This is a genomic window from Ralstonia sp. 110700041-2, assembly GCF_056280165.1.
This window is the reverse complement of the sequence record NZ_JBSFAI010000002.1, coordinates 1-455,702: the sequence shown is the minus strand read 5'-3', so window position 1 is coordinate 455,702 and position 455,702 is coordinate 1. Positions and strand designations below refer to the sequence as shown.

418 protein-coding genes, 7 tRNA genes, 1 other RNA gene, 11 pseudogenes and 1 riboswitch (1 of these 438 running past the window's edge) are annotated in these 455,702 nt (G+C 63.8%); of the genes and pseudogenes, 257 read left to right on the top strand and 180 right to left on the bottom strand.

Annotation, left to right across the window (positions count from 1 at the left end):
• A protein-coding gene (ileS, locus tag ACUXH0_RS04670) for an isoleucine--tRNA ligase (RefSeq protein ID WP_182593692.1) crosses the window boundary here: on the bottom strand, positions 1–1,471 show its 5' portion. The gene continues 1,409 nt to the left of window position 1, outside the view; only the first 1,471 of its 2,880 coding nucleotides appear in the window; it begins with the start codon at positions 1,469–1,471; its stop codon lies beyond the left edge, outside the window.
• Positions 1,472–1,580: 109 nt separating this feature from the next.
• Positions 1,581–2,579: a bifunctional riboflavin kinase/FAD synthetase gene (locus ACUXH0_RS04665; RefSeq protein ID WP_012436254.1), complete on the bottom strand. Its 999-nt coding sequence runs from the start codon at positions 2,577–2,579 to the stop codon at positions 1,581–1,583.
• A 220-nt stretch (positions 2,580–2,799) separates the two neighbouring features.
• On the opposite strand from ACUXH0_RS04665, the gene ACUXH0_RS04660 reads away from it, so the two are divergent.
• A complete protein-coding gene (locus ACUXH0_RS04660; protein WP_012762697.1) occupies positions 2,800–4,632 on the top strand; it encodes an ATP-binding response regulator in 1,833 nt (610 codons plus the stop codon).
• Positions 4,633–4,698: 66 nt separating this feature from the next.
• On the opposite strand, the gene ACUXH0_RS04655 is transcribed toward ACUXH0_RS04660, so the two are convergent.
• On the bottom strand, positions 4,699–5,364 hold the full coding sequence (locus ACUXH0_RS04655; RefSeq protein ID WP_004631976.1) for a response regulator transcription factor: 666 nt from the start codon (positions 5,362–5,364) through the stop codon (positions 4,699–4,701).
• Between the two features lie 402 nt (positions 5,365–5,766).
• On the opposite strand from ACUXH0_RS04655, the gene purN reads away from it, so the two are divergent.
• The 7 genes from purN to nadC all read left to right on the top strand — a co-directional run bounded on the left by purN (position 5,767) and on the right by nadC (position 13,558).
• Positions 5,767–6,417, top strand: a complete 651-nt coding sequence (gene purN, locus ACUXH0_RS04650; protein WP_012436252.1) for a phosphoribosylglycinamide formyltransferase — start codon at positions 5,767–5,769, stop codon at positions 6,415–6,417.
• Positions 6,414–7,811, top strand: coding sequence for an RsmB/NOP family class I SAM-dependent RNA methyltransferase (locus tag ACUXH0_RS04645; RefSeq protein ID WP_012436251.1), 1,398 nt, complete (start codon positions 6,414–6,416; stop codon positions 7,809–7,811). Before purN ends, ACUXH0_RS04645 begins: the two co-directional genes overlap by 4 nt.
• Positions 7,808–8,392: a phospholipase D family nuclease gene (locus tag ACUXH0_RS04640; protein WP_004631983.1), complete on the top strand. Its 585-nt coding sequence runs from the start codon at positions 7,808–7,810 to the stop codon at positions 8,390–8,392. The genes ACUXH0_RS04645 and ACUXH0_RS04640 overlap by 4 nt, the downstream gene beginning before the upstream one ends.
• A complete protein-coding gene (locus tag ACUXH0_RS04635) occupies positions 8,389–9,762 on the top strand; it encodes a mechanosensitive ion channel family protein (protein WP_012436250.1) in 1,374 nt (457 codons plus the stop codon). The genes ACUXH0_RS04640 and ACUXH0_RS04635 overlap by 4 nt, the downstream gene beginning before the upstream one ends.
• A 373-nt stretch (positions 9,763–10,135) precedes the next feature.
• Positions 10,136–11,326 carry a DesA family fatty acid desaturase gene (locus ACUXH0_RS04630; RefSeq protein WP_004631987.1) on the top strand — a complete coding sequence of 397 codons (1,191 nt, stop codon included), beginning with the start codon at positions 10,136–10,138 and terminating at the stop codon, positions 11,324–11,326.
• A gap of 187 nt (positions 11,327–11,513) precedes the next feature.
• Positions 11,514–12,662, top strand: a complete 1,149-nt coding sequence (gene nadA, locus ACUXH0_RS04625; RefSeq protein WP_012436249.1) for a quinolinate synthase NadA — start codon at positions 11,514–11,516, stop codon at positions 12,660–12,662.
• Positions 12,659–13,558, top strand: a complete 900-nt coding sequence (gene nadC, locus ACUXH0_RS04620) for a carboxylating nicotinate-nucleotide diphosphorylase (protein ID WP_004631991.1) — start codon at positions 12,659–12,661, stop codon at positions 13,556–13,558. Before nadA ends, nadC begins: the two co-directional genes overlap by 4 nt.
• Positions 13,559–13,567: 9 nt before the next feature.
• Here the strand turns inward: nadC and nadB are convergent, their stop codons facing one another.
• From nadB to radC, 4 genes are all read right to left on the bottom strand, one after another.
• On the bottom strand, positions 13,568–15,169 hold the full coding sequence (gene nadB / locus ACUXH0_RS04615) for an L-aspartate oxidase (protein WP_004631994.1): 1,602 nt from the start codon (positions 15,167–15,169) through the stop codon (positions 13,568–13,570).
• Positions 15,170–15,347: 178 nt separating this feature from the next.
• Positions 15,348–15,518 carry a 50S ribosomal protein L33 gene (gene rpmG / locus ACUXH0_RS04610; protein WP_003262397.1) on the bottom strand — a complete coding sequence of 57 codons (171 nt, stop codon included), beginning with the start codon at positions 15,516–15,518 and terminating at the stop codon, positions 15,348–15,350.
• Positions 15,519–15,531: 13 nt separating this feature from the next.
• The gene (gene rpmB / locus ACUXH0_RS04605; protein WP_004631999.1) at positions 15,532–15,765 is read right to left on the bottom strand and encodes a 50S ribosomal protein L28; all 234 of its coding nucleotides are present in this window, start codon (positions 15,763–15,765) and stop codon (positions 15,532–15,534) included.
• Positions 15,766–15,945: 180 nt separating this feature from the next.
• Positions 15,946–16,620, bottom strand: a complete 675-nt coding sequence (radC, locus tag ACUXH0_RS04600; RefSeq protein ID WP_182593694.1) for a RadC family protein — start codon at positions 16,618–16,620, stop codon at positions 15,946–15,948.
• Between the two features lie 119 nt (positions 16,621–16,739).
• Here radC and ACUXH0_RS04595 point away from each other — a divergent pair, with 119 nt between their 5' ends.
• The 7 genes from ACUXH0_RS04595 (at position 16,740) to ACUXH0_RS04565 (ending at position 23,682) form a co-directional block, all read left to right on the top strand.
• Complete coding sequence (locus tag ACUXH0_RS04595) at positions 16,740–17,228, top strand: FKBP-type peptidyl-prolyl cis-trans isomerase (protein WP_004632003.1); 489 nt, start codon at positions 16,740–16,742, stop codon at positions 17,226–17,228.
• Between the two features lies 1 nt (position 17,229).
• Positions 17,230–18,213, top strand: a complete 984-nt coding sequence (gene ispH / locus ACUXH0_RS04590) for a 4-hydroxy-3-methylbut-2-enyl diphosphate reductase (protein WP_004632005.1) — start codon at positions 17,230–17,232, stop codon at positions 18,211–18,213.
• 453 nt (positions 18,214–18,666) lie between these two features.
• Entirely contained in the window at positions 18,667–19,872 is a 1,206-nt protein-coding gene (locus tag ACUXH0_RS04585; protein ID WP_004632007.1) for a branched-chain amino acid ABC transporter substrate-binding protein, read from the top strand.
• 210 nt (positions 19,873–20,082) lie between these two features.
• Positions 20,083–21,018, top strand: a complete 936-nt coding sequence (locus ACUXH0_RS04580) for a branched-chain amino acid ABC transporter permease (RefSeq protein WP_012436246.1) — start codon at positions 20,083–20,085, stop codon at positions 21,016–21,018.
• A 13-nt stretch (positions 21,019–21,031) separates the two neighbouring features.
• Entirely contained in the window at positions 21,032–22,159 is a 1,128-nt protein-coding gene (locus tag ACUXH0_RS04575; protein WP_004632011.1) for an ABC transporter permease subunit, read from the top strand.
• A gap of 13 nt (positions 22,160–22,172) precedes the next feature.
• A complete protein-coding gene (locus ACUXH0_RS04570; protein ID WP_009241299.1) occupies positions 22,173–22,949 on the top strand; it encodes an ABC transporter ATP-binding protein in 777 nt (258 codons plus the stop codon).
• 16 nt (positions 22,950–22,965) lie between these two features.
• Entirely contained in the window at positions 22,966–23,682 is a 717-nt protein-coding gene (locus ACUXH0_RS04565; protein WP_009241298.1) for an ABC transporter ATP-binding protein, read from the top strand.
• A 66-nt stretch (positions 23,683–23,748) separates the two neighbouring features.
• On the opposite strand, the gene ACUXH0_RS04560 is transcribed toward ACUXH0_RS04565, so the two are convergent.
• From ACUXH0_RS04560 to ACUXH0_RS04550, 3 genes are all read right to left on the bottom strand, one after another.
• Positions 23,749–24,225 (bottom strand): GNAT family N-acetyltransferase, encoded by a 477-nt coding sequence (locus ACUXH0_RS04560; protein ID WP_182593695.1) that lies wholly within the window; start codon positions 24,223–24,225, stop codon positions 23,749–23,751.
• A gap of 81 nt (positions 24,226–24,306) precedes the next feature.
• Positions 24,307–25,494 (bottom strand): acetylornithine transaminase, encoded by a 1,188-nt coding sequence (locus tag ACUXH0_RS04555; RefSeq protein ID WP_182593697.1) that lies wholly within the window; start codon positions 25,492–25,494, stop codon positions 24,307–24,309.
• A gap of 271 nt (positions 25,495–25,765) precedes the next feature.
• The gene (locus ACUXH0_RS04550; protein ID WP_004632022.1) at positions 25,766–26,815 is read right to left on the bottom strand and encodes a CDP-6-deoxy-delta-3,4-glucoseen reductase; all 1,050 of its coding nucleotides are present in this window, start codon (positions 26,813–26,815) and stop codon (positions 25,766–25,768) included.
• Between the two features lie 82 nt (positions 26,816–26,897).
• Between ACUXH0_RS04550 and ACUXH0_RS04545 the strand changes: the two genes are divergently transcribed.
• On the top strand, positions 26,898–27,899 hold the full coding sequence (locus ACUXH0_RS04545) for an NAD-dependent epimerase/dehydratase family protein (protein ID WP_182593805.1): 1,002 nt from the start codon (positions 26,898–26,900) through the stop codon (positions 27,897–27,899).
• 1 nt (position 27,900) lies between these two features.
• The gene (locus ACUXH0_RS04540; RefSeq protein ID WP_182593699.1) at positions 27,901–29,568 is read left to right on the top strand and encodes a GGDEF domain-containing protein; all 1,668 of its coding nucleotides are present in this window, start codon (positions 27,901–27,903) and stop codon (positions 29,566–29,568) included.
• A gap of 2 nt (positions 29,569–29,570) precedes the next feature.
• Here ACUXH0_RS04540 and ACUXH0_RS04535 read toward each other — a convergent pair whose 3' ends face one another.
• Entirely contained in the window at positions 29,571–31,388 is a 1,818-nt protein-coding gene (locus ACUXH0_RS04535; RefSeq protein ID WP_182593701.1) for a chloride channel protein, read from the bottom strand.
• Between the two features lie 4 nt (positions 31,389–31,392).
• A complete protein-coding gene (locus tag ACUXH0_RS04530; protein ID WP_004632030.1) occupies positions 31,393–31,830 on the bottom strand; it encodes a MarR family winged helix-turn-helix transcriptional regulator in 438 nt (145 codons plus the stop codon).
• Between the two features lie 243 nt (positions 31,831–32,073).
• On the opposite strand from ACUXH0_RS04530, the gene ACUXH0_RS04525 reads away from it, so the two are divergent.
• The 3 genes and pseudogenes from ACUXH0_RS04525 (at position 32,074) to dkgB (ending at position 35,049) form a co-directional block, all read left to right on the top strand.
• Complete coding sequence (locus ACUXH0_RS04525; RefSeq protein ID WP_024972278.1) at positions 32,074–33,018, top strand: TIGR03571 family LLM class oxidoreductase; 945 nt, start codon at positions 32,074–32,076, stop codon at positions 33,016–33,018.
• Positions 33,015–34,217 (top strand): MFS transporter, encoded by a 1,203-nt coding sequence (locus ACUXH0_RS04520; protein ID WP_024972279.1) that lies wholly within the window; start codon positions 33,015–33,017, stop codon positions 34,215–34,217. The genes ACUXH0_RS04525 and ACUXH0_RS04520 overlap by 4 nt, the downstream gene beginning before the upstream one ends.
• A gap of 24 nt (positions 34,218–34,241) precedes the next feature.
• Positions 34,242–35,049 (top strand): annotated as a pseudogene (dkgB, locus tag ACUXH0_RS04515) (2,5-didehydrogluconate reductase DkgB).
• Positions 35,050–35,143: 94 nt separating this feature from the next.
• Here dkgB and ilvD (ACUXH0_RS04510) read toward each other — a convergent pair.
• The 5 genes from ilvD (ACUXH0_RS04510) to ACUXH0_RS04490 form a co-directional block, all read right to left on the bottom strand.
• Positions 35,144–37,003: a dihydroxy-acid dehydratase gene (gene ilvD / locus ACUXH0_RS04510; protein WP_182593702.1), complete on the bottom strand. Its 1,860-nt coding sequence runs from the start codon at positions 37,001–37,003 to the stop codon at positions 35,144–35,146.
• A gap of 203 nt (positions 37,004–37,206) precedes the next feature.
• A tRNA-Leu gene (locus ACUXH0_RS04505) sits at positions 37,207–37,291 on the bottom strand.
• Between the two features lie 65 nt (positions 37,292–37,356).
• A complete protein-coding gene (locus ACUXH0_RS04500) occupies positions 37,357–38,241 on the bottom strand; it encodes an NAD(P)-dependent oxidoreductase (protein WP_009241289.1) in 885 nt (294 codons plus the stop codon).
• Between the two features lie 41 nt (positions 38,242–38,282).
• Complete coding sequence (locus ACUXH0_RS04495) at positions 38,283–39,452, bottom strand: ABC transporter substrate-binding protein (protein ID WP_024972282.1); 1,170 nt, start codon at positions 39,450–39,452, stop codon at positions 38,283–38,285.
• 40 nt (positions 39,453–39,492) lie between these two features.
• Positions 39,493–40,434 (bottom strand): CysB family HTH-type transcriptional regulator, encoded by a 942-nt coding sequence (locus ACUXH0_RS04490; RefSeq protein ID WP_004632041.1) that lies wholly within the window; start codon positions 40,432–40,434, stop codon positions 39,493–39,495.
• Between the two features lie 153 nt (positions 40,435–40,587).
• Between ACUXH0_RS04490 and ACUXH0_RS04485 the strand changes: the two genes are divergently transcribed.
• From ACUXH0_RS04485 to ACUXH0_RS04450, 8 genes are all read left to right on the top strand, one after another.
• Positions 40,588–41,361, top strand: a complete 774-nt coding sequence (locus ACUXH0_RS04485) for a sulfite exporter TauE/SafE family protein (RefSeq protein ID WP_004632043.1) — start codon at positions 40,588–40,590, stop codon at positions 41,359–41,361.
• 125 nt (positions 41,362–41,486) lie between these two features.
• Positions 41,487–43,148, top strand: a complete 1,662-nt coding sequence (locus ACUXH0_RS04480; RefSeq protein ID WP_009241287.1) for a nitrite/sulfite reductase — start codon at positions 41,487–41,489, stop codon at positions 43,146–43,148.
• Positions 43,149–43,166: 18 nt separating this feature from the next.
• Positions 43,167–43,715 carry a DUF934 domain-containing protein gene (locus tag ACUXH0_RS04475; protein WP_182593704.1) on the top strand — a complete coding sequence of 183 codons (549 nt, stop codon included), beginning with the start codon at positions 43,167–43,169 and terminating at the stop codon, positions 43,713–43,715.
• Entirely contained in the window at positions 43,712–44,515 is an 804-nt protein-coding gene (locus tag ACUXH0_RS04470) for a phosphoadenylyl-sulfate reductase (protein ID WP_004632050.1), read from the top strand. Before ACUXH0_RS04475 ends, ACUXH0_RS04470 begins: the two co-directional genes overlap by 4 nt.
• Before the next feature lie 10 nt (positions 44,516–44,525).
• On the top strand, positions 44,526–45,476 hold the full coding sequence (cysD, locus tag ACUXH0_RS04465; protein ID WP_009241285.1) for a sulfate adenylyltransferase subunit CysD: 951 nt from the start codon (positions 44,526–44,528) through the stop codon (positions 45,474–45,476).
• A gap of 2 nt (positions 45,477–45,478) precedes the next feature.
• On the top strand, positions 45,479–46,810 hold the full coding sequence (locus ACUXH0_RS04460) for a sulfate adenylyltransferase subunit 1 (RefSeq protein ID WP_009241284.1): 1,332 nt from the start codon (positions 45,479–45,481) through the stop codon (positions 46,808–46,810).
• A 56-nt stretch (positions 46,811–46,866) separates the two neighbouring features.
• Positions 46,867–47,676: a uroporphyrinogen-III C-methyltransferase gene (gene cobA / locus ACUXH0_RS04455; RefSeq protein WP_004632057.1), complete on the top strand. Its 810-nt coding sequence runs from the start codon at positions 46,867–46,869 to the stop codon at positions 47,674–47,676.
• Positions 47,677–47,810: 134 nt separating this feature from the next.
• Entirely contained in the window at positions 47,811–48,212 is a 402-nt protein-coding gene (locus ACUXH0_RS04450) for a 5-carboxymethyl-2-hydroxymuconate Delta-isomerase (protein ID WP_004632059.1), read from the top strand.
• A 10-nt stretch (positions 48,213–48,222) separates the two neighbouring features.
• Here the strand turns inward: ACUXH0_RS04450 and ACUXH0_RS04445 are convergent, their stop codons facing one another.
• Genes ACUXH0_RS04445 through lptF form a run of 3 tightly spaced genes read right to left on the bottom strand, consistent with a single transcriptional unit; the run spans position 48,223 to position 50,905 of the window.
• A complete protein-coding gene (locus ACUXH0_RS04445) occupies positions 48,223–48,594 on the bottom strand; it encodes a sirohydrochlorin chelatase (protein ID WP_004632061.1) in 372 nt (123 codons plus the stop codon).
• On the bottom strand, positions 48,594–49,787 hold the full coding sequence (lptG, locus tag ACUXH0_RS04440; RefSeq protein WP_009241283.1) for an LPS export ABC transporter permease LptG: 1,194 nt from the start codon (positions 49,785–49,787) through the stop codon (positions 48,594–48,596). The genes ACUXH0_RS04445 and lptG overlap by 1 nt, the downstream gene beginning before the upstream one ends.
• Complete coding sequence (gene lptF / locus ACUXH0_RS04435) at positions 49,787–50,905, bottom strand: LPS export ABC transporter permease LptF (protein ID WP_004632066.1); 1,119 nt, start codon at positions 50,903–50,905, stop codon at positions 49,787–49,789. The genes lptG and lptF overlap by 1 nt, the downstream gene beginning before the upstream one ends.
• A 138-nt stretch (positions 50,906–51,043) precedes the next feature.
• Between lptF and ACUXH0_RS04430 the strand changes: the two genes are divergently transcribed.
• From ACUXH0_RS04430 to ACUXH0_RS04420, 3 genes are read left to right on the top strand one after another with little or no spacing between them, the layout of a single operon-like run.
• Entirely contained in the window at positions 51,044–52,552 is a 1,509-nt protein-coding gene (locus tag ACUXH0_RS04430; RefSeq protein WP_182593705.1) for a leucyl aminopeptidase, read from the top strand.
• Between the two features lie 22 nt (positions 52,553–52,574).
• Positions 52,575–53,003 carry a DNA polymerase III subunit chi gene (locus ACUXH0_RS04425; protein ID WP_024972287.1) on the top strand — a complete coding sequence of 143 codons (429 nt, stop codon included), beginning with the start codon at positions 52,575–52,577 and terminating at the stop codon, positions 53,001–53,003.
• On the top strand, positions 53,000–53,425 hold the full coding sequence (locus tag ACUXH0_RS04420) for a DUF2486 family protein (RefSeq protein WP_182593706.1): 426 nt from the start codon (positions 53,000–53,002) through the stop codon (positions 53,423–53,425). The genes ACUXH0_RS04425 and ACUXH0_RS04420 overlap by 4 nt, the downstream gene beginning before the upstream one ends.
• 55 nt (positions 53,426–53,480) lie before the next feature.
• On the opposite strand, the gene ilvD (ACUXH0_RS04415) is transcribed toward ACUXH0_RS04420, so the two are convergent.
• The gene (gene ilvD, locus ACUXH0_RS04415; RefSeq protein WP_009241279.1) at positions 53,481–55,154 is read right to left on the bottom strand and encodes a dihydroxy-acid dehydratase; all 1,674 of its coding nucleotides are present in this window, start codon (positions 55,152–55,154) and stop codon (positions 53,481–53,483) included.
• 128 nt (positions 55,155–55,282) lie between these two features.
• Here ilvD (ACUXH0_RS04415) and ACUXH0_RS04410 point away from each other — a divergent pair, with 128 nt between their 5' ends.
• Positions 55,283–56,227 (top strand): LysR family transcriptional regulator, encoded by a 945-nt coding sequence (locus tag ACUXH0_RS04410; protein ID WP_182593708.1) that lies wholly within the window; start codon positions 55,283–55,285, stop codon positions 56,225–56,227.
• A gap of 14 nt (positions 56,228–56,241) precedes the next feature.
• Positions 56,242–57,144: a prolipoprotein diacylglyceryl transferase gene (gene lgt / locus ACUXH0_RS04405; protein ID WP_182593710.1), complete on the top strand. Its 903-nt coding sequence runs from the start codon at positions 56,242–56,244 to the stop codon at positions 57,142–57,144.
• Between the two features lie 66 nt (positions 57,145–57,210).
• On the opposite strand, the gene ACUXH0_RS04400 is transcribed toward lgt, so the two are convergent.
• The 5 genes from ACUXH0_RS04400 to ACUXH0_RS04380 form a co-directional block, all read right to left on the bottom strand.
• Entirely contained in the window at positions 57,211–57,912 is a 702-nt protein-coding gene (locus tag ACUXH0_RS04400) for an SIMPL domain-containing protein (protein ID WP_009241274.1), read from the bottom strand.
• Positions 57,913–58,005: 93 nt separating this feature from the next.
• A complete protein-coding gene (locus ACUXH0_RS04395; RefSeq protein WP_182593711.1) occupies positions 58,006–58,476 on the bottom strand; it encodes an EVE domain-containing protein in 471 nt (156 codons plus the stop codon).
• A gap of 151 nt (positions 58,477–58,627) precedes the next feature.
• A non-coding RNA gene (gene ssrS / locus ACUXH0_RS04390) (6S RNA) lies at positions 58,628–58,847 on the bottom strand.
• Between the two features lie 215 nt (positions 58,848–59,062).
• Entirely contained in the window at positions 59,063–59,380 is a 318-nt protein-coding gene (locus tag ACUXH0_RS04385; RefSeq protein WP_004632081.1) for a cell division protein ZapA, read from the bottom strand.
• Between the two features lie 2 nt (positions 59,381–59,382).
• Entirely contained in the window at positions 59,383–59,697 is a 315-nt protein-coding gene (locus tag ACUXH0_RS04380) for a hypothetical protein (RefSeq protein ID WP_004632083.1), read from the bottom strand.
• Positions 59,698–59,864: 167 nt separating this feature from the next.
• Positions 59,865–60,112, top strand: a riboswitch (cobalamin riboswitch).
• Positions 60,113–60,252: 140 nt separating this feature from the next.
• Between ACUXH0_RS04380 and ACUXH0_RS04375 the strand changes: the two genes are divergently transcribed.
• Genes ACUXH0_RS04375 through cobC form a run of 7 tightly spaced genes read left to right on the top strand, consistent with a single transcriptional unit; the run spans position 60,253 to position 66,989 of the window.
• The gene (locus tag ACUXH0_RS04375) at positions 60,253–62,136 is read left to right on the top strand and encodes a TonB-dependent receptor domain-containing protein (protein ID WP_182593713.1); all 1,884 of its coding nucleotides are present in this window, start codon (positions 60,253–60,255) and stop codon (positions 62,134–62,136) included.
• On the top strand, positions 62,133–63,143 hold the full coding sequence (locus tag ACUXH0_RS04370; RefSeq protein WP_004632087.1) for a FecCD family ABC transporter permease: 1,011 nt from the start codon (positions 62,133–62,135) through the stop codon (positions 63,141–63,143). Before ACUXH0_RS04375 ends, ACUXH0_RS04370 begins: the two co-directional genes overlap by 4 nt.
• The gene (locus ACUXH0_RS04365) at positions 63,140–63,985 is read left to right on the top strand and encodes an ABC transporter ATP-binding protein (RefSeq protein WP_182593715.1); all 846 of its coding nucleotides are present in this window, start codon (positions 63,140–63,142) and stop codon (positions 63,983–63,985) included. The genes ACUXH0_RS04370 and ACUXH0_RS04365 overlap by 4 nt, the downstream gene beginning before the upstream one ends.
• Positions 63,975–64,595: a cob(I)yrinic acid a,c-diamide adenosyltransferase gene (cobO, locus tag ACUXH0_RS04360; RefSeq protein WP_182593716.1), complete on the top strand. Its 621-nt coding sequence runs from the start codon at positions 63,975–63,977 to the stop codon at positions 64,593–64,595. Before ACUXH0_RS04365 ends, cobO begins: the two co-directional genes overlap by 11 nt.
• Positions 64,595–65,659 (top strand): nicotinate-nucleotide--dimethylbenzimidazole phosphoribosyltransferase, encoded by a 1,065-nt coding sequence (cobT, locus tag ACUXH0_RS04355; RefSeq protein WP_182593718.1) that lies wholly within the window; start codon positions 64,595–64,597, stop codon positions 65,657–65,659. Before cobO ends, cobT begins: the two co-directional genes overlap by 1 nt.
• Positions 65,656–66,426 carry an adenosylcobinamide-GDP ribazoletransferase gene (locus tag ACUXH0_RS04350; RefSeq protein WP_182593719.1) on the top strand — a complete coding sequence of 257 codons (771 nt, stop codon included), beginning with the start codon at positions 65,656–65,658 and terminating at the stop codon, positions 66,424–66,426. The genes cobT and ACUXH0_RS04350 overlap by 4 nt, the downstream gene beginning before the upstream one ends.
• Entirely contained in the window at positions 66,411–66,989 is a 579-nt protein-coding gene (gene cobC, locus ACUXH0_RS04345) for an alpha-ribazole phosphatase (RefSeq protein ID WP_182593720.1), read from the top strand. The genes ACUXH0_RS04350 and cobC overlap by 16 nt, the downstream gene beginning before the upstream one ends.
• Positions 66,990–67,001: 12 nt before the next feature.
• Here the strand turns inward: cobC and ACUXH0_RS04340 are convergent, their stop codons facing one another.
• Genes ACUXH0_RS04340 through cobU form a run of 4 tightly spaced genes read right to left on the bottom strand, consistent with a single transcriptional unit; the run spans position 67,002 to position 70,525 of the window.
• Positions 67,002–67,958, bottom strand: a complete 957-nt coding sequence (locus ACUXH0_RS04340; RefSeq protein WP_009241268.1) for a cobalamin-binding protein — start codon at positions 67,956–67,958, stop codon at positions 67,002–67,004.
• Positions 67,959–67,968: 10 nt separating this feature from the next.
• A complete protein-coding gene (cobD, locus tag ACUXH0_RS04335; RefSeq protein ID WP_009241267.1) occupies positions 67,969–68,976 on the bottom strand; it encodes a threonine-phosphate decarboxylase CobD in 1,008 nt (335 codons plus the stop codon).
• A complete protein-coding gene (gene cbiB, locus ACUXH0_RS04330) occupies positions 68,973–69,953 on the bottom strand; it encodes an adenosylcobinamide-phosphate synthase CbiB (protein ID WP_009241266.1) in 981 nt (326 codons plus the stop codon). Before cbiB ends, cobD begins: the two co-directional genes overlap by 4 nt.
• Positions 69,950–70,525 carry a bifunctional adenosylcobinamide kinase/adenosylcobinamide-phosphate guanylyltransferase gene (gene cobU, locus ACUXH0_RS04325; RefSeq protein WP_009241265.1) on the bottom strand — a complete coding sequence of 192 codons (576 nt, stop codon included), beginning with the start codon at positions 70,523–70,525 and terminating at the stop codon, positions 69,950–69,952. The genes cbiB and cobU overlap by 4 nt, the downstream gene beginning before the upstream one ends.
• A gap of 61 nt (positions 70,526–70,586) precedes the next feature.
• Between cobU and ACUXH0_RS04320 the strand changes: the two genes are divergently transcribed.
• Both ACUXH0_RS04320 and ACUXH0_RS04315 read left to right on the top strand, forming a co-directional pair.
• Positions 70,587–72,083: a cobyric acid synthase gene (locus tag ACUXH0_RS04320; RefSeq protein WP_009241264.1), complete on the top strand. Its 1,497-nt coding sequence runs from the start codon at positions 70,587–70,589 to the stop codon at positions 72,081–72,083.
• A gap of 74 nt (positions 72,084–72,157) precedes the next feature.
• Positions 72,158–72,823 carry a ParA family protein gene (locus ACUXH0_RS04315; RefSeq protein WP_004632110.1) on the top strand — a complete coding sequence of 222 codons (666 nt, stop codon included), beginning with the start codon at positions 72,158–72,160 and terminating at the stop codon, positions 72,821–72,823.
• A 48-nt stretch (positions 72,824–72,871) separates the two neighbouring features.
• Here ACUXH0_RS04315 and panC read toward each other — a convergent pair whose 3' ends face one another.
• The 3 genes from panC to ACUXH0_RS04300 are packed head-to-tail and all read right to left on the bottom strand — an operon-like array spanning position 72,872 to position 74,871.
• Positions 72,872–73,723, bottom strand: a complete 852-nt coding sequence (gene panC, locus ACUXH0_RS04310) for a pantoate--beta-alanine ligase (protein ID WP_004632112.1) — start codon at positions 73,721–73,723, stop codon at positions 72,872–72,874.
• A 38-nt stretch (positions 73,724–73,761) separates the two neighbouring features.
• On the bottom strand, positions 73,762–74,643 hold the full coding sequence (locus ACUXH0_RS04305) for a segregation and condensation protein A (RefSeq protein ID WP_004632115.1): 882 nt from the start codon (positions 74,641–74,643) through the stop codon (positions 73,762–73,764).
• 39 nt (positions 74,644–74,682) lie between these two features.
• Complete coding sequence (locus tag ACUXH0_RS04300; protein WP_009241263.1) at positions 74,683–74,871, bottom strand: DUF3460 family protein; 189 nt, start codon at positions 74,869–74,871, stop codon at positions 74,683–74,685.
• Positions 74,872–75,108: 237 nt separating this feature from the next.
• On the opposite strand from ACUXH0_RS04300, the gene ACUXH0_RS04295 reads away from it, so the two are divergent.
• The 3 genes from ACUXH0_RS04295 (at position 75,109) to ACUXH0_RS04285 (ending at position 81,451) form a co-directional block, all read left to right on the top strand.
• Positions 75,109–76,896, top strand: coding sequence for an autotransporter assembly complex protein TamA (locus ACUXH0_RS04295; protein WP_009277430.1), 1,788 nt, complete (start codon positions 75,109–75,111; stop codon positions 76,894–76,896).
• Between the two features lie 8 nt (positions 76,897–76,904).
• Positions 76,905–80,813, top strand: a complete 3,909-nt coding sequence (locus tag ACUXH0_RS04290) for a translocation/assembly module TamB domain-containing protein (protein WP_009277431.1) — start codon at positions 76,905–76,907, stop codon at positions 80,811–80,813.
• Between the two features lie 95 nt (positions 80,814–80,908).
• Positions 80,909–81,451, top strand: coding sequence for a hypothetical protein (locus ACUXH0_RS04285; protein ID WP_004632125.1), 543 nt, complete (start codon positions 80,909–80,911; stop codon positions 81,449–81,451).
• Between the two features lie 108 nt (positions 81,452–81,559).
• On the opposite strand, the gene metG is transcribed toward ACUXH0_RS04285, so the two are convergent.
• A complete protein-coding gene (gene metG / locus ACUXH0_RS04280; RefSeq protein WP_024542203.1) occupies positions 81,560–83,632 on the bottom strand; it encodes a methionine--tRNA ligase in 2,073 nt (690 codons plus the stop codon).
• A 303-nt stretch (positions 83,633–83,935) separates the two neighbouring features.
• Positions 83,936–84,565, bottom strand: coding sequence for a YiaD family glycine zipper/OmpA-like lipoprotein (locus tag ACUXH0_RS04275; RefSeq protein WP_009241259.1), 630 nt, complete (start codon positions 84,563–84,565; stop codon positions 83,936–83,938).
• Between the two features lie 205 nt (positions 84,566–84,770).
• Here ACUXH0_RS04275 and apbC point away from each other — a divergent pair, with 205 nt between their 5' ends.
• From apbC to ACUXH0_RS04200, 15 genes are all read left to right on the top strand, one after another.
• A complete protein-coding gene (apbC, locus tag ACUXH0_RS04270) occupies positions 84,771–85,859 on the top strand; it encodes an iron-sulfur cluster carrier protein ApbC (RefSeq protein WP_024542202.1) in 1,089 nt (362 codons plus the stop codon).
• Between the two features lie 10 nt (positions 85,860–85,869).
• Positions 85,870–86,409, top strand: coding sequence for a DUF3305 domain-containing protein (locus tag ACUXH0_RS04265; protein WP_004632131.1), 540 nt, complete (start codon positions 85,870–85,872; stop codon positions 86,407–86,409).
• 11 nt (positions 86,410–86,420) lie between these two features.
• Positions 86,421–86,981, top strand: a complete 561-nt coding sequence (locus ACUXH0_RS04260) for a DUF3306 domain-containing protein (protein ID WP_009241257.1) — start codon at positions 86,421–86,423, stop codon at positions 86,979–86,981.
• Positions 86,982–87,061: 80 nt separating this feature from the next.
• Positions 87,062–89,221, top strand: coding sequence for a 4Fe-4S binding protein (locus tag ACUXH0_RS04255; protein ID WP_012436198.1), 2,160 nt, complete (start codon positions 87,062–87,064; stop codon positions 89,219–89,221).
• Positions 89,222–89,266: 45 nt separating this feature from the next.
• Positions 89,267–89,938, top strand: a complete 672-nt coding sequence (locus tag ACUXH0_RS04250; protein ID WP_009241255.1) for a TorD/DmsD family molecular chaperone — start codon at positions 89,267–89,269, stop codon at positions 89,936–89,938.
• 235 nt (positions 89,939–90,173) lie between these two features.
• Complete coding sequence (locus ACUXH0_RS04245) at positions 90,174–90,425, top strand: twin-arginine translocation signal domain-containing protein (protein ID WP_182593722.1); 252 nt, start codon at positions 90,174–90,176, stop codon at positions 90,423–90,425.
• 67 nt (positions 90,426–90,492) lie between these two features.
• Positions 90,493–93,498, top strand: a complete 3,006-nt coding sequence (locus ACUXH0_RS04240; RefSeq protein WP_009241253.1) for a molybdopterin-dependent oxidoreductase — start codon at positions 90,493–90,495, stop codon at positions 93,496–93,498.
• A gap of 16 nt (positions 93,499–93,514) precedes the next feature.
• A complete protein-coding gene (fdh3B, locus tag ACUXH0_RS04235) occupies positions 93,515–94,183 on the top strand; it encodes a formate dehydrogenase FDH3 subunit beta (RefSeq protein WP_009241252.1) in 669 nt (222 codons plus the stop codon).
• A complete protein-coding gene (locus ACUXH0_RS04230; RefSeq protein WP_009241251.1) occupies positions 94,180–94,425 on the top strand; it encodes a hypothetical protein in 246 nt (81 codons plus the stop codon). Before fdh3B ends, ACUXH0_RS04230 begins: the two co-directional genes overlap by 4 nt.
• 23 nt (positions 94,426–94,448) lie before the next feature.
• On the top strand, positions 94,449–95,612 hold the full coding sequence (locus ACUXH0_RS04225) for a formate dehydrogenase subunit gamma (protein WP_009241250.1): 1,164 nt from the start codon (positions 94,449–94,451) through the stop codon (positions 95,610–95,612).
• 35 nt (positions 95,613–95,647) lie between these two features.
• Complete coding sequence (locus ACUXH0_RS04220; protein WP_004632149.1) at positions 95,648–95,971, top strand: hypothetical protein; 324 nt, start codon at positions 95,648–95,650, stop codon at positions 95,969–95,971.
• Between the two features lie 82 nt (positions 95,972–96,053).
• A complete protein-coding gene (locus ACUXH0_RS04215; RefSeq protein ID WP_004632150.1) occupies positions 96,054–96,605 on the top strand; it encodes a superoxide dismutase family protein in 552 nt (183 codons plus the stop codon).
• Positions 96,606–96,695: 90 nt separating this feature from the next.
• On the top strand, positions 96,696–97,571 hold the full coding sequence (locus ACUXH0_RS04210; RefSeq protein WP_004632153.1) for a formate dehydrogenase accessory sulfurtransferase FdhD: 876 nt from the start codon (positions 96,696–96,698) through the stop codon (positions 97,569–97,571).
• A 196-nt stretch (positions 97,572–97,767) separates the two neighbouring features.
• The gene (dcd, locus tag ACUXH0_RS04205) at positions 97,768–98,334 is read left to right on the top strand and encodes a dCTP deaminase (protein ID WP_009241249.1); all 567 of its coding nucleotides are present in this window, start codon (positions 97,768–97,770) and stop codon (positions 98,332–98,334) included.
• Positions 98,335–98,407: 73 nt separating this feature from the next.
• The gene (locus ACUXH0_RS04200; RefSeq protein WP_004632157.1) at positions 98,408–100,687 is read left to right on the top strand and encodes an arginine/lysine/ornithine decarboxylase; all 2,280 of its coding nucleotides are present in this window, start codon (positions 98,408–98,410) and stop codon (positions 100,685–100,687) included.
• Positions 100,688–100,759: 72 nt separating this feature from the next.
• Here ACUXH0_RS04200 and argH read toward each other — a convergent pair whose 3' ends face one another.
• The 3 genes from argH to ACUXH0_RS04185 form a co-directional block, all read right to left on the bottom strand.
• Positions 100,760–102,175: an argininosuccinate lyase gene (gene argH, locus ACUXH0_RS04195; protein WP_004636396.1), complete on the bottom strand. Its 1,416-nt coding sequence runs from the start codon at positions 102,173–102,175 to the stop codon at positions 100,760–100,762.
• A gap of 103 nt (positions 102,176–102,278) precedes the next feature.
• Entirely contained in the window at positions 102,279–102,998 is a 720-nt protein-coding gene (locus ACUXH0_RS04190) for an anti-sigma factor (protein WP_004636395.1), read from the bottom strand.
• Entirely contained in the window at positions 102,998–103,645 is a 648-nt protein-coding gene (locus tag ACUXH0_RS04185) for an RNA polymerase sigma factor (RefSeq protein WP_009241248.1), read from the bottom strand. The genes ACUXH0_RS04190 and ACUXH0_RS04185 overlap by 1 nt, the downstream gene beginning before the upstream one ends.
• 208 nt (positions 103,646–103,853) lie before the next feature.
• Here ACUXH0_RS04185 and ACUXH0_RS04180 point away from each other — a divergent pair, with 208 nt between their 5' ends.
• Complete coding sequence (locus ACUXH0_RS04180; RefSeq protein WP_004636389.1) at positions 103,854–104,459, top strand: ferritin-like domain-containing protein; 606 nt, start codon at positions 103,854–103,856, stop codon at positions 104,457–104,459.
• 110 nt (positions 104,460–104,569) lie between these two features.
• Positions 104,570–105,049 carry an MFS transporter gene (locus ACUXH0_RS04175; RefSeq protein ID WP_310735949.1) on the top strand — a complete coding sequence of 160 codons (480 nt, stop codon included), beginning with the start codon at positions 104,570–104,572 and terminating at the stop codon, positions 105,047–105,049.
• Here ACUXH0_RS04175 and ppc read toward each other — a convergent pair whose 3' ends face one another.
• Positions 105,050–108,055 carry a phosphoenolpyruvate carboxylase gene (gene ppc, locus ACUXH0_RS04170; protein ID WP_004636385.1) on the bottom strand — a complete coding sequence of 1,002 codons (3,006 nt, stop codon included), beginning with the start codon at positions 108,053–108,055 and terminating at the stop codon, positions 105,050–105,052.
• 109 nt (positions 108,056–108,164) lie between these two features.
• Here ppc and hemC point away from each other — a divergent pair, with 109 nt between their 5' ends.
• The 3 genes from hemC to ACUXH0_RS04155 are packed head-to-tail and all read left to right on the top strand — an operon-like array spanning position 108,165 to position 112,513.
• The gene (gene hemC / locus ACUXH0_RS04165; RefSeq protein WP_009241246.1) at positions 108,165–109,181 is read left to right on the top strand and encodes a hydroxymethylbilane synthase; all 1,017 of its coding nucleotides are present in this window, start codon (positions 108,165–108,167) and stop codon (positions 109,179–109,181) included.
• 15 nt (positions 109,182–109,196) lie between these two features.
• The gene (gene hemDX / locus ACUXH0_RS04160) at positions 109,197–111,317 is read left to right on the top strand and encodes a fused uroporphyrinogen-III synthase HemD/membrane protein HemX (RefSeq protein WP_024972316.1); all 2,121 of its coding nucleotides are present in this window, start codon (positions 109,197–109,199) and stop codon (positions 111,315–111,317) included.
• A gap of 2 nt (positions 111,318–111,319) precedes the next feature.
• Positions 111,320–112,513 (top strand): heme biosynthesis protein HemY, encoded by a 1,194-nt coding sequence (locus ACUXH0_RS04155; protein ID WP_009241244.1) that lies wholly within the window; start codon positions 111,320–111,322, stop codon positions 112,511–112,513.
• Between the two features lie 47 nt (positions 112,514–112,560).
• On the opposite strand, the gene ACUXH0_RS04150 is transcribed toward ACUXH0_RS04155, so the two are convergent.
• The 3 genes from ACUXH0_RS04150 to ACUXH0_RS04140 form a co-directional block, all read right to left on the bottom strand.
• Positions 112,561–113,895: an MFS transporter gene (locus tag ACUXH0_RS04150; protein ID WP_009241243.1), complete on the bottom strand. Its 1,335-nt coding sequence runs from the start codon at positions 113,893–113,895 to the stop codon at positions 112,561–112,563.
• A 122-nt stretch (positions 113,896–114,017) separates the two neighbouring features.
• Positions 114,018–114,776, bottom strand: coding sequence for an SDR family oxidoreductase (locus ACUXH0_RS04145; protein WP_004636373.1), 759 nt, complete (start codon positions 114,774–114,776; stop codon positions 114,018–114,020).
• A 40-nt stretch (positions 114,777–114,816) separates the two neighbouring features.
• The gene (locus ACUXH0_RS04140; protein ID WP_009241242.1) at positions 114,817–116,253 is read right to left on the bottom strand and encodes an aldehyde dehydrogenase family protein; all 1,437 of its coding nucleotides are present in this window, start codon (positions 116,251–116,253) and stop codon (positions 114,817–114,819) included.
• 169 nt (positions 116,254–116,422) lie between these two features.
• Between ACUXH0_RS04140 and ppa the strand changes: the two genes are divergently transcribed.
• Positions 116,423–116,950 carry an inorganic diphosphatase gene (gene ppa / locus ACUXH0_RS04135; protein WP_009241241.1) on the top strand — a complete coding sequence of 176 codons (528 nt, stop codon included), beginning with the start codon at positions 116,423–116,425 and terminating at the stop codon, positions 116,948–116,950.
• A 301-nt stretch (positions 116,951–117,251) separates the two neighbouring features.
• Entirely contained in the window at positions 117,252–117,458 is a 207-nt protein-coding gene (locus ACUXH0_RS04130; protein WP_009277435.1) for a hypothetical protein, read from the top strand.
• 65 nt (positions 117,459–117,523) lie between these two features.
• On the opposite strand, the gene ACUXH0_RS04125 is transcribed toward ACUXH0_RS04130, so the two are convergent.
• Positions 117,524–118,756, bottom strand: coding sequence for a GNAT family N-acetyltransferase (locus tag ACUXH0_RS04125; RefSeq protein ID WP_009241240.1), 1,233 nt, complete (start codon positions 118,754–118,756; stop codon positions 117,524–117,526).
• A gap of 55 nt (positions 118,757–118,811) precedes the next feature.
• Between ACUXH0_RS04125 and ACUXH0_RS04120 the strand changes: the two genes are divergently transcribed.
• Genes ACUXH0_RS04120 through ACUXH0_RS04110 form a run of 3 tightly spaced genes read left to right on the top strand, consistent with a single transcriptional unit; the run spans position 118,812 to position 121,438 of the window.
• Complete coding sequence (locus ACUXH0_RS04120) at positions 118,812–120,449, top strand: NAD+ synthase (RefSeq protein ID WP_009241239.1); 1,638 nt, start codon at positions 118,812–118,814, stop codon at positions 120,447–120,449.
• A gap of 9 nt (positions 120,450–120,458) precedes the next feature.
• Complete coding sequence (locus ACUXH0_RS04115) at positions 120,459–121,085, top strand: class I SAM-dependent methyltransferase (protein ID WP_004631294.1); 627 nt, start codon at positions 120,459–120,461, stop codon at positions 121,083–121,085.
• Between the two features lie 14 nt (positions 121,086–121,099).
• The gene (locus ACUXH0_RS04110; RefSeq protein WP_004631293.1) at positions 121,100–121,438 is read left to right on the top strand and encodes a P-II family nitrogen regulator; all 339 of its coding nucleotides are present in this window, start codon (positions 121,100–121,102) and stop codon (positions 121,436–121,438) included.
• Between the two features lie 44 nt (positions 121,439–121,482).
• Here the strand turns inward: ACUXH0_RS04110 and ACUXH0_RS04105 are convergent, their stop codons facing one another.
• The 3 genes from ACUXH0_RS04105 to trxB form a co-directional block, all read right to left on the bottom strand.
• Positions 121,483–122,106: a trimeric intracellular cation channel family protein gene (locus tag ACUXH0_RS04105; RefSeq protein WP_004631292.1), complete on the bottom strand. Its 624-nt coding sequence runs from the start codon at positions 122,104–122,106 to the stop codon at positions 121,483–121,485.
• 45 nt (positions 122,107–122,151) lie between these two features.
• Positions 122,152–122,817 carry a Smr/MutS family protein gene (locus ACUXH0_RS04100; RefSeq protein ID WP_004631291.1) on the bottom strand — a complete coding sequence of 222 codons (666 nt, stop codon included), beginning with the start codon at positions 122,815–122,817 and terminating at the stop codon, positions 122,152–122,154.
• Between the two features lie 129 nt (positions 122,818–122,946).
• A complete protein-coding gene (gene trxB, locus ACUXH0_RS04095; RefSeq protein ID WP_004631290.1) occupies positions 122,947–123,903 on the bottom strand; it encodes a thioredoxin-disulfide reductase in 957 nt (318 codons plus the stop codon).
• Positions 123,904–124,112: 209 nt separating this feature from the next.
• On the opposite strand from trxB, the gene ACUXH0_RS04090 reads away from it, so the two are divergent.
• From ACUXH0_RS04090 to ACUXH0_RS04080, 3 genes are all read left to right on the top strand, one after another.
• On the top strand, positions 124,113–126,458 hold the full coding sequence (locus ACUXH0_RS04090) for a DNA translocase FtsK (RefSeq protein WP_182593724.1): 2,346 nt from the start codon (positions 124,113–124,115) through the stop codon (positions 126,456–126,458).
• Between the two features lie 109 nt (positions 126,459–126,567).
• A complete protein-coding gene (lolA, locus tag ACUXH0_RS04085) occupies positions 126,568–127,215 on the top strand; it encodes an outer membrane lipoprotein chaperone LolA (protein ID WP_004631288.1) in 648 nt (215 codons plus the stop codon).
• A 35-nt stretch (positions 127,216–127,250) separates the two neighbouring features.
• Complete coding sequence (locus ACUXH0_RS04080) at positions 127,251–127,676, top strand: hypothetical protein (protein WP_004631287.1); 426 nt, start codon at positions 127,251–127,253, stop codon at positions 127,674–127,676.
• Positions 127,677–127,693: 17 nt separating this feature from the next.
• On the opposite strand, the gene ACUXH0_RS04075 is transcribed toward ACUXH0_RS04080, so the two are convergent.
• Positions 127,694–128,602, bottom strand: coding sequence for a LysR family transcriptional regulator (locus ACUXH0_RS04075; protein WP_009241237.1), 909 nt, complete (start codon positions 128,600–128,602; stop codon positions 127,694–127,696).
• A gap of 26 nt (positions 128,603–128,628) precedes the next feature.
• Between ACUXH0_RS04075 and ACUXH0_RS04070 the strand changes: the two genes are divergently transcribed.
• The 5 genes from ACUXH0_RS04070 to ACUXH0_RS04050 all read left to right on the top strand — a co-directional run bounded on the left by ACUXH0_RS04070 (position 128,629) and on the right by ACUXH0_RS04050 (position 132,387).
• Complete coding sequence (locus tag ACUXH0_RS04070) at positions 128,629–129,936, top strand: replication-associated recombination protein A (RefSeq protein ID WP_182593807.1); 1,308 nt, start codon at positions 128,629–128,631, stop codon at positions 129,934–129,936.
• An 80-nt stretch (positions 129,937–130,016) separates the two neighbouring features.
• Positions 130,017–131,333: a serine--tRNA ligase gene (serS, locus tag ACUXH0_RS04065; RefSeq protein WP_009241235.1), complete on the top strand. Its 1,317-nt coding sequence runs from the start codon at positions 130,017–130,019 to the stop codon at positions 131,331–131,333.
• An 82-nt stretch (positions 131,334–131,415) separates the two neighbouring features.
• Positions 131,416–131,505 (top strand) — tRNA-Ser (locus ACUXH0_RS04060).
• A gap of 52 nt (positions 131,506–131,557) precedes the next feature.
• Complete coding sequence (locus ACUXH0_RS04055; RefSeq protein ID WP_182593725.1) at positions 131,558–132,148, top strand: recombinase family protein; 591 nt, start codon at positions 131,558–131,560, stop codon at positions 132,146–132,148.
• Between the two features lie 14 nt (positions 132,149–132,162).
• Positions 132,163–132,387 (top strand): hypothetical protein, encoded by a 225-nt coding sequence (locus ACUXH0_RS04050; protein WP_182593726.1) that lies wholly within the window; start codon positions 132,163–132,165, stop codon positions 132,385–132,387.
• On the opposite strand, the gene ACUXH0_RS04045 is transcribed toward ACUXH0_RS04050, so the two are convergent.
• Entirely contained in the window at positions 132,384–132,941 is a 558-nt protein-coding gene (locus tag ACUXH0_RS04045; RefSeq protein ID WP_473241711.1) for a rolling circle replication-associated protein, read from the bottom strand. The genes ACUXH0_RS04050 and ACUXH0_RS04045 overlap by 4 nt on opposite strands.
• Before the next feature lie 151 nt (positions 132,942–133,092).
• On the opposite strand from ACUXH0_RS04045, the pseudogene ACUXH0_RS04040 reads away from it, so the two are divergent.
• The 8 genes and pseudogenes from ACUXH0_RS04040 to gloB all read left to right on the top strand — a co-directional run.
• A pseudogene (locus ACUXH0_RS04040) lies at positions 133,093–133,335 on the top strand (methyl-accepting chemotaxis protein); the annotation flags it as partial.
• Positions 133,336–133,562: 227 nt separating this feature from the next.
• Complete coding sequence (locus tag ACUXH0_RS04035) at positions 133,563–133,958, top strand: c-type cytochrome (RefSeq protein WP_004631264.1); 396 nt, start codon at positions 133,563–133,565, stop codon at positions 133,956–133,958.
• 97 nt (positions 133,959–134,055) lie between these two features.
• Entirely contained in the window at positions 134,056–134,664 is a 609-nt protein-coding gene (locus ACUXH0_RS04030; protein ID WP_009241234.1) for a twin-arginine translocation signal domain-containing protein, read from the top strand.
• Positions 134,665–134,784: 120 nt separating this feature from the next.
• Positions 134,785–136,353, top strand: coding sequence for a GMC family oxidoreductase (locus ACUXH0_RS04025; protein ID WP_009241233.1), 1,569 nt, complete (start codon positions 134,785–134,787; stop codon positions 136,351–136,353).
• 38 nt (positions 136,354–136,391) lie between these two features.
• The gene (locus ACUXH0_RS04020; protein WP_004631258.1) at positions 136,392–136,739 is read left to right on the top strand and encodes a ribbon-helix-helix domain-containing protein; all 348 of its coding nucleotides are present in this window, start codon (positions 136,392–136,394) and stop codon (positions 136,737–136,739) included.
• A 3-nt stretch (positions 136,740–136,742) separates the two neighbouring features.
• Entirely contained in the window at positions 136,743–137,138 is a 396-nt protein-coding gene (locus tag ACUXH0_RS04015) for a VOC family protein (RefSeq protein WP_004631256.1), read from the top strand.
• A 59-nt stretch (positions 137,139–137,197) separates the two neighbouring features.
• The gene (locus tag ACUXH0_RS04010) at positions 137,198–137,611 is read left to right on the top strand and encodes a glutamate--cysteine ligase (protein WP_182593728.1); all 414 of its coding nucleotides are present in this window, start codon (positions 137,198–137,200) and stop codon (positions 137,609–137,611) included.
• 13 nt (positions 137,612–137,624) lie between these two features.
• The gene (gloB, locus tag ACUXH0_RS04005; RefSeq protein ID WP_009241231.1) at positions 137,625–138,398 is read left to right on the top strand and encodes a hydroxyacylglutathione hydrolase; all 774 of its coding nucleotides are present in this window, start codon (positions 137,625–137,627) and stop codon (positions 138,396–138,398) included.
• 336 nt (positions 138,399–138,734) lie between these two features.
• On the opposite strand, the gene ACUXH0_RS04000 is transcribed toward gloB, so the two are convergent.
• From ACUXH0_RS04000 to ACUXH0_RS03980, 5 genes are all read right to left on the bottom strand, one after another.
• On the bottom strand, positions 138,735–138,947 hold the full coding sequence (locus tag ACUXH0_RS04000) for a DUF3489 domain-containing protein (RefSeq protein ID WP_009241230.1): 213 nt from the start codon (positions 138,945–138,947) through the stop codon (positions 138,735–138,737).
• A 384-nt stretch (positions 138,948–139,331) separates the two neighbouring features.
• Positions 139,332–139,889, bottom strand: coding sequence for a TlpA disulfide reductase family protein (locus ACUXH0_RS03995; RefSeq protein WP_009241229.1), 558 nt, complete (start codon positions 139,887–139,889; stop codon positions 139,332–139,334).
• Complete coding sequence (locus ACUXH0_RS03990) at positions 139,879–140,940, bottom strand: transporter family protein (protein ID WP_012436184.1); 1,062 nt, start codon at positions 140,938–140,940, stop codon at positions 139,879–139,881. The genes ACUXH0_RS03995 and ACUXH0_RS03990 overlap by 11 nt, the downstream gene beginning before the upstream one ends.
• Before the next feature lie 129 nt (positions 140,941–141,069).
• Positions 141,070–141,456 (bottom strand): DUF2946 domain-containing protein, encoded by a 387-nt coding sequence (locus ACUXH0_RS03985; RefSeq protein WP_004631244.1) that lies wholly within the window; start codon positions 141,454–141,456, stop codon positions 141,070–141,072.
• Between the two features lie 508 nt (positions 141,457–141,964).
• The gene (locus tag ACUXH0_RS03980; RefSeq protein WP_012436183.1) at positions 141,965–142,534 is read right to left on the bottom strand and encodes a hypothetical protein; all 570 of its coding nucleotides are present in this window, start codon (positions 142,532–142,534) and stop codon (positions 141,965–141,967) included.
• Here ACUXH0_RS03980 and ACUXH0_RS03975 point away from each other — a divergent pair.
• The 3 genes from ACUXH0_RS03975 to ACUXH0_RS03965 all read left to right on the top strand — a co-directional run bounded on the left by ACUXH0_RS03975 (position 142,533) and on the right by ACUXH0_RS03965 (position 144,715).
• Entirely contained in the window at positions 142,533–142,652 is a 120-nt protein-coding gene (locus ACUXH0_RS03975; RefSeq protein ID WP_352173658.1) for a hypothetical protein, read from the top strand. The two genes, ACUXH0_RS03980 and ACUXH0_RS03975, sit on opposite strands and share 2 nt — an antisense overlap.
• Before the next feature lie 171 nt (positions 142,653–142,823).
• Entirely contained in the window at positions 142,824–144,089 is a 1,266-nt protein-coding gene (locus ACUXH0_RS03970) for a M20 family metallopeptidase (protein WP_009241226.1), read from the top strand.
• Positions 144,086–144,715 (top strand): trimeric intracellular cation channel family protein, encoded by a 630-nt coding sequence (locus ACUXH0_RS03965; RefSeq protein WP_012436182.1) that lies wholly within the window; start codon positions 144,086–144,088, stop codon positions 144,713–144,715. Before ACUXH0_RS03970 ends, ACUXH0_RS03965 begins: the two co-directional genes overlap by 4 nt.
• A gap of 238 nt (positions 144,716–144,953) precedes the next feature.
• On the opposite strand, the pseudogene ACUXH0_RS03960 reads toward ACUXH0_RS03965, so the two are convergent.
• Both ACUXH0_RS03960 and ACUXH0_RS03955 read right to left on the bottom strand, forming a co-directional pair.
• A pseudogene (locus ACUXH0_RS03960) lies at positions 144,954–145,439 on the bottom strand (integrase core domain-containing protein); the annotation flags it as partial.
• 16 nt (positions 145,440–145,455) lie between these two features.
• A pseudogene (locus ACUXH0_RS03955) lies at positions 145,456–145,689 on the bottom strand (integrase); the annotation flags it as partial.
• Positions 145,690–145,950: 261 nt separating this feature from the next.
• Here ACUXH0_RS03955 and ACUXH0_RS03950 point away from each other — a divergent pair.
• The 6 genes and pseudogenes from ACUXH0_RS03950 (at position 145,951) to ACUXH0_RS03925 (ending at position 154,801) form a co-directional block, all read left to right on the top strand.
• Positions 145,951–149,706: a nitrate reductase subunit alpha gene (locus ACUXH0_RS03950; RefSeq protein WP_182593730.1), complete on the top strand. Its 3,756-nt coding sequence runs from the start codon at positions 145,951–145,953 to the stop codon at positions 149,704–149,706.
• Positions 149,703–151,229 (top strand): annotated as a pseudogene (narH, locus tag ACUXH0_RS03945) (nitrate reductase subunit beta). Before ACUXH0_RS03950 ends, narH begins: the two are co-directional and overlap by 4 nt.
• Before the next feature lies 1 nt (position 151,230).
• On the top strand, positions 151,231–151,959 hold the full coding sequence (gene narJ, locus ACUXH0_RS03940; protein WP_009241221.1) for a nitrate reductase molybdenum cofactor assembly chaperone: 729 nt from the start codon (positions 151,231–151,233) through the stop codon (positions 151,957–151,959).
• Positions 151,960–151,992: 33 nt separating this feature from the next.
• Complete coding sequence (gene narI, locus ACUXH0_RS03935) at positions 151,993–152,676, top strand: respiratory nitrate reductase subunit gamma (RefSeq protein WP_009241220.1); 684 nt, start codon at positions 151,993–151,995, stop codon at positions 152,674–152,676.
• Positions 152,677–152,697: 21 nt separating this feature from the next.
• Positions 152,698–153,483, top strand: coding sequence for a peptidylprolyl isomerase (locus ACUXH0_RS03930; protein ID WP_009241219.1), 786 nt, complete (start codon positions 152,698–152,700; stop codon positions 153,481–153,483).
• A gap of 31 nt (positions 153,484–153,514) precedes the next feature.
• Positions 153,515–154,801: an MFS transporter gene (locus tag ACUXH0_RS03925; RefSeq protein ID WP_182593731.1), complete on the top strand. Its 1,287-nt coding sequence runs from the start codon at positions 153,515–153,517 to the stop codon at positions 154,799–154,801.
• A 54-nt stretch (positions 154,802–154,855) separates the two neighbouring features.
• Here ACUXH0_RS03925 and ACUXH0_RS03920 read toward each other — a convergent pair whose 3' ends face one another.
• The 6 genes and pseudogenes from ACUXH0_RS03920 to ACUXH0_RS03895 all read right to left on the bottom strand — a co-directional run bounded on the left by ACUXH0_RS03920 (position 154,856) and on the right by ACUXH0_RS03895 (position 158,396).
• Positions 154,856–155,191, bottom strand: coding sequence for a cupin domain-containing protein (locus ACUXH0_RS03920; protein WP_009241217.1), 336 nt, complete (start codon positions 155,189–155,191; stop codon positions 154,856–154,858).
• Positions 155,192–155,221: 30 nt separating this feature from the next.
• Entirely contained in the window at positions 155,222–155,929 is a 708-nt protein-coding gene (locus ACUXH0_RS03915; RefSeq protein WP_182593733.1) for a succinate dehydrogenase iron-sulfur subunit, read from the bottom strand.
• 173 nt (positions 155,930–156,102) lie between these two features.
• Positions 156,103–156,328: pseudogene (locus ACUXH0_RS03910) on the bottom strand (DUF2334 domain-containing protein); the annotation flags it as partial.
• A 156-nt stretch (positions 156,329–156,484) separates the two neighbouring features.
• A complete protein-coding gene (locus ACUXH0_RS03905; protein WP_182593735.1) occupies positions 156,485–157,309 on the bottom strand; it encodes a helix-turn-helix domain-containing protein in 825 nt (274 codons plus the stop codon).
• A 162-nt stretch (positions 157,310–157,471) separates the two neighbouring features.
• A complete protein-coding gene (locus tag ACUXH0_RS03900; protein WP_004631230.1) occupies positions 157,472–157,741 on the bottom strand; it encodes a DUF2249 domain-containing protein in 270 nt (89 codons plus the stop codon).
• 49 nt (positions 157,742–157,790) lie between these two features.
• A complete protein-coding gene (locus tag ACUXH0_RS03895; RefSeq protein ID WP_249262914.1) occupies positions 157,791–158,396 on the bottom strand; it encodes a hemerythrin domain-containing protein in 606 nt (201 codons plus the stop codon).
• A gap of 753 nt (positions 158,397–159,149) precedes the next feature.
• Between ACUXH0_RS03895 and exaC the strand changes: the two genes are divergently transcribed.
• The 6 genes from exaC to ACUXH0_RS03865 all read left to right on the top strand — a co-directional run bounded on the left by exaC (position 159,150) and on the right by ACUXH0_RS03865 (position 167,574).
• A complete protein-coding gene (gene exaC, locus ACUXH0_RS03890) occupies positions 159,150–160,670 on the top strand; it encodes an acetaldehyde dehydrogenase ExaC (protein ID WP_004631207.1) in 1,521 nt (506 codons plus the stop codon).
• A 253-nt stretch (positions 160,671–160,923) separates the two neighbouring features.
• The gene (locus ACUXH0_RS03885; protein WP_182593736.1) at positions 160,924–163,545 is read left to right on the top strand and encodes a TonB-dependent receptor domain-containing protein; all 2,622 of its coding nucleotides are present in this window, start codon (positions 160,924–160,926) and stop codon (positions 163,543–163,545) included.
• Positions 163,546–163,565: 20 nt separating this feature from the next.
• On the top strand, positions 163,566–164,639 hold the full coding sequence (locus ACUXH0_RS03880) for a beta-propeller fold lactonase family protein (protein ID WP_182593738.1): 1,074 nt from the start codon (positions 163,566–163,568) through the stop codon (positions 164,637–164,639).
• Positions 164,626–165,201 (top strand): cytochrome b, encoded by a 576-nt coding sequence (locus ACUXH0_RS03875; RefSeq protein ID WP_182593740.1) that lies wholly within the window; start codon positions 164,626–164,628, stop codon positions 165,199–165,201. Before ACUXH0_RS03880 ends, ACUXH0_RS03875 begins: the two co-directional genes overlap by 14 nt.
• A gap of 215 nt (positions 165,202–165,416) precedes the next feature.
• Positions 165,417–167,171, top strand: coding sequence for a PQQ-dependent methanol/ethanol family dehydrogenase (locus ACUXH0_RS03870; protein WP_009241205.1), 1,755 nt, complete (start codon positions 165,417–165,419; stop codon positions 167,169–167,171).
• 70 nt (positions 167,172–167,241) lie between these two features.
• A complete protein-coding gene (locus ACUXH0_RS03865) occupies positions 167,242–167,574 on the top strand; it encodes a c-type cytochrome (protein WP_009241204.1) in 333 nt (110 codons plus the stop codon).
• Between the two features lie 75 nt (positions 167,575–167,649).
• On the opposite strand, the gene pqqE is transcribed toward ACUXH0_RS03865, so the two are convergent.
• The 5 genes from pqqE to pqqA all read right to left on the bottom strand — a co-directional run bounded on the left by pqqE (position 167,650) and on the right by pqqA (position 170,919).
• Positions 167,650–168,852 carry a pyrroloquinoline quinone biosynthesis protein PqqE gene (gene pqqE, locus ACUXH0_RS03860; RefSeq protein ID WP_182593742.1) on the bottom strand — a complete coding sequence of 401 codons (1,203 nt, stop codon included), beginning with the start codon at positions 168,850–168,852 and terminating at the stop codon, positions 167,650–167,652.
• Complete coding sequence (gene pqqD, locus ACUXH0_RS03855; protein WP_182593744.1) at positions 168,824–169,096, bottom strand: pyrroloquinoline quinone biosynthesis peptide chaperone PqqD; 273 nt, start codon at positions 169,094–169,096, stop codon at positions 168,824–168,826. The genes pqqE and pqqD overlap by 29 nt, the downstream gene beginning before the upstream one ends.
• Complete coding sequence (gene pqqC, locus ACUXH0_RS03850) at positions 169,077–169,787, bottom strand: pyrroloquinoline-quinone synthase PqqC (RefSeq protein ID WP_004631191.1); 711 nt, start codon at positions 169,785–169,787, stop codon at positions 169,077–169,079. Before pqqC ends, pqqD begins: the two co-directional genes overlap by 20 nt.
• A complete protein-coding gene (gene pqqB, locus ACUXH0_RS03845; protein ID WP_004631190.1) occupies positions 169,784–170,701 on the bottom strand; it encodes a pyrroloquinoline quinone biosynthesis protein PqqB in 918 nt (305 codons plus the stop codon). Before pqqB ends, pqqC begins: the two co-directional genes overlap by 4 nt.
• A gap of 143 nt (positions 170,702–170,844) precedes the next feature.
• Positions 170,845–170,919, bottom strand: coding sequence for a pyrroloquinoline quinone precursor peptide PqqA (gene pqqA / locus ACUXH0_RS03840; protein ID WP_009277446.1), 75 nt, complete (start codon positions 170,917–170,919; stop codon positions 170,845–170,847).
• A 103-nt stretch (positions 170,920–171,022) separates the two neighbouring features.
• Here pqqA and ACUXH0_RS03835 point away from each other — a divergent pair, with 103 nt between their 5' ends.
• Positions 171,023–171,967, top strand: a complete 945-nt coding sequence (locus ACUXH0_RS03835) for an alpha/beta fold hydrolase (protein ID WP_182593745.1) — start codon at positions 171,023–171,025, stop codon at positions 171,965–171,967.
• Here ACUXH0_RS03835 and ACUXH0_RS03830 read toward each other — a convergent pair.
• Entirely contained in the window at positions 171,953–173,971 is a 2,019-nt protein-coding gene (locus tag ACUXH0_RS03830; protein ID WP_182593746.1) for a sigma-54-dependent Fis family transcriptional regulator, read from the bottom strand. The genes ACUXH0_RS03835 and ACUXH0_RS03830 overlap by 15 nt on opposite strands.
• Before the next feature lie 267 nt (positions 173,972–174,238).
• Here ACUXH0_RS03830 and pedF point away from each other — a divergent pair, with 267 nt between their 5' ends.
• Together pedF and ACUXH0_RS03820 are read left to right on the top strand one after the other, a co-directional pair.
• Positions 174,239–174,724, top strand: coding sequence for a cytochrome c-550 PedF (gene pedF / locus ACUXH0_RS03825; protein ID WP_004631184.1), 486 nt, complete (start codon positions 174,239–174,241; stop codon positions 174,722–174,724).
• A 95-nt stretch (positions 174,725–174,819) separates the two neighbouring features.
• A complete protein-coding gene (locus tag ACUXH0_RS03820) occupies positions 174,820–175,701 on the top strand; it encodes a substrate-binding periplasmic protein (protein WP_182593748.1) in 882 nt (293 codons plus the stop codon).
• 89 nt (positions 175,702–175,790) lie between these two features.
• On the opposite strand, the gene ACUXH0_RS03815 is transcribed toward ACUXH0_RS03820, so the two are convergent.
• Together ACUXH0_RS03815 and ACUXH0_RS03810 are read right to left on the bottom strand one after the other, a co-directional pair.
• Entirely contained in the window at positions 175,791–176,231 is a 441-nt protein-coding gene (locus ACUXH0_RS03815) for a hypothetical protein (protein ID WP_238563796.1), read from the bottom strand.
• Between the two features lie 327 nt (positions 176,232–176,558).
• Positions 176,559–177,380, bottom strand: a complete 822-nt coding sequence (locus tag ACUXH0_RS03810; protein WP_182593750.1) for a MipA/OmpV family protein — start codon at positions 177,378–177,380, stop codon at positions 176,559–176,561.
• 222 nt (positions 177,381–177,602) lie between these two features.
• Here ACUXH0_RS03810 and ACUXH0_RS03805 point away from each other — a divergent pair, with 222 nt between their 5' ends.
• A complete protein-coding gene (locus ACUXH0_RS03805; protein WP_004631177.1) occupies positions 177,603–179,330 on the top strand; it encodes an alkaline phosphatase family protein in 1,728 nt (575 codons plus the stop codon).
• Between the two features lie 62 nt (positions 179,331–179,392).
• On the opposite strand, the gene ACUXH0_RS03800 is transcribed toward ACUXH0_RS03805, so the two are convergent.
• Positions 179,393–179,665 (bottom strand): hypothetical protein, encoded by a 273-nt coding sequence (locus ACUXH0_RS03800; protein WP_004631175.1) that lies wholly within the window; start codon positions 179,663–179,665, stop codon positions 179,393–179,395.
• A 411-nt stretch (positions 179,666–180,076) separates the two neighbouring features.
• On the opposite strand from ACUXH0_RS03800, the gene ACUXH0_RS03795 reads away from it, so the two are divergent.
• The 3 genes from ACUXH0_RS03795 (at position 180,077) to ACUXH0_RS03785 (ending at position 181,370) form a co-directional block, all read left to right on the top strand.
• Positions 180,077–180,301, top strand: a complete 225-nt coding sequence (locus tag ACUXH0_RS03795) for a hypothetical protein (protein WP_009241195.1) — start codon at positions 180,077–180,079, stop codon at positions 180,299–180,301.
• 138 nt (positions 180,302–180,439) lie between these two features.
• Positions 180,440–180,997, top strand: coding sequence for a MerR family transcriptional regulator (locus ACUXH0_RS03790; protein ID WP_182593751.1), 558 nt, complete (start codon positions 180,440–180,442; stop codon positions 180,995–180,997).
• Entirely contained in the window at positions 180,900–181,370 is a 471-nt protein-coding gene (locus ACUXH0_RS03785; RefSeq protein ID WP_009241194.1) for a carboxymuconolactone decarboxylase family protein, read from the top strand. Before ACUXH0_RS03790 ends, ACUXH0_RS03785 begins: the two co-directional genes overlap by 98 nt.
• Here ACUXH0_RS03785 and paeA read toward each other — a convergent pair.
• Positions 181,310–182,626 (bottom strand): polyamine export protein PaeA, encoded by a 1,317-nt coding sequence (paeA, locus tag ACUXH0_RS03780; RefSeq protein WP_004631169.1) that lies wholly within the window; start codon positions 182,624–182,626, stop codon positions 181,310–181,312. The two genes, ACUXH0_RS03785 and paeA, sit on opposite strands and share 61 nt — an antisense overlap.
• A gap of 484 nt (positions 182,627–183,110) precedes the next feature.
• Between paeA and ACUXH0_RS03775 the strand changes: the two genes are divergently transcribed.
• The 9 genes and pseudogenes from ACUXH0_RS03775 (at position 183,111) to ACUXH0_RS03735 (ending at position 198,892) form a co-directional block, all read left to right on the top strand.
• The gene (locus tag ACUXH0_RS03775) at positions 183,111–185,948 is read left to right on the top strand and encodes a bifunctional glycoside hydrolase/polysaccharide deacetylase family protein (RefSeq protein WP_259393668.1); all 2,838 of its coding nucleotides are present in this window, start codon (positions 183,111–183,113) and stop codon (positions 185,946–185,948) included.
• Positions 185,935–189,966, top strand: a complete 4,032-nt coding sequence (locus ACUXH0_RS03770) for a tetratricopeptide repeat protein (protein ID WP_182593754.1) — start codon at positions 185,935–185,937, stop codon at positions 189,964–189,966. The genes ACUXH0_RS03775 and ACUXH0_RS03770 overlap by 14 nt, the downstream gene beginning before the upstream one ends.
• 82 nt (positions 189,967–190,048) lie before the next feature.
• The gene (locus tag ACUXH0_RS03765; protein ID WP_004631160.1) at positions 190,049–190,609 is read left to right on the top strand and encodes a hypothetical protein; all 561 of its coding nucleotides are present in this window, start codon (positions 190,049–190,051) and stop codon (positions 190,607–190,609) included.
• Positions 190,609–192,084 carry a PelD GGDEF domain-containing protein gene (locus ACUXH0_RS03760; protein ID WP_182593756.1) on the top strand — a complete coding sequence of 492 codons (1,476 nt, stop codon included), beginning with the start codon at positions 190,609–190,611 and terminating at the stop codon, positions 192,082–192,084. The genes ACUXH0_RS03765 and ACUXH0_RS03760 overlap by 1 nt, the downstream gene beginning before the upstream one ends.
• Positions 192,085–192,109: 25 nt before the next feature.
• Positions 192,110–193,096: pseudogene (locus ACUXH0_RS03755) on the top strand (tetratricopeptide repeat protein).
• Entirely contained in the window at positions 193,093–194,706 is a 1,614-nt protein-coding gene (pelF, locus tag ACUXH0_RS03750; RefSeq protein ID WP_009241186.1) for a GT4 family glycosyltransferase PelF, read from the top strand. Before ACUXH0_RS03755 ends, pelF begins: the two are co-directional and overlap by 4 nt.
• Positions 194,706–196,076 carry an exopolysaccharide Pel transporter PelG gene (pelG, locus tag ACUXH0_RS03745; RefSeq protein WP_009241185.1) on the top strand — a complete coding sequence of 457 codons (1,371 nt, stop codon included), beginning with the start codon at positions 194,706–194,708 and terminating at the stop codon, positions 196,074–196,076. Before pelF ends, pelG begins: the two co-directional genes overlap by 1 nt.
• Before the next feature lie 511 nt (positions 196,077–196,587).
• The gene (locus tag ACUXH0_RS03740; protein ID WP_004631153.1) at positions 196,588–197,856 is read left to right on the top strand and encodes a D-amino acid dehydrogenase; all 1,269 of its coding nucleotides are present in this window, start codon (positions 196,588–196,590) and stop codon (positions 197,854–197,856) included.
• Between the two features lie 112 nt (positions 197,857–197,968).
• The gene (locus ACUXH0_RS03735) at positions 197,969–198,892 is read left to right on the top strand and encodes a glutamate/aspartate ABC transporter substrate-binding protein (protein ID WP_004631150.1); all 924 of its coding nucleotides are present in this window, start codon (positions 197,969–197,971) and stop codon (positions 198,890–198,892) included.
• A gap of 72 nt (positions 198,893–198,964) precedes the next feature.
• Here the strand turns inward: ACUXH0_RS03735 and ACUXH0_RS03730 are convergent, their stop codons facing one another.
• From ACUXH0_RS03730 to ACUXH0_RS03705, 6 genes are all read right to left on the bottom strand, one after another.
• Positions 198,965–199,714, bottom strand: a complete 750-nt coding sequence (locus tag ACUXH0_RS03730) for an amino acid ABC transporter ATP-binding protein (protein WP_004631149.1) — start codon at positions 199,712–199,714, stop codon at positions 198,965–198,967.
• Positions 199,711–200,403: an amino acid ABC transporter permease gene (locus ACUXH0_RS03725; protein WP_004631147.1), complete on the bottom strand. Its 693-nt coding sequence runs from the start codon at positions 200,401–200,403 to the stop codon at positions 199,711–199,713. Before ACUXH0_RS03725 ends, ACUXH0_RS03730 begins: the two co-directional genes overlap by 4 nt.
• Positions 200,404–200,405: 2 nt before the next feature.
• Complete coding sequence (locus tag ACUXH0_RS03720; protein WP_004631145.1) at positions 200,406–201,101, bottom strand: amino acid ABC transporter permease; 696 nt, start codon at positions 201,099–201,101, stop codon at positions 200,406–200,408.
• 48 nt (positions 201,102–201,149) lie between these two features.
• Complete coding sequence (locus ACUXH0_RS03715; RefSeq protein WP_004631144.1) at positions 201,150–201,995, bottom strand: ABC transporter substrate-binding protein; 846 nt, start codon at positions 201,993–201,995, stop codon at positions 201,150–201,152.
• A gap of 356 nt (positions 201,996–202,351) precedes the next feature.
• Complete coding sequence (locus tag ACUXH0_RS03710) at positions 202,352–202,930, bottom strand: hypothetical protein (protein ID WP_182593757.1); 579 nt, start codon at positions 202,928–202,930, stop codon at positions 202,352–202,354.
• 89 nt (positions 202,931–203,019) lie between these two features.
• Positions 203,020–203,811: an IclR family transcriptional regulator gene (locus ACUXH0_RS03705; RefSeq protein ID WP_009241184.1), complete on the bottom strand. Its 792-nt coding sequence runs from the start codon at positions 203,809–203,811 to the stop codon at positions 203,020–203,022.
• Positions 203,812–204,144: 333 nt separating this feature from the next.
• Between ACUXH0_RS03705 and ACUXH0_RS03700 the strand changes: the two genes are divergently transcribed.
• The 10 genes from ACUXH0_RS03700 (at position 204,145) to ACUXH0_RS03655 (ending at position 212,758) form a co-directional block, all read left to right on the top strand.
• On the top strand, positions 204,145–204,834 hold the full coding sequence (locus ACUXH0_RS03700; RefSeq protein WP_009277455.1) for a 3-oxoacid CoA-transferase subunit A: 690 nt from the start codon (positions 204,145–204,147) through the stop codon (positions 204,832–204,834).
• Complete coding sequence (locus ACUXH0_RS03695) at positions 204,831–205,493, top strand: CoA transferase subunit B (RefSeq protein WP_004631136.1); 663 nt, start codon at positions 204,831–204,833, stop codon at positions 205,491–205,493. The genes ACUXH0_RS03700 and ACUXH0_RS03695 overlap by 4 nt, the downstream gene beginning before the upstream one ends.
• 22 nt (positions 205,494–205,515) lie before the next feature.
• Positions 205,516–206,718 carry a 3-oxoadipyl-CoA thiolase gene (gene pcaF, locus ACUXH0_RS03690; protein ID WP_004631135.1) on the top strand — a complete coding sequence of 401 codons (1,203 nt, stop codon included), beginning with the start codon at positions 205,516–205,518 and terminating at the stop codon, positions 206,716–206,718.
• 7 nt (positions 206,719–206,725) lie between these two features.
• Positions 206,726–208,087: a 3-carboxy-cis,cis-muconate cycloisomerase gene (locus ACUXH0_RS03685; RefSeq protein WP_009241183.1), complete on the top strand. Its 1,362-nt coding sequence runs from the start codon at positions 206,726–206,728 to the stop codon at positions 208,085–208,087.
• A gap of 22 nt (positions 208,088–208,109) precedes the next feature.
• Positions 208,110–208,922 (top strand): 3-oxoadipate enol-lactonase, encoded by an 813-nt coding sequence (pcaD, locus tag ACUXH0_RS03680; RefSeq protein WP_004631131.1) that lies wholly within the window; start codon positions 208,110–208,112, stop codon positions 208,920–208,922.
• Positions 208,915–209,313 (top strand): 4-carboxymuconolactone decarboxylase, encoded by a 399-nt coding sequence (gene pcaC / locus ACUXH0_RS03675; protein ID WP_004631130.1) that lies wholly within the window; start codon positions 208,915–208,917, stop codon positions 209,311–209,313. The genes pcaD and pcaC overlap by 8 nt, the downstream gene beginning before the upstream one ends.
• Before the next feature lie 80 nt (positions 209,314–209,393).
• Positions 209,394–210,263, top strand: a complete 870-nt coding sequence (locus ACUXH0_RS03670; RefSeq protein ID WP_182593759.1) for a branched-chain amino acid ABC transporter permease — start codon at positions 209,394–209,396, stop codon at positions 210,261–210,263.
• Entirely contained in the window at positions 210,260–211,294 is a 1,035-nt protein-coding gene (locus tag ACUXH0_RS03665; RefSeq protein WP_009241182.1) for a branched-chain amino acid ABC transporter permease, read from the top strand. The genes ACUXH0_RS03670 and ACUXH0_RS03665 overlap by 4 nt, the downstream gene beginning before the upstream one ends.
• Positions 211,291–212,064 (top strand): ABC transporter ATP-binding protein, encoded by a 774-nt coding sequence (locus ACUXH0_RS03660; protein ID WP_009241181.1) that lies wholly within the window; start codon positions 211,291–211,293, stop codon positions 212,062–212,064. Before ACUXH0_RS03665 ends, ACUXH0_RS03660 begins: the two co-directional genes overlap by 4 nt.
• A complete protein-coding gene (locus ACUXH0_RS03655; protein WP_004631121.1) occupies positions 212,057–212,758 on the top strand; it encodes an ABC transporter ATP-binding protein in 702 nt (233 codons plus the stop codon). The genes ACUXH0_RS03660 and ACUXH0_RS03655 overlap by 8 nt, the downstream gene beginning before the upstream one ends.
• A 3-nt stretch (positions 212,759–212,761) precedes the next feature.
• On the opposite strand, the gene ACUXH0_RS03650 is transcribed toward ACUXH0_RS03655, so the two are convergent.
• Positions 212,762–213,928, bottom strand: a complete 1,167-nt coding sequence (locus ACUXH0_RS03650) for an ABC transporter substrate-binding protein (RefSeq protein WP_182593760.1) — start codon at positions 213,926–213,928, stop codon at positions 212,762–212,764.
• A gap of 137 nt (positions 213,929–214,065) precedes the next feature.
• Complete coding sequence (locus ACUXH0_RS03645) at positions 214,066–215,043, bottom strand: LysR family transcriptional regulator (RefSeq protein ID WP_009241180.1); 978 nt, start codon at positions 215,041–215,043, stop codon at positions 214,066–214,068.
• A gap of 119 nt (positions 215,044–215,162) precedes the next feature.
• Here ACUXH0_RS03645 and pobA point away from each other — a divergent pair, with 119 nt between their 5' ends.
• Positions 215,163–216,389, top strand: coding sequence for a 4-hydroxybenzoate 3-monooxygenase (gene pobA / locus ACUXH0_RS03640; RefSeq protein WP_009241179.1), 1,227 nt, complete (start codon positions 215,163–215,165; stop codon positions 216,387–216,389).
• Here pobA and ACUXH0_RS03635 read toward each other — a convergent pair.
• Positions 216,367–217,476: a glycoside hydrolase family 191 protein gene (locus tag ACUXH0_RS03635; protein WP_009241178.1), complete on the bottom strand. Its 1,110-nt coding sequence runs from the start codon at positions 217,474–217,476 to the stop codon at positions 216,367–216,369. The genes pobA and ACUXH0_RS03635 overlap by 23 nt on opposite strands.
• Before the next feature lie 305 nt (positions 217,477–217,781).
• Between ACUXH0_RS03635 and ACUXH0_RS03630 the strand changes: the two genes are divergently transcribed.
• The 3 genes from ACUXH0_RS03630 to ACUXH0_RS03620 all read left to right on the top strand — a co-directional run bounded on the left by ACUXH0_RS03630 (position 217,782) and on the right by ACUXH0_RS03620 (position 220,108).
• Positions 217,782–218,075: a hypothetical protein gene (locus ACUXH0_RS03630; RefSeq protein WP_004631110.1), complete on the top strand. Its 294-nt coding sequence runs from the start codon at positions 217,782–217,784 to the stop codon at positions 218,073–218,075.
• Between the two features lie 347 nt (positions 218,076–218,422).
• Positions 218,423–218,641 carry a translation initiation factor IF-1 gene (infA, locus tag ACUXH0_RS03625; RefSeq protein ID WP_004631109.1) on the top strand — a complete coding sequence of 73 codons (219 nt, stop codon included), beginning with the start codon at positions 218,423–218,425 and terminating at the stop codon, positions 218,639–218,641.
• A 471-nt stretch (positions 218,642–219,112) separates the two neighbouring features.
• Positions 219,113–220,108, top strand: coding sequence for a hypothetical protein (locus ACUXH0_RS03620; protein ID WP_009277459.1), 996 nt, complete (start codon positions 219,113–219,115; stop codon positions 220,106–220,108).
• Positions 220,109–220,239: 131 nt separating this feature from the next.
• On the opposite strand, the gene galU is transcribed toward ACUXH0_RS03620, so the two are convergent.
• Positions 220,240–221,112 carry a UTP--glucose-1-phosphate uridylyltransferase GalU gene (gene galU, locus ACUXH0_RS03615; protein ID WP_009241177.1) on the bottom strand — a complete coding sequence of 291 codons (873 nt, stop codon included), beginning with the start codon at positions 221,110–221,112 and terminating at the stop codon, positions 220,240–220,242.
• A gap of 33 nt (positions 221,113–221,145) precedes the next feature.
• On the bottom strand, positions 221,146–224,022 hold the full coding sequence (locus tag ACUXH0_RS03610; protein ID WP_009241176.1) for a valine--tRNA ligase: 2,877 nt from the start codon (positions 224,020–224,022) through the stop codon (positions 221,146–221,148).
• A 150-nt stretch (positions 224,023–224,172) separates the two neighbouring features.
• On the opposite strand from ACUXH0_RS03610, the gene ACUXH0_RS03605 reads away from it, so the two are divergent.
• Entirely contained in the window at positions 224,173–226,533 is a 2,361-nt protein-coding gene (locus ACUXH0_RS03605; protein ID WP_009241175.1) for a UvrD-helicase domain-containing protein, read from the top strand.
• A gap of 24 nt (positions 226,534–226,557) precedes the next feature.
• On the opposite strand, the gene ACUXH0_RS03600 is transcribed toward ACUXH0_RS03605, so the two are convergent.
• From ACUXH0_RS03600 to ACUXH0_RS03585, 4 genes are all read right to left on the bottom strand, one after another.
• Complete coding sequence (locus tag ACUXH0_RS03600; RefSeq protein WP_004631101.1) at positions 226,558–227,355, bottom strand: BPSS1780 family membrane protein; 798 nt, start codon at positions 227,353–227,355, stop codon at positions 226,558–226,560.
• On the bottom strand, positions 227,346–228,350 hold the full coding sequence (locus ACUXH0_RS03595) for a homoserine kinase (RefSeq protein WP_182593762.1): 1,005 nt from the start codon (positions 228,348–228,350) through the stop codon (positions 227,346–227,348). Before ACUXH0_RS03595 ends, ACUXH0_RS03600 begins: the two co-directional genes overlap by 10 nt.
• A gap of 84 nt (positions 228,351–228,434) precedes the next feature.
• Positions 228,435–228,863: a hypothetical protein gene (locus tag ACUXH0_RS03590; RefSeq protein ID WP_009241173.1), complete on the bottom strand. Its 429-nt coding sequence runs from the start codon at positions 228,861–228,863 to the stop codon at positions 228,435–228,437.
• A 94-nt stretch (positions 228,864–228,957) separates the two neighbouring features.
• Complete coding sequence (locus ACUXH0_RS03585) at positions 228,958–229,911, bottom strand: LOG family protein (RefSeq protein ID WP_009241172.1); 954 nt, start codon at positions 229,909–229,911, stop codon at positions 228,958–228,960.
• 4 nt (positions 229,912–229,915) lie between these two features.
• On the opposite strand from ACUXH0_RS03585, the gene polA reads away from it, so the two are divergent.
• The 4 genes from polA to ACUXH0_RS03565 all read left to right on the top strand — a co-directional run bounded on the left by polA (position 229,916) and on the right by ACUXH0_RS03565 (position 236,214).
• Positions 229,916–232,729 carry a DNA polymerase I gene (gene polA / locus ACUXH0_RS03580; RefSeq protein WP_182593763.1) on the top strand — a complete coding sequence of 938 codons (2,814 nt, stop codon included), beginning with the start codon at positions 229,916–229,918 and terminating at the stop codon, positions 232,727–232,729.
• 207 nt (positions 232,730–232,936) lie between these two features.
• Complete coding sequence (locus ACUXH0_RS03575; RefSeq protein WP_009241170.1) at positions 232,937–234,271, top strand: NAD(P)/FAD-dependent oxidoreductase; 1,335 nt, start codon at positions 232,937–232,939, stop codon at positions 234,269–234,271.
• 108 nt (positions 234,272–234,379) lie between these two features.
• The gene (locus ACUXH0_RS03570) at positions 234,380–235,258 is read left to right on the top strand and encodes a dienelactone hydrolase family protein (RefSeq protein ID WP_009241169.1); all 879 of its coding nucleotides are present in this window, start codon (positions 234,380–234,382) and stop codon (positions 235,256–235,258) included.
• A 149-nt stretch (positions 235,259–235,407) separates the two neighbouring features.
• The gene (locus tag ACUXH0_RS03565; protein WP_009241168.1) at positions 235,408–236,214 is read left to right on the top strand and encodes a ZIP family metal transporter; all 807 of its coding nucleotides are present in this window, start codon (positions 235,408–235,410) and stop codon (positions 236,212–236,214) included.
• A gap of 69 nt (positions 236,215–236,283) precedes the next feature.
• On the opposite strand, the gene ACUXH0_RS03560 is transcribed toward ACUXH0_RS03565, so the two are convergent.
• The 3 genes from ACUXH0_RS03560 to ACUXH0_RS03550 form a co-directional block, all read right to left on the bottom strand.
• Positions 236,284–237,171 carry a sulfurtransferase gene (locus ACUXH0_RS03560; RefSeq protein ID WP_009241167.1) on the bottom strand — a complete coding sequence of 296 codons (888 nt, stop codon included), beginning with the start codon at positions 237,169–237,171 and terminating at the stop codon, positions 236,284–236,286.
• Positions 237,172–237,192: 21 nt separating this feature from the next.
• Positions 237,193–238,182: a DMT family transporter gene (locus tag ACUXH0_RS03555; protein WP_004631081.1), complete on the bottom strand. Its 990-nt coding sequence runs from the start codon at positions 238,180–238,182 to the stop codon at positions 237,193–237,195.
• 98 nt (positions 238,183–238,280) lie between these two features.
• On the bottom strand, positions 238,281–239,378 hold the full coding sequence (locus ACUXH0_RS03550; RefSeq protein ID WP_004631080.1) for an aromatic ring-hydroxylating oxygenase subunit alpha: 1,098 nt from the start codon (positions 239,376–239,378) through the stop codon (positions 238,281–238,283).
• Between the two features lie 414 nt (positions 239,379–239,792).
• On the opposite strand from ACUXH0_RS03550, the gene ACUXH0_RS03545 reads away from it, so the two are divergent.
• The 4 genes from ACUXH0_RS03545 to folE2 all read left to right on the top strand — a co-directional run bounded on the left by ACUXH0_RS03545 (position 239,793) and on the right by folE2 (position 244,008).
• Positions 239,793–240,077, top strand: coding sequence for an exodeoxyribonuclease VII small subunit (locus ACUXH0_RS03545; RefSeq protein ID WP_009241166.1), 285 nt, complete (start codon positions 239,793–239,795; stop codon positions 240,075–240,077).
• Entirely contained in the window at positions 240,074–240,985 is a 912-nt protein-coding gene (locus tag ACUXH0_RS03540; protein ID WP_009241165.1) for a polyprenyl synthetase family protein, read from the top strand. The genes ACUXH0_RS03545 and ACUXH0_RS03540 overlap by 4 nt, the downstream gene beginning before the upstream one ends.
• A 56-nt stretch (positions 240,986–241,041) precedes the next feature.
• Positions 241,042–242,952, top strand: a complete 1,911-nt coding sequence (dxs, locus tag ACUXH0_RS03535) for a 1-deoxy-D-xylulose-5-phosphate synthase (protein WP_024972412.1) — start codon at positions 241,042–241,044, stop codon at positions 242,950–242,952.
• A gap of 249 nt (positions 242,953–243,201) precedes the next feature.
• Positions 243,202–244,008 carry a GTP cyclohydrolase FolE2 gene (gene folE2, locus ACUXH0_RS03530; RefSeq protein WP_004631071.1) on the top strand — a complete coding sequence of 269 codons (807 nt, stop codon included), beginning with the start codon at positions 243,202–243,204 and terminating at the stop codon, positions 244,006–244,008.
• A gap of 46 nt (positions 244,009–244,054) precedes the next feature.
• Here the strand turns inward: folE2 and tsaD are convergent, their stop codons facing one another.
• The gene (gene tsaD / locus ACUXH0_RS03525; protein WP_009241163.1) at positions 244,055–245,098 is read right to left on the bottom strand and encodes a tRNA (adenosine(37)-N6)-threonylcarbamoyltransferase complex transferase subunit TsaD; all 1,044 of its coding nucleotides are present in this window, start codon (positions 245,096–245,098) and stop codon (positions 244,055–244,057) included.
• Between the two features lie 95 nt (positions 245,099–245,193).
• Between tsaD and ACUXH0_RS03520 the strand changes: the two genes are divergently transcribed.
• The 4 genes from ACUXH0_RS03520 to dnaG all read left to right on the top strand — a co-directional run bounded on the left by ACUXH0_RS03520 (position 245,194) and on the right by dnaG (position 251,627).
• Complete coding sequence (locus ACUXH0_RS03520) at positions 245,194–246,417, top strand: BaiN/RdsA family NAD(P)/FAD-dependent oxidoreductase (RefSeq protein ID WP_009241162.1); 1,224 nt, start codon at positions 245,194–245,196, stop codon at positions 246,415–246,417.
• Positions 246,418–247,456: 1,039 nt separating this feature from the next.
• Positions 247,457–249,154 (top strand): group II intron reverse transcriptase/maturase, encoded by a 1,698-nt coding sequence (gene ltrA / locus ACUXH0_RS03515; protein ID WP_182593764.1) that lies wholly within the window; start codon positions 247,457–247,459, stop codon positions 249,152–249,154.
• Positions 249,155–249,325: 171 nt separating this feature from the next.
• Positions 249,326–249,775, top strand: a complete 450-nt coding sequence (locus tag ACUXH0_RS03510; protein WP_024542213.1) for a GatB/YqeY domain-containing protein — start codon at positions 249,326–249,328, stop codon at positions 249,773–249,775.
• A 40-nt stretch (positions 249,776–249,815) separates the two neighbouring features.
• Positions 249,816–251,627, top strand: coding sequence for a DNA primase (dnaG, locus tag ACUXH0_RS03505; protein ID WP_009241160.1), 1,812 nt, complete (start codon positions 249,816–249,818; stop codon positions 251,625–251,627).
• 108 nt (positions 251,628–251,735) lie between these two features.
• On the opposite strand, the gene ACUXH0_RS03500 is transcribed toward dnaG, so the two are convergent.
• Positions 251,736–252,116, bottom strand: a complete 381-nt coding sequence (locus ACUXH0_RS03500; protein ID WP_232295855.1) for a hypothetical protein — start codon at positions 252,114–252,116, stop codon at positions 251,736–251,738.
• Here ACUXH0_RS03500 and rpoD point away from each other — a divergent pair.
• The 8 genes and pseudogenes from rpoD to ACUXH0_RS03460 all read left to right on the top strand — a co-directional run bounded on the left by rpoD (position 252,109) and on the right by ACUXH0_RS03460 (position 261,038).
• A complete protein-coding gene (rpoD, locus tag ACUXH0_RS03495; protein ID WP_232295854.1) occupies positions 252,109–254,430 on the top strand; it encodes an RNA polymerase sigma factor RpoD in 2,322 nt (773 codons plus the stop codon). The genes ACUXH0_RS03500 and rpoD overlap by 8 nt on opposite strands.
• Before the next feature lie 108 nt (positions 254,431–254,538).
• Positions 254,539–254,626: transfer RNA gene (locus ACUXH0_RS03490), tRNA-Ile, on the top strand.
• Positions 254,627–255,069: 443 nt separating this feature from the next.
• Positions 255,070–255,198 carry a hypothetical protein gene (locus ACUXH0_RS03485; RefSeq protein WP_259393662.1) on the top strand — a complete coding sequence of 43 codons (129 nt, stop codon included), beginning with the start codon at positions 255,070–255,072 and terminating at the stop codon, positions 255,196–255,198.
• 173 nt (positions 255,199–255,371) lie between these two features.
• Positions 255,372–256,967, top strand: a complete 1,596-nt coding sequence (locus tag ACUXH0_RS03480) for a DUF2957 domain-containing protein (RefSeq protein WP_009241158.1) — start codon at positions 255,372–255,374, stop codon at positions 256,965–256,967.
• Positions 256,968–257,053: 86 nt separating this feature from the next.
• Positions 257,054–258,313, top strand: coding sequence for a DUF2957 domain-containing protein (locus ACUXH0_RS03475; RefSeq protein WP_012436176.1), 1,260 nt, complete (start codon positions 257,054–257,056; stop codon positions 258,311–258,313).
• A 74-nt stretch (positions 258,314–258,387) separates the two neighbouring features.
• On the top strand, positions 258,388–259,212 hold the full coding sequence (locus tag ACUXH0_RS03470; RefSeq protein ID WP_009241156.1) for an OmpW/AlkL family protein: 825 nt from the start codon (positions 258,388–258,390) through the stop codon (positions 259,210–259,212).
• Positions 259,213–259,324: 112 nt separating this feature from the next.
• Positions 259,325–259,813, top strand: a pseudogene (locus tag ACUXH0_RS03465) (hypothetical protein); the annotation flags it as partial.
• Positions 259,814–260,027: 214 nt separating this feature from the next.
• Positions 260,028–261,038: an MBL fold metallo-hydrolase gene (locus ACUXH0_RS03460; protein ID WP_009241154.1), complete on the top strand. Its 1,011-nt coding sequence runs from the start codon at positions 260,028–260,030 to the stop codon at positions 261,036–261,038.
• Between the two features lie 16 nt (positions 261,039–261,054).
• Here ACUXH0_RS03460 and ACUXH0_RS03455 read toward each other — a convergent pair whose 3' ends face one another.
• The 3 genes from ACUXH0_RS03455 to ACUXH0_RS03445 are packed head-to-tail and all read right to left on the bottom strand — an operon-like array spanning position 261,055 to position 267,387.
• Positions 261,055–262,332: a branched-chain amino acid ABC transporter substrate-binding protein gene (locus tag ACUXH0_RS03455; RefSeq protein ID WP_009241153.1), complete on the bottom strand. Its 1,278-nt coding sequence runs from the start codon at positions 262,330–262,332 to the stop codon at positions 261,055–261,057.
• A 25-nt stretch (positions 262,333–262,357) separates the two neighbouring features.
• Complete coding sequence (locus ACUXH0_RS03450) at positions 262,358–265,669, bottom strand: carboxyl transferase domain-containing protein (RefSeq protein WP_009241152.1); 3,312 nt, start codon at positions 265,667–265,669, stop codon at positions 262,358–262,360.
• A gap of 14 nt (positions 265,670–265,683) precedes the next feature.
• Positions 265,684–267,387 carry an AMP-binding protein gene (locus ACUXH0_RS03445; protein ID WP_009241151.1) on the bottom strand — a complete coding sequence of 568 codons (1,704 nt, stop codon included), beginning with the start codon at positions 267,385–267,387 and terminating at the stop codon, positions 265,684–265,686.
• A gap of 201 nt (positions 267,388–267,588) precedes the next feature.
• Between ACUXH0_RS03445 and ACUXH0_RS03440 the strand changes: the two genes are divergently transcribed.
• Positions 267,589–268,299, top strand: a complete 711-nt coding sequence (locus ACUXH0_RS03440; protein ID WP_004631041.1) for a TetR/AcrR family transcriptional regulator — start codon at positions 267,589–267,591, stop codon at positions 268,297–268,299.
• On the opposite strand, the gene ACUXH0_RS03435 is transcribed toward ACUXH0_RS03440, so the two are convergent.
• Positions 268,283–269,098, bottom strand: coding sequence for an oxygen-binding di-iron domain-containing protein (locus tag ACUXH0_RS03435; RefSeq protein ID WP_009277467.1), 816 nt, complete (start codon positions 269,096–269,098; stop codon positions 268,283–268,285). The genes ACUXH0_RS03440 and ACUXH0_RS03435 overlap by 17 nt on opposite strands.
• A gap of 254 nt (positions 269,099–269,352) precedes the next feature.
• Between ACUXH0_RS03435 and ACUXH0_RS03430 the strand changes: the two genes are divergently transcribed.
• Positions 269,353–270,834 carry a DEAD/DEAH box helicase gene (locus ACUXH0_RS03430; protein ID WP_009241150.1) on the top strand — a complete coding sequence of 494 codons (1,482 nt, stop codon included), beginning with the start codon at positions 269,353–269,355 and terminating at the stop codon, positions 270,832–270,834.
• 39 nt (positions 270,835–270,873) lie between these two features.
• Here ACUXH0_RS03430 and gluQRS read toward each other — a convergent pair whose 3' ends face one another.
• Both gluQRS and ACUXH0_RS03420 read right to left on the bottom strand, forming a co-directional pair.
• Entirely contained in the window at positions 270,874–271,818 is a 945-nt protein-coding gene (gluQRS, locus tag ACUXH0_RS03425) for a tRNA glutamyl-Q(34) synthetase GluQRS (RefSeq protein WP_009241149.1), read from the bottom strand.
• Between the two features lie 62 nt (positions 271,819–271,880).
• The gene (locus tag ACUXH0_RS03420) at positions 271,881–272,783 is read right to left on the bottom strand and encodes a LysR family transcriptional regulator (RefSeq protein WP_009241148.1); all 903 of its coding nucleotides are present in this window, start codon (positions 272,781–272,783) and stop codon (positions 271,881–271,883) included.
• Between the two features lie 106 nt (positions 272,784–272,889).
• On the opposite strand from ACUXH0_RS03420, the gene ACUXH0_RS03415 reads away from it, so the two are divergent.
• On the top strand, positions 272,890–273,588 hold the full coding sequence (locus ACUXH0_RS03415) for a pirin family protein (protein ID WP_004631036.1): 699 nt from the start codon (positions 272,890–272,892) through the stop codon (positions 273,586–273,588).
• Positions 273,589–273,666: 78 nt separating this feature from the next.
• Entirely contained in the window at positions 273,667–274,239 is a 573-nt protein-coding gene (locus ACUXH0_RS03410; RefSeq protein ID WP_004631035.1) for a flavodoxin family protein, read from the top strand.
• A gap of 186 nt (positions 274,240–274,425) precedes the next feature.
• Here ACUXH0_RS03410 and ACUXH0_RS03405 read toward each other — a convergent pair whose 3' ends face one another.
• Positions 274,426–275,274, bottom strand: a complete 849-nt coding sequence (locus ACUXH0_RS03405) for a sulfurtransferase (RefSeq protein WP_024542212.1) — start codon at positions 275,272–275,274, stop codon at positions 274,426–274,428.
• 150 nt (positions 275,275–275,424) lie between these two features.
• On the opposite strand from ACUXH0_RS03405, the gene dnaE reads away from it, so the two are divergent.
• The 5 genes from dnaE (at position 275,425) to ACUXH0_RS03380 (ending at position 282,986) form a co-directional block, all read left to right on the top strand.
• Complete coding sequence (gene dnaE / locus ACUXH0_RS03400) at positions 275,425–278,943, top strand: DNA polymerase III subunit alpha (protein WP_182593766.1); 3,519 nt, start codon at positions 275,425–275,427, stop codon at positions 278,941–278,943.
• Positions 278,944–279,026: 83 nt separating this feature from the next.
• On the top strand, positions 279,027–280,094 hold the full coding sequence (locus ACUXH0_RS03395) for a glycosyltransferase family 4 protein (RefSeq protein WP_009241145.1): 1,068 nt from the start codon (positions 279,027–279,029) through the stop codon (positions 280,092–280,094).
• Between the two features lie 8 nt (positions 280,095–280,102).
• The gene (locus ACUXH0_RS03390) at positions 280,103–281,371 is read left to right on the top strand and encodes an O-antigen ligase family protein (RefSeq protein WP_234305990.1); all 1,269 of its coding nucleotides are present in this window, start codon (positions 280,103–280,105) and stop codon (positions 281,369–281,371) included.
• A gap of 12 nt (positions 281,372–281,383) precedes the next feature.
• A complete protein-coding gene (locus ACUXH0_RS03385) occupies positions 281,384–282,157 on the top strand; it encodes a glycosyltransferase family 2 protein (RefSeq protein WP_009241143.1) in 774 nt (257 codons plus the stop codon).
• A complete protein-coding gene (locus ACUXH0_RS03380) occupies positions 282,144–282,986 on the top strand; it encodes a glycosyltransferase family 2 protein (protein WP_009241142.1) in 843 nt (280 codons plus the stop codon). Before ACUXH0_RS03385 ends, ACUXH0_RS03380 begins: the two co-directional genes overlap by 14 nt.
• 15 nt (positions 282,987–283,001) lie before the next feature.
• On the opposite strand, the gene ACUXH0_RS03375 is transcribed toward ACUXH0_RS03380, so the two are convergent.
• Positions 283,002–283,784, bottom strand: a complete 783-nt coding sequence (locus ACUXH0_RS03375; protein ID WP_009241141.1) for a glycosyltransferase family 25 protein — start codon at positions 283,782–283,784, stop codon at positions 283,002–283,004.
• A gap of 232 nt (positions 283,785–284,016) precedes the next feature.
• On the opposite strand from ACUXH0_RS03375, the gene msbA reads away from it, so the two are divergent.
• The gene (msbA, locus tag ACUXH0_RS03370) at positions 284,017–285,741 is read left to right on the top strand and encodes a lipid A export permease/ATP-binding protein MsbA (protein WP_009241140.1); all 1,725 of its coding nucleotides are present in this window, start codon (positions 284,017–284,019) and stop codon (positions 285,739–285,741) included.
• Between the two features lie 51 nt (positions 285,742–285,792).
• The gene (locus ACUXH0_RS03365; RefSeq protein WP_009241139.1) at positions 285,793–286,392 is read left to right on the top strand and encodes a peroxidase-related enzyme; all 600 of its coding nucleotides are present in this window, start codon (positions 285,793–285,795) and stop codon (positions 286,390–286,392) included.
• A gap of 26 nt (positions 286,393–286,418) precedes the next feature.
• Here ACUXH0_RS03365 and rng read toward each other — a convergent pair whose 3' ends face one another.
• The 8 genes from rng to ACUXH0_RS03325 form a co-directional block, all read right to left on the bottom strand.
• On the bottom strand, positions 286,419–287,888 hold the full coding sequence (gene rng, locus ACUXH0_RS03360) for a ribonuclease G (protein WP_009241138.1): 1,470 nt from the start codon (positions 287,886–287,888) through the stop codon (positions 286,419–286,421).
• A 140-nt stretch (positions 287,889–288,028) separates the two neighbouring features.
• Complete coding sequence (locus ACUXH0_RS03355) at positions 288,029–288,652, bottom strand: Maf family protein (RefSeq protein WP_004631024.1); 624 nt, start codon at positions 288,650–288,652, stop codon at positions 288,029–288,031.
• Positions 288,649–289,119 carry a 23S rRNA (pseudouridine(1915)-N(3))-methyltransferase RlmH gene (gene rlmH, locus ACUXH0_RS03350; RefSeq protein WP_004631023.1) on the bottom strand — a complete coding sequence of 157 codons (471 nt, stop codon included), beginning with the start codon at positions 289,117–289,119 and terminating at the stop codon, positions 288,649–288,651. The genes ACUXH0_RS03355 and rlmH overlap by 4 nt, the downstream gene beginning before the upstream one ends.
• A gap of 21 nt (positions 289,120–289,140) precedes the next feature.
• On the bottom strand, positions 289,141–289,758 hold the full coding sequence (rsfS, locus tag ACUXH0_RS03345; protein ID WP_004631022.1) for a ribosome silencing factor: 618 nt from the start codon (positions 289,756–289,758) through the stop codon (positions 289,141–289,143).
• 71 nt (positions 289,759–289,829) lie between these two features.
• A complete protein-coding gene (locus tag ACUXH0_RS03340; protein ID WP_009241137.1) occupies positions 289,830–290,540 on the bottom strand; it encodes a nicotinate-nucleotide adenylyltransferase in 711 nt (236 codons plus the stop codon).
• Positions 290,537–291,445, bottom strand: coding sequence for an oxygen-dependent coproporphyrinogen oxidase (gene hemF / locus ACUXH0_RS03335; RefSeq protein WP_182593768.1), 909 nt, complete (start codon positions 291,443–291,445; stop codon positions 290,537–290,539). The genes ACUXH0_RS03340 and hemF overlap by 4 nt, the downstream gene beginning before the upstream one ends.
• Before the next feature lie 156 nt (positions 291,446–291,601).
• Positions 291,602–292,870, bottom strand: a complete 1,269-nt coding sequence (purD, locus tag ACUXH0_RS03330) for a phosphoribosylamine--glycine ligase (RefSeq protein ID WP_009241135.1) — start codon at positions 292,868–292,870, stop codon at positions 291,602–291,604.
• A 95-nt stretch (positions 292,871–292,965) separates the two neighbouring features.
• On the bottom strand, positions 292,966–293,691 hold the full coding sequence (locus ACUXH0_RS03325; protein ID WP_004631018.1) for a YebC/PmpR family DNA-binding transcriptional regulator: 726 nt from the start codon (positions 293,689–293,691) through the stop codon (positions 292,966–292,968).
• 173 nt (positions 293,692–293,864) lie between these two features.
• Between ACUXH0_RS03325 and ACUXH0_RS03320 the strand changes: the two genes are divergently transcribed.
• The gene (locus ACUXH0_RS03320) at positions 293,865–295,427 is read left to right on the top strand and encodes a helicase HerA-like C-terminal domain-containing protein (protein WP_182593769.1); all 1,563 of its coding nucleotides are present in this window, start codon (positions 293,865–293,867) and stop codon (positions 295,425–295,427) included.
• A gap of 69 nt (positions 295,428–295,496) precedes the next feature.
• Here ACUXH0_RS03320 and upp read toward each other — a convergent pair whose 3' ends face one another.
• Positions 295,497–296,147 carry a uracil phosphoribosyltransferase gene (gene upp, locus ACUXH0_RS03315; protein ID WP_009241133.1) on the bottom strand — a complete coding sequence of 217 codons (651 nt, stop codon included), beginning with the start codon at positions 296,145–296,147 and terminating at the stop codon, positions 295,497–295,499.
• A 65-nt stretch (positions 296,148–296,212) separates the two neighbouring features.
• Positions 296,213–297,691, bottom strand: a complete 1,479-nt coding sequence (locus tag ACUXH0_RS03310) for an NCS1 family nucleobase:cation symporter-1 (RefSeq protein WP_009241132.1) — start codon at positions 297,689–297,691, stop codon at positions 296,213–296,215.
• Positions 297,692–297,875: 184 nt separating this feature from the next.
• Between ACUXH0_RS03310 and ACUXH0_RS03305 the strand changes: the two genes are divergently transcribed.
• Genes ACUXH0_RS03305 through ACUXH0_RS03290 form a run of 4 tightly spaced genes read left to right on the top strand, consistent with a single transcriptional unit; the run spans position 297,876 to position 301,055 of the window.
• On the top strand, positions 297,876–298,793 hold the full coding sequence (locus tag ACUXH0_RS03305; protein WP_009241131.1) for a DMT family transporter: 918 nt from the start codon (positions 297,876–297,878) through the stop codon (positions 298,791–298,793).
• Between the two features lie 42 nt (positions 298,794–298,835).
• Complete coding sequence (locus ACUXH0_RS03300) at positions 298,836–299,627, top strand: SDR family oxidoreductase (RefSeq protein WP_004631009.1); 792 nt, start codon at positions 298,836–298,838, stop codon at positions 299,625–299,627.
• 10 nt (positions 299,628–299,637) lie between these two features.
• A complete protein-coding gene (locus ACUXH0_RS03295; protein WP_004631008.1) occupies positions 299,638–300,078 on the top strand; it encodes a methylglyoxal synthase in 441 nt (146 codons plus the stop codon).
• Positions 300,075–301,055 carry a quinone oxidoreductase family protein gene (locus tag ACUXH0_RS03290; protein WP_009241130.1) on the top strand — a complete coding sequence of 327 codons (981 nt, stop codon included), beginning with the start codon at positions 300,075–300,077 and terminating at the stop codon, positions 301,053–301,055. The genes ACUXH0_RS03295 and ACUXH0_RS03290 overlap by 4 nt, the downstream gene beginning before the upstream one ends.
• Positions 301,056–301,064: 9 nt before the next feature.
• On the opposite strand, the gene ACUXH0_RS03285 is transcribed toward ACUXH0_RS03290, so the two are convergent.
• The 5 genes from ACUXH0_RS03285 to ACUXH0_RS03265 all read right to left on the bottom strand — a co-directional run bounded on the left by ACUXH0_RS03285 (position 301,065) and on the right by ACUXH0_RS03265 (position 306,312).
• Positions 301,065–301,361, bottom strand: a complete 297-nt coding sequence (locus tag ACUXH0_RS03285; RefSeq protein ID WP_009241129.1) for a YkvA family protein — start codon at positions 301,359–301,361, stop codon at positions 301,065–301,067.
• 163 nt (positions 301,362–301,524) lie between these two features.
• Positions 301,525–302,682 (bottom strand): BMP family ABC transporter substrate-binding protein, encoded by a 1,158-nt coding sequence (locus ACUXH0_RS03280; protein WP_009241128.1) that lies wholly within the window; start codon positions 302,680–302,682, stop codon positions 301,525–301,527.
• Positions 302,683–302,761: 79 nt separating this feature from the next.
• The gene (locus ACUXH0_RS03275; RefSeq protein ID WP_004631004.1) at positions 302,762–303,682 is read right to left on the bottom strand and encodes an ABC transporter permease; all 921 of its coding nucleotides are present in this window, start codon (positions 303,680–303,682) and stop codon (positions 302,762–302,764) included.
• Between the two features lie 13 nt (positions 303,683–303,695).
• Entirely contained in the window at positions 303,696–304,805 is a 1,110-nt protein-coding gene (locus ACUXH0_RS03270) for an ABC transporter permease (protein WP_009241127.1), read from the bottom strand.
• The gene (locus ACUXH0_RS03265) at positions 304,798–306,312 is read right to left on the bottom strand and encodes an ABC transporter ATP-binding protein (protein ID WP_009241126.1); all 1,515 of its coding nucleotides are present in this window, start codon (positions 306,310–306,312) and stop codon (positions 304,798–304,800) included. Before ACUXH0_RS03265 ends, ACUXH0_RS03270 begins: the two co-directional genes overlap by 8 nt.
• Before the next feature lie 487 nt (positions 306,313–306,799).
• Here ACUXH0_RS03265 and ACUXH0_RS03260 point away from each other — a divergent pair, with 487 nt between their 5' ends.
• The 8 genes from ACUXH0_RS03260 (at position 306,800) to pcp (ending at position 314,392) form a co-directional block, all read left to right on the top strand.
• Positions 306,800–308,014, top strand: coding sequence for a multidrug effflux MFS transporter (locus ACUXH0_RS03260; RefSeq protein WP_024542211.1), 1,215 nt, complete (start codon positions 306,800–306,802; stop codon positions 308,012–308,014).
• Positions 308,015–308,289: 275 nt separating this feature from the next.
• On the top strand, positions 308,290–308,937 hold the full coding sequence (pxpB, locus tag ACUXH0_RS03255) for a 5-oxoprolinase subunit PxpB (protein WP_009277474.1): 648 nt from the start codon (positions 308,290–308,292) through the stop codon (positions 308,935–308,937).
• Positions 308,934–309,983, top strand: a complete 1,050-nt coding sequence (locus ACUXH0_RS03250; protein WP_004630996.1) for a 5-oxoprolinase subunit C family protein — start codon at positions 308,934–308,936, stop codon at positions 309,981–309,983. Before pxpB ends, ACUXH0_RS03250 begins: the two co-directional genes overlap by 4 nt.
• A 19-nt stretch (positions 309,984–310,002) precedes the next feature.
• Positions 310,003–310,746: a 5-oxoprolinase subunit PxpA gene (gene pxpA / locus ACUXH0_RS03245; RefSeq protein ID WP_004630994.1), complete on the top strand. Its 744-nt coding sequence runs from the start codon at positions 310,003–310,005 to the stop codon at positions 310,744–310,746.
• A gap of 55 nt (positions 310,747–310,801) precedes the next feature.
• Entirely contained in the window at positions 310,802–311,539 is a 738-nt protein-coding gene (locus tag ACUXH0_RS03240) for a DUF969 domain-containing protein (protein WP_004630992.1), read from the top strand.
• Positions 311,540–311,542: 3 nt separating this feature from the next.
• Complete coding sequence (locus tag ACUXH0_RS03235; RefSeq protein ID WP_004630990.1) at positions 311,543–312,499, top strand: DUF979 domain-containing protein; 957 nt, start codon at positions 311,543–311,545, stop codon at positions 312,497–312,499.
• A 141-nt stretch (positions 312,500–312,640) separates the two neighbouring features.
• Complete coding sequence (locus tag ACUXH0_RS03230) at positions 312,641–313,666, top strand: TRAP transporter substrate-binding protein (RefSeq protein WP_024542209.1); 1,026 nt, start codon at positions 312,641–312,643, stop codon at positions 313,664–313,666.
• A gap of 78 nt (positions 313,667–313,744) precedes the next feature.
• Entirely contained in the window at positions 313,745–314,392 is a 648-nt protein-coding gene (gene pcp, locus ACUXH0_RS03225) for a pyroglutamyl-peptidase I (protein ID WP_004630986.1), read from the top strand.
• A 25-nt stretch (positions 314,393–314,417) separates the two neighbouring features.
• Here the strand turns inward: pcp and ACUXH0_RS03220 are convergent, their stop codons facing one another.
• From ACUXH0_RS03220 to ACUXH0_RS03200, 5 genes and pseudogenes are all read right to left on the bottom strand, one after another.
• Positions 314,418–315,143 carry a ribonuclease E gene (locus ACUXH0_RS03220; RefSeq protein ID WP_232295853.1) on the bottom strand — a complete coding sequence of 242 codons (726 nt, stop codon included), beginning with the start codon at positions 315,141–315,143 and terminating at the stop codon, positions 314,418–314,420.
• Between the two features lie 195 nt (positions 315,144–315,338).
• Positions 315,339–315,971: a DUF2968 domain-containing protein gene (locus ACUXH0_RS03215; RefSeq protein WP_009241122.1), complete on the bottom strand. Its 633-nt coding sequence runs from the start codon at positions 315,969–315,971 to the stop codon at positions 315,339–315,341.
• 35 nt (positions 315,972–316,006) lie between these two features.
• Positions 316,007–316,414, bottom strand: a complete 408-nt coding sequence (locus tag ACUXH0_RS03210; protein WP_009241121.1) for a hypothetical protein — start codon at positions 316,412–316,414, stop codon at positions 316,007–316,009.
• Positions 316,415–316,728: 314 nt separating this feature from the next.
• The gene (locus ACUXH0_RS03205) at positions 316,729–317,010 is read right to left on the bottom strand and encodes a LuxR C-terminal-related transcriptional regulator (RefSeq protein WP_310735950.1); all 282 of its coding nucleotides are present in this window, start codon (positions 317,008–317,010) and stop codon (positions 316,729–316,731) included.
• Positions 317,011–317,262, bottom strand: a pseudogene (locus tag ACUXH0_RS03200) (PAS domain-containing protein); the annotation flags it as partial.
• On the opposite strand from ACUXH0_RS03200, the gene ACUXH0_RS03195 reads away from it, so the two are divergent.
• Positions 317,239–317,784 carry a hypothetical protein gene (locus tag ACUXH0_RS03195; RefSeq protein WP_182593771.1) on the top strand — a complete coding sequence of 182 codons (546 nt, stop codon included), beginning with the start codon at positions 317,239–317,241 and terminating at the stop codon, positions 317,782–317,784. The pseudogene ACUXH0_RS03200 and the gene ACUXH0_RS03195 overlap by 24 nt on opposite strands.
• Here ACUXH0_RS03195 and ACUXH0_RS03190 read toward each other — a convergent pair.
• Positions 317,774–318,151, bottom strand: coding sequence for a J domain-containing protein (locus tag ACUXH0_RS03190; protein ID WP_182593773.1), 378 nt, complete (start codon positions 318,149–318,151; stop codon positions 317,774–317,776). The two genes, ACUXH0_RS03195 and ACUXH0_RS03190, sit on opposite strands and share 11 nt — an antisense overlap.
• 78 nt (positions 318,152–318,229) lie before the next feature.
• Here ACUXH0_RS03190 and ACUXH0_RS03185 point away from each other — a divergent pair, with 78 nt between their 5' ends.
• The 5 genes from ACUXH0_RS03185 to ACUXH0_RS03165 are packed head-to-tail and all read left to right on the top strand — an operon-like array spanning position 318,230 to position 321,896.
• Positions 318,230–320,332 carry a hypothetical protein gene (locus ACUXH0_RS03185; protein ID WP_182593774.1) on the top strand — a complete coding sequence of 701 codons (2,103 nt, stop codon included), beginning with the start codon at positions 318,230–318,232 and terminating at the stop codon, positions 320,330–320,332.
• 22 nt (positions 320,333–320,354) lie between these two features.
• Positions 320,355–320,558 (top strand): hypothetical protein, encoded by a 204-nt coding sequence (locus ACUXH0_RS03180; RefSeq protein ID WP_182593776.1) that lies wholly within the window; start codon positions 320,355–320,357, stop codon positions 320,556–320,558.
• Between the two features lie 8 nt (positions 320,559–320,566).
• Positions 320,567–321,049 carry a glycoside hydrolase family 108 protein gene (locus ACUXH0_RS03175; protein WP_182593778.1) on the top strand — a complete coding sequence of 161 codons (483 nt, stop codon included), beginning with the start codon at positions 320,567–320,569 and terminating at the stop codon, positions 321,047–321,049.
• Complete coding sequence (locus ACUXH0_RS03170; protein ID WP_182593780.1) at positions 321,049–321,639, top strand: 3TM-type holin; 591 nt, start codon at positions 321,049–321,051, stop codon at positions 321,637–321,639. Before ACUXH0_RS03175 ends, ACUXH0_RS03170 begins: the two co-directional genes overlap by 1 nt.
• Positions 321,636–321,896 (top strand): hypothetical protein, encoded by a 261-nt coding sequence (locus ACUXH0_RS03165; protein ID WP_182593782.1) that lies wholly within the window; start codon positions 321,636–321,638, stop codon positions 321,894–321,896. The genes ACUXH0_RS03170 and ACUXH0_RS03165 overlap by 4 nt, the downstream gene beginning before the upstream one ends.
• Here ACUXH0_RS03165 and ACUXH0_RS03160 read toward each other — a convergent pair whose 3' ends face one another.
• The 7 genes from ACUXH0_RS03160 to ACUXH0_RS03130 all read right to left on the bottom strand — a co-directional run bounded on the left by ACUXH0_RS03160 (position 321,897) and on the right by ACUXH0_RS03130 (position 328,214).
• Complete coding sequence (locus ACUXH0_RS03160; protein WP_182593783.1) at positions 321,897–323,150, bottom strand: tyrosine-type recombinase/integrase; 1,254 nt, start codon at positions 323,148–323,150, stop codon at positions 321,897–321,899.
• A 148-nt stretch (positions 323,151–323,298) separates the two neighbouring features.
• Positions 323,299–323,388, bottom strand: a tRNA-Ser gene (locus ACUXH0_RS03155).
• Positions 323,389–323,462: 74 nt separating this feature from the next.
• Positions 323,463–324,731 (bottom strand): radical SAM family heme chaperone HemW, encoded by a 1,269-nt coding sequence (gene hemW, locus ACUXH0_RS03150; RefSeq protein ID WP_009241119.1) that lies wholly within the window; start codon positions 324,729–324,731, stop codon positions 323,463–323,465.
• Between the two features lie 7 nt (positions 324,732–324,738).
• A complete protein-coding gene (gene rdgB / locus ACUXH0_RS03145) occupies positions 324,739–325,344 on the bottom strand; it encodes an RdgB/HAM1 family non-canonical purine NTP pyrophosphatase (RefSeq protein ID WP_009241118.1) in 606 nt (201 codons plus the stop codon).
• An 11-nt stretch (positions 325,345–325,355) separates the two neighbouring features.
• Positions 325,356–326,072 (bottom strand): ribonuclease PH, encoded by a 717-nt coding sequence (rph, locus tag ACUXH0_RS03140; protein ID WP_004630940.1) that lies wholly within the window; start codon positions 326,070–326,072, stop codon positions 325,356–325,358.
• Positions 326,073–326,168: 96 nt separating this feature from the next.
• Positions 326,169–327,083, bottom strand: coding sequence for a PP2C family protein-serine/threonine phosphatase (locus ACUXH0_RS03135; protein ID WP_004630938.1), 915 nt, complete (start codon positions 327,081–327,083; stop codon positions 326,169–326,171).
• A gap of 105 nt (positions 327,084–327,188) precedes the next feature.
• Positions 327,189–328,214 (bottom strand): serine/threonine-protein kinase, encoded by a 1,026-nt coding sequence (locus ACUXH0_RS03130; RefSeq protein WP_004630936.1) that lies wholly within the window; start codon positions 328,212–328,214, stop codon positions 327,189–327,191.
• A 151-nt stretch (positions 328,215–328,365) separates the two neighbouring features.
• On the opposite strand from ACUXH0_RS03130, the gene ACUXH0_RS03125 reads away from it, so the two are divergent.
• The 3 genes from ACUXH0_RS03125 (at position 328,366) to rpoZ (ending at position 330,329) form a co-directional block, all read left to right on the top strand.
• Positions 328,366–329,301 carry a YicC/YloC family endoribonuclease gene (locus ACUXH0_RS03125; protein ID WP_182593785.1) on the top strand — a complete coding sequence of 312 codons (936 nt, stop codon included), beginning with the start codon at positions 328,366–328,368 and terminating at the stop codon, positions 329,299–329,301.
• Between the two features lie 22 nt (positions 329,302–329,323).
• A complete protein-coding gene (gmk, locus tag ACUXH0_RS03120) occupies positions 329,324–329,989 on the top strand; it encodes a guanylate kinase (RefSeq protein ID WP_004630931.1) in 666 nt (221 codons plus the stop codon).
• A 136-nt stretch (positions 329,990–330,125) separates the two neighbouring features.
• Positions 330,126–330,329: a DNA-directed RNA polymerase subunit omega gene (gene rpoZ / locus ACUXH0_RS03115; protein ID WP_004630929.1), complete on the top strand. Its 204-nt coding sequence runs from the start codon at positions 330,126–330,128 to the stop codon at positions 330,327–330,329.
• Between the two features lie 21 nt (positions 330,330–330,350).
• Here the strand turns inward: rpoZ and ACUXH0_RS03110 are convergent, their stop codons facing one another.
• Positions 330,351–330,596: a hypothetical protein gene (locus tag ACUXH0_RS03110; RefSeq protein ID WP_182593809.1), complete on the bottom strand. Its 246-nt coding sequence runs from the start codon at positions 330,594–330,596 to the stop codon at positions 330,351–330,353.
• Between ACUXH0_RS03110 and ACUXH0_RS03105 the strand changes: the two genes are divergently transcribed.
• Positions 330,595–333,015 (top strand): RelA/SpoT family protein, encoded by a 2,421-nt coding sequence (locus ACUXH0_RS03105; RefSeq protein ID WP_009241117.1) that lies wholly within the window; start codon positions 330,595–330,597, stop codon positions 333,013–333,015. The two genes, ACUXH0_RS03110 and ACUXH0_RS03105, sit on opposite strands and share 2 nt — an antisense overlap.
• A gap of 156 nt (positions 333,016–333,171) precedes the next feature.
• On the opposite strand, the gene ACUXH0_RS03100 is transcribed toward ACUXH0_RS03105, so the two are convergent.
• A tRNA-Arg gene (locus tag ACUXH0_RS03100) sits at positions 333,172–333,248 on the bottom strand.
• A 118-nt stretch (positions 333,249–333,366) separates the two neighbouring features.
• Here ACUXH0_RS03100 and greB point away from each other — a divergent pair.
• On the top strand, positions 333,367–333,930 hold the full coding sequence (gene greB, locus ACUXH0_RS03095) for a transcription elongation factor GreB (protein ID WP_004630922.1): 564 nt from the start codon (positions 333,367–333,369) through the stop codon (positions 333,928–333,930).
• Between the two features lie 9 nt (positions 333,931–333,939).
• On the opposite strand, the gene ACUXH0_RS03090 is transcribed toward greB, so the two are convergent.
• A complete protein-coding gene (locus ACUXH0_RS03090; protein WP_182593786.1) occupies positions 333,940–334,773 on the bottom strand; it encodes a DMT family transporter in 834 nt (277 codons plus the stop codon).
• 148 nt (positions 334,774–334,921) lie between these two features.
• Between ACUXH0_RS03090 and gcvA the strand changes: the two genes are divergently transcribed.
• The 3 genes from gcvA (at position 334,922) to ACUXH0_RS03075 (ending at position 336,779) form a co-directional block, all read left to right on the top strand.
• On the top strand, positions 334,922–335,857 hold the full coding sequence (gene gcvA / locus ACUXH0_RS03085; protein WP_009241115.1) for a transcriptional regulator GcvA: 936 nt from the start codon (positions 334,922–334,924) through the stop codon (positions 335,855–335,857).
• A 74-nt stretch (positions 335,858–335,931) separates the two neighbouring features.
• The gene (locus ACUXH0_RS03080; RefSeq protein ID WP_182593787.1) at positions 335,932–336,369 is read left to right on the top strand and encodes a YXWGXW repeat-containing protein; all 438 of its coding nucleotides are present in this window, start codon (positions 335,932–335,934) and stop codon (positions 336,367–336,369) included.
• Positions 336,370–336,473: 104 nt separating this feature from the next.
• A complete protein-coding gene (locus tag ACUXH0_RS03075) occupies positions 336,474–336,779 on the top strand; it encodes a hypothetical protein (RefSeq protein WP_004630916.1) in 306 nt (101 codons plus the stop codon).
• A 7-nt stretch (positions 336,780–336,786) separates the two neighbouring features.
• On the opposite strand, the gene ACUXH0_RS03070 is transcribed toward ACUXH0_RS03075, so the two are convergent.
• Positions 336,787–337,821, bottom strand: a complete 1,035-nt coding sequence (locus tag ACUXH0_RS03070) for an extracellular catalytic domain type 1 short-chain-length polyhydroxyalkanoate depolymerase (RefSeq protein WP_009277481.1) — start codon at positions 337,819–337,821, stop codon at positions 336,787–336,789.
• 302 nt (positions 337,822–338,123) lie between these two features.
• Here ACUXH0_RS03070 and lysM point away from each other — a divergent pair, with 302 nt between their 5' ends.
• Complete coding sequence (gene lysM, locus ACUXH0_RS03065) at positions 338,124–338,609, top strand: peptidoglycan-binding protein LysM (protein ID WP_009241111.1); 486 nt, start codon at positions 338,124–338,126, stop codon at positions 338,607–338,609.
• Between the two features lie 69 nt (positions 338,610–338,678).
• On the opposite strand, the gene ACUXH0_RS03060 is transcribed toward lysM, so the two are convergent.
• From ACUXH0_RS03060 to pepN, 3 genes are all read right to left on the bottom strand, one after another.
• Positions 338,679–338,754 (bottom strand) — tRNA-Thr (locus ACUXH0_RS03060).
• A 76-nt stretch (positions 338,755–338,830) separates the two neighbouring features.
• Positions 338,831–339,847: a class 1 fructose-bisphosphatase gene (locus ACUXH0_RS03055; RefSeq protein ID WP_182593788.1), complete on the bottom strand. Its 1,017-nt coding sequence runs from the start codon at positions 339,845–339,847 to the stop codon at positions 338,831–338,833.
• A 46-nt stretch (positions 339,848–339,893) separates the two neighbouring features.
• Positions 339,894–342,596 (bottom strand): aminopeptidase N, encoded by a 2,703-nt coding sequence (gene pepN / locus ACUXH0_RS03050; protein WP_182593789.1) that lies wholly within the window; start codon positions 342,594–342,596, stop codon positions 339,894–339,896.
• Positions 342,597–342,748: 152 nt separating this feature from the next.
• Here pepN and ACUXH0_RS03045 point away from each other — a divergent pair.
• A pseudogene (locus ACUXH0_RS03045) lies at positions 342,749–343,417 on the top strand (DUF4136 domain-containing protein).
• Between the two features lie 295 nt (positions 343,418–343,712).
• A complete protein-coding gene (locus ACUXH0_RS03040) occupies positions 343,713–346,034 on the top strand; it encodes an NADP-dependent malic enzyme (protein WP_182593790.1) in 2,322 nt (773 codons plus the stop codon).
• Positions 346,035–346,132: 98 nt separating this feature from the next.
• Here the strand turns inward: ACUXH0_RS03040 and ACUXH0_RS03035 are convergent, their stop codons facing one another.
• The 6 genes from ACUXH0_RS03035 to ACUXH0_RS03010 all read right to left on the bottom strand — a co-directional run bounded on the left by ACUXH0_RS03035 (position 346,133) and on the right by ACUXH0_RS03010 (position 352,757).
• Positions 346,133–347,203, bottom strand: a complete 1,071-nt coding sequence (locus ACUXH0_RS03035) for a porin (protein WP_116576550.1) — start codon at positions 347,201–347,203, stop codon at positions 346,133–346,135.
• 152 nt (positions 347,204–347,355) lie between these two features.
• Positions 347,356–347,880 (bottom strand): 2-oxo-4-hydroxy-4-carboxy-5-ureidoimidazoline decarboxylase, encoded by a 525-nt coding sequence (gene uraD / locus ACUXH0_RS03030; RefSeq protein WP_182593791.1) that lies wholly within the window; start codon positions 347,878–347,880, stop codon positions 347,356–347,358.
• A complete protein-coding gene (puuE, locus tag ACUXH0_RS03025) occupies positions 347,877–348,839 on the bottom strand; it encodes an allantoinase PuuE (protein ID WP_037028502.1) in 963 nt (320 codons plus the stop codon). Before puuE ends, uraD begins: the two co-directional genes overlap by 4 nt.
• 111 nt (positions 348,840–348,950) lie before the next feature.
• The gene (locus ACUXH0_RS03020; RefSeq protein WP_182593792.1) at positions 348,951–350,369 is read right to left on the bottom strand and encodes an 8-oxoguanine deaminase; all 1,419 of its coding nucleotides are present in this window, start codon (positions 350,367–350,369) and stop codon (positions 348,951–348,953) included.
• Between the two features lie 4 nt (positions 350,370–350,373).
• Complete coding sequence (locus ACUXH0_RS03015; protein ID WP_182593793.1) at positions 350,374–351,783, bottom strand: nucleobase:cation symporter-2 family protein; 1,410 nt, start codon at positions 351,781–351,783, stop codon at positions 350,374–350,376.
• A 215-nt stretch (positions 351,784–351,998) separates the two neighbouring features.
• Positions 351,999–352,757, bottom strand: a complete 759-nt coding sequence (locus ACUXH0_RS03010; RefSeq protein ID WP_182593794.1) for a GntR family transcriptional regulator — start codon at positions 352,755–352,757, stop codon at positions 351,999–352,001.
• A 377-nt stretch (positions 352,758–353,134) separates the two neighbouring features.
• On the opposite strand from ACUXH0_RS03010, the gene uraH reads away from it, so the two are divergent.
• Together uraH and ACUXH0_RS03000 are read left to right on the top strand one after the other, a co-directional pair.
• On the top strand, positions 353,135–353,488 hold the full coding sequence (gene uraH, locus ACUXH0_RS03005) for a hydroxyisourate hydrolase (RefSeq protein ID WP_027681000.1): 354 nt from the start codon (positions 353,135–353,137) through the stop codon (positions 353,486–353,488).
• Positions 353,489–353,505: 17 nt separating this feature from the next.
• On the top strand, positions 353,506–354,762 hold the full coding sequence (locus ACUXH0_RS03000) for a urate hydroxylase PuuD (protein WP_012436091.1): 1,257 nt from the start codon (positions 353,506–353,508) through the stop codon (positions 354,760–354,762).
• Between the two features lie 217 nt (positions 354,763–354,979).
• On the opposite strand, the gene ACUXH0_RS02995 is transcribed toward ACUXH0_RS03000, so the two are convergent.
• The 6 genes from ACUXH0_RS02995 to xdhA all read right to left on the bottom strand — a co-directional run bounded on the left by ACUXH0_RS02995 (position 354,980) and on the right by xdhA (position 363,117).
• A complete protein-coding gene (locus tag ACUXH0_RS02995) occupies positions 354,980–355,552 on the bottom strand; it encodes a TMEM165/GDT1 family protein (RefSeq protein ID WP_004630885.1) in 573 nt (190 codons plus the stop codon).
• A gap of 237 nt (positions 355,553–355,789) precedes the next feature.
• Positions 355,790–357,124, bottom strand: coding sequence for a guanine deaminase (gene guaD / locus ACUXH0_RS02990; protein WP_024972467.1), 1,335 nt, complete (start codon positions 357,122–357,124; stop codon positions 355,790–355,792).
• A gap of 16 nt (positions 357,125–357,140) precedes the next feature.
• Positions 357,141–358,178 (bottom strand): adenosine deaminase, encoded by a 1,038-nt coding sequence (locus tag ACUXH0_RS02985; RefSeq protein WP_182593795.1) that lies wholly within the window; start codon positions 358,176–358,178, stop codon positions 357,141–357,143.
• A 2-nt stretch (positions 358,179–358,180) separates the two neighbouring features.
• Positions 358,181–359,215, bottom strand: coding sequence for a xanthine dehydrogenase accessory protein XdhC (gene xdhC, locus ACUXH0_RS02980; RefSeq protein ID WP_012436084.1), 1,035 nt, complete (start codon positions 359,213–359,215; stop codon positions 358,181–358,183).
• A 16-nt stretch (positions 359,216–359,231) separates the two neighbouring features.
• Positions 359,232–361,598 (bottom strand): xanthine dehydrogenase molybdopterin binding subunit, encoded by a 2,367-nt coding sequence (xdhB, locus tag ACUXH0_RS02975; protein WP_182593796.1) that lies wholly within the window; start codon positions 361,596–361,598, stop codon positions 359,232–359,234.
• Between the two features lie 4 nt (positions 361,599–361,602).
• Positions 361,603–363,117 (bottom strand): xanthine dehydrogenase small subunit, encoded by a 1,515-nt coding sequence (gene xdhA / locus ACUXH0_RS02970; protein WP_182593797.1) that lies wholly within the window; start codon positions 363,115–363,117, stop codon positions 361,603–361,605.
• 213 nt (positions 363,118–363,330) lie between these two features.
• On the opposite strand from xdhA, the gene ACUXH0_RS02965 reads away from it, so the two are divergent.
• Positions 363,331–364,278 (top strand): LysR substrate-binding domain-containing protein, encoded by a 948-nt coding sequence (locus tag ACUXH0_RS02965; RefSeq protein WP_004630872.1) that lies wholly within the window; start codon positions 363,331–363,333, stop codon positions 364,276–364,278.
• 44 nt (positions 364,279–364,322) lie between these two features.
• Here ACUXH0_RS02965 and ACUXH0_RS02960 read toward each other — a convergent pair whose 3' ends face one another.
• Complete coding sequence (locus ACUXH0_RS02960; protein WP_037044162.1) at positions 364,323–365,171, bottom strand: ABC transporter substrate-binding protein; 849 nt, start codon at positions 365,169–365,171, stop codon at positions 364,323–364,325.
• A gap of 158 nt (positions 365,172–365,329) precedes the next feature.
• Between ACUXH0_RS02960 and ACUXH0_RS02955 the strand changes: the two genes are divergently transcribed.
• From ACUXH0_RS02955 to ACUXH0_RS02940, 4 genes are read left to right on the top strand one after another with little or no spacing between them, the layout of a single operon-like run.
• Entirely contained in the window at positions 365,330–366,430 is a 1,101-nt protein-coding gene (locus tag ACUXH0_RS02955; RefSeq protein ID WP_182593798.1) for a substrate-binding domain-containing protein, read from the top strand.
• Positions 366,431–366,486: 56 nt separating this feature from the next.
• Positions 366,487–369,021: an ABC transporter permease gene (locus ACUXH0_RS02950; RefSeq protein WP_182593799.1), complete on the top strand. Its 2,535-nt coding sequence runs from the start codon at positions 366,487–366,489 to the stop codon at positions 369,019–369,021.
• A gap of 36 nt (positions 369,022–369,057) precedes the next feature.
• Positions 369,058–369,462 (top strand): group II truncated hemoglobin, encoded by a 405-nt coding sequence (locus tag ACUXH0_RS02945; protein ID WP_012436078.1) that lies wholly within the window; start codon positions 369,058–369,060, stop codon positions 369,460–369,462.
• Between the two features lie 49 nt (positions 369,463–369,511).
• Positions 369,512–370,090: a DUF924 family protein gene (locus ACUXH0_RS02940; RefSeq protein ID WP_004630862.1), complete on the top strand. Its 579-nt coding sequence runs from the start codon at positions 369,512–369,514 to the stop codon at positions 370,088–370,090.
• A 20-nt stretch (positions 370,091–370,110) separates the two neighbouring features.
• On the opposite strand, the gene ACUXH0_RS02935 is transcribed toward ACUXH0_RS02940, so the two are convergent.
• The 11 genes from ACUXH0_RS02935 to ACUXH0_RS02885 form a co-directional block, all read right to left on the bottom strand.
• Complete coding sequence (locus ACUXH0_RS02935; RefSeq protein WP_182593800.1) at positions 370,111–370,707, bottom strand: LysE family translocator; 597 nt, start codon at positions 370,705–370,707, stop codon at positions 370,111–370,113.
• Positions 370,708–370,713: 6 nt separating this feature from the next.
• Entirely contained in the window at positions 370,714–371,298 is a 585-nt protein-coding gene (locus tag ACUXH0_RS02930; RefSeq protein ID WP_182593801.1) for an LOG family protein, read from the bottom strand.
• Complete coding sequence (locus ACUXH0_RS02925; RefSeq protein ID WP_004630855.1) at positions 371,295–372,005, bottom strand: TetR/AcrR family transcriptional regulator; 711 nt, start codon at positions 372,003–372,005, stop codon at positions 371,295–371,297. Before ACUXH0_RS02925 ends, ACUXH0_RS02930 begins: the two co-directional genes overlap by 4 nt.
• A 137-nt stretch (positions 372,006–372,142) precedes the next feature.
• Entirely contained in the window at positions 372,143–372,607 is a 465-nt protein-coding gene (locus ACUXH0_RS02920; protein WP_004630853.1) for a diacylglycerol kinase, read from the bottom strand.
• A 12-nt stretch (positions 372,608–372,619) separates the two neighbouring features.
• The gene (locus tag ACUXH0_RS02915; protein ID WP_182593808.1) at positions 372,620–373,663 is read right to left on the bottom strand and encodes a glycosyltransferase family 4 protein; all 1,044 of its coding nucleotides are present in this window, start codon (positions 373,661–373,663) and stop codon (positions 372,620–372,622) included.
• 86 nt (positions 373,664–373,749) lie between these two features.
• Entirely contained in the window at positions 373,750–374,700 is a 951-nt protein-coding gene (locus ACUXH0_RS02910; RefSeq protein WP_182593802.1) for a UDP-2,3-diacylglucosamine diphosphatase, read from the bottom strand.
• Positions 374,701–374,943: 243 nt separating this feature from the next.
• Positions 374,944–375,960: an alpha/beta fold hydrolase gene (locus tag ACUXH0_RS02905; RefSeq protein ID WP_012436074.1), complete on the bottom strand. Its 1,017-nt coding sequence runs from the start codon at positions 375,958–375,960 to the stop codon at positions 374,944–374,946.
• Between the two features lie 30 nt (positions 375,961–375,990).
• Positions 375,991–376,515 (bottom strand): RDD family protein, encoded by a 525-nt coding sequence (locus tag ACUXH0_RS02900; RefSeq protein ID WP_004630846.1) that lies wholly within the window; start codon positions 376,513–376,515, stop codon positions 375,991–375,993.
• A gap of 96 nt (positions 376,516–376,611) precedes the next feature.
• The gene (locus tag ACUXH0_RS02895) at positions 376,612–377,466 is read right to left on the bottom strand and encodes a DUF3106 domain-containing protein (protein ID WP_012436073.1); all 855 of its coding nucleotides are present in this window, start codon (positions 377,464–377,466) and stop codon (positions 376,612–376,614) included.
• Between the two features lie 11 nt (positions 377,467–377,477).
• Positions 377,478–377,918 (bottom strand): DUF3619 family protein, encoded by a 441-nt coding sequence (locus tag ACUXH0_RS02890; protein WP_012436072.1) that lies wholly within the window; start codon positions 377,916–377,918, stop codon positions 377,478–377,480.
• Positions 377,915–378,481, bottom strand: coding sequence for an RNA polymerase sigma factor (locus tag ACUXH0_RS02885; RefSeq protein ID WP_004630839.1), 567 nt, complete (start codon positions 378,479–378,481; stop codon positions 377,915–377,917). The genes ACUXH0_RS02890 and ACUXH0_RS02885 overlap by 4 nt, the downstream gene beginning before the upstream one ends.
• Before the next feature lie 359 nt (positions 378,482–378,840).
• On the opposite strand from ACUXH0_RS02885, the gene ACUXH0_RS02880 reads away from it, so the two are divergent.
• The 6 genes from ACUXH0_RS02880 to ACUXH0_RS02855 all read left to right on the top strand — a co-directional run bounded on the left by ACUXH0_RS02880 (position 378,841) and on the right by ACUXH0_RS02855 (position 385,719).
• Complete coding sequence (locus ACUXH0_RS02880) at positions 378,841–380,598, top strand: acetolactate synthase 3 catalytic subunit (protein WP_004630837.1); 1,758 nt, start codon at positions 378,841–378,843, stop codon at positions 380,596–380,598.
• Positions 380,598–381,089 (top strand): acetolactate synthase small subunit, encoded by a 492-nt coding sequence (ilvN, locus tag ACUXH0_RS02875; RefSeq protein ID WP_004630835.1) that lies wholly within the window; start codon positions 380,598–380,600, stop codon positions 381,087–381,089. Before ACUXH0_RS02880 ends, ilvN begins: the two co-directional genes overlap by 1 nt.
• A 75-nt stretch (positions 381,090–381,164) precedes the next feature.
• On the top strand, positions 381,165–382,181 hold the full coding sequence (gene ilvC, locus ACUXH0_RS02870) for a ketol-acid reductoisomerase (protein ID WP_004630832.1): 1,017 nt from the start codon (positions 381,165–381,167) through the stop codon (positions 382,179–382,181).
• 146 nt (positions 382,182–382,327) lie between these two features.
• Positions 382,328–382,975: a phosphatidylserine decarboxylase gene (locus ACUXH0_RS02865; protein ID WP_004630830.1), complete on the top strand. Its 648-nt coding sequence runs from the start codon at positions 382,328–382,330 to the stop codon at positions 382,973–382,975.
• A gap of 13 nt (positions 382,976–382,988) precedes the next feature.
• Positions 382,989–383,861 (top strand): CDP-diacylglycerol--serine O-phosphatidyltransferase, encoded by an 873-nt coding sequence (gene pssA, locus ACUXH0_RS02860; protein WP_004630829.1) that lies wholly within the window; start codon positions 382,989–382,991, stop codon positions 383,859–383,861.
• A 316-nt stretch (positions 383,862–384,177) separates the two neighbouring features.
• Positions 384,178–385,719, top strand: a complete 1,542-nt coding sequence (locus tag ACUXH0_RS02855; RefSeq protein WP_004630827.1) for a 2-isopropylmalate synthase — start codon at positions 384,178–384,180, stop codon at positions 385,717–385,719.
• Positions 385,720–385,963: 244 nt separating this feature from the next.
• Here ACUXH0_RS02855 and ACUXH0_RS02850 read toward each other — a convergent pair whose 3' ends face one another.
• Positions 385,964–386,416, bottom strand: coding sequence for a membrane protein (locus ACUXH0_RS02850; protein WP_012436071.1), 453 nt, complete (start codon positions 386,414–386,416; stop codon positions 385,964–385,966).
• 183 nt (positions 386,417–386,599) lie between these two features.
• On the opposite strand from ACUXH0_RS02850, the gene ACUXH0_RS02845 reads away from it, so the two are divergent.
• From ACUXH0_RS02845 to ACUXH0_RS02635, 43 genes are all read left to right on the top strand, one after another.
• Positions 386,600–387,859 carry a branched-chain amino acid ABC transporter substrate-binding protein gene (locus ACUXH0_RS02845; RefSeq protein WP_012436070.1) on the top strand — a complete coding sequence of 420 codons (1,260 nt, stop codon included), beginning with the start codon at positions 386,600–386,602 and terminating at the stop codon, positions 387,857–387,859.
• 158 nt (positions 387,860–388,017) lie between these two features.
• Positions 388,018–388,287: a 30S ribosomal protein S15 gene (gene rpsO, locus ACUXH0_RS02840; protein WP_012436069.1), complete on the top strand. Its 270-nt coding sequence runs from the start codon at positions 388,018–388,020 to the stop codon at positions 388,285–388,287.
• A gap of 318 nt (positions 388,288–388,605) precedes the next feature.
• Entirely contained in the window at positions 388,606–390,780 is a 2,175-nt protein-coding gene (pnp, locus tag ACUXH0_RS02835) for a polyribonucleotide nucleotidyltransferase (RefSeq protein ID WP_012436068.1), read from the top strand.
• 100 nt (positions 390,781–390,880) lie between these two features.
• Complete coding sequence (locus ACUXH0_RS02830; protein ID WP_004630818.1) at positions 390,881–391,834, top strand: HAD family hydrolase; 954 nt, start codon at positions 390,881–390,883, stop codon at positions 391,832–391,834.
• Positions 391,835–391,872: 38 nt separating this feature from the next.
• Positions 391,873–392,877 carry an NAD(P)H-quinone oxidoreductase gene (locus ACUXH0_RS02825; protein WP_012436067.1) on the top strand — a complete coding sequence of 335 codons (1,005 nt, stop codon included), beginning with the start codon at positions 391,873–391,875 and terminating at the stop codon, positions 392,875–392,877.
• Between the two features lie 79 nt (positions 392,878–392,956).
• Positions 392,957–393,703, top strand: a complete 747-nt coding sequence (gene tpiA / locus ACUXH0_RS02820; protein WP_012436066.1) for a triose-phosphate isomerase — start codon at positions 392,957–392,959, stop codon at positions 393,701–393,703.
• 62 nt (positions 393,704–393,765) lie between these two features.
• On the top strand, positions 393,766–394,128 hold the full coding sequence (secG, locus tag ACUXH0_RS02815; protein WP_004630811.1) for a preprotein translocase subunit SecG: 363 nt from the start codon (positions 393,766–393,768) through the stop codon (positions 394,126–394,128).
• A gap of 179 nt (positions 394,129–394,307) precedes the next feature.
• A tRNA-Leu gene (locus tag ACUXH0_RS02810) sits at positions 394,308–394,392 on the top strand.
• A gap of 163 nt (positions 394,393–394,555) precedes the next feature.
• Positions 394,556–394,915 carry an NADH-quinone oxidoreductase subunit A gene (locus tag ACUXH0_RS02805; RefSeq protein WP_004630810.1) on the top strand — a complete coding sequence of 120 codons (360 nt, stop codon included), beginning with the start codon at positions 394,556–394,558 and terminating at the stop codon, positions 394,913–394,915.
• Positions 394,916–394,921: 6 nt separating this feature from the next.
• Positions 394,922–395,404, top strand: coding sequence for a NuoB/complex I 20 kDa subunit family protein (locus ACUXH0_RS02800; protein WP_004630808.1), 483 nt, complete (start codon positions 394,922–394,924; stop codon positions 395,402–395,404).
• A 1-nt stretch (position 395,405) separates the two neighbouring features.
• Positions 395,406–396,008: an NADH-quinone oxidoreductase subunit C gene (locus tag ACUXH0_RS02795; protein WP_004630806.1), complete on the top strand. Its 603-nt coding sequence runs from the start codon at positions 395,406–395,408 to the stop codon at positions 396,006–396,008.
• A 13-nt stretch (positions 396,009–396,021) separates the two neighbouring features.
• Positions 396,022–397,275: an NADH-quinone oxidoreductase subunit D gene (locus tag ACUXH0_RS02790; protein WP_004630803.1), complete on the top strand. Its 1,254-nt coding sequence runs from the start codon at positions 396,022–396,024 to the stop codon at positions 397,273–397,275.
• Between the two features lie 115 nt (positions 397,276–397,390).
• The gene (gene nuoE, locus ACUXH0_RS02785; protein ID WP_012436065.1) at positions 397,391–397,894 is read left to right on the top strand and encodes an NADH-quinone oxidoreductase subunit NuoE; all 504 of its coding nucleotides are present in this window, start codon (positions 397,391–397,393) and stop codon (positions 397,892–397,894) included.
• Positions 397,895–399,190 (top strand): NADH-quinone oxidoreductase subunit NuoF, encoded by a 1,296-nt coding sequence (gene nuoF / locus ACUXH0_RS02780; RefSeq protein ID WP_004630799.1) that lies wholly within the window; start codon positions 397,895–397,897, stop codon positions 399,188–399,190. It begins immediately after the preceding gene.
• 12 nt (positions 399,191–399,202) lie between these two features.
• Positions 399,203–401,554: an NADH-quinone oxidoreductase subunit NuoG gene (nuoG, locus tag ACUXH0_RS02775; RefSeq protein WP_012436064.1), complete on the top strand. Its 2,352-nt coding sequence runs from the start codon at positions 399,203–399,205 to the stop codon at positions 401,552–401,554.
• 8 nt (positions 401,555–401,562) lie between these two features.
• Positions 401,563–402,627: an NADH-quinone oxidoreductase subunit NuoH gene (gene nuoH, locus ACUXH0_RS02770; RefSeq protein ID WP_012436063.1), complete on the top strand. Its 1,065-nt coding sequence runs from the start codon at positions 401,563–401,565 to the stop codon at positions 402,625–402,627.
• Positions 402,628–402,647: 20 nt separating this feature from the next.
• The gene (nuoI, locus tag ACUXH0_RS02765) at positions 402,648–403,139 is read left to right on the top strand and encodes an NADH-quinone oxidoreductase subunit NuoI (RefSeq protein ID WP_003261939.1); all 492 of its coding nucleotides are present in this window, start codon (positions 402,648–402,650) and stop codon (positions 403,137–403,139) included.
• 146 nt (positions 403,140–403,285) lie between these two features.
• Positions 403,286–403,918 (top strand): NADH-quinone oxidoreductase subunit J, encoded by a 633-nt coding sequence (locus tag ACUXH0_RS02760; RefSeq protein ID WP_004630790.1) that lies wholly within the window; start codon positions 403,286–403,288, stop codon positions 403,916–403,918.
• Positions 403,919–403,935: 17 nt separating this feature from the next.
• On the top strand, positions 403,936–404,247 hold the full coding sequence (gene nuoK, locus ACUXH0_RS02755; RefSeq protein WP_004630788.1) for an NADH-quinone oxidoreductase subunit NuoK: 312 nt from the start codon (positions 403,936–403,938) through the stop codon (positions 404,245–404,247).
• Positions 404,248–404,276: 29 nt separating this feature from the next.
• Positions 404,277–406,337, top strand: coding sequence for an NADH-quinone oxidoreductase subunit L (gene nuoL, locus ACUXH0_RS02750; protein ID WP_012436062.1), 2,061 nt, complete (start codon positions 404,277–404,279; stop codon positions 406,335–406,337).
• Between the two features lie 12 nt (positions 406,338–406,349).
• Positions 406,350–407,816, top strand: a complete 1,467-nt coding sequence (locus tag ACUXH0_RS02745) for an NADH-quinone oxidoreductase subunit M (RefSeq protein ID WP_004630785.1) — start codon at positions 406,350–406,352, stop codon at positions 407,814–407,816.
• 16 nt (positions 407,817–407,832) lie between these two features.
• Entirely contained in the window at positions 407,833–409,308 is a 1,476-nt protein-coding gene (gene nuoN / locus ACUXH0_RS02740; protein WP_004630783.1) for an NADH-quinone oxidoreductase subunit NuoN, read from the top strand.
• 13 nt (positions 409,309–409,321) lie between these two features.
• Positions 409,322–409,636 carry a DUF2818 family protein gene (locus ACUXH0_RS02735; RefSeq protein ID WP_012436061.1) on the top strand — a complete coding sequence of 105 codons (315 nt, stop codon included), beginning with the start codon at positions 409,322–409,324 and terminating at the stop codon, positions 409,634–409,636.
• A gap of 44 nt (positions 409,637–409,680) precedes the next feature.
• A complete protein-coding gene (locus tag ACUXH0_RS02730) occupies positions 409,681–410,292 on the top strand; it encodes an NUDIX domain-containing protein (protein WP_004630779.1) in 612 nt (203 codons plus the stop codon).
• Positions 410,293–410,429: 137 nt separating this feature from the next.
• The gene (locus ACUXH0_RS02725; protein WP_004630778.1) at positions 410,430–410,891 is read left to right on the top strand and encodes a DUF1178 family protein; all 462 of its coding nucleotides are present in this window, start codon (positions 410,430–410,432) and stop codon (positions 410,889–410,891) included.
• An 84-nt stretch (positions 410,892–410,975) separates the two neighbouring features.
• The gene (locus ACUXH0_RS02720; RefSeq protein ID WP_004630775.1) at positions 410,976–412,172 is read left to right on the top strand and encodes an acyl-CoA dehydrogenase family protein; all 1,197 of its coding nucleotides are present in this window, start codon (positions 410,976–410,978) and stop codon (positions 412,170–412,172) included.
• Between the two features lie 35 nt (positions 412,173–412,207).
• Positions 412,208–413,338 carry an acyl-CoA dehydrogenase family protein gene (locus tag ACUXH0_RS02715; RefSeq protein WP_012436060.1) on the top strand — a complete coding sequence of 377 codons (1,131 nt, stop codon included), beginning with the start codon at positions 412,208–412,210 and terminating at the stop codon, positions 413,336–413,338.
• 56 nt (positions 413,339–413,394) lie between these two features.
• Entirely contained in the window at positions 413,395–413,880 is a 486-nt protein-coding gene (locus tag ACUXH0_RS02710) for a MaoC family dehydratase (RefSeq protein ID WP_012436059.1), read from the top strand.
• A gap of 37 nt (positions 413,881–413,917) precedes the next feature.
• Complete coding sequence (locus ACUXH0_RS02705; RefSeq protein WP_004630769.1) at positions 413,918–414,397, top strand: MaoC family dehydratase; 480 nt, start codon at positions 413,918–413,920, stop codon at positions 414,395–414,397.
• 263 nt (positions 414,398–414,660) lie between these two features.
• Positions 414,661–415,917, top strand: coding sequence for an urea ABC transporter substrate-binding protein (gene urtA / locus ACUXH0_RS02700; RefSeq protein WP_004630766.1), 1,257 nt, complete (start codon positions 414,661–414,663; stop codon positions 415,915–415,917).
• A gap of 100 nt (positions 415,918–416,017) precedes the next feature.
• On the top strand, positions 416,018–417,649 hold the full coding sequence (gene urtB / locus ACUXH0_RS02695) for an urea ABC transporter permease subunit UrtB (RefSeq protein WP_012436058.1): 1,632 nt from the start codon (positions 416,018–416,020) through the stop codon (positions 417,647–417,649).
• A gap of 1 nt (position 417,650) precedes the next feature.
• Positions 417,651–418,817 carry an urea ABC transporter permease subunit UrtC gene (gene urtC, locus ACUXH0_RS02690; RefSeq protein WP_012436057.1) on the top strand — a complete coding sequence of 389 codons (1,167 nt, stop codon included), beginning with the start codon at positions 417,651–417,653 and terminating at the stop codon, positions 418,815–418,817.
• Positions 418,814–419,665, top strand: a complete 852-nt coding sequence (urtD, locus tag ACUXH0_RS02685; protein ID WP_012436056.1) for an urea ABC transporter ATP-binding protein UrtD — start codon at positions 418,814–418,816, stop codon at positions 419,663–419,665. The genes urtC and urtD overlap by 4 nt, the downstream gene beginning before the upstream one ends.
• Before the next feature lies 1 nt (position 419,666).
• Positions 419,667–420,359, top strand: a complete 693-nt coding sequence (urtE, locus tag ACUXH0_RS02680) for an urea ABC transporter ATP-binding subunit UrtE (RefSeq protein WP_012436055.1) — start codon at positions 419,667–419,669, stop codon at positions 420,357–420,359.
• 102 nt (positions 420,360–420,461) lie between these two features.
• Positions 420,462–421,349: an urease accessory protein UreD gene (locus ACUXH0_RS02675; RefSeq protein WP_004630760.1), complete on the top strand. Its 888-nt coding sequence runs from the start codon at positions 420,462–420,464 to the stop codon at positions 421,347–421,349.
• 79 nt (positions 421,350–421,428) lie between these two features.
• Complete coding sequence (locus ACUXH0_RS02670; protein ID WP_004630759.1) at positions 421,429–421,731, top strand: urease subunit gamma; 303 nt, start codon at positions 421,429–421,431, stop codon at positions 421,729–421,731.
• 42 nt (positions 421,732–421,773) lie between these two features.
• Complete coding sequence (locus ACUXH0_RS02665) at positions 421,774–422,391, top strand: HupE/UreJ family protein (RefSeq protein ID WP_012436054.1); 618 nt, start codon at positions 421,774–421,776, stop codon at positions 422,389–422,391.
• A gap of 13 nt (positions 422,392–422,404) precedes the next feature.
• Positions 422,405–422,710, top strand: a complete 306-nt coding sequence (locus ACUXH0_RS02660; protein WP_004630755.1) for an urease subunit beta — start codon at positions 422,405–422,407, stop codon at positions 422,708–422,710.
• 13 nt (positions 422,711–422,723) lie between these two features.
• The gene (gene ureC / locus ACUXH0_RS02655) at positions 422,724–424,442 is read left to right on the top strand and encodes an urease subunit alpha (protein WP_004630752.1); all 1,719 of its coding nucleotides are present in this window, start codon (positions 422,724–422,726) and stop codon (positions 424,440–424,442) included.
• Between the two features lie 186 nt (positions 424,443–424,628).
• Complete coding sequence (gene ureE / locus ACUXH0_RS02650; protein WP_012436052.1) at positions 424,629–425,255, top strand: urease accessory protein UreE; 627 nt, start codon at positions 424,629–424,631, stop codon at positions 425,253–425,255.
• Positions 425,248–425,937, top strand: coding sequence for an urease accessory protein UreF (locus ACUXH0_RS02645; protein ID WP_012436051.1), 690 nt, complete (start codon positions 425,248–425,250; stop codon positions 425,935–425,937). Before ureE ends, ACUXH0_RS02645 begins: the two co-directional genes overlap by 8 nt.
• 11 nt (positions 425,938–425,948) lie before the next feature.
• Complete coding sequence (ureG, locus tag ACUXH0_RS02640; protein WP_004630747.1) at positions 425,949–426,569, top strand: urease accessory protein UreG; 621 nt, start codon at positions 425,949–425,951, stop codon at positions 426,567–426,569.
• A 76-nt stretch (positions 426,570–426,645) separates the two neighbouring features.
• A complete protein-coding gene (locus tag ACUXH0_RS02635) occupies positions 426,646–426,948 on the top strand; it encodes a hypothetical protein (RefSeq protein WP_004630745.1) in 303 nt (100 codons plus the stop codon).
• Positions 426,949–426,956: 8 nt separating this feature from the next.
• On the opposite strand, the gene ACUXH0_RS02630 is transcribed toward ACUXH0_RS02635, so the two are convergent.
• From ACUXH0_RS02630 to ACUXH0_RS02615, 4 genes are all read right to left on the bottom strand, one after another.
• A complete protein-coding gene (locus tag ACUXH0_RS02630) occupies positions 426,957–427,616 on the bottom strand; it encodes a methyltransferase family protein (protein WP_004630744.1) in 660 nt (219 codons plus the stop codon).
• Positions 427,617–427,732: 116 nt separating this feature from the next.
• Complete coding sequence (locus tag ACUXH0_RS02625; RefSeq protein WP_004636512.1) at positions 427,733–428,425, bottom strand: glutathione binding-like protein; 693 nt, start codon at positions 428,423–428,425, stop codon at positions 427,733–427,735.
• A gap of 169 nt (positions 428,426–428,594) precedes the next feature.
• A complete protein-coding gene (locus ACUXH0_RS02620; RefSeq protein ID WP_004636510.1) occupies positions 428,595–429,854 on the bottom strand; it encodes an acyl-CoA dehydrogenase family protein in 1,260 nt (419 codons plus the stop codon).
• 76 nt (positions 429,855–429,930) lie between these two features.
• Entirely contained in the window at positions 429,931–430,368 is a 438-nt protein-coding gene (locus ACUXH0_RS02615; RefSeq protein ID WP_012436049.1) for a PaaI family thioesterase, read from the bottom strand.
• A gap of 93 nt (positions 430,369–430,461) precedes the next feature.
• On the opposite strand from ACUXH0_RS02615, the gene ACUXH0_RS02610 reads away from it, so the two are divergent.
• Complete coding sequence (locus ACUXH0_RS02610) at positions 430,462–431,406, top strand: LysR family transcriptional regulator (protein ID WP_012436048.1); 945 nt, start codon at positions 430,462–430,464, stop codon at positions 431,404–431,406.
• A 184-nt stretch (positions 431,407–431,590) separates the two neighbouring features.
• On the opposite strand, the gene ACUXH0_RS02605 is transcribed toward ACUXH0_RS02610, so the two are convergent.
• On the bottom strand, positions 431,591–432,586 hold the full coding sequence (locus ACUXH0_RS02605) for a LysR family transcriptional regulator (RefSeq protein WP_012436047.1): 996 nt from the start codon (positions 432,584–432,586) through the stop codon (positions 431,591–431,593).
• A 124-nt stretch (positions 432,587–432,710) separates the two neighbouring features.
• Between ACUXH0_RS02605 and ACUXH0_RS02600 the strand changes: the two genes are divergently transcribed.
• Together ACUXH0_RS02600 and ACUXH0_RS02595 are read left to right on the top strand one after the other, a co-directional pair.
• Complete coding sequence (locus ACUXH0_RS02600; protein ID WP_004636503.1) at positions 432,711–433,424, top strand: SDR family oxidoreductase; 714 nt, start codon at positions 432,711–432,713, stop codon at positions 433,422–433,424.
• On the top strand, positions 433,421–433,825 hold the full coding sequence (locus ACUXH0_RS02595) for a VOC family protein (RefSeq protein WP_012436046.1): 405 nt from the start codon (positions 433,421–433,423) through the stop codon (positions 433,823–433,825). Before ACUXH0_RS02600 ends, ACUXH0_RS02595 begins: the two co-directional genes overlap by 4 nt.
• Before the next feature lie 10 nt (positions 433,826–433,835).
• Here the strand turns inward: ACUXH0_RS02595 and ACUXH0_RS02590 are convergent, their stop codons facing one another.
• The 4 genes from ACUXH0_RS02590 to ACUXH0_RS02575 are packed head-to-tail and all read right to left on the bottom strand — an operon-like array spanning position 433,836 to position 438,094.
• On the bottom strand, positions 433,836–434,924 hold the full coding sequence (locus ACUXH0_RS02590) for a phosphotransferase (RefSeq protein WP_012436045.1): 1,089 nt from the start codon (positions 434,922–434,924) through the stop codon (positions 433,836–433,838).
• Positions 434,925–434,962: 38 nt separating this feature from the next.
• Positions 434,963–435,697 carry a histidine phosphatase family protein gene (locus ACUXH0_RS02585; protein WP_012436044.1) on the bottom strand — a complete coding sequence of 245 codons (735 nt, stop codon included), beginning with the start codon at positions 435,695–435,697 and terminating at the stop codon, positions 434,963–434,965.
• 12 nt (positions 435,698–435,709) lie between these two features.
• Positions 435,710–436,489, bottom strand: coding sequence for an oxepin-CoA hydrolase, alternative type (locus tag ACUXH0_RS02580; protein WP_012436043.1), 780 nt, complete (start codon positions 436,487–436,489; stop codon positions 435,710–435,712).
• A gap of 33 nt (positions 436,490–436,522) precedes the next feature.
• The gene (locus ACUXH0_RS02575) at positions 436,523–438,094 is read right to left on the bottom strand and encodes a 3-hydroxyacyl-CoA dehydrogenase (RefSeq protein WP_137910936.1); all 1,572 of its coding nucleotides are present in this window, start codon (positions 438,092–438,094) and stop codon (positions 436,523–436,525) included.
• Between the two features lie 46 nt (positions 438,095–438,140).
• Here ACUXH0_RS02575 and ACUXH0_RS02570 point away from each other — a divergent pair, with 46 nt between their 5' ends.
• Positions 438,141–438,794, top strand: coding sequence for a glutathione S-transferase (locus tag ACUXH0_RS02570; RefSeq protein ID WP_012436041.1), 654 nt, complete (start codon positions 438,141–438,143; stop codon positions 438,792–438,794).
• A 20-nt stretch (positions 438,795–438,814) separates the two neighbouring features.
• Here ACUXH0_RS02570 and ACUXH0_RS02565 read toward each other — a convergent pair whose 3' ends face one another.
• Both ACUXH0_RS02565 and ACUXH0_RS02560 read right to left on the bottom strand, forming a co-directional pair.
• On the bottom strand, positions 438,815–439,987 hold the full coding sequence (locus tag ACUXH0_RS02565) for a pyridoxal phosphate-dependent aminotransferase (protein WP_004636488.1): 1,173 nt from the start codon (positions 439,985–439,987) through the stop codon (positions 438,815–438,817).
• A 12-nt stretch (positions 439,988–439,999) separates the two neighbouring features.
• Complete coding sequence (locus tag ACUXH0_RS02560; RefSeq protein WP_012436040.1) at positions 440,000–440,524, bottom strand: putative toxin-antitoxin system toxin component, PIN family; 525 nt, start codon at positions 440,522–440,524, stop codon at positions 440,000–440,002.
• A gap of 37 nt (positions 440,525–440,561) precedes the next feature.
• Between ACUXH0_RS02560 and yaaA the strand changes: the two genes are divergently transcribed.
• Together yaaA and ACUXH0_RS02550 are read left to right on the top strand one after the other, a co-directional pair.
• Positions 440,562–441,335: a peroxide stress protein YaaA gene (gene yaaA / locus ACUXH0_RS02555; RefSeq protein WP_012436039.1), complete on the top strand. Its 774-nt coding sequence runs from the start codon at positions 440,562–440,564 to the stop codon at positions 441,333–441,335.
• Positions 441,336–441,349: 14 nt separating this feature from the next.
• On the top strand, positions 441,350–442,495 hold the full coding sequence (locus ACUXH0_RS02550; protein ID WP_012436038.1) for a M14 family metallopeptidase: 1,146 nt from the start codon (positions 441,350–441,352) through the stop codon (positions 442,493–442,495).
• 40 nt (positions 442,496–442,535) lie between these two features.
• Here the strand turns inward: ACUXH0_RS02550 and ACUXH0_RS02545 are convergent, their stop codons facing one another.
• From ACUXH0_RS02545 to ACUXH0_RS02500, 10 genes are all read right to left on the bottom strand, one after another.
• On the bottom strand, positions 442,536–443,372 hold the full coding sequence (locus ACUXH0_RS02545) for a BspC domain-containing protein (protein WP_012436037.1): 837 nt from the start codon (positions 443,370–443,372) through the stop codon (positions 442,536–442,538).
• A 156-nt stretch (positions 443,373–443,528) separates the two neighbouring features.
• On the bottom strand, positions 443,529–445,127 hold the full coding sequence (locus tag ACUXH0_RS02540; RefSeq protein WP_012436036.1) for an ABC transporter substrate-binding protein: 1,599 nt from the start codon (positions 445,125–445,127) through the stop codon (positions 443,529–443,531).
• A gap of 162 nt (positions 445,128–445,289) precedes the next feature.
• Positions 445,290–446,501, bottom strand: a complete 1,212-nt coding sequence (locus ACUXH0_RS02535; protein ID WP_004636476.1) for a DUF2863 family protein — start codon at positions 446,499–446,501, stop codon at positions 445,290–445,292.
• A 97-nt stretch (positions 446,502–446,598) separates the two neighbouring features.
• Positions 446,599–446,880, bottom strand: coding sequence for a hypothetical protein (locus ACUXH0_RS02530; protein WP_012436035.1), 282 nt, complete (start codon positions 446,878–446,880; stop codon positions 446,599–446,601).
• A 217-nt stretch (positions 446,881–447,097) separates the two neighbouring features.
• Positions 447,098–449,803: an aconitate hydratase AcnA gene (acnA, locus tag ACUXH0_RS02525; protein ID WP_012436034.1), complete on the bottom strand. Its 2,706-nt coding sequence runs from the start codon at positions 449,801–449,803 to the stop codon at positions 447,098–447,100.
• A 76-nt stretch (positions 449,804–449,879) separates the two neighbouring features.
• Entirely contained in the window at positions 449,880–450,278 is a 399-nt protein-coding gene (locus ACUXH0_RS02520) for a 2-methylcitrate dehydratase (RefSeq protein WP_182593803.1), read from the bottom strand.
• A 35-nt stretch (positions 450,279–450,313) separates the two neighbouring features.
• The gene (locus ACUXH0_RS02515) at positions 450,314–450,880 is read right to left on the bottom strand and encodes a hypothetical protein (protein WP_182593804.1); all 567 of its coding nucleotides are present in this window, start codon (positions 450,878–450,880) and stop codon (positions 450,314–450,316) included.
• 256 nt (positions 450,881–451,136) lie between these two features.
• Complete coding sequence (gene prpB, locus ACUXH0_RS02510; protein ID WP_012436031.1) at positions 451,137–452,033, bottom strand: methylisocitrate lyase; 897 nt, start codon at positions 452,031–452,033, stop codon at positions 451,137–451,139.
• Positions 452,034–452,056: 23 nt separating this feature from the next.
• The gene (locus ACUXH0_RS02505; RefSeq protein WP_012436030.1) at positions 452,057–453,037 is read right to left on the bottom strand and encodes an HpcH/HpaI aldolase/citrate lyase family protein; all 981 of its coding nucleotides are present in this window, start codon (positions 453,035–453,037) and stop codon (positions 452,057–452,059) included.
• A 116-nt stretch (positions 453,038–453,153) separates the two neighbouring features.
• A complete protein-coding gene (locus tag ACUXH0_RS02500) occupies positions 453,154–454,140 on the bottom strand; it encodes a malate dehydrogenase (protein ID WP_012436029.1) in 987 nt (328 codons plus the stop codon).
• Positions 454,141–454,525: 385 nt separating this feature from the next.
• Between ACUXH0_RS02500 and ACUXH0_RS02495 the strand changes: the two genes are divergently transcribed.
• Entirely contained in the window at positions 454,526–455,302 is a 777-nt protein-coding gene (locus tag ACUXH0_RS02495; protein ID WP_004636459.1) for a GntR family transcriptional regulator, read from the top strand.
• A gap of 272 nt (positions 455,303–455,574) precedes the next feature.
• Positions 455,575–455,702, top strand: a pseudogene (locus ACUXH0_RS02490) (succinate dehydrogenase, cytochrome b556 subunit); the annotation flags it as partial.

Below are 455,702 nucleotides of genomic sequence, written 5' to 3'. Positions count from 1 at the left end.
ATTGGCGCTGGCGCGACAGCGTCCAGTCCGGGCGGTTGGCGATCATGTTGTGCAGGCGCTGTTTGCCCCACGACGGGTAGAACGCCGTGGCATCGATGCCTGCCAGCGCCGTTTCGCGCAGCGTGGCGTTGCCGTCGTTGGGCTGCACGTCCATCCCTGCAAACCACTGCGACGTGGCGCGATAGATGATCGGCGTCTTGTGGCGCCAGCAGTGCATGTAGCTGTGCGCGTACTTGTGCGCGTCGAACAGGTTGCCGGATTCGCGCAGCACTTCGACGATCTTCGGATTGGCGTCCCAGATCATCTGCCCGCCGAACAGCGGCAGCGTCGATGCGTACACGCCGTTACCCATCACCGGGTTGATGATTTCCGAGTCGGGCATGTTGTGTGCCTTGCACGACTGGAAGTCTTCCACGCCGTAGGCGGGCGCGGAGTGGACGATGCCGGTACCGGTGTCGATGGTCACGTAGTCGCCCAGGTAGACGGGCGAGGTGCGATCGTAGCCCGCGTCCATCTTGGCGAGCGGATGATGGAAACGCACGCCATTGAGCGCTGCGCCTTCGCACGTGGCCAGCACGGTGCCTTCCAGCTTCCAGCTTTGCAGGCAGGCTTCGACGCGCTCCTTGGCAACGATCAGCAGCCCGCGCGACGTGTCGACCAGCGCGTATTCGATTTCCGGGTGCAGGTTCAGCGCCTGGTTGGAGGGGATCGTCCACGGCGTGGTCGTCCAGATCACGATCCAGCCCGGCTTGGCCTTGAGCACATCGGCGCCGACGTGGAAGGCGCTCGCCAGTGCGTCGATATCGGCAAATGGGAAGCCGACGTCGATCGACAGGTCGGTGCGATCCGCGTATTCGACTTCCGCCTCAGCCAGTGCCGAGCCGCAGTCGAAGCACCAGTTGACCGGCTTCAGGCCGCGGAAGACGTAGCCTTTCTCCAGGATCTTGCCCAGCGCACGCACTTCATCCGCTTCGTTGCGGAAGTTCATGGTCAGATAGGGATCGGCCCAGTCACCCAGCACGCCCAGTCGCTCGAAATCGGCCTTCTGGCGCGCGATCTGCCCCGTGGCGTAGGCGCGCGCCTTCTCCTGCACTTCCTTGACGGGCAGACCCTTGCCGAACTGCTTTTCGATCTGGATCTCGATCGGCATGCCGTGGCAGTCCCAGCCCGGCACATAGACGGCGTCCAGCCCGGTCAGGCCGCGCGCCTTGATCACCATGTCCTTGAGGATCTTGTTGACCGCGTGGCCGATGTGCAGATCGCCGTTGGCATACGGCGGGCCGTCGTGAAGGATGAACTTCTTCGCGCCTTTACGAGCAGCACGGATCTTCTTGTAGAGCTGCTTGTCCTGCCATTGCTTGACCCACAGCGGTTCGCGCTTGGGCAGGTCGCCGCGCATGGGGAAGGGCGTGTCCAGCAGGTTGACCGGGTATTTGCTCTTCTCCGGCGTAGGCTTCTTGGAATCGGACATGGTGTGATGTGGGGCAGATTCGGGCAATTCGGGTGGGTGCAGGCGCGGCTGACAGTGCAGGACGCGCGTGCGCAGCGTGTGGCTTCTGGGCGGCGAACGTGTCGGCCGCCTACTGAATTCGGTCGGTGGCGGAGGTGGCGAAGTCGCGCCGAAGCGTTGGAGACTCGCCGGCCGGCGGAACAGGCAGGCCGAAGAACTGCCGCGCATGAACACAGTCCTGCGCGATGGCGTCCTTGAGCGCATCGAGCGAATCGTAGCGAGCCTCGTCGCGCAGCTTCTTCATGAATTCCACGCGGACAAGCTTGCCGTAGACATTGGCCTGGTAATCGAAGATATGCACTTCCAGCAGCACGCGGCCGGAGTCGTCCACCGTCGGGCGTACGCCAATGCTGGCGACGGCCGGCAGCGGTTTTTCGGCCAGCCCGTGCACCTGCACGACAAAGATGCCGGCCACCGCCGGCCTGCGGTGCGAGATGCGCAGATTCAGCGTCGGGAAGCCGAGCGAGCGGCCGAGCTTTTGCCCGTGCACCACGTGCCCGCTGATGGCATAACCGTGACCGAGCAGGCGGCGGGCATGTTCCAGGTCACCGGCGGCCAGCGCCTCGCGCACGGCGGAACTGGAGATGCGCACGCCGGACTCCGACACCGAGCCCATCTGCTCGACTTCGAAGCCGAACTGGGCACCAGCGGCCTGGAGATAAGCGAAATCGCCGGCGCGCTTGGCGCCGAAGCGGAAATCATCGCCCACCAGCAGCCAGCGCGTGTGCAGGCCATCCACCAAAACATTGCGCACGAACTCGTCGGGCGTCTGCCCGGCGAAATGCGCGTTGAAATGCTCCACGACCACGCGGTCGACGCCCTGGCGGCGCAGGCTTTCCAGCTTGTCGCGCAGCAGGGCGATGCGGGTGGGCGCGCGGTCCGGCATGAAGAATTCGCGCGGATGCGGCTCGAACGTCATCACCGTGAGCGGCAATCCGCGTGCATCGGCCGCCGCGCGTGCGCGGGCCAGCAGAGACTGGTGCCCGCGGTGCACGCCGTCGAAGTTGCCGATGGTCAACGCGCAGGGCGCGCGACTTTCGGCGTTGGGCAGGCCGCGAAAGACTTTCACGAGAAGCGTCGGTGGTCGAGGAAGGGAGAAGTGCGTTCTTGTGCCGGATTGACGTGGCAGCCGCCAAAATCCAGCAAAACGCACATTATATAAGGGATTGCCCCATCCCCGGCGCGCACGCGGATTGGTGTCGGGGTGTTGCACAATCGTCCGAACGGTGCGCCCGCGCGGTTCATGCTTGCGGCACAATCCGGTATCCAGTTTCTTCCCTACATCCCCCTTGAACGCCTCGCTGCGCCTTTTTTTCGCCAAGTTCGGGCTTGCCAGCCGCGCGCCGCTTGAACTGGATGCCCGAGCCAAGCTGCTCGCCGCCGTGCATCGCGGGGCGCCCATGGGGATCGCCGCCTCGGTCGTCCTGCCTGCCTTGACGGTCGCCGCGTTCTGGGATGCCTCCAACCGGCCGGGGCTATTGGGCTGGTGCCTGATCATGCTGTGCCTGACGGCGTCGGGCCTGCGCTTCTATTTCGGCTATCGCTACGACCTGACCCGCATGACGCTGGCCGCGCACACCCGCAAGTGGTGGACGGGCATGCACGTCATGTCGGCGGTGGGCGGGGTGGCGTGGGGCTGCTCGGCGGGGCTGTATCTGATGTCGCCGTCGCTGGAGTTCAGCAGCCTGCTGATGATCGTGATCATCGGTGTGGCGGCGGCGGCGGTGTTGTCGCAAGCGCCGGTGCCGTCGAGCCTCCTGATCCTCGGAACGGGCATCCTGGCGCCGCACTTTTTGCTGGCCGAGCAGGCGTTTCCGGGGCACGGGCTGTATTTGCGCGGCGTGCTGCTGTTCTTTGCGGCGCTGCTGACCCGGCATGCCGTGAACATCCACAACACGCTGGTGCGCGAAATCCAGCTGGAGAACGAGAGCCGCCAGCTCGCGCGCCGCTATCAGGATGAAAAGCAGCGCGCATTGTCGGCATCGGAAGAAAAATCGCGCTTCCTGGCCGCGGCCAGCCACGATTTGCGTCAGCCGGTGCATGCAATTGTGCTGCTGGTGGAGGCGTTGCGGGCGCGCAATCAGTCGGAATCCTTGGCGCCATTGGTGGAACAACTCGCCTCGGGCGCCGCGACCATCGACCTGCTGTTCCGCTCGCTGCTGGACCTGTCCAAGCTGGAGAGCCGCAAGACCTCGCCGACACTGGAGCCGGTGGATCTGGGCGAGGTGATCACCGAGGTGGTCCAGCAATTCATGCCGGATGCCCGCGCCAAGGGCCTGACGCTCGCGGCGCGCATTCCGCCGCTGCCGGTGTACGGGATGGCCGAGCCGGTGCTGCTGCGCCGGGCGCTGTTCAACCTGCTGCAGAACGCGCTGCGCTACACCGAGCGCGGTGGCGTGATGGTGGCGCTGCGCGTGCGCCAGAAGCATTTGCGGATCGAGGTGTGGGATACCGGTATCGGCATCGCGCCTGAGCATCAGAAAGACATTTTCTCGACCTACTACCAGGTCGAAAACCCAGAACGCGATCCGAGCCAGGGCTTGGGTTTGGGCCTGTCGATCTACAAGGAATGCGTGCGTCTGCTGCGCGGCACGTTCGGCGTGCGCTCGGTGCCGGGGCGCGGCTCGATGTTTTGGATGGCGCTGCGGCCGGTGCCCGCCGAGATCAAGGCGCCGCTGGCCACGCAGCCGCGCGCCGAGCAAAAGCGCGCCGTGCTCGATCAGCCGCGATTCTCCGGCGTGGTACTGGTCGTGGACGACGACCCGCAGATCCGCAAGGCCTGGCACGCGCTGCTCGAAGCGTGGGGCGTGGAAGTCCACAGTGCCGCCGATGGCCGCTCAGCCGAGCAACTGCTGGCGCGCGGCATCCGTCCGCAGATCATCTTCTGCGACTTGCGCCTGCCCGGGGAGGAAGACGGCCTGCAACTTCTCGAACGCTGGCAGGTTAGTCATCCGGATGCCCACGCCGTGCTGCTGACCGGCGATCGCAATTCCGCCGCCCTGGCGCGTGCCGAAGAAGCCGGCTATCTGCTACTGGCCAAGCCCATGGACCCGAACATGCTGCGCGTGCTGCTCAAGCGCTGGCTGCGCGGCCGCTCAGCCGAGCCGCAGGTGGCCTACTGATACGGATGGGAATGTAAAACGGCGCCGTCGATGGCGGCGCCGGATTGAAGAGGCCAGACGCTCAGTTCAGGCCGCGCCCGTCAGGCGAAAACGCTCCATGCGCGAAATGATCTGGATGCGCGTGCGCACGCCCAGCCGCTGCAAAATCGCCGAGACATGCTCTTTGACGGTGTTTTCCGTCAGGCCCAGCTGACGTGCGATCGACTTGTTCGGCAGACCTTCGAGCAGCAGCGCGAGCACCGAGCCCTGACGCGGCGTCAGTCCCAGTTCGGCCGGCGTGATGGGGATGCCGTGCGAAGCGCCGCCCTTGCCATTGATGCCGCCCATATCGTCTTCCGACGGGAAGGACGCATCGCCGCCAAAGATGCCGGCCACTGCCTTGGAGAACGCATGGGCATCGGCATGCTTGCCGATGAAGCCGATGGCGCCCAGCGCTTGGGCCTTGGCGACGATTTCCGGCGTGTTTTCCGCCGACATGAAGGCAAAGCGCGCTTCCGGCAGTTTGCCGCGCAGTTCACGCATGGCATCGAAGCCGGTGCAATCGGACAGCCATACATCGAGCAGCACGACGTCAGGCCGGACGCCTTCTTCAACCAGCGCAAGCGCCTGGCGCCGGCCAATGGCCGCGTGCACCTGAACTTCAGGCAAGGCGTGTGCAAGAAACGTGGTCGTGCCAGACAAGGCGAGAGGGTGGTCGTCGACCACCAGCAGGCTACGCAGCGAGCTCGTCATTCTTATTCCCCGGTGAGGGCAGAGCCCTCTTGTTGTTGTACGCGTGTCGACCCGGCGCGGGCGATGGCCGACTGGCCGGGTTTATCACCCTGAGCCGATCGACCGTCACGGTATCGCCCGCACGATGTTGCAGCGCAGGATGAACGGACGTTTGATTTGCGTCGAATCATCGCGGGCTGCACACCCGACCCCTCGGGAGCGCGGACATTTATGGTGCTGAGATTATCAGAGCGCGCCAATGCACGCCAACGGTTGCCCCTTCCTTTTGCGGGTGCGACAAGGTTTTTGCCGGCACCCGTCGGCAAAATGCCACGGTGACTGCAAAAGCGCCCGCGGCATGGCCTTGCAGCCGTCACACCCGATTTTCTCGGGGAACGGCGGCGCACTTGATAAAATGCCGCGATGAAAAACATCGTCATTCTCATTTCCGGACGCGGCTCCAATATGGAAGCCATTGTCCGCGCCTGTCAGGCCGAAGGTTGGTCGGGACGCATTGCCGCCGTCATTTCTAATCGGCCCGATGCGGCAGGACTTAAATTTGCCGCTTCGCACGGCATTGCCACCGCGGTGGTCGACCACAAGGCTTTCCCCGATCGCGACAGCTTCGATGCCGCCCTGGCGCAGGTGATCGACGGCTTTTCGCCGGATCTGGTGGTGCTGGCCGGTTTCATGCGCATCCTCACGCCCGGCTTTGTAAAGCGCTACGCCGGCCGCATGCTGAACATTCATCCGTCGCTGCTGCCGTGCTTCCCCGGGTTGCACACGCACGAGGCCGCGCTGGCCATGGGCGTGAAGGTGCATGGCGCGACTGTACATTTCGTCACCGCCGACCTGGATCACGGCCCGATCGTGCTGCAGGCCATCATCGACGTGCGTCAAGGCGACACGCCTGACTCGCTGGCCGGGCGGCTGCTGGCACAGGAGCACACGATTTACCCGCGTGCCGTGCGCTGGTTCGTGGAAGGGCGGTTGTCGGTCGAACACGGTGTGGTGCGCGTCTCGCCGGATGAATCGCAGCTTGTCATTGGCGTCAACGCCCGGGAGGCAGCATGAGCCAGAATCGTCAGCGTTCGGGCGGCAATGGAAGCGGCGGCGGGTCGGGCAACAAGCGCGCGGGTTCGGGTGGTGGCGGCTGGTATCGGGCCCCGCAGGGCAAGCCTGCACCCCGCAGCGCGCCGCGCCCCCGCACGGGCGTGCATGGCAGCCACCTGGAACACCTGGACAAGGTGCTTGCGCGCCTGCTGCACTTTGCGGCTCCCGCCGACATGGTGGTCAGCCAGTATTTCCGTGAGCACCACGAACTTGGCCACCGCGAGCGCGGCATCATCGCCGAAGCGGCGTTTGCCGTGCTGCGCCGCAAGGTGGAATTCGGCCAGTTTGCCGAGAGCGGCACGGGCCCGGCGCGTCGTCGCCTGGTGCTGCTGGGCTTGCTGCAGACCGCCGGGCGTGAGGCCATTGCCCCGTTCCTGAACCCCGTAGAAGCCGAATGGCTGGATCGCTGGGAAAACCGTGACCGCGCCGCGCTGGCGGCCCGCGTGCGCGCCAACCTGCCCGACTGGCTCTTCGATGCGCTAGTTGCCCAGCACGGTGCGGAGTTCACCGAAGCACTGGCGCAAGCATGGCTCACGCCGGCGCCGCTGGACTTGCGCGTGAACACGCTCAAGGGCGAACGCGACGCCGTACTCGCCACGCTTGCCGAAGCCGGTATTGAAGGCAGTGCAGCGCCGCTCTCGCCGGTGGGCATTCGCCTGGCCGGCAAGCCGGCGTTGAACAAGCTCGATATCTTCACCAACGGCACGGTCGAGGTGCAGGACGAGGGCAGCCAACTGCTGTGCCAATTGCTGGCACCCAAGCGCGGCGAGATGGTGGTCGATTTCTGCGCCGGCGCCGGTGGCAAGACCCTGGCGATCGGCGCGGCGATGCGCTCGACCGGGCGCCTGTATGCCTTCGACGTATCGGAAAAGCGCTTGTCGAACCTGGGCCCGCGCCTGGCGCGCAGCGGTTTGTCCAACGTGCATCCCGGTCGCATCGACAGCGAGCACGATGCCAAGGTCAAGCGCCTGGCGGGCAAGATCGATCGTGTGTTGGTCGACGCGCCGTGCAGCGGCTTGGGCACGCTGCGCCGCAATCCGGACCTGAAGTGGCGCCAGTCCGCACAGGCCGTGGAAGAAATGTCGGCCAAGCAGTTGTCGATCCTGACATCGGCGGCGCGGCTGCTGAAGCCGGGCGGTCGCCTCGTCTACGCGACCTGCAGCGTGCTGGCGCGCGAGAACCAGCAGGTGGTTGAGCAGTTCCTGGCCGCGCATGAAGATTTCGTGCTCGTGCCCGCCGGTGAGGTGCTGGCCGCGCAGAAGATCGCGCTGGAAATGGGGCCTTACCTGGAGCTGTATCCACACACACATCAGACCGACGGCTTCTTCGCGGCCGTGCTGGAGCGCCGCGCATGATGGTGCGCCGCTTGGGGTGGCTGCTGGCCGCATGGCTGGCGTTTGCTGCAGGTGGTGTCGCACTGGCCCGCAGCGCGCCGCCGGTGCAGCCGGCCAAGGGCACGGTGCAGGCAGCGTTTACGCCGGATGACGACATCGAAGGGTTGTTGGCCGATGCCATTGACCAGGCGCGCGAGCAGGTGCTGGTGCAGGCGTATCTGCTGTCGAACAAGGCGATTACGCGTGCGCTGCTGGCGGCGCATCAGCGTGGCGTTGATGTGCGCGTGCTGGCCGATCGCGAGCAGATGACGCGCTCCGGCGGCAGCCGCGTGCCCGAGGTCGCCAATGCGGGCATCCCAGTCTGGCTGGAGGTGCGCTATAAAAATGCGCACAACAAGGTCATCGTGATCGACCCGCGCGGCGCGCATCCGGTGCTGGTCACCGGCAGCTTCAATTTCACGCAGACCGCGCAGCGCGGCAATGCCGAGAACGTACTGATCGTGCGCGGCGACGCCGATCTCGCCCAGCGCTATGCCGCCAACTGGCAGAAGCATGCGGGTGACGCGTTGCCCTATCGAGCCCAACAACCGGCCGCCCAATGAACGGATTGCCGCTGAACCTGAACCACATCGCGCTGGGCCACATGATCGACGACATTGTCTTCGATCTGGGTGGCCCTCGCTTTATCTGGCAGCTGGGTGTGCTGCTGCTGGTGCTCGCGGCCGCCTGGCTGATAGCGCGGCCGATTTCGCGGCGCTTGCACACGGCCCATGTGAACGACACGTTCGCCCTGCGTTTTGCCTGGTCGAGCCTGGAGCGGGCGATGTTCCCGCTGATCGGCTGGCTGCTGGTGGTGGGCGCGCGCTACGCCCTGATCGGCACCATGCCGATCAGCGTGTTCCGGCTGGCTGCGGTGCCGCTGTTTGGCCTGGCGATCCTCTATCTCGGCTTCTACGTGCTGCGTCGCGTGCTGTCGGCCAACGGCGAACTGCACGGCATGCTGGTCGTCGCCGAGCGCGTGCTGACCACGCTCATGTGGATGGGCATGGTGCTCTACGTGCTGGGTGTGCTGGGCGATGTGGTGGACTATCTTGACGGCATTCGCTTTGCGCTGGGCGGCAAGCAGAAGGTGAGCCTTGCCGCCATGCTGATGGGCGTGGTCTGGATTCTCGTCACCGTGCTCGTGGCGATGTGGTTCGGCTCGTGGCTGGATAGCCGCATCACGCGTGCTTCCGCGATTGATGCCAACCTGAAGGTGGTGCTATCGCGCGTGACCAAGGCGGTGCTGCTGCTGGTGTCGTTGCTGCTGAGCCTGTCGCTGGTTGGCATCGACCTGACGGTGCTGTCGGTGTTTGGCGGCGCGCTGGGCGTTGGCCTGGGCTTCGGCTTGCAGAAGATCGCCAGCAATTACGTCTCGGGCTTCATCATCCTGCTCGAGCGCTCACTCAAGCTGGGCGATCAGATTACCGTCAGCACGTACACCGGCATCGTCACGCAGATCCGCACCCGCTATACCGTGGTGCGCAATGGCGACGGCGATACGCTGGTTCCGAACGAACTGATGGTCGCGCAGGCCGTGCAAAACCATAACGAGCGCGGCACCGTGCGCGTGGCGGTGCGCGTGCAGGCATCGTATGCCGCCGACCCCGAAGCCGTGCTGGCGCTACTGGTGCAATGCGCCGAGGGCATCCCGCGTGTTCTGCCCGAGCCGGCGCCCGCCGCTTTCATGGCTCTGTTCGCCGACAGCGGTATCGAGTACGAACTTGGCGTGTGGATCGCCGATCCGCACAATGGCAAGCTGGGCGTGCAGTCCGACCTGAACCGCGCCATCTATCGTCGCTTCAAGGAGGCTGGCATCGAGATTCCGTACCCACAACGCGAAGTGCGTGTCCTGGGCTCGCTGGCCTTGCAGGGCGCTTCAGGCACTTCGGGTGATGTGGCGGCCTCTTCCAGCGCACCCCTGCCGACTTAGCACACCTGCGGGCGGAACGGTGCCCACTTGCCTGAGGTCAAACCAGCGGTTTTCCCCCATGGAATCGAGGGGGTATTCGGTTAAAATGTTGGATGATCCCACGTAGGAATTGACGGCCCCGTCGCAAAGGCATCGCACTTGCGACAAGACGCCGCGAATACCTTGTATTGCGCTGGGGCGGAGGTCATATAAACGGCGGTCGGAAAGCTCGCCGATGTGACGCGCAAGCCGGGTGTCAACACCCGAATCCCCGCCAACACGACCCCATTGTCGTAACGCTGCGACAGTGGATGGCCTTAAGAGGCAGCAACGTCCGGATCGATTGATGGACCAAAGGCTGCTTTGATCACCCGAGTTGACCACGGAGAACACTTTGATCGACTCCTTTCTGACTTTCCTTGCCAACGGCACCCTGGATTGGGCCTGGTGGCAGATCCTGATTTTCACGCTGGTGATGACGCACATCACGATCGCCAGCGTCACGATTTTTCTGCACCGCTGCCAGGCGCACCGTGCGCTGGACGTGCATCCCATCGCCGGACACTTCTTCCGTTTCTGGCTGTGGCTAACCACGGGCATGGTCACCAAGGAATGGACCGCCATTCACCGTAAGCACCACGCCAAGTGCGAAACCGAAGAGGATCCGCACAGCCCGCAGACCCGAGGCATCCGCAAGGTGCTGATGGAAGGCGCGGAGCTGTATCGCGCTGAGGCCAAGAACAAGGAAACGATCCAGAAGTTCGGCCACGGTACGCCAGACGATTGGGTCGAGAAGAACGTGTATTCGAAGTTCACGTGGCAGGGCGTCGGTTTGATGCTGATCCTGGACGTGCTGATGTTCGGCGCGCTGGGCCTCACGGTGTGGGCGGTGCAGATGCTGTGGATTCCGATCCACGCTGCCGGCATCATCAATGGTTTGGGCCACTTCTGGGGCTACCGCAACTTCGACTGCGAAGACGCTTCGACCAACGTGTCGCCGTGGGGCATCATCATCGGCGGCGAAGAACTGCACAACAACCACCACACGTACGCTACGTCGGCCAAGTTTTCGGTCAAGTGGTACGAGTTCGATATCGGCTGGGGCTACATCCGCGCGCTGGAAATCGTCGGTTTGGCGAAAGTCAAGAAAGTGGCGCCCAAGGCCCGTTTTGGCGACGTGAAGCCGGTCGACCAGAACACGCTGGAAGCCATCATCGCCAACCGCTACGACGTGATGGCCCGCTACGCGAAGACCGTCAAGGCGGCCTACCGCCAGGAGCTGGCCAAGCTGAAGGACTCGCGCGCTGTCGAGTACCGCGCACTCAAGCCGGCCCGCAAGTGGTTCCACCGCGACGAGACGAAACTGGGCGCGCCGCAGCGCGAGCAGCTCTCCCAAATCGTGTCGGACCATTCGGCGCTGCACACCTTCGTTGAGATGCGCCGTGAGCTTGGCGCCCTGTGGGGCCGATCGAACGCCACGCGTGAGCAACTGCTGTATCAGCTGCAAGAGTGGTGCAAGCGTGCTGAGGAAAGCGGTATCCACGCGCTGCAGGAATTTGCTGTGCGCCTGCGCCGTTACGCCTGAGTTTCTTGTTTCATAGGTGAAGCCCCGCTCCGCAGCGGGGCTTTTCTTTTGGGTAAACTGCCACAACTTACATTTTTAGCAAGCCGCGACAATGTATCGCGGTGCCAGTCCTCCTCACACGCCGTCCGTTTCATTGCCGCGCCAGCTTCTTGGCGCTTTCACAGCGCGAATGGACGCGGAGACCACCATGGAAACCCACATCAAGACGGTTGAATTCGAGCGCCCGGATATGCTTTCCGAGGCGCAATCCGGCGCCAGTTGCGTGGCTCACGCCTGGGCCAAGGTGCCGCCGGTGCTGTCGCGTGAGGAACGCGACGAACTGAAGGCCCGCATCAAGCGCCTGCTCAAGGAACGCGAGGCCGTGCTGGTCGCGCACTACTACGTTGACGCCGACCTTCAGGATCTGGCCGAGGAGACCGGTGGCTGCGTGTCCGATTCGCTGGAGATGGCGCGCTTTGGCCGCGACCATTCGGCTAAGACATTGATCGTGGCGGGCGTGCGCTTCATGGGCGAGACCGCCAAGATTCTGAGTCCTGAAAAGACCGTGCTGATGCCTGATCTGGATGCGACCTGCTCGTTGGATCTGGGTTGCCCGCCGGATGAGTTCGCCGCCTTCTGCGACGCGCATCCGGATCGCACCGTGGTCGTCTATGCCAATACCAGCGCCGCCGTGAAGGCGCGCGCGGACTGGATGGTGACGTCTTCCATCGGCCTGAAGATCGTGCAGCACCTGCACGCGCAGGGAAAGAAGATCCTGTGGGCACCCGATCGCCATCTCGGCAGCTACATTCAGAAGCAGACCGGCGCCGACATGCTGATGTGGCAGGGCTCGTGCTTGGTGCACGACGAATTCAAGGGCGTGGAGCTTGACCTGCTGCGTGCCGAGCACCCGAACGCGAAGATTCTCGTGCATCCGGAATCGCCGGAATCGGTCGTGGCCCAGGCCGATGTCGTGGGTTCGACTTCGCAGCTGATTGCCGCAGCGCAGTCATTGTCGGCGCAGGAATTTATTGTCGCGACCGACAACGGCATCCTGCACAAGATGCGCATGGCCGCCCCGGGCAAGCGCTTCATCGAGGCGCCGACCGCCGGCAACGCTGCCACCTGCAAGAGCTGCGCGCATTGCCCCTGGATGGCGATGAACGCGCTGACCAATCTGGCCGAGGTGCTGGAAACCGGTCGCAACGAGATCCACGTCGATCCGGCCATCGGGCGGCAAGCCGTGGTCTGCATCGATCGCATGCTGGACTTTGCCGCGCGCGAGAAAGCCACGGTTCGCCCGCAAGGCGACCTGGCCGCGAACGCACAACTCTTTCAAGGAATCGGCCCGGCATGACGGCAACACAGATGAACACGACGCGTCTCGCCCCTGCGGCTGAGGCAATTTTCGATGGCTTTGGCCCGGCACTGCGCGAGGCGTTGTCCGCGAATGTGGCCGCAGCCATTGCCGAGGACGTTGGCACGGGCGACCGCACTGGCTTGCTGATCCCCGCCGATCGCCTTGCGCGCGCGCGCGTGATCGTGCGTGAGCACGCCGTGCTCTGCGGCACACCCTGGTTCGATGCGTGCATGCGCGCCGTTGACCCGACGCTGCGGGTCACGTGGCGTCAGCACGAAGGCGATCGCATGGCGCCCGATTCCGTGGTGTGCGAGATCGAGGGCCCGGCGCGTTCGCTGTTGACGGCTGAGCGCCCGTCGCTGAACTTCCTGCAGTTGCTGTCCGGTGTGGCGACGGCGACTTCGCGTTACGCCGCAGCCGTCGAAGGCACGCGCGCCCGCGTGCTCGACACACGTAAGACGCTGCCGGGCCTGCGCCTGGCGCAGAAGTACGCCGTGCGGATCGGTGGCGGCGAGAATCAGCGCTTAGCCTTGTACGACGGCATCCTGATCAAGGAAAACCACATCGCTGCGGCAGGTGGCGTGACAGCGGCCCTGCGTGCGGCGCAGGCGCTGAACGCAGGCGTGACGATTCAGGTTGAGGTGGAAACGCTCGCGCAGCTGGATGAAGCACTGGCGGCGGGTGCCACGTCCGTGCTGCTCGACAACTTCGAACCGCCCGCGATGCGCGAGGCTGTGCGCGTAACGGCGGGCAGGGCGCTGCTCGAGGTGTCCGGCGGCGTAAACATCGAGACGATCCGCACCTTTGCCGAGACCGGCGTGGACCGAATCTCCGTCGGCGCGCTCACGAAGGACGTGCGCGCAACCGACTTCTCTTTGCGGATCGTCGACTAAGGCTAAGCCTCAGCGTTTCCGGGCGATCTGCCGATGGGTCGGCTGCATGACCGTCGGCAGTGCCTTGGGTAGCGTTTCGGGGTAGTCGCGCGAGAAATGCAGGCCGCGGCTCTCATGCCGTGACAGCGCACTGTCGACGATCAGCGAGGCGGCCTCGACGAGGTTGCGCAGCTCGAGCAGATCGTGGCTCACGCGGAAGTTGGCGTAGTACTCCGTAATCTCTTCGCGCAACAGCGCAATGCGGTGCTGCGCCCGCTCCAGCCGCTTGTTCGTGCGCACGATGCCGACGTAGTTCCACATCATGCGACGCAGTTCGTCCCAGTTGTGCGAGACGACGACTTCCTCATCGGGATCGGTCACGCGGCTCTCATCCCACGCGGGAATCTGCACCGAGGTCGGGTTCGAGGGCGGCTGCGCCAGGATGTCTTCCGCCGCGCCACGCCCGATCACCATGCATTCCAGCAGCGAATTGCTCGCCAGCCGGTTGGCGCCGTGCAGGCCGGTGTAAGCAGTCTCGCCAACGGCGTACAGGCCGGCGATATCCGTGCGCCCGAGGTGGTCTGTGACCACACCGCCGCACGTGTAGTGCGCCGCCGGCACGACCGGAATCGGTTGGCGCGTGATGTCGATGCCCAGCTCCAGGCAGCGCGCCATGATGGTCGGGAAATGTTCCTTGAGGAACGCCGGGCTCTGATGGCTGATGTCCAGATAGACGCAGTCCAGCCCACGCTTCTTCATCTCGAAGTCGATCGCGCGGGCGACGATATCGCGCGGAGCCAGTTCGGCGCGCTCGTCGTGCGCGGGCATGAAACGCGTGCCGTCGGGCAGGATCAGCTTGCCGCCTTCACCGCGCACGGCCTCGGTAATCAGAAACGATTTCGCGAACGGGTGGTACAGGCACGTGGGGTGGAACTGGATGAACTCCATGTTCGCCACGCGGCAGCCCGCTCGCCACGCCATGGCAATACCGTCGCCGCTGGCCGTGTCCGGATTCGTCGTGTAGAGATAGACCTTACCCGCACCGCCCGTGGCCATCACGGTTTGGCTCGCGGTAATCGTCTTGACATGGCCCGATGCAATGTCGAGCGCGTAGAGGCCATGGCAACGCATGCCCGGCCGACCCAGCTTCGCATCGGTAATCAGGTCGATCGCGAAGTGGTCTTCCAGCAGCGTGATGTTCGGGTGGTTGCGTACCTTCTCAACCAGCGTCGTGACGACGGCATGGCCGGTGGCATCGGCTGCGTGGATGATGCGTCGATGGCGATGGCCGCCTTCGCGTGTCAGGTGGAAGCCGAGTTCGGCCTGCTCATCGCGCGTGAAAGGCACGCCGTGGCCGATCAGCCATTCAATGGCCGAGCGCCCGTTCTCGACGATGTAGCGGGTAGCCGCTTCATCGCACAGTCCTGCGCCAGCGATGAGCGTGTCGTCGACGTGTTCGTCATGGCTGTCGCCCGAATCGAGCACGGCGGCAATGCCGCCCTGCGCCCAATCGCTGGCGCCTTCCGGCAGGCTGCGTTTGCTGATGACGACCACGCGGCGGTGATCGGCTAGGTGCAGGGCGACGGTCAGGCCCGCCAAGCCGCTGCCAACAACGGCAACATCGAAATTCATGGAAGACACGGAACGCGGTTCAGACGCAACTGGTGAATAACACAGTCGCGTGTCAATCGGAAAGAGGAGCAGTGTACACCGCAGCATGCGCCAAACCGCAGGCAACAAAAAACCCGCTTGAAAGCGGGTTTTTGCTGTCGGTCATGCCGACGGAAACAAGATACGCAATCCGCGCGGATTACTTGATCTTGGTTTCCTTGTAAGCGACGTGCTTGCGGGCGACGGGATCGAACTTCATGATCTCCATCTTTTCCGGCTTGGTGCGCTTGTTCTTGGTGGTCGTGTAGAAATGACCCGTACCTGCGGTCGATTCCAGCTTGATCTTGTCGCGTCCGCCTTTGCTGGCCATGTTTAACTCCTAATTAGACTTCGCCGCGTGCGCGCAGGTCCACGAGCACTTCGTCGATGCCTTTTTTATCGATCAGGCGCAGACCAGCGTTCGAGACGCGCAGGCTGACCCAGCGGTTTTCGGATTCGACCCAAAAGCGGCGATTCTGCAGGTTCGGCAGAAAACGGCGCTTGGTCTTGTTGTTTGCGTGGGAAACGTTATTGCCGACCATCGGCGCTTTCCCGGTCACTTGACAGACGCGTGCCATGGAGCACTCCTAACTAAATTCGTTGGCTACAGTTTGCGACCGGGCGCTGGGACCAAAACCAAGCGCAGCGCCACTGTAGAGGTGGGACTTCAGCGAAACGCGGATTATACACACAAAACCGCTGACAAATCAACGAGATCGATGGATTGCCGTTGGGCCCCGTGCGATGCGGCATCGGCACTACATTTTGCCGTGTTCGAGAAAGCCGTAGACGTGGTTGCGGCCGACGATCATGTGATCCAGGACGATCACGTCGAGCATTGCCAGCGCGCGGCACAGTTCGCGGGTCAGGATGACGTCGGATTCGCTGGGTTCAGTGTTGCCGGTGGGGTGGTTGTGGGCCAGGATCACGGCGGCTGCATTGTGATGTAGCGCGCGCTTTGCGATCTCGCGCGGGTAGACGCGGGCTTCGGTCAGCGTGCCGCGGAAGAGTTCTTCCCAAGCGATCAGCCGGTGCCGTACATCTAGAAAGAAACAGGCGAACATTTCATGCGGGCGGTGGCCGAGTGTCAGGCGCAAGAAATCCTTCACGCTTTGTGCGGATTCAAAGGTCTGACCCTGCGTGAAGTCTTCTTTCAGTGCACGCCGGGCAACTTCCAGCAGCGCGTGCAGTTGTGCGTATTTGGCGGGGCCCATGCCGTTGATCGACGAGAACTCCTGTTGAGAGGCATGACACAGCCGCGCGAGGGACCCGAAGTGCGCGAGCAGTTCGCGGGCGAGGTCGACGGCGCTTTTGCCTGGCACGCCCACGCGCAGGAAGATGGCTAGCAGCTCCGCATCGGAGAGCGCAGCGGGGCCGTGGGCGAGCAGTTTTTCACGCGGCCGCTCGTGGGCGGGCCAGTCGACGATTGCCATAGGGTTGGGATGCGCGGAGGAAAGGCCCTGCCAGCGGGAGTGCGGCGCGCGTCGCGCCTGCGGCAGCGCGGAGGGCTGACGTACAATAACGGGTTACTTTTTGGTCAAGCAGGTTGAGCGTGCAAAATTTGGTGAACGAGGCGTCCGCGGCGACGCCAAGCGGCACAGGTAAGGTGGTTGGCCCGGATTCCTTTCTGACGCTGCACTACCGCATCGCGCTGGAAAACGACACCGACATCGTTACCACCTTCGACGACAAACCGGCCACGCTGCTGCTCGGCCAGGGCCAGATGGCGCCCACGCTGGAGCAGGCGCTGCTTGGTATGCGCGAGGGCGAGCGCACGACGTTCCGGCTGGCACCGGAGCATGCGTTCGGCCCACGCAATCCGGAACTGCTGCAGCGCGTGTCGCTGGCCACGCTGCGGGAGAACTCCTCGTTCGAAGAGGATTACCAGCCGGGCGACCTGGTTGAGTTCAATGCGCCGAGCGGCGGCAAATATGCCGGTGTGCTCAAGGAAGTGGGCGAGACCTCGGCATTGTTTGACTTCAACCACCCGCTGGCCGGCCAGACGATCGTGTTTGAAGTCCAGCTGATCGGCATCCTCTGATATGAGCAACGCTGTGAACGCCCCGCTCGATCCCATTGATCCTGTCACCCAGGCCGACGCCGAGGTCTTGCTGGCGCAGCCGCGCGGCTTCTGCGCCGGCGTGGATCGTGCCATCGAGATCGTCGAGCGCGCGCTGGAGTTGTTTGGCGCGCCGATTTACGTTCGTCACGAGATCGTGCACAACGCTTATGTGGTTGGCGATCTGCGCAACAAGGGCGCGGTGTTCGTGCAGGAACTCGACGATGTGCCAGTGGGTGGCACGGTCATCTTCAGTGCGCACGGCGTGTCACGGGCGGTGCGTGAGGCGGCGGAAGCGCGCGGCCTGCGCGTGTTCGATGCGACCTGCCCGCTGGTGACCAAGGTGCACGTGGAAGTCTCGAAGATGCGTGCGCAGGGTTTCGAGATCATCATGATCGGGCACAAGGGCCATCCCGAGGTGGAAGGCACCATGGGGCAGGCCAACGACGGCATGCTGCTGGTTGAGTCCGTCGATGACGTTGCGCATCTCGAGGTGAAAGACCCGACGCGTCTGGCCTACGTGACGCAGACCACGCTGTCGGTGGATGAGACCCAGGAGATCGTGGCGGCCATCAAAGCGCGCTTTCCGGCCGTGCACGAGCCCAAGAAGCAGGACATCTGCTACGCGACGCAGAATCGCCAGGACGCCGTGAAGTTCATGGCGCCGCAGGTGGAAGTGGTGATCGTGGTCGGCAGCCCGAACAGCTCGAACTCGAACCGCCTGCGTGAACTGGCCGAAAAGCTGGGCGTACCTGCCTATATGGTGGATACACCTGAACAGGTGCGCCCCGAATGGGTGGCTGGCAAGCGCCGCGTGGGCCTGACCGCGGGGGCGTCGGCACCCGAAGAGCTGGCGCAATCGATTGTCGATCGGCTCAAGGCGCTGGGTGCACGCACCGTGCGCCCGCTCGACGGTATTCAGGAAAACATGTCTTTCCCCCTTCCGAGGGGGCTTCAAATCAATTGAATCCCTTTATGTAAATGCCCACTTAAAAGCGCACAAAAACGGTGCGCCCTAATGCGGTGCATAAAGCGCTTTTGAGGAATCGACGGCCACTTCTCCGGGAGTGGCCGTATTGTTTTGTGCGTCGCAAAAACCTCGTCAATACCGGCGAAGCCTTGATTTGCCGTGGCAATTGCCCGCCAAGCCGCATGAATAGGGGGTTTCCCCTACTCTGGCACGCTTCTTGATTAGCCTATGCGCCGTTCGCGAATGCCTGCGCGAAATGACGCCTGTTTGGGCATTGGGGAAAGCCCGTAAAGCGGCGTAGTTACAGTAAAAATCGTTGTTGCGACGCGTATTGCATCCGCAATAAAAGGGGATACAATTCGCGCGTTTCAAATTGAAACAATCGGCGCGGGGGGAGCGGCCGGGAGGCAGGACGCTCTTCTTGCTCTTGCGAGATCTAGGAGATCACTCATGCAAATTAAGTTTGCCAAAGTTCTGCCGCTTGCGGCTGCCGTGGCACTCGTAGCAGCTTGCGGTAAGAACGAGGAAAAGCCCGCAAACCAAGCTGCTGCACCTGCAGCAACGTCGGCTCCGGCGGCGGCTGCCGGCGGCGAGACCGTCGTCAAGATTGGTCACGCGGCTCCGCTCACGGGCGGTATCGCTCACCTTGGCAAAGACAACGAAAACGGTGCTCGTCTGGCCGTTGAAGAAGCCAACAAGGAAGGCCTGACCATCGACGGCAAGAAGATCAAGCTGGAACTGGTCGGTGAAGACGATGCAGGCGACCCGAAGACGGGCACCGCCGTGGCGCAGAAGCTGGTTGACGAGCACGTTGTTGCCGTCGTCGGCCACCTGAACTCGGGCGTTTCGATCCCGGCCTCGAAGATCTACAGCGATGCAGGCATCGTGCAGATCTCGCCGTCGTCGACGAACCCCGACTACACCAAGCAAGGCTTCAAGACGACCTACCGCGTGGTGGCCACCGACGCGCAGCAAGGCCCGGCACTGGCGAACTACGCCGCCAAGACCCTGGGCGCCAAGACCGTGGCAATTGTTGACGATGCCACCGCCTACGGTAAGGGCCTGGCTGACGAGTTCGAGAAAACCGCGAAGGCCGACGGCGTGAACGTCGTGGCGCGCGAGGCGACCAACGACAAGGCCACCGACTTCAAGGCCATTCTGACCAAGATCAAGGGCAAGAAGCCGGACGTGATCATGTACGGCGGCATGGACGCCACCGGCGGTCCGTTCGCCAAGCAAGCCAAGGAACTGGGCATCACGGCCAAGATCGTTGGCGGCGACGGCGTGTGTACCGACAAGGTGGCCGAACTGGCTGGCGACGCGATCGACAACATCGTCTGCTCGGAAGCAGGCCTGGCGCTGTCGAAGATGGAAAAGGGCGCGGACTTCGAGAAGAAGTACCAAGCGCGCTTCAACACGCCGGTGCAGATCTACGCACCGTTCACGTATGACGCCGTCAACGTGATCATCGACGCGATGAAGCGTGCCAACTCGACCGACGCTGCCAAGATCCTGGCTGCCATGCCGGCAACCAACTACAACGGCGTGATCGGCAACATCGCGTTCGACGACAAGGGTGACCTGAAGCAAGGTTCCATCACCCTGTACAACTACAAGGACAAGAAGAAGAGTGTTCTTGACGTTGTGAAGATGTAATCGAAGGGTTATCCGCCCTAAAAACGGCACCGCGACTACCCCTGCGGTGCCGTTTTTTATAGCCTCGCCAATGAAACAAGGCCCTCACCATGGGCGTGTCGGCAGGCCGCTTACCAGCAACCTCACCTTACCCATCCGATTGATCGCATACCTTGCGGGCACGTCATCCCGTCGCCTACAACAAAGCAAGGCATAGCAGGAGCTGTTCTCATGGATATCTTTATCCAGCAGATCGTGAACGGTCTGGTGCTCGGCAGCATTTACGCGCTGATCGCACTTGGCTACACCATGGTCTACGGTATTCTCGGCATCATCAACTTCGCCCACGGCGATGTTCTGATGGTCGGTGCAATGTCTGCCCTGACCGCCATCAACTTCCTCCAGAAGTACTTCCCCAATCTGCCTGACTGGCTCACGCTGGTGTTCGCGTTGCTGTTTGCCATGCCGGTCTGCGCCATCGTGGCTTACACCATCGAACGTGTCGCTTACCGGCCGCTGCGCAACGCGCCGCGCCTGGCGCCGCTGATCACCGCCATCGGCGTGTCGATCGTGCTGCAGACACTCGCGATGATGATCTGGTCGCGCAACCCGCTCACCTTCCCGCAACTGCTGCCTTCGAGCCCGATTGATATCGGCTCCACGGGTGCAACCATTACGGGCAAGGAAATCGTCATCATCCTGGTGTCGATCCTGGTCATGGTCGGGCTGATCCTGCTGGTCAACCGCACCAAGCTCGGCCGCGCGATGCGCGCGACCGCCGAGAACCAGCGTGTGGCAGGCCTGATGGGCGTCAACCCGAACTTCGTGATCTCTGCCACCTTCATGATTGGTGCTGCCATGGCTGCGGTTGCAGGCGTGATGATGGCGACCAACTACGGCAATGCTCACTTCTACATGGGCTTCATCCCCGGCCTGAAGGCGTTTACCGCCGCGGTGCTGGGCGGCATCGGCAACCTGGCAGGCGCCATGGTTGGCGGCATGCTGCTGGGCCTGATCGAAGCTCTGGGTGCCGGTTATATCGGTGATCTGACAGGCGGTGTGTTCGGTTCGAACTACCAGGATGTGTTCGCATTCATCGTGCTGATTGGCGTGCTGCTGTTCCGCCCGTCCGGCATCATGGGCGAACGCGTTGCGGACCGCGCATAAGAAGGGGAGCGCCATGACAGAAAATTTCAAAGCGCCGATGAAGACGCGCGCCGCGTTGTACGGCTTCCTGATCCTTGCGATCTTCGCGCCGTTCATCGTGGGCGCCGCAGGTGGCAACTACTGGGTGCGCGTGCTGGACTTCGCACTGCTGTACATCATGCTGGCCCTGGGCTTGAACATCGTGGTGGGCTTTGCCGGCCTGCTCGACCTGGGCTACATCGCGTTCTATGCGGTGGGTGCCTATATGATGGCGTTGCTGGGTTCGCCGCACCTGTCCAATCAGTTCGAGTGGATCCACAACCTGTTCCCCAACGGGCTGCACCTGATCGTATGGTGGGTGATTCCGCTCGGTGCCGGGCTGGCGGCGCTGTTCGGCATTCTGCTGGGCACGCCGGTGCTGAAGCTGCGCGGTGACTACCTCGCCATCGTGACGCTGGGCTTTGGTGAAATCATCCGGATCTTCATGAACAACCTCGACCGTCCGGTGAACATCACCAACGGCCCGAAGGGCATCAACCTGATCGAGCCGGTCAAGATCTTCGGGTTCGACTTCTCGAAGCGCCATGATTTCTTCGGCATCCGCTTCGACTCGGTCTACATGTACTACTACCTGTTCGTGATCCTGGCCGCGATCATCATCATCGTGTGCCTGCGGTTGCAGAACTCGCGTATCGGTCGTGCATGGGTGGCGCTGCGTGAAGATGAAATCGCCGCCAAGGCGATGGGCATCAACACGCGCAACATCAAGCTGCTGGCCTTTGCGATGGGTGCGTCGTTTGGTGGCGTGTCGGGTGCGATGTTCGCGTCGTTCCAGGGCTTCGTGTCGCCGGAATCGTTCGTGCTGTGGGAGTCGATCTACATCCTGGCGATCGTGGTGCTGGGCGGCATGGGCCATATCCCGGGCGTGATCCTGGGCGGCATTCTGCTGGTCGGTTTCCAGGAACTGCTGCGTGCGCTGGCCGAGCCGGTGCAGAACAAGCTGTTCGGCCATGTGATCGTGGAAGCGGAAGTGCTTCGTCAGCTGCTGTTCGGCCTGGCGATGGTGGTGGTGATGCTGTATCGCCCGTCGGGCCTGTGGCCCTCGCCGCGCAAGGAAGACCGTCCGCAAAAGCAGCGGGCTGGTGGACTGTCCCGTATCTGATGGAGGCACGCACATGAGCAATAACAACGTCCTCCTCTCGATCCGAGGAGTCCAGAAGCGTTTCGGCGGCCTGCAAGCGCTGTCCGACGTGAGCCTGGAAATTCGCGAAGGCGAAATCTACGGTCTGATCGGCCCGAACGGCGCCGGCAAGACCACGTTCTTCAACGTCATCACCGGCCTGTATACGCCTGACGCGGGCGAGTTCGTGCTGGGCGGCACGCCCTACCAGCCGACCGCCGTGCACGAAGTGGCGAAGGCCGGCATTGCGCGCACGTTCCAGAACATCCGCCTGTTCGGCGACATGACCGCGGCGGAAAACGTCATGGTGGGCCGCCACGTGCGCACCAAGGCGGGGCTGATCGGCGCGGTGTTCCGCACCAAGGCGGCACGCGAGGAAGAGCAGTCCATCGAAGACTGGGCGCATGATCTGCTGGACTACGTCGGCATCGGCAAGTACGCCAACTACACGGCGCGCAACCTGTCGTACGGCCACCAGCGTCGTCTGGAAATCGCCCGTGCCCTGGCCACGCAGCCCAAGCTGCTGGCTCTGGACGAGCCGGCCGCCGGCATGAACGCCACGGAAAAGGTGGAACTCCGTGGCCTGCTCGACAAGATCCGTTCCGACGGCAAGACCATCCTGCTGATCGAGCACGATGTGAAGCTGGTGATGGGCTTGTGCAACCGCCTGACCGTGCTGGATTACGGCAAGGTGATCGCACAAGGCTTGCCACATGAAGTGCAGAGCAACCCGGCCGTGATCGAGGCCTACCTCGGCGCGTCAGCGCACTGACGCAGAGGAACGGAATATGAAACCAGTAATGTTGAAGATCGACAGCCTGAAGGTCGCTTACGGCGGCATCCAGGCGGTCAAGGGCGTGGATCTGGAGATTCGCGAAGGTGAGCTGGTCACGCTGATCGGTGCCAACGGCGCCGGCAAGACGACCACCATGAAGGCCATCACCGGCCTGCAGGGCTGGGCCGGCGGTGACGTGCAGTATCTGGGCAAGTCCATCAAGGGCGTGCCGAGCTACAACCTGCTCAAGCAGGGCTTGGCGATGGTGCCGGAAGGCCGCGGCGTGTTCGCGCGCATGACCATCGTCGAGAACCTGCAGATGGGTGCCTTCACGCGCAACGACGAGGCCAACATCAAGGCCGACATCGACCGCATGTTCGGCATCTTCCCGCGCCTGAAGGAACGTGCAAACCAGCTGGCCGGCACGATGTCGGGCGGCGAGCAGCAGATGCTGGCCATGGCGCGTGCGCTGATGAGCCAACCGAAGCTGCTGCTGCTGGACGAGCCGTCGATGGGTCTCTCGCCGATCATGGTGGAGAAGATCTTCGAGGTTGTGCGCGACATCTCGGCGCAAGGCGTGACCGTGCTGCTCGTCGAGCAGAACGCGCGCCTGGCTCTGCAGGCGGCGCACCGCGGCTACGTGATGGACTCCGGTCTCATCACCATGAGCGGCGATGCCAAGCAGATGCTGGACGATCCGAAAGTGCGTGCTGCCTACCTGGGCGAATAAGCACCTTCAAGCACCATGGAAAAGCCCCGCAATTGCGGGGCTTTTTCTTTGCGCGTGCCCCACGTTTCAGGCGCATGCCACCGTGTAGATGTTCGGCCGATGCAATTGCATGAAACCGACGCCCCCAGGCACATCGGTAAAGCCATGCTTGCGATAGAGCCAGTCGGCGCCCGTGGTGACCAACACGGTCCTGCGCAGTGTCTGCAAGTCCGGGTGCTCACGCAGGAACTCCATCAGCGCGTGCGATACGCCTTTTCCACGCCAAGCCGGCACCACGAACACATCGCACAAGTACGCGAACGTCGCGCGGTCGGTGATGACCCGCGCAAAGCCCACGAGGTCGCCATGCGAACCATCGTCGTCCAACCGATAGGCGGCGAAGCACAGTGAGTTTGCGACCGACCGATCGAACACATCGCGCGGCAGGCCGAGAGCCCAGAACGTTTCCTGCGACAGGAAGTTGAAGATGTCGTCCAGCGGGAGCCACGCGGAATCATCGGACAAAACGATCCCCGTGGCCGGCACTTCTCGCGTCACGGCCATGGCAAACCTCAGGGTGGGAACAGGGGTATAGGGCGATGCAGGGCGACGCATTGCGCGCCGCCCCAGGGTATGCAGTACGCCTTAGGCGTGCGCCTTCAGCAGCGTGCGCAGCATGCCGATCATCGTGTCGATTTCTTCGGTCGTCACGTTCAGCGCGGGCATGAATCGGAGGATGTTCGGACGCGGGGCGTTCAGCAGCAAGCCCGTCGGGTTCATCCCGCGTGCAGCTTCGACCAGTTGGCCGCCGATGTCCTTGCCGAGCAGCAGCGCGCGCAGCAGGCCGTTACCGCGCTCGCCGGCCAGACCGAACTCTTCGCTCAGCTTGAGCAGTTGCGTGCGCAGATAGGCGCCGCGTTCTTCCACGCCAGCCAGGAAGCCCGGGGCCAGGAGTTGCTCGATCACCGAGCAGCCGACGGCCGTCATGAGCGGGTTGCCGTTGTAGGTCCCGCCCTGGTCGCCGGCTTCAAAGCTGGCGACTTCATCCGTGCACAGCAGGGCCGACAGCGGTACACCACCGCCGATGCCCTTGCCCAGCGTCATGATATCCGGCTCGATGTTCGAGAGCTGATAGGCGAAGAGGGTCCCGCAGCGGCCGCAACCGGCCTGCACTTCATCAACGATCAACAGGATCTTGTGCTTCTTGGTCAGCGCACGCAGCTGCTGCATGAATTCCGGCGTGGCCGGCAGCACGCCGCCTTCGCCTTGGACCGGCTCAAGCATCACGCCGACAGTCTCGTCGGTGATGAGCGCTTCCACCGAGGCAATGTCGTTCAGGATGGCTTTCGGGAAGCCCGGCACCTGCGGCGCGAAGATGGTGTCCCAGCCGGCCTTGCCCGACGCGCTCATGGTGGCGAGCGTGCGGCCGTGGAAGCTGTGGTCGAACGTGATGATCTGGAAGGCGCCGTTCTTATGCTTCTTGCCCCACTTGCGGGCGAGCTTGATGGCGCCTTCGTTGGCTTCGGCGCCGCTGTTGGCGAAGAACACCTTGTCGAAACAGCTGTGCGCCGTCAGCAGGCCGGCCAGCTTGGCCATCGGCTCGTTGTAGAACGCCGGGCTCGGGTTGATCAGCTTCCGGGCCTGCGCGTTCAGCGCTTCGATCATGCCGTCGTTGGAGTGGCCGAGGCAGTTGACAGCCCAGCCTTGCACGAAGTCCAGGTAGCGCTTGCCGTTGTGGTCCGTCAGCCACGAGCCCTTGCCTTCGGTGAAGACGATCTCGGGCCGGTTGGTGATGTACATCAGGGACTGGACGGGGTAGTCAGCAAACGCCATGGCAAAGCTCCAGAAAAAGGCGGCAGGAAGATGAAAAAGCGGAAAAACGCGAGTTGGAAAAAGACAAAGGCCACGGGGGTCGCCCCGTGGCCTTGTGATCGTCGAATCCTGTGAACCCGATATGCAATCAGCAGACAGCCGCGTGGCTTCCCGGAGGGAGCAACGTACGGCGGCGTCGGAGGTGCAGGGCTTGGTTCATAAGGCGCAAGAATAAGACGGATGCCAAGTCAAGTCAAAACGAAATTTTGGCCTTCTTTGGATTTGTGCAACGTCAGCCGGCCGGGTGGAGGTCCGCCTCTGAGGTGAAGGAATCGGCGAAGAACGCATCCGGGTGCATCCCGCACTGGGCGGCGAAATCCGCGCGGGCCGAATTGATCACTACCGGCGCGCCGCAGGCGTAGACCTCGTGGCCAGACAGATCGGGGTGGTCTGCCATCACGGCTTGGTGGACGAAGCCGGTGCGGCCCGTCCAGGCGTCTTCGGGCAGGGCGTTGGAGACGACCGGCACGTAGGTGAAGTTCGGCAGCGTGCGCGCCCATTCTTCGGCCTTGGCGTGCATGTACAGGTCTTGCGGGCGGCGCCCGCCCCAGTACAGCGTCATGGGGCGCGTGCTGCCGATGAACTGGGCATGCTCGATGATCGCCTTGATGGGCGCGAAGCCAGTGCCCGAGGCCAGCAGGATGATCGGCTTGTCGGACTCTTCACGTAGGAAGAAGCTGCCCAGCGGGCCTTCGAAGCGCAGGATGTCGCGCTCCTTCATGGCCGGAGCGCCTTCCTTGGCGCCGAACACGTAATCGGTAAATACGCCGCCCGGCATGTGGCGGATGTGCAGCTCGATCGGGCCGTCGTCGTGCGGCGGGTTGGCGATCGAGTAGCTGCGGCGCTTGCCGTCGCGCAGGAGGAATTCCACGTACTGCCCGGCCAGAAATTGCATACGCTCGGTGGCAGGCAGTTGCAGCTTGACGATGGTGACGTCCGGCGCGGCCTTTTCCAGTGACGCGACGCGGCACGGAATCTTCTTGATGGGGACATCGCCGGCGCCATGCACCTCACGCACTTCAATGGTGACGTCAGTGGCGGGTGTGGCGCAGCAGAACAGCGCCCGGCCTTCGGTGGCCTCCTGGGCGGAGAGCGCGTTGGGGGAGTGCGTTCCCTGGACGATGGAACCTTCGCGCACGTTGCCCTTGCACGAGCCGCACGCGCCGTTCTTGCAGCCGTACGGCAGGCCGATACCCTGGCGCAGCGCTGCTGCAAGGATGGTCTCGCCGTCTTCGGCCTGGAACTGGCGGCCGCTGGGCAACACGTTGATCTGGTAAGCCATACTACAATCCGAGAATATGTTGAAAAGAGTGTCTGGTCGCCCGTCTGGGCATGCAATGGTGGTCAATCCGGCAGCACGTCCGATGGTGAATCAGTTAGTCGTTCGGCCATCCAAATCCGCACTACGCTTGGGCCTTCCCCGCGTGCTGATCGTCGGCTGCGGCGACGTCGGGCAACGCTGCCTGGCGATGCTCCGCACGCGTTTTCGCGTCTTTGCCGTCACCTCGCGCCTTGAAGGTCGAGCTTCGCTGCGCGAAGCCGGCGCCGTGCCGATTGTCGCCAATCTGGACGATGCCGCATCGCTGCGCCGCCTGCGAGGGTTAAGCCCCCGCGTGCTGCATCTGGCACCGCCGCCCACTGTCGGCAACGATGATCCACGTACGGCCGCGCTGCTGCATACGCTGGCGCAGCCGTCCCCGAATTCCGCCGCCACAAAACGTCGCATTTTACCCGAGCGGGCGCGCAGGACGGGTGGCCTCACTGGCCGCTTGAAAACTCACCTCCAAGCGCGCGCGTTCGTGTACGCCAGCACCAGCGGCGTCTACGGCGATGCGGCTGGCGCCTGGGTCGACGAATCCCGCCCGGTGAAGCCAACCACGGCGCGTGCCCAACGCCGGGTCGCGGCCGAGCGGCGCGTGCGCTGGTTTGGCGCGGGCGGCGGCTGGCGCACGTCGATCTTGCGCATCCCCGGCATTTATGCGGCGGATCGGCTACCCATCGCGCGGCTCGAACGCGGTACGCCCGCCTTGCGCGCGGAGGACGATGTCTACACCAACCACATTCACGCCGACGACCTGGCGCGCGCGGTCATTGCCGCCCTGTTCCGAGGGAAACCGCAGCGCGTGGTGCATGCCAGCGACGCGTCCGAGCTCCGTATGGGGGACTACTTTGACGCGGTGGCCGACGCGCGCGGCTTGCAGCGGCCACCGCGCATTTCGCGAGCCGAGGCCGTCCAGAAGATCGAGCCTGCGCTGCTGTCCTTCATGAGCGAATCGCGCCGGCTGCGCAACACGCGGCTTGCGCGCGAGTTGCGCGTGGCGCTGCGCTACCCGACGGTGGCGGATTTCCTGAGCAGCGAGGTCTGACGTGAAGGCGCCTGAGCCCGCCCCTGCAACGTCGTCGCACGGCGCCTGGCTGCCCGTTGCGCCGCTGGCGCTTTGGCTGTCGGTGGCGGTGGTGGGCGTAGGCGCCTCATGGTTTGCCGCCTGTTTCGTGGCGGATTCGATGGGTGCGCGCGACATGCAGCAGATGGTCGATGCGCGGCGCCAGTTGGCTGCGCAGGTAGCGGAGGGAATGTCGAGCCAGATCACCGCCGACGTGGCCCTGCTGCGCGCGCTGCCGCAGACGCTCGCGCAGATCGACGCCATCCCGCGCGCGGTGGCGCGCGTCGACACCCGGCGCTGGAACCTGATGGACCAGGGCTCATGTGCCGAAGAGGCGATGTCGCACCCGGAAGTGGTCGACATCGATGCTTTCCTCAACGCCACCGCAGGCAATCTCGGGCTGGACTACGTGTGGGTCGTGAACCAACACAATTACGTGGTGCTGGCCAATAACGCCGGTCATGCCGATTCGTTCGTCGGCGTGCAGTTGAGCATGCAGCCGTACATGAAGGAGGCGATGCTGGGTGGCCTGGGCGAGCAGTTCACGATCGGCCCGGTGACGGGCGTGCCGGGCCTGTTCTTCGCCGCGCCGGTATATGACGCCGGAGGTTACCTGGTCGCAACAATGGGCACCAAGGTGAGCCTCGCGAGGCTGCAGCACTGGGTATCGCACCCGACATCGTTGGTGACCGATCCGAACGGCTTGATCATTCTGTCGACCGATGCATCGCTGGTCGGCAAGGTCCTGCCGGATGCTCGCCTGCAGCACATGGGCGCCAGCGACCGGTACAACGCCTACCAACGCGTCGACTTCGAGCCCTGGCCCTATCAGCCTACCGCGAAGGCGCATCGCGATGTGCCCGCCTGGGTGCCGGCCGAGGTGCGCGATACGCTGGCCTGGCGGGAGGGCAGTGCGATGCCATCGCTGACCGTGTCGCGCAATGCCAGTGCGGACCTCACGGTCGTCGTGGCCGAGCCGCTGCCGGCGTGGGGCCAGCAGATCGCCAACCATGCGCGCAACCGCATGATCGGCTTTGTGTTGTTCGTGAGTGTGTTGGTGACGTTCGCGCTGGTGGCGTGGTCTTTGGTGCGCGAGCGGCAGCACCACCGCGTGACGCGCCATCTGAACCAGCGGCTGCAGCGCACCAACAGCGCGCTCGCCAACGAGGCGCATTTCGATCATCTGACCGGTGTGCTGACGCGCCGCCGCTTCCTGGCGCTGTTCGATACGGTGCTCGCGCGTGCGCACAATCGTGCCGAACCACTTGTGCTCGTGCTGGCCGATCTGGATCACTTCAAGCGCATCAATGACACATGGGGCCACGCTGTGGGGGACATGGCGCTGCAGCGCTTTGCGTCGCTTGCCACAGGCGCGCTGCGCAGCAGTGATCTGGTGGGGCGCTTGGGCGGCGAGGAATTCGCCATGGTGATGGGCCGCACCACGCTGGAAACCGCCACCGAGGTGGCGGAGCGCCTGCGTACGGCGGTGGCCGAGACGGACGGAAGCTTCCCGACCGGGCTGTCGATGACCGTCAGCATGGGCATGACGGTCTGCCGGCCGGGCGATACCGCATCGGAGATGCTCAAGCGCGCCGATCTGGCGCTGTATCGCGCCAAGGAAAGCGGGCGTAACCGGCACGTGGCCGGCTGACATTACCGCGCGACGCGGCCTGCGCGCCGACGGCGCAGTTCAAGATGCGTGCGCGTGCCTGACAGCGGCACACGGCGGAAGCGCTCGCGGCGCTGTTCTTCATCAAAGAACGCGAGCGACGGCTTGACCAAATCGCTGCGCGAGACAATGCCCACCAGCGCGCGTGATTGTGAATCGGCCACCACCGGCAGCCGCTCCAGCCCATGCACTGCCAGGCGCGTGGCGACGATGCGGCAGGTCTCACCGGGCAGCGCCATCACGGGGGCATTCGCACCAAACAACTCGGCCACGGTGACGGCACCGCGCTTCTGGCCCGCCAGCAGCGCATCGCGGTCGAGCATGCCGATCAACGTGCCATTCGGCCCACCTTGCACCACGGGAAACGCTCGGTGCGCCTGCGTGGCGCCGAAGCGGTCGGCGAGTGTATCGGCCAGCGTGGCCTGCGCGTCGATGGTCTGCACCGAACGCGTCATCACCTCATCCACGGCGTGGCGCTCGAGCGGGTCGACAGCGTATTCGCGATAGATGTGGAAGCCGCGGCGCGCGATCTTCTCGGTCATGATCGAGCGCGGCATCGTCAGCACGACAAAGCCGTAGGACACTGCCACCGCCAGCAGAATCGGCAGCAGCGCGTTCACATCGTGTGTGAGGCCGAAGGCGAAGACGATGGCCGTGAGCGGGGCGCCCAGCACACCGGCCAGCATGGCCGCCATGCACACGAGCGGCCACAGGCCCGGGTCGCCGCCGGGCAGCACTGGGCCGATCAACACTCCCAAGCCGGCGCCCATCATCAGCAACGGGGCAAGCACCCCACCCGACGTGCCCGAGCCCAGCGCGATCACCCAGATGATGGCCTTGACCACCAGCAGCGCCAGCGCCACCCGGATGGCGAGATGGTTGTGCAGCAAATCGCCGATGACGTCGTAGCCGACACCCAGCGCACGCGGCTCGAAATAGCCGCCGATGCCGACCACCAGGCCACCGAGGGCCGGCCACCACATCCAGTGGATCGGCAGGCGGCCGAACAGGTCTTCGGTCTTGTACAGCGCCATCGACAGCGAGCGCGCCAGCGCGCCGCACAGCAATCCGGCGACCACGCACGAGCCCAGCGCAGGCAGCGTCGCGGGTGCGGTGTCCAGCGGGAAGAGGGGGCCGGGCTCCAGCACCAGTACACGCAGGAAGCCCGCCACCGCGCATGCCACCGCCACCGGCAGCATGCTGCGCGGGCGCCATTCGAACAGCAGCAACTCCACCGCGAGCAGCAGCGCGGCCACGGGCGTGCCGAACACGGCCGTCATGCCGGCCGTGGCGCCAGCCACCAGCAGCGTCTTGCGCTCGGCGGACGTCAGCTTGAAGAACTGCGCGAACAGCGAGCCGAGCGCGCCGCCCGTCATGATGATCGGGCCTTCCGCGCCAAACGGGCCGCCGCTGCCGATCACGATGCCTGACGACAGAGGCTTGAGCACCGCCACCTTCGGCGACATCTTGCTTTTGCCGAACAGGATGGCCTCGATGGCCTCGGGAATGCCGTGGCCGCGGATCTTCTCCGAGCCGAAGCGCGCCATCAGACCGACGATCAGCCCGCCGATAAGCGGTACCGCAATCACCCAGGCGCCGAGCGTGTTGGTGGCCGGCGAGCGGTCCGCCAGCGACAGCGTCTGGAAAAAGAACAGGTTGGTGAAGAAGCGGATTAGGTTGAGCAGCACCACGGCTGCCAGCGTGGCAAACGCCGCGATGACGACCGCCAGCGCAGTGGTGCGGAACAGCGTGGTGTCGGTCGCAAAGTCGCGCCGATGCGGTTGGTGTTCAAGGGCTTGCATGACGTTACTGCTCGGAGGCGGGTTCGGCGGGTTGATCGAGGTGCGGAAGCTTGAAAGCGCGGCGGAATGCCGACAGCTCGCTCTGGTGCAGCCCGGCCAGCAGTGCGACGAGGTTGTCGCCCTTCCTGGAGAGATGGACTTCGACCTGGCGTGCGTCGGTGTCGCTCTGGCGCCTTTCGACCAGACCCGCTTCTTCGCAGCGCGTGATGAGTGCCGCTGTGCCGTGCGGCGCGGCCTGCAGGCGCTCGGCCAGTTCGCCGACGGTGGCCCATTCGCGCCCGGCATAGCCTTTCACGTGCAGCAGCAACTGATACTGCAGGGGCGTGATGCCCTTGGCGTGGATCAGATCTTCGGAGGCGCGCAGGAAGCGACGCAGGTGGTAGCGGAAATCGGAGAGGTTCTCGAAATCCTGCTTGGACAAAGGGCGTGCGGGGGTGGACATGGCGGAATTAAAAGGTTCGTGGCGGAATATATCACGACATGACATATTTTGGAGAGCGAGCCCTGTTGCAGCGTTGCCAACCCGGCATGCGTTCTGAGTGACACCGATTGTTGATTGGCAATCAAGACTGTTTCGTCGACGGACGGGTTTTTCTGCAAAGGTAGAGCACGCACACTGCGGTCCATGCTCATTGCGCCGGTCGCGGACGCTCCGCCTTCAGCGCCCCTTGAACCGGCTACAACCATGTCCAACGCACTCGACAAACTGACATACGGCGGCTTCAGCATCGGCATTGAGTTGCCGCTCGACAATGATTGGTCTGCTGCCGGCGATGCGAAGCGCCTGCGTGACGGACGCCGCCACGGAGTGCCCGATATCGAACACCACGCAACCCTCGCCAAGCTCGCGGATTCGCTCGACTTTCGTGCCCTGTGGGTGCGCGATGTGCCGGTGTACGACCCCGCATTCGGCGATGCTGCGCAGGTGTTCGAAGTGTTCTCGTACCTGGGCTACCTGGCGGGCATCACGCGCAATATCCTGCTCGGCACGGCCGCCGTTGTGCTGCCGCTACGCGAGTCGCTGCTGACGCTCAAATCGGCCGCAACCATTCAGGAACTGAGCGGCGGTCGTCTGCTGCTCGGCGTGGCAAGCGGAGACCGACCCGTCGAATATCCGCTGTTCGGCCGCGATTTCGAATCGCGCGGTGCGAGCTTTCGTGACCAGACCGCGCGATTGCGTGACGGCGCACGAGGTAGCTTGCCCGCCGGCGTGGAGATTCTGCCGGCCATGCGCACGCCGCTTCCGCTGCTGGTGGCCGGCCTCGCGCAACAGACGCCGGCCTGGATCGGCACACACATGGACGGTTGCCTCGCCTATCCGGGCACGCCCGCCGACCACGCGCAACGCGCCGCCGCATGGCGTGCCGTTGCGGGTGACAAGCCCTACGTGAGCTTCATCCACCTCGACCTGGCGGATGATCCGCACGAACCGCTGCAACGCCATCGCTTTGGCGCACGCGCTGGGCGCATCGCACTCTCCGAGGAGTTGGCTGCAATGCGCGAGGCGGGTGTGCAGCATATCGGGCTGCATTTCCGCCGGAATCGTCGCCCGCTTGCTGAAACGTTTGCGGAAATCGCGGCAGAGGTTCTGCCCGCTTTCCATTCTTCCGCTTTGGAGTACACCGCATGAACCCCACCCACACTTCCGCCGAGCCCACACGCGGCAGCGCAACGCTGCCGCTGCTCGCGCTTGCCGCCGGCGCCTTTGGCATCGGCACCACCGAGTTTTCTCCGATGGGCCTGCTGCCCGTGATTGCCGACGGCGTGCATGTATCGATTCCGCAGGCAGGCATGCTGATCAGCGCGTACGCCATCGGCGTGATGGTGGGCGCCCCGATCATGACGTTGCTGCTGGCACGCTGGCCGCGACGCAAGGCGCTGATCGCGCTGATGAGCATCTTCACCATCGGCAATTTGCTTTCGGCCCTCGCGCCGGATTACACGACGTTGCTGCTCGCCCGGCTCGTCACCAGTCTCAACCACGGCGCATTCTTCGGGCTTGGCTCGGTGGTGGCCGCCAGCCTTGTGCCGCGCGAGAAGCAGGCCAGCGCCGTGGCCACGATGTTCATGGGCCTGACGATCGCCAACGTTGGCGGCGTGCCGGCCGCGACCTGGCTTGGCCAGGTGATCGGCTGGCGCATGTCGTTTGCCGCCACGGCAAGCCTTGGCCTGATCGCCATTGCGGGCTTGTTCACTGCGTTGCCGAAGGGCGATGCCGGCAAGATGCCCAACCTGCGCGCCGAACTCGCGGTCCTGACGCGTCCCGTCGTGCTGGGCGCGCTCGCCACCACGGTGCTCGGCGCGGGCGCGATGTTCACGCTCTACACGTATGTTGCTCCAACGCTTGCGCAACTGACCGGTGCCTCGCCGGCGTTTGTGACGGCCATGCTGGTGCTGATCGGCATCGGTTTTTCGATTGGCAACATCGCCGGCGGTCGCCTAGCCGATCGCTCGCTCGACGGCAGCCTGATCGGCTTTCTGTTGCTGCTGATCGTGACGATGCTCGCGTTCCCTGTGCTCGCCAAGACGCACATCGGTGCGGCCGCCGCGTTGCTGGTGTGGGGCATCGCCACCTTCGCGGTCGTGCCGCCGCTGCAGATGCGCGTGATGCGTGCCGCGGCTGAAGCGCCGGGCCTTGCATCGTCGGTCAACGTGGGCGCGTTCAACCTCGGCAACGCGCTGGGCGCGGCAGCGGGCGGTGCGGCCATCTCCGCAGGTCTGGGCTATGTGGCGGTGCCCATTGTCGGCGCGGTGATCGCCGCGGCTGGCCTCGCGCTGGTCGGGCTGCATGTCGTGCAGCGCCGGACGCGTCTGGCCATGAACCCCTGATTCGACTTCCGGTTGGAGCACAAGATGAACAGGATTCCCGCTTTCGGCCTCGGCACGTTCCGCCTGAAAGGCCAGGTTGTCATCGACTCGGTCCGCAATGGCCTCGAACTTGGCTACCGCGTCATCGACACCGCGCAAATCTACGGCAATGAAGCGGAGGTAGGCGAGGCCATTGCTGGCTCCGGCGTGCGCCGCGAAGACCTGTTCCTGACGACCAAGATCTGGGTCGACAACTACGCCCGGAGCAAGCTGGTGACGAGTCTCGAAGACAGCCTCGCCAAGCTGCGCACCGACTACGTCGACCTCACGCTGATCCACTGGCCGGCGCCCAACAACGGCGCGTCACTCGAAGAATGCATGACCGCGCTGGCCGAAGCCAAGGCCCCGGGGTTTGACGCGCGAGATCGGCGTCTCGAACTTCAACATCGCGCTGACGCAACAGGCGATGGCGGCGGTCGGCAAAGACGCCATCGCCACGAACCAGATCGAGCTGAGCCCGTATCTGCAGAACCGCAAGCTCGTCGATTTCCTGCAGCGCGAGGGCATTCACGTCACGTCGTACATGACGCTCGCCTACGGCAAGGTGCTGGGCGATCCGGTGATCGGCGCGATTGCACAGCGGCACGAGGCGACACCGGCGCAGGTCGTGCTGGCCTGGGCCATGCAGCTGGGCTATTCGGTAATCCCGTCGTCGACCAAGCGCGAGAATCTTGCGAGCAACCTGCGTGCACAAACGCTGCAATTGATGGCCGACGACATGGCGCAGATTGCCGCGCTTGAGCGCAACGGCCAAGAGGTTTCACCAGAGGGGCTTGCGCCGCAGTGGGATTGAACATCCCGCGACCGACGCAATAGAAAAAAGGCCAAGCAACGATCAATTGCTTGGCCTTTTTTTGCGGCAGCCAGGCGCCTGGCCCGCCGCCGGATCAGTCGTCCAGTTGCGACAGGTCGCGCACCGCGCCCTTGTCGGCCGACATGACCAGCTTGGCGTACGCCTTGAGCGCCGCCGATACCTTGCGCGGACGCGGCTGCTCGGGCTTCCAGCCCTTGGCGTTCTGCTCTTCGCGGCGACGCGCGAGTTCTTCATCCGACACCAGCACGTTGATCGTGCGGTTGGGGATGTCGATGCGGATCTTGTCGCCGTTACGCACCAGGCCAATCGCGCCGCCTGCTGCTGCTTCCGGCGAGCAGTGACCGATCGACAGGCCAGACGTACCGCCCGAGAAGCGGCCGTCCGTCAGCAGCGCACAGGCTTTGCCCAGGCCCTTGGATTTGATGTAGCTCGTCGGGTACAGCATTTCCTGCATGCCGGGGCCGCCCTTCGGGCCTTCGTAGCGCACGACCACCACGTCGCCAGCCTTGACCTTGTCAGCGAGGATGTTCTCGACGGCTTCGTCCTGCGATTCCGTCACGTGTGCCGTGCCTTCGAACACGAGGATGCTGTCGTCCACGCCAGCGGTCTTCACCACGCAGCCGTCCAGCGCGATGTTGCCCCTCAGCACGGCCAGGCCACCTTCCTTCGAGAACGCATGCTCGTTCGAGCGGATGCAGCCCTCTGCGCGATCCAGATCGAGGCTCGGCCAGCGCGTGTTTTGGCTGAACGCAACCTGCGTCGGGATACCAGCCGGGCCGGCACGGTAGAACGTCTGCACGGCTTCGTCCGACGTGCGGACGATGTCCCACTGGTCCAGCGCATCCTTCATCGTGGGCGCGTGCACGGTTGGTGTATCGGTGTGCAGCTTGCCGGCACGGTCCAGTTCACCCAGGATGGCCATGATGCCGCCTGCGCGGTGCACGTCTTCGATGTGGTACTTGTTCGTGTTCGGCGCGACCTTGCAGAGCTGCGGCACGACGCGCGAAAGGCGGTCGATGTCCGCCATCGTGAAGTCGATCTCCGCTTCCTGCGCGATGGCCAGCAGGTGCAGGATCGTGTTGGTCGAGCCGCCCATCGCGATGTCGAGCGTCATCGCATTTTCGAACGCCTTGAAACCGACCGAGCGCGGCAGCACGCGCTCGTCTTCCTGCTCGTAGTATTGGCGGGCGAGTTCAACGATGCGGCGGCCGGCGCGCTTGAAGAGCTGCTCGCGGTCTGCGTGCGTGGCGACCACGGTGCCGTTGCCCGGCAGCGACAGGCCGAGCGCTTCGGTCAGGCAGTTCATCGAGTTGGCCGTGAACATGCCCGAGCACGAACCGCAGGTCGGGCACGCCGAGCGCTCGACTTCCGCCACTTCCTCGTCGGAATACTTGCTGTCGGCCGCGATCACCATCGCGTCGATCAGATCCAGCTTCTTGATCTCGATGGCTTTGGTGACGGGGTTGGCCAGGCGCGTCTTGCCCGCTTCCATCGGGCCGCCCGAGACGAAGATCACCGGAATGTTCAGGCGCATGGCGGCCATCAGCATGCCCGGGGTGATCTTGTCGCAGTTGGAGATGCAGACCATGGCATCGGCGCAGTGCGCGTTGACCATGTATTCCACCGAGTCGGCAATGATGTCGCGGCTGGGCAGCGAATACAGCATGCCGTCGTGGCCCATGGCGATGCCGTCATCCACGGCAATCGTGTTGAATTCCTTGGCCACACCACCCGCGGCTTCGATCTCGCGCGCGACGAGCTGCCCCAGGTCTTTCAGGTGCACGTGGCCAGGAACGAACTGGGTGAACGAGTTGACCACCGCGATGATCGGCTTCTGGAAATCTTCGTCTTTCATGCCGGTGGCGCGCCAGAGCGAGCGTGCCCCCGCCATGTTGCGGCCGGCGGTGGAGGTTTTGGAACGGTATGCGGGCATTGTGCGTACTGAAGAAGTTTCGAAATGGGGGAGCGGGCCACGCGGATACTGGCCCTCATGCCCGTGCGATCAACCTCTTGAGCCGCGCCCGGGGCAAAACAGTCATTATCCCACGCCGCGCGGGGCGTGTTGCCGGCTGCCGTTGCGTTGCCGAGCGTCCAATGAAAAAGCCGCTTCTGCGTGAACAGAAGCGGCTTGAATTCTGGTGCCCGAGGCCGGAATCGAACCGGCACGCCTTGCGGCGGGGGATTTTGAGTCCCCTGCGTCTACCAATTTCACCACTCGGGCAGGTGCTGATGAGCCAGCAATTATGCCAGAAGTCCGGCCAAGCGAACAAGGCGGCCGGAAGACGCTCAATCTGTGTGGTGGTTGTTCTGCTGCTCGAGCACGCGCAGCAGCGACGCCGTATCGTCATACCCCCAGCCATTGGCGACCAGCGTATTGAGCTGCGAGGCCACCAGCTCCATCGCCGGCATCTGCAGGCCGAGTTCCTGGGCGATCTCGCGCACCAGGCCGAAATCCTTGTCGTGCAGGCGCGCTTCGATGCCGGCGGCAAAGTTGCGCTCGGCCATCTTGGGCCCTTCCAGGTCGAGCATGCGGCTGCCCGCGAAGCCCGGGCCGATGGCCGCCAGCACGCGCGACGGGTCGGTGCCCTGGGCGCGCGCAAACAGCATGGCTTCGGCAATGCCCTGGATATTGATGACCTGCACGATCTGGTTGCACGCCTTGGCGACCTGGCCGGCACCGTAGTCGCCGACGTGCGTGATCGTAGTGCCCAGCAGCTGCAGCAGCGGGCGCACGCGCGCCAGCACCTCGGCCTTGCCGCCGACCATGATCGACAGCGTGGCCTTCTGCGCGCCTGCGGTGCCGCCTGAGACCGGCGCATCCAGGAACTCCAGACCCGCCGCTTCCAAATCGGCCGCGATCCGGCGCGTGGCCACGGCGGAGATCGTGCTGTGATCGATGCACACCGCACCACGCGGCGCGCCATGGATGACACCGTCCGGCCCGAGCAGCACGCCTTCCACATCGGCTGTGGACGTGACGTTGGTGAAGATGACCTCCGCGTCGCGCGCCGCTTCGGCAGGGGCGTTGCACGGCTCGGCGCCGAGGGCGCGGGCGTTGTCGACAGCTTCCGGACGGCGCACATAGGCGCGCACCGGGTGCCCGGCGGCAATCAGGTGTTGGACCATCGGCGTGCCCATGTTGCCGAGGCCGATGAAGGCAATGCGTGTCATGGCGAATCTCTGCGTATTACGTCTTGCGTATCGATATTGATTTAGCGCGGGCCGGCGTAAGCGAAGCGGCCGTTCTTGATGATGCCCATCACGCGCGAGCGTTGATCGAAGCCCTGATGATCCTGGGTATTCAGATTCAGCACGCCGTTGGGCACAGTCAGATCGCGCGTGGTTTCCAGCGCATCGCGCAGGGCGGCGCGGAAGGCAGGTGTACCAGGCTTGGCGCCGGTCTTGAGCGCACGGGCCGTGGCATTGTCGAGCAACTGCCAAGCGCCCCATGCGTCGCCCGCGAACTGCGTGACGGTGTTGGGGCCATACTTGGCTTCATAGCGATCAGCAAATTCCACAGCCACCTTGCGCACCGGATGGCCGGCCGGGAGTTCGCGCGCGACCACCACGGGGCCGGTCGGGAAGAGCGTGCTTTCCACATCCTTGCCGCCCACCTTCAGGAACTCCGTACTGGCGATGCCATGCGTCTGGTAGATGCGGCCCTTGTAGCCGCGCTCGACCAGCGTGCGCTGGGGCAGGGCGGCCGGGGTGCCGGCCCCGGCAATCAGGATGGCGTCGGGCTTGGCGGCCATCAGCTTGAGAATCTGGCCGGTCACGCTGGTATCCGTGCGCGCAAAGCGCTCGTTGGCCACCACGCGCAACTTGCGCACGTCGGCCAGCTTCGAGAATTCACGCCACCAGCTCTCGCCATACGCATCGGTAAAGCCGATGAAGCCGACGGTGTGCACGCCGTTGTCTGCCATGTGCTGGGTGACGAGCGTGGCCATCTGCGAATCGTTCTGCGGCATCTTGAAGGCCCAGCGGCGCTTGGCGTCCTGCGGCTCGACGATGGAGGCAGATGCTGCCAGCGTGATCATTGGCGTTTGCCCTTCGGCCACTGCATCGAGCGAAGCCAGCGCCGTCGGCACGATCGTCGGCCCGACGATCACGTCTACCTTGTCTTCGGCGATCAGTTTGCGCACGTCCCGCACCGCCATCGACGGGTCGGAGGCGTCGTCCAGCACGATGACCTGCGCGCGCTGGCCGCCGATGGTCGCTGGCCACATCTGCACGGTGTTCTTGCTGGGAATGCCGATGGCCGCGGCTGGGCCGGTGGTCGACAGCACCACGCCCACGCGGATGTCGGCTCGGGCAGGCAGGGCGAGTGCGGCAGCGCTGGCAAAGAGGGCCATGCCGCACAGCAGGCGACGTCGGGTCGTCATGAAATCTCCGGGAAGTTCAGGCATTGCGAATGCGGGCGAATCACAGCTCGTATGCTTCGTGATCGCCCGACATGAGTTGTTCGACCAGCTTGCGCGTGAGCGTTGGCGCAAACAGTTCGATGAAGGTGTAGACGAAGCCGCGCAGGTACGCGCCTTGTTTGACGCCCAGGTGCGTGACGTTGGTGCCGAACAGGTGGCCGGCCGGAATGGCGCGCAGGTTGCGGTCGCGCTCGGCATCAAACGCGACGCCGGCCACGATACCCACCCCCAGGCCCACTTCCACGTAGGTCTTGATGACGTCGGCGTCGATGGCTTCGAGCACGATGTCGGGCTTGATCTGGCGCAGCTCGAACGCGTGGTCGATCTTGGGCCGGCCGGCAAAGTGGTGGTCGTACGTGATGATCGGGTAACCCTTCAGGTCGTCCAGCGTCAGGTGCTGGCGCGACAGAAGCGGGTGGTCAGGCGGCGTCACCACCACATGCTGCCACTGGTAGCCCGGGATCGAGATCAGATCCTTCACGTGCGACATGCCTTCGGTGGCGATGGCAAGGTCGGCCTGGTCGTGCAGCACCATCTCCGCAATCTGCGCGGGCGTGCCCTGCTGAATGGAAAGGCGCACCTTGGGGTACCTGCGCGTGAATTCGGCAATCGCCTTGGGCAACGCATAGCGCGCCTGCGTGTGCGTGGTGGCGATGGTGAAGTTGCCCTGGTCCTGCGCGGCGTAGTCCTTGCCCACGCGCTTGAGGGTTTCCACCTCTTCCAGCACGCGCTCGACTGAAGCCAGGATGCGCCGGCCCGGTTCCGTGAGGCCCCGGATGCGCTTGCCGTGACGGGTGAAGATATCGACACCCAGTTCCTCTTCCAGCTCGATGATGGCTTTGGAGACACCTGGCTGTGATGTATAGAGCGCTTTTGCGGCCTCTGTCAGGTTGAATTTCTGCCGCACGGCTTCGCGCACGAAGCGGAATTGGTGGAGGTTCATGGCTGCGCGGTCAATAAGAAGAACGGGTGCGAACTGAACGCTACTTATAACCGACGCCATATAAACAAACAATTTTTTATTGGTTTGGGATATGAGGCCAGTTCATTACGATGCTCGAACTTCGTGATAACACGCCCTCACTGTCCCTGCGCCATGACGCTTGCCTATACAATTTCCGGTCTGCTGGTCGGCCTGTTGGTCGGCCTGACGGGCGTTGGCGGCGGCTCGCTGATGACGCCGCTGCTGACGTTGATGTTCGGCTTTTCGCCGGCGACCGCTGTGGGCACCGACCTGGCCTTCGCCTCGCTGACCAAGGGTGTCGGCACGATCGCACACCGCAGCCACGGTCATATCCGCTGGGACATCGTTAAGCTGCTCTGCCTGGGCAGCCTGCCCGCCGCGCTGGTGACGGTGCTGGTACTCAAGCGCATGGGCAATCTCGATGCCGAGTGGATGCACCTTATCCGCGTGACGATTGGCGTGTCCGTCATCCTGACGGTGATTTCGCTGCTGTTCCGCCAGCGCGTGCTGGGCTGGCTGGCCCGCAACCCGCGCTATCGCTTGCAAGGCATCACGCTGGCCGTGGCCACGGTGATCGTCGGCGTGGTGCTGGGCGTGCTGGTGACGGTGTCGTCCATCGGCGCGGGTGCTGTGGGCGCGACGCTCATCCTCATCCTGTATCCCGAATTGAAGAGCGCCGAAGTGGCCGGCACCGACATCGCCTATGCCGTGCCGCTGACCGCCGTGGCGGGCCTGGGCCACATGTACCTGGGCACGATCGACTGGAACCTGCTGGTGTCGCTGCTGGTGGGCTCCATCCCGGGTATCTGGCTGGGCGCGCGCCTGTCCAAGAATCTGCCGGAACGTCTGGTGCGCGGCGCGCTTGCCGCCACGCTGACGATCACGGCCATCAAGCTGGTGTCGTGATGCATGACTTCATGCCGGCCCTGCTTGACTGTGGCTGCTGTCGTTGAATCGGCGGCAGCGCCATAACGAAACGCATTCCCCCAATTGAATCGCACGCCGGCCCAGCCGGATTGGACCGAACAGTCATGTACCAATACGACGCTTACGATCACCGCCTCGTCGCCGACCGCGTCGCGCAGTTCCGCGACCAGGTGCGCCGCCGCATTTCGGGCGAACTGACGGAAGAAGAGTTTCTGCCGCTGCGCCTGCAGAATGGTCTGTACTACCAGCGCCACGCCTACATGCTGCGCGTGGCGATTCCGTATGGCCACCTGCGCGCCAAGCAACTGCGCATGCTCAGCCACATCGCCGCCGAGCACGACCGCGGCTACGGCCACTTCAGCACGCGCCAGAACATCCAGTACAACTGGATCGAGCTGGAGCAGGTGCCCGACATCCTGGCCAAGCTGGCCTCGGTGGAAATGCACGCCATCCAGACCTCGGGCAACTGCATCCGCAACATCACGACCGACCAGTTTGCCGGCGTGGCACCGGACGAGGTGATCGACGCGCGCCCGCTGGCGGAAATCCTGCGCCAATGGTCGACGTTCATCCCCGAGTTCGCGTTCCTGCCGCGCAAGTTCAAGATTGCCGTGTCGGCCTCGCGAGACGACCGCGCCGTGACGCAACTGCATGACATCGGCGTCTACGCCTATGAGAAGGACGGGCAGACGCTGCTGCGCATCCTGGCCGGCGGCGGCATGGGCCGCACGCCGATCCTGGGCGCAATCATCAAGGAAGACCTGCCGTGGCAGCACATGCTGTCGTACATCGAGGCCGCCGTGCGCGTGTACAACCGCTACGGCCGCCGCGACAACAAGTACAAGGCGCGTATCAAGATTCTCGTGAAGGCCATCGGCGCTGAGGAATTTGCGCGCCAGGTGGAAGAAGAGTGGCAGCACATCAAGGACGGCCCGTCGACCATCACGCAGGCCGAGTTCGACCGCGTGGCGCAGTTCTTCGCGCCGCCCGCGTATGAAAAGCTGGCCGACACCGACGCTGCCTATGAAAAGGCGCTACTGGAGAACAAGGCGTTCGCCCGCTGGGTGAGCCGCAACGTGCATCCGCACCGTGTGCCGGGCTATGCCGCTGTCACGCTCTCGCTCAAGCCGGGCGCGGCGCTGCCCCCGGGCGACGCCACGGCCGAGCAGATGGCGCTGGTGGCGGATTGGTCCGAGCGGTTCGGTTTTGGCGAGGTGCGTGTCGCGCACGAGCAAAACCTGATCCTGCCGGACGTGAAGAAGCACGACTTGCTGGAGCTGTGGCAGCTGGCAAAGGAGCACGGCATGGCCACCGCCAACATCGGCCTGCTGACCGACATCATTGCGTGCCCGGGCGGTGACTTCTGCTCGCTGGCCAACGCCAAGTCGATCCCCATCGCGCAGGCGATTCAGGCGCGCTTCGACGATCTCGATTACGTGCACGACCTGGGCGAGCTGTCGCTCAACATCTCGGGTTGCATCAACTCGTGCGGTCACCACCACGTCGGCAACATCGGCATCCTGGGTGTCGATAAGCACGAAGAAGAGTGGTACCAGGTGTCGCTGGGCGGCGCACAGGGCAACGACTCGGCGATCGGCAAGATCATCGGCCCGTCGTTCAAGGCCGAAGAAATGCCCGACGTGATCGAGCGCATCATCGATACCTTCGTCGCCAACCGCACGGAAGACGAACGCTTCATCGACACCTATCACCGCATCGGCATGGCCCCGTTCAAGGAACGCGTCTACGCCCGTGCAGAAGCCTGAAAGCCGAGGGAAACGAACATGAGCAAGATCATCAAGCTGCAAAACGGTGCCCCGCAAATCGTGGCTGACGAATGGACCGTGCTGCGCACCCCGGAAGGTGGTGAGCTGACGCAAGCCGATGTGGACGCCGCCGCGCACGCCATCGTGCCGCTGCCCTATTGGGAAGCCCACCGCGACGCACTGCTCGCCCGCGCCCGCGCCGGCACACTGGCCGTCTGGCTCGCTCCGGACGACGAGCCGTTCGCGCTGGAGGCAGACCTGCCCAGCTTGTCGCTGGTGGCGGTGGATTTCCCGGTCTTCCGTGATGGCCGTGGCTACAGCACCGCGTTCCTGCTGCGCCAGCGCCTGGGCTTCACGCGTGAGTTGCGTGCCATCGGCGACGTGCTGCGCGATCAACTGGACTTCATGCGCCGTTGCGGTTTCGACGCTTACGCCGTGCGCGCAGACAAGAACATCGACGATGCACTGAACGGCTTCGGCGAGATCAGCGTGCGCTACCAAGGCGCCGTCGACGAGCTGCGTCCGTTGTTCCGCCGCGAGCGTGCTACCGAGGCGAGCGCAGTATGAGCGAGTTCCAAGAGGCTGCCCTGTCCGAGGTGCCGGTGTCCGCTATCGGGCGCCCGGTGCTGTGGACGCGTCCGGTCTACACCGGCACGGCTGAAGCCCTCGCTGCGAAGGAAGCCGCGCTGTTCGAGCGCCTGGCCGAGATTGCCGCCAGGCACGGCGTGGCAAAGTTCGCCACCAGCCTGGCAGCCGAAGACATGGTCGTGACCGATGCGATCCTGCGCAGCCCCCAGGCCGTGCGGGCGCACCTGCCGATCTTCACGCTGCAGACCGGCCGTCTGCACGCCGAAACGCTGGCGATGCTCGAGCGCATCCGCGAGCACTACGGTTATGTGATCGAGCAATACGCACCGGATGCCCGCGCAGTGGAAGCCTACGTCCGTGACCACGGCCTGAACGCCTTCTACGACAGCATCGAACTGCGCAAGGCCTGCTGCAACATCCGCAAGGTGGTGCCGCTGAATCGCGCGCTCAAAGATGCCGACGCATGGCTGACGGGCCAGCGACGCGAGCAGGCCGTCACCCGTGCCGACCTGCCGTTTGCTGAAGACGACGACGCCCGCGGCATCGCCAAGTACAACCCGCTGTTCGACTGGTCCGAGCCTGAAGTCTGGGCCTACCTCGAGCAGCACAACGTGCCCACCAACGCGCTGCACGACAAGGGCTATCCCAGCATTGGCTGCGAGCCTTGCACGCGTGCGGTGCGCGCTGGTGAGGATGTGCGCGCCGGCCGCTGGTGGTGGGAATCGCGCGACAGCAAGGAATGCGGTCTGCATGCGACGAATCTGTCGCAAAAGAGCTAAGGAAAGGAACATGGGAGTCATGAGCGAAATCCCCGGCACGGCATTGACGCCTGTGCAGAACGAGCACCTCGACTGGCTGGAAGCCGAGTCGATCTACATCATCCGCGAGGTGGTGGCCGAGTGCCGCAACCCGGCGCTGCTGTTCTCGGGCGGCAAGGATTCGATCGTCATGCTGCATCTGGCGCTCAAGGCCTTCCGCCTGGGCGAGCGCAAGATCGAGCTGCCGTTCCCGCTGGTGCACATCGACACGGGTCACAACTACCCCGAGGTGATCACCTTCCGCGACGAGCAGGTCGCCAAGCTGGGTGCTCGCCTGGTGGTGGGCCATGTGGAGGATTCCATCAAGCGCGGCACCGTGCGCCTGCGTAAAGAGACCGATTCGCGCAACGCCGCACAGGCCGTCACGCTGCTGGAGACGATCGAATCGCACGGCTTCGACGCCCTGATGGGCGGTGCCCGCCGCGACGAAGAAAAGGCCCGTGCGAAGGAGCGCATCTTCTCGTTCCGCGACGAGTTCGGCCAGTGGGATCCGAAGGCCCAGCGCCCGGAACTCTGGAGCTTGTACAACGCACGCATGGCGCAGGGCGAGCAGATGCGCGTGTTCCCGATCTCCAACTGGACGGAACTCGACGTGTGGCAGTACATCGCCCGCGAGAACCTCGCCCTGCCGCCGATCTACTACGCGCACGAGCGTGAAGTGGTGCGCAAGAACGGCCTGCTGGTGCCCGTCACGTCGATCACGCCCAAGGCCGACGGCGACGTGAGCGAAGTCCTGTCGGTGCGCTTCCGCACCGTGGGCGACATCAGCTGCACATGCCCGGTGGCGAGCACCGCCGCCACGCCGGCCGAGATCATCGCCGAGACGGCCGTGACCGAAATCACCGAACGCGGCGCCACGCGCATGGACGACCAGACGAGCGAAGCCTCGATGGAAAAGCGCAAGAAGGAAGGGTATTTCTGATCATGACGACGAATTCGACGCACCCAGCGACGCATCCTGCATCGCACCAAGGCCTGCTGCGCTTCATCACCGCCGGTTCCGTTGACGACGGCAAGAGCACGCTGATTGGCCGCTTGCTGTACGACAGCAAGGCCGTGCTGACCGACCAGTTGCAAGCGCTGGCCAACGCCAAGAACAAACGCACTGCCGGCGAGCAGATCGACTTCTCGCTGCTGACCGACGGCCTGGAAGCCGAGCGCGAGCAGGGCATCACGATTGACGTGGCGTACCGCTATTTCTCGACCGCGCGCCGCAAGTTCATCATTGCGGATACGCCGGGCCACGAGCAGTACACGCGCAACATGGTGACCGGCGCCTCGACCGCGCACGCCGCCATCATCCTGATCGATGCCACGCGTGTGACGACCGTTGACGGCAAGACGGAGTTGCTGGCTCAGACCAAGCGCCATTCTGCCATCGTGAAACTGCTGGAACTGCAGCACGTGATCGTGGCCATCAACAAGATGGACCTGGTCGACTACAGCGAAGCGCGCTTCAACGAAATCCGTACCGCCTACGATGCACTGGCCGCACAACTCGGCTTGCGCGACGTGCGCTACGTGCCGGTGTCTGCGCTGCGCGGCGACAATATCGTTCATGCGTCCGAAGCCATGCCGTGGTACCAGGGCGAGCCGCTGCTGGCGCTGCTGGAAGACTTGAAGGTGGAAGAGACCGCCCCGGCGGGCGACGATGCGCTGCGCTTCCCGGTGCAGCTGGTGGCGCGCCAGGACGGCTCGCAGGCCGATGATTTCCGCGGCTACATGGGCCGTGTGGAAGCCGGCACCGTGCGCGTCGGCCAAGCCGTGCGCGTGCTGCCCGCCAACCGCGAAACCACGGTGGCCGAAGTGCTGACGCCCAATGGCGCAGCTGATTCCGCCGGCCCCGGCGAGACCATTACCGTGCGCCTGGCCGACGACGTGGACATCTCCCGCGGCGACACGATCGTCGCTGCCCCGACCACGGCAGCCAATGCCGCCAAGAAGCTGCATGCCGACCTGTGCTGGTTCGACGAGCATGAGCTGAATCCGGCCCGCAAGTACGTGCTCAAGCACACGACCGCCACCGTGTTCGCACGCGTGTCGGATGTGGAGCGCGTGCTGGACGTGCATACGCTATCGCACGAAACCGGCCGCAAGCAGATCGCGCTCAACGATATCGGCACGGTCAACATCAGCCTGCAGAAGCCGATCGTCTGCGACGCATATGGCGACAACCCGGCCACCGGCGCATTCATCCTGGTGGACGAAGCCACGCACCATACGGTGGCGGCTGGCATGATCCGTGCATTTTCCTAATGTGGATGGCGCGTGCTAAGTTGCGCGCCGCAGGAAAAAGCAAAGGAATCCAGGCAATGGAAGCGAAGACCCCCAAAACACTTGGCCACGTGAGCCTGATTGGTGCGGGCCCCGGCGCCGCGGACCTCATCACGGTGCGCGGTGCACGATTGTTGGGCGAAGCCGAGGTCGTGCTGCATGACGCACTGGTCTCGCCGGAGGTCTTCCAGTACTGCCCGCAGGCCGTGTTGATTGCCGTCGGCAAGCGCTGCGGCAAGCGTTCGACCGCGCAGCGCTTCATCAATCGCCAACTCGTCGATCTGGCCACCAAATATCAGCGCGTTGTGCGCCTGAAGGGGGGCGATCCGATGCTGTTCGGCCGTGCCGACGAGGAACTGCAGGCGCTCGAGCAGGCCGGCATCGACTACGAAGTCGTCCCGGGCATTACGGCGGCGCTGGCAGCCGCGTCCGCCATTCGTCAACCCTTGACCAAGCGCGGCGTTGCCCGCAGCGTCGCGTTTGTTACGCAAGCCAAGGCGACCGACCCGGACACGCCGCAACCCGAAGGCGCCGTGCCGGAACCCGTAGCGCAGGCCGATTCGCTCGTCTACTACATGGGCCGTGATCAGGCCGCCTCCATCGCAGCAGACCTGATCGCACGTGGCCGCGCGCCGTCCACCCCCGCTTGGGTGGTCGAGGCTGCCACCACGCCCGAGCAGCGCTCGGCGTGCTTCACGCTGCAGCAGATGGCCAATGGCGCCGCCGCGGAGTGGATCAACGCCGAGCATCCGAGCCTGCTGATGATCGGCGACGCGTTGGCCGTGCGGGCATCGGCGGCCGCATCCGAACCCGCGCTCGACGCGCATCCCCATAGCTTGGCCGCCTGAGCTGCGCTCGGCGCGCCAGCGCTTTCTCTCACTCCCCCTTCTTCACGCAGTCAAAACCCGCCCGGGTACAGCGACAACGCTGCCGGGCATGAGATGCTTTGACCTATTTCATTCTCCGGGGGGAGATCAGTGCCATGCCGCACGTCATCATCGAATACACCGCCAATGTCGAGGCCGATGCGCGCATTCCTGAGCTGATGCGCGTGCTTAACGATGTGCTGATCGGCTATGCGGATGTGTTTCCCATTGGTGGCATCCGCACGCGCGCGCTGCGCCTCGACCAATACCGCATGGCCGATGGCGCGGAAGACGATGCCTTCATCCACGTGACGTTCCGCATCAAGGCGGGGCGGCGCAAAGCCGTGACGGGGCCGATCTGTGCAGCGATGTTCGCCGCCATGCGTGCGCATCTGGCCGACGTGTTTGCGCGCCGTTATCTCGGGTTGACACTGGAGCTGGTGGAGTTCGGCGCGCATGGCTTTCACGTCGAGAACAACGTGCATGCGCGCTTCGCGCGCGCGGCAGAACCGCAGTAGGGCGTCTGGTTTAGCCCAGTTGCCGGACGCAGTAACCCGCGATGGCGTCGAGTACAGCGTCGTCTTCGCCAACGGCGTCGGCGCAGCGGATGGAGAGGGCGGGATGCGCCTGCGTGCATTGCGCGACCAGCGCAGGCAGATCGCGCCGCAGGTGGCCGCCCTGGCCGAAGAACACGGGCACGATGGTGATGCTCTGCGTGCCGTTTGCGGCCAGGTCAGCGATGGTGCCCGGCAGATCGGGCGCCATCAGTTCGAGAAAGGCGAGGCGCGTGTCAACGTCGGGCTGCTGCGCAGCCAAACGCTCGCGCAGGCGGTCGAACGGTTCACGCCAGCGCGCGTCGCGCGCGCCGTGCGCAAACAGGACAAGTGCACGGCCAGCCATCAGTGGCGCTCCACCCAGCGCAGGCTGACCAGCGCCAGTGCCAGATACAGCGCGCCCGGCACGATGGCCGTGAAGATGGCCGGCCACGTGTTCAGCAGGCCGACGTGCGAGAAGAGGTTGTTCACCAGCTGGAACGACAACCCGAGCATGATGCCGCCGAACACCTTCAGGCCGACCGCACCTGCACGTGCGTGCAGATACGCAAAAGGTAGGGCCAGCGCCATCATCACCAGCACGGTGAACGGATAGACCACCTTCTTCCACAGCGCGATCTCGTAGCGCTGCGTGTCCTGCTTGTTGTCGCGCAGGTGGCGGATGTACTGGAAGAGGTCCAGCGTGGCCATGCGGTCGGGCGTGACCATCAGCACCGACAGGATCTGCGGCGTGAGTTCGGAGCGCATCTCCTGGTGCGGCAGCTTGGTCTGCTCGCCGCGGAAGTCGGGCGCCAGCGCGTCCGGCGCGCCGGGCACGGCCTGCACCGTGTCTTGCGGGGCAACCGTGCCGGGCTTGCGCGGGAATTCAACGAAGCGTGTCTCCGTCACGTCGTTCAGTTGCCAGTTCTGGTGGCCCTGGTAGCGCGCCTGATCCGCCACGCGAATCGAACTCAGGCGGTAATCCGAATCGAACTCATAGATGCGCAGGCCCTTGATGGACTGGTCCGGCTGCAGCGCGCCCACGTTGACGAAGCGGGTGACTTCGCCGCCCGTGCCGTCCGGCTTTGCGGGGCCGCGGTCCTTCACCCACACGCCCGAACGGAAGCCGGCCGACACCGTCGCGCCCAGCGCTTCCAGTCGCACTTTCTGTGCGTACTCTTCCGCTTTCGGCCCGATGAATTCACCAAAGAGGTACGTGACGAGCGCCAGCGGCAGCGCAATCTTGAACAATGACAGTAGCGCACGCCGCGTATCGAGCCCGGCCACGCGAAAGATCGTGAACTCCGACTGGCTGGCCATCTGCGAGAACACGTAGATGGCGCTGATGAGCGCGGCCACCGGAATCACTTCGTACACACGTGTCGGCGCCTGCAGCATCACGTGGAAGAACGCGACCAGCGTGGTGTAGCGTCCGACCACCGAGCCCAGCTCGCCCAGCATGTCGAAGAAGATGAACAGCGCCAGCACCGCAAACAGGATGAAGACGAACACGCCGTAGATCTGACGCGCGAAGTACTTCTCATAGACCGGCATCTTCATCACGCACCCGCCTTCTTGGGTGCGAAGCCCAGCAGGGCAGAAATGCCCTTCAGGCCGGCCGCGCTGTAGTGGCGGAAGCGGAACAGCAGCACCGCACAGATGAAGGCGGCCAGGTGGATCGGCCACCAAGCCATGAACACGTTCATCTTGCCCTGCGAAACCCACGCTTGCGACAGGTTCAACAGGTTCGAATACGTCAGGTAGATCAGCACCGCGAAGATCATCGGTGTGTAGCGGCCCAGGCGCGGATTGACATAGGCCAGCGGAATGGCGATCAGCACAAAGTTTAGCGCCAGCAGAGGCAGGCCGATCCGCCATACCAGTTCGCCCAGGTTTTCGGGCGTCGGGTCGGCGAGCAAATCCTTTGTGGAGCGGCTCTTGGTCGGCAGGTTGGCGTCTGCCTGCGGTGGCTTGTTGGCGACCTTCACGCCGTATTTGTCGAATTCGACGATGCGGTAGTCGAGCTTGCCGGGGGTGCCTTCATAGCGGCGGCCCTTGTCGAGCACGACAAAGCGGTCGCCATTGGGCATGGTCTTGAATTCGCCGGTCTTGGCCACCGCCACGCCGATCTTGTCCTGCTCGGCATTGGCGACGAACAGGTTGCGGGCGTGCTTCATGCCGCTATCGACGCCCTCGATGAAGAGCACATAGTTGCCGTGCGCGGGCTCGATGAAGCGGCCGGCGGAGATCATCGACAGCACATCGCGTTGCTCGAATCGGTCTCGAAACAGCGCGCTCTGCTGGTTGGCCCACGGCCAGCCGAACAGCGCCAGCAGCGCCACCAGCACGATGAACGGCAGCGAGAAGCGCAGAACCGGTCGGATGAAATCCGTCAGGCTGATGCCCGAGGTGAACCACACCACCATCTCGGAATCCTTGTACCAGCGCGTCAGCACCAGCAACACCGAGATGAACAGCGTGGCGCACAGCAGAATCGCCAGGTAGCCCAGCGTTGCCAGGCCGATAAGGAGCAGGACGTCATTCGGGTTGGCCTCGCCGTTGGCGGCCATGCCGAGAATGCGGATCACCAGGGTGGTCAGCATGAACGTCAGCAGCACGAGGAAGACGGCGCCGGCGGTAAAGGACAGCTCGCGTCGCAGGGCTTGTTCGAAAATCATGCGGATGCGGGAAGGGGGAGGGCGAGGTCTGGGCCAAGGTTGGGACGATGCGTGCCCCATCCAGGTTCCATCGGAGCCCCCGCGCAAAATGGCGGATAATGTGGGCTTTCGTTGACTCGCCTCATAGAGAGAAGCGCGATGGAATTTAGCACAAAAGCCCTGGACTGGGCCAAAGCGGGCGCCCTGGCTGCCAAGAGCGATTGCCTCGTGATCGGTCTGTTCGAGTCGCAGACCTTGGCTGGCGCCGCAAAGGCGCTGGACGTGGCCACCAAGGGCCTGGTCGCCCGCCTCGTCAAGCTGGGCGACTTCGAAGGCAAGCGCGGCACGTCGCTGCTGCTGCACGAAGTGGCCGGCGTGGGCGCTGCCCGCGTGCTGCTGGTCGGCCTGGGCAAGGAAGCCGACTTTACCGACCGCGCTTACGCTGAAGCCGTGCGCACCGCACTGCGCGCGCTGGCCAGCACCAAGGCCGCCAGCGTGACATGGACGCTCACCGAGCACACCGCGCGCGACAAGGACACCGCCTGGGCCGTGTTGACCGCCGTCACGCTTATCCGCGAAGCCAGCTACCGCTTTATCGAGCGCCATCCGGAACTCAAGAGCAAGCGCGACAAGAACGGTACCGGTTTGCGCAAGCTCGTGCTGGCCGTGCCGGCTGCCGACGCCAAGACAGCCAGCGTGGCTGCCGCCCGCGGCACCGCCATCGCCAACGGCATGGACCTCACGCGTGATCTGGGCAACCTGCCGTCCAACATCTGCACGCCGACGTACCTGGCCAACACCGCACGCCAGATCGCCAAGGATTTCAAGCTCAAGGTTGAAGTGCTTGGCCGCAAGCAGATCGAAGCCCTGAAGATGGGCGCCTTCCTGGCCGTGACCAAGGGCAGCGTCGAGCCGCCGGCGTTCATCGTGCTGCGCTACGAGGGAGGTCCGGCCAAGCAGGCCCCGGTGGTGCTGGTCGGCAAGGGCATCACGTTTGATACGGGTGGCATCTCGCTCAAGCCGGGCGAGGGCATGGACGAGATGAAGTACGACATGTGCGGCGCCGCTTCGGTGCTGGGCACGTTGCGTGCCGTGGCCGAAATGGGCCTCAAGCAGAACGTCATTGCCGTGGTGCCGACCTGCGAGAACATGCCCAGCGGCATCGCCACCAAGCCGGGCGATGTGGTGACCAGCATGTCGGGCCAGACCATCGAGATCCTGAATACCGACGCCGAAGGCCGCCTGATCCTGTGCGATGCGCTCACCTACGGGGAGCGCTTCAAGCCGGCCGTGGTGATCGACGTGGCAACGCTCACGGGCGCCTGCATCATCGCGCTCGGCCACATCAATACCGGCATGTATGCCCGCAGCGACGCGCTGGCCGATGCACTGGTGGCGGCGGGCAAGCAGTCGCTCGACACCGCGTGGCGCATGCCGCTGGACGAGGAATACCAGGAACAGCTCAAATCCAACTTTGCGGACATGGGCAACATCGGCGGTCGCCCGGCCGGCAGCGTGACGGCCGCCTGCTTCCTGGCGCGCTTTACCGAAAAGTACGACTGGGCCCACTTGGATATCGCCGGTACGGCCTGGAAGAGCGGTGCAGCCAAGGGCGCCACGGGCCGCCCGGTGCCGTTGCTGACGCGCTTCCTGATGGACCGCGGTTGATCAGCCGGAGGCACTGCACCGTATGACCCGCGTCGATTTCCACAGCAACGTGCCCGGCAAGCTGGCGTATGCCTGCCGGCTCGTGCGCAAGGCCTACGGCGCGGGCCAGAAAGTGATCGTGGTCGGAGATCCGGCTGCGCTGGAGGCGTTCGACACGCAGTTGTGGACATTCAGCCAGCTCGACTTCCTGCCGCACTGCGGCCTGCGGCATCCGCTCGCCGCGCAGACGCCCATCCTGCTGGCTGATGCAACCGAGCCCCTGGACGACGCGCCGCATCACGACATCCTGGTCAACCTCTCGCCTGAGCCGCCTGCGCTGTTCGCGCGCTTCAGCCGGTTGATCGAAATCGTGGGTGATGACGATGCCGACCGCGCCGCCGCGCGCGATCGCTTCCGTTTCTACCGCGATCGCGGTTACCCGATCCAACACCACGACGTGGGGCGCGCATGACCGACGGACGCTATCCCGGGTCCCCGGCGGACAACAACATCCCGGTTCTGACGGAGATCGTCGAACTGGAGGACGCTGCGCCCGCTGTAGCGCCTGCCGCGCCGCCGCGCACGCCTGCTGGAGCGTCCAACGCGGATGTCCCGCCCGCCTTGCGCGAGCAGGGCCTTGCGCCCACGTCGGCCATGCCGCCCGCCGGCACGGATGCTGCCCGCGTGATGGGCGACGTGATGTGGCGTTTTCAATCCGAATGGCCGGCGTTGATCGAAGCGCAGTGCCGTGCCGCCATGGAGTCGCGCCTGTCGCTGCTGAGTGAACAACTGGCGGCGGAGTTGACCCGCACGCTGGAGGCCCGCCTGATGGATTGGCTGGGCGCCGCGCTGGACGACGCATTCGCCGCGCAGCAGAAGCCGCAGCAGCGCTGATCGCACAAAGAAAAACCCGCCGTCTGGCGGGTTTTTTGTTGGTTTCGCCAACCACTCAGTCCGTTACCGCGCCCTTGCTGGCCGTTGCTGCCAGTTTTGCAAACTTTGCCAGCACGCCACGCGTATAGCGCGGCGCAGGTTGCTTCCACGCGGCGCGGCGGCGGGCAAGCTCGTCGTCCGGCACGTTCAATTGCAGCAGCCGCTGGTGCGCGTCGATGGTGATCGAATCCCCTTCGTGCACCAATCCAATCGTGCCTCCCACGTAGGCTTCCGGTGCGACGTGGCCGACCACCATGCCCCACGTACCTCCCGAGAAGCGTCCGTCGGTAATGAAGCCGACTGACTCGCCCAGGCCCTTGCCGATGATGGCCGAGGTCGGGGCCAGCATCTCCGGCATGCCGGGGCCGCCCTTCGGCCCCAGATAGCGCAGCACCAGAATATCGCCGGCCTTGATCTGGTCGCCCAGGATCGCGCTCATCGCACTTTGCTCGTCCTCGAACACGCGGGCCGGGCCGGTGATGACGGGATTCTTCAGCCCGGTGATCTTCGCCACGGCGCCTTCTTCGGCCAGATTGCCCTTCAGGATGGCGAGGTGGCCTTCCTTGTAGAGCGCCTTGTCAATCGGCAGGATCACGTTCTGATCAGCGCGCGGCTGGTCGGGCACGTGGGCGAGTTCTTCCGCCAGCGTCTTGCCGGTGATGGTGATGCAATCGCCATGCAGCAGGCCGGCGTTGAGCAGCAGCTTCATCACCTGCGGGATGCCGCCGGCCTCGTGCAGGTCGGTGGCCACGTACTGGCCCGACGGCTTGAGGTTACAGATGACGGGCACGCGCTGGCGCACCCGCTCGAAGTCGTCGATCGTCCATTCCACTTCCGCAGCGTGAGCGATGGCCAGGTAGTGCAGCACGGCGTTGGTCGAGCCACCGGTTGCCATGATGACGGCGACAGCGTTCTCGATGGACTTGCGCGTGATGATGTCGCGCGGCTTCAGGTCGCGGCGCACGGCATCAACCAACACGCGAGCGGATTCGGCGGCGCTGTCGACCTTCTCCTGATCGGGATTGGCCATCGTCGATGAATACAGCAACGACATGCCTAGCGCTTCAAACGACGAACTCATCGTGTTGGCCGTGTACATGCCGCCGCACGAACCGCTCGACGGGCAGGCGTTTTTTTCGATGCCCTCGAAGTCTTCCTCGCTCATGCGGCCGGCGGTGAATTCGCCCACGGCCTCGAACGACGAGACGATGGTCAGGTCCTTGCCCTTCCAGTGCCCCGGCTTGATGGTGCCGCCGTACACGTAGATGCCCGGCACATTCGTGCGCGCCAGGGCGATCATGCCGCCCGGCATGTTCTTGTCGCAGCCGCCGATGACGACGACACCATCCATCCATTGGCCGTTGACGCAGGTCTCGATGCAGTCGGCAATCACTTCGCGCGAGATCAGCGAGAACTTCATGCCTTCCGTGCCCATCGACATGCCATCGGAAATGGTGGGCGTGCCGAAGATCTGCGGATTCGCGCGGGCGTCCTTTATTGCAGCCACGGCGGCATCGGCCAGCTTCTGCAGCCCCGAATTGCACGGTGTGATGGTCGAATGGCCGTTGGCCACGCCGATCATCGGATTGTTGAAGTCGTCTTTTGTGTAGCCCAGCGCGTAGTACATCGAGCGGTTGGGCGAGCGCGCCACGCCCTGAGTGATGTGCTGGGAACGCTTGTTGTCTGGCATGGGGGTCTCCGTGGGGTCGGCTCTATCGTTGTAGTCAACGGCTTGGCGCCCAGCATGCGCTTGGAGAAACGACGCGTCAAATATATTATTCAGCGATTATTGAGTCGAATAATGTATCAATCGCTGATATGGATTTGCGCCAGCTTCGCTATTTCGTGACCGTTGCCGAGGAATTACATTTCGGGCGCGCCGCCGAGCGGCTTTCGATGACGCAGCCGCCGCTGTCGCAGCAGATTCGCGCGCTCGAAGACGAATTGGGCGTCACGCTGTTCCATCGCACGCAGCGCTCCGTGGCGCTGACGGCTGTCGGTGCGCGCTGGCTGGTTGAGGTGCGGCGTGTGCTGGCGGAGGCGAATGCACTGCCCGGGCTCGCGCAGCGGCTGGCGCGCGGCGAGGTCGGCTCGCTGTCGCTGTCCTTCGTCAGCACCGCCGATTACGGCATCCTGCCCGCCTTGCTGCGGCACTTTCGCGACGCGCGGCCCGATGTGCAGCTTCTGCTGCGCGAGGCCACCAGCGATGTGCAAATCGAAGCGCTCCTGGCCGGCGATGTGGATGCCGGCGTCGTGATTGCGCATCACGCCGGCTCCGTGCCGGGCGAGCTGGAATACCGCCCGCTGGTGCGCGAGCGTCTCGTGCTGGCGGTGCCCGCGTCGCGCGCGGCGCAATGGGGCGTGGCGCCGGGCCAGGCGATTGCGCTGGCAGATGCAGCGGCCGAACCGCTCATCATCTTCCCGCGCCGGTCCGCGCCCGCGCTGTATGACATCATTACCGGCTATCATGCCGCGCACGGCGGCCGTCCCGAACACCCCGGCGCTGCCACGCGCATCGGCCAGGAAGCCATCCAGATGCAGACCATCGTCAGCCTTGTTTCCGCCGAGATGGGCGTTGCGCTGGTGCCGGCATCGCTATGCAACCTCCAGCGTACCGGCGTGGTCTATCTCGAACTCGCCGCGCCAAGTCCGATCATCGAGACCGGTCTGGTGTGGCGGCGCGATGCGGCTTCCCCGGTGCTGCCGTGGTTCGTGGCCAGTGCCGAAGCGGTCGCCAGGCTGCAAGAAGACAACCAAACCTGAAACCCACAGGATTCATGCTCATCCATCCGCAATTCGATCCCGTCGCCCTGCATCTTGGGCCGCTCGCCATCCGCTGGTACGGCCTGATGTATCTGGCGGCGTTCATCATGTTCCTGTGGTTCGGCCGCCTGCGCACGCGCCAGCCGCACACCGCCGCCGAAGGCTGGGCCGGCCGCGACCTTGACGACATGCTGTTCTACGGCGTGCTCGGCGTGATTCTCGGTGGGCGCCTCGGCTACGTACTGTTCTACAAGCCGGACTGGTATTTTGCCCACCCGCTCGACATCTTCAAGGTCTGGGAAGGCGGTATGGCGTTCCACGGCGGCTTCCTCGGTGTGGTCGTGGCGATGATGCTGTATGCGCGCATGCGCGGCCGCTCGTGGATGCAGGTGACCGATTTCATCGCGCCGATGGTGCCGTGCGGCCTCGCAGCGGGGCGCCTTGGCAACTTCATCAACGGCGAGCTGTGGGGCCGTGTGTCGTCGCCCAATCTGCCGTGGGCGATGATGTTCCCGCAGGCACAGGGCGAAGACCGTGAATGGTTGCTTTCGCATGCGCAAGAGGCCGTCACCAGCGGCCTGCAGGCCGTTTTTGACCAGTACCACATGCTGCCGCGCCACCCCTCGCAGATCTACCAGTTCCTCGGCGAGGGCGTGCTGTTCTTCATCCTGCTGTGGCTGTATGCGCGCAAGCCGCGGCCGATGGGCGCGGTGTCCGGCGCATTCCTGCTTGGCTACGGCGTGTTCCGCTTCGCCGCGGAATTCGCGCGTGAGCCGGACAACTTTCTCGGCCTGCTCGCGGCGAACCTGTCGATGGGCCAGTGGCTGTCGCTGCCAATGATCCTGATCGGCATCGCCATGCTGGTCTGGTCCTATCGTCGTGCAGGCAACGGTGAAAAAAACCAGGCGCACGCCTGACGCAGCAACCGCGCAAAGAAAAAGCCACCGAACTTCGGTGGCTTTTTTCATGGAGCGGATCGCTGCTTATTTCAGCATCTGCACGGCGCCGGAAACCGTCACCGTGACCTGCGCCTTGCCGCCCTCGATGGGCACCGGCGCCGAATCGAACGATGCCGGAGCGGCTGCCATGCGCATCATCGGACGCGGGCCTGGGTTGTTGCTGCCCTCGCTCACGTGCACGTCGCGGATCGTGTAGCTCGTGTAGCCAAACAGCTTGGTGGTCGTCAGTGCCTTGTCGCGGAACGAATTCACAGCCTGATCGATGAGCTTGGCTTCCGCCGCTGTACGCGCCTCGCGCGAGAGCGTGAAGTTCACGTTCTGCACCTGCATCTGATTGGCCAGCTGGCCCGCCAGCTTGGACGCCGCTGCAAAGTCCTTCGACGTGATGCGTACTTCGGCACGGCCGCGCCACACGCTGATCTTGCCGTTGCGATCGGTGTTCGGATAGATATTGAAGCCGCCCGTTTCTGCCTGCACGCCGGAGGTGCGCTTTGCCTGGTTGATCACGTCGTCGGCCTTGCGCGACAGTGCGGTGGAGATCGCGCCCGGGTCTGCCCCTTCCTGCTCGGCGCTCAGCGTCAGTGTGACGGTGTCGGTGGGGACTTCCGTCACGGCCTGCGCATCCAGCGACAGCACGCCAGAATGATTCGCTTCAGGAGCGGCTTGCGCGAAAGCGGTCGTCATCATTGCGGTCCCCAAAATGGTTGCGGCCAGGACAGATTTCATTGTGTTCTCCCAAAAAGCAATGTGATGCGTCTGACTGGCTGTTACGCGCATCGTTCATCACGTTTGTAACAATTCCCTGCCGGCGCCAGCCATTCACTCAGGATCGCGCATCAATTTGGTCGTGATGTAACGCCATTGCGCGGGCGTGATGGGCGTGATGGACAGGCGGTTGCCGCGTTGCAGCACCGTCATGTCGGCGAGCTGTTCTTGTGCGCGCAAGGTCGGCAGATCGACCAGCGCGCATTTGCGCACGAACTTCACGTCGACGAGCATCCAGCGCGGCGCTTCCGGCTTCGATGCAGGGTCGTGGTAGTGGCTCTTGACGTCGAACTGCGTGGGATCTGGGTAGCTGGTCGAGCAGACTTCCGCCAGCCCCGCGATGCCCGGCTGCGGACAGGACGAGTGGTAGAACAGCACGCCGTCGCCGATGCGCATGCGGTCGCGCATGAAGTTGCGTGCCTGATAGTTGCGAACGCCAGTCCAGGGCAAGGTGCCCTCGGCGTGCAGCGTGTCGATGCTGGCCTCGTCGGGCTCGGACTTCATCAACCAGTATTGGGTGGCCATCGTTGGGATGCGCGGGCGACGTGCGGAAGTGACGGTGTGCGCAGCATAGCAACACGGCCGCGGCGTTGCCATTGGCGGTGCGGCAACGGGGGCGTATCGCAGATAGGCAAAGAAAAAGGCGGTAGCGCATATGTGCACTACCGCCTTTTGTTGGGTCCCCACCTTGGCCGCTAGACCCGCATCCTGAACCCAAGTGAGGTTCAGAGTGGCAGCGGAAGCCGCATTTCGGGTACATCACCGGCGCAGGGAGCCCACGACTTGCGTCGCACGCTATGCACTGGAAGACGCGCTCGCCCACACGGCATATCCCGCACCAAGCAATGCTTATCGGTTCAAGGAATTAATGGCCATGGCGAACCAGGCAGGGAAACTGTCAGACGCATCATCACGCTGTGTTTCGAGCGCATGGCGATGCGTCTGAGAGATTCATCGCAGGCAACCGTTTTTCTCTACCCTGCAGCCGCTAAAGCCTTATACCATAAGGGTTTGCAGGAGATTTCGGAAGCCATTGCGTGACACTATACACCCGTTCGCATCCGAACCCAAGCCCGGATGCGATCCGGTTACAAACCCGTTTTGACCTTCGCTAAATCACTTCGCCGTACTGGCGCAGCGCCTCGTCGGTGCGGGCGTTCAAGTCGGCCAGTCTGGCGCGAATCGTGTCGATCGGCAGGGCGGAATCTGATGCGGCCTGGCGTTGCATCGACAGCAAATCCGATGCGATGCTGATGGCGGCCATCACGGCGACGCGCTCGATGCCCTTGGTGTTCGAGCCGTTCTTGATGCGCGTCATCTGGTTGTCGACCATGGCGGCGGCTTCACGCAGGGCGGCTTCGTTATCGACCGAGACTGCAAATTTGTAGGGCTGCCCGGCGATGTTCACTTCAATTTGCTTGCTGCTCATGCTTAGGTCTCCGAATGCGGGGCGGCCGCTGTTTCATCGGCCCCTGCGGCCTGGCCGAGGAGATCAAGCTGGCGCGCGTCGGTGGCCGTGGGCAGCTTGTCGAGAATCGATTGGATGCGCAGTTGCGCTTCTTCGATCTTGGCATTGAGCACGCTGCGATCGGCGACCATCGCGTCGCGCTCGGTCTTGGACGCCTCGGCTTCCGCCTGAAGCCGCTCGACTTCGGCGCGCAGGCGCTGGTTCTCGGCGGCGAGCGCATCGGCGTGACGCAGCACGCGCGCGATCTTGCCGGCAAGTTGTTCGAGTTCGTTCAGCATTGGGTGTCAATCAGAATCGAGTGGGGGGATTTTAGCCGATCATGCGCTTCGCGCCTGTCCTCCATACGGATGCGCAATATGCGGGGGAATGAGGCGACGCGGCGGGCACAACGGGCGGTGGGTGTGTTTTTACCGCGACTGCGACGGGTTTGGAATGCCTTTTCCGTTAAACTTCGCCCCGTCCTGGTGCCCGCAGCACCATCTGCAGTTAAACGGGAAGCAGGGAGCGCGCGCCCCAAGCGATGCGCCAACCTGCGCTGCCCCCGCAACGGTAAGCGAACGTCGCGTGTACCCGCCATCTCGCGAAGAAGATGGGTGCCGCGCGGTCTGTCCATACGCCACTGTTCCTTTCGGAATGGGAAGGCGGACAGGCCGCTTCGCCAGCCCGGATACCGGCCAGGACGGTGGATCTCAGAGCCGATGTGCAACCCTGGAGGGAACCGCATCGAGATCCTGCTGCCAGCGACCCGCGGGGGAACGGGTCCGGCTGACGCTTCTTGTCTTTTCAACATGAGCTTGACTACAAAGCGGCCACTCCGGATGCCCCGGACGGCCATGCGCGCGCTTGCCAGCGCACGATTGGGGGTTGTTGCGGGGGCCATGGCAGGTGCGGTTGCGCCGGCCTGGGCACAAAGCAATACACAAGTAGCCAGCACGCCCGTCGGCGAGCTGAATCCGACAGTGGTGACCGCCTCGCGCAGCGAGCAGCCCCTGTCCGATGCACTGCCGCATACGACGGTCATCAGCCGCGCCGATATCGAGCGCTCGCAGGCGCCGGACGCCGTGACGCTGCTGCGTCGCGAGGCCGGCATCGAAATCGCGCAGAGCGGCGGCCCAGGCACCAACGCCAGCCTTTTCATGCGCGGCGCCGGTTCCAATCAGACTCTGGTTCTGATTGACGGTGTGCGTGTGGCGTCCGGCACCTCGGGCGGCGCGCAGATCGCGCAATTGATGGCCGATCAGATCGATCACATCGAGGTTGTGCGCGGCAACGTGTCTGCGCTGTACGGCTCCGATGCGATTGGCGGCGTGGTGCAGATTTTCACGCGCAACGGCCGTGGCCATGGCCCGCTGGCCAATGCAGAGATCGAGTACGGCGCCCGCAATACCAAGCGCGCGCAGGCTGGCATCAGCGGCTCGCTGGGCGAGAACGGCGATACATCGTTCGCGGTGTCGGTGTCGGAATTCAAGACCAACGGCTTCTCGACCATCAACCCGCAGCAGGCGCCCAAGGCCAACCCGAACGACAACCCGTACACGAACAAGAGCGTGTCGGCGCAGTTGTCGCATCGCTTCTCGGCAGACTGGCAAGCGGGCCTGACGTACTTCCAGACCTGGGGCGATGTCAGTTACGACAACGCCTTCGGCAAGCCGACCGATGACAACGTCGCACACAACGTAGTGCGCTCGATGTCGGCCTACGTGGACGGCAAGGTAACGCAGGATTGGAAGACGCGCCTGACGCTGTCGCAGGGCGATGACCGCAGCTTGAATTACACGAACGGCGTGTTGCAGGTGCCGGCGCGCTTCAACACACGCAATCAGACGGCGAGCTGGCAGAACGACTGGGCCTTCATGCCCAATCAGCTGCTCAAGGTGGGCCTGGAGCATCTGCAGACCAGTATCGACAGCGATGCCTACAACGTGCCCACGCGCAACGTTGATTCCGGCTACATCGGTTACGAAGGCAAGTTTGGCCCGCACCAGTTGCAGCTGAACCTGCGCCGCGACCGCTACTCGGACTTCGGTGGCGCCAACAGCTACTACGCCGGCTACGGCTTCGCATTCAACCCGCAATGGAAGGCGGTTGCGAGTGTGAGCAATGCCTTCCGCGCACCCAGCTTCAACGAGTTGTACTACCCGTTCTTCGGCAACCCGAACGTGCAGCCCGAGAACGCGCGCTCGGTGGAAGGCGGCGTGGAATACAGCGGCGCGATCGGCCTGGTGCGCGTGACGGTGTTCGAGACGGACTACAGCAACCTGATCACGGCGGTATGCGATGCAGATTTCAATTGCTCGGCAGCCAACGTCAACCGCGCACGCGTGAACGGGCTGGAGACGTCGTATCGGGGTTCGATCTATGGCGTGGATCTGCGTGCGAGCTTTACCATGCAGAACCCGCAGGACCTGTCGGCCAACCAATTGCTCTCGCGCCGCGCACGGCACTTCGGCAGCGTCTCGGCGTACAAGACGTTCGGGCCGTTCTCGGCGGGCGTGGAGTGGAATGCAGCGGGTGACCGCCAGGATTCGACCAAGACGCTCGGTGGCTATGGCCTGCTGAACCTGGTCGGCCGCTACCAGATCACGCCTGACTGGGCAGTGTCGGCACGTGTTGAAAACGTGACGAACAAAAACTACCAGTTGATCTATCCGTACAACACGGCGTCGCGTGGGGTGTTCTTCACGCTGTCGTGGCAACAGCACGAACCGAAGCGATGACAACACCTGCACTGCCCGCACGCGGTTTTGCCTGGCGACTGTGGTCGCTGCTGGCACTCGCGTGCGTGGTGGTGCTGGCGGCGTCGTTGATGCTCGGCAGTGTGAAGCTGTCGCTCGCTGAAGTCTGGCGGGCGCTGATCGGCGGTGGCGATAGCCTGGCTGCGGGCATCGTCATCGAATTGCGCCTGCCGCGCGCGGGCGCTGCATTTGCTGCTGGCGGGCTGTTGGCCTTTGCCGGGGCGCTCATGCAGATGCTGCTGCGCAATCCGCTGGCCGATCCGTATGTCCTGGGCGTGTCCGGTGGCGGGGCAGTGGCGGCGCTCACGGCGATGTTGTTTTCGCTGCCGTGGTGGTTGGTGCAGACGAGTGCCGGCGCGGGAGCATTGCTGTCGATGGCGCTGGTGGCGGCGTTGGCGCGTCAGCACCTGTGGCGCGGTGAGCCCGGCGAGGCCAATGCGCGCCTACTGCTCGGTGGCGTGGTGATGGCCTCCGGCTGGGTCGGCCTGATCACGCTCATCTTGACGGTGGCGCCCGAGAACAAGCTGCGCGGCATGATTTTCTGGATGGTCGGCGACCTGGGTGGCGCCGATCGTTATGCGGGCGCGTTGATGGCGCTCGTGGCGGCGGTGGCCGTGGTGTTGCCGCATGCGCGCGACCTGAACGTGCTGCTGACCGGCGAAACCCGCGCCCGTGCGCTTGGGGTGCCCGTGGCGCGCGTGCGTGCGTTGATCTACGTGGTGGCGTCGCTGTGCACGGCGGTAGCGGTGACCATTGCGGGCTCGGTCGCTTTTGTCGGCCTGCTGGTGCCGCATATGGTGCGCCTGGCGTGGACCCGCGACGTGCGCATCCACTTGCCCGCTACGGCGATGGCCGGCGGCGGGCTGCTGATGCTGGCCGACCTGATCGCCCGGACGCTGATCGCCCCAACGCAACTGCCGGTGGGTGTGATCACCACCATGCTTGGCGTGCCGACGTTTCTCTACCTGCTGATGCGGAGCACGCGATGAGCTGGTTGCGTCGTGCACGTCGGGCCCCTGCACCGGATGCATTCGCGCACTTGGATGCAGCGCCCGAACTCGCGCTGCGCGACCTGCGCGTGACCATCGACGGGCGCGTGTTGATTGAGCGGTTGTCGTTGACGGCCAACGCGGGCCAACTCTGGTGCGTGGTCGGCCCGAACGGCGCGGGCAAGTCGACATGGCTTTCCGTGCTGGCTGGCCTGCGTTCGGCGGACGGCGGCAGCGTCACGCTCGACGGTGTAGCACTTGCCGATTGGCCGGCACTGGCGATGGCGCGTCGTCGCGCGTTTCTGCCGCAGACCTTGCATGACTCGTTCCCCATCACCGTGTACCAAGCGGTGATGACCGGCCGCCACCCGCACCTGGCGCGCTGGGAGTGGGAGGGCGACGCCGATGCCCGCGCCGTTGACGCAGCGGTGTCTGCGCTGCAGTTGCAGCCGCTGGCACAACGCGATGTGCGCACGCTTTCCGGCGGTGAACGTCAGCGCGTGGCGATGGCTGCCGTGGTGGCGCAGGAGGCGCGCGTGCTGCTGCTTGATGAGCCCGTCGCGCACCTCGATTTGCATCAGCAGGTTGCCGTGCTTCGCCTGCTGCGCGAAGGTTGCCGCAAACATGGCTGGCTGGTCGTGCTGACCGTGCATGACTTGAACCTCGCACGCCGTTACGCCACGCACGCGCTGCTGATGGACGGCGAAGGGCAAACCACTGCCGGCATCGCCGTCGATGTGCTGACCCCCGAACACTGCGCACGCGTGCTGCGCACGCCCATTGCCGAGGTGGCCGACGGCCGCCGCACGGCCCTGATTCCTGATGACCCCGATGACGACTGAAGACAACAACGATGGCCTGAACCAGCGCCACCGCTCCCGCATGCAGCGCAAGAAGGCCGTGGTGGACGCCAAGATTGCCGCCGCCACGGACGTGCGCGGCGTACTGCTCGTTAACACCGGTAACGGCAAGGGCAAATCCAGCTCCGGCTTTGGCATGGTGATCCGCGCCATGGGTCACGACATGCAGGTCGGCGTGGTGCAGTTCATCAAGGGCGCAATCCCGACGGGCGAAGAGCGCTTCCTGCGACGCTTTCCCGAGCAATGCAGCTTCCACGTGATGGGCGAAGGCTACACATGGGAGACGCAGGACCGCACGCGCGACATCGAGAAGGCGCAAGCTGCATGGGCCTGCGCACGCGAGCTGCTGAGCGATCCCACCGTCGGCCTGGTGCTGCTGGATGAGCTGAACATCGCCCTCAAGTACCACTACCTTGACGTGCAGACGGTGCTGGCCGATTTGCGCGCGCGGCCGCCCGCGCAGCATGTGGTGATTACCGGGCGCGGTGCGCCACCCGAGCTGATCGAGGCGGCGGATACCGTGACCGACATGACGCTCGTCAAGCACGCCTTTTCCCGAGGCATCCAGGCCCAGCCCGGAGTCGAATTGTGATGAACCAAACCATGCACATTCCGCCATTTGACGATGCGTTGCGCGTGCGCCTGCAGGCGGCCGTGGACAGCAAGACCAAGCCGCTCGGCGCACTGGGCCGGCTTGAATCGCTGGCCGTGCAGATCGGCCTGATCCAGAACACCGACACACCGCAGCTGACGCGCCCCGCGATGGTGGTGTTTGCCGCAGACCACGGCATCGCGCACGCAGGCGTGAGCGCGTACCCTCAAGCGGTGACCGCGCAGATGGTGCTCAATTTCATCGCGGGCGGTGCAGCCGTCAACGTGTTCTGCCGCCAGCATGGGTTTGCGCTGGAGGTGGTAAACGCCGGTGTCGCCGCACCGTTGTGGGCGGCAGATGCGCCGGGCCTGGTCGATGCACCTGTCGGCCCCGGCACACGCAACTTTGCCGACGAGAGTGTTGAGCAAGCCGCCATGACCACTGAGGAGCGCGACCGCTCCATGGCGCTCGGCGCGCAACGCGTGGCACACCATGCTGCGCTTGGCACCAACGTGATCGCGCTGGGCGAAATGGGCATCGCCAATACGGCGTCTGCCGCGTGCCTGATGGCGCGCTTATGCAATTTGCCGGTCGCGCAATGCGTTGGCCGCGGCACCGGGCTCGATGATGACGGCCTGGCCCACAAGCGCGCCGTGCTGGAATCTGCGATGGCCAGGCACGCTGACGCAAGCGAGCCGCTGGACGTGCTTGCGTGCTTCGGCGGCTTCGAGGTCGCGGCGATGGTGGGGGCGGTGCTTGAGGGGGCGCAGCGGCGCATGGTCATCCTCGTCGACGGGTTTATCGCGACGGCCGCCGTGCTGGTGGCCGCGCACGTGGCGCCCGATGTGCTGCGCTTCTGCGTGTTCGGGCATGTGTCGGACGAGCGCGGGCATCGCGCCTTGCTGGAGCTGCTCGATGCGCGGCCGCTGCTGTCGCTGTCGTTGCGGCTGGGCGAGGGCAGCGGTGCGGTGTTGGCGTATCCGGTGGTCGTGTCGGCGGTGGCGTTCCTGCGCGAAATGGCGACCTTCGCCAGCGCAGGCGTGAGCGAGCGCGCATCGCCATGAACGCGTTGCGCGAACATTGGCAGGCGCTGTGGACGGCCGTCGGGTATTTCACCCGCATCCCCGTGCCGGCGTCGGTTGGGTTCTCGCAAGCGGGCTTGAATCGCGCGGCGCGCTACTTTCCGCTGATCGGCTGGTTGGTGGGCGCCGTGGCAGCGGCGGTGTATTGGCTTGTGTTGCGCACGGTGCCCGCGCAAGGTGTGGCGGTGGCCGTGTCGATGGGGGCTACGCTGTTGCTGACCGGCGCGTTTCACGAGGACGGGCTGGCCGATTGCGCCGACGGCTTTGGCGGCGGCTACACGCCTGAAGACCGGCTGCGCATCATGCACGATTCGCGCATCGGCGCGTTCGGGGCGATTGCCGTGTGCATGGCGTTGCTGCTGAAGTGGCAATTGCTGAGCGCGATGGCGCCGCACAGCATAGGCATCCTCGTTGCAATGGTGGCTGCGCATGCTGCCAGCCGGGCCGCAGCTGTCAGCCACCTGCTCACGCATGACTACGTGCGGGCGGAAGGCAAGGCCAAGCCAGTTGCGCAACGCATGCGATGGAGTGACGCGTTGTGGGCTGGCGTATTCGGTGTCGTGCCGTTGCTGTGGTTCGGGCCGATGTGCGCGGCGCTCATCGTTGTCGGCCTGATCCTTGCGCGCTGGCTGCTGGGTCGCTATTTCGTGCGCCGCATCGGCGGCATCACAGGCGATTGCCTGGGCATGGCGCAGCAGATTTTCGAGCTGCTGATCCTGTGGGGGGTGCTGGCATGGATGTCATCCTGATCCGCCACGCGCGGCCCGCCATGTCGGCGGGCCTCTGCTATGGCCGCACCGATCTGGAGTTGGTTTCGCCCATGGACCCGGAGCCGTCGGCCATCGTCGAGAAACTCGCCGCCCACACTCCGCATCGTCTGCTGGCAAGCCCGTTGCGGCGCAGCCGCCTGACGGCCGAAGCCATGGCGCAAGCGGCGCAGCTGCCCGCCATTGAAATCGATGCGCAATTGATGGAACTCGATTTCGGCGCTTGGGAAGGCTGCCAGTGGGATGAGATCCCGCGCGCGGAAATCGACCATTGGGCGCGCGATCTCGTGCACGGCAATCCGCATGGCGGAGAATCGGCGGCGGATCTGCTGGCGCGCGTGACGACCTGGGCTGAAGCAACCACCGCGATGCCCACGTCTTGCGTATGGGCGGTGACGCATGCCGGCTGTATGCGTGCACTGGCGGCGCATTGGCTGCAGCGGCCATTAATCGAGACCCTGCAATGGCCGTTGCAATGGGGGGCAGCCTGCGGTTTTCGGGTGCTGCCCGGCACGTTGCCTGTGTTGCTGTTCTGGAACCGTTGAGCGGCGCGCGGTTTAACGACCCGGCCCGTTGGTGGCCTGTGAACCGAGGCGCCGTATGCGGGCTTGTTCCAGGTCTTCGCACAACAGGGTCGCGGCTTCCACAAGGCGTGGGCCAAAGCGGTTGATCAGGTCACCGTTGATGCTGAAAAGGTTGCCGCGCTGCACAGCGAGCAATTGCGGCCAGCGCTTCCATGCGTCGAGCGTATCGATCGGACGGCTGCCTTGCGTGGCGCCCATGCTGGCGGTCAATAGCACTTCCGGGTTGGCTGCGATCACCGCCTCGGGCGAGACTGTCGGCACCAGCAACGGCTCTCCCGCAAACACATTGCGGCCGCCGCACAACGCGAGCATGTCAGAGAAGATGTGCTGGCCATTGAGCGTCATCAGCGGCTGTTCCCACACCTGATAGAACACCGAAACCGCCGGCCGGCTCGCGTAGCGCTGGCGCAGCGTATCGGCGCGTTGGCGGAATTGCTGGGCCGCATCGTGCGCGCTCGCGCGGGTGTCGAGCAGCGTGCCGAGCGCCTCGATCGAGCGCGGAATATCGCTCATGCGATGCGGCTCGGAGAAGAACAGCGGTATGCCGAGCGCGCGCAGGCGGTCGATCTGCTTCTGCGCGTTGCCGTGGCGCCAGACCACCACCAGATCGGGTTTGAGGGCGGCGATGCGCTCCAGATCGAGCGAGCGGTTGTCGCCTACGTGAGGAATGTCGCGCGCGGGCGGCGGGTAGTCGCTGTAAGCCACAGTGCCAACAATGCGTGCTCCGCCGCCCGCCGCGAACAGCAACTCGGTCGCATGCGGCGCGAGGCTGACGATGCGTTGTGCGGGGCGCTGCAGCGTAACGATGGCACCGCTATCGTCTGTGACGGAAATGGCCGCACATGCCGGTACGGCAGCGATCGTGAGCGCAATGGCGGACAGGCCGCACACATACAGGCGACGGGTGAGGCGAGAGAGACGAGTGGGCATCGGGGGGAGGTCAAGCGGAGTGCGACAGCGATGCTAGCGCATCGGCAAGGCGTTGCCATCCGGGCTCATCCGGGGGCAGGCCGAAGCGCAAGCCGCTGATGGGCGCATCGAACAGGCGGGTCCAGATGCCGAGGCGCGCCAGGCTTGCATGCAGCGCTTGCGCGCGTGGGGCGGATGCCCAGGCAAACAGCGGGGTGGCGGCATTCGGCAGCCCGTGGCGATCAAGCAACGCCGAGAGCCGTGCGCCGGCAGGCTGGAGTTGCGCGCGCGTTGAAACTTGCCAAGCGGTATCGGCCAGCGTCGCACGTACCACAGCACGGGCGGGGCCGTTGACGGTCCAGTGCCCCAGCGCCTCGCGTAGCGCAGACACCAGCTCAGGCGCGGCCAGCGCGAAGCCGATGCGGGCGCCCGCCAGCCCGTAGAATTTGCCGATCGAGCGCAGCACGACAAGCCCCGGCACGCCAGCCAGGGGCGCCAATGTGGGGCCATCGTTGAACGCCTCGATAAAGGCCTCGTCCACGATCAACGTACCGCCGCGCGCATGCAGGCGCCTGTGCCAATTGCGCAGGGTTTCGGCGGGCAGAAGGCGTGCCGTGGGGTTGTTCGGATTGACGACGACCAGGTGCTGCACGTCGTTTGGCACGTCACCGAGGAAGGCGGCTTCGGGCAGTGGTACGACGTCGTGGCCGGCGCGCGCAAAGGCCGGCGCATATTCGCTGTAGCCGATCTGCGCGATGCCGGCTCGCCCTCGCGGCAGCAGGGATGGCAGCGTGCGGATCGCCGCCTGCGACCCTGCAATCGGCAGCACGCCGCGCGCATCGATCACGCCGTAGTGCGCGGCGGCCTGCGCTTCGAGGCCATCGTCTTCGGGCAGGCGCAACCACGCATCGGGTGGGATCGACGGGATGGGGTAGCCGTGCGGATTGATGCCCGTGGACAGATCCAGCCAGCCGCCTTCAGGCTCTCCGTACTGTGCGCGTGCTGCGGCGAGATTGCCGCCGTGGACGATGCCGCTCATGACAAGCCCCACGCCGATGTTGCGATCAGGCCAAGTACGCCGAGCCACAGCCACAACGTGCGCGATACGAGCGTCAACGCACGCGTGATATCGACAGCGGTTGCCGGCTTGCCGGTGCCGAGCGGCGGGCGCGCTTCTTCCACGCCTTCGTAGCGTGCTGCGCCGCCAAGCCGGACGCGCAGGCTGCCCGCGCCGGCGGCCATGACCGGGCCCGCGTTCGGGCTCGACCATTGCGGGGCTTGCGTGCGCCAGCAGCGCAGCGCATCGGCGGTGTGGCCAAGCAGCGCGTAGTTCATCGCCGTGAGTCGCGCGGGAATCCAGTTGAGAACGTCGTCGATGCGTGCGGCTGCCCATCCAAAGCCGGTAAAGCGCGCATTGCGGTAGCCCCACATTGCATCGAGCGTGTTGGCCAGCCGGTACAGCATCACGCCGGGCGCGCCGGCCACAACAAGCCAGAACAGCGGCGCGAAGACGGCATCGCTGCCGTTCTCCAGCGCCGATTCCACGGCGGCACGCGCAATGGGCTCGTCGCCGGCTTGTGTGAGATCACGCGAGACGATGCGCGAGGCGAGGGCGCGTGCGCGGGGCAAATCCGCATCGCGCAACGCAAGCGCGATCGGCGCAATGTGTTCATACAGGCTGCGCGCGCCAATGGCGAAATAGAGGGCGATCGCATCAAGCGCCACCACCAGCCGTGGCGACACATCGCCCGCCATCACGACGAGCCATGCCGCCAGCAGCACGAACGGCAACACGGCGACTGCCCAAGCGACGAGACCGACGATGCGCGACCTGGCCAACGCAGCCGGTGCGCGGTTCATGCAGCGCTCAATCGCTGCGGCGATGCGCCCGAAGCCGACCAAAGGATGCCAGCGCGACACCTCGCCGAATACCTGATCGAGCAGCACGCCCGCGAGTGCTGCCAGCGTCACGAGGGGCCACCCGAGATCGAACACGCCGCCCGACGGCAAGCTCACGTTGCGGTGCCGAGTGCCGGCCCTTTCACCACCATCGGAATGCCGGCCACCAGCAGATGCACGTTGTCGGCCAGAGCGGCGAGGCGTTGGTTCAGCCGGCCCAGTTCGTCCACGTAGAAGCGCGTGACGGCACCCATCGGCACCACGCCCAGGCCGATTTCGTTGCTCACGAGGATGACCTCGCCGGGCAGCAGCGGCAGGGCGGTCAGCAGCGCGTCGATCTCGGCCGTCCAGGCTTCGGGCGGCGTGACGAGGCCTGTCTCGGGATATTCATGATGTTCGGAGAAGAGCAGATTGTTGAGCCACAGCGTCATGCAATCGACCAGCACACAGCCACCGTGCTGCGCGTGCGTGTAGAGCGCTTCGGCCAGGTGCATGGGCTCTTCGACCAGCGCCCAATTGGCCGGACGCCGCGCGCGGTGCAGGGCCACGCGCAACTGCATCTCCTCATCGTCCTCGCCAGCGGTGGCAACGTACGTGACCGGCCCGACGCATTGCAGCGCGAGCTGTTCGGCGTGGTGGCTCTTGCCCGAGCGGGCACCACCGAGGACAAGTGTGAGACGGCGTGACATTCCCGCATTTTAGCGAGGGCGCGGCAGCCAGGCATAACAAGGTGGGTGCGATAATCCGCGCATGTCGAAAGCTCCATTTTCTGTGCCGCCGGACTCGCTTCGGGGCACGCTGATGATCCAGGGCGCCACGTCCGATGCCGGCAAGAGCACGCTGGTCGCCGGCCTGTGCCGTGTCGCGCATCGCGCCGGTGTGCGCGTGGCGCCGTTCAAGCCGCAGAACATGGCGCTCAACAGCGCCGTCACCGCAGACGGCGGCGAGATCGGCCGCGCGCAGGCGTTGCAGGCGCAGGCGGCGGGCGTCGTGCCCACGGTCGACATGAACCCCGTCCTGCTCAAGCCCAACAGCGACACCGGCGCACAGATCATCATCCACGGTCAGCCGCGCTGCGACCTCGACGCCCGTGCGTACCACGACTACAAGCCCACCGCCATGGCCGCTGTGCTCGAATCGCACACGCGGCTGCGTGGGCAGTACGACCTCGTGCTGGTAGAGGGCGCCGGCAGCCCGGCGGAGATCAACCTGCGCGACCGCGACATCGCCAACATGGGCTTTGCCGAAGCCGTCGATTGTCCCGTCGTGCTCGTCGCCGACATTGATCGCGGCGGCGTGTTCGCGCACCTTGTTGGCACGCTCGCCTGCTTGTCTGACAGCGAACGCGCGCGCGTGACGGGCTTCATCATCAACCGGTTCCGCGGCGACATTTCATTGCTGACGCCGGGGCTCGACTGGCTGACCGCGCAGACGGGCAAGCCGGTGTTTGGCGTGCTGCCATATCTGCCCGGCCTCCATCTCGACGCAGAAGACGCGGTGCAGACGGCGCAGCGTGCAGCCTCGCCCGATGCGCTGCGCGTCGTTATTCCGGTGTTGCCGCGTGTGTCCAACCACACCGATTTCGATGCGCTGCGCGCGCATCCGCAGGTGGACGTTCGACTGGTCGGCCCTGGCCAGCCGATTCCGCCCGCCGACCTCATCATCCTGCCCGGCAGCAAGAGCGTGCAGGCGGATCTCGCCTGGCTGCGCGCCAATGGCTGGGAAGCGGCCATCGCGCGACATCTGCGCTATGGCGGCAAGCTGATCGGCATCTGCGGCGGCATGCAAATGTTGGGGCGGTGGTTGCATGATCCGCTAGGGCTTGAGGGCGCGCCCGGTAGCGTCAAGGGACTCGGCTATCTCGATTTCGAGACCACGCTGGAGACCAGCAAGAAGTTGCGTCAGGTGCGCGGCAGCCTGGCGGAAGGCGGTGCGGCCGTCGCCGGCTACGAAATCCACATGGGCGTGACTGCGGGGCCAGCCTTGGCATGCCCCGCCGTGTTGCTCGATGATGGCCACGCAGATGGCGCGATCTCGGCCGATGGGCAGATCTTCGCCACGTATCTGCATGGTCTGTTCGATGCGCCACAGGCGTGCTGCGCGCTGCTAGCCTGGGCCGGCGTGGGTGATGCGCAGGCGCAGGACTACGCCGCATTGCGTGAGGCTTCGCTCGAGCGTCTGGCCGACACCTGCGAAGCGCATCTCGACCTTGCCGCGTTGCTGCGAACGCCGCCACGTGCAGGCTGAGCCATAATTACCGATGGACAGATCTGTCGAGTGATCAAATCGACACATGATTCAACGAGCGCAAGGAGGCGGGCATGCCGGTGGCCGTTGTAGCGAATCCGAAGGGCGGGGTGGGCAAGAGCACGCTGGCCACCAATCTGGCCGGCTACTTTGCCGCGCGGGATCACGCCGTGATGCTGGGCGACACCGACCGCCAGCAGTCCTCACGCGAATGGCTCGCCTTGCGCCCGGAGACCGCCAAGCCCATCCGCACATGGGAAATCAACGCCGACCACATCGCCAAGCCGCCCAAGGGGACGACGCACGTGGTGCTCGATACGCCGGCGGGCCTCCACGGCTGGCGGCTGGGGGATCTCGTCAAGATGTCGGGCTACGTGATCGTGCCGCTGCAGCCTTCCATGTTCGACATCCTTGCCACGCAGACCTTCCTGCGCAAACTGGCCGATGAAAAGCCCGTGCGCCATGGCGAGGTCAAACTGGGCGTGGTCGGCATGCGCGTGGATATGCGCACGCGCGCCGCTGAACAGCTTCAACGTTTCGTACAGGGGCTGGAAGTGCCCATCCTTGGCTATCTGCGCGATACCCAGAATTACGTGCAACTGGCCGCGCATGGCCTGACGCTGTGGGACGTGGCGCCCTCGCGTGTGGCAAAGGATGTGGAGCAGTGGAGCGGCATTCTCAATTGGCTCGGGGAATCGCCCCCGCAGGCCAGGGTTGCCGACACGTCGGCGGCGGCATGAAAAAAGCCCGGCACTGCCGGGCTTTTTCGTGGAACGAGGCTGCGTCGCTCAGATTTCGAGGTTATCGATCAGGCGCGTCTTGCCGAGCTTCGCGGCGGTCAGCACGACCAGCGGCTCGCCGGCGGCGATGTTCTCGGGTGTCGGCTTCTGCAGGTCGGAGCGGCGGCGCACGGCCACGTAGTCGGGCTGCCAGCCGCGGCCACGCAGATAGTCCATCGCCTTGGTGGTTACCTCTTCGTGCGACGCCTGGCCTTGCAGCACAGTTTCGAGCACGTCCTGACGCACCTGATGCAGCGTGCGGTAGAGCTCGGGCGCTTCGGCGCGCTCTTCGTTGGTCAGGTAGACGTTGCGCGACGATAGCGCCAGGCCATCATCCGCGCGCACCGTTTCGGCCGGGACGATATCGACCGGCAGCGCAAACTGATGCGCCATGCGGCGCACGATCATCAACTGCTGGTAGTCCTTCTTGCCGAACACGGCCACGCGTGGTTGCACGCAGCAGAACAGCTTCATCACCACCGTGCAGACGCCCTTGAAGAAGCCAGGGCGGAATTCGCCTTCGAGCGTGTCGCCCAGATCATGCGGCGGTTCGACACGGTATTCCTGCGGCTCGGGGTACATGTCGCGCTCGGTGGGCGCGAACAGCACGTACACGCCTTCCTTTTGCAGTTTTTCGATGTCGTCCTGCAGGGTGCGCGGGTATTTGTCGAAATCTTCGTTCGGGCCGAACTGCAGGCGGTTCACGAAAATGGACGCCACCACCGGGTCGCCATGCTGGCGCGCCAGGCGCATCAGGCTCAGGTGGCCCTCATGCAGGTTGCCCATGGTCGGCACGAAGGCGACGCGGTTCTGGCCGCGCAGTTGGTCGCGCAGTTCCTGGATCGACGAGATGACTTTCATAGTTGTTGTGTGATTCGGCCCGGGTCAGGCCGGACGAATTACGTCGGAGAATAGGCGAGGCGCACGTAAATGGGCGCGTACGGTTCGGCCTGCGTGATTTCGAGCAGCGATTCGCGCGAAAGCTCAAGCATGGCGACAAAGTTGACGACCACGATGGGTGCGCCCTTGCCGGACTGGATCGCTTCTTCGAACAGCTCGGTGAACTCCATGAACCGCGCGTGCTGCAGGCGACGCAGGATCTGGCTCATGTGCTCGCGCACCGACAGCTCTTCGCGCGAGATCTTGTGGTGCTGCGTGAGCTTGGCGCGGCGCAGCACGTCGGCCCAGGCGACACGCAGGTCGTCGGAATTGACGTCGGGGTAGCGCGGCGCGAGGCTCTGCTCGATATAGACCTGGGCGCGCAGGAAGTCGCGGCCCAGTTGCGGCACGGTGTCGAGCTTCTGCGCGGCGAGCTTCATCTGCTCGTACTCGAGCAGGCGGCGCACCAGTTCGGCGCGCGGGTCTTCGGGCTCGTCGCCTGAGTCGGTCTTCTTGACCGGCAGCAGCATGCGCGACTTGATCTCGATGAGCATGGCCGCCATCAGCAGGTATTCGGCGGCCAGCTCCAGGTTGGTCGCGCGAATCTGCTCGATGTATGCCAGATATTGCCGGGTGACCTGCGCCAGCGGAATGTCCAGCACATTGAAGTTCTGGCGACGGATCAGGTACAGCAGCAAGTCCAGCGGCCCTTCAAACGCTTCGAGAAAGACTTCGAGCGCGTCGGGCGGGATGTAGAGATCCTGCGGGAGCTTGAACAGCGGCTCGCCGTAGAGCCGCGCAAAGGCGAGGCCGTCGACCTGCGCGGGCGTGGAGTCCTGATCGGGCGCCACGCTGGGCAGCTCGACGGGCAGTGGCAGCTTGTCCTGCGCGGAAGTGGTCATGCGGCGGTGAGCCTGGCGGGCCGAGGGCCGGTCGGCCGATCAGTCCAGCGAGTAGACGTACGGCTTTTGCGCCACGCGGGCGGACTTGGCACGTGCGCGCTCTTCCAGGTCGATCGGGTCCTTGTCCCACAGCAGGGACCGGCCTTGGCGCTGCTGCGCTTCCAGGTCGGGCTTCTGGGTCTTGAGTTCTTCCAGGAACTGGGTGATCTCGGACTTGTACAGGGCCATGGCAGTAAGTGATGGTGGGTGATCTTGCCCGCACGGAAAGGTCCCGGGCGGAAAACCGGCGCATTTTACCGTATTGGCCGTCCTAACGGCCTTGGGCACGGCACGTGCGAAACCCTTCCGGCCGATCCGGAAGGCCGCATTCGTTGCATTTGCCTGGGCACCCGCCGGGCCCGGTATGGTCAAATACGCCTTTCCTTTGATTCAGCCGGCCCGTGGGGCGGCACCACGCTTGCCACGATGACCGGCTCCAATCGACCATCGCGACCGTCACGACCACCACGCTTTCGTTTCCTGGGTTTGCCCGCCGCCGCGCTGGCGGCAGGCTTTGTGCTGTCCCTCGCCTGTGCCGCGGCGCACGCTGAATACGACGTCAAGATCGATGCGCCGAAGTCCATTCGCGACTTGCTGGAGCGCCATCTGGACCTGTCGCGCTACAAAGACCGCAAGGACATCACTGACGACCAGCTCCAGTACATGGTCGAGACCATTGGCGACCAAGTCACCAAGCTGACGGCCACCGAAGGCTATTTCGTGCCGAAGGCGACCGCGAAGCTGGACGGCCCGCCGGACCACCGCGTGGTCAATGTGAAGGTCGAGCCCGGCCCGCGTACCACCATCGACACCGTGGCGCTCGACTTTACCGGGGCCATCACGCAAGACGCCAAGCGCATCGACGAATTGAAAAAGTCGTGGAGCCTGCAGCACGGCATGGCCTTCCGCCAGTCGGGCTGGGACAAGGCCAAGGACGACGGTCTGGCGGCGCTGCAGAGCAAACGTTATTACGCGGCCAGGCAGACATCGTCGCAGGCGCGTGTCGATCCGGACGAAAACAAGGCAGACCTGTCGGTGGGCTATGACAGCGGTCCGGCTTACACGCTGGGGCCACTGGAGGTGCAGGGCTTGTCGCGTTATCCGCTCAGCATCATCAACCACGTGAACCCGCTGCGCGTGGGTGAGGATTACTCTGCTGATCGTCTGCAATCGCTGCAGGCCGCCATCCAGGGGCAGCCATATTTTTCCAATGCGATCGTCGACCTGGGTGACGATCCGAAGAACCCGGTCAACGCGCCGGTGCGGGTGCGCGTGCGGGAGTACCCGCCCAATCGCATCACCGGCGGTGTGGGTTACGGCACGGACACGGGCGCCTCGCTGGAAGGGCGCTATCAATATCTGAACCTGTTCAGCAAGGCGTGGGTGCTCGACACGCAGGCCCGCATCGAACAGCGCCGTCAGTACCTGTTTGCCGGCGTGACCGTGCCGCCCGACGACAAGCAATACGTCAATAGCTTCTACACCAGCATGGACCGCACCGATACCTCGGGCACCGACACGCGCAGCTATCGTTCCGGCTTCAAGCAGACGCGTGTGCGCGGCATCTATGAGACGTCGTTCACCGTTGATTTCTACTACGACGACCTGCGGCCCGACGGCGCCGAGCGTCAGTTGAGCAAGGCGCTCGTCCCGGGTTTCGCGTGGACGCGCCGTGACGTGGACGACCCGCTGTTCCCGCGCCGCGGCAACATCATCACCACGCAGATCGGCGCGGCAGTGAAAGGCGTGTTGACGGACCAATCGTTCGTGCGGTCGTACAGCCGCATCCGCCAGTTCGTGCCGGTGGGGCAGCGCGATATCTTCGTCGCGCGCGGTGAGTTGGGTGCGGTCATCACCGCTGGTTCCGGCGACGGCGTGCCGGCCACGCTGCGCTTCCGCACGGGCGGCACACAGTCGGTGCGCGGCTACGACTTCCAGAGCATCGGTAACGACGTCAACGGCAGCACGCTGCCGACCAAGTTCCTCGTCACTGGCGGGTTGGAATATCAACGCTGGTTTCTGCCGCAATGGGGTGCCGCCGTGTTCTGGGATACCGGCACGGCCACCGACAACTGGTCGGAGCGCCGCTGGTTCAACGGTGTGGGTGTCGGCGTGCGCTGGAAGAGTCCGGTCGGGCCGATCCAACTCGATATGGCCTATGGCATCCAGCAGAAGCAGTTCCGGCCGAGCGTGTCGCTGGGCATCGCGTTCTGAATATGACGATGACCGATCCGCAAACGCCTGAATCCAATCCACCCGAAGCACAACACCCCAAGCGTCCCACGCGTGGCTGGGGCTGCCGCACGCTGCGCTGGCTCGGCGGCTTGGTCGCCTTTTTGCTGGTGATCGTGCTCGCGCTGGCCGGCTGGCTGGTGTGGGCCATCCATTCGCAATCGGGCACGGCGCAGTTGTGGGCGCTCGCCACGCGCTTTGGCAACGCCTATGTGTCGGGCAAGCTGGAGGGCGGCACGGTGCGCGATGGCGTGTCGCTGCGCGATCTGCACGTGCGCGCGGGCAGCACGGAAGTGCGCATTGACCATGTGGAAGGCCGCTGGGCCATCACGCGCGGCCCATGGCATGCGCACTTCGCGTATCTCCGTGCCGGCAATGTCGATGTGATCCTGCATCCGACACCGCCCATACCGCCGAGTGGTCCGCCGAATTCGCTGGTGTTGCCGCTGGCGCTGGATGTGGACCGGCTTGCAGTCGATCGCCTCGCCATCCGGCAGGGCACGTCGACCACCGAGCTGAAATCGATTGCCGGCAGCCTGCATACCGACGGCACGCATCACAACGTGCTCCTCGACGGTATGGAGACGCCCGCCGGCAAGCTCGCGGCCACGCTGCGCATGACCGGTACGCGGCCGTATCCGCTCACCGGAGCCGCGACGCTGGCCACTCAATTCGAGGTCAACGGGCAGAAGCAGGATGCGTCAGTGTCGGCGCAACTGTCGGGCTCGCTGGAAACGCTGCATATCGACGCGACCGGCACCGGCGCGAAGCTGACCGCGCAGGCGCTGATTGACGCCACGCCGTTCGGCGCGTTGCCTCTGTCGCGCGCAGTTGTGTCGGCGGAACACGTGAATCCGCGTGCGTTTGCGCCGGGCGCGCCGGAAGCATCGTTGTCGATCCACGCGGACCTGCGCCCCGACGAGAAGGCCAAGACGCTGACGGTGGCTGGCCCCATCGAGATCGACAACGCGCAGCCCGGCACGCTCGACAAGCAGAAGCTGCCGCTGCAATCGCTGCGTGCACAGGTGCGGCTGAACGAAAACGATCAGCAACTCACCGGGCTGGATGTGCGCCTGCTGGGCGGCGCGGTGCTCACGGGCGGGGCAGATGTACAGAAGGGGCATGGCGCGCTGCGCGTGGATGTGCGCCAGCTTGATCTGCAAGCGCTGCACGCATCGCTGGAGAGGACGAAGCTCGCTGGCCCCATCACCGTGGATTTTGCGGGCGGCACGCAGCGTGTGGCGCTGGATCTGGCGGGTGGCGACATGCGCGCGCAAGCGAAAGCCGTGCTGGATGCGGCGCAGGTTGCGGTGGAGAGCGCCCAGGTGTCGCTGGGGCGCTCGCGGCTGACGCTGGCGGGCACGCTCAAGCACGACGATGCGCAGTCTTTCGCCTTCAAGGGCAACCTGGCGGAGTTCGATCCGTCGCGGCTGGCAAAGGTGGCCAAGGGCCGCATCAATGCCGAGTTCGATGCGCGCGGCACGCTGGGTGAGCCGATTGACGCCGCCGTCAAATTTGCCGTGCGCGATAGCAATTACGCCGGCTTGCCGATGACCGGCGACGGCAATGTCCACCTGCGCGGTGAACGCCTGCTGCCCAGCGACGCCAGGCTCGACGTGGCGGGCAACAAAGCCAGCCTGCGGGGCAGCTTTGGCGGGGCGGCCGACCGCATGCACGTCGACATCGATGCACCGCAACTCGCACGCCTGCAGCTTGGGGTGAGTGGGGCGCTCATCCTGTCTGGCGATGTCTCCGGCACGATCAAGCGCCCGCAAGTGGATGCCACGTTCCGCGCCAATCAGCTTGCCTATCAAGGAAACAAGATCGACACCGCCAACGGCCGGGCGCAGATCCGCGACGGCATCGATGGGCCCTTGCTGTTCGAGCTGACCGCGCAGCGTGTGACGGGCCCGAGCCTGTCGTTGCGAGAAATACATGCCACGCTGGAGGGCACGCGCCGCGCCCACCGCTTCCGCGCCGACGCAGACGGCAACGTGCGCAACCAGCCGTTCAAGTTCGCCCTGGCAGGCGACGGCGCGCTGACGCCCGGCAAGGACGGCGATGGGTGGGATGGCACGATCTCTACGCTGTCGGCGCAGGGTGCGCCCAACCTGCAACTCACGGCACCGGTGCGGCTGTCGGTGGCGCCGGGCCGCCTGATGATGGGCCGCGCTGACCTGACGCTGGACCAGACCCCCATTCACATCGAACGTATTGAATCCACTCAGGGACACGTGCGCAGCGCAGGCCGTGTCGACGGCTTGCAGATCGCGCGGGTACTGGAGCTTGTGCGCACCTGGACGGGCCAGGCTCCGCCGGTACGCACGGATCTCGTCATCGACGGGCAATGGGATCTGGATCTCGGCAGCACGGCCACCGGCGCGGCGCGCATCGCCCGCCGCAGCGGCGATCTGTCGATCAACGCTGGCCGCGGTTTCACCCCATTGGGCTTGACCGAAGCGACCGTGGAAGCGCACGGCGAAGGCATGCGCCTCGGGCTGCGCGGCAATGTGCAGTCAACGCGCGTGGGCAACCTTTACCTTGATGCGGGTGTCGGGCTCGTGCGTGATCCTGGGCCGGGCACCTTGGCGCTCATGGCGCCCACGTCGCCGCTCTCCGGCGGCTTGACGATCAGCCTGCCGCACCTCAAGAGTATCGGCGACCTGCTGGGGCCGGACGTTGCGACGGACGGGCAGCTCGCGGCCAGCCTGACGTTTGCCGGTACAGTGGGCGCGCCCAAGGTGAGCGGTTTCCTGACCGGCCAGGACGTCGACGTGGCGCTGTACGACCAGGGCATCCGCCTGACCAAGGGCGTGGTGCGCGTGGCGCTCGACCAGAACGTGGTCGACCTGCAAGAGGTGGTGTTCCACGGCGGCGACGGCACCCTGCGTGCGCAGGGCCGCGTGCAACTCGGCGAGGCAAACCCGAACCTGGCCGGCACCATCGTTGCCGACAAGCTGCAGCTCTTTGCCGATCCGGACCGCACGCTGGTGCTGTCGGGCCAGGCGCGTATTGCCAACGATAACGACCGCGTGGCCATCACCGGCAAGTTCAAGGTCGACCGGGGCTTGTTTGATCTGCCGAAGGACGGCGCGCCCTCGCTGGGCGACGACGTGGTCATCGTCCGCCGCGCCGACGCCGCCCGCAACCAGGCCGAACGCGGTGTCAAGCGCGAAGAAAAGCCGGCTGGCCGCTTCAGCCCGGTGGTCGATGTCGATGTCGATTTTGGCGACAACTTCCGCTTCAAGGGTGCCGGTGCAGACCTGTCGCTTGGCGGCCAGATGCACGTGCACAGCGAGCCGCTCGTACCCCTGCGCGGCACTGGCACGATCTACGTGCGCCAGGGCAGCACGTATGAAGCGTTCGGCCGCAAGCTGGCCATCGAGCAGGGCGTGCTGAATTTCGTCGGGCCTATCAACAATCCGTCGTTCAACATCACCGCCATGCGGCGTAACCAGGAAGTCGAAGCCGGCGTGCAGGTGACCGGCACGGTGCGCCAGCCACGCGTCAAGCTCGTCTCCGAGCCCAACGTGCCCGATGAAGACAAGCTTTCGTGGCTGATGTTCGGCTACAGCGCATCGAACGCCGGTCTGGGCCAGCAGCAGGCGATGTCCGGCGCGGCCCTCGGCCTGCTGGGCAACGTAGCAGGCAAGAACGTGGCGCGGCGCTTCGGGCTCGACGAGTTCTCGATCGGGCCGTCCGCCGCAGGCCTGACCGATCCGCAGGTGGTGAGCCTGGGCAAGGTCATCTCGGAGCGCATCACCGTCGGCTATGAGCAAAGCCTGTCGACGGCCGATTCCATCGTCAAACTGACGTGGCAGTTTTCGCGGCGGTGGTCGGTGGTGGCACGCGGCGGTACGATCAATGGCGCGTCGGTCCTGTTCAACAAACGTTGGTAAACGGTTGGCCCGGCTGCCAGAATGGCGGCGGGTCCATGTTTCGCACGAGGAGTTCCATGCCGCATCTTCGTCAACTCGCACAAGTGGGAGTCACCATGGGCGTTCTGGCTTCATTGCTGGCGCTGTTCGGCTGCGATCAACAAAAGGTCGACCAGGCCGTGGATCGCGTGGGTGATGCCGCCAAGCGGGCGTGGCAATCGGCCAAGCCGGACAACCTGCTGTTCAAAGGCATCGTGGTCGGGCAATCCACCGAGGACGATGTCAGGGCCACGGCAGGCCAGCCCGAGACGATCTGGGAGAACGAAGGCGGCACGCGGCAACTGGAGTATCCGCGCGGACCAGAAGGGACTTCAACCTGGATGGTGGCGATCGGGCCTGACGGGCACGTGCAGAAGATCGAGCAGGTGTTGACGGCCGAGAATTTCGGGCGCGTGCGGGTGGGGCAGGCCAAGGACGACGTTCGCCGGATGCTGGGCAAGCCGGGGAAGGTGGAGCTGTTTAAGCTGAAGCAGGAAGAGGTTTGGGGGTATCGGTGGATGGAAAGCGCTACCGAGCGGGCCTTCTTCAATGTGCACTTTGGGCCGGATGGGCGGGTTACGACGACTTCGCGCAGTGATGATCGGTTGAATGGGGGTTAAGGGTTTTCGGTGTTTGGCCCCGGGGTTTTTTGTGGTGTATCTCTTGTTTCATCCCCTGCCGGGACCGAACGGGGAGTGGACCACCAAGGCCCATCCCCAAAACAACCATTACCGCACCCGCATCCCCGGCACCGCCCCAGAATGCGGCTCAAGAATATAAAGCCCAGGCTGAGCCTTCTCATCGGCAGCCGAAGCCGCCAACACCATCCCTTCCGACATCCCGAACTTCATCTTGCGCGGTGCCAGGTTGGCAACCATCACGGTCAGCTTGCCCACCAGATCTTCCGGCGCATATGCCGACTGGATACCCGAAAACACATTCCGCGTCTGTCCTTCGCCCACATCCAGCGTCAGCTGCAGCAGCTTGTTCGATCCTTCCACGCGCTGGCAGGCGACGATCTTGGCGACACGCAAGTCGATCTTGGCGAAGTCGTCGATGGTGATGGTGTCGGCCATCGGCTCAATGGCGGCAGCACCGTTGGCGGCGGCAGCAGCCGGGGCTTCTGCGGTGGCCTGCAGCGACTGACGATTTGCCTCCACCAGCGCATCCACCTGCTTCTTGTCCACGCGCGTCATCAGGTGGGAGTACGGCTGGATCGGCTTATCCGACGAGAGCTGCGAATCGATCGAACGCCACGTCAGCGGCTCAACGTTGAGGAACGCTTCGATGCGCTCGACCGTGGTGGGCAGAATCGGCTTGAGGTACACGGCCAGCAGGCGGAACGCTTCCAGCGCGACCGAGCATGCGGCGTGCAGCTTTTCGCGGTTGGCTTCATCCTTGGCCAGATCCCACGGTTTCTCGGTGTCGACGAAGGCGTTGACGGCATCGGCCAGTTCCATGACGGCACGCAGTGCCTTGCTGTACTCGCGCTTCTCGTACAGATCGGCGATTTGCGGGGCGGCTTCGCGCAGTTGCACCATCAGCGGATGGCCCAGCGCGGCGTCGCTCACGCGGCCTTCGAAGCGCTTGACCAGGAAGCCCGCCGAGCGGCTGGCGATGTTGACGAACTTGCCCACCAGATCACTGTTCACACGGGCGATGAAATCGTCCAGGTTCAGGTCCAGATCTTCCATCGTCGCGTTCAGCTTGGCCGCGAAGTAGTAGCGCAGCCATTCTGGGTTCAGGCCGGTGTCGATGTAGCTTTGCGCAGTGATGAACGTGCCGCGCGACTTGCTCATCTTCGCGCCGTCCACCGTCAGGAAGCCGTGGGCGAACACGTTGGTTGGCGTGCGGTGGCCGGAGAACTTCAGCATCGCCGGCCAGAACAGCGTGTGGAAATAGAGGATGTCCTTGCCGATGAAGTGGTACTGCTCGGTGGTCGAGTGTTCGTTGATCCACGCGTCGAAATCCAGGCCGCGCTTGGCGCACAGGTTCTTGAAGCTGGCGTAGTAGCCGACCGGCGCATCCAGCCACACGTAGAAGTATTTGCCCGGGGCGCCCGGAATTTCGAAACCGAAGTACGGCGCATCACGCGAGATGTCCCAGTCCGAGAGCTTGGCCTCGCCTTCCTCGCCGAGCCATTCACGCATCTTGTTGGTGGCTTCGGGCTGGGCCAGGTCGGCCACCCAGTCGCGCAGGAAGTTCTCGCAGCGCGGGTCGGACAGCTTGAAGAAGTAGTGTTCCGACGACTTGCGCACCGGGGTCGCGCCCGACACCACGGAGTATGGGTTCTTCAGGTCGGTCGGCTGGTAGGTTGCGCCGCAGACTTCGCACGAATCGCCGTACTGGTCTTTCGCGCCGCACTTCGGGCATTCGCCTTTGATGAAGCGGTCTGGCAGGAACATCTCCTTGACCGGGTCGTAGAATTGCTCGACCTCGCGCACGTCGATCAGGCCGGCTTCCTTGAGCTTGAGGTAGACGTTTTGGCACAGCTCCTTGTTTTCGTCGGAGTCGGTGCTGTAGTAGTTGTCGAACGAGACCAGGAAGTTGTCGAAGTCGCGCTTATGTTCCGTCCAGACGCGTTCGATCAGCTGGCGCGGGGTCAGGCCTTCCTTCTCGGCGCGCAGCATGACGGGCGTGCCGTGCGTGTCGTCGGCACCCACGTAGTAGGTCTCATGACCGCGCATGCGCTGGAAGCGTACCCAGATATCGGTCTGGATGTACTCGACCAGGTGGCCGATATGGATCGGCCCGTTGGCATAAGGCAGGGCGGAAGTGACGAGGATGCGACGTTCGGACATGGGCAGGCCAGAAAGGTGCGGGCGGGCCGCGAACAGGGCGCGGCGCGCGGATAAACGCATATTTTAGCGCGCCCGGCGGTATCAGGCCGTTCCCGGACGAATCTGCGGAACGTGGGTGTGATCGTGGAGTTCGGCCTATGCGTCACGATGCCGCGCATCGTGTGACCCAAAAAAAGCGCCGGTCAGAGCCGGCGCAGCTTTCCACAACGGAAAAGGAGGAGAAATCAGGTACCGCCCGGGAGGTCAGCCACGCATCGCGAGCCAGCAACGTGTGGCAAGCGGCACCTGTTTTCTATGACAGGGTTACCCTTGAATTGGTTTCAAATAAATTTCGACGCGGCGATTTTGGGCGCGGCCGGCCTCGGTGGCGTTGTCGGCAACGGGCTGATTCTGGCCGCGGCCTTCAGCGGAAAGGCGGTTGCGGGCCACGCCGCGGTCCGTCAGGTAGCTCGCCACGCTCTGCGCGCGCTTTTGCGACAGCGTCAAGTTGTAGTTCGGGTTGCCGGTGCTATCCGTGTGGCCGACCACATTGGCGGCCAGCTCCGGATGCTGCGTGAGCGTTTGTGCCACGCTATCCAAGGGGCCGCGGAACGACGGCTTGATCACCGCGCTGTCGGTGTCGAACGAGACCTGGCTCGGAATGTTCAGCTTGAGCGAGCCGTCGGGCTGCTCCGAAATCTGCGTGCCCGTGCCGGCCGTATCGCCAGCCAGCTTGGACTTGATGGCGCCCCAGTTGTAGCCGACAGCTGCACCGGTGGCCGCGCCCAGCGCACCGCCAATGGCGGCGCCCTTGCCGTTGCCGACCAGCGCGCCAATGCCAGCGCCCACGGCCGCGCCAACGCCGGTGCCCATGGCGGTCTGGTTCTGCTGCTCGGTGGCGCAGCCGGCGGCCAGCAGGGCGATCAGCGAGACGGAAATAAGCTTGGCTTTCATGGTTTCTCCTACGGGTAACGGGATCGGTTCTTGTGGGTTTGCCGATATCCGGCGCATCGGAGGGATATTGAGGGGGAATCGGACGAACGGTGCGCCGGCAAAATACAATAGCAAAACAGTAGATAGAGTGGCCAGGGCGCCGCAAAGTTCATGCCGCGTCACCGTTGGCCCGTCCCCCATTCGCATTAGATTTGTGGAGCAAATGTTGAGCGTAACCATCGAACAGATCACCGAAGCCCTGCGCGGCGTGGTGGATCCCAATACCGAGCACGACCTCGTGTCGTCCAAATCGGCGCGCAACATCCGGGTCGATGGCGGCGAGGTGTCGCTCGACGTGGAACTCGGCTACCCCGCCAAGAGCCAGTTCGAGCCGATCCGCAAGCTCGTGATCGGGGCGCTGCGTCAGGTGCAAGGTGTCGAAAATGTGAGCGTGCAGGTGTCGATGAAGATCGTGGCGCACGCGGTGCAACGCGGCGTGCACCTGATGCCGAACGTGAAGAACATCATTGCCGTGGCGTCGGGCAAGGGCGGAGTGGGTAAGTCGACTACCGCGGTGAACCTGGCGCTGGCGCTGGCTGCGGAAGGCGCCAACGTCGGCATTCTCGACGCCGATATCTACGGCCCTAGCCAGCCGATGATGCTGGGCATCCAGGGCCAGCCGGAGTCGGCCGACGGCAAGACGATGGAGCCGATGGAGGGGCACGGCCTGCAAGCCAACTCCATCGGCTTCCTGATCGAACAGGACAACCCGATGGTCTGGCGCGGCCCGATGGTGACCTCGGCGCTCGAACAACTGCTCAAGCAGACCAACTGGCGCGACCTGGATTACCTCATCGTCGACATGCCGCCGGGCACGGGCGATATCCAGCTCACGCTGTCGCAGAAGGTGCCTGTGACGGGCGCGGTGATCGTCACCACGCCGCAGGACATCGCGCTGCTCGACGCCAAGAAGGGCCTGAAGATGTTCGAGAAGGTGGGGATTCCCATCATCGGCGTGGTCGAGAACATGGCGGTGTACTGCTGCCCGAACTGCGGCCATACCGAACACATCTTCGGCGCCGGCGGCGGCGAGAAGATGTGCGAACAGTACGGCGTGCCGTTCCTGGGCAGCCTGCCGCTGAACCTGTCCATTCGCGAGCAGGCCGATTCGGGCCGCCCCACCGTGGTGGCCGACCCCGATGGCGCGATTGCCGGCGTGTACAAGCAGATCGCGCGCCGCGTCGCCATTGCCGTGGCCGAGAAGGCGAAGGACATGACGAGCAAGTTCCCGTCAATCGTCGTGCAGAACACCTGAGCGCCAAGCCATGGATGCCAGCGAACCGTTGTCCAACGATCGTCAGACGGAGCGCCCCTCCGTAAAGGTGGCAGTGGTGCTGTGTCGCCGCCCGACGGCCAACCGCTGGCAGCCGTTCCAGTGGCGGCTTGAGGCTGTCGTGCCCGACCTGGGCGAATACGGCACCGCACCGCGCTGCCTCGATCGCGCTGAGGATGAGAAGGGCGAAGAGCGCTGGCTCACGCCCGGCTTCTCCGTCACGCTGTTTCGCGACGAGGCCGAGGGCTACTACCTGAACGTGACCTCCGCCGCGCCCTGCTGGTTCGTGCTGTGGCGCCTGGGCGAGTCGGGCACGACCGACGAGGGCCGGGCGATTCCGCATACGGTTTCGCTGAGCTACAACGAGGCTGGTCGCTGGCTCGACGGCGGCGAGACGGTCGAAAACGTGCCGTTGGATGCCGCTGCGCTGGAGTGGCTGCAGGCGTACGTGGCCGAAAACTACCGGCCCGAGCCGAAGAAGCGGCGCCGCCCGGAGTCGTTCCTGCCGCCGGAAGACCGCGCGAAGTTCTGAGCGAGACTGCTGTGAGCGACGAAACCTTCCTCTCGCGCTGGTCGCGCCGCAAGGCCGCCGAACGGCGGGGCGAGCCCGAACCGGAAGCGGCATCGCCCGCCGAGCCGGCCCCCGTCGTCGTGCCTGAAGCGTCGACGGTCGAGCCTACGCCCGAAGCGGCACCCCCGCTCACGCTGGAAGACGCCTCCAAGTTGACGCCATCCGATGATTTCTCGCCCTTCGTCGCGCACGGGGTGGACGAAGCCGTCAAGCGTGCCGCGCTCAAGAAGCTCTTCGCCGATCCACACTTCAATGTGATGGACGGGCTCGATACCTACATCGACGACTATTCTCAGCCCGACCCGATCCCGCCCGAGATGTTGCGCGAGCTGCGGCACACGGCGGAACTGCGGTTGTTCGAGCCGCTGGACGAGGATGTGGCTGCGCCGCCAGGAATCGAACCGGTATCGGCCGCTGCACCTCTCGTGACGGGCGAGACGCCGCCTGAACCTGCCGATGCCGAGTCGCCCCGCGTTGATGACCCCGCCCAGGCAACCCCGCATGGCGGCGTTAAGCCGCCGTCCGTAGAATAAAAAGAAGGCCGCGCGGCAAAGACCGTGCTGCCATGTCTCCACAGCCTGCGCCATGCACGTGGGCGCTCACGCACAAATCCATGCCGACACTGCTCTGCAGTTGCAATCACACCATGCCGATCGATGCCGATGCGGTGGGCGACGCCCTGCGCGCGTCTGACGCCGCTATCGACGCCCCCAGCAAGACGCACCACCTGCTGTGCCGCCGCGAGATCAGCGCGTTCACACAGGCGCTGGATGGTACGGAAGACGTCGTTGTTGCCTGCACGCAGGAAAAGGCGCTGTTTGCAGAAGTGGCCGCGCAGCATGAGGGTGTGACCGCACCGATCCATTTCGTCAACGTGCGCGAAACGGGCGGGTGGTCGGCAGGCGCTAAACGCGATGCGCGCGGTTTCCGTGCCAAGACAGCGGCGCTGCTGGCCGTCGCTGGCTTGCCGGCGCCGGAGCCAGTGCCGGTGGTCGACTACCGCTCCGACGGCAACGTGCTGATCATCGGTCCTGCCGAGCGTGCCATGCCGTGGGCGGAACGGCTGGCCGACCAACTGAGCGTGGCGGTGCTCGTCACCGGGCGCGATCGCGCAAGTGGTCCGTTTGTCCCGCCGATGGAGCGCCGCTGGCCGGTCCACGCGGGCGAGCTGGCGCAGGTGAACGGCTGGCTTGGTGCGTTCGAGGTGCAATGGCGCAACCGCAACCCGATTGACCTGGACCGCTGCACGCGCTGCAACGCCTGCATCGATGTCTGCCCGGAAGGCGCCATCGACGCGCTGTACCAGATCGATCTGGATGCATGCCGCGACCATCGCGCGTGCGTCAAGGCGTGCGGCGATGCATTGGCCATCGATTTCAGCCGCGTGGACGCACCGCAGGCGCTATCGGGCCAATTCGACCTGATCTTCGATCTGAACGATGCGCCGGCGTTTGCCCAGCACCAGCCGCCGCAGGGCTACTTCCATGCGGGCGCAGACGCGGGCCGCCAACTGACGGCATCGCTGGCGTTGCTGCAAATGGTGGGGGAGTTTGAGAAGCCCAAGTTCTTCCAGTACAAGGAATCGATCTGCGCGCACGGGCGTAACGGCCAAGTGGGCTGCAACGCTTGCGTGGACGTGTGTTCGGCGTCGGCGATTGCGTCGCAGTGGAAGGACGGCCGCGGCAGCGTGCACGTCACGCCCAATCTCTGTGTGGGCTGCGGTGCGTGTACGACCGCGTGTCCCACCGGCGCCATCACCTATGCCTATCCGAGCGCGCCGTACCAGGGGCGCAAGCTGAAGACGCTGCTCGGCACGTATGCATCGGCGGGTGGGCGTGATGCCGTGGTTCTGCTGCATAACGGTGGGCGGGGCCGCACGCTGATCGAGCAACTGGGCCGTGCCGCGCGTATCGGCAAGGCCCAGGGCGTGCCGGTGAATGTGCTGCCCGTCGAGGTCTTCCATGCGGCATCGACGGGATTGGACCTGTGGCTCTCCGCATTGGCTTACGGCGCCGCGCGCATCGCCATCCTGCTGACGGAAGACGACGCGCCGCAGTACCGCGCGATGCTCGCCGAGCAGGTTGCCGTGGCGCAGGCGGTTCTGCAGGGGCTGGGTGAACCGGCAGACGGGGCGGGTGTGGTGCTGATCGACGTGGCGGATGCGGCGGCGCTTGATGCACGCTTGAGCCACGCCGACGTGTCGGGCCCGGTGCGCGGCTTTCGCCGTGATATGCCGGCGGCCACCTTTGCGGTGGCCGCTGCCAAGCGCGAGGCACTCGATTTCGCGCTCGACCATCTTGCACGCCACGCCAAGGCCACCGAGGCCATCATCCCGCTGCCAGCCGGTGCGCCGTTTGGCGCCATCACCGTGAACCGCGAACGCTGCACGCTGTGCATGGCGTGCGTGGGCGCGTGCCCGTCGCAGGCGCTGCGCGATCAGGCCGAGCGGCCCGTGCTGGCCATGATCGAGCGCAACTGCGTCCAATGCGGCCTGTGCGAGACCACGTGCCCTGAAAGCGCCATCGCCCTCGTGCCGCGTTTGAACCTGTCGGCAGAAGCCCGCCAATCGGCCACGCTCAACGAGGCGCAGCCGTTCCACTGCATCCGCTGCAACAAGCCGTTCGGCACCGCGCAGATGGTCGCGACGATGCTGGCCAAGCTGGGCGCGCATCCGGCGTTCTCCGGCGCCGCCGCCGAGCGCCTCAAGATGTGCAGCGATTGCCGCGTGATCGACATGATGCAGCACGGCGAACGCCCGGGCGCCCCGCACTGAAGACTGCGCATTGAAGACCGCACACTGAAGCCGATTCCCGATCCCATGACCGACGCCCAGCCCCTGCAATTCCAGCCCGCCGCCACGCCCGCCGACAGCGCAGAGGATCTCGCCCGTGCCGACCTGTACGGCCTGCTGGCCACGCTGTTCTTCCACGCGGCAGACGCCGATTTGCTGCAGCGCATCGCGGCCGCGCCGCTGGACCCGATAGGCGACGGCGATATCGCCGCAGCCGATGCGCAAGCCGCCGCCAGTAGTGCTCTCACCCAGGCCTGGCGAAAGCTTGTCGCCCGCGCGGGCCAGACCACCGCCGAGCAGGCCGACGACGAATACACCGAACTGTTTATCGGCGTCGGCAAGCCCGAAGTGTTCTTGTACGGCTCGTACTACCAGGCCGGTTTCATGAACGAGAAGCCGCTCGTGGTGTTGCGCGACGATCTGCGCCGCCACGGCCTGGAGCGCGCCGAGGGCATCACGGAAACCGAAGATCACCTCGCGACCCTGTGCGAGGTCATGCGTTACCTCATCGCCGGGGACGACGTTGCCGTGGCCCGCATCGGAGAGCAGCGCGCATTTTTCCAGCGTCATCTGGCCCCGTGGGTCGATACGGCTTGCGATGCTGTATTGCAGCATCCGCGCGCCGCGCTCTATGCCGATGTGGCGGGATTGGCAAAAGCGTTTTTTGACGTGGAGCGGCTCGCCCTTGAATTGGCATGACAGCCGTCGTCTCGGTTGCCTAAAAAATAAGCGGACGCCGAAGAGCCACGCCGGGCCAGCGTCACGGCGCTCCGGTTCAAATCCGACTCATTGAAAAAATTCATCGGTAAATCGTCAGGAAAATCCCTCGGTGAGGGGTTTTGGGCATGGTTTTCCCATGCCGTTACTCCTAAAATGTGTTGGAAAATTCCTATTACATTCGGTCATCGGTTTGAAAGAGCCGGGGAGCATCGAAATGCCAGGTTTGAACACCGCCCCTCACGTGCGCCCAGAAGCGGATTCCGCTGATGTTGCACCCACTCGCCGCCGCTTCCTGATGGGGGCGGCGGTCGCCGCCGCGGCTGCAGGCACTGCCGCGACAGCCGGCCATCTCGTGCAAGCGCCCACTGCTCCGTCCACACCCGCAACCGACGCCGCGGATGACGGCGCCACCGGTTACCGGCTGAGCGAACACATCCGCAAGTACTACAAGACGACGTGGATCTGATGCGGCTGCACGCGCGCCGCTGTTGCTCCATCGTCATTGCACGCACCCCACATCTTCAGGTGACCTCATGCTTCTGACCCGCAAACCGGCGGTACAGGACACCAAAGCCGCACCGGCTCGACGTTCAAACGGACAGGGCGCCGCATCGCTTGCTGGCAGTCTGGCGCGCAGTCTGGCCGGTGCACTGCCGACCATGGACCGCCGCACCTTCCTCAAGCGCTCTGGCATCGGCGTGGGCGCAGGCCTGGCCGCAACGCAGCTTTCGCTGGTGAAGAAATCGGTGGTGGGTGAAGCCCAGGCGGCCGAGGGAAAGGGAGACATCGTCGTGCGTCGCACGGTGTGCTCACACTGCTCGGTTGGCTGCTCGGTGGATGCCGTCGTGCAGAACGGCGTGTGGGTGCGCCAGGAACCGGTATTCGACTCGCCGATCAACCTGGGTGCGCACTGCGCCAAAGGCGCTGCCCTGCGCGAGCACGGTCACGGCGAATACCGCCTCAAGACGCCAATGAAGCTCGTCGACGGCCGCTACCAGCGCATCAGCTGGGACCAGGCGCTCAATGAGATCGTCGCCAAGATGAACACCATCCGCCAGGAGACCGGACCGGATTCGTTCTTCTTCGTGGGTTCGTCCAAGCACAGCAACGAGCAGTCGTACCTGATGCGCAAGTGGGTGTCGTTCTTCGGCACCAACAACTGCGACCACCAGGCGCGCATCTGCCATAGCACCACCGTGGCCGGCGTGGCCAACACCTGGGGCTACGGCGCGATGACCAACTCGTACAACGACATGCAGAACGCCAAGTGCGCGTTGTACATCGGCTCGAACGCGGCCGAGGCGCACCCCGTGTCGATGCTGCATCTGCTGCATGCCAAGGAAACGGGCTGCAAGGTCATCGTGGTGGACCCGCGCTACACGCGCACGGCGGCCAAGTCGGATGAGTACGTGCGCATACGGTCGGGCACCGACATCGCGTTCCTGTTTGGCGTGCTGTATCACATCTTCAAGAACGGCTGGGAAGACAAGCAGTACATCCATGACCGCGTCTACGGCATGGACAAGGTGCGCGATGAAGTGCTTGCCAAGTGGACGCCGGACAAGGTCGAGGAAGTGTGCGGCGTGCCTGAGGCACAGGTGCACAAGGTGGCCGAGATGATGGCAATGAATCGCCCCAGCACGCTGGTGTGGTGCATGGGCCAGACGCAGCACAGCATCGGCAATGCCATCGTGCGCGCGTCGTGCATTGTGCAGCTGGCGCTGGGTAACATCGGCAAGTCGGGCGGCGGCGCCAATATCTTCCGCGGCCACGACAACGTGCAGGGTGCGACCGACGTCGGCCCCAACCCCGATTCGTTGCCTGGGTACTACGGCCTGGCTGCCGGCGCGTGGAAGCACTTTGCTGGCGTGTGGGGCGTGGATTACGACTGGATCAAGGGCCGTTTCGCCTCGCAGGCCATGATGGAGAAGTCGGGCACCACCGTCTCGCGCTGGGCCGATGCGGTGCTGGAAAAGAACGAGCTGATCGACCAGGACCACAACGTTCGTGCCGTTTTCTACTGGGGGCACGCTCCGAACTCGCAAACGCGCGGGATGGACATGAAGCGCGCGCTCGACAAGCTTGACCTGCTGGTGGTGGTGGACCCATACCCGTCGGCCACGGCGGCCATGGCCAACATGCCCGCCGCCGATGGTACGCCGCCCAATCCGAACCGCGCTGTCTATCTGCTGCCCGCCGCCACGCAGTTCGAAACGTCGGGCTCGTGCACCGCATCGAATCGATCGCTGCAATGGCGCGAGAAGGTCATCGAGCCGCTGTTCGAATCGCAGCCCGACCACGTGATCATGCAGGCGTTTGCCGATCGCCTGGGCTTCGGCAAGGAGCTGTCGAAGAACTACAAGATCACGGAATACAAGCGCGCCGGCATGACATGGCGCGAGCCGGAGATCGAATCGATCCTGCGCGAGATCAACCGCGGCAACTGGACGATCGGCTACACCGGCCAATCGCCGGAACGCCTGAAGGCCCACATGCGCAACATGCATCTGTTTGATGTGCGCACGCTGCGCTGCAAGGGCGGCAAGGATGCCGAAACCGGCTACGACCTGACCGGCGATTACTTCGGCCTGCCTTGGCCCTGCTACGGGACGCCGGAACTCAAACACCCCGGCTCGCCCAACCTGTACGACACCAGCAAGCATGTGATGGAGGGCGGCGGTAACTTCCGCGCCAATTTTGGCGTGGAGCGCGATGGCGTCAACCTGCTGGCCGAAGATGGCTCGTTCTCGCTGGGCTCGGAGTTGACCACCGGCTACCCAGAGTTCGACCACGTGTTCCTCAAAAAACTTGGCTGGTGGGACGACCTGACCGACGCCGAGAAGAAGGCCGCCGAAGGCAAGAACTGGAAGACCGACGTGTCCGGCGGCATCCAGCGCGTGGCGATGAAGCACGGCTGCCACCCGTTCGGCAACGCCAAGGCGCGCGCGATCGTGTGGAACTTCCCCGATGGCATTCCGCAGCACCGCGAGCCGCTGTATTCCACGCGGCCCGACATGGTCGCCAAGTACCCCACGCACGACGACAAGAAGGTCTTCTGGCGCCTGCCGACGCTGTACAAGACGGTGCAGCAGCGCAATATCGAGAACAAGGTCTACGAGAAATTCCCAATCATCCTGACCTCCGGCCGGCTGGTGGAGTACGAGGGCGGCGGCGAAGAGACGCGCTCCAACCCTTGGCTTGCCGAGCTGCAGCAAGAGAACTTTGTCGAGATCAACCCCAAGGCTGCATCTGACCGGGGCATTCGCCACAACGATTTCGTCTGGGTCAAGACGCCCACCGGCGCCCAGATCAAGGTGCGTGCGCTGGTGACGGAGCGTGTGGGTATAGACCACGCCTTCATCCCGTTCCACTTCTCGGGCTGGTGGCAGGGCAAGGATCTGCTCGATTACTACCCGGAGGGCGCCCACCCGATCGTGCGCGGCGAGGCCGTCAACACGGCCACGACCTACGGCTACGACTCGGTGACGATGATGCAGGAAACGAAAACGACGGTCTGCCAGATCGAGCGGTTCGCATAAGGACGGGGAGATCAACATGGCACGTATGAAATTCATCTGTGACAGCGAGCGCTGCATCGAATGCAACGCCTGCGCCACGGCCTGCAAGAACGAACACGAGGTGCCCTGGGGCGTGAACCGTCGCCGCGTGGTGACGATCAACGACGGCATGATCGGCGCGGAGAAATCCATCTCGGTGGCGTGCATGCATTGCTCCGATGCGCCGTGCATGGCGGTCTGCCCGGTCGACTGCTTCTACCGCACCGAAGACGGCGTGGTGCTGCACGACAAGGACGTCTGCATCGGCTGCGGCTACTGCTCGTATGCGTGCCCGTTCGGCGCGCCGCAGTTCCCGAGCCAGGGCACGTTTGGCGTGCGCGGCAAGATGGACAAGTGCACGTTCTGCGCGGGCGGCCCCGAGAAGAACGGCAGCGAGGAAGAATTCGAAAAGTACGGCCGCAACCGCCTGGCCGAAGGGAAGCTTCCGCTGTGCGCGGAAATGTGCTCGACGAAGGCGCTGCTCGGCGGCGACGGCGATGTGATTTCCGACATCCTGCGTAACCGGGTCATGAAGCGCGGGAAGGGCGCGGAGTTGTTCGGGTGGGGCACGGCCTATGGCGGCGCGCAGGGCAAGGGCGGTCAGGCGGCACCGGCAACTCCGGCCGCACCGGCCAAGCCGGCTTCGGCGTCGGGAGCGCAATCATGAGCGCCCCCGCACGATCGACCAGCCTGGTGATCGCCCTTGGTGCTGTGCTGTTGCTCGGTGCCTGCGGTGAACGCCCGCAAACGGCATTCGCCTCGCACCGCAAGGACGACGCGCCTGCCTACAAGGGCGCGGAGGGCGATCCGTTCATGGCCAAGAACTGGACACCCGGCGACCGCACGAGCTGGGAGAACCAGATCCGCGCGCGCGGCCAATACCAGAACGAGTACAACAAGACGCCATGACGCGCGCAAGCGGAGGTTCGTCCATGGGCACTTCCTGGAAACATCTTGTGATGGCCGTGCTGCTCGGCGGCGCGGCGGCGTGGGCGAGCGCGCAGCAGCCGGCCAGTGCGCCGGCAGCCAACCATGCCCCGGTCAATCCGGCCGTACAAACGGCCCAGCCGTTCTCCAACATCGTCTCGGAGAACGTGTTTGATCTGCAGAAGCGCGATCTCGCCAAAGAGGCGCAGGACCAGGCCGCACGGCGCGCGACGCAACCGGGCAACAACGCGCCCGTCTGGCGCGAGGTGAACTCCGATCAGGCGCACTACGCCAGCATTCCCGGGCTGGAAGCCGGCGTGCTGATCCAGCGCACCGGGCAGAAATGGCGGCTGTTCCGCAATGGCGTGATCACCGTGTGGGGCGGTTGGCTCATGGTGCTGGTGCCGTCGGCCATCCTGGCCTTCTTCCTTTGGCGCGGCATGATCCCGCTAAAAGAAGCGCCTACGGGCCGCAAGATCGAGCGCTTCACGCCCACCGAGCGCTACGTGCACTGGACGATGGCGATCTCCTTCGTCACGCTCGGCGTGTCGGGCATCGTCATGCTGTGGGGCAAGCATTTCCTGTTGCCGATCCTCGGTCATCAGTTGTTCGGCTGGCTGACGTATTTGCTGAAAAACCTGCACAACCTGGTGGGCCCGCTCTTCACGGTCAGCATCATCGTGGCCTTCGTGATTTGGGTGCGGGACAACCTGCCGCGCCAGGGCGACGTGAAATGGCTGCTGAGCCTGGGGGGCATGTTTGCCGGAGAGCACGGCGCCGAAGTGCCGTCGCACCGCTTCAATGCGGGCGAGAAACTCTGGTTCTGGGGCGGGCTCGTCGTGTTTGGGCTGATCCTGTCGGCTTCGGGCTGGACGCTCGATCGCATCGTCCCGGGCGTGGATTACTACCGCAGCACGATGCAACTGGCCGAGGTCATTCACGCGATCGCGGCGGTGGGCATGATGAGCATGTCGCTGGGCCACATCTACATGGGCACGATCGGCATGGAAGGCGCTTACCGCGCCATGCGTGACGGTTATGTCGACGAGGCCTGGGCGAAGGAGCACCACGAACTTTGGTACGACGACGTCAAGGCCGGCAAGATTCCCGCGCAGCGGTCCCAGCCGCCCGCGCCGCCGGCGCCGAGCGAGCAGCCCGCCAAGTCATGACGCCATCGCCTGCCACTCATTCGAGGATCCTCACCATGCATGCTTCCACGCTGACTCGCGCCGCAGGTATGGCACTTGCTGCCGCCATGCTGGTCCTGACAAGCGGACTGGCCGGCGCCAAGCTGCCGGCACCGACGGAAGAACAGAAGGCACAGGCGGATCTGGCGAAGGCCAAGGCAGCCTGGGGTGACAAGGTGGCCGCGTTCCAGACGTGCAAGGCCCAGGACAAGGCGGCGGCGTCGTACCAGGCCGGCGGCAAGGCTGCGCATACGCAACCGGGCGCGCCGTGCGTGGATCCGGGGCCGTTTGTCGCGCCTGTGCCCGCAGCATCGGCACCGGCACCGGCGGCCAAAGGGTGAACCGTTGGTTCCAATGTTGCGTGTTCATCATCCGGCAGTACAATCGTCCGCTCCCCGAGTGAACCCTGACTGGAGGTGACACATGAAGCAACTCGCGATTGCACTCGCCGCGATCGGCCTGATGGCCGGCTGCGCATCGAACTCAGCGTCGACGGCCAAGGCGGCTAATGCCGGTGACGGCGCCATGACGGCCTCGGCCGTGCTGGCACCCAAGAGCGGCAGCACCGTGCAAGGCAGCGTGAAGCTCGCGCAGCAAGGCGACAATCGGGTTGCCATCGCCGTGGATATTTCCGGCCTGCCGGCCAACGGCATGTTCGGTTTCCACGTGCATGAGAAGGGCGATTGCTCGTCGGCGGATGGCAATAGCGCCGGCGGTCACTTCAACCCGACCGGCCAGCAACACGGTGATCCGCGTCAAGGTGCGCACCACGCCGGCGACATTCCGATGCTGCAATCCGATGCCAACGGCAAGGCTGTCGGCTCGATCGTTCTTTCCGGCGTGACGCTGTCGCCTGGGCCCACCAGCCTGGTCGGCCACGCGCTGATCGTCCACGCAGGCAAGGACGACTACACGACCCAGCCCACCGGCAATTCCGGCGGGCGCATCGCCTGCGGCGTGATCGTGGCGAACTGATCGCCCGCACGCGGTACCTGCTCTCGGGCAGGTACCAACCGCAGCATGCGCACGCTCGCCGTGCGCATTTTTATTTGAACGAAGACATCGATGCCGCTGCGCCCCGAACTGACCAACGCTTCTGTTCCACTGCTCGACGAGGTTGAAGTGCTCGACGAGCTGGGCCGCGCACGCCATGTCTACATCCCTGGTGAACGCCCGCTCACGGTCTATCTCGACAAGCGCGAACTCGTCACGCTGATGACGCTGGGCGGCGCGCCCGAAGCGCTCGTACTCGGCTATCTGCGTAACCAGCGCCTGGTCAGCAGCATCGAAGACATCGCCTCCATCCAGGTCGATTGGGAAACCGAATCGGCTGCCGTGTCCACGCGCGCCGGCATCGCCGACCTGGACGAGAAGACCGCCCGCCGCACCGTGACCACCGGCTGCGGGCAAGGCACCGTGTTTGGCTCGCTGATGGACGAGATCGACGCCATCCATCTGCCGCCCGACGCGCGCATGACGCAGACCACGCTGTACCGCGTGGTGGACGCCATCCGCCTGCAGCAGTCGATCTACAAGCAGGCGGGCTCCGTGCATGGCTGCGCGCTGTTCGATGCGCACGGCCAGCTGCTGCACTTCATTGAAGACGTGGGCCGCCACAATGCCGTGGATGCCATCGCCGGCCGCATGTGGCTTGAGGGCATGGAGGGCGGCGACAAGATCTTCTACACCACCGGCCGCCTGACCTCCGAGATGGTCATCAAGGGCGCGCAGATGGGCATTCCGTTCCTGTTGTCGCGCTCAGGTGTCACGCAGATGGGCCACCAGATGGCGCAGCGGGTCAACCTGACGCTGTTTGCGCGGTGCACGGGGCGGCACTTTCTGCTCTACACGGGGCGGGACCGTTTTGTGGCCGAGCCGGGAGTGGCCGGCATGGTCGGGCCGCGCGGGGAACTGCTTCAGGCGGCGGAATCCGGCCGCTGATCCGCTCGCGTTTGCCCGGATAAGGCCAGCGCAAGCCATCGGCCGCCACGGGGTTTTCCGTCACAGGTTTGGGAGTACAATCCGCGTTCCAAACCGGCCCCAGGCGCGGGCCCGGCCGCTGGCGTGACCAAATGGGGACAGTTTTCGCACCGCGAAGGCTGCCCCCATTTGTTCATCCAAGGTATCTGGACGCTCCATGAGCATCAAATCCGACAAGTGGATCCGCCGCATGGCAGAGCAGCACGGCATGATCGAGCCGTTCGAGCCCGATCAGGTGCGCGAATCCGATGGGCGCCGCATCGTTTCCTACGGCACGTCGAGCTACGGCTACGACATCCGCTGCGCCGACGAATTCAAGATCTTCACCAACATCAACAGCACCATCGTCGATCCGAAGAACTTCGACGAGAAGTCGTTTGTCGACTTCAAGGGCGATGTGTGCATCATCCCGCCGAACTCGTTCGCGCTGGCCCGCACGATGGAGTATTTCCGCATCCCGCGCACGGTGCTGACCGTGTGTCTGGGCAAGAGCACGTACGCGCGCTGCGGGATCATCGTCAACGTCACGCCGTTCGAGCCTGAATGGGAAGGGTACGTGACGCTCGAGTTCTCCAACACCACGCCGCTGCCCGCCAAGATCTACGCTGGGGAAGGCTGCGCGCAGGTGCTGTTCTTCGAGAGCGACGAGGAATGCGAAACCTCGTACAAGGATCGTGGTGGCAAGTACCAGGGCCAGCACGGTGTGACGCTGCCCAAGACCTAGTTTTTGTAGTCCGTTTCCGCGCGTTCAGGCGTATCCGGAGCGGTGCCTTTAGCTGCATCCATAAGGAACCACGATGAAATTCCGCTTTCCCGTCATCATCATTGACGAGGACTTCCGCTCCGAGAACATCTCCGGGTCGGGCATTCGCGCGCTGGCCCAGGCCATCGAGCAGGAAGGGATGGAGGTGACCGGCCTCACCAGCTATGGTGACTTGACCTCGTTCGCGCAACAGTCCAGCCGCGCGTCCACCTTCATCGTCTCGATCGACGACGACGAGTTCATCAATCCGGACAACGACAAGCCGGAACCGGAAGCCGTCGAAAACCTGCGCGCCTTCGTGGCAGAAGTGCGTCGCCGCAACGCCGACATCCCCATCTTCCTGTACGGCGAAACGCGCACCTCGCGCCATCTGCCGAACGACGTGCTGCGCGAGCTGCACGGCTTCATCCACATGTTCGAGGACACGCCCGAGTTCGTGGCCCGACACATCATTCGTGAAGCGCGCAATTACCTGGATTCGCTGCCGCCGCCGTTCTTCAAGGCGCTGATCGACTACGCGCAGGACAGCTCGTATTCGTGGCATTGCCCGGGGCACTCGGGCGGCGTGGCGTTCCTGAAGAGCCCGGTGGGGCAGGTGTTCCATCAGTTCTTTGGCGAGAACATGCTGCGCGCCGACGTCTGCAACGCCGTGGAAGAACTGGGCCAACTGCTGGATCACACGGGTCCCGTGGCCGCGTCTGAGCGCAACGCTGCGCGCATCTTCGGTTCGGACCACATGTTCTTCGTGACCAACGGCACGTCGACGTCGAACAAGATGGTGTGGCACGCCAACGTGGCGCCCGGTGACATCGTGGTGGTGGACCGCAACTGCCACAAGTCGAATCTGCACGCGATCATGATGACGGGCGCGATCCCCGTGTTCCTGATGCCGACGCGCAACCACTTCGGCATCATCGGCCCGATCCCGAAGAGCGAGTTCGAGCCGGAAACGATCGCCAGGAAGATCGCCGACCATCCGTTTGCCAGCAAGGCCAAGAACAAGAAGCCGCGCATCCTGACCATCACGCAGGGTACGTACGACGGCGTGCTGTACAACGCCGAGATGATCAAGAACATGCTGTCGACCGAAATCGACACACTGCACTTTGACGAAGCGTGGCTGCCGCACGCGTCGTTCCACCCGTTCTACGAGAACATGCACGCGATCGGCCACGGCCGTCCGCGCAGCAAGGATGCGCTGGTCTATGCCACGCAGAGCACGCACAAGCTGCTGGCTGGCTTGTCACAGGCCTCGCAGATCCTCGTGCAGGATTCCGAGACGCGCAAGCTCGATACGTATCGCTTCAACGAGGCGTATCTGATGCACACGTCGACGAGCCCGCAGTACTCGATCATTGCGTCGTGCGACGTCGCGGCCGCGATGATGGAAGCGCCGGGCGGCACCGCGCTGGTGGAAGAGAGCATTGCCGAAGCGCTGGACTTCCGCCGCGCCATGCGCAAGGTTGAGCACGAATACCTGGGCACAAATGGTGGCAACGGCCGCGGCGACGACTGGTGGTTCAAGGTCTGGGGCCCGAACGATCTGTCGGACGAAGGCATCGAAGAGCGCGAAGCGTGGATGCTCAAGGCCAACGAGCGCTGGCACGGCTTCGGCAACCTGGCCGAAGACTTCAACCTGCTCGATCCGATCAAGGCCACCATCATCACCCCGGGCCTGGATGTGGACGGCAAGTTCAGCGATTCCGGCATCCCGGCCGCCATCGTCACGCGCTACCTGGCCGAGCACGGCATCATCGTCGAGAAGACGGGTCTGTACTCGTTCTTCATCATGTTCACGATCGGCATCACCAAGGGCCGCTGGAACTCGCTGGTGACGGAGTTGCAGCAGTTCAAGGACGATTACGACAACAACCAGCCGCTGTGGCGCGTGTTGCCGGAATTCGTGCGCCAGTATCCGCAGTACGAGCGCATCGGCCTGCGCGAACTGTGCGACAGCATCCACAGCGTCTATCAGGCCAACGACGTGGCCCGCGTGACGACCGAGATGTACCTGTCGGACATGGAGCCGGCGATGATCCCGTCGGACGCTTGGGCCAAGATGGCGCACCGCGAGACCGAGCGTGTAGCGATCGACGATCTGGAAGGCCGCATCACCGGCATCCTGCTGACACCGTATCCGCCGGGCATTCCGCTGCTGATCCCGGGCGAGCGCTTCAATAAAACGATCGTGCAGTACCTGCAGTTCGCTCGCGAGTTCAACAAGCTGTTCCCGGGCTTCGAGACGGATATTCACGGGCTGGTCGAGGAAGAGGTCGACGGCAGGATGGAGTACTTCGTCGATTGCGTGCGCTGAGTTTCAGTCGCACAAACAAAAACGCCGCGCTGAGTTGATCAGCGCGGCGTTTTTGTTTGAAGCGGCTGCGAATTACTCAGCCAGCGCAGCCCGTGCAAACGCAATGGCTTGCTTCACCTGCTCCGGCGCCGTTCCGCCGATGTGGTTGCGCGAAGCGACCGAGCCTTCCAGCGTCAGCACAGTGTGCACATCATCGCCGATCAGGTTGGCCTTGTCGCCCAGGCCGCAGATGTCACGCAGTTGCGCGACGGACAGATCCGCCAGGTCGCAGCGCAGGTCGTCGCACGCACGCACGGCGTGGGCCACGGCTTCATGTGCATCGCGGAAGGGCAGGCCGCGCTTGACCAGGTAGTCGGCCAGATCGGTGGCGGTGGCGTAGCCCTGCAGCGCAGCGGCGCGCATGGCGTCGGCCTTGACGGTGATGCCCGGCACCATGTCGGCAAAGATGCGCAGCGTGTCGACCACCGTATCCACCGTATCGAACAGTGGTTCCTTGTCTTCCTGATTGTCTTTGTTATATGCCAGCGGCTGGCCCTTCATCAGCGTGAGCAGGCCAATCAGGTGGCCGTTGACGCGGCCCGTTTTGCCACGTGCCAGTTCGGGCACATCGGGGTTCTTCTTCTGCGGCATGATCGAGCTGCCCGTGCAGAAGCGGTCGGCAATGTCGATAAAACCCACACGCGGGCTCATCCACAGCACCAGCTCTTCAGAGAAGCGCGAGACGTGCGTCATGATGAGCGCGGCGGCAGCGCAGAATTCGATGGCGAAGTCGCGGTCGGACACGGCATCCAGCGAGTTGCGGCATACGCCTTCGAAGCCGAGTTGCTGTGCGACAAATTCACGGTCGATCGGGTAGCTCGTGCCTGCCAGTGCAGCGGCACCCAGCGGCAGGCGGTTGACGCGGCGGCGGGCGTCGAGCATGCGCTCGGTGTCGCGCGTGAACATCTCGACGTAGGCCAGCAGGTGGTGGCCGAACACCACCGGCTGCGCGACCTGCAGGTGTGTGAAGCCCGGGACGATGGTGTTGGTGTGCTGCTCGGCCAAGTCCAGCAGCGCGCCGCGCAGGGCCTTGAGCAGACCGACGATGTTGTCGATCTCGCTGCGCAGCCACAGGCGGATGTCGGTGGCGACCTGGTCGTTGCGCGAGCGGCCCGTGTGCAGGCGCTTGCCGGCGTCGCCCGCCATGGCGGTCAGGCGCGCTTCGATGTTCAGGTGCACGTCTTCCAGGTCCAGCTTCCACTCGAACGTGCCGGCTTCGATCTCCTGGCGGATCTGCGCCATGCCCTGTTCGATGGCGGCGCGATCGGCTTCGGCAATGATGCCCTGCTTGGCCAGCATGGCGGCGTGCGCGAGCGAGCCCTGGATGTCGAACAGCGCGAGGCGCTTATCGAAGAACACCGATGCGGTATAGCGCTTGACGAGATCGGACACCGGCTCGTTAAAGCGGGCGGACCACGCTTCGGCCTTCTTGGCGAGTTGGGAGGTCATGGGCGGACAGCTGGAGGAGCGCGGCCGGCGAAGCGCCAGCCGCAAATTCAGGAAACCGCGATTATATCGCCCGACAGGCCTTCCGGCCCCCGCGCCGGGGTGCCTACAGCGTGCTGTCGATCAGCGCGCCCTTGAAGACCACCGGCCCGGTCGGCCCCTGCGGATTGGGCGAGCCGCCACGCGGTTCCACGCTGATGGCGAGCGCCGGCACCTGCCGCAACGGCTGCGCTACCGTCAGCCGCACGGCGCGCTGGTGCCCGATCACCCCAAGTGACTGCGGATGCCCGCCGGGGGGCAGCGCCCAGAGCTGCAAGGCCTGTTCGGTATTGAGCGGCGTTGCATCCAGCCGCTTGAGCGATAGCGTTCCGGTGCGCGCATCCCAGGTGACGAGGACGGCCGCCTGGGCCTGCGCGTCCTGCAGCACGGCCACGGCGTTGGCGACAGGTGCATCACGCAATTGCTGCGCCAGCCGCAGGTTCAGCCCGATCGCGACCGCCGCGACAACCGCCGCGACTGCGGTGGCGCCGCGCCAGAAGCCGGTGCCTTGCCAAATCCGTTGCCAGAGCGCCTTCCGCGCCGGCGTCGGCTCGCGCCAGCCGAGTTGCACTTCCACGCGGCAGAGGATTTCCGGCAGCGGCGCCGTGGCAGGCTGGAGCGCGGGCAAGTCGGCCAGATAGCGTTGCCAGCGTTCAACCGTGGCGCGCACGGCGTCGTCGTGGCGAAGGATCTGCTCGAACCGGCGGCGTGCGCCGGCGCGCAAGGTGCCGACCGCATATTCGGCGGCCAGCTTGTCGACGAGATCGGGGTGGCGGCGCGGGTCCATCACGGTGCTCCGAGGCATTCGCGCAGGCGGTCCAGCCCGCGTCGCATCCAGGATTTGACGGTACCCAGCGGCAGCGAGAGCGTTTGCGCCAGCTCGCTGTGCGACAGGTCACGCAGATAGGCGAGCGACACGACTTGGCGTTGCTTCGGGTCGAGGCGCTTGAGGCATTCGGCCAGCGCGCGGGCCTGCTGACCGGCGAGCGCGATATCCGCAGGGCCAGGGGCGTGGTCGGCCAGGACATCGGCGTAGGCCTCGTCCAGGGGCACGGATTCCTGCACGCGCTCGGCATGCTGCCGGCGCAGGCAGTCGAGTGCACGGTTGCGCACGATGGTGGTCATCCACGTCATGGGGGCGGCCAGATGCGGGCGGTAATCGCCGGCATGGCGCCAGATGTTGACGAAACTTTCTTGCAAAACGTCCTCGGCCCAGTCCTTCCTGACCAAGATACGCAGCGCGAGCCCAAACAGTTTCGGTGCGCAGCGCGTGTACAGCGTGCGCAGGGCGTCGCGGTCGCCCAGGCTGATGCGTTGCAGCAATGCGGCCAACTCTTCAGCGTCGGCGCTCGGGGGGCGCGCTGCTGCGGACGTCGCTGGCGGGTCTGCAGGTTGCGCGGCGGGGTCTTCGGCGGTGCGCTGATAGGTGAGCACGTGGGCAGTTTTCTGTGGACGGTTTTGCCCAAAGTGTAGGTAGAAACCGTGGTCGTGGGTGAATTCACGTGAAAGGCGCTGAGGTTTTATTGCATCCAGTTGGGTACGCCCTTCGTACAAACGATCAGGCGCTGGATAAACGCCTGCGATCCGCACCTCGGCAGTATATGGGTCGCGCTTCTTCCCAACACATGCAAGGAGACGGACGATGGATACGACCAAAGAGATGGATCTGTTCGAAGGGGAGAACCCGCGCATCGATGCGCGCCGCCGCGTGCTGCTGCGCGCTCCGGGGCTGATGGCGCTGGGCTCGCTGGCGGCGGTGTCGCTGGGGCAGTCGATGCCGGCGTGGGCGCAGACGCAATCGGGCAGCGTGAAAGACGACGTCAACATCCTGAACGTGGCGCTCGGGCTCGAGTATCAGGCCATCGCCGCCTATCAGGTGGGCGCGGAAAGCGGCCTGTTGCAAAAGCCCGTACTGGCAACGGCGGTGAAGTTCCAGGGCCACCACAAGGCACATGCATCGGTGCTGGCGGGCACGGTCTCCAAGCTGGGCGGCACGCCCGTCATGGAAAAGAAGGTGGCGGAATACAACTTCCCGGTCAGCCAGTTGAAGACGCAGGCCGACGTGCTGCGTTTTGCCGCCGGGCTGGAGAAGGGCGCTGCCTCGGCCTACTTGGGGGTGATGCCGAGTTTCTACACGCGCGACCTGGCCAAGGCCGCCGCCAGCATCCTGGGCGACGAGACGATGCATTGGGCGGTGCTGCTCTCGGTGCTGGGTGAAGACCCGGTGCCGGTGGCGTTCATCAGCTAAGAGGTTTGTTGGGCCGCCACACCGGCTGCTCGTTACGGTGTGGCGGTTTTTTTTGGCGCGTCGAACGCTTCGACGATGCAATTGAGCAGGGCACGCACGCGCGCGGTCTTGTGCAGACCGGCCTCGTCATGCTGGCGACGGCGGTGAGCCTGTCGGCGGGCAACATCTTCGCGGGCAAGCTGATGGCGCGTTTTTCTACGCCGGCGATGATGCTCGGCGGCCTTTTGATCGGCGCAGCGGGTTTGCTGGCAACGTCGGCTGCGCTGACGGGGCACGTGCACCTGTGGGTGGTGAGCGCGACGATGGTGGCTTACGGCGGCGGTACCGCGCTGGCGATTGCGCCCATGACGTCGACCATCTTGTCCGCGGCACCGGGCGAGTTGGCCGGCACGGCGTCGGGCTTGCTCAACGCCGCGCGGCAGACCGGCAGTTTGCTGGGCGTGGCGGCGGCGGGCGCGGTCGTCACGGTGGTGCCAGGGCTGGCGCACGCCGCGCCGATGGTGTTTGGCCTGATGACGCTGTCATACGCCGGCGCGATGGCGATGGCGTGGATCAGCCGTCGCCCGGCCGCCACCGCGCTGGCTGCCTGATCAGCCGCTATTGCGAAGGCCCGCGGCAATCCCGTTGATCGACAGATGGATGCCGCGCCGCACGCGTGCATCGTCGCTGCCGGCCTTGCCCGAGCGGAAGCGCTTGAGCAGTTCGACCTGCAAGTGATTCAGCGGGTCGAGATACGGGAAGCGGTTCTTGATGGAGCGTGCCAGCAGCGGGTTGTCGGCCAGGCGCTCCGACTGTCCTGTGATGGCTGCCAGCATCTGCTCGGTCAACGCGAACTCCGCCGAGATGCGCGAGAACACCGCGTTACGCAGCTTGCGGTCGTCGCAGAGCTGCGCGTAGCGCGAGGCCACGTTCAGATCGGCCTTGGACAGGACCATGTCCATGTTCGACAGCAGGTTCGCAAAGAACGGCCACTGCTTGTGCATGCGCTTGAGCGTGGTCAGGCGCGCGGCGCGGGCCTTTGCGTTGCCGGCGTCGTCCAGCCAGCGCTGCACCGCGCTGCCAAAACCGAACCAGCCCGGCAGCAGCAGACGGCACTGGCCCCATGAGAAGCCCCACGGAATCGCACGCAGGTCTTCGATGCGGCGGTGCTTCTTGTCCATCAGCTTGCGCGAGGCCGGGCGCGAGCCGAGGTTCAGGTCGGCAATCTCGGTGATGGGCGTGGTGGCGAAGAAGTAGTCCTTGAAGCCCGGGGTTTCGTAGACGAGGTTGCGGTACGCGGCAAAGGCGTTGTCCGACAGCGCCTGCATCGCGGCTTCGAACTCCTCCAGGCCTTTCGGGCGGTTGCGCGTGGGCAGCAGCGTCGCTTCCAGCGTGGCCGCGACGATGGTTTCCAGGTTGCGCCGGCCGATCTCGGGGTTGGCGAACTTGCTGGAGATGATTTCGCCCTGCTCGGTCAAGCGGATCTGCCCGTTCACCGTGCCCGGCGGCTGCGACAGGATGGCCTGGTAGGTCGGGCCGCCGCCTCGGCCCACCGTGCCGCCGCGGCCATGGAACAGGCGCAGGCGCACGCCCTTGCGCTCGAACAGCTCCACCAGCGCCAGCTCGGCCTTGTACAGCTCCCAGTTGGAGGTGAGGAAGCCGCCGTCCTTGTTGGAATCCGAATAGCCGAGCATGACTTCCTGCTCGTTGCCCTGCGCGGCCAGTACGGCATCGAAGCCGGGCAGGGCAAGCAGATCGCCCATGATCTGCGAGGCGTTGCGCAAGTCTTCGATGGTCTCGAACAGCGGGATCACCATCACGTCCAGCCCCACGCCAGCGCCATTGGCATTCGCGCGGAACATGCCGGCTTCCTTCTGCAGCAGCATCACTTCGAGCAGGTCCGACAGCGTCTCGGTGTGCGAGATGATGTAGTTGCGCACGATGCGGTTGCCGTAGCGGGCACGCACCTCGCGCGCGGCGCGGAAGATGTCGATCTCTTGCGTAGTCTGCTCGCTGTACGCATGGAACGGCAGCGTCAGCAGACGCGGCTGTTGCAGCTCGCGCAGCAGCAGCGTGCGCTTGTCGGCTTCGGACAGTGCGGCGTACGCGCCTTCCACGCCCGCCACCTTCAGCAGCTCGGCGACGGTCGCTTCATGCACGTCAGACACCTGCCGCAAGTCGATCGACGACAAGTGGAAGCCGAACACATCGATCGCACGCGCCAGCGAGGCCAGACGCGCATCAGCCAGTGCCTCGCCGTGATGTGCCGCCAGCGAATCGGTGACGATCTGGATGTCGGCGCGCAGCTCTTCCGCGCTCGTGTAAGCCGGGGCCGGGCCGACGGCGTGGCGGCCGGCGTCTTCACCGGTCAGCTCGCGGCACGTCGCAGCCAGGCGCGCATACACGCCGATCAGCGCGCGGCGGTACGGCTCATCCGAGCGATGCTCCGATCGATCGGGCGACTGCTCCGCCAGCGCCAGCAATTCAGCACTCACATCCACCTGCGATGTCGACATCGACAGTTCGGCGCCCAGCGCGTGGATCTCTTCCAGATACCACGCAAGGATCACACTGGCCTGCTTGCGGGCGGCGTAGCGCAGGGTTTCTGCCGTGACGAAGGGGTTGCCGTCGCGGTCGCCGCCGATCCACGAGCCCATCTGGAAGAACGGCGCCAACGGGGTGGGTTCGCCACGTGCGCCACGGCGCGGGAATACGGCAGCGACGTCCTCTTCCAGTTCGCGGTACAGCGCGGGAATCTCGCGCAGGAACGTCGTCTGGTAGTACGACAGCGCGTTTTCGATCTCGTCGGCCACCATCAGACGCGTGGTGCGCAGCATGCGTGTCTGCCACAGTTTGGTCACGTGCGCGCGCAGCAGCGTCGTGTTGCGTTCACGCTCGCGGGTGGTCAGCGGCGTGTCGCGTTCGGCCAGCAGGCGGGCGATTTCACGCTGTGCATCGAGAATGCTCTTGCGCTGCACCTCGGTCGGGTGGGCCGTGAGCACGGGCACGATCAACGCGGCATCGAAGAAGCGGCGCAGCGTCTCACCCGAGACACCCTCGTCGGCCACCGACAGCAGCGCGCGCATCATGCTGCCCGGCTGCGGTGGCGAGCCCGCCAGCGCATGCACGCGGCGGCGGCGGTTGTGGTGCTGGTCTTCGGCAATGTTGGCCAGGTGAGAGAAGTAGCTGAACGCGCGCACCACGGAGTTGGTTTGCTCACGCGACAAGGCTTTCAGCAGGCGGTCGAGTTCCTGCTCGGCCTGGCGGTCGCCGTCGCGGCGGAAACGCACGGCGGTCTGGCGGATCGTCTCGACGGTTTCGAAGGCGGCGCCACCTTCCTGTTCACGCAGCACGTCGCCCAGCAGGCGGCCCAGAAAGCGGATGTCTTCCTTCAGCGGCTGATCCTTGGCCGCGGCGCTGCCCGACGAGCGCCGGGAAGTGGGGCCGAGTGATGCGCCATTGGCTTCGTCCGCGCCATTGGCCTTGGCCACCGGTTTGGCGGCGGGCTTGGCAGCCTTGATGGCCTTCGTGGCCTTGCTGGTCTTGGCGGGGGCGGCGGAAGCCTTGCGGGCGGTGGTCGCGCGCGAGGAAGCGCGGCGCGCGGCGGGCTGCGTCATGGTGTCTCCTAGGTTGGGTGCTCGAAGGTGCCTGAACGGCCCTCGTTTCTGTATCACTTCAACGTGATAGCCGGACTGTCGCGAAAATGCTGCGTGCTACCATTGCCGCATGTCTTCCAACGCCCGCCCGACTTCCCGTCAATCCCAGCTTGCAACGACTCCTGCAGCCCAGGCGCCGACCAAGCTGGTCATTGCCTCGCGCGAGAGCCGGCTAGCCCTCTGGCAAGCCGAACACGTGCGTGCTGCATTGCAAAAATACTATCCCGCGTGCGACGTGTCCATCCTTGGAATGACCACGCGCGGCGACCAGATTCTCGACCGCTCCCTCGCGAAGGTGGGGGGCAAGGGTTTGTTCGTGAAGGAACTGGAAGTCGCGCTGGCCGAGGGGCGCGCAGATCTCGCCGTACATTCGCTCAAGGATGTGCCGATGGAATTGCCGGAAGGCTTTGCGCTGTCGGCCATCCTCGAACGCGAAGACCCGCGCGACGCCTTTATTTCCAACGACTACGCTGATCTGGCCTCGCTGCCTGCCGGCGCCGTGGTGGGCACGTCGAGCCTGCGCCGCGAGGCCTCGTTGAGGGCTCGGTTTCCGCATCTGGTGATCCAGCCGCTGCGGGGCAACCTCGATACGCGCCTCGGCAAGCTCGATCGCGGCGACTACGCTGCCATCATCCTGGCCGCTGCGGGGCTCAAGCGGCTGGGGTTGGTCGATCGCATTCGCTCGACCATCGCGCCGGAAGAATCGCTACCGGCAGCCGGGCAAGGTGCGCTCGGCATCGAAATTCGCGCCGATCGCGCAGACGTGCGAGCCTGCCTCGCGCCCCTGCACGATGAGCCCACTGCACTGGCCGTGACGGCTGAACGCGCTGTTTCGCGCATTCTCGGCGGTTCGTGCCAGGTGCCACTCGCCTCGTTCGCGCAGTGGTCGGACGGCGGCACGCTGCGCCTGCGCGCCTTTGTTGCTTCGCAGGACGGCACCCGCAAACTCGCCGCGGATGGCGAAGCCACGCCATCTACGCTGGCCGAAGCCGACGCACTGGGCGTGCGCGTCGCCCAGCAGATGCTGGCCGGCGGCGCACGCGACATCCTTGCCATGCTGGGCGCCGACGCCCCACCCGCTACCTGAATCCCACGGCTCGCCATGGACGACCACTTGCCACCGCGCTTGTCACCATCGTCGCCCGCTTCCAGCACGCCGCCTGTTCAATCGGCAACCCCGCCCGTGGTGGTGGTCACGCGTCCGCGCGCACAGGCGCCCATGCTGGTGGCGGCGCTTGAGCGCCACGGCCTGCGCACGCACCAGTTTCCGCTGCTCGACATTGCGCCGACGCCCAATCTCGACGACTTGCGTGCCGCGCTGGGCGATCCGTCGCGCTATGCGCTGGTCGTGTTCGTCAGCCCCAACGCCGTGCAGCAGGCATTTTCCGCCATGCCGGAAGGCTTTCGCTGGCCGCAGGAAGTACCGGTGGCAGTAGTGGGGCCCGCGAGCGCACAGGCGCTTGCCACGCACGGGGTCGCGCCGCCCGCGCACCGTGTGATCAAGCCCGACACGCATGCCGACGACGCCCGCCAGGATTCCGAGGCGCTCTACGCGCGGCTGGATGTGCCCTCGCTGAGCGGCCGTGAAGTGCTGATCGTGCGCGGCAACGGTGGCCGTGAGTGGCTGGCCGATCAGCTGCGCGAAGCCGGTGCATCGGTCCGTACGGCGGAAGCCTATCGCCGCAGCGTACCGGTGCCCGATGCCGCTGCGTGGCTTGCGTTGCGTGCCGTGCTTTCGTCCCGCCACGCCTGGACGCTCACCAGCTCCGAGGCCGTCCGCAATCTTGATGAGCTGGCCCGCGCCAATCTGTCGCCCGCTGATCTCGATACGCTGCACGGCGCGCCATGCTTTGCTTCGCACGCCCGCATCGTCGAACAGGCCGAATCGCTGGGTTTCCGCGATGTGACGCTGACGGGCGCCGGCGACGACCGGCTCCTCGCCAGCGTGCTCGCCTGGGCCGGGCCGATATGGGCTCCCGAGCATGCCCCAGCAACGGTGCCGGATGATTCAAACCCGTCTACTTCTTCTTCCACTGTGACGCAGACTCCCGTTCCCTCGTCCGCTCCCGCTCCCGCTCCCGCTTCAACGCCAGCGCCCGCAGCCGTCAAGCCGAGTCCTGCGCCTGCTGCTCCGCCGGCTGCGTTTGCGCCCACCATGACGGTCAACCATGCGCCGCGCCGTGGCGGTTGGATCATCTGGGTGGCGCTGGTCGCGGTCGTGGCGGCAGTGGCCGCGCTACAGGTGCGCAACGAACGCCTTGCACGCGAGATCCGTCAGCGCGCCCAAACGAACGAGGCGCTGGCGCAGGAGATGCGCGTGCTCTCGCGGGCCGATCAGGATTCGGTTTCCCAGCTGCAGCAGAAGTTTGGCGCGCTGGATGCCCGCACCGCTGAAACGCGCGATCGCCAGGCCGCGCTGGAGCAGGCCAATCAAGACCTCCTGCGCAACCGCGATGACTGGCAGCGCGCCGAGATCCAGCGTTCGCTGGAAGTGACCGCTGAACAACTGCAACTGACCGGCAACGTCGCGGGTGCATTGGCTGCGCTGCAAACGATCGACGCGCGCCTGGCCACGCTCGACAAGCCGCAGTTCAACGCCGTGCGTCGGGCGGTATCGCGCGACATGGCCAAGCTCAAGGCGATGCCGTCGTTTGATCTGGCCGGTGCTGCGCTGCGATTGGATGACGCCATCAACGCGGTCGATACGCTGCCGCTCGTCTCGTCGGCCCAGCCGCTGGAGGCGGAACAGGCTGCGCAGGCGCCGCATACTGTGGCGAAACCCTCGAAGAATGCCAAGGCGCACGCTGCGTCGGCGCCCGTTGCCTCGACGCCGCCAAACGCCGGATGGTCGGCAGGCGTGCGCGCTTGGTGGGGCCGCCTGTGGAACGACGTGCGCGGCGAACTCGGCCAGATCGTACAGGTGCGCCGCGTCGATCAGACCGAGGCACTGCTGCTGTCTTCCGACCAAGCGTGGTTCCTGCGCGAAAACCTCAAGCTGCGCCTGATGAATGCGCGCCTGGCGTTGCTCTCGCGCAATGAAGCCGTGTTCCGCGCCGATCTGGGGCGCGCTGATACGCTGCTCGCGCGCTACTTTGATACGCAGTCTTCGCGCGTGACCACAGTGCAGAATCAACTGTCGCAGGCGCGCGCGACGGTTGGCACGCTGCAGGTTCCAACGCTAGCTGACAGCCTTGCCGCCGTGCGCGGTTCGGGCAAGGAGTGAGCATGCGCTGGGTATTCTGGGTCGCGCTCCTGTTTGCCGCCGCCGTGGGGCTGGCGCTGTTTACCGAACTCAATCTGAGCAACGTCGTGCTGTTCTACCCGCCGTACCGGGTGGAGATGTCGCTCAACTTCGTGCTGGCTGCGCTGCTGGCGACGTTCGTGGTGCTGCATCTCGTGATGCGCCTTTTCCACCATGTGGCGGGTATGCCGGCGCGTGCAGCGGCGTATCGCGAGCGCAACCGCATCCTGAAGGCATCGGCGGCGCTGCGTGAAGCAATGGAAAGCCTGTTTGCCGGCCGCTTCGGCCATGCGGAGCGCCAGGCGCGAGAAGCCCAGGCGTGGGAGCCTCAGCGCGAGACGGCCGCGCTGATCGGTGCCCGTGCCGCGCACCGCATGCAGGAGACCGAGCGCCGCGACGCGTGGATGGCCGAAGTGTCCTCGCCCGATCGTGAGCAGGCGAAGCTTGTGTCGATGGCCGAACTGCTGGTTGACGCTCGCGATGCGGAAGGCGCGCTCGAGAAGATCGCGCAACTGCAATCGCAGGGGGCGCGGCAGATTCAGGCGCAACGCATTGCCTTGCGTGCTCACCAGCATCTGAAGAACTGGAGCGAGGTGCTGCGCCTGACGCGTGCACTGGAAAAGCGCAACGCCATCCATTCCGTGCTGGCCGCACGACTCAAGCAGATGGCCTGTGAAACGCTGCTGGCCGAGCGCCGCCACGATGCCGATGCCCTGAACGGCTTCTGGCGCGAGTTGACCACGGAAGAACGCCGTTCGCCGCGCATCGCTTCGCAGGCGGCGCTGTACTTCGCGCAACTCGGTCGCACCGATGATGCCAAGCGCATCGTCGAAGAGGGCCTGAAGACCCATTGGGATGGCCGCCTGATCCGCCGCTATGCCGATTGCGCAGTGCCGGGCAAGGCGCTGCCGCTGATCCAGCAAGCAGAGAAATGGCTCGCCCAGCATCCGGTGGATGCCGAACTGTTCTACACGCTTGGCATGCTGTGCTTCAAGGAGCAGCTCTGGGGCAAGGCGCAGTCGAACCTGGAGTCGGCACTGAAATATGCCGATGCCGATCACTCCGGCAGCCTGCGCGCCCATGCGCATCTGGCGCTTGCACAGATGTTCGAGCAGACGGAGCGCATGGAAGACGCCCAGCGCCACTATCGGCAAAGCGCATTGCTTGCCGTGAAATGAGAAAAGACCGGGATCATCCCGGCCTTTTTTCTTGCTGGTGACGGCGCCTATTTGTTCACCATCCGTGCTGGTACGGAAAGCGTGAGGATCGCACCCAGCACCATCGACGTGGCCAGCATGTACATGCCCGAATCGGTGCTCTGCGTGGCGTCTTTCAGCCAGCCGACGGCGTAGGGGCTCAGGAAGCCCGCGAGGTTGCCCAGCGAATTGATGAGCGCAATGCCGGCGGCGGCACCGGTGCCGGCCAGGAACGCAGTCGGCAGGCTCCAGAACAGCGGTAACGTGGTCAGGATGCCCATGGTGCCGAGCGTGAGTGCGGCCATGGCCAGCATGGTGTCGGTGTGCCAGACGGCTGACAGTACGAGCCCGACCGCGCCCACCACTGCGGGAATCGCGATGTGCCAGCGGCGCTCGCGCAGGCGATCGGCGCTGCGTGCCACCAGGACCATCGCGACGACTGCTGCGCCGTACGGAATCGCCGTCAGCAGGCCGACCGAGAACGGATCGGCCACGCCGGTCTGCTTGATCAGCGTCGGCAGCCAGAAGCTCACGCCATACAGGCCCATCACGAAGGTGAAGTAGATCAGGCTCATCAGCCATACGCGCGGGCTGGCCATGACGGTGCGGATGGGCGGGTCTTCCTTCTCGGCGTCTTCCGCGGCGATGTTGCGCGCGAGCAGCGCCTTCTCTTCGTCAGTCAGCCACTTCGCGTGGCTGATGCGGTCGTCCAGATACGCCAGCACGACGATGCCGACGATGATCGACGGAATGCCTTCGATCAGGAACATCCACTGCCAGCCGGCCAGGCCGTAGACGCCGGCAAACGCCTTCATCGCCCAGCCCGAGATGGGGCCGCCGATCACGCCCGACAGCGCAATTGCCGTCATGAAGAAGGTGGTGGTGCGCCCGCGCCGCTGCGCCGGATACCAATACGTGAGGTACAGGATGATCCCCGGGAAGAAGCCGGCTTCTGCCAGCCCCAGCAGGAAGCGCATCACGTAGAACATGGCCGGCGTGGTCACGAACATCATGGCCGCCGAGATGATGCCCCACGAGATCATGATCCGCGCGATCCAGATGCGTGCGCCCACGCGGTGCAGGATCACGTTGCTCGGCACTTCAAAGAGGAAGTAACCGATGAAGAAGATGCCGGCGCCGAGCCCGTAGATGGTCTCGCTGAACTTGAGGTCGTTGAGCATCTGCAGCTTGGCAAAGCCCACGTTGACGCGATCGAGATACGCGACCACGTAGCACAGCAGCAGGAACGGAACCAGGCGCCACGTCACTTTGCGGTAGGTGGCTTCTTCAAATGCACTTGCGGACTGGGGTGGCAGCGTGCCTGCGCCGCCGACCGGTGAGGTGGGTGGGGTGGTGGTGGCCATCGGGTCTCCAGAGTTATTGTGAGTTCAGGCCGAGTGCTCCTCGTTACCTACCTCGGCCTGGAAAACCGCCACAGCATTCTGCGCTTCTCGGACGGGCGCGCCAAGACGCCCGCCGGCAGGGTTTATACGCAGCGCCCGCCGTCCACCTCCAGGCACGCGCCGGTAATGAACTCGGCTTCGTCCGACGCCAAGTACAGGCATGCGTTGGCCACATCCTGCGGCGTGGAGAGCCGCCCCATCGGGATCGTCGCCAGGAAGCGCGCGCGGTTCTCGGGGGTGTCGGGTACGCCCATGAACTGCTCAATGAGGCCCGTAGCACCCATTACCGGGTTCACGCAGTTCACGCGGATCTTGTCGGGGCCCAGCTCGGCCGCCATCGCCTTGCTGGCTGTGATGACGGCGCCCTTGCTGGCGTTGTACCAGACGAGCCCGGGCCGCGGCCGGATGCCAGCGGTGGACGCCACATTGACGAACACGCCGCCGCCGCGCTCCCGGAAGTGCGGGACGATGTGATGTGCCGTCCAGTAAATGCTCTTCACGTTGACAGCCATCACGCGGTCGAACTCGTCTTCGGTGATCTGCAGCAACGGCTTGTTCTTATGCGTGGTGCCGGCATTGTTCACGACGATGTGCAGATCGCCATAGCGCGCCAGCGTGGCGCCCAGCAGCTTGGCGACGGAATCGCCATTGGAGACGTCAGCCTGCACGAAATGCGCATCGCCGCCGGCCACGCGAATGGCGCTGGCTACACGCTCACCGGCCTCCGCATTCAAGTCGTTGACGACGACGCGTGCGCCTTCGCGGGCAAAGGTGTTGGCGATACCCTCGCCAAAGCCTGAACCCGCGCCCGTGACGATGGCAATCTTGCCGGCAAGCCGCATGGTGTCTCCTCGTGTTGTGGGTGGAATGTTGCGTTGTGCCTTAGCCGTGGCGGATGGCGATGGTCTTGAGCGTGGTAAAGCCGTAGAGCGCTTCGAAGCCCTTTTCGCGCCCGTGCCCCGAGTGGCCCGTTCCGCCGAAGGGCAGTTCAACGCCGCCGCCCGCGCCGTAATTGTTGATGAAGACCTGGCCGGCCCTGAGCTTGCGCGCAAGGCGCATCTGGCGGCCACCGTCGTTTGTCCATACGCCGGCCACCAGGCCGTACGGTGTGCCGTTGGCCAGGGCCAGCGCTTCGGCTTCGGTGTCGAACGGCATGGCGGCCAGCAGCGGACCGAACACTTCCTGCTGGGCGAGGCGGTGCGTGTGGGGTACATCCCGCAGCAGCATTGGCGCCTGGTAATAGCCGGTCTCGGGCGCCTCAGGCACCACCTGGCCCTGCGCCATCACCGGAATGTTGGCGTGCTGCGCATCCGAGACGAAATCCCACACGCGCTGCTGCTGCTTGGGGTTGATGAGCGGGCCGCAATCCAGATCCAGCGACGACGGGCCGACCCTGATCGATTCGAACACCATGGCGAGCCGGTCCAGCATTGCCTCGTAGATGCTGCGCTCGATCAGTACGCGGCTGCCTGCAGAGCAGGTCTGGCCGGCGTTCTGGATGATGCCGTTCACCACGGCCGGAATGGCCGCTTCCAGATCGGCATCGGCAAACACGATCTGCGGAGATTTGCCGCCCAGTTCCAGCGTGACGGGCACGTGGTTTTCGGCGGCCGCTCGCACAATGGCCTTGCCCGTTTCCGGCGACCCCGTGAACGACACATGGTTGATCCCGGGGTGCGCCGCCAGAGCCGCGCCGGCTTCGTGGCCATAGCCGGTCACGATGTTGAGTGCGCCATCGGGCAGGCCGGCCTCGGCGGCCAGCTCCGCCACGCGCAGGACCGACAGGCACGCGTCTTCCGCCGGCTTGACCACGCACGCGTTGCCGGCCGCCAATGCGGCGCCCACGCTGCGCCCGAAGATCTGCATCGGGTAATTCCACGGGATGATGTGCGCGGTCACGCCATGCGGCTCGCGCACGGTCAGCACGGTGGTATCGGCCGGGTAGGGGATGGTCTGCCCGTGGAGCTTGTCGGCGGCGCCGGCGTAGAACTCGAAGTAGCGGGCGACGGCGCGGGCATCGGCGCGCGCCTGGCGCATGGGCTTGCCGGTGTCGCGGGCTTCCAGGCGGGCGAGTTCTTCCTCGTGATCGGCCAGGCGCAGGGCTACGCGCATCAGCACACGGCCGCGCTCGGCCGGCGCCAGTTGACCCCACACGCCTTCGAACGCCCGCCGCGCGGCATGCACTGCCACGTTGATGTCGGTGGCGTTGCCGCGCGCAATCTCGGCAAAGGATTGGCCGTCGGACGGATCGAACACCTTGATGCGCAGCCCCGAATCGGGCGACATCAGACGGTTGGCGATGAAGTGCTGGGCATGCATGGGGGGTTCCTGCAAAAGATCGGCAACGCCCGATTTTCGCACGGGTGCGGCCGGGGTAGGGCAAGCGTCCGAGTGTGAGGGGCTATAATGCCCGCCGACAGTTTTTCACGCTTCTTTCCAACCATTTGCGTCGCGTTTTTACGCACTTCGCGCATTCCGGAGCATTTCCATGAGCTTCAACAACGTCTCGCCGGGCAAGGACATCCCCAACGATTTCAACGTCATCATCGAGATCCCGGCGCAGAGCGACCCGGTCAAGTACGAAGCCGACAAGGAAACCGGCCTGCTGTTCGTAGACCGCTTCGTTGGCACCGGCATGCGCTACCCGGCCAACTACGGCTTCATCCCGCAGACGCTCTCGGGCGACGGTGACCCGGTCGACGTGCTGGTCGTCACGCCGTTCCCGCTCATCCACGGTTGCGTGGTGCGCTGCCGTGCCCTGGGCATGCTGAAGATGACGGATGAATCCGGTGTGGACGCCAAGCTGGTTGCCGTGCCTGTCAACAAGCTGAGCCCGGCGACGGCCCACGTGACCGACCTGTCGGACATCGGCCAGAACCTGCTGGACCAGATCAAGCACTTCTTCGAGCACTACAAGGCGCTGGAAGCCGGCAAGTGGGTCAAGGTCGAAGGCTGGGGCGGTATTGAAGAAGCCCACAAGGAAATCGCCGACGGCGTTGCCAACTATAAGAAGTAAGCTGTTTCAGGATTTTGCCGTACGGCATGTCTGACAAATCCCGGCCTCCGGATGGAGTGCCGGGATTTTTTCTTTGCAAAGCCGTCATCGATGTAACGCACGGAGATTCGTCGACTCGCATCGGGGCGCCATCTGCGGCCGGGTGGGCCCGTTGTATGCGTTCCATGATATTTTTCACGCATAGCGCATACTTACCGCCCGGTAGTTCTGCTACACAGAGATTTAAGAAACGCTCATTTGCCCACCGGAAACGACCCCTCTAGACTCCCGGGCAAGTTTGACTCCAACCCCCGGTACTGCGATGTTGAACAAGACCGTTGTCGTTCCCGTGCTCTCCGCCGTGGCCATGGCCGCATTCACCGCGTGGGCGCTGCTGGTTGGGCCACCGGACGCAGCCCACGCTGGCGAGCGTGCCGTCGCATCGCCCTCCATGGCTGTTCCCTCCATGGCGGTTGATTCGAACGCCGCACACTGCGTGATCGCCCAGCAGAAACCTGCCGAGCACTAAGCTGCACCTTCGCGTCCGCCGTTCGTGCGGACGCTGTCTTTCCCGCCTCCGCTGTTTTCCCGCTGCTAATCCGATCCCGGCCGCTGCCTGAACGGGGAGCGGTCCGTCAGTTCGTCCAGATACGCTTCCATGCCGGCCGTTTCGCGGTCGAGGAACCTGCCCACGGCATCGGCAAATGCGGGGTGCGCCAGCCAGTGTGCCGACAGCGTCGCCACGGGCTCGAAGCCGCGCGCCATCTTGTGTTCGCCTTGCGCTCCGCCTTCGAACGTGCGGATGCCGTGCGCGATGCAGTACGTCAACGGCTGGTAATACGCCGTCTCAAAGTGCAGGCAGGGGTGATGCTCGATCGCGCCCCAGTAGCGGCCGTACATGACGGACGCCTCGGGGCGCATGTCGATCACCAGCAGCGCGCTGGCGATGTCATTGCCATCACGCGAGGCAATCACCAGCAGGAGGTTTTCCGGCATCGTCTGCCCGATCTGGCGGAAGAACTCCAGGTTTAGATACGGTGACGAGTGATGCTCGCGGTAGGTGGTGCGATAGCAGCGGTGGAAGAAGCGCCAGTCCGCGTCCGTCGCGGCTGCGCCGGGCACGTGGCGGAACGTGATACCGGCGTCGTGCACGCGGCGGCGCTCGGCGCGGATATTTTTGCGCTTCTTCTGTTCCAGCGCGCCCAGAAAATCGTCGAAGCTTGCAAAGCCCGGATTGCACCAGTGGAACTGCACCCCTTGCCGCAGCAGCATGCCTGCGGCGTGCAGTTGCTCGGCTTCGTCGGCAGTGGGAAACAGCACATGCAGCGATGACAACGCGCTCTGGCGCGCAACTGCCAGCAACGTTTCGACCAGCGCTGCGCGCGCAGCCGCATCCCGCGCCAGCAGCCGCGCGCCCTGCACCGGCGTAAAAGGGATGGCCGACAGCCATTTCGGGTAGTACTCGAGCCCGTGCTGCGCGTACGCATTGGCCCAGGCCCAGTCGAAGACGTACTCGCCATAGGAGTGACCTTTCACATACAGCGGCACAGCGGCGGCGAGCACTTCACCGTCGGGGCCGTCTTGCCACAGTGTCAGGTATTGCGGCGACCAGCCGGTGTCGGGCGACGCGCTGCCGCTCGCATGCAGGGCGTGCAGGAAATCGAAGCGCAGAAAAGGCGTTGCCTCGGGCTGCAGGGCGAGCAGGGCATCCCAGGCATCGCGGCCGATGTCACGCAGATCGGTCACAAGTCGCGTGCGATAATCGGTCAATTCGTGTCGCGAACCAGCGCGCGCTTGAGGCTCGGGAGCAAGGGGGCGAGAGGTCATGCCGCCGATTCTAATTCGAGCTTCGGATGCCGCGCTTGCAATCCACATTGCCCCCATGACCGTCTCTGTCGCTCTCGCCCAGATCAACTGCACCGTCGGCGATTTCGCCGGCAATGCTGCCCGCATTGTCGCCGCCGCGCGCGAAGCGCACCAGGCTGGTGCGCGCATCCTGCTCACGCCGGAACTGTCGCTCACGGGCTATCCGCCCGAAGACCTGCTGCTGCGCCCGGCGTTCATCGACGCCAGCGCACGCGCGCTCGATGCGCTCATCGCCGAGCTGGCGGCATTCCCGGGCTTGCACGTGCTGATCGGGCACCCACAACTCTCGCTGGAAGCCCCAGCGCCCGGCGTGCTGCCCAAGCCCACCAATAGCGCCACAGTGGCCCTTGACGGCCGTGTGGTCGGCCGGTACGACAAGCTTGAACTGCCCAACAACGAGGTCTTTGACGAGAAGCGCTACTTTCAGCCCGGCACCGAGCCCTTTGTGTTCGAAGTGGACGGCACGCGCTTCGGCGTCATCATCTGCGAAGACGCCTGGTACGCCACGGCCACGGCCTATGCCAAGGCCGCCGGCGCGCAGGTTGTGTTGATCCCCAACGCCTCGCCGTACCACCTCGACAAGGAAGACCTGCGCGAGCGGATCATCGGTGCCCGTGTGAAGGAATCGGGATTGCCGCATGTGTATGCAAACCTCGTCGGCGGGCAGGATGAACTCGTGTTCGACGGGGGCTCGTTCGTGCTCGATGCCGAAGGCAACGTCGTCTTGCGGATGGGGCAGTTTGTCGAGGGCGTGGGCTACGTGCAGTTCGACGGCGGACGCGCGCTGCCGGGCACGATCGTCCCGGAGCCTCCGCTGGAAGCCCAGGTATACGAAGCGCTCAAGCTGGGCGTGCGCGACTACCTCGGCAAGAATGGCTTCCCGGGCGCAATCATCGGCTTGTCGGGTGGCGTCGATTCAGCGTTGGTGCTGGCGATTGCCGTCGACGCGCTGGGCGCGGATCGCGTGCGCGCGGTCATGATGCCCTCGCGTTACACGGCAGATATCTCGTGGGTGGATGCGCGCGACATGGCGGCCCGGCTGGGCGTGCAGTACGACGAAATCGCCATCAGCCCGATGTTCGACGCATTCAAGGGTGCCTTGGCGGAGGAGTTCCGCGGGCTGCCCGAAGATGCGACGGAAGAGAACATCCAGGCGCGCATTCGCGGCACGCTGCTGATGGCACTGTCCAACAAGAGCGGCCGGATCGTGCTGACGACCGGCAACAAGAGTGAAATAGCGGTCGGCTACTGCACGCTGTACGGCGACATGGCCGGCGGTTTTGCCGTGATCAAGGATATCTTCAAGACGCTGGTCTACCGACTGTGCCGCTACCGCAATTCGTTGTCGGAGGTGATTCCGGAGCGCATCTTGACCCGCGCACCATCGGCCGAGCTGCGCGAGAACCAGACCGACCAGGACAGCCTGCCCGAATACGATGCGCTCGACGCCATCGTGCAGCGCTACATGGAGCAGAACCAGCCGGTGGCCGACATCATCGCGGCCGGGTTTGCCGAGGCCGACGTGCAGAAGATCGTGCGCCTCATCAAGATCAATGAATACAAGCGGCGTCAGGCGCCGGTGGGCATCCGCGTGACGCCGCGGGCGTTCGGGCGCGACTGGCGGTATCCGATTACGTCGCGCTTCAAAGAGTAAGCCCCCGGCATGCTCGATTACTACGCCAAGCGCGCCCCTGAATATGAGCGCATCTATACGAAGCCCGAGCGGCAGGGCGATTTGGCGCGGTTGAAGGCGCGCGTGCATGATCTGACGCGCGGCGCGCGGGTGCTGGATCTCGCGTGCGGCACCGGTTTCTGGGCCGAGCCGATGACCGATGCGCGCAGCATCGTCTGCGCGGATTACAACGACACCGTGCTGCGCGTTGCGCGTGGCAAAGGCATCGCCGGGGCGTCGTTTGTGCGCGCGGACAACGATGCGCTGCCGTTCGCGCCCGGCACGTTTGACGTGATGACGGCGGGCTGCTGGTGGTCGCATGTGCCGCTGCAGCATTTGCGCCAGCACGTCGAACGGCTGCATCGCGCGCTGGGGCCCGGCGTGCGTGTGCTGTGGTTCGACAACCTGTATGTGTTTGGCTCCAGCACGCCCATTGCCTACAGCGACCAACATGGCAACACGTGGCAGCGCCGCCCCTTGCGCGATGGCAGCGAACATGATGTGCTGAAGAACTTTCCCGACGATCCGACGCTGCTGCAAACGGTGGCCGGCATCGCCCAGGATGTGCGCATTAACCGGCTCCAGTATTATTGGACGCTTGAATACTTCACCAACTAGTGAGCGAGACACCCATGAAACAGATCACCGCCATCATCAAGCCCTTCAAACTGGACGAAGTGCGCGAGTCGCTCGCCGACGTGGGGGTGACCGGCCTGACCGTCACTGAGGTCAAGGGTTTCGGCCGCCAGAAGGGGCACACCGAGCTGTATCGCGGTGCGGAATACGTGGTCGACTTCTTGCCGAAGATCAAGATCGAGGTGGTGGTGGCCGAAAGCCAGGTCGAAAACGTGATCGACACGATCGTCAAGGCAGCAAAGACCGGCAAGATCGGCGACGGCAAGATCTTCGTGATGCCGGTGGAGCAGGTGATCCGCATCCGCACCGGTGAGAAGGACGAAGCAGCGGTCTGAAGCCGCTGCCCGTGGCCGGCGCGCTCGCGCCGGTCAGCGCCTGATCAACGCGGCAGGGTGATGTTCCAGCGCAGCGTCACCAGCCGGCCGATCACGATCGCCAGCGTGGCGATCACCACGGACACGCTTGGCAGCAGGTCCGTCTGCGTCAGCCCGACGTAGAGGAAGCACCCGAGAAACGCGCACGTTGCGTACGGGTGATTGTCCCGCAGCAGCATGGGGACTTCATTGCAGACCACATCGCGCAGCAGGCCGCCAAAGGCCGCCGTGATCACGCCCATCATCACCGACACAAAGATCGGCACGCCCGCATCAAGCGCCAGTTGCGTGCCGAGCACACCAAAGAGCCCCATGCCGATGGCGTCGGCCACGATCAGCACGCGATCGGACACCAGCTGGCTCACCAGCCGGATCACCCAGTTGGCGAACAGGCTCATCACGAACAGCGCGAGCAGGTATTGCTCGTGCTCGATCCAGTAGAAGGGCCGCCGATCCAGCAGTAGATCGCGCAGCGTGCCGCCGCCAAACGCGGTCAGGAACGCGACGATGAACGCGCCCACGGCATCGAGCCGGCGCCGTTTGGCTTCGGCCAGTCCCGAGATGGCAAACGAGAAGACCGCGAGGATCTCCACCCAGTGCATCACCAACTGCAGGCGGGTCACGTGCATGTGCGTGTTGTTCTTGTTGTGAGCAGGTGTAAGGAGGGCTGCGCGTCAGGAGCCGTACGGCTGGCGCAGCAGCACCAGCACCGCGCCCGCGCCGCCCGCCGTGTTGCGCGGCTCGACGAAGGCGATCACCTCTTCCTTCTGCACCAGCCACGAGCGTACCTTGCCCTTGAGCACCGGCGTTTTGTCGGGCGAGCCGAGTCCCTTGCCGTGGATCACGCGCACACAGCGGATGCCACGCTGCACGGCACGGCGCAGGAAGGCGGCCAGCGCCTCGCGGGCTTCTTCGCGGCGCATGCCGTGCAGGTCGATCTGGTCTTGCGTGGCCCACTCGCCGCGGCGCAGCTTTTTGAGCACGTCGTCGCCAATGCCGGGGCGCCGGTAGGACAGCGTGTCGTCGGTCTCGAGTAAGTTGTCCACGTCGAATTCATCCGACAGGGAATCGCGCAGCACGGTCTGCTCTTCGGCGCGCGAGTGCACGGGTTCGGGCGCGGGCGGATTGCGCGGATGTTCGACGCGCTTGTTCTGGCGCAGCGCGCTGACCTCGCCGATGCTGGCACGGAACACGTTGGCTTCTTCGGCCGCCTTGCGTGCGGCGGCTTCGGCGCGCTGGCGTTCGGCTTCGCGTGCTTGCGTCTCATGCTTGAGCTGGTCACGCAGGCCGGCCAGATCGGTCAGGCTGAGCTTGTTGGCGGGGGAAGGGGCGCGTTTCATGGTGAAGGCAGGCGAGCACACCGGGGTGGGGCGTGTGTCGATTATACGAAGGTGCCGCACATGGCAACGCGGCCGATGGTCACCCATCGGCCGCGTTGTTTGCGCCCGGGAAACCCGGGGCGGTGCAGCTTATTCCAGGCTTTCCAGGTAGCGCTGGGCGTCCAGTGCTGCCATGCATCCCGTGCCGGCGCTGGTGATGGCCTGGCGGTAGATGTGGTCCTGCACGTCGCCGGCGGCGAAAACGCCCGGGATGTTGGTGGCCGTGGCCATGCCGTCCAGGCCGCTCTTCGTGCGGATATAGCCCGTGTCGTTCATGTCGAGCTGGCCGCGGAAGATGTCGGTGTTCGGCTTGTGGCCGATGGCGATGAACACGCCCGCCAGCTTGATCTCTTCGGTCTTGCCTTCGTTCTCGTGCGTGCCTTTCAGGCGGGCGCCCGTCACGCCGGATTCATCGCCCAGGATTTCATCGAGCACCATGTTGGTCTTGATCTCGATCTTGCCTTTCTTCTCCTGCTCATGCAGTCGGTCGATCAGGATCGGTTCGGCGCGGAACTTGTCGCGGCGGTGGATGAGCGTGACCTTGCTGGCGATGTTGGCCAGGTAAAGCGCTTCTTCCACGGCGGTGTTGCCGCCGCCCACCACGGCCACTTCCTGGCCCTTGTAGAAGAAGCCGTCGCACGTGGCGCATGCAGACACGCCGCGGCCCGCAAAGGCTTCTTCCGACGGCAGGCCCAGGTATTGGGCCGAAGCGCCGGTGGAGACGATCAGCGCGTCGCAGGTGTATTCGCCAGAATCGCCCACCAGGCGGATCGGCTTTTCCTTCAGATGCGCGGTGTGGATGTGGTCGAACAGCACTTCGGTCTTGAAACGCTCAGCGTGCTCCAGGAAGCGCTGCATCAACTCGGGGCCCTGCAGGTGTTCCTTGTCAGCGGGCCAGTTTTCCACGTCGGTGGTGGTCATGAGCTGGCCGCCCTGCGCCAGGCCGGTGACCAGCACCGGGTTCAGGTTGGCCCGGGCAGCGTAAATCGCGGCCGTGTAGCCGGCGGGGCCGGAGCCAAGGATCAGCACTTTTGCGTGTTTTGCCATGATGCGTTCTGAGTGTGCGCGGCACGAGGGGTGGAGCGCCGCCGTGCAGGCTAGGTGAGGGTGATGGGCGCCATTATAAAGTGGCACCCCCTCGTCCGCCCGGTTGTAAATTCCAATGGCGGTGATAGGGCCGCGTTACAATCGTTGGCATCGTATTTGTGCTGTCCCAAGCCGCGCGGCCTCGTCCAAGCGGCGCACCCGTCTCCCGCATGGCTCGAGCTTCCACCACTCCGACAACCCGCACCGATCCGTCCGCACTGCCGTCCCGCATTGGGCGGCTGCTGGGGGAGGTCCGCTGGTTCCTGTTGCTGGCGGTGACCATCGCCTTCCTGATCATTCTCCTGTCATACAACCGCGCCGATCCCGGTTTCACCCACGCCAGCCAGGTCGACGAAATCCGCAACCTGGGCGGCCGCGTGGGCGCGTGGCTGGCCGATCTGCTGCTGTTTGTCTTTGGCGCGTCCGCCTACTGGTGGGCGGTGCTGCTCGTGCGCAAGGTCTGGCGCGGCTGGCGCGAGCTGATGTCGGACGAACGCCTGCCGCGCACCTCCATGCCGCGCGTTGATGCCAGTGTCACGTGGATCGGCTTTGCGCTCATCCTGGCTTCCAGCATGGGTTTGGAAGCCATCCGCATGTACTCGCTGCACATGAAGCTGCCGCGTGCGCCGGGCGGCGTGCTGGGCGATGTGATCGGCGGGGCGATGCAGCATTCGCTGGGCTTTACCGGCGGCACGCTGGCGCTGCTGTTTACGTTCCTGGTCGGGCTGTCGCTGTTCTTCCATTTCTCGTGGCTGAACCTGGCCGAGCAGATCGGCGCCGGCGTCGAGATGCTGTTCGTCGGCTTCAAGACGCGCCGCGAGAGCAAACAGGACCGCGCCATCGGCGAGGCGGCCAAGGTCGAGCGCGAGGAAGTGGTCGAAACCCGCCGCGTGCGCATTGAAGAATCGCCGCCGGTGCAGATCGTGCGCCCGACCGCCGTGGTCAAGAGCGAGCGCGTGGAGCGCGAGAAGCAGCAGCCGCTGTTTGTCGACATTCACGATTCCGACCTGCCCCCGCTCGCGCTGCTCGATCCGATTCCGCCGGTTGTGGAAACCGTGAGCGCCGAGACGCTGGAATTCACCTCGCGCCTGATCGAGAAGAAGCTCAAGGATTTCGGCGTGGAAGTGCAGGTGGTGGCGGCCTATCCGGGCCCGGTCATCACGCGCTACGAAATCGAGCCCGCCACGGGCGTCAAGGGCAGCCAGATCGTCAACCTGGCGAAGGACCTGGCGCGTTCGCTGTCGTTGGTGTCGATCCGCGTGGTGGAGACAATTCCAGGCAAGAACTGCATGGGCCTGGAGCTGCCGAACCCGAAGCGCCAAGCGGTGCGCCTGTCGGAGATTCTCGGCTCGCAGGTCTACAACGAGAGCGCATCGCAGCTCACGCTGGCGCTGGGCAAGGATATTGCCGGCAAGCCGGTCGTGGCCGACCTGGCCAAGATGCCGCACTGCATGGTGGCTGGTACCACGGGCTCAGGTAAGTCGGTCGGGATCAACGCGATGATCCTGTCGCTGCTGTACAAGGCGAAGGCCGACGCGGTGCGCCTGATTCTGATCGACCCGAAGATGCTGGAACTGAGCATCTACGAAGGCATTCCCCATCTGCTGTGCCCAGTCGTGACGGACATGCGCCAAGCCGGCCACGCGCTCAACTGGGCTGTGGGCGAGATGGAGCGCCGCTACAAGCTCATGAGCAAGATGGGCGTGCGAAACCTGGCCGGCTTCAACAAGAAGATCGAAGAAGCCGCTGCGCGCGAAGAAAAGATTCCCAACCCGTTCAGCCTGACGCCTGACGCGCCGGAGCCGCTCGACAAGCTGCCGATGATTGTCATCGTGATCGACGAACTGGCCGACCTGATGATGGTGGTCGGCAAGAAGGTCGAAGAGCTGATCGCGCGGATTGCGCAGAAGGCGCGTGCCGCCGGTATCCACCTCGTGCTGGCAACGCAGCGTCCGTCGGTGGACGTGATTACGGGCCTGATCAAGGCCAACGTGCCGACGCGGATCGCGTTCCAGGTCAGCAGCAAGATCGACTCGCGCACCATCCTTGACCAGCAGGGCGCCGAAGCGCTGCTGGGCATGGGCGACATGCTGTATCTCGCGCCGGGCACCGGCTTGCCAGTGCGCGTGCACGGCGCGTTCGTGTCGGACGAGGAAGTCCACCGCATCGTCGATAACCTGAAGGCGCAAGGCGAGCCGAACTACATCGAAGGCATTCTCGAAGGCGGTGTGGCCGATGGCGAGGGCGGTGGCGATGGCTTTGGTGGCGGTGCTGGCCTTGTGGGTGCGGGCGGCGGCGAGGCCGATCCACTGTACGACCAGGCTGTCGATGTGGTGCTCAAGAATCGCCGCGCGTCGATCTCGCTGGTGCAGCGTCACCTGCGCATCGGCTACAACCGCGCCGCACGCCTGCTCGAAGACATGGAAAAGGCGGGGCTCGTGTCCGCCATGTCGGGCAACGGCAACCGTGAAATCCTGGCGCCCAACCGCAACGGCAACGTCGTCGAAGAGGAATGACGCTGCCCGCGCGCTGCGCGCATTTGCCGTTACATCGCGTTACCGCACGGGCGGAATGTTCCGTCGCTGCCGGCCACTAACAACAAGATCAACTGAAACCGGGATTCCTATGTTTGTGTTGAACGCGCGTCACCTGATGGCCGCCGGGCTGGTCTCTCTGGCGGCATGGTCTGCCGGCGCCTATGCAGGTGCGGTCGAACAGCTCAACGCCTTTGTGAGCAACGTCAGCACTGCGCGCGGCGAGTTCGTGCAACGGCAGGTGAAGGGCGGCACCAACGGCAGCCCGCTGCGCGTGGCCGGGACGTCCAACGGCGATTTTGTCTTCTCGCGCCCGGGCCGCTTCGTCTGGCGCTATGTGAAGCCGTACGAACAGCAGCTCTCGGCCGACGGCCAGATGCTGTACATCTTCGACAAGGACCTGAACCAGATCACGGAGCGCAAGCTTGATGCGTCGCTGGGCTCCAGCCCCGCTGCCATCCTGTTTGGCAGCAATGATCTGGCCAAAAACTTCACGCTTAAGGAAGGCGGCACCAAGGACGGCATCGACTGGGTCGAACTCACCCCCAAGGCAAAGGACACCCAGTTCCAGCGCATCGCCATCGGTTTTCGCAGCGGCGAGCTGCAGGGGATGGAGCTGCGCGACGCCTTCGGGAACACCACCTTGCTGACGTTCTCGAACATCCAGAAGAATCCGCAACTGCCGGCCAACGTGTTCCGCTTTACGCCGCCCAAAGGGGCCGACGTCATCAAGCAATGACGCGTGCAGGCCGGTTTTCGACCAGGAGACCGACCATGCCTTTGCCGTTCACCACGTCGCTGCACCGAGCAGCCGCTGTTGCCGTCGCTGCGTCAGCGGCGGCCGTCTTTGCGGGATGTGCCTCCACCGGTGCGTCCCGTTTTGACGTCGATTCCTTCCTCACCGCGCCAGACACGGTGCTGGCCGAGGCCTTGGTCAACAAGGATTTCCTGCACGCGACCGAGCTGCCCAGCGCCGAGTGCAGCGCATTGGTGAAGGGCCACGCCGGGCAGGTCGTGCCGATCCAGGCGCCGGCCGATCCGCGCCTGCCCGAGGCTTCGGCGCGTCAGCCGTTCGTGATTCAGCCGCCGGCCAGCGAGAACGTGTGGCTGCTGCTGCGTGCGTCCAACGGCGCGCAATCGTGTCACGGGCCGCTGCCCGCCAAGGCGTTCATGGGGCTGGTACAGCGGGCATCGAACTGACGGATTGCCCCGCCTTTTCAGGCGTGGGCCGCTTTCATGTCAGCGATGAAGGCGGCCAGCAGATCATTGCGCCGGGCGTCGCGGCGCACCGCCATGTCGAACGGCACCTCGTAGCGCATGGCTGCCGGTGCCAACGGCGTCAACAGGCCCTGGGCCACATAGGGCGCCGCAAAGTGCTCCGGCAGGTAACCCAGGTGCCGGCCCGAAAGCACCAGCATTGCCACCGCTTCCATGTTGTCTGCCACCGCAGTCACCGGCCGCTCGGCCGGCGACCCCGCCGCTTCGGGCAGCGGATAGCTGCGCCACGCCCATGCGTGCGCCAGCGCCTGCGCGGGCGTCACGTCCCCAGCCTTGCGGAACAGCGGATGGCCGCGTCCCGCATACGCAAGCTGCGTCTCGTGGAAGATCGTCGTGTAGTCCAGCGCCGGCACACGGTGCCAGAAATAGCCGATCGCCATGTGGATCTTGTTGTCGAGCAGCAGTCCTTCCAGCTCCCCGGGCGGGCGCACCGAGACCATGAAATGCACGGATTCATCGCGCTCCCGAAAGCGCTCGATGGCCTGACTGATGCGCGCATTCGCGTTGATGGGCGCATGACCGATCAATCCGAGATTCAACGTGCCGACCAGAGTACGCCCCACCTTGCGGGCCTCTGCGCTGAAGACATCGAGCGCGCCCAGCAGCTTGCGTGCGGAATCGACGAAGCGTTCGCCGCGCGCGGTGAGCCGGAAGCCGCTGCGGCCGCGTTCGCATAGGCGGTAGCCCAGGCGGGTTTCGAGCGTGGACAGCTGCGTGCTGATGGTGGATTGGCCGGAGCAGCCCGGTCGCAGAGGAGCCGGCGTTGGACGCACGCGCTGCCTGACGTTGCCGTGGGAACCGGCCGGCGGGCGGATTCTGCGACAATCCCCGCATGAACGCTTCCGCATCTCTCTTCCCGGACGCGCCCGCCCACATGCCGCTGGCCGAGCGCCTCCGCCCCCATTCCGCCGACGATGTGATCGGCCAGCAGCATCTGCTGGGGCCGGGCAAGCCGCTGCGCGTGGCCTTCGCCTCCGGCGAGCCGCATTCGATGATCCTCTGGGGCCCGCCCGGGGTGGGCAAGACCACGCTGGCGCGGCTGATGGCCAACGCGTTTGACGCGGAATTCATCGCGCTGTCCGCCGTGCTGTCTGGCGTCAAGGACATCCGCGAGGCCGTGGAGCGTGCGGAGCAGTTTCGTGCCCACGGCCGCCGCACCCTTGTGTTCGTCGACGAGGTCCATCGCTTCAACAAAAGCCAGCAGGATGCCTTCCTGCCGCACGTGGAAAGCGGGCTGTTCACCTTCATCGGCGCGACGACGGAAAATCCCTCGTTCGAGGTGAACGGCGCATTGCTCTCGCGTGCTGCGGTGTACGTGCTCAAGAGCCTGTCGGACGACGAGCTGAAGCAGCTTGCCGAACGTGCACGTCAGGAGCTGGGCGGGCTGGAGTGGACGCCCGCCGCACTCGACGCCATCGTCGCGTCGGCCGACGGCGATGGCCGCAAGCTGCTCAACAACATTGAAATTGTGGCCCGCGCCGCGCGCGCGCAAGCGGATGGCGATGCGGTGCCCGCCGTTGACGAGGCGCTGCTGGCCTCTGCGCTGTCAGAAAATCTGCGCCGCTTCGACAAGGGCGGCGACGCCTTCTACGACCAGATCAGCGCGCTGCACAAGTCCGTACGCGGCTCCGACCCGGACGGCGCGCTGTACTGGTTCTGCCGCATGCTCGATGGCGGCGCGGACCCGCGCTATCTTGCGCGCCGCATCGTACGCATGGCGTGGGAAGACATCGGCCTGGCGGACCCGCGCGCCGGGCGCATCACGCTCGACGCCGCGGAAACGTACGAACGCCTGGGCTCGCCGGAAGGGGAGCTTGCGCTGGCCCAGGCGGTGATCTACCTGGCCATCGCGCCCAAGTCGAACGCCGGCTACAACGCCTACAACGCGGCGCGGGCCTTCGTCAGCCAGGACAAGTCGCGCAACGTGCCCGTGCACCTGCGTAATGCGCCGACCAAGCTGATGAAAGAACTCGGCTACGGCCATGCCTACCGTTACGCGCATGACGAGCCCGAGGCCTACGCCGCTGGCGAAACCTACTTTCCCGACGATCTGCCCGCGCAGAACTGGTACGTGCCGACGCCGCGCGGCCTGGAAGGCAAGATTGGCGAGAAGCTGCGGCACCTGCGCGAGCTGGATGCGCGGTGGCATGCCGAGCAGGACAAATCCTCCCGCAACAAATAATCCCTACGGGCCGGTACGATAAAATCGGTCTTTTCGGTCATTCAGATCGCTCGCAATCTTCGCTTTCCTTTTTCTCCACCATGCTTGATATCCAACTGCTGCGCAAAGACATCGACGCCGTCGCCGCGCGCCTCAAAGATCGCGGCTACGTGCTCGACGTGGCCGGCTTTGCCGCGCTCGAAGCGGAACGCAAGGCCATCCAGACCCGCACCGAAGAGCTGCAGGCCCGCCGCAACAGCCTGTCCAAGCAAATCGGTGTGCTCAAGGGCAAGGGCGAGGACGCATCGGGCGTGATGGCCGAGGTGTCGGGCATCGGTGACGAGCTGAAAGCGTCTGCCGCGCAACTCGACGTGGTGCAGGCGAAGTTGCAGGACCTGATGCTGTCGATCCCGAACCTGCCGCACGAAAGCGTGCCGGCCGGCCGCGACGAGACGCAGAACGTGGAAGTGCGCCGCGAAGGCACGCCGCGCACGTTCGACTTCCCCGTGAAGGACCACGTAGACCTGGGCGCCGCGCTGGGGCTGGATTTTGACGCGGGCGCCAAACTGTCGGGCGCACGATTCACCGTCCTGAAAGGGCAGGTGGCGCGTCTGCATCGCGCACTCGCGCAGTTCATGCTCGACACGCACACGCTGGAGCACGGCTACACCGAGGCGTACGTGCCGTACATCGTCAACGCTGCTTCGATGCGTGGCACGGGCCAGTTGCCGAAGTTCGAGGAAGACCTGTTCCGCGTGCCGCGCAAGATGGGGCACAGCGCAGAAGAGGGAGACGGCGAGCGCGTCGAGAACTTCTACCTGATCCCGACCGCCGAAGTGCCGCTCACGAACCTCGTGCGCGACGAGATCGTGGCCGCCGATACGCTGCCGATGATGTTCGCGGCCCATTCACCGTGCTTCCGTTCCGAAGCCGGTTCGTACGGCAAGGACACGCGCGGCATGATCCGCCAGCACCAGTTCGACAAGGTTGAGATGGTGCAGATCGTGCAGCCTGAAACCTCGGCCGCCGCGCTGGAGGCCATGACGAACTGCGCCGAGAACATCCTGCGCAAGCTGGAACTGCCGTTCCGCACCGTCGTGCTGTGCACCGGCGACATGGGTTTCGGCAGCACCAAGACGTACGACATCGAGGTGTGGATTCCGGCGCAGAACACGTATCGCGAGATCAGCTCGTGCTCCAACATGGGCGACTTCCAGGCGCGCCGGATGCAGGCGCGCTTCCGCAACGCGCAGGGCAAGCCTGAGCTGGTGCACACGCTCAACGGCTCGGGTCTCGCCGTGGGCCGTACGCTGGTGGCCCTGCTGGAGAACTACCAGAACGCCGATGGCTCGGTCACGGTGCCGACGGCACTGCGCCCGTATCTGGGTGGCCAGGAAGTGCTGAAGCCCGCAGTTTGATCGAGTGGCGCCGGGGCCCTCTTGATCTGGCCGGAAAAATTCTGTTATAGTCGCGGTTTCGCGATTCAGCGACCCAGTTACCGGAGAGGTGGCAGAGTGGTCGAATGTACCTGACTCGAAATCAGGCGTACCGGCGACGGTACCGTGGGTTCGAATCCCACCCTCTCCGCCATTACTGCTTAGCCAAGCTAAACTCCCAAGAAACAACAGTTTCGAGGGGGTCTATGTTGTACGGCTACGCCCGAGTCTCGACGCAAGAACAAGAGACTCACGCACAAACCGACGCACTGTTTCGAGCAGGCGTCGGTTTTATTTTTTCCGAAAAGAAAAGCGGCGGCACCACGGTAGGCAGACCAGAACTAGAAAAGCTGCTGCGCGTGCTAAAACCCGGCGACCAAGTCATCGTCTACAAACTCGACCGCATCGCAAGATCGTTGAAAGACCTACTGCGCATCATCGAAAGAATCGAAGAAAAGGGCGCTCAATTCCGGTCACTAACCGAATCGTTAGACACCACCACACCAGCGGGCCGCATGCTCTTCCACATGGTCGGCGCGTTTGCAGAGTTCGAACGTGAATTGATCCGCGAACGCACTAGAGCAGGCATGGCCGCCGCAGCAAAAAGAGGCGTAAAGCTAGGCAGACACTATGCAATGAGCACGAAAGACGAAGCTGAAGCCCTACGACTATGGCAGCAGGGCAACATGACACGCTCAGCAATCGCGCGCATGTTCGGCGTCCACCTAAGCAGCGTAAAACGTGCAATTAAGCGCCACCAAGAACGTCAGCAGCCAAGTCTACTAGACGCAGCCTGAGAGGGAGGGCAGAGATGGGAATCCAAGATCGCGATTGGTACATCGCAGAACTGCGTAAGCGCCTCAGCTACCAAGAGCGCGCCAAATATCGCAAAGCGGCGAACGGGAATGACAACAGAGACGCCCCCATACGCATAACGCAACCCACAACAAAACGCGGCGCTCACTGGGTTGTCATGCTGCTGTTTTGGACAACGATATTCACCATCGTGCTAACCATCGCCCGCCAGTTGCGCTAAATCGTCAGCGACACAGGCCTGCTCGCGCTTGCGAAATACGACGATCCGTCAAGTGCGACGAAACATCGAATATCCGCAATATCGAACTCAGCGCAAAGAGTGGTGAGAACGTCTTTGATGGCGTCAGCACAGTGACCACGGCTGTTCTCAATCGCGTAGACAACAGCCTCAGGCACATTGATGCCCCGGCTTGTGTAGTACTTCTTCTTATTGAATCGCGTGTCCGCAATCTCTTTGCCGATGTACTTCGCGATATAGCTCGCGAGCGCATCCAGCTTCCACTGCTTACCGAAATGCGCGCCCTGCGGGTTGCGGATGTGACAGTAGCCCTTACCGCGACCACCCACGACCTTCAACCATGCGCGACGAGCAAGGTTGAGCGCAGCGCGACCAGAGACAGCCACGTGCATATGCCATGCGCCGCGTTTTTGCAGCTCAGGAACAGCGATGTAATGGAACTCACCGTGCCGGGCCATGATGCGCCGAAACGCATCCCAGAACTTCAAGAAGCGCTCCAAATCGGTAATGCACTCACGTGTGGTCAGAGTGACCATATGAGTAACGCGCGCTGTCTTGCAGCGCAGACGCACGTTCTGTTTCGCGCGCTTGGCCGCTGACTTCACGCTCGCAGCACGCGCATCTTTGTCTTCTTCCGTCTCAGCCTTCGCGCCGCGCGCGCGGCGGGGCAGGTCACGCAGATCGCCTATCCTGGCCCTCAATGCGGCGGTGGAAGCGGCGCGTGCCGGCGATCAGGGGCGCGGCTTTGCAGTGGTGGCAGGCGAAGTGCGCTCGCTGGCGCAAAGGAGCGCGGGCGCGGCCAAAGAAATCAAGGCGCTGATTGAAGACTCGGTGACCAAAGTATCGGACGGCTCGGCGCTGGTTGAGCGGGCTGGGCAGGAGATGGATGAAATCATGCAGGCTGTGAAGCGGGTGCGGATCTTGCAGGGCGGATGCGTTGCCCGAGGTGGAACGGTCATCGCGTGCGTTGAGACACAACAGCAGCGCAAGTTCGAACTTTAGTTCAGGCCCAGCCAGCCCATACTGCGCGCACGTTTGCGTCATTCCGACTCAATTGCTTCACAAGGGTTTCCCCTGTGAATAACGGGATGTGACCCGTGCTCTCATGCTTGCTCCTATAGTCCCATCAACTCCTTCATCAGAGAGGAGCCAGATCCATGATGGAGACGACACCCTTGAATATCCCGCCCAAGTCAAGTGAGGACGCGCACATGCAGACCCTGCGCGTCCTGTTCCGCAGCGCATTGATTGGCGCTGCTCTATTGGCGGCGAGCGCGTCGCATGCTGCACTGGATGTTGGCCGGGCCAAGGCGCTGCTCTCGCAGAATGCATGCCTTGGTTGCCACGCGGTCGAATCACGCGTGGTCGGGCCCGCCTACAAAGACGTGGCGGCCAAATACAAAGGCGGGAATCCCGTTGTCCTCGGTGCGCGCATCAAGTCAGGCGGGGCAGGAAAATGGGGTGAGATTGCCATGCCGCCTCAGGCCCAGTTGTCCGATGCGGATGCCAGGATTCTGGCTGCGTGGATTTTGGCCGACTGCCCCGATCAATGAGTTTAGCGAGCTGTCTTGCTGTTCGTGGTGACATTGTGAAAACGCGCGTCAGTCCGCCGCATGGCGACAAGCGCTGAACATTCTGGAGGTTACGCCTGTGAAAGTCATTCCCATTTCACATGATCAAGAACCGGGCGCGGCAGCTTCGAAGAAGGAACTGACGCTGACACGTAGAAGCATGCTCAAAGGTACCGGCGTGCTCGTGGGCACGTTGGCCATCGGCAGCCCGCTGGCGTTGCTGGCCCCGTCTACGGTGTGGGCTGTCGAGCTCAAGGCGCTGAGCAAGGCCGAGGGCGACACGCTGCTGCAGATGGGGCGTGTGCTGTTTCCCCACGCCAAGCTGCCCGACGCCGCTTATGCACTGCTCGTGAAAGACCTGGATGCAAAAGCCGCTCAGGACGCCCAGGCGGCCACGCAGTTGCACGAAGGTATTGCCGCGCTCGATAAGCTGGCTGGCGGCAGTTTCATCAAGGCCAGCGCAAAGAGGCGCCTGGCAGCGGTCAAGGCCATGGAAGGCAAGCCCTTCTTCAACACGGTTCGAGGCCAGTGTGTGACCTCGCTCTACGACAACGAAATGGCGTTTGCCACGTTCGGCTACCCGGGATCGGCGTGGGAAAAGGGGGGCTATATCACTCGCGGCTTCCAGGATCTGAAGTGGTTGCCAGCGCCCCCGGTGGAAGCGAGTCCGCCGCCGTTTCTGGGCTGATACGCGTCGCAACAACCCTCCGCTTCAGGCCCGTTAAGCGCTCGACGCAGAGCCGAGCCCGTTGACCGGAGCGAGACAAAAATGCCGGCGGCATGCTGGTGCGCAATACAGGAGACATGTATGGCAACGTTTGATTTCAGCGATGACTCGGTCGTCGTGATCATCGGTTCTGGTGCCGGCGGCGGCACGCTGGCCAACGAGCTGTGCCAGAAAGGCATCAAGGTCGTCGTGCTGGAAGCGGGCGGCAAGCAGTCGAATGCCAGCTTCATCAATGATGAATGGAAGGCCTTCAGCCAACTGGCTTGGCTCGACAAGCGCACGACCTCCGGAAGCTGGCGCATTGCCAAGGATTTTGCGGAACTCCCTGCCTGGATCTGCAAGACGGTTGGAGGTACAAGCACGCACTGGGCCGGCGCTTCTCTGCGCTTCCAGGAGCATGAATTTCAAGCCCGGACGCTCTACGGCGACCTCAAGGGAGCGAATCTGCTGGATTGGCCTCTCACGCTCAAGGAGCTGGAGCCGTATTACGCCAAGGCCGAAGACAAGATGGGCGTCACGCGCACCAATGGCATCCCGGGCCTGCCGGGCAACAACAACTTCAAGGTGATGTACAACGGCGCCACCCGGCTCGGCTATAAGGAAGTGCACACCGGCAACATGGCCATCAACAGCAAGCCGCGCAAGGGTCGCGCACGCTGCATGCAGCTCGGCTTCTGCTTCGAGGGCTGCAAGAGCGGCGCCAAATGGTCGACGCTGTACACCGAGTTGCCCGAGGCAGACGCTACCGGCAATTTCGAGTTGCGCACGCAGGCGCATGTCACCCGCATCGAACACGATGACAAGGGGCGCGTGAATGCCGTCATCTATATGGACAAGGACGGCAAGGAACAGCGGCAAAAGGCGCGCATCGTCTGCGTGGCGGGGAACTCCATCGAAACACCGCGTCTGCTGCTGCTATCCGCTTCGAACATGTTCAAGGACGGTCTGGCCAATTCGTCGGGTCAGGTCGGCCGCAATTACATGCGCCATATGACCGGGTCGGTTTATGCGGCATTCAAGGAGCCTGTGCACATGTACCGCGGCACGACCATGGCCGGCATTGTGCGTGACGAGGCTCGCCACGATACCCGTCGTGGGTTCGTCGGCGGTTACGAACTCGAAACGCTGTCGCTGGGTATTCCGTTCATGGCAGCCTTTCTGAATCCGGGAGGATGGGGTTCCGACTTCGCGTGGTGGATGGATCACTATACGAATTTGGCGGGTATGTGGCTCGTCGGTGAAGACATGCCGCGTGAGACGAACCGCGTTACGCTCAATACGAACGTCAAGGATCAATGGGGCAACTACGTGCCGAATGTGCACTTCGATGATCACGAAAACGACATCGCCATGCGCAAACACGCCTACACCCAGGCCGAGCGCATCTACGGTGCAGTCGGTGCGATCAAGACGTTCCGCACGCCGCCGTATCCGTCGACCCATAATCTGGGTACCGCCCGCATGAGCGCCCGCCCGCAGGATGGCGTCTGCAATAAATGGGGGCAGACACATGACATCGCGAATCTGTTCATCAGCGACGGCAGCCAGTTCACCACGGGCGGCTCGGAAAACCCGACATTGACCATCGTTACGCTCGCTATCCGGCAGGCTGACTACATTGCCAAGCAGATGTCGCAACGTTCGATCTGAGTGCCGCAGCGTCGGTTGACCCTCTGCAGGAGACTGCGATGTGTGAATTCTTCGTCACCGCTGATCCCATTCTTTATGAGTCGCGTACGCGCTCCGTGCGCATTCATGGGGTACACACCAGCATCCGGCTGGAAAACTTTGTCTGGGATACCTTGGCGATCCTCGCCGCGGATGAAAACATGACCACCAACGCGCTGATCGTCCAGTTTCACGACGAGATCCTGCATCACAGGGGCGACGTTCAGAATTTCACGTCCTTCCTGCGGGTGACCTGTCTGCGCTACCTTCGTCGCAAATGCGACCAGCTCGAAGCTGCACGGCAGGCTGAGGGGGTGATGCAGGCACAGATGGCACCGCAGAAGAGAACACTACAGACTACCCACTGAAACATGGCCAAGCTCATCCATACGATGATCCGCGTGCGCGACCTGGACGCGTCGCTGAAGTTTTACCGCGAGGTACTGGACCTCACGCCCTCGCATACGCTCGATTTTCCGGACTTCGGGCTCGTCTACCTGCGCAATGCAGAGAACGATGTTGAACTGGAACTGACTTTGAACAAGGGCCGCCAGGAGCCCTACACCCACGGCGACGGCTATGGCCATGTGGCCGTGGTTGTCGACGATGTGGCCACCAAGCATGCCGAATTGCTCAGGGCGGGCTACGAGCCGCTGGCGGTCAAGGAATTCAAGGCAAACGATGCGTTGCTAGCCCGCTTCTTCTTCATCCAGGATCCGGACGGCTACAAGATCGAGGTGCTTGAGCGCCTCGGTCACTATCGCTGAGCGTGCCATCGCGCGGGCATGGCTCAGCGTGCCTGATCTGATCTCGGAAGCAACGCGCCATGATTCCTCATCTCTTCACCGCGCTCTCGGGCCCGCTTTCGGCTGTTACCGAGGATAGTCAGCCGCTTAGCCGCGTCATCATCCAGGAAGGGGTGCCGACGAGGGAGCGATTGCACGGCGCCGTGGCCGAACCTGTTGTCTACATGATCGGGCAGCACGTCGTGGGCGGTTTTTATCGGGCCAACGCCGGCAAGGGCGTGGACGAGCATCTGAATGCCCCGGGGGCGGTGTTTTCGCCCATGCTGCCGGTCGACCGATCCTCGCAATCGCGCTCGCTCTCGTTGTGCACTACGGATGAAGAGCCCAACCGCTTCTATCTATACGGAGTCGTCGGTCAACTGGCCGCGCTGGCGGCGAGCGATGAACTCAACGCCGCGCAAGCCGAGGCGCCGTCGGCGCTGGAATTTGTCTGAAGGCTGGCTCCCCATGTTGACACTTCGACCGTTGCCGGCGTTCGCTGACAACTACATTTGGGTATTGCATGATGAGCGACACGCTTGGGTCGTGGATCCTGGGGAGTCTGCACAAGTGCTCGACTATCTGCAGAAGCACGGTCTGGTTCTGCAGGGGATACTTCTGACGCACCATCACTCCGACCATGTCGGCGGAGTGCAGGCGCTGCGCCAGCAAACCGGCGCTGCTGTCTACGGTCCGGCGGGCGAGCCGATTCCCGAGCCTGCGCGCCGGCTGAGGCAGGGCGATCGGGTGGATGTCTTGGAGCAGCAGTTTGAGGTGATCGATGTGCCGGGACATACCGCCGGCCACATCGCTTATTTCAGTGCTGCCTGCCCCGATGGACCGCTCTTGTTTTGCGGGGACACGCTGTTTTCGGGAGGCTGCGGAAGGTTGTTCGAGGGCACACCGGAGCAGATGCTGGCATCTCTCGATACGCTCGCGGCCTTGCCCGCGCAGACGCAAGTGTGTCCCGCGCATGAATACACGCTAGCCAACCTGCGGTTCGCGCAGACGGTCGAACCATCTAACGAAGCTCTGGCCCGCCACGTGCCCTATTGCGAGATGTTGCGCGCGCAAGGATTGCCGACGCTACCGAGCCGCCTTGGGCTCGAGCGTCAGATCAACCCGTTCCTTCGCTCGCGCGAACCCAGCGTGCGGCAGTCGCTCAGTCGGTTGCCGTCAGCCAGTCTTGGCGATGTGCACGTCTTTGCCGCGCTTCGCGAATGGAAAAACAACTTTCAATGATCGCGCGCTGAGCGTGGCGCATCGGGTCGTTACGTGTCACAGGGTTCTGCTCGCCCCCTGCGCAGGCGGTTCTGTGGCGATATGACGGCGGCGAGGAACGCGTTCAGCCGGCTACAGGGTTGGGGAGTCACGTAGCGGTGACCTCGGATCGCTTGTCGGTGCGTCGCCAAGCGCCCGCAGCTTTCGGTATACCCGCCGTGGGAGGCAACGGTGCTCCGCAGACATTGCTTGGCGTGGTGCACAAGTCCTCACTGCTGAACGCGTATTTCAGACTGAATCGGCCGGACGGCTGAGCGGCGTGCTGGGCTGTCTCAAGCCCCAGTTGGAAGAGCGCATTCAACGCGTCGAGTGATGACTGAACGCATCATTCCCCTCAACCGTTTCGCAGATCACCAGCAGTTGCAGGCGCTTGCGCAACACACCGCTGATCACGCCGCGCACGGAGTGGGCCTGCCATCCGGTGGCGCTCATCAGATCAGCCAGGCTGGCGCCGGAGGCTTGTTTGAGCAGGGCAATCGGTTGGGCCTGCTTGGTGGCGAAAGCCTCCACGGCTTCACTTGAAGCCGCAGCGGGAGGGGGCTTGGTGGCCCGGCGGCGACTGGCGGAGGCGGGGGCCTTGGCCTGAGTTGCCTTGAGGCCTTTACGGCTCTTCTCCGGACCGGTTGCAGACTTGGTCGTGGAGGCACGGCCGGGTGCCTTTCGGGGTCGGGGATTTGTTCATCATGAGCTCCTGGTGTGGGCCGCCACGCTAGCCGCGGCGGTAACACCAGTAACGCTCTGAAGGGGCGAAACATCCAGTCAATTTGCATAGCCGACGGTCGCTTCCCGACCCAAAACGGTCAGTCGCCCCTTCCCTGGCAGCGTCTGCCGATAGCAGGCGAGGCGGCATGCGCTGGATTTTTTGATGGGCGCAACGCCGCCACGATCGGCCCTTCAACGCAACAACGGTGTGACGATGCGATCAAGCCGTTCGGCCGTCCACGCGGGTTCACGCGAGTCCCAGCCGTTGTCGGCCAGCAGGCCGTTGCGGTCGATCGTGAAGTTGACCGGAATTCGCCAGATGCGGCCGTAGCCACCCGCATAGGCGCTACCAAGCAGCCCCACGGGAAAGCTCCATGCCGCCGCCATTTCCCGCACCGCTGACAACGAGGCTGGCTCGTCCAGACTGAAGCCGAGGACGCGTAGACCCCGATGCGCGTGTTTCGCCGCGTAATCGGAGAGCAACGGTAGCTCTTGATGGCACGGCCCACACCATGTCGCCCAGAAGCTCAGGATCACGACATGACCGTGCAGGTCTTCGGTAGAGATGTTGCGGCCATCAATCGTGTGCAGCACCAGGGCAGGCGCCGGCCGCCCGACTTCAAGGCTCGCGGCATGTGCATCGTGAGATGGGCTACCCAGCCCGGTGCCCAGCGCCACCGTGCTGGCCGCTTGCAGCCACGTACGTCGCGACCATGCGCGCGGCGAACGGCACTCCGTATCAGAACGCATAGCTGGCTCCAACGGTGCCCGACCAGCGCGGGAAGAGCTGGTAACCCTGCAGGTTGCTGTACAGCGCCCTCTGCAGGAATGCGTAGATCTGCACGTTGTGCGCCACGCTCACCGTCACGCCCGGCGACAGGTAGATCACCGTGCCTGCGGTGTTGGTGGTATCCGCCAGTGCGCCCTTGTCGGCGTTCTTGCGCGTTACGTTGAACTGCAACTGCGGCACGACGTGCGGATTGGCCTCGTAGCGCACGCCAAAGCTCATGGTGGCGAGGTTGCCGGGGCGGAAGTCCGCGCCAGCCTCATTCAGCCGTTGGTGCACGGCGGCCTGGAATTGGCCGTTGATGAACGCATCGAAATCCTGGCTGACGGGCTGGTAGTAGTAGGCACCCAGGATCACGTCGGTGCTACCTGTACCGGGCTGCAGGCTGGTATCCAGAGCTTGCCCGCCCGTCGCGCTCGGGCCGCTGTTGAAGAACACCGGATTGCGCCCGACTGTATTGCCGGTCAATACGTTCTGCCCGCCGTAGCGGCCGGTCGGCAGCTTGACGCCCAGTTGCACGCCCAGATTGTGCGTGGGCAGGAAGCCCTGGTAGCTGGCGATCAGCTTGATGTCACCCAGGCCGCTAGCGGTGCCACCGCTGACATTGCCCGGGGTGAGCTGGTCGGACGTGGCCGCGCCGTACGTCGTGTGGCTGCGGTCCACGTACGGCACGATCGCGCCGAAGTTCCAGCTACTGTTCGGGCTGTAATTGATGCCGAGGTTGATGTAGCGATTGATGGTCTGGCGCTCGACTTCCTGGTTGCCGCCGGCATCGTTGATGGCGGCAGCCTGCGCTGGCGTGACCGCGTGAGTGCCGTTGCGCAACTGGTTCTGAGGAAGGTAGGTGTATTCGAAGCCGATACGCCAACCCGGGATGGCCGAGTAGCCCATCGCGGCGTCGGTGCTGAGTGAACAGCCACAGGTGGCGCAGGCATGCGCCGCGATAGGTGCAAACACGCCGACGGCGCAGGCGAGCAGTGCTGCGCGTCGGATCATGTTGGATGGTGTTGCCATGGAGATTCCTCGCTCTGATATGTACGTGCGCGCCCTGACCAGTGGTCGGTGCGTCGCACGGCGTCTTGTCTGAAAACGGCCCTGGCCGGGTGCGAGTGCGTTGCGCAATCGCTGCCCGGGTTGACGTGGTCAGAAGAGGAGGGGTGAATCGCGCGGCCGTCCGGCCTCGCGCGCTTGGTGCACGGCCAGGCGCCCGGGCTCCGGGGACCATGCCGTTGCATGGATTGGCGCCGGTGCCGCCATCGCTGGGATGATAGTCGGCACCAGCACGTGTTCTGCCAGCAGATCGCAGTAGCCGCATGCCGCATGGTGGCCGGCCGGCATGTCGTGCCCAGCGGGTAGATCGGTATTGGCGGAGGCAGACTGTTTGGCCTCGCAAAGCGGCGCGGCCTGCTCGAACGCCCGCAGCTCGTGCAATTCCAGCGCCTGGCTCACCATCGGCACAAAAAGCACAAGCACCATCGCCACCAGGCCAAGCCAGGCGGTCAGTCTTTTGCGGGTGCGAGCGAAATGCATGATGGGCTAGTGAAGCTGCCGGGCGGTCCTGGTGCGGACAATGTCCAGCATGTGCGGATGCGCAGTATTACACCGCAAAAAGAGCATCAGTATCCAGATCTACGTCAAGACGACGTTGCCAATCGGTTTGCCGCATGCGTATCGATGATCCGCTTCAACTTGAAGCGGGCGTTCACACGCGCCCTTCAGGGCTGTATTTGCCAAGGCAATCTTTTGGCCGGCCTGTGCGGCAAATTGTTGCATCGCTTGAACGACAGTTCCTGGCCGAATTCTGCCGCCGGACCACAAGCCCTCCGCGGAATTCGGCGATGAACCGAAAAAAAAGCAAAAAAACGCAGCATCTAACCTGCCATCAGGTGGAGCGGGCTGCGTGGCAGGCGTCAGCCATTGCTATGACACAGCGGCGCGTTTTGAAACCGCAAATGGGCTTCACTCCTGCAATAGACCTGTCGCGGGAAAAGCGATTTGGCGCCAAGAGGCTAACGCTCAGAAGGGGCGAAACATCCAGTCAAGTTGCGTCGGGGTTGCCAATGGTGGAGCCGTCCGCATACACGACCATCGTTGGCTGCATCTCTGCCGAGAACTGGCCGTCCTTCAAGTGCATCAAGTGGCGATCTTCATCGATGAACTCGTTGATCTTTCTGCTCCCCTTCCAGACGTATTCACCGCCGGGCGGGATCGCCTGCTCGATATTCAGATGCATCTTGGAGATGGCCTCCCCGAAGGTATTCTTGAAGACGAGCTGCACCTTGATGCCCTTGATCGCTTTGGGACCAGAATTCCTGACGCCGATTTCGACGGAAAATTGATCGTCAATCTGTCTTGCCATAACATCGCTCGGAATGTAGCGCTGTCCCATGAAGGTGAGCAGGACGGTCTTGCTGAGCTCGGCTGTCGTGGCAACCTGCTGTGCCTCAATCTTCTTCTTGAGCCGCTCCTCGGCGGACTTCCTGGCGTCCTGCTCGGCGACCACGCAGTTTCTGCTGTGTACCTGCTCCGGGTATACGATCGACAACTGCCTCCAAGGCGTGGCGGTGCGAGACTGCTCGTGCGTGCTGGCAGACCAAGCTTGCGTCATGCTACCTGCCGACATGGGCGCAGAGGTCATCAAGATAGAGACGCAGGTGGGGAACTGGGCGCAGTCGGTGCGTGCCATCGAACGGCAAAGTGGCACCTTTTTACTCCATGCTCTTTAATTGTCTCGTCGGCGTACTGAGCCTCATGTTGCTGGCGCGGTCAGGGTCATCCTGACCCGGTGCGCTGCGGAATAGCCCTTGTGGGGTCCGCGCTGAAGAGGGCGTCCCCATGGAGTCTTCAGGGCGGCAACTGAATGTGTATGCGAAGCACAAGGCATCCCGGGAGTTTTTATGAACGCACTCGTCAACGCGCTGCACGGCCGCAGCGACACGCTGCTGGCCGAGCTCGAAGCCATTTACAAAGACCTCCATCAGCACCCCGAGCTTTCCATGCAGGAAGTCCGGACCGCCAAGATCGCCGCCGACCATATCGAGGCGCTGGGCTATGAAGTCACACGCGATGTCGGTATCACGGGCGTAGTCGGCGTGCTGCGCAATGGAGATGGCCCTACGGTGATGCTACGCGCGGACATGGACGCGCTGCCCATGGCGGAAAATACCGGCTTGCCTTACGCGAGCACCGTCAAGGCCAAGGATGAGGAGGGCGTTGAAGTCGATGTTGCCCATTCATGCGGACATGACATGCATGTGACCTGGCTGATCGGTGCTGCGCGCGTTCTCGCAGAGCACCGCGACGCCTGGCGGGGTACGGTCATGGTGGTGTTCCAACCGGGCGAAGAGGTAGGGCGCGGCGCCGCCAGCATGGTGGACGACTGGGGCACCGAACGCTTTCCCAAGCCGGACATCATCCTGGGTCAGCATGTCATGGTCGGGGCCAGCGGCACGGTCAGTTACCGGCCCGGCGTCATTCTGTCAGCGGGCGATAGCCTGAAAATCCGGCTGTTCGGTCGCGGCTCGCACGGCTCTCAGCCGCAGACGTCGATTGATCCGGTCATCATGGCCGCCTCCACCACGTTGCGTTTGCAGACCATTGTCTCTCGTGAAATTTCGCCGATGGACAATGCCGTGCTGACCATTGGAGCGCTGCAGGCCGGCACCAAGGAAAACATCATCCCGGACGAAGCCACAATCAAGCTCAACATGCGCACCTTCGACGAAGATGTGCGCGAATACATGCTGGCTTCTATCAAACGGATTTGCTGTGCGGAGTGCGATGCATCGAACGCCGAGCGGCCGCCGGAGTTCACGACCCTCAGCGCGTATCCACTCACCGAAAACGACGCGGCCGCCACGCAGCGGCTGGCAGAGGCTTTCAAGGCCCAGTTCGGCGACAAGGCTTACGAGACGAAGCCTGCGTCGGCCAGTGAAGACTTCAGCATCTTTGGGCGTGCCTGGAATGTGCCTTACGTCTTCTGGTTCATCGGCGGAACCGACCCTCAAATCTATGCACAAGCCGAAGCGGCCAGGCAGGTCAACAAAATACCGAGTAACCATTCACCCAAGTTCGCACCGGTCATTCATCCGACGCTGGAAACCGGCCTGCACGCGATGCTCACGGCGGCCTCGGCATGGCTTTGCACTTCTCCGGCAACATGATGGAGCACAACCTCTTTGTCCTGGTCGACTTGCTGGGCACCCTCGCCTTCGCGGTCAGTGGTGCCCTCGCAGCCGAACAGAAGCGGCTCGACCTGTTTGGCGTTCTTGCGATCAGCTATCTGACGGCGTGCGGCGGCGGCGTGATTCGAGACCTGTGTATCGGTGCACTGCCGCCGGTGGGCATTTCGGACTGGCGCTACCTCGCCACCTCAGCGCTCGCGTCAGCGATTGCGATCTGGGCACGCCCCATGATTGACCACCTCAAACAGCCGATCATCTTTTTCGATTCGCTCGGGCTGGGCTTCTTTGCCGTCGTCGGGGCGCATAAGGCGTTGGGGTTCGGCCACAACATTGAGGTGGCCATCCTTCTCGGCATGGTGACGGCCGTCGGCGGCGGCGTGGCACGGGACGTGGTGCTCAACCGCGTGCCGATCATCCTCGAGAAGGAAATCTACGCCGTGGCAGCGCTGGTCGGGGCGGCCATCCAGGTGCTTGGACAGCGCATGGACTGGACGCTCACGCTCACGCCGTGGTTTGGCGCCTTAATCTGCTTTGCTATCCGCACCCTCGCGCTGCACTACTCCTGGGGGCTGCCGGTGATCCGGCGCAGCGACGCCGCGCAGTGATTGGGCTGGGCAGCGACGGGCTGTACGTACGCAGTCAGTGATTTCACCGCCGTGGGCGACGCCCCAAACTCGGACCAAACCGCGCGATCCGTTTCTGAAACGTTCCCTAAACCCTTGCCGGCGGCAATCTGCCGTAAATTTTGGAGTTTGAACGCCACACCATCGGGATTTCGAAAAGACCCTTCCCTCGACGCCTCCGCGTGGTATGGAAAGCGGCGGAGCACCTCGGGCAGCGCCTTTATCCAAGCGACGAATGCGGGCGCTGCGTGTTGTAGTGTTGGCGCCATTGTTCAATGACGACCTGCGCTTCCTTGAGGCTGTAGAACAGTTCGCCGTTGAGCAGCTCATCGCGCAGCTTGCCGTTGAAGGACTCGCAGTAGCCATTTTCCCACGGGCTGTCGGGTGCGATGAACAGCGTCTTCGCGCCCAAACGGCCCAGCCAGTCACGCACGATGTTCGCTGTCATCTCCGCACCGTTGTCCGAGCGCGCATGCTCGGGGATGCCATGTGCCAGCATGGCGTCAGCCAGTGTCTCGATGACGTCCATACTGTTCAAGCGTCGTCCTACCTTGATGGCCAGGCACTGGCGCGAGAACTCGTCGACGAGCGTCATCAGCCGCAGGCTGCGGCCGTCTTCGGTAGTGTGGTGCACGAAGTCGTAGCTCCAGACGTGATGTGGATATTCCGGGCGCAGCCGCACACAAGAGCCATCGTTGAACCATACCTACTGGGCCATTGGGCCGAATGGCGATACGCTCGCCATGGCAGACATCCCACACACGTAGCTTCGCGAGATCACACGCTCGGAGTTTGCTGTCAATGGCGAGGTTGAACGTCGCCAGATCACGCAAGTTGGAGGAGAGTTGCAGGCGCACGCGGATCGCCCAGATCTCGCTGAGCTTGAGCGGCGGCTTCTGACCGGTCAATTTCCCTTTGTTCCACGGTACCCGCGGCGACCTCGGTTGGGTCAGGATTCGGTGCCAATCAACAACGTGCGCATGAGTAGCATCAAACTGAATCGCCTCGGCTTTGGGCCGTTCAGCAGGTGTGGCTAGATAGCATGCGAGGCATGGTCCATTGCCTCCGTCGAAACCCGGCGCGGCCTCTTTGCGGTGCACAAGTGGGCCTGTGCAGAAGGGGGGGCTACAGCTTGGCGCACAAGCCGGAGTTTACATATCGCCATTCTCTTCCTTTAATGGACAACGCTTGCCGATGCAAACCAGGAAGGGGTCCCCATGAGCCATTTCGTTGACAGGCTGCGCTTTTTCGTCACCGAGCGGCCAGCGTTCTCGGATGGACACGGGGCTGTCACAGACGAAGACCGCAAGTGGGAAGAGGCATATCGCCAACGATGGCAGCACGACAAGGTCGTCCGGTCCACGCACGGGGTCAACTGCACAGGATCGTGCTCCTGGAAGATCTATGTCAAAGGCGGCATCGTTACGTGGGAAACCCAGCAGACGGATTACCCGCGCACGCGCCCTGACATGCCGAACCATGAGCCGCGCGGGTGTTCGCGCGGGGCGTCGTACTCCTGGTACCTGTACAGCGCAAATCGGCTGAAATATCCGATGGTGCGTAGCGCGCTCGTCAAGCTTTGGCGCGAGCGCCGTGCGATCATGGACCCGGTCCAGGCCTGGCAGTCGATCGTTGAAGACGACACCGCGCGCCGCAGCTATCAGAGCCGCCGCGGCCTTGGCGGCTTTGTCCGTTCAACGTGGGACGAGGTCAACGAAATCGTTGCCGCCGCCAACGTCTACACCATCCGCAAGTACGGCCCGGATCGCGTGGTGGGGTTTTCACCGATCCCTGCTATGTCGATGGTCTCGTACGCGGCCGGCTCGCGCTATCTGTCGTTGATCGGCGGTGTGTGCCTGAGCTTCTACGACTGGTACTGCGATCTGCCGCCCGCCTCGCCGCAAACCTGGGGCGAGCAGACCGACGTGCCGGAATCTGCCGACTGGTACAACTCGACGTTCATCATGCTGTGGGGCTCGAACGTGCCGCAGACGCGCACGCCCGACGCGCACTTCATGGTGGAAGCCCGCTACAAGGGCACGAAGATTGTTTCGGTGTTCCCTGACTACGCCGAGGGCGCGAAGTTTGGCGACATCTGGCTGCATCCCAAGCAAGGCACCGACGCCGCACTGGCGCTCGCCATGGGGCACGTGATCCTCAAGGAATTCCACCTGGCGGGCAAGAGCGACTACTTCATGGACTACTGCCGCCGCTTCACCGACATGCCCTGCCTGGTGCGGCTTGTGCGGCGCGGCGACCAGTATGTGCCCGACAGGCTGGTGCGCGCATCGGATTTTGAAGGCGCGATGGGCGAGGCGAACAACCCCGATTGGAAGACCGTGATGATCGACGAGCTGTCGGGCAAGGTCGTCACGCCGGTCGGGTCGGTGGGGTTCCGCTGGGGGCAGAAAGACGGCGAAGACAAGGGCAAATGGAACCTCAAGTCGGAAGCGTCGTCAGGGGCGGTAATCGTTCCGCAGCTTTCGCTTGCCAAGGCATATGACGAAGTGGTCGACGTACTGTTTCCGTACTTCGGCAATCGTGAACATCCGCACTTCAATCACACAGGGCATCCGTCGGAGTTGTCGCGCGCACTTGGCGCACGCCGCCTGCAGACGTGCGATGGCGAGATGCTGGCCGTAACGGTGTACGACCTGTTTGTCGCCAACTACGGCCTGGATCAGGGCCTGGGCGGCCGCGACATTGCGCAGAGCTACGACGATGACCTGCCATACACGCCGGCTTGGCAGGAAGCCATCACGGGCGTCAATCGGGCGGATGTGATTTCGGTGGCGCGGCAGTTTGCCGAAAACGCGCACAAAACCCAGGGCAAGTCCATGGTCATCATCGGGGCCGGGATCAACCATTGGTTCCACATGGACATGGCGTACCGCGCGATCATCAACATGCTGATCATGTGCGGTTGCGTTGGCAAGTCGGGGGGCGGTTGGTCGCACTATGTGGGGCAGGAAAAATTGCGGCCGCAGACCGGCTGGACCGCGCTTGCATTTGCGCTGGACTGGCACCGGCCGCCGCGGCACATGAACGCCACGTCATTCTTCTACGCGCATACTGACCAATGGCGCTACGACCCGATGGATCCGACGACGCTGCTATCGTCGCTGGCGGACAAGTCGCGCTTTCATGGCACGCCGATCGACTACAACGTGCGCGCAGAGCGCATGGGCTGGCTGCCGTCGGCGCCGCAGTTGGCGGCGAATCCGCTGGACGTCGGCCGCAGCCTTGCCAGCACGGGCGAAGCGCCCAGCGTCGTTGCGCGCGAGCTGGCCTCCGGTGCCTTGCACATGGCCTGTGAAGACCCAGACAACCCGGTGAACTTCCCGCGCAACATGTTTGTCTGGCGCTCGAACCTGCTGGGGTCTTCCGGCAAGGGGCACGAGTACTTTCTCAAGCATCTGCTGGGCGCGGTGCATGGTGTGCAGGGCGAGGAAGTTGCCAAGAGCGGCGGCAAGCGCCCGGAAGAGATCGCTTGGCACGACAACGCCCCGCAGGGCAAGCTCGATTTGCTGGTGACGCTGGACTTTCGCATGTCCACGACGTGCATGTACTCCGACGTGGTGCTGCCCACCGCGACGTGGTACGAGAAGGACGACATGAACACGTCCGATATGCACCCGTTCATTCATCCGCTATCGGCGGCGGTGGATCCGGCGTGGCAATCGAAGAGCGATTGGGAAATCTTCAAGGGCATCGCCAAACGGTTCTCGGAGTTGAGCGTTGGACATCTGGGCGTGGAGTGCGATGTGGTGCTGGCGCCCATCGCGCATGACTCGCCGGCAGAACTGGCGCAACCGTTCGACGTGGTCGACTGGAAGCGTGGCGAGTGTGATCCGGTGCCAGGCAAGACCATGCCTGCGGTGATCGCCGTCGAGCGCGACTATCCAAACACGTTCCAGAAATTTACGTCGCTTGGCCCGCTGATGGACAAACTGGGCAATGGCGGCAAGGGCATTTCGTGGGATACGAAAGACGAGGTCAAGCTGCTTGGCGACCTGAACTACCGCGTTGACGATGCGGGTTGCGCGAACGGCCGGCCGCGCATAGACACGGCCAGCGATGCGGCGGAGGTCATCCTGTCGCTTGCGCCGGAGACCAATGGTGCGGTGGCCGTCAAGGCATGGCAAGCGGTGTCGGCCATGACGGGTATCGAACACGCGCATCTGGCAGATGCCCGCGAGGACGAGAAGATCCGGTTCCGCGACATCCAGGCGCAGCCACGCAAGATCATTTCTTCGCCAACGTGGAGCGGAATCGAGTCGGAACACGTGTCGTACAACGCGGGCTATACCAACGTGCACGAGCTGATTCCGTGGCGCACCATCAGCGGCCGTCAGCAGTTGTACCAGGACCACGCGTGGCTGCGCGCCTTTGGCGAGTCCTTGTGCGTGTACAAGCCACCCATCGACACGGGCAGTTATGAAGCGATGGTCGGCAAACGCTCGAACGGCAATCCGGAACTGGTGCTCAACTTCATCACGCCGCACCAGAAGTGGGGCATCCACAGCACCTATACGGACAACCTGCTGATGCTGACCCTGTCGCGCGGCGGGCCGATCGTGTGGATGGCAGAAGCCGACGCCAAGCAGATCGACATTGCCGACAACGACTGGATCGAGTGCTACAACGCCAACGGCGCGCTCTGTGCCCGTGCTGTGGTGAGCCAGCGCGTGCCGCGCGGCATGGTCATGATGTACCACGCGCAAGAGAAGATCGTGAACACTCCCGGCTCCGAAATTACCGGCACGCGGGGCGGCATTCACAACTCGGTCACCCGCATTGCCATCAAGCCGACCCACATGATCGGCGGTTACGCACAACTGTCTTACGGGTTCAACTACTACGGCACGGTTGGATCGAACCGCGATGAGTTCCTGATCGTGCGCAAGATGAAGCGGATCGACTGGCTTGACGACACCTCACCCGCCTCGTTGCCTGCAGGAGCGCGCTCATGAAAGTACGTGCACAGATTGCGATGGTGCTGAACCTGGACAAGTGCATCGGTTGCCATACCTGTTCGGTAACGTGCAAGAACGTATGGACGAGCCGCGAAGGCATGGAATACGCGTGGTTCAACAACGTGGAGACCAAGCCCGGCATCGGTTATCCGAAAGATTGGGAGAACCAGGAGCGGTGGCGCGGCGGCTGGGTACGCAAGGCTGACGGCAAGCTTCAGCCGAAGCTGGGCGGCAAGTGGCGGCTGCTGGCGCAGATTTTTGCGAATCCGCATCTGCCCGAGATCGACGACTACTACGAGCCGTTCACGTTCGACTATGCCCACCTGCAAACCGCGGGCGATTCCGCCGCAATGCCGGTTGCACGGCCGCGCTCGCTCATCAGCGGCGAGCGCCTGGAGAAGATCGAATGGGGCCCGAACTGGGAGGAAATCCTGGGCGGCGAGTTTGAGAAGCGGGCGAAGGACTACAACTTCGAGAACGTACAGAAGGACATCTACGGCCAGTTCGAGAACACCTTCATGATGTACCTGCCGCGACTGTGCGAGCACTGCCTGAACCCTGCCTGCGTGGCCGCATGCCCGTCGGGCTCGATCTACAAGCGCGAGGAAGACGGCATCGTGCTGGTCGACCAGGACAAGTGCCGGGGCTGGCGTATGTGCGTGTCGGGTTGCCCGTACAAGAAGATTTATTTCAACTGGAAGAGCGGCAAGGCGGAGAAGTGCATCTTCTGCTAGCCGCGCATCGAGGTTGGGCAGCCCACCGTGTGTTCGGAAACCTGCGTGGGCCGCATTCGCTACCTGGGTGTGTTGCTGTACGACGCAGACCGCATTAGCGAGGCGGCAAGCGTGGAGCAAGAAACCGATCTGTATGAGTCGCAGTTGTCGGTGTTTCTCGACCCGCACGATCCGCAGGTGATTGCACAGGCCGAGCGCGACGGCGTGCCCGCTGCATGGATCGAAGGCGCGCAGCGCTCGCCGGTGTACAAGATGGCGATCGACTGGAAGATCGCGTTTCCGCTGCATCCGGAATACCGCACGCTGCCGATGGTGTGGTACGTGCCGCCACTCTCGCCGATCAATGCAGCCGCCAATAGCGGGGAGCTGGGCATGAACGGCTATCTGCCCGATGTTGACTCGCTGCGCATTCCGTTGCGTTATCTCGCCAACCTGCTGACGGCGGGCAAGGAAGCGCCCGTGAAGCTTGCACTCGAACGCATGCTGGCGATGCGTGCCTTCATGCGTGCGCGGCACGTCGATGGCGTGGCAGCGCCAGCCGTGCTGGCACAGGCGGGGTTGACCACCGCGCAGGTCGAAGAGATGTACCGCTACCTGGCGATCGCCAACTATGAAGACCGATTCGTCATCCCGACCACGCACCGCGAATATGCCGAAGATGCCTTCGACTTGCGCGCATCGTGTGGCTTTTCGTTTGGGAACGGATGCTCGGACGGTACCTCAGACGTGGGGCTGTTCAGCTCGCGCAAGAGCGGGCGCACGATTCCGATCCGGCAGGAGTCCTGACATGATGGCAGCAACCACCGGATCGACGGGCGTTGTGTTTTCCGTGCTGTCGGCGCTGTTGGATTACCCCGACCCATCCACGCAGCGTGCCTTGCCGGAGGCCCGCACGCTGCTGAATGCGGCACGCGCGCTGCCCCTGGACGTGCGCGCCGGACTCGACCGCTTTATCGACGAATACGCCCAGCGCGATCTGATGACGCTGCAGGAGCGCTATGTTGCATTGTTCGACCGTGGCCGCGCGACTTCGCTGTACTTGTTCGAGCACGTGCATGGCGAGTCGCGTGATCGCGGCCAGGCGATGGTCGATCTGCTGAACATGTATGAGAAGCAGGGTCTGCATTTGCGGCCGGGCGAGTTGCCGGACTACCTGCCGGTGTTTCTCGAATACCTCTCGCGCTTGCCCGAGAAGGAGGCGCGGAGTCTGCTGGCTGAGACCGGCGAGATTTTGCAGGCCATTACCACGCGGTTGACCGAGCGGGCGAGCCGGTATCGGTTCGTGGTTGGTGCGCTGCTACCGCTGGCCGGTATTCGGCACAGCGTGTCGTCGGATGGCGAGAGCGCCGATGATGACGTCGATGCGCCACCCAGCGCCGCAGACTACCGGGCACTCGACGCCGCCTATGCCGACGAGCCGGTGCGTTTTGTCGGCGCGGAGACCCCGGTGACCGAACCGCTCCATTTTTACGACAAACGGCCGGGCCATCCCCGTGACCCTCGCGAACCCCGTTGAAGCGGCCCGATTCAAGCTGTCAGGAGAACTGGCATGACTGACTACCTTCACGAATTCCTGTACGGCATCTATCCGTACATCTGCCTTGCGGTGCTGCTGCTGGGCAGCCTGATCCGCTTCGATCGTGAGCAGTACACGTGGAAGAGCGATACCTCACAGATGCTGCGCAGAGGCACGTTACGCGTGGGCAGCAATCTGTTTCACTGGGGCATTCTGGTAGTCGTGGTGGGGCACTTTGCCGGGTTTCTCGCACCGCATTGGATGGTGTCACCCTTCCTGTCGGCATCGGGGCACCAGTTGCTGGCCATGGTGGGCGGGGGCGCGGCAGGCATCGTCTCGATCATCGGCCTGACCATGCTGATACATCGGCGGCTCTCGGACACGCGCGTCCGGCGCAACAGCCGCACTTGGGACATCGTCATCGTGCTGATGTTGTGGGTGCAGCTCGCACTTGGGCTCGGGACCGTGGTGCTGTCGATGCGGCATATGGACGGCGCGCTGTTCGAGGTGCTGACCGACTACGTCAAGGGCGTGGTCACCTTCCGCCCCGGTATCGCGCGCCTGCTCGATGGCGTGCCGCTCACGTATCAGTTGCACATCCTGCTCGGCTTCACCATCTTTCTCGTGACGCCGTTCACGCGGATGGTCCATATCTGGAGCGGCTTTGCGTCACTGGCGTATCTGATCCGGCCGTATCAGTTGGTGCGCAAGCGTTAACGCTGAATGGGGGGAGGCTTGATGAGCATGCAGGCAACGTCCGGCAGTGCAACCGTGGTGCGCATCAACGGTGTGGTGATCGACGCTGCGTTGATCGCAGAGGAAGAGCAGCACCACGCAGGCGAGCCCGAGCCGCTGGCTGCGGCGGCCTGTGCGTTGGCAATCCACGAGTTGCTGAGGCAACGCGCTGTGGCGTTGCAGCTCATTTCAGACAGCGATGCGCTGGATGATGCGTGCGTCGATGCGTTGCTCGAACGCGAGCTGGCCGTACCCGAGCCAACCCGTGCCGATTGCGAGCGGTACTACCAGAACCACCCGGCTCGCTTCCGGCGCAACGATATCGTCTATGCCAGCCATATCCTGTTTGCGGTGACCGACCGTGCGCCGGTCGCGTTGCTGTTGCAAAAGGCGCAGCAGACACTGCAGCAGGTGTTGGAGGCCCCAGAAACATTCGAGGCCGTGGCGCGCGAAGTCTCCAATTGCCCATCTGCGGGCGTGGGCGGCAGCCTTGGCCAGTTGTTGCGTGGCGATAGCGTTCCGGAGTTTGAGCGCGTGCTGTTCGATTCAACTGAAACGGGGGTTCTGCCGCGCATCGTCAAGACGCGGTTCGGATTCCACGTTGTGCGCATCGAGCATCGCGTGGCGGGCGACACCGTGCCGTTCGATGCGGTCGAGGCCGAGATTGCTCAATACCTTGAAGCGCGCGTCAGACACAAGGCCACGCAGCAATACGTGTCGATACTGGCTTCGCAGGCGCAAGTCGAAGGTGTGGATCTTGGGGCCGCCAACGGACCCCTGGTTCAATAGGTCGGCAACGCACAGAGGAAGGGGAGCCAGCATGCGAGCACCAGGCGCAACGAACAATCAGGCCGGCGCCCCGGCCATTTCGGCCCAAGCGTGGTCAGTGCTGCTGGCAAGCACGCTCGCGTTCATGGTCTGCTTTGTGGTGTGGATGATGTTTGGCGTGATCGGCGTCCAGTTGCGCGAAGATCTGAAGCTGAACGGCACCGAGTTCGGGTTGCTGACCTCCACGCCTGTGCTGACCGGAGCCCTGATGCGGCTGCCCCTGGGCGCGTGGACGGATCGTTTTGGCGGCCGCATCGTCATGACCACACTGCTTGTCGTCTGCGCGGTGCCGGTGTACGCCGTCAGCTACGCGACCGCGCTTTGGCAGTTTCTGGTGATCGGCCTGTTTCTCGGCTGCGTCGGTGCGTCCTTCGCGGTCGGAACCCCCTACGTTGCGCGCTTCTTTCCGCAGGAGCGACGCGGTTTTGCGATGGGGTTCTTTGGCGCCGGTACGTCGGGCGCGGCCATCAACCTTTTTCTCACGCCGTCGCTGCAGGCGGCTTACGGCTGGCGCTTCGTGCCGCGTGCGTATGCGGTTGCCCTGCTGGTGACGGCGGTCATCTTCTGGCTGGCATCGGCGTCCGACCCGGGCGCGGGGCGGGCGCAGGGGTCCTGGGTGGACAGTTTCAAGGTGCTGCGTGACCGGCGCGTCTGGAGACTGTGCCAGTACTACTCGATCACCTTTGGCGGGTTCACCGCCCTGTCGTTGTGGATGCCGCAGTATCTGAAGAATGAGTATGGGATGACGCTGGTTGCGGCGTCGGCGTTTGCGGCGGGGTTTTCGTTGCCTGGGTCGGTCCTGCGGGCCGTCGGTGGCTGGCTTGCCGATCGCTGGGGCGCCCAGAACGTGACCTGGTGGGGGCTGTGGGTCGCGTGGGTCTGCCTGTTCTTGCTTGCGTATCCGCCGACCGACCTCGCGATCCACACCATCGACGGTGCATTCAATCTGCATCTGCAGATACCGTTGGCGGCATTCATTGCGCTGATCTTCCTGATGGGCAGCGTATTCGCCTTCGGCATGGCGTCTACCTTCAAGTACGTGGCGGACGATTTCTCAGCAAACATGGGGGTCGTGACCGGTATCGTCGGCCTGGCCGGCGGCCTGGGCGGGTTTCTCCTCCCCATCATCTTTGGCGTCTTGTTGGACGTGTTCCGAGTGCGCTCGTCGTGCTTCATGTTCCTCTACGGCATCGTGTGGGTGTCGCTGATCCTCCTCTACCTGTCGGAAGTGCGGCGGGCACCGCTGACGGGGCACGTTGGGCAGGGGGCTGTCCAATAAGGTTGGGTGTTCGGAACAGGACCGCGAAAGACGGCTTCCGCTTGGCCCATTGGCCTATTGGCGCTGCGGAAGATAGAGGGTGACGAGCACCGACGCGCTTTCCACCGCCTCCAGCCAATGCGGTTCTTCCGGTGGAAGCAGCAGAAGATCTCCTGCGCGCATGGTGTGTGTGCCCGAGTTCATGCCGAACTTCAGCACGCCCTCAAGGCACTGCACCGTGATTTCTCCCGGCGCCTGATGGACAGGAATACGGCCGCCTGTAGGCAGCACGAGTCGCATGACTTCAAGGTGCGTCGAGCGGATCAAGGCGACGGATTTTGCTTGCTGGAGTGCAGCGCCCAGTGGGCGGACGTCGATCAGCTCTCCGGGCGCGGCGTGTGGTGTTGCCATGTTCTCTCCTGATCGTTAAAGCGGCGTCGATCAAATTGCCCTGCGGGCGAGCATGTTTCGGATCTCGCTGATCGCCTTGGCTGGGTTCAGGCCCTTGGGGCACACGTTCGTACAGTTCATGATCGTTCGGCAGCGGAACAGGCGGTAGGGATCGTCGAGGTTGTCCAGGCGCGCGGCAGTGGCTTCGTCGCGCGAATCCACGAGAAAGCGATACGCCTGCAGCAGCCCGGCCGGGCCGACATACTTGTCGGGATTCCACCAGTACGACGGACATGCGCTTGAGCAGCAGGCGCACAGGATGCACTCATAGAGGCCGTCCAATTGGTCGCGTTCCTGAGGTGATTGAAGGCGCTCACGCTCCGGCGGTGCAGTGTCGTTGATCAGGTACGGCTTGATCGATTGGTATTGCTTGAAGAAATCCGTCATGTCCACGATCAGGTCGCGTATGACGGGCAGGCCCGGAAGCGGGCGTAGAACGATATGGCGCTGCAGCGCGTTGAGGTTGGTCGTGCAGGCAAGGCCATTCTTGCCGTTGATGTTCATCGCGTCTGAACCGCACACGCCCTCCCGGCATGATCTTCGGAAGCTCAGTGTCTGGTCCTGCGCCTTGAGGTGAATCAGAACGTCCAGCAGCATCCGGTCGTCTGGCTTCAACTCGACGTCAAAGGCCTGCATGTAGGGCTGGACATCTGAATCGGGATCGTAGCGGTAGACCTCAAAAACGCGTGTATCGCTCATGACGTCTCTCCTTCTGCGCTCGTTTGCCACTGTGAGGCGCCGCGCTCTCGTAGCGGGGTGCGATGGCGGTTAGGCACTCAGGTGAAATGGGCCTTCGATTTGATGGGCCATCGCCTCGTTGGCTCTATCTCTATACCAGCGACGAGTAGGTGTCGGCATCTTTGGGATCAACAAATGTCCGGCGCGGTGCATGTCAGGCAGGAGGATGCATCGATATTGCAGATGTTAGATCCCACATTGTCCGGGTGCTCCGAAATAATGCGCTGGTTGTAATAGTTCTTCTGAATGATGTAAGGGGAGGCACTGCCCGACCGAAACGTCGTGCCCCGTCGTGGGGGCGTTCAAGATCTGCGGGTTGTCCGACGCGTAGTAGACCACGCGCTGGTAGGTGTTCTTGAAACTTCATTGCCGGGCCTGCGGGTCAAGCAAGTGCTGGAACAGCTTAAGGAGATGCGAGGCTTGCCCGCGTCCATCCCGATGGACAACAGTCCGGATTTCGTTGGTAAGGTGCTGGACGCGTGGGCATGCGAGGCGGACGTCACGCTATTGTTCAGCCTAGTCGTTTATCGAGACTAAACGGGAGCGGGAAAACGGCGTGCAGCCATCCATCGCCACGGCCTGCAATCGGTCCATATCGAGAATCCGGATGTCTTTGCCGCGCACTTCAAGTAGCCGACGCTGCTGCAGTTTCGTCAGCATTCTGCTGACAGTTTCGAGTTTCAACCCAAGGTAGCTGCCAATTTCCGCGCGTGTCATTTTCAGCGTGAACTGTGTCGACGAAAAGCCGCGCGCGCTCCAGCGTTCCGACAAGTCGAACAGAAAGGTAGCGACGCGATCCTCCGCTCCCATCGTGCCGAGTAGCGCCATCCACTTGGACCCGCGCACGATCTCGGCGCTGAGCATGCTCAATACGTGCCGCTGAACGATCTTCAGCTCATGGCACAGGCGTTCGAGTCGCTCGAACGGCATCACGCATACCGAGCTGTCTTCCAGCGCAATCGCGTCGCAGGCATGCTTGCCGCTGGCGATACCGTCAACGCCAAGCGGGTCACCCGACAAGGCGATGCCGACGACCTGTTCGCTTCCTGTCCGATGGATCACGGTTTTGAAGGAGCCGGCACGGATGGCATAGATGCTTTGGAGGCTGCCGCCTCTGCGGTACAGCGCTTGTCCGCGCTTGATCATGCGGATGCCGCGCATGGACTCGTTGAGCCGCTCTGCGGCCGATGTGTCGACTGGCTCAGCGGTGCACAAGCGCGCCAATGCACAACTGTTGCAGGTGACGTTCGTCGCCTCAATCTCTTGGTGCGCCTGCGGCATAAGCGTCTCGCAACTGGTGTCAGGCGCGCGTGCGTTGTCGAGTTGGATTGTGGTCAGCATGTTGTCCTCTGTCCACGAGTATTCAGGTCACCGGCACGTGTCCGCGCGTTCGCAAATGACCGAATCATCTGCGCATCATGCATCCGTTATGCCGACCTGATCGACGATCGCGGCCGGCCACAAAACACGTTCGCCGGCATTGATGGCCGACGCGGCAGACATTCAGCCTGCCGCTCTCACCGTAAAGTCGATCACGATGTTGCCCGGCTCGCGGGCGACATACCCGGCATCCACGCGCGGCCCGTAGTGCCGATCAATCTGCGCAAGGAGCGGGAGTGGATCATGATCATTGACAAAGCGCATCACCTCGCCTGGCTCCAGGGCGTCGAGCGCGCCGAAGATGGCCGCGTGCCGGAAACGCTTGGCAATGCCGCGCGCATCGAAAACATGATGCTGGGCGAAGATGGTGTGGATGTCTGTCAAAGTTGGCATGGAAGGTTCTCCTGGAAAGAGTGCCCTAGTGATGGGCTTCATTGGGGTTTCAGTGCGATGCCACAGCGCGTCGAGCAACCATCGCTGCGCTCAGCCTTGCGAGTTGCTGCCGATCTAGGCACGCTTGGGCGAACACCAGAACCTGGTCTTCTTCGACGGCGATGTGACGGCGGTATGCGTCAGCAAAGCTGTCCGTCCAGGCGCGCTCGATCGGCCGGACCTGGCCTTGGGCGATATCGGCAAGGACTGCTCGCAACTGCGCCCAGCTTGCTTCCAGAGATCGATGCTCATCGAGCAGCGACGCGATCACCTCGACCACCGGTGAACGCAGGCGCTGGCCCTCTACCATCAGCAACGGAAAGAGATCCTCTTCTTCGTCGGCATGATGATGAGGCCCGGCCACGTCGAAGTAGCGCATGATGTTTCGGGCCGCCTGCCGCGCCTGCTCGTCCGCACCGTGCGATGGCAGGTGTGCAGACAGTTTTGCGAGCGTGGCGCACTGCGCGGCAATACGCTCGTGACACGCCTTGAGCATTTCGAGCGGCTCGTCGAAAGAAGGCGTTGGTTTGGTCAGTAGGCCATCTAGTTTCACTTCGTGTCTCTCATCTTCCTGTGCGGCCTGTCTTGCCGTCGGCCGTGGGTGCGCGGTTTTCAACTTTGCCCGCAGCGATATAACATGCATTGACAATACATCATTTATTCCGGCCTTACAACTCCATCGATGCGTTCCCGTTTCGTTCCACATACCGCGGTCACTTGGGGCAATGGGCTACCGAATTTCAGACACCTTGGGGGAGGACCGGATGTTTTAGATGAAGACGAACGTCTGCGGCCGCTGCGGGCGACAGTCTGTTGCGTCAACGTTTTGCCATGACGTGCCAGGCTGGAAAACCTGCCTGCTTCCCTGTTATTCGCTGTTCCGAGTCGGTCGTCGTGCCGAGCAACCTCTGGGCAGCCCGCGCAAAATCTGGGGTATGGCCGGATCAGGGGAAGGGAAAGTGCCAAATTCCCTGCAAATTTCCCTGTTAGCAGGGCGGTGCGCAGAGACGAATCAGCCCCAGACTCACTGCTCCGCCAGCAAGTCCAGCGCAGCAGCGGCAGCATGGAGTGAAGCCGTTCTCATCGTGTGCCTTGGCAGGTTCAGATGAAAGGTCCACGTTGCGAAAGTCATGCCATGCAAGCGGTGTGTCCGCACAAGCGTCCATCGGGTGTTCAGGTGATGGGGCGTTGAGCTTTGCAACACCTGTTGTTCCATTCTGGAACAGTCAGGCCGGCCGATCGGCGTGAACAAGCGATGGGAGTGGATGGAGCATCCACCGCAGGGGATGGCCCGGGTTTTGCAGATGACGACCGGACACAGCGCAGACAACGACGCTGCGGTCATCACTCAAACATCAGGAGACAACCCATGCGTTACGCTCATCCCGGCACTCCCGGCGCCATCGTTTCGTTCAAGCCGCGCTATGGCAATTTCATCGGTGGCGAATTCGTGTCGCCGGTCAAGGGCCAGTACTTCACCAACACGACCCCGGTGACGGGCGAGGTGATCGGCGAGTTCCCGCGCTCGACCGCTGAAGACATCGACCGCGCGCTCGACGCCGCGCACGCCGCCGCTGATGCCTGGGGCCGCACCTCGGTGCAGGACCGCTCGCTGATCCTGCTGAAGATTGCCGACCGCATCGAGCAGAACCTCGAACTGCTGGCCGTGACCGAAACGTGGGACAACGGCAAGCCCGTGCGCGAAACGCTGAATGCCGACATCCCGCTGGCCGTGGACCACTTCCGCTACTTCGCCGGCTGCATCCGCGCGCAGGAAGGCTCCGCTGCCGAGATCAACGAACACACCGTGGCGTATCACATCCACGAGCCGCTGGGCGTGGTCGGCCAGATCATCCCGTGGAATTTCCCGCTGCTGATGGCTGCATGGAAGCTGGCGCCCGCACTGGCTGCCGGCAACTGCGTGGTGCTCAAGCCGGCCGAGCAGACGCCGCTGGGCATCTGCGTGCTGATGGAGCTGATTGGCGATCTGCTGCCGGCGGGCGTGCTCAACGTCGTGCACGGCTACGGCAAGGAAGCCGGCGAGGCCTTGGCGACCAGCAAGCGCATCGCCAAGATCGCCTTTACGGGCTCGACGCCGGTCGGCTCGCACATCATGAAGTGCGCGGCCGAAAACATCATTCCGTCAACGGTGGAGCTGGGCGGCAAGTCGCCCAACATCTACTTCGAAGACATCATGCAGGCCGAGCCGAGCTTCATCGAAAAGGCCGCCGAAGGCCTGGTGCTGGGCTTCTTCAACCAGGGCGAGGTGTGCACGTGCCCGTCGCGCGCGCTGGTGCAGGAATCCATCTACAGCCGTTTCATGGATGCGGTGTTGACCAAGGTGGCCGCCATCAAGCGCGGTGACCCGCTCGACACCGACACGATGGTCGGCGCGCAGGCTTCGGAGCAGCAGTTCTACAAGATCCGCAGCTACCTGGAGATCGCACAGGAGGAAGGCGCCGAGTGCCTGGTCGGCGGCGATGTGGAAGTGCTGCCCGGCAATCTGTCGAAGGGTTACTACATCAAGCCGACGCTGCTCAAGGGTGACAACAGCATGCGTGTGTTCCAGGAAGAGATCTTCGGCCCGGTGATTGCCGTGACCACCTTCAAGGACGAAGCGCAGGCGCTGCAGATTGCCAACGACACCGACTTCGGCCTGGGCGCCGGTCTGTGGACGCGCGACATCAACCGCGCGTACCGCGTGGGCCGTGCCATCAAAGCAGGGCGCGTGTGGACGAACTGCTACCACCTGTATCCGGCGCACGCGGCGTTTGGCGGCTACAAGAAATCGGGTGTGGGCCGCGAGACCCACAAGATGATGCTCGACCACTATCAGCAGACCAAGAACCTGCTGGTGAGCTACGACACCAAGCCGCTGGGCTTCTTCTGATGGTGTAGCAGGACGGCTGGCGCCGGGGAATCGCGCCTGTGCGCCAGCCGCTGACCTGCGAGGCAACGACCCCGCAGGCAAACAAGAAGAGGAGACATGGCCGTGTGCCAACCATTTGCCCTGCCGCAACGCGCGCAGGTGTCACCCCCATTGCCGCTGATTCCCTGCCGGGATTAGCCACCGCCACGCCTGTTCTCTGGGATACGTCATTGATACCCGAGACCCGCGAGCGAGAACTTCGGGGAGACACTTCGTGCATTCGCCTATCAGCCGTTCGGAGAAGAGCACCAGCCGTGTGCGCAACGCCGCACCGTGCCTTGCAGGCGGCGTGGCTGCGCTCACTGCCGCGGGGCTTTACTCGCCCGCGTTTGCCGAAGACCAGATCGTGGCGGTGGCATTGCCGACCGCGCAGGTCGTCGGCTCGACCCCGATCGACAGCATTGGCGTGCCGCTGTCGCAGTTTCCTGCCAATGCGCAGCGCGTGAGCGCGAAGGATGCGCGCGAGCAACGCAACTCCAACCTGGCGGACCTGCTCAACGACAACCTGGGTCAGGTGAGCATCGGCAACGGGTCGGGCAATCCGTACCAGAACGACATCAACTACCGCGGGTTTCAGGTGTCGTCGCTGCTGGGCGTGCCCATCGGCGTGTCGGTCTACTTTGACGGCGTGCGGATGAACGAGCCCTTCGGCTCCATCGTGAACTGGGATCTGATTCCCATGAACGCGATGTCCAGCGTCAACATCCTGCCGGGCTCCAACCCGATGTTCGGCCTCAACACACTGGGTGGCGCGCTTGTCGTCAACACCAAGAACGGGAAGGACAACGCCGGCACGTCGATTGAGGCGCTGGGCGGGTCGTTTGGCCGCCGTGCGCTGAGCTTTGAGACCGGTATCGTCGACAAGGCTCACGGCACCGATTACTTCGTCGCCGGCAACTTCGACCGGCAGGACGGCTTTCGCGAACACTCGGGTTCGAACGTCAAGCAACTGTATGGAAAAGCGCGGTGGCACGGCAACGACGGCGCTACCCAGCTCGAGCTGTCGGCCGCACTGGCAGATACGTCGCTGAGCGGCACGCAGTCGTTGCCGATGGACATGATGGCGAACCGCAGCGCCGCCTATACGTGGCCCGACACCATCTCAAACCGGATGGCGCTGCTGAACCTGAAGGGCAGCCATTGGTTGAACGACACCAACCAACTGGCCGGCAGCGTCTACTACCGCAAGGCCAGCCTTCACAACGTCAACAGCAACGCGCAGTTGGACGACGGCTGCTTCAACGACGACGGCTCGCTGGCAACGACCGCTGCAGGTGGCACCACCACGTACAAATGCGCGAACAAGGCGCCCAACGGCACGGCAGTCAATGCAGTGACCGGCGCCAATGCGTTGGCGCTCGGCTACGGCCGCTGGACCAACGCCATCAATACCAGCGTCGTCGATTCCGCCACGCATGAGGACACGGTGGGCTCGTCCCTGCAGTGGTCGAACTTCAGCCAACTTGCGGGACACGACAATACGTTCACCTTCGGTGGTGCGTTCGATCATTCGCGCATCACGTATGACCAGACGACCTACCTGGCACGGTTGATCAACTATCAGACAGTGGTGAGCCCGAACCAGACATACGGATTCACCGCCAATGGATCGGCACCGTCGACATCGAACCCGGCGTTGTTCACGGGCAGCAACGTCATCGGCGCGGTCAACCTGTCGTCCAACGTCAACAACTTCAGCCTGTACTTCACCGATACGTTGAGCGTGACGGAGAAGCTGAGCGTGACTGCCTCTGGAAGCTTCAACTACACAACGCTCAACCAGGGCGGCGCCAACAATAAATACCTGAACGAAGACGGCGGTTACTCCTGGACGGACCAAGTATCGGGCGTGTCGTACTACAACCCCGGCTACGCGAATGCCTATCGGTACTCGAATGCGGGATCGGGCGCGGCAACCGCTCCGAACGGTGTCCCGCCGGGGGCGGTGGCCGGACCGGAAACCAACAGCCTGGCCGGCTCGCATCGCTATCGCCGTTTCAACCCGGCGCTCGGGTTCAACTACGACCTGGGCGCGGGGCAGGGCATCTTCGGCAGCTACAGCGAATCGATGCGCGCTCCGACATCGATTGAATTGTCTTGCGCCGATCCGAACAGCCCGTGCTCGCTCCCCACGGGGTTCAACGGCGATCCGGACCTGAAAGCCGTGGTAGCCAAAACCATCGAATTCGGCGGCCGCGGAAAGCTGGGCAAGTCCACCTACTGGAGCGCGGCTGTCTACGACTCGCGCCTGAGCAATGACATCCAGTTCATCGCCACGTCAAACACGTACGGCTACTTCGCCAATGTCAGCAAGACCGAACGGCGCGGCTTTGAACTGGGCGCCAGCACGAAGATCGACAAGTGGTCGTTGTCGGCCAACTTTGGTTATGTCGATGCGATCTACAAGTCGGCATTCACCACGGCGAGCGGGCAGCACGTGGTCAGCGGCAACAAGATCCCGGGCATCCCCGCGAAGACGCTCAAGCTCGGCGCGTCGTACGCCTTCAGCCCGAACCTGTCGATGGGCGGGAACGTGATCCTGGTCAGCAAGCAGATCGCACACGGCAACGAAAGCAATGCCGACCCGAACGGCGAGGTGGCCGGCTACGGCCTCGTCAATCTGAACCTGCACTACAAGCCGACGCGAAACCTCGAGATTTCCGCCTACGTCAGCAACCTGTTCAACAAGCGCTATTCCACCTACGGCCTGTCGGGCATGCGGAGCATCTACACGTTGGCGAAGCAGCAGTTCATGACGCCGGCACCGCCGCGCGCGATCTGGATTGGCCTGACGTATTCGTTTGGAGGCAAGGCCGCCGGTGCCGATGCGGACTGAGCCGCCCATAAGAGACCATCATGAACGCACTGACCTACTACTTCCGGATCGCCACGTTGCTTTGCGTGGGTTGGGTATTGACCCTCCAGGCGGTTGCCGAGGTGTCGGATCCCGTCGCCTACGTCACGAATCAGGGCGGCGGTGTGACCGTGCTCAATGCACGCACGCTCAAACGGCTCGACGAGATTGCCGTGGGCAAGGATCCGCGCGGCCTCGCTGTCATGCCCGACGGCCGCTGGTTGCTGACGGCCAACCAGGGCAGCGCCGATGTGTCGGTGATTGACACAGGCACACGCAAGGAGATCAAGCGCATCGCAGTCGGCAGGAATGTCGAGTTCATGCGCATCTCGCCCGACGGCCGCCGGGCGTTCGTCACCTACGAGCCTTCGTCGGAAGGCGGGCCGCCGGGCAAGAACGACCGGGCCGTGAAAGACGAGAAGGATGAGAACGATGAAGCCCCCGCCGAAGTCGCGATCATCGACCTCAGCCAGTGGGCCGTGGTCGGCCGCATCAAGGCCGCCCGCGAGACCGAAGCCATCGAATTTTCACCGGACGGAAAGTTGCTGCTGGTGGCCAACGAAGGTGACAACACGGTCGGCGTTTATGAGCTGTCGACGCTCAAGCAGATCCGGCGGGTGGATGTCGCGCCATACGGCAATCGGCCGCGCGGCATCAAGATCGCGCCGGATAGAAAGACCTATGTGGTGACGCTGGAAAACTCGAACAACCTGTTGCTGCTGGATGCCGGTTTCAAGCCGATCAAGACCGTGCCCACTGGGCAGGGGCCATACGGGATCGCGTTTGACCGCGAGGGCCAGTACCTCTGGGTGGCTGCCAGCCGCGCTGATCAGTTGCAGGTGTTCGATGCCCGCACCTTTGCGCAAGTGGCCGCCATTCCGGTCGGCAAGCGTTGCTGGCATTTCAGCTTCACGCCGGGTGATCGGAAGCTGCTGCTTGCCTGCGGCCGCTCGAACACTGTGCAGGTGATCGACCCGCAGAAGCGCGAGGTCGTCGATACGCTCCAAGGCTACAAGTTGCCCTGGGGTGTGGTGACGTATCCAACCTCGGTGGGCAGCCTCGATGCGCCGCGCTGATCGACCCGCCCACGCATCCGCGCCGGCCTACGCGGCCCTGCAGATCGCGTTGCATTGGGTGAGCGCCTCGTTGCTATGCGGCCTGTTCGCGCTGGGCTTCTACATGACCGGTCTGGTCAAGGGCGCACCGGGGAAGGCGGTCTTGGTAAATCTGCATAAATCGCTCGGGCTGACGGCGGCGCTGGTCATCGCGTGGCGCGTGGTGGTGCGCGTCAGCCGTGCTGCGCCACCGTCCATTCCGGGGCTGTACTGCTGGGAGACGGAGCTGGCGCGCATTACGCATCGCCTGCTCTACATGTGCATGGTCGTGATGCCTGTGTCGGGCTATCTCGGATCTTCGTTCAATCCATACGGAACGCGCTTCTGGGGCGTGCCGCTGCCGCGCTGGGGTTGGGTCGACAGCGCACTGCAGCACATGTTCTACACGGTGCACAGCACGACGGCCGATCTGCTGCTCTGCCTGGTGGTGCTCCACGTTGCCGGGGTGATCAAGCACCAGTGGGTCGATGCGCGGAGGTGCGTGCAACGCATGCTGCCGGGCCAGCGCACGCGCGCGCTGTAAGCCCCCCGTCTTCGCGTGGGCTGCGTTCATTGCGTTGCTCCATTTCGCAACAGAACAAACGATGTGTTGCGGTATGGCACGCAACAACACACTGCAAGTGGCCTGAAACCGCAATTTCACGGCGTTTTTCGATGGCACGGGATTTGCCCTGAGTCCGACCGTTGTGACATCACACTGCCGGACCTGGACCATAAAGAGAGGTAGAGGAGACAAGAATGAGGACACTACGAGTGATTGCACTTGCGGCTGCCATGGCGGCTGCAAGTGTTGCCGTGCACGCGGCAACGCCCCCCGTTACCGATGCCATGATCGAGAACGATGCGAAATCGTCGAACGACGTGCTGACCTGGGGCATGGGTACGCAAGGGCAGCGCTTCTCGACGCTCACCAAGATCAACACGAAGAATGTCAGCCAGCTTGTACCGGCATGGTCGTTCTCGTTTGGCGGTGAGAAGCAGCGCGGTCAGGAATCCCAGCCGCTGATCTACAACGGCAAGATGTTCGTCACGGCGTCGTACTCGCGCATCTATGCGATCGACCTGAAGACCGGCAAGAAGCTGTGGAAGTACGAGCAGCGTCTGCCGGAGGGCATCATGCCCTGCTGCGACGTCGTCAACCGCGGCGCCGCGCTGTACGACAACCTGGTCATCTTCTCCACGCTGGATGCGCAGCTGATCGCGCTCAATCAGGACACCGGCAAGATCGTCTGGAAAGACAAGATCGAGGACTACGCCGCCGGCTATTCAACGACCGCCGCACCGCTGATCGTGAAGGGCATGGTGCTGACGGGCGTGTCGGGTGGCGAGTTTGGCGTGGTCGGCCGTGTGGAAGCGCGCGATGCCAAGACCGGCCAGTTGATCTGGTCGCGTCCGACGGTCGAAGGCCACATGGGCTACAAGTACGACAAGGATGGCAACAAGACCGAGAACGGCATGACGGGCACGCTCAACGCGAGCTGGCCCGGCGAGACGTGGAAGACCGGTGGCGCATCGACGTGGCTGGGCGGCACCTACGACCCGCAGACCAACCTGGTCTACTTCGGCACCGGCAACCCGGGACCGTGGAACAGCCATCTGCGCAAGGGCGACAACCTGTATTCGTCTTCCACGCTGGCCATCGACCCGGACACCGGCAAGATCGTCTGGCACTACCAGAACACCCCGAACGACGGCTGGGATTTCGACGGCGTGAACGAGTTCGTGACGTTCGACATGGACGGCAAGCGCGTCGGCGGCAAGGCTGACCGCAACGGCTTCTTCTACGTGAACGATGCGAAAACCGGCAAGCTGCTCAACGCGTTCCCGTTCGTGAAGGTCAACTGGGCCACCAGCATCGACCTCAAGACCGGCCGCCCGAACTACGCACCCGACCACCGTCCGGGCGATCCGGCCCAGGCCGCGGGTGAAGAGAAGAAGGGCAAGTCGGTGTTTGCCGAGCCCGGCTTCCTGGGCGGCAAGAACCAGATGCCGATGGCATACAGCCCGCAAACCGGGCTGTTCTACGTGCCCGCCAACGAGTGGGGCATGGACATCTGGAACGAACCCGTGAGCTACAAGAAGGGCGCCGCCTACCTGGGAGCTGGCTTTACCATCAAGCCGCTCAATGAGGATTACATCGGCGCACTGCGCGCGATCAATCCGAAGACGGGCAAGATGGAATGGCAGATCAAGAACAACGCGCCGCTGTGGGGCGGTGTGATGACGACTGCCGGTGGCCTGGTGTTCTGGGGCACGCCCGAGGGCTATCTGAAGGCGGCCGATGCCAAGACCGGCAAGGAGCTGTGGCAATTCCAGACTGGCAGCGGCATCGTCGCGCCGCCCGTCACCTGGGAAGACAACGGCGAGCAGTTCGTGGCCGTGGTGTCGGGCTGGGGTGGTGCAGTGCCGCTGTGGGGCGGTGAAGTGGCCAAGCGCGTGAACTTCCTGGAGCAGGGCGGTTCGGTTTGGGTGTTCAAGCTGCACAAGAACTGACGTGCGTGGTTGAGCGCTGTGCGCCTTTGCGGCGCACAGCCTCTCGCACAGCTTCAAGGAGTTTCAGATCGTGATCATGCGCAATGGAGTGTTCTCGCTGCTGGCCGTAGTGTCTGCAGCAATCGGGGCGGCGCCCGCCCACGCCGCGCCGGACATGCAGGCCCTGGCCGACAAGAGCGGCTGTTTCTCGTGCCACAGCATGCATACCAAGATCGTCGGCCCCGCCTTTGCCGACGTGGCCGCCAAGTACAAGGGCGATGCCGACGCGCCCGCGAGACTGGCGCAGAAAGTGCGCGAAGGCGGCAAGGGTGTGTGGGGCCGCATCCCGATGCCCGCGCACTCCAACCTCAAGGAAGACGAAGCGAAGCAATTGGTGGCCTGGGTGTTGAGTTCAGGCTCCTAGGCTTCTACGTTGCTCGCCGGGGAAAAGGAAGAGGGCCGGCATTGTCCGGCCCTTTCTCTTCTCCAGGATTGCGTTCTATGGTTGCGTGAGCCGGCGCGAATTGGCATCGGTCCGGAACACGATGGGGACCTCGCCGGTGCGGGTGTCACGCATCTGTCCGAACCCGTTCATCGCAGCCATCCGGCCTTGCAGCACCACCTTCTGAAGCGCACCGTGATCCGCCGATTTTCCGCACACCGGGTCCGTGCGCGTCGCATCGCCCGTCAACAGATAGGCCTGACAGCGGCAGCCGCCCGCATCTTCTTCGCGCGACTCGCATGACTGGCACGGCTGCGGCATCCAATGCGTGCCGCGAAAGCGCTGAAAGGCGTCGCTGCTTCGCCAGATATCGCGCAGCGGCTGATTGAGCACGTTGGGCAGCTCCAGCCCCGGCAGCATGCGCGCAGAGTGGCAGGGCAGCGCAACGCCATCCGGCGCGATGCCGAGGAATGTCGTGCCCCAGCCGTTCATGCACTTCTTCGGGCGCTGCTCAAAGTAGTCCGGCACGACGTAAAGCAATTGGCATCGGCTGCCGATGCGGGTCCGGTAGTCGTTCACGACGGCTTCGGCGTCACGCAGTTGCTCCAGGGTGGGCATCAGCGCCAGGCGGTTTTCCCATGCCCAGCCGTAGTACTGCGTGTTGGCAAGTTCCAGGTATTCGGCGCCGATCTCCAGCGCCATGTCGATGATGGCGCCCACGTGCGGCAGGTTATGCCGGTGCATCACGCAGTTCATCACCATCGGATAACCGTGGGCCTTGATCAGATCCGCCACCTGGCGCTTCAGGTCAAATGTGCGCGTGCTCGACAGAAAGTCGTTCAGCTCCCGCGTGGAGTCCTGGAACGACAGCTGGATATGGTCGAGCCCCGCAGCGCGCAATGCGCCAAGCCGCGCATCGGTCAGGCCCACCCCAGATGTCACGAGGTTCACGTAGAACCCGAGCCCATGCGCATGCGCAACCAGGGTTTCAAGATCCTTGCGCAACAGCGGCTCGCCGCCCGACAGGCCCAGCTGCACCGCGCCCAGCGCCCGCGCCTGGGTGAACACATCGCACCACTGTTCGGTGGAGAGTTCCTGATCGTGCCGCGTGTAGTTGACCGGGTTGGAGCAGAAGGCGCAATGCAGCGGGCAGCGATAGGTCAGCTCGGCCAGCAGCCAGAGCGGCGGACCGGGTATCGGCGTAGCTGCCGGCGCGAGCAGCGAATCGGCCTCAAACGAGCCAGCCGCGTTCGAATGCATGTTTGACAAAGGCGTGGACCTCCGGAGCGATGCCCTGCACGCCAAAGGCGGATTGCAGGTCGTCGATCAGCATGTCGAGGGTATGGGCACCGTCGCAGCGCTGCAGGATCGCGGCGGCGCTGTCATTGAGCGTGACCATGCCTTCGGGGTACAGCAGCCCCCAGCTTTGCTGCATGTCTTCCCATTGCAGCCGGAAGGTCCGGTGCAGCGTGGGGTGGGCCGGATCAGACAAGGGAGGGCTCATGTGCGTGGGCCTGTTGGATGGCATCGAGCATCGACCAGAGGATGTCGAGCTTGAACTGCAGGATGTCCAGCGCACGCAGTTGCTGCTCCGGCGTGCGGAAGTAGTCGAGTGTCACGCGCAGGCCGTGCTCGACGTCGCGCGAGGCCAGCGGAATGCGCGAGCGGAAGTACGCTAGCCCCTCCGGCTGCACCCACGGATAGTGCTCGGGCCAGCCGGCCAGCCGTTCCTTGTGAATGTCCGGCGCGAACATCTCCGTGAGCGAGGAGCACACTGCTTCCTGCCAAGGCGCGCGGCGCGCAAAGTTCACATACGCATCCACCGCAAAGCGCACGCCCGGCAGCAGATGCCGGTGAGACCACAGCGCGTCGCGCGTCAGGCCCACGGCAACGCCTAAGCGCACCCAGCTCTCGATGCCGCCCGGCTGCGCATCGTCGCCGTCGTGGTCGTGGATGCGGACGATCCACTCGCGGCGCGTTGCCCGGTCGGGGCAGTTGGACAGGATGGCCGCATCCTTGAGCGGGATGTTGACCTGGTAGTAGAAACGGTTCGCAACCCACGTGCGGATTTCCTCCGGCGTGCATTCGCCAGCGCGCATGCGCAGGTTGAACGGATGATGAATGTGATAGCCCGCCTGCTTCGCGCGCAGCCGTGCTTCGAACTCTTCGGCCGTCCAGGCAACAGGATGTGTCATAGCGAGATTTCCATGCCGTCGTAAGCCACCTCGATGCCGTGTGCTTCCAACTCCCGGCGCTGCGGCGAGTCTTCATCGAGGATCGGGTTGGTGTTGTTGATGTGGATCAGCACCTTGCGCGTGGCCGGCAGCTGGTCGAGCACGTCGATCATGCCGCCGGGGCCGGATTGCGCGAGGTGGCCCATGTCTGCTGCCGTCTTGGTGGAAAAACCGAGGGCGAGCATCTCGTCGTTGCGCCAGCAGGTGCCGTCCACCAGCACCACGTCGGCCGCGCCCATTTCGTCGAGCACATGGGGTTCGACACGGGCGAGACCCGGCGCGTAGAATGCACGCCGGCCGCTCTTGCGATCGACGATGCGCAGGCCGATGTTGTCGCCCACGCGGCGCGCGTTGCGGCTGGGCGAGTAGGGCGGCGCCTTGCTCTCCAGCGGGATCGCCGTCAACGCCACGTCGTCGAGCGGGGGCACCGAGAACGCCGTGCCGTCCAGCGCGAGCGCGCGCGTGTCGAGACCGCAGTAGTGCGACAGCATGCGGGTGAGCGGGAAGGCGGTGGACAGATCGCTGATGACCGCTGCGCTGGCATAGACGGGCAGCGCTTGCCGATGTTCACGCAGCATCAAGAGGCCCGTCACATGGTCGATCTGCGCATCCATCAGCACGACGCCCACGATGCCCGTATCACGCGGCGTGCGTGCCGGTTGCAGCGCTGGCGAACTGCGCAGTTGCGCGAGGATGTCCGGCGAGGCGTTCACCACGAGCCAGCTGTGTTGGCCGTCGCCGAGTGCGATGGACGACTGCGTGCGCGGCGTGGCGCGCACGGTGCCGCGCCGCACACCGTCGCAGTTGCGACAGTTGCAGTTCCACTGTGGGAAACCGCCGCCGGCGGCCGAGCCGAGAACCCTGAGTATGGTCATGATGCAAATCCAACGTGTCGGGGCGGACTGAGCAAGAAGTCGGCCAGGGGATGGCGGGAAGGCACGCGCGCCTCCAGGCGGAAAAAAGCCCGCCGTGAAGAACCGGCGGGCTCGTGGAGCCTTGCGTGCTCAGCCGCGCAGTGTCAGCGGTTGGCGATGTACATGGTGATCTCGAACCCGAGTCGCAGTTCGGTGTAGGCGGGGGTCGTCCAGTTCATGTCTCCTCCTTGAGGGTTGGCATAGTTAGTGAATGCACAGCGTTGTTCAGCGGCTGCACAGGCGTTTGCCGAACGCAGCCGCATCGTCATCAAGGCAACATCCATGCCCACCTCCGACTGGCCAACCACATCCGCCCGCTTTCACCTGCGCACGCCGGACGGCCACTGCCTGCATGTGCGCCAATGCGGGCCTGACAGCGGAGAACCGTGGCTGGTGCTGCATGGCGGCCCGGGCAGCGGCTGCGCGCCTTCGATGGCTGCGTGGTTCGATCCGCTGCGGCATCGCGCCGTGCTGCCGGACCAGCGCGGTGCCGGGCGCTCGCGACCCGCCGGCACGCTACGGCGCAATACGGTGACGGCGCTGCTGGCCGATCTGGAGCAACTGCGCATTGCGCTCGGCATTGCGCGCTGGGGCGTGGTCGGTGGGTCATGGGGCGCAGCGCTGGCGTTGGCCTATGCCGATCGCTTTCCCCATGCCGTATCGGCGCTGGTGCTGCGCGGCACCTTCCTGACCGGTTTCTACGATGTGCAGTCGTTGTTCAACGCGCGCGGCGCCGGTCGTGATCTCTTGCGAGGCGTCGGTGGGCGAGGTGAGGGTTTTCCTGCGGCCCGTGGTCGCCTTCGCGTTGCAACAGACATGTTGCAGCCTGGTACAACTGTTCAGAAATTGAACATTGCCACGGCATGGCAGCGTGCGGAACATCGGCTGTTGGGCCTGCGGCCGCTGGCACGTCGCCAAACCTGGCAGCAGCGCATGGCCCTCGTGCGCAAGTACCAGTTGCAGGCGCATTACCTGCATCGGCGAGCAGGGCTGGGGAAGGCAGCGTTGCTGCGGGCGGCCACGCGCATCGGGGCGAGGGGTTTGCCGGTGACGCTGCTGCATGGGCGGGAAGACAAGGTTTGCCGGCCCGGCAATGCGCTGCGGTTGTCTGTAGCGATCCCGCATGCGCAGTTGGTGTGGGTGCCGGGTGGGCACCTGGCGGTGGGTGAGATGACGAAAGCGCTGGGCGCCGCCATCCGTGCGTCGGCGTGGTCAGTCGGTGTCTGAAGGCAAGCCGCCGGCCTCGTCGATCCGGCGGTAGATTGTGTTGCGCGAAATGCCGAGCGCTTTCGCAGCGGCGGAAATGTTGCCGTTGTGCGCCTGCACGGCCGCCATGATCGTCATGCTTTCCACATCGGCAAGCCGCTTGGGCTGCGTGCCGCCCACGTTTTGAGTGACAGGCGGTACAGCCGCTGCCGATGCCACCGCATTGTCCGGAGACGGCTGGTCGCCATGACGCGCCTGCCAGTCTTCAAGAAAATCGTCGGGCAGATGGTCTTCGGTGATTTCCGGAGCGCCTTCGGCCATCAGCCGGGCGGTGCGCAGCAGATTGCCGAGCTGGCGAATGTTGCCGGGCCAGTGGTAGCTGCGGAACATCTGCATCACGGCTTCGCTGATGGGGGGCGCGTCGGCCTGTTCAAGTTTCAGCAGCTTGTCGGCTACCACGTCGAGGTCGCTGCGCTCGCGCAATGCCGGCAGGCGCACGACCAGACCGTTGAGCCGGTAGTACAGGTCTTCGCGGAACTGGCCGCTGGCCACCATCTCGCGCATGTTGCGGTGAGTGGCGCACACGACCGTCACATCTACCTGGATCAGCTTGTTGCTGCCCAGCGGAGAGACCGCACGCTCTTGCAATGCGCGCAGCAGGCGGGCCTGCAGGTGCAGCGGCATGTCGCCGATCTCGTCGAGGAAGAGCGTGCCGCCGTTGGCCAGCACCATCTTGCCGATGCCGCCCTTCTTGCGCGCGCCGGTAAAGGCGCCTTCTTCGTAGCCGAAGAGTTCAGATTCGATGAGCGCTTCCGGAATCGACGCGCAATTCACGGCGATGAAGGGGCCGGCGTGGCGCGGGCTGTCGGCGTGGATGGCGCGCGCAAGCAGCTCCTTGCCCGTGCCGGTTTCGCCCAGGATCATGACAGGGATATCCTTGCCGATGACCTTGCGCAGCTTGCCAATGACGGTCTGGATCTGCGCGTCGCCGGTGTCCAGCGCCTCCAGGCTGGCCGGCTGCCGGATCGGCTCGATGTAGGCCCGGCGCGGCGCCGCGTCGCGGTCGGTCGAGAGATCAGCGCCAATCGCGCCGCCCACCATGCGGTTGGCCGGCCGCTTCCATTCGACGCGCGCAAACACCTTCACGCCGCTGGGCAGTTGCAACTGCACGATACCTGCCGCTGCGGTGCGTTCGCGGTCGATCAACTGCGACATCGACAGCCCAAACAGCGACGAAAAGGTATGGGCATGCAGCGCGCGGATCGACAGGCCGAGCTGGAATTCGCCGCTGCGGGTGGCCGACAGGAAGCGCCCCGCCGGCGTGAAGGCCGCAATGCCCTCGACCAGTGTGCCGATGAATTCCGGGCGCGAGTGGAAGTGGATGCACACCACGTCCTGGAACGTGTTGGCAAACAAGTGGTTCTCGATCATCTGCGCCGACATGCGCACCAGCGCCATGGTGTGCTTGTGGAAACCGCGATGGTCCCCCGTCACATCGAGCGCACCCACGGTGGCGCCGTACGGATCGAAGATCGGCGCACACGAACAGGTGAGGAACTGATTGGCCTGCAAGTAGTGCTCGGAGCCGTGGACCAGCGTGGGTTTAGCCTCGGCCAGCGCCGTGCCGATGGCGTTGGTGCCCCGGCTCGCTTCCGACCACAGTGCGCCCGGTTGAAGGGCCACCTTGCTCGCCTGGGCCAGGAAATCGTCGTCCCCCAGCGAATGCAGGATCAGGCCCGACGTGTCGGTCAGGATCACCATGCTTTGCGTGTTGACGATCTGGCTGTAGAGCGTCTCCATCACGGGGAGCGCGTGCGTGAACAGCGACTGGCTGCGCTCGATCTCTGTTTTCAGCTCGCTGTGCAGGACCGGGCAGAAGTCGGGCGACTCATACGGGCGCAAGCCGTAGGACTTGGATCGCTCGTGGGATTGCGCGATCAGTTCAGGCTGATCGTTCGGGGTGTCACCGAGCGTGGCCGGGGCGTTTTCGGAACCGCGCGGGTCGGCTGCCGCGTGAGGGGTCATGGTGTGTGTCTCCTTAAACCTCGCCCGCAATCTGTGTGCGGGTCGCCCGGATCGCCTGATTTAACCAGGGTGCGAACCGGAAGTGTTGCGCCATGAAGCAAGACCCTTGCCAGGGTGTTGCATTCCTGAGCACCTGTGCCAACCCTCGCATCGGATAACCGGCGCGCTTGGCGGATGCAGGCCGGGTTTGGCGGCAGGTTCGCGCCTTGGTATGGCTCTTGCAGAAATGGCTCCAAAAATCGTTTCAACGACAACTAGGAGACACTCTTGAAAACGCCTCGCAATTTGCTCGCGCTGCTTTCTGCCTGCGCACTTCTGGCCGGCGGATTGCCCGCAGCCGCATCCGCTCACGGCGATGTCACACCGCAGGCCGTAGACACGCACACCTTACCGCAACTCGGTGCCGATTGGCGTCAGGACAATCCATACCGGACGGGCCCCGCCCACGACGAAGCGCTGCGTATCGGCACCTCGGCGTTCAACCAGAACTGTGCGCGCTGCCACGGGCTGGAGGCCATCTCCGGCGGCATCGCCCCCGACCTGCGCAAGCTCGACACCGATTGCATGTCGCTGGCAAGCGCCAAGCAGAAGGAGGCTTGCTACGGCGAGGTGTCGCAGTACTTCACCGCCACAGTCCGCCACGGCCGTACCCGCGATGGCCGCGTCTACATGCCCCCGTTTGAAGGCGTGCTGACCCAGGAAGCGGTCTGGTCGATCAAGACGTATCTGGAATCGCGCCGCGTACAGGAGTAGTAGGTCGGCCTGCCCCCGTTGGCAGCTTTGCGAGCCGATGCTGTCCCTGCCTTCGTGTGCATCGGCTCGCTCATTTTTTCCACCAGGAGATTCTCATGAATGCCCGTATTCGGTTGACCGCGGTTGGGGCTTTCCGTCGCCTTGCCGGCCTCCTGCTTGCTGCGGCAGCCATGATGGTGAGCGCCGCGCCGGCACATGCCGACATGGCGAAGATCCGCCAGAGCGGTGCCCTGAAGGTCGCGCTGTACAAGGGCCTGCCGCCGTTCTCCGACAACGTCGGGGGCCAGTTCAGCGGCATTGACGTGGCGCTTGCCAATGCGCTTGGCAAGCAGATGGGGCTGTCGGCGTCGTTGCTGCCGTTTGATGCGGATGACGATGGCATGTCGGGCGACCTGCGCAACATGGTCTGGAAAGGGCACTACCTGGGGTATGGCCCGGCCGACGTGATGCTCCATGTGCCGGTTGACCCGAACTTCATTCGCCAGAACGACCAGGTGCTGATATTCGCGCCGTACCTTCGCGAAGGCTATGTGCTGGTGTACGACAGCGACCGCGTCCGCAAGGTCAGCAGCTTCGAAGACCTCGCCGGTCAGGCGACCGGCGCCGAGCAGGGATCGGGCGGGGCGAGTGCGCTGCTTTCCAGTGCCAACGGCGCGCTGCGCGACAAGGTGAAGATCTATCCGGAGGCCAACGAGGCGCTGCGTGCGCTGTTCTCCGGCCAGATTGCCGCGGCAATGGTGACGCGGGCGCAATATGAAAGTGCGCTGAAGATGCAGAATCAATCTGCCACACGGTTCGTGGCGACCGAACTGCAGTCGCCGCTGCTGCCGGCCCGCGGTTGGGCGATCGGCATGGCCGTCAAGGCGGATCAGCGAGAACTGGCGCAGGCGCTGGAGACCGCGCTCAATGCACTGCGCGCCAGCGGCGAGCTGCAACGCATCTTTGCGCAATACGGCGTGTCGATGGTGGCACCGTAGGCGCCACCGCCCGCGCACGGAGCCGAACGTGTCGACGCACCTGACGCGGGGGCACTGCGGGCGGCTGGCCGCGCCGGCCAGCTCACGCGCTACGCCTTCTCCGCCGCGGCGTGCTTGGAGGGCAGCGCACTCACGTTGTCGTCGAACTGCGAATCCACGGGGATCTTCGAGAAGTGGTGGATCTTGGGCGCGTGCGAGTCGTCGGCCTGCGCGTCGTGCGGGTCGATGAACGACATCGCCGTGCGGCGCCGGAGCATATGCGAGTCGCGCGATTGCGATTCGCGCCACAGCTCGGCCGTGAACTTGAGACCGGCGCGCAATGCGTGGGCGCTTTCCTGCTTGCCCTTGCGCTGGTCGGACACGCGCTCGATGCCCTTCTTGACGACGTCTTCCAGGAATATGAGACGGGCGCGGTAGTAGTCCGCGTGCATTTGTGCATCCATCACGCGCTGCTCTGCCTGGTACAGCTCCATGCGCAATTCGCTTAGCGCGCGTTCGGCCTGCTTCTCGGGAGAGGGTGCGTGGCTCAAGGCCCAGTTTGCAATCCACCGCAACATGGTCAAGCCCTCCTGTCTTGCGGTGTCCGCCGCCGGTGGGAAGACACCGTTCACTGCCCGTGCATTGATCGGAAGTGATCGCCGCTTTCCAAACAGACTAGCAAAAAAAACAGGGCGATTGCGCTAGTCCACCCGCATACCTGTTGTGAAAAGGAAGCATGGTCCTTTTGGCTGAGAGGCGCGCGGGCCAAGTTCTGGTCTCATAAGCGGATTGCCTTGTGTGCACAGGTTTGCCCCGCGAATTTCACCTCCATGCGCAAGCGATTGCGCACATCACCGCGCCCGATTCTGGGCGCGCTGTCAGCGGAACCGGTACGTGAGCGAGGCCATGGCCGTGGTCTGCTGGCGGCGCTGGGTGATCGGACTGTCTGCCGCATCGCCACGCAGCCGTGCCACCGTGAGCGAGCCATTGGCCGTCCACCGGTCATCGAGCTTGCACGTGACGATGGCGTTGAAGTGGATGTCGCGCAGCCCCGCATGCGTGGCAAATACCGGCAGGCCCGAACGCGCGCTCTGGCCATCGTCCACGCCAAAGAACGTACGCGTGTACTGACCGTTTGTCCACGACACGCCGGTGCCAAGGCTGAACAGCCAGCGGCCGACCGGGGCGCTCGCGTAGGCATCGGCGTTGGCGATCAACCCCTGGCGGTTGCCGAGGATGTCCTGCTCCGCATCGGCGGACAGCGTGAGGAACGACACCGTGTACTGCGCGAACGCCTTCGCGCGCACCGTGGCGTTGACATTGCCCAGACCATTCAGGCGCGCGTCGTCATGCGCATGGCGCCACGTCGGGTCGAACTGGAAGTTGCCGCCCACCTGCCATGTGTCGTCGTTGGCGAGGTACACGCCTGCAAAGTCCATCCCCTTGGAAAAGAAGCGATGCCGGTATTCGATCTCCTGATCGATCCACGGAAACACAAAGCTGGATTTCGCGCCCGGATATTTGGGTGACATGTAAATCGCCGGGCCGACAGCGACGCTCCAGTCGCTGTCTTCGGCGTTGTTTTCCGCGTTGGCGGCAGGGGCCGTCTGTGCCTGGGCAGCGCTGATTGACAACGCGCTAACCAAGACCAAGGAAAGACGGAGCAGAAGGCGGAGCGGGGCACGCGAAGGCAGCGGCATGAGCGAACGGAACTGGAGAGAAAAGCGATCGGATGGAACGACGGGCACGCCATTCTAGTGGAACCGCCCGAACGGTTGATGATGGTGCAAACGTTGGCTCATCCCGCCGGCGGGCCGACGTTACATTTGTCATGCAAGCGACACGGGTGGGTCGCCGCGCGGACATACAACGAGGCTAGCGTGACCGGGCCGCCTGATGGCGGCAATCCAGAGGAGAAACCCGTGTCCCCCCAGAAAACTCTCGCTGTTGCCGTGCTTTCCACGCTGGCATGTGGTCTGTCTACACACGCGTACGCCGATGACGATGATGCGCGCCACGCGCACGCCAAGCATGTCCTGCTGATCTCGGTCGATGGCTTGCATCAGTCCGATCTTGACTGGTACGTCGGCAACCATCCGGGTTCCACGCTGGCGCGCCTCGTGCGCCAGGGCGTGAGCTACCGCAATGCGCGCACACCGTTCCCGTCGGACTCGTTTCCGGGCATGGTCGGCCAGGTGACTGGCGGCAACCCCAAGACCACCGGCATCTATTACGACGACGCTTACAGCCGCGGCCTGCTTCCGGCCGGCACGACGGCCGCCAACTGCCACACCACCAAGCCGGGTGCTGAAGTTTTCTATGCCGAGGTCATCGCGAAAGACCCGAACCGCCTCGACAGCGGCCAGGGCATCCCGGGCCTGTATGCCGATCTTTCGAAGATCTCGCAACTGACGGGCCGCGCGCTGGACCTGATCGATCCGGCGCTTCTACCGGTATCGCCCGTCACCTGCGCGCCGGTGTATCCGCACCAGTATCTGAAGGTCAACACGGTATTCGAAGTGGCGCGCAAGCACGGCCTGCATACGGCATGGTCGGACAAGCATGCCGCGTACGAAATCCTCAACGGACCGAGCGGCCAGGGTATCGACGATCTGTTCGCGCCCGAGATCAACAGCTCCGTGACCGACCCGTCGCTGCCGGCCGGGCCCGGCGCCGACTGGACGAAAGACAATACAAACACGCAGCGTTACGACAGCTTCAAGGTGCAGGCCGTGTTGAACTGGCTCAAGGGTCACGACCACGCCGGCAACGGCTCGCCGGGCGTGCCTGCCATTCTTGGCATGAACTTCCAGGCTGTGTCGACCGCACAGAAGCTGAACAAGTCGGCGTATTACCCGGACCCATCCAACACTGCCAACAAAGTGTCGGGTGGCCTGGGTGGCTACACCAACAATGGCACGGTGCCGGGCGTGGTCCTGCAAAGCGCGCTCACCTTCGTCGACAACAAGCTGGGCGAGCTGGTCAAGGCTGCCGACCCATCCAACACGGTGGTGATCGTGTCGGCCAAGCACGGCCAGTCACCTAACAGCCGTGCAGACCTCACCATCATCAACGACGGCGACATGATCGACGCGCTCAACTGCGCATGGGAAAAGTACGCTGCAACGTGCAAGGACGCGACCAAGCCGCATCTCGTTGCGCACGCGATGGACGACGACGGCATTCTGCTGTGGTTGAACGACCGCTCACCGGCCGCACTGCACTTTACGAAGCAGTTCCTGCTGGGCTACTCGGGTACAGGGCTGGGTTCGGATGCGGCGGGCAATGCCGTCGCCAAGCCCTTTACGCAAGCTGGCGCGAGCCGCTTTGTGCTGGGCGAGGAAGTTGCTGACTTCTTTGGCGCGAAGCCCAGCGATGATCGCGTTCCGGATGTTGTCGGTATCGCGCAGCAGGGCACGGTATGGGCCGGCAGCAAGCTATCGAAGATCGCCGAGCACGGCGGCTTCCGTCCGGAAAATCGCCACGTGCCGATCGTGGTGTGGGGAGCAGGCGTCAACGCTGGCATCGTGGACGAACGCGTCGACACCAACCAGATTGCGCCGACCATCCTCGGCGAGCTGGGCCTCAAGCCGCACGAACTGCAAGCGGTGCAGATCGAGGGCACGAAGCGTCTGCCGCATCTGCACTGATTCGGTTCACGCTAGAAAAAAAACGCCGGGAGATTCCCGGCGTTTTTCATGGCGCGACTGCCTTATTGTTTGGCGGGCGCAGCGGCCTTCGGTGCCGAAGCGGCGTCGGTCTTGGCTTCCGACTTGGCTGCAGCCTTGTGGGCCTTCTTGTGAGCGTGCTTCTTCTCGTGCTTGGCTTCAGCCTTCGGTGCCGAAGCGGCATCGGTGGTCGTCGCTGCAGCGGTCGCGGCAGGTGCAGGTGCGGCGGCCGGTGCGGAGGCGGTGCCAGCCGCGAACACGGGGGCTGCGAAGGCACCAGCAACGATCAGAGCGGCCAGGGATTGAGCGACTTTCATGTGAGACTCCTTAATCAGATACAAGCGGGATATTGGGACTCCAGATACATGGATCTCGTCCCATTTGCGATCCATGCCTCCAAAAACGTCCCACACTGAGGTCGCGCTGACCGCCGTTTGTAAGCGTTCTGCCCACGGTGTAAGCGCGCGTAACAAGGTGGGTTTCGCGGCTTCCGATGTCAGTTGCGATGGGTTGAGACACATCAAGGCAACGCCACGCGCCTCGGCGTACCGTCAGGCTTCAGGTGGACAACCGCCGGTGCCTACACCACACTGCGTGGTGATGCGCGGGCCATTCCGATGTCGGGTCGCGCATTGCATAGCAGGCGCGGAGCGCATTGGGTCACGCTCCATCCGACACCGGAAGCGCTACAAACGCTACAAACCAGTCTCTTCTACAAGGACAAAGCGATGAACAAGCTCCTGGCTGCCCTCGTGGCTGCAGTCTTCAGCGCCGGCGCATTTGCGCAGGCATCCGCACCGGCAGCGGCTCCGGCACCTGCCGCGGCCTCGCCGGCCCCCGCCGCGTCGGCACCTGCCGCGGGCGAAAAGGCAACGCAACATCACAAGAAGAAAAAGAAACGTGACCATCGTCCGAAGCAGCAGGACAAGAGCGCGTATGGCGTGGGCGGCTGATCAGCGGCAGCCTGCCGTTTTTTCTGCACACCAGGCGCCGGCCTCCAAAATGGGGCCGGCGCTTTGTTTTGGGCGGCCCGGAAGAATTCGCGTACAGTCGCTTGACTTAGAGTGCGCTCTAACTTCTAAGCTCCGTTCATGACCACATTCCTGACCATCGCCCAGGTTGCAGAAGCCACCGGCCTGTCGACGCATACGCTGCGCTATTACGAGCGCATCGGCCTGCTCGACAGCGTGCAGCGGCGCGAAAACGGCCATCGTGTCTTCCGTGCCGAAGACATGACGTGGCTTGAGTTCCTGCTGCGCCTGCGCGATACCGGCATGCCGATCGCGCAGATGCAGGCGTACGCCGCGCTGCGGCGACAGGGCGACAGTCTGGAGAGTGTGTCGGCGCGCCAACGCCTGCTGGAGTTGCATGCCGCGGCGCTGGAAGCGGAGCTGCGCGCGCGGGCCGAAACGCTGGCCGTGCTGCGCGTCAAACTCGCTGTCTACGACGGCATCCGGACACGGATTGAAGCCGCGGAAGGCGCGAAGGGCTCTGCTTCCCCATCTGTCAAATCGAAGCACCAGCCAAAACGCCAACCGAACGAGGACGCACATGACCCCGACCACGCACACCGCACAAGCCGCAAACCACGCCAATCTGCAGGACGACCGCTACGCACGGGGCTGGCAAAAGCTCAAGGAAGTCGATGATGTTGCCGGCGAGCGCGTGGTCGAGGCCTTGGCCGACATTTCGCCCGACCTCGGCCGCTACGTCGTCGAGTTCGGCTTTGGCGACGTCTATAGCCGCCCGGGGCTGACGCTGCGTGAGCGCGAGATCGCCACCATTGCCGCGCTCACGGCGCTGGGCAACGCGGCACCGCAGTTGAAGGTGCACATTGCGGCGGGCCTCAACGTGGGGCTCACGCGAAAGGAGATCACCGAGACGATCCTGCAGATGGCGCTATACGCGGGCTTTCCGGCGGCACTCAACGGCATGTTTGCCGCCAAGGAAGTGTTTGCCGCTCACGACGCCGAGGGCGCGGCCGCCGCGAGCGGATCGATGCGCCGCGAAACCAGCAACTGATCGATCCGGTGGTTGTCGATGTCGAGCACTTCAATATGCAGTGGCCCGATATCGACGGTCTCGCTTTTCTTGGGAATACGCTTGAGCGCGTAGATGACCAGCCCGGCGAGGGTTTCGACGTGGTGTTCGCCGGGCAGGTCGTCGAGGTCGAAGGCGCGCTTGACGTCGCCCAGCGGCGTGACACCGTCGATCAGGCAGGAGCCGTCATCGCGGCGCACGATCTGCTCGTCTTCGCCCAGGTACAGGATGTCGCCCATTACCGCGCCGACAATGTCGTCGAGCGTCACCACACCCACCACCAGCCCGTATTCGTTGACCACCGCGCCAAAGCGCTCGTGCATCTCGCGAAAGCGCGTGAGTGCCTGTGACAGGTTGAGCGTGTCCGGCAGTACGAGCAGGTTCTTGTCGTAATGCTTGCTGATGTTGCGGATCACGGCGGAGGACTCTTCCGACAGGATCTGCTGCAGGATGTCCTTGGACGCGATGAAGCCGAGCACCGAGTCGATGTCTTCGCGGCAGACGAGGTATTCCGCGTGCGGCTGCGCGATGATCTTCATCTTGATTGACTCCACCGGCTCGTCCACCGTGAAGTAGATCACCTCGTCGCGCACGGTCATCACAGAGGTGATGGTGCGCGATTCCAGCTCGAACACGTTTTCGATCATCGCCAGCTCGTGCTTGCGCAGCACGCCGGCTTGCGCGCCCGCGCCCACCATGGCGGCGATGTCTTCGGTGGTGATCTGGTCGACGCGGTGCGTCGGTACGCCAAACAGCTTGAGGAACATGTCGGCCGCGCCGTTGAACAGCCATACCACCGGCCGCAACACGCGCAAGCACGACTGCATCGGGCCGATGATCGACATCGCACAGCGCTCGGGGTAAAGCACGGCCAGGCGCTTGGGCAGCAGATCGGCAAATAGAATGAACAGCCCCGTCACGATGACGAAGCCGGCGATGCTGCCGATACGTTCGGCGCGGGCAGCCGGCAGCCAGTCACTCAGCCCCGCGGCCAGCGGCCCCGAGATATGGCTGTCGCCGATGACACCGGCCAGGATGGCCACCGCGTTTACCCCGATCTGCACCACTGTGAAGAAGTTGCCAGGCATGTCCTTGAGCTGCAGCACGCGCAGGGCGCGGGTGTCGCCGTCGTCGGCCAAGGTTTGCAGACGCGTGCGCCGCGATGCCGTGAGGGCGATTTCGGAAGCGGAAAAAAAGGCGCTGATCAGGATCAGCAGGGCAAGGAGGAGGGCGGACATGATGGCGGGGGCCGTCCGGGCAAGTCGCGTCGTTGCGCAGCGACAACTGCTCGGGCGCGTGAAATGTGGCTTCGGCTGATCATGGTGCAGCCCCAATCGCTTTGTCAAACCGCGGCGTGCGCGGGTGATCTCAAACAATTGTTTATGTCCGAGGAGGGTACCCGGTCATCAAAAATGTGGTTTGCCGTGTACCCATGGCATCGGCGATACTTCACCTTCGGACACATTGTCTCGGGATGCCTTGCGGGGCCTGCGTTTGCGGGCGGCAACCGTGAAGAAAAATAGCAGTTCCGAACGGCGTCATCACAGGCGCCGATCTTCAGTGCCGGCGCAGATCGGCCCAATTGATGCACATAGTTGCATAGCGGAGTGCCAGTTCATGTGGGTTCTCAGCCGTTTACAGCGGCGCACCGGGGGGAAACGGGGGAATACGGCAGGGACGATCGCACGGTGGGCTGGGCTTCTTTTGGCCGCCACCGTTTCGATGCCTTGTGTGACGCTTGCTCAACAAGCGCCTGCCACCACCGGCTCCGGGGCGTTAGGGGTAACAGCTTCAGTTTCGGTCAACGCGCCGAACATCGCGTGGTTCTACGGCGACAAACCGCCCGTGGCGCAGTTGCGCGCGTTCGATGCAGTCGTGGTTGAGCCTGACCACGGGTTCGATCCATCGCAGTTCAAGACGCCAAAGACGCAGTGGTACGCCTACGTGAGCGTGGGCGAGGTCACGCCCGAGCGCCGCTGGTACAAGGATCTGCCCAAGACCTGGCTGCTGGGCCGCAACGAGGCGTGGGCGTCGCGCGTGGTGGACCAGACCCAGCCCGAGTGGCCGGCGTTTTATGTCGATCACGTCATCAAGCCGCTGTGGGACAAGGGCTACCGTGGCTTTTTCCTCGATACGCTCGACTCGTATCAGTTGGTGGCCAAGGACGACGCCTCACGTGCGGCCCAGGAAGCGGGCATGGTGCGCGTGATTCGCGCCATCAAGGCACGCTATCCGGAGGCCAGGCTGATCTTCAATCGCGGCTTTGAAATCCTGCCGCAGGTGCACGACCTCGCCTATGCGGTGGCGTTTGAATCGCTGTATCGCGGCTGGGACCAGGGCAGCAAGCAGTACAAGCAAGTGAACGATGCGGACCGCGAATGGCTGATGGGCCATGTACGCAAGATTCGCGACGAGTACCGCCTGCCGGTTATCGCCATCGACTACTGCCCGCCGACCGACCGTGCCTGCGCGCGGGAAACGGCCAAGCGCATCAAGGCGCAGGGCGTGGTGCCGTATGTGACCGATCCAGACTTGTCGACCATTGGCGTGGGGCGCATCGAGGTGTTGCCGCGCAAGATGTTGATCCTGCAGGACCGCGACCCGCGGACTACCATTGACACCAGCGAGGGCGTGCGCTTTGTGGCCACGCCGCTCAATTTTCTTGGCTACGACGTCGAGTACGCCGACATCAACAAGCCGCTGCCCGCTGCGGTACCGCCCGACCGCTACGCCGGCGTGGTGGTGTGGGTGAACACCAGTCCGATCAAGCAGGTGGCAGCGCTATCGTCGTGGGTGCGACAACGTATTCATGACGGTGTGCACATCGCCTTCCTGAACCAGTTCGGCCTGCCGGTGGACGGCAGCATGGCCGACATGTTCAAGCTGCAGCTTGTGCGTGGCCGTGCCACCGGGCCGCTGTCGGTGGTGTCGCAAGACAAGATGATGGGTTTTGAGATGGCGCCGCAACCGGAGCGCCGTGAGGCCCAGCCGATTCAGGTGAGCGCGAACGGGCAGTCGCTGCTGCGGCTGAAGTCGGGCAATTTTGAGTTTGATGCCGCTGCCATTACGGATTGGGGCGGCTACGTACTGAATCCGTATGCGGTGTTCTCGATGGACACCGTTGAGCAGGCGCGGTGGGTCGTGCAGCCGATCGAGTTCCTGCGCCGGGCGCTTGCGCTGCCTGACATGCCGATCCCCGACGTGACCTCTGAAAACGGCCGCCGGCTCATGCTCGTGCACGTGGACGGCGACGGCTTTGCCTCGCGCGCCGAGTTTCCCGGCCCCGAATATTCCGGCGAGGCGCTGCTGCAGGACGTGTGGGAGAAGTACCGCATCCCCACTACGCTGTCGATCATCGAAGGCGAGGTGGGCGCAAGCGGCCTTTACCCCAAGCTGACGCCGCGCCTGGAAGCGATTGCGCGCCAGATGTTCGCGTTGCCGTACGTCGAGCTGGGCACGCATACCTACTCGCACCCGTTTGATTGGAGCCGCACGGTGCCCGGCGCGGCAGGAGATCGGACCAAGGAAGGCCCAGGTGCGGACAAGGGCGGCGGCGACACTGCATTCGCCCTGTCCATTCCGGGCTACAAGTTCAGTCTCGACCGCGAGATATCAGGCTCCATCAACTACATCAACGCGCGCCTGGCACCGCCTGGCAAGCGCGTGAAGCTCCTGCAGTGGTCGGGCGACTGCCAGCCCCCCGAGATTGCCGTGCGCATGGCTTGGGATGCAGGCGTGCTCAACCTGAACGGGGGCGATACCACCATCACGCGCAGTTCGCCATCATGGACAGAGATTGCGCCACTGGGCATCGACAAGGGCCCAGGGGCTTACCAAGTGTTTGCGCCCAACCAGAACGAGAACGTCTATACAAACGATTGGACCGGACCGTTCTATGGGTTCGACCGCCTGATTGAAACGCTGCAGTTGACTGACACGCCCTATCGCTTCAAGCCGATCAACATCTACTACCACATGTATTCGGGCACCAAGCTTGCGTCGCTCAAGGCCTTGAAGAAGGTCTATGACTACGCGTTGTCGCGGCCCGTGTTCCCGATCTATTCGACCGAGTATGTGGTCAAGGTGCTGGACTTCCGCAACATGGCCATCGCCAGAGAAGTCGGGGATGGCAACACTTGGTTGGTGCGCGGCGATGGCGACCTGCGCGAACTGCGCTGGATGGCCCGCGGCACGCCGCGCATGGCGGATGCCCAGGGGGTGGTGGGGTATGACAAGGCAGCGGGCGGTATCTATATCCATCTCGATGATGGGGCCGCACGCTTTACGCTCGCACCTGAAGCAGAATCGTCGAAGCCTGCATACATTGCAGAAGCCGCAGCCTTCGTGCGCAACTTCGCACGAAACGGCAATGCGTTGAGTTTCGAGGCGGGTGGCTACTACAAGCCGTTTGTTCGTCTGGCCAACGCAGGAGCCTGCCGCGTGAAGGTCAATGGCAACCCGGCGCGCACCGCCCGCGCACAAGACAACACCGTGCGCGTTGATCTGACAGGAGCCGCCGCGCAAACCGTGACCTACCAACATATCGATGTGGTCTGCTGACCTGACTCCGCGTGAACGGCTGCTGCCGGCCTGGCTGATCGGTACCCTGGGTGCGCTGATCGGGCTGGCGCTCGCCTTGATGTTCCCCCGCGAACGTCTGGAGGCTCGCCTGCTGGAGGGCGGCAAGGTCGATGCGCTGTCGGTGGCCTATCTGGAAGCCTGGTTGCGCGTGCGCCCGAACGATGGCGAGTTCTTGAGCGTGCTGGGTGCCCAGTATGTGCGCACGGGCCGGCTGGCAGAAGCCGAAGCCATGGTCGCTCGCATGCGTGCGCTGCACGACAAGACGCTCGACCGTGAAGCGCTGCTGCTTGATATCGCCATCCGGGAGCAACGCGCCTACGCGCTGCAGCCGAACGATCCGCAGCGCGCCGCCATGCTGGTTGACCTGCGTGGTCTGCTCAAGCAGGCGCTGGACTATCGCTGGACTGCGGCTGAGCTGGAGATGCTCGGCGCCAAGTCGCGTGGTTTGGATCAGGGCGCGATTGCCATCCAGTTCTATCAACGTCTGGCTAAACAGGACGTGGCGCGCGCCACGCAATGGCAGGCACGTACCGCCGAGATTGCGCTGGGCGTGGGCGAATACCGCGCCGCTGCGGCTGCCAACTTTGCCGCGCAGGCCACTGCCACGTCGCGCGACGAACAGCGCCGCTACTTCATCGCAGGGTTGAAGGCACTGCAGGCCGGCAATCTGCTCGACGACGCCATGACGGAAGCGCAGCGCCGGGTTGGCCCGCTGATCGACGATACCGAAACGCTGCGCTTTCTCACGCGCCTGGCGATGGCATGCAACCGGCCGGATCTTGCCGATCAATATGCGCGCCGCTTGCTGCGACTGTCGTGGCATCAGGCGGGGGAGGGCATTGCCCTGGCGGCGGGTGTCGCACGTCATGACTGGGCATTCGCCGGCCGGCCTGAGCCGCTGCCAGGCCCTGCAGACCTGGTGTTCATGGATGGCTGGGAAGGCCTGGCGCGTCGCCAGCGCCACGCTGCGCGCATTCGCCCGGTGGCGGATGGGTCGAACAAGGCAGACGATGCTACGTCGTCTTCAAAACCGTCGGGCGCACAGGCCATCGCACGCGGGATCGCCCCGTTCAATGCGGAAGACTACGACCTCGCATTCCAGGTTTTCATGGGCAGCGGCAATCTGAACGATGCCATGCGCGTGGCCGAGGCCGCCGTGCGCCAACGCCCCGATCTGAAAATCTGGACCGAACGTGCCGCGCAAGTGGCCGAGTGGAACCGCCAACCGATGGCGGCGTTGAACTACTGGCTGGCTTACGCGCAATCCACCGGCGATGACGCGGCCTGGCAGCATGTGCTGCGTCTGGCGCCCGCACTTAACGAAGACCACGCCTATCTGGCTGGGCTGCGCTACCAGGCAAGCCGCAACCCGGGCGACATGAAGTTGCTCGACCAGGTCATCGCGGCATACGAGCGCCTGGGCGAACCCGTGGAAGGGCTGGCGTATCTGAACAGCATCGCGCACGGTCCGCATCGGCAAGTGGTGCTGGAGCGCTATGCCAATCTGGCCGAGCGCGCCGGCAAAGATGATCAGGCCTACGACACCTACGCCCGTCTGCAGAAGGAGTTCGGCCCCAACGCGCAGTACGCGCTCAAGCTGGCGAACATCCTGTATGTGCGCGGGCAGTTCGCGCAGGCGCTCTCTGCCATGGAGGCCGCCAGCAAGGTGGTGTCGCCCACCGACGACCTTTACTGGCGGACCTTCGCCCAGCTCGCGCGCCTGAACCAGCGTGACGATCTGTCGCGTGAGGCGTATCGACAGTTGTTGATCGGCGGCAGGGCTGAGCCAGACGATCTGACAACGATGATCGACTTCTACGACGCCAGCCCCATCGATGCTGGCCGCCTGGCTGAACTCGCTTTCCGAAAAGACGGCACGATGGTCCACCTGCAGCAGGCCATCTACTACTACACGCGAGCGCGCGCCTTCCGACGCATCGACGGGTTGCTGGCCTCGCTCACGCCAGAACAACGCAAAGCGGCCGAGCAATCTGCCGGCGTGTTGGGCGCCCGCGCCGAGTATTTCCGCCAGAGCGGCCAGTGGGATGCCGCCATGCGTGACCTGCGGCGCGCTGTCTCGCTGCCTGATGCGGGCAGCGATGTGAAGGCCGCCTTCCTGTGGGGCCTGCTGGATTCCGGGCTGAACGCCGAGCTGAAACGCGCATTGGCGCTTTGGCGTGGCGAGGCCGAAAACGATTCCGCATACTGGGGAGCCTACGCTGCCGCCGGCCTGCAGCTGTTCGACGCCAACCTGGCGCTGCGCTTCCTGGGCCGCCAGGGCAAGTCGATGCAGACCGATCCGCTCTGGTTGCTGGCCTATGCCGACGCACGCGAAATGGCCGGTCAGGCCGATGCTGCCTGGGCGCTGCGCCGCGAGGCGTGGTGGCTGCTGTGGCGCGCTGAAGACACGACAGGCAGCGGCAAGACCAAGCCGCCCGCGGGCCGCCGCGTCGGCACGCGCGTCACGGTGGGGGATAGCGATGCTGCGCCGTTGGAAGAAGACGCACGCACTGAATTGCGCGCCCGGCGCGTCTCTCTGGCGCAAACATTCGGGTCCGGCGACCTGTCGCAGCGTCTGCTGATCGAGTTGCTGCGCGATGATCGCCGCGCCACGAAGCAGGGCCGCGAAGGTGGCCGCTCGGCGATGGATCGGTCCGAACTGGGCGATATCGACACCTTGCCGCCCGAGCCGCCACAGACCCCCACCGACAAACGCAAGCAGGCCCGCGTGAGCGATCAGCTGGTTTCCGCTGTGGCCAAGGAAGCGGCGCTGGGCTGGGCGCTTTCGCAGGAGGCGAACGATCTGGCGCGCGCGTGGCTGCTGCAGCAATACACGCGCCGCATGACGCGGCCGGCCTATGCCGAGATCTCCATCGCCCTGGCCGAGCGCGATTTGCAGACGCTCAACCGGCTGCTGGACGACACGCCCGACCGCATTCCGCTCTACAACCGCATCGATGCCAACCTGATGACGGACCGCCTCGGCGAAGCGCAGCGGTTGTCGTTTGAAGGGCTGACCACCGCACCCGATGACGAGCAACTGCACGAACGTGTGCGGGAGACGCTGCTGACCAATTCACAGGCGCTCGAGCCGCGCGAGACGTGGTTCAAGCAGGCGCCGCTTACCTACTTCGAGTCCAGCGCCGCCGCCGGCATCCGCCTGACTGACCACTACAGCATGCTGGTGCGCGCCACGCAGCGAAACCAGCGCTCGACCGACGATACGCAGTTGACGGGCGTGCCCGCGCAGGATCGGCAGCTGGATTGGATTTCGCAATACCAGACGCAGAACGCCCAGTGGAAGGGCACGGTGGGTTGGCGCCAAGGGCTGGGCTCGCTTTACGCGTTCCGGCTGGATGGTCTGCTGGGGCAGGTTGGGCCAGTGGGCACGGAACTGTCGATCGGTCGCAACCAGCCGGCCAATGAAACGCCGCAACTGCGTGTGGGCGGCGTGAAGGATCTTTTTTCGATCGGGAACAACTGGCGGGTGACTCAGAACGAGTACGTGCGCGCCCGTGTGGAAGGCAACCGTTTCTACGGGCAGGATCGCTCGTTCCTCGGCAGCGGCATGGTGTTCGATGGCGAAATCGGCCACCGCTTCCGGGTGGAATATCCGGACTACACGGTCCGCGTGGTCGGTACCGTCGCGCGCTACAACGCGACGGGCACGGTCAGCCCGTTGATGGCTCGCCTGCTTGCCTCGGGCGCCGCACCGGTCGTTGACCAGATCATGCCGCGCTCGTTCAACCAGTTCGGCATGCTGTTTGGCTTCGGCACGGATTATCTGGACCGCTACACGCGTGCCTGGCGGCCCTTTATGGACGCGGGCATGCTGCATGACAATCGCGAAGGGTGGGGCGTGCAGGCCCAGATAGGCGTGGCAGGCAGCGTGTTTGGCAACGACCATCTGGCGCTGTACATCGAACACCAGTCGATTACGCGGGCGGGGACATCGCCGCTGACGGAGATCGGGCTGCGCTACCGCTGGCTGTACTGATGATGCGCAAGCGAAGCAAACGAATCGGACGAAACAACGGGGAATGAACAGCATGAAGAACAACGCAAGCAAGGAGAACGCGATGACACCCTTGATCAACAAGATGAAGGCCGGCCGCCGGCGCTGGCTGGCGATGGCAGCGGGCGTTGGTGCGGCACTTGCGTTGTCCGCCTGCGCGGTGGTCGACAGTGGGCGAGCGCCGGCAACCAGCGCCTCGGATGCATGGGTCGTGCTGCCCATCGTCAACTACACCGAAACGCCGCAGGCCGGCCTGCGCGCAGAGACGATTGCCGCCAGCATCCTCAAGGCGCGCGGCTTCTCCAACCTGAAGCAGTATCCGGCCAACCTGAACAGCGAATCGCTGTTCGAGCCCGCCGAGCGCGAAGCCGTGTCGCGTGCGCTGGATTGGGCGCGCGGCGAGAAGGCCCGCTACGCGCTGACCGGCGCCGTGGATGAATGGCGCTACAAGGTGGGCGTGGATGGCGAGCCTGCCGTCGGCATCACGCTGCAGGTAATTGATGTGCAGACCGGCAATGTGATCTGGAGCGCGGCCGGCAGCCGCACCGGCTGGAGCCGCGATGCCGTGTCGGCAGTGGCGCAGAAGCTGCTGCGCGAACTGCTCTCGCCGCTGGGCCGGGGCTGATGAAGACCGAGTCGACAGGTTCCGCCCAATCGGCCGGCCGCGCCGCCGCCGATGCGCGCGCCCAGGGTGGGCGAACCGAGCGCCGGCGCAACGCGCAAGGCATTGGCGCGTCGACCGGGTATGGGCGCCTGATTGCGCCCGCCGTGTCCAGCCCGAGCGCTGCGCTCGAAACGCTGGGCGCGGTGGTGGCGGCTATCGGCATCGTCTGGCTGTTCGCGCCGGACAATCCGCTGCTGCTCGGTTACGGTTTTCCGTGGATCTGGCTGGTGCCGCTCATCCTGGCGCTGCGCTACGGCACGCTGCTCGGCGCGCTGGCCGCGCTGGTGGTGTTGGGCGCCTGGGCCGTGTTTTACGGACAGACGGCCGGCGCCGGCAGCTTCCCGCGCATGTACTTCCTGGGCGGCCTGATGCTGGTGTTGATTGGCGGGCAGTACGGCGACATATGGGGCGCGCGGTTGTCGCGTGCCCGCACCGTCAATGGTTATCTGAACGACCGGCTGGCAGCGCTCACCAAGAACCACTTCCTGCTGCGCCTCTCGCACGAGCGCCTGGAGAACGATCTGCTGGCCAAGCCGACCACGCTGCGCGACACGCTCACGCAGCTGCGCAATATTGCGCTGGCTGCGCGCGAGCACGGCACAGCCGAGAACGCGCCTGACGTGGCGCAACTGCCTGGCGCCGAGCCGTTCCTGCAATGGACGGCGCAGGCCTGCCAGCTGGAAGTGGCGGCCATGGTGCGCGTGACGGGCAACCGCATCGACACCGAACCGGTGGCCCGCGTCGGCACGCCGTTCGACATCGTTGCCGATGATCCGTTGATCCGCCATTGCATCGACACCCACACGCTCGGTCACCCGCAGGCGCCCGAGCTGCGGAATGTGAACAACCCCGAAGAGAGCTCGCGCTACGTGGCGTGCGCGCCCGTGCTGTCGGGTGCGGACGAGCTGATCGGCCTGGTCGTCGTGCACCAGATGCCGTTCCTCTCGCTGTCGTACGAGAACCTGCAGTTCCTGCTGGTGCTGCTTGGCTACTACGCCGACGGCGTGCGCCATCTCACCGTCAGCTCCGAGATTCTGGATCTCGTGCCCGACGCGCCGTACGAGTTTGCGCTCGACCTCGGCCGGCTGGCGCGCCTGCATCGCGATACCGGCATCGATTCGTCGGTGGTGGCGCTCATCTTTGACCAGGAAGAGGCCAGCGATGCGCTGTTCGAGAGCGTGGTGCGCAGCCGCCGCGCGCTGGACGTCGTCTGGCAGGCGAGCGGCAAGGGCCGCCGCGCCATCATCACGCTGATGCCGCTGTCGGGCGCGGGTGCCGTGTCGGCCTATCTGGTGCGCATTGAAGACAGCCTGCGTGCGCAGTTCGGCGTCGATTTCGAGGGCGGGCACATCAGCGTGCAGACGTTGCATGTGACCGGCGAGCATCCGGGCGAAGCGCTGCAGCGCTTCCTCTCGCGCTGCCATCTCGATGCATAGGGGCGCATAGGCATGCGGATCGACCATGTTTAAGCTCACGCTCGGCGGCATCTCGGCCCAGATTGCGGCAGTGGCGATGGCGCTGCATGCCGGCAACAGCCTTGCGCTGCTGCTGTCGTGCCTGATGCTGCAGGGCACTGCCGCGGCGCTGATCGGGCTGGCTGCGTGGCGCTTGCTGCCGCGCCGTTATCGCGTGCCGTTCGTGTGGACGTATGGCTACCTGACGGCGCTGTGTTTTTTCGTACCGGTGGCCGGTGGCCTGTTGGTGCTCGGCAGCCTGCTGCTCGGCAAGCTCTTCCCCAAGCCCGAAGACGACTAGGACATCGCCGAGATCGGCCTGCCGGTGTTCGTGGCGCATTTGATCTCGCGCGTGACGCACGGGGGCGGGGCGCGGCTGCGTGCGCAGCTCAGCAACGAGCGTGCGCCGGTGCAAAGCCGCATGACCGCGCTGGTGGCCATGCAGTCGATGCCCACGCGCACCGCCAGCCCTGTGCTGCGCGACCTGCTGGCCGACCCCGTGGACGATATCCGCCTGCTGGCCTACGGCATGCTCGACAACGCCGAGAAGGAGCTCACGCAGAAGATCCTGGCCGAGCTGCCGCGCCTGGAAGACGCCACCACGCCCGAAGCGCGCTACGAGATCAACAAGCGCCTGGCCGACCTTTACTGGGAGCTGATCTACCAGAACCTGGTGCAGGGCGACGTGTACCGCTACACCGCTGAGCAGGTCGAACGCTATGCCAGCGCCGCGCTCGACATCCAGCCTGACAACGCCGCGCTGTGGTACATGCGTGGCCGGCTTGCCCTGTCGCGCCGCGAGCCCGATGTGGCGGAGTCTCACCTGCGCCGCGCCGAATCGCTTGGCTTCCCGCGTGACCGCCTGCTGCCGCCGCTGGCCGAAGCCTGCTACCTGCGCCGCGACTATGCCGGCGCGCGCGCCGCGCTGGCGCAGTTCTCCAGCCGGTCTCCGCTGCCGTTGCTGCGCCCGCTGCTGCGCTACTGGACATCATGAGCAACGACCAATTTCCTCGCGCCCAGTCGGCCGACGTCGCGCTGCTGCTCGAAGGGACGTTTCCCTACGTGAGCGGCGGGGTGTCGAGCTGGGTCAACCAGATGATCCGGGCGTTTCCGGATATCCGCTTTGCCGTCGTCTTCATCGGCAGCCGCCGGGAGGATTACGGCAAGCCCGTCTACGCCATTCCCGACAACGTGGTGCACCTGGAGTGCCACTACCTGTACGACTTTCCACCGCCGCCGCTGGTGCAGGCCAGTGGTGGCGATGCCGCCGCGTTCGAGCGCTCGCGCAAGCTGCACGACGCGCTGCGCAATCCGGCCAACAAGGAAGAGACGGCCGACTTGATCCGCGCCTCGATCGCCGACCTGCGCGACGATGGCCCGCTGGCCGAGGAACAGTTCCTCTACAGCCACCGCGCGTGGGACATGATGACGGACTACTATCGGCGTTACTGCACCGACCCGTCGTTCACCGACTATTTCTGGACCGTGCGCATCATGCACAAGCCGCTGTGGCAGCTCGTGCGCACTGCTGAAAACCTTATCCCGGTGAAGGTGTTCCACACCATCTCGACCGGCTATGCGGGGTTCCTGGGCGCGCTCCTGCGCTACAAGCGCGGGCGGCCGCTGCTGGTATCGGAACACGGCATCTACACCAAGGAACGCAAGATCGACCTGTTCCAGAGCCAGTGGATCCGTGACAACCGCAGCATCTTCGAAAAGGACATCGCACAGATCAGCTATTTCCGCGACCTGTGGGTGCGCTTTTTTGAAACCATGGGCCGTGTCTGTTATGACGCGGCCGAAGACATCGTTGCGCTGTATGAAGGCAACCGGCAGCGGCAGGTCATTGACGGCGCGCCGGCCGAGAAGACGCGCAGCATTCCCAACGGCATCAACCTGCCGCGCCTGGCCGCGCTGCGTGAGAAGCGGCCGGCCAGCGTGCCGCGCGTGATGTGCCTGATCGGCCGTGTGGTGCCTATCAAGGACGTGAAGACGTTCATCCGCGCGATGCTGACCATCACGCGCGAGATGCCCGATGCAGAAGGCTGGATTGCCGGCCCGGAAGATGAAGATCCGGAATACGCGCAGGAATGCCACAGCCTGGCCGAGAGCCTGGGCCTGGGCGACCGCATCAAGTTCCTGGGCTTTCAGAAGATCGACGACATCCTGCCGAAGGTGGGCGTGCTGGTGCTGAGTTCCATCAGCGAGGCGCTGCCGCTGGTGGTGCTGGAAGGGTTTGCCGCGGGCGTGCCGTCCGTCACCACGGATGTGGGTTCGTGCCGGCAGCTCCTGTTCGGCCTGGAGGGCGAAGACGCGGCACTGGGCGCGGCCGGCGCGGTCGTGCGCATTGCCGACCCCGCCGCCCTGGCCGCCGAAGTGCTGACGCTGCTGCGCGATGAAACGCGCTGGCATGCGGCGCAGGCAGCCGGCATCGCCCGCGTCGAGCGCTACTACACGCAAGAGATGATGGTCGGCAGCTACCGCGAGCTGTACACGCGTCTACAGACCTTGCCCGACCTGAGTACGGAGCACGGTGCCAAGGCTGCTGCCGCAGCCTGCCCGCACCACGCCCAGCAGAACAAGCCGCATGAGGGAGCCCGCTGATGGCCGGCATTGGTTTTGAGCTGCGCAAGATGCTCAAGCGCGACAGCCTGCTCGGGCTGCTGCGTGCCTACACCTACGCCGGCATCATCAGTTCCGGGCCGTGGATTCTCTCCATCGTCGGGATTCTGCTGATCGGTATCCTGAGCCTGCCGTTCGTCGTTCCCGGCTCGCTCATCACGCAGTTCCAGGTGTCGGTCACGTACCTGATTGCGGTCAGCCTGATCCTGACCGGGCCGCTGCAGCTTGCCTTCACGCGCTTTACGTCCGACCGTCTGTTCGAGAAGCGCGACGACCTGATCCTGCCCAACTACCACGCCGTGTCGCTTGTCATGACGCTGGTCGCGGGTGGGCTGGGGCTGCTCGTCATCGTGTTTGCGTTTCCGCAGCAGTCGGCCATCTACCGGCTGCTGATGCTGGCCGGTTTCGTGGTCATGGCCAACATCTGGATCGCGGTGATCTTCCTGTCGGGCATGAAGCAGTACAAGGCGATCGTTTGGATCTTTCTGGTCGGCTACACGCTCACCGTGCTGCTGGCACTGCTGTTCAACCGGCTCGGGCTGGAGGGGCTGCTGCTGGGGTTCGTGACGGGGCAGCTGTTCCTGCTGATCGGCATGGCCGCGCTCATCTACCGCAACTTCAGCGGGCGGCGCTTCCTGTCGTTCGAGGTGTTCGACAAGCGGTTCGCGTATCCGTCGCTCATGTTGATCGGGCTGCTGTACAACCTCGGCATCTGGCTCGACAAGTTCATGTTCTGGTATGCGCCGGGCACGGGGCAGCAGGTGATCGGCCCGCTGAATGCCTCGGTCATCTATGACATTCCGGTGTTCCTGGCGTACCTCGGCATCATCCCCGGCATGGCCGTCTTCCTGGTGCGCATCGAGACGGATTTTGTCGAGTACTACGACGCGTTCTATAACGCGGTGCGGGGCGGTGCATCGCTCGAGCACATCGAAGACATGCGCAACACGATGGTGCAGACCATTCGCGCGGGCCTGTACGAGATCGTGAAGATCCAGGCCATGGCCGCGCTGGTGCTGTTTGCCGTGGGCGCTGCGGTGCTGCGGGCGCTGCAGATTTCCGAGCTGTACTTGCCGCTGCTGTATGTCGACACCATTGCCGCGAGCTTGCAGGTGGTGTTCCTGGGCGTGGTGAACATCTTCTTCTACCTCGACCGGCGCCGCGTGGTGCTGGCACTGACGGCGGCGTTTGTGGCCCTCAACGGCGTGCTGACCTGGATTACGTTGCAGCTCGGCCCGGCCTGGTATGGATACGGATTTGCCGTGTCGCTGCTGCTGGTGGTAATGGCCAGCCTGGTGATTCTCGATCGGAAGCTGGATCGGCTGGAGTACGAGACATTCATGTTGCAGTAAGGCTGGCCGATAGCCTCAGTCGCCGTTCGGAACCACGCCAGCGACGCATCAACCCCCGTTCATGACCCTTCAAGCCTCGCGCACCGCGCTCCAAGCGCCAGCCGTGAGGCTTTTTGCTTGGCGACTGCTGCTTTTTGCGGCAACACCATGACGCTTTTTGCCCAGTCATCGGGGCTTGGAGGCCGGCGCCCGGGGTTTCCTGCTCCACGGGTGAGGGTTCAAGCTCGGCACTCGGCGCTTTTTGCTCGAAGATTTCTAGCTCCGATCTCGACGGTCGGAGCTCTAAGCTCGCCGTCCCGAGCTTTTTACCCGACGGTTGGAGCTCTGAGCTGACTTTCTTTGGCAAGACAAAGAAAGTGAGTCAGCCCCGGCAGGGGATGAAACAGGGGATGGACCACCCAGTCCAAAAAAGCCCATAGCTCCACAACATCCCTCCCAACAACTCCGCATTTGCCCAACCCCCGCCGGGCTCCTTAAGCTGCAACGACATTCCAAAATACGCAGCTTCTTCATGCAAATCGCAGTAGTCGGCGCCGGCATCATCGGCATCAGCACGGCCCATGCGCTGGCTCAGGAAGGCCATCAGGTCACCCTGGTCGAGCGCCATCCGGGCCCGGGCGAGGGCACCAGTTATGCCAACGGCGGCCAGTTGAGCTACAGCTATGTGGCGCCGCTGGCCGGCCCCGGCGTGCTTTCGCATGTGCCGGGCTGGCTGTTGCGTCGCGATTCGCCGCTGCGGCTGAAGCCATCGCTGGACCCGGCGTTGCTGCGCTGGGGGCTGCGCTTCATCGCGGCCTGCAATCGTGACCGTGCCGACCGCACCACGCGCGAGCTGCTTGCGCTGTCGTTCTACAGCCGCGCACGCATGGAAGCGTTGCGGGAGGCGTCGCCGGATCTGGCGTTCAGCTTTGCGCGCCGCGGCAAGCTGGTGGTGCATCGCGAGGCTGCGGCGTTTGAATCGGCCCGCGCGCAGGTCGGCTATCAGGCGACGCTCGGCTGCGAGCAGCATGCATTGTCCGCCGACGAAACGGTGGCCCACGAGCCCGCGCTTGCCGGCGCGCGTGACCAGATCGTGGGCGCCATCTACACGCCCGACGAAGACGTGGCCGATTGTCACCAACTCTGCGTCGGCCTGTTCAACCGGTTGCGCGCGATGCCAAACGTGACGCTGCGTTTCAATACCGGCGTAGATGCGTTGTGGACCGAAGGCCGCCGCGTGCGCGGTCTCCATCTGGCAGATGGCGAGCAGGTTGCCGCCGATGCGGTGGTGATGGCAGCGGGCGTGACGAGCGCCAGGCTGCTCAGCCCATTGCGCATCGACCCGGGGCTGTATCCGCTCAAGGGTTACAGCATCAGCCTGCCGCTGGAGGAGGGCGATGTTGCCCCGTTGATCAGCGTGACGGATGCGGCGCGCAAGATCGTCTATGCCCGCATTGGGCAGACGCTGCGTGTGGCGGGCATGGCGGATCTGGTGGGCTGGTCAACGGCGCTGGATACGCGCCGCGCCCAGACGTTGTATGACGAAACCCGCGCGCTGTTTCCGGGCGCCATGCGCGCCAATGACGCGGGTGCCGATGCGGCGCCGTGGGCTGGCATGCGGCCTGCAACGCCAACGGGCGTGCCCGTGGTGGGGGCGTCGCCGGTGCAAGGGTTGTGGCTGAACGTGGGCCATGGTGCGCTGGGCTTTACGCTAGCGCTGGGCAGTGCGGGCTTGCTGGCCGATCTGATTGCCGGCCGCAAGCCCGCGATTTCCCCAGTGCCCTATGCGCTGGCCGCGTGACACAAGAACGAGAATCAAGAGACCGAGCGCGCAGGTCCGATGATGGGTATCCGGCCCGCGCCGATTGGTAACCAAAGTAGTCTGGAGCGAACACACCCATAGGAGGGGAAGCATGAAGACCTTGCATTCGACCAAACGTATTCTGTGTGGCCTGACGCTGGCTGCGGCCGGTGCGCTGGCAATGCTGTCGACGGGCGCGCAGGCGGAGTCGAACGACACGCTGGCCAAGATCAAGCAATCGGGCGTGATCTCGGTGGGCTATCGCGAGTCGTCGATTCCGTTCTCGTACCAGGCTGACGCGAACACCATCACCGGCTATTCGCAAGAGATCTCCAACATGATCGTCGCCGGCGTGGAAAAGGCGGTGGGCAAGAAGCTGCAGGTCAAGCTCACGCCGATCACGTCGCAGAACCGCATCTCGCTGCTGCAGAACGGCACGATCGACTTCGAATGCGGCTCGACCACCAACAACCTCGAGCGTCAGAAACAGGTCGCGTTCTCGAACAACATCTTCATTTACGGCATGCTGATGCTGGTGAAGAAGGACTCGGGCATCAAGGACTTTCCCGACCTGAAGGGCAAGACCGTGGTGACCACCGCCGGCACCACCGAAGACCGCATCCTGCAGAAGATGAACGGCGAAGCCAAGGACGCCGACAAGATGAATCTGATCCTCGCCAAGGATCACGGCCAGGCGTTCCTGACGCTGGAATCGGGCCGCGCCGTGGCGTTCGTGATGGACGAACCGCTGCTGTACGGCGAGCGCACCAAGGCCAAGAACCAGGCCGACTGGGTGGTCACCGGCACGCCGCTGCAGACCGAAACCTACGCCTGCATGATGCGCAAGGACGATCCGGCGTTCAAGAAAGTGGCCGACGACGTGATTGCCGATCTGATGAAATCGGGCAAGGCGAACGACTTGTACAAGAAGTGGTTCCTGTCGCCGATTCCGCCGAAGGGCCTGAACCTGAACTACCCGATGACGGCCGGCATGAAGGACTTGTACGCGCACCCGAACGACAAGGCCATTCAGTAAGCCGCGTCGCCGCGCATCAAAAAACAAACGGGGGACTGAATCCCCCGTTTTTTTTGCCTGCTGCCTGAAGGTTCAGGCGGGTTCGCTCCACGGCGAGCGGATGTCGGCCAGGAAGCGCTGCGCACGCGGGTGCTGCGGGCGCTGGAAGAAATCTTCGGGCGTGGCGCGTTCCAGCACCTGTCCCTGGTCCATGAACAGGACGCGGTCGGCCACCTCGCGGGCGAAACCCATTTCGTGCGTGACGCACACCATGGTCATGCCGTCACGGGCGAGGTCCTTCATGACCAGCAGCACCTCGTTCACCATCTCCGGGTCCAGCGCGGAGGTCGGCTCGTCGAACAGCATCACGGGCGGCTTCATGGCCAGGGCGCGCGCGATGGCCACGCGCTGCTGCTGCCCGCCCGACAGCTCGCCAGGGTAGGCGCCAGCCTTGTGCGGCAGGCCCACGCGTTCGAGCAGGCTCATCGCAAAGTCCTTCGCTTCCTGCGGCAGCATGCGCTTGAGCTGCACCGGCGCCAGCGTGCAGTTCTGCAGGACGGTCAGGTGCGGGAACAGGTTGAACTGCTGGAAGACGAAGCCGATGCCGCTGCGCAGTACGTTGACGTCCACGCCCGGCGCATGCACCTCGTGTCCGTTCACAACGATGCGGCCTTTCTGAATGGCTTCGAGCCGGTTCAGCGTGCGGATGAGCGTTGACTTGCCCGAGCCCGACGGCCCGCACACCACCACCACTTCGCCCTTGGCAACGGTTTCGTTGATGTCGACCAGCGCGTGGTAATCGCCGTACCACTTGTCGACGTGTTCGATCGTGATCATGTTCATGGTTTGGACGGGGCACGCGCGGCAAGGCGGCGCTCCAGGTAAAACGCCACGCGCGTCAGGCTGAAGCACATGATGAAGTAGCTGATGCCGAGCAGGCCGTACACCTCGGCAGACTTGACCATCACGGCGGTGCTGATCTGCCCGGCCACGAACGACACCTCGGGCAGGCTGATGATGTAACCCAGCGAGGTTTCCTTGATGGTCGACACGAGCTGATTGACCAGCGAAGGCAGCATGTTGCGCAGCGCCTGCGGCAGGATCACGCGGCGCATCGCCTGCATGTACGACAGGCCGAGCGAGCGGGCACTTTCCATCTGCCCGCGCGGTAACCCCTGGATGCCCGCACGCACGATCTCCGCCAGATACGCGCCGTCGAAAATCACCAGCGCGGTCAACATGGTGCTGAACTGGTCCGTGCGCTGGCCAGTAACGGAGGGCAGCAGGAAATACGCCCAGAAGATCACCATCAGCAGCGGCGTACCGCGGACCACGTAGACGAGCGCCGTGGCCGGCCAGCGCAGCGCGGCAATCGGGCTGACGCGGCACAGGCCAAGGATGATGCCCGCCGGCAGCGCGAGCACAAGGCCGGCGGACGCCAGCAGGAATGTCAGCGCCAGACCGCCCAGCGGCCCATTCGGGTACTGGCCGATCAGGTAATAGATACCGTAGGTTTGGATGAGATCGAGCATGGCTACAGCGTTCGGACAGGGTAGCGATGCTGATACCAGGCGGAGAACACCGTGATCGCGATCGAGATGGTCAGATAGGCCGCGGTGGCAAACGCAAACGCCTCAAAGCCGCGAAAGGTGGCGGACTCGACCTGCTGCGCCTGGTACATCAATTCGGCCACGCCGATCACCATGGCGATGCTGGAGTTCTTCCACAGGTTCAACGTTTGGCTGACCAGCGGCGGGACGGTCACGCGCAGCGATTGCGGCAGCACCACCAGCCGCATGGCCTGCAGGAACGAGAGCCCGAGCGCGCGGCTGGCCTCAAGCTGTTCCTTCGGAATCGAGCGGATGCCGCTGCGGATGTCTTCCGCCATGTAAGCGGCCGTGTAGAGCACGAGCGCAATGACGGCGCTCGCGGCCTCGTAGTTCATGCTGTAGAGCCAGTCCCGGATGAACTCCGGCAGGATCTGCGGCGCGCCGAAATACCAGAACAGCATGTGGGCAAGCAGCGGCACGTTGCGGATGGCTTCGACATAGGTCTGGCCGATGCTGCGCAGCAGCGCGACCGGCGCCAGGCGCAGCAGCGCGACCGTGATGGCAAGCGGCAGCGCCAACACGAAGGCCAGTACGGAGAGCTTGATCGACAGGAAGAAACCGCTGACGAGCCACTGGTGATACTGCCCCGAGAGCAGCATCGACAAATCAAAATGGGGCATGGAGATTCACCGCCCAGAACGGTGTCTGGGCGGCCCGACCTTTAACGATTAATCGATCTTGTCGGTAGAAATCTTGAAGGTGCGCTGCGGGAAGGCCATCTTGGTGTTCGGGCCAAACCACTTGTCGAACAGCTTTTGCGCCTCGCCGCTCTTTTCCATGCCGAGCAGCACGTCATCAACCTGCTTCTTGAAGGCCGGCTCACCCTTGCGGATGCCCAGCGCCAGGTGTTCGGTCGACAGGTTTTGCGGCAGCAGCGCGTAATCCTTGGCTGCCGGGCCCATCTTGGCCATGTTGCCGATCAGGGTGGTTTCGTCGTTCACGTACGCGACGCCCTTGCCTTGCTGCAGGGCCAGCAGTGCCTGCGGGCTGTTGTCGAACGAGACAACGTCGGCGTTCTTGATGGTCTTGGCAATGTTGGCTTCCATGGTCGAACCCTTGACCGTCAGGAGCTTCTTGCCATCAAGCTGGGCGAGCGACGTGATGCCGCTGCTCTTCTTCACCATGGCTTTCTGGCCGGTGATGAACGTCGACACCGAGAAGTCGATCTGCGCCTCGCGCTCCTTGTTGTGCGTGAGCGAGGCGGCCAGCAGGTCCACGCGGCCTTGCTGCAGTTCGGGCAGGCGCGCCGCCACGGCCAGTTGCTTGAGCACGGGCTTGACGCCCAGGCTCTTGGCGATGGCGTCGCACATGTCGACGTCATAGCCGACGATCTCGCGGCTCATCGGGTCCTTCAGGAAGCTGAACGGCTCGTCGGTGCCGAGCACGCCGCAGACAAGTTCGCCCTTCTTCTTGATGTCGGAAACTTGATCAGCGTGCGCGGTGGTGGCGGCCAGGGTTGCTGCGGCCAGGATGGCGGCCCCTGCAAATTGCGTCAGACGTCGGCTTGTTTTCATCGGATTTCCTCCTTGACGACTTGGGTGGTGAACAGTGTGCGAATCGGAATCGCCCGCGAGCATACCGGCGTATGCGCCGTTTGCATGCGCGGACTTCGGATAACCATATGACGCCGAGCGAAACGCCCAACTATAGTCCATGCCGACGCGGCACAGATGGCGGATAACAAGCAGGGCGGGAGTGCGGTGCACAGGCGGGATGTTGGGGTTGCCGGGTTGCGCGCGTGCAGCCCGGTTAGGCTGGCGCAGCAAGGCAGGAGCCCGGCAGACGTTGCGTGAAATGAGACTTCGTCTGTCATTAATGACATGGCAGCCGACTGCACTCCATCAGGGGATTCCCGGGGCAGAACGTGGGCTTAGAGCGCGCCGCAGATCGATTCGTTGATCGGCACGTCGCCCACGGTCTCGTGGTCGTTGCCGCGATAGCGGTAGACCAGGCTCAGGCCGAGGCGCGTGAGGATGCGCACGTCGCCGTTGTTGCAGATGTTCTTCTGCAGGATCGGAACGAAATTCAGCCGAAAGCCCTGCGATGCGGCCGAGTGCGCCGCGTAGTTGGTCAGCGTGATGACGAAGACGAGGTTCTTCTTCTGCGCCAGCGAGCATTGCGCCAGCGCGGTCTCTCGGTCGAGCGGGACGGGGGTGAAGCGGTTGATCTCGGCGCAGGCCTGGGCGAGGGCGCGGTCTGCATTGCGGGCAGGGCCCGTGAGGGCCGGTACGCCGGCAGCGGCCGTGCTGCGACCCGTCGCGGCGCCCACCAGCATGCGGGCCAGTGGCGTCAGTTCCTGCATGGCTGTCGCCAGCGGCGTCGATTGGGCCCATGCAAGGCTGAACAGCAACGGCAGGGCAAGCGCCAGGACGCAAGAAGCACGCGCCCGGCGATGGCGGCCTTTCACATCCAGACCGGTGTGAATGGCGGTGTGTTGAGTCACAGACATCCTCTTTGCCCACGGAGCCACAATTTTATTGAAAAAACTGTCGGGATGCGAGGCGCGCAGCGCACTGACGCTGGCTCTTTTAACTCAGCTCAGGTCCGTACGCGCACCATGGCCGAAATGCGCTCGGCAGCCTGCTGCAGCGGACCGAGAAACTGCTTCGTCATCTGTTTGCCGGAAGTTCGGTTGGCCTGGCCGCTGATGTTCATGGCAGCGATGACGTCGCCCGCCCGATTGCGGATCGGTGCCGACAGCGAAATCAGCCCTTCCTCAAGCTCCTGGTCGACCAGCGCCCAACCCTGTTGGCGCACGCCGGCAATGACTTCTTTCAATGCGTCGACGTCTGTAATGGTGCGCTGCGTGCGTGCGCGGCGGTCCGACTCGCGCAGCGCAATGTCCAGCCGATCCTCGGGCAGACCCGACAGCAGCACGCGGCCCATCGACGTGCAGAACGCCGGCAGGCGGCTGCCGACCGACAGGTTCAGCGCGATGATCTTCTGCGTGGGCACACGCAGGACGTAGACGATTTCCGTCCCATCCAGTACCGAGGCAGAGCAACTTTCGTGCACCGTCTGGACGAGCTCTTCCATCACCGGCTCGGCGAGGTTCCAGAACGGCATCGAGGTGAGGTAGGCGAACCCGAGGTCGAGGATCTTGGGCGTGAGGCGGAAGAGGCGGCCTTCAAAGGTGACATAGCCCAGGCTGACCAGCGTGAGAAGGATGCGGCGGGCGCCGGCGCGGGTCAGGCCCGTCGCCTCGGCCACTTCAGAAAGCGTTTGCTCCCGGCGCTCGGCATTGAACGCGCGGATGACCGACAGCCCTCGTGCAAAGGACTGGACGTAGGAATCGCTGGGTTTTTCGGTGGGCAGTTCGGCAGCAGACATGCAAAGAAGGCAAAGAAGGCAAAAGCGGTGCAGTGGCCTCAAGACTACTGACATTGCCTCGATTTCGCCACTCGAACAGTTGATCGGGATGCGTACGCCTTGACACGCTCTGGACGGGAGGCGTAGATTAGTTCTCGGATCGAACGTAGGTTCGTATAGCGAACAAATGAGCGAAAGCAAACGTGGGCCGGACAGCAAAGGCCTGTGTCGATCCAATCCTCAACAGGAGACTCGCAGGCCGCTCGGTTGCGGCTCGGCCATGTCCGGCCCCTCGCGATGCTCCGACCCGCGCCAGCCATCGAGAATGTGCGGCGCCCTTGCCGGAGAATGCACGTGATCAACAAGCTTTGTCCGTCTGTGGAGGCCGCCCTGGCCGATATCCCGGACGGTGCCACCATCATGATCGGCGGGTTCGGTACCGCCGGCATGCCCTCGGAACTCATCGACGGGCTGATCGCGCATGGCGCGCGTGAGCTGACCATCATCAATAACAACGCCGGCAATGGCGAGACGGGCCTGGCCGCACTGCTCAAGGCGCGCCGCGTACGCAAGATCGTCTGCTCGTTCCCGCGCCAGGCCGATTCGTATGTGTTCGATGCGCTCTACCGTGCCGGCGAGATCGAACTGGAACTGGTGCCGCAAGGCAACCTGGCCGAGCGCATCCGCGCCGCAGGTGCCGGCATTGGCGGTTTTTTCTGCCCGACCGCCTACGGTACGCAATTGGCCGAAGGCAAGGAAACGCGCATCATCGACGGCAAGCCCTACGTGTTCGAGCTGCCGCTGACTGCCGACTACGCTCTCATCAAGGCCCTGCGCGCTGATCGCTGGGGCAACCTCGTCTATCGCAAGACCGCGCGCAACTTCGGGCCGGTGATGGCGATGGCGGCCAAGTGCACCATCGCGCAAGTCAGCGAGACGGTGGAGCTAGGCGAGCTGGACCCAGAGCACATCGTCACGCCGGGCATTTTTGTGAAGCGCGTCGTCCAGCTCGCCGCCGCCCAACCCGCCAAGGAGGCCGCATGAGCGCCGAAACTACCGCCAAGATCCAGCGCTGGACGCGCGATCAGATCGCTACGCGTGTGGCGCGCGATATTCCCGATGGTTCGGTCGTCAACCTGGGCATCGGCCTGCCGACGCTGGTGGCGAACCAACTGCCGGCCGATCGCGAAATCATTCTGCACACCGAGAACGGCCTGCTCGGCATGGGTCCCGCGCCTGCGCCCGGGCAAGAAGACGAGGACCTCATCAACGCTGGCAAGCAGCCGGTCACCATCAAGCCTGGTGCATCGTTCTTCCATCATGCTGATTCGTTTGCCATGATGCGGGGTGGCCATCTCGACTATTGCGTGCTCGGTGCCTTCCAGGTGTCGGCCACGGGCGATCTGGCCAACTGGCACACCGGTGCCCCGGACGCGATTCCTGCCGTGGGCGGCGCGATGGATCTGGCCATCGGTGCCAAGCGCGTCTTCGTCATGATGGAGCACCAGACCAAGCAGGGCGAAAGCAAGATCGTGCCGTCGTGCACGTACCCGCTGACGGGCATTGGATGTGTCGATACCATCTACACCGACCTCGCTGTGATCGACATCACGCCCGAGGGGCTGGTGGTGCGCGAGATGGCCGACGGCCTCGATTTCGATACGCTGCAGACGATGACGGCGGCGCCGTTGCGTCGTGCCTAGAATTAGTGGAGACAGAACAATCATGACCGAAGCCTTTATCTGCGACGCCATCCGGACGCCCATCGGCCGCTACGGCGGCAGCCTGTCCGCCGTGCGCGCCGATGACCTCGGCGCGGTGCCGCTCAAGGCGCTGATGGCGCGCAACCCGCAGGTCGACTGGTCGGCCATCGACGACGTGATCTTCGGCTGCGCCAACCAGGCGGGCGAAGACAACCGCAACGTGGCGCGCATGTCGTCGTTGCTGGCTGGCTTGCCCGATAGCGTGCCGGGCTCGACCATCAACCGCTTGTGCGGCTCGGGCATGGACGCCACCGGCACCGCGGCGCGCGCTATTCGCTCAGGTGAAACCGCGCTGATGATCGCCGGGGGCGTGGAGAGTATGAGCCGCGCGCCGTTCGTGATGGGCAAGGCTGCCAGCGCCTTCTCGCGCGACGCTGCCATCTACGACACCACCATCGGCTGGCGCTTCATCAACCCGCTGATGAAGGCGCAATACGGTGTCGACTCGATGCCCGAAACCGCCGAGAACGTCGCCACCGACTACAAGGTCAACCGAGAAGATCAGGACCGCTTCGCGCTGCGCAGCCAGGCCAGCGCCGCGCGAGCCCAGGAAGACGGCACGCTCGCGCAGGAAATCACGCCGGTGACGATCCCGCAGAGGAAGGGCGACGCTATCGTGGTGGACCGCGATGAGCATCCGCGTGCGACCAGCATGGAAGCGCTCGCCAAGCTCAAGGGCGTAGTGCGCCCGGACGGCACCGTTACGGCCGGCAATGCTTCGGGCGTGAACGATGGCGCGTGCGCGCTGCTCCTCGCCAATGAAGCGTCCGCCAAGCGCTTTGGCCTGACCCCGCGTGCGCGCATTGTCGGCATGGCCACCGCAGGCGTGCCGCCGCGCGTGATGGGCATTGGCCCGGCACCGGCGTCGCAGAAGCTGCTCAAGCAGCTCGGCTTGAGCATCGATCAGATGGATGTGATCGAGCTGAACGAGGCATTTGCCGCGCAGGGTCTAGCGGTGACGCGTCAACTGGGCCTGCGTGATGACGACCCGCGCGTCAACCCGAACGGCGGCGCCATCGCACTTGGCCACCCGCTCGGCATGAGCGGTGCGCGCCTGGTTACGACGGCGATGTATCAGTTGCAACGCACGGGCGGACGTTATGCGCTGTGCACGATGTGCATCGGCGTTGGCCAGGGCATTGCGCTGGTGATCGAACGCGTTTGACACGGCCATGACAAGCGCATTGCTCGATCGCGCCTTCTCCACGCCGGCCATGCTGGCGGTGTGGTCCGATGCGGCCACGGTGCGCGCAATGCTCGATGTGGAGGCCGCGCTTGCGCAGGCCGAAGGCGCGGTTGGCGTGATTCCGCCCGAAGCCGTCGCGCCGATTCGCGCGGTGTGCGCCAAGGCGACGTTGGATCTGGACGCGCTGGGCAACGCTGCTGCCACCGCAGGCAACCTGGCGATTCCCCTGGTCAAGCAACTGACTGCGGCCGTCGCACAGCATGATGAAAACGCCGCGCGCTACGTGCATTGGGGCGCGACCAGCCAGGACATCATCGATACCGGTCTGATGCTGCAGTGGCGGCTATCGGCCGAACTGATCGAAGCGGATCTGCAGAAGCTGGCTGACGCGCTCGCGGCACTCGCGCAACGCCATCGCAATACGCCGATGGTGGCGCGCACGTGGTTGCAGCAGGCGCTGCCGACCACGTTCGGCCGCAAGGTTGCGGGTTGGCTGGAAGCGGTGCATCGCGCGCAGGATCGCTTTACCGCGCTGAGCGCGCATGTGCCTGCGTTGCAGTTTGGCGGGGCGGCAGGCACGCTTGCCAGCCTGGGCGAACACGCACGGGCCGTCGCTCAAACGCTGGCGCACGAGCTTGATCTGCCGCTGCCGGCGCTCTCGTGGCACGGCGAGCAGGATCGAATCGCCGAGATCGGCACGACGCTCGCGTTGCTGACCGGCACACTGGGCCACTTCGCGCGTGATCTCTCGCTGATGATGCAGACAGAGGTGGGCGAGGTTTCCGAGCCTTCCGGTGCAGGCAAGGGTGGTTCTTCCACCATGCCGCACAAACGCAACCCGGTCGGGTGCGCGACGGTGCTGGCGGCGGCCACGCGCATGCCTGGCTTGGCGAGCACGCTGCTCGCTGCGCTACCGCAGGAGCACGAGCGCGCGCTCGGCGGTTGGCAGGCGCAGTGGGCGACGTTGCGCGAGATGGCCTGCCTCGCGGCGGGCGCGCTCGATCGCATGCGCGACATCGTTGAAGGTTTGCAGGTCGACGCTGCTCGCATGCGCACGAATCTGGACCTTACGCACGGCCTGATCCTTGGTGAAGCCGTGATGCTGGCGCTGGGTGCGGATCTTGGGCGTCTGCAAGCGCACCATGTGGTCGAAGCTGCCAGCCGCCAAGCGGTACAAGAGAACAAGACGCTGCATGACGTACTGGCGCAAGACGCAGAGGTCCTTCGCATCTGGGGCGCGACCGCGCCGCAACGGTTGAGCGCGCTGCTCGATCCCACCCATTACCTTGGCGATGCGGGCGCCGCTGTTGACCGCGTGCTCGCAGAACACGCCCACCGCCACCCCTGAACACGTATTCCACGGAGACACCATGCCCTGGCTTGAACACGATAACGTCCGCCTGTATCACGAATTCGATGACGGCCCCGCCACGGGTAAGCCGGTGCTGGTGCTGTCGAACTCCCTCGGCACCAACCTGGGCATGTGGGAGCCGCAGCTCGAAGCGTTGCGCCAGCATTTCCGCCTGCTGCGCTATGACCAGCGTGGTCACGGCCAATCGAGCGTGCCGGACGCGCCGTTTGGCGTTGCTCAACTCGGCGGTGATGTGCTCGCGTTGCTCGACCACTACAACATTGAGCTTGCGCTGTTCTGCGGTCTGTCGATGGGCGGGTTGACCGGCCTGTGGCTGGCCGCACATCACGGCGAGCGTTTCCCGCGCATGGTCGTGACGAATACCGCCGCGCTGATCGGTACGCAGCAAAGCTGGAATACGCGCATCGCACAGGTCGAGCAGGGCGGCATGGCGAGCATTACGGAAACGGTGCTGGAGCGCTGGTTCACGCAGGGCTACCGGGATGCCAACGCTAGCCGCGTCGACATCGTCAAGGCAATGTTGCTGTCCACGCCGGATGCCGGCTACAACGGCAACTGCGCAGCCATTCGCGATGCAGATTTGCGCGCGCAACTGCCGAACATCCGGGTGCCGATGCTGGTGATTGGCGGCACACACGATATCTCCACCCCGGCTGCGCAGACCAAGCTCATTGCCGACGGCGTGCCCGGCGCCCAGTACATCGAGCTTTCAGCCGGCCACCTCGCCAACTGGGAGCAGGCCGACGGCTATACCGAAGCGCTCGTCAGCTTCTTGACGACCGGCGTTGCACGTGAGGGCGCCCATGGATGATCGCGAACGCCACGCCGCAGGCATGGCGGTGCGCCGCGCCGTGCTGGGCGATGCCCACGTCGACCGTGCCAACGCCGCGCAGACCGATCTGACGGCTCCGTTTCAGGACCTCATCACGCGCTACGCCTGGGGTGAAATCTGGACACGCCCCGGCTTGCCGCGCCACACGCGCAGCTTGCTGACGATCGCCATGATGGTCGCGCTCGGCCGCGACGGCGAGTTGCGCCTGCATCTGCGCGCCGCTGCCAACAACGGTGTCACGCGCGACGAGATTCAGGAAACGCTGCTGCAGACCGCCATCTACTGCGGCGTGCCGGCTGCCAACCATGCCTTCCACCTCGCCCAGACGGTGTTTGCCGAGATGGATGCGGAGGGCGCTGCGAAAAAGTAATACCGCCGTCTCCGGGGAGACGCCACGCAACACACCGGGCAAACCGGCCGCCGAGCTGGAAAAACCCAAGGAGGAGACCCATGCTCAGCGCATTGGGTGTGTTGTTCGACGGGCTGGCCTACGGCAGCCTGCTGTTCCTGATCAGCATCGGCCTGTCGGTCACGATGGGCCTGATGAACTTCATCAACCTTGCGCACGGGGCGTTCGCCATGGCGGGCGGCTATGTGTGCGTGGTGCTGATGAACCGCCTCGGCGTGCCGTTTCTGGCGACGCTGCCCATCGCTTTCGTGGTCACCGCAATCATCGGCTTTGTGCTTGAATGCACGCTGTACCGGCGGCTCTATCGCGCGAGCCCGCTCGATCAGGTGCTGTTCTCCATTGCGCTCGTTTTCATGGCGATGGCGGGTGCGACCTACGTGTGGGGGCCGTCGCAGCAACCCGTTGAGCTGCCGGAGATGCTGCGTGGGCAATGGCCAGTGTTTGACAGTGGATTGGAAGTCGGGCGCTATCGCCTGTTCCTGATCGGGGTGGTGATTGCGCTGACGGCGCTGCTGGCATGGCTGATTGAGCGCACACGCTTTGGAGCGCAGGTGCGCGCGTCGGTGGATAACCAGCAGGCATCCGCAGGGCTGGGCATCAACGTAAGCCTGGTGTTCTCCGTAACGTTCGCGCTGGGTTCGGGGCTGGCAGGGCTGGGCGGGGGATTGGGCATCGATGTGCTCGGGCTCGATCCAGCCTTCCCGATCAAATACATGGTGTATTTCCTGCTGGTGGTGGCCGTCGGCGGTGCGGGTTCCATCAAGGGCACATTGCTGGCAGCGCTCGTGCTAGGCGTGTTCGACGTGGCGGGCAAGTACTACGTGCCGGACGTGGGCGCGATCGTCATCTATGGGTTGATGGTCGTGCTGCTCGTGCTCTTCCCGGGCGGTTTGCTGGGGAGGCGCGCATGAGCGGGCTGCAGCAATTGAGGCGGTCTGCACGGCCTGTTGAGGGCTCTGCGGCGCATGGGTTGCCGCAAGCGCGTTGGTCGCCGTTTGAGATCGCGTTCTGGTGCGTGCCGATCGCGGTGTTCTTTCTTCTTCCCGATTACCTCGTCTTCGGCAGCCAGGTGTTGATCGTCGGGCTGTTTGCGTTGTCGCTCGACCTGGTGCTCGGCTATGCGGGCATCGTGTCGCTCGGACATGCAGGCTTCTTCGGGCTTGGCGCCTATACCGCCGGACTGCTCGCGGCACATGGCTGGGGTGAACCGCTCACCGGTCTGGCCGCGGGCGCTGTCGTCGCTGCGCTGGCCGGCTTCTGTGTGAGCTTTCTCGTCGTGCGCGGGCAGGATCTGACACGACTGATGGTCACGCTCGGCATCGGTCTGATGCTGTATGAGGCGGCCAACAAGATGGCGTTTCTCACGGGCGGTGTGGACGGCCTTTCCGGTGTGGCGATGCGCAACCTGCTCGGCACATTTGAGTTCGATCTGGAGGGGCGCACGGCTTACTTCTATAGCTTGGTCGTGCTGTTTCTGGTGTTTGTGGGGTTGCGTCGCCTGGTGCGCTCGCCGTTTGGGTTGTCGCTGCGCGGCATTCAACAGGGGCCGAAGCGCATGCCGGCTATCGGCGCGAATGTTCGCATGCGGCTGGTGGCGGCGTTCACCGTCAGCGCAGCGATTGCCGGTGTCGCAGGCGGGCTGCTCGCGCAGACCACGCAATTTGTCGGTCTGGATTCGCTGGGCTTCTCGCGCTCGGCAGAGTTGCTGATCATGCTCGTGCTGGGCGGTGCAGGCCGGTTGTACGGCGCGTTGATTGGCGCAGCGGTGTTCATGATTGCGCAGGACGTGTTGGCCGGCATCAATCCCGTCTACTGGCAGTTCTGGATCGGCCTGCTGCTGATGGTGATCGTGTTGTTTGCGCGGGGTGGCATTCTCGGTGGGCTGGAAACTGCGGTGTCTGCGGTCAGGGCGCGGCGCGCTCGCAAGGGAGGTGCTTCATGACTGCGCCCACGATCCATCCTCCGCCCACATTGAGCACGCGTGGCCTGTCCAGGCGCTGGGGCGGCTTTCACGCCAATTCCGATATCTCGCTGTCTTTTGCGCCCGGCGCGCGCCACGCGCTGATCGGGCCGAACGGCGCGGGCAAGACCACCTTCATCAATCTGCTCACCGGCACGCTCGCACCCACTGCGGGCCAAGTGCTGCTGGATGATGAAGACATCACCCGCCTGCCCGCACACCAGCGCGTCAAGCGCGGCATCACGCGCACTTTCCAGATCAACACGTTGTTTCCCGTATTGACGGTGCTGGAATCGGTGATGCTCGCCATCTTCGAGCGCACGGGCGCGTCGTGGCATTGGCATCGCACCGTTGCATCGCATAAGGACGCCCGCGACGAAGCGATGGCATTGCTATGCCGCTTGCAACTCGGTGCCGACGCGCTGGCGCCCACGCATGCGTTGCCTTACGGCAAACAGCGCCTGGTGGAGATCGCCCTGGCGCTCGCGACGCACCCACGCATCCTGCTTCTCGACGAGCCTGCCGCCGGTATCCCGAGCAGAGAAAGCACCGAACTGTTCGAGGTCATCGCCAGCCTGCCGCGCGACATCACGATCCTCTTCATCGAGCACGACATGAACCTTGTCTTCCGCTTTGCCGAGCGGATCACCGTGCTGCTGGCCGGCCGCGTGCTGACTGAAGGCACGCCGCAGGAGATCGCGGCCGACCCGCGTGTGCGCGAGGTCTACCTCGGGGAGGTTGAGCATGCGTGAACTGTTGTCGCTCGAAAATGTGACCGCCGGCTACGGCAATGCTGTCGTGCTGGACGATGTGTCGTTCGCGCTCGAAGCAGGCGGCAGCCTTGCGCTGCTGGGCCGCAATGGTGTCGGCAAGACCACGCTGCTCGCCACGCTGATGGGCTTCACGCGCCTGCACGGCGGGCGTATCCGCTGGCTGGGCGCGGATATCGCCAAGATGCCGCCACACCGGCGTGCCCGCGCAGGGCTCGGCTGGGTGCCGCAGGAGCGGTGGATGTTTCCGTCGCTGACGGTGGAAGAGCATCTGACAGCCGTGGCGCGACCCGGGGCCTGGGATGTGGCGCGCGTCTACAAGACGTTTCCGCGCCTTCAAGAGCGGCGCCGCAATCTCGGCAATCAGCTCTCAGGCGGCGAGCAGCAGATGGTCGCCATCGCTCGCGCGCTGATGACGAATCCCGCACTGCTGCTGTTGGATGAACCGATGGAAGGCCTCGCACCGATCATCGTGCAGGAGCTTGGCCGCGCTATCCGCGCGCTCGTTGAGGAGGGGGGTATGGCGGTGATCCTGGTGGAGCAGCATGCGCGTCTGGCGCTGCAGCTCACGCAGCGTGCGCTGGTGCTCGATCGAGGCCGCGTCGTGCACGCATCAGCCAGCGCCGATCTGCTGGCCGATGCGCCGTTACTGCAACGGCTCGTGGCTGTTGCGTAGTGCTTACTTGCCGGGATCCTTCACGTCGGCAAACTTGTCGAACTCGACGTTGTACAGCTCGTTGCCGACCTTTTCCACCTTGCGGATGTAGACCGTTTGCACCACATCACGCGTGGCCGGGTCGATGGTGATCGGCCCGCGCGGGCTGTCGATCTTCATGCCCTTGAAGGCGGCCATGGCCTTCTCCCCGTCGATCTTGCCGCCGAGCTTGTTGATCACGTTGTAGATCGCGCCGATGCCGTCATACGCGGCCACTGCCATGAAGTTCGGGCGGCCCGCGCCCGGATTGGCCTCCGCAAAGGCTTTCAGGAAGGTCTTGTTCTGCGGCGAGTCGTGCGCGGCGGAGTAATGGAACGAGGTGATGACACCCAGCGTCGCGTCGCCCATGGCCGGGAGCACGTGGTCGTCGGTCAGGTCGCCCGTTGCGATGACCTTGATGCCGGCCTGCGCCAATCCGCGCTCGCGGAAACCCTTCATGAATGCCACGCCTTGCTCGCCGGCCGGCAGGAAGACGAACACGGCTTGCGGCTTGGCATCTTTCACGCGTTGGATGAACGGCGCGAATTCAGGATTGCGCAGTGGCACGCGCACGGCTTCCACGACCTGGCCCCCGCCGGCGGTGAACGTTTGTTTGAATGCGTTCTCCGCATCGATGCCGGGCGCGTAATCGGCAACCACAGTGGCCACCTGCTTGATGCCGTTCTTCAGAGCCCACGAGGCGATCGGTGTGGAGATCTGCGGCAGCGTCATCGACACACGCGTCACATAGTCCGACTTGGTGGTGATCGACGACGATGCGGCATTGAAGATCACCATCGGTTTTTTGGCTTGCTGCGCGATGGGCGCCACCGCCAGTGCTTCCGGCGTGAGGCCAAAGCCCGCAAGGAAATCCACCTTGTCGCGTACCACCAGCTCCTGCGCAAGGCGCTTGGCGACGTCCGGCACGGGGCCAGTCGTGTCCTTCACGATGATCTGCACCTGCCGCCCACCGGCGGTCGTGCCGTGCAGCCTCTGATACGCCTTGATGCCGTCTTCCATCTGCTTGCCATAGTCGGCAAAGGGGCCGGAGAAGGGGGCGATCAGGCCAATCTGGATCGGCTCGTCCGCAAAGGCGGGCAGGCCGGTCATCAGCGTACCGGCAACGACAGTCAGCAGCACACGACGTCTCATGAAGGTCTCCAAAGGTTGATCGGCAAGCGTGAGCCGAAAAAACACAGTGGCGTCGCCTGCGCGTGCCGACGATCCTAAAGGCTCTGTGTTCGCATTGCAATCGAGTGTTCGGATTGTGAACACTTAAGCCGGGTCGGTTACTTCGTGTTCTTGCGTTTGGCGGGCCGATGGCCGGGCTCGCGCCATTCATCCGCCTCGTCGTTGAACAACGACGACACCAGCGCGCGAAACCACTGGCTGCGTGTGTCGTTATGAAACTTGCGATGCCAGTGTTGCTTGAGATCGAAGCTCGGCAGCTCCAGCGGCGGCTCCATCACGCAGATGTTGGCGTGCGATTGCATGAACGACAGGCCCACCGCGTGCGGCACCGTCGCAATCAAGTCCGTGCGCGCCAGGATGAACGGGATGCTCATGAAATGCGGTGTGAGCAGCGACGGCTTACGGCGGATGCGCTTGCGTTCAAGAAAGCGCTCATACAGTTCCTGACTGCGCCCCTCCGCGCGCACCACAGCGTGCCCGTATTCCAGAAACTGCGCCATCGATAGCTTCGTGTTGCCGCCGCGCGTGACGGGATGACCGGCGCGCACGATGCATATGAAGTAGTGCGTAAACAGCCGCTGCTGGAAGAAGTTGTTCTTCTTCAGGTCGGGGAAGTAACCAACAGCCAGGTCGAGCGAACCGGTCTCCAGCGCGCGCTCGATCTGCGCGGGCGGCAGCGACACGGACTGCACCGACGCCCGCGGCGCGTGCCGAGCCATCGCCTCGACAATGCGCGGCAAGAACACCATCTCGCCCACGTCCGACAACGAGATCGAGAACGTGTGGGTGGTTGTGGCCGGATCGAACGCGCCGGTTTCCAGAATGCCCTGCTGCACACGCGCCAAGACATCGCGCGCCGCAGGAATGAGCGCCAGCGCCCGCGGCGTCGGCTCCATGCCGCGTGAGGTCCGGACGAATAGCGGGTCGTCAAACGCAGCGCGCAGCTTGCCCAGCGCTGTGCTCACGCCTGGCTGGCTCATGCCGAGTTGTTGGGCCGCCATGCTCACGCTGCGCGCGTCATGCAGCGCCAGCAGGATTGGCAACAGGTTCAGATCGAAGTTGGGCAGGGTGGACATGGCAATCGCACTATCTGAATCGGCGATAAAGTTTATCGCCAATATTTCATTGTGCGATATCAAGATGCACGCCAACAATGGTTGCCAGAACGATTCCAATCCATCCGGAGACAACCACCATGCGCACCCAGATCGCCATCATTGGCGCGGGCCCGGCAGGCCTGCTGCTCGGGCAGCTTCTGCACCGCAACGGCATCGACGCCGTCATCCTCGAAACCAAGAGCCGCGCGTACGTTGAAGAGCGCATCCGCGCCGGCGTTCTGGAGCAAGGCACGGTCGACGTGCTCAACGAAGCGGGCGTGGGCGAGCGCATGCGGCGCGAGGGGCTCGTGCACCACGGTATCGACCTGCTGTTCGGTGGCAAGCGCCATCGTATCGACCTGACGGCGATGTCGGGCGGCCGCTCGATCACGGTCTATGGGCAGCACGAGGTGGTGAAGGATCTGATTGCCGCGCGTGTGGAGCAAGGCGCGCCGCTGTTGTTCGATGTGAGCGAGGTGTCGGTGCACGATATTGAGTCGGCCACGCCTTCGGTGCAGTTCGTCCACGAGGGTGTTCCGCAGACATTGCAATGCGATTACATCGCCGGCTGCGACGGCTTTCACGGCATCTGCCGGCAGGCGATTCCGGCACGGCGGCAAGCGGTGTTCGAGCGCGTCTATCCGTTTGCCTGGCTTGGCATCCTGGCGCAAGCCAAGCCGGCGGCGGAAGAGTTGATCTACGCAAACCATGATCGCGGCTTTGCGCTGTTCAGCATGCGCTCACCCAAGATCACGCGGCTTTACCTTCAGTGCAAGCCGGATGAGAACCTCGCCGAATGGTCCGATGCACGCATCTGGGATGAACTCCACACGCGCCTGGAGAACAACGACGGCTGGCACCTGAAGGAAGGCCCCATCCTGCAGAAGAGCGTCACGCCGATGCGCAGCTTTGTCTGCGAGACAATGCAGTACGGGCGCCTGTTCTTGGCGGGGGACGCCGCGCACATCGTGCCGCCCACTGGCGCCAAAGGCATGAACCTTGCCGTCGCCGACGTGCGCGTGCTGGCTCAGGCACTGACTGCACGCTACAAGCAGAGCGACACCGCCCCGCTTGCTAGTTACTCCGAACGCTGCCTGCAACGCGTCTGGCGCGCCGAGCATTTCTCGTGGTGGATGACGTCGATGCTGCATCGTTTTGACGACCACACGCCGTTCATGCAAAAGCTGCAGCGCGCTGAGCTGGACTACGTGACCGGCTCCCCGGCCGGCGCGCGCGTGCTGGCCGAAAACTACGTCGGCCTGCCGTTTGCCGACGCTCCCGCCGGCGCGTCGTTGAGCCTCGTCAGTAATTCCAGGGCGGCGTAGTGGTCGGCTTGGACAGCGCAATGCGTGAGACCAGCGGGTGGAAGCCTTGCCCGCGCGACGCCGTGTAGACCTTCTGCGCGTTGGCGGTCTGCAACGCATAGTCGATCGTAAAGACAGGCACGTTGCCGGCGCAGTATTTCTGCAACTGGTCGATGGTCCATTGCGTTTCATCGGCACTCGCTGCCCTGTCGCCCCCGGAGGCGCTGCCCCACGCGGCGCCCGAACTGCCGCCAAACCATGTGTCTTCCTGCGAGATGCCATCGATCGTTGCGAGCAGCACTGATCCACCACCGTCGTCAATCAACGAGGATGCGTTCTGCTGGATCACCGCAAACTGCGGGTTGATGGCGCGACCCGCCGCACGGATCTTGGTGATGAAATCGACCATGGCCTGTGCCGGATCGATGCCTGCCGCCTGGGCTGCGGCCGCCACCGAAGGCTCGGCATACGCCTCGACCCAATCCAGATAGACGCCATCGAATCCTTCGCGCGCCAGTTGTGCGACGGCGCCGTTCGGCCCGAGCCACAGCGCTTGCCAGCGCGGGTCCCAGAACGCGACAGGGTAGTCGCCGGCCCAGCCATCGGGGTCGGCCTTGATGATGAAGTCTGGCGTGCCGGGTCCGTTAGCCGTGGGCGCCTTCCAGCTTGACGTCCAATAGGTGCGGAAGTCTTCGGCTTCGCCAATGTCGATGTAGGCGAGCACTTTGCGCGCGGAGCCGTCAGGCTTGGTGCGCAGCTGCGCCACCATGTCGACGGTGTTGAAGTTCTCCAGTCCTTTGACGGTGTTGTTGGCTTCGATCACCAGCATGTCGTATGGCTGCGCGTCAAGTGCATCGATCTGCGCGCTGGTGGTCATGCCCTGCAGCTGATACATCCACGTCTGCACGCCTGCCAGTGGCGAGGAGCCGTTGATTCCGCAAGCAGGTGTGGTGGTTGAGGTGGTTGCAGCCTCGGTTTTTGACCCGGTATTCGCTGTGTTGGGAGCAGCCCCGGTTTGCGGGCTCAACGACGAACCACCGTCGCCGCCACCGCAGGCACCCAGCATCAGCCCGGCACACACCAGGGCAATCGGAGAGATCAGGCGCATTGTCATCTTGAGAGGGGTAGGTGAGGAGTGCCTTGATCAGACGGAGCGCATCCGTTTGGATGCCACGGCAAGCACCAAACCAAGCTAGCACAATCGGATTACGCCGACATTGCCGTGAAATGGCGACGTTATGAAACTTCTTTGGACCAGCGTTCGTGATCGCTCCGAAGGCTTTGCTTTGGGTGATCGGCATGCGCATGTTGTGCCGTGCCCGAAGTCAAACGTTGCCGTCGCTTTCATCGCCATGCAAAACGCACGGGTGTATAGTCAGACAGCACTCGACGTTCAAGAAGGGGGCATTTCAGATGGACACTTCGCCGGCGGGCCAATACAAAGGCTTCGACATTTATCCGTTGGCTTTCCAACATGAACGCACGGCACGCTGGCCCGAGGCCAGGGAAGATCGCAGCTACAACGCAGCCGTGATGATCTGTCGGGCTGGGGAGTCGCCCGAACCCGGCCAGACCCAGGTCTTCCGCCTCTCCGGGGACCGGCAATTCAGCAATGTGGGTGCTGCGCGCATTGCAGCGCTGCGCTTTGCTGAGAGCATCATCGATGGCGACGTTCCTGAACTGTCGCTTCCTGCCGACGGCGCCTGAAACTGCGGAACCCGCCCGTGATAGAATAGCGGGCGAATCCGGCTCGCCGCCGCGCCAATCATGGCCGGTGGCGGCTGAGTCCAGCACCGGGGAATACCCCGCGCCGAGTCGGGCGGCGCGCATCTGCGACCGCCACCCATCCTCGCTCTCGCTTGCACGAAACGGCGCGCGCCATTGGCGGGCGCGATTTGTGTTCCGTGCAGCTCGGTACCCCCCAAGCCCGCTGTCCGGGCAGATGATCGCGGCGTACCGCTGCATGCCCTTCGAGGCGTGTGGCATGGTTCGGGTGGGTCATCACATCATTGCAACCATCGGCGCAGCCGCGTGCTGCATACAAAGGAACGAGTTTGGCCAAGGAAGAACTGATTGAATTTGAAGGGGTGGTGTCTGAAGCACTACCCGACAATCGTTTTCGCGTGCAGTTGGAAAACGGCGTGGAAATCTGGGCTTACGCATCGGGCAAGATGCAGAAGCACCGCATCCGTATTCTCGCGGGCGACCGCGTGAAGCTGGAAATGTCGCCGTACGACCTCACGAAGGGTCGCATCAACTACCGGCACAAGTAAAAACGGCTGTGCCGCCAAGACGTCCACCCCGTGGGCGTTTCGAAGAAACCGCGTGTCTGCTCGACCCGCGGTTTTTTTATTATTGTTGCGTAAGCAGCGTTAAATTTCGTTGATCTCCAGACAACATCCGGTATCATGCCGCTTGGCTGTCAACGGGGGGAACACAGTTGGCAGCCAGCTGAAGTGCAGGGCTTGTCACATTTTTCAAGCCGCGTGCTGCCCTCGGGTGAGCGCGCGCCAGCTGTACCAGTCCATCAATAAGCGCACGGCCGCTGATCGATCCATCGACTCCGCAGGACCTCTAATCGCGCATCCATTCGCCGACCGGGGCGTCATCTGACGCTCGCACCCGTTCGGTGTTCAGTGTGTCACAAGAGTCACACCACATCGGGATACCGCACAGGTAGGACGGCGCTTGTCCATCGAAGTACTGGGCGTAACGTTTTGCGTCCGAGGGAATAGAAAACCACAATGTTGGAAACCAAAAAAGCAGCACAGAGGGCGGCGCGCATGAGCCTGCGCGCTTTGGTGGGTCTGACGGCGGCAACGATGCTGACAGGCCTGGGAATACAAACCGCCTCGGCGCAGGCCACGCGCCCGAAGGCACCTATCTACGGCGTCACGGTTGATGACGTCAGCAACATCAACGCGATCGTGGCATCGCTTACGCACCTGCCGTACAAGCCTACCGTGCGCGTGGTCTTTGACCCGGGTACGACGGCTGCGCAGTACTACCCGGCACTCGTCAAGCTTCATGCTGTCGCCTACGTGATGGGCGAGATCATGGACTCGTACTATTTCCCGAGCGATCTGCAGACGTACACCGACCGTACCAATGAGCTGGTGGGCACGCTGAAGAACGTGGTGGACGTGTGGGAGATCGCTAACGAGATCAATGGGGAGTGGCTGCGCACGGACCCGACCGGCCCGAATTCGGTGGCCGCGAGTGAGGAGCAGGACATCGGCAACATGGTGGCGGCGGCGCATGACATCGTCAAAGCTGCGGGCGGCCTGACTGCTGTCACGATGTACTACAACGACGACGGCAAGGGCACCAACTGCTACGAGCTGCCGATGGACTCGTGGCGTACCTGGGCACAGTCGTATCTGCCCGCACGTGTGCGCCAGGGTGCGGACTACGCACTGTTCAGCTACTACCCTTACCAAGACTGCCCCGGTTTGAACCCGACGTGGGCAAACGATTTCAAGTTGCTCGAAAGCATCTTCCCGGTCGCGAAGGTGGGTTTTGGTGAGATCGGTACGTCCAGCACTTCGGCTCCGGCCTCGGTGCAGCAGAACCTGCTCAAGTCGTACTACCCGATGGGTACCACCACGATGGCAGCGGATCGGCGCTTCATCGGTGGTTACTTCTGGTGGAACTACGCTGAGCAGATGCTGCCGTACAGCACCAGTTCATACTGGAGCCTGCTGAACAACACCATCAAGCCGCTGGCAGCTCCGCAATAAGAAGAGGCTGCAGCCTCTCCTTGCAAAAGGGTAGGACTCCGAGCCGGACGGACGAGACACGATCCGGCAACAAAAAACCCGCGTCAGCTCATGCTGCGCGGGTTTTTTCCATGGCGTCGTGCGTGTTAGGCTCAGCCGCGTGCAGCCAGATAGGCACGGAATTCGTCAGCAACTTCCTTGTGCTTGAGCGCCAGTTCCACCGTTGCCTTCAGGTACCCCAGCTTGCTACCGCAGTCGTAGCGCACGCCCTTGTAACGATAGGCCAGCACCTGCTCGGCCGACAGCAGCGACTGGATGGCATCCGTCAGCTGCAACTCGCCGCCGGCGCCCGGCTTGAGGTTGCGGATGTGTTCGAAAATGCGCGGCGTGAGGATGTAGCGGCCGACCACGCCGAGGTTGGACGGCGCATTTTCCGGTGCCGGCTTCTCGACGATAGCTGACATCTTGATCACGCTGCCGTCTTCTTCCCACGGGCGGCCATCGACCACGCCGTACGAGCGGCTCTGCACGGGGTCGATTTCTTCCACGCCGATCACCGAGCAGTTGTAGTGGTCGTACAGGTCGACCATCTGCTTCATGACGGGCGGGTCGCCGTCCAGCAAGTCGTCCGCCAGGATGACCGCGAAGGGCGCATCGCCGACGAGCTTTTCGGCGCATTGCACGGCGTGGCCGAGGCCCAGCGCTTCAGGCTGGCGCACGTAGAAGCAATCCACATGCGACGGCTTGATCGAGCGCACGACTTCGAGCAGCGCGGTCTTATGCTTGGCTTCGAGTTCGGCTTCCAGCTCGTAGGCCTTGTCAAAGTGGTCTTCAATTGCGCGCTTGCTGCGGCCGGTCACGAAGATCATCTCGGTGATGCCGGCGGCCATGGCTTCTTCCACGGCGTACTGGATCAGCGGCTTGTCCACGACCGGCAGCATTTCTTTCGGGCTGGCCTTGGTGGCCGGCAGGAATCGTGTGCCGAGCCCCGCGACGGGGAAAACGGCTTTGGTGACGCGTTGCATCGTGGTTTCCTTGATATCGGTTGTTCAGGGCGCTCAGGCTGCCTGTACCGGCAGCCGTGCGATCTGGGCTTCCAGCTTGGCCAGCGTGGCTTTGAAATCGGCCACACGCTTTTGTTCCTGTTCCACCACGGCGGCCGGCGCGCGGGCGACGAACGATTCGTTACCGAGCTTGGCTTCGCACTTGGTGATCTCGCCGCGCAAGCGGTCGATTTCCTTCGACAGGCGCGCATGCTCGGCAGCCACGTCGATCTCGATCTTCAGCAGCAGCTTGTTCTCGCCGACGATGGCGACCGGCGCACCGGCGCCGTCCTGCTCCATGGCGGCAGCGTCCGTGTAGACCTTCACTTCGGACAGCTTGCCCAGCGCTTGCACGTACGGCGCCGCCACCTGCAGGAACTCGGCTTCGCCATTGGCGTACAGCGGCACACGTTGCGCAGGGGAGATGTTCATCTCGCCGCGAAGGTTGCGGCAGGCGTCTACCAGTGCCTTTAGCTGCTGCACCCACTGCTCGGCCTGCTCGTCGATCTTGGTCAGGACGGCGCGCGGGTATTCCTGCAGCGCGAGGCTTTCGGTGCCATCGCCCTTGGCGCGGCCGGCCATCGGCGCAACCTTCTGCCAGAGTTCTTCGGTAATGAACGGAATGATCGGATGCGCCAGGCGCAGCACGGTTTCCAGCACGCGCAGCAGGGTACGGCGCGTCGCGCGTTGCTGGGCCGGCGTGCCGGTCTGGATCTGCACTTTCGCCAGTTCCAGGTACCAGTCGCAGTATTCGTCCCAGACGAATTTGTAGATGGCGTTGGCGATGTTGTCGAAGCGGTAGTCGGCAAAGCCTTTCTCCACTTCGGTTTCCACGCGCTGCAGCAGCGAGACGATCCAACGGTCGGCCTGCGAGAAGTCCAGGTAGCCTTCGGGGCCGCAATCACCGACGCATTCCTGCATGCCGCAGTCCTGGCCTTCGGTGTTCATCAGTACGAAGCGCGTGGCGTTCCACAGCTTGTTGCAGAAGTTGCGGTAACCCTCGCAGCGGCCCGGGTCAAAGTTGATGCTGCGGCCCAGCGTGGCGAGCGACGCGAAGGTGAAGCGCAACGCGTCGGCGCCGAATGCGGGAATGCCGTCGGGAAATTCCTTGCGCGTGCGCTTTTCGACCTTGGGCGCATCCTTTGGGCGGCGCAGGCCGGTGGTGCGCTTGGCCAGCAGCGGCTCCAGCGCGATACCGTCGATCAGGTCCACCGGGTCGAGCGTGTTGCCCTCGGACTTGCTCATCTTCTTGCCTTCCGAATCGCGCACGAGGCCATGCACATAGACGGTGTGGAAGGGCACTTCGCCGGTGAAATGCAGGGTCATCATGACCATGCGCGCCACCCAGAAGAAGATGATGTCGTAGCCCGTCACCAGCACGGTGGAAGGCAGGAAGTGCTTCAGCTCTGGCGTGTCGGCCGGCCAGCCCAGCGACGAGAACGGCACCAGCGCGGACGAGAACCACGTGTCGAGCACGTCGTCGTCACGCTTGAGGGCGCCGGTGTAACCCTTGGCTGCGGCCTGGGCGCGGGCTTCTTCTTCCGTGCGCCCCACGTACACGTTGCCGGCTTCGTCGTACCACGCCGGAATCTGGTGGCCCCACCACAGTTGGCGCGAGATACACCAGTCCTGGATGTTGTTCAGCCACTGGTTGTACGTGTTGACCCACTGCTCGGGAACGAGCTTGATCTTGCCGCTCTGCACGGCGTCCAGCGCCACTTCAGCGATGGAGCGGCCCGGGAAGCGCGTGCCTTCCGGTGCCGGCTTGCTCATGGCGACGAACCACTGGTCGGTCAGCATCGGCTCGATCACGACACCGGTCCGGTCACCGCGCGGCACCATCAGCGTGTGTTTCTTGACTTCGGCCAGCAGGCCTTGCGCTTCGAGGTCCTCGACGATCTTTTTACGCGCGTCGAAGCGATCCAGGCCGGCATAGGCGGCGGGAGCATCGGCAACGATCTTCGCGTCGAGCGTCAGGATCGACAACTGCGGCAGCTTGTGGCGCTGGCCGACCGCGTAGTCGTTGAAGTCGTGGCCCGGGGTCACCTTGACCACGCCGGTACCGAACGCGCGGTCGACGTATTCGTCGGCAATCACCGGGATCTTGCGATCAGTCAGCGGCAGGTGGACGAACTTGCCGATGAGGTGGGCGTAACGTTCGTCCTCAGGATGCACCATCACGGCCGTGTCGCCGAGCATCGTTTCCGGACGGGTGGTGGCGACCGTCAGGTGCGTCAGGCCATGCACGGTATCCGGTTCGGCCAGCGGATAGCGGATGTGCCACAGCGAGCCTTCCTCTTCCTCGCTCACCACTTCCAGGTCGGACACTGCGGTGCCCAGCACCGGGTCCCAGTTGACTAGGCGCTTGCCGCGGTAGATCAGGCCTTGCTCGTAGAGACGCACGAACACGTCGCTGACCGCGCGCGACATCTTCGGGTCCATCGTGAAGTATTCTCGCTCCCAGTCGATCGAGGCGCCCATCCGGCGCACCTGGCGCGTGATGGTCGAGCCCGATTGCTCCTTCCATTCCCACACTTTCTCGACGAACTTCTCGCGGCCCATGTCGTGGCGCGATACACCCTGGGCATCCAGTTGGCGCTCGACGACGATCTGGGTGGCGATGCCGGCGTGGTCGGTGCCCGGCACCCAAAGTGTGTTGGCACCGGCCATGCGCGCGTGGCGCGTCAGGCCGTCCATGATGGTCTGGTTGAACGCGTGGCCCATGTGCAGCGTGCCCGTCACGTTCGGCGGCGGGAGCTGGATACAAAAGTCGGGCTTGCCGGCCTCGAGCGTCGCGCGGGAGACGCCCATTGCTTCCCAGGCCGCGCTCCACTTCTGCTCGATGGTGGCGGGTTCGAAACTCTTGGCGAGGGACTGGTTCTGATCGGTCATGCTGACGGGGCGCAATGGGCGCAAAAAGACGTTTGGCCCAGGAAAATGGCGGGCGAAAGCTTGGAATTATACGGCGTGTCGATGTCCGGCACGGGCGAAGCGGCGAATGCGGCCGGTATAATTTCAGGATTCTGCCGAGGCTCCTCCCGCATGTCCGACCTGCTCGCCAATCTGAACCCCGAACAACGCGCTGCCATCACGCTTCCCGATGAATCGGCGCTGATCCTGGCGGGCGCAGGCAGCGGCAAAACGCGCGTGTTGACCACCCGCATCGCGTGGCTGATCCAAAGCGCGCGGGTGTCGCCGTCGGGTGTGCTGGCCGTCACGTTTACGAACAAGGCAGCCAAGGAAATGACGGCCCGCCTGCAGGCCATGCTGCCGATCAACACGCGCGCCATGTGGATCGGCACGTTCCACGGTCTGTGCAACCGGTTGCTGCGCGCGCATTACCGCGATGCCGGCCTGCCGCAGACGTTCCAGATTCTGGATACGCAAGACCAGCTCTCCGCCGTCAAGCGCCTGCTCAAGTCGCTCAATATCGACGACGAGAAATTCCCGCCCAAGAACGTCCAGTACTTCATCAACGGGGCCAAGGAGCAGGGCCTGCGCGCGGGCGATCTGGAAATCGCCAACGAGTACGACCGGCGCATGGCCGATCTCTACGCCGCTTACGACGCGCAATGCCAGCGCGAAGGCGTGGTCGATTTTGCCGAGCTGCTGCTGCGCTGCTACGAACTGCTGCGCTACAACGACGCCATCCGTGCGCACTACCAACGGCGTTTCAAGCACATCCTGGTGGACGAGTTCCAGGATACGAACAAGCTGCAATATGCGTGGCTGAAGATTCTGGCCGGCCTGGGCGAGCCCGGCGTCACGCCCAACGCCATCTTTGCCGTGGGCGACGATGACCAGAGCATCTACGCGTTTCGTGGTGCCAATGTCGGCAACATGGTCGACTTTGAACGCGAATTCCGCGTCGAGCACCGGATCAAGCTGGAGCAGAACTACCGCTCGCATGGCCATATCCTCGATACCGCCAACCACCTGATCTCGCACAACACGCGTCGGCTGGGCAAGAACCTGCGCACGGACGCCGGCCACGGTGAGCCGGTGCGCGTCTATCAGGCCGCGACGGACGGGCAGGAGGCGGGCTGGATTGTCGATGAGATCCGCGACCGTATTGCGACCGGCATGTCGCGCTCGGAAATCGCCATCCTGTATCGCAGCAACGCGCAGTCGCGGGTGATCGAACACGCGCTGTTCTCGGCAGGCATCCCGTACAAGGTGTACGGCGGCCTGCGCTTTTTCGAGCGTGCGGAAATCAAGCACGCGCTGGCGTATCTTCAGCTTCTTGAGAATCCCGACAATGACGCGGCGTTTGGTCGCGTGGTGAATTTCCCGGCGCGTGGCGTCGGGGCTCGTTCGCTCGAGCAGTTGCAGGATGCGGCGCGGCTGTATGGCATTTCGCTCGCAGCGGCGGTGCCGTACCTCACGGGGGCAGCAGGCACCAAGCTGTCGGCGTTTGTGCGTCTGATCGAACAGATGCGTGCCGACACGCGCCAGATGACGCTGCCCGAAATCGTTCAGCACGTCATTCACGCCAGCGGGCTGATCACGCATTACCAGGGTGAAAAGGAAGGCCAGGACCGCATCGAGAACTTGCAGGAACTGGTGACAGCCGCCCAAGCTTTCGTTGCTGAAGAAGGCTACGGCGTGGATGCGATTGCGACCGCGCTGCCCGTGCGCCACGATGCCATGCTGCGCATCGAAGGCGGCGAGATCGATACCGCTTCTGAACTCGTCACCGACGAAACGCCTGCAGAGATGACGCCGCTCGTCGCGTTTCTGACGCATGCCTCGCTGGAGGCTGGCGACAACCAGGCCCAGGCCGGCCAGGATGCCGTGCAAATGATGACCGTGCATGCGGCCAAGGGGCTGGAATTCCACGTCGTCTTCATCACCGGGCTGGAAGAGGGCTTGTTCCCGCACGAAAACAGCCAGATGGAGAAGGACGGCCTGGAGGAAGAGCGCCGCCTGATGTACGTGGCGATCACGCGTGCGCGTGAGCGGTTGTATCTATCGTTCGCGCAAAGCCGCGTGCTGCACGGGCAGGTCCGCTACCACATTCGCTCACGCTTCTTTGACGAACTGCCCGAAGACACATTGAAGTGGCTGACGCCGCAGCACTCGGGCTACCAGGCGACGCGTCGTGTGCAAGGCGATACCGCATGGGGCAAGGATTGGTTCAAGCGCCCAGAGCGTGGCGATGACGACGCCTACACCGGCCGCCCGACCGGCGGCATGGACACCGGCAAGAACTACGCCGACGCCAAGCGCGCAGAGGCCACCGGCTTCCGCGTCGGCCAGTCGGTGTTCCATAACAAGTTCGGGGAAGGCGTCATCACGACGCTGGAAGGCGAGGGCGCCGAGGCGCGCGCCCAGATCAAGTTCAACCGCCACGGGGTGAAGACGCTGGCGCTGGGCATCGCCAAGCTGGACCCGATCAACTGAGCGTCGACCGGGCCATCGTGCCGGTCAGACCGCCTTGTCAGCCGTCTGGCCGGCCGCTTGCGTCACGTTGAAGCAGCCGCGGTAGGTGGCGTAGAACGAGCAGTACAGCACGGCCATCACCAGAATCCGGTACGGCGTGGCAATGATGGGGGCGATGTTGTTGGCACCGCTCGACGCGAACAACGCATCGATGAACAACGGCACCGCGATCAGCAGGATTGCCACCAGGACGCCGTACGCGATGAACGCGGCGCGGTTGCGCCACACGGCCATCCAGCTGAAGAACAGCGCCTTGCCCACCGGAATGCCGTGCCATGCCACCAGTAACGGCGCAAACCAGAACAGCACCGCCACCGGGATATACAGCACCGAGCCCATCACCATGGCGAGGTAGAACTCGCGGATGGCGTCAGCGGTGAGCGGTTTGTCGCTGACCACGGTCATCAGCGTGTCGACATCCACCATGGTCATCAGCACGCCGCTGACCACCAGCACCAGCACGCCGTAGATGCCGCCGAGCTTGAGCAGGCTGCGCATCGCATCCTTCCCGTATGCACGAAAGCCGGCGATGAGCGACGCAGGCCCCACGCGCTTGCCCGCGACCGTATCGCGGCAGGCCGACATGAAGCCCACGAAGATAGCCGGATTCACCAGCAGGATGGCAAAAACCCCAATCGGCGGCACCAGCAGCATCAGAAGGTTGACCGCGAACAGGTAGATGAACAGCAGCAGTAAGAACCCGATCGGGTTCTTGCGAAACAGCCACGCACCCTGGCGCAGCCAGACGTAGCCTTGCTTGGCCGGTACTTCAATCAGTTGCATGGTTGGGGAAGATCCAGAGTCAGGGCGCCCGCGCCAATCCGTTCGCGCAGCACGCGCTCGAAGTGGGTGGGGTCATGCGGCTTGAGCAGTTCGGCATCGCGCGGCAGATAGAAATCCCACAGGCGCGAGACCCAGAAGCGGTACGCAGCAGCGCGCAGCATATCTTGCCAGTGCCGCGTTTCGGCATCGGTGAACGGGCGCACAGCGTGATACGCATGGAGCATTGCACGTGTCCGCTCGGTGTCCAGCACGCCGGTGGCCAGGTCAATGCACCAGTCGTTGACGGTGACGGCCACGTCGAAGAGCCACTTGTCGACACCGGCAAAGTAAAAGTCGAAGAAGCCGCCAAGGCGTTCCGGCTGGCCGTCAGCGGCCGGCTCGAACAGCACGTTGTCGCGGAAGAGGTCGCAATGGCACGGGCCTTCGGGCAGCGCAGCGTAGTCGGCGCTGGCAAAGAAACGTTGCTGGTGCGCGAGTTCGTTTTCGAGCAGCGCGCGCGTGTCGCCGTGCACGAACGGTACGACGTCGGGCACGACTTCGTTCCACCACGGCAGGCTGCGCAGGTTCGGCTGATGGCGTGGATAGTCGCGCCCGGCCAGATGCATGCGAGCGAGCATGTCGCCGACGATGCCGCATTCCGACACCGTGGGCGCCAGGTTCGAGCGGCCCGCCAGACGCGTCACGATGGTCGCCGGCTTGCCGTTGAGCGTGCGCAGGATCTCGCCGTCGCGCCCCGGAATCGGCGCCGGCACGCTGATGTCGTGCTGCGCCAGATGCTGCATCAGATACAGGTAGAACGGCAGCTGCTCGAACGTCAGCCGTTCAAACAGGGTGACGACGTACTCGTGCGTCTGCCCATCCTTTTCCGTGGTCAGGAAGAAATTGGAGTTTTCGATCCCGGAGGGGATGCCGCGAAATGCGCGCACGGCGCCCACATCGTATTGATCCAGCCAGAGAGCGATCTCGGCGTCGGAGACCGGGGTGAAAACAGCCATGCTTCAGGAATGGGAAACGGGTCGAGGGAAAGGCAACCGGCCGGCAGCGGAGCCGGCTCGCAGTGCCGCAGCTGCGGCGCAGGCTTAGAACTTCAGGACGTTGACCGAGGGCACCCGATCGATATCACCGCGCTCACGAATGCGCGGCGAGCTGTCTTCGGGCTTGCTCAGGTTGTACGACGTGCCCATGCCCGACTTGACATGGATGTCCGGCGCCTGGCCCTTCTGGAAGCGGTATTCCTCGACCTGCGTACCGTCGTTGTCGCGGTAATCGAAGCTCGGCTTGATGCGCTCGTTGTGAATCGCGCCGCGGGTCGGCTTGGAGATCGGCTGATTGTTGATGGCCTTGACGTCGGGCAGGTCCAGACCGGCGCTGTCGGAAGTCACCTCGGCGTGCGCGGGCAGGGCGAGGCAGAAAACGGCGCCTGCCAGCAGCCCAGCGTGCCGCATCAGGCGCGCGGCATTGGCAAAGCCGGAGTGGACGGGGGCGGACGGGTGAAGCAGCGAATCCATCATGGACTCCGGCAGGTGATCTGGGACCCTACATTCTAGCAGTCCGGCCTCTCGCCATCGTCCGTTCATGTGGCGCCGAATGTCACACCCGAGGTTACAGATAGAACATCTCTTCCTTGGGCGGAATCGGCGAGGTGCCTTCGCGCTTTTCGTAGAACTCGTAGACGGCATCCAGCGCATCCTTGGGTTCGTCGACGATGCGCATGATGTCGAGGTCGTGCTCGGCGATCAGACCCATCGGCAGCAGCGTAAAGCGGAACCAGTCCAGCAGGCCCTTCCAGAAGTGGCTGCCGAACATGACCACCGGCACGCTGCGCGATTTGCCCGTCTGGACGAGCGTGAGCACTTCAGCCAGTTCATCCAGCGTGCCGAAACCACCGGGCATGACGATGAACGCGTCCGAATTCTTCACGAACGTGACCTTGCGGGTGAAGAAATGGCGGAAGCGCATCGAAATGTCCTGGTATCGATTGCCTTGCTGTTCGTGCGGCAGTTCGATGTTCAGACCGACGCTGGCCGACTTACCCGCGTGCGCGCCTTTGTTGGCCGCTTCCATGATGCCGGGGCCCCCACCGGAGATGACGGCGAAGCCCGCATCCGAGAACAGCCGAGCGATTTCGATGGTGCGTTCGTAGTACGGCGAATCCTCGCGCAGACGCGCGCTGCCGTAGATCGAGACGGCCGGACGGATCTCCGAGAGGTACTCGGTCGCCTCGATGAACTCTGCCATAATCGTGAACATCTGCCAGGAGGCGCGCGCTTTCTTTGCGGTGGCGCGTTCTTCGTCGGCGAGTGCCCGCAGGCTGGGGATCATCTTGCGATCGGTACGGCCATGTGCCAGGTCCGCTTTGGGCTCGTGTTCGACGCCCACCGTCACGTTGACATCCATGTCGGCCGTGGTGGCTTGGCGCGAGGGGCTCACCCCGGTCAGTTCCGTCGCCGAAACCTCCAACGCGGAAGCACCGGCAGCCTGCTTTGCCACGCCGCCTTCAGCGGAAGCGCCATTATCGGAAACGCCTTTTGGCGTTCCAGTCACTTTAGAGTCCATGGGAATGTCGGAAAGTCAAGAAACGCTGTTGCTCGTCGATGGCTCGAGTTATTTGTACCGTGCCTATCACGCACTGCCCGACTTGCGAAACGGGGAAGGGTTTCCTACGGGGGCCATCTACGGCATCGTGAACATGCTGCGCAAACTGCGCAACGACTACCCGGCCAAGTATAGCGCTTGCATTTTCGACGCCAAAGGCAAGACCTTTCGCGATGACCTCTATCCGGCCTACAAGGAGCATCGCGCGCCCATGCCCGATGACCTGCGCGCGCAGATCGAACCGATCCACGAAGCCGTGCGGGCATTGGGTTGGCCCATCCTGGTGGTCGAAGGTGTCGAGGCCGACGATGTGATCGGCACCCTGGCTGAACGGGCTGCTCGCGAAGGCGTTCGCACCATCGTCTCAACGGGTGATAAGGACCTCGCCCAACTGGTGAATGACCACGTGACGCTGGTCAACACCATGACCAACGAAACGCTCGATCCGGCCGGCGTGCAAGCCAAGTTTGGCGTGCCGCCCGAGCGCATCGTCGACTATCTTTCGCTGATTGGCGACACCGTGGACAACGTGCCCGGCGTGCCGAAGGTGGGCCCGAAAACCGCGGTGAAATGGTTGACGGAGTTCGGCTCGCTCGACAACGTCATCGCGCATGCAGGCGAGATCAAGGGCGTGGTGGGCGAGAACCTGCGCAACACGCTCGAATGGCTTCCCAAGGGCCGCGAACTGCTGACCGTGAAGCTCGACTGCAACCTCAGCAAAGAGGTGCCGACATTCGATGCGCTGATCGACGGCGGCGAAGATAAATCCAAGCTCGTCGATTTCTTCTCGCGTTACGGTTTCAAGACGTGGCTGCGCGAGGCTTCCGGTGAAGCGCTGCCCGATACGCGCAGCGTCGGGGCCGCGCGCAAGGCCGCGACGCCCGTGAAGAATTACGCCGGCGAGGCCGCACAACTGCAAGCACAGGCCAACCTGTTCGACGTGGAAGCGCCGCCCGATGAGATCAAGTACGAGACAGTGACGACCGAGGCGCAGCTTGAATCGTGGATGCAGCGCCTGGACGAAGTGGATCTCGTCTGCATCGACACCGAGACGACGTCCATCGACCCGATGCTCGCGCAGTTGGTGGGGATTTCGCTGTCGGTCAAGCCGGGCGAGGCCTGCTACATCCCGGTGGCACATCGTGGCCCGGATGTCGCCGGGTTTGATGCGGCAGCGCAGCTCTCGCGCGACACGGTGCTCGCGCGCATGAAGCTGTGGCTCGAAGACGAATCACGCAAGAAGGTCGGCCAGCATCTGAAGTACGACGCGCACGTGTTTGCCAACCACGACATCGCGCTGCGCGGCATCGAGCACGACACGATGCTTGAATCGTACGTGCTCGAGTCCCACCGCAATCACGGCATGGATGCACTGGCCGAGCGGGTGCTGCATTTGAAGACGATCACTTACGAGGCCGTGTGCGGCAAGGGCGCATCGCAGATCGGCTTTGACGAGGTGCCGCTCGATCGCGCGACCGAGTACGCAGCGGAAGACGCCGATGTCACGCTGCGCCTGCATCGCACGCTGTTCCCCAAGGTGGCCGAAGACGACAAGCTGCGCTACGTCTACGAGCAGATCGAAATGCCCGCCTCCATCGTGCTGCAGAAGATGGAGCGCAACGGCGTGCTGATCGATGCCGACCGCCTGGCCAAGCAGAGCAACGAGCTGGGCCTGCGCCTGATCGATCTGGAAGCCGAGGCACACAAGCTTGCGGGTCAGCCGTTCAACCTCAGCTCACCCAAGCAGATCGGCGACATCTTCTTCAATCAGATGAAGCTTCCGGTCATCAAGAAGACCGCGAGCGGTGCGCCGTCGACAGACGAGGAGGTACTGCAGAAGCTGGCCGAAGACTACCCGCTGCCGAAGCTGCTGCTCGATTACCGGGGCCTGGCCAAGCTCAAATCGACCTACACCGACAAGCTGCCGAAGATGGTCAACCCGCGCACTGGCCGGGTCCACACCACCTACGGTCAGGCGACGGCGGTGACGGGGCGCCTGGCCTCGACCGATCCGAACCTGCAGAACATTCCAGTGCGCACGGAAGAAGGGCGGCGCATTCGCGAGGCATTCATCGCGCCGGAGGGCAGCGTCATCGTGTCGGCCGACTACTCGCAGATCGAACTGCGCATCATGGCCCATCTGTCGCAGGACGAAGGCCTGATGCGCGCATTCCGTGAGGGCCAGGACGTTCACCGCGCGACCGCTGCTGAAGTGTTCAACGTGACGCCGCTGGAGGTGACGCCCGATCAGCGCCGTGTGGCCAAGGTCATCAACTTCGGCCTGATCTACGGGATGAGCGCGTTCGGGCTGGCGAGCAACCTGGGCATTGGGCGCGATGCAGCCAAGCTCTATATCGACCGCTACTTCGCTCGCTACCCCGGCGCCGCGAGCTACATGGACGAAACCCGGCAGCGGGCGCGCGAGCAAGGCTACGTGGAGACCGTCTTTGGCCGTCGCCTGTGGCTGCCCGACATCAATGGCGGCAACGGCCCGCGCCGTCAGGCTGCCGAGCGCGCCGCCATTAACGCGCCGATGCAAGGCACGGCGGCTGACCTGATCAAGCTGTCGATGCTGGCAGTGCAAGGCTGGCTCGACGCGGAAGCGATGCGCTCGCGCCTGGTCATGCAGGTGCACGATGAATTGGTGCTGGAAGTCCCGCAGGACGAACTGGCCGTGGTGCGCGAGCGTCTGCCAGAGTTGATGTGCAGCGTCGCAACGCTGCGCGTGCCGCTGGTGGCCGAGGTCGGCGTGGGCGCGAACTGGGAAGAAGCGCACTGACGCAATCGCTTGCCCCGCCAGCGCCACACCGTGAAACAACGCGTGGCGCGAGTTTGCCTGCCGAGGCAGCCTGCGGATGGCCTTGGCATGCGGTTGCCATGATTCGCCGTATCCATGCGCCTGGGGTTGCGGCGGATTTTGCGTTGCAGCAGACTGCACCTGACAGATCGAGTGATCGAAAAGATTCAACGGCTCCAGGAGAGGCACATGGCAGGGCAGACGGGTGGCGCAGGCGGTACGAACGGGCCTCGCATTGTGGTGGTCGGCGGGGGCGCCGGCGGGTTGGAGCTTGCAACACGGCTCGGCGACAAGCTCGGCAAGCGCGGCGCGGCGCAGATCATTCTGGTCGACCGCAACCCCACACACATCTGGAAACCGCTGCTGCATGAAGTTGCTGCCGGCAGCATGGATCCGAACACGCATCAGCTCGAATACGCTGCGCAGGCGCGCTGGCATGGCTTCGAATTCCAGCAGGGCGAGCTGAAGGGCCTCGATCGCGTCGCCAAATCCATCATGGTGTCCGGATGCGTTGACGCGGACGGCACCGAGGTGCTTCCCGAGCGCGCCATTTCGTACGACACGCTGGTGCTGTCAATCGGCAGCGTGACGCATTTCTTCGGCGTGCCTGGCACGGCCGAGCACGCCATCGCCCTCGACACCGCATGGCAGGCCGAGCGCTTTCGCCGCAGGCTCATCGCAGCGTGCATGCGCGCGCAGAACGGTGTGGGCGATGCACGTCCGCAGGTGGATATCGCCATCGTCGGGGCGGGTGCCACGGGCGTCGAACTGTCGGCTGAGCTGCGCAACACCGCCCACGTGTTGGCGGCTTATGGGCTGCACAAGCTGGACCCGCGCCACGACATCCGCATCCATCTGATCGAAGGCGGTCCGCGTATTTTGCCGGTGCTCAAGGAGCGCATTTCGGCTGCGACCACGGAGCTGCTGCGCAAGCTCGACGTGGACGTCATCACCAGCGAACGCGTGACCGAAGTCACCGCCAGCGCCGTCAACACGGCCAGCGGCAAGTTCATTCCGGCGGATCTGACCGTGTGGGCTGCAGGCATCCGTGCACCGTCGGTGCTGGGCGAACTGGGGCTGCCGGTGAACAAGCTGGGGCAGGTGATCGTTTCGCGCACGCTGCAAGTAGAAGGCGATGATTCGATCTACGCGTTTGGCGATTGCGCAAGCTGCCCCTGGCCCGAGGCGTCGTCCAGCGTGCCGCCGCGTGCCCAGGCTGCGCATCAGCAAGCCACGTATCTGTTCGATGCGCTGCGCAAGCGCATGGACGGCAGGCCAGTCCAACCCTTCGCGTTCAAGGATCTCGGCTCGCTGGTGTCGCTCGGCCATTTCAGCGCGGTCGGAAGCCTGATGGGCGGGCTGATCGGCGGTTCGATGTTCATCGAAGGCTTGATGGCGCGGCTGATGTACACGTCGCTGTATCGCATGCACGTGCTGGCGCTGCACGGCTGGGTGCGCATGTCGGTCGATACGGTCATGCACTGGCTGCGCAGCAAGACGAATCCGCGCGTCAAGCTGCACTAGGCCCGTCCTCGTGGCCGAGCCGGATGTCTGGCTCGGCAACAATGCATTTGCTTCGGTAGACTAGCCGCTTCGTTCACCGTAACCGCCCGTGGGCGCGAGGAGAGTGCGATGCAGCTTGATGCAGAAGTGGAGAGTCTGGTACCCGGCCGCAGCTTTGATCGTCGCGGTTTCATGAAGACGGCGCTGGGCTCAGCCTTTGCGGCGGCGGTGCTGCCAGTGTCGGCGCAGACCGTCCATACCGATTTCAATGGGCTGACGGCCGGAGAGGTGACCGTGCCGGTGGGCGATTTCAAGATGCCGGCCTATCGGGCCCAGCCAGAAGGCAAGACGAAGCTGCCAGTGGTGATCGTCATCAGCGAGATCTTTGGCGTACACGAATACATTGCCGATATCTGCCGGCGCTTTGCCAAGCTCGGTTATCTGGCGATCGCGCCTGAACTGTTTGTGCGCCAGGGCGATCCGCGTGCTTATGGGACGGTGCAGGAAACCGTTGCCAACGTGGTTTCAAAGGTGCCGGATTCCCAGGTGGCGGGCGATATCGACGCCACGATCGCATGGGCCACCGAGAACGGCGGCGACGCGGCGCGTATTGGCATGACCGGCTTCTGCTGGGGCGGGCGCCAAGTCTGGCTGGCTGCGGAGCGCAACCCCGGCATCAAGGCTGCAGTAGCGTGGTACGGGCCGCTGAAGGGCAATCCGAATCCGCTGCAACCGGTTTCGCCCGTCGACAAGGTGGACGAACTGAAAGCGCCCGTGCTGGGTCTCTACGGCGCGAAGGACACCGTGATCACGGAAGACGTGCGCGACACGATGAAGGTCGCGCTGGAAAAATCCAGGAACCCCAAGGCGCATGCATCGCGCATCATCGTGTACCCGAATTCCGGCCACGCATTTCACGCTGACTACCGCCCGAGCTATGTGAAGGCGGATGCGGAAGATGGCTGGAAGAAGTGCCTCGCCTGGTTCAAGGATCACGGCGTGGTGTAGCAGCGCGACGCGCCGAACGCGAAAGGCTCTGGGGAGTCGCCCCGGGGCCTTTTCTTTTGCCTGCACTGGCAAAGGTTGGCAAAGCGGCATACAATCCGCCCTTCTTGCAACTCTGTTGCGTTTATTGGCTCCCGCTGCGTCACCTCCGCATGACCTTCGATACCACCCTGTTAGGCATTCTCCTGGCCACTGCGCTGTCTGGCATCGGCAGCATGGCGGGCGCTGCCGCGCTGTCTCTGACCGTGCTGTCGCGCATGGTCGATCGGATGGTCAGTTTCTCGGTGGGCGTGCTGCTGGCCACGTCGCTGCTGCATTCGTTGCCGGAGGCGTTCGAAGCCCATCGCGGCATCGAGCCCAATACGCATGCGTTGTTCGCCACGTTGCTCGCCGGGCTGCTGGGTTTTTTCCTGCTGGAAAAGATCTCACTGATCCGCCATTCACATCACCACGAGGGTGATGGGCACGGCCATCACCACGGCCATGACCGGCAGGAAGCCGGGCGCAGTGGCCTGATGATCCTCGTGGGCGATGGGCTGCATAATTTTTCGGACGGGATCGTGATTGCGGCGGCGTTCCTGGCGGACACTAAGGTCGGCATCGTCACGGCGCTGGCGATTGCTGCACACGAGATCCCGCAAGAGATCGGCGACTTCATGGTGCTACTCAACGCCGGGTTTTCCAAGACGCGCGCCTTTGTCTACAACCTGATCTGCAGCGTTTGCGCGCTGGTGGGCGCGGTGCTGGGTTACTACCTGCTGGACCGCCTGACGTCGTGGATTCCATACGTGCTCGTGGTGGCGTCGAGCAGCTTCATCTACATCGCCGTATGCGATCTCATGCCGCAGATGAAGCGCCGGCCGCGCTGGCAGGAATCGGCGGTGCAGGTCGCCTTGATTACGGCGGGCATCGCGATGATCTTTCTGCTGACCGAAGGTTTGCACGGTCACGCACATTGAGGCGGCGCATCGGCTTCAAGAAAAAGCCCGGTCGATATCGGGCTTTTTGCTGCGCGCCGGATTCGCAGATTACGGATTCGGCCCCGTCGCCACCGGGCGCGACGGGTCGCTGCACCACTCGCTCCATGAGCCGGCATAGAGCGCGGCGCCCGTGAGGCCGGCGATCTCCATGGCCAAGGCGTTGTGGCAGGCGGTCACGCCCGAACCACATTGCAGCGTCGCGTCTTGCGGCCGTGCGCCGGCCAGTACGCCCGCGAAGTCGGCGCGCAATTGTTCCGCGGGCTTGAACGTGCCATCGGCCTGCAGGTTGTCGCGGAAGAACCGGTTGCGCGCGCCAGGGATGTGGCCGCCAACGGGATCCAGCGTTTCATTCTCGCCGCGGTAGCGGTCGGGGGCACGTGCGTCGACGACGGGCTTGTCGGCGTGGCCCAGGTATTTCTGCACGATATCGGCCGTCACCAACTGCACGAGCGAGGGCTTGCGCGTGATGTTGCCGGGCGTGGCGTTGAGCTGCGGTTCTTCCGGGATGACCTGGTCGACGGGGAAGTACGCCGCTTCCCAAGCCTGCAGGCCACCATCAAGCACGGCCACGTCGGCATGGCCGACCCAGCGCAGCAGCCACCACAGGCGCGCGGCGTACATGCTGCCCTGGCGGTCATACGCGACGACTTGCGTGTCATCGTTCACGCCCAGCGCCTGCAGGCGCGCAATTAGTGCCTCTGCATCGGGCAGCGGATGGCGGCCGTTGGTGCCGGTTTTGGGGCCCGACAGTTCGTTGTCGAGATGCATGTAGAACGCGCCGGGCACATGGCTGGCGTGATACGCATCGCGCCCCGCAGCGGGATTGGCGAGGTCAAAGCTGCAATCGATGACCACCACCGCTTCGGGTGCGCTCTGCTGCAGTGCGGCCAGTTGCGGTGCGGTGATGAGGGTGGCGTAGTGAGCGCGTTCGCTCATGGCGGCAATCTCCTGGGTCGATCAAACTTCCGGGTGAATCTCGGCTTCCGGGCCCGACACGGCTGTCTGCGGCGTCGGATGCTCGGTGCCCGACTGGCGGGCGCGCATGACGGTGGTCACGATGCCGCTGCCGATGATGAGCGCCATGCCCGCCCACGACAGCGCGTTCAGGTGGTCATTCCACAGCAACATACCCCACCCGCTCGCAAAGACAATGCCGGTGTATTGCAGGTTGGCAGTCAGGAGCGTATTACCGCGCTTGTAGGCTCGCGTCATGGCGGTCTGGCCCAGCGTGGCCAGCAGCCCGACAGCCAGCAGCAGGCCGGCGCTATGCCACGTATGCGATTGCGCCCCGCCGATCAGCATCCACACGCCGCCGGCAATTGCGCTCACCAGGGAAAAGTAAAACACGATGCGTGCCTCGTTCTCGCCCAGGTCGCCCAGTTGGCGGACCTCTACATAGGCGAGGGCGGTGAACACGCCAGAGACCAGCCCGACCATGCCGCCGGCGAGCTGGGATGGCCCGCCGCCCACGCTCGGTTGCAGTAGGCACAGCACACCGACAAACGACATCAGGATCGCAGCCACCATCTTCTTGTCGGCGCCCGCGGCTTTGCCGGCCATTGCAGCACCCGCGCCGATGATCAGCGCAATCCACACCGGCGACATGTAGTTCAGCGTCATGGCTGTTGCCAGCGGTAGCAGGCTGATCGACGTGAACCACAGCAGAAGCGACGTTACGCCGAACACGCTGCGCTTGATGTGCGCCGTGAGATAGGGTGTGCGGATGCCCGCGCCTGTCTTGGCGAGGACGGCGCCCATCAGCGTCATGCCGATCACGCTGCGGTAGAAGACGATCTCGCCGGTGCTGTAATGCGCCGAGGCCAGTTTTACGCACACGCCCATTGCCGAGAAGGCGAAAGCGGCGAGGATCATCCACAGCGATTGGCGGGAGGAGCTTTCGACCGTCTGGGCGGCAGTCTGAGCAGCGGTGGCAGTATCGGCAGGCATGGCGAGGGAGAGGGGCGAAAAAAAACGGTGCGGCCCGTGGGGGCTGCACCGTTCCTATTGTGACGCGGAAGGCTGCGGATGCCTACCTCAGTCGTTGCTTAGTAGTGCATCGTGCGCCGATACCATTCGTGGAAGTGCTGCATGCCGTCCTCCATGGGCGACTGGTACGGGCCGACTTCGCTCGTGCCGCGTTTGAGCAGCGCTAGGCGCCCCGCGTCCATGCGCTCGGCAATCTCGTCGTCCTCGATGCACGTTTCCATATAGGCGGCGCGCTCGGCTTCAACGAATTCACGCTCGAACAACACGATCTCTTCCGGGTAGTAGAACTCGACCACGTTGCGCGTCTTGGTCGGGCCGAGCGGATGCAGCGTCGAGACCACCAGCACGTTCGGATACCACTCGACCATCACGTTCGGGTAGTACGTGAGCCACACCGCGCCGTACTTCGGCATCTCGCCGTTGTTGAAGCGAAGCACGGCGTCGTGCCACTTCTGGTAGGCCGGTGTGCCGGGTTTGCGCAAATTGGCATGAATGCCGACCGTCTGCACGCTGTGCCACTCGCCAAACTCCCATTCCAGGTCGTCACACGAGACGAACTGGCCGAGGCCAGGATGGAAGGGCACGACGTGGTAGTCCTCGAGGTACACCTCGATGAAGGTCTTCCAGTTGTAGTTGCAGTCGTGCACCTCGACGTGGTCGAGCATGTAGCCGGAAAAATCGAGATCGCGCGCCACGCCTAGGCGAGCGAGGTCTTCACGCACGTCACGCTTGCCTTCGAACAGCAGACCGTTCCAGTTCTGCAGCGGCGAGCGCGAAAGATGCACGCATGGTTGCTTCTCGAAGTGCGGTGCGCCCAGCAAGTCGCCCTGCAGGTCGTATGTCCAGCGATGCAGCGGGCAGACGATGTTCTGGGCATTGCCGCGCCCATTGAGCATGATTGCCTGCCGATGCCGGCACACGTTGGAGAGCAGCTCGACGCCGTTCGGGTTGCGCACCAGCACGCGGCCTTCGGCCTCGGCGGCAAGCGTGTGATAGTCGCCGACTTCCGGGACCATCAACTCATGGCCGACGTAGCCGGGGCCATGTTTGAACAGACGTTCGATTTCAGTTTGATACAGCGCCTCGTCGAAGTAAGCAGAGACGGGCAGCTGGGTTTCAGACGGCACCAGATTCAGTGCGGCGCTGAGATTGGACATTATCCCCACTCCCAATAACGGTGAAAGCAGTGAACAACCCAACCATCGACAAGATCGATTTGGGAAAGGACGCCATCGGCAGGTGGCCTAGGGTCTGTTGAGGTAGGAAACGAGCGCTTGCTGGCCCCCGCTTGGGCCAACGACCATACGTTCAATGGGCCAACAGACCCAAACCATCGTGCGGAGCGGCGTACACCGGCCCGGCCTTTGGAGGAAAGGGGGGGATTGTACCCCAGGGAAATTGATAAGTCCCTGATTTTCGACCGCTTTCTGCCGCCAGTCGCTCGGTGGCCAGGCTGACGATGCCCTGCCTTGCCGTTGCAAACCGCTACCCCAGGCGTTGCGGGATGTGCGCAGAACGCACGCGGAATTGCCGTAAAATGCCAGATTGTCCTTTTTTGATTCGCAATCGGCATGCCCCGTGCCCCAAACGACGCCCCCAGCGCGTCCGCCACACCCTCCGCTACGCCGGCTTCCTATGAAGCGGCCATGGCCGAACTCGAAACCCTCGTCGCCAGCATGGAATCCGGTGAATTGCCGCTGGAGGCCTCGCTTGCGGCGTATCGACGCGGGGCGGAACTGGTCAAGTACTGCCAGCAGGTGCTAGAGCGCGTGGAGCAACAGGTGCGCGTGCTTGACGGCGATGCCCTGAAGCCGTTGGGCGACGATAGCAACACGAACGAACAGGGCGACGCATGAGCGATTTCGCCCAATGGATGGCGTCTGTGGTCGCGCGGACGGAAGTTGCGCTCGAGCGCGCGCTGCCGGCCGAAACCGTCTCGCCACAACGTCTGCATGCCGCCATGCGGTACGCCACGCTGGGTGCGGGAAAGCGTGTGCGCCCATTGCTGGCACATGCTGCCGGTGCGCTGGGCGACGCATCGCCGGAGGCGCTAGACGGCGTGAGTTGCGCGGTGGAGATGATCCACGCCTATTCGCTCGTCCACGACGACATGCCTTGCATGGACGACGACGATCTGCGCCGTGGCCGTCCCACCGTACATCGCGCCTATGATGAAGCGACGGCCCTTCTGGTAGGTGACGCCTTGCAAACGCAGGCGTTCATCGTGCTGGCAGAGCAGGGTGCGGTGCGCCCGGCCACGCGTGCAGTGCTGATGGGCGAACTGGCGCGCGCCTCGGGTTCGCAGGGCATGGCAGGCGGCCAAGCGATCGATCTGCAGAGCGTTGGCATTGCGCTGTCGCAAGACGAACTGGAAGCGATGCACCGCATGAAGACCGGTGCGCTCCTGCGGGCGAGCCTGCGGATGGGCGCGCTCTGTGCTGAGGTGAATGCCGCTGCCTTGGAGCATGTCGATGCTTATGCGGGTGCTGTCGGCCTCGCGTTCCAGGTGGTCGACGACATTCTCGATGTGACGGCCGATACCGCCACGCTGGGCAAAACTGCGGGCAAGGACGAGGCCAACGACAAACCGACTTACGTGTCCATCCTTGGGTTGGACAAGGCCCGGGCACTGGCCGATGAGCTGCACGCCGCGGCGGGAGCGGCGGTCGCGGAACTGGCCCGCGAGATCGGCTGTGAAGCGGGCCGAGCCCGTACCGTTCGATTGGCCGAGATGGCCGACCTGATCGTGCGGCGTGGCCACTGAACAACATTGCATCGACGTTAGAAGTCTTTGCCAAAACGCCTGAGCGGCGGTCCCACATGACGTACGAACTTCTGAACACCATCGACGATCCGGCCGACCTGCGCCGACTGGACCGCCGCCAACTCGGGCCGCTGGCCAACGAGTTGCGCGCCTTCGTGCTCGATTCCGTCTCGCAAACGGGCGGCCATCTGTCGTCGAACCTGGGCACGGTCGAATTGACCATCGCACTGCACTACGTCTTCAACACGCCGGAAGACCGCATCGTGTGGGACGTCGGCCACCAGAGCTATCCGCACAAGATCCTCACGGGCCGCCGCGACCAGATGGGCTCGCTGCGCCAGCTGGACGGCATCTCCGGTTTCCCGCGCCGCAGCGAGAGCCCGTACGACACGTTCGGCACCGCGCACTCGTCCACGTCGATTTCGGCTGCGCTTGGCATGGCCCTGGGCGCCAAGACCAAGGGTGAAGACCGCGTCGCCATTGCGGTGATCGGCGACGGTGCGATGAGCGCCGGCATGGCCTTCGAGGCGATGAACAACGCGGGCGTCTATAAAGACCTGCCGCTGGTGGTCGTGCTCAACGACAACGACATGTCGATCTCGCCGCCGGTGGGCGCGCTGAATCGCTATCTGGCGCGGCTGATGAGCGGGCAGTTTTACGCGGCCACCAAGAAGGGCGTGGAAAAACTGCTGTCGGTGGCGCCGCCGGTGCTCGAGTTTGCCAAGCGCTTCGAGGAACACACCAAGGGCATGTTCGTGCCGGCCACGATGTTCGAGGAGTTCGGCTTTAACTACATCGGCCCGATCGACGGGCACGATCTCGAATCGCTGGTGCCGACGCTGCAGAACATCCGCCAGCGCGCGCGTGAAGGCGGCGGGCCGCAGTTCCTCCACGTCGTCACCAAGAAGGGCCAGGGTTACAAGCTGGCCGAGGCCGATCCGATCCTTTATCACGGCCCGGGCAAGTTCAACCCGCAGGAAGGCATCAAGCCTTCGGGGCGCCCAGCCAAGGTGACGTATACGCAGGTGTTTGGCCAGTGGCTGTGCGATATGGCGGCGGCCGACAAGCGCTTGGTGGGTATCACGCCGGCCATGCGAGAAGGCTCCGGGATGGTGGAGTTCGAGCAGCGCTTTCCCGACCGCTATTACGACGTCGGCATCGCCGAGCAGCACGCCGTCACCTTCGCCGGCGGTCTGGCATGCGAGGGGCTGAAGCCCGTCGTCGCCATCTATTCGACGTTCCTGCAGCGGGGCTATGACCAGTTGATCCACGATGTGGCGCTGCAGAACTTGCCGGTGGTATTCGCGCTGGACCGTGCGGGTCTGGTGGGCGCAGACGGCGCCACGCACGCGGGTGCCTACGACATTGCCTACCTGCGCTGCATCCCCAACATGATGGTGATGACGCCGGCCGACGAGAACGAATGCCGCCAGCTTTTGAGTACCGCGTTCGCGCAGGACTGCCCGACAGCGGTGCGCTATCCGCGTGGTGCCGGTACGGGCGTGGCGGTGCAGCCGACGCTGGAGCCGCTGCCTGTGGGCAAGGCCGAAGTGCGCCGCACGTCCACGGCTCCGGCCGGCCAGCGCGTTGCGATTCTGGCGTTTGGTTCGATGGTTGCCCCTGCTTCGGCAGCAGCTGAGCGTTTGGATGCGACCGTTGTCAACATGCGCTTCGTCAAGCCGCTCGACGTGGCCTGCGTGCTGGAAATGGCTCGCACGCACGATTTCGTGGTCACGGCAGAGGAAGGTTGCGTGATGGGCGGCGCCGGCAGCGCCTGCCTGGAAGCGCTGGCTGCCGCCGGTGTTGCAACGCCGGTATTGCAGCTCGGCCTGCCCGACCGCTTTGTCGATCACGGTGATCACGCGGCGCTGCTGGCGCAGTGCGGGCTGGATGCCAATGGCATCCTCGCTTCCATCCGCGAGCGTTTTGCCGTGCAGCCGCGCGCTGCAGCCCCGCGCGTCGCCTGAGGCACTTTGGCGCCGTGCCATAGGCAGAATCAATCACCCGCATTGCAGCCGCGGGTTTGAGTAGTTGACTGCAAAGGTAGGAAATTTCTTTTACACTCCGCCAGTCTTATTTTTGAATTGTGTGCGCAGTCGCGGGATGGGCAGATTGGATCACTTGAGGGGTGGTCACCGTCAGCCAGGTTCCGCGGTTTCACACTCGTTGCGTGCCGGCCGACTGCGATGGCCGGGCGACCGTAAAGGAAACCGATCATGAACGATATGAACCCGGCTTTCGCGATGCCGGACGTGCAGTCCAGCCACGATACCCGCCAGATTCCCATTCAGCGTGTTGGCGTGCGCGGCGTGCGTTACCCGATGTCGCTGCAAACCCCTTCAGGCGTGCTGAACACCGTCGGCACGTACAATCTTGACGTGCATCTGCCGGCCGACCAGAAGGGCACGCACATGTCGCGCTTCGTCGCGCTGCTTGAAGAAGAGCGCGAGCCGCTGAATCTGGCGCAGTTCCAGTTGCTGCTGGAAAAGATGCTGGAGAAGCTCGAAGCCGACGCCGGCCGCATCGAAGTCCACTTCCCGTATTTCGTCAGCAAGACGGCCCCGGTGTCGGGCGTGCAGTCGCTGATGGACTATGAAGTGACGATGATTGGCGAAGTGCGCGACGGCCACACCAAGGTCCGCGTCAAGGCGCTGGTGCCGGTGACGAGCTTGTGCCCATGCTCGAAGAAGATCTCGCAGTACGGTGCGCACAACCAGCGCTCGCACATCACGATCGACGCCGAGCTGGCGGCCGATACGCCGGTCGAGGCGCTCATTCGCATGGCCGAAGAAGAAGCGTCGTGCGAACTGTGGGGCCTGCTCAAGCGTCCGGACGAGAAGTTCGTGACCGAGCGTGCGTACGAAAACCCGAAGTTCGTGGAAGACCTGGTGCGCGATATCGCCATGCGCCTGAACCAGGACGATCGCATCGTCGCCTACACGCTGGAAGCGGAAAACTTCGAGTCGATTCACAACCACAGCGCCTATGCGCTGATCGAGCGCGACAAGCGCTCCGACAAGTAATCGCGCTGTGCCCCAAGAAAAAGCCGCTCAATCGAGCGGCTTTTTTTCATGCGTGCCGGATGCGGATGTCTTCGAGGTCCCAGCGTGGCGTGACGCCGTAGCCGTAGCCGTCCTGCACTTGTGCGGGGTCAGCCTGCAGCCGCATCGCGCCGGCAAAGGCGATCATCGCGCCGTTGTCGGTGCAGAACTGCAGGTCGGGGTAGTAGACGCGCAAGCCGCGCTTTTTGCCCTCGGCGTTCAAGCCCTCGCGCAACTGGCGGTTGGCGCCCACCCCACCGGCCACGACGATGCGCTTGAGGCCATGCTCGCGCGCGGCGCGCAGCGTCTTCTTGACCAGCACTTCGACGATAGCGTCGACAAACGCGCGCGCAAGATCGGCGCGCGGCTGATAACAGGTCTCGCTATCGGTCAGGTTGAGCTTGCGCACCTGGGTGAGCACCGCGGTCTTGAGGCCCGCGAACGAGAAATCGAAATTGCCCGAATGCAGCATCGGTCGGGGCAGGTCAAACACGCCCGGGTTGCCGAACTCGGCCAGGCGCGAAACGGCGGGGCCGCCCGGGTAGCCGAGGCCGAGCAGCTTGGCGGTCTTGTCGAAGGCTTCGCCGGCGGCGTCGTCGAGCGTCTCGCCGAGCAGCGTGTACTGGCCGACGGCATCGACGCGCATCAACTGCGTATGCCCGCCCGAGACGAGCAGCGCCAGGAACGGAAACTCCGGCCGGTCGGCCTCCAGCAACGGCGAGAGCAGGTGCCCCTCGAGGTGGTGCACGGCTACCAGCGGTTTGCCCAGTGCAAATGCCAGCGCGTTCGCCACCGAAGCGCCCACCAGCAGTGCGCCTGCCAGCCCGGGGCCCTTCGTATAGGCAATGGCGTCGATGTCCGCGCGTGTGGCGCCCGCCTTGCCGAGCACCTCTTCGAGCAGCGGAATCACGCGGCGGATGTGATCGCGCGAGGCCAGCTCGGGCACCACACCGCCGTATTCGCGGTGCATCGCGATCTGCGAATACAGCGCATGCGCGCGCAGGCCGGAGTGGGTGTCGTACAGGGCGACGCCGGTTTCGTCACAGGAGGATTCGATGCCGAGGACCAGCATGGCAGGCGGGGCGTGAGGAATGCAATGGGAAGGCTGCTGAAGATAGCACAAGTTAAAATGCGCGGTTTCTTCAAGAATAGGGCGGCGCAGCGATCATGATGCGGTGCGATGTAGCGGTGATCGGCGCAGGCGCGGCCGGGATGATGTGCGCGGCCGTGGCCGGGCAGCGCGGCGCACGTGTGGTGCTGATCGACCACGCGACGAAGCTGGCCGAGAAAATCCGCATCTCCGGCGGCGGCCGCTGCAACTTCACCAACGTCAACGCGGGCCCCGCCAACTACCTGTCGAACAACCCGCACTTCAGCCGTTCGGCGCTGGCGCGGTATACGGCGCAGGACTTCATCAGCCTTGTCTCCAGCTACCGCATTCCGTATCACGAGAAGCACAAGGGCCAGCTTTTCTGCGACGACAGTGCGGAAGACATCATCCGCATGCTCGAAACAGAATGCGAGCGGGGCAACGTCATCTGGCGCACCGGCTGCGCGATCGCTGAAGTCGGCAAGGACGGCGAGGCCTATCGCCTGTCGACCAGTGCGGGCGAGATCGTCGCCAACAAGGTGGTGATCGCCACGGGCGGCCTGTCCATCCCCAAGATCGGCGCGACCGATTTCGGGTATCGCATTGCGCGCCAATTCGGTTTGAAGATCGTTGAGACGCACCCGGCATTGGTGCCGCTCACCTTCAACGCCGAGCATTGGGCGCCGTTCTCGGCGTTGTCGGGCGTGTCGATGGAAGTGGACGTGACCGTTGCGCAGCCTCCCGGCAAGGGCGGTCGCAAAGGGAGCGCGACGATGTTCCGCGAAGACTTGCTGCTGACCCATCGCGGGCTGTCGGGGCCGGCCGTGCTGCAAATCTCCAGTTTTTGGCATGCCGGCCAGCCGCTTCTTATCGATCTGCTGCCGGACACCGACGCCGGGCAGTGGCTGTGCGATGAGAAAACCGGCTCACGCAAGCAACTCGGTACGTTCCTGGCGCAGCGCCTGCCGGAACGCGTCGCGCAGGCATGGTGCGCCACGCACGGCGCCAACCCGCAGGCGCCGATTGCCGAGCTGCCCGACAAGGTGCTGCGCACACTTGGCGCCGCACTCAACCGCTGGGAATTGACCCCGTCCGGCAGCGAAGGGTATCGGAAAGCCGAGGTGACGCGCGGCGGGGTCGATACGCGCGCGCTGTCATCCGCCACCATGGAGGCCCAATCGGCACCCGGCCTGTACTTCATCGGCGAGGTGGTCGACGTGACAGGCTGGCTCGGCGGCTACAACTTCCAGTGGGCGTGGGCTTCGGCCGTCGCGGCAGGAGAGGCTGCCTCGGCCCGTTGATCCCCCACGGATCTGTCCTGGAACTGTTCGGGTTCTGTGCTACGATCAGTGATCCAGTGCGACACGGCACACTCCGTGGAGAGGGGCTGGCCCTCTTAAATCAACCAGTTCGCCGGTTCAGGACGATGCCCCAGTTCTGAATGCAGGACGGCAGCGAGGCAATAGACATGTAATGAAGCGCTGGTCGGTGAGCTATCCTCACCCGGCCGCGCAATGCAATGACCTGACTACCATCAGGTTCCGCCCAGTCAGCGGCTTCACCCCCGCTGACAGGCGGAGTGACGTTTGTATGCCCGGCGCCTCTCGGCAGCCGAGCCATTGCAAATGAGTAAACCCGGAGCGCAAAGCTCTGCGCGTTATTGTTCAGCCGGTCATGCTCGCAAGGGTGCACCGGTAGCGAACCTGCTATGCGACTAGCAGTAGCCTACGGAGACAGGCGCCACTGGTAACGGCGACGTCTGAAGCTCTCCTGACAATGTAGCCCCCGCAAGGGTGTCGTCTAACCGTGAGGTGGACGGCAGAGATCCTGAGCAGCAACGGGGTCGAGGAGCTAGGCTGGCTGGTAGGGGCAACCGATGTGAATTGCTGATAAACACCGTGATGATCGAGGTGCCTAAGCTGCTGACAGGCACTAACCAAAAGGTACGTGGTCGGTTACTCCGTTTGGATTTCGGAGTACGTCGCTCTCAGAACCACCGGTGAAAAAGCAGGCCCTAACCCAGTCTTGTAACGCGTAGGGAACGTGGTAAGCCCGTATGGCTGCCCGAGTGCTGTTGGCTCGGGCAGGCGGACCGCAAGGAACGCTGTTGGCTGTGCGGGTATGGGAGGTTGGAGAAAGCGAATGCCGGGCTGTAATGGTCCGGATAGGGGTTGGAACATCACCCCACGCGAAAGCGTGCAGACTTCCAACTGGTCTTTCGTCGCAAGACGGCTGACAGAAACTCGTGAATTGAAATTTCTTCCCTTGAGGGGCAACGCGTCCCTCAGGGGGCGTGCTGTCTCTTGCTGTCTGGGAAGGCTCTCAAGATAGGAGAACAGCATGGAAGCAATCATTGAAACGAATGATTCTGCGTTCTCCGGCGCGCCGCAAAGCTGGACGGCCATTCAATGGCGTCGAGTCGAGCGGAACGTCCGGGCAATGCAGATACGAATTGCGAAGGCAACACAGGAAGAGGATTGGCGCCGGGTGAAAGCCCTGCAGCGATCCTTGACCCGCTCGTTCAGTGCGAAAGCATGGGCAGTCAAGCGAGTGACGGAGAACCAAGGCAAGCGAACGGCAGGCGTCGATCGCGAACTGTGGGGCTCGCCTGAAGTCCGGTGGAAAGCCATCGGACGGTTGAAACGCCGAGGATATCGGCCCCTGCCATTGCGGCGGGTCTATATTCCCAAGGCCAATGGGAAGGAGCGCCCACTAGGCATTCCGACCATGTTGGACCGAGCCATGCAGGCCCTGTACCTGCTGGCGCTGGAACCAGTGTCCGAAGGGACGAGCGATCCGAACTCGTATGGGTTCCGGATAAATCGATCCACGGCGGATGCCATGTCACAGCTATTCGTCTCCCTTTCCCAGAAGGCTTCGGCCCAATGGGTGTTGGAGGCGGATATCAAAGGCTGTTTTGACCATATCAGTCATGACTGGCTGGAGCGCAATGTCCCGATGGACAAAGCAATCTTGCGGAAGTGGTTGAAGGCTGGCGTGGTATTTCAGGGCCAGTTTCAGGCGACCGAGGCTGGGACGCCGCAGGGAGGCATCATCTCCCCGACATTGGCGAACGTGGCATTGAATGGCTTGGAGACTGAACTGGTAGCGTTCTTGCGAACGACTCTGGGGGTTGCCAAGACCGCGAAGCTGAAAGTGAACATTGTGCGGTACGCGGACGATTTCGTTATCACCGGTGACACGCCGGAGCGGTTGGAAAACGAGATCAAGCCCTGGGTGGAGCAATTCCTAGCGGTACGGGGATTGTCGCTGTCCACGGAGAAAACGCGGATCGTCAACATTGCGGAAGGCTTCGACTTCCTCGGGTGGAATTTCCGGAAGTACTCGGGAAAACTGCTCATCAAGCCGAGCAAGAAGAACGCGCAAGCGTTCTATCGCAAGGTAAAGGAGGTCATCAGTGCCAATAAGACGGCGAAGCAGGAGGACCTGATCCGACTGCTGAACCCGATGTTGCGGGGCTGGGCGCAGTATCACCGCCCCGTGGTAGCCAAGGCGACGTTTAGCCGCGTGGAGAACGACATCTTTCGCGCTCTATGGCGGTGGGCCAAACGGCGACATCCGCAGAAGTCCAGAGACTGGGTGAAAAAGAAATACTTCACGCCGGTTGCGGGACGGAACTGGGTGTTTGGAACCGAAGTCGATGACGGCGACGGCAGCAAATGGTGGACGGAGTTGTACTCGCTTGCGAGCACACCCGTCGTGCGCCACAAGAAGATCAAAGGGAGCTACAACCCCTTCGACCCAGCGCAGGAAATGTACGGTGAAACATTGCGTCAGGGGCGATTGCTGCAAAGCATGTCGCACCGGAAGCAATGGATCAAACTGTATATGGACCAGCGAGGCTTGTGCGCTCTGTGTCAGTGCATGATGACCGAGGAGACGGGGTGGCATGACCACCACATCGAGTATCGCGCACGCGGTGGCTCGGATGTCCTTGGAAATCGTGTTCTGCTGCACCCAAGTTGTCATGCTCAGGTGCATGCCAATGGCATCAAGGTTGTGAAGCCGGCCCTATAATTAGGGTTTTGCAAAGGCTTGAGCCGTATGCGGGGAAACTCGCACGTACGGTTCTTAGGGGGGGATGGGTCAGCAATGACCTGTCCCTACCCTCCTTTTTCAAAGTTTGCAACCCGCTGGGCCCACCGTCCAAGCGGGTTTTGCCGTTTATCGGAGTTCGGAATGTCGCAGTTGTCCCTCAAGGCACAGATCACGGAAGACATGAAGGCCGCCATGCGCGCCAAGGAAACGGATCGTCTGGGCACGATCCGTCTGTTGCAGGCTGCCATCAAGCAGCGCGAGGTGGACGAACGCATTGAACTGGATGACGCTGCCGTGCTGGCCGTGATCGACAAGATGCTCAAGCAGCGCAAGGATTCCATCACCGCATTCGAGCAAGCCGGCCGTGACGATCTCGTCGCCAAGGAAGCGGCAGAGGTGGCCGTGCTGCAGGTCTATATGCCCGCGCAACTGTCGGAAGCCGAAGTCGACGCTGCGGTGCGTGACGCCGTGGCCAAGGCCGGCGCAGCTGGCCCGCAAGACATGGGCAAGGTGATGGGCATCCTCAAGCCCGCCCTGGCCGGCCGCGCCGACATGACGCAAGTCTCGGCACGCGTGAAGGCCGCCCTGGCGGGCGCCTGAATCCCCTCCACCCTCGCAGCATCCAAGGGGCGCACCCCGCGTGATCCCGCAGCCGTTCATTGACGATCTGCTCAACCGCGTCGATATCGTCGACGTGGTGGGCCGTTACGTGCAGTTGAAGAAGGGCGGCGCCAATTTCATGGGGCTGTGCCCCTTCCATAACGAGAAGTCGCCGTCGTTCTCGGTGTCGCCCACCAAGCAGTTCTATCACTGCTTCGGCTGCGGCGCGCATGGGTCGGCCATCGGCTTCCTGATGGAGTTTTCCGGGCAATCGTACGTCGAGGCCATCAAGGATCTTGCGCAGTCCGTGGGCATGGTGGTGCCCGAAGAGCGCGGTGGCCTGCCGCCCGCCGCGCGTGCGGAGCAGCAAGCCAAGACCGTCGCACTCGGCGACGTCATGGCCCGTGCCTGCGACCACTACCGCAAGCAATTGCGCAGCGCCCCCAATGCCATCCAATACCTCAAAGGCCGCGGCCTGACGGGCGAGATCGCCGCACACTTCGGCCTCGGCTATGCGCCGGACGATTGGCAATCGCTCGAAGCCGTGTTCGGCCCATACCGCGAAGACGCCACTGCCGCACCGCTCATCGAAGCCGGCCTCGTCATTGAAAGCGAGAAGACCGGCGCCGATGGCTCGCACCGCCGCTACGACCGCTTCCGCGATCGCATCATGTTCCCCATCCGCAATACCAAAGGCGTGGTGATCGGCTTTGGCGGCCGGGTGCTGGGGCAAGGCGAGCCGAAATATCTCAACTCCCCCGAAACGCCGCTGTTCAGCAAGGGCACCGAGCTGTACGGGCTGTTCGAGGCACGCAACGCCATCCGCGAGTTCGACTATGTGCTGGTCGTGGAAGGCTATATGGACGTCGTCGCGCTGGCGCAGCTGGGGTTTGCCAATGCGGTGGCCACGCTGGGCACGGCGTGCACGCCGACTCACGTGCAGAAGCTGCTGCGGCAGGTCGACACTGTCATCTTCTCGTTTGATGGAGATAGCGCCGGGCGCCGCGCCGCACGTCGTGCGCTCGAAGCCTGCCTGCCGCACGCCACCGACAACAAGACCATCAAGTTCCTCTTCCTGCCCGCCGAGCACGATCCGGACAGCTTCGTGCGCGAAGAGGGCACCGAGGCCTTCGCCCGTGAAGTGCACAACGCGATGCCGCTGTCGCGCTTCCTGCTCCAGGCGGTGACCGAAGATCTCGACCTGCGTCAACCCGAGGGCCGTGCCCGCGCCCAATACGAGGCCAAGCCGCTGCTGAGCGCCATGCCCGCCGGCGGCCTGCGCCTGCAGATTGTGCGCGGCCTGGCCGACATGACAGGCACCACGCCTGCCGACATCGAAGCGCTATGTGGCCTTCGCAGCGACCCGGCCCAAGCGGGCCGCATGACGCAAAAGCGGCCCCGCGTGGCGCGCACCGCACCTACGGCGCTTGAGCAGAAGGTGTTGCGCCTGCTGATGCGCTATCCCGCGCTGGCCGCTCGGCTCGACGCCGATGCCCGCGCCCAGTTGACAGCGCCGCAATTGCCCCAAGGTGAGGTATTGGCGGCGCTGCTGGGCGAATGCGATGCTGTGGGTCCGGAAGTGCACTTCGGCGCCTTTGTTGAGCGCTTGGGGCAGACGCCCTATGCCGAGGCCTTTGCCGGGCTGCGCACGGCTGTGCTCCAGGACGACATCGAACTGGAGCCGGCCATGTCCGAATTCGATACTGCCGTACAAAAGATGCTCGCCGAGCCGCTCAAGCGCGAGCTGGAGATGTTGCAGCGCAAGATGGAAGCCGGCCATGCCGGCGACGACGACAAGGAGCGCATGCGCTGGCTGGTGGGCGAAATCAGCCGCCGCCGACAGCTCGTGTAGCGCATGCGCCGCAGAGGCAAGCTCCAAGCGGGGCGGGCAATTGCGGGTAGCCCCTTGATTTTTCAGGCGAAAACCCGACTTTCGTTTAGACCGGCTTGGTCTGGCGTGCTAGAATAGCCGGTTTGGATTGCAAGTCCTTTTTCCCATTTTTGGGGGAGTGAGCGTGCCCATGGTGAAGGTGAAGACCTCCGCGAAGGCCGGTTCCAAGGCCAGTCCTGCTTCTGTTTCTGCCAAGCGATCCTCATCGGCGCGCGGCTCGGGAGGAGGAAAGCCACCAGCGGGAACGGCGAAAGTCGCAAATGGTCGGATCCATATGGGGCAGGCAGGATCGACAGGGGTGAAGGCCACTGTGCCGGCAAAGACGGGGAAAACCCAGCCGCGCCAGACCGCCGATATCGCCGTCGCCGCCAAGACTGTCAAACCGACAGCGCGCACAAAGGGCGCGATCCAATCTTCAACCTCAGGCAAGGTCTCGACGTCGATGAGCACGAGCGCCAGACCTGGCGGCACAGCCGCTTCCGTCGCACTCAAGGGCAAGACAACCACCGTGGCGAAATCGAAAGTTACCGAAGTCGAGAGCAAGCAGACCCCTGCCAGCGCAAGCGCAACCAAGACGGGTACCGCTCGTACCAACACCGCAGCCAAGCCAGCCAAGGCGGCCGCGGAAGACACCAAGCGCACCGCCCAGGCAGAGGCCACCCCCACAACTCCTCCCGCGCCCCGCGCCGAGGCAGCAGCCGAGCCCAAGAAGCGCGGCCGCAAGCCCAAGGCAGAGACGCAGGCAGACGACAGCAGCACGGACGTGACTGAAGAATTTGACACCCCCGCCGCTCCGGCACCGAAAACCGAAAAGCTGAAGGCCCGTGACCGCAAGGCCAAGGAAAAAGCCCTGCTCAAGGAATTCGCTGCCTCGCAGCAAGGCGGTTCGGAAGAAGAGCTTGAGGCCCGCCGCCAGAAGCTCAAGGCGCTGATCAAGCTGGGCAAATCGCGCGGCTACCTGACCTACGCCGAAATCAACGACCACCTCCCCGACGACATGGTCGATGTGGAGTCGCTGGAAACGTTGGTTGCCACGCTCAACGACATCGGCGTTGCCGTGTACGAGCAGGCGCCGGACGCCGAAACGCTGCTCCTGAACGACAACGCACCTTCCGTGACCACGGAAGAGGAAGCTGAAGAAGAAGCTGAAGCCGCGCTGTCGACGGTTGACTCCGAATTCGGCCGCACGACCGACCCGGTGCGCATGTACATGCGCGAAATGGGCACGGTCGAGCTGCTGACGCGCGAAGGCGAAATCGTGATCGCCAAGCGCATCGAAGCCGGCCTGAAGGACATGGTCATGGCCATCTCGGCCTGCCCGGTCACCATCTCCGAAATCCTCGCCATGGGCGAGCGCGTTGCCAACGACGAAGCCAAGATCGACGAGTACATCGATGGCTTGATCGATCCGAACGCTGAAGCCGATGCAGCCGCTGCTGCTGAGGAAGAAGAGGAATTCGAGGAAGAGGAAGCCGAAGAAGAGGGCGACGAAGAGGAAGACGAGGACGATGAAGGTGCCGGCGCTGCCGCAGCTTCGGCCCGTCAACTCGAAGAGCTCAAGCAGGCTGCGCTGCTCAAGTTTGGTGTGATCGGCGAGCAGTTCGACAAGATGCGCCGTGCGTTCGAGAAGGAAGGCTACAAGTCCAAGCCTTACGTGAAGGCGCAGGAAGCCATCCAGGCCGAACTGATGACGATCCGCTTCACGGCACGCAACGTCGAGCGCCTGTGCGACACGCTGCGCGGCCAGGTGGACGAAGTGCGCAAGCTCGAACGCGCCATCCTGAACATCGTGGTGGACAAGTGCGGCATGCCGCGCAGCGACTTCGTTGCGCGCTTCCCGGGCAACGAGACCAACCTGAAGTGGATCGAGACCGTGGTGGCCGACGGCAAGCCGTACAGCACCATCGTCGAGCGCAACGTGCCGGCCGTGCACGAACTGCAGCAAAAGCTGATCGACCTGCAGGCACGCGTGGTGCTGCCGCTGACCGAGCTGAAGGACGTCAACCGCAAGATGTCGGAAGGCGAGCGCCGCGCCCGTGAGGCCAAGCGCGAGATGACCGAGGCCAACCTGCGTCTGGTGATCTCGATCGCCAAGAAGTACACGAACCGCGGTCTGCAGTTCCTCGACCTGATCCAGGAAGGCAACATCGGCCTGATGAAGGCGGTGGACAAGTTCGAATACCGTCGCGGCTACAAGTTCTCGACGTACGCCACGTGGTGGATCCGTCAGGCCATTACGCGTTCGATCGCCGATCAGGCGCGCACCATCCGTATTCCGGTGCACATGATCGAGACGATCAACAAGATGAACCGCATCTCGCGTCAGATCCTGCAGGAAACCGGCAACGAGCCGGATCCGGCAACGCTGGCCGAGAAGATGGAGATGCCGGAAGACAAGATCCGCAAGATCATGAAGATCGCGAAGGAGCCGATCTCCATGGAAACGCCGATCGGTGACGACGACGACTCCCATCTGGGCGATTTCATCGAGGACACGAACACGCTGGCCCCGGCCGAAGCGGCGCTGCATGGCTCCATGCGCGGCGTGGTGAAGGACGTGCTCGATTCGCTGACGCCGCGCGAAGCCAAGGTGCTGCGCATGCGTTTTGGTATCGAGATGAGCACCGACCACACGCTGGAAGAAGTCGGCAAGCAGTTCGACGTGACCCGCGAGCGTATCCGTCAGATCGAAGCGAAGGCACTGCGCAAGCTGCGCCATCCGAGCCGCTCTGACAAGCTGAAGAGCTTCCTCGAGGGAAGCTGATCCTGTAGCGAAGCAGGCGATTTTCCGAGTGGGCTCGCGCCCACTTTCAGGTAAAATCCTGCATCGGGCCCGGCCTAAGCGCCGGGTCTCTTTTTTTCTCGTTTTACAGGGCCGGACGCCGTGCTGGTTGCAGGCAGCGGACTCATAATCCGCCTCCGAAAGGACACCGTGGGTTCGAATCCCACCCGGCCCACCATTCTTTCCCCTGCCGCCTTTTCTTCCCTTTCATCCGCGTTTGTGTGCCATTTCATGTGGCGGCTTTTTCTTTTTCTTTTTCTTACGCGCGTTATTGTTTCGGGATCGTATTTTGCTACCGCAGTTGCTCTCGGCGAAATATATTCATTTCGACATAATTAAATAAGCCGCATTGCGCGGGCATTCCCCCCAACCGGAGGGGGAGTTTAAAACGCTTCAAACGAAACGGTTTCATTTCCTCGTTTGAAAATCCGCGAAACCGCGCCGCGCCTGCTTGTGCGGGGGATTGCCGCCGCTGTTTTGAATGAAATCTCTATTTACTTCATACTCCGGGCGGACCATAGTTTCGGCCATAACGATAAGTAAATAGCCAGTAGCGTACCCTTCGGAGACACAGGATGTTACGCATTCAAAACGGGCCCTTCCAGCATTTCGCTTCTGCGCGTGCCCACGCGCGTCATCGCCATCGTCATCACTGCAGCAGCGGTGGTGAAGCTCATCCGCGCTAGCAGCATTACCACGATTTTTCTTGGGATCGGCGCCCAGCCGATCAGCGTGATACCGGCCGATTAGCGGTAGCGCGGCCCAAGCACGCCCGTCGTTTTTGATGTTTGCAAGTCGATCTGCCGACGGGGCAGGTCGTGCGCTGTCGGCTGTCGTTTGCCGACAGGCGGGGGTATTGACCGGCCGTTGCACACATTCGCCGGCCCACAACACAACAAGTTCCAAAACATGAGGAGACAACCATGGGTAGTCGACGTCATCTTTTTGTTGTCATGGCAACCAGTTGCATAGTTGCAATGCCGTTCATTGGCGGGTGCGGCGGGGCAGACGACCCCGGCTCGTCGGATGTTGCGCAGTGTTCGGGGAGTTCTTGTCCGCCTAGCGGAGCGAACACCACGCCCAGCACGCCAACCAGTCTGTGCCCGGCGGCGCTGGACTACACGACTACGTACACCGGCGGCTCGGGTAGCGGCGAGTACATCAAGGTCAAGTTCGACACGAGCAAGAACACGTACCAGATGCAGTTCCTCGAGTCGTCGGTGCCGACCTCGGCGGGCCAGGTCAATACGACGCGCAAGGGATTGATCATCGACGGTACGTTCGTGCATCCGGCCAACTTACCGACCCGCGAGCAGAACCGCTGCGCTTTCGTGCTGCAGTCGGGCAAGACGGCGGACAACAGCTACGCGATCACCGTCAATCCGCAGGATCCGCCGATGCTGTTTGTCGGTCAGGGCATCGTGGGGGGCGGCATCCCGGGGGCGACCATCCAGTTCGCAGGCATCCAGCCGATTCCGGGCGTCGTGATTGGCGCAGTGCCGTCGCGAACGTTCGATTTCTATCCGTTCCTGGGCTTCTCCGAGACGGTGACGGATTTCTCGCAGGTCGCGGGGCGCTACAACCAGGTCGGCGTGCATGTCACGCCCACGGGTTCGGGCAACCAAACCTCGGCGCCGCAAGGCTGGCAGCCCGATGCCGTCAACTGGACGCAAACGTTAAAAGCGGACGGCTCGTGTACGGCCGAAGGGATCGACTATTCCTGCCACACGACGGGCACGCCCTGGACGCTGCGTCAGAACACCGATGGCTCGCAGGACAACGTGTTTGTCAGCAACCCGACCAGCAGCAACGTGCCGTATCCGTATGTCGGCCAGGTCTCACCGCTGGTGCTGCTGGCGCCGAGCCAGGCCAAGGGCATTCTGATTGCCGGCAAGCTCAACGGACAGGTCGTGCCGGTGGTGATCCGTGTTGGCTATTCGCACAGCGATCCGACAAACCTGCTGGCTTCGGTGGCGGATGACCAGATCGGCATCTCGATCCTCTCGCCAGCAACGGCGATCCCGGCCAATGCGCTCAAGGGCGGTTTCGTTGGGGCGACCAGCGGCTCGGCTTGCGGCGTGGTCACCAACAATGGCCCGAGTGGTGCGCCCGCCAGCGGCAACGGCTTGAACGCTACGGTTGATCACCCGGAACTGTCCGGCTCCTTTAGTGGGGGCTTCTTCCACGCCAATGCCGGCAACTGCAGCGACGGGACGGCCGTGTCGACACTCGCCGCCAACTACACATCCACGTTGTTCCAGAACGGCACCGCGGCCTTCATCAACCCGCTCACATCGCGTGTGACAGCGCAGTTCGGGCTCGACTACACGCAAAGCGCGCCGGGCAAGCTGATCGTGACCGCGCAGAACGACTTCAACGCGCAAGGCGCCAGCGGCAACGTCGCGTTGTTCAAGGCCGGCGACACCGGCGTGGCCGTCAAGGTGGGCAACGTGTACGCGATGCTCATGAACAACAACAAGTACAACCCGTTCTTCACGGTCGGCGCATTTGTCCAGTGAGGCGCGCATCAATGCAAGCACATCCGGTGGCGGCATGCGCAATGTGTGCGCCGCCACCTCTGAACAACAACATGGAGGAGACGCAAATGCAATGGCGTAAATGGTTGGTCGTGCTCGCGTGCGCACCGATGGTGACAGCGTGCGGAGGAGGCGGCGATGATCCGCCGCCCCCGGTGATCCAGCGCCTGTGTCCGCAGGCCATCGACTACAACACCGTGTTCACCGGCGGGTCGGGCTCAGGTGAACTCGTGAAGGTTCAGCTCGATACGACGAAGATGACGTACCAGATCACGTATCTGGCCTCGCCGATTCCGGTCAAGACTGGCACTGTGGCGCCCACGCGCGATACGGCGCCCAACAACGTGCAGACCGGCACGCTCACGCAAGAGACGGCGCTGCCGACCGAGAAGCTGAACCAGTGCGCGTTCCGCCTGAACAACGCGAGCCTTGATCCGAGCCGTCCGGCGCGGTTCTTCCTGGGGCTAGGCGTGCTGGGCGGCACGATTCCGGGGGCGACGATCCAGTTCGACGGCATTGTCGGCGTGGGCAAGATTGCGCAGACCACGTTCCCGTATTACCCGTTCATCAGCTTCTCGAACACCGAGACCGATCTGACCAAGATCGCCGGCAACTACAACCAGCTCGGCTACCACCAGGTGCCGTCGCAGAACTTCTCGCAGCAGGCGGTCGATGCGCGTTTCACCATCAACGCGGACGGCACCTACACCGAGTGCGACAACCTGGGCGTGAAGAACGGCGGAGCCTGCCTGACGTCAAGCGCGACGGTCAACCAGAAGCTGACGCTGCGCGGCGACGCGCCGGCCTTCACCACGCTGAACTATCAGCCGCAGGTGCCGGCAACCGTGTCGTCGCTCGATCCGGCCAAGGCGGGCAAGGGCGTGATGATCGTGGGCAAGCTGTATGGCCAGCTCGTGCCGATCTTCATTCGCGTCGGTGCGGCCAATTCCGACTTGACGGCCGGCCCGCCGGTGGCAGACGACGAGTCCGGCATTTCGATCATGGCACCGGTCGGCAACATCGCGCAGGGCTCGCAAGACGGCGAATACACCGGTGTGGACAGCACGTTCAACTACCGTGCCACGGCGCTGGTGGGCGCGCAGGCCACGATGCTCGATCCGTTCAACGCGTCGCAGGCAGCGCTGGCGCGACCGCTGAACCTGGATTTCACGCAGACCGTCCCGGGCGTGATCCGGACCACGCAGACCAGCGCGCCGGCCGGCTCGGCCCCGACGGGCAAGCTGATCTTCACCGGCAAGACCTTCGGCTTCCTGGACATGAGCGATACGAAGAACCCGTACTTCACCGTGGGCGCCTTCGTGCAGTGACGTTTCCGGAAACACACGCCACGGGGCGCGGCACAGAGAACCGCGCTCCGCTCAGAACAACAGGAGGAAGCATCATGAAACAACTGACTGTCGCATTGATGGCGGCCTGCGCATCCGCAGGCGCCATGGCGCAGCAGGCCGGTGACAACGTGGCGACGGTGGGCTGGTTCCACATCATGCCGCAGGACTCGAGCAACAACCTGACCACCAGCGTGATCAATGCGCCGATCAATGATCCGCTGCGCTTGCCCGGCAGCTTCACGTCGCCCAACAGCGGGCTGCGCGTAAGCAACGCCAACACGCTGGGCCTGACGCTCACGCACTTCTTTACCGACAACATTGCGCTGACCACGATTGCCGGCGTGCCGCCCGAATTCAAGCTGACCGGGCATGGCGTGATCCGCGCACCCGGGCCCGCAGGGGCGCTCGGCCACGTCGATCTGGACGACCCGTCCAACCAGCCGGCCGTGCGCAAGGCGCGCCAATGGAGCCCCGGGGTCATTCTGCAGTGGTACTTCGGGCACGCGCAGTCGACGTTCCGTCCGTTCGTGGGCGTGGGTGTGGTCTACAGCTTCTTCACCAACATCGAGCTGAATCCGTACTTTGCGGCTGCGGTGAATCGCGAACTGGGCAGCGTGCTGGCAGCGGGGGCGGGCAAGCCGGGGCCGACGTATGTCGAGGGGAAATCGTCGTCGTCGTGGGCGCCGATCTTCAACCTCGGTGCGAGCTACGCGATCAACAAGCAATGGGCCTTGACGGCAACGGTGTCGTACTTGCCGCTCAAGACCGAAGCGGCGACCGTCATCAAGGCGTCGGACGGCACCACGCTGGCCACCACCAAGACCACGCTCAAGGCCAATCCGATCATCACGTTCGTTGGGGTGTCGTACAAGTTTTAGCCGGGTGTCGGCTGTCTGCGCCTGGCTAATCGGCCCGGCGTGAATCGAGCGGGAACCGGTTTGCGCCGCATTCTTAAGGCGGTTTCTACCGTCAGTTCTAGTGAGGCAATAAATGAGCACACGTAAAGTCGTATCTCTTGCAGTTGCACTCGCACTTGCCACCGTAGCAGCCACACCCGCACTTGCCGTCACCGTTTCGCGTGTCGATGGTCAACCGATGAACCCGAATGGCGAGCCATTCTCGGTCACCGGGGCGACCACGCTGTCCAAAGGCTCCATCAGCGCCAATTGCACAGCGACCTTCACCGGCACGATCACGCCTTCGGGCATCGTCAACATCACGTCCACATCGTTTACCGGCGGCGGGACGTGCGGCCTCATCTCGGGCGCGACCCCGTGGACTGGCCAGGCCGACAGCACCACCAGCTGTCGATCAACAACGCAGCCGTCAGCGTGTTCCTGCTGGGCAGCTGCGGCCCCAGCAAGGTCGTGACCGCCTGGAACGATCCGAACTCGTCGCTCACGTTCACCAACGCATTGCTCACGCCGGACTGCACGGTGCAGCGGCACGGTGGTATCGACGCCGAAGTTCCACGTGCAGTCAGCACGTACCTGGTTGACGGGCGGTTGCGCAGCCGCCGTCGATTGGTCTGAAGCATGGGCCCGGCATGTCGGGCCTTGTTCTTTTCTGCGGGGCATGTTTCTCCCTGGGCAATACCCCTGTCGCCAATGGCGGCAACGCAATGTGCTGGGCGGTGGCATGATCCGGCTTTCGCCGCTGCACCGGGGCAGCGGTCTTTTCCAGGAGCCAAGACATGCGTTTGCTCACCTCTGCCGCCGTGGCTACCGCGATGGCGGCGTCCATCGGATTCGCCCACGCCCAACCCGCAACAGGCGCCGCCGGCCCTGCTGTCACCGCCGCCGCTACGCAGCAACGCACCCAGGTGCCCGGCTATTACCGCATGGCGCTGGGCGACGACGTTGTGACCGCGCTCTACGACGGCTACACCGATCTGCCTGCTAAGACCCTGCTTGGCCTGAACGCGCAATCGGTGCAGAGCCTGCTGGCGCGGATGTTTGTATCGAACACGCCGGGCATGCAGACGGCGGTGAACGGTTTCCTGATCGACACGGGTGATAAACGCATCCTCGTCGATACGGGTTCTGGTACGTGCTTTGGCCCGACGATGGGCGGCCTGGCCGGCAACGTTCGCGCGTCCGGCTACCAGCCCGAGCAGATCGACGCAGTGCTGCTGACGCACCTGCATCCGGACCATGCATGCGGCCTGTTGACGCCGCAAGGCCAACCGGCCTTTGCGAATGCGCAGGTGTATGTGGCCGCACCAGAAGCCGATTTCTGGTTGAGCGAAACGATCGCCGCTTCCAAGCCAAGCGACATGCAGCCGTTCTTCAAGATGGCGCGCGACTCTGTGGCGCCGTATGCGGCAGCGGGCAAGCTCAAACAGTTCAAGCCGGGCGACGAGGTCGTGCAGGGCGTGCGCTCGGTCGTCGCCAACGGGCATACGCCGGGGCATAGCGGCTATCTGTTTGCCTCGAAGGGACGCAGCCTGCTCGTCTGGGGCGATATCGTGCACAGCCATGCGGTGCAGTTCCAGCACCCCGAGGTCGCGTTCGAATATGACGTCGACAAGAAGGCCGCTGTCGCCACGCGCCGTAAGCTGTTAGCGGAAGCGGCGCGGGACAAGCTCTGGGTGGCCGGCGCACATCTGCCGTTCCCGGGCCTGGGCCACGTGCGCCGCGACGGCAACGCCTTCGCTTGGGTGCCGATCGAATACGGCCCGCTGCGCACGGACCGCGCTGATTGATTGTCGGCCTGATCGTTTAAGCGCCCGCCGGCCGCTTCATCTTGCAAGCGGTCGGCAGGTCCAGGTCTTTGGCTGCGGTTGTGCTCTCCGTCTTGTGGCCCCACTGGGTGCCGTCGTAGCCGACCTTCACGGTCTTTCCGTCCACCGGTGCGATCGTCGATACGACCTGCGGGAGCAGCAACTGGTGGTCGATCTTGCGCATCGTGACGTTGCCGAGGAAGCTCTGCTTCTGCATGCCTTCCAGCGCCAGCGCAATCTTCAGCGGATCGGTGGAATCGGCTTTGCGGATGGCGTCCGTCACGAGTTCGACAGACAACACGGTGCGCGGCGCGAAGTGCTCGCCGGCGGGCGTCTGCCGCACGCGCGCATCCATCTGCATCAGTTGCGCGTTGCCGTTGCCTGGCGTCCATTCCGACACCCAGGTCACCTTGCCAATCTTGGCCTGCGACACTCCCAGTACGGTGCCCGGGGCGCCTGCGCCGCTGTGGTTCAGATAACGCACGTCGTAGCTCATGTCGCCGGCGGCCCTGACGAGCAGGTTCAGGTCTTGCCCCCAGTTGCCGGTGAGGAGCGTGTCCGCGCCCGTCGCCTTGGCCTTCGAGACGTAAGGCGCGAAGTCTTTCACCTTGCCGATCGGGTGTAGCGTCTCTCCGGTGAATTGCACGTCGGGTCGCGCGGCCGAGAGCATCTGCTTGCCCAACGAGGCCCACAGCCGGCCGTGCGCGTAGTCCTGGTTCAGCGAGTAGACCGTGCGGATATCGGGCTGCGTTTTTACGAAGTTGGCGAGCGCGCGCATCTTCATCGCTGTGTTGGCCTCGGTGGCGAAATGCCAGAAGCTGCAATGCGCGCCGGTCAGGTCGGGATCGATCGATGCGTAGTTGATGATCAGCACGCGGCTGTTCGGATTGCGCTCGTTGTGCTTGGTGGCAGCGTCCACCATGGCCGCCACCACGGACGAGCCCGACCCGCCAGTAAAGACGATCTTCGCTCCGGCATCGATGGCGCTCTGCAGCGCCGACAGACTGTCTTGCGCCGAGAGCTTGTTGTCGTACGTCGACAGTTCGTAGCGCGCGCCGTTCAGCACGCCCTGCGGCTGCGCGTTGGCATCGTCAATGCCGAGTTTCAGATTTGCCAGAAACTGCTCGCCCACATTCGAGAGCGGCCCGCTCAGCTGATCGATGAACGCCACCTTGATCGGTGCCGGGTCTGCGGCATGGGCCAGCGGTGCGAACAGCAACGCTGCCGCACAAGCCGATGCGGACAACGGACGGGCAAAGCGGATCTCTGCGGGCATGTCTCCTCCTTGTGTGGGTTCTCGGCTACCAAGTGTCGATGAAGCGGCGCGTGGCCGGGTCGCGTGTGTGCCTTGGCGGGGCGGGCGGCGCCGATTGCAACCCGCGCAGCAGCCAGCGGCGCGTATCGGCCGGGTCGATCACCGCGTCGATCTCCAGATAGCTGGCGATGTTGAGCGCGCGGCCTTCCTCGTAGGCGGCGTCGACCATCTTGCGGAACAGGGCCTCGCGTTCTGCCGGGTCTTCCACCGCTTCCAGTTCCTTGCGGTAACCCAGGCGGATGGCGCCTTCGATGCCCATGCCGCCAAACTCACCGCTCGGCCACGACGCGGTGAACAGCGGCGCGTGAAAACCGCCTGCTGCCATGGCCATCGCCCCAAGGCCGTAGCCTTTGCGCAGCACGATGGTGAAGAAAGGCACGCGCAAGTTGCCGGCTGTCACGAACATGCGGCTGACGTGGCGGACCGTGGCGGTCTTCTCCGCCTCCGGCCCGACCATGAAACCCGGTGTGTCGCACAGCGAGACGATGGGCAGGTCGAATGCGTTGCACAGCTGCATGAAGCGCGATGCCTTGTCTGCCGCTGCAGAATCGATGGCGCCGCCCAGATGGCGCGGGTTGTTGGCAATGCAGCCGAAGGCGCGGCCCTCGATGCGGATCAGCGCGGTGATGATGCCCACACCAAAGGCTTGACGCAGTTCCAGAACCGAATCCGTATCGGCCAATGCATCGATTACGGCGCGCATGTCATAGCTGCGCATGCGGTTTTCGGGAATCACGTGGCGCAGGTGGCGCACGTCGCCGGCTTCCCAGTCGGCGAGCGGCCCCTGGAAATAGCTCAGGTAGCGGCGCGCGGCGTCCACGGCTTCGGTCTCGTTTTCGACGAGCACGTCGATCACGCCATTCGGCGCCTGCACGTTGACGGGCCCGACCTCCTCAGGCGCGTAGACGCCAAGACCGCCGCCTTCGATCATGGCGGGGCCGCCCATGCCGATGGTCGCGTCGCGCGTGGCGATGATCACGTCGGCACAGCCCAGCAGTGCGGCGTTGCCTGCGAAGCAGCGGCCCGACACGATGCCGACGGTCGGCACCAGCCCTGAAAGACGCGCGAAGTGGATGAAGGTCGGGCAGTCCAGACCACTGACGCCGCGCTTTTCAGTGTCGCCCGGTCGGCCGCCGCCGCCTTCGGCAAACAGCACAACGGGCAGCTTCCATTGCTGCGCCAGCTCCAGTGCACGGTCGGTCTTCTTGTGGTTGAAGGTGCCCTGGGTGCCTGCCAGCACGGTGTAGTCGTACGCGAGCACCATGCAGCGCGCGTCGTGATCGGGGAAGTGCGTGCCGTTGACGGTGCCAATGCCGGTGATGATGCCGTCGGCCGGCGTCGAGCGAATCAAGTCATCGAGTGCGCGCCGCTGGCGTTGCGCTGCGATGGCCAGTGCACCGTACTCGATGAACGAGTCTGGGTCGCACAGGTGTGCGATGTTCTCGCGCGCGGTGCGCTGGCCGGTCTTGCGGCGGCGGGCAACGGCATCCGGACGGTTCGCGTCGAGACCGAATGCATGGCGGTCGATGACGGCTTGCAGGTCCGGGCGAATGTGGTCGAGATCGATCTCTGCGTCGGTTGCGGCGGCGTCGTGTTGCGCGTCGCCGGGCTGCAGCGCGGCCAGCGGCTGGCCCTCGCGCACCGTTGCGCCCGGCTGTGCGCAGACTTGCAGGACACGACCGGCCGCCGGCGCGGTGACGACGTGCTCCATCTTCATCGCTTCAATGACGGCCAGCACCTCGCCGCGCGCGACCGTGGCACCGGCTTGCGCATGGATCTGGATCAGCGCGCCATCCATTGGCGCGGTGAGCACTTCTGCGTCGTCAGGAAGCTCGTCGATGAATGACGTAGCGGGCGTCAGGTCCGGGGTGGTGACCGACGTGGCGTGCAGTGCGGGATGCGCTTCACCGTTGCCTGCGGCCAGGTCGGCGAGCTTTGCATCGAGAAACTGCGTGTGCACGGCGTTGGTCTGCACGTCGGCATCGCGCAGCAGGTCTTGCAGCAGCCGCTTGTTCGTGACTACCCCTTCGATGCGGAATTCGCACAGCGCGCGGTACGTCTGTGTCAGCGTCTGCGCATACGTGCCGTGCGGCGCGTGGACGATCAATTTGGCCAGCAGCGAGTCGAAGCGCGGGTTCGGACGGTAGCCCGCATAACCGCAGGTGTCGACGCGCACGCCGGGGCCGTTGGGCGGCTCGAAGGCGGTGAGCATGCCGGTGGACGGGTGCGGCTGACCGCTTGCATCGAGGGTCTCCGCATTGATGCGCACCTGCACGGCGTGGCCGCGCGGCGCGATCGGCTGAGCAAGCCCGACATCTGCGAGCGACGCACCCTGCGCCAGCGCCAGCTGGGTCACGACCAGGTCGATACCCGTCACCATTTCCGTGACCGTGTGTTCGACTTGCACGCGTGGGTTGGCCTCCATGAAGTAGAAGGTGGCGTGCGGCGTGCCCGCGCCTTCCACGAGGAATTCGAAGGTGCCGATGCCGCTGTAGCCTGCCGCCTTGGCGAGCGTGACGGCAGCCTCGGCAATGCGTGCGCGCAGTGCATCGTCCAACGCGGGGCTGGGCGCGATCTCGATCAGTTTCTGGTGACGGCGCTGCAGGCTGCATTCACGCTCGCCGAGGTGCGTAACGTGGCCGTGCGCGTCTGCGACGATCTGGATTTCGATATGGCGCGGGGCGGGCACCAGCGCTTCCACATAGACGTCGCTGCCACCACCCGCGGCGGTCGCTTCAGATACGCAGCGCGCGTACGCGTCGGCAATCGCCTGCGCATCGTGCACGGCGCGCATGCCGCGTCCGCCGCCGCCGGATACGGCCTTGATCATCATGCCGTGCGAGGGCGGCAGCGCGGCGAAGAAGGCGCGCGCCTCTTCCAGCGTGGTCGCACCTTGCGTGCCGCTGACGACGGGAATGCCGGCCTCGTGTGCAAGGGCCCGAGCGCGTGCCTTGTCGCCGAAGAGGTCGAGCACACGCGGTGACGGCCCGATGAACTGCACGCCGGCCTGGGCGCACTGGCGCGCGAACGCGGCGTTCTCGCTTAGGAACCCATAGCCGGGATGGACGGCTTCGGCCCCGACGGCGCGTGCAGCGGCGAGGATGGCCGCGCCGTCAAGGTATGCGCGTGGGCCGGTCCCGGACAAGGGCACGGCTTCATCTGCGCGTAGTGGATGCAGCGCGTCGCGATCGTCCTCGGAATAGATGGCGACGGAGGGCAAGCCCATCGTGGCGGCTGCGCGGGCAATGCGAATGGCGATCTCGCCGCGATTGGCGATCAGCAGTTTGCGAAACGTCATGGAGCAGATGTGGGTTAGAGCTGTTCAGCGAGCGGCGCGAGATCCTGTTTGCGCACCTTGCCGGTGGCCGTGAGCGGCAGTGCATCGACGATGCGCACGATGGGCACTTTGTAGCCGGCCATGTTCTCGCGGCACCAGCCGGTGAGCGTGGCGCTGTCCAGCGTGCCGACGGCCTCGGGGCGCAGCATCACGAAGGCGACGGGAAGCTGGCCTCGGTGTTCGTCGGCGCGGCCTACCACGGCAGAACCCAGGATGGCCGGGTGCTTGCCCAGCATGGCCTCGATCTCCGCCGGGAACACGCTCATGCCATTGACCTTGAGCATCTCCTTGCGGCGACCGAGATAGTGGACGTAGCCCTGTTCGTCGATGCAGCCGATGTCGCCGGTGTGGAACCAGCCGTCGCGCAGTGTTTGGGCGGTTGCTTCGGGCTTGTTCCAGTAGCCTTTGAGCAGCGTGGGCGTGCGTACGCAGAGTTCGCCTTCGGCGCCGATTGGCACTAGGTCGTGCGTGTCGAAATTGCAGATCTTGAAATCGGTGCCGGGCACCGGCAGGCCCACGAAAATCGGCTGCGAGCGCAGATCGAAATCATCGTCCTGCATGCCGACAGTGAAGCTGTTGCAAGTCTGTGTTTCCGTCATGCCCCAGGCGCTCTCGGCCATCGTCGAGCCGGTCAGTTCGCGCCACGCGCGGCGGTATTCGGGGTTCAGCTTCTTCACAAATGACGACACGCCCGTATGTCGCAGCGAGCGTAAGTCGTACGCATGCACGCGTGGATGCGCCATCACCTCGGCGGCGCTATCGACCAGCATCGAGCCGTTGGTCACGCGATAGCGCTGCACGCCAGCCATGAAGGCCTCCGCATCCCAACGCGCGAGCAACACCAGTGGCACGCCAAGGAAGGCAGGGAAGATCAGCCCGGTGTTTTCGCCCGCAATCCAGAACTGCGGATAGAAGCTGAGCATGACGGTGTCCGCATCCGCGCGCAGCGACACGGTCGAGAAGGCGGCCGCCATATCGACCATGTCGCCCTGGGTGTGGATGCAGCCCTTCGGCAGCCCCGTCGTGCCGCCGGTGTAGTTGAGCGCGGCAACCGCATCGAGCGAACCCGCCGGCAGGGGGATCGGCGTGGTCTGTGCCAATGCGGGCAACAAGTCGATTGCATCGCCGCAGGCCAGCGGCGGTTCGGTCAGCATTGCCGGGAGCGGCAGCGTCGGCTCTGCGGGGAGCACGTCTGCGTAACGTGTGACGAAGGCGTGCTCGATCGATGTTTCGGCGCGCACGTCACGCACGAGCGGCATGAGGCGGTCCAGCGTGACGATGGCGCGCGGTGTCGCGTCGCCCAGCGCATGCATCAACTCCGCGCGCTGCGACAGCGGGCTGATCGGCACATACACGGCGCCCAGCTTGAGGATGCCGAAGAACACCGCATTGAACTGCGGACAGTTCGACAGGAACACGGCCACGCGGTCGCCCGCGCCAATGCCGTGTTGCGCGAGCAGGGCGGCGACGCGGTCGGAGAGATCGTCAAGCTGGGCGAACGTCGTGTCGTGCCCGTAGAAATGGATCGCTGGCTTGTCTGGCGTGGTGCGCGCCCAATGCCGCAGATAGTCGGTAAGGGCAACGCGCCCGATCGGGTAATGCGGCTCACGTGGGGTATCGACCGGCCATGCGCGCGCCCAGAGCGCGCGAACGCGGCCGAGATACTCGGACTCGTCCATCGCCAAAGCTTGTCTCCGTTGGGTTGTGCAGTGCGTTCGCAACGTGGCGCCGCACTATCTATACTGAAAAGTAATTTTTTATACCAACGGGTAAGAATATAGAAAGCGTTCTTTGATGCGTCAAGCATCGGGAAGCGAAGATGTCGCCAAGATGCGCGCATGCCCCGGCGCATCTGCAGGCGACATGCGAAAATATGCGCCATGTCCACCGCCCGCAAATCTGCCGTTCCTGACGCGCATCCGTCTGCTGACATCGGGGCCGCCGACGCCCCCAGCATCACACCGCCGGCCACGCGCCCCCACATCGCCGAGCGGCAGGAGGCCCGCCGCCGGCAGATTCTCGACACGGCTGCGCAGCTCTTCTTCACGAAGGGCTATGCCGGCATGACGATGAGCGACCTGTGCAACGCGCTTGGGGTGACCAAGCCGGCGGTGTACTACTACTTCACCGACAAGTACGAGATTTTCGACATCCTGTGCCGCGAGGCCGCGCAGATCTGCCTGTCGGCCATCCGCGAAACCGCCAACCCGGCGCTGCCTGTGCGAGAGCGCTTGCAGGCGTGTCTGCTGGAAATGGCGCGCCGTTGCATCGACTGTCACTACGCCGCTGCGCTGACGTATCGTGACCGCCAATACCTGCGCCCCGAAACTGTGGAATGGCTGCACGGCATGTCGCGCGGTTACTACCGCGATCTCTATGCGCTGCTCGACGAGGGCAAGCGCGCCGGCGTGTTCGACTTTGGCGATGCGCGTGTCGCGGCGCACTCGATGGGCGGCGTCATGGGCTTCATGTACACCTGGCACGACCCGTCGCGCATCGATGCGCAGGTGCTGGCCGTCGAACTGTCGGGCGCCATGATGAAGATCATCCTGCCCGCCGCCCCGAGCCCGGCAGCTAAGCCCGCGCCCTGAGCGTCGCGCCCGCCGGTGCGTTCGGCAAGGCGGGCAGACGGAAGAGCTCTGGCGTCATCAGGTCGATGCCGCAGTCGAGCGTTTCCACCCAATCGATGAACCGGTTGACCATGGCCGACCCGCGGAAGGGCTGGCCGTGCTGCGGCACGATCCATTCGATCTGCAATCCGCGCACCATCTGCGCCCACAGCCGGCATACGCGGTTGCCGCTCATGTAGCGACGGTGGAAAGGTGCCATGAGCGGCAGGTGCGCATCAAAATCGTCCACGGGTTTGGCGGCCACGTTGGCGTGCACCATCGATGCTCCCAGATCGCCCGAGAACAGGATGCGCGACACCGGATCGTAGAACTGGAAATTGCCTTCCGAATGCAGGAAATGCGCCGGTACCGCCAGCAAGTGCGATTGCCCCAGCGGAATCGCCATGCCCGTATCCGGGATCGGCACGATGCGCCCCTCGGTCTTGCCGACGGCGCAGAAATGCGGCAGAAAGCGCTCCCACACGCGCGAGATCAGGATGTCGCAGCTGGAACTCGTGAGCCACCTTCCCGCCGACGCGACGATGTCCGGGTCCGCATGCGAAGCCAGCACGTAGTCGAGCTGCTTGGGCGGAAAGTACCGGTTCATGGCCAGAAATAGCGCGTTGTAGGTCATCTGGCCGCCCGGATCGATCAGCGCGCCGTGTCCGTGATCGACGATGAGGAACTGGTTGGTCTGCACTGGCAGGTCGTCGTGATCGTCGACCAGGTCGGAAAACATCAGGCAGGCATGTCCGGGCGATTCATAAAGCGTGGTGACCATGGGAGAGGGCAGGGCGCAGGTGGCAATGCCCGGATGGTGGCGCAGCGCGTGCCGGCCATACTTGATCCGTGTCAAGGCAGCTGTGGCGCCGGCATTGGCCTGGGTGGGCCCATCATCCGTCCCGGGTGGGGTCTCACGTGATAAACTTTTGATCTTTAACGCTTTGCGCGAGCCGCACGCGGGATTCTCCGCTTGGGTCTGGCGCGCCGCCATGCCAACCGGCATGCCGCATCTCCCCTATGAATACTGCAACGATGTCTGAAGCGTCAGAAGCGCCGGCCAATGAATCGGTGACATTCGACAGCTTCGGCCTGCATCCGGACGTCCTCCGCGCGCTGACCGAAAGCGGTTACACCAAGCCCACGCCCATCCAGGCCGCAGCCATTCCGGTGGTGACCGCCGGCCACGACGTCATGGGCGCCGCGCAAACCGGCACCGGCAAGACTGCCGGTTTCTCGCTGCCGATCATCCATAACCTGCTGCCCGACGCCAACACGAGCGCGTCGCCGGCGCGCCACCCGGTGCGGGCGCTGATCCTCACGCCCACACGCGAACTGGCCGACCAGGTGTACGACAACGTTGCCAAGTACGCGAAGTACACGGCGTTGCGCAGCGCTGTCGTGTTCGGGGGCGTCGACATGAACCCGCAGACCGAGCAATTGCGCCGCGGCGTCGAAATCCTGGTTGCCACGCCGGGCCGCCTGCTCGACCACGTGCAGCAGCGCAGCGTGAACCTGTCGCAGGTGCGCATGCTGGTGCTGGACGAAGCCGATCGCATGCTCGACATGGGCTTTCTGCCCGACCTGCAGCGCATCATCAACCTGCTGCCGGCACACCGCCAGACGCTGCTGTTCTCGGCCACGTTCTCTCCCGAGATCAAGAGGCTGGCCGCGAGCTACCTGCGTCATCCGCAAACTATTGAAGTGGCACGCAGCAACGCCACGGCAGAGAACGTCCGTCAGGTCATCTACACCGTGCCGGACAACCACAAGCAGGCCGCGCTCGTGCACCTGCTGCGCCAGCGCGCGGAGCAAGGCCTGCCGCGCCAGTGCATCGTGTTCTCCAACAGCAAGATCGGCTGCTCGCGCCTGGCGCGCGCGCTGGAGCGCGAAGGCATCAACGCCAACGCCATCCACGGCGACAAGACGCAGACCGAGCGCATGCAAACGCTCGAGGCGTTCAAGCAGGGTACCGTTGATGTACTAGTCGCCACCGACGTTGCCGCGCGCGGTCTCGATATCTCGCAGATGCCGTGCGTGATCAACTTCGACCTGCCGTTCAACGCAGAAGACTACGTGCACCGGATTGGCCGCACGGGCCGTGCCGGTGCTTCCGGTGATGCACTGTCGCTGTTCGCCCCGGGCGATGAACGCCTGCTGGCCGACATCGAAAAGCTGATCAAGCGCAACCTGCCGCGCGAGCAGCTGGCTGATTTCGATCCGACCGGCGAACAGGCGCGTGACCGTGAGCGCCGCGAGCGCGACGAAAAGCGTGCCCGCAGCGAAGTCCGCCGCTCCCGCGAGCGGGAAGACCGCAACGGTACCCGCGTGCTCGATCACACGATCGTGCGCCCGGCGTTCCGCCCTTCCGACGACCCGTTCTTCAATCGCCCGTACGAATCGTCCGTGCCAGCGGAATCGGCGGAGGCTGCCAAGCCAGCGCAAGCAGCCGGTCACCCGCGCACCGCCAAGCGCCCGATCGCGGCGCTGCTCGGTGGCGTGCCGCGCAAGCGTTAAGTCAGTCGACTGAAAACGGCGGCGCTCCAGCCGCCGGGGTCAATCGCACCGGGCAGGTTGTGCCAGGCGATTGGCCCATGCCGGGACGGCGTCCCGGTAGAACCCCTCCACATCGCCCGCGCGAATGTCGAGCCCGAGGTGTTGGGCCGCTTCCGTCAACGCGGCCAGCGGTTGACTACGGTTGATGGCGCGCGCGCCCGTCTGCTTGCTGAGTTTTTCGCCGTCGGGGTTCACGACCACCGGCACGTGCAGATAGCGCAACGCGGGCAGCCCGAGCAGCTGCTGCAGATAGATCTGGCGCGGCGTCGAGTCGAGCAGGTCGGCGCCGCGCACGACGTCCGTGATGCCTTGCGTGGCATCGTCCACCACCACCGCAATCTGGTACGCCCACATGCCGTCCGCGCGCTTGAGCACGAAGTCCCCTACGGCTTCAGCCAGGTTCTGGCATTGCATGCCTTGCCAACGGTCGTTGAAGCAGATGGTCGCGGCATCGGCATCCGGCACACGCACGCGCCATGCGCGCGGCGGACGGCCGTGCAGTCCGTTGCGGCACGTGCCGGGATAGATGAGGGTTTGGTGACGCAGGTGCCCGTTGGCGTCGATGCTGGTGACGGAATCCGCAATCTCGCGGCGCGTGCAGCCACACGGGTAGAGGTTGCCGTTGGCCTGCAACTGCTCCAGCGCCTGTTCAAAGCGTGACAGGTGCGTGCTCTGCCACTGCGGAGCCTCGTCGGGAATGAGCCCGAGTGCATCCAGTGTGGCGAGGATATCGCGGTCGGCGCCGGGCACGTTGCGCTGGAAATCGATGTCTTCAATGCGCACCAGCCACGCGCCGCCGTGGACGCGTGCATCCAGCCAGCTGGCCAGCGCGGTGACCAGCGAGCCGATATGCAGCGGCCCCGTGGGAGAGGGCGCAAAGCGGCCACGGTATTGGCCGCGCGACGACGTGGTGGATTCCGGAAAATCGAGATTGGCTTGGGACAACGCAACGCTCCAGGCGCAGAGGTCGATGACGCTATTGTGCGCGATTTGTCCGCGCGAGGCGCCTATTGCATCATCAGGGCCTGCCCCAGGCGCGGGTCTTCCAGCTTGTCGACCCACCATTGCAGCGCCTTGCCGCGCATGTTGTTGCGCCAGGCAACCTGAAAGGTGGCGGCGCGCTTGTCTTCGGTGGTTTCCTTGGCGATCAGCACGCCAGAATCCAGATACGGTTGTGCCAACGGCACCGGCAACCAGCCGCAGCCCAGGCCACGAATCTGTGCCTGCACCTTGTCGGTCATGGATGGCACCACCAGCGTGTCCTGTCCAGCCATCACACCAATGGTGCGTGCAGGCAGATTGCGCGATGTATCCCCCACCGCAACGATACGATGCCGCGTGATGGCGGCCGCAGGCAACGGCTCCTCCATTTGCGCCAGCGGATGATGTGCCGCCACCGCAAACACGAACGGGATGTTGCCCACCGTGCGCGTCTGAATGCCCTGCACCTGCATCACCTGCGCCGGCCCGATCAGCAGATCTGCGCGGCCCGAAAGCAGTGCGTCCCACGTGCCGGCCAGGACCTCACGGCAGAAGCGCAAGCGCGTGGCGGTGTTTTCGGCGTAGAAATCCTGGATGACGGGCATGAGTGCGCGAAAGTGCACGAGATCGTCGACTACGATGGTCAACGTGGCTTCCCAACCGGTGGCGAGGCGTTTGACGCGGCGGGCGAGGTCGTCGGCGGCCTGCAGCAGGTGGCGACCTTCGTCGAGCAGCGCGCGGCCGGCGGGCGTGAGTTCGGCACGGTGGCGGCGTCGGTCAAACAGCAGCACATCGAGATCGTCTTCCAGCTTGCGCACCACATAAGTGAGCGCCGAGGGCACTTTGCCCAGTTCGTGCGCCGCGGCGGCAAAGCTGCCCTTGCGTTCAATCGCATCCAGCACTTCCAGAGATTCCAGCGATAGCGCCATGTTCAGAATTTTTGATGTATTGAATCAAAGCCTTGCCTCTCAACTATAGCCAATCTGCGTACCATTCACACATCAGCGCAGTAATTTGGATAGGAGATTCATCAAAATGATTGAAATCCGCCCCTCTCAAGATCGCGGTTACGCAGACCATGGCTGGCTCAAGTCGTATCACAGCTTCTCGTTTGCCGATTACATGGACCCGCAGCACGTTCAATTCGGGCCGCTGCGTGTCATCAATGAGGACCGCGTCGCCGCCGGCATGGGCTTTGGCACCCATGGCCACCGCGACATGGAAATCATCAGCTACGTGCTCGACGGCGAGCTGGCGCACAAGGACAGCATGGGCAACGGCAGCGTGCTGCGCCGGGGCGACGTGCAACGCATGACGGCTGGGACAGGTGTGCGTCACTCCGAGTTCAACCACGCGCAGGACCAGACCACGCATTTTCTGCAGATCTGGGTGCTGCCGGCGCAGTTGAACCTGACGCCGGGTTACGAAGAACGCCATTTCGACGAGGCGGCCAAGCGCGGCAAGCTGGCCCTGATCGCCAGCGCCGACGGCCGTGACGGATCGGTGAAAGTGCACCAGGACATGGCCCTCTACGCCGGCAAGTTCGATGGAGCAGAAACTGCGTCCCTGCCGATCGCCGCAGGCCGCCGCGCTTATGTGCACGTCGTGCGCGGTAAGGTGAGCGTCAACGGTCGCACGCTGGTGGGCGGCGACGCCGCCAAGCTGACGCAAGAAGAGACGGTGATGCTGTCTGGCGGCGAAGACAGCGAAGTGCTGGTGTTCGATCTGCCGTAATGTTCGTGGTGCACGCTGTGTGCGCCATTTTTCTTTTCCGTTGTTCCCCCGCGGTACCCCAACCCCAAGAGGATTCCCATGGCACGAGTTGCAGTCGTTTATCACAGCGGTTATGGCCACACCAAGAAGCAAGCCGAGGCCGTGTTTGCAGGCGTGCAAGGCGCCGGCGCGGAAGCACATCTGATTTCGGTGACAGACGTCAATGACGACACGTGGGCCCTGCTGGCCGGCGTCGACACGATCGTCTTTGGTGCGCCGACCTACATGGGCGGCGTTTCGGGCGACTTCAAGAAATTTGCCGATGCGTCGTCCAAGGCATGGTTCACCGGCGCATGGAAGGACAAGATCGCCGCGGGGTTCACGAATTCCGCGTCGATGAACGGCGACAAGTACGCGTCGATCCAGTACCTGTGGACGCTGTCGCAGCAGCACGGAATGATCTGGGTCGGCACGGGCATGATGCCGGCCAACAGCAAAGCCGCCACGCGCAACGACGTGAACTACCTGGCGGGTTTTGGCGGCGCGCTGGCGCAATCGCCGTCGGATGCGAGCCCCGAGGAAGGTCCGCTGCCGGGCGACCTGGAAACCGCCAAGCTGTTCGGCGAGCGCATTGTTGCGATCACGAACCAGTTTGTGCGCGGCCGTCAGTAAACCGGATCGCTCAAAGAAAAACGCCGGCATGTCCGGCGTTTTTTTGCTGGCACGCAATGAAGGATCAGAACCGCGTGCCCGCTCCGCAGAAGACGCCGCGGTTCGATCCGCCCTCGCAGTTCGTCGCCCAACCTCCCAATGCTGCAAGGCAAAGCGCGCTGACGAGGAGGAGGGCGGCGAGGCGCTTCATGCGGCGGCGCGCGTTTGGTTGCCTGCGCAATGCGGACAGCGCTGGCCGGGGATGTACTCGGCGGACTGCTGTTCTTCCGGCGTGACAACGGCGCGGCAGGCGAAGCACTGCTTCGGCCCTGCTGGCTGCAGTTCGGCATTGAGAGCGGTGCGGTGGTCGAACACGAAGCAATCGCCGTCGTAATGGGCGCCGCCCACTTCCTCGAAATACTTCAGGATGCCGCCTTCGAGTTGATAGACGCGCTCGACACCGATCTCCTGCATGTGGATCGCCGCCTTTTCGCAGCGGATGCCGCCGGTACAGAACGACACGACCGTCTTGCCGGCAAAGTCGTCCTTGTGCGCGGCAATGGCGGGAGGAAACTCGGTGAATTTCTTGAGGTTGTATTCGACGACGTTCTTGAACGTGCCGACGGCAACCTCATAGTCATTGCGCGTGTCGAGCATCACCACGGGGCGGCCCTCGTCGTCGTGGCCCTGGTCGAGCCACCGCTTCAGGTCGGGCGGCGCGACCGACGGCGCGCGGCCGTCTTCCGGCCGGATCAGCGGGTGGCGCATGGTGATGATTTCTTTCTTCATGCGCACCAGCAGGCGGCGGAACGGCTGGTGGTCGGACAGGCTTTCCTTCGGTGCGAGGTCAGCAAAACGGGCGTCGGCGCGCAGCCAGCCGACGATGCCGTCAATGGCCTCGCGCGAGCCGGCCAGGAAGATGTTGATGCCCTCGGGCGCCAGCAGCACGGTGCCCTTCAGCTCGCGCGCCTGGCACTCGGCCAGCAGGGCGGGGCGCAAGGTCTCGCGGTCATCGAGGGTGACGAATTTGTAAGCGGAAATATTGACGATCTGCATGTGCTGCCGCGCCATTTTCTGGCGCCTTGGGTAACCCGTTGATTCGTAAGCCGAAATTATAGCCGCCCGCGCAGCCGTGCGGGGTTGCTCCGGGTCAATCGGGCACGCCCGGAATGCTTTGCGGAAGGTGTCACCCGTTACAATACGCGGATGAATTCGCCGCGCTTCGTCCACCTCCGTCTCCACTCCGAATATTCCGTCGTCGATGGCAATGTCCGTCTCGACGATGCCGTCAAGGCTGCCGCCAAAGATGGCATGGGCGCCTTGGCGCTGACCGATCTCGCCAATGCCTTCGGGCTGGTGCGCTTCTACAAGGAGGCGCGCGGCAAGGGCGTGAAGCCCATCGTCGGAGCCGACGTGTGGATCACCAATCACGACGAGCGCGACAAGCCGACGCGCCTGCTGTTGCTGGTGCGTGACAAGCAGGGTTACCTGAACCTGTGCCAGTTGCTGGCCCGCGCTTGGCTCTCCAACCAACATCGCGGCCGCGCGGAAATCGCGCCCGAGTGGTTCGACGAGCCGGGCGTTGAGAACGCGCCGCTGGCCACCGGTCTGCTGGCGCTCTCGGGCGCCATGGCGGGCGATATCGGCATGGCGCTGGCCAATGGAAACGATGCGCTGGCGCGCAAGCTCGCGACGAACTGGTCGCGCGTGTTTCCGGGCGCTTTCTACATCGAACTGCAGCGCGCCGGGCACGCCGGTACCGAGGCCTATATTCAGCAGGCCGTGAAGCTGGCCTCGGCCATGCAGTTGCCGGTGGTGGCCACGCATCCGGTGCAGTTCATGACGCCGGACGATTTCACGGCCCACGAAGCGCGCACCTGCATTGCAGAGGGCGAACTGCTTGCCAATCCGCGCCGCGCCCGTCGTTTCACGACCGAACAGTATTTCAAGACGCAGGAAGAGATGTGCGCGCTGTTTGCCGACATCCCGTCCGCGCTGGCCAACTCGGTGCAGATCGCGCAGCGCTGCAACCTCAAGCTGGAACTGGGCAAGCCCAAGCTGCCGCTGTTCCCGACGCCCGATGGCATGTCGCTGGATGACTACCTCGTCCAGCTCGCCAAGGAAGGGCTGGAAAAGCGCATGGAAGTGCTGTTTCCCGACGAGGCGGTGCGCGAATCCAAGCGCGCTGAGTACTACGCCCGCCTGGAGTTCGAGACCGGCACCATCATCAAGATGGGCTTCCCCGGCTATTTCCTCATCGTTGCGGACTTCATCAACTGGGCGAAGAACAATGGCGTGCCAGTGGGGCCGGGCCGGGGTTCGGGCGCCGGCTCTCTGGTGGCGTACGCGCTGGGTATTACCGATCTGGACCCGCTCAAATACAACCTGCTGTTCGAGCGTTTCCTGAATCCGGAACGTGTGTCGATGCCCGACTTCGACATCGATTTCTGCCAGCACGGCCGCGACCGCGTCATCCAGTACGTGAAGGAAAAGTACGGCAAGGACGCCGTCTCGCAGATCGCCACCTTCGGCACCATGGCCGCCAAGGCCGCGGTGCGCGACGTGGGCCGCGTGCTCGATCTCGGCTACAACTTCGTTGATGGCGTGGCCAAGCTGATCCCGTTCAAGCCGGGCAAGCTCGTCACACTGGAAGAAGCCAAGAAGGAAGAGCCGCTGCTGGCCGAGCGCGAAGCCAACGAAGAAGAGGTCAAGCAGCTCCTGGAACTCGCCCAACGCGTAGAAGGCATGACGCGTAACGTCGGCATGCACGCGGGCGGTGTGCTGATCGCCCCGGGCAAGTTGACCGACTTCTGCCCGCTCTACACGCAAGGCGGTGAAGATGCCGGCGTCGTCAGTCAGTACGACAAAGATGATGTGGAAGCTGTCGGCCTGGTCAAGTTCGACTTCTTGGGCCTGACCACACTCACGATCCTTGACTGGGCCGAGCGCTACATCCGCATGCTCGATCCGTCCAAGGCGGATTGGAACTGCAGCCACATTCCGCTGACGGACAAGAAGGCGTTCGACATCCTGAAGACGGCCAACACGGTCGCCGTGTTCCAGCTGGAAAGCCGCGGCATGCAGGGCATGCTGAAGGACGCCAAGCCTGACCGCTTTGAGGACATCATCGCCCTCGTGGCGCTGTATCGCCCGGGCCCGATGGACCTGATCCCCAGCTTCTGCGCACGTAAGCACGGCCGCGAGAAGGTGGAGTACCCCGATCCGCGCGTCGAGCCGGTGCTCAAGGAGACCTACGGCATCATGGTCTACCAGGAGCAGGTGATGCAGATGGCGCAGATCGTGGGCGGTTACTCGCTCGGCGGCGCCGACTTGCTGCGCCGAGCGATGGGTAAGAAGAAGGCCGAAGAAATGGCCGAGCACCGCGCGCTGTTCCGTGCGGGCGCAGCCAAGGACGGGCTCTCCACCGAAAAGGCCGATGAAATCTTCGACCTGATGGAGAAGTTCGCGGGCTACGGCTTCAACAAGTCGCACGCGGCCGCGTATGCGCTGCTGGCGTATTACACGGCGTGGCTCAAGGCGCATCACCCGGCCGAATTCATGGCAGCCAACATGTCGCTGGCCATGGACGACACCGACAAGGTGAAGATCCTCTACGACGATGCCCGAGGCAAGAACGGACTGACCGTGCTGCCGCCGGATATCAACGCAAGCCAGTATCGTTTTGCACCGACCGACGCCAAGACCATCCGCTACGGCCTGGGCGGCGTGAAGGGCAGCGGCCAGGGCGCGATTGAGGACATCCTGCGGGCACGCGAAGACGGCCCGTTCAAGGACTTGTTTGACTTCTGCGAACGCGTCGACCGCCGCCAGGTCAATCGCCGCACGATCGAAGCGCTGGTGCGCGCCGGCGCCTTCGACAGCCTCAACGCCAACCGCGCGCAGCTGCTCGCTTCGATCGGCTTGGCCATGGAAGCCGCAGAGCAGAAGGCAGCCGCTGCCAACCAGGTGTCGCTGTTCGATCTGATGAGCGGCGACGATGCCGAGCAGCATCGCCCTGAACTCGTCGACGAACCGGCCTGGACCACCAAGCGCAAGCTGCAGGAAGAAAAGCAGGCGCTGGGTTTTTACCTTTCTGGTCACCTGTTCGATGAATGCCGTGACGAGGTGCGCCGCTTCGCACGCACGACGCTGGCCGATCTGGCGCGCGAAGTGACCGACAAGGGCAACGGGGGCGGCTACGGCAACCGCGATGCGCGCAACAAGACCGTGGCCGGCGTGATCGTAGGCCAGCGCACCCAGATGACGCAGCGCGGCAAGATGCTGATCGTGATGCTCGACGACGGCTCCGCCAGCGAAGCCACCGAGGTGACGGTCTTCAACGAAGTTTTCGAGGCCAACCGCGCGCTGTTCAAGGAAGACGAAGTGCTGATCGTTCAGGGCAGCGCCCGCCATGACATGTTCACTGGCGGCGTGCGCGTGACAGCCGAGTCGGTCATGGACATGACGCAGGCGCGCGCCAAGTTCGCGCGGGCGATCCGGCTGTCGATGAATGGCGATTCAACGGCGGCCAAGCTGCGTGATCTGCTCTCGCCGCATGTGGCGGCCGATGGCAATGGCGTCTCGGTACGCATCAACTACGTTTGTGAGCAGGCACGCTGCGAAGCGGTGCTCGGCGATGCGTGGCGCATTGTTCCGAGCGAAGCGGCGATCGCCGCGCTGCGTCAGGCGCTCAATGCCGAGAACGTGGCAACGGTGTACGAGTAGTTCGAAGATGGCGCGGGGGGCGCCATCGCCGGGCGTAGGCTCGGCACGACTGCGGTCTCAATACGATTATTACTAAAGCATCCATGAACGTCGGAATCTCGTGCAACGCGCTGGGCTACAGCGGTGGCAGCGAGCGCTACGCGATGGACCTGGTGCGCGGCCTGCATGAGCGCGCCATCCGTCCCGTGTTCTTCGCCAAGATGGTGGACAAGGCGCTTCCTGAATATCGCCAGGTCAAGGCTGTTGCATTGCCAACGCGCAAGCTGCCCGGCAAATTGAATGACCACGCGTTCGGCTGGCTCGTGCGCCATCTGGCCAAGCGCGAGCACATCGATCTGATGATCGGCTGCAATCGCACGGGCGCTTCGGATATCGCTATTTGTGGCGGCACGCACGTCGGCTATCTCAAGAGCTTTTCAAAAAAGGCGGCCTTCTGGGATCGCCAGCAGATCGCGCTGGAGCGCCGAGACTATGTGCGCTCGCACGTCGTCGTTGCGCACTCGCGACTGATGGCGCAGGAAGTGCTCGACTACTACGACATTCCCGCTGCCAAGGTAAAGACGGTGTACCCCCCGGTGAGTGAGACGAAGTTCTCGCCGGTGGATGACGCAGAGCGCCAGCGCCTGCGCGATGAGCTTGGCTTCGCGAAGGATCGGGTCACGTTTGTGTTCCCGTCGTCGAGCCACAAGCGCAAGGGCTATCCGCTGCTGGAGGCGTTCTTCTCCAAGACGGATCTGCCGGTGCAACTGGTGGTCATCGGGCGCCCGGTGTCCTCGTCCTCGCCCAACATCCGCTACCTGGGATACCGCAAGGACATCGAGAACGTCTACCGCGCAGCGGACTACACGATCCTCGCTTCGCACTACGAGCCGTTCGGGCTGATTGGGGTGGAGTCCGTGCTGTGCGGCACGCCTGCCGTACTGGCAGCCAATATCGCTTGCACCGAGGTGATCTCGGTCGAAGGAGCACCCACCTTCGACCTGGATGATCCAGCCACGCTGGCGCGCACGATTGAGGCAGCTGTTGCCCGTGCGCAGGCTGGGCAGGCGCGCTTGGCGAATCCGCGTGAGCACCTGCGCTATGACCCGAGCATCGCTGCGCACATCGACGCGCTCCTGGCGCTTGCACCTGGCGCGGGGACGTTGCGATGAGCAGCTTGATGCAACGAGGCCGGACGCTGATAGCAAGCGCACCGGCGGCGCTGACCGTGTTTGGAATCGCCATCCTCCCGGCTTTCATGCTGTCTGTGCGCGGCGCTGCCTTCCTGTCGTTTTCGCTGCTGCTGGTCGCCGCGTTCGGGTGGATGCTGTCCGCGCCTGCGGCGGTCATGAGCCGACTGCGAGCGATGTGGCGTGAACATCGTTGGTTGATTGTGGCGATGGCGGCCATGCCGACCGCGATGCTGATCAGTGCGCAGTTGAACCCTGCCGCGCCGCGCAATGTGCCGTTTGCCTATGGGCGGCTCTGGCTGTTCGGCTTGGCGCTGTTTGCGCTGTTGCAATTGCGGCCTAAGCAGTTGGAGAGCGTGCAGTGGGGCTGCGTTGCGGGCGCGCTTGCCTCAGCTGTGTGGGCTTATCTCGAATTGCGGGCGGGACGAGTTGGCATGGTCGGGGCGTTCTCCAATGCCATTCCGTTTGGCAACCTTTCGCTTCTGATGGCGTTGTTCGCCCTCATGTCAATTGGTTGGACGGAAGATGACGGCTGGGCCCTGATTGCGCTGCGTCTGTTAGCTGGCTGTGCCGGGCTCTATGCATCGTATCTGTCGCAGGCGCGGGGCGGATGGATTGCAATCCCCGTACTGCTGTTGATCGCCGTGGCGACGCTGCGGCATGTGAGCTGGAAGAAGCGATTGACGGCCTTGTTGCTGTTCTTCGTGTTCCTGATTGCCGTATGCGTATCGTCCAGTGTGGTCCGTACCCGCTTCGACCAGGCCATGGAAGACATCCACGCCTATCAGGCCGGCCAGACCAACACGTCAGTTGGCATCCGTTTCCAGCTGTGGAAAGCCGCCACGCTGATGTTGACGCGCCACCCATTAGCCGGGGTGGGGCGAGGCCAATTCGGGCCCGCTCTCAAGGCGATTCACGCCGAGGGCCTGATCACGCAGGAAGCGACGGCCTTCGAGCATGCCCACAATGAGTTTCTATACAATGGCGCCACGCTTGGCGTGCTGGGCATCGGCGCATTGCTGGCGTTGTACCTGGTGCCCGCCGCCTACTTTCTGCGCGCCGCGCTGTGCGACGACCGCGTCTTGCGGACGACGGGCGCGATGGGTCTCACGCTCTGTGTCGGCTTTCTACTGTTTGGGCTGACCGAAGTGATGCTGATCATCGCGCAGACCGTCGTGTTCTATAGCGTGATGGTGGCCGTGTTCACCGCGCATATTCACCGGCGCCGGCAGCAGCTTGGCGCCGCTCCTGTTTTCTGAGACTGTTTTCGCATGCCTGCATCCAATCGAGCCACGCTCGCCGTCATCATCGTCGCCAAGAACGAAGCCGCCGATATCGGCGACTGCATCCGCTCGGTGCGCGACTGGGCGGACGATGTCATCGTCTTCGACTCGGGCAGCACGGACGGCACGCAGGACATCTGTCGCCAACTCGGTGCGCGCGTGTTCGAGACCGACTGGCCCGGCTACGGCGAGCAGTCCAACCGCGCGTTGCGCGAAGCCCGCACTGACTGGGTGCTCTCACTGGATGCCGACGAGCGCATCAGTCCCGAGTTGCGGGCCGAGATGATCGCCGTACTGGAATCGGGCAGTCCGCACACTGTCTACTCCATGCCGCGCAGCTCGAGTTTTTGTGGCCGCTTCATGAAGCATTCGGGCTGGTGGCCGGACCGCATTCGTCGCTTCTTCAAGCGCGAGCAGGTGACGTTCTTCGATGCGCCGGTGCACTCGCACCTTGTCTTCGAGGGTACGGTGGGCGATTTCCGCGCCCCGATCATCCATTATTCGATTCCCGACCTGAAGGCTGCGCTCGACAAGGCCAACGATTATTCGACCGCAGGTGCGGCCGCGGCTTATGCCAAGGGCAAGCGCGCGTCGTTGGGCAGTGCCATCGGCCACGGGCTATGGGCATTCATCCGTACGTACATCATCCAGCGGGGTTTCCTCGATGGCGCCGAGGGCTTCATGCTGGCCGTGTCGAACGCCGAGGGCACGTATTACCGCTACGTCAAGCTGATGATGCTGCATCGTTATGGCAAGCTCTGAGTCGCCGCGTCGCATCGCCCTCATCGTTACGACGTATAACCGCCCGGACGCGCTGGTTCGCGTACTGGCCGGCTGCAGCGCACAGACCGATCGCGCATTCGATGTCATCGTCGCCGACGACGGTTCGCGCGATGACACACGCTTTGCCATCGAAGCCGCCGCCAAGACCGCGCCGTATCCGCTGCGCCATGTCTGGCATCCCGACGACGGCTTCCGTGCCGGTGAGATCCGCAACCGCGGCGTGCTGGCGACGGACGCCGACTACCTCGTTTTTCTCGATGGCGATTGCGTGCCGCGTCCGGATTTTGTGGCGCGGCACCGCGCATTGGCCGAGCGGGGGCGCCTGCTGTCCGGCAGCCGCATCCTGCTGAATGAGGCGATGACGCGCGAGGTCGTCGCCCAGCAGATCGACATCCACCTGAAGGATCGCGCGTATTGGTTTGCCGCCTGGCGCGCCGGCCGCGTCAACAAATTCGTGCCGCTATTGGTGCCGGGCTTACCGGTGCCGCGTACCCTCAAGGACACCAGCCTGCGCGGCATCAAGAGCTGCAACCTTGGCGTGTGGCGCAGCGATTTCGAGCGCGTGAACGGTTTCGATCAGAGCTTCGTCGGATGGGGCCATGAAGACGCCGATCTGGCGGTTCGCCTTTATAACGCCGGCGTGCGGCGCAAGCGCGGTTTTTGCGCGACCGAAGTCTTCCACCTATGGCATCGCGAGCAATCGCGCGAGCAGGAAAGCCCCAACTATCAACGCATGATGGCTCGGCGCAATACCGACATCATCCGCGCAGACGTCGGGCTTGCAGAACTGCGAGAGCAGGGCGCCTGAACGAGCGCCGTCTGCTCACCAGGTCTTCTTCTGCTTAACGATGCCGAGAAACGGCCGCACGAAAATCTGATAGAGGAACTTGCGCACGAAGATCTGGCGCAGATGATGGCCGAGCCCCAGGCGGTCGTCGGCTTCGCGGCTTTTGATGGCGCGATCGGCTTCCAGGTTTGAGCCGCTATCGAAGTCCTGCACGCCAATCACATAAGGTACGACCGCACGCATCTGCACGATGCCTTCGCGCTCAAACTTGTACCAATAGTCTGCGGCCAGCCACACGGGATAGAGCTGCTCGACCATGCGCTTGGCCGCGGCGCGCGTGACGAAATAACCATGCGCGAGCCACTGGTAGTTGGCAAGTTTGACCGTGCGGTGGTCCGCTGTCAGCGGTCGCGCGCTGCGCTTGTAGTAACGGTCGATGTGCGTGAGCAGCGTGACGACGGGTTCGTCGGGTGACACGCTCTGTGCCAGCGCGTCGAGCACGGCGGGCACATCCGGCCCGAGTTTCGCGTCGTCTTCCAGAATGAGCGCGTAGGGCAGGTTCTGCTCGATCATTGCCCGGTAGACGCCGAGGTGGCTCAGCGCGCAGCCGACTTCGCCGACGGTCAATTCGCGGCTTTGGCTCGTAGCGCGTGCATGGTCATAGTGGCGCGCAAGTTCGTCGGCGGGAAGTGTCTTGCCGTACACACCGGGGAAGCGTTGATGCGGCAGGCCCAACGCATCGAGTTGTCGTTCCAGGGCCTCGCGGCGCCCGGCGTCGTGGTCGAGATTGATGAAAAACGTGGGAACGCGCGAACTCATTGCGGAAGCGTCAGGTGATGCGTCGGCCAGTCTGGACCGGGCATTGCGCAGCAGGATGGGCCGGGTGGTGGATTGCCGCTAAAATGCCGGGTCGCCCGTCTGTCGGATGACAGCCGCTGCAACGCACTTTATGGCGGCCATGCGATCGCCATGCGACGCAAGCTGCCCACCCTCATTTGAAAACGCCGTGAGTATACAAGCAAAGTCTGATCACCCAGCGCCCGCCAAGCCGATGCTCAAGCGGTTGTGGGGCTACCTTCGCCCCGAATTGACCGCCTTCATCCTGGCAATGGTCGCCATGGGTGTGGTGGCGGCCACGGAGGGGATCATCCCCAAGGTCGTGAAGGATCTGCTGGATCAGGGTTTCGGCGGTGAGTACGCCGGCAAGCTGTGGCAGGTGCCGGCCATGCTGGTGGGTATTGCGGTGGTGCGCGGCATCGCGCAATTTGCGTCGACGTATCTGTTGAGCCTCGTATCGAACAAGGTGCTGCTGAATCTGCGGATGAAGATGTTCGAGCGCCTGCTGCAGGCGCCGGCCTCGTACTATCAGCGCAATACGGCCGCGTCGATCATCAACGCGGTCATCTTTGAAGTGAACCAGGTGCTGCAGGTGCTGACCGGCGTGTTCATCACGCTGGTGCGCGACTCGATGACGGTGCTGGCGCTGCTGATCTTCCTCTTCTATACCAACTGGCGTCTGACGCTGGTGGTGGCGGTGATCCTGCCGATCATCGGGCTGCTGATGTCGCGTATCAACCGCCGCCTGCGCTCGCTCAACCGCGAAAGCCAGAACTTGACCAACCAGGCCGCCTATGTGGTCGAAGAGGCCGTGGGCGGCTACAAGGTCGTCAAGCTGCATGGCGGCGAGGCGTATGAATCGCTGCGCTTCAATGCCATGACGAACCGCCTCCGTGGTTACGCCATGCGCGTGGCCGTGGCCGGCGGCCTGAACCAGCCGGTGACGCAGTTCCTGGCAGCGCTGGCGCTGTCTGTCATCCTGGCCATTGCCATGATGCAGGCGCAGGCCAATCAGACCACGGTCGGCGGCTTTACCGGCTTTGTGATGGCGATGCTGCTGCTGATCTCGCCGCTCAAGCACTTGACCGACGTGAATCAGCCGCTGCAGCGCGGCCTGACCGCCGCCGAATTCATCTTTGGCCTGATCGACACGCCGATCGAACCGCAAGAAGGCGGCAAGAAGATCGATCGTGCCCGGGGCGATGTCCGCTTCGACAACGTCACGTTCCGCTATGGGGAAGATGGCCGGGCGGCGCTCGATAATGTCAACCTGCACGTCAAGCCGGGCGAGGTCGTTGCGCTGGTCGGGCCATCTGGCAGCGGCAAGACCACGCTGGTGAACCTGCTGCCGCGCTTCTTCGATCCGACCTCGGGCACGATCTCGCTCGACGGCGATGCGCTGGCGGATTTGGCGCTGCACGACCTGCGCCGGCAGATCGCCTTCGTGAGCCAGGATGTGGTGCTGTTCAATGACACCATCGCCGCCAACGTGGCCTATGGCGCGCGCGACGCCTCCGAGATCGACATGGCCCGCGTGCGCCGTGCACTCGAAGCGGCTTACCTGACCGATGTGGTGGACAACCTGCCCGAGGGCATCGATACCAATGTTGGCGACAACGGCTCGAAGCTGTCCGGTGGGCAGCGCCAGCGCCTGGCGATTGCACGTGCGATCTACAAGGACGCGCCGATCCTGATCCTGGACGAAGCGACGTCCGCGCTGGATTCGGAGTCCGAACGCCAGGTGCAGGCCGCGCTCGAACGGCTGATGGAGGGCCGGACGACGCTGGTGATCGCGCACCGCCTGTCGACCATCGAAAATGCCGATCGGATCATCGTGCTCGAGCACGGCAAGATTGCCGAAGCCGGCACGCACCGCGAACTCATCGAGCGCGATGGGTTGTATGCTGGACTCCATCGCATCCAGTTCGCTACCCAGTAAGCCCTTCCTCTCGGGCGGCGTGCTCAGGATGCTCACATCAAAGGAGACATCGTGACGACCACCACGCCGCCCATCAGCCGGTTCCCCGTTCCTTCACTGGCCGACATTCCCGAAGACATCCGCGCGCGCATCCTGGAGGTGCAGGAGAAGAGCGGCTTTGTGCCGAACGTCTTCCTTGCGCTGTCGCATCGGCCCGACGAGTGCCGTGCCTTCTTCGCGTACCACGATGCGCTGATGCTGCGGGAAGGCAGCAGCCTCACCAAGGGCGAGCGCGAGATGATCGTCGTCGCCACCTCCGCTGCCAACCAGTGCCTGTATTGCGTGGTCGCGCACGGCGCCATCCTGCGCATTTACGAGAAGAATCCGCTGGTGGCCGACCAGGTGGCCGTCAATTACCGCAAGGCCGACATCACGCCGCGCCAGCGCGCCATGCTCGACTTTGCGATGAAGGTTTGCACCGCATCGCACACCGTCAACGACGCCGACTATGAAGCGCTGCGCGCGCACGGCTTCGATGATGAGGACATCTGGGACATCGCCGGCATCACCGCCTTCTTCGGCCTGTCGAATCGCATGGCGAATGTGATTTCGATGCGGCCGAACGAGGAGTTCTTCCTGCTAGGCCGTCTGCCGCGCGAGAAGAAGGCGTAGCCCAGCGCCGCTGGCCGGGTGTGGCGCTACATCAAGATGATGTCGTACTGCTCCTGGCTCGCCGCCGACGATTCCACCTGCAACGAAATCGGCTTGCCGATGAAATCCCCCAGCATCGCAAGGTGCTGGCTTTCTTCTTCCAGGAACAGGTCAATCACTGACTGCGACGCCAGGATGCGGAATTCGCGCGGATTGAACTGTCGCGACTCGCGCATGATCTCGCGCAGGATGTCGTAGCACACGGTGCGCGGTGTCTTGACCTGACCCTTGCCCTGGCACACCGGGCACTGCTCGCACAGCACGTGCGCAAGCGATTCCCGAGTGCGCTTGCGTGTCATCTCAACCAGCCCCAGCTGCGAGAAGCTGTTGACCGTGATGCGCGTGCGGTCGCGCGACAGCGCCTTGCGCAGTTCGGCGAGCACCGCATCGCGATGCTCGGCCGACTCCATGTCGATGAAGTCGATGATGATGATGCCGCCCAGATTGCGCAGCCGCAGTTGCCGCGCAATGGTGTGCGCGGCTTCCAGGTTGGTCTTGAAGATCGTGTCGTCGAAGTTGCGCGCGCCCACGTAGCCGCCGGTGTTGACGTCGATGGTCGTCATCGCCTCGGTCTGGTCGATCATCAGGTAGCCGCCCGATTTCAGGTCGACCCGGCGCGACAGCGCGCGCTCGACTTCCGCCTCGATGTTGTACAGGTCGAAGATTGGCCGTTCGCCGGTGTAATGCGTCAGGCGCTCGACCACGGCCGGCGTGTACTCCTGCGCAAACTCGACGAGCTTCTGATGGTTCTCGCGCGAATCGACCTGGATGCTGCGCGTTTCGTCCGTCACGAAATCGCGCAGCACGCGCTGGGCGAGGTTCAGGTCCTGGTACAGGATCGAGGGGGCGGGCAGGGTGGTTGCATTGTGGCGGATGGTCGCCCAGATCTTGCGCAGGTAAGCGACGTCGTTGGCGAGTTCTTCGTCGGTCGACTCTTCGGCGATCGTGCGCACGATGAAACCGCCGCGCTCATCGGTGGGCACCATGGCGGTCACGCGTGCGCGCAGCGCTTCACGCTCGGCCTCGTTGCCGATCTTCTGCGAGATGCCGATGTGCGGGTCTTGCGGGAGATAGACCAGCGTCCGGCCGGCAATGCTGACCTGCGTGGACAGCCGCGCCCCCTTGGTGCCAATCGGATCCTTGATGACCTGCACCATCAACGCCTGGCCTTCGAAGAGCGTCTTCTCGATGGCGACTTGCGGTGTGGGCGGCGCGTCCTTCGCGTCGCGCGGGTGCCAAATGTCAGCCACATGCAAGAACGCCGCACGCTCCAGCCCGATATCGATAAAGGCCGACTGCATGCCAGGCAGCACGCGCACCACCTTGCCAAGGTAAATGTTGCCGACCAGGCCGCGCGTCAGCGTGCGCTCGATGTGAAGCTCCTGAACGGCGGCTTGCTGGACGATAGCCACGCGCGTTTCTTGCGGCGTGATATTGACGAGAATGTCTTCGGACATGGAGAGGTACCAGGAGAGCGGGTTTCAGCACCCGCCTCTGGGCCGGACAGGGTTGCCCGAAGCGTGTCTTGAAACCGGCCCTCGCACGCTGTCCGGCGCGTGCATCGGGGCCGGTCAGAGAGCGCGAGTTACAGCGTGATTCACAGCGTGATGCCCGCCTGTGCGAGCAGTGCGGCGGTCTCGAACAGGGGTAGACCCATGATACCCGAATAGCTTCCCGAAATATGGGCCACAAAGGCGGCTGCGCGCCCCTGGATGCCGTACGCGCCCGCCTTGCCAAAGGGCTCGCCGCTGGCGATGTAGCGGGCGATGTCGTTGTCCGTCAGCACGGCAAAGCGCACGTCCGAAACGGACAGCGCGTGCATCGGCGTGCCGTCGGCCTTGACGACGGTGACGGCGGTCAGCACGCGGTGTTCGCGCCCTGACATGCCGCGCAGCATGCGGTGGGCGTCGGCTGCGTCAGTAGGTTTGCCGAGGATCTCGCCGCCCAGGCACACCGTCGTGTCAGACGTGAGGATCGGCAAAGCGGGGAGGTTACGTGCAGTGCGGCGACGCACAGCTGCCTGAGCCTTCAATGCGCAGACACGTTGAACGTAGTCGTCGGGCGTCTCGCCGGGGAGCTCGGCTTCCAGCCCTTCCGCATCTTCATCGTCGCTGGCGAGCAGCAGCGCGAAGCGCGCGCCGATCTGGCGCAGCAGTTCCTGTCGGCGCGGGCTTTGCGAGGCGAGATAGAGGTGAGGCGCGCCGTGTGCATCCATGGTCATACGCGGTGGTACGGGTGGTTCTGCGTGATGCTCCATGCGCGGTAGAGTTGCTCGGCCAGCAGCACACGCACCATGCCGTGGGGCAGCGTCAGGCTCGACAGGCGGATCAGCGTACGGGCTTTTGCCTTGAGTGCCGGGTCCAGCCCATCCGCGCCGCCGATCACGAACGCGATATCACCACCTTCCTGTTGCCATCCGGTGAGCGATTCAGCCAGCGCGACGGTGGTGAGGTCCTTTCCGCGCTCATCCAGCGCGATCATGCGGCAGCCTTTGGGCAGCGCGGCTTCAATGCGCGCGGCTTCCAGCTGCATGACGGTGGCGGCGGTGCGGCTGCCCGAGCGTTGCTCGGGCTTGATCTCGCGCAGTTCGATGCGCAGTTCGGGCGGCATGCGCTTGGCATATTCAGAGAAGCCTTCCTCGATCCAGGACGGCATCTTGTGCCCGACGGCAACGATCAGCAACTGCATGGTGAGACGGTCTGCCAGACGTTACGCCGCGCGCTTCTTGGCTGGCGCGCGCTTGGTGGCCGTCTTTGCGGCCGTCTTCGTGGCGGGCTTGCCTGTGCCGGGTGCGCGCTTGGTGGCCGGCTTCCTGGGGGCGGTCTTGGCAGGAGCCTTCTTGGCCGGTGCGGCGGCCTTGGTCGGGCGCTCACCAGCCAGCTTCGGCTTGGTGGTCCGGCGCTTGGCGGGCGTGACCTCTTCGGCCTCGTCTTCCTCGTCGTCGTAACCTTCACTGGCCTTGGGCAGGCCGCGCTTGCCGGTGCCGCCGAGTTCGATGCGCACCGGCTTGTCACCCCAGATCTCTTCGAGGTTGTAGTACAGGCGCAGCTGCGGCTGCATGATGTGGACCACGGCGTCGCCGCAGTCGACCAGCACCCATTCGCCCACGTCTTCGCCTTCCACGGCGATGATGTGGCCGCCGGCTTCCTTGACGGCGTCACGCACGGAGGCGGCGAGGGCCTTGGTCTGGCGGTTGGAGGTGCCGCTGGCAATGACCGTGCGGTCGAACAGTTCGGTCAGGTGCGTCGTATTGAAGACCTTGATGTCTTGCGCCTTGACGTCTTCGAGCGCGTCGACGATCACGCGTTGTAGTTTGCGAATATCCATACTGAGTGAGAAGAACGTTTAAAAGGCGAGAAAAAGGTCAAAAAAGCGCGTGAAGGTGGTCAATCACGCGGTCAGGCACTGACCGTGCCATTGGCACGGCGGTACAGCGAATGCGATTGGATCAGGTCGGCCACGCCGGCGGGCAGGTCGGTGTCACAGCGCGCGCCGGTGGCCAGCTGCTGGCGCAGGCGGGTGGATGACAGGTCGACGGCCAGGGTCTGGTCGATCCACATATGGCCGGCGGGTGCGCATTGTATCAATGCTGTGTCGCCTCGGCGCACATCGAGCTCGCGCTGTACCGGCACATGCAGTGCCTGGAGGTCGAAACCCGGGCGTGTGGCGACGCACAAGTGGACGTATTCGAACAGGTCTTGCCAGCCGTGCCAGGTGTCCAGGCCGACGAGCTGGTCGGCGCCCATCAGCCACGCCATGGAGGTGTCCGGGCCGTAGACGCCGCGCAATTCGCGCACGGTGTCAATGGTGTAGCTGGGGCCGTGGCGATCGACTTCCATGCCGCTCACATGGACACGGGCGCGGCCGCCGCGTACCGCTTTGGCGGCCAGTTCGGTCATGGCGAAGCGCAGCGGAGCGGGTGTGATGTCGGCGGCCTTCTGCCACGACACGCCGGTCGGAATCCACAGCAGCTCATCGAGGTCGAGGCGGGCAATGCACAGTTCGGCCAGGGCGATGTGGCCGACGTGTGGCGGATCGAACGTGCCGCCCAGCAAGCCAAGCCGGTAGGGGCGATCGAGAGTGGGGCGCACGAACGTGGGAAGCGTCATACCCAGTCGCGCGCCGGCAGGAAATCGGTGTATAGCGCGGCCTCCGGCGAGCCCGGTTCCGGCTGCCAGTCGTAGCGCCAGTTGGCCACCGGCGGCATCGACATGAGGATCGATTCCGCGCGGCCGCCGCTTTGCAGGCCGAACAGCGTGCCGCGGTCGAATACCAGATTGAACTCGACATAGCGGCCACGGCGATAGGCCTGGAAGGCGCGTTCGCGCTCACCATAGGCCGTCGCGTGGCGTTGTTCGGCGATGGGCAGCCACGCAGGCAGGAAGGCGTCGCCGACGGAGCGCAGCATCTCGAAGCTGCGCTCGAAGCCCAGCTCCGCAAAGTCGTCGAAGAAGATGCCGCCGATGCCGCGCGCTTCCTTGCGGTGCTTCAGATAGAAATAGTCGTCGCACCATTGCTTGAAGCGCGGGTACAACTCGTCGCCATAGGGGGCAAGGGCGCCCTGGCAGGTGCGGTGGAAATGCGAGGCGTCTTCGGTGAAGCCGTAATAGGGCGTGAGGTCCATGCCGCCGCCGAACCACCAGACGGGGGCGGCATCGGAGCGCACGGCGACGAAGCAGCGCACATTCATGTGCACCGTCGGCACGTAGGGGTTGCGCGGATGGAAGACCAGCGACACGCCCATCGCCTCGAAACCCCGCCCGGCCAGTTCGGGCCGGTTGGCGGTCGCCGACGGGGGCAGGGTGTCGCCCATCACGTGCGAAAAACCGACGCCGCCGCGCTCGAGCAGCGCGCCGCCTTCCAGGATGCGGGTGCGGCCGCTGCCGCGCAGGCGCTCGGTGGGCGGCTTCTCCCATGCGTCGGTGACGAACGTGCCGCCGTCCAGCGCGCTGGCGGCAGTGGTGATGCGGTCCTGCAGGTCCAGCAGGTAGGCGCGGACGGCTTGGGTATCCATGCGATCAGAAGGGGGCTGCTCGTAGCGGCGAGTCGGGCCGAGTCATACGGTTGTCACCATTGTAGCGGGCGGGCCGCGGGGGCAAGTTGGGGATCACCCGGGGTGACGGATGCCGCGCCTGCCCCATCGTGGGGCATCAGCGCGGCGGGCTGTCGCTCAATGGCGGATGGCGCGATGTCCGATATCGGTACGGTACTGGGCGCCGTCAAAGTGGATCTGCTCGATGGCGTTGTACGCGGCACGCTGGGCTGCCTTGACGGTATCGGCCAGGCCCACCACGCACAGCACCCGGCCGCCGTTGGTGGTCAGCACGCCGTCCTTGAGCGTGGTGCCGGCATGGAAGGTGACGCTGTCTTCGGTTTCCTTCGGGATGCCGGTGATGACGTCGCCCTTGCGCGGCGTGTCCGGATAGTTGTGGGCAGCCATCACCACGCCCAGCGCGGTGCGGCGGTCCCAATCCAGCTCCATGCCGTCGAGCTTGCCGTCGATGGCACGGTCGAGCACGTCGTACAGGTCGGTCTTCATGCGCGCCATGATGGGTTGCGTTTCCGGATCGCCCATGCGGCAGTTGAATTCGAGCGTCTTGGGATTGCCTTCGGCGTCGATCATCAGGCCGGCATACAGGAAACCGGTGTACGGAATGCCGTCCTTCTCCATGCCGCGGATGGTCGGCATGATGATCTCGCGCAGCGCGCGGGCGTGCAGCGTGGGCGTGACCACCGGGGCGGGCGAGTAGGCGCCCATGCCGCCCGTGTTGGGGCCGGCGTCGCCGTCGAGCAGGCGCTTGTGGTCCTGGCTGGTGGCCAGTGCCACGACGTTCTTGCCGTCGCACACGACGATGAAGCTGGCTTCTTCGCCGGCCAAAAATTCTTCGATCACCACGCGCGCACCGGCGTCGCCCAGGCGGTTGTCGGCCAGCATCATGTCGATGGCGCTGTGCGCTTCTTCAGCCGTCATCGCCACGACCACGCCCTTGCCTGCGGCCAAGCCATCGGCCTTGACGACGATCGGGGCGCCTTCCTGGTCAACGTACGCATGTGCCTGCGCAGCATCGCTAAAGGTCTGGTACTTGGCGGTCGGAATGCCGTGACGATGCATGAATGCCTTGGCGAAATCCTTCGACGATTCGAGCTGCGCGGCGGCCTTGGTCGGCCCGAAGATGCGCAGGCCCTTGGCGCGGAACAGGTCGACGATGCCGGCGGCCAGCGGCGCTTCCGGGCCGACCACCGTGAAGTGGATGCCCTCGCGCTCGGCAAAGGCGGCCAGCACTTCCGGATCCGTGATCGGGAGGTTCTGCAGGCGTTTGTCGAGCGCCGTGCCGCCGTTGCCCGGGGCCACGTACACCACCTGTACCTTGGGCGAGCGCGCCAGCTTCCATGCCAGGGCGTGCTCTCGACCGCCCGAACCGACCACCATCACTTTCATGCTGTACCTACCTGAAATTGCAAAATCCGATTCGAAATCTGGAAAACAAAAACGGCGATCGTGAGGTCGATCGCCGTTATGCGCGTGTCCGGGGCTTACTCCCCGATGACCGCGTTGGTGAAGACTTCCTGCACGTCGTCCAGGTTTTCCAGGACGTCGAGCAGCTTCTGCATCTTGACCGCGTCTTCGCCGGTGAACACGACTTCGGTCTGCGGCTTCATGATGACTTCGGCCAGTTCGGCCTTGAAGCCGGCGGCTTCCAGCGCGGTCTTGACCTTGGCGAAATCGTGGGGCGGGCAAATGACTTCGAGCGAGCCGTCGTCGTGCGTGATGACGTCATCGGCGCCGGCTTCGAGCGCGGCGTCCATCAGCTTGTCTTCGGGCGTGCCGGGGGCAAAGATGAACTGGCCGATGTGGTCGAACAGGAACGCGACGGAGCCCGATGTGCCCATGTTGCCGCCGTACTTGTCGAACCCGTGACGGACTTCGGCCACGGTGCGCGTGCGGTTGTCGGTCAGGCAGTCGACGATCACGGCGGCGCCGTTGATGCCGTAGCCTTCGTAGCGGATTTCTTCGTAGTTTGCGCCTTCCAGGCCACCCACGCCGCGCTGGATGGCGCGGTTGATGTTGTCCTTGGGCATGTTCGCGTCGGTGGCCTTGTCCATGGCCAAGCGCAGGCGCGGGTTGGAGTCGGCATCGCCGCCGCCCAGACGGGCCGCCACGGTGATTTCCTTGATCAGGCGCGTCCAAATCTTGCCGCGCTTGGCGTCGGCAGCGGCTTTCTTATGCTTGATGTTGGCCCATTTGGAATGACCGGCCATGAAACTCTCCGAGCGGAATGCAGTGGAATCTGGCGCCCAGATGGCGGTTTGACGCCACCTGCACGCTCTATAATCGGTCGCGGATTTTAGCATGCTGCACACGCCCGCCGCCCCGTCCGTCTGGTCGAGTGGCCGGTGTGTTGCCCCCCCAGATTGATCCTCGTCCAAACGCCATGACCGATCCCATCCTGATTGCCAAGAACGCCAAAGCGGAGTTGGTGCTGTTGCCCCAGCTCGCCAACCGGCATGGCTTGATCACCGGCGCCACCGGCACCGGCAAGACCGTCACCCTGCAAACGATCGCCCAGGGCCTGTCGAAGATTGGCGTACCGGTTTTCCTGGCTGATGTGAAAGGTGATCTGGCCGGCATTTCGCAGGCCGGCCAACCGAACGACAAGCTCAAGGCTCGCCTGCAGGAGCGCGGCCTGGAAGAGCCGCAATGGGCTTGTTGCCCCGTCACGCTATGGGATGTGTATGGCGAGCGCGGCCACCCCGTGCGCGCCACCGTGTCCGACATGGGCCCGCTGATGCTCTCGCGCATGCTGGAGCTGAACGACATCCAGACCGGTGTGCTGAATCTCGTCTTCAAGATTGCGGACGACTCGGGCCTTGCGCTGCTTGACATGAAAGACCTGCGCGCGATGCTCCAGCACGTTGGCGAGCATTCTTCGGACTACACGAACAAGTACGGAAACATCTCATCGGCCAGCATCGGGGCCATTCAGCGCAACCTGATCGCGCTGGAAGAGCAGGGCGCAGACCAGTTCTTCGGCGAGCCCATGCTCGATATCAATGACCTGATGCAGACCGTGCGCGGCCAGGGCGTGATCAACATCCTGGCGGCCGACAAGCTGCTCAACGCGCCCAAGTTGTACGCGACGTTCCTGCTGTGGTTGCTCTCCGAACTGTTCGAGCATCTGCCGGAGGTGGGCGACGTGGACAAGCCCAAGCTCGCCTTCTTCTTTGACGAGGCGCACCTGTTGTTCAACGATGCGCCGCCGTCGCTGCTGCAGAAGGTGGAGCAGGTGGTGCGGCTGATCCGCTCGAAGGGCGTGGGCGTGTACTTCGTGACGCAAAACCCGGCCGACGTGCCGGACACGGTGCTCGGCCAGCTCGGCAACCGCGTGCAGCACGCGCTCCGGGCGTTCACACCGCGCGACCAGAAGGCCGTGAAGGCCGCGGCCACCACGATGCGCGCGAACCCGGAGTTCAGCCTCGAAGAGGCCATCGGCGAACTGGCCGTGGGCGAGGCGCTGATTTCCATGCTGGACGAGGGCGGTCGCCCGGAGATCACGCAGCGTGCGTTTGTCGTCCCGCCCGCGTCGCGCATCGGCCCGATCTCGGACGACGAGCGCCGCGAGCTGATGACGAATTCGCTGGTGGCCGGCCGCTACGACACGGCAATCGACCGCGAATCGGCGTACGAAATCCTGAACGGCCGCGTGGCGAAGGGCGGGGCGACATCGGCGCCTGCACCGGGTTCCATCGGCACGGATTTCGGGGCATCGACTGGTTCAGCACCCGCATCGGCGCCCGCGCCCGCGCCACAGGAGAGCGGCGGCTGGCTGGGCGATGTCGGCTCGATCCTCACAAAGGGTACGGGCCGCAGCGGCCGTGGCGATTCGATTGTCGAAACGTTGGCCAAGTCGACGATGCGCACCATCGGTTCAACCGTCGGGCGCGAAATCGTGCGCGGCGTGCTGGGCAGCATTCTGGGCGGATCGAAGAGGCGCTGAGCGCTTCCGACGTACCAAAGACAACAGCCGGCATTGCCGGCTGTTTTTGTTTGCGCTGAGAATGCGCGATCAGTTTTTCGTGCCGAACAGGCGGTCGCCCGCATCGCCCAGGCCCGGGATGATGTAGGCGTTTTCATCCAGGTGCGAATCGAGCGACGCCACAAACAGCTTCACGCCCGGATGCGCCTTCTGGAACACCTCCACGCCTTCGGGCGCCGCCACGAGTGCCAGGAACAGGATGTTCTCGTCGGGCACGCCGCGTTTCTTCATCACGTCGACCGCGTGGACGGCCGAGTAACCGGTGGCGACCATCGGATCGCACAGGATGAAGGTGCGGTCTTCCAGGTCGGGCAGCCGCACGAGGTATTCCACCGGACGGTGTTGGTCATCGCGGTACACGCCGATATGACCGATACGCGCCGACGGAATCAGCTCCACCAGCCCGTCGCTCATGCCCACGCCTGCACGCAGCACTGGCACCACGGCCAGCTTGCGGCCCGCGATGACGGGCGCTTCCATCGGGCCCATCGGCGTGTCGATGTGGCGGCTGGTCAGCGGCAGGTTGCGCGTGATCTCATAGCCCATCAGCAGTGTGATCTCACGCAGCAGCTCGCGGAACGTGCGCGTGGACGTGTCCTTGTCGCGCATGTGCGTGAGCTTGTGCTGGATCAGCGGGTGATTGAGGATGGACAGGTTCGGAAAGCGCGGATCTTGTTTCATGGCGGCAACGGATTCTCAGATGGGGCGCATTGTACCGGCGCGCCCCGGGTCGATTTTGGAAGCGCTCAACGGCGGCCGCGCATCAGGATCACATACACCACGGCGGAAATCGCCAGGCCCACGAACCACGCATACGTGTACAGCGCTTCGAATACGCCGGGCACGCTGGCGACGAATCCCGCCTGCTTGAAGAAGCCCGGCAGATTGGGCAGCACGCCGATGACCAGCGCGGCGATAGCGCGGCCGTTCCAGCCGTTGCCGTAACCGTACGGGCCGTCTACGCGGAATAGCTCGCCGGTCTTGAGCACGGTGCGGCGCACCAGAAAGTAGTCGACCATCATGATCCCGGCCACGGGGCCGAGCAGCGCGCCATAGCCGACCAGCCACGTGAAGATGTAGCCCTTGGTGGTTTCCAGGATCTTCCACGGCATTATCGCCAGGCCGATGCCTGCCGTGATGTAGCCGCCGGTTCGGAACGAGATGCGATGCGGCGCCAGGTTCGAGAAGTCATACGCCGGCGAGACCACGTTGGCGGCGATGTTCGTCATCAGCGTGGCGGTGATCAGCGCCAGCAGGGCCACGATGACCGACGGGCCGGTCATCTTGCCGGCCAGCGTGACCGGATCCCAGATGGCCTGACCGTAGATGACCACCGTGGACGACGTGACCAGCACGGCCACCAGGGCCAGCAGCCCCATCGGCAGCGGCAGGCCGACTGCCTGCCCGACAAGCTGATCGCGCTGGCTGCGCGCGAAGCGGGTGAAGTCGGGAATGTTCAGCGCCAGCGTGGCCCAGTAGCCGACCATGGCGGTGAGCGACGGCCAAAAGAAGCCCCAGAACTCGCCGGCGCGCTTGCCGCCCGCCGCAAACGCCGACGGCGCCGACAGCATCGGGCCAAAGCCGCCCGCATTGGTATACGCCCACCAGACCAGGCCCAGCGCGGCCAGAATCAGCAGCGGGGTGGCCAGCGCCTGGAAGCGCTTGATCGATTCGAGCCCCTTGGTGATCAGCCAGATGTGCAGCGCCCAGAACAGCAGGAAGCAGAATCCCTGGCCCGGGTTGATGCCCAGCCCCGGAATATTGCTGCCGACCAGCATGTTGTCCGTGACGACGTTGAGGATCGTGTAGATCGCCTGGCTGCCCAGCCACGTCTGGATGCCGAACCAGCCGCACGCCACGATGGCCCGCAGAATGGCCGGCAACTGCGCACCGCGCACGCCGAACGAGGCCCGCACCAGCACAGGGAAGGGAATGCCGTACTTGGTACCCGCGTGCCCCACCAGCACCATCGGCACGAGCACGATCAGGTTGCCGAGGAACACCGTCAGCACGGCCTGCCACCAGTTCATGCCCTCACTCATCAGGCCCGAAGCCAACATATAGGCCGGCACCGACACCACCATCGACACCCACAGCGCGGCGTAGTTGGTGGCCGTCCAGGTGCGGGCGGCGGGCGGGGTGGGGTTGAGGTCTTCGTTCCAGAGGGTCGGGTCGGGTGCCCCGGCGGCGTCCGCAGAGAATGCGGCAGAGGTGGTTTGGCTCATGTCGATGTGGGATCCGTTGTCGTTGTAGATGTTCGGAATGCAGGCGCGATTGTACGGCGGTCACCAGCGTGCCCAAGCGAAAGCTGTGCCAAGTGCAGCGCACCCCGCGCCGGAACGTTTTGTTGAATTCCAATACAATCGACGACGCTCTCCAACACCGCCCGCATCTCTCTCTCGCCCCGTTGTGACCACAGCGTCTTCTGCGTCTACCACGCCCGTAAGAACTACCGACACCGGCGGTCTGCTGCTTGCGTCCGCGGGCGCCGTGCTGTTCTCCGCCAAGGCCATCGTCGCCAAGCTGATGTACCGCTATCAGGTGGATGCCGTCATGGTCATCACCCTGCGCATGCTCCTGGCCGCACCGCTGTTCATGGCGATGGGGTGGTGGCAGTCGCGCCGTGCGCAGCCCCTGGCCGTGGCAGACCGCTGGCGCATCGTCGGCTTGGGCCTCATCGGCTATTACCTCTCCAGCTTTCTCGACTTCCTCGGCCTGCAATACATCACGGCAGGGCTGGAGCGGCTGATTCTGTTTCTGACACCGTCGTTCGTGCTGCTGATTACGTCGACGGTATTCAAGCGGCGCATTACAGGCTTGCAGTGGGTGTCGCTGGCGCTGGCCTATGCCGGCATCGTGCTGGTGTTCGCGCACGACCTAAACCTGGGCGGTAACAACGTCTGGCTGGGCGGCGGATTGGTGCTCGCCAGCGCCGTCAGCTACGGTATCTATCTGCTGGCCAGCGGTGAGCTGGTCAAACGCGTGGGATCGATGCGGCTCGTCGCCTATGCGATGTGCGTGTCGACCGCGGCCTGTATCGTCCAGTTTCTGGTACTGCGGCCGGTGTCGGCGCTGGTGTTGCCTTGGCAGGTGTACGGGCTGTCGACCATCAACTCGGTGTTCTGTACGGTGGCGCCGGTCACGATGACGATGATGGCGGTGGCGCGCGTGGGTGCGCCCGTGGCGTCGCAGGCAGGCATGATCGGGCCGGTGTCGACACTGCTGCTGGGCTGGTGGCTGCTGGGCGAGCCGATCACGATTTGGCAGATTGCCGGCAGCGCGCTGGTGCTTGCCGGTATGGCGCTGCTGTCACGCCGTCGCGGCTGACGGGCGGCCAATCCAAATAGCAATCACAAGGAGTCAGACAAGATGGACTTGGGGCTGAAAGGCAAGCGTGCGCTGGTGTGTGGCGCAAGCAAGGGATTGGGCTTTGCGTGCGCCGATGCGCTGGCTGCCGAAGGCGTGGACGTGGTGATCGTCGCGCGCGGTGCCGAAGCGTTGTCGGCAGCGGCCGAGCGCATCCGCACGGCGCACGGCGTGCGCGTGGAAGCAGTGGCGACCGACATCACCACGCCGGAAGGCCGTGCCGAAGCGCTGCTCGCATGCGAGCGTCTGGGCGGCTCGCCCGACATCCTCATCAACAACGCAGGCGGCCCGCCGCCGGGCAACTTCCGCGATTGGGACCGCGACGTATGGAATGCCGCGCTCAACGCCAACATGCTCACGCCGATCGACCTCATCAAAGCCACCGTCGACAAGATGATCGAGCGCCGCTGGGGCCGCATCGTCAATATCACCAGCGGTGCCGTCAAGGCGCCGATCGACGTGCTGGGTTTGTCCAACGGCGCGCGCTCCGGCCTGACCGGCTTCGTTGCCGGCCTGGCGCGTGAAGTCGCCAAGCACGGCGTGACCATCAACAACCTGCTGCCGGGCCAGTTCGAGACCGACCGCCTGACCAAGACGCTGGAGGCAGGCGCCAAGGCTGCCGGCATCAGCGCAGAAGAGAATTTCGACCGCAAGCGGCAGGGCAATCCGGCTCGACGCTTTGGCCAACCGGCCGAATTTGGCGCCGTCTGTGCCTTCCTGTGTAGCCAGCATGCCGGCTACCTGAACGCGCAAAACATCCTGCTGGATGGCGGCAGCTTCCCTGGCACCTTTTAAGCCAATCGACATGACCACCCTTACGCCCGCTACGCCCGAAAGCGCAGTTCGCAAACGCCGCGTCGCCCTGATCGCACACGACCACAAGAAAGACGACATGGTCGCTTTCGCCCAAACGCACCAGGCCTTCCTGTCGCAATGCGACTTGCTGGCGACCGGCACCACGGGTGGCCGCCTGGAGAAGGAAGTCGGCCTGACCGTGCAGCGCATGCTGTCCGGCCCGTGGGGCGGCGACTTGCAGATTGGCGCGCAGTTGGCCGAAGGCCGTGTCGACGCCGTCATCTTCCTGCGCGACCCGATGACGCCGCAGCCGCACGAACCCGACATCAACGCGCTGGTCCGCGCCTGCGACGTCCACAACATCCCCTGCGCCACCAACCTCGCAACCGCCGACCTGGTGATGTCTGCCTTGCAACGGGTGGCGCCCGATCCGAAGGAGATCCACGCATGACACAAGCGAAAGCCATCCGCATCTTTGAAACCGGCGGCCCCGAAGTGATGCAGTACGTCGATGTCGACGTGCCCGCGCCCGGCCCCGGCGAGGCCACCATCAAGCAGCACGCCATCGGCCTGAACTACATCGACGTCTATTTCCGCACCGGGCTGTATCCCCAGCCCCTGCCTGGCGGCATCGGCATGGAAGCCGCGGGTGTGGTCGAAGCCGTGGGCCAGGGCGTGACGCACGTCAAGCCGGGCGACCGCGTGGCCTACGCCGGCCGTCCGACCGGCGCCTACGCTGCGTTGCGCACGATGCCGGCCGACATTCTCGTGCGCCTGCCCGATGCGATCGACTTTGAAACCGGCGCAGCGATGATGCTGCAGGGCATGACCGCGCAATACCTGATCCGAGACAGCTATCGCGTGCAGCCCGGCGATACGGTGCTGTTTCACGCAGCCGCTGGCGGTGTGGGGTTGATTGCGTGCCAGTGGCTCAAGGCGCTCGGCGCCACGGTGATTGGCACCGTTGGCAGCGATGCCAAGGCTGAACTTGCCTGCGCGCACGGTTGCGACCACACCATCGTCTACACCCGTGAGAACTTTACCGAACGCGTGCGCGAAATCACTGGCGGCAAGGGCGTGCCGGTGGTCTACGACGGCATTGGCAAAGACACGTTCACGGGCTCGCTGGATTGCCTCGCACCGCGCGGGATGATGGTCACCTACGGCAACGCATCTGGCCCAGTGCCACCGGTTGACCTCAGCGTGCTGAGCGCAAAAGGCTCGCTCAAGATCACGCGCCCGACGCTGATGACTTACACGGCACGGCGCGAGCTGCTGGAACCGATGGCGGCAGAGTTGTTTGATGTGGTGAGCAGCGGCAAGGTCAAGATCGAGATTCACCAGCGCTACGATCTGCAGAACGCGGCGCAGGCGCACCGCGATCTGGAAGCGCGCAAGACGACCGGGTCGACGATCCTCTTGCCATAAGTCGAGGCGTTACCGCCCGGAGGGCTTCACACGCCGGGCGGCAGCAAAGCGCGCATCCTCGCGCACGCGGTCGGGCAGGCCGCGCAGCAGCATGTGCAGCGCAAAGGGCACCAGCACGATGTCGTCCACCCAGCCGATCACGGGAATGACGTCCGGGATCAGGTCGACGGGCGATACCACATACCCCACCAGCAGCAGCGCAGCCGGCGCGAGCCACCACGGCTTGTCCGGATGGCGCAGCGCAAACCACAGCAGGCGCACGTCGTTGCGCACCACGCTCCACAGGCGGAAAAGTCGTCCGAACATCGTGGGCTCCTTGATGAAAAGCCGGCGTCACATGAGTCCGTTTGGCCGGCGGATCATCGTATCAGCTTGGGGAAACGGTCCGGTTTTCAAGAAGAGGCGCGATCGTCCATGAAAAAAGCCGGCCCTCTCGCGAGACGCCGGCTTTTGCCGAGACGGGTACGACTTAGCCTGGAATCTTGCCTTCCACGCCTTCCACGTAGAACTTGATGCCGTGCAGGAAGCCGTCGTCGGCGACCTTGTCGACGGGCAGGACTTCCTTGCCGGTGTTGTCCTTGAGCGGGCCCTTCCAGATCGGAGCCGAGCCGTCGATGATGCCCTTCTTGCGTGTCTCGACCAGCGTCTTCACGTCTTCCGGCACCACGGCGTTGTATGCGCCGAGGTCGATCGCACCTTCCTTCAGGCCCCACCACACGGTTTCCGGCTTCCACTTGTTTTCAAGCACATCACCGATGACCTTGGTGTAGTACACGCCCCATTTGTTGATCGAAGCCGCCAGGTGGGCCTTCTCGCCAAACTTGGTCATGTCGCTGTCCCAGCCGATCGCGTAGACGCCTTTCTCCTGCGCGGTCTGCACGACGGCGGCGGAGTCGGTGTTCTGCATCAGCACGTCGACGCCCTGGCCGATGAGGGTGGTGGCCGCTTCGCGCTCCTTGCCCGGATCGAACCACTTGTTGACCCACACCACGCGGGTGGTGGCCTTCGGGTTGACGCTGCGTGCGCCCAGCGTGAACGAATCGATGTTGCGGATCACCTCGGGGATGGGCACCGATCCCACTACGCCCAGCTTGCCCGACTTGCTCATCTTGCCGGCCACCACGCCTGCCAGATAGGCGCCTTCATATGTGCGCACGTCGTACTGGCCGAGGTTGTCGGCGGTCTTGAAACCGGTGGCGTGCTCGAACTTCACATCCGGGAATTCCTTGGCGACCTTGAGCATCGATTCCATGAAACCAAAGCTCGTGCCGAAGATGACCTTGTTGCCTTGCGTGGCCAGGTCGCGGAACACGCGCTCGGCGTCCGCAGCGCTTTCGGGCACGCTTTCGACGAAGCTGGTCTTCACCTTGTCGCCGAACTTGGCTTCGACTTCCTTGCGGCCGTCGTCGTGGGCGTGCGTCCAGCCTGCGTCGCCCACCGGGCCGACGTAGACGAACGCGATCTTCAGCGGTTCATTGGCCGGCGCCGGTGCGGCAGCGGCGGGGGCCGATGATGCGGCCGGCGCGGCATTGCCGCTAGCGTTGTCGTTGGACTTGCCGCAACCCCAGAGGGTCAGGGCAGCGCCGGCGGCCAGGGCGGCCAGCGTGATCCTGCGGGTAACGTTCATCGATTTCTCCTGTTGTGTGGCTCGTTGACTGTGTTGAGGCAAATAAAAGCGGAATGCAGAAGCTGACGCTGCATGCAGTTTAGGCAGCCCCCGGGCGGAACGGCTTGCCGAGCGATGCGGGCATGTTCAGGCGGATCCAATCCGGATTGCGCGAGATGATGGCCAGCACGACGATGGTGGCGGCAAACGGCGCCATCGACAGAATCTGCGACGGCACCGACACGCCCATCCCTTGCAGGTGAAATTGCAGGATCGTCACGCCGCCGAAGAGCAGCGCACCGAACAGAATGCGTAGCGGGCGCCAAGTGGCAAAGGTGGTCAGCGCGAGGGCAATCCAGCCGCGGCCGGCGACCATGTTCTCGACCCACATCGGCGTGTAGACCAGCGATAGGTAGGCACCTGCCAGCCCGCAGCACGCGCCGCCAAACAACAGCGCGCCAAAGCGGACGGTGCGTACCGGATAGCCGAGCGCGTGAGCCGACTCCGGCGATTCCCCAATCGCCCGCAGCGTGAGGCCAGCCCGCGTCTTGAACAGGAACCACGCAATCGCGCCGCACAGCAGCAGGCTGAAATAGACCATCCAGTGGTGCGCGAACAGGGCGGGGCCGACAAACGGAATCGACTCCAACCCGGGGATGCCGTGCGCCTGCGCCGGCAGCGACATGCCGACAAAGCGCTGGCCCATGAAGGCCGACAGGCCGGTGCCGAAAATCGACAGGGCGAGGCCCGTGGCGACCTGGTTGGTGACGAGCACCAGCGCCAGCCAGGCGAAGAGGGCGGCCATCACCATGCCGGCAAGCGCGCCGGCGGCAAAACCCAGCAGCGGAATCTGCGTCTGGTAGCCGACCATGAAGCCGACCACGGCGGCCACCAGCATCATCCCTTCGGCGCCGAGGTTGAGCACGCCGGAGCGCTCGTTCATCAAGAGGCCCAGGGCGGCCAGCAACAGCGGGGTGCCGGCGTTGATCGACGCGGCGATCAGGGGAGCGAGACTTTCCATGTATGCGGCCCGATCAGTGATGTGCGCGCCAGCGCAGGCGGTATTCGATGAGCGTGTCGCAGGCGAGCAGGAAGAACAGCAGCATCCCCTGGAACACTCCGGTAATGGCCGACGGCAGGCCCAGGCGCGATTGCGCAAGCTCGCCGCCGATGTAGAACAGCGACATCACGATCGCACCCAGCACGGTGCCCACCGGATTCAGGCGCCCGACGAACGCCACCACGATGGCGGCAAAGCCGTAGCCGGGGGAAATGGACGGCAGCAGTTGCCCGATCGGCCCCGTGACCTCGAAGGCGCCGGCAACGCCTGCCAGGCCGCCCGACACCAGCAGCGCCGTCCACAGCGCCGCGCGCGACGAGAAGCCCGCATAGCGCGCGGCTTGCGGGGCCAGGCCACCGACTTGAAGGCGATAGCCCGCAAAGCTGCGGAAGACAAACAACGTCATCGCCGCTGTCATCACGAGCATGAACAGGAAGCCAACGTGCAGGCGCGTGCCGGCCACGAGCGTCGGCAGAACGAACGCGCTGTCGAACACGATCGATTGCGGGAAGTTCATGCCGTTCGGGTCCTTCAACGGCCCGTTGACCACGTACAGCAGCAGCAACTGCGCGATGTACGTGAGCATGAGCGAGACGAGGATCTCGTTGGCATGAAAGCGATCGCGCAGCAGCGCCGTGATCGCTGCCCACAGCGCGCCGCCGATGAGGCCAGCAACGAGGGCCAGCACCAGCGCAAAGCCGCCCGGGATGGCGGGTGTCGGCGTATCGAAGTAGACGATCGTAGCCGCGGCGAAAATGCCGCCCAAGATCAGTTGCCCCTCCGCGCCGATGTTCCACACGTTGGTGCGATAGCACACCGACAAGCCCAGCGCGCACAGCACCAGCGGCACGGTCTTGAGCAGCACTTCGCCAATCGCCCGCTTGCTGACCAGCGGTTCGACCAGGAACACGCGCAGGCCGGCCACGGGGTCTTTGCCAAGCAGCGCGAACAGCAGCAGGCCGAACACCATCGTCAACACCAGCGCGATGAGCGGCGAGGCATAGGCCATGGTGCGCGACGGGATCGCCCGCAGCTCCAGCGAAACCGGCAGCGCCAGGCGGCTGCCATGCATGACGTCAGCCATGGGCCACCTCCGAGGTCGCTGCCGCCGAAGCCGGGGCTTTGTCCCACATGCCGCTCATCCACAGACCAATCTGTTCGCGGTTGGTGGCGTGCGTGGGCGTGGAGGGCGAGAGGCGCCCGTTGGCGATCACGTGCAGGCGATCGCAAAGCGCGAAGAGTTCGTCGAGTTCTTCCGACACGATCAGGATGGCGCAGCCCCCCGCCTTGAGCGCGAGGATTTCGTTGTGAATCTGCGCCGCCGCACCCACGTCGACGCCCCAGGTGGGTTGCGCGACGATGAGCACACGCGGCGCGCATTCGATTTCGCGGCCGACGATGAATTTCTGCAGGTTGCCGCCCGACAGGCTCTTGGCCGATGCTTCCGGGCCGGCGGCCTTGACGCCAAAGCGTCGGATGATGCCGGCAGCCAGCTTGGCGGCGGCCTTCTTGTCGATGAGCCCCCCACGCACCTGCGGCGCACGCTGATGCGTCAGCAGCGTATTTGCGGCCAGCGACAGCGACGGCACGGCGCCGCGCCCCAGGCGCTCTTCCGGCACGAACGACAGCCCGCGCTTGCGGCGCGCCCGCGGGTCCAGCTTGGCGACTGGCTCGTTGCCGATGCTGATGGTCTGCGCCGACGCACGCGTGTCTTCGCCGGACAGGGCTGCCAGCAGTTCCTGCTGCCCGTTGCCCGATACGCCTGCGATGCCGACGATCTCGCCGCTGCGCAATTGCAGCGCGATGTCACGCAGCTCCGTCGCAAAGGCATGGGCCTTGGGCAGCGACAGTCCGGCCACCTCCATGCGCACGTCGCCCGGTGTGGTCTGCGGTCGCAATTCGCGCGGAGGCTCGCCGCCGATCATCATGCGCGACAGCGACGCCGCCGTTTCCTGGCGCGGGTCGCATACGCCCGTGACCTTGCCCATGCGCATTACCGTGGCGGTGTGGCACAGGGCCTGGATCTCGTCGAGCTTGTGGCTGATGTAGAGGATGCTCGTGCCTTCTACCGCCAACTGGCGCAGCGTCACGAACAGCTTCTCGACGGCCTGCGGCGTCAGCACCGAGGTGGGTTCGTCAAGAATCAGCAGGCGCGGCTTGGTGAGCAGCGCCCGCACGATTTCCACGCGCTGGCGCTCGCCCACGGAAAGCGTATGCACATGGCGATGCGGCTCCAGCGGCAAGCCGTATTTCTCGCCCGTGCTGCGCACCTGATCAGCCACGTCGCGCAGATCCGTGCCCGAGGGCAGGCCGAGCAGGATGTTCTCTGCCACCGTGAGCGTGTCGAACAGCGAGAAGTGCTGGAACACCATGGCGATGCCAAGTGCGCGCGCCTGGTGCGGATTGGCGATCTCGACGCGCTGGCCGTCGAGCAGCATCTCACCGGCGTCAGGCTGCACGGCGCCGAAGATCATCTTCATCAGCGTCGACTTGCCGGCGCCGTTTTCGCCCAGTACGGCGTGGATCTCGCCCGGCGCGACGGTCAGGCTCACGCCGTCGTTGGCGACCACGCTTGGGTAGCGCTTGGTCATGCCCGTCAGCGACAGGCGTGGTGGGAGTTGTGTCACAACAGGTTGGCTCGTGGTTTCCGTGCCGCTCACCGTGCCGGTACGCAGCGGAGGCGGTCTCGTTTTTGGGTGTTGACGACACTTCACTGCAGGCAACGCCAACGCAGATTCGCGCCGACGCATCGCAGCAATCATCATGGTTGGGTGATGCCTGCCATCAACCGCGAATTATATCGTTCGGCTCCATGCCGAACGGCGATTTCGGCCGGCTTGGGACTGCCTCGTACGAGGGGTGGCGGAGTGCAAATCCCGTGCCGGCCCGATCGCGGCGATTTGTGGGGTCCAGCTTGTCATGCCGATGTATGCAGGTGGCACGTGCAGCCCTCGGGTGGGGCGCGCATGCCGTCGTGCACCTGACCAGTGCGCGCGCGTGGCTCGCCGCTTTGCGCTACAGTTCCCGGTTTACTCCGGCGCGGGCCTCCCGTCTGCCGCCGCGTCAAGTTCTCCCTTCATGACTGCTCCCGCTCCTGCACGATCCCGCATGCCCGGCCCGATCCCCGGCTGGCTCCTGCTGCTTGGCGCGCTCACGGCCATCGGCCCGCTGTCGGTGGACATGTACCTGCCGAGCCTGCCGACCATCGCGCGCGATCTGAATACGTCGTCGGCCGCGGCGGGGCTCACGCTGACTGTGTTCCTGATCAGCCTGGCGATCGGCCAGCTCATCTACGGCCCAGCCAGCGATCGGTTTGGCCGCAAGCCGCCGCTCTATATCGGTCTGGCGATGTACGTGGCGGCGTCCATCGGTTGCGCGTTCGCCAAAGACGCCACGATGCTGGCCGTGCTGCGCGGCGTGCAGGGGTTTGGCGGCTGCGCGGGCATGGTCATCGCACGCGCTGCCGTGCGTGATCGCATGGACCCGGCCGGCGCCGCGCAGGCGTATTCGACGCTGATGCTGGTGATGGGTGTAGCGCCCATCCTCGCGCCGATGATTGGCGGCGCAGTGCTGCAGTTCACAACGTGGCGGGTCATCTTTGCTCTGCTGACGGCATTTGGCGTGCTGTCGCTGGTCGCGGTGCATTACCTGATGCGCGAGTCGCTGGCGCCCGAGCAGGCGCGCAGGCTGGCAGTCCGCCACGTGCTGCGCGACTACTGGGAACTCCTGCGCGATCACCACTACGCTGCCTATATGTGGTGCGGCGCCGTGTTTCTGTCGGGCATGTTCGCGTACATCACCGTGTCGTCGTTCGTGCTGATCGACGGTTATGGGCTGACGCCGTCGCAGTACGCCTGGGTGTTCGGCAGCAACGCCGCCGGGATGATCGCGGCCTCGCGCGTGAATGTGCGGCTGGTGCGCAAGTATTCGCCGGCGCGCGTGCTGCGACGGGCGCTGTGGGTGCCGGCCATCACCAGCGTGCTGGCTGCCGCTGCCGCCGCGGCCGGTTTTACGCCGCTGCCGCTCGTGCTGGCGGCGCTGTTCTGCTACATCGCCTCGATCGGCTGCATCTCTCCCAACACCGGCGCGCTGGCAATGGCGGGGCAGGGTGCGCGTGCGGGTACGGGCTCGGCGCTCATGGGCGCCATGCAATTTGGCCTCGGCATGGTGACCGGTACGGTGGTTGCCGCCGTCGGCCAGACGGCGCTGCCGCTGCTGGGCATGATGGCTGTCTGCGCCGTCGCCGCACTCGTTCTGGGTCTGCGCATCACGCGCGAAGAGCCCGCCGCCTGACCCTCAGTTCCGGTCTCGATCTACGCCTCTTGTTCTGGGGGCGTCTTCCTCCTTTCATATGACTTTGGCATAACATGCCTGTCACGCTAACCGCGTCCGGCACCTATGATGAGTGCAGCCGGACCGCGTTCAGCAGCGACTTGGCCCTGAACGACTAAGGGTTACTTCTTATACAGAATTTATCGACAATTTATTAACGTATCGCTTTCGTTTTCAAACGCGCGTCGTTTTGCAGGGATCTTCCCGCCAACGGCGCACACGAGACGGGGGTTAAGTTGCAGTGCACGATTCACCGGCTGGGCGAACTCGCGCTGTTGTGCGAAGTGCCGCCACCGGCCACCCTGAATTGCCAGCAGCGCATCTGGGCCATGGCTTCGCGCGCGTCCAATTGGGCGGGCGTGGTCGACGTGGTGCCCGGCATGAACAACCTCACGCTCGTGTTCGGTCCACTGGCCGATGCGCAGCGATTGACCACGCAGCTGCGTGAGGCCTGGGAAGAGAGCCAGGCGTTGGTGGCCGACGGCAAACTCGTCGACATCGAAGTCGCCTATGGCGGTGACGAAGGCCCCGACCTGCGCGAAGTCGCCAAGCACACCGGCCTCAGCACGGCCGAAGTCGTGCGCCGTCACACCGCGCCGGAATACATCGTCTATTTCCTGGGCTTCCAGCCCGGCTTTGCCTACATGGGCGGGCTCGACAAGTCACTCGCCACGCCGCGTCGCGCCGAGCCGCGCATGGCCGTGCCGGCCGGTTCGGTCGGCATCGGCGGCGAGCAGACCGGCATCTACCCGGCCGCATCCCCCGGTGGCTGGCAACTGCTTGGCCGCACAGACGCGGCGCTCTTCATGCCGCAGCGTAATCCCCCCACGCTGCTGGCGCCCGGAGACCGCATCCGCTTTGTTGCCTCGAAGGTGCGCGCATGAGTTCGAAACCCCAACCCATGATCGAGATCGTGCGGGCCGGCGTGCTGGCGTCCGTGCAGGACCTGGGCCGCACCGGCTATCGCCGTTTTGGCGTGTGCACGTCGGGCGCGCTGGATCCGCTGTCGCTGTATGTGGGCAACCGCTTGGTTGGCAACCGCAGCGATGCGGCGGGCATCGAGTTCACGCTGGGCAACGCCACGCTGCGCTTCCACGCCAATGGCCTGATCGCGCTGACGGGCGCCGATTGCCGCGCCACGCTCGACGGCGCACCGGTGCATGCTTGGCGCGCCATCCCCGTGCAACGCGGGCAGATGCTGACATTGCGCGTGGCGCAGGGCGGGGTGCGTGCGTATCTCTGCGTGGCCGGCGGCATCGATGTGCCCGAGATGATGGGCTCGCGCAGCACCGATCTGAAAGCCGGCTTTGGTGGTTTCGAAGGGCGCCCGTTGAAAGACGGCGACAGGCTGCCCGTGCTGCCTGCCGACACAACGTACGCCCCCGACATCAGCGGCGATACCGTTGCCGTGAAGGCCGCCCGCTGGACGTTCGACCGCGCGCAGAAGGACACGCCGGTCATGCGCGTGCTGCCCGGTCCTGAATACGACGATTTCGTTGCCGACGCGCAAGCCGCATTCTGGGAATCGGACTGGACGCTCACCCCCAACAGCAACCGGATGGGTTTTCGCCTGCAGGGGCCGGAACTCAAGCGCAAAAAGCAGCGCAGCGGCGATCTGCTCTCGCACGGCGTGGTGCCGGGCGTGATCCAGGTGCCGCCGTCTGGCCAGCCCATTGTGTTGATGGCCGATGCGCAAACCACGGGCGGCTATCCGAAGATCGGCTCCGTCATCCTGGCCGACCAATGGCGCCTGGCGCAGATTCCGCTCGGCACGCGCGTGCGCTTCGAGCGTGTCACGCTGGAAGAGGCCGAAGCCGCCCGCGCCGACGTGGCACGGTATCTGCAGCAAATCGAAACCGCACTGGATTGGCAGCGCCAAGGCATTCTGTCGAGCGCGCATCGCACCGCCAAGACGCGACTGAACGCCTGATGCACCGGAAGACAACACCATGACCGCAATTGATCTGAATGCCGACCTCGGCGAAGGCTGCGATACCGACGAGGCGCTCCTCGCACTGGTGAGTTCCGCCAACATCGCCTGCGGCTGGCACGCCGGCGACGTCAACACGATGCGCCAGACCGTGGGCTGGGCGCTGCGCCAGGGCGTGTCGATTGGCGCGCATCCGAGCTTTCCCGATCGCGAAAACTTTGGCCGCACTGAGATGCATCTGCAGCCCGATGAAATCTACGCGGGCGTGCTGTTCCAGATTGGTGGGCTGTCAGCCATCGTGCGTGCGCAGGGCGGCAAGCTGGCGCACGTGAAGGCGCACGGCGCGCTGTACAACCAGGCTTCGCGCGACCGGCCGCTGGCCATGGCCATCGTGCACGCGATCCGCGATTTCGATCCGTCGCTGGTGGTGTTTGGCCTGGCGGGAGGTGAACTGGTCAAGGCCGCGCGTGAACTTGGCCTGCAGGCCAAGGAAGAGGTGTTTGCCGATCGCGGTTACAACGCAGACGGCTCGCTCGTCAAACGCGGTACGCCGGGCGCCCTGATCGACAGCGAAGATGCCGCGCTGGACCAGACGCTGACGATGGTGCGCGAGCAGCGCGTGAAGGCCATCGACGGCACGTGGGTTCCGATCCGCGCGGAAACGGTTTGTCTGCACGGCGACGGCGCGCATGCGCTGGCGTTCGCGCGACGCATTCGGGAACGGCTTGGCAGCGAAGGCATCGCTGTTCGCGCCGGCGCCTGAGCCACGGCCCCGTCCTTCCAGCGGGGCTTTTTATCAACTTGGGGGGAAGCACCACATGGGTACGGCAGTGAATCTATGGCCGCTGATCGGGGTGGTCGTCATCATCGCGGGGTTCATCCTGCGATTCAATCCGATGCTGGTGGTGGCCGTGGCCGCCATCGCCACCGGTTTTGCGGCATCGATGTCCATCGAGCAGATCCTGACGGCGATCGGGACGGGCATCATCAAGACGCGGACGTTGCCGCTGATCATCCTGCTGCCACTCGCGGTGGTGGGTCTGCTCGAACGCCACGGCTTGCGTGAACACGCGCAGAACTGGATCGCGCGCATTCAATCGGCCACCGTTGGCCGTCTGCTGATCGTCTACCTCGCCGTGCGCGAGCTGACGGCAGCTGCCGGTCTGACGAGCCTCGGCGGTCATCCGCAGATGGTGCGTCCGCTGCTGGCCCCGATGGCCGAAGGCGCCGCCGAGAACCGTTTCGGCAAGCTGCCGGCGCCGGTGCGTGAACGCCTGCTGGCCTTCTGCGCCGCCACCGACAACGTGGGCCTGTTCTTCGGCGAAGACATCTTCGTGGCCTTCGGCGCCATCGCGCTGATGCACACGTTCCTGCTCGGCTCGGGCATCGACGTGGAACCGCTGCGTATCGCTGTGTGGGGCATCCCGACGGCGGTCTGCGCGTTCCTGATCCACTCGGTGCGCCTCAAGCGCCTGGACGGCTGGCTTGCCCGCGAGATGGGTAACCAGCGGGGCGCCGCCGGCAATACCAACACGGCCGCGGCCAAGCAGGGGTAAGCCATGATTCTGTCGATCAACTATCTGTACTGGCTGGCCGGGATCATCCTGACGATCACCGCGCTGATGACCTTTGCCGACAAGAACCACCCGCGTCGCTGGACCACGGGCCTGTTCTGGGCGATCTTCGCCGTCATCTTCCTTGTTGGCGACAAGATCCCACCGATCGTGGTTGGTGTGGGTGCCGTGGTGATGGCACTGCTGGCCGGCACCGGCGGCGTGACGCTGGGCAAGCACGGTGAACTGCCGGCAGAAGAGCGCCGCGCATCGGCCAAGCGCCTGGGCAACCGTCTGTTCATTCCGGCGCTGACCATTCCGCTGGTCACCGTCATCGGCAGCGTGTTCCTGAAGGACGTGAAGATCGGTGGCGACCTGCTGCTCGATCCGAAGAACCAGACCTTCGTCTCACTGGGCCTGGGCTGCATCATCTCGCTCGCGCTGGCGTGCTGGCTGACCCGCGACACGCCGGTGCAGGCCATGCGTGAGTCGCGTCGGCTGACGGAGTCGCTCGGCTGGGCGCTGGTGCTGCCGCAGATGCTGGCCATGCTCGGCCTGGTCTTCGCCGATGCCGGCGTGGGCAAGGCCGTGGCGCACCTGACCACCGCCTACATCAACATGGACTATCGACTGGTCGCGGTGGTCGTCTATTGCGTGGGCATGGCGCTCTTCACCGTCATCATGGGCAACGGCTTTGCGGCCTTCCCGGTCATGACAGGCGGCGTGGGCGTGCCGATCCTGGTGGGCGTGTTCCATGCCAATCCGGCGGTGATGGCGGCTATCGGCATGTTCTCGGGCTACTGCGGCACGCTGATGACCCCGATGGCGGCGAACTTCAATATCGTGCCTGCCGCGCTGTTGGAGTTGTCCGATAAGAACGCTGTGATCAAAGCGCAAGTCCCGACCGCGCTACTGTTGCTTGCAGCCAATATCGTGCTCTTGTACTTCCTGATGCTCCACTAATCGTGTTTAATGCGTCGCGTGCGGTGTGCGTCACGCTGGCGGTTCTTAGCCGGCGGACGCCACCCAGCGCGATCGCTGCCCGGGAGACAAGGGCATGCAGTCGTGTCGACCTCGCATCGTGCTCTTTCTCCGGGGGGATTCATGAGCAGCCAGATGACGAGCGGCCGTTCCATGTCGGGACGCCGCTTTTTTTGTGTTCTCGCAGCCAGCGCGCTGTCGTTGATTTCCGCCGCGCAAGCCAGCGCGGAAACGCTCCGAGTGGCCACGCCGTATCCGGCCGTCAATTTCCATACGCAAAACCTGCAGGCCTTTGCCACCGCAGTCAGCAGCGCCACCAATGGCGGGCTCAAGCTCGAGGTCTATCCGAACGGCACGCTGCTCAAGCCGGCCGCCATCTTTGACGGCGTCAAGGACGGCAAGGCGGAAGCGGGCGAAGTGATGCTCTCGACGCTGGCTCAGCGCGATCCGCTTTTCGGCGTGGATTCGATTCCCTTCGTGGTGTCGGGCTACAACGATGCGCGCCTGCTGTGGGATGCCTCGCGCAGCCACATCGAAGCGTTGATGAAGGCCAATGGTTTGCGCCTGCTGTACGCCGTGCCCTGGCCGCCGCAGAACCTGTATTCCGAAACACCGATCGCCCGTTTGTCCGACCTGAAGGGACATCGTTTGCGCACCTATAACGCGGCGCAAAAGCGCATTGCCGAGCTGTACGGCGCACAGGCCGTGCAGGTGGAAGCCGCTGATCTGACTGCCGCGATTGCCGGCGGCCGGATCGACACGATGGTCACCTCGCCGTCCACTGGTCTGGAGACGAAGGCTGGCCAGCGCATGACCTATTACTACAAGGTCAACGCGTGGATCCCAAAGAACGCCGTGTTCGTGAATGAGGCGCGCTTCGCCAAGCTCCCGCCCGCGACGCAGCAGACCGTGCTCAAACTCGCCAAGGATTACGAGGCGCGCGGTTGGGATTCCAGCCGCCAGACCTACGAGCGCGACGAAGCCGAACTCGCCAAGACCGGCGTGCGCGTGCTCAATCCCGACGTGACGCTGCAGGGCGACATGCGCCGCCTGGGCGAGCGTCTGACGCGCGAATGGCTGCACACGGCGGGCACGGAAGAAGTCGACATCCTGTTGAACTTCGAGAACAAGCGCAGCAAGGCAAACTGACGCCGCAACGCGCTCGGGCATGATGTTCGACGGACGTTTATCATCGTTTTTGTCTTACGCAGCAAGCAGGAGAACATCATGCCTACCGTCCTCGTCACCGGTTTCGACCCGTTCGAGAACGAACCCATCAATCCGTCGTGGGAAGCCGTGCGCACCCTCGATGGCCAGGGAATCGCCGGCGCCGAGATCGTCGCGCGACAGTTGCCGACCATCTTCGGCGAATCCAACAAAGTGCTCGGCAAGTTGCTGCAGACGCTGCAGCCGGAGGTGGTGATTGCCGTGGGGCAGGCTGGCGGCCGAGCCGAGATGGCCATCGAGCGCATCGCCATCAATGTTGACGACGCACGCATTGCCGACAACGCCGGCAAGCAACCGATCGATATCGCCATCGCAAGTGACGGTCCGGCCGCGTATTTTTCAACGCTGCCGATCAAGGCCATCGTGCGCGAACTGCGTGCGGGTGGCGTTCCTGCGTCGGTCTCGCAGACGGCGGGTACCTTCGTCTGCAACCACGTTTTCTATGGGCTGATGCATGCCATCTCCCGCCACAAGCTGCCCACGCGCGGCGGCTTCATCCACATCCCGTATCTGCCGTCGCAGGCCGCCAAGCACCCGGGGCAACCGAGCATGGCGCACGACACCATCGTCACCGGTCTGCGCATCGCCATCGAGACAACGCTGCGCACGCTGCACGATGTACGCGAAACCGGCGGCCAGTTGCACTGAGCCGGCGTGGCGGCACGCGCTCCGGTCAGTCCGTGAAGCGCGTATGCCGTTGCAGTTCGATATGCACCGGCGCGCCCGGCGCCGCATAGCCTGAAGCGATTGGCGCCGTGTCGATCGGTGCCGACTCGAATTCGATGAACGCAGATTCCTCGTCGAGCAGTGTGGCCGGCCGTTCCAACTCGTGTGTCGGTGCTGGCTCGACGGCCCGCACAAGCATGCGCGTCCGGATCGATTTCGCCGGCAATTGCGTCACCACCGGCGATGCAGCAGCGATGACCGGCCTAGTGACTTCCGCACCGTCCAACGTCGTGTCGGGAGCACGCGCGACCGCCGTTGCGGCTGCGATAGCGGTTTCGGATTCCTCGGGCTCTTGGGTTTGCGCTGACGCGACGGGCTCGGCAGGAGGGTTCTCGAGCAGAACGATCGGTGTGGTCGGCTGGGCGATGGCGGCCACGGTTGCTTGATCAAACTCTGCGGCTGGCTGGCGATGCTGCCCGGTCTGCCAGCCAAGCAGCGCGGCCGCCAGCGTGCATGCCATGCCAACCGACAGCGCGGTCATGCGTTGAGGCCACTGCCTATGGCGGGCTGTACCGGCGCTACCGCACGTGTGGGCTGCTGGATCGATCGACGCGCTGACCTGTGTTGCGGCGCCGGGCTGCGCGCTGTCGAGTGCAGGCCCGAAAGGCGGCGGCATACGCACCAAGCCCGGTAGGCGCAGGTGTCCGTCGATGATGAAGTTGGGGGATTCCAAATCCGTCTCCGCTGATGGCCGCAGCGCGCATCCAAGCCGGCTGCGCAAGCAGGCGCCATGCTAAGCGGCAGATGGACGGTGGTCGATCAGATTGCTCTTAAGTCGATGCGCGTTGCATCGAAGGCGGAGAGGTCGCTGGCCTGCCGCAGTTGCGCCAGGCCAGGAAGGTGAATGTCAAAGCCCTTGACGAGACGTTTAAGGCGCGGGCGACCAGTGCGGATCGTTGAGCTGTTTTTCCAGCAAGCGGATCTGCTGCTGCAGCGATTCAACCTGGGTCTGATACGCGCGGCGCTCGATGTCCAGCGCCTTCGTCTCCTGACGCATGGTCTGCTGTTCAGTCAGCATTTTCTGGCGCTGCGCCTGCATGATGCGCACTTCCTGGCTCAGGGATGCGGCGCGCTGCTGAGCTGCCTGGGCTTCGCGCTCCAGTTGCGCCTTCTGGCCCGCCGTGACGGCGCGGCGCAGATCATCTTCGGCCCACGTCCGGGTCTGACCGGTCAGCGTCTCGTATGCGCCTTCGGCTGGAGCGACCGACGCAAACTTGTACACACGCCACAGTTCCTTGCGATACGACAGGGCGACGTACGCTGTGGTGTCTTCGTTGACCAGCAGCAGGCTCGTGCCGTAGTCGCCGTTGTAAGTCGTGCGCAGTTCGGTCAGGCGCTTCTGCGCCAGCAACTGCTGCAGTTCAGCGACGGTGCCGCCCGATGCAGCCGTGGACACTGCAGGGGCTTGCGGCGCACTGGCTTGCGCGTGGACGAGGCCGGCGCCCGCAACCGAAGCTGCGGCAACGAACGTGAGAACGGTTCGGCGGAGTACGAGAGACATCGCAAAGTTCAGAAATCGGAGGCGACGCGACTATATCAGCTTTGTGCGCCCGGCCCCGCAGCGAGCGTACCGATTTGACCTTCCGTCGCCTTTGAATCATGGCGGCGTCGCGCCTCGGCCACGATGGACTGCCATTCGGTGAAAGAAACGCGCTCGCGAAACATTTCGATCAGGAAGTCGCCAACGTCCTGATGCCGCTTTGACGTGCCAAGCGCGGCTTTCAAGCGCCGCAGCGCTCTCTGCAAACGCGTGACGCGGGCCCGTGCGTTGGCCTGTTGCAATGAGCCGATGGGAAATGTTCTTACGGATGCTTCGGCCGCTGCCAACGCTCGCACGAGGTCGGCGCGTTGCTGTTGAAGCGGCTCGGCCACGTCGTTTTGACTACCGAGGGTATCTGGGAAAGGAGATTGTGTGTCCTCGAGGCGACCAAAGGCGTGGCGCATTTCGATGCTCCTGTATCGGGTTTAGGTACCCGAACCCCGACGCCAATCGGGGTGGCCGGGCACAAGGCAAGGTTGGCGTACCGGCGATACAGGAAACCGGCGAGCGCGAGCGCTCCCTCACCAAGGCCCGGCCATAGGAGGCGCTTGATGAACGGGCGTAAAAAAACCGCCGGCCGGCGGTTACCCGCCTGTATCTGCTCTCGGACGCCAATCCGAGGTCACGTTGTGTGCGTGACGGGCGGCAGTATAGCCCAGGGCGCGCGCGCTATTTGTGCCAGATGGTGATGCGACGATGCCGTGATACAGGGCGGGTATCAGCGGCTTCGCATCTCTTTGAGCCACAGGCTCATCAGCCCAGCGCGGCCACGCACGCCGAACTTGCGATAGACGCTCGTAATGTAAGAGTGCGTGGTCGACGTGGCCAGACCGAGCTGTTCCGCAATCTGCTTTTCTGCGGCTTCAGTCAACAGCAACTGCAACACCCTGGATTCGTGAGGCGCCAGACGCGCCTGCAGTTGCGCCAGCGGACTGGGCTCCGCCAGCGTCCTCAATGCGGTGACATTGCGCGCCACGCCAATGCGCAGTCGATGCTCCACGTTCCACTGTGCCGACCATGACAAATGGACATCGGTGCCCGACTGGTGCCGATAGCGATTCTCGAATCCGCTGCACTTCACTCCCGCCTGAACCCGACCCGCTTGCTTTTGCGTTCTGTCGCGGTCGTCCGGCGCCACGAGTTCGAGCATGGTTTGCCCCAGCAGCTCGGATGGCCGATAACCAAGAATGTCTTCCCACGCTGCATTGGCGTGACGAAGCTGACGAGCATGCCGACGGCTCAGTTTTCGCATGTCATCGATACGCTTAGGAATCTACCGGAAGAGCTGCAACCGCAAGGGCAACAAGCGCTTGCCGAGATCAAGGGTCAGTTGGCACGGCAGATCTACGCCGCCGGTGACCGCGGGGGTACACAAAACGGGGCATCCATGTGGAATGCGGCGAACGTGACCCGCGAGCTCAACAACCAGGCGTCGAAGATGGCGCTAGTGTTCAGCCCCGAGGAAATCTCGAAGTTCGAGACATTGAACCGCGGCGGCCACATTTTACAAACGCCTTCCGCATACCCTGGGGCTGCCGTTCAGGGCCACAACATCTTGCAGCGCGGGATGATTTGGGCGCCCGCCGCAATTGGTTCAGGTCTTGGAGGGGCGATTGGTCATGCGATTGGTGGCTATCCCGGCATGGTTGCGGGAACAGCGGCCGGCTCAACCTTTGGTTCTTCTGCGGCCACGAAGATGGCCACGAGGATTGATACAGCCAATGCAAACAAGCTGCGCGCATTAATGGGCAATCCGAAACCGGTCACGAAGTGATGGCGCTTACGATGAGCGCCCAGATCATCATTTTCCCGAATTTTGGGTATTTCTTTTCATGGGCATCGAGGGCTGCAAGACCTTCGCGCAGCTTTTCTTCATCAACTTCAAAAGCCGTGGACTTGGGTGGTTTCGAAATCTGGTCCGGGGGACATCCGGCGGCAATCCAGGCATCGTAGGCAAGCCTTCTGTCAGGATCGGAGAGTTCCTCATACGCCTGGTTGAGCAACGTCATGATTTGCGGAGCGTCCGGATGATCGTTTCGATCCGGATGCCATTTCTGTGACAGCGCCTTGTATGCGGCTCTGATGACCTCCGGAGACGCTTCGGGCGTCACCATCAGGACCTCGTAATAACTGCAGTCCATTGAACCCTCCAACCCCGCCAAGTGCGGGGTTTTCTCATTTTAGGCCACCTGCGGGTGGCCTTTTTGTTTTGAGGCCCCATGCCACAACTTCTGCCGAATGGAAAGCAGTCGTTCTTTTTCCAGAACGGCTCGCCACTTGCCAACGGGTCGGTGGCTTTCTATCTGCCTGGTACCACCACGCCGGCTACGACATGGGCCGACCCTGGTAGCCAGACGCCAAATCCCAACCCCGTTCCTCTAGATGCCAATGGGCAAGCCGTCATCTACGGAAACGGCGCCTACCGGCAGATCGTCAAGGATGTCAATGGCGTCACGATCTGGGATCAACAGACCTCGGCACCGGCCGCTTATGCCGATCTGAGCGCTAACACAGCATCGAATCCCGGGGCATCGCTTGTCGGCTTCGATGGCAGTACCGTAGCCGGCAGCTTTCTAAATAAGGTCAACCGTGTTGTTGATTCTATTGCTGCGCTGCGCGGACTTAGTAAGACGCTGTACACGCGCGCGTTCGTCACCGGCTACTACGCCGCCCACGATGGTGGTGGGGGTGCTTACCAGTACGACCCGAACGACACAACTAGCACCGACAACGGCGGCACGATCATCGTCGCCTCGGATGGTGGCCGCTGGAAGCTGCAGCATTTCGGCCGGGTCTCGGTCATGCAGTTCGGCGCGATGGGGGACGGCACCGACAACACCACCGCGATCCAGAATGCAGTCGCAACCGGCCTGCGCGTCTTTTTCCCGAAGCCGACTTCGTACTACTACGTCAAGAACGGGATTACGTGCGCGACCAAGGGCCAGATCATCGAAGGCGATGGACGCCAGGTATCGATCATCAAGGTCGACTCGGCATTCAACATGTCGGCCCTGGGCGTGTTCATCGCCTCGTCCGGGGAGGAAGGCCCCCACTTCCGCAACCTGAAGATCACGTTCGTTCAACCCGATACGGCAGTCCGGGCGAATCTGACGAACTATCCACCCGCGCTCTACATGCGCTCGACGCCCCGCTTCACGGTCGAGAACGTCGCGATCACCCAGGCCATGACCGGCATCGATATGGCGGGCGGCACGAACTCGGGCGGCGCGTTCATTACGCAGCTGGAAATGTCCGCGTACAACTTCGGTATCAACATCGACGGCGCGCAGGATTCGGTGCGGATCAACAAGCTCCACTTCTGGAACTTCGATCTGACCACAAATCAGGCTTCTGTTTTCAATGACGGCAATACGATAGGCGTCCAGACGGCTCGCTGCGACGATTTCCACCTAAGCGACAGCTTATTCATCAATAACGGTGCGCAGCTGAAGCTGACAAGTTCGGCCAGCGGCACGACGTTCGGGGAGGTCATCAACACCGATTTCGATACCTATGGCGGTCTTGTCATGTCGGCTGGCAACCTATCGGTGTCGGGCTGCTTCATGTCGGTTGGCTTCGCGGGTAATCAGGCGATCTATCAGACAGGCGGCTTCCTGAAGGTGGCAAACAGCGAAATCGAGGCGGCGGTGGCAACCACCAATCCGCTTATCCAATTGGCTGGCCCGGGCACCCTCACCTCCGGCTACATGGAGATCGCGGGCGGCATGATTCGTCTTTCGGGGGACCAGCAAGCGGTCAGCGTCAGCGCTAGTTCTGGCACAAACGCGCTGGTGATGACGGGCGTGCAATTGCAATTACCGCAGAACACGAGTCCCACAAATCCGGTGATTGCGGTGGCGGCAGGCGGACGCGCGACCATAACCAGCTGCCGCGCGTCCGACAAAGGAACCGGAACCGGCAACCTCATCACAGTGGCGAGCGATGATGACCACATCATCTCGGACAACGCGCTGATGGGGTGGGCGCTCGCACTTCCGGCAGTGATGACGCTCTCTGTGGTGTCGAACAACTCGGGGCCTCCGGGGGCTGATTTTGTTGGCAACTACTTGGTCGGCTCATTCAAGATCAAGCGCTTCACCGGCACGTTGGACGCCTCGGGGAATTTGACGGTTGCGCATGGCATTGTGGCTGCCCAGCAGAAGGGCCTACTAGCGCAAGCTTTCTACAAGGGCGCAAGCGGCGAAATGAAGGCGATGACGTTCAACTACGTGGACGGCAACAATTTCGCCGCAACCGGCGGCACGGCCAGCGCCGCCTACCGAGCCACGATCATGTGGACGGAAACGCAGCAAGGTTGGTAATCCTCCATAAGACGGGTAACGAATGTCAGTTGATCCAGTGGAATTTGGAAAAGTTCTGGCTCGGTTGGATGAGCAGGACAAGACCATCGCGGAAATGCGCAAAGACCTGAAGAGCCTGCTTGCGATGGCAAACCAGGGCAAGGGTGCACTGTGGGTATGGACGAGCATCAGCGCAGTGATCGGTGCCGTGATCACGGAAGCAGCTCGGCATCTCTTTTTTAAGTAAGGCTAATCATGAGCAGCTTTGACGACGCCTTTGACGCCCTGATCGGAAACGAGGGCGGTTACAGCAACAACCCGGCTGACCCGGGAGGGGAAACAATGTGGGGCATCACTGCCCGCGTAGCCCGCGCAAGTGGCTATACCGGACCGATGCGAGAACTTCCCCAAGTAACGGCAAAAGCCATTGCCAAGAAGCTCTATTGGGATCCGTTGCATCTAGATGAATTCGATCCGCATGTGGCGTTTCAGATCTTCGATGCCAACTACAACGGTGGTCATCCGGTGATCTGGATGCAAGGCGCGTCCGGCGCCAAGGTCGACGGTCTGCTCGGGCCGCAGACAATCGCCGCAGTGCAAGCGACCGATCCCCTGCGTTTCATGATGCGCTGGAACTCGATCCGCCTGCGTTACTTCACGGCCATCAAGACGTGGCTCACCTTCGGGCGAGGCTGGGCAATCCGCATCGCCAACAACCTCTGGAAAGGAGCTGCGTGATGCTTCCAATCGCTCTCGCACTGGCGCAGTTCGCGCCGATGATCGCCGGCTGGCTTGGCGGCCAGAAGGCCGAAGAAGTTGCTGGCAAAGTGGTCGGTATTGCCCAGCAGGTAACAGGACAGTCGTCACCCGATGCCACGGTGGCCGCACTGGCGGCAGATCCGAATCTGGCATTTCAGTTCCAAAAGGCGGTGCTAGATCAGCAGGCGCATCTGGCAGAGATCGCCGCTGACGTGACCAAGGCCGAACTGGCCGCCGACACGGCACAGGTGCAAGCGGTCAATACCACGATGCAGGCCGAGGTTGCCAATTCTGCCAATGAATCGTGGTATCAGAAGGGCTGGCGCCCGTTCAACGGCTTTGTCGTCGGCCTCGGGTCATTCGTGGCAGTGTGCTTTGTCTGCTACCTGTTCTACGTCGCCATCATCCAAAAGGATCTGACGGCACTCAACATGGTGCCGCAACTCGCCACAGCCATTGCCATGATCCTAGCGGTGCCCGGTGCAGCGGTGGGTATCACTGCATGGCACCGCGGTGTACTTCAGCGCATGCAGATCCAGGGGGATGGGAAAAGCGGGGCAACGCAATGAAAGCCATCGCCTTCCTTAAGCGCTATTTGTGGAACTGGCTACGATGGGGCGATGAGGGACTCAACGTGTTCTGGGGTGGCGATGCAAACGAGATGTTGTCGTCGCGAGCAGGTAAGGCTCAGAAGAAAGGAGCGCGGTGGGCCTGTGTGCTTTGCCGGGTCATCGACTGGGTTATCGGAATATTTGGTCGACCACCTGGTCATTGCGCGCGGTCGATCAATCCAGACGATGGGGCGAATGCGACGGTTCCCGATTAATCAGCCGTGCGCCGATAGTGGCGCGTTGCCCATCGGGCTGATAGAAATGATTGCCGCCGTCTCTCCGGAGCAGAATCTGGCCCAGTCGCTCATCATCTTTCGGCGGCGCTCCAGCATGTCACCACGGCGGTAAGCCGCCTCGCTCTCGTTCTGGATGGCGTGTGCAAGCGCCTTTTCTGCGAGCGAATCTGCATATTCCGTGCACTCGGCCACCCAATCCCGGAAGGTTGAGCGGAAGCCATGCACCGTGATGTGGTCGTAGCCCATGCGCTCCAGCACCTTCAGCATCGCCATGTTAGAGAGTGGCTTATTCTTCACGCGGCCAGGATAGAGCCAGCCATCGCGCGCGTCAGGCAGAGCTTCCTTGACCAACTCAACTAAGCGATCAACCATCGGCACGCGCAGCGGCAATTCCATCTTCATGCGCTCACCGGGCACCGTCCAGATGCGATAGCCCATGGCAAATTCCTCGGGGCGCGCGAACTGCACCTCCTGCGTGCGCACGACCGTCAGAATCAGGTGCTCCAGCATGCGGGCGGCGGTCCCACGCTGTTCGCGCAGCGCCTTCATGAATTCAGGCATCTCCTGCCACGGTAGGGCCGGGTGGTGCTTGATCTTCTTGCGGCGGTTCTGCTTCGGCAGCAGCTTGTCGAGGTGGCCGCGCCAGCGCGCCGGATTCTCGCCCTCCCGGTGCCCGAGAGCCTTTTCGGCGTCAAGGATACATTCCAGCCGGCCGCGCAGCCGGAACGCGGTTTCCCGCTTCGAGATCCAGATCGGCTGCAGCACGCTGACGATCATGGCAGTGTCGACGTCGCGCACGTCCTGATCGCCGAGTATCTGGTTGGCATAGGTCGCCAGCGTGTTTTCCCACTGCTGGGCGTGCTTCTTGTTCTTCCAGCCGTCTCGGTGCTGGGCGATGTAGGCGGCTGCCGCCGCCCTGAACAGGCGCGGGCCAGAAGCTTCCTGGACACGCTTGTTCTGCTCCGCCTTCCGTACCTCGATCGGATCGAGGCCTTCGCGCAGGAGATTGCGACACTTCGCGGCCTCGACGCGCGCGGCCGCCAGAGAGACAGAGGACAGGGGTCCTAGCCCCATCTCTCGCGACTTGCCGCGCAGCGTGAACTTGAAAATCCAGGAGCGCGATCCGGTCTCAGAAATCTGGAAGTAGAGGTTGCCGCCGTCCGGGTAGTGCCCCGGAGCGTCCAGCTTGCCGATCTTGAGCGCTGTCAGCCGATGCAGTTGCCGTGTCGCCATTCCTACCCCTGTTCTCACCCCTGTTCGATGGGTGGATTGTGTCGGAGCGATTTGGAAGCGGCAAGAAGAGAAATACCCCCAAAACCGCGTCGCAGCTTGGGTTTAGCAGGTTATTTCGGAGTGTATTGGAACGCCTTGGAATGAGCCGTGGCGGAAGCGGTGAGATTCGAACTCACGGATGGGTCACCCCATCGGCAGTTTTCAAGACTGCTGCCTTAAACCACTCGGCCACGCTTCCTTCGTACTGCGCTGCTCGTTGCGAGCAAGGGCGCCATTGTAACGGTACCTGGCGCAACTTGGCACCGGGTACCGTCAGTTTTCGTCGTCGGCCAAGAACAATTCCTGCAAATCGTTGAGGAATCGCTGTCCCAGTTCGGTCGGGCGGATGGCGACATGGTCGCGCGTCAGCAGGCCGCGCTGCTCGGCGGCGTCGAGTTGTCGCTCAATGGAGCGCAGCGGCAGGCCCGTGCGTTCCTGGAACAGCGTGACGGGAAAACCGTCCGTCAGTCGCAGCGCATTGAGCATGAACTCGAACGGCAGGTCGGCAGCGTCGACTTCGCGCTGCTCCTGCATGACGGCCGCACCGCCCGCAGTCTCGGCCTGGCGCAGATACGTGTCCGGATGCTTGTGCCGCATCTCGCGGATGACCCGGTGCGGAAAACTGAGCTTGCCGTGTGCGCCCGGGCCAATGCCGAGGTAATCGCCGAATTGCCAGTAGTTCAGGTTGTGCTTGCAGCGCTTGCCGGCCTTGGCGTATGCCGACACCTCGTAGTGCTCGTAGCCTGCCGCTGCCAACCGCGCGTGAATCCAGTCCTGCATTGCAAACGCCGCGTCGTCATCCGGCAGCGCGGGCGGGTACTTGGCGAAGTAGGTGTTCGGCTCCAGCGTCAGGTGGTACAGCGACACGTGATTCGTATCGAACGACAACGCGGCCTCAACATCGGCCTCGCACTCGGCAAGTGTCTGGCCCGGCAGCGCGAACATCAGGTCGAGGTTGATGTTGTCGAAATGCGCGCGGGCCATGTCGATGGCGGCGCGCGCTTCAGCGGCGCTGTGGATGCGGCCTAGCGCCTGCAGGTATGCGTCGTTGAAGCTCTGGATGCCGATCGACAGGCGGTTCACGCCGCTGGCGCGGTAGCTACGGAAGCGTTCTGCCTCGAACGTGCCCGGGTTGGCCTCCATCGTGATCTCGGCGTCGGCGTCAACTGGCAGCAGCATGCGGATGTCCGACAGCAAGCGGTCCAGCCCTTGCGCCGACAACAAGCTCGGCGTACCGCCCCCGATGAAGATCGTGTGCACATGCCGGCCCCACACCATCGGCAGCGCGGCTTCCAGGTCTTGCCGCACGGCAGCCAGAAAGCGCTCTTCCGGGATGCCCTGTTCCGGCTCCGCATGCGAGTTGAAATCGCAGTACGGACACTTGCGTACGCACCACGGCACGTGCACGTACAAGGACAGCGGCGGCGAAGCGGGCAAGTTGATCTTGCCCGGCTGCAGGAAGACGGAGGTGACCTTGTCACCGGTCTCAGCGGCAGTCGCGGCAGGCGTCTTGGCTGCGCCGGCGGGGTAAATCGGGATCATCGGAACGTCAGGCGTTTTCAAAGGTGCGCAGCCGTTCGACGAGCTGCGCGAGGGCTTGTGCACGATGGCTCACGCTGTTCTTCTCGGCCTTGGTCAGTTCGGCGGCGGTCTTGCCGAGATTGGGCAGCAGGAAGTGTGGGTCGTAGCCGAAGCCGCCGTCGCCGCGCGGTGTGTCGATCACCTCGCCAAACCAGTTGCCTTCGGCAATGATCGGCTGCGGGTCATCGGCATGGCGCACGTAGACAAGCACGCAAACATAGTGTGCTCCGCGATCCGCTTTGCCGACCAGTTCGCGGACGAGGCGGGCGTTGTTGGCGGCGTCCGATTTGGGCTCGCCCACCAGTTGCGCATAGCGCGCGGAATACACGCCCGGCGCGCCGCCCAACGCATGCACGCAGATGCCGGAGTCGTCTGCCAACGCAGGCAGGCCCGACGCACGGCTCGCGTGGCGCGCCTTGGTGAGCGCGTTTTCAACGAACGTCGCATAGGGCTCTTCCGCCTCGGGAATGCCGAGCGCGCCTTGCGGCGTCACGTCGAACCCGAGGGTGCCCAGCAGCGTGTTGAACTCGGCCAGCTTGCCGGCGTTGTTTGATGCGAGAACGATCTTGCGCATGGCCGTGTCGATCACAGGCCCAGCGCCTGCTTCTGCAGGCTGATCAGCGTGCGGATGCCTTGATCGGCCAAGCCCAGCATTGCATCCATTTCGGCACGCGAGAACGGCGTGCCTTCCGCGGTGCCTTGCACTTCCACAAAGCCGCCACTGCCGGTCATGACGACGTTCATGTCGGTATCGCAGGCGGAGTCTTCGGGGTAGTCCAGATCGAGCACCGGTACGCCGTCGACCACCCCGACCGATACGGCTGCCACGAAGTCGCGGACCGGGTCGCCCACCAACTGGCCCTTTTCGCGCATGACCGAGACAGCGTCATATGCCGCGACGAACGCGCCGGTAATGCTGGCCGTGCGCGTGCCGCCATCGGCCTGCAGCACGTCGCAGTCGAGATGCAGCGTGTGCTCGCCCAGCGCGCGCAGATCGAACACTGTACGCATCGCGCGGCCGATCAGGCGCTGGATTTCCTGCGTGCGGCCGCTCTGCTTGCCGCGTGCGGCCTCGCGGTCGGAGCGCGTGTGCGTCGAGCGCGGCAGCATGCCGTATTCGGCTGTCACCCAGCCCTCGCCGCTGCCCTTCTTGTGCGGCGGCACCTTGGGCAGCACGCTGGCCGTGCAGAGCACTTGCGTGTCGCCAAAGCACACCAGCACCGAGCCTTCGGCATGGCGCGTGAACTTGCGGGTGAGGGTGACAGGGCGGAGTTGGTCGGGCTGGCGGCCGCTGGGTCGCATGTGGGGTCTCGCTTAAGAAACGGATAGCCCGACATGATACCGGCCCGCGCTGCGCTCAGCAGGGCGGGCCGGAGGAGGGAGTCTGCGCTGTGGCGCTTAGCGCGTCAGATTGCTCGTCTTGTCAATGGCGGCGCGGATTTCAGCGATGGAGCGCTCGATTTCCTCTTCCGACATCAGCCCCGATTCGCTTTGCGGCGCGTCCAGGATGGACGTGGTGAAGGCGTTTAGCGGGAGGGTGTCGGTCTGCACCGAATCCTGCGTAGTGGTCACAGCGTCCAGCTCCCACATCATGGAGATGGCGGTGGTGTTGTCTGCCGAGTCGCCGGCATTGCGCAATGCGCGGGCAATCAGCTCAGGAATCGCCTGCGTGACCGAGAAGCTTGTGCAGGTGTCGATCAGTTCGTCTTCCTGCACGCTGCCCCACAGTCCGTCGGAGCACAGCATGGCGACGTCGCCTGGCTCAAGGTTCACCGGCCCGCCGATGTCGATCAGCGGCAGATTGGGCGAGCCCAGGCAGTTGTAGATCTTGTTGCGCTCGGGGTGGTTCGCGACCTGCATCGGCAGTACACGGTCTTGTTGCAGCAGGTTCTCGATCTTGGAGTGATCGCGCGTGCGCGTCACCAGTTCACCTTTGCGCATCAAATACATGCGCGAATCGCCGGCGTGCGCCCAGTGCAGCGAGCCGCGCTGGGCGAGCGCGCAGACGATTGTCGTGCGCGGCGCATCCGGCAGGCCGTTCGTCTCGGCATAGCGGTGGATGTCGCGGTGCGCGAGCATGATGCTCTCGTGCAGGAAATCACGCGGATTGCGGATCGACGGACGTGCGTGGCGCTGGAACTGGCGCGCCATGGTCTGCAGCGCCTGCTGGGCAGCAACTTCGCCCAGCGAATGCCCGCCCAGGCCGTCGCAGAGCACCATCAGCATGGCGTCGCGCGTGAAGCAGTAGCCCATGCGGTCCTGGTTGACGCGTCGCGCGCCTTTCTTGCTTTCCTGATAAACCGAGAATCGCATTGCGGCTAGATGAGTATTCGGTGAGGGGATGCGGTGCAGCGGCTAGTCCCGCCGAGTGTTGCACCTTTTGGAATCATACTCCGCCTATGGGTGGCGGCTTGGCGGTCAACTGTCCCGGCGGCGCAACAGCCGGCTCATGAAACGCGTTGTCAACGCCTCTTTTTCTTCCGGCACCGGGCCACCCTGTGTGATGGCGGTCAACGCTTGCAACTCGGTCAGCGCGTTGCTTTCTTCACGCAGCACCTTTTGCAGGCGGAACACGCTCTGCGGGCGCTCTTCAGGCTTCATCTTCAGGCACCAGCCAACCAGATCGATCAGGCTGGCTGTGTAGACCTTGCGCAGGCGCTCCAGGCCTTCTTCCAGCTTGTCGTCTTTCTCGCGCTGCGTGGCTTCCTGGGGCGGCGTGCCGGCCATGCAGGCATAGATGGTGGCGCCGATGCTATAGATGTCCGTCCACGGGCCCAGCTCGTTGTGCTTGCGGTACAGCTCCGGTGCGGCAAAGCCCGGCGTGTACATCGGCTGGAAGCGCGAGGCTTCGGCGGTGAGCGTCTGCCGTGCAGCGCCGAAATCGAGCAGGATCGGCGAAAAATCTTCGCGCAGGTAGATATTGCCGGGCTTGATATCGAGGTGCAGCAGCTTGTGGATGTGGACTTCGCGCAGCCCGCTCATCAGGTCATGGAAGACCTGGCGGATGAAGCGCTCGCGCAGCATCTTCAGCTTGCCCTGCTGACGCGCGGTGAGGATGTGCTCCTGCAGCGTCTTACCCTGCTCATACGTCATCACCATATAGACGGTGCCGTTTTCCCGGAAGAAATTGAGCACGCGTACGATGGCGGGGTGGGAAATCTTGGCCAGCGACCGGCCTTCTTCAAAGAAGTACTTGAGCCCCAGGCGGAACGCACTCGCGCTTTCTTCGGGCACGACAGGAATCAATTCGCCGGGCGCGCGACGGGCCAGCGAAGACGGCAGGTATTCCTTCACGGCCACCGGCGTCCCATGTTCGTCGGTGGCGAGATAGACGAAGCTGAACCCCCCGCTGGCCAACTTCTTTACAATACGATAATTGGACAGCAAGGTGCCGACCGGCAACGGTGCACTGCGTGGCTGTCCTGAGCCTTTTGACTCTGTCATGGGTTTGTGTGGCGAAATGGCTGTCGGATTCTCCCTGACCAGTCCACACGTTGTAAAGCGACAAAAGGTGGGGGATTCCCCGCCAATTCCGGGCGTTAAATAACCGCCGCCGGATTTTCCGACTCGATCAAGAACAACACACCACGATTCCATGATCCACAGCATGACCGGCTACGGCGTTGCCACACGCCAGGCAGCCTTTACCGATGCCCATGGCGCACCCAGCGGGAGCGTCGCCACCGTCTCGGTCGAGTTCCGCACCGTGAACTCGCGCTTCCTCGATCTGCTGTTCCGCGCGCCGGAAGAGTGCCGTGCCTTCGAGCCGGCCCTGCGCGAAATGCTGATGGGTGCACTGTCGCGCGGCAAGCTGGAGTGCCGGATCAACCTGCAGCGCCAGGAAGCCGCCAGCGATGTCGCAGCGCTCAATGTGGAACTGCTGCAACAACTGGCCAAGCTTGAGCAGGCGGTTACGCCCCACCTGCCGGCATCGGGTTCGCTGCGCATGGGTGAAATCCTACGCTGGCCCGGCGTGCTGGCCGAGCCCCAACTGACACAGGACGCGTTGCGCGACGCCGTGATCGAGGCAGCCAAAGAGGCGCTCAAGCAACTTCTGGAATCGCGCCGTCGCGAAGGCGATGCGCTCAAGGCCGTGCTGCTCGACCGTGCTGACGCAATGCTCGTCATCGTCGACAAGCTCACGCCGATGGTGCCGGTCCTGATCCAGCAGCATCAGGACAAGCTGACCGAACGCCTGCGCGAGGCGTTTGGCCTGGCCGCGCCCGAAGGCACGCCGGCACTGACGCGCGACGAGCTGTCGGAGCGCATCCGCCAGGAAGCTACCGTCTACGGCATCCGCATCGACATCGCCGAAGAACTTTCGCGCCTCCAGGCGCACCTGCGCGAGACGCGCCACATCCTGGAGAAGGGCGGCCAGATCGGCAAGCGCCTCGATTTCATGATGCAGGAGTTGAACCGCGAGGCGAATACGCTCGGCTCGAAGGCCGCCGCCAAGGAACTGGCCGATGCATCGATGGAACTCAAGCTGCTCATCGAGCAGATGCGCGAGCAGGTCCAGAACCTCGAATAACTTGAAACGATAGAACCAGAACATGCCATCCTCTCAAGCGCACTCTGCCGTTGATACGCCCATCGAGAATCATTTTCCCGGCAGCCTGTTCATGGTCGTGGCACCGTCCGGCGCCGGCAAGTCGACGCTGGTGAATGCGCTGCTGGCGCAGGATTCGTCGATTCGCCTGTCGGTCTCAGCTACGACGCGCAAGCCGCGTCCGGGCGAGCAGCACGGCCGCGAGTACAACTTCATGACCGTCGAGGAGTTCAAGGCTTGTCGTGATCGCGGCGAGTTTCTCGAATGGGCCGAGGTACACGGCAACTACTACGCCACTTCGCGCGTGTGGATCGAAGAACAGATGCGCGCCGGCACCGACGTGCTGCTCGAGATCGACTGGCAGGGCGCTCAACAGGTGCATCAGCGTTTTTCCAATGCCGTCGAAATCTTCATCCTGCCGCCGTCGCTCCCTGCGCTGGAAGAACGTCTGAAGAAGCGCGGTCAGGACGAGCCGAATGTGATCGTGCGCCGCCTGCTGGCGGCGGGCTCCGAGATGGCGCACGCGCCCGAGGCCGACTACGTGATCATCAACGAAGTGTTCGATACCGCATTGGCCGAACTGCGCACCGTGGTGCAGGCCACGCGCCTGCGCTTCGGTGCCCAGAAGGCGCGCCACGGCGAGTTGTTCGTCGAGCTGGGCATTCACTGAGCACGCAGCGCAATCACGTTTTCCAGCGCGATTGCGAAAGTGTGGTAGCGCCTGCGCCCAAGAGCTGTCCGAAGGGAGTGCTGCGCTGCTGCTAAAATATCGAGATCAACTAGATTTGCCACCAGGTGGAGTTTTCATGGCGCGTATTACCGTCGAAGATTGCTTGAAACAGATTCCGAATCGCTTCGAACTGGCATTGGCCGCAACGTACCGCGCCCGTCAGTTGGTGCAGGGCCACACGCCCAAGGTCGATGCCAAGGACAAGCCAACCGTGACCGCATTGCGCGAAATCGCATCGGGCCAGGTTGGCATCGAGATGCTCAAGAAGGTTCCGTCCTGAGCTGACACGCGTTACCTGGCATTACCTGGCGTGGTACGCTGCCTCGGTCACTGATCGTTCTTGCGATCTTTCGTGGATGTGAAAGCCGCGAACGCACCAGACCTCCGGCATGCCTACCTCGCCCGTTTCTTCTTCGCCCAGGACCCAACATTCCGCCACGCACGAACACAACGTGCCGTCGGTGGAATCGTCCGCGAGGTCGTCCGGTCCTGAGCCGGGCGCTTCCACGGTCCCTTCCGGGTCTTCCACCGCTTCCATCGTTTCCATGCCGTCATCCGCTTCCGGCTCCGGCCCCGCGTCGCCTCGTACCGGTGCGCCGAACTTGCCTGATCCGCGTGGCGCCGACCTGGTAGGGGAGCGGGCAGCCCTGCCGCCCAAATCGCATAAGGGCGCAAGCGCCGACGCCGCTGGCTCGACAGCCAAGCCGGAGGGCGCCGACACGCTCTTCATTGATGCGGTGCTCGAGCAGACCTATCGGCATCTTTTCGGCCCGACCTCGCAGCCGGCGGCACCGCCTCGCCAACAGGTCGTCTCCATTTCGGGGCTGACCGAAAAGCTGTCGTATCTGAAGCCGGCGGATCTCAAGCTGGTGAAGGAAGCCTTCCACTTCTCCGATGAGGCGCACCTCGGGCAGTACCGCCAAAGCGGCGAGCCGTACATCACGCATCCCGTGGCCGTGGCAGAGATCTGCGCGGGCTGGAAGCTGGATGTGCAATCGATCATGGCGGCGCTGCTGCACGACGTGATCGAAGACCAGGGCGTGACCAAGAGCGAGCTTGCCGAGAAGTTCGGCCCTAAAGTCGCAGAGCTGGTCGACGGCCTGACCAAGTTGGACAAGCTTGAATTCCAGAGCCGCGAACAGGCGCAAGCCGAGAGCTTCCGCAAGATGCTGCTCGCGATGGCGCGCGATGTGCGCGTGATTCTCGTCAAGCTCGCCGATCGTACGCACAACATGCGCACGCTCGACCACGTGCCGCCGGAGAAGCGGCGCCGCATTGCCGGCGAGACGATGGAGATTTACGCGCCGATCGCGCACCGCCTCGGCCTGAATACGACATACCGGGAGCTGCAGGAATTGAGCTTCCGCATTGGCTCGCCGTTCCGGTATGCCACGCTCGAGAAGGCGGTGAAGGCGGCGCGCGGCAATCGGCGCGAGGTCGTGAGCCGCATTCTGGAAACGGCCCAGCGCGCGCTGACCGACGCGGGCATCCCGGCCGAAATGACCGGGCGCGAAAAAACGCTGTACAGCATTTACCGCAAGATGCACGACAAGCAGTTGTCGTTCTCGCAGGTGCTGGATGTGTATGGTTTTCGCGTGGTGGTCGACACGCAGATGCAGTGCTACATGACGATGGGTGCGCTGCACAGCCTGTACAAGCCGATGCCCGGCAAGTTCAAAGACTACATTGCCATCCCCAAGATCAACGGTTATCAGTCGCTGCACACGACGCTGGTGGGCCCGTTCGGCACACCGGTCGAGTTCCAGATCCGGACGCGTGAGATGAACCAGATTGCGGAAGCCGGCGTGGCCGCACACTGGATGTACAAGCAGCACCACGACGAGCCCGATCGCGCGCAGCAGCAAGCGCATCAGTGGCTGCAGTCGCTGCTCGACATCCAAAGCCAGACGGGGGATTCGCAGGAGTTTCTGGAGCACGTCAAGATCGACCTGTTCCCGGATGCGGTCTACGTGTTCACGCCCAAGGGCGAGATCCGCGCGCTGCCGCGCGGTGCTACGGCGCTGGACTTCGCCTACGCTGTGCACAGCGATCTGGGCAACCAGTGTGTGGCGGTCAAGATCAACAACGAACTGCTGCCGTTGCGTACGGAGCTGAAAAACGGCGACATCGTCGAGGTGGTGACGGCGCCGTATTCAAAGCCGAACCCCGCATGGCTCACGTTCGTGCGCACAGGCAAGGCGCGCGCGGCGATCCGGCATTTCCTCAAGACGGCCAAGCTGGATGAGGCGATTCAACTGGGCGAGCGTTTGCTCGAACAGGCGCTGCGTCAGATTGGCATCGACATGAAGGCCGTGTCCGCCCAGGTATGGGAGCGCGTCGTGCAGTGGACGGGCAACAAGGCGCGTGAAGACGTTTTTGCGGATCTCGCGCTCGGCCGCCGGGTGGCCGCCGTGGTTGCGCGCCGTCTCGAAATTCTTCTGCAAGAAGGCGGTCACGACGGCGATGAAGCCTTGATGGCGGCCGTGCATACCTTCGCTGGCGACGAGGCCCCTGCCGTCACCGTGAGTGGCGACGAAGGCATGGCAATGGTGTTCTCTTCGTGCTGCCGCCCGATTCCCGGTGACCCGATCGTCGGCTATATCGGCAAGGGCGAAGGCTTGCAGATCCACGTGCAGGAATGCCGCGTGGCCAAACGTCTGCATGGCAAGGATCCCGAGCATTGGATTGACGTCATGTGGGCGGAGCACACGACACGCGCGTTCGATGTGTCGATCAAGGTGCTGGTGCGCAATACGAAGGGTATTCTGGCGCGTGTCGCCGCCGACCTGACGTCGGCTGACGCCAACGTGGCGCACGTGTCGATGGAGCAAGAGGGCGATCAGGAAGCGACGTACATGACGTTCCTGATCCAGGTGCATGATCGCGTGCACTTGGCCGATGTGATGCGCGCGCTGCGGCGCAACCCGGATGTGATTCGTATTGCGCGAGATCGCGGTGGAGATTGACGCTCCGAGCGGAAACAAAAAAAGGCGAGGCCACATGGCTTCGCCTTTTTTGGTTGTGGCCTGCTAGAGCACACACAAGAGCGCTTTGGCACGACCGGCGCGGACAAATGAAAGGGGCTTCCATTTCTGGAAGCCCCTTTCATTCTCGTATTAGGTTGGCGCGGCTGGCAGGATTCGAACCCACGACCCCTTGGTTCGTAGCCAAGTACTCTATCCAACTGAGCTACAGCCGCAACCGAGAAATGAGATTATACAGAGATTTTTTGCCTTGTGAACCCCCTTCTTCACTTTTTCTTCGAGAGGGGCCAACTTTCTATAATGGAGCCTTGATCCACCGTGGCTTCTTCCATCATGAACAAGGCTTTCGTCCGGGAAGATTCCGGCGACGATGAAGACGATCTGCCCGAGGGCGCTGCGCCCTTGCCGCCGGGTTCCAAGAACTACATCACGCCGGCGGGCTACGAGCGCCTGCGCACCGAGCTGATGCACCTGATCGACACCGAGCGGCCCGAAGTGGTTGGCATCGTGTCGTGGGCGGCATCCAATGGTGATCGCTCCGAAAACGGCGACTACCTTTACGGCAAGAAGCGCCTGCGTGAGATCGATCGTCGCATCCGCTTTCTCACGCGCCGTATCGAGAAGGCCGAGGTTGTCGACGCCAGCTTGCAGGGCGACAACGATCAGATCTTCTTTGGCGCGACGGTTACCTACGCCAACCAGCGTGGTGAAGAGAAGACGATCACCATCGTCGGCATGGACGAGGTGGATCTGGACATCGGGCACGTGAGCTGGATCTCGCCGATTGCGCGTGCGCTCATCAAGGCGCGCGTGGGCGATACGGTGCCGCTGCGCACGCCCACAGGTGTCGAGCAGATCGACATCCTCGAAGTCAAATATCCGCCGCGCACCGCCTGAGCGTTGTGCTCAGGCCGGGTGCCCCAGGCAGTAAGCACCGAAGGCGATGACAGAGCAGGCCGACAGGCGCCGCGCCGTGAGCGACTCCTTCAGGAACAGCCGGCCGAGCAACGCAGCAAACACCACCGATGTTTCGCGCAAGGCCGACACGGGCCCCATCGGCGCGAGTGTCACAGCCCAGATGACGATGCCGTAGGCGATGAGCGAGACTACGCCGCCACCAAACGTCTTGAGCGTGTTGGCGTCGCGCAGGTCGATGTTCAACGGGCCTTTCCACACGCGATAGAGCAGCACCATCGGCAGTCCGTCGAGCATGAACAACCATGCCGAGTACGCATTCGCATTGCCGGCTGCCCTTGCGCCGATGCCGTCGCACACCGTGTAGCACGCGATGAATGCGCCCGTGGTGAGCGCCGCCAGCGTCGAGCCAAGGTCGGCCTTGCGGCCGCGCGCCAGACTGAGAATGCCGCCGCTCACCAGCACCACGCCCGCGAGCGCAATCACGCCCGGCATTTCGCCCGCGAAGAGCGAGGCGCCCACCGTTACCAGCAGCGGCGATGACCCGCGCGCGATCGGGTACACCTGCCCGAACTCGCCAAACCGATACGCGCGCGCGAGGAACACGTTGTAGCCGACGTGCAGTACCGCGGATAGCGCCACATACGGCCACGCGGCCGGTGCGGGCAATGGCAATGCAATCGCCATCGGTAGTGCTGCCACGCCTGAAGCCAGTGTCATCAGCGTGATGGCGCGCAGGCGGTCCGAGCCGCTTTTCAGCAATGCATTCCATGAGGCGTGGAGCAGGGCGGCGCAGAGAACCAGGGCGATAACGGCGGGGGTCACGATGACGTGGTGCACGAAGTGAGGATCGGGTCGATTTTTCTCACCCGATGTAGTGTCGGCGAGAGCCAGAAGGCGCCAGCGTAGTCCCAGGAAGTGTGATCAACAATCGATATATACTGACCTGATCTGTGCGAAAAACTCACGCGATATGCGCAAGCTGCCTCCTCTGAATGCCTTGCGCGCCTTTGAATCGGCGGCGCGCCATCTGAGTTTCACGCGTGCGGGCGACGAGCTGAACGTCACGCATGGCGCGATCAGCCGCCAGGTTCAGGCACTCGAGGCGTGGCTCGGCGTGTCGCTCTTTCGCAGGCTGAATCGGCGGGTGGAACTGACTGATGCGGGCCAGCGCTACCTGTCGGAGATTGGCGTAGCACTTGACCGCATCAGCACGTCCAGCCAGGCGCTGCGCGACCGCGACGCGGCGCGCATCCTCCGCGTGAACAGCATCCCGACGTTCACCATGCGCTGGCTGATTCCGCGGCTCTCCACGTTCCAGATGCGCTTTCCGCGCGTGGAGGTGCGGTTGACCACCTCCATCGAAGAGATCGAGGACTTGCCCGACCATTTCGACGTGATCATTCGTGGCGGGCCGGAGATTCATGCGGGGTTTCGATCGGGACGCTTTCTGGACGAGAGCCGCTTTCCGGTGTGCAGCCCTGTGTTGCTGGAGCGCTTGCCGTTGTCGACGCCGTCGGAGTTGCGGCATCACACGCTGCTGCATTCGGACACGCTGCCCTCCGTGTGGCCAAGCTGGCTGGTGCTGGCCGGCGTACCAAACCTGCGGCCTGCGCATGCGCTAACGTTCGAGCATTTCTATCTGTCCATTCAAGCCGCCATCGATGGTTTGGGTGTCGCGATGGGGCCATCGGCGCTTATCACGGATGATCTCGAGGAGGGGCGTCTTGTGGCACCGTTCCCCAATCTCGCGCTGGGCGCGCGCAGCTACTACTGGTACAGCCCTGCGCGCAATCTCGGTGACGAAGTGGTGCAGGCTTTTTGCGCGTGGCTCGGCGAGGACCGGCCACAACGTCACGCAAACGTGAACACATTTCCGATCCCCGGTAACGGAGGTAACGCCGCGTAACACCCTAGAGGCGGAGGCGAAACGCGATGCTACGATGCCCCCAAGCTTGATTGCTTTGGAAAGGAGGTCCCCACATGAAGAAGAACGCGTGGATTCTCGCCGCATGCCTGGCCGCTGCCGGTGTGGCAGGTTCGATCGCCTTGCCGGCGCACGCGCAGGTGTCGATCGGTGTGCAGATCGGTCCGAGCTACGCGCCGCCACCGCCCCAGTATGAGCCGGTGCCGGTCTTGCAGCCGGGCTACGTATGGGTGCCGGGTTATTGGCAATGGCGCGATGGCCGCTATGTCTGGCGTCGCGGCTATGGTGAACACGGCCGCCCGGGTTATCACTGGCGCGAGCCGCGTTGGGAGCAGGGTCCGCACGGCTGGCAGATGCATGACGGTGGCTGGGACCGCGGCGACGACGGTCGCTGGCGTGGCGGTGATCGGGATCGCGACTGGGATCACGGTCGCCGCGACCGCGACGACCGCTACCACTGCCCCCCGGGCCACGCACGCAAGGGCGAATGCTGATGATGCAACGACAGGCCGGTCATGTACCGGCCTGTTTTTTGCAAGCGAGTCTGTCGACGCCGCAACCCCTGAAAGCGAGGCCGCGGCGCCTTCCGGGAGACCACATGACAATGGAATCGAATTGGCGCACCGAGCTGTACAAAGACTTTGACGTCTACGTACTGGCCATTCCGCGTGCTGAGCGCAAATCGGACAAGAGCGGGCAGGGACCCACGCAGTGGGATTTTGTCGTGCGCATCTGCGAGTCCGGCGCGGACCCGACGGCCGTCGAAACGCTCGTCGCCCATTCGCATGACGAACGCCCGCTGCCCACGCGTGAAGCCGCCGAAGACGCCGGGCTCACGCGCGGCTATGGCTTGATCGATGAATTGCTGGGGCGCAACGCCGTGCAGCAGTCGATCGATCTCTAACGTCCGCTTACGCCGCGAGCGCTGTATCGCGAATGTGCCGGCGTGCGAATTGCCACCACAGCCAGGTCGCGTCCGGGCCCGGCGCGTGGAAGGCGTAGCGCGGGTCGCCGCCGCTCCAGGCGTGGCCCGTGGCGGTGAGTTGGCACAGGCTGACGATGCATTCGCCGTCGCGTATGTCGTTGCGCAGGACATAGCCCTCGCCGCGCGTGGTTTCGCGTGAGACGTTGCGCCCATCGCCCAGATGATTCAGCGCGCGGAACTGCGCGGCTAACTGCGCTTGGTTGGTGGGGTTGACGGCCTCATCGCGCAGACCGTGCAACAGCATCGTTGGCATGCCGGGATAGGCGGCCACGTTTACCACGCTGGAGAGCGCATCGACGGCGTCGACGCGTGCCCCGCGGCGCATCAGGTTCAATGCAGACGCCGGCGAGCGTGCCACGCCCAAGGCCGGGCCCGAATGTAGCGCCAACGCGGCAAACAACTTCGGATGACGCAATGCCATCAGGCCGGCCAATCCCGCGCCGGCCGACAACCCTGCCAGATACACGCGCGAGGGGTCTGCGCCAGTTTGTGCCAGGGTTTGTTCGATCAGTTGGGCAATGCCGTCGGCCTCGCGCGCGCCAGCGTGCTCCGGGTCATACCAGTGCCAGCAGCATTGCGGATGCGCGCGGCGCGGCTGCTCCGGATACAGCACGATAAAGCCCTCGCGGTCTGCCAGTGCGTTCATGCGCGTGCCATGCGCCAGCACTTCCGCCGATTGTTTGCAGCCATGCAGCATCACCATCAGTGCCGGGGGCTTGCTGCCGCGTGTGGGCGGTGTGTAGAGCCAGTATTCCGGCCGGCGCGCCACCACGGCGGGCGACTCGGGTTCGTAGATGAACTGTTCGCGGACGAAGGTGCCCTGGGTGGGCGTGGGGCGTACGCGGCGCAGGCTCTCGCCGCGTGTGGTTGGCTTGAGCGGCTTAACCGGTTTAGGCGGCCATGACGGGCGCCCAAAGCCCGGTGTGGTCAAGGCGTCGACCAGGCGGGTGATGGATTTCATCCAATTACGGTGCATGGCGGAGGCAAAGTTGCTCGGATGAGGACGATGGTGCGCGTGCTCTCCGAGAGGTCGCAAGGGGTTTCGGTATTGGTAGGACAGTGTGCCAGCGAGTTTGTTGCAATGCAGCATTGAAAGTGGGCGAAGCGCCGCATTGGCGCCTGGTCGGGGCGCAAAGTTTGCAATTGCGCGCGACTGTCATGGAGACACCGTTGGCAAGCGGCTACACTGCCGCGACAGGCGCGCTCCGCTGTGGCCCGCCTCTCTGCGTTCCCGTTCCCCGTTGTGTACTTATGGAGGTCGTTATGGGTTTTTTTGACTTCATCAAAGAGGCTGGCGAGAAGCTCTTCCACGGCAGCGCTGCAGCCGCGCCGGCCGATGCGTCGGCGGATGCCGATGCCGCCAAGGCAGCCGACGATGCAAAGGGCCAAGCCATCCAGGACTACATCGCGCAGCAGGGCCTGAGCGCCACAGCGCTGTCGGTGCAGGTGGAAGGCGATGCTGCCAAGGTGTTTGGCGTAGCGCCGGATCAAGCCACGCGCGAGAAAATCATCCTGTGCTGCGGCAACGTCGAGGGGATCAAGTCGGTGGATGACCAGATGTCGGTCAACACCGAGTCGGAAGAATCGCAATGGCACACCGTGGAGCGCGGCGATACGCTTTCGGCCATCGCCAAGAAGTTCTACGGCGATGCGAACAAGTACCCGGCCATCTTCGAAGCCAACAAGCCGATGCTGTCGAATCCGGACAAGATCTATCCGGGGCAGAAGCTGCGCATTCCGGCGGCTTGATTTGGCTTGCTTTGTTTCGGAGGCGCAAAGCAAAAAGCCCAGTCGATGAAGACTGGGCTTTTTTTATTCTGGTGCCGCTGACCGGAATCGAACTGGTGACCTTCGCATTACGAATGCGCTGCTCTACCGACTGAGCTACAGCGGCGTCGGAAACAGCGATTCTAACAGATCTTTTTGTCGCTCTGCAAGAACCGCTGGAACCACGGTCTTACATGGGGTCGTTACGCCGTTTTCTTGGCCTCGAGGTGATATTGCGTGACACGGTCCACCTCGTTTTTCGATCCCAGGACCACCGCCACACGCTGGTGCAGCTTTTCGGGCTGGATATCCAGAATGCGTTGTTCGCCGTTGGTAGCCGCGCCGCCGGCCTGTTCCACCAGGAAGGCCATCGGATTGGCTTCGTACATCAGGCGCAGCTTGCCGGCCTTGCCCGGCTCGCGCTTGTCCCAGGGGTACATGAAGATGCCGCCGCGCGTGAGGATGCGATGCACGTCGGCCACCATCGAGGCGATCCAGCGCATGTTGAAATCCTTGCCGCGCGGGCCTTCGGTGCCGGCCAGGCATTCGTCGATGTAGCGGCGCACGGGCGGGGCCCAGTGGCGCATGTTCGACATGTTGATGGCGAATTCCTTCGTGTCGACCGGAATCTTCACGTCGCGGTGGGTCAGCACGAAGCTGCCGACTTCACGGTCGAGCGTGAACATGTGCACGCCGTTGCCGACGGTCAGCACCAGCGTGGTCTGCGGGCCGTACACGGCATAGCCGGCGGCGACCTGCTTGGAGCCGGGCTGCATGAAATCGGCTTCCGTCACGGCTTCGCCGGCCTTGGGCATGTGCAGCACCGAGAAGATGGTGCCGATCGACACATTCACGTCGATGTTGGACGAGCCGTCGAGCGGATCGAACAGCAGCAGGTATTCGCCCTTCGGATAGCGATGCGGAATCTCATAGAACGATTCCATCTCTTCCGAGGCCATGGCGGCCAGGTTGCCGCCGTACTCGTTGGCTTCGAGCAGGACTTCGTTGGCGATCACGTCCAGCTTCTGCTGGGTTTCGCCTTGCACGTTGCCGGTGCCGGCCGAGCCGAGCACGCCGGCAAGGGCTCCCTTGTTGACGCTGTGCGAGATCGCCTTGCAGGCGCGCGCCACGACTTCGAGCAGCAGGCGCAGCTCGGCCGGGATGGAGTTGTGCTCGCGCTGCTCTTCGATCAGGTAGCGGGTGAGGTTGATGCGCTTCATGGGTTCTCCTGAGACGGGCGCGATTTTACGATACAAGCGGTGACATTCAGGCCAGCGCCTTGCCAACGATCTCGCGCACATCGCGCGAGAGGCTCGGATGTGCCGCCACGCGCTTGAGCGCGTCCTGCATGGCGTCGCGCAGCGCGGGCACGTACTTGCGCCAGCGGTCCAGCGCGCGGGCCAGGCGGGCAGAGACCTGCGGGTTGATGGCGTCGAGCGCCAGCACCTGCTCGGCCCAGAACGCATAGCCCGACCCATCGGCGGCGTGGAACTGCGCTGGGTTGCCCGAGCAGAAGCTGAAGATGAGCGAACGCGCTCGGTTCGGGTTGCGCAGCGTAAAGGCCGGATGAGTCATCAGGGCTCGAACGGTTTCCAGCGTTGGCTTGCCGGTGGCGCCCGGCTGCATGGCTTGCAGCGAGAACCACTTGTCGATGACGAGGGCATCGTCGGCAAATCTCGTGTAGAAATCGGCCAGCGCCGCTTCCCGGCCAGGGGCGTAGCTGTTGACCATCGCCGAGAGGGCGCCCATGCGGTCGGTCATGTTGGTGGCGCCGGCATATTGCCGTTCGGCCAGGGCCAGCGCTTCGGGGGCTTCGGTTTCCACCACATAACCGAGGGCGATGTTCTTGAGCGCACGCTTGCCTGCAGACACGGCATCGGGCGAGTAGGCGCCTTCGGTCTGGTTGTCCTGATAGGCGCGCAGCAGTTCCGCATTGAGCTGTTCCGCCAGGGTGCGGCGCAACGTGCGGCGCGCGGTGTGGATGGCGGCCGGGTCGGCTACGTCCATGCGCTCGGCCAGGTAACTCTCGGCCGGCAGGATCAGCATCTGCTCGCGGAAGGCCGGATCAAGCGAGGTGTCGGCGACCACGGCGCGCAGGGCTTCGACCAGCGCCGGATCCACCACCGGCGCGCGGCCGTGCTGGATGTCGGTCACCATGCGCAGCAGGGTGTCGGTGGCCAGGCGCTGGCCGGCTTCCCAGCGGTTGAACGGGTCGGAATCGTGCGCGAGCTGGAACGTAAGCTGCTCGGTCGTATAGCCGTATTCCACGATCACCGGCGCCGAGAAATTGCGCAGCAGCGAGGGCAACGGCGCTTCGGCCACGTCTTCGAAGACGAAGGTCTGCTTGGTTTCCGTGAAGTCCAGCACGCGTGTGGTCACGGGCGAGGGCGATGCGGCCTCGCCACGCAAACGCAGTGGCAAGTCGCGGCCGTTCTTGTCGATCAGGCCGATCGCAAACGGAATGTGGAACGGTTGCTTCTGGATGCCGCTGTTCACTTCGATACCGACCGGCTCGCAGCGCTGGCGCAGCGTGAGGGTGTAGGTATGCGTGGCGGCATCGTGGTGGCCTTCGACTGCCACGACCGGCGTGCCGGCCTGGCTGTACCAGCGGCCGAATTGCGTGAGGTCGCGGCCGTTGGCATCGGCCATGGCGGCGCGGAAATCGTCGCAGGTGACGGCGTGCCCATCGTGGCGCCGGAAGTACAGGTCCATGCCCTTGCGGAAACCGTCGCGGCCCAGCAGCGTCTGGTACATGCGCACGACTTCGGCGCCTTTCTCGTACACCGTGACGGTGTAGAAGTTGTTGATTTCTTCGTAACTGTCGGGCCGTACCGGGTGGGCCATCGGGCCAGCGTCTTCAGGGAACTGCGCCTGGCGGAGCAGCCGCACGTCTTCGATGCGCTTGACGGCGCGTGCGCTTGCGGCGGCGGATTCGTTGCCGGCCAGCGCGGCCATGTCAGCGGAGAACTCCTGATCGCGGAACACCGTCAGGCCTTCCTTCAGACTCAACTGGAACCAGTCGCGGCAAGTGACGCGGTTGCCCGTCCAGTTGTGGAAGTATTCGTGGCCGACCACCGATTCGATGTTGGCGAAGTCCACGTCGGTTGCCGTTTCCGCATTGGCCAGCACGTACTTCGTGTTGAAGATGTTCAGGCCCTTGTTTTCCATCGCGCCCATGTTGAAGTCGCCCACGGCGACGATCATGAAGCGGTCGAGATCCAGCTCCAGGCCGAAGCGGCGTTCGTCCCAATGGATCGAGTGGATGAGCGAATCCATCGCGTGGCGGGTCTTGCCCAGGTCTTGCGCCTCCACCCACACCTGCAGCAGCTTCTCTTTGCCCGAGGCCGATCGGATGCGTTCTTCAATGCATTCGAGCTTGCCCGCCACCAGCGCGAACAGGTACGAAGGCTTCTTGAATGGGTCGTGCCACACCGCTTCGTGGCGGCCGTCCGGCAGGTCGCGTTCCGACACGAGGTTGCCGTTGGACAGCAGCACCGGGTAATCCGCCTTCGATGCGCGCAGCGTGACGGTGTAGACGGTCATCACGTCCGGGCGGTCGAGGAAGTAGGTGATCTTGCGGAAGCCCTCGGCCTCGCACTGCGTGAAGAAGTTGCCGTTGGAAACGTACAGGCCCATCAGCGAGGAGTTCGCTGCGGGATTGCAGTAGGTGGTGAGTTCCAGCGTGAAGCTGGTGCCAACATCGGCCGGTACGGCTTCGATGGTGAGCGTGTCGTCGGAGGCCTGCAGGCCGGACAGCGCTTTGCCGTCGACCGTCGCGCCCGCCAGCTCGAGCCCTTCACCCGCCAGCACGAGCGGCTTGCCGGCATCCGTGCGCGTCATGCGCATGCGGTTGACGACGCGGGTGCGCTCGGGCACGAGATCGATCTCCAGGGCCACTTCGTCAATGCGGAAAGCGGGCGCGGTGTAGTCCTTGCGGTAAATCGTGACGGCGGTATCGGTGCGCAACATCGGTAACATCCTCGTAGAAGTACGCAAAAGGCCATTGTACTCAGGCGCTTGGAGGGAATCTTCCGCGGCGGGCGTCACTCTGAGTATCAGACCGCGTGCGGCCAGTTTCCGGGCACGCGGCCATCTGTCTGATTGAGAGTAGGGGGATTTTCATGTGGAAATGGATCAAGTCATCGGGCATCGGGCCGATGGCCGGTGCGCTGATGGCGGCCTGCCTGCTGGCGGGCTGTGCGAGCACGGTCACCAGCCAGGTGACAGCGTTCCGGCAACCCGGCTGGACCGACAACCCGCCGCGCACCTATGCCTTCGAGCACACCGCAGCGCAGCAAAATGACCTGGAACGCCAGACCTACGAGGCCTGGACATCAGACCAGCTTGCTGCCCACGGCTTTACCAGCGTGCCGCGTGCCAGCGCGCGCTATGTGGTGCGCCTGGACTACTCGACCGCCACGCGCCTCGTGCAGGTGCGCCAGCCCGTGTAACCGGACCCGTATTGGGGTCCGGGGCCCTGGGGGCCATGGCGCAGCCCTTGGGGGCCTTGGGGCCCGTGGGGGCCGCAATATGTGGATACCAACGTGCAGGTGCCGTTCTACGCCTATCACGTGGAAATTGACGAGGCAGCCACCGGTAAGCGTGTTTATCAGGTGACGGCGCAAACGCAGGGTGGGGATGGATCGCTGACGGCGGTGATGCCTTACCTGGTACGCAGCGCCTTTGCCAATTTCCCGGCGCCGAACGCGCAGCCCATCCTCGTAGAGTTGCCTGTTGATCCATCGGTGAAACCGGCGGCCAAACCAGCTTCCGGGCCGGCACCCAAGTAGTGCGCCAGGGTGGGTTTTGGCTGGCGGTCTACGTTAGAATGCATGACCTAATCTGTAGGCCGCCAGCCGTACTCCGCTTGAGCGTTGTCAATTCATCCCGTCTCGCGCCGACCGCCACCCGTGGCCGGCGCTGCCTCCGCGCCGTCGCTATCCTTCTGACGGTGCCCCACAACGCGTGCGGCCTCACCCCCGGTTTCTCTCTGTTCCCACTGTTTTTTGCCACTTCGTCTCAGGGAGTTTCTGCCTGAGCGCATGTGCGCCTCGTCTGCGGAACTCCCCATCAGGATGCATTGCTATGAACGACAAGCTTCACGACGCCTCGCCGGATTCCCAAGACCAAGGCGCCGAGGCCGAACTGCGCCGCGCAGCGTTTGAATATCACCGCGCCCCCACGCGCGGCAAGATTGAGGTTCGCCCGACCAAGGCGCTGATCAACCAGCGTGATCTTTCGCTGGCGTATTCGCCGGGCGTGGCATATCCGTGTACCGCGATCGAGCAAGACCCGTCGCTGGCGGCGGAGTACACGTCGCGCGGCAACCTGGTCGGCGTGATCACCAACGGCACCGCGGTGCTGGGTCTGGGCGACATCGGCCCGCTGGCCAGCAAGCCCGTCATGGAAGGCAAGGGCTGCCTGTTCAAGAAGTTTGCCGGCGTGGACGTGTTCGATATCGAACTGGCCGAGCGCGATCCGGACAAGCTCGTTGACATCATCGCCTCGCTGGAGCCGACGCTGGGCGGGATCAACCTCGAAGACATCAAGGCGCCGGAGTGCTTCTACATCGAGCAGAAGCTGCGTGACCGCCTGAATATTCCCGTTTTCCACGATGACCAGCACGGCACGGCGATCATCTCGTCGGCTGCCCTGCTCAACGGCCTGAAGGTCGTCGGCAAGGACATCGGCAGCGTGAAGGTGGCCGTGTCGGGTGCGGGCGCCGCGGCCATCGCCTGCCTGGACGTGATGGTCGGCCTGGGCGTCAAGCGCGAGAACGTCTACGTAGTCGACTCCAAGGGCGTGATCTACGCCGGCCGCGACGCCAAGATGGAGCCCAACAAGGCGCGCTATGCGCAAGACACGTCGGCCCGTACGCTGGCCGACATCGTGCGCGATGCAGACGTGTTCTTGGGTTGCTCGGCCGCCGGCGTGCTGACCGCCGACATGGTCAAGACCATGGCGCCGAAGCCGATCATCCTGGCGCTGGCCAATCCCGAGCCGGAAATCCGCCCGGAAGTGGCCAAAGCCGCGCGCCCGGACTGCATCATCGCTACGGGCCGTTCGGATTACCCGAACCAGGTCAACAACGTGCTGTGCTTCCCGTACATCTTCCGTGGCGCGCTCGATTGCGGCGCCACCAAGATCACGGAAGAGATGAAGCTGGCATGCGTGAAGGCCATTGCCGAGCTGGCAGAAGCCGAAACGAACGACGCCGTGGCGCAGGCTTACGCCGGCCAGGATCTGACCTTTGGCCCGGATTACATCATCCCGAAGCCGTTCGATTCGCGTCTGATCGAGAAGATCGCACCGGCCGTCGCCAAGGCCGCGGAAGAGTCCGGCGTGGCCACGCGTCCGATCAAGGATCTGGATGCCTATCGCGCCCAGTTGAGCGATTTCGTGTACCACACGGGCCTGACCATGCGCCCGGTGTTCTCGGCCGCCAAGGCCAACCCGAAGCGCGTCGTGTACGCCGAAGGTGAAGAAGAGCGCGTGCTGCGTGCCGTGCAGACGGTGGTAGACGAAGGCCTGGCCAAGCCGATCCTGATCGGCCGTCCGCACGTGATCGAAATGCGCATCCAGAAGGCCGGCCTGCGCCTGAAGCCGGGGGTGCATTTCGAGCTGGTGGACCCGGAAGACGACCGCCGCTATCACCAGTACCACACCGCTTACCACGAGCTGATGGGCCGCAACGGCGTGACGCCGGACATGGCGAAGTCGGCGCTGCGCCGTTCAAACACGTTGATCGGTGCGCTGCTGGTGCGCCTGGGTGACGCCGATGCGCTGCTGTGCGGCACGGTCGGCCGCTTTGATGCCCACCTCGAACACGTGCGTGACGTGATCGGCCTGGCCCCGAATGCCAAGGTGTTCGCCGCCATGAACGGCCTGATGCTGGAGAAGCACACGCTGTTCATCACCGATACGTTCGTCAACGAGCTGCCGAGCGCAGAAGAGCTGGCCGACATCACCAAGCTGGCGGCAGAAGAAGTGCGCCGTTTCGGCCAGGAGCCGAAGGTGGCGATGCTGTCGCACTCGATGTTCGGCTCGTCGAAAAACGCATCGGCCCGCCGCATGCGCGCTGCGTATGATCTGCTGAAGGTGGAAGCGCCTGACCTGCAGGTGGAAGGCGAGATCCAGGGTGACGCGGCACTGTCGGAAGACATCCGCCATCATTTCCTGCCGAAGAGCGCGTTCTCGGGTAGCGCAAACCTGCTGGTGATGCCGTCGCTCGACGCCGCCAACATCGCGTTCAACCTGCTCAAGATCACGGGCGGGCAGGGCGTGACGGTGGGCCCGATCCTGCTGGGCGCGGCCAAGCCGGTGCACATCCTGAACCCGTCGGCCACGTCGCGCCGCATCGTCAACATGACGGCGCTGGCGGTGGCAGACGTGTCGGCTACGCGTTGATTGGTTGATCCAACTGTTGGGCCGCTGACGGTTGGCGGCCCAAAAGAAAACGGCGCCTGGGGAAAGTCCAGGCGCCGTTTTTCTTTGCTGCCGACTGCTTAGAACTTCGCGCGGATGCCCACGCCGAAGGTGTCTGCCGAGCTGAGGCTCGTCACCTTGTCGCGCATGTACGCGGCGTACACGTCAGTGCGCTTGGACAGCGAGTAGTCGTAGCCCACCGCCCACGTGTTGCGCTTTACGTCGGCCGCGCCCGAAGTTTTGGTGTATGCGTACGACGCGAGGATGCTGCCCGGGCCGACCGGCACCGATACGCCCAGCTGGCCGCCGTTGCTCTTCGCATCGCCGGAGTTGATGGCGTTCTTGATGTACTGGTATTGGCCGTACAGCTTGACCACGCCAAAGTCGTACGTGGCACCGAGCTGCGCAGCCGTCTGACGCGAGAAGCCTGCCACCAGTGCGTTCAGGTCACCCGGGGCGGAGTCGAAGCGCACCTGCTGGAAAGCCGCCGTGGCTGCGAAGTTGCCATGGAAGTACAGGAAGTTGCCGCCCCACTTGTTCTGGCCGTTGTGGCCGGCTTGCTCGCCCGCGCCGTAGATGAAGTTGGCGGTCAGACCGTTGAAGTCCGGCGTCGAATACATGATCGCGTTGTTCCAGCCCGAATCGCCCACCAGACCCGAGATACCGCCGGGGCCGCGCAGGCCGTTGCCGAGGTACGTGTGGAACACCATCGGCGAGAACGTGTACGAATCGATGAACGGGTTGAACAGGATCGTCGATACGAAATACGGCGGCGTCAGGCGGCCGAGCTTGATCGAACCCCACGTGCTCGATTGCAGGCCGACGAACGAGTTCCGGGCGAAGAACGTATCGCCGTCAAAGCGCCCGTACTTGCCGGTGTCCGGGCGGAAGAACGCTTCCAGCGTGAAGATCGCCTTCAAGCCATTGCCCAGATCTTCGCTGCCCTTCATGCCCCAGTACGAGGTCGACATACCGCCCGAGTTGACGCCCCAGGCGCGATCCGATGCGCCCAGGCTCTTGGTGGCGCCCGCCCAGGCATCCACCTGGCCGTACAGCGTGACGGACGACTGCGCCTGCGCACCGGCACTTGCTGCCCCCAGTGCCGATGCCACTGCCAGCGCGGCCATGCCACGCTTGAATTTCGACTGCATTGCTACCTCCTTTGTTGTTGAAAGTCACTGCAGGTTGCGCCGCATTCTTTGATGCAGTCACAGGCCGGCTGGTCAGGCTCCATGCCGGACGGTGTCCCATGCCCCATGACACCGCGCCCACAGCGTTGTTTTTTGCTGATGAACCTGAAAAATCAGTTTGCTGAAATCAAATCGGCCAAGCGGAAACCTGCAATGCGATGAATCTGTTCGAGCGACGCACGCAGCTCGGTATCGCGGTCGTTTTCCACGCGCTTGCTGAAGTTGTCGATGATCCCGTGGCGGTCATAGCCGCGCACCGCCAGGATGAACGGAAAGCCGAACTTCTCGTTGTACTGCGCGTTGAGGGCCTGCAGGCGTGCAAACTCTTCAGGCGAGCACTGGTTCAGGCCCGCACCACTTTGCTCGCGCGTCGACTCGGCGGTCAGTTCACCGCGCACGGCCGCCTTGCCCGCCAGCTCGGGGTGAGCGCGCACGAGCTTGAGCTGCGGTTCAATGCCGGCGGTGTCCACGGCATTGCGCATGGCAGCCGCGAGCGCCTCGGCCGAGGCGAACGGGCGCTGCGTGGCGGCCTGTTCGGCAACCCACGGGGAGTGCTCGTAGACGCCGCCGAGGACTTGCACGAACTGCGACGCGTCCATGCCGTTGAGTTGCGAGAGGGTGTAGGTGGTCTGGCTCATGCTGTGGTGCTCAAAACGGGTTGCTTGGCATACGGATGGTTCTGGATCCAGTGCTGCGCGATGTCGATACGGCGGCAGATCCAGACCTTGTCGTGCGACTGCACGTAGTCGAGGAAGCGCTGCAGCGCACGGAAGCGCGCCGGGCGCCCCAGCAGGCGGCAGTGCATGCCGATCGACAGCATCTTCGGCTGCGCGAGGCCGTTGGGATCGCCTTCTTCGTACAGCACGTCGAAGGCGTCCTTCAGGTACTGGTAGAAGTGGTCGGCCGTGTTGAAGCCTTGCGGGCTGGCAAAGCGCATGTCGTTGGTGTCGAGCGTGTACGGCACCACCAGGTGCGGCTTGTGCTCGCCGGACGAGGTTTCGACTTCGGTCCAGAAGGGGAGGTCGTCGCCGTAGTAGTCGGCGTCATACGCAAAGCCGCCGTGCTCGACGACCAGGCGCCGCGTGTTGGGGCTGTCACGGCCGGTGTACCAGCCAAGCGGCGCATTGCCAGTCAACTCGCGGATGATCTCGACGCCGATGCGCATGTGCTCGCGCTCCGTGGCTTCGTCGATGTTCTGGTAATGGATCCAGCGCCAGCCGTGGCAGGCGATTTCGTGGCCCAGGTCAACGAAGGCTTGCGTCACGTCCGGATGGCGCTGCAGGGCCATCGACACACCGAAGATCGTCAACGGCAGGCCGCGCTTTTCAAACTCGCGCAGGATGCGCCACACGCCCGCGCGCGATCCGTATTCGTAGATCCCCTCCATGCTCATGTGGCGGGCCGGGTAGGCCGCGGCGCCGATGATTTCCGAGAGGAACTGCTCGGAGCCGGCGTCGCCGTGCAAGACGCTGTTTTCACCGCCTTCCTCGTAGTTGAGGACGAACTGCAGCGCTACGCGCGCGCCGCCCGGCCAATTGGCGTTGGGCGGGTTCTTGCCGTAACCGATGAGATCGCGCGGATAGTTATTGTTTGTCATGGTTTTTTCATGTCGAGGAGACTTCATACAACACCGGTCAGACAGTGGAATGCGGCTTTCCAAATTCACGACATCACAGCGGCGTCATGAACGAGGCAAGGCGCCATCGCGTCAGGCCGGGACTGCCCGGGCAGCCTGCGCGAGTTCCAACGCGAGCTTCCGGTGAACCGTGAGATGGGCGTCGAGTTCCAGCGTGGTCAGGCGGCCGTCTTCGACGACCACGCGCCCGTTGATCACGCTGTGCGCCACGTTGGACGGGGCGCAGAACACCAGCGCCGCGACTGGGTCGTGGTCGGCGCCGGCAAAACCGACCTGGTGACGATCGAAGCTGACAAAGTCGGCCGACATGCCGGGTGCAAGCGCGCCGATGTCGTCGCGGTTGAGCACGCGCGCGCCGCCGAGCGTGGCGATCTCCAGCGCCTCGCGCGCGCTCATCGCCGCGGGACCAAAGCCGACGCGTGCGAGCAGCATGGCCTGCCGCGTTTCGCCGAGCATGTGCGCCCCATCGTTCGACGCGCTGCCATCCACGCCAAGGCCGACCGGCACGCCGGCATCGCGCATGGTGCGGATCGGGGCGATGCCGGAAGCCAGGCGCATGTTCGAGCACGGGCAATGCGCGACGCCAGTGCCGGTGCGTGCAAACACGTCGATGCCGTGCGCGTCGAGCTTCACGCAGTGCGCATGCCAGACATCGCGGCCGACCCAGCCGAGGTCTTCTGCGTACTCGGCCGGCGTCATGCCGAACTTCTCGCGCGAGTAAGCGATGTCGTTGTCGTTCTCGGCCAGGTGGGTGTGCATCGACACACCGTAGCTGCGCGCGAGCTTGGCCGACTCGCGCATCAGGTCACGCGAGACGGAGAAGGGCGAGCACGGCGCCACCACCACGCGCAGCATCGAATGGCGATCGGCGTTGTGCCACGTTTCGATCAGGCGCTGCGTTTCCTTCAGGATGGCTTCTTCGCCTTCGACCACGCGGTCCGGCGGCAAACCGCCCTGGCTGCGGCCGACGCTCATGCTGCCGCGCGCCGCGTGAAAACGCATGCCGATCTGCTGTGCGGCTTCGATGGAGTCGTCGAGCCGGCTGCCGTTCGGATAGAGGTACAGATGATCACTGGAGGTCGTGCAACCCGAGAGCAGGAGTTCCGCCATCGCCGTGAGCGTAGACACGCGCACCATCTCGGGCGTGAGGCCGGCCCACACCGGATACAGGTTGGTCAGCCAGCCGAACAGTTCGGCGTCCTGCGCGGCGGGCAGGGCACGCGTCAGGCTCTGATACATGTGATGGTGCGTGTTGACGAAGCCCGGCGTGACCACGTGGTCGCGCAGTTCCATCACACGTACGTTGGGTTGCCCGATGGCCTCGCGGTACTGCGACGGCAGATCGGCCGAGGCGCCAACCCATTCGACTACGCCACCGCGCGCAACCAGGGCGCCGTCGGCGATCTCGCGGCGTTGCGCATCCATGGTGACCAGCACGTCCGCATGACGGGCGATCAGAAGCGGGTCGTTGTGCGCGACAGTGGCGTTCATGCAATTACTCCGTGCCGTGGGTGTTGGCGGCAGCGTCGCGCATGGCGTGCTCGGTCGACTGCATGCCGTTGTAGTACAGGTTCAGGATGACCGCGACGAGCGTGCCCAGCACGATGCCGCTGTGCGTAACGGGCTCCAGCCAATGCGGCAGGTACTGGAAGAAGGTCGGTGCCAGCGTCGGGATCATGCCGAAGCCGATCGAAATCGCCACGATGAACAGGTTGTGGCGGTACCTGTTGAAATCGATCGAGCCGAGAATGCGTACGCCGGTAGCGGCCACCATGCCGAACATCACAATGCCCGCACCACCCAGCACGAACGAAGGAACCGACGCCACGATGTGGGCCATCTTCGGGAACAGGCCCAGCGCGATGAGGATCACGCCGCCCATGGCTGCCACGAAGCGCGACCGCACACCCGTGACCGTCACCAGCCCAACGTTCTGCGAGAACGACGTGTACGGGAACGTGTTGAACACACCGCCGATCACAGTGCCCAGACCGTCGGCGCGCAGGCCGCGCGTGAGGTCATCGGTGGAGAGCTTCTTGCCGGTGATTTCTGCCAGCGCCAGGAACATGCCGGTCGATTCCACCAGCGTGATCAGCATCACGATGCACATCGAAGCGATGGCGCCGAAGTGGAAGGTCGGCATGCCGAAGTGCAGCGGCGTGATCACGGCCACCCAGTCGGCTTCGGTAATGCCGGCAAAGCTGACCTTGCCGAATGCCATGGCGATGAACGTGCCAATCACGATGCCCAGCAGCACCGCGATGTTGCCGATCAGGCCGCGGCCGTACTTCGTCAGCAACAGGATGATCACGAGCACTGCCAGCGCGATGCCCAGGCCGCTCAGGTCGCCGTAGGCCGGATTCGGCACGGTCTTGAGCACGCCGTCCACCATGGTTTTCATGGTCGGCTGGCCGCCGGCAGCCCAGTTGATGCCCACGCCCATCAGCGACATGCCGATCAGCGTGATGACGGTGCCCGTCACGACCGGCGGGAAGAGTCCAAGCACACGCCCCATGAGCGGCGCGACGATGATGCCGAACAACCCCGCCGCGATCACCGCGCCGTAGATGCCGAGCAGGCCGATGCTCGGGTCCGTGCCGATGGCGATCATCGGGCCCACCGATGCGAAGGTCACGCCCATCATGACTGGCATGCGAATGCCGAACTTCCAAATGCCAAAGGCCTGGATGAGGGTGGCAAGGCCAGCGGCAAACAAGTCCGCGTTGATTAGGAAAGCGAGCTGTTCCTTGGGCAGATGCAGTGCACCGCCCACAATCAGAGGCACTGCCACGGTGCCTGCATACATCACCAATACATGTTGCAGACCCAATGCGAGCAGGCGTCCGTACGCCACGCGCTCATTGGTCAGATCCGCCGTGGGGGCGGCGATGGTGCTGCTTGCCATAAAGATCTCCTTTGGGTGGTAAGCCGGACGGCGTCCGGCTTGGAGCCTGCCCACGTTCCTGCTGCGCGCCCCGGTCGTGGCCTTGTGACACGTCCCGTCCTGATGTCGGGCGGTGTCTCTCGGGCCAACCTTCGGCGGGTCGCTACGGATCGTGGACAGGTTCTTGGGCGGCCGGCCTCTGTCGTGCCAGCTCGCCCGATACAGCTGAACCGGTCCTAGACTTTGTCCTTCCCGCCGCGCGGGCCCAGTACCGAACGCAGATCGAAATCCGCGGGCGCTTCGGGGCGCACGCGATCGGCGCAGCATTGCAAGTGCTGGGCCATGTGGGCCTGGGCAGCGCCGGCGTCGCCGCGCTCCAGTGCATTGAGGATGTCGAGGTGTTCGTCGAACGAGCAGGCGTTGTTGCCCGGGGCCTCGACGCTGGCGATCATCAGGGTGGTGCGCGACACCAGCCGGCGCATCATCTCGACCACCAGCGGGTTGCCGGCTTGCTCGGCCAGCGCCACGTGAAATTCTGCAGACAGGCGAATCCAGCGAGGACGATCGTGCGTGACGAAGGCCTGGCGTTCCTGCTTGACGAGTTCCATCAGGGGCGCGATGGCCGCCTTGGGGTTGCTGCTGTGGCCCACCTTGTCGAGCACCGCGCGCTCCAGGATCTGGCGCAGCTCGAACATGGCGTGGGCTTCGTCGATGGAGGGCGCCGCGATGAACGCGCCGCGATTCGGCTCGAGGTCAACCAGGCCGTCAGCGGCCAGTTGGGAGAAGACCTTGCGCACCGTATGACGCGCGGTGGCATAGATTTCGCACAGCGCATGCTCCGTCAGCTTGGTGCGCGGGGGCAGGCGGTGCTCCATGATCGCGTCGTAGATCTCGTGATACATCCGTTCTTCGACCGACATGCGTGTTGCCCCCGATGCCTTGACGCCCGACTTCAACGTCGCTTCCGTGGAGACCAGCTTGAGATTCTTGGACATGGCAGATCCGCCTTTGAGTAACGCGCCGCAGCATAAGCAACTGCGAAAATCTGTTGACAATTATTCGTGGCGGACGTCAATATTGTCAACAAAATGTGTTCGGGAATCCGACAAACTAGGGAAATCCCTGTTTCAAGCCGAGTCCAGCGACACGGCAGGAGCAAGGCGTCGGACCCAGAACCAGCGACGGCTTTGCCGGTTTGGCATGCCCCTCCCCACATGGATGGCAGGCGTAAACCGGCTGGACGCGCGCCGGGATGCGTGCACGGCACGTACCGAGCGGGCCCCGACGCCGGTCCTTGTCACACAAGGGTTTGGCGCGAGGTGCAAGTGGAGGCAGCGGCGCTTCTGAAAATTCAAACTACAGAGGAAGACAAATGGGACGCTTGACCACCCATGTGCTCGACACCGCTGCAGGCACGCCGGGTCAAAACCTGGCGATCGCACTGTTCAAAATTGTCGACAATCAGCGGCAACCGATCAAATCGGTCCGCACCAATCACGATGGCCGTTGCGATGCGCCGCTGCTGGAAGGCGACGCGCTGCAAACCGGCGTGTACGAGCTGGACTTCGGCGTGGGCGAGTACTACCGCGCCGCCGGCGTCAAACTCCCCGAGCCCGCGTTCCTGGACGTGGTGACCCTGCGCTTCGGCGTGGCCGACACCAGTGCGCACTACCACGTGCCGCTGCTGGTGTCGCCGTGGTCGTATTCGACCTATCGCGGTAGCTAACAGGGGAGGGAGTCATCATGGAAGGCTATATCCTCGACTGGGCCAACTTGCTCTTGCGTTGGTTGCACGTGATCGTCGCGATCGCGTGGATCGGGTCGTCGTTCTACTTCGTCTGGCTCGATAACAGCCTGACCAAGCCGACCGCGCCGGACCTGAAGGACAAGGGCGTCGACGGCGAGCTGTGGGCCGTGCACGGCGGCGGGTTCTACAACCCGCAGAAGTACCTGCTGGCGCCGAAGCAGCTGCCCGATCATCTGCACTGGTTCTACTGGGAGTCGTATTCGACCTGGATGTCGGGCTTCGCCCTGCTGACGGTGGTGTACCTGTTCAACGCCAACGTCTACATGATCGATCGCAGCGTGTTCGACATGACCGCGACGACGGCGGTGCTGCTGGCGCTGGGCTTCCTGGTGGTCGGCTGGCTCGTATACGACACGATCTGTCGCGTGTTCGGCAAGAACGACCGCGTGGTCGGCATTCTCGTGGCGATCTACGTGGTGATCGCGGCGTTTGCAGCGTGCCACCTGTTCTCGGGCCGCGCAGCATTCCTGCTGATCGGCGCGATGATCGCAACGATCATGAGCGCCAACGTGTTCTTCTGGATCATCCCGGGGCAACGCAAGGTGGTCGCCTCGCTCAAGGCTGGCGAAAAGCCGGACCCAATCCACGGCAAGCGCGGCAAGCAGCGCAGCGTGCACAACACGTATTTCACGCTGCCGGTGCTGTTCGCGATGCTGTCGAACCACTACAGCATGACGTACGCCGCCAACTACAACTGGGTTGTGCTCGTGCTGATCATGCTGGCCGGCGTGCTGATCCGTCAGTTCTTCATCCTGAAGCACAAGGGCGTCGTGAACTGGGGCTATCCGGCAGCTGGCGTGGCTGTGCTGCTGGGTGTGGCCGTGTGGCTCGCTCCGGTGTCGCGTTCGGTAGCTCCGGCAGCGGAAACCGCGGCAGCAACGGCGCCCGCAACAGCGGCAGAAGGCGGTGCTGCGGCTCCAGCGGCCGCCGGTGGCGGTTCGGACTTCGCCAAAGTACAGGCAGTCGTTACCGCACGGTGCTACCAATGTCACTCGGCGCATCCTACCCTGATGCCTTCACCGGCTAAGGGCGTGTTGCTCGATACGCCGGAAGAACTGGGCAAGCATGCACAGCTCGTCTACCAGCAGGTCGTCCAGCAGAAGCTGATGCCGTTGGGCAACGTGACGCAAATCACCGACGACGAGCGCACGATCATCGCCAAGTGGTTCGAAGGCGGCGCCAAGACGAACTGAGGCGCACGCTGAGCAACAACAGAACGGTTTATCGGAGCATGCCATTCGTTCCCTAGCGGGTGGCATGACCGGTGAGGGTTGAACGGGGCTGCGGCCCCGTTTTTTTTCGCCTGAAGCGTCTGCGGCGATGTGTCCGTGGCTGGGCTTGATTCGCCGCTGCCTCACCGGCCGCAAGGGGCGCCGGCAGGGCAGCCCCCAGAGCCTCGGAGTGGACGACTTATTTCCCGACGCCCAGCAACGCCAGTACGCCCAGCACCAGGAAGATCAGCGCCGCAATCCGATGCACCAGCGTGATCGGCATGCGCGCAGCGAACTTGTTGCCCATCAGTACTGCTGGCACGTTGGCGAGCAGCATGCCGACGGTCGTGCCCGCGACGACAGAGAACACGTCGTGAAAGCGCGCCGCCAGTGCAACGGTCGCAATCTGCGTCTTGTCGCCCATCTCGGCAAAGAAGAACGCAACGATGGTGGTCCCCAGGATGCCCAGGCCGCGCTGCGCGGTGGAGGGCGCTTCGTCGTCGTCGAGCTTGTCCGGAATCAGCATCCACCCGGCCATGGCGATAAAGCCCACGCCTAGGATCCAGCGCAGCACGTTTTCGCCGAGCACATGCGTGATCCAGCCACCGACAGCGCCGGCCAGTGCGTGGTTGACGAGGGTGGAGATGAAGATGCCGAGAATGATCGGCACCGGCTTGCGAAAACGCGCGGCCAGCAGGATCGACAGCAATTGCGTCTTGTCGCCGATTTCAGCGAGCGCGACGATGCCGGTGGAGACGAGAAAGGCTTCCATGTTGTTGTGGTGTCCGGGCCGTATGCGAACCAATGACGCGCCACTGCCGGCCCTGTCCGCAGTGGGTTGTCATCGGTCTCGCCAGGCGCGTCACCGGGTGCCGGGGTGGCACCCTGAGTGCGGCTGACCACGCCATAACCACCTGTCGTTGCGACGGCGGTCAAGTCTGTTGACGTGGCCCCCGGGGTATCGACCCCAGGCGGCTACTCCCCAATAGAAGCGAGGATTATAAATGGATCAGGCGTTGGCGCCAACCGCGAATTTGGCGGGCTCGCCCTGGATGTATGTGGCAGCCACGGCGCGATCCTCGCCCAGCAGCGCCAATGAGAACAGCAGTTCCTCCAGCGTTTCCGAGCGCGCATTGCGGCGGGCCAGCAGCGGCGTGGCTGCCGGGTCCAGCACGATGAAGTCGGCTTCCGCGCCCGGCACGAAGCTGCCGATGCGGTCTTCCCAGCCCAGAGCCTCAGCGGCGCCGCGCGTGGCCAGGTAGAACATCCGCAGCGCAGTCAGGTGATAACCGCCCATGCGCGCGACCTTATGCGCCGTGCCCATCGTGCGGAGCATCGAGAACGAGCTGCCGCCGCCCACGTCGGTCGCCAGCGTGAGTGCCAGGCGGTGTGCGTCGTTCTTGTGGAAGTTGTACAGGCCGCTGCCCAGGAACAGGTTGGAGGTGGGGCAGTGCGCGACGGCTGCGCCGGATTCGGCTATGCGCTGGCGGTCACCGTCGTCCAGCCAGATGGCGTGGCCGTAAAAGGCGCCTTTGCGCAGCAGGCCGTAGCGGTCGTAGACGTCCAGATAGCTGCGCGCGTCTGGGAACAGGTCAGCCACCCATTTCACTTCGTCGGGGTTCTCGGCGACGTGCGTCTGGATGAAGACGTCCTTGTATTGCTTGGCGAGTTCGGCGCAGGCCTGCAGCTGGGCTTCGCTCGACGTGGGCGCGAATCGCGGCGTGATGGCGTAAGCCAGGCGGTCCTTGCCGTGCCAGCGCGAGATCAGGTCAGCCGTGTCGCGCGCGCCGGATTCCGCCGTGTCGCGCAGGTATTCCGGGCAGTTGCGGTCCATCATCACCTTGCCCGTGATCATGCGCATGCCGCGTTGCTGGGCTTGCGTGAACAGCGTCTCGGCAGACCCGCGATGCACGGTGCTCCACACCATCGCGCTGGTCGTGCCGTTGCGCAGCAGTTCGTCGAGGAAGAACGAGGCGACGCCGGCAGCGTACTGCTCGCTTTCAAAGCGGCGCTCTTCCGGGAAGGTGTATGTTTCCAGCCAGTGCAGCAGGCCCGGCGACGGCGACGCGATCATGTCCGTCTGGGGGAAGTGGATATGCGTGTCGATGAAGCCGGGGACGATCAGCTTGCCGCTGTAGTCGTGCAATTGCGCGCCGGCCGGCAGGTCTTCACGCAGCGCGGCATAGTCGCCGGCCTTGATCACCTTGCCGCCCAAGACCACGAGCAGGCCGTCTTCCCAGTACTCATAGGCATCGCGCTCGCGATACTGCGGGTCGTGCAGGAAATGCAGCACACGGCCGCGGTAAGCGTGAACGGTGTTGGAAGTCGGAGGCATCGTGGTCATGTCGTCTCGTGGATTTTTAGTGTGCGGCTTTCCAGTGGTCGTCGACCTTGGCAAGCCACAGGGCTTTGTCCTGTTCGGGCAGGAAGGACGCCTCGAAGCTGTTGCGTGCGAGCGCGTGGGCATCGGCCGCAGACAGGTCGAGGGCATTGAAGGTGGCGAGCCAGTTGGTGTTCATGTAGCCGCCAAAGTAGGCCGGATCGTCGGAATGCAGCGTCACAGCGCAGCCGGCGTCCAGCAGTTGCTTGAGCGAGTGGTCGCGCAGGTCGGTGTAGACCTTCAGTTTTTCGTTCGACAGCGGGCAGACCGTCAGCGCGATGCGTTCGGCCGCGAGGCGCTTGACGAGCGCGGCATCGTCGATGGCGCGTACGCCGTGATCGATGCGCTCCACCTTCAGGATGTCGAGGGCGTCGATCACGTATTGCGCCGGGCCTTCTTCACCAGCGTGGGCGACCAGGCGCAGGCCGAGTTCCTTGCAGCGTGCGAATACGCGTGCGAACTTCTCCGGCGGGTTGCCGCGCTCTGACGAATCCAACCCCACGCCGATGATGCGGTTGGCTGGATCCTGGATATAGGGCAGGGCCGCTTCGAGCGTGTCGAAAGCGTCTTCTTCACTCAGATGCCGCAGGAAGCAGAGAATCAGCGCGCTGGAGAAACCGTGCTCGCGCTCGGCGTCGTCCAGGGCGCGGACGATGCCGTGAATGACTACATGCATGGGCACGTTGCGCGCGGTGTGCGTCTGCGGGTCGAAGAAGATTTCGGCGTGGTGGACGTTGTCGGCCAGCGCACGTGCCACGTATGCGGCGGTCATGTCGTAGAAATCCTGCTCGGTGAGCAGCACGCTGGCGCCGGCGTAGTACAGGTCGAGGAACGATTGCAGATCGTCAAAGGCGTAGGCTGCTCGCACTTCTTCCACGGACGCATACGGCAGCTTCACGCCGTTGCGCTCGGCCAGCGCGAACATCAGTTCAGGTTCGAGCGAGCCTTCGATGTGGATGTGCAGTTCAGCTTTGGGGCTGGTGGCGATGCGTTCTGCAAGCGCGGAGGAAATCGGCATGATCAGACAGGCGTGGGGACTCGGTAAGGGACCGCCGCGCCGCTGCTCGCGCTGGTGAGCGCATGCTGTTGCAGCTCTCGCACCTGCAGCAGTTGCGCGACGACGGATACCGCAATGATATCCGGCGCCTTGTCCACGATGCCCGCCACGCCAATCGGGCACACCATTTCCGGCAGGCGGGCCGGGTTCACGCCGTGCTCGACCATGCGGTGCTCGAAACGCGCGCGCTTCGTCTTGGAACCGATCAGGCCGAAGTAGGCAAAGTCCGTGCGGCGCATGATGCGTTCGCACAGCGCGAGATCCAACGCATGGTTGTGCGTCATGACCAGGAAGTAGCTGCCCGCGGGCGCGTGGTCGATCACGGCTTCCGGCGTATCGGTGGATTCGATGACGACGTTCGGCGGCACTTCCGTGGGAAACGGGAACATCGCATCCCGCTCGTCAACCCACGTGACGCGACAGGGCAGATGCGCCAGTGCGCGCACGATGGCGTGGCCGACGTGGCCCGCGCCGCACAGTACGATCGACATGTCGGGCGGCAGCACGGTTTGGGTGAAGCCGCTGGCGTCGAGTTGCACGCCGGCTGCGGCTGCGTCGCCCACGCTCGCTTCAACCGCGACCGCCGGATCGGCGGAGACGATACGGCGCAGGCTGCGGCGTTGGCGCATGGCGTCGTCGGCCAGCGCGATCCACTTCACATCACGCGTGTCGAGTCGTTCAAGCGACAGCCGCACCACGCCGCCGCAGCATTGGCCGAGCGCAGGGCCGAGCGGAATGCGCACGAACTGGCGGCGCGCTTCGCCGGTGGCCTCGGGCGCGTCCATCATCGTCTGGGCGATTTCCATCGCGCGCCATTCGAGATGGCCGCCGCCGATGGTGCCGAAGAAGCCGTCGGTGCATACCAGCATCAGCGTGCCTGGTTCGCGTGGAGCAGAGCCCTGCACGTCCGTTACCGTGACCAGCACGCACGGCTGCGCCGCTTGCACGGTGGCGAGCACGTCGGCGAAGCGGAATGGGCGCAGTTGCGTGTGGTCCATGGTCTGTTCTCCGAACTCAGGCGGACAGCGGGACGCTGCGGATGGCATCCACAGCCTTGAGGATTTCTTCGCTGGTGGCCGGCGCATTCAGCGGCGGGTTCGTGCGGCCATCGCCAACCGCGGCGACCCCATCGCGAATGGCGAAGAAGACCGAGAACGGCAGCAGCAGCGGCGGCTCACCCAGCGCCTTGGAACGGTGGATGCTGTCTTCCACGTTGGCGTTGTTGAACAGATTCACGCGGAAGTCCGGCGGGCAGTCGTTGACCGTCGGGATCTTGTAGGTGGACGGCGCGTGCGTCATCAGCTTGCCGTTCTTGTTCCACCACAGCTCTTCGGTCGTGAGCCAGCCCATGCCCTGGATGAACGCGCCTTCCACCTGGCCGATGTCGATCGCTGGGTTGATCGAGCGGCCGGCGTCGTGCAGCACGTCGGCGCGCAGCAGGCGCCATTCGCCGGTCAGCGTATCGACCACCACTTCCGACACGGCTGCGCCATAGGCGTAGTAGTAGAACGGGCGGCCCTTCAGCTTGGATTGATCCCAGTGCAGCTTGGGCGTGGCGTAGAAGCCGTCGGACCACAACTGCACGCGGGCAACGTAGGCCTTGCCGATCAGCTCGTCGAAGGGCACGCGGCGCGTACCGATTTCCAGATGGTCGCCCACGATCGCCACCGTCTCGATGGGCGCTTCGTAATGCTCGGCCGCAAACGCGATCAGGCGCTGGCGGATCTGGCGTGCGGCGTCTTGTGCAGCCTTGCCGTTCAGGTCGCTGCCTGTGGATGCCGCCGTGGCGGAGGTGTTTGCCACCTTGCTGGTGTCGGTCGCCGTGACGCGGATGCGCGTGAACGACACGCCCAGTTCGTGTGCTACGACCTGCGCGACCTTCGTGTTCAGGCCCTGGCCCATTTCGGTGCCGCCGTGGTTCACGAGGATCGAGCCGTCGTTGTAGACGTGCACAAGGGCGCCGGCCTGGTTGAAGTGCTTCACGTTGAACGAGATGCCGAACTTCACCGGCGTCAGCGCAAGGCCACGCTTGAGCACCGGGCTGGTCGCATTGAACGCGCGAATCGCTTCTCGGCGGGCGCGGTAGTCGGACGTCGCTTCCAGCTCGTCCAGCAGTTCATGGATGACGTTGTCCTCCACCGTCTGGCCGTATGGCGTGACGTTGTTCTTGTCCTTGCCGTACAGATTGGCGCGGCGTACGTCGAGCGCATCCTTGCCGACCGAGCGCGCGATGTTGTCCATGATGTACTCGATGGCAAACGCGCCCTGCGGGCCGCCAAAGCCTCGGAACGCGGTGTTCGACTGCGTGTTGGTGCGCGCGCAGAAGCCGTCGATTTCCACCTCAGGCAGCCAGTAGGCGTTGTCGAAATGGCAGATGGCGCGCGTCATCACCGGGCCCGACAGGTCGGCCGAGAAACCGGCGCGCGAGGTCATGTCGACCTTGACGCCCTGGATGCGCCCATCGTCGTCGTAGCCGGCTTCGTAGGCAAAGCGGAAGTCATGCCGCTTGCCGGTGATCATCATGTCGTCGTCGCGGTCCGGACGCAGCTTGACGGGGCAGGCGAGTTTCCATGCCGCCAGCGAAGCGCAGCAGGCGAACAGGCCCGATTGCGACTCCTTCCCGCCGAAACCGCCGCCCATGCGACGGCATTCAACCAGCACCTGGTTGGCGTGCCAGCCCAGCATGTGCGACACCATGTGCTGCATCTCGGTCGGATGCTGCGTCGAGCACCAAACGTGCATGCCGTTGTCTTCCTTCGGCACCGCGTACGAGATCTGGCTTTCGAGGTAGAACTGCTCCTGGCCGCCCAATGACATCTTGCCGGCTTCGGAGTGCGGCGCGGCAGCGATGCGCTCGGCGGGTTCGCCGCGCTTGAGGTGCATCGGCGGCAGCACGGACTTGCCGGCAGCGCGTGCCTCTTCAGGCGTCAGCAGCGGGGGCAGCACTTCGTATTCGATATTGCCCAGACGCGCTGCACGGCGCGCCGCATCGTGCGACGTGGCCACCACGATGAACATCGGCTGGCCGATAAAGTGCACCGTGTCGGTCGCCAGGATGGGATCGTCATGGATGATCGGGCCGCAATCGTTCGTGCCCGGAATGTCGGCTGACGTGAATACCGCCACGACGCCCGGCGCAGCCTTCACGCGTTCCAGATCCATGTTGACGATGCGCGCATGCGCCTGCGTGCTCATGCCGAGCGCCGCGTGCAGCGTGCCGGCCAGCTCGGGGATGTCGTCGGTGTAGGTGGCGGTGCCAGCAACATGCAGGTGCGCAGATTCGTGCGGGCGCGAAATGCCCACCACAGCACCGCGCTGATCAGGCATGGCCGCAGCAATATCGGCTTCCGCCAGCAGGAAGGCTTCGGTTTGCTTGTTCATGTTCTTAGGCTGCCGTGAGGGTATTCAATTCGACTGCGCGCACATTGATCTGTTGGGGCGCGAGCGGCGCATCGGTGCGGGTTTCCAGCCAGAAGCGGTACACCGTGTTGGCAGCCGATACGCGGCGGTAGTTGTCGGTGGCGCGCATGTCGGTCAGCGGGGTGTAGTCACGCGACATGGCTGCCATGGCAGCACGCACCGTCGCTTCGTTCCACGGCTGGCCAACGATGGCGTTTTCCGTCTCCGTCGCGCGCTTGGACGTTGCCGCCATGCCGCCGTAAGCGATGCGTGCGCTGCGCACCATGTCACCGTCCAGCTCGATGGCCAACGCCGCGCACACGGCGGAAATGTCTTCGTCGAAGCGCTTCGAGAGCTTGTACGTACGGAAGCGCAGAGCATCGCGGCCCTCACGTGCGGGGATGCGCAGGCCCGCAACGAACTCGCCTTCTTCCATCGCGTTCTTCTGGTAGGCGAGGTAGAGGTCTTCGAGCGGCAACTCGCGGCGGACTTCGCCACGCTGCAGGACGACGCGCGTGCCGATGGCAATGAGCGCGGGTGCCGAGTCACCGATCGGCGAGCCGTTTGCGACGTTGCCGCCCAGTGTCCCGGCATTGCGGATCGGCAGCGAGGCAAAGCGCTTCCACAGCTCGGTCAGCTCCGGGTAGTCCGCGGCCAGGAATTCGTAGGCCTTTTCCAGCGAGACGGCAGCGCCGATCTCGATCCAGCCGTCACGCTTTTGCAGTGCGTACAGGTCGGCCACCTGGCCGATGTACAGGATGTCGCCCAGGTCGCGGAACTGCTTGGTGACCCACAGGCCGACGTCGGTGCTGCCGGCCAGGATGCGGATGTTCGGATGCGCGGCCTTGATGGCGGCAAAAGCTGATGCGGTGCGCGGTGCGTAGAAGCGCGGCGCATTCTCGGTGCCGACGGGCGCATAGCTGAAGGTGTCGTTGCGCTGCAGCTTGCGCAGCGTGTCGGCCAGTTGCGTGCGATCGATGCCTGCCGGCGCGGGCAGTTCGAACATGCGTTCGCCCGCGTCGATGATGGGGCGGTATCCGGTGCAGCGGCACAGGTTGCCAGTGAGCGAATCGCAGATGGTCTGGCGCGAGGGGATTGGCGCCTGGCTGCCGGTGTTTTCGTACAGGGCGTAAAGCGACATCACGAAGCCCGGCGTGCAGAAGCCGCACTGGGATCCGTGGCACTCCACCATGGCCTCTTGCACCGGGTGCAGCGTGCCGTCCTTGCCGCGCACGTCTTCCACGGTGAACAGCGCCTTGCCGTCAAGCGTAGGCAGGAACTGGATGCATGCGTTGACGGCCTTCAGTCCGACGCTGCCGTCTTCCTGCAGTTCGCCGAGCACGACGGTACAAGCACCGCAATCGCCCTCGGCGCACCCTTCCTTGGTGCCAGTGCAGTGCGCGTCTTCACGCAGGTATTGAAGCACCGTCCGGGTGATCGGGGCGTCCGTGACGGTGCGGACCTGGCCGCGGTGGAAGAAGCGGATGGGCTGAGTCTCCATGGGGGTTCTACGCCTGTTTGTGTGTGTAACGGAACCATAGCACCGGGCCAGGAATGCAATATTTGGCCCATGTGATAACCCGCATCGGAAAGCCAAAATCCGGGGTATACCCGCCGGTAGCGGTCTGGCGGCGCGGCGTGCAGGTGACATACACTGACAGCGTCCTCAAGCACGTTTTTTAGAAGGGTCGGCGCAGCCGTTACCCGCCTCCAGATGCACGGCAAAGATCACCTCGATACCTATCTCCTGCGCGTTCTGTACACGCTGCTCACCGAGCAGAGCGTGACGCGTACGGCGGTCAAGCTTGGCCAGTCACAGCCGGCCATCAGCAACACGCTCAAGCGCCTGCGCGAGATCACCGGCGACGCCATTCTGGTGCGCGGCAAGAACGGCATGGTGCCGACCGAGCGGGGGCATGACTTGCTGTCGCTGGCCCAGCAAAGCCTGGAGGCGATGGAGCGCATCGCCCGACCTTCGCAGGATTTCGATCCCGGCAACACGACGCGCACGTTCCACCTGGGTGCACCGGACTATCTTGATGCCTTTTTCCTGCCCAACATCGTCGAGCGCCTACGCAAGCAGGCCCCGCACGCCAAGTTGGTGGTGCATCCGCTCAACGCCGGGGTCGACTACCTGGCCGCCCTGGAGCAAGGCGGCATGGACCTGGTGATCGGCAACTGGCTTTCACCGCCCGAACATCTGCACATTTCACCGCTGTTCGACGATGAAGTCGTCTGCATGCTGGGCGCACAGCACCCGCTGGCGCGCAAGGGCATCTCGCTCAAGCACTATGTGGAGATGCCCCATCTGGCGCCTGCGCCGTATGCCGTCATGCAGCGCAGCATGATCGATCAGGCTCTTGCGGAGCAGGGGCTCAAGCGGCAGATCCAGGTGTCGCTGCCGTATTTCGGGCTGGTGCCATATGTGCTGATGCGCACCGATCTGGTGTTCACCACCGGCCGCCAGTTCGCCGCGCACTGCGCCCAGTATTTGCCGATCCGCATCCTGCCGACACCCATGGCATTTCCCAAGATGCGCTTCTATCAGCTCTGGCACGAGCGCAGCCACGCGGCGCCCGATGTGATGTGGCTGCGCCGCATGATCGGCGAAGTGGCGGCCGAGTTGCCGCAGCATCCGCAGTTGGAATCGGCGGTGGCCTGAACTGAACCGCCGTCGTCCTGCCCTGCGGCGGGGCAGGCAGGAAGCTATTTTCCGGTTGCGACCGCCTTCCCGTAGTCCGGGAAGAACACCTGCTCTCCGTTGACCTTGAAGTCGGCAATGACCTGCTGACCGGCGGGTGACGTGATCCATTCGATCAGCTTGGTTGCATCGGTGTAGTTGACGCTCGGGTATCTCTTCGGGTTGACCGCGATGATGCCGTAGGGGTTGAACATGCGCGGGTCGCCGGCCAACACGATGTCGAGACCCGTTTTGGCACGGTAGGCGCCGTAGGTCGCGCGGTCGGACAGCGTGTAGGCGTTCATCTGCGCGGCCATGTTCAGCACTTCGCCCATTCCGAGCCCTGCGCTCACGTACCACGGCTTGCCATTCGGGGCGATGTTGGCGGTCTTCCAGTAGGCCTTTTCCATGACATCGGTGCCGGAGTTGTCGCCGCGCGAGATGAACTTGGCGCCGGCTTTTTCGCCCGCCGCAGCGATGGTCTCCATCCCCTGAATGACATTCTTCTGGCCGCGCACGTGAGCGGGGTCCGCGTCGGGGCCGACGAGGATGAAGTCGTTGTACATCACGTCGCGGCGGTCGATGCCACCCCCTGAGGCGACGAAGGCATCTTCCAGTTGGCGGGCGTGCACCAGCACCACATCCACATCCCCCGATTCCCCCAACTTGACCGCCTTGCCAGTGCCAACGGCAATCACCTGCACATGCACGCCGGTGGCGGCCTCAAATTTGGGCAACAGGACCTTCAGCAGACCGGAATTCTCTGTGCTGGTGGTGGTAGCCATGCGGAGATCACCAGCATATGCGGCAGTGGCAACCGCGAGCGTCAGGCAGATGAGAGCAGATAGCCGAAGGGCTTTGGACAATCGGGGCATATTGTGGGGGCTAGCGCGAAGGCGTGGACGCTTTATGTCGGATGCTGCATGATGGCGGCAACGTCGGGGGCAGCCAGCGACCACGAAATGCCCGCCCCGCAACGAGCAGAATTGTTCTCCCGGGGCACGGCGGAAGTAAATAGGAAACCATAAACATAATGTCATTCCAGTTCGAGGTATTTCCGGTGGTGGGGCCGGACGACAACCCGCGTGCGAACGGCAAGGTGTTCCAGTTGCTGCGGGCGGTGCGAGAGACGGGGTCGCTACACCGCGCGGCGAAACAGGTGGGGCTGTCATACCGGCACGCCTGGGGCGTGATGCGGTCGTGGGAGGAGATGCTTGGCCGCGCGCTGCTCGACATGGAGCGGGGCCGGGGCGCCTCCCTCACGCTTTTTGGTGAGCGCATGCTGCGCGCCGAGATGCGCCTGCGCGAGCAGCTCGATCCGGCACTGCATCAGGCCATGGGGCAGTTCCTCTCGGAGCTGGAAGACGCATCCCAGTCGCAGGCGCGCATCCGTTTCTCGGGCAGCCATGACCCAGCCGTGGAGCTGCTGGCCGAGACGTTTGCGCTGCAAAGCCACGGCGCACACATCGACACCGTGTTCTGCAGCGCCGTTGAAGGGCTGATCTGCCTGCAGGAAAAGCAATGCGAGGTAGCCGGCTTCTATGTGGCGCCGCAGCAAGGCGCGGGCTCGATCGCGCACCAGACCTTGCGCAAGTGGCTGCGCCCGACCGCCGTGCGCCTGATCGCCCTGGCCGATCGCGAGCAGGGGCTCATGATGTCGGCGGAATGGGCGGGGCGGGTGCAGTCGCTGGGCGACCTGGCGCGCACGCAGGCGCGCTTCATTAACCGCCAGCGCAGTTCGGGCACGCGTTTGCTGTTCGATCAGTTGCTGGTGGCTGCCGGGCTGTATCCCGACCAGATCCACGGGTACGACGAGCAGGAATTCTCCAGCGACAAGATCGCCGTGGCCGTGCAAGAAGGGCGGGCGGACGTCGGCTTCGGCCTGCGCCCTGGCGCCGAAGCCCACGGGCTGCACTTTGTCCCGCTGACGCGCGAAACGTACTACCTGGCGGTGCGCCGCAACGACGCACTGTCGCCCTGGGTGCGTGAGCTCATCGAGCGCATCGGGCAGCCGGCCTTCCGCGAAGGCCTGGGCCATCTCGCCGGCTACCGGCCGACCGAGCACGTTTCGCTGCTGACCGCAGAGCAGGCGCTGCCCTGGCACGCTGACGAGGCCCGCGCGCTCGCCCGCTGAAGTCGTGCGAACATGGCGGGGTTTGCGCCATCGGGCGCCTCGTCCATGTTCTGCCCATGTCACGTTTCTCCGTCTGGACCCAAGCCGTGCGCATGCTGCGCCGCGACTGGCGCGCCGGTGAACTGAACCTTCTGCTCGTCGCCCTGGTGCTGGCTGTGGCCGCGCTGGCGTCCGTCAGTTTCCTGGCCGACCGCATGCATGCCGGCCTGGAGCGTGATGCGCGTCAGCTGATCGGCGCGGATGTGCTTGTCGTGTCCGACCAGCCGCTGCCGCCCGACATCGAGGCGCATGCGCATGCGAGCGGCCTGCGGGTCACGCATACCGCCACCTTCCCCAGCATGGCGAGCACGTCGACAAAGGGCGCATCGGGCGAGCCCGCTTCGCAACTCGCTGCCATCAAGGCCGTCGACATGGGCTACCCGCTGCGCGGCACCCTCAAGGTGGGCGATGACGGGCGAGATACCGTGGGCGCGCCAATCCAGGGCGTTCCCGCCGCAGGCACGGTGTGGGTGGACGCACCGCTGCTCGAAGCGCTCGGCATTCGCGTGGGCGATGCGATCCGCCTGGGCAAGCGCACCTTCAAGGTCGCTCACGTCATCACCCAGGAGCTTGATCGCGGCGCGGGCTTCATGAATTTCGCCCCCCGGGTGATGCTGTCGATGTCAGACCTGGGCTCGACAGGCCTCGTCACCTACGGCAGCCGCGTAACGTACCGCTTGCTGGTCGCTGGCCCGGATGCCGCTGCCGGCGCATTCCACACTTGGATCGAGAACGAAGCGAAGACGCGCCAGTTGCGTGGCGTGCGCGTTGAATCGTTGCAGAACGGCCAGCCGCAGATGCGCGAAACGCTGGACCGCGCCGAGCGCTTCCTCTCGCTCGTCGCCTTGCTGGCGGCCATGATTGCCGCAGTGGCGATTACGATGGCCGCGCGCCGCTACACCGCGCGCCATACCGATGCGGTGGCCGTCATCAAATGCCTTGGACTCAAGCAACGGCAGATTCTCGGCACGTTCGCACTGGAGTTCTTGCTGATCGGCGTGATGGGTTCGGCGGTGGGCGTGGCGCTGGGTTATGGCGCGCACTGGTTATTACTGGCGTCGCTCGGCGACCTGGTCACGGTGCCATTGCCCGCGCCATCCGCCTGGCCTGCGATCGTGGGCGTGACGGCGGGGCTGGTGCTGCTCATCGGCTTTGCGGTGCCGCCGTTGCTGGGCCTTGTGCGCGTGGCGCCGCTGCGCGTGCTCCGGCGCGATGTGGCGGAGCGCGCGGTTGCCGCATGGATCGGCTATGCGCTGGGTGCGGCGGCGTTCTTTGCGCTGCTGGTCGTGTCTGCGCGCGACGTGAAGCTTGGCGCGCTGACCGCTGCCGGGTTTGCCGGCGCCATCGTCGTCTTTGCGCTGCTGGCTGCAGGCGGGTTGCGCGCGCTGGCGGTGTCTTTGGGGCGTGGTCGAGCGCTCAGTGTGGGTTGGCGCTTTGCGCTCGCCGTGCTGGAGCGCCGTCGTGGCGTGAGCGTGCTGCAGACCGTGGCACTTGCGGTCGGTTTGATGGCGCTGCTATTGCTTGCCATGACGCGCAATGATCTGATCCGCTCGTGGCACAACGCCACCCCGGCCGATGCGCCCAACCGGTTCATCATCAATATCCAGCCCGATCAGATGCAGGCGGTGGCCCAGGCCCTCGCCCAAGCCGGCGTGGCGGACCCAACGCTCTACCCGATGGTGCGCGGGCGCCTGACGCAGGTGAATGGTCAGGTGATCGACCGCCAGACCTATGCCGAATCGCGCGCCCGCAATTTGGTCGAACGCGAATTCAACCTGTCGTACGCGACCACGCAGCCGCCTGAAAATCGCATCGTTTCCGGCCAATGGTTCAGTGGACAAAAGCCCGAGGCCTCGGTGGAAGAGGGCATTGCCAAGACGCTCAATCTCCATCTGGGTGACGTGCTGCGCTTCGACGTCGCCGGGCAGACCGTGGATGCGCCCATCACGTCATTGCGCAAGCTCGACTGGAGTTCGATGCGCGTGAATTTCTTCGTGATCCTGCCGCCCGTGGCGCTGCACGACATGCCGCAGACGTACGTGACCGCGTTCCGCATTCCCGCCGGGCAGGCCGATCTGCCGGCAAAGCTTGTGCGCGAGTTTCCGAACCTCACGGTGGTCGATACCGAACTGATCCTGCAGCAGGTGCAGGGCGTGCTGGACCAGGTGACGGCGGCGGTGGAATTCCTCTTCGTCTTTACGCTGGCGGCGGGTGTGCTCGTGTTGTATGCAGCGCTCTCCGGCTCGCGCGACGAGCGCTTGCGCGATGCCGGCGTGCTGCGCGCGCTGGGTGCGGGCTCCAGCGTGGTGCGGCAGACGCAGTACGCAGAAGTGCTGATCGTTGGCGGCCTCGCTGGGCTGATGGCCGGCGTGGGCGCGATCGCCATCGGCTGGGTGCTGTCGGCGTATGTGTTCGATTTTCCGTATCGTTTCAACCCGGCAATCCTGCCGGTGGGCATCGTGAGCGGCATGGCGTGCGCCTTTGTTGGCGGCTGGTTGGGCTTGCGCGACGTGCTGCGTCGCCCGGCCATGGCAACGCTTCGTGACGCGTGACGACGCCTGGATTTTTCTTGATGTGACTGACGCTGTATGACTGACGCAACTTCCGGCCAGGAATCCCTGGCGTTCGACCTCATTGGCGGCGAAGCGCGTGTGCGCGAACTCGTTGACCGCTTCTACGACCTGATGGACCTGGAGCCCGAGTTTGCCGTGCTGCGCGCGCTGCATCCGCAAAGCCTGGATGGTTCGCGCGACAAGCTGTTCTGGTTCCTGTGCGGCTGGCTGGGCGGCCCGAATCATTTCATCGAGCGGTTTGGTCACCCGCGCTTGCGCGCGCGCCATCTGCCGTTCGAGATCGGCACGCAGGAGCGCGATCAATGGATGCGCTGCATGGCGCTCGCCATGCAGGACATTGGCCTGGACGAAGCCCTGCAGATGCGCCTGATGCAGGCGTTCTGGCAGACCGCCGACTGGATGCGCAACGTGCAGCGCTAGGGTGGCGCGCTAAACCGCACCTCACAAGAACACATTCAAGGAGACCCCGATGATCGGTTTGCCCACCGCCGACGATGTGCTCGCGTTCTGGTTCGGCAACGCGCCGCTGCTCGACGCAAGGCCGGAATGGTTCACCAAATCCGACGCGTTCGATGCCGAGATCCGCGCGCGCTTCCTGCCGCTGTGGGAGGCGCTTTCCACGGGCGACGCCGACACCTGGATGGACACGCCGCTCGAAGCCATCGCGCGCATCGTCGTGCTCGACCAGTTCTCGCGCAACATGTTTCGTGGCACCGCGCGCGCCTTTGCCAGCGACGCCGCTGCGTTGCACACCGCGCAGATCGTCGTGGCCGCAGGATGGGACGCGCAATTGCCAACGCGCCATCACCGCGTGTTCTGCTACCTGCCGTTCGAGCACAGCGAGGCGCTGTCTGCGCAGGACGAGTCGATTCGCCTCTATACGCGCCTGCATGATCAGGAAGGCGACGCGGACTCGCTCATCTGGGCGCAGAAGCACCGCGAGATCGTCGCGCGCTTCGGGCGCTTTCCGCATCGCAACGAAGCGCTCGGGCGCGTTTCCACGCCCGAGGAAGTTGTGTTTCTGATGCAGCCGGGGTCGTCGTTCTAGGCTGACGGGGCTTTTCCCGCTTAGCGGCTCAGCACCGAATACATCAGCGTTCCCGAGAAAGTGAGCAGTACCAACGCAGCGCCGCGCAATAGTTTGGGCGTATGAGACGCCCATGAGTGCCGCGCCGTGAGGAGCATGCCCAGATACGACCAGCCGATGGCAATGGGCACTAGCACGACCAGGAACGTGGCCATGGTCCGCCCAAAATCGGCTGCGGTCTGGAATGCCGCAAGTGGAAAGAACGTGCTTCCAAACAGCAGCGCTTTCGGGTTCATCAGCGTGGTGACGAACATGTCGCGCAAGCCCACCGGATTTGCCGCAACGTGCTGCAGCGCACCGCTTTGTCGCCAGATCCTTGCGGCCAGGTAGAGGATGTAAGCAGAACTCAGCAGCTTGACGATGGCCGGTAGCCACGGCCGGCTGACCGACAGGGCGCTCAGGAAGAATCCCCACAGCGAGATTGACGTGACATAGCCCAGCGCCTCGGCGGCAATGAGCGGGCTCGTCTGCCGCACGCCCACCTTGAGGCCGGACGAGAGCAGCAGCGTGTTCGTGGGCCCCGGCATGATCAGCACCAGGGCCACATACAGCGCCATCGTCAGCAACGGATCCTGCATGAAGCCCTACGTGCGCTCGCGACGTTCCGACCACTTGTCGACCGTCTCGCGCGGCGCACGCCCCAGCATGTCGATCAACGCGGCAGGATCGTTGCTCACGTGCAGCAGATCAGCGTGGTGGCGCTTGAGGAAGCCTTCCTGCACGGCATGGTCGATGAAGGCGAGCAGCTTGTCGTAAAAACCCGCCACGTTCAGCAGGCCGATTGGCTTGTTGTGATAGCCGAGCTGCAGCCACGTGAACGTCTCGAACAGCTCTTCGTAGGTGCCGACGCCGCCGGGCATGGCGATGAAGGCGTCTGCACGGTCGGCCATCATCTGTTTGCGCTGGTGCATGCTGTCGACGATGTGCAGTTCGGTCAATTCCTTATGCCCGACCTCCTTGCGCACCAGCGATTTCGGGATGATGCCGATGACCGGGCTGCCGCCGTGCAGCACCGCGTCGGCCACCACGCCCATCAGGCCGACGTTGCCGCCGCCGTAGACGAGCGTGAGGTCGCGCTTGACCATCTCATTGCCGAGCGCGATGGCGTTGGCTTTGTATTCCGGGCGCTCACCCGGGCTGGAACCGCAATAGACGCAGATCGATTTCATTGAGCAGGAGTGGTGGTGCCGGGGTTGCCAATGGGCGGATCGTTGCTGCGGCTGACCGCCAGCAAATCAAACGCCCGCCGCGGTTTGCCGCGCAGGTATGGCGCGAGGATCGACAGGATGTGGTAGCTCACGCCGTGCAGGTGGTCACGGATCGCGTTCGGGTCGTTGTACTGGCGCGGGTGCTGTACGAACTGGAACGACAGCCAGTAGGTGGCGATCACGACGATGTTGGTACAGATGACGTCGACTTGCTCGGCCGTGGCTTCCATCTCGCCGTCTTCGATGAACTGGTGGCAGATGTCCATGGCGAAGTGGCGCTTCTGCTCGACGATGCGCTTGAAGTTCAGCTCGAGCATGCGGTTGCGCGCGAGCAGATCGTTGATGTCGCGGTACAGGAAGCGGTAGTTCCATAGAAACTCCGACATGTACTGCAGGTAGCCCCACGTTTCGTCGAGTGTGGCCTTGTGGTCATCCGGCAGCTTCAGGCGACGGGCGATCTCCTGCTCGAACTGCACGAAGATCGAGTTGATGATGTCGTCCTTGTTGCGGAAGTGGTAGTACAGGTTGCCCGGGCTGATCTCCAGCTCTTCGGCGATCGTCGTGGTGGTGACGTTGGGCTCGCCCAGTTCGTTGAACAGGCGCAGCGACACTTCGAGAATGCGATCGCGCGTGCGGCGCGGGCCGGTGGAATGCTGCTTGGTTTCCATTGAACTGCCAAGGCCGGTGGCCCTGTCTCCGTGGCGTATTGGTGCCCGGATTATAAGAGATCGTGCTTGTGCAACGACCCCCACATGCTGTGGGGCAGGCATTACCAAACGTTGTCGCCGGCTTTTCGCTGGTGTTCCTAATGCAACAGCGACGCCACCCACGGCCAGGCGATCGCCACCCAAGTCCCCACGCACAGCAGCAGGGCGAGCATGACGGCCGCGCTGCCGAAATCCTTGGCGCGCTTGGACAGCCCGTGCTGCTCCAGCGAGATGCGGTCAACGGCCGCTTCCACGCTCGAATTGAGCAGTTCGACAATGAGCACCAGCACCAGCGTGCCGAGCATCAGAATGCGCTCGACCACCGTGGCGGGAATCACGAACGCGCATGGCAGCAGGATGGCGCACAGCGTCAACTCCTGGCGGAACGCGCTTTCCTCGTCGATGGCGAAGCGGATGCCGCTGATGGAATTCTTGAGCGCAAACCACGCCCGCGTGATGCCGCGATTGCCCTTATGCGGGTTGTCGGCCGGCGAGTACGCCCCGGCCGCGGGCGGTGCGGGCGGATTTTCCAGTCGCTTGTCCGGCGGGGTGGTGGGCTTCATGGAATGCAAGGCTCAGGCACCCGCGGCGGTAGTCGGCTCGGCGGCCTTGGTATTGCCGGCGGGTGCAGCGGGCATTGGCCGCAGGTGCGCAAGGAATTGCTCCGAGGCGGCACGCCACGAAAACTTCTCGGCATGAGAACGTGCGGTGACGCGGTCGATGCGCAGCGCTTCCAGGCAGGCTTCGCGCAGGTCTTCGCGCAGCGCGCCGGCCGGCGAATCGCCCAGCACGTCGATCGGCCCCGTCACCGGATACGCGGCCACCGGCAGGCCGCTGGCCAGCGCTTCCAGCAGGACCAGGCCGAACGTGTCGGTGCGGCTCGGGAAGACGAACACATCGGCCGAGGCGTACACCTTGGCCAGCTCCGGTTGCTTGAGCACGCCGAGGTAGCTGACGTTCGGGTACTTCGTCTTCAGACCGGCCAGAGCGGGGCCTTCGCCCACCACCCATTTGGAGCCCGGCAGATCGAGTTCCAGGAAGGCTTCGACGTTCTTTTCCACCGCCACTCGGCCGACGTACAGGAAGATCGGATGGGCGGTGTTGAGCACGTTGCTGCGCTGGGCGGTGAAGATGTCCAGATCCACGCCGCGCGTCCACAGCACGCCGTTGGTGATGCCGTAGTCAGCAAGGTCTTTCAGCACCACGGGCGTCGGCGCCATCACGGCCTGCGCGGGGCTGTGGAACCAGCGCAGAAAGCGATACGTCCACGCCAGCGGAATGCCGAAGCGCGCCTGCACGTACTCCGGAAAGCGCGTGTGGTATGCCGTCGTGTAGGGCAGCTTATGGCGCAGCGCGTAGGCGCGTGCAGCCAGGCCCAGCGGGCCTTCGGTGGCGATGTGCAAGGCCTGCGGGGCGAACTTTTCGATGCGCTCCCGCACGCGCTTGGACGGCAGGATCGACAGGCGGATTTCCGGATACGTCGGGCACGGCACCGTCTTGAATTCCAGCGGCGTGATCATGTCGACGATGTGCCCTATGGCCTCCAGCTCGCGGCGCGTCTGGGTGAGGGTGCGGACGACGCCGTTGACCTGCGGTTCCCAGGCATCGGTGACGATCATGACTTTCACGGGCTCTCCTTGGGGGGTAGGTTGGACGGCGACGGGTTGCACGAGGTCGATGCTGGTGTGGGTCATATGGGCTTCCATCAGGCGGCGGCCGCAGCGGCACGGCGTGCGCGGCGGGAAGTGCGCGGCGCATCGAGCAGATGCGTCCAGTAGACGATCTGCAGTTCGCCTTCCATGGTTTCGACCAAGGCAGAGAGGCTCTCTACCCAGTCGCCGTCATTGCAGTAGAGCTGGCCGTCGATCTCGCGGATCTCGGCCTTGTGGATATGCCCGCAGACCACGCCGTCGCAGCCGCGGCGGCGCGCTTCGTCCGTCATCACACGCTCGAACGAATTGATGAAGTTGACCGCGTTCTTGACCTGGTGCTTGAGATATTGCGACAGCGACCAGTACGGAAAACCGAACCGCACGCGGATGCGGTTGAAGTGCCGGTTCATCGCGAGGATGAAGGTGTAGAGCGAGTCGCCGACGTAGGCCAGCCAGCGCGCGTGCTGCATCACGCCGTCGAACAGGTCGCCGTGCACGACCCACAGGCGCTTGCCCGTGGCGGTCACGTGCACAGCGTCTTCAGCGACTTCGATGTCGCCAAAGTTCAGGCCGTGGAACTGGCGCGCCATCTCGTCGTGGTTGCCTGGGATGAAGACGACGCGTGTGCCTTTGCGCGCGCGGCGCAGGACCTTCTGCACCACATCGTTGTGTGCCTGCGGCCAGTACCAGCCCTTGCGCAGTTGCCAGCCGTCGACGATGTCGCCCACCAGGTACAGCGTGTCCGATTTGTGGTGCTTGAGAAAGTCGAGCAGATAGTCGGCCTGGCAGCCCGGCGTGCCGAGATGGATGTCCGACAGCCAGATCGTGCGGTAGTGCTGGATTTTCTCGGCGGGCGGGTCAGTGTCGGTGTCAGCCGATCGATCGGGCGCCGAGGTCGAAGCCGGCGTGGCGACCGGTGCTTCATGCTCGCGGACATCGCCCCGACCTGCTGGTACAGCGGAGCCCAGCGCACCCGCGGCGGCGAGTCCGGCGGCCATTTGCATCAGTGGCGGTGGAGCGTTCCAGTCGGAACCGGTGAGGGGAGCAGCGCGAAAGCGTTGCGCGAGGCGGCGGAGGAAACCAGGGCGCGATGGCAGATTTGGCAGGACCATGTCGGCAACAGAGGCTGCGTTGGACGGATTTCGCCATCGCTGCATGAAAAAGCCGTGTCAGAAACATGACCGTCACATGACGTGATTGCCGGTAAGGGAAGGGGATGCGCCCAAGAAGCGCGCCGGGCGGGCGTTTCAAGCAGAAGGGGTAGCAGAGACGCCTTCGACGCGGGCGAGTTCTGCCAGCACGGCATCACGCACGCGTGCGTCGCATAACAGCGACACATGGCCGATGCCCGCGAATGGGATGTGCCGCGCGCCTTCCAGCCAGGATGCACCAGCCGGGCCGACGATGGAGTCGTGCCACGAGAAAATCGACGTGATGCGTGCTCGGGAGGCCGGCATTTCGGATGCCGCAAGCTGGCGCAGCCAAGGGCTCGCCCAAGCCATCTGGCGCACATTGTGGCCGCGTCCCGTACGCGCCATTGCCGTGCCCCGATGCGGCGTGCCGAGCGTGATGACGTGGGCGACAGGGCAGGGCTGCGACTGGCGCAGCAGAGCACGTGCGGCAAGCCCGCCCATACTGTGGCAGAGCAGAACGGGCGCACGGCCGTGCATGCGCGTCAGGCGCGCGACGGCGGCCGCCATGTCCCGGGCGTAGTCGTCGATGTCACCCAGCAGCGGCATGAGATCGATGGCGTCGGTCGGGTATCCGGCTGCCGCTACATGCTGCTGCATCGGCAACCATACCGCGCGATTGCAGCCATAGCCATGGATCATCAGCACGGGCACGCGCTTGCCATCACCCGCCGGTGTATCGAACGCGGCGCGCGCTCGGAACGGTTGCAGCACGTTGAACATCCACGCCACGGATACACATTCGCGCAACCAACATGCGATGAAGCCGGTGATGCCGATGCGGTGTTCGCGCGGCACGGGTATGCGGTCCCATACGGGGTCGTCCGGTATCGCGGTGCCCAGGCTCTTCAGTGACACCAGGAACGCCCACCCGACCGAAAGGAGATATCCCAGCACCAGCGCCGCGCCCGCGAGCAAACTTGCAGCCGGCCAACTCCATCCGCCCCAGCGATGTGCCGCCCAGCCAACCGCCAGCGTCGCCGCACATTGCAGCGCCACGGCAATGCGGCGCGCGGTAGCCGCGGTCAGGAAGGCGAGGGGAACAGGGGAGGTGGGCAGATCGGCGCGCGTCATGGAGGAGGTGGCCGCCGAGCGTGAAGTCAATCAGTCGCGCACCAGCCGCGTGCCGGCCAGGCGATCGTGCAGGAACTGGCGCTGCGGATCGAGCCACGCCAGCGCAACCCAGGCCAGCAGGCACGCCAGAGCGACACCGGCGCCGGCCCAGCGGGACGCTCCACTCAGGTGGATCATGCCGACTGCCGCAGCCACCCATACCCACGCCAGCAGATAGCGCGCAACGGCGCGGCCGAGCGAAATACGCGATCCATCGGCGTTGACCACGCGCATGCGCCACGTCTGCATCGCCAGTGTCTGGCCACGCTTGCGCCAGAACCACACGAAGTACAGACCGAGCGACAGAAAGCCCCACACCTGCAGCCCTACATCGCCGGTGCGCGCCAGCGGCGGCGCGATCAGGCGCAGCAACAGAAAGACAGCCGTGGCGCCAAACATCACACCAAACAGCAGCAGGCCTTCGTACAGCATCGCGGCAAGACGGCGGCGCAGCGTGGGCGCGGCGAGCGGATCAGGCGCCGCAACGGGTGAAGACGTGGAAACGGAGGTGGCCATCGAACAGAGTGTGAGCGCCGTGAGCGCAATCCATCATGTGCCGGCGCGGAGGTCGAGCGGCACGTGGTTCGGATTATGCCAAAGGGTTTGCCGGCCTCAGCCGCCCAGCACCGTCGAGGGCGGCGGGTTGCCCGATTCTCCACCGGTGGTCGCGGGTGGTGCAACAGGGTGCACCGGCGTGAGCGGTGCGCTGGCAGGGGCAGGTGCGGCAGCGGCAGGTGCGGCAGCGGCAGGTTCGGGCGCAGGGGTTGCGGCCGGCGTGGATGCCGTGGCGGTCGTCTTGTACGTCGGCGCGGATTTGGTCGTACCAGGCTTGGTGCGCGCACCGTGATGAATCGATTTGGCCGCGTCCTTCGCCAGGCCCGCGCCGCCCGGCAGTGCCGTCACTGCGGAAGGGTGCTTTTGCGCCTTGGCCGCGGCAACCAGCGCCTTCTTCTGCTCTTCGGTCAGTTGCTGGTAGCTCTGCCAGGCCTCGCTCTTCTTCTGCACTGGCAGCGACTTGGTGGTCTGGAAATTCTCACGCGCGCGGTGGCGTTGCTCCGGCGTGAGCTTGACCCAATCCGCCATGCGCGTTTGCAGGCGCTGCTGCTGAACCGGCGTGTACTTCGGATACGCCTGGGCGATCTGCAGCCACTTCTTGCGGGCCAATTCCGGCATGCCGTTCCACTCTGGTGCCAGCGGCGCGAAGATGCGCTGCTGAACAATGGTCAGCTCGGCCCAGTTCGGATGGACGGCGGGCAGCGGGTTGGTCGCCGGCGGCGTCGGCAGATCCACCGGCGCATTGACTGTCACGCCAGGCGCCGCTGCGGATGCCGAAGCGGCCGGAACCTGCCCCGCCGCAAGTCCCGCCATCAGGCCGGCAGCGCCGATCAACGCGACGATGCCGGCGCGCAGGCGCACGGTCCTTGCGCCTCGCGGTGGTTGGCCGTGGGTGTGCTGGAAGTTGCTCATCGATCAGCCTTTCACTGATCGTGCTTGAGGTACTGATGAAAGCCTTGATCGGCGTAAGCAGCCAGCGGGAGATCGTCGAGCAGCATTGCGGCATCGACCTCCGCGAGTTCGTCCACGCGTTGCTGCTGTTGCCACTGATAGATGCCCGCGAGCCCCGCCACCAGCGCGATGGTCGGCCACAGCAGGCCAAGGCGACGCAGGATTGCAGCGGCACGTTGCAGCGGAGACGGTGCTTCGCCTTCCATCTCGAAGGACACCGAGCCGCCTCCCGGCATCGCCAAGGCAGGCGAGTGCACCGTGCTCGGCGCTTCCGCTTTTTTTTGCGCAAGCGCCATCCGGCGCGCCGCTGCGAGGCGGTCGCGCACGTCGGGCGGCAACTGTCCGGCCGACTCGTTCAGAGCGGTTCGGACGGCATGCACAAAACGGCGTTCTCGGAGTTCTACCTTGTTCATAGTCGGATCCCTCGCGCCCGCAGCGCTTGGGCCAGGGCGTGTGTTGCCCGCGAGCAGTGTGTCTTTACACTGCCCTCGGAACAGCCCATCGCCTGGGCTGTCTCGGCAACATCCATGTCCTCCCAATAACGCATCAGGAAGGCCTCCCGTTGACGTGTGGGGAGTTTCTCGATTTCGCGTTCCAGAATCTCGAGCATCTGCGAACGCTCGACCTTGTCGGCGCTGCTTTCCGCCGCTGTGGTGCCGGCTTCGCTTTCAATCAGTTCAAGCGGATCGGTGTCGTCGCCTTCGGCGTCCGAGCGGAAGCTGGAGAACAGGCTGACCCACGTGTTGCGCACCTTGGTGCGGCGAAACCAGTCGTGAATCGTGTTCTGCAGAATGCGCTGAAACAGCAGGGGCAGTTCAGCCCCGGGCTTGTCGCCGTATTTCTCGGCCAGCTTGATCATGGCGTCCTGCACGATATCGAGCGCGGCATCGTCGTCGCGCACCGCGAAGACCGCCTGCTTGAAGGCGCGTTTCTCGACGCTTAGGAGAAAGGCCGACAGTTCCTGTTCAGAGGCCATACAACGGCGGGTGCGAATCCTGTGAGGCAGCCGCGCGAAAATTCACATTCTCAAGAAGTGATGATCACGCCGCGTGGCGTCAACGGCCTTGGCCGTAAAAAATGTTGCGATGCTAGCAAAAATGCGGCCCCGCGGACAGTCCGACTGGGGGGCGGGCCGCCGGGAGTGGGGAATCGCGCCGGCGCTGGACCGTCATGCGGCATTGCAGTATTATCCTTGGTTCACAACATCTGTGGTTTGTCTCATCTGGCCGCCCATCAGGCGGACCATCCATGCAGACGCGCACCGCTCAAATCCGCGCCACAAGCCCGGTAGAGAGCATCCAAACAATTTTTTGCCGAAAATTGCAAAGGACTGACATGAATATGCCAAGCGCGGAATTTTCCCACGCCAATAGCGGTTCACCTGCCGACATGATGGGGGCTGACATCCTCGTCAATGCGCTCGCGGCAGAGGGCGTCGAGTTCGTCTGGGGTTACCCCGGCGGCGCGGTGCTCTATATCTACGACGCGTTCTACAAGCAAAACAAGATCGAACACATCCTGGTGCGCCATGAACAGGCGGCAGTCCATGCGGCTGACGGCTATGCGCGTGCCACGGGCAAGGTCGGTGTCGCCCTTGTGACGTCCGGCCCGGGCGTGACCAATGCCGTGACAGGCATCGCCACTGCTTACCTGGATTCGATCCCGATGGTGATCATCACCGGCAACGTGCCGACGCACGCCATCGGCCAGGACGCCTTCCAGGAGTGCGATACCGTCGGCATTACCCGCCCGATCGTCAAGCACAACTTCCTGGTCAAGGACGTGCGCAACCTCGCCTCGACCATCAAGAAGGCGTTCTACATCGCCGCAACGGGCCGTCCGGGTCCGGTGGTGGTGGATATCCCCAAGGACGTCTCGCGCGAACTCTGCAAGTACGAGTACCCGAAGACCATCGAGATGCGCTCGTACAGCCCGGTCAACAAGGGGCATTCGGGGCAGATTCGGAAGGCAGTGAGCCTGCTGCTGCAGGCCGAGCGTCCGTACATCTATTCGGGTGGCGGCGTGGTGCTTGCCGAGGCCAGCGAAGAGCTGCGCCAGCTGGCTGCGCTGACGGGCTACCCCGTGACGAACACGCTGATGGGCCTGGGTGCGTTCCCCGGCACCAGCAAGCAGTTCGTGGGCATGCTCGGCATGCACGGCACGTACGAAGCCAACATGGCGATGCAGAACTGCGACGTTCTGATTGCCATCGGCGCGCGATTCGATGATCGCGTGATCGGCAGCCCGGCGCACTTCACCTCGCAGCCGCGCAAGATCATCCACATCGACATCGATCCGTCCTCCATTTCGAAGCGGGTGAAGGTCGACATCCCCATCGTCGGCAACGTCAAGGACGTGCTGCAGGAGATGATTGCCCAGATCCAGTCTGGCGAAGCCAAGCCGAACAAGACGGCGCTGGCCAAGTGGTGGGAGCAGATCGAGCAGTGGCGCAGTGTCGATTGCCTGAAATACGACCGCACCTCCGAGATCATCAAGCCGCAGTATGTGGTCGAGAAGATCTGGGAACTGACCAATGGCGATGCATTCATCTGCTCCGACGTCGGTCAGCATCAGATGTGGGCTGCGCAGTTCTACAAGTTCAACGAGCCGCGTCGCTGGATCAACTCTGGCGGCCTGGGCACGATGGGCGTGGGGCTGCCGTACGCGATGGGCATCAAGAAAGCGTTCCCGGACAAGGAGGTCGTCACCATCACCGGTGAAGGCTCGATCCAGATGTGTATCCAGGAACTGTCGACGTGCCTGCAGTACGACACGCCGGTGAAGATCTGCTCGCTCAACAACGGTTATCTGGGCATGGTGCGCCAGTGGCAGGAAATCGAATACGACAACCGCTACTCGCATTCCTACATGCAGGCGCTGCCGGACTTCGTGAAGTTGGCTGAATCGTATGGCCACGTCGGCATGCGCATCGAGAAGACGTCTGACGTCGAGCCCGCGCTGCGCGAAGCCTTCCGACTCAAGGATCGCACCGTGTTCCTCGACTTCCAGACCGACCCGACAGAAAACGTCTGGCCGATGGTTCAGGCAGGCAAGGGTATTTCTGAAATGCTGCTCGGCGCGGAGGACCTCTAATGCGCCACATCATTTCCGTCCTGCTGGAAAACGAACCGGGCGCGCTGTCGCGCGTGGTGGGCCTGTTCTCGGCGCGCGGCTACAACATCGAGACGCTGACGGTCGCCCCGACTGAAGACGCCTCGCTGTCGCGCATGACGATCGTCACGACCGGTTCGGACGACATCATCGAGCAGATCACCAAGCACCTGAACCGCCTGGTGGAAGTCGTCAAGGTCGTCGACCTGACCGAAGGTGCGCACATCGAGCGCGAGCTGATGCTTGTGAAGGTGCGCGCGGTCGGCAAGGAGCGTGAGGAGATGAAGCGTACCGCGGACATCTTCCGCGGCCGCATCATCGACGTGACCGAGAAGACCTACACGATCGAGCTGACCGGCAACGGCAGCAAGCTCGACGCGTTTCTCGATGCCATCGATCGCACTGCAATTCTTGAGACCGTTCGTACGGGCGGCTCGGGCATCGGCCGCGGCGAGCGCATTCTGAAGGTTTGAACCGGCGCGTGCACCAGCGTGTAACAGCGGCCGGACCCCATCGATATTGAAGTATTTGAAAATTAGGACATCAACATGAAAGTGTTTTACGACAAGGACGCCGACCTCTCCCTGATCAAGGGCAAGAACGTCACCATCATCGGCTATGGCTCGCAAGGTCACGCCCACGCCCTGAACCTGAACGACTCGGGCGTGAAGGTGACGGTCGGTCTGCGCAAGAACGGCGCGTCGTGGAACAAGGCCGTCAACGCCGGCCTGCAGGTCAAGGAAGTGGCCGAGGCAGTGAAGGAAGCCGACGTCGTCATGATCCTGTTGCCGGACGAGCAGATTGCCGACGTGTACAAGAATGAAGTGCACGGCAACATCAAGCAAGGCGCCGCACTGGCATTCGCCCACGGCTTCAACGTGCACTACGGTGCCGTGATCCCGCGCGCAGACCTGGACGTCATCATGATCGCCCCGAAGGCCCCCGGCCACACCGTGCGCGGCACGTACACGCAAGGTGGCGGCGTGCCGCACCTGATCGCCGTGCACCAGGACAAGTCGGGCGCCGCACGTGATATCGCCCTGTCGTACGCCACTGCCAACGGCGGCGGCCGCGCCGGCATCATCGAGACGAACTTCCGCGAAGAAACCGAAACCGACCTGTTCGGCGAACAGGCCGTGCTGTGCGGCGGTACCGTCGAACTGATCAAGGCAGGTTTCGAGACGCTGGTGGAAGCCGGTTACGCGCCGGAAATGGCGTACTTCGAGTGCCTGCACGAGCTGAAGCTGATCGTCGACCTGATCTATGAAGGCGGCATCGCCAACATGAACTACTCGATCTCGAACAACGCCGAATACGGCGAATACGTCACCGGCCCGCGCGTTGTGACGGAAGAGACCAAGAAGGCCATGAAGCAATGCCTGAAGGACATCCAGACTGGCGAATACGCCAAGAGCTTCCTGTTGGAGTACAAGGCAGGCCAGCCGACGCTGATCTCGCGCCGCCGCCTGACCGAAGAGCACCAGATCGAGCAAGTTGGCGCCAAGCTGCGCGCGATGATGCCGTGGATCGCCAAGAATAAGCTGGTCGACCAGACGAAGAACTGATCGAGCGCATCTTGTGCGAGAAAGCCAGCCTTCGGGCTGGCTTTTTTTATGCTGTTTCCAGGGAGGCAAACAGTGTTTCAAGTGATGGCGCGGCCCCGTGTCGGCTAGAATGCCGCATTTCCTTCAAGACGCTGTCGAGGTCTGATTTGAACAACACGTATCCGCATCCCATCATCGCCCGCGAGGGTTGGCCGTACCTGGGCGGGATTTTCATCGTCACGCTCATTGTGCAGGCTGCCGCCGGCTTTGGCTGGGCATGGCCGTTCTGGGTGCTGACGCTGTTTGTGCTGCAGTTTTTCCGCGATCCCGCGCGCGCTGTGCCAACGCAGGCCAATGCGATTTTGTCGCCGGCCGATGGTCGCATCGTCGCCGTCGAGCAGGTGCGCGACCCGTACGCTGATCGCGACTCGCTGAAGATCAGCGTGTTCATGAACGTGTTCAATGTGCACTCGAACCGCGCGCCGGTCGATGGCACGGTGCAGCAGGTGCAGTACTTCCCGGGCAAGTTCGTCAATGCGGACCTGGATAAGGCGTCGCTGGAAAACGAGCGCAACGCCATCGTGCTGCGCCGCGCTGATGGTCAGCTCGTCACTTCAGTGCAGGTGGCAGGATTGATCGCGCGGCGCATCCTTTGCTATACCAAGGCAGGCGAAGTACTCACGCGTGGCCAGCGCTACGGTTTCATCCGCTTTGGCTCGCGCGTTGACGTGTACCTGCCGCTGACGGCGCGTCCACGCGTGACCATCGGCGAGAAGGTATCCGCCACGCTTACGGTGCTTGCTGAGCTGGACTGATCCGGAGGTCGCCATGCCCGCGTTCAACCGACGCAAGAAGCGTTTTACCGCCGGCAACGTGACGCACCTGCGTCCGCTGCGGCACAACCAGCCGCGCTCGGATGACGACGATCTGGAGATCGTGCGTCCGCGCCGCAGAGGCATCTATCTGCTACCCAACGCGTTCACGACGGCCGCGCTGTTCGCCGGCTTCTTCGCCATCGTGCAGGCGATGAACCTGAACTTTGAGACGGCCGCGATCGCCATCTTTGCGGCGATGGTGCTCGATGGCATGGACGGCCGCGTCGCCCGCATCACCAATACCCAGAGCGCGTTCGGCGAGCAATACGACTCGCTGTCGGACATGGTGTCCTTCGGCGTAGCGCCGGCGTTGGTCATGTATGAATGGATCCTGCGCGATCTGGGCAAGTGGGGCTGGCTCGCTGCGTTCGTGTATTGCGCCGGCGCTGCATTGCGTCTCGCGCGCTTCAACACGAACATCGGATCGGTCGACAAGCGCTTCTTCCAGGGCATGCCTAGCCCGGCCGCCGCTGCGCTCATCGCAGGTTTTGTCTGGCTGGCGATCGACAACAAGCTGCCGGTCAAAGAGCTGTGGATGCCGTGGGTAGCCTTCGGGCTGACGCTGTATGCAGGGCTGTCGATGGTGTCGAACGCGCCGTTTTACAGCGGCAAGGCGCTCGATGTTCGCCACCGCGTACCGTTCGGCGTGATGGTGCTCGTGCTTGTGTTATTCGTCGTGATATCCAGCGATCCGCCGGTGGCGTTGTTCGGCCTGTTTGTTGGCTACGCGGTGTCGGGCTACCTGCTGTGGGGGTGGCGCGCGCTGCATGGGCAACAAGGTAGCCCCCGTTTGCCAAAGCAGGCATCGGACGAAGCACATGAGTGACCCATGCGCTGCACCATTGTGCGCTTGCGTCAATTTTTGAATTCGTCTATAGTCATTCGTATGCTTTCGCGCCCGATTTCCATTCTGATTACGCTAGTCTCGATTGATGGCCTACTAGGTCGTCAGGTCGGGACACGCGCATAGGAAATCGCAAGACAAGGCAAGCAAAAACCGCCAAGTTTTCGCGAACCAGAATTCACAGCGCCCCGGCCTGCAACCATGCACGCCGGGGCGTTTTGCATTCTGCGCCGCAAAAAACCATTCGAGACACCCACTAAGACCGACGCCAAAAACGTCACCCCACCAAGGAGCCGCCATGAGCGACAAACTGATCATTTTCGATACCACCTTGCGCGACGGCGAGCAGTCCCCCGGGGCGTCGATGACCAAGGAAGAGAAGATCCGCATCGCCAAGCAGCTGGAGCGGCTCAAGGTGGACGTGATCGAGGCCGGTTTTGCGGCCAGCTCCAATGGTGACTTCGAGGCGATCCGCGCGATTGCGCAGTCGGTCAAGGATTCGCGCATTTGCTCGCTGGCCCGTGCGAACGACCGTGATATTTCCCGCGCTGCCGAGGCGCTCAAGCCGGCGGGGCAGTTCCGCATCCACACGTTCATCGCCACATCGGCGCTGCACATGGAAAAGAAGCTGCGCATGTCGCCGGATCAGGTGTACGAGCAGGCGCGCCTGGCGGTGCGTTTCGCGCGCCAGTTCACCGATGACATCGAGTTCTCGCCGGAAGATGGCAGCCGCTCCGATATGGATTTCCTCTGCCGCGTGCTGGAAGGCGTGATCGCCGAGGGCGCCACCACCATCAACCTGCCGGATACGGTGGGCTACGCGGTGCCGGAAGGTTATGCCGCCCTGATCCGCTCGGTGCGCGAGCGCATCCCGAATTCCGACAAGGCGGTCTGGTCGGTGCATTGCCATAACGACCTGGGCATGGCGGTCGCCAACTCCCTGGCCGCTGTCAAACTGGGCGGCGCACGCCAGATTGAATGCACGATCAACGGCCTGGGCGAGCGCGCCGGCAACACCAGCCTCGAAGAGGTGGTGATGGCCGTGAAGACGCGCCGCGACTACTTCAATCTCGACGTGGGTGTCGATACCACGCAGATCGTGCCGGCTTCCAAGCTGGTCTCGCAGATCACCGGTTTCGTTGTGCAGCCGAACAAGGCTGTCGTGGGCGCCAACGCTTTCGCGCACGCTTCGGGCATCCACCAGGATGGCGTGCTCAAGGCGCGCGACACGTACGAAATCATGCGTGCCGAAGACGTGGGCTGGACGGCCAACAAGATCGTCCTGGGCAAACTCTCGGGCCGCAACGCGTTCAAGCAGCGTCTGCAGGAACTGGGCATTGAACTGGATTCGGAAGCCGAACTGAACGCTGCCTTCACCCGCTTCAAGGAGCTGGCCGATCAGAAGGCTGAGATCTTCGACGAAGACATCGTCGCCATCGTCTCGAACGAAGCGCAGCACAGCGAGGGCGAGCACTTCCGTTTCGTGTCGCTGGCCCAGCGTTCGGAAACCGGCGAGCGTCCGCACGCGCGCATCGTCTTCGTCGCGGATGGCAAGGAAGTGACGGGTGAAGCGGAGGGCAATGGCCCGGTTGACGCCACGCTCAATGCGATTGAGAGCAAGGTCGCCAGCGGCGCCGAGCAACTGCTGTATTCGGTCAACGCCATCACGACGGGCACGCAGGCGCAGGGCGAAGTGACGGTGCGCCTGTCCAAGTCGGGCCGTATCGTCAACGGTGTGGGTACTGACCCGGACATCGTTGCGGCTTCGGCCAAGGCTTACCTTGCCGCTCTGAACAAGCTGCAGGACAAGAGCAGCGAAAAACTCAACCCGCAGATCTGATCGCGGGTTTCATGAACACAGGCAGGAGTCAGCCCAGACCCCAACACGATCACCACTGAGCGCGCACCCGGCTATCCACCGGAACGCGAAGCGGGTGCGGCGGCACCGGACACGTCAGGAGCGTGCACCATGCCGGCCGTCTTTGAGAGCGATGTCTGTGCGATCCACGACATGGCCGACCCGAACGTCCACGCCAGGCGATGCGCCTCGCGTGGAAGTTGCCGTTCTGGCGGTTAACGCTGGTTCACCGGCTTGAATCGTGATCGTGGTCGTACATCGGGTCGGGGCTGACCTGCGTGAGCCGCACGACGCCGTCGCGGTCAAAATAGAAGTTCATCAGCGAGGGCCAGACGCCTTCGTGCCTAAAGCGATAGGACCACACCTGTCGATCCATCAGCCGGAAATAGGCGGTCTCCTCGGGCTTGCCGAACGTCTGCAGCACATCATTCTGCGTCGCCGTGCCGACACGGATCTGCGCAAAATCCATCGTGGTCAGAATCTGCCGGAACGAGACGAGCTTGCCGCTCGCGTCGAAATCAGCGGCATAGGTGAATTGCCCATAGGGCTGCGTCGGATATAGCCAGCGCATGCCGCCATCGGCTCGCGGATACCGCTCGGGTGGTTTGCCAAAGCGTGCTTCCACGGCAGAAGCGGGTTGGCCGATCAGCGCTTCGCCCGTTTGTAAGGGCGCCAGCATGGTACACGCGCACGTTGATGTCAGCGCTGCGGCGAGCAGTGCCGCGCACTGCCATGTCGATCGAATGTTCACAAATAGTCTCCCGATGCCTTCAGTGTAGGAGGCCGTGCGGTCTCTGCCGGCTTGTGGGCTTGTGCCGACATGCGGCGGCGCTTTACCATCCGCGCTTCACGGAGATTTGCCATGGTGTTTCGTTGGTTTGTGACCGCGCTGGCGGCTGTGGGGTTGTGCGGCGCGGCAAGTGCCCAGCCCGAAGGCGCGCCGATCCGGCTGGCCCTGATTGAAGGGCTTTCGGGCCCGTTTGCCAATGCGGGCGAGGCAGTGGAGCGCAATCTGCGCATGGCCATCGAAGGCGTAAATGCACGCGGTGGTGTGAAGCTGCCTGATGGCCACCATCCGCTTGCGCTTGTGCGCTTCGATAGCAAGAACACCGTCGACGAATCGTTGCTGCAACTGCAGGCCGCCACGGATGCGGGTATCCGCTTCGTGCTGCAGGGCAACAGTTCTGCGGCAGCGGCTGCATTGTCGACGTCGATCTCGCGCTACAACGACCGCCATCCGGATGCGCGCGTGCTGTTCCTGAACTACGCTGCCGTCGATCCGGCGCTGACCAATGAGGGATGCAGCTTCTGGCATTTCCGCTTCGATGCGTCGGCCGACATGCGCATGCACGCGCTGACGGAAGTGATCCGCGATGACAAGGCGATCAAAAGGGTCTACCTGATTGGGCAGGACTACACGTTCGGCCGCCAGGTGGCGCAATCGGCGCGCCAGCAGTTGCGCGAAAAGCGACCGGACATCGCGATCGTTGGCGAGGTGCTGCACCCGATCGGCAAGGTGAAGGACTTTGCGCCGTATGTGGCGCGTATTGCCGCGTCGGGTGCGGATACGGTCATCACCGGCAACTGGGGGAACGATCTGACGCTGCTCGTCAAGGCCGCGCGAGATGCCGGGCTCAAGGCGCGCTTCTTTACCTTTTATGGCAACTCGCTTGGTGCACCAGGCGCGATGGGCGAAGCCGGCGTCGGCCGTGTGGTGGCCGTGGCGGAGTGGCATCCGAACCTGGGCGGTGCCAAGTCCGATGCGTTCTACAAGGCCTTCCGTGCGCGTTATCCGGCACCCGCCGACGATTACCCATTGCTGCGCGACCAGATGTTGATCGACATGCTGGCCGCCGCCATCGAGCGTGCCGAGACCACGGAAGCTGCCGCCGTGGCGCGTGCGCTAGAACGCGCATCGTTCGACAACGGCTTCCACCGCATTACGCTGCGAGCGGAGGACCATCAAGCCATTCAGCCGCTCGTCGTCGCGCAGATGGAGCGGGCGGGCATGCCCGGTGCGCTGTTTGATATCGAGGGCTCGGGCTATGGTTTTCGTACGCTAAAAGTGATTCAAGGGGCGCAAACCGCATTGCCCACGACCTGCAAAATGGTGCGCTATTAAGCAGGGCGGCACAGCACTGTCGTCATGGCGCGGTTCTGCGCTATAATCGCGGTCTTGCTGTCCAGACCGATTTTGGATGGGCAGCAAGATCATTGTTCAACACGGCACCAACGGCGGCGATTCAGGCGCTGCAGTGTCCGCAAGTCAAAGGAATCAAAATGTCCGTCGCTGACATCAAAAAGCAAGACATCGTCAAAGATAACGGCCGCAGCGCCAACGATACGGGTAGCCCGGAAGTGCAAGTTGCACTGCTGACTGCTCGCATCAACGAACTGCAGCCGCACTTCAAGGCGCACATGAAGGATCACCACAGCCGTCGCGGCCTGCTCCGCATGGTGAGCCGTCGTCGCCGCCTGCTGGACTACCTCAAGAGCAAGGACGCTGACCGTTACACCGCCCTGGTTGCGAAGCTGGGTCTGCGTAAGTAATGGTGGGTATCACGCACTGCGCGTGATGAAAAGTGCCTGCGTCAGCGTGCTGATGCAGGCATTTTGTTTTTGGCGGCTGCGTTTGTGGCCGCGCCGGGCAACCGGTGAGTGATGGCAGTCGGCCAGTTCAAGATGAAGCGGCTGCCAAGGACCGGGGGCGGCAGGAAGCAGGGCCTTGTGTCATTCCAGCGCGGCATTGATGCCAGCGCTGCGCTGGAATGGCATAAAACACACCTCTGCAACCGCACCGTCTTACGGAACGTATTTGTCGCGGTGAAGCGCAATGAAGCGCGCCGCGAATACCGAACAGGAGATGCTATGACCATGTTCAATAAGGTCGTCAAAGAATTCCAATGGGGCGGCCACAAGGTCCGCATGGAAACGGGTGAGATCGCCCGCCAGGCGAGCGGCGCTGTGCTGCTCGACATGGACGACACCGTCGTGCTCGCTACCGTGGTGGGCGCCAAGAACCCGAAGCCGGGTCAGGACTTCTTCCCGCTGACTGTCGATTACCTCGAGAAGACCTACGCCGCTGGCAAGATCCCGGGTGGCTTCTTCAAGCGCGAAGGCCGTCCGTCGGAAAACGAAACGCTGACCTCGCGCCTGATCGATCGCCCGCTGCGTCCGCTGTTCCCGGAAGGCTTCTACAACGAAGTCCAGGTCGTTATCCACGTGCTGTCGATCAACCCGGAAGTGCCGGCTGACATCCCGGCGCTGGTTGCTGCTTCGGCTGCACTGGCTGTGTCGGGTCTGCCGTTCAACGGCCCGGTGGGCGCTGCCCGCGTGGGTTACAAGGATGGCCAGTACCTGCTGAACCCGAACCGCGCACAACTGGCGCACTCGGATCTGGACCTGGTTGTTGCCGGTACCGAGCGTGCCGTGCTGATGGTCGAATCCGAAGCGCAGCAGCTGTCGGAAGAGATCATGCTGGGTGCCGTGGTGTACGGCCATGAGCAGATGCAGATCGCCATCAACGCGATCCACGACCTGGTGCGCGACGGCGGCAAGCCTGAGTGGGATTGGCAAGCTGCGCCGAAGAACGAAGCGTTGGTCGCAAAGGTGTCCGAACTGGGCCTGGCCGATCTGCAAGCTGCTTACCAGCTGCGCCAGAAGTCGGCCCGCAGCCAGAAGTTGAAGGAAGTCTACAAGTCGGTTGCGGCCAAGCTGGCCGAAGCCGGCGTGGAAGCCGATGGCGTGGAAGTCGACAACATCCTGTTCGAGCTCGAATCGAAGATCGTGCGCGGCCAGATCCTGAATGGCGAACCGCGTATCGACGGCCGCGACACCCGCACGGTGCGCCCGATCGAGATCCGTTCGTCGGTGCTGCCGCGTGCGCACGGCTCGTCGCTGTTCACGCGTGGTGAAACGCAAGCGCTGGTGGTGGCCGCTCTGGGCACCAAGAGCGACGAGCAGATCATCGACGCGCTGCAAGGCGAGTACCGTGATCGCTTCATGCTCCACTACAACATGCCGCCGTTCGCCACGGGCGAAACTGGCCGCGTGGGCAGCCCGAAGCGCCGCGAAGTCGGCCATGGCCGTTTGGCCAAGCGCGCACTGATTCCGGTGCTGCCGCCCGCCGACGAATTCGGCTACACGATCCGTCTGGTGTCGGAAATCACCGAGTCGAATGGCTCGTCGTCGATGGCTTCGGTGTGCGGCGGCTCGCTGGCACTGATGGACGCTGGCGTGCCCATCAAAGCGCACGTTGCTGGCGTGGCCATGGGCCTGATCCTGGAAGACAACAAGTTCGCCGTGCTGACCGACATCCTGGGTGACGAAGATCACCTGGGTGACATGGACTTCAAGGTCGCTGGTACCGACGCTGGTATCACCGCACTGCAGATGGACATCAAGGTGCAGGGCATCACCAAGGAAATCATGCAGGTGGCACTGGCGCAAGCCAAGGAAGGCCGTCTGCACATCCTGGGCAAGATGCAGGCTGCCATGGGCGGCGCACGCACCGAGCTGTCGGAGCACGCACCGCGCATGATCACGGTCAAGATCAACCCGGAGAAGATCCGCGACGTGATTGGCAAGGGTGGTTCGACCATCCAGGCGCTGACCAAGGAAACCGGCTGCACGATCGACATCGGGGAAGACGGCACGATCACCATCGCGTCGACCTCGTCGGAAGGCATGGCAGAAGCCAAGCGCCGCATCGAAGGCATCACGGCAGAAGCCGAAGTGGGCAAGATCTACAACGGTACCGTGCTCAAACTGCTGGACTTCGGCGCGATCGTGAACATCCTGCCGGGCAAGGACGGTCTGCTGCACATCTCGGAAATCGCCAACGAGCGCGTGAACCAGGTTTCCGACTATGTGAAGGAAGGCCAGGCTGTGCGCGTGAAGCTGCTGAGCACCGATGAAAAGGGTCGCATGCGCCTGTCGATCAAGGCCGCCAAGGCCGAAGAGGGCGACGTGCCGGTCGCTGCACCGCAAGCACCGGGTGCTGGCGACGCTGCCTCGCAACAACAGCAGCAACAACAGCAGTAAGCGAGCGATTTTCGCCAAGAAAAACGGCTGGACGATGTCCAGCCGTTTTTTTGTTTACACTGCGTCGCGAGTTCTTCCTGTTGTCCCTTCGCGCCCCATCATGAGCCGCCTGTTCGAGCAAAACCGCATCGCCATCGTCTGGGATTTCGACAAGACACTGATCCCGCGCTACATGCAAGTGCCGCTGTTCGATCGCTTCAATATCGCCGAGCAGGGTTTCTGGGACGAAGTGGCTGCAGGCTCGCGCGAAATTGAATCGCGCGGTCAGAAGGTCAACCAGGAAACGTTCTACCTCAATGTGCTGCTGCGCCATGTGCGCGACGGCCGCATGGGCGGGCTCGACAATGCAACGCTGCGCGAACTGGGCGCCGAACTCGAATTCTTCCCCGGCGTGACTGATTTCTTCGAGCGCAGCAAGGCGTGGGTGCGCGACAACGCAACCTACCAGGCGTTCGACATCAAGCTCGAACACTACATCGTCAGCACGGGCCTGACAGAGATGATCAAGGGCTCGCCCATCGCCCCGTACATCGACGGCGTGTGGGGCTGCGAATTTCTGGAGGCGTCCGACTCGAACGCGGATGGCCGGCCGGTCATTGCGGAAGTCATCTACGCCATCGATAACACCACCAAGACGCGTGCGCTGTTTGAGATCAACAAGGGCGTCAATAAGCACCCGGAAGCGGTAAGTGTGAACTCGTCGATTGCCGAGGACGAGCGCCGCGTGCCCTTCGCCAACATGATCTACGTCGCCGATGGGCCGAGTGATATTCCGGCGTTTTCGGTCGCCCGCAAGGGCGGCGGCCGCACCTATGCGGTCTACAACCCGGAGAGCCCTCGCTCATTCGAGCAGGCTGACAACTTGCGTGCCGATGATCGCGTCGACATGCTCGGCCCGGCCGACTATCGCGCCGGCTCGCCGACGGAGATGTGGCTCAAGTTGCATATCGGCAAGATCGCCGACGGCATCGTCCACGGCAAACAAGAAATCATGCGCGAAACCACGCGCGGCATTCCGCAGCACTTTGTTGAACCGAGGCGTAGCGTCTCGTAACCCGCGCACTGCGCCGTAACCCTCTCGATCCGATTCTCATGAAAGCGATTGAAATCACCCAGTACGGTGGCCCTGAAGTCTTGAAGCTTGGCGAGCGCCCGATGCCGGAGGCCAAGGCCGGCGAGGTTCTGATCCGCGTGCGTGCAGCGGGCGTGAACCGGCCCGATGTGTTCCAGCGCACGGGCAACTATCCGGTGCCGCCCGGTGCCTCGGATATTCCGGGGCTCGAAGTTGCAGGCGAGATAGTCAGCGGTGATCTGGCGCACGCCGACAATCGCTACGGCCTGAAGGTAGGCGATCGCGTCTGCGCGCTGGTGCAAGGCGGCGGTTATGCGGAGTTCTGCACGGCGCCGTTGGGCCAGGTGCTGCCTGTGCCGGCCGGCTTGTCCGATGTCGAAGCCGCTGCATTGCCAGAAAACTATTTCACCGTGTGGTCGAACGTGTTCGACCGAGGCCTGCTGGGGCGGGGCGCGCACGGCGCCGATGAAACGCTGCTCGTGCAGGGCGGCTCCAGCGGCATCGGCACGACGGCGATTCAGATCGCGTCTGCATTGGGTCACCGCGTGTTCGCCACGGCCGGTAGCGCCGAAAAGTGTGACGCCTGCGTCGAGCTCGGGGCCACGCGCGCCATCAACTACAAGACCGAGGATTTCGTTGAAATCGTCAAGGCCGAGACAGGGCGCGGCGCCGATGTGGTGCTCGACATGGTCGGCGGCAGTTATGTCGCGCGCGAAATCGCCTGCACCGCCGACGATGGCCGCATCGTCCTGATCGCGTTGCTGGGCGGCGCCAAGGCCGAGGTGCCGCTGGGCGACATCCTGCGTCGGCGCATTACCTTGACGGGCTCGACGCTGCGCCCGCGTCCGGTTGCATTCAAGGCGGCCATCGCGGCCAATCTGTATGAAACGGTCTGGCCGTTGCTTGCGTCTGTGCGCATCAAGCCGGTCGTCCATGAGGTCATGCCGGCCGCACAGGCCGCGCAGGCGCATGCTTTGATGGAATCGAGCGCGCATATCGGCAAGATCATGTTGGTTTGGGATTGACGCCAGGACGCCAAAATTGACCCCGTTTTTGACGCCGCGGTAGAATGCTGGGTTTATTTGACAGTCGACCGGGCAAAACGTGAACGCAAGACCGAAGCTGGTGGTGGGCAACTGGAAGCTGCATGGCAGTCTGAGCACGAACGCCGCGCTGCTTGAACAGATCAAAGCGGCAGGCAAAACCAACGCCACGCTGGCCGTGTGTGTGCCGTTCCCGTACCTGGCCCAGTGCCAGTCCTTGCTCGCCGGTTCTGCAGTCGGCTGGGGCGCGCAGGATGTGTCGGCTGAAACGCGGGGCGCCTTTACCGGCGAAGTGGCGGCGTCGATGCTGTCGGAGTTTGGCTGCGGCTACGCGATCGTCGGTCACTCCGAGCGTCGCTCATACCATGGCGAAACCGATGCGCAAGTGGCGACCAAGGCGCTGCGTGCACTGGAACATGGCATTACCCCGATCGTCTGTGTGGGCGAAACGCTCGCGCAACGTGAAGCAGGTGAGACCGAGCAGGTGGTCGCCCGCCAACTCGATGCAGTTCTCGAAGCGCTGTCGGTCGAGCAACTTGGTCGTATCGTCGTGGCGTATGAGCCGGTTTGGGCCATTGGCACGGGCAAGACCGCGACGAGCGAGCAGGCGCAGGCTGTGCACGCGTTTCTGCGCGCACGTGTTGCTGCCCGCGACGCTGGCGTGGCGCAGCGTCTGTCAATTCTGTACGGTGGCAGCGTCAAGCCCGACAATGCCGGCGAATTGTTTGCAATGGCGGACATCGATGGCGGCCTGATCGGCGGCGCATCGTTGAAGGCAGAAGATTTCCTGGCGATCGGGCGCGCATAAACAACCGATCGAGTCGCGATGTCACCCATGTGCGGCTGCAACATATTATTGAGAGAAACGAAATGGCAATTCTGAAGACTCTGCTGCTGGTGGCGCAAATTCTGAGCGCGCTCGGCGTGATCGGCCTGGTGCTGCTGCAACACGGCAAGGGCGCGGACGTTGGGGCGGCATTTGGGTCGGGCGCGTCGGGCAGCTTGTTTGGTGCCACCGGTTCGGCCAACTTCCTGTCGCGTACGACGGCCGTGCTGGCCACCGTGTTCTTCGTTGCCACGCTTGCGCTGACGCTGATCGGCACCAACAAGGGCGGCGTGTCGGCGGGTGTGATGGGTTCGGTCGCGCCTGTTGCGTCCACGGCATCGGCACCCGCGGCCTCGGCTCCTGCCGCTGCTTCGGGCGCAGCTTCCGCGCCCGCTGTGCCGAAGTAATTTGATGCAACGATCGTGGCGTGCCGTTGAGGTTTTTCGGCGCGTTGCGAGGGATAAGATTTTTGTTTGTGCATTGAACAAAAGCGTTGCTTTGCGGTAGAATGCAAGGCTTGGAACAATACGGGAAACGGCAAGGGCGTTAAGTCTTAACCGCGTTCCTGATAGAGTTTCTTCCCCCAGCCGACGTGGTGAAATTGGTAGACACGCTATCTTGAGGGGGTAGTGGCGAAAGCTGTGCGAGTTCGAGTCTCGCCGTCGGCACCAATCAAATTCGGGGTCTGTTCAACGGGATGTTCCGCGCAGGCCCCTCCGCAAGACGACGTGCAGTCGAGGCGTCGTAAGGCTGCGGACCCGGCGCCTTCGATGGGGCGACAAGGCGCCGCCTGCGGGCAGTGCTGTTGCAACCATTCAAAAAGGCGGGCGTCCCTTGAACCTCGAAGCCTATTTCCCCGTACTGTTGTTCATCGTTGTCGGTGTTGGCCTCGGCCTTGCTCTGATGACCATCGGCCGAGTCCTCGGTCCGAACAATCCCGATCCTGACAAGCTCTCGCCGTACGAGTGCGGCTTCGAGGCATTCGAAGACGCGCGCATGAAGTTCGACGTGCGCTATTACCTCATCGCCATCCTGTTCATTCTGTTCGATCTGGAGACCGCGTTCCTCTTCCCCTGGGGCGTGGCGCTGCGTGAGATCGGCTGGCCGGGGTTCTTTGCGATGGGCGTGTTTCTTCTCGAGTTTCTCGTGGGCTTCGTCTACATCTGGAAAAAAGGCGCGCTCGATTGGGAGTGATGTGAAATGGCGATCGAAGGCGTACTCAACGAAGGCTTTGTCACGACAACCGCTGACAAGCTGATCAACTGGACCCGTACCGGGTCACTCTGGCCGATGACGTTCGGCCTGGCCTGCTGTGCTGTGGAAATGATGCATGCGGGCGCATCGCGTTATGACCTGGACCGTTTCGGCGTGGTGTTCCGCCCGTCGCCGCGTCAGTCTGACGTGATGATCGTGGCCGGCACGCTGTGCAACAAGATGGCGCCCGCGCTGCGCAAGGTGTACGACCAGATGGCCGAGCCTCGCTGGGTCATCTCGATGGGTTCGTGCGCGAACGGCGGCGGTTACTACCACTACTCGTATTCTGTCGTGCGCGGCTGCGATCGCATCGTGCCGGTCGACGTGTACGTGCCGGGCTGCCCGCCGACGGCCGAAGCACTGATCTACGGCATCATTCAGCTGCAGGCCAAGATCCGTCGCACCAACACCATCGCGCGCAAGGCCTGACATGACCGACAAGCTTGCCACCCTGAAGGCCGCGCTGGAAAAGGCGCTGGGCAATCGCGTTCAAAGCCTGACCGAGTCGGTCGGTGAACTCACCCTCGTGGTGAAGGCTGCCGATTACCTCGACGCCATGCGCACGCTGCGCGACGACGCTTCGCTCAAATTTGAACAGCTGATGGACTTGTGCGGCGTCGACTACGCCGACTACGGCGACGGTGCCTGGAACGGCCCGCGTTTCGCTGCGGTGTCGCATCTGCTGTCGATCACGCACAACTGGCGCGTTCGCGTGCGCGTGTTTGCGCCGGACGATGACCTGCCCGTGGTGTCGTCGGTGACCACGATCTGGAATTCCGCTGACTGGTTCGAGCGCGAAGCGTTCGACCTTTACGGTCTTGTGTTCGAAGGCCATCCGGACCTGCGCCGCATCCTGACCGACTACGGCTTCATTGGCCACCCGTTCCGCAAGGACTTCCCCGTGTCGGGTTACGTTGAAATGCGTTACGACCCGGTGCAGCGCCGCGTGGTCTACCAGCCGGTCACCATCGAGCCGCGCGAGATTACGCCGCGTGTGATCCGTGAGGATCAATACGGTGGTCTGAAGCACTGAAGGGCGCCCGAACATGGCAGATATCAAGAACTACACCCTGAACTTCGGTCCGCAACACCCGGCAGCACACGGCGTGCTGCGCCTGGTGCTTGAGTTGGACGGTGAAGTCATTCAACGTGCCGACCCGCACATCGGGCTGCTGCACCGCGCGACTGAAAAGCTCGCTGAGCAGAAGACGTGGATTCAGAGCGTGCCGTACATGGACCGCCTCGACTACGTGTCGATGATGGTCAACGAGCACGCCTACGTGATGGCAATCGAGCGGCTGCTGGGTCTCGAAGTGCCGCTGCGTGCGCAGTACATCCGCGTCATGTTCGACGAAATCACGCGGATCATGAACCACCTGATGTGGATTGGTTCGCACGCGCTGGACGTTGGCGCCATGGCGGTGTTCCTGTACGCCTTCCGCGAGCGTGAAGACCTGTTCGATATGTATGAGGCGGTGTCGGGCGCGCGCATGCACGCCGCCTACTACCGTCCGGGCGGCGTCTATCGCGACCTGCCTGACACGATGCCGCAATACAAGGCATCCAAGGTGCGCAACGAGAAGGCGCTGGCCGCCCTGAACCAAACGCGTTCGGGTTCGCTGCTTGATTTCATTGAAGACTTCACCAACCGCTTCCCGAAGTACGTTGACGAGTACGAGACGCTGCTGACCGACAACCGGATTTGGAAGCAACGTCTCGTTGGTATCGGCGTGGTGAGCCCGGAGCGTGCGCTTAACAAAGGTTTCTCCGGTGCGATGCTGCGTGGTTCGGGCATCGAATGGGATGTGCGCAAGAAGCAGCCGTATGAGGTGTACGACCGCATCGATTTCGACATCCCGGTTGGCGTGAACGGCGATTGCTACGACCGTTATCTGGTGCGCGTGGAAGAAATGCGCCAGAGCAATCGCATCATTCGCCAGTGCATCGAGTGGCTGCGCAAAAACCCGGGCCCTGTGATCACCGATAACCACAAGGTGGCGCCGCCGTCGCGTGTGGACATGAAGACCAACATGGAAGAGCTGATTCACCACTTCAAGCTCTTCACGGAAGGTATGCATGTGCCCGAAGGCGAGGCGTATGCCGCTGTTGAGCACCCGAAGGGCGAGTTCGGCATCTATGCAATCTCCGACGGCGCCAACAAGCCGTACCGCTTGAAGATCCGCGCACCGGGCTTCGTTCATCTGGCCGCGCTTGACGAAATGGCGAAGGGTCACATGATTGCCGATGCGGTGACGATCATCGGTACGCAAGACATCGTGTTTGGCGAGATCGATCGCTGAACCCGCAGGAAACAACGGTTTGACGCGCAGGCAAGCGCGGCTGTGAAACGAGGACGCACGCCGGGGTAAGGTAGTTAGGTAACACGCCCCGCGTCCCGCACCAATCGCAACGAACATGCTATCAGCAGAAGCTCTCAAGGAAATCGACCGGGCGGTCGCGAAATATCCCGCCGACCAGAAGCAGTCCGCCGTGATGGCGGCGCTGGCGGTCGCGCAGAGCGAGAAAGGCTGGGTCTCGCCCGAAGTCATGCAGTTCGTGGCCGAGTACCTCGAAATGCCGCCGGTGTGGGTCGAGGAAGTGGCGACGTTCTACAACATGTACGACACCAAGCCGGTGGGCCGCTTCAAGCTGTCGGTGTGCACGAATCTGCCGTGCGCGCTGTCGGGCGGCGAGCGTGCTGCCGACTACCTGAAGAAGAAGCTGGGCATCGGTTTCAACGAGACCACCGCCGACGGCACCTTCACGCTGAAGGAAGGCGAGTGCATGGGCGCGTGCGGTGATGCGCCGGTCATGATCGTCAACAACACCCACATGTGCAGCTTCATGAGCAACGAGAAGCTCGACGCGCTGATCGCCGACCTCCAGTCGAAGGCGCCGACCAACGGAGCAGGCAAGTAAATGACCTCTCTGCACGATCGACATATCCAGCCGTTGATTCTTGCCGGCCTGAACGGCGACAACTGGCACCTCGAAGATTACGTCAAGCGTGGCGGCTATCAACAGCTCAAGCGCATCCTCACCGAGAAGATCACCCCAGAGCAGGTCATTGCCGACGTGAAGGCGTCGGGCCTGCGTGGCCGGGGCGGTGCGGGCTTCCCGACCGGTCTGAAGTGGAGTTTCATGCCGCGCCAGTTCCCGGGCCAGAAGTATCTAGTCTGCAACACGGACGAAGGCGAGCCGGGGACGTTCAAGGATCGCGACATCATCCGTTACAACCCGCACGCGCTGATCGAAGGCATGGCCATCGGCGGCTACGCGATGGGCATCACCGTTGGCTACAACTACATCCACGGCGAGATCTGGAACGAATACAAGATCTTCGAGCAGGCCCTAGAAGAGGCGCGCGCTGCAGGCTTCCTCGGTGACAACATCCTGGGGTCCGGCTTCAACTTCCAGCTGCATGCGCACCATGGCTATGGCGCGTACATCTGCGGCGAAGAGACCGCGCTGCTCGAGTCGCTGGAAGGTAAGAAGGGCCAGCCGCGCTTCAAGCCGCCGTTCCCGGCAAGCTTTGGCCTGTACGGCAAGCCGACCACCATCAACAACACCGAAACCTTTGCCGCGGTGCCGTTCCTGCTCGCGATCGGTCCGGACAACTACCTGAAGATGGGCAAGCCGAACAACGGTGGCTCGAAGATCTTCTCTGTGTCCGGCGACGTGGAGCGTCCGGGCAACTACGAGATTCCGCTCGGCACGCCGTTCTCCAAGCTGCTGGAGCTGGCCGGTGGCATGCGCGGTGGCAAGAAACTCAAGGCGGTCATCCCGGGTGGTTCGTCGGCGCCCGTGGTGCCGGCCGACCTGATGATGGCCTCCGACATGGACTACGACTCGATCGCCAAGGCTGGTTCGATGCTGGGCTCGGGTGCAGTGATCGTGATGGACGAAACGCGTTGCATGGTGAAGTCGCTGCTGCGCCTGTCGTACTTCTATTTCGAAGAGTCGTGCGGCCAGTGCACACCGTGCCGCGAAGGCACGGGCTGGCTGTACCGCGTGGTCGACCGCATCGAGCACGGCAAGGGCCGCCAGGAAGACCTGGACCTGCTGAACAACGTGGCCGAAAACATCATGGGCCGGACCATCTGCGCACTCGGCGATGCCGCTGCGATGCCGGTCCGCGGCATGCTCAAGCACTACTGGGATGAGTTCGCGTATCACGTCGAACACAAGCAGTGCATGGTGCCCACCTACATTTAAGCGTGGCAGAACATGGTTGAAATCGAAATCGATGGCAAGAAGGTCGAGGTTGCCGAAGGCAGCCTGGTGATGGAGGCGGCTCGCCAGACGGGCACCTACATTCCTCACTTCTGCTATCACCGCAAACTGTCGGTCGCGGCCAACTGCCGGATGTGCCTGGTCGAGGTCGAGAAGGCGCCCAAGGCGCTGCCGGCCTGCGCCACGCCCGTCACCGCGGGCATGAAGGTCTTCACAAATTCCGAGAAGGCAGTGAAGGCGCAGAAGTCCGTGATGGAGTTCCTGCTGATCAACCACCCGCTGGATTGCCCGATCTGTGACCAGGGCGGCGAGTGCCAGTTGCAGGACTTGGCCGTGGGCTACGGCAAGTCTGAATCGCGCTACCAGGAAGAGAAGCGTGTGGTGTTCCACAAGAATGTGGGCCCGCTGATCTCTATGGAAGAAATGACGCGCTGCATTCACTGTACGCGCTGCGTCCGTTTCGGCCAGGAAATTGCCGGCGTGATGGAACTGGGCATGCTCAACCGCGGCGAGCATTCCGAGATCACGACGTTCGTCGGTCAGACCGTTGACTCCGAGTTGTCGGGCAACATGATCGACCTGTGCCCCGTTGGTGCGCTGACCAGCAAGCCGTTCCGCTATTCGGCCCGTACGTGGGAACTGGCACGCCGCAAGTCGGTGTCGCCGCACGATGGCCTGGGCGCCAACGTGATCGTCCAGACGAAGAATCAGCGTGTGATGCGCGTTCTGCCGCTGGACAACGAAGCCATCAACGAATGCTGGCTGTCCGATAAGGACCGTTTCGCCTATGAAGGCGTGAATAGCGACGACCGCCTGACCCAGCCGATGCTCAAGCAAGGCGGTCAGTGGAAGGCGGTCGACTGGACCACCGCGCTGGAATACGTGGCCAACGGCCTCAACGAAATCAAGCGTGATCACGGCGCAGAGCAGATTGGTGCATTGGCCAGCCCGCACAGCACGCTGGAAGAGCTGTTCCTGTTGCAAAAACTGGTGCGCGGCATTGGCAGCGACAACGTCGACTTCCGTCTGCGTCAGTCCGATTTCTCGGTCAAGCCGACGGGCGCTCCGTGGCTCGGCATGCCGATCGCCGACGTGTCGCTGCTGCAGCGTACGCTGGTCGTAGGCTCTTTCCTGCGCAAGGATCACCCGCTGCTGGCCGCGCGTCTGCGTCAGGCAGGCAAGAAGGGTGCGCAACTGAGCGTGATCGGCGCAGGTGGCGAAGATTTGCTGATGCCTGCTACGCAGTTGCTGGGCGCGCCGTCGCAATGGCTGTCGCTGCTGTCGCAAGTTGCGGTGGCGGTGGCGGCTGCCAACAACGTTGCCCGCCCGGGTGGCACCGATAGCATCGAAGCCGGTGACGTTGCCAAGCGCATCGCTGCGAGCCTTGCGTCGGGAGAGCGTAAGGCTGTGTTCCTCGGTAACGCTGCTGTGGCGCATCCGCAGTTCTCGCAACTGCATGCGCTGGCCCAGTGGGTGGCGCAGCAGACCGGCGCGACGCTGGGTTTCCTGACGGAAGCGGCCAACACCGTGGGCGGCTACGTTGCCGGTGCGTTGCCGCAAGGCAATGGTCTGGACGCCGCCGCCATGCTGGCGCAACCGCGTCGTGCTTACGTGCTGCTGGGTGCCGAGCCGGAATTCGATACCGCGAACCCTGGGCAGGCCCGTGCGGCACTGGACCAGGCTGACACGGTGATCGTGCTGGCGCCGTTTGCCTCCCGCGCTGCACTCGAGTACGCCGACGTGCTGCTGCCGACGGCGCCGTTCACGGAAACCTCGGGCACCTTTGTGAACTGCGAAGGTCTGCCGCAAAGCTTCAACGGCGTTGTGCGCAGCCTGGGCGATTCGCGTCCGGCGTGGAAGGTCCTGCGCGTGCTGGGCAACCTGCTGAACGTGTCGGGCTTCGAATACGACAGCTCCGAAGTGGTGCGCGACGAAGTACTGGCCAAGCCGGTCACCGCCCGTTTGTCGAACACGACGACGGCGCTGACCGCTGCTCCGGCCGCCGCCGCAGCAGGCCTCGAACGTCTGGCCGATGTGCCGATCTACCACGCTGATCCGATCGTGCGCCGCGCTGGTTCTCTGCAACTGACGGCTGCGGCACGCGCGGCCGTGCGCGCTGGCGTGCCGGCCGATCTCTACGCACAACTGGGCTTGGCCAATGGTGACGCCGTGCGCGTGACGCAAGGGCAGCGCAGCGTGGTGCTGCCGGCCGTGCTGGACAAGTCGCTGGCTTCCGGCGTGATCCGTGTGCCCGCCGCTACCGAGGCGTCGGCTCAGCTGGGTGCCATGTTCGGGGCGGTAAGCGTTGAGAAGGTTGAATCGTCCGCGCTGGCGGCTACGGTGTAAGGGTCAACATGATCGAGTCGATTACTTCTTTCGGTACCGCCACCTTCGGTGGCTGGTGGCCGCTGGTCTGGACGCTGGTCCGTGCGGTCTGCATCATTCTGCCGCTGCTGCTGTGCGTGGCTTACCTGATCCTGTGGGAGCGCAAGCTCATCGGCTGGATGCACGTGCGTCTGGGCCCGAACCGCGTGGGCCCGATGGGCCTGCTGCAGCCGATTGCCGACGTGCTCAAGCTGCTGCTCAAGGAAGTCATGGTGCCGAGCGCGGTCAGCCGTGGCATGTACATCATCGCGCCGCTGATGGTGCTGATGCCCGCCGTGGCGATCTGGGCGGTGATTCCGTTCCAGGCCGAGGCGATGGTGTCGAACATCAACGCTGGCCTGCTGTACGTGATGGCGATCAGCTCGGTGGGCGTATACGGCGTGATTCTGGCGGGCTGGGCTTCGAACTCGAAGTACGCGTTCCTGGGTGCGATGCGTGCTTCGGCACAAATGATTTCGTACGAAATCGCCATGGGCTTCGCGCTCGTGACCGTGCTGATGGTAACGGGCAGCCTGAACCTGTCGGACATCGTCAACTCGCAGAACCGCGGTTTCTTTGCAGGTCACGGTATCAACATCCTGTCGTGGAACTGGCTGCCGCTGCTGCCGATGTTCGGCGTCTACTTCATCTCGGGTGTAGCTGAAACGAACCGCCATCCGTTTGACGTGGTGGAAGGTGAATCCGAAATCGTGGCCGGCCACATGATCGAATACTCGGGCATGGCGTTCGCGCTGTTCTTCCTGGCCGAGTACATCAACATGATCGTGATCTCGGCGCTGACGGCGACGCTGTTCCTGGGCGGCTGGGCTTCGCCGATCGACGCACCGGTCCTCAACTGGATTCCGGGCTTCTTCTGGCTGCTGATCAAGGTTTTCCTGCTGCTGTCGGTCTTCATCTGGCTGCGTGCATCGTTCCCGCGTTATCGCTATGACCAGATCATGCGTCTGGGCTGGAAGATCTTCATTCCGCTCACTGTGGGCTGGCTTGTCGTCGTCGCCATCTGGTTGGTGTCGCCGTGGAACATCTGGAAGTAACGGGACAATAGGAAGGCACCATGTTGCTTGCCATCAAGGAATTCTTTAACAGCCTGCTCCTGAAGGAACTCTTCAAGGGGCTGGCTCTGACCGGGCGCTATCTGTTTGCGCGCAAGATCACTGTTCTCTTTCCGGAAGAGAAGACGCCGCTGTCGCCGCGCTTCCGCGGCCTGCATGCACTGCGTCGCTATCCGAATGGCGAAGAACGCTGCATCGCTTGCAAGCTGTGTGAAGCCGTGTGCCCGGCCCTGGCCATCACGATCGAATCGGATCAGCGCGACGACGGCACTCGCCGCACCACGCGCTACGACATCGACCTGACCAAGTGTATTTTCTGCGGCTTCTGTGAAGAGGCTTGCCCGGTGGACGCCATCGTCGAGACGCACATCCTGGAATACCACGGTGAAAAGCGCGGCGACCTGTATTTCACCAAAGACATGCTGCTGGCCGTGGGTGATCGCTTCGAGCCGGAAATTGCGGCCAACAAGGCGGCCGACGCGAAGTACCGCTGAGTCAGGACGTCCGCCGTGCAGTTGGCGGGCGGTGCAGTTGACATCCCGGTTGGACAACGGCTCCTCGAGAGCCAACCAGTTGCGGTGGCGTCACGCCATCGCGGCTTTGGATAAGCGCGTGCCGCAAAACGGCCCGTGCCAGGATCATGGAAATCACGACGATCATCTTCTACTGTTTCGCGCTCGTGCTGGTGCTCGCAGCGCTGAAGGTCATCACCGCGAAGAACCCGGTGCACGCGGCGCTGTTCCTCGTGCTCTCGTTCTTCACCGCGGCGGCGATCTGGATGCTGCTCAAGGCGGAGTTTCTCGCCATCACGCTGGTGCTGGTCTACGTTGGGGCAGTGATGGTGCTGTTCCTGTTCGTGGTGATGATGATCGATATCGACATCGAACACCTGCGACGCGATTTCTGGACCTACGTACCGATGGCAGCCTTCGTGGGCGTGGTCATCATCCTGGAAATGGCTGTCGTGCTGACCAAGACCTTCATGGGGCGCGTACAGCCCGTGCAGGAGCTGCCGAAGGGCTTCACCGGCCCGAACACACAGGCGCTCGGGAAGCTCATCTATACCGATTACATCTACGCCTTTGAAGTGGCTGGCGCGGTGCTGCTGCTGGCGATTGTCGCGGCCGTGGCTCTGACCGCTCGCCGCCGCAAGGACACCAAGGCACAGAACGTGTCTGATCAAATCCGCGTGAAGCGCAAGGACCGCGTGCGTCTGGTCTCGATGCCGGCGGAAAAATCGGCTGGCGCAGCTTCGGCTGAATCCAACAGCTGAGCCCCGGGAGAACCCATATGTCTTCGCTATCCCTTGCCCATTACCTCGTGCTCGGCGCGGTGCTGTTTGCCATCAGCATCGTCGGCATCTTCCTGAACCGCAAGAACGTCATCGTGCTGCTGATGGCGATCGAACTGATGCTGCTGGCGGTCAACCTGAACTTCGTCGCGTTCTCCCATTACCTGGGCGATCTGGCGGGGCAGGTGTTCGTGTTTTTCATCCTGACGGTGGCCGCGGCGGAATCCGCGATCGGTCTCGCCATCCTGGTGGTGCTGTTCCGTAATCTGGACACCATCAACGTCGACGATCTGGACAGCCTCAAGGGCTGACCTCCGCATCCACCTAAAAGAAGCGTTCCATGGCTACCACGCTCAATCCCAACCTGCTGCTGGCGATCCCGCTCGCGCCGCTGGCCGGCGCGGCGATCGCCGGGCTGTTCGGCACCAAGTTCTTTGGCGAGAAGATCGGCCGCACGGCATCCCACAGCGTCACCATCCTCGGTGTCGCGATCGCCTTCATTCTGTCAGCGCTGACGCTGTCCGACGTCATCAATGGCGCCGGTTACAACGGCACCGTCTATGGATGGATGACGGTTGGCTCGCTGAAGATGGAAATCGGCTTCCTCATCGATTCGCTCACGGCGATGATGATGTGCGTGGTGACCTTCGTCTCGCTGATGGTGCATATCTACACCATTGGCTACATGGCGGAAGACGACGGCTATAACCGTTTCTTCGCGTACATCTCGCTGTTCACCTTTTCGATGTTGATGCTCGTGATGAGCAACAATTTCCTGCAGCTGTTCTTCGGCTGGGAGGCGGTGGGTTTGGTGTCGTACCTGCTGATCGGCTTCTGGTTCAAGCGTCCGACGGCCATCTACGCCAACATGAAAGCGTTCCTGGTCAACCGCGTGGGTGACTTCGGCTTCGTGCTCGGTATCGGCCTGTTGCTGGCGTACAGCGGTAGCCTGAGCTACGCCGATGTGTTCGCTGCCCGCGACAACCTGGCCACGATTGGCTTCCCGGGTACTGACTGGCACATGCTGACGGTCGCTTGTATCTGCTTGTTTATCGGCGCGATGGGTAAATCGGCGCAGTTCCCGCTGCACGTGTGGCTGCCGGACTCGATGGAAGGCCCGACCCCGATCTCCGCACTGATTCACGCGGCCACCATGGTGACCGCCGGTATCTTCATGGTCGCGCGCATGTCGCCGCTGTTCGAACTGTCGGACACCGCGCTGTCGTTCGTGCTGATCATCGGCGCCATTACCGCGCTGTTCATGGGCTTCCTGGGCATCATCCAGACCGATATCAAGCGTGTGGTGGCGTACTCGACGCTGTCTCAACTCGGTTACATGACCGTCGCGCTGGGCGCGTCGGCTTACCAAGTCGCGGTGTTCCACCTGATGACGCACGCGTTCTTCAAGGCGCTGCTGTTCCTCGGCGCGGGCTCGGTCATCATCGGCATGCACCACGATCAGGACATGCGCAACATGGGCGGCTTGCGCAAGTACATGCCGGTCACGTGGCTGACATCGCTGGTGGGGTCGCTGGCGCTGATTGGCACGCCGTTCTTTGCAGGTTTCTACTCGAAGGACTCGATCATCGAAGCGGTGCGCGAATCGCACCTGCCGGGCGCCAGCTTTGCCTACTGGGCTGTGCTGGCTGGCGTGTTCGTGACCGCGTTCTACTCGTTCCGCATGTATTTCCTGGTGTTCCACGGTGAAGAGCGTTTCGGCAAGGAACACTCGCATCACGAAGGCAATCACGTGGACGAAGAGGAAACCGCTGACCATCACCACGGCCTGGCTCCGGGTCAGAAGCCGCACGAGTCGCCGTGGGTGGTGACGGTCCCCCTGGTGCTGCTCGCGATTCCTTCGGTCATCATCGGTGCGATGGCAATCCAGCCGATGCTGTTCGGCGAGTTCTTCAAGCACGGTGTTGTGTTCTCGGAGGTCATCTTCAATGCTGACAACCACGAAGCAATGAAGGTGCTGGCCGAAGACTTCCACGGTTGGGTCGAGATGGCGCTGCACGGCTTTACGTCGGCACCGTTCATCCTGCTGCTGGCGGGTGTGGTGCTGTCGTGGTTCTTCTACTTGAAGCGCCCGGATATTCCGGCAGCAATCGCCAAGCGGTTCTCCGGCGTCTACAAGCTGCTGGACAACAAGTACTACATGGACAAGATCAACGAGATCGTCTTTGCCAACGGTGCGGTCAAGTTTGGCCGTGGCCTGTGGAAGGGCGGCGATCAAGGTGTGATCGACGGTGTTGTCGTCAACGGCAGCGCGCGTCTGGTGGGCTGGTTCGCGACCGTCGTGCGCCTGCTCCAGTCCGGCTTCATCTATGACTATGCGTTCGCGATGATCATCGGCACGGTTGGGCTGCTGACGTATTTCGTGTTTCTGGCAGGCAAATAAGGGATTACAAAAATGGTTCTGTCTTTTGCGATCTGGCTGCCGATCTTCTTCGGCGTGCTGGTGCTGGCCTCGGGCTCAGACCGCAATCCCGGTTATGTCCGCTGGATGTCGCTGATCGGCTCCGTAATCAGCTTCGTGATGACGCTCCCGCTCATCACGCGTTTCGACAAGACGACGGCTGCGATGCAGTTCGTTGAGAAATCGTCGTGGATCGAGCGCTTCCACATCAGCTACTACCTTGGAGTCGACGGCATTTCGATGTGGTTCGTGGTGCTGACCGCGTTCATCACCGTCATCGTCGTCATTGCCGCCTGGGAAGTCATCACCGAGCGCGTGGCGCAATACATGGCCGCGTTCCTGATCCTGTCCGGTCTGATGATCGGCGTGTTTGCGTCGCTCGACGGTCTGCTGTTCTACGTGTTCTTCGAAGCCACGCTGATCCCGATGTACATCATCATCGGTGTGTGGGGCGGCCCGAACCGCGTCTACGCGGCATTCAAGTTCTTCCTGTACACGCTGCTTGGTTCGTTGCTGACGCTGGTTGCGCTGTTGTATCTGTATTTCCACAGCGGCACGTTCGAAATCCTGCAGTGGCATCAGGTCAAGCTGTCGATGAACGAGCAGGTCCTGATCTTCCTCGCGTTTTTCATGGCCTTTGCCGTGAAAGTGCCGATGTGGCCGGTGCACACCTGGCTGCCGGACGCCCACGTGGAAGCCCCGACCGGCGGCTCCGTTGTGCTGGCTGCCATCATGCTGAAGCTGGGCGCCTACGGTTTCCTGCGGTTCTCCCTGCCGATCGCGCCGGACGCCAGCCACAGCCTGTCCGCGTTCATCATCGCGATCTCGCTGGTTGCCGTGATCTACATCGGTCTGGTGGCGCTGGTGCAGGCCGACATGAAGAAGCTGGTCGCGTATTCGTCGATCGCGCACATGGGCTTCGTCACGCTGGGCTTCTTCATCTTCAACGAGATCGGTGTGGAGGGCGGTATCGTCCAGATGATCTCGCACGGCTTCATCTCAGGCGCAATGTTCCTGTGTATTGGCGTGTTGTATGACCGCGTGCATTCGCGTCAGATTGCCGATTACGGCGGTGTGGTGAACACGATGCCGAAGTTTGCGGCGCTGTCGGTCTTCTTTGCGATGGCCAACTGCGGCCTGCCGGCAACCTCCGGTTTCGTCGGCGAATTCATGGTGATCCTGGGTTCCGTCAAGTTCAACTTCTGGATTGGCTTGTTGGCCGCCACGGCGCTGATCTTTGGCGCAGCGTATTCGCTGTGGATGGTCAAGCGCGTGATCTTCGGTGATGTGACGCACAAGCATGTGGCCGAGCTGAAGGACCTGAATTGCCGCGAGTTCTTCATGCTGGGCGTGCTCGCGATCGCCACCCTGTACATGGGCCTGTATCCGAAGCCCTTCACCGATGTCATGCATGCGTCCGTGGTCAATCTGCTGACCCACGTGGCTCAGTCGAAGCTGTAAGCAGCGAGAAGAAACTATGCAATCGTCCTCCTCTATTGCGGCTTTTGCCCCAATCGTTTTTCTCGCGCTGGGCATTGGTGCCGTCAACTGGATTGACTTGGCACGCGGCCAGAAACGAAGCAGCGTGGCCTATCCGGTTTCGTTGGTGATTACGCTGGTGCTGGCGGTGTGGTTTGCGCTGAACGCTGCGAACGGTGAGACGCACTACGTCTTCGGCAACATGGCGGTGATCGATCCGATGGCCAACGTGCTGGCGTCGTTCTGTGCGCTGACGCTGTTTGCCACGCTGGTGTACACGCGCCGCTATCTGGCCGACCGTGACATGTATGCGGGTGAGTTCTACATGTTCGCCCTGTTCACACTGGGCGGCCAGGTGGTGATGATCACCGGCAACAACTTCCTCGTGCTCTATCTGGGCCTTGAATTGTTGTCGCTGGCGTCGTACACACTGGTTGCGCTGCGTCGCCGTTCGAACGTGTCGTCCGAATCGGCCATGAAGTATTTCATCCTGGGTGCGCTGGCCTCGGGCCTGCTGCTGTATGGCATGTCGATGCTGTATGGCGCCACCGGCTCGCTGGAACTGGGCAAGGTGTTTGACGCCATCAAGAACGGCGAGATCAACAAGACGATTCTCGTGTTCGGCGTAGTGTTCATCGTTGCCGGGCTCGGCTTCAAGCTGGGTGTGGCACCGTTCCACATGTGGGTGCCGGACGTGTACCAAGGCTCGCCGACGGCCGTGACGTTGCTGATTGCCGGCGCCCCGAAGGTTGCTGCGTTCGCGATGACGCTGCGCATTCTGGTTGAAGGCCTGCTGCCGCTGGCGTTCGACTGGCAGAACATGCTGATTGTGCTGGCCGTTGTGTCGCTGGCCATCGGCAATATCACCGGCGTTGTGCAAACCAACTTCAAGCGTCTGCTGGGCTACTCGACCGTCTCGCATATGGGCTTCCTGCTGCTGGGCCTCGTGTCGGGCGTCAGTTCCGGCAAGCCGGATCTGACGGCACAGGCCTACAGTGCGTCGATGTTCTACGCCATCACCTACGTACTGACTGCGCTGGGCGCGTTCGGCATCATCCTGCTGCTGGCGCGCAAAGGCTACGAGGCGGAAGAGATTGCCGACCTCAAGGGCTTGTCGAAGAAGAGCCCGTGGTTTGCCCTGCTGATGCTGTTCATCATGATGTCGCTGGCAGGCCTGCCGCCGACGGTTGGCTTCTACGCCAAGCTGTCGGTCCTGGGTGCGGTGGTCGATGCCGGTATGCCGTGGCTGGCCGTTGTGGCGGTGCTGTTTTCGTTGGTGGGTGCGTTCTACTACCTGCGTGTCATCAAGGTCATGTACTTCGATGTGCCGGCTGACGAAGGCCCCGTTGAAGCCTCCTTCGGCCTGCGCTCGCTGCTGTCGGTCAATGGCTTGCTGGTGCTGTTGCTGGGTATCTTCCCGGCTGGCCTGATGGCCGTGTGCTATCAGGCCATCCGCCTGACGCTGGCTTCGTAAAACGCGGAGCGCCATGAACACATCGACGGGCGGTCTATTTGTCATCGTGTTGGCACTGATTTGTGCCAACCTGCCGTTCGTCAATCAACGCGTGCTGGCGCTGGTGCCGGCACGCTGGCCGCGCAAGCCGTTCTGGCTGCGCGGCGCCGAGCTGGTTGCCATGTATGTTGTGGTGGGGCTCATCGGCTTCGGTATCGAATCGAGCCAGGGTAATGCGTTTCCCCAGGGTTGGCAGTTCTACGCGATCACCGCTTGCCTGATGCTGGTGTTCGCGTTTCCGGGCTTTACGTGGCAATACCTGGTTCGCCATCCCCGCGATTCCCGTTAATTCCCGCCGGGCAGGTTCCCGCTGTCTCGGCATGAGAGAGCGCCATGTCCGATCACACCCCTCTGAACGAAGCCCCTGATGCGACGCAGGACCCCGACGCCGGTCTGCGCGAGACGCAAGTTGCATCCGCGCTGATGCACCAGGGTAAATTTCTCACGCTCAAGCACGACATCGTCCGCCTGCCGGACGGCCGCAACGCCAGCCGCGAATATCTCATCCACCCAGGCGCGGTAATGATGATCCCGTTGTTCGACGACGGTACGGTGCTGATGGAGCGTCAGTTCCGCTACCCGGTTGGCAAGGTGATGATTGAATTCCCCGCCGGCAAGCTGGATCCGCAGGAAGGCGCGCTCACATGCGGCAAGCGCGAACTGCGCGAGGAAACCGGCTACACGGCCGAGCGCTGGGAGTACCTCACGCGCATTCACCCCGTCATTTCGTATTCCACCGAGTTCATCGACATCTATCTCGCGCGCGATCTCAAGCAGGGCGCGGCAATGCTGGATGAAGGCGAATTTCTCGAGACCTTCGTCACGCCGGCCGGCCAACTGATCGATTGGGTGCGCGAAGGCAAGATTTCCGACGTGAAGACCATCATCGGCACGTTCTGGCTCGAGAAGATTCTGTCCGGAGCATGGACGCCAGGTGCCGTCTGAGCCGCTTGTGATCCTCGCTTGATCAGACCGTTTTCCTATTGCCGCTATCATGGCGAACGGTCGTGCGAAAAAATTAGCACGACCGTTCACAAATTTTCGAATCGGGGATACACTCGTCCCCATGCGCTGGACCGATCATGAAAGTGCTGGACCTCCGTTGTGCCAATGACCACCGCTTCGAAGGCTGGTTCGGCTCCGATGCCGACTTGCAATCGCAGCAAAAGCGCGGGCTATTGACGTGCCCAGTTTGCGGTCACAACGAGGTTGAGCGCTTGCCGAGTGCGCCGCGCCTGAACCTGTCGTCGTCTCGTGCGGAGACCGCCCAGAAGGGCGGGGCCGGCAAGGCGGTCGAGGGCGAGGGCGGTTCGCCCGCAGCCCTGCAACAGCTCTACCTGAAAGCCGTGCGCCATGTCCTTGCCAATACCGAGGACGTCGGCGAGCGGTTTGCAGAAGAGGCGCGCCGCATGCATTACAACGAGGCGCCGGAGCGGGGCATTCGCGGGACGACATCTCGGGAGGAAGCGCAGGAACTGGCGGAGGAAGGCATCGACGTGATGCCGCTGCTGGTGCCCGACGCGCTCAAGCAGCCCGTGCACTAGCAGCCCCGATTCAGGTCCGCGCCGGTCCGACAGAACGTTCTCCACCGATTTGCCACGGTGGGGAGCCAACCACAGGAGACAGGCATGGATCTGAACTACTCGGCGGCCGATGATGCGTTCCGCCAGGAAGTCCGCAGCTGGCTGGAAGCCAATCTGCCCAAGGACATCCAGGACAAGGTGTTGAACCACCGGCGCCTGAACCGCGAAGATTTCGTTCGCTGGCACAAGGCGCTCGCGGGCAAGGGCTGGTCGGTGCCGCATTGGCCGGTCGAGTGGGGCGGTACCGGCTGGTCCCCCATCCAAAAGCACATCTGGGACGAAGAGTGCGCGCGGGTCGGCGCGCCCGGCGTTCTGCCGTTCGGCGTCAGCATGGTCGCGCCCGTCATCATGAAGTACGGCAATGAAGCGCAGAAGCGCTACTTCCTGCCGCGCATCGTTGATTGCACCGATTGGTGGTGCCAGGGCTATTCGGAGCCGGGGTCCGGTTCCGATCTGGCCTCGGTGAAGACGCGTGCCGTGCGCGAAGGCGATCACTACATCGTCAACGGCCAGAAGACGTGGACCACGCTCGGCCAACACGCCGACATGATCTTCTGTCTGGTCCGCACGGATCCGGACGCGAAGAAGCAAGAGGGTATTTCGTTCCTGTTGATCGATATGAAGACGCCAGGAATCACCGTGCGCCCGATCATCATGCTCGACGAAGAGCACGAGGTGAACGAAGTCTTCTTCGACAACGTGAAGGTGCCGGTTCAAAACCTGATCGGTGATGAGAACCGCGGCTGGACGTACGCCAAGTACCTGCTCGGCCACGAGCGCACGGGCATTGCGCGTGTGGGCAATTCCAAGCGCGAACTGGCGTTTCTCAAGCGTGTCGCCCAGCAACACCAGAAGAACGGCAAGCCGCTGCTGCAGGATCCGGTATTCGGTGCCAAGGTAGCCTCGCTGGAAATCGAACTGCTGGCGCTGGAGATGACGGTGCTGCGTGTGGTGTCGAGCGAGAACGCCGGCAAGGGCCCGGGCCCCGAGGCGTCGCTGCTCAAGATCAAGGGCACGCAGATCCAGCAGATGCTGACCGAGTTGATGGTCGAGGCCGCGGGGCCGTACGCCCAGCCGTTCGATCCGAGCTACCTCGAAGGCGACACCTTGCAGGCCGTGACGGGCGACAACGACGCCGCACCGCTCGCGCCGTACTACTTCAACTATCGCAAGACCTCGATCTACGGCGGGTCGAACGAGATCCAGCGCAACATCATCTCGCAGATGATCCTTGGCGTCTGACCAGAACGGCGACAGAACACATAGCGGAGACAAACATGGATTTCTCGTTCACCGACGAACAGAAGCAACTTGCCGATGCGGTGCGCCGCTTCATTGAGAAGGATTACGGCTTTGAAGCGCGCAACAAGGTGGTGTATTCGCCGGAAGGTGTGTCGCAGAGCCATTGGGATGCACTGGCAGAACTGGGCCTGACCGCGCTGCCAGTGCCCGAAGCACAAGGCGGTTTTGACGGCCGTGCGATGGACTTGCTGGTGGTGATGCAGGAACTGGGCCGCGGCCTGGTCGTGGAGCCGTATCAGGCCACCGTGCTGGGTGCCCAGGCGCTGAAGCTCGCGGGCGGCCAGGAAGGGTTGCTGGAAGAAGTCGCTGGCGGCGCCGTGAAGCTGGCCATTGCCTTTGGCGAGCGCCAATCGCGTTACGAGCTTTTCAATGTCACCACGCGTGCTGCGCAGCAGGGCAGCGGCTGGACGCTCACCGGCGAGAAGGCGGTTGTGGTGCATGGCGCGCAGGCAGACAAGCTGATCGTCTCGGCGCGCACGGGCGGCGAAGCGCGTGATACGTCGGGCCTGTCGCTGTTCGTGGTCGACCGTGATGCCGCCGGCGTGACGGTCAAGGATTACCGCACGATCGACAACCTGCACGCTGCGGATATCCGCTTCGACAACGCGCCGGCAACGCTGCTGGGCAAGGCCGGCGAAGCGTGGGAGACCATCGACGCCGTAGCCGATCTTGGCTGCGTGCTGTTGTGCGCAGAAGCGATCGGCCTGATCGATGCGCTGAACGCCGCAACGCTGGAGTACACCAAGACCCGCCAGCAGTTTGGCGTGCCCATCGCGCGCTTCCAGGCGCTGCAGCATCGCATGGTCGACATGTTCATCCATGGCGAGCAGGCGCGTTCGATCACGTATCTTGCCGCTGCGCATTTTGAAGATGGCGATGTCGAGGCGCGCCGCCGCTATGTGTCTGCTGCCAAGGCACGTGTCGGCCAGGCGGCGCGTGACGTTGGCCAGGAAGCGGTGCAACTGCACGGCGGCATGGGCGTGACGAACGAACTGCCCGCCGCGCACATGTTCAAGCGGCTGACGATGATCAACACGACGCTGGGCGACGTGGATCATCACCTCGCACGCTTCACATCGCTGCCCGGCTTCCAGCAGGCGGCGTAACGGCAAACCTGAACGCCCCGCATTCGTGCGGGGCGTTGTCATTTGGAGGAGACGACATGGCAGAGAACGAAAGGGCAGAGGCCACACGATCGTACGAGTTCTACTTCGACGATTTTGAAGTCGGGCGCACGCTGCAGATGGGTTCCTACACCGTCACCGAAGACGAGATTCTGACCTTCGCGCGGCAGTACGATCCGCAGCCATTCCACATCGATGCAGAGGCCGCCAAGCACAGCATCTACGGCGGCATTATTTCGAGCGGCTGGATGACCTGCTCGATCATGATGCGGCTGATGGTCACCGGCTTCCTCGGCAAGGCAGCCAGCATGGGTTCCCCAGGCGTGGATGAAATCCGCTGGATGAAGCCGGTGTATCCGGGCGATACGCTGTCGGTGTCGAGCACCTGCATGGAAGTGCGTCCGTCGCAGTCAAAGCCGGACCGCGGCGTGGCCGTCAACCGCTGGGAGGCTCGCAACCAGCGCGGAGAACTTGTGTGCACGGTCACGGGCATGGGCTTGTTTGGCCGCCGCCCGAAGGCTTGATGACACGTCATCGCATCACAACAAGGAGACAACGCAGATGCGCATCATCGAATCGCTCGACGAGCTGAAAGGTTTGATCGGCCAGGAAGTTGCCGTGAGTGACTGGACCGAGATCACGCAGCAACAGGTGAACCTCTTTGCCGAGGCCACGGGCGATCACCAGTGGATTCACGTGGACGTGGAGCGCGCCAGGCGCGAGTCGCCGTTTGGCGCACCGGTGGCACACGGTTTTCTGACGCTGTCGCTGCTGCCGATGCTGATGGCCAACGCGATCGAGATGTCCGACGTGAAAATGGGCGTGAACTACGGCCTGAACAAGGTTCGCTTTACGGCGCCCGTGCCGGTGGGCAGCCGTGTACGCGCGCGAGTCAAGCTGTTGGAGATGGAAGCGCTGCCGCCGTTGCCGAATGCACCCACGTTGACCGGCGCGCAGATGACCTGGGCCGTCACCATCGAGCGCGAGGGGCAGGAGCGCCCGGTGTGTGTCGCCGAATCGATTTCGCGCCGCTATTCCTGAGTCTGGCTTTTTTCAAGTTCCCGAGGCCGGCGCGATGCCGGCCTTTCTTTTTGTATCGCCCGTCCTTGCGCTCCGCTTGTCTTGTGCTTGTCTTCCTGCGCCCCAAGCGGGCGCATTCCGACGAACAGATGCGCAGAGTTGGCGCGGTTCCAGCACCGTTTTGGCGCGTATTTCCCTTCGAATGAGCCAAATGCGATGGCACGGTAGTTGCACTTTTGGGCCCCGGGAGTCGTTCTCGCCACCAATAAACCCAAGGAGCCGCAATGAAACGTCGTGAGCTGTTGAAGCTGTCTGCCGTCGCCGCCGCAACGCTGTTGTCCGTGTCAAGCCTCGCGTTTGCTCAGGCAAAAGAACCGATCAAGGTCGGCGTCCTGCATTCGCTGTCGGGCACGATGGCCATCTCCGAGACGTCGCTGAAAGACGTCGCGCTGATGACGATCGACGAGATCAACAAGAGCGGCGGCGTACTGGGCCGCAAGCTGGAACCGGTGGTGGTGGATCCGGCATCGAACTGGCCGCTGTTTGCCGAGAAGGCGCGCGGGCTGCTGACGCAGGACAAGGTGGCGGTGACGTTCGGCTGCTGGACGTCGGTGTCGCGCAAGTCGGTGCTGCCGGTCTATGAAGAGCTGAATGGCCTGCTGTTCTACCCGGTGCAGTACGAAGGCGAAGAGATGTCGAAGAACGTCTTCTACACCGGCGCGGCACCCAACCAGCAGGCCATTCCGGCCGTGGAATACCTGATGAGCAAGGAAGGCGGCGGCGCCAAGCGCTTCTTCCTGCTCGGTACCGATTACGTCTACCCGCGCACGACCAACAAGATCCTGCGTGCGTTCCTGCACAGCAAGGGCGTGAAGGACAGCGACATCGAAGAGGTCTACACGCCGTTCGGCCACTCCGACTATCAGACCATTGTCGCCAACATCAAGAAGTTCGCGCAGGGCGGCAAGACGGCCGTGGTGTCGACCATCAACGGCGACTCTAACGTGCCGTTCTACAAGGAACTCGGCAACGCGGGCCTGAAGGCCAAGGACGTACCGGTGGTGGCCTTCTCGGTGGGTGAAGAAGAACTGCGCGGCATCGACACCAAGCCTCTGGTGGGCCATCTGGCCGCATGGAACTACTTCATGTCGGTCAAGAACCCGGTCAACGACGACTTCAAGAAGAAGTGGGCTGCATGGGTCAAGGCCAACAACCTGCCCGGCGGCGACAAGCGCGTCACCAACGACCCGATGGAAGCCACCTACGTCGGCATCATGATGTGGAAGCAGGCTGTCGAGAAAGCCGGTTCGACCGACGTGGACAAGGTCCGCAAGGCGATGTACGGCCAGCAGTTCAAGGCACCGTCGGGCTTCACGCTGGTGATGAACAACAACCATCACCTGAGCAAGCCGGTCATGATCGGCGAGGTGCGTGGCGACGGCCAGTTCAACGTCGTGTGGAAGACGCCGACGGTGATCCGCGCCAAGCCGTGGAGCCCGTACATCTCGGGCAACGAGGGCAAGCCTGACGAAGTGAAGTAATCAGGCGGACCGGCGGCGCATACAGCGCGGCCGGTCCTTTGAACGACGCTGCACGACGTGGCGGACGGCCCCAACACCGGCCGCCACGCATCGGATTGCCATGATGCGCTTGTCCCGCTGGTTGTTTCATTCCCTTGCCGCACTGCTGTGCGCCTTCTGTCTGGCTGCGATGCCCCAAACCTCTGCGTGGGCTGCCGGACAACCCCTGACCCAGGCCGATCTCAAGCCGCTGGCCGAAGACGACTTCGACGCTAAGGTCAAGACGCTCAACGCGCTGACCGCCGCCCCGGCTGAACAAGCCGGGCCGATCCTGCAAGCTCTGCAGAATGACGCGCTGTTCTTCGCGCCCGCCGTCGGCATGGTGCGTCAGGACGGCGAGAAATACCTGGACGCAATCACTGGCCAGCCCGTCACCGTCAAGGCCGACGACCTGCAATCCCTCACACTGAACAATGCCCTGCGTGCCCAAGTGGACAGCGCGGCGAGCGGCTTCGTGCTGCAATCGCCCGATCGTGCCGTGCGCGCACAAGCGGTCGACACCTTGCTGGCGCATCTCGAGACAGCATCGCGGCCGATTGTCGATGCCGCTCGCAAGCACGAAACTGACACTGCTCTGCGCGCCAAGCTCGACCTGCTGTGGGCCAACCTGGCACTGGACGACGGCACGCATGCCGAGAAGCTCGAAGCGCTCAAGCTGCTTGCGGGCGATACCAATCCGCAGACGCGCCAGCGCATCGCCCCGTTGCTTGCCAAGGACAGCGGCGCCGACGATGAACTGCGCGCCGCGGCCCAACAGGCGCTCGACGGCCTCGCCGCGCAGCAACGCAAGGCCGAGCTGGTCGGCAACCTGTTTGCGGGGCTGAGCCTCGGTTCGGTGCTGCTGCTGGCGGCGCTCGGGCTGGCCATCACCTACGGGCTCATCGGCGTCATCAACATGGCGCACGGTGAGTTCCTGATGATCGGTGCGTACGCCACCTACGTGGTGCAGACCATCTTCCGCACCTACTTCCCCAGCGCATTCGACTGGTATCTGCCCGCAGCACTGCCTGCCGCGTTCCTGGCGGCGGCCATCGTCGGTTTTGCGCTGGAACGGCTGGTGCTGCGTCACCTGTACGGCCGTCCGCTGGAAACGCTGCTCGCCACCTTCGGGATCAGCCTGCTGCTCATGCAGGCGGTGCGCTCGATCTTCGGTGCGCAGAACGTGGAGGTGGCGAACCCGAGCTGGATGAGCGGCGGCATTGCGCTGTATCCCGGGCTGATCCTGCCGTACAACCGGCTCGTCATCCTGCTGTTTGCGCTGGCTGTGGTGGCGATCGCCTGGGCGGTGCTCAATCGTACGCGCCTGGGGCTGTTCGTGCGCGCCACCACGCAGAACCGCACGATGGCCGCCTGCGTTGGCGTGCGCACGTGGAAGGTCGACAGCTACGCGTTTGCGTTCGGCGCGGGCATTGCCGGGCTGGGCGGCTGTGCGCTCTCGCAGATCGGCAACGTCGGGCCGGACCTTGGCCAGAGCTACATCATCGATTCGTTCATGGCCGTGGTGCTGGGCGGAGTGGGGCAGCTGGCCGGCACGATCATCGGCGCGTTCGGGCTCGGGCTCATCAACAAGTTCATCGAGCCTTTCTACGGCGCGGTGCTGGCGAAGATCATCGTGCTGGTGCTGATCGTGCTGTTCATCCAGAAGCGTCCGCAGGGGCTGTTCGCCCTCAAGGGCCGCAGCGCCGAGGCCTGATATGACGACTCAATTCAAACTCGATATTCCGGCGCGCATGCCGTTGCTGTCGCGGCGCGGGTGGTCCGCGCTGGTGCTGGTGTCGCTCATCGTGTGTATTGGCGCGCCCGTGTGCGCGTTGCTCGTGCCGGAAGGCAGCCCGCTGCATCTGTCGGCGTATGCGCTCACGCTCATCGGCAAGATCATGTGCTACGCGCTGGCGGCGCTGGCGCTCGATCTGGTGTGGGGCTACTGCGGCATCCTCAGCCTCGGCCACGGCGTGTTCTTTGCGCTGGGCGGCTACGCGATGGGCATGTACCTGATGCGTTCCATCGGACGCGAGGGCGTGTACAAGAGCGATCTGCCCGACTTCATGGTCTTCCTCGACTGGAAAGAGCTGCCCTGGTTCTGGCACGGCACCGAGCACTTCGCGTGGGCGATGCTGCTGGTGATTCTGGTGCCCGGCGTGCTGGCGTGGCTGTTCGGCTTCTTCGCCTTCCGCTCACGCGTCAAGGGCGTGTACCTGTCGATCATCACGCAAGCGATGACGTACGCGGCCATGCTGCTGTTCTTCCGCAACGAGACTGGCTTTGGCGGCAACAATGGCTTTACCGATTTCAAGCGCATCCTCGGATTCCCGATCTCGGCGTTGCCTACGCGCACCGTGCTCTTCGTAGCCACGTTCGTCGCGCTGGTGCTGGCGTTCATTGCGTGCCGCGCCATCGTCACGTCCAAGTTCGGCCGCGTGGTCACGGCCATCCGCGATGCCGAAGCGCGCGTGATGTTCTCCGGCTACAACCCGCTCGGCTACAAGCTGTTCGTCTGGACGTTCTCGGCGGTGCTGTGCGGCATCGCGGGCGCGCTGTACGTACCGCAGGTCGGCATCATCAACCCGGGCGAGATGTCCCCGGGCAATTCCATCGAGATGGCGGTGTGGGTGGCCGTGGGCGGGCGCGGCACGTTGATCGGCCCGATCATCGGCGCGTTCCTCGTCAACGGGGCCAAGACGTTGCTCACGGCGTGGGTGCCGGAGTACTGGCTGTTCGTGCTCGGTGCGATTTTTGTGCTGGTGACGCTGTATCTGCCGAACGGCGTGCTGGGGCTGCTGGGCAAGCTGCGGATGAAGCGGCGCACGCCCACGCAAGCCAAGGCGCATGAAACCGCGACCGTCACCGGAGACCACGCATGAGCACCTTCACCGAACTCCCCGACCGCGCGGAGACCGGCACCGCCACCGGCATGGGCCATCTGGTCGAGCCGGACACCATCGACGTCTCGCACGGCGCCATCCTGTATCTCGAAGATGTGACGGTGCGCTTTGGCGGCTTTCGCGCACTGAACGCGCTCACGCTGTCGATCGACCACGGCGAACTGCGCTGCATCATCGGGCCCAACGGCGCGGGCAAGACCACGATGATGGACGTGATTACTGGCAAGACGGGGCCACGCAACGCCGACGTGACCGGCCGTGTCTTCCTCGGCCAGACCATCGACCTGCTGCGCCTGACCGAGCCGCGCATCGCGCAGATCGGCATCGGCCGCAAGTTCCAGAAGCCGACCGTGTTCGAGCAGCACACCGTGTGGGAAAACCTGGAACTGGCCATGAAAGCCGACAAGCGCTGGTGGGTCTCGCTGCGCGCGCGCCTGCTGAACGACGGCCGCCAGCGCATCGAAGAAACGCTCGGTCGCATCCATCTGGAAGCGGAGGCCTATCGGCCCGCCGGGCTGCTCTCGCACGGCCAGAAGCAGCGGCTGGAGATCGGCATGCTGCTGATGCAGCAACCGCAACTTCTGCTGCTCGATGAGCCCGTTGCCGGCATGACGGACGAAGAAACGATGCAGCTCGCAGCGTTGCTCAATGGCCTGCGCGGCACGTGCTCCATCATGGTCGTGGAGCACGACATGGAGTTCGTCGCTGCGCTGGCAGGGGCAGAAGGACGCGTGACTGTGCTGGCCGAAGGCAGCGTCTTGGCCGAAGGCGCGCTCGATGCCGTCAAGCGCGATGAGCGTGTGATCGAATCCTATCTGGGGCGTTGATATGTTGCAGGTCCAACAACTGAACCAGTTCTACGGCGGCAGCCACATCCTGCGCAACGTCAGCTTTGACGTCCCCACGGGCAAGCTGACCACGCTGCTTGGCCGTAACGGCGTGGGCAAGACGACGCTGCTCAAATGCTTGATGGGGGTGGTGCCCACCGCCAGCGGTGCGATCGATTGGGAAGGGCGCACCATCCAGAAACTGCCCGCGTACGAGCGTGTCTCGCAGGGGCTCGCCTATGTGCCGCAGGGCCGCGAGATCTTCCCGCGCCTGACGGTGGAAGAGAACCTGCTGATTGGTGCGGCCGCCAAGCGTGCGCCGTCCAAGGTGCCCGATTTCATCTACGAGCTGTTTCCGGTGCTCAAGGAGATGAAGGGCCGGCGCGGCGGTGATCTGTCCGGCGGCCAGCAGCAGCAACTTGCCATCGGCCGCGCGCTGATGAGCGAGCCGCGCCTGCTGATCCTGGACGAGCCGACCGAGGGCATCCAGCCGTCGATCATCCAGGAGATCGGCCGAACGCTGCGGCGCCTTGTCGATGAGTTCGGCATGTCGGTGCTGCTGGTCGAGCAGTACTACGACTTTGCGCGCAGCATTGCCGACCGCTATGTCGTCATGAGCCGCGGCGAGGTCATCGCCCAGGGCGACGGCGCCAATATGGAAGCCGATGGCGTGCGTGATCTGGTGGCCGTCTGATGCCCCGGCTGATGCCCCGGCATTCGACGGAAAAAGTCGAATGCCAAATCTGTGGCATCTGGCTATGATGAGAAAATTCCTAGCCGCCGTGCTGCCTTCCTGATGCGCCATCCCGATTTTCCTGTGCCGCCGCAGACCGATTCGTTCGCGTCCTGGGAAGCCTCGCTGCGCCTGGCGTTTGCACGGCGCGGTGAGCGCACCGTGCTGGCCACGTGCCGGCATCAGGGGCCGCTGCGGGTGCAGAAGGCGCTGTATCCGGAAGGCGAGGGCGTGTGCCATGCCGTCATGCTGCATCCGCCCGCAGGCATTGCCGGTGGCGATGTGCTCGATATCAACATCGAACTCGGTGCCGACGCGCATGCCGTGCTGACCACGCCCGGCGCCACCAAGTGGTACAAGTCGCTCGGCCGCACGGCCACGCAGCGCGTTGCCATCCGGGCAGAGACAGGCGCGCGGCTCGACTGGGTGCCACAAGAGAACATCGTCTTCAACCAGGCCTGCCCGATCATCGACCTGACGCTGGATCTGGCACCGGGCGCCACCGCCATCGGTTGGGACGCGACCATGCTCGGCCGCCACGCCGCCGGTGAATCGTGGGCCGAAGGCCGTATCGTCTTGCGCACCGCATTGCGCTGCAACGGCCAGCCGCTGTGGATTGAATCGGCCGCGTTCGACGCGCAATCGCCCGTGCTGAATGCGACGACGGGCATGGCCGGCTTCCACGTTGTCGGCACGCTGTGGGCCGTGGGCGAGGGCGCCACCGAAGCCCTGGCCGAATCGATGGCCGAGCACCTGCCGTACAACGACGACCTGCGCGCGGGCGTCACCTGCCTCACGCAAGATGCGCCCGGCCTGCCAAACGTTTTGTTGCTGCGCGTGCTTGCACGCCGGCCCGAAGATGCACGTGCCTTGTTGGCCCAGACGTGGCTGGCGCTGCGCGAACCGATGCATGGCGTAGCGGGCCGTCCGCTGCGGCTCTGGTCTACATGACGGCCACATGATGGCAACGTGACCTCGCATCGCCCGATCTGAACTGTACTGAATTGACCCTCACCGAAGAGAGCCCCACGTGGAACTGACCCCGCGCGAAAAAGACAAGTTGCTGATCTTCACCGCCGCCTTGCTGGCCGAGCGCCGCAAGGGCCGCGGCCTCAAGCTCAACTACCCGGAAGCCGTCGCCTTCATCAGCGCTGCCATCATGGAAGGCGCGCGCGACGGCAAGACCGTGGCCGACCTGATGCACTACGGCACCACGCTGCTCACGCGCAATGACGTGATGGACGGCGTGGCCGAGATGATTCCCGACATCCAGGTCGAGGCCACCTTTCCGGACGGCACGAAGCTCGTCACCGTCCACCACCCGATTGTTTGACGTTCTGAAGTCCGCACGCCACTCACCACTACGAGTCCCGCCATGACGCCTACCCTGTCTCGCTTCGTCCGGCCCGCTGCGGCCATTGCGCTCACGTTTGGCGCCTCTGTTGCCTTCGCTCACCCGGGGCATCCGGGCCATACCGCCGAGGGCAGCCTGCTCGCGGGGTTCCTGCATCCGCTCACCGGTGCAGATCACCTCCTGGCGATGGTGGCCGTGGGTGTGTGGAGCGCACTGGCCTCGCGCTCGGTGCGCGACGCGTTGTGGGCGCCGGTCGCCTTTGTCGCGTTGATGATCCTGGGCGCGCTGCTCGGCGCCGGCGGCGGGGCGCTGCCGATGGCTGAGCCGATGATTGCCGCATCGCTGCTGGTGTTCGGCCTGCTGATTGCCGCACGCGCGCAGCTGCCGACCTGGGGCGGTGCACTGCTGTGCGGCGCGTTCGCGCTGTTCCACGGCTATGCGCACGGCACGGAATTCCCCGCAGGCGCGCAGGCCATGTTCCCGTATTTCGTTGGCGGCTTTGCCGTGGCGACGGCGCTGCTGCATACCGCCGGCATCGGCGCGGGCTTTGCACTGAAGCCGCGCATGGCGTGGCTGGCGCGTCTGTCGGGTGTGGGTGTGGCGCTGTACGGCGCAGGCCTGCTGGTTACGGCGATCTGAGGGGGCTTTCACCATGATCCCCGGCGAACTCCTGCCGCAAGACGGCGATCTGGAACTCAACGCAGGCCGCCCCACGGTGACGGTAACGGTGGCCAACACGGGCGATCGCCCGGTGCAGATCGGCTCGCACTACCACTTCTATGAAGTGAACGACGCGCTGCGCTTTGACCGCGAAGCTGCGCGCGGCTTTCGGCTGAACATCGCCGCCGGCACCGCCGTGCGCTTCGAGCCGGGGCAGGAGCGTACGGTCGAACTCGTGGCGCTGGCGGGTGATCGCGTGGTCTACGGCTTCGCCGGCCGTGTGATGGGCAAGCTTTGAGCGAGACACGGACATGACATTGAAGATCAATCGCCGCGCCTATGCGGAAATGTTCGGCCCCACGACGGGCGACCGCCTGCGTCTGGCCGACACCGACCTCATCGTCGAAGTCGAGCGCGACTTCACCGTCTACGGCGAGGAAGTGAAATTCGGCGGCGGCAAGGTCATCCGCGACGGCATGGGCCAGAGCCAGCGCGAATCGAAAGACTGCACCGACACCGTCATCACCAACGCGCTGATCATCGACCACTGGGGCATCGTCAAGGCTGACATCGGCCTGAAGAACGGGCGCATCTCGGCGATCGGCAAGGCGGGCAATCCGGACATCCAGCCCGGCGTGACCATCGTCATCGGCCCCGGCACCGAGATCATCGCGGGCGAAGGCATGATCGTCACCGCCGGCGGCGTCGACACGCACATCCACTTCATCTGCCCGCAGCAGATCGATGAGGCGCTCAACAGCGGCGTGACGACGATGATTGGCGGCGGCACTGGCCCCGCCACCGGCACCTATGCCACCACCTGCACGCCGGGCCCGTGGTACATGCAGCGCATGCTGCAGGCCGCGGATGCGTACCCGATGAACATCGGCTTCCTCGGCAAGGGCAACGGCAGCCTGCCGGGCGCGCTGCGCGAGCAGATCGACGCAGGCGCCATCGGCCTGAAGCTGCACGAAGACTGGGGCTCCACGCCCGCCGCCATCGATTGCTGCTTGGGCGTGGCCGACGACACCGATACGCAGGTCGCCATCCACACCGATACGTTGAACGAATCGGGCTTCGTTGAAGCGACCGTCGCTGCGTTCAAGGGCCGCACGATCCACACGTATCACACGGAAGGCGCGGGCGGCGGGCATGCACCGGACATCATCCGTGTGTGCGGTGAATCGAACGTGCTGCCGTCATCGACCAACCCGACGCGGCCGTTCACCGTCAACACGCTGGACGAGCACCTCGACATGTTGATGGTGTGCCATCACCTCGATGCGTCCATCGCCGAAGACATCGCCTTTGCCGAAAGCCGCATCCGCCGCGAGACGATCGCCGCCGAAGACATCCTGCACGACCTGGGCGCGTTCTCGATGATCTCCAGCGATTCGCAGGCCATGGGCCGCGTCGGCGAAGTCGTGCTGCGTACGTGGCAGACCGCACACAAGATGAAGGTGCAGCGCGGCAAGCTGGCCGGTGATCCGAACGATGCGCGGGGCGGACATGACAACTTCCGCGTCAAGCGGTACGTGGCGAAGTACACGATCAACCCCGCGCTCACGCACGGCATCGCACATGAAGTCGGCTCGGTTGAAGTCGGCAAGTGGGCAGACCTCGTGCTGTGGAAGCCTGCGTTCTTTGGCGTGAAGCCGAGCCTGATCCTGAAGGGCGGGATGATTGCCTCTGCGGCGATGGGCGATGCGAATGCGTCGATCCCAACGCCGCAGCCAGTGCACTATCGGCCGATGTTTGGGGCAGCGGGCGGGGCGCTGGGGCGGACGTCGTTGACGTTCCTGTCGCAATCGGCTGCTGCGGCTGGCGTGGCGGAGCAGTATGGGTTGGCCAAGACCACGGCGGTCGTCAAGGGCACGCGTACTGTGAGCAAGGCGGACATGATTCATAACGACTGGCAGCCGGATATTTCGGTGGATCCGGAGACGTATCAGGTGGTGGCGGATGGGACGGTGCTGACTTGTGAGCCGGCGGAGGTGTTGCCGATGGCGCAGCGGTATTTCTTGTTCTAGCTGGTGGTGCGGGGTGGGCTCGGGTTTCTTGTTGTTGGTCCATCCGTCGTATCGTCCCCGGCAGGAGGTGAAACAAGGGATGCCACGCCGCTCCGAGATCGAAACTCCACGCGTGGAGATCAGAACGTGGCGCTTGGATTTCAGAACTTCGAGCTTCATAGTTGGATGACGAATTAGGTCCTATAGATGCTTGCCATCAACAAACATCTCCCCGCGCCGCATGGCCTGGCCTCCGTGCTGGTCAAGCGTGCGCCCAAGCTGGTGCTGCCATTCCTGGAGCGCAGCCGCAGCCGCCTGCGCGCCGCCCTCGACGATGGCCGTGAAGTGGCCGTCGTGTTGCCGCGGGGCACCGTCATGCGCGGCGGCGATGTGCTGGTCGCTGAAGACGGCACGCTGGTGGAAGTGCAGGCCGCGCCCGAGCAGGTGCTGCGCGTAAGCAGCGACAACCGGCTCGCGCTGATGCGCGCCGCGTATCACCTCGGCAATCGGCACACGCCCGTGCAGGTGAGCGCCGATGCGCTGCAGCTCGAAGCCGATCCGGTGCTCGAAGACATGCTGGTCCGCCTGGGCGTGACCGTCGCGCATGTGGAGGCGCCGTTCGAGCCCGAGGCGGGCGCCTATGGTGGCGGCCATCGTCACGGCCACGATGCGACGTTCGAAGAGGACTACGCGGCCGCGCAGGCGCTGTACCACGAGCATCACGGGCACGATCATGGTCACTCGCATGGCCACGATCACGCACATGGTCACGACCACGACGACGGCCATGTCCATGGGCCCGGTTGCGGCCATCACCACCATCACCATGACTAACGCGGCGCAGCTCACCGCCTTGCTGCATCTCGCGTCCCCGGCGCTGCCGGTGGGCGCGTTCAGCTATTCGCAGGGGCTGGAGGCGGCGGTGGATGTGCGGCGCGTGGCGGACGAAGCGTCGGCTGCCGCGTGGATTGCCGAGGGGCTCGACGTGCTCGCCGCATGCGAGGCACCGCTATGGCTGCTGCAGTTTGCCGACTGGCAGGCAGGCCGCTTCGATGCCGTTGCCGAGCGCGATGCGTGGTTCCTCGCCACCCGCGAGACGCGCGAGCTGCGGCTCGAAACGTCTCAGATGGGCTGGTCGCTCAATCGCCTCATCCAGCAGATGGCGTGGGGCGATGACGCACTGCGCAGTGCCTTGGCCGCATGCGCTTCGGTGACGTTTCCGACCGCGTTTGCCGCCGCTGCTGCCGCGCTGAATGTCGACCCGCGCGATGGCGTGACGGCGTACTGCTTTGCCTGGGTGGAAAACCAGATGGCGGCGGCAGTCAAGGCCGTGCCGCTCGGGCAGGCTGCGGGGCAACGGATTCTCTTTGGCCTGCACGCAGCGGTGGCGCGTGCGGTGGAGGAGGCGACACGCCGCGCGGCCTGTCATCCGCCTGAACTGTCTACGTTTTCGCCGGGGCTGGGCGTGCTGTCCGCCCGGCATGAAACGCAATACTCACGACTCTTTCGTTCCTGAACCTGATCATCATGCGAACCAAGAAACTTCCTGCCCTGCGCGTTGGCGTGGGCGGCCCGGTGGGCTCCGGCAAGACCACGCTGCTCGAAATGCTCTGCAAGGCGATGCGCGAGCGCTACGACCTCGTGGCGATCACCAACGACATCTACACGAAGGAAGATCAGCGCCTGCTGACCATCTCCGGCGCGCTGCCTGCCGAACGCATCATGGGCGTCGAAACCGGCGGCTGCCCGCACACGGCCATCCGCGAAGATGCGTCGATCAACCTTGAAGCGGTGGATCGCATGCTCGCCAAGTTTCCGGATGCGGATGTCGTCTTCATTGAGTCGGGCGGCGACAACCTCGCGGCGACGTTCAGCCCCGAGCTGTCGGACCTGACCATCTATGTGATCGACGTGGCCGGCGGCGAGAAGATCCCGCGCAAGGGCGGCCCGGGCATCACCAAGTCGGACCTGCTCATCATCAACAAGACCGACCTGGCGCCGTATGTCGGGGCGTCGCTGGAGGTGATGGAGAGCGACACGCGCAAGATGCGCGGCGATCGGCCGTTCGTGATGTGCAATCTGCGCGCGCAGGGTGGGTTGGATGAGGTCATCAGGTTCATTGAGCGGCAGGGGATGCTGGCGGCCTGAGGAGCCGGATACGGGGCACTCCCGATCGCACGGCAAGTCAAATCCACGGTGGTCTGTGCGTGATGGGAGGTGCCGGATGGGAACACGTCGTTGGCTGCTGCTGGTGGCATTCGCCTGGGGTGCAGCGGCGTGCACTCCCGTCGTCTCGGGCCCGTCTTACACGATGGAGGTGCGCCTGCATGACGGCAAGCATGTGCGCTGCGCCATCAACGAGCCGCTGGTCCGGCCCGCTCCGCCGGGGCCGGCGCTGACTACGCGCGAGCGCAACGAAGCCGAGGTGCTTGCGCTTGCCCCGATGCGGCTGGAGGTGGGGCCCAGGTCGCCGTATCCGACGCCTTATACGGCGCCGGATGTCCAGTGTCTTGCGCTGCCGCTTTGAACGAGGCGCTAGTACAAGCCAGGAATCAGGCGCCAGGTCCGGGCACGGTATGCGTCGTATTCGGCGCCAAATTGCGATTGCAGCAGGGCTTCCTCAGCGTGCATGCGTGCCACCAGCGGCGGAATCAGCAATGCGGTGAGCACCACGCCGGCCACCGCCCGGAATCCCAGGCCCCATCCCAGCGTACTGACCAGTAATCCCACGTAACTGGGGTTGCGCACGTAGCGGTAGATGCCGCTGGTCATCAGCGTATGGCCCGGCTGAATCGCCACCAGTCCGCTGAAGCGGTTGCCCAGCACATGCACGGGCCACAACCGCAGGGCGCCGCCCGCGGCATAGAGCACCACACCCAGCCACCTCACCAAATCGCCGTCGATGCAAAAGAGGTCGTGCCGGTCCGTATACGCCGGCAGCCAGGCGCTGACGAGGCCGATCAAGCCAAACACGGGCAACACCCACCGGTTGGACCGGTCCTCTCGCTCACCGGCGCTGAGATTGCCGCCTGCGAACATTGCAGCAATCGTCAGCGCAGCCGTCACCACCACCAGCGCCACGCGTGCCGGATGCGCAAGCAGCGGGCCAACGCCGCCCCAGCCCCACGCTGCGAGCGCGAGATAGCCGAGTACCGAAATCACCGCTGCAAAACCAAACCTGGCTGATGCCGCCATGATTGCTCCAGGAGAATCCGCATGCGCTCAGTGTAGGACCGGCGCGGGGTGCGCCCTGCTAACGGCCATTAAAAAGGCCGCATGCGCGGCCTTTTGTCTCGTGATGCGTGTGCGGCTCAACGGCGCTGATACTGCGTGGCGCCAAACAGGATTTCCTTTGCCTTGTCGTCCTGCACAGCCGGCCGTTCCTTGGCCAGCACTTTCACCGCGCGCTGCACGGCGGGGCGTTCTTCAATGGCTTCAAACCAGCGCTGCAGCTTGGGGTAGTCCGACAGTTCGATCCCCTGGTTCTTCCAACTGCGCAGCCACGGCCACGTGGCGATGTCGGCGATGGAGTACTCCGCGCCGCCGAGGTACTTGGATTCGCCCAGGCGCTTGTCGATCACGCCGTACAGTCGCTTGGCTTCGTTCGTATAGCGGTTGATCGCGTATTCGATCTTCTCGGGCGCGTAGATGCGGAAGTGGTGCGCCTGGCCGAGCATCGGGCCGACGCCGCCCATCTGGAACATCAGCCACTGCAGCACTTCGTATTTGCCACGCACGTCGTCGGGCAGGAACTTGCCGGTCTTGCCGGCGAGGTACAGCAGGATCGCGCCCGATTCGAACAGCGAGATCGGTTTGCCGTCGGGGCCATCCTGATCGACGATGGCCGGGATCTTGTTGTTGGGGCTGATCTTGAGGAAGTCGGGCTTGAACTGGTCGCCGGCGCCGATGTTGATGCCGTGAACGCGGTAAGGCAGCTCGCATTCTTCCAGCATGATGTGCACTTTGTGCCCGTTGGGCGTGGCCCAGCTATAGACGTCGATCATCGAGTTGGCTCCTTGGCTTCTGGCCGGGAAGAGAGGTGCAGGCCACCAGCAGCCTGCAAAGTGTTCCATTCCAGCACAGAACCGAGAAACGCGCAGACGCCGGGCAGCGGGCAAAAAAATCCCCGCTCAAGGCGGGGTTAAGGAGTGAACGGTACAGCCGTGCCGCAGGTCAGGCGCCGCGTGTGACCGGCATGTCGACAACGTCTTTCAGGTGCAGATGCTTGGCCAGTTCCAGCTTGGCGATGGCCGCGCGGTGCACTTCATCCGGGCCGTCGGCCAGACGCAGCGTGCGCTGGTGGGCGTAGGCCGAAGCCAGCGGGAAATCACCCGACACGCCGCCGCCGCCGTGTGCCTGGATCGCCCAGTCGACGATCTGGCAGGCGATGTTCGGTGCCACGACCTTGATCATCGCGATCTCGGCCTTGGCGACCTTGTTGCCGACGGTGTCCATCATGTACGCGGCCTTGAGCGTCAGCAGGCGGGCCTGCTCGATCATGCAGCGCGCTTCGGCAATGCGTTCGTGCCAGACGCTGTGCTGCGCAATGGCCTTGCCGAATGCGATGCGCGACGACAGGCGCTTGCACATCAGCTCCAGCGCACGCTCGGCCACGCCGATGCTGCGCATGCAGTGGTGGATGCGGCCCGGGCCCAGGCGGCCTTGAGCGATCTCGAAACCGCGGCCTTCACCCAGGAGGATGTTGCCCACCGGCACGCGCACGTCTTTCAGGTCGACTTCCATGTGGCCGTGCGGCGCATCGTCGTAACCGAACACCGACAGCGGGCGCATGACCGTGATGCCCGGCGCATTGGCTGGCACCACGATCATCGATTGCTGCTCGTGGCGGCCGGCATCCGGGTTGGTCTTGCCCATGACGATGTAGACGGCGCAGCGCGGGTCGCCGGCGCCCGACGACCACCACTTGCGGCCGTTGATGACGTATTCGTCGCCCTGGCGTTCGATGCGGCATTCGATGTTGGTGGCGTCCGACGAAGCCACGGCCGGTTCGGTCATCAGGAAGGCCGAGCGGATCTCACCGCGCAGCAGCGGCTCCAGCCAGCGGTCTTTCAGTTCTTCCGACGCATAGCGCTCAAGCGTCTCCATGTTGCCGGTGTCGGGCGCGGAACAGTTGAACACTTCCGGCGCCCAGGGCACGCGGCCCATGATCTCGCACAGCGGCGCGTATTCGAGGTTCGACAGCCCTTCGGGCGCGCGCGGCGAACGCGGCAGGAACAGGTTCCACAGCCCGGCCTTGCGTGCCAGCGGCTTGAGTTCTTCGATCACCTTGGTCGGGATCCACGCATTGCCGGCGCGGCGGTTGGCCTCGATTTCTTCGTGGAAGCGGTGCTCATTCGGGTAGATGTGCTGGTCGAAGAATGCGAGCAGGCGTGCCTGCATGTCCTTGACCTTGGGCGTGTAATCGAAATTCATGGTGTCTCCTCAGTACATCGAACAAGCGCCCCGAACGGGCAACCATCAACTCAGTTCAGTCGGGCTCGGCCATGCATCAAACATGTCCGCCGAGCACTGCAAACACGGCACTCGCGCGCGCAATCAGCCGGTCGCCGCGATGGAAGAGGGCCTGCGCAAAGGCCAGTTTGCTGCCCGTGCGCAATCCCTCCGGGGTGATCTGGATCCAGTCGCCTTCTCCGGCAGAGGCGATGAAATCCACAGTCAGGCTGGCGGTGGACATGGCCAGGGCGCCGCCGGTGCCTTCGCCGGGCTCGGCCAGGCAATAGCCGAGCGCCGCATCGGCCAGCGATGCCACCACGCCGCCGTGCAGGATGCCGCGCCGGTTCAGGTGGTGATGCTGCACGTGAAAACCCATCACCATCGACGCGCCCATCCCCTTGGCATACACCGGCCCCAGCATCGTCAGGAAAGGGCTCGGCTTGTTCAGCAGAACAAAGCCCGGGGGAACGGCGAGATCGGGGGATGTGGTCATGGCGCGTGGCGCAACTCCCAAGTGGTGTCCGCAGAATAAGCCTTCGCCTACAATAAGAGAAATGAATTTCGTAGATTGCGGTCCATCAATGTCATGCATATATCGCGCGTCGATCTGAACCTGTTCGTCGTCTTCGACGCCATCTATACGGAAGGCGGGATTACCGCGGCCGCCCGCACGCTCAACCTGACGCAGCCGGCGGTCAGCCACGCCCTGGGGCGGCTGCGCGAACTGTTTGACGACCCGCTGTTCGAGCGGCGCGGGCAGGGCATGGTGCCGACGCCGCTGGCGCGCACGCTCATTGCGGAGGTCCGCACGGCGCTGCAGGGCTTCGAGCGCACCCTGCGTGAAGGCACGCGTTTCGACCCCGCCACGAGCGAGCGCCGCTTCACGTTGTCGATGCGCGATGCGCTGGAAGCGACGTTGCTGCCGCCGCTCATGGCGGCCATCGCCAAGGAGGCGCCGCGCATCGACGTCACGACCGTGCGCGGAGACCGCCGCCAGCTCGAAACCGAGTTGCTGGCCGGCACCATCGACGCAGCGGCGGACATTCTGCTGCCGGCATCCCCAGCCATCCGGCATGCGCCGCTGCTGACCGATCCGATGGTGGTGCTGGCGCGCCCCGGCCACCCCATCGCGCATGAACCGCTGACGCTGGAGCGCTACCTGGCGTGTGAACACGTGCATGTGTCGTCGCGGCGCCGTGGCGCAGGGCTGGAGGATGTGGAGCTGCGTCGCCTTGGCCACGAGCGGCGCGTGCGGCTGCGTTGCCAGCATTACCCGGCCGCCTGCCGCGTGGTGAGCTGCACGGACCTGCTTGCCACGTTGCCGATCCGCTATGCGCGCATTGCCAACGAGCCGTATGGCAACGTGATGCTGCCCCTGCCGTTCAACGTGCAGCCGCTTGAGCTGTACCTGTACTGGCACACCAACAGCGACCAGGATGCCGCCAGCCGCTGGCTGCGCGACCACGTGTTCGCCGCGATGGCGGAGGTCGCCCTGGACGATGCTGTGGCGGCATTCGCCGACGGGCGTTGACGAACGGAAAGTCGGACGCAATCATCGGGGTTACGCAGCGCAAATGGCGTAACCACGCCGGTTTATGACAGATTGATAGCATTCGGTGTGCCCCGGTTTCTGGCTGATGGTGGGGCTGGTGGCGGCATTCACCGTGGTCGTTGCGTGGTGGGTGGTCCGCCGCCGCAACAACCATTAAGGACACCTACGTGTTCGCGGTGACGGCCGACTTGGTTTTGGTCGGCTTGGCCGCCTTGGCCAGCTTTTGCGATGCCGCTGCCCCCTGTGCGGACGGGAACGGATAACGCGCGCTGAACTCGGCAAAGCGCGCGGCGAGAAAGTCCGCACACGCCGTCAGCCGCGCAGGCCGATGGCGGCGCGCAAGGGCCACGAGCTGCAGCGGCGTGGGCGCATGGCTCCACGCCGGCAATGCCACCTCCAGCCGGCCTGCGCTCACGTCTTGCGCGACATCCAGCCACGATTTGAATGCCAGGCCGCGCCCGGCGACCGCCCAGTCGCGCACCACGGCGCCGTCGTCGCATTGGAAATCGCCGCGTACGTCGATCGGGGCAGGGCCGCTGGCGTGCGTGAGTTGCCAGCGCGTGACGGGCTCGCCGTTGCGCAGGAGGATCAGGCAGCGGTGGTCGGCGAGGTCGCTCGGGTGTGCAGGCCGGCCATGCTTCTTGAAGTACGACGGCGCGCCCACGATCACGCGCGGATGTGACGCAAGGGGCCGCCGCACCAGCGCCGAATCCTGCAGATGCCCGTAGCGCAGCGCAAAGTCGAGGTCTTCGCGCATCAGGTCGGCCAGCCGGTCGCCCAGCACCAGCGTGATCCGCACGCCGGGGTGCTCATCGCAAAAGGCGTCGAGCCATGGGCGCAGGATGTGTCGCCCGAGGTCCGATGTGGCGGCAATGCGGATGGGGCCGGACAGCTCGGTGCGGTCCTGCCCCAGGCTTTCGGCGCCTTCGTCCAGTGCCTCCAGCGCCTGTCTTGCATACCCTAGATAACGCTGGCCGGCTTCGGTCGGCCGCATGCTGCGCGTGGTGCGCTCGAACAGGCGGGCGCCGAGTTCGGTCTCCACGCGCTTGAGCGCTGCGCTGGCGGTGGCGGGCAGCCAACCGAGCTGGCGCGCAGCGGCGGAAAGGTTGCCGGCGTCGGCGATGCGCACCAGCAGTCGGAGGTCGTCGAGGGCGATCATTGTCAAAGCAGATTTGGAGAATCATCAAAGCATAGCCAGATTATCTTGCTTTTGTTTGATGAAAGAATGGCCCAATTGATTGACAGTTTTTTCTTTCCTCCTCTCAAAACAAAGGAGCATTGGCATGACTTCGAAGACCTTGCAGGATCAGTCCGTGGTGGTGTTGGGCGGTACGGCCGGTATTGGCCAGGCGGTGGCACGCGCGGCTGTAGCCGAAGGGGCGCGCGTGACGGTGCTGGGGCGCTCGGCCAAAGCGGCGGATGGCGCGCACGGCATTGCCGTCGACGCGAACGACACGGCGTCGCTCGCCAGCGCGCTGGCGCAGGCAGCCCAGTTGTCGCCCAGCGGCAAGATCGACCATCTCGTCATCACCATCGGCTCGCGTACGAGCCCACCGCCGTTTGCCGCGCTGCAACGTGCTGACCTGGAACAGGCGTTTGGCACCAAGTTCTTTGCCGCCTTGATGGCAGTGCAGGCCGCATTGCCACATCTGGCGGAACGCGCATCGATTACGCTCACCTCTGGCCTGCTTTCACGCAAGGCGACAGCAACCGGCCTGCTGCGTGGCTCGATCAACGCGGCGGTGGAAGCTGCTGGCAAGAACCTGGCGAAGGAACTGGCACCGCGTCGTGTCAACGTGATCAGCCCCGGTGTGGTGGATACGGAAGTATGGGGTGCGCCGGCAGATCGGCAGGCCATGCTTGCGCGCATCGGCAGCGGCCTGCCGGTCGGCCGCGTCGGCACGCCGGAAGACCTCGCCCAAGGCTACCTGCTGGCCATGACCAACGGTTTCATGACCGGCGCCATCATCGACATTGAAGGAGGCGGTTTGCTATGACACCCGACGGCGATTGGACCTTCGACCACGTGAACTTTCACGTGGCAGGAGATGCGCCCATCCTGAAATTCTTCGCCGATGTGCTCGGCTGGAAACCGGGGCCGCGCCCGGCGTTTCCGTTTCCCGGCACGTGGCTATACCAGAACGATGATGCGCTGGTCCATCTCGTGACGCAGGAGGGCGATACGCCGGAGCTGGTGTTCTCGCATATCGCGTTCCGCACCGGGAAGGACGCGGCCGATGTGCTGGCCGCCGTGCGCGAAAGCGGCATCCCGCACCAGGTAAAAAAACACCCCGCGCGGCCTGCTGCACAGATCTTCGTGCAGTTGCCGGGCGGGGTGGTGCTGGAGCTGGAGGCGCCGCTGTCCGGTCCTCTGGAAGCAGCGCGCGAGCACGAGTAAAGCCGCGGCGTCAGGCGCCGGCCTGCTGGGCGTACTTCCAGCCCAGTTCGGCCATCGGGCGGGCGCGCTTGCCCGCTTCCATCGCCTGCGCCGACGACGCCGTGCCATCCACCACGCGCTTCATGATCCCCTGCAGGATGCCGGCAATGCGGAACATGTTGTAGGCGAGGTAGAAGTTCCAGTCGCCTGTGATGCGGCGGCCGGTGCGTTCTTCGTATTGGCGGATGTACTCGGCTTCTGTGGGGATGCCGAGGGCGGCGAAGTCCAGACCTGCCACGCCGCGGAACTGACCCGGCTCGATGTGCCAGCTCATGCAGTGGTAGCTGAAATCGGCCAGCGGGTGGCCCAGCGTCGAGAGTTCCCAATCGAGGATGGCCAGCACACGCGGCTCGGTCGGGTGGAAGATCAGGTTGTCGAGCCGGTAGTCGCCGTGAACGATGCTGGTGATTTCCTCGGCTTCCTGCGGCACGTGCTTGGGCAGCCATTCGATCAGGTTGTCCATGGCCGGAATCGACTCGGTTTCCGACAGCTTGTACTGCTTGCTCCAGCGCTCGATCTGGCGCGCGAAATAGTTGCCGGGTTTGCCGTAGTCGGCCAGGCCGATGGCGGCGTAGTCCACCGTGTGCAGCGCAGAAATGACGCGGTTCATCTCGTCATAGATCGCGGTGCGCTCGGCGGGCGCCATGCCGGGTAGGGCCTGATCCCACAGCACGCGGCCCTGTACGAACTCCATGATGTAGAAGGCGCGGCCGATCACGGCTTCGTCTTCGCACAGCGCATACATCTTCGCGACGGGGACGTCGGTCTTGGCGAGCGCATCCATCACCCGATATTCGCGCTCGATGGCGTGTGCCGACGGCAGCAACTTCGCCTTGGGGCCAGGCTTCGCGCGCATCACGTACGTGCGCGACGGCGTGATCAGCTTGAACGTCGGGTTCGACTGGCCGCCCTTGAACTGTTCAACCGTGAGCGGGCCGGCAAAGCCGGCCACGTGTTCGCGCATCCACGCTTCCAGCGCGCCAATGTCGAACTTCTGCTGTTCTGCCACGGGGCGCGTGCCCTCGAAGGCGGAAAAATCCTGCTGGTCCGTTTGTGCCATGGGTGTGTCTCCGAATCTTCTTGTGTATCGAGGAAAGTTCAGGTCGGTTGGCGATGGCGAAGGTACTGCTGCAGCAGCACTTCCATCGTCGTCAGCCGCGAGCCGAGATGCGCGGGCGAGGGTGCCGAGAAGTTGCTCATGCGCAGCACCCAGTCGGTCGGGGCATCACCAACATCGAGCACGTTGATGCAGCCGGCGGTCTGGGCCAAGCTGCCGAAGAACACGCGCTCGCCGCCGGTGATGGCATGCGAGAGGATCGCGCGGTTGGTGCCGCCATGCAGCACGAGCAGCACGGTGTCCCAGTCGGTTTGCGAACGCAGTCTGGCGATGGCCGGCGTCACGCGGTCAAGAAACTCGCCGATGCTCTCGCCGTTGAGGAAGCGCCGGTCTTCCGACACCGTGCCTTCAAACGCGCCGATGAAGGCTTGCGCGAGTTCGTGCTCGGGAATTTCTGCCAGCTTGCCGCCTCGGATTTCCTGCAGCTCGGGCCAGTGTTCAAGCGCAATGCCGCGTTCCTGCATCGCGGGCATCTCGGCCAGCACACGCTGCGCGGTTTCCACCGTGCGCGGCAAGCCACTGACGATCACGCGGTCGAAGACGATGTTCTCGGCGGCGAAGATCTTGCCGGCAGCGGTGGCTTGGCTGCGGCCCAGTTCGTTGAGCGGCACGGCCTCGGGCGACGGAACGGGCCGGCCGGTTTCGTCGAAGTACGTGACGGCGCCGTGACGCATCAGGTAGACGCGGCGGCGGTTGGGTGTCGGGAAGGGAACCATGCGAGCCTGAAACTAGCGGTATTGGGGTTTGCGCTTTTGCAGGAAGGCCGAGATGCCTTCGTTGCCATCGGCGTGGTGCAGCGCTTCGACAAAGCTGTGCTGCTCGGCCTTGAGGTGATCGTGCAGCGAGGCGTCTTCGGCGTGGGCGATCAGGCCCTTGATGCGGCCCACCGCGTGCGGCGATTGCGCAGCGAGTTTTTCCGCGAGTGCCAATGCCTGGTCCAGCGCCTCGCCAGGTTTGACCACCTCATTGATGAGCCCGAAGTGCGCCAGCCGCTCCGCGCTGACAGGCTTGCCGAGCATGATGATTTCGCTCGCCAGCGGGCGCGGCAGGAAGCGCGCGATGTGCCATGAGCCGCCGCCGTCCGGCGTAAGCGCCACGTTCACATACGCCATCACGAACTTCGCATCCGACGCGGCAATCGCAAAATCGCACGCCAGCACCAGCGAGAAACCTGCGCCGGCCGCTGGGCCCTCCACCGCGGCGATCACCGGCTTGGGAAACGTGCGGATCGTCTCGATCCAGTGGTTGAGCGCGTCGATGCCTTCTTCTTGAACGCTGCGCGGCTTGCTACGGTTTTCCAGCAGGCGGTTCAGATTACCGCCCGCACAGAAGGCGTTGCCGTCGCCCGTGAAGATGATGGCGCGGATCTCGTTGTCGTTGGCGGCGCGGTCCAGCGCTTCCATCGACGCGGTGTACATCACCGGGTCCAGCGCGTTGCGCGCGTCAGGGTTGGACAGCGTCAGCACCAGCGTCGAACCGATGCGTTTGGAGAGCAGTTGCGCGGTCATGGCGGCCTCGTCAGGGTAAGCGGCAATCAGGCGTCAGGCATCAGGCGTGAGCAGCGACATGCCCAGACGGGCACGGCGCAGCAGCCACGGGCTCGGGCGATAGCGCGGATCGCCATAAAGCGCGTAGAGATTCTGCAGGACTTCCAGGATGGCGTTCGTGCCCAGCGTATCGCCGAGTGCCAGCGGCCCTTTGGGATAACCGAGCCCCAGCGTGACGGCGAGGTCGATGTCGGTGGGCGTAGCAATGCGCTGCTGTGCGATATCGCACGCGATGTTGACGATGCATGCGACGATGCGCTGCGCGACAAAGCCACCCGAATCGCGGATCACCGTGACCGGTACGCCGTCGGACGCGAGCAAGCCGTGTGCGGCATCGCGGTAGGCTGCGTCGGTGGCGGGTGTGGTCATCAGCGTGCGGCGCTTGGTGGCGGCAAACGGATAGAGCGTGTCGAGCGCCACGGTGCGGCGTGCGTCGAGCCCCTCGGCGGTCACGCAGGCCGTGGCATCCAGCCCGCGCGGCGTGACGATGATCAATGCGTCGGCGGACGGTTTGGAACCGCCTTCGGGCGTAATGCCCAGATCGAGCAACAGGCGCTGCGCTGCGGCGTGGCCGGCGTCATGCGCGCGGCTGATCCACACTGAAGACGGGCGCGCGGACGGGGCGGGCGCTTCAGCCGGCACCTGTTTCTGTCCTTCCGGATAGCGGTAGAACCCTTCGCCCGTCTTGCGGCCCAGAATGCTGCCGGCAAAGCGCAACGCCGTGATCTGCGACGGACGATAGCGCGGCTCGTCGTAGAACTGGCGGTAGACCGATTCCATCACCGGGTGCGAAACATCCAGCCCTGTGAGGTCCATCAACTCGAACGGCCCCATGCGGAAGCCGGCCTGCTCGCGCATGATGGCGTCGATGTCCGCATAGGCCGCCACACTTTCCTGCGCCACGCGCAGCCCTTCGGTATTCATGCCGCGCCCGGCGTGGTTGACGATGAAGCCCGGCATGTCGATGCAGCGCACGGCGGTGTGACCCATGCGCTTGGCCAGTGCGGCCAGGGCGTCACCGGTGGCGGGTGCGCTGCGCAGGCCGTCGATGACTTCGACCACCTTCATCAGCGGAACCGGGTTGAAGAAGTGGAAACCAGCGACGCGCTCCGGGTGTTTGCATGTCGCGGCAATCGCGGTGATCGACAGCGATGAGGTATTCGACGCCAGGATGGCATCCGCGCGGACGATGTCTTCGAGTTGACGGAAGAGGTCGCGCTTGACGTCGAGCTTCTCGACGATGGCCTCGACCACCAGATCGCAGTCGGCCAGGTCGGAGAGGGCGCCGGCCGGAATCAGGCGGGCGATTGTGGCGTCAGCTTCATCTGCTGTGAGCTTGCCCTTGGCGGCCAGCTTGGCCAGCGTGTCGGCCAGCGCCGTGCGCGCCGCTTCCACGGCTTGCGGATTGGCGTCGAACAGTTTGACGCGCAAACCTGCCTGGGCCGCGATCTGTGCAATGCCGCGCCCCATGGCGCCGGTGCCCACAATCCCGATAGTCTGCATATGAAATCCGCTGCGATCGAAAGAAGTCTGGCTAAAATAGCACGAGCGTGCGATTTCTGGCATCCGCACCGACCATAACGGACGGCCAAATTACCAAGGAGATGGGTTCATGCTGACGCTATACGGTTTTGCCGCGAGCAACTACTACAACAAGGTCAAGCTCGCGCTGATGGAGAAGGGGATTGCGTTCGAGGAATCGCTGCGCTGGCCGGACCAGACCGACGGCGAGGTGTCGCCGCTGCACAAGGTGCCGTATCTCGTGGGCGAGGACGGTGGAATGTGCGAATCGCAGGTCATCCTCGATTACCTGGAGGCGCGCTACCCACAACATCCGCTGATTCCGGCCGATCCGTTCAAGGCGGCCAAGGTGCGTGAGATTGTCACGTTCCTGGAGCTGCATCTGGAACTGGTCGCGCGCCAGCTGTTTCCCGAAGCGTTCTTCGGCGGCAAGATCAGCGACAACCTGAAGGTCAAGGTGCGCGAACAACTGCAGAAGAACATCCCGGCGGCGGCCAAGCTGTTCAAGTTCTCGCCTTACGTAGCGGGCGACACGTTCACCATCGCCGACTGCGCGGCCATCGTGCACTTCCCGCTGGTGAGTCAGGCCACCAAGATCATCTACGGTGAAGACCTGCTGGCGCAGGTCGAAGGCGTCAAGCCTTACCTGGCCAAGATGGCCGAGAATCCCAACGTGCAGAAAGTGCGGGCAGACAGCAAGGCCAATCTCGAGCAGATGCTTGCGCACTACGCCAGCAAGCGCTGATCGGCCTCGGCCTTACGGTTTTACACCTTCGACAAACGCTCCAGGGCAACCTGGAGCGTTTCGTCTTTCTTGGCGAAGCAGAAGCGCACCACGCCCGATTCGTGCGGCTGCGAGTAGAACGCCGACACGGGAATTGCCGCCACGCCAATCTCGCTCGTCAGCCACTTGGCGAACTCGGCCTCGGGCAGATCGGAGATGGCGCTGTAATCCACGCACTGGAAGTACGTGCCCTGACAGGGCAGCAGCTTGAAGCGCGTCTTCCCCAGCCCCGCGCGGAACAGGTCGCGCTTGTGCTGATAGAACGCCGGCAACTCCAGGTATGGACGCGGATCGGCCATGTAGCTTGCCAGGCCGTGCTGCATCGGCGTATTGACGGTGAACACGTTGAACTGGTGCACCTTGCGGAATTCCGCCATGAGCGCGGCGGGCGCGGCCACGTAGCCGACCTTCCAGCCTGTCACGTGATACGTCTTGCCGAAACTCGACACCACGAAGGCGCGCCGCGCCAGCTCGGGAATGCGCGCCACCGAGGCATGCGGCACGCCGTCGTACACCATGTGCTCGTACACCTCATCGGAGAGCAGCAGCACGTTGGTCGGCGCGAGGATCTCGGCGAGCTTGCGCATGTCGTCCGCATGCCAGACCGTGCCGGTCGGGTTGTGCGGTGTGTTCAGCATGATCAGACGCGTGCGCGGCGTGATGGCCGCGGCCAGCGTGTCGAACGGGATGCGGAAGTCCGGCGCGTTCAGCGTGATCGGCACAACCTTGCCGCCCGCCAGTTCAATCGAAGGGATGTAGCTGTCGTACGTCGGCTCGAAGACGATGACTTCGTCGCCCGGATGCACGCAGCACAGCACGGTGGTCAGCAGCGCCTGCGTGGCGCCGGCGGTGATGGTGATCTCGCGGTCGGCATCGTAAGCGTGGCCGTACAGATTGGCGATCTTCGCGGCGATGGCCTGGCGCAGGGCGGGCACGCCGGTCATCGGCGGGTATTGGTTCAGGCCGGCGCGCATGGCGTCGGACACCGCATCGACGATGCGCGGATCGCAATCGAAATCAGGAAAGCCCTGGCCCAGGTTGACGGCCTGCTTTTCCACGGCCAGCGCAGACATCACGGTGAAGATGGTGGTGCCGACATTCGGTAGCCGCGACGGCGGCGGGGCGATGGGCGCGAGCGATTCAACAGTGGTCATGACAAGACGGCTTCAGGCTTGATTTGGGATTGCAGCAAGGGACGCGTTTTCCAACTGGACCAGCGCGACGAACTGCTTGGGTGGCAACACCGCCACGTCGCAATACTTGGCCATGCGGCGCCTGAGCTTGAGCACGGCGCGGTCCTTGGAAACGAGATAGGCAACGTCGGCGGCATCGGCGAGCGCGAGAAATTTCTGGTCGTCGCGATCCTTGCAGCGCGGGACGAACGCTTCGCCTTGCACGCGGGCCGCGTCTTCAGGATCGGCGACGGATCGGGTTACGCGATCGACCCACGCGAGTGCGGCTTTCGCGTCGACGGCGTACCGGGCGAATTGCGGGTAGCCGAGCACGCGGCGCAGTTCTTCGCGACAGGCGGGGCTGATGATGGCGTCCAGCCGGCCGGCTTCCAGCGCAGCGCGGATCGGGCGCGCAACCGCATCGTCGAAGATCAGGATGTCGACCCAGATGTTGGAGTCCAGCACCACGCGCGGGGCCGGAGCCTGGGTGGAGTGGGCGAGGGCGGCAGCGTCTGCCATTCGATACAATTCCAGACTTGTGAACCGCGATTCTGACATGATCATCGTCCTCTCGCCGGCCAAGTCGCTCGACTACGACACGCCGCCGCGCACCAAGACCCACACGCTGCCCGATTTCATCGAGCGCTCCGCAGAACTCATTGACGTGCTTCGCAAGCTGTCGCCGGCCCAGATCGGCACGCTCATGCACATTTCCGACCCGTTGGCGGCGCTCAATGCCACGCGCTATGCCGATTGGTCGCCCGAATTCACTGCCGAAAACAGCAAGCAGGCCGCGTTGGCCTTCGACGGCGATGTCTACGGCGGGCTCGATGCCAACTCGCTGGCGGTGGACGATCTGCAGTTCGCGCAGAAGCATCTGCGGATTCTGTCGGGGCTTTACGGCGTGCTGCGTCCGCTCGACTGGATGCAGCCGTATCGCCTGGAAATGGGCACGCGCCTTGCCAATCCGCGCGGCAAGGATTTGTACGCCTTCTGGGGCGATGACGTGACGCTCGCGCTTAACGAGCTCTTCAAGCAGGACGACGACGCCGTGCTCGTCAATCTCGCGTCGGAAGAGTATTTCAAGGTGGTGCGGCCCAAGGTGCTCAAGGCGCGCATCGTCACGCCGGTGTTTGAAGACTGGAAGAACGGCCAGTACAAGATCATTTCGTTCTACGCAAAGCGTGCGCGCGGTCTGATGGCGCGCTATGCGATCGAGCACCGTATCACCGATCCGCGCAAGCTCAAGGCGTTCGATGTCGACGGCTATGCCTTTGCCGCTGCCGATTCCGACGACGAGCGCTGGGTCTTCCGCCGCAAGCTCACCTGATCGCAGGATCTGACATGACTGCCAATCAACCGCACATCTCCAGCGCGTTCGACAGCGGCGCCATCGAAATCGTCGATGCCGCACGCGCCGATGCCATCCGCCTGCGCATTCGCCGCGATTCGCACGCTGACTTCACGCAGTGGTTCCACTTTCGCCTGCAAGGCGTGCAGGGCCAGGCCTGCAAGTTGGCCCTGGAAAACGCCGGCGAATGCACCTACGCCTCCGGCTGGAAGGACTACCGCGCCGTCGCCTCGTATGACCGCGAGCACTGGTTTCGTGTGCCGACCCGCTATGACGGCAAGACGTTGACGGTCGAGGTGACGCCCGAGCACGACAGCATCTGGTTTGCCTATTTCGAGCCGTATTCGGACGAGCGACACCTTTCGCTCGTGGCCGCTGCGCAAACGCAGCCGGGCGTGCGCACGCAGCGCCTGGGGCAAACGGTGCAGGGCCGCGACATGACCAGCATCACCGTCGGTGAACCCGGCCCCGGCAAGAAAAACGTGTGGATCATCGCGCGCCAGCATCCGGGCGAGACGATGGCCGAATGGTTCGTTGAAGGGCTGCTCGCACGCCTGACGCGTCAGGGTGTCTGGCGCGGCGATCCCATCGGCCGTGTGCTCGCCGAGCGCGCCGTCTTCCATATCGTGCCGAACATGAACCCGGATGGCTCGTCCCTGGGCAACCTGCGCACCAATGCCGCAGGCGCCAACCTGAACCGCGAGTGGATGGAACCCGACGCGCAGCGCAGTCCCGAGGTGTTGGCTGTGCGGCAGGCCATCGAGCAAACCGGCGTCGACCTGTTTTTCGACATCCACGGCGACGAGGCGCTGCCTTATGTGTTTGTGGCCGGCAGTGAAATGCTGCCCGGCTTTACCGATGCACAGCGTGCCGATCAGGACCGCTTTGTCGCGGCCTTCCTGCGGGCATCACCGGATTTCCAGACGCGATACGGCTACGAGGCCAGCAGGTACAACGAAGACGCGCTCAAGCTCGCCTCCAAGTACATCGGCCACACCTATGGCTGCCTGTCGTTGACGCTGGAAATGCCGTTCAAGGACAACGCCGACCTGCCCGACGCACGCGTGGGCTGGGACGGCGCCCGCAGCGCCGCTTTGGGTGCGGCCATGCTGCAGGCGATCCTGGAGTATCTCGGCTGAAGACAAACGCTGCGCCGCCTGTGTGGGCGGCGCGTTGCGCTTAGTTGGAAGACGACTTCTTCGTCGTCTTCTTTGCCGTCGACTTGGCGGTGGATTTGCTTGCCGTGGTCGACTTGGTCTTGGCTGTGCCGCTGCCCTTGGCTGACTTGGCCGTCGCTTTTGACGAGGCCTTGCCCTTGGCGGTGGTCTTGCCGTGTGCCGCCGCACTCGTCGTGCAGCGATGACCGCGGCGGCAGTGCGTGCGCGCTGCTGATGACGAGGGCGCAGCGGCCGGCGCGGCGAATGGCTGGCCATTGGCGTCGAGCAGCTCATACGCCAGCATCATCCCTTCGTGATACCCGCAGCGCACGCGCACGGGCTCCCATTGGTCATTGCCCGTGCCGCGCTTGTGCACGGCGGCATTGAAACTGACCACGCTCGACACCTTGATCGCCCCTTGCTTGCTCGACGAGAAGCGCGAGTCCCATGGCTCGACCTTGGCCTGGTCGTTGGAGAGCGCACCGGTTGGCAGGCGGAACTGGTCGAAATTGGTCGAGCGCGGAATGATCCAGCTCGCGTGTGCGGCGCAGTCGGCCACGTCGGGGCGGGCACCTTCCGATTGAATCAGGCGGTCACGGGTTTGTGCGCGGTACTCGGACAAGCTCATCTTGTCCTTGGAGGGCAGGTTGACCGTCGTGGTGCCGCTGCCATCGGTCGAGCCGAAGACGATGGGCGGCGTGGTCGGGGCGGGCAGGACGGCCGGCTTGGCTTGCGCGGCGGTGGTGCTCGGCGTGGCGTTGGTGGCCTGGGCCGACGCATCGGTCGGTTCAGTCTGCAGGTTGGAGCAGGCGGCCAGCAAAGCGACGACGCCGAGACAGAGTAGTTTGGGTCGCAACATCACGAGTTACAGGGTGTCGGCGTGGAAATCGCCATGATAGAGGAAAGCTAAGGACGAAAGTTCCTGCTAGTTACCCCAATGCGTCCCCAATGCGGCACATCAGGCGAATTTGCCGTAACGGCGCGTTACGGCACGGTGTTCGTTACCAAGCGATCATCATTGCTTGGTGAACAACCACGCGAGCGACCATTCGTCAGTGCGCGCCTCGTAGCGGATGCCCTTGCGCATGGCCCACGTCGCTAGTTGGTGATGCGACGGGATGATCGCGTAGTCGGTCTGCGCAAAGCGTGCCGCAGTTTTGGCAGCCTGCTCGTGTGCCTGTTCGCTCGAGACCGTTGAGAGCGACGTCTGTACCAGTTTGTCGAGTTCCGGGTTGCTGTAGCGGCCCCAGTTCCACGAGCCGTAGCCGGTTTGCGCGTTGGGCGTACCGAGAATGCTGCGCAGCGCCACATCGGCGGCCACCGAGCCCCAGCCGAGCATCATGAACGAGAACTCGCCCTGACGCGCGCGCGAGAAATACGCCGCCACCGGCAACGTTTCAACCTTCGTCTGGATGCCGATGCGCGTGAGCAGCTGCGCGGTGGTTTGCGCGACTTGCGCGTCATTCAGGTAGCGGTTGTTGGTGGCGTGCAGCGTGAGCCCGAAGCCGTCCGGATAGCCGGCCTCGGCAAGCAGTTTCTTGGCGCGTGCTGGGTCATATGCGATCGGCTTGCCGCCCGGGTGCCCGAAGATCTGCGGTGACACGATGCTCGAGGCCACCACGCCCTGGCCTTCGAGCACGCGGCTGACGATGGCGTCGCGGTTGATGGCCAGCGCGATGGCCTCGCGCACGCGATGGTCCTTGAGCGGGTTCTTGGCCAGCGGCTTGCCGGCCTTGTCGGTCACGAACGGCGACACATCGCGGCTCTGATCCATCTGCCAGAAAATCGTGCGCCACGACACCTGCTGTTCGAGGTGGAACTTGGGGTCCTGCTTGATGCGCGGGACGTCCGCAGCCGGTACGGCCTCGACGACATCCACATCGCCGGAGAGCAGTGCGGCTGTGCGAGCCGCATTGTCGGTGATGATCTTGAAGGTCACCTTGTCCCACTGCGGTACGCGGCCCCAGTAGTGGGGGTTCTTCTTCAGGACGATTTCCTGCCCGCGCGTAAAGTGGTCGAACAGGAACGGGCCCGTGCCGATCATTGCGCGGCCCGCGTCAAAGTCCGCCTGCGGCGCGTTGGCCACCTTCTTCGGAATGATGGGCAGGCTGTTCAGATCGTTGGGGATGCTCGCGTAATTGGGCGTCGACAACTTCAACCGCACCGTCAGCGGATCGACGATCTGTACTTCGGTAATCGACTTGGTATAGCTGGTGAAGGGGCCCGGGCTGTTGGTCAGGCGCGCCGGACGCTCGATCGATGCCTTCACGTCTTCGCCGGTGAACGGCGTGCCGTCGCTCCATTTCACATTGGGGCGCAGCTTGATCTCCCATGTGTTGGCGTCGACGGGCTTCCACGAGGTGGCCAGGCCGGGCGTGTAGCGGCCGTTCTTGTCGAGGAAGACCAGCGACTCGAAGATATGCAGCGCCATGGCGTTGTTGGGGCCGGCGTTGTTCCATTGCGGGTCCATCGACGTGACGTCGGCGGACAGGCCGATGCGGAGGTCGTCGGCTTGTGCGGCGAACGGCATCGCGGCAGCCGCAGCCAGCGCGCATGTGGCGAGGTTGCGGATCAGGGCGCGGATGGGAACACACAAGAGGGGACGGGTTGTCATCGAGAGGCTCCTGGGGTTCGGGCGGTGATGCCATGTGGCGGAAGATCGTCATTGTGCCGCAGCCCGGTTGGGCGCGTGCGACGCAAACCGACAATCAATATGAACGATGGCGGAGCAATAAAAAAGCCACCCGAAGGTGGCTTTGCCAAAGTGCGTCGCAGATCAATGGAACAGCGGTTGCTGTGTCGGCGCGTCTTCCGGCATTTCTGCGTGGACGATCTCGGCCGAGCGATCCGCATAGAGCGGCGCGCCGCAGTCTTCGCAGTACTCCGGTTCGAAGAGCTGGCCGTGGCGGAAGATGTCTTCGATGCCGCAGGCGCGCAACTCATCGCAGATCTGCTCCAGCGGGCTGCCCGGTTCACCTTCTGCGGCGACATCCGTGGCGCCACCGTCGCGGCCATAGACAGGCCAGACGATGCCGTAGATGAGGTCTTTCTCACCGCGCACCGTGAAGGCCACGCGGTATTCCTCGATCTGTTCTTCACCGAAGGCGCCGATGATGGCGCCAAAGCGGTTGGCCGGCATATCGAGCGCGCCCTGCAGGTAATTGACGGCAGCACGCACGGTCAGCGGGCGGATCTGCTTGTCGGACTCGCGGCAGGACAGGAAGAAGGCGTCCGGCAAAAGCAGGTCGAACTCGCAGCCGGGCATCAGCATGGAGATGGTCGGCGTGACCTGCTCGCGCCATTGCTCCAGGCAGGCGGACCGCTCTGCGTGGTGCTCCTTGGCGTCTTCCTGCCAGCGGAACAGCGCTTGGCCGTGCTGCGCCACGACGATTGCCACCAGGTAGCGCGGGTCGGCCAGGATCGGCGCCGTCTCGGGCATGTCGCGCAATTCGACCTTGGCGGGTTGGCCAGAGAGTGCATAGGCGGCCAGCTTGTGCGTGAGCGCAAAGGTGTCGGAATGCGTGCGCGGCAGCTGATCGATGCTGTACAGGTAAGGGGCCAGCGCTACGCGAGCGTTGGAGGCCATCACATGGGCCTGCAGGTGTACCTGCAGCGTCTGCGCCATCTCGGGCTTGATCGTGCCCGACGGGATCATGTAGCGCGTGTGTGCCAGGATGGGCGCTGCGATCAGCAACGCGTCATATTCGACGCCACCCGAACTGAGGATGGCCGATTCGGCGAGTGTCTCGGCCTGTTCGGCGAGCACGTCGGAGGCCTCCTCGTTGTGCTTGAAAAGATGGTCGAGCGCGGCGTCGAGCGCGGTCTGGCTGCCGTTCTTGAGCAGCCGGGAAAGACGTTCGGACAGCCTTTGTTCCCAATAGACGTCTTCGATGCGGCTGCCTGACGCGTCCAGCGCCAGCGCATCGGCTACCAGCCGTTCTGCATCGGGGGAAAGACGTTGGGGAGCCTTGGAGCGGAATCCTGCCATGCTGTGCCGTACCGTTCGTTGGAAGAATGAAGGGGCGTCATTTTACCCTTGTACGCCGCTGCGCGACGCCTATTACGAAACCCATAGGGCAAAAACGTTAAGGCTTGGCCGCAGGCGCCGATGCTCCCGCTGCCGCGCTGCTTGCGGCCGCAGGTACGGAGACCGCTGTGGGTTCGGATGCAGCCGGTGTGTTGACTGGTGCCGGATGTGGCTCGGCAACCGGCGCGGAAGCTGCCAATGGCGGAGGCGGGGGCACAGGCGCTGCCGCTACAGCGGGCGCTGCCGGGGCCGGGATCGGGGCGTCGGTCTGCGGTGCTTTGACGAGGATGTAGAACACGGCAGCCGCCACGACGATGAACGCTAGTACCACTTGGGCCATGGGTGGGGGACTCCAGCAATGAAACGGTCAGGCAAGGCCGGACGGCGAGCTTGCTGCCAAGGGGGCGAAGACATCACGCGGCCTATTCGGCACACTGTACCAAAGCCTGCCCGCCGATTGGGGAGCGACGTCACCTTGTTTGATTCGGCAGGCAATAAAAAACCGGCTCCGAAGAGCCGGTTCCAGTCTGCTCCAACGTAGCGTGGGGCTTGAGGGCTTAAGCCGCCAGCAACTGGCGCAGCACGAACGGCAGGATGCCGCCGTGCTTGTAGTAGTCCACTTCGATCGGGGTGTCGATGCGCAGCAGCACTTGCGCACGCGTGGTCTCGCCGTTGGCGCGATGGATGACCAGGGTGACGTCCTGTTGCGGCTTGATTTCGCCGTCCAGGCCCTCGATGTCGAAGGTCTCGTCGCCCACGATGCCCAGCGACTGTGCCGAGTCGCTGCCCTTGAACTGCAGCGGCAACACGCCCATGCCGACCAGGTTCGAACGGTGAATACGCTCGAAACTGCGTGCGATGACGGCCTTCACGCCCAGGAGCTGCGTGCCCTTGGCAGCCCAGTCGCGCGAGCTGCCCGTGCCGTACTCTTCGCCACCGAACACGACCGTCGGCGTGCCTTCGGCGATGTACTTCATGGCGGCGTCGTAGATCGACATCTGTTCGCCGCTCGGCTGGAACAGCGTTTCGCCGCCTTCCACGCGTGAACCGTCTGCCTTGGCCGGGATCATCAGGTTTTTGATGCGCACGTTGGCGAACGTGCCGCGCATCATCACCTCATGGTTGCCGCGGCGCGAGCCATAGCTGTTGAAGTCGGCCTTCAGCACGCCATTGGCCAGCAGGTATTTGCCGGCCGGCGAGGTTTCCTTGATCGAACCGGCCGGGGAGATGTGGTCGGTCGTCACGGAATCGCCGAACACGCCCAGTGCGCGTGCGCCCTTGACCGATGCCGAGGCAGCAACCGGCGTCATGCCAAAGCTCTCGAAGAACGGCGGTTCGGCGATGTACGTCGACTTCGGCCAGTCGTAGACCTGACCCTTCGTGCCCTTGACGTTGGCCCACAGCTTGGACGGCTTCTTGACCTGCTCGTAGTTCGTGCGGAACGTGTCGGCGTTCATCGCGAACTTCATCAGCTTGGCGATCTCGTCCGAGGTCGGCCAAATGTCGCCCAGATAGATGTCCTTGCCCTTCTTGCCCTTGCCGACCGGCTCGGTCATCAGATCGCGCGTCACGTTGCCGGCGATCGCGTAAGCGACGACCAGCGGCGGCGAGGCCAGGAAGTTGGCGCGGATGTTCGGGTGGATACGCGCTTCAAAGTTGCGGTTGCCCGACAGCACAGCGGCAGCAACGATGTCGTTCTTCACGATGGCATCGTTGAGCTCCGGCGTCAGGTCACCGGCGTTGCCGATACAGGTCGTGCAGCCGTATGCCGTCACGCCAAAGCCCAGCTTTTCCAGGTACGGCAGCAGCCCGGCGGCTTCCAGATATTTCGTCACCACGCGGCTCCCCGGGGCGAGCGAGGTCTTGATGTGCGGCGCCACTTCCAGGCCGGCTTCGACGGCCTTCTTGGCCAGCAGACCCGCCGCCAGCAGCACGCTCGGGTTGGAAGTGTTCGTGCACGACGTGATGGCGGCGATCAGCACGTCGCCGCTCTTCACGTCAACGCCGTTGGTGGTCGTGAAGGTCTTGTCGAGATCTTCAGCTTTCTTGTTGAAGCCGTTTTCCGCAACCGGCTTCGAGAACAGCGACGAGAACGTCGACTTCACATTGCCGATTTCGATACGGTCCTGCGGGCGCTTCGGGCCAGCCAGCGACGGGGCAACCGTGCCGAGGTCCAGCGTGAGCGTCTTGGTGTAGTCGATTTCGCCGGCCTTCGGCACGCCAAACAGGTTCTGTGCGCGGAAGTAGGCTTCGAACGCCTTGATTTCGTCCTTCGTGCGGCCCGTGCCCTTGAAGTAGTCGATCGTCTTGTCGTCCACCGGGAAGAAGCCCATGGTGGCGCCGTATTCCGGTGCCATGTTGCCGATGGTTGCGCGGTCCGGCAGAGACAGGCTGGCCGTGCCTTCGCCGAAGAACTCGACGAACTTGCCGACGACCTTTTCCTTGCGCAGCATTTCTGTGATCGTGAGCACCAGGTCGGTTGCAGTGCAGCCTTCGCGCAGGCGGCCCTTCAGCTCCACGCCTACCACGTCCGGCGTCAGGAAATACACCGGCTGGCCCAGCATGCCGGCTTCCGCTTCGATGCCGCCCACGCCCCAGCCCACCACGCCAATGCCGTTGATCATGGTGGTGTGGCTGTCAGTGCCGACCAGCGTATCCGGATAGAACACGCCGTCCTTCTTATGGACACCGCGTGCCAGGTATTCCAGGTTGACCTGGTGAACGATGCCGAAGCCCGGCTGCACCACGCCAAACGTGTCGAATGCCTGCATGCCCCACTTCATGAACTGGTAGCGCTCGTTGTTGCGCGAGAACTCCAGTTGCATGTTCAGGTCCAGTGCCTTCTTTTCACGGAAGTGGTCGATCTGCACCGAGTGATCCACCACCAGGTCGACCGGCACCAGCGGCTCGATCTTCTTGGGGTTCTTGCCCATGCGCTCGGCCACGTTGCGCATGGCGGCCAGATCGGCCAGCAGCGGCACGCCGGTAAAGTCCTGCAGCACCACGCGGGCGACCACGAACGGGATTTCGTCAACGCGCTCGGCGTTCGGCTTCCAGTTGGCCAGTTGTGCGACGTGCTCTTCGGTCACCTTCTTGCCGTCGCAGTTGCGCAGGACGGACTCCAGCACGATGCGGATCGACACCGGCAGGCGCTCGATCGCCACGCCCAGTTCCTTGCCCAGTTGCGGCAGGGAGTGGAACTTGCCGGTCTGGCCGCCGTTGATCTTAAATTCCTTGAGTGTTTTTTTCAGATTGTGGGGCATGGCATGACTCCAAGGCTTGAGGATTGCACGGGGTGCCGGGCACCCCTGGCGGACACATCAAATCGACAAAATCAAATCACATACAAACCGGCAAACGCCTTGACCGACATGGCTTCTGACCGGTCGGGTACTGCGCCACGACGCCGCCGAACGCCTTGCCGCCGTTGATGCGGGCGGTGATGCCATGGGCGATCGAACGCTTCTTGGCGTCGTGGTCATTCGTGGTGAAACGCTTGTCGTCCACGCGGGCAATTTTCATGCGCAGCGCATGGGTGCGTTGGCCGCGGGCGACGGTATCTTGGTGCGCCTCGATTGCCTGAGCGGCGGCGAGGGCGGTGCCTGGAGCCATCGTGCCATGCGGCTCGACGGCTCCAGTTAAGGCCGGCCCAAGGCGCCCGGCGCATCCATGCAAGGTCACATCGTCGACGATGACCTTGTCCGGATTCGTGCGGATGTTCGCAAACGGTGCGGACATGGGCGGTTCCTGTGGGCCTCTTGCGCGACAGCGCGTTACTGCTGGGCCGGTTGGGCCGTGCCCGGTGCCGGTGCCGGTGCCGGTGCCGGTGCCGGTGCCGGTGCCGGTGCCGGGCTGTCCGGCATCATCAACGGCAGGCCGGCCGGAGCGCGCAGGGCGCCGGCTTGCGTCGGGGCCGGAGCGCCGGCAGCCATTTCGGCGGTCTGGCATTCATCGGCCAGGCGGTGGCCTTCGTTGCGGTCGAACAGCATGGCCTTGGCCGGGATGACCACTAGGTCGAAGCCCGTCTTCTGGTCAAAGTAGCGGTCGGCGCCGGTGCGGGTCAGCTGGCGCGGCAGGTCGTAGTTCTTGCCCTTCCAGTGCAGCTTGATGATCTGGTCGCGCGTCATGTCGCCTGTAATGTAGAGCTCGTTGCCGAGTTCGCACTTCCATTGCACGCCTTCGGGCTTGGCGGCGGCAACAGGAGCAGCCTTTTTGGTGACCTTCTTCTTGGCCGGAGCCTTTTTGGCAGCCGGCTTTGCCGGCGTAGTCTGGGCGGTTGCATATGGCGATGCAGCCAGCGAAAGAACGCCAGCACAGGCGCCGACGATGAATTTGTTCATAGGGTTTCCTTCGGTAAGACAGATTGGGGGAGGCGGCTGCCAGGCCACGGAATGCCACGGCATTTCGCACACCGGCCGGTATTTTGACCGATTTGGACGCCGTGCCCAACGTTCTGTTACATGCTGGCCCGACCGCTCCGCCAAATGGGGGTGTCGTGCAAGCATCAACATCGTTTTTTGGGTCGTTCCTAGGCAGCTTACTCCGCGGTTTTGCCTTCCGTTCTCCTCGTTTGTGTTGGTATGGATGCTGGCCGGTTCATCCGCGGTTCTGTGCGAACAGCGCGTCCAGCTTGGCTTCGTAGTCGTGGTAACCGATGCTGTCGTAGAGTTCCATGCGCGTCTGCATGGTGTCGACGACGTTCTGTTGCGTGCCATCGCGACGAATGGCGGTGTAGACGTTCTCCGCTGCCTTGTTCATCGCGCGGAATGCCGATAGCGGATACAGGATCATCGACACACCTGCGGATGCCAGCTCATCGCGCGTGAAAAGCGGCGTCTGCCCAAATTCGGTGATGTTGGCTAGCACCGGCACCTTTACCGCGTCGACAAACTTCCGGTACATCGACAGTTCCGTCATCGCCTCGGGAAAGATCGCGTCCGCACCAGCTTCCACGCAGGCCACGGCGCGTTCCAGGGCGCGGTCGAACCCTTCGACGGCCAGCGCATCGGTGCGGGCCATGACGACAAAGCTCGCGTCGGTGCGGGCATCTAAGGCAGCCTTGATGCGATCGACCATTTCGTCCTTAGAAACGATCTCCTTGTTGGGGCGATGGCCGCAGCGCTTGGCGCCGACCTGGTCTTCAATGTGCATGGCCGCTGCGCCAAACTTGATGAGTGACTTGGTCGTGCGTGCCACGTTGAAGGCGGAAGCGCCGAAGCCCGTGTCGACATCTACCAGCAGCGGTACGTCGCATACATCGGTGATGCGGCGGACGTCGGTCAAAACGTCGTCCAGGCCCGATATGCCGAGGTCCGGCAAGCCCAGCGAACCAGCTGCGACGCCGCCGCCCGACAGGTAGATCGCGCGATAGCCGGCGCGCTTGGCCAGCAGCGCGTGGTTGGCGTTGATGGTGCCGACCACCTGCAGCGGCGACTCATCGACCAGCGCCTGGCGGAAGCGGGCGCCTGCACTGGCATGGGTATTTGCCATCATGGCGAATCTCCTCTCTGTGGCTGTCACGCGAAGAATCGCGCGACGGCGTTGGCCGGCAACTCCACACCGGTCGTGTGCGCGCGCTGCAGCACGGCCCACCAATAGCGATAGCTCGCGCGGTCATGCAGCCGGCCTTCATGTTGGATCGGTCCCCACGAGGCATCCTGCGCAGCCGCCAGAATGGCGCTCGCTTGTGTCACTTCTTCGTGCGATGGGCGGAATGCGGAAACGATCGGCGCGATCTGATCGGGATGGATGCTCCACTTGCGCAGATAGCCGAACTCGTTGCGGGCACGCGCGGCATCGGCGCCGGCGCGGTCCGGGTGCTTGATATCGGTGCTGACGTTGTGCGACGGCACCTTGCCGTGCGCGTGGCACGCGGCCGAAATCTCGGCAAGCGCGCGGCGGATCAGCGGATGTTCGAACTGCTCGGGCGAGCCCATCGCCGCGCCTGGAATCGCACCGTTGTGGGCTGAAACGAAATCCATGAGGCCAAAACTCAGGCATTCCACCTGCACCAGCGCGGCGATATCGAACACCTGCGCCAGCCCGCCATGCGTTTCGATCAGCACGTGGATCGGCAGGTGCCTCGCAATGCCGGCTGCCTTGGCGGCCTGGTTGACGCGATCGGTCACGCGCGCCACTTCCACGACGTCACGTATCTTTGGCACGGTCACGTAGGCGAGGCGGCGGCCGGCAAGGCCCACAAGGATGTCGACGTCATGCGTCCACGCATCGTGGTTCGGATCGTGGATGCGTACGCCGACGCGGTTGAAGCGGTTGTCGTCACTATTGATGAGTGCGGCGGCCAGTTCGGCGTGCGCACGTTCCTGGCCGACGGCGGCGCCATCTTCGCAGTCAAACGTGATATCGAAAACGGGGCCAAGGGCTTGTTGCAGGGCGAGCGACTTGCGCATCAGTTTTTCTGCGCCCGCGTAGTGGTCGCAGACCGGCAATTGGGCCGGCAGGGCATCGTCCTGGAACAAAACCTCGGTGGGGTGCACGGGGTGGTATCCGTTGGTCGGCGCTAGCAACGCCTGTGTCTTGTTCGAAATGCGGGTGTAAAAAAACCGGAGGGTTCGCTGCCGATCCGCTCCGGTTTTTTCTTAGATCATGCGGATTACAGCAGATGCTGCACGCCTGCACGCTCGCCTTCCAGCTCGTCGAGCGTGATCTTGATCTTGCCTTGGCTGTACTCGTCGATTTCCAGGCCTTCGACGATCTTGTACTTGCCGTTCTCGGTGGTGACCGGGAAGCCGAACATCACGTCCTTCGGAATGCCGTATTCGCCGTTCGACGGGATGCCCATCGTGACGATCTTGCCGTTGGTACCGAGCACCCAGTCACGCACGTGGTCGATGGCGGCATTGGCAGCCGAAGCCGCCGACGACAGCCCGCGCGCTTCGATGATGGCGGCGCCGCGCTTGCCAACGGTCGGCAGGAACACGTCGTTGTTCCACACCGGGTCGTTGATCATGTCCTTGACGCTCTTGCCGTCGATGGTGGCGTAGCGGTAGTCGGCGTACATCGTCGGGCTGTGGTTGCCCCACACGAACAGCTTTTCGATGCTCGACACGGGCTTGCCGGTCTTGGCGGCGATCTGCGACAGGGCGCGGTTGTGGTCCAGGCGCAGCATGGCGGTGAAGTTCTCGCGCGGCAGGTCCGGCGCCGACTTCATGGCGATGTAGGCGTTGGTGTTGGCCGGGTTGCCGACCACCAGCACCTTCACGTTGCGCGAGGCAACGGCGTTGAGTGCCCTGCCTTGCGCCGTGAAGATCTGGGCGTTGGCCGACAGCAGGTCCGCGCGCTCCATGCCCGGGCCGCGGGGGCGGGCGCCCACCAGCAGGGCCACGTCGACGTCCTTGAACGCGGTCATCGGGTCGGAATGCGCTTGCATGCCAGCCAGCAGCGGGAAGGCGCAGTCTTCGATCTCCATCATCACACCCTTGAGCGCCTTCTGGGCCTTCTCATCGGGGATTTCCAGCAGTTGCAGGATGACGGGCTGATCCTTGCCCAGCATTTCGCCGGCGGCGATGCGGAACAGTAGGGCGTAACCGATCTGTCCAGCAGCGCCGGTCACTGCGACGCGCATGGGTGCTTTTGCCATGAGAACTCTCCAAACGGTAGTGAAAGCGGATCGCACTGCGTGCGGCGGGCATCCGGGCGGGATGTCCGTGCAGCTTCGCAGGCATTGCCGGCAACGGTCGGCGCCTCGTGGGCGGTCGGCTCAGAATCGGCAAGAGCCTCGCAGTTTACTGCGTCCGCATGACGATGTGGAAACACACGTGCGATTGACCTTGGCGTCGTCGTGGCGTGTGTGTGGGCCGTCGCCCGGAACAGGCGCGAGTGTAGGTCGGGCCTTGCTAGAAAGTCAATGAATCTTCTGTCTTATATAAGACATAAGACATTCTATAAACGGGCTGGACGCCTTTGTCGCTTTTGTGGTGAAATCGGCGGTTATGTCGAGCACGCCAAGCCCTCTATCCGCTGCGATGCCGCCTTCAGGCGGCGAAGGCGGCGCATCGCCCGCTTCTGCGGGCGGCGCAGGCGGCTCTCCCACGTTCAGCCCGCTGTATCAGCAGATCAAGACGCTGATCCTGCAAAGCTTGCAGGCCGGCGAGTGGAAGCCCGGCGAGATGATCCCCAGTGAGATGGAGTTGGCGGCCCGCTACAAGGTCAGCCAGGGGACCGTGCGCAAGGCGATCGACGAATTGGCGGCAGAAAACCTGGTCGCGCGGCGCCAGGGCAAGGGCACCTTCGTTACCACGCATTACGAAGAAGGGGTGCAGTTCCGTTTCTTGCGTCTGATGCCGGAGCAGGGCGAGCAGCACTATCCCAGCAGCCGTGTGCTGGAGTGCAAGCGCATGCGCGCCCCGGCTGAGATCGCCCGTCTGCTCGAGCTCAAGGCCGGTGACAGCGTCGTGCAGATCCGCCGCATCCTGTTCTTTTCGGGTGAGCCGACCGTGCTCGAGGAAATCTGGTTGCCGGGGGCGAGCTTCAAAGGGCTGACGGCTGAAAAGCTGACCGAGTGGAAGGGTCCGATGTACGCATTTTTCGAGGCGGAGTTTGGCGTGCGCATGTTGCGTGCCACCGAGCGCATCCGTGCGGTGGCCGCTGACCCGACCACGGCGGAGTTGCTGTCGGTGGCCGCTGAATCGCCGCTGCTGTCAGTGGAGCGCGTGTCGCATACGTTCGGCGACAAACCGGTGGAGATACGCCGTGGCCTGTACGTCACGACGCGGCACTACTACCAGAACGAATTGAATTAATGACGCGTCGCCGGGCCCGATTCATGCGGGCCGTCGCCGCTTCGGCTGCGTCTTGATTTGTGCGGCGCGCAACAGCGTATTGCGCGTCATGAAGGCGGTGTAGAGAGGACAATCGGCCCCCGTATCACGCCACTGGCTGGCGAGGGCAGGAAGCACAAAAGTGGAGCGCATCGCATGGAATTTATGGTGCGCTGCGCAACAAAAGCGCGCTAAAATCTCGCGGATTTGTGCAAAGCTGTTTTGTTTGTTGATTAGCCAATTGGGGTCTGACCATGGCAGAAGCCATCAAGAAAGCCAGGCCGGTATACAGGAACATCGGTTTGGGCGACATCGCCCGCTACCGCTTGCCCTGGGCCGGTAAGGTGTCCATCCTGCACCGTGCCAGCGGTGCGCTGATGTT

Coding starts and splice junctions, on each gene's coding strand:
- ACUXH0_RS03310 (WP_009241132.1), bottom strand. CDS start 297,691: ATGAGCCAAACCACCTCTGCCGCATTCTCTGCGGACGCCGCCGGGGCA.
- ACUXH0_RS04460 (WP_009241284.1), top strand. CDS start 45,479: ATGACGACGAATTCGACGCACCCAGCGACGCATCCTGCATCGCACCAA.
- ACUXH0_RS04315 (WP_004632110.1), top strand. CDS start 72,158: ATGCCGGTGGCCGTTGTAGCGAATCCGAAGGGCGGGGTGGGCAAGAGC.
- ACUXH0_RS04155 (WP_009241244.1), top strand. CDS start 111,320: ATGCGCTGGGTATTCTGGGTCGCGCTCCTGTTTGCCGCCGCCGTGGGG.
- lptF (WP_004632066.1), bottom strand. CDS start 50,905: ATGATTTTCGAACAAGCCCTGCGACGCGAGCTGTCCTTTACCGCCGGC.
- rph (WP_004630940.1), bottom strand. CDS start 326,072: ATGCGACCCAGCGGCCGCCAGCCCGACCAACTCCGCCCTGTCACCCTC.
- ACUXH0_RS04015 (WP_004631256.1), top strand. CDS start 136,743: ATGGCCAAGCTCATCCATACGATGATCCGCGTGCGCGACCTGGACGCG.
- ACUXH0_RS02985 (WP_182593795.1), bottom strand. CDS start 358,178: ATGCCGATTTCCTCCGCGCTTGCAGAACGCATCGCCACCAGCCCCAAA.
- ACUXH0_RS03235 (WP_004630990.1), top strand. CDS start 311,543: ATGATTCTGTCGATCAACTATCTGTACTGGCTGGCCGGGATCATCCTG.
- ACUXH0_RS04375 (WP_182593713.1), top strand. CDS start 60,253: ATGCGCGCGCTTGCCAGCGCACGATTGGGGGTTGTTGCGGGGGCCATG.
- ACUXH0_RS02940 (WP_004630862.1), top strand. CDS start 369,512: ATGATCGGTTTGCCCACCGCCGACGATGTGCTCGCGTTCTGGTTCGGC.
- rdgB (WP_009241118.1), bottom strand. CDS start 325,344: ATGCGCAAGATCGTTCTCGCATCAAACAACGCCGGCAAGCTGGCCGAG.
- prpB (WP_012436031.1), bottom strand. CDS start 452,033: ATGATGGCAAATACCCATGCCAGTGCAGGCGCCCGCTTCCGCCAGGCG.
- paeA (WP_004631169.1), bottom strand. CDS start 182,626: ATGTCCGCCCTCCTCCTTGCCCTGCTGATCCTGATCAGCGCCTTTTTT.
- ACUXH0_RS04090 (WP_182593724.1), top strand. CDS start 124,113: ATGGCTCGAGCTTCCACCACTCCGACAACCCGCACCGATCCGTCCGCA.
- ACUXH0_RS04655 (WP_004631976.1), bottom strand. CDS start 5,364: ATGACGAGCTCGCTGCGTAGCCTGCTGGTGGTCGACGACCACCCTCTC.
- ACUXH0_RS03660 (WP_009241181.1), top strand. CDS start 211,291: ATGACTGCGCCCACGATCCATCCTCCGCCCACATTGAGCACGCGTGGC.
- ACUXH0_RS03980 (WP_012436183.1), bottom strand. CDS start 142,534: ATGACGCAAGCTTGGTCTGCCAGCACGCACGAGCAGTCTCGCACCGCC.
- ACUXH0_RS02945 (WP_012436078.1), top strand. CDS start 369,058: ATGACTGACGCAACTTCCGGCCAGGAATCCCTGGCGTTCGACCTCATT.
- argH (WP_004636396.1), bottom strand. CDS start 102,175: ATGACCTCCCAACTCGCCAAGAAGGCCGAAGCGTGGTCCGCCCGCTTT.
- ACUXH0_RS03125 (WP_182593785.1), top strand. CDS start 328,366: ATGATCCACAGCATGACCGGCTACGGCGTTGCCACACGCCAGGCAGCC.
- ACUXH0_RS03195 (WP_182593771.1), top strand. CDS start 317,239: ATGCCGACGGCTCAGTTTTCGCATGTCATCGATACGCTTAGGAATCTA.
- ACUXH0_RS03450 (WP_009241152.1), bottom strand. CDS start 265,669: ATGACGTTTCGCAAACTGCTGATCGCCAATCGCGGCGAGATCGCCATT.
- ACUXH0_RS02570 (WP_012436041.1), top strand. CDS start 438,141: ATGCTGACGCTATACGGTTTTGCCGCGAGCAACTACTACAACAAGGTC.
- ACUXH0_RS03550 (WP_004631080.1), bottom strand. CDS start 239,378: ATGTCCAATCTCAGCGCCGCACTGAATCTGGTGCCGTCTGAAACCCAG.
- ACUXH0_RS03715 (WP_004631144.1), bottom strand. CDS start 201,995: ATGAAAACAAGCCGACGTCTGACGCAATTTGCAGGGGCCGCCATCCTG.
- ACUXH0_RS04240 (WP_009241253.1), top strand. CDS start 90,493: ATGCTTCTGACCCGCAAACCGGCGGTACAGGACACCAAAGCCGCACCG.
- dxs (WP_024972412.1), top strand. CDS start 241,042: ATGACGTACGAACTTCTGAACACCATCGACGATCCGGCCGACCTGCGC.
- ACUXH0_RS02950 (WP_182593799.1), top strand. CDS start 366,487: ATGTCACGTTTCTCCGTCTGGACCCAAGCCGTGCGCATGCTGCGCCGC.
- ACUXH0_RS04385 (WP_004632081.1), bottom strand. CDS start 59,380: ATGAGCAGCAAGCAAATTGAAGTGAACATCGCCGGGCAGCCCTACAAA.
- ACUXH0_RS04350 (WP_182593719.1), top strand. CDS start 65,656: ATGAACGCGTTGCGCGAACATTGGCAGGCGCTGTGGACGGCCGTCGGG.
- ACUXH0_RS02605 (WP_012436047.1), bottom strand. CDS start 432,586: ATGATCGCCCTCGACGACCTCCGACTGCTGGTGCGCATCGCCGACGCC.
- ACUXH0_RS04300 (WP_009241263.1), bottom strand. CDS start 74,871: ATGGCCCTGTACAAGTCCGAGATCACCCAGTTCCTGGAAGAACTCAAG.
- nuoE (WP_012436065.1), top strand. CDS start 397,391: ATGCTATCAGCAGAAGCTCTCAAGGAAATCGACCGGGCGGTCGCGAAA.
- ACUXH0_RS03665 (WP_009241182.1), top strand. CDS start 210,260: ATGAGCGGGCTGCAGCAATTGAGGCGGTCTGCACGGCCTGTTGAGGGC.
- ACUXH0_RS03800 (WP_004631175.1), bottom strand. CDS start 179,665: ATGAAAGTCGCTCAATCCCTGGCCGCTCTGATCGTTGCTGGTGCCTTC.
- cobD (WP_009241267.1), bottom strand. CDS start 68,976: ATGAGCGGCATCGTCCACGGCGGCAATCTCGCCGCAGCACGCGCACAG.
- ACUXH0_RS03080 (WP_182593787.1), top strand. CDS start 335,932: ATGAAGAAGAACGCGTGGATTCTCGCCGCATGCCTGGCCGCTGCCGGT.
- ACUXH0_RS04290 (WP_009277431.1), top strand. CDS start 76,905: ATGACCGATCCGCAAACGCCTGAATCCAATCCACCCGAAGCACAACAC.
- ACUXH0_RS03290 (WP_009241130.1), top strand. CDS start 300,075: ATGACACAAGCGAAAGCCATCCGCATCTTTGAAACCGGCGGCCCCGAA.
- ACUXH0_RS04035 (WP_004631264.1), top strand. CDS start 133,563: ATGATGGAGACGACACCCTTGAATATCCCGCCCAAGTCAAGTGAGGAC.
- ACUXH0_RS02560 (WP_012436040.1), bottom strand. CDS start 440,524: ATGGCAGACGCTGCCGCCCTCGCCCACTCCACCCAGGCTCCGGCCCCG.
- hemDX (WP_024972316.1), top strand. CDS start 109,197: ATGGACGACCACTTGCCACCGCGCTTGTCACCATCGTCGCCCGCTTCC.
- ACUXH0_RS03585 (WP_009241172.1), bottom strand. CDS start 229,911: ATGGACTCTAAAGTGACTGGAACGCCAAAAGGCGTTTCCGATAATGGC.
- ACUXH0_RS03210 (WP_009241121.1), bottom strand. CDS start 316,414: ATGCGCCACGCCTTTGGTCGCCTCGAGGACACACAATCTCCTTTCCCA.
- ACUXH0_RS03545 (WP_009241166.1), top strand. CDS start 239,793: ATGCCCCGTGCCCCAAACGACGCCCCCAGCGCGTCCGCCACACCCTCC.
- ilvD (WP_009241279.1), bottom strand. CDS start 55,154: ATGCCAGACAACAAGCGTTCCCAGCACATCACTCAGGGCGTGGCGCGC.
- ACUXH0_RS02825 (WP_012436067.1), top strand. CDS start 391,873: ATGAAAGCGATTGAAATCACCCAGTACGGTGGCCCTGAAGTCTTGAAG.
- ACUXH0_RS02720 (WP_004630775.1), top strand. CDS start 410,976: ATGGATCTGAACTACTCGGCGGCCGATGATGCGTTCCGCCAGGAAGTC.
- ACUXH0_RS02615 (WP_012436049.1), bottom strand. CDS start 430,368: ATGACCACATCCCCCGATCTCGCCGTTCCCCCGGGCTTTGTTCTGCTG.
- ACUXH0_RS02995 (WP_004630885.1), bottom strand. CDS start 355,552: ATGGAAGCCTTTCTCGTCTCCACCGGCATCGTCGCGCTCGCTGAAATC.
- fdh3B (WP_009241252.1), top strand. CDS start 93,515: ATGGCACGTATGAAATTCATCTGTGACAGCGAGCGCTGCATCGAATGC.
- ACUXH0_RS02540 (WP_012436036.1), bottom strand. CDS start 445,127: ATGACAACCCGTCCCCTCTTGTGTGTTCCCATCCGCGCCCTGATCCGC.
- nuoG (WP_012436064.1), top strand. CDS start 399,203: ATGGTTGAAATCGAAATCGATGGCAAGAAGGTCGAGGTTGCCGAAGGC.
- ACUXH0_RS03440 (WP_004631041.1), top strand. CDS start 267,589: ATGTCCACCGCCCGCAAATCTGCCGTTCCTGACGCGCATCCGTCTGCT.
- gloB (WP_009241231.1), top strand. CDS start 137,625: ATGTTGACACTTCGACCGTTGCCGGCGTTCGCTGACAACTACATTTGG.
- ACUXH0_RS04475 (WP_182593704.1), top strand. CDS start 43,167: ATGAGCAAGATCATCAAGCTGCAAAACGGTGCCCCGCAAATCGTGGCT.
- ACUXH0_RS03790 (WP_182593751.1), top strand. CDS start 180,440: ATGACCACATTCCTGACCATCGCCCAGGTTGCAGAAGCCACCGGCCTG.
- ACUXH0_RS04105 (WP_004631292.1), bottom strand. CDS start 122,106: ATGCACGTGACCCGCCTGCAGTTGGTGATGCACTGGGTGGAGATCCTC.
- rlmH (WP_004631023.1), bottom strand. CDS start 289,119: ATGCAGTTGCTGATCGTTGCCGTCGGGCACAAGATGCCGTCCTGGATC.
- ACUXH0_RS03570 (WP_009241169.1), top strand. CDS start 234,380: ATGCAGCTTGATGCAGAAGTGGAGAGTCTGGTACCCGGCCGCAGCTTT.
- ACUXH0_RS02675 (WP_004630760.1), top strand. CDS start 420,462: ATGCGCCATCCCGATTTTCCTGTGCCGCCGCAGACCGATTCGTTCGCG.
- hemC (WP_009241246.1), top strand. CDS start 108,165: ATGTCTTCCAACGCCCGCCCGACTTCCCGTCAATCCCAGCTTGCAACG.
- ACUXH0_RS04125 (WP_009241240.1), bottom strand. CDS start 118,756: ATGACCTCTCGCCCCCTTGCTCCCGAGCCTCAAGCGCGCGCTGGTTCG.
- urtC (WP_012436057.1), top strand. CDS start 417,651: ATGACGACTCAATTCAAACTCGATATTCCGGCGCGCATGCCGTTGCTG.
- ACUXH0_RS02745 (WP_004630785.1), top strand. CDS start 406,350: ATGGTTCTGTCTTTTGCGATCTGGCTGCCGATCTTCTTCGGCGTGCTG.
- ACUXH0_RS02715 (WP_012436060.1), top strand. CDS start 412,208: ATGGATTTCTCGTTCACCGACGAACAGAAGCAACTTGCCGATGCGGTG.
- ACUXH0_RS04585 (WP_004632007.1), top strand. CDS start 18,667: ATGCAAATTAAGTTTGCCAAAGTTCTGCCGCTTGCGGCTGCCGTGGCA.
- ACUXH0_RS04400 (WP_009241274.1), bottom strand. CDS start 57,912: ATGAAATCTGTCCTGGCCGCAACCATTTTGGGGACCGCAATGATGACG.
- ACUXH0_RS02850 (WP_012436071.1), bottom strand. CDS start 386,416: ATGCTGGCGCCCTTACAAACGGGCGAAGCGCTGATCGGCCAACCCGCT.
- ACUXH0_RS04230 (WP_009241251.1), top strand. CDS start 94,180: ATGAGCGCCCCCGCACGATCGACCAGCCTGGTGATCGCCCTTGGTGCT.
- ACUXH0_RS03160 (WP_182593783.1), bottom strand. CDS start 323,150: ATGGCGACACGGCAACTGCATCGGCTGACAGCGCTCAAGATCGGCAAG.
- ilvC (WP_004630832.1), top strand. CDS start 381,165: ATGAAAGTGTTTTACGACAAGGACGCCGACCTCTCCCTGATCAAGGGC.
- ACUXH0_RS03355 (WP_004631024.1), bottom strand. CDS start 288,652: ATGACCATGGATGCACACGGCGCGCCTCACCTCTATCTCGCCTCGCAA.
- ACUXH0_RS03810 (WP_182593750.1), bottom strand. CDS start 177,380: ATGCCGCTGCCTTCGCGTGCCCCGCTCCGCCTTCTGCTCCGTCTTTCC.
- ACUXH0_RS03930 (WP_009241219.1), top strand. CDS start 152,698: ATGAGCATGCAGGCAACGTCCGGCAGTGCAACCGTGGTGCGCATCAAC.
- rng (WP_009241138.1), bottom strand. CDS start 287,888: ATGTCCGAAGACATTCTCGTCAATATCACGCCGCAAGAAACGCGCGTG.
- ACUXH0_RS02610 (WP_012436048.1), top strand. CDS start 430,462: ATGCATATATCGCGCGTCGATCTGAACCTGTTCGTCGTCTTCGACGCC.
- ACUXH0_RS03015 (WP_182593793.1), bottom strand. CDS start 351,783: ATGGCAAGCAGCACCATCGCCGCCCCCACGGCGGATCTGACCAATGAG.
- ACUXH0_RS04115 (WP_004631294.1), top strand. CDS start 120,459: ATGCTCGATTACTACGCCAAGCGCGCCCCTGAATATGAGCGCATCTAT.
- urtA (WP_004630766.1), top strand. CDS start 414,661: ATGAAACGTCGTGAGCTGTTGAAGCTGTCTGCCGTCGCCGCCGCAACG.
- ACUXH0_RS04495 (WP_024972282.1), bottom strand. CDS start 39,452: ATGACGACCCGACGTCGCCTGCTGTGCGGCATGGCCCTCTTTGCCAGC.
- ACUXH0_RS03630 (WP_004631110.1), top strand. CDS start 217,782: ATGGACACTTCGCCGGCGGGCCAATACAAAGGCTTCGACATTTATCCG.
- ACUXH0_RS04645 (WP_012436251.1), top strand. CDS start 6,414: ATGAGCCAGAATCGTCAGCGTTCGGGCGGCAATGGAAGCGGCGGCGGG.
- pelG (WP_009241185.1), top strand. CDS start 194,706: ATGGCCGGCATTGGTTTTGAGCTGCGCAAGATGCTCAAGCGCGACAGC.
- lysM (WP_009241111.1), top strand. CDS start 338,124: ATGGGTTTTTTTGACTTCATCAAAGAGGCTGGCGAGAAGCTCTTCCAC.
- ACUXH0_RS03650 (WP_182593760.1), bottom strand. CDS start 213,928: ATGAGACGTCGTGTGCTGCTGACTGTCGTTGCCGGTACGCTGATGACC.
- ACUXH0_RS04215 (WP_004632150.1), top strand. CDS start 96,054: ATGAAGCAACTCGCGATTGCACTCGCCGCGATCGGCCTGATGGCCGGC.
- ACUXH0_RS03565 (WP_009241168.1), top strand. CDS start 235,408: ATGACCTTCGATACCACCCTGTTAGGCATTCTCCTGGCCACTGCGCTG.
- ACUXH0_RS03830 (WP_182593746.1), bottom strand. CDS start 173,971: ATGACCCCTCACGCGGCAGCCGACCCGCGCGGTTCCGAAAACGCCCCG.
- ACUXH0_RS03970 (WP_009241226.1), top strand. CDS start 142,824: ATGAACGCACTCGTCAACGCGCTGCACGGCCGCAGCGACACGCTGCTG.
- ACUXH0_RS03395 (WP_009241145.1), top strand. CDS start 279,027: ATGAACGTCGGAATCTCGTGCAACGCGCTGGGCTACAGCGGTGGCAGC.
- ACUXH0_RS04210 (WP_004632153.1), top strand. CDS start 96,696: ATGCCGCTGCGCCCCGAACTGACCAACGCTTCTGTTCCACTGCTCGAC.
- ACUXH0_RS04140 (WP_009241242.1), bottom strand. CDS start 116,253: ATGCATGCCCAGCACTTCATCGCCAACCGTCTGATGTCGCCCGATTCG.
- ACUXH0_RS02900 (WP_004630846.1), bottom strand. CDS start 376,515: ATGGCCACCTCCGTTTCCACGTCTTCACCCGTTGCGGCGCCTGATCCG.
- ACUXH0_RS02880 (WP_004630837.1), top strand. CDS start 378,841: ATGAATATGCCAAGCGCGGAATTTTCCCACGCCAATAGCGGTTCACCT.
- ACUXH0_RS03165 (WP_182593782.1), top strand. CDS start 321,636: ATGAAAGCCATCGCCTTCCTTAAGCGCTATTTGTGGAACTGGCTACGA.
- ACUXH0_RS03320 (WP_182593769.1), top strand. CDS start 293,865: ATGACCGATCCCATCCTGATTGCCAAGAACGCCAAAGCGGAGTTGGTG.
- ACUXH0_RS04555 (WP_182593697.1), bottom strand. CDS start 25,494: ATGGCGTTTGCTGACTACCCCGTCCAGTCCCTGATGTACATCACCAAC.
- polA (WP_182593763.1), top strand. CDS start 229,916: ATGTCGGAAAGTCAAGAAACGCTGTTGCTCGTCGATGGCTCGAGTTAT.
- ACUXH0_RS03340 (WP_009241137.1), bottom strand. CDS start 290,540: ATGACGCTTCCCACGTTCGTGCGCCCCACTCTCGATCGCCCCTACCGG.
- ACUXH0_RS03265 (WP_009241126.1), bottom strand. CDS start 306,312: ATGACCAAGCGCTACCCAAGCGTGGTCGCCAACGACGGCGTGAGCCTG.
- ACUXH0_RS04295 (WP_009277430.1), top strand. CDS start 75,109: ATGACCGGCTCCAATCGACCATCGCGACCGTCACGACCACCACGCTTT.
- ACUXH0_RS02620 (WP_004636510.1), bottom strand. CDS start 429,854: ATGAATTTCGATTACACGCCCAAGGTCAAGGACATGCAGGCACGCCTG.
- ACUXH0_RS03645 (WP_009241180.1), bottom strand. CDS start 215,043: ATGTCCACCCTGCCCAACTTCGATCTGAACCTGTTGCCAATCCTGCTG.
- ACUXH0_RS02965 (WP_004630872.1), top strand. CDS start 363,331: ATGCACGGCAAAGATCACCTCGATACCTATCTCCTGCGCGTTCTGTAC.
- pssA (WP_004630829.1), top strand. CDS start 382,989: ATGCCCGCGTTCAACCGACGCAAGAAGCGTTTTACCGCCGGCAACGTG.
- cysD (WP_009241285.1), top strand. CDS start 44,526: ATGGGAGTCATGAGCGAAATCCCCGGCACGGCATTGACGCCTGTGCAG.
- ACUXH0_RS02550 (WP_012436038.1), top strand. CDS start 441,350: ATGACTGCCAATCAACCGCACATCTCCAGCGCGTTCGACAGCGGCGCC.
- ACUXH0_RS02705 (WP_004630769.1), top strand. CDS start 413,918: ATGCGCATCATCGAATCGCTCGACGAGCTGAAAGGTTTGATCGGCCAG.
- ACUXH0_RS03965 (WP_012436182.1), top strand. CDS start 144,086: ATGATGGAGCACAACCTCTTTGTCCTGGTCGACTTGCTGGGCACCCTC.
- ACUXH0_RS02535 (WP_004636476.1), bottom strand. CDS start 446,501: ATGGCAGGATTCCGCTCCAAGGCTCCCCAACGTCTTTCCCCCGATGCA.
- secG (WP_004630811.1), top strand. CDS start 393,766: ATGGCAATTCTGAAGACTCTGCTGCTGGTGGCGCAAATTCTGAGCGCG.
- ACUXH0_RS04565 (WP_009241298.1), top strand. CDS start 22,966: ATGAAACCAGTAATGTTGAAGATCGACAGCCTGAAGGTCGCTTACGGC.
- ACUXH0_RS02635 (WP_004630745.1), top strand. CDS start 426,646: ATGGGAACACGTCGTTGGCTGCTGCTGGTGGCATTCGCCTGGGGTGCA.
- nuoK (WP_004630788.1), top strand. CDS start 403,936: ATGTCTTCGCTATCCCTTGCCCATTACCTCGTGCTCGGCGCGGTGCTG.
- ACUXH0_RS02935 (WP_182593800.1), bottom strand. CDS start 370,707: ATGCAGGATCCGTTGCTGACGATGGCGCTGTATGTGGCCCTGGTGCTG.
- ACUXH0_RS03555 (WP_004631081.1), bottom strand. CDS start 238,182: ATGCCTGCCGATACTGCCACCGCTGCTCAGACTGCCGCCCAGACGGTC.
- ACUXH0_RS03875 (WP_182593740.1), top strand. CDS start 164,626: ATGCGCCGCGCTGATCGACCCGCCCACGCATCCGCGCCGGCCTACGCG.
- ACUXH0_RS04410 (WP_182593708.1), top strand. CDS start 55,283: ATGGATTTGCGCCAGCTTCGCTATTTCGTGACCGTTGCCGAGGAATTA.
- ACUXH0_RS04110 (WP_004631293.1), top strand. CDS start 121,100: ATGAAACAGATCACCGCCATCATCAAGCCCTTCAAACTGGACGAAGTG.
- ACUXH0_RS04525 (WP_024972278.1), top strand. CDS start 32,074: ATGTCCAACGCACTCGACAAACTGACATACGGCGGCTTCAGCATCGGC.
- ACUXH0_RS02845 (WP_012436070.1), top strand. CDS start 386,600: ATGGTGTTTCGTTGGTTTGTGACCGCGCTGGCGGCTGTGGGGTTGTGC.
- nuoN (WP_004630783.1), top strand. CDS start 407,833: ATGCAATCGTCCTCCTCTATTGCGGCTTTTGCCCCAATCGTTTTTCTC.
- ACUXH0_RS04275 (WP_009241259.1), bottom strand. CDS start 84,565: ATGAAAGCCAAGCTTATTTCCGTCTCGCTGATCGCCCTGCTGGCCGCC.
- cobA (WP_004632057.1), top strand. CDS start 46,867: ATGGAAGCGAAGACCCCCAAAACACTTGGCCACGTGAGCCTGATTGGT.
- ACUXH0_RS02515 (WP_182593804.1), bottom strand. CDS start 450,880: ATGAACAAATTCATCGTCGGCGCCTGTGCTGGCGTTCTTTCGCTGGCT.
- ACUXH0_RS03905 (WP_182593735.1), bottom strand. CDS start 157,309: ATGCTGACCACAATCCAACTCGACAACGCACGCGCGCCTGACACCAGT.
- ACUXH0_RS04190 (WP_004636395.1), bottom strand. CDS start 102,998: ATGGACCCGCGCCGCCACCCCGATCTCGTCGACAAGCTGGCCGCCGAA.
- ACUXH0_RS03110 (WP_182593809.1), bottom strand. CDS start 330,596: ATGGAAACGATGGAAGCGGTGGAAGACCCGGAAGGGACCGTGGAAGCG.
- ACUXH0_RS02630 (WP_004630744.1), bottom strand. CDS start 427,616: ATGGCGGCATCAGCCAGGTTTGGTTTTGCAGCGGTGATTTCGGTACTC.
- puuE (WP_037028502.1), bottom strand. CDS start 348,839: ATGACAAACAATAACTATCCGCGCGATCTCATCGGTTACGGCAAGAAC.
- ACUXH0_RS03375 (WP_009241141.1), bottom strand. CDS start 283,784: ATGAGTTCGCGCGTTCCCACGTTTTTCATCAATCTCGACCACGACGCC.
- ACUXH0_RS03820 (WP_182593748.1), top strand. CDS start 174,820: ATGAATGCCCGTATTCGGTTGACCGCGGTTGGGGCTTTCCGTCGCCTT.
- ilvN (WP_004630835.1), top strand. CDS start 380,598: ATGCGCCACATCATTTCCGTCCTGCTGGAAAACGAACCGGGCGCGCTG.
- guaD (WP_024972467.1), bottom strand. CDS start 357,124: ATGACCACGATGCCTCCGACTTCCAACACCGTTCACGCTTACCGCGGC.
- ACUXH0_RS03720 (WP_004631145.1), bottom strand. CDS start 201,101: ATGCCCCATTTTGATTTGTCGATGCTGCTCTCGGGGCAGTATCACCAG.
- ACUXH0_RS02800 (WP_004630808.1), top strand. CDS start 394,922: ATGGCGATCGAAGGCGTACTCAACGAAGGCTTTGTCACGACAACCGCT.
- ACUXH0_RS03590 (WP_009241173.1), bottom strand. CDS start 228,863: ATGGATTCGCTGCTTCACCCGTCCGCCCCCGTCCACTCCGGCTTTGCC.
- ACUXH0_RS03560 (WP_009241167.1), bottom strand. CDS start 237,171: ATGAGCGAACGCGCTCACTACGCCACCCTCATCACCGCACCGCAACTG.
- urtB (WP_012436058.1), top strand. CDS start 416,018: ATGATGCGCTTGTCCCGCTGGTTGTTTCATTCCCTTGCCGCACTGCTG.
- ACUXH0_RS03730 (WP_004631149.1), bottom strand. CDS start 199,714: ATGAACATGATCACGATCGAACACGTCGACAAGTGGTACGGCGATTAC.
- ACUXH0_RS04050 (WP_182593726.1), top strand. CDS start 132,163: ATGGGAATCCAAGATCGCGATTGGTACATCGCAGAACTGCGTAAGCGC.
- ACUXH0_RS03610 (WP_009241176.1), bottom strand. CDS start 224,022: ATGACCGATCAGAACCAGTCCCTCGCCAAGAGTTTCGAACCCGCCACC.
- ACUXH0_RS03430 (WP_009241150.1), top strand. CDS start 269,353: ATGTCTGAAGCGTCAGAAGCGCCGGCCAATGAATCGGTGACATTCGAC.
- rpsO (WP_012436069.1), top strand. CDS start 388,018: ATGTCCGTCGCTGACATCAAAAAGCAAGACATCGTCAAAGATAACGGC.
- urtE (WP_012436055.1), top strand. CDS start 419,667: ATGTTGCAGGTCCAACAACTGAACCAGTTCTACGGCGGCAGCCACATC.
- ACUXH0_RS03635 (WP_009241178.1), bottom strand. CDS start 217,476: ATGCGCCTGATCTCTCCGATTGCCCTGGTGTGTGCCGGGCTGATGCTG.
- ACUXH0_RS03695 (WP_004631136.1), top strand. CDS start 204,831: ATGAGCGCCGAAACTACCGCCAAGATCCAGCGCTGGACGCGCGATCAG.
- yaaA (WP_012436039.1), top strand. CDS start 440,562: ATGATCATCGTCCTCTCGCCGGCCAAGTCGCTCGACTACGACACGCCG.
- ACUXH0_RS02725 (WP_004630778.1), top strand. CDS start 410,430: ATGAAAGTGCTGGACCTCCGTTGTGCCAATGACCACCGCTTCGAAGGC.
- ACUXH0_RS03445 (WP_009241151.1), bottom strand. CDS start 267,387: ATGGACGAGTCCGAGTATCTCGGCCGCGTTCGCGCGCTCTGGGCGCGC.
- ACUXH0_RS04055 (WP_182593725.1), top strand. CDS start 131,558: ATGTTGTACGGCTACGCCCGAGTCTCGACGCAAGAACAAGAGACTCAC.
- ACUXH0_RS04285 (WP_004632125.1), top strand. CDS start 80,909: ATGGGCGTTCTGGCTTCATTGCTGGCGCTGTTCGGCTGCGATCAACAA.
- ACUXH0_RS03130 (WP_004630936.1), bottom strand. CDS start 328,214: ATGACAGAGTCAAAAGGCTCAGGACAGCCACGCAGTGCACCGTTGCCG.
- ACUXH0_RS03460 (WP_009241154.1), top strand. CDS start 260,028: ATGCGTTTGCTCACCTCTGCCGCCGTGGCTACCGCGATGGCGGCGTCC.
- ACUXH0_RS02910 (WP_182593802.1), bottom strand. CDS start 374,700: ATGCAAATGGCCGCCGGACTCGCCGCCGCGGGTGCGCTGGGCTCCGCT.
- ACUXH0_RS03670 (WP_182593759.1), top strand. CDS start 209,394: ATGCTCAGCGCATTGGGTGTGTTGTTCGACGGGCTGGCCTACGGCAGC.
- ACUXH0_RS04320 (WP_009241264.1), top strand. CDS start 70,587: ATGTCGAAAGCTCCATTTTCTGTGCCGCCGGACTCGCTTCGGGGCACG.
- pepN (WP_182593789.1), bottom strand. CDS start 342,596: ATGTTGCGCACCGATACCGCCGTCACGATTTACCGCAAGGACTACACC.
- lptG (WP_009241283.1), bottom strand. CDS start 49,787: ATGAAGATGCCGGTCTATGAGAAGTACTTCGCGCGTCAGATCTACGGC.
- msbA (WP_009241140.1), top strand. CDS start 284,017: ATGCTCAAGCGGTTGTGGGGCTACCTTCGCCCCGAATTGACCGCCTTC.
- pcp (WP_004630986.1), top strand. CDS start 313,745: ATGCCTACCGTCCTCGTCACCGGTTTCGACCCGTTCGAGAACGAACCC.
- ACUXH0_RS03415 (WP_004631036.1), top strand. CDS start 272,890: ATGATTGAAATCCGCCCCTCTCAAGATCGCGGTTACGCAGACCATGGC.
- ACUXH0_RS04545 (WP_182593805.1), top strand. CDS start 26,898: ATGGTGAATCAGTTAGTCGTTCGGCCATCCAAATCCGCACTACGCTTG.
- ACUXH0_RS04575 (WP_004632011.1), top strand. CDS start 21,032: ATGACAGAAAATTTCAAAGCGCCGATGAAGACGCGCGCCGCGTTGTAC.
- ltrA (WP_182593764.1), top strand. CDS start 247,457: ATGGAAGCAATCATTGAAACGAATGATTCTGCGTTCTCCGGCGCGCCG.
- ACUXH0_RS02625 (WP_004636512.1), bottom strand. CDS start 428,425: ATGATCGACGTCTATAGCTGGGCCACGCCCAACGGGCACAAAGTGCAC.
- xdhC (WP_012436084.1), bottom strand. CDS start 359,215: ATGGACCACACGCAACTGCGCCCATTCCGCTTCGCCGACGTGCTCGCC.
- ACUXH0_RS02925 (WP_004630855.1), bottom strand. CDS start 372,005: ATGGAAACCAAGCAGCATTCCACCGGCCCGCGCCGCACGCGCGATCGC.
- ACUXH0_RS03070 (WP_009277481.1), bottom strand. CDS start 337,821: ATGAAATCCATCACCCGCCTGGTCGACGCCTTGACCACACCGGGCTTT.
- rpoZ (WP_004630929.1), top strand. CDS start 330,126: ATGGCGCGTATTACCGTCGAAGATTGCTTGAAACAGATTCCGAATCGC.
- nuoH (WP_012436063.1), top strand. CDS start 401,563: ATGATCGAGTCGATTACTTCTTTCGGTACCGCCACCTTCGGTGGCTGG.
- ACUXH0_RS04020 (WP_004631258.1), top strand. CDS start 136,392: ATGTGTGAATTCTTCGTCACCGCTGATCCCATTCTTTATGAGTCGCGT.
- ACUXH0_RS02565 (WP_004636488.1), bottom strand. CDS start 439,987: ATGACCACTGTTGAATCGCTCGCGCCCATCGCCCCGCCGCCGTCGCGG.
- ACUXH0_RS02895 (WP_012436073.1), bottom strand. CDS start 377,466: ATGAGCAACTTCCAGCACACCCACGGCCAACCACCGCGAGGCGCAAGG.
- hemF (WP_182593768.1), bottom strand. CDS start 291,445: ATGGATACCCAAGCCGTCCGCGCCTACCTGCTGGACCTGCAGGACCGC.
- narI (WP_009241220.1), top strand. CDS start 151,993: ATGACTGACTACCTTCACGAATTCCTGTACGGCATCTATCCGTACATC.
- ACUXH0_RS03075 (WP_004630916.1), top strand. CDS start 336,474: ATGACAATGGAATCGAATTGGCGCACCGAGCTGTACAAAGACTTTGAC.
- ACUXH0_RS04025 (WP_009241233.1), top strand. CDS start 134,785: ATGGCAACGTTTGATTTCAGCGATGACTCGGTCGTCGTGATCATCGGT.
- ACUXH0_RS03010 (WP_182593794.1), bottom strand. CDS start 352,757: ATGTCCAAGAATCTCAAGCTGGTCTCCACGGAAGCGACGTTGAAGTCG.
- ACUXH0_RS03725 (WP_004631147.1), bottom strand. CDS start 200,403: ATGCTCGATCTCATCCAAACCTACGGTATCTATTACCTGATCGGCCAG.
- ACUXH0_RS02585 (WP_012436044.1), bottom strand. CDS start 435,697: ATGGTTCCCTTCCCGACACCCAACCGCCGCCGCGTCTACCTGATGCGT.
- ACUXH0_RS02955 (WP_182593798.1), top strand. CDS start 365,330: ATGTCATTCCAGTTCGAGGTATTTCCGGTGGTGGGGCCGGACGACAAC.
- ACUXH0_RS03240 (WP_004630992.1), top strand. CDS start 310,802: ATGGGTACGGCAGTGAATCTATGGCCGCTGATCGGGGTGGTCGTCATC.
- ppa (WP_009241241.1), top strand. CDS start 116,423: ATGAGCTTCAACAACGTCTCGCCGGGCAAGGACATCCCCAACGATTTC.
- xdhB (WP_182593796.1), bottom strand. CDS start 361,598: ATGAACAAGCAAACCGAAGCCTTCCTGCTGGCGGAAGCCGATATTGCT.
- ACUXH0_RS02710 (WP_012436059.1), top strand. CDS start 413,395: ATGGCAGAGAACGAAAGGGCAGAGGCCACACGATCGTACGAGTTCTAC.
- ACUXH0_RS03795 (WP_009241195.1), top strand. CDS start 180,077: ATGAACAAGCTCCTGGCTGCCCTCGTGGCTGCAGTCTTCAGCGCCGGC.
- dnaE (WP_182593766.1), top strand. CDS start 275,425: ATGAATTCGCCGCGCTTCGTCCACCTCCGTCTCCACTCCGAATATTCC.
- ACUXH0_RS03975 (WP_352173658.1), top strand. CDS start 142,533: ATGCTACCTGCCGACATGGGCGCAGAGGTCATCAAGATAGAGACGCAG.
- ACUXH0_RS04490 (WP_004632041.1), bottom strand. CDS start 40,434: ATGAACCTCCACCAATTCCGCTTCGTGCGCGAAGCCGTGCGGCAGAAA.
- pobA (WP_009241179.1), top strand. CDS start 215,163: ATGCGCACCCAGATCGCCATCATTGGCGCGGGCCCGGCAGGCCTGCTG.
- ACUXH0_RS03520 (WP_009241162.1), top strand. CDS start 245,194: ATGATGCGGTGCGATGTAGCGGTGATCGGCGCAGGCGCGGCCGGGATG.
- ACUXH0_RS03260 (WP_024542211.1), top strand. CDS start 306,800: ATGACTGCTCCCGCTCCTGCACGATCCCGCATGCCCGGCCCGATCCCC.
- ACUXH0_RS02735 (WP_012436061.1), top strand. CDS start 409,322: ATGAACACATCGACGGGCGGTCTATTTGTCATCGTGTTGGCACTGATT.
- ACUXH0_RS03190 (WP_182593773.1), bottom strand. CDS start 318,151: ATGGACTGCAGTTATTACGAGGTCCTGATGGTGACGCCCGAAGCGTCT.
- xdhA (WP_182593797.1), bottom strand. CDS start 363,117: ATGGAGACTCAGCCCATCCGCTTCTTCCACCGCGGCCAGGTCCGCACC.
- pxpA (WP_004630994.1), top strand. CDS start 310,003: ATGACCGCAATTGATCTGAATGCCGACCTCGGCGAAGGCTGCGATACC.
- ACUXH0_RS03990 (WP_012436184.1), bottom strand. CDS start 140,940: ATGGCAACACCATCCAACATGATCCGACGCGCAGCACTGCTCGCCTGC.
- ACUXH0_RS02960 (WP_037044162.1), bottom strand. CDS start 365,171: ATGCCCCGATTGTCCAAAGCCCTTCGGCTATCTGCTCTCATCTGCCTG.
- pnp (WP_012436068.1), top strand. CDS start 388,606: ATGACCATGTTCAATAAGGTCGTCAAAGAATTCCAATGGGGCGGCCAC.
- ACUXH0_RS02665 (WP_012436054.1), top strand. CDS start 421,774: ATGACGCCTACCCTGTCTCGCTTCGTCCGGCCCGCTGCGGCCATTGCG.
- ACUXH0_RS04520 (WP_024972279.1), top strand. CDS start 33,015: ATGAACCCCACCCACACTTCCGCCGAGCCCACACGCGGCAGCGCAACG.
- ACUXH0_RS04580 (WP_012436246.1), top strand. CDS start 20,083: ATGGATATCTTTATCCAGCAGATCGTGAACGGTCTGGTGCTCGGCAGC.
- ACUXH0_RS03770 (WP_182593754.1), top strand. CDS start 185,935: ATGTGGTCTGCTGACCTGACTCCGCGTGAACGGCTGCTGCCGGCCTGG.
- ACUXH0_RS03250 (WP_004630996.1), top strand. CDS start 308,934: ATGAGTTCGAAACCCCAACCCATGATCGAGATCGTGCGGGCCGGCGTG.
- ACUXH0_RS03475 (WP_012436176.1), top strand. CDS start 257,054: ATGCAATGGCGTAAATGGTTGGTCGTGCTCGCGTGCGCACCGATGGTG.
- ACUXH0_RS02760 (WP_004630790.1), top strand. CDS start 403,286: ATGGAAATCACGACGATCATCTTCTACTGTTTCGCGCTCGTGCTGGTG.
- ispH (WP_004632005.1), top strand. CDS start 17,230: ATGAGCAACGCTGTGAACGCCCCGCTCGATCCCATTGATCCTGTCACC.
- ACUXH0_RS04080 (WP_004631287.1), top strand. CDS start 127,251: ATGCCTTTGCCGTTCACCACGTCGCTGCACCGAGCAGCCGCTGTTGCC.
- pcaF (WP_004631135.1), top strand. CDS start 205,516: ATGACCGAAGCCTTTATCTGCGACGCCATCCGGACGCCCATCGGCCGC.
- ACUXH0_RS03040 (WP_182593790.1), top strand. CDS start 343,713: ATGAACGACAAGCTTCACGACGCCTCGCCGGATTCCCAAGACCAAGGC.
- ACUXH0_RS02905 (WP_012436074.1), bottom strand. CDS start 375,960: ATGACGCGCGCCGATCTGCCCACCTCCCCTGTTCCCCTCGCCTTCCTG.
- ACUXH0_RS03285 (WP_009241129.1), bottom strand. CDS start 301,361: ATGTTCGGACGACTTTTCCGCCTGTGGAGCGTGGTGCGCAACGACGTG.
- ACUXH0_RS02575 (WP_137910936.1), bottom strand. CDS start 438,094: ATGCCAGAAATCGCACGCTCGTGCTATTTTAGCCAGACTTCTTTCGAT.
- ACUXH0_RS03870 (WP_009241205.1), top strand. CDS start 165,417: ATGAGGACACTACGAGTGATTGCACTTGCGGCTGCCATGGCGGCTGCA.
- ACUXH0_RS04380 (WP_004632083.1), bottom strand. CDS start 59,697: ATGCTGAACGAACTCGAACAACTTGCCGGCAAGATCGCGCGCGTGCTG.
- ACUXH0_RS04255 (WP_012436198.1), top strand. CDS start 87,062: ATGCCGACACTGCTCTGCAGTTGCAATCACACCATGCCGATCGATGCC.
- ACUXH0_RS04395 (WP_182593711.1), bottom strand. CDS start 58,476: ATGGCCACCCAATACTGGTTGATGAAGTCCGAGCCCGACGAGGCCAGC.
- ACUXH0_RS03055 (WP_182593788.1), bottom strand. CDS start 339,847: ATGAAGCGCATCAACCTCACCCGCTACCTGATCGAAGAGCAGCGCGAG.
- ACUXH0_RS03325 (WP_004631018.1), bottom strand. CDS start 293,691: ATGGCCGGTCATTCCAAATGGGCCAACATCAAGCATAAGAAAGCCGCT.
- ACUXH0_RS04145 (WP_004636373.1), bottom strand. CDS start 114,776: ATGCGGCTTGCCGGCAAGATTGCCATCGTCACGGGCGCGGGTTCAGGC.
- ACUXH0_RS03710 (WP_182593757.1), bottom strand. CDS start 202,930: ATGTCTGTGACTCAACACACCGCCATTCACACCGGTCTGGATGTGAAA.
- ACUXH0_RS03575 (WP_009241170.1), top strand. CDS start 232,937: ATGGCAGGGCAGACGGGTGGCGCAGGCGGTACGAACGGGCCTCGCATT.
- ACUXH0_RS04470 (WP_004632050.1), top strand. CDS start 43,712: ATGAGCGAGTTCCAAGAGGCTGCCCTGTCCGAGGTGCCGGTGTCCGCT.
- dcd (WP_009241249.1), top strand. CDS start 97,768: ATGAGCATCAAATCCGACAAGTGGATCCGCCGCATGGCAGAGCAGCAC.
- ACUXH0_RS02645 (WP_012436051.1), top strand. CDS start 425,248: ATGACTAACGCGGCGCAGCTCACCGCCTTGCTGCATCTCGCGTCCCCG.
- ACUXH0_RS02885 (WP_004630839.1), bottom strand. CDS start 378,481: ATGGCCTCTGAACAGGAACTGTCGGCCTTTCTCCTAAGCGTCGAGAAA.
- ilvD (WP_182593702.1), bottom strand. CDS start 37,003: ATGCCCGCATACCGTTCCAAAACCTCCACCGCCGGCCGCAACATGGCG.
- ACUXH0_RS03915 (WP_182593733.1), bottom strand. CDS start 155,929: ATGAGCGATACACGCGTTTTTGAGGTCTACCGCTACGATCCCGATTCA.
- greB (WP_004630922.1), top strand. CDS start 333,367: ATGAACAAGGCTTTCGTCCGGGAAGATTCCGGCGACGATGAAGACGAT.
- ACUXH0_RS03470 (WP_009241156.1), top strand. CDS start 258,388: ATGAAACAACTGACTGTCGCATTGATGGCGGCCTGCGCATCCGCAGGC.
- ACUXH0_RS02495 (WP_004636459.1), top strand. CDS start 454,526: ATGCCGCCTTCAGGCGGCGAAGGCGGCGCATCGCCCGCTTCTGCGGGC.
- ACUXH0_RS03420 (WP_009241148.1), bottom strand. CDS start 272,783: ATGGCGCTATCGCTGGAATCTCTGGAAGTGCTGGATGCGATTGAACGC.
- nadB (WP_004631994.1), bottom strand. CDS start 15,169: ATGAATTTCGATGTTGCCGTTGTTGGCAGCGGCTTGGCGGGCCTGACC.
- ACUXH0_RS02730 (WP_004630779.1), top strand. CDS start 409,681: ATGTCCGATCACACCCCTCTGAACGAAGCCCCTGATGCGACGCAGGAC.
- ACUXH0_RS04420 (WP_182593706.1), top strand. CDS start 53,000: ATGACCGACGGACGCTATCCCGGGTCCCCGGCGGACAACAACATCCCG.
- ACUXH0_RS03020 (WP_182593792.1), bottom strand. CDS start 350,369: ATGAACGCCACTGTCGCGCACAACGACCCGCTTCTGATCGCCCGTCAT.
- ACUXH0_RS04365 (WP_182593715.1), top strand. CDS start 63,140: ATGAGCTGGTTGCGTCGTGCACGTCGGGCCCCTGCACCGGATGCATTC.
- ACUXH0_RS03170 (WP_182593780.1), top strand. CDS start 321,049: ATGCTTCCAATCGCTCTCGCACTGGCGCAGTTCGCGCCGATGATCGCC.
- cobC (WP_182593720.1), top strand. CDS start 66,411: ATGGATGTCATCCTGATCCGCCACGCGCGGCCCGCCATGTCGGCGGGC.
- ACUXH0_RS03705 (WP_009241184.1), bottom strand. CDS start 203,811: ATGTCTGCTGCCGAACTGCCCACCGAAAAACCCAGCGATTCCTACGTC.
- ACUXH0_RS03230 (WP_024542209.1), top strand. CDS start 312,641: ATGAGCAGCCAGATGACGAGCGGCCGTTCCATGTCGGGACGCCGCTTT.
- rpoD (WP_232295854.1), top strand. CDS start 252,109: ATGAGCACGAGCGCCAGACCTGGCGGCACAGCCGCTTCCGTCGCACTC.
- ACUXH0_RS04045 (WP_473241711.1), bottom strand. CDS start 132,941: ATGGTCACTCTGACCACACGTGAGTGCATTACCGATTTGGAGCGCTTC.
- ACUXH0_RS04075 (WP_009241237.1), bottom strand. CDS start 128,602: ATGCGGAAGCGTTCATGCGGGGATTGTCGCAGAATCCGCCCGCCGGCC.
- ACUXH0_RS03300 (WP_004631009.1), top strand. CDS start 298,836: ATGGACTTGGGGCTGAAAGGCAAGCGTGCGCTGGTGTGTGGCGCAAGC.
- gmk (WP_004630931.1), top strand. CDS start 329,324: ATGCCATCCTCTCAAGCGCACTCTGCCGTTGATACGCCCATCGAGAAT.
- ACUXH0_RS02520 (WP_182593803.1), bottom strand. CDS start 450,278: ATGTCCGCACCGTTTGCGAACATCCGCACGAATCCGGACAAGGTCATC.
- ACUXH0_RS02915 (WP_182593808.1), bottom strand. CDS start 373,663: ATGATCGTCACCGATGCCTGGGAACCGCAGGTCAACGGCGTCGTCCGC.
- ureG (WP_004630747.1), top strand. CDS start 425,949: ATGCGAACCAAGAAACTTCCTGCCCTGCGCGTTGGCGTGGGCGGCCCG.
- ACUXH0_RS04180 (WP_004636389.1), top strand. CDS start 103,854: ATGGATACGACCAAAGAGATGGATCTGTTCGAAGGGGAGAACCCGCGC.
- ACUXH0_RS03985 (WP_004631244.1), bottom strand. CDS start 141,456: ATGCATTTCGCTCGCACCCGCAAAAGACTGACCGCCTGGCTTGGCCTG.
- panC (WP_004632112.1), bottom strand. CDS start 73,723: ATGAAAGTCATCTCGTCGATCCAGGAACTGCGCGACCAACTGCGCGGC.
- ACUXH0_RS02590 (WP_012436045.1), bottom strand. CDS start 434,924: ATGGCACAAACGGACCAGCAGGATTTTTCCGCCTTCGAGGGCACGCGC.
- hemW (WP_009241119.1), bottom strand. CDS start 324,731: ATGATCCCGATTTACCCCGCCGGCGCAGCCAAGACGCCTGCCGCGACT.
- ACUXH0_RS03215 (WP_009241122.1), bottom strand. CDS start 315,971: ATGTCTCTCGTACTCCGCCGAACCGTTCTCACGTTCGTTGCCGCAGCT.
- ACUXH0_RS04100 (WP_004631291.1), bottom strand. CDS start 122,817: ATGAAACGCGCCCCTTCCCCCGCCAACAAGCTCAGCCTGACCGATCTG.
- ureE (WP_012436052.1), top strand. CDS start 424,629: ATGCTTGCCATCAACAAACATCTCCCCGCGCCGCATGGCCTGGCCTCC.
- ACUXH0_RS04200 (WP_004632157.1), top strand. CDS start 98,408: ATGAAATTCCGCTTTCCCGTCATCATCATTGACGAGGACTTCCGCTCC.
- ACUXH0_RS02500 (WP_012436029.1), bottom strand. CDS start 454,140: ATGGCAAAAGCACCCATGCGCGTCGCAGTGACCGGCGCTGCTGGACAG.
- nadC (WP_004631991.1), top strand. CDS start 12,659: ATGACGGCAACACAGATGAACACGACGCGTCTCGCCCCTGCGGCTGAG.
- ACUXH0_RS02580 (WP_012436043.1), bottom strand. CDS start 436,489: ATGACCGCGCAACTGCTCTCCAAACGCATCGGTTCGACGCTGGTGCTG.
- ACUXH0_RS03410 (WP_004631035.1), top strand. CDS start 273,667: ATGGCACGAGTTGCAGTCGTTTATCACAGCGGTTATGGCCACACCAAG.
- ACUXH0_RS03175 (WP_182593778.1), top strand. CDS start 320,567: ATGAGCAGCTTTGACGACGCCTTTGACGCCCTGATCGGAAACGAGGGC.
- ACUXH0_RS03925 (WP_182593731.1), top strand. CDS start 153,515: ATGCGAGCACCAGGCGCAACGAACAATCAGGCCGGCGCCCCGGCCATT.
- ACUXH0_RS04340 (WP_009241268.1), bottom strand. CDS start 67,958: ATGCCCACTCGTCTCTCTCGCCTCACCCGTCGCCTGTATGTGTGCGGC.
- urtD (WP_012436056.1), top strand. CDS start 418,814: ATGAGCACCTTCACCGAACTCCCCGACCGCGCGGAGACCGGCACCGCC.
- ACUXH0_RS03270 (WP_009241127.1), bottom strand. CDS start 304,805: ATGGCTGACGTCATGCATGGCAGCCGCCTGGCGCTGCCGGTTTCGCTG.
- acnA (WP_012436034.1), bottom strand. CDS start 449,803: ATGCCCCACAATCTGAAAAAAACACTCAAGGAATTTAAGATCAACGGC.
- ACUXH0_RS03405 (WP_024542212.1), bottom strand. CDS start 275,274: ATGCAGATCGTCAATATTTCCGCTTACAAATTCGTCACCCTCGATGAC.
- cobT (WP_182593718.1), top strand. CDS start 64,595: ATGAACCAAACCATGCACATTCCGCCATTTGACGATGCGTTGCGCGTG.
- ACUXH0_RS02930 (WP_182593801.1), bottom strand. CDS start 371,298: ATGAAATCGATCTGCGTCTATTGCGGTTCCAGCCCGGGTGAGCGCCCG.
- nuoL (WP_012436062.1), top strand. CDS start 404,277: ATGGCTACCACGCTCAATCCCAACCTGCTGCTGGCGATCCCGCTCGCG.
- ACUXH0_RS04305 (WP_004632115.1), bottom strand. CDS start 74,643: ATGACCACTTCCGCGCAGGACAAGCTGCCACTGCCCGTCGAGCTGCCC.
- ACUXH0_RS02795 (WP_004630806.1), top strand. CDS start 395,406: ATGACCGACAAGCTTGCCACCCTGAAGGCCGCGCTGGAAAAGGCGCTG.
- ACUXH0_RS04500 (WP_009241289.1), bottom strand. CDS start 38,241: ATGACACGCATTGCCTTCATCGGCCTCGGCAACATGGGCACGCCGATG.
- ACUXH0_RS04265 (WP_004632131.1), top strand. CDS start 85,870: ATGGATGCCAGCGAACCGTTGTCCAACGATCGTCAGACGGAGCGCCCC.
- ACUXH0_RS04010 (WP_182593728.1), top strand. CDS start 137,198: ATGATTCCTCATCTCTTCACCGCGCTCTCGGGCCCGCTTTCGGCTGTT.
- ACUXH0_RS04635 (WP_012436250.1), top strand. CDS start 8,389: ATGAACGGATTGCCGCTGAACCTGAACCACATCGCGCTGGGCCACATG.
- ACUXH0_RS03540 (WP_009241165.1), top strand. CDS start 240,074: ATGAGCGATTTCGCCCAATGGATGGCGTCTGTGGTCGCGCGGACGGAA.
- pqqB (WP_004631190.1), bottom strand. CDS start 170,701: ATGACCATACTCAGGGTTCTCGGCTCGGCCGCCGGCGGCGGTTTCCCA.
- ACUXH0_RS04430 (WP_182593705.1), top strand. CDS start 51,044: ATGGAATTTAGCACAAAAGCCCTGGACTGGGCCAAAGCGGGCGCCCTG.
- galU (WP_009241177.1), bottom strand. CDS start 221,112: ATGCAACGCGTCACCAAAGCCGTTTTCCCCGTCGCGGGGCTCGGCACA.
- ACUXH0_RS03135 (WP_004630938.1), bottom strand. CDS start 327,083: ATGCGATTCTCGGTTTATCAGGAAAGCAAGAAAGGCGCGCGACGCGTC.
- ACUXH0_RS03735 (WP_004631150.1), top strand. CDS start 197,969: ATGAAGACCTTGCATTCGACCAAACGTATTCTGTGTGGCCTGACGCTG.
- ACUXH0_RS04250 (WP_009241255.1), top strand. CDS start 89,267: ATGACCGACGCCCAGCCCCTGCAATTCCAGCCCGCCGCCACGCCCGCC.
- ACUXH0_RS02790 (WP_004630803.1), top strand. CDS start 396,022: ATGGCAGATATCAAGAACTACACCCTGAACTTCGGTCCGCAACACCCG.
- exaC (WP_004631207.1), top strand. CDS start 159,150: ATGCGTTACGCTCATCCCGGCACTCCCGGCGCCATCGTTTCGTTCAAG.
- rpmB (WP_004631999.1), bottom strand. CDS start 15,765: ATGGCACGCGTCTGTCAAGTGACCGGGAAAGCGCCGATGGTCGGCAAT.
- ACUXH0_RS03275 (WP_004631004.1), bottom strand. CDS start 303,682: ATGGAAAGTCTCGCTCCCCTGATCGCCGCGTCGATCAACGCCGGCACC.
- ACUXH0_RS03280 (WP_009241128.1), bottom strand. CDS start 302,682: ATGAACGTTACCCGCAGGATCACGCTGGCCGCCCTGGCCGCCGGCGCT.
- tsaD (WP_009241163.1), bottom strand. CDS start 245,098: ATGCTGGTCCTCGGCATCGAATCCTCCTGTGACGAAACCGGCGTCGCC.
- ACUXH0_RS02660 (WP_004630755.1), top strand. CDS start 422,405: ATGATCCCCGGCGAACTCCTGCCGCAAGACGGCGATCTGGAACTCAAC.
- ACUXH0_RS03920 (WP_009241217.1), bottom strand. CDS start 155,191: ATGGCAACACCACACGCCGCGCCCGGAGAGCTGATCGACGTCCGCCCA.
- ACUXH0_RS04150 (WP_009241243.1), bottom strand. CDS start 113,895: ATGGCCACCACCACCCCACCCACCTCACCGGTCGGCGGCGCAGGCACG.
- ACUXH0_RS03385 (WP_009241143.1), top strand. CDS start 281,384: ATGCCTGCATCCAATCGAGCCACGCTCGCCGTCATCATCGTCGCCAAG.
- purD (WP_009241135.1), bottom strand. CDS start 292,870: ATGAAAGTGATGGTGGTCGGTTCGGGCGGTCGAGAGCACGCCCTGGCA.
- radC (WP_182593694.1), bottom strand. CDS start 16,620: ATGGCAATCGTCGACTGGCCCGCCCACGAGCGGCCGCGTGAAAAACTG.
- ACUXH0_RS04640 (WP_004631983.1), top strand. CDS start 7,808: ATGATGGTGCGCCGCTTGGGGTGGCTGCTGGCCGCATGGCTGGCGTTT.
- ACUXH0_RS02595 (WP_012436046.1), top strand. CDS start 433,421: ATGACACCCGACGGCGATTGGACCTTCGACCACGTGAACTTTCACGTG.
- ACUXH0_RS03455 (WP_009241153.1), bottom strand. CDS start 262,332: ATGCCCGCAGAGATCCGCTTTGCCCGTCCGTTGTCCGCATCGGCTTGT.
- lolA (WP_004631288.1), top strand. CDS start 126,568: ATGTTTGTGTTGAACGCGCGTCACCTGATGGCCGCCGGGCTGGTCTCT.
- ACUXH0_RS02600 (WP_004636503.1), top strand. CDS start 432,711: ATGACTTCGAAGACCTTGCAGGATCAGTCCGTGGTGGTGTTGGGCGGT.
- ACUXH0_RS04560 (WP_182593695.1), bottom strand. CDS start 24,225: ATGGCCGTGACGCGAGAAGTGCCGGCCACGGGGATCGTTTTGTCCGAT.
- folE2 (WP_004631071.1), top strand. CDS start 243,202: ATGAACGATATGAACCCGGCTTTCGCGATGCCGGACGTGCAGTCCAGC.
- ACUXH0_RS04550 (WP_004632022.1), bottom strand. CDS start 26,815: ATGGCTTACCAGATCAACGTGTTGCCCAGCGGCCGCCAGTTCCAGGCC.
- ACUXH0_RS03180 (WP_182593776.1), top strand. CDS start 320,355: ATGTCAGTTGATCCAGTGGAATTTGGAAAAGTTCTGGCTCGGTTGGAT.
- metG (WP_024542203.1), bottom strand. CDS start 83,632: ATGTCCGAACGTCGCATCCTCGTCACTTCCGCCCTGCCTTATGCCAAC.
- ACUXH0_RS04130 (WP_009277435.1), top strand. CDS start 117,252: ATGTTGAACAAGACCGTTGTCGTTCCCGTGCTCTCCGCCGTGGCCATG.
- ACUXH0_RS02830 (WP_004630818.1), top strand. CDS start 390,881: ATGAGCCGCCTGTTCGAGCAAAACCGCATCGCCATCGTCTGGGATTTC.
- cobU (WP_009241265.1), bottom strand. CDS start 70,525: ATGTCACGCCGTCTCACACTTGTCCTCGGTGGTGCCCGCTCGGGCAAG.
- nuoF (WP_004630799.1), top strand. CDS start 397,895: ATGACCTCTCTGCACGATCGACATATCCAGCCGTTGATTCTTGCCGGC.
- ACUXH0_RS04485 (WP_004632043.1), top strand. CDS start 40,588: ATGACGCTTGCCTATACAATTTCCGGTCTGCTGGTCGGCCTGTTGGTC.
- ACUXH0_RS03390 (WP_234305990.1), top strand. CDS start 280,103: ATGCAACGAGGCCGGACGCTGATAGCAAGCGCACCGGCGGCGCTGACC.
- ACUXH0_RS04370 (WP_004632087.1), top strand. CDS start 62,133: ATGACAACACCTGCACTGCCCGCACGCGGTTTTGCCTGGCGACTGTGG.
- rsfS (WP_004631022.1), bottom strand. CDS start 289,758: ATGGATATTCGCAAACTACAACGCGTGATCGTCGACGCGCTCGAAGAC.
- ACUXH0_RS03595 (WP_182593762.1), bottom strand. CDS start 228,350: ATGGCTGTTTTCACCCCGGTCTCCGACGCCGAGATCGCTCTCTGGCTG.
- ACUXH0_RS02920 (WP_004630853.1), bottom strand. CDS start 372,607: ATGAAGCCCACCACCCCGCCGGACAAGCGACTGGAAAATCCGCCCGCA.
- nuoI (WP_003261939.1), top strand. CDS start 402,648: ATGTTGCTTGCCATCAAGGAATTCTTTAACAGCCTGCTCCTGAAGGAA.
- ACUXH0_RS02530 (WP_012436035.1), bottom strand. CDS start 446,880: ATGGCCCAAGTGGTACTAGCGTTCATCGTCGTGGCGGCTGCCGTGTTC.
- ACUXH0_RS03950 (WP_182593730.1), top strand. CDS start 145,951: ATGAGCCATTTCGTTGACAGGCTGCGCTTTTTCGTCACCGAGCGGCCA.
- ACUXH0_RS04535 (WP_182593701.1), bottom strand. CDS start 31,388: ATGCAAGCCCTTGAACACCAACCGCATCGGCGCGACTTTGCGACCGAC.
- trxB (WP_004631290.1), bottom strand. CDS start 123,903: ATGGCAAAACACGCAAAAGTGCTGATCCTTGGCTCCGGCCCCGCCGGC.
- ACUXH0_RS04220 (WP_004632149.1), top strand. CDS start 95,648: ATGCATGCTTCCACGCTGACTCGCGCCGCAGGTATGGCACTTGCTGCC.
- nadA (WP_012436249.1), top strand. CDS start 11,514: ATGGAAACCCACATCAAGACGGTTGAATTCGAGCGCCCGGATATGCTT.
- ACUXH0_RS04570 (WP_009241299.1), top strand. CDS start 22,173: ATGAGCAATAACAACGTCCTCCTCTCGATCCGAGGAGTCCAGAAGCGT.
- pelF (WP_009241186.1), top strand. CDS start 193,093: ATGAGCAACGACCAATTTCCTCGCGCCCAGTCGGCCGACGTCGCGCTG.
- upp (WP_009241133.1), bottom strand. CDS start 296,147: ATGAAACAAGATCCGCGCTTTCCGAACCTGTCCATCCTCAATCACCCG.
- pcaC (WP_004631130.1), top strand. CDS start 208,915: ATGGATGATCGCGAACGCCACGCCGCAGGCATGGCGGTGCGCCGCGCC.
- ACUXH0_RS04070 (WP_182593807.1), top strand. CDS start 128,629: ATGCCGCTGGCCGAGCGCCTCCGCCCCCATTCCGCCGACGATGTGATC.
- ACUXH0_RS03295 (WP_004631008.1), top strand. CDS start 299,638: ATGACCACCCTTACGCCCGCTACGCCCGAAAGCGCAGTTCGCAAACGC.
- ACUXH0_RS03380 (WP_009241142.1), top strand. CDS start 282,144: ATGGCAAGCTCTGAGTCGCCGCGTCGCATCGCCCTCATCGTTACGACG.
- ACUXH0_RS03740 (WP_004631153.1), top strand. CDS start 196,588: ATGCAAATCGCAGTAGTCGGCGCCGGCATCATCGGCATCAGCACGGCC.
- ACUXH0_RS04225 (WP_009241250.1), top strand. CDS start 94,449: ATGGGCACTTCCTGGAAACATCTTGTGATGGCCGTGCTGCTCGGCGGC.
- pqqE (WP_182593742.1), bottom strand. CDS start 168,852: ATGCATTCGAACGCGGCTGGCTCGTTTGAGGCCGATTCGCTGCTCGCG.
- ACUXH0_RS04120 (WP_009241239.1), top strand. CDS start 118,812: ATGACCGTCTCTGTCGCTCTCGCCCAGATCAACTGCACCGTCGGCGAT.
- ppc (WP_004636385.1), bottom strand. CDS start 108,055: ATGACGCAGCCCGCCGCGCGCCGCGCTTCCTCGCGCGCGACCACCGCC.
- serS (WP_009241235.1), top strand. CDS start 130,017: ATGCTTGATATCCAACTGCTGCGCAAAGACATCGACGCCGTCGCCGCG.
- ACUXH0_RS03105 (WP_009241117.1), top strand. CDS start 330,595: ATGCCGTCATCCGCTTCCGGCTCCGGCCCCGCGTCGCCTCGTACCGGT.
- uraD (WP_182593791.1), bottom strand. CDS start 347,880: ATGAGCCAGACCACCTACACCCTCTCGCAACTCAACGGCATGGACGCG.
- narJ (WP_009241221.1), top strand. CDS start 151,231: ATGATGGCAGCAACCACCGGATCGACGGGCGTTGTGTTTTCCGTGCTG.
- ACUXH0_RS03765 (WP_004631160.1), top strand. CDS start 190,049: ATGACACCCTTGATCAACAAGATGAAGGCCGGCCGCCGGCGCTGGCTG.
- ACUXH0_RS03435 (WP_009277467.1), bottom strand. CDS start 269,098: ATGGTCACCACGCTTTATGAATCGCCCGGACATGCCTGCCTGATGTTT.
- ACUXH0_RS03655 (WP_004631121.1), top strand. CDS start 212,057: ATGCGTGAACTGTTGTCGCTCGAAAATGTGACCGCCGGCTACGGCAAT.
- ACUXH0_RS03995 (WP_009241229.1), bottom strand. CDS start 139,889: ATGCGTTCTGATACGGAGTGCCGTTCGCCGCGCGCATGGTCGCGACGT.
- rpmG (WP_003262397.1), bottom strand. CDS start 15,518: ATGGCCAGCAAAGGCGGACGCGACAAGATCAAGCTGGAATCGACCGCA.
- uraH (WP_027681000.1), top strand. CDS start 353,135: ATGGGACGCTTGACCACCCATGTGCTCGACACCGCTGCAGGCACGCCG.
- pqqC (WP_004631191.1), bottom strand. CDS start 169,787: ATGACACATCCTGTTGCCTGGACGGCCGAAGAGTTCGAAGCACGGCTG.
- ACUXH0_RS02890 (WP_012436072.1), bottom strand. CDS start 377,918: ATGAACAAGGTAGAACTCCGAGAACGCCGTTTTGTGCATGCCGTCCGA.
- ACUXH0_RS03600 (WP_004631101.1), bottom strand. CDS start 227,355: ATGCAACTGATTGAAGTACCGGCCAAGCAAGGCTACGTCTGGCTGCGC.
- ACUXH0_RS03035 (WP_116576550.1), bottom strand. CDS start 347,203: ATGCAGTCGAAATTCAAGCGTGGCATGGCCGCGCTGGCAGTGGCATCG.
- lgt (WP_182593710.1), top strand. CDS start 56,242: ATGCTCATCCATCCGCAATTCGATCCCGTCGCCCTGCATCTTGGGCCG.
- pcaD (WP_004631131.1), top strand. CDS start 208,110: ATGCCCTGGCTTGAACACGATAACGTCCGCCTGTATCACGAATTCGAT.
- ACUXH0_RS03185 (WP_182593774.1), top strand. CDS start 318,230: ATGCCACAACTTCTGCCGAATGGAAAGCAGTCGTTCTTTTTCCAGAAC.
- ACUXH0_RS03620 (WP_009277459.1), top strand. CDS start 219,113: ATGTTGGAAACCAAAAAAGCAGCACAGAGGGCGGCGCGCATGAGCCTG.
- cobO (WP_182593716.1), top strand. CDS start 63,975: ATGACGACTGAAGACAACAACGATGGCCTGAACCAGCGCCACCGCTCC.
- ACUXH0_RS03900 (WP_004631230.1), bottom strand. CDS start 157,741: ATGCCAACTTTGACAGACATCCACACCATCTTCGCCCAGCATCATGTT.
- ACUXH0_RS03775 (WP_259393668.1), top strand. CDS start 183,111: ATGCCTTGTGTGACGCTTGCTCAACAAGCGCCTGCCACCACCGGCTCC.
- ACUXH0_RS02855 (WP_004630827.1), top strand. CDS start 384,178: ATGAGCGACAAACTGATCATTTTCGATACCACCTTGCGCGACGGCGAG.
- gcvA (WP_009241115.1), top strand. CDS start 334,922: ATGCGCAAGCTGCCTCCTCTGAATGCCTTGCGCGCCTTTGAATCGGCG.
- ACUXH0_RS03880 (WP_182593738.1), top strand. CDS start 163,566: ATGAACGCACTGACCTACTACTTCCGGATCGCCACGTTGCTTTGCGTG.
- ACUXH0_RS04445 (WP_004632061.1), bottom strand. CDS start 48,594: ATGGCTGGCCGTGCACTTGTCCTGTTTGCGCACGGCGCGCGCGACGCG.
- ACUXH0_RS04530 (WP_004632030.1), bottom strand. CDS start 31,830: ATGTCCACCCCCGCACGCCCTTTGTCCAAGCAGGATTTCGAGAACCTC.
- ACUXH0_RS03000 (WP_012436091.1), top strand. CDS start 353,506: ATGGAAGGCTATATCCTCGACTGGGCCAACTTGCTCTTGCGTTGGTTG.
- ACUXH0_RS02545 (WP_012436037.1), bottom strand. CDS start 443,372: ATGTTGCGACCCAAACTACTCTGTCTCGGCGTCGTCGCTTTGCTGGCC.
- ACUXH0_RS04480 (WP_009241287.1), top strand. CDS start 41,487: ATGTACCAATACGACGCTTACGATCACCGCCTCGTCGCCGACCGCGTC.
- ACUXH0_RS03605 (WP_009241175.1), top strand. CDS start 224,173: ATGTCCGACCTGCTCGCCAATCTGAACCCCGAACAACGCGCTGCCATC.
- purN (WP_012436252.1), top strand. CDS start 5,767: ATGAAAAACATCGTCATTCTCATTTCCGGACGCGGCTCCAATATGGAA.
- ACUXH0_RS03760 (WP_182593756.1), top strand. CDS start 190,609: ATGAAGACCGAGTCGACAGGTTCCGCCCAATCGGCCGGCCGCGCCGCC.
- ACUXH0_RS03685 (WP_009241183.1), top strand. CDS start 206,726: ATGACAAGCGCATTGCTCGATCGCGCCTTCTCCACGCCGGCCATGCTG.
- ACUXH0_RS03835 (WP_182593745.1), top strand. CDS start 171,023: ATGCCCACCTCCGACTGGCCAACCACATCCGCCCGCTTTCACCTGCGC.
- ureC (WP_004630752.1), top strand. CDS start 422,724: ATGACATTGAAGATCAATCGCCGCGCCTATGCGGAAATGTTCGGCCCC.
- ACUXH0_RS03480 (WP_009241158.1), top strand. CDS start 255,372: ATGGGTAGTCGACGTCATCTTTTTGTTGTCATGGCAACCAGTTGCATA.
- ACUXH0_RS04450 (WP_004632059.1), top strand. CDS start 47,811: ATGCCGCACGTCATCATCGAATACACCGCCAATGTCGAGGCCGATGCG.
- ACUXH0_RS03785 (WP_009241194.1), top strand. CDS start 180,900: ATGACCCCGACCACGCACACCGCACAAGCCGCAAACCACGCCAATCTG.
- ACUXH0_RS04245 (WP_182593722.1), top strand. CDS start 90,174: ATGCCAGGTTTGAACACCGCCCCTCACGTGCGCCCAGAAGCGGATTCC.
- ACUXH0_RS04425 (WP_024972287.1), top strand. CDS start 52,575: ATGACCCGCGTCGATTTCCACAGCAACGTGCCCGGCAAGCTGGCGTAT.
- pqqD (WP_182593744.1), bottom strand. CDS start 169,096: ATGAGCCCTCCCTTGTCTGATCCGGCCCACCCCACGCTGCACCGGACC.